The sequence below is a fragment of the Aquimarina sp. 2-A2 genome, from assembly GCF_045505135.1.
Classification (GTDB): domain Bacteria; phylum Bacteroidota; class Bacteroidia; order Flavobacteriales; family Flavobacteriaceae; genus Aquimarina; species Aquimarina intermedia.
In genome coordinates this window covers 288,356-641,630 of sequence record NZ_JBJKFI010000002.1, presented here as the reverse complement: position 1 = coordinate 641,630, position 353,275 = coordinate 288,356, and the positions used below count along the sequence as shown (strand labels likewise).

At 35.4% G+C, this 353,275-nt stretch carries 301 protein-coding genes, 1 tRNA gene, 2 other RNA genes and 1 pseudogene (1 of these 305 only partly in view); 172 read left to right on the top strand and 133 right to left on the bottom strand.

Features of this window, described 5'->3' with window-relative positions:
• Window positions 1-106 precede the first annotated feature (106 nt).
• Window positions 107-2,059 (top strand): OmpA family protein, encoded by a 1,953-nt coding sequence (locus ACJRPK_RS08255; protein ID WP_407139463.1) that lies wholly within the window; start codon window positions 107-109, stop codon window positions 2,057-2,059.
• A 111-nt stretch (window positions 2,060-2,170) separates the two neighbouring features.
• Window positions 2,171-2,827: a TrmH family RNA methyltransferase gene (locus tag ACJRPK_RS08250; protein WP_407139462.1), complete on the top strand. Its 657-nt coding sequence runs from the start codon at window positions 2,171-2,173 to the stop codon at window positions 2,825-2,827.
• A gap of 19 nt (window positions 2,828-2,846) precedes the next feature.
• Here the strand turns inward: ACJRPK_RS08250 and ACJRPK_RS08245 are convergent, their stop codons facing one another.
• The 3 genes from ACJRPK_RS08245 to ACJRPK_RS08235 form a co-directional block, all read right to left on the bottom strand.
• Complete coding sequence (locus ACJRPK_RS08245) at window positions 2,847-3,611, bottom strand: carboxypeptidase-like regulatory domain-containing protein (protein ID WP_407139461.1); 765 nt, start codon at window positions 3,609-3,611, stop codon at window positions 2,847-2,849.
• Between the two features lie 101 nt (window positions 3,612-3,712).
• Window positions 3,713-5,482: a DEAD/DEAH box helicase gene (locus tag ACJRPK_RS08240; RefSeq protein WP_407139460.1), complete on the bottom strand. Its 1,770-nt coding sequence runs from the start codon at window positions 5,480-5,482 to the stop codon at window positions 3,713-3,715.
• 114 nt (window positions 5,483-5,596) lie between these two features.
• Window positions 5,597-6,643, bottom strand: a complete 1,047-nt coding sequence (locus ACJRPK_RS08235) for a glutaminyl-peptide cyclotransferase (RefSeq protein ID WP_407139459.1) — start codon at window positions 6,641-6,643, stop codon at window positions 5,597-5,599.
• 87 nt (window positions 6,644-6,730) lie between these two features.
• On the opposite strand from ACJRPK_RS08235, the gene ffs reads away from it, so the two are divergent.
• The 3 genes from ffs to fsa all read left to right on the top strand — a co-directional run bounded on the left by ffs (window position 6,731) and on the right by fsa (window position 8,479).
• Window positions 6,731-6,829: signal recognition particle sRNA small type (gene ffs / locus ACJRPK_RS08230), an RNA gene on the top strand.
• Between the two features lie 98 nt (window positions 6,830-6,927).
• The gene (locus ACJRPK_RS08225; protein ID WP_407139458.1) at window positions 6,928-7,749 is read left to right on the top strand and encodes an SDR family oxidoreductase; all 822 of its coding nucleotides are present in this window, start codon (window positions 6,928-6,930) and stop codon (window positions 7,747-7,749) included.
• Between the two features lie 76 nt (window positions 7,750-7,825).
• Window positions 7,826-8,479 carry a fructose-6-phosphate aldolase gene (gene fsa, locus ACJRPK_RS08220; RefSeq protein WP_148783762.1) on the top strand — a complete coding sequence of 218 codons (654 nt, stop codon included), beginning with the start codon at window positions 7,826-7,828 and terminating at the stop codon, window positions 8,477-8,479.
• Window positions 8,480-8,539: 60 nt separating this feature from the next.
• Here fsa and ACJRPK_RS08215 read toward each other — a convergent pair whose 3' ends face one another.
• Window positions 8,540-9,949: a hypothetical protein gene (locus ACJRPK_RS08215; RefSeq protein WP_407139456.1), complete on the bottom strand. Its 1,410-nt coding sequence runs from the start codon at window positions 9,947-9,949 to the stop codon at window positions 8,540-8,542.
• A gap of 197 nt (window positions 9,950-10,146) precedes the next feature.
• On the opposite strand from ACJRPK_RS08215, the gene ACJRPK_RS08210 reads away from it, so the two are divergent.
• Window positions 10,147-11,778 (top strand): ABC-F family ATP-binding cassette domain-containing protein, encoded by a 1,632-nt coding sequence (locus ACJRPK_RS08210; protein ID WP_407139455.1) that lies wholly within the window; start codon window positions 10,147-10,149, stop codon window positions 11,776-11,778.
• Window positions 11,779-11,846: 68 nt separating this feature from the next.
• Here the strand turns inward: ACJRPK_RS08210 and ACJRPK_RS08205 are convergent, their stop codons facing one another.
• The 4 genes from ACJRPK_RS08205 to pheT all read right to left on the bottom strand — a co-directional run bounded on the left by ACJRPK_RS08205 (window position 11,847) and on the right by pheT (window position 15,661).
• Window positions 11,847-12,059 carry a hypothetical protein gene (locus ACJRPK_RS08205; protein ID WP_148783759.1) on the bottom strand — a complete coding sequence of 71 codons (213 nt, stop codon included), beginning with the start codon at window positions 12,057-12,059 and terminating at the stop codon, window positions 11,847-11,849.
• Between the two features lie 3 nt (window positions 12,060-12,062).
• Window positions 12,063-12,287 carry a putative signal transducing protein gene (locus ACJRPK_RS08200; protein WP_407139454.1) on the bottom strand — a complete coding sequence of 75 codons (225 nt, stop codon included), beginning with the start codon at window positions 12,285-12,287 and terminating at the stop codon, window positions 12,063-12,065.
• 11 nt (window positions 12,288-12,298) lie between these two features.
• Window positions 12,299-13,018, bottom strand: coding sequence for a hypothetical protein (locus ACJRPK_RS08195; RefSeq protein ID WP_407139453.1), 720 nt, complete (start codon window positions 13,016-13,018; stop codon window positions 12,299-12,301).
• Between the two features lie 216 nt (window positions 13,019-13,234).
• Window positions 13,235-15,661 carry a phenylalanine--tRNA ligase subunit beta gene (pheT, locus tag ACJRPK_RS08190; RefSeq protein WP_407139452.1) on the bottom strand — a complete coding sequence of 809 codons (2,427 nt, stop codon included), beginning with the start codon at window positions 15,659-15,661 and terminating at the stop codon, window positions 13,235-13,237.
• Between the two features lie 204 nt (window positions 15,662-15,865).
• On the opposite strand from pheT, the gene ACJRPK_RS08185 reads away from it, so the two are divergent.
• From ACJRPK_RS08185 to ACJRPK_RS08170, 4 genes are all read left to right on the top strand, one after another.
• On the top strand, window positions 15,866-16,270 hold the full coding sequence (locus ACJRPK_RS08185) for a hypothetical protein (protein ID WP_407139451.1): 405 nt from the start codon (window positions 15,866-15,868) through the stop codon (window positions 16,268-16,270).
• Between the two features lie 86 nt (window positions 16,271-16,356).
• Window positions 16,357-17,580, top strand: coding sequence for a peroxiredoxin family protein (locus ACJRPK_RS08180; protein ID WP_407139450.1), 1,224 nt, complete (start codon window positions 16,357-16,359; stop codon window positions 17,578-17,580).
• 78 nt (window positions 17,581-17,658) lie between these two features.
• The gene (pta, locus tag ACJRPK_RS08175) at window positions 17,659-19,752 is read left to right on the top strand and encodes a phosphate acetyltransferase (protein ID WP_407139449.1); all 2,094 of its coding nucleotides are present in this window, start codon (window positions 17,659-17,661) and stop codon (window positions 19,750-19,752) included.
• 37 nt (window positions 19,753-19,789) lie between these two features.
• The gene (locus tag ACJRPK_RS08170; protein WP_407139448.1) at window positions 19,790-20,974 is read left to right on the top strand and encodes an acetate/propionate family kinase; all 1,185 of its coding nucleotides are present in this window, start codon (window positions 19,790-19,792) and stop codon (window positions 20,972-20,974) included.
• A 71-nt stretch (window positions 20,975-21,045) separates the two neighbouring features.
• Here ACJRPK_RS08170 and ACJRPK_RS08165 read toward each other — a convergent pair whose 3' ends face one another.
• Complete coding sequence (locus ACJRPK_RS08165; protein WP_407139447.1) at window positions 21,046-21,234, bottom strand: hypothetical protein; 189 nt, start codon at window positions 21,232-21,234, stop codon at window positions 21,046-21,048.
• Between the two features lie 157 nt (window positions 21,235-21,391).
• On the opposite strand from ACJRPK_RS08165, the gene ACJRPK_RS08160 reads away from it, so the two are divergent.
• The 4 genes from ACJRPK_RS08160 (at window position 21,392) to ACJRPK_RS08145 (ending at window position 25,909) form a co-directional block, all read left to right on the top strand.
• Window positions 21,392-22,126 (top strand): nitroreductase family protein, encoded by a 735-nt coding sequence (locus ACJRPK_RS08160; RefSeq protein ID WP_407139446.1) that lies wholly within the window; start codon window positions 21,392-21,394, stop codon window positions 22,124-22,126.
• Window positions 22,127-22,272: 146 nt separating this feature from the next.
• Window positions 22,273-24,453 (top strand): endonuclease, encoded by a 2,181-nt coding sequence (locus ACJRPK_RS08155; protein WP_407139445.1) that lies wholly within the window; start codon window positions 22,273-22,275, stop codon window positions 24,451-24,453.
• A 141-nt stretch (window positions 24,454-24,594) separates the two neighbouring features.
• A complete protein-coding gene (locus ACJRPK_RS08150) occupies window positions 24,595-25,200 on the top strand; it encodes a hypothetical protein (protein ID WP_407139444.1) in 606 nt (201 codons plus the stop codon).
• 94 nt (window positions 25,201-25,294) lie between these two features.
• Window positions 25,295-25,909, top strand: coding sequence for a hypothetical protein (locus ACJRPK_RS08145; RefSeq protein WP_407139443.1), 615 nt, complete (start codon window positions 25,295-25,297; stop codon window positions 25,907-25,909).
• Window positions 25,910-25,953: 44 nt separating this feature from the next.
• Here the strand turns inward: ACJRPK_RS08145 and ACJRPK_RS08140 are convergent, their stop codons facing one another.
• Entirely contained in the window at window positions 25,954-26,925 is a 972-nt protein-coding gene (locus ACJRPK_RS08140; RefSeq protein WP_407139442.1) for a phosphotransferase, read from the bottom strand.
• 328 nt (window positions 26,926-27,253) lie between these two features.
• Here ACJRPK_RS08140 and ACJRPK_RS08135 point away from each other — a divergent pair, with 328 nt between their 5' ends.
• Both ACJRPK_RS08135 and ACJRPK_RS08130 read left to right on the top strand, forming a co-directional pair.
• Entirely contained in the window at window positions 27,254-27,853 is a 600-nt protein-coding gene (locus ACJRPK_RS08135) for a SatD family protein (protein ID WP_407139441.1), read from the top strand.
• Window positions 27,850-28,581: a DUF3307 domain-containing protein gene (locus ACJRPK_RS08130; RefSeq protein WP_407139439.1), complete on the top strand. Its 732-nt coding sequence runs from the start codon at window positions 27,850-27,852 to the stop codon at window positions 28,579-28,581. The genes ACJRPK_RS08135 and ACJRPK_RS08130 overlap by 4 nt, the downstream gene beginning before the upstream one ends.
• Window positions 28,582-28,583: 2 nt before the next feature.
• Here the strand turns inward: ACJRPK_RS08130 and ACJRPK_RS08125 are convergent, their stop codons facing one another.
• On the bottom strand, window positions 28,584-29,729 hold the full coding sequence (locus tag ACJRPK_RS08125; protein WP_407139438.1) for a saccharopine dehydrogenase family protein: 1,146 nt from the start codon (window positions 29,727-29,729) through the stop codon (window positions 28,584-28,586).
• Window positions 29,730-29,858: 129 nt separating this feature from the next.
• Window positions 29,859-31,961, bottom strand: a complete 2,103-nt coding sequence (recG, locus tag ACJRPK_RS08120; RefSeq protein WP_407139437.1) for an ATP-dependent DNA helicase RecG — start codon at window positions 31,959-31,961, stop codon at window positions 29,859-29,861.
• A 102-nt stretch (window positions 31,962-32,063) separates the two neighbouring features.
• On the opposite strand from recG, the gene ACJRPK_RS08115 reads away from it, so the two are divergent.
• Both ACJRPK_RS08115 and ACJRPK_RS08110 read left to right on the top strand, forming a co-directional pair.
• Window positions 32,064-34,139, top strand: coding sequence for a M1 family metallopeptidase (locus tag ACJRPK_RS08115; protein WP_407139436.1), 2,076 nt, complete (start codon window positions 32,064-32,066; stop codon window positions 34,137-34,139).
• A gap of 8 nt (window positions 34,140-34,147) precedes the next feature.
• A complete protein-coding gene (locus tag ACJRPK_RS08110; protein ID WP_407139435.1) occupies window positions 34,148-35,071 on the top strand; it encodes a patatin family protein in 924 nt (307 codons plus the stop codon).
• Between the two features lie 65 nt (window positions 35,072-35,136).
• Here ACJRPK_RS08110 and ACJRPK_RS08105 read toward each other — a convergent pair whose 3' ends face one another.
• The 5 genes from ACJRPK_RS08105 to ACJRPK_RS08085 all read right to left on the bottom strand — a co-directional run bounded on the left by ACJRPK_RS08105 (window position 35,137) and on the right by ACJRPK_RS08085 (window position 39,626).
• Window positions 35,137-35,655, bottom strand: a complete 519-nt coding sequence (locus ACJRPK_RS08105; RefSeq protein WP_407139434.1) for a hypothetical protein — start codon at window positions 35,653-35,655, stop codon at window positions 35,137-35,139.
• 21 nt (window positions 35,656-35,676) lie between these two features.
• On the bottom strand, window positions 35,677-37,281 hold the full coding sequence (locus tag ACJRPK_RS08100; protein WP_407139433.1) for an FMN-binding glutamate synthase family protein: 1,605 nt from the start codon (window positions 37,279-37,281) through the stop codon (window positions 35,677-35,679).
• 9 nt (window positions 37,282-37,290) lie between these two features.
• Window positions 37,291-38,583, bottom strand: coding sequence for an amidohydrolase (locus ACJRPK_RS08095; protein WP_407139432.1), 1,293 nt, complete (start codon window positions 38,581-38,583; stop codon window positions 37,291-37,293).
• Window positions 38,584-38,587: 4 nt separating this feature from the next.
• Window positions 38,588-39,124, bottom strand: a complete 537-nt coding sequence (locus ACJRPK_RS08090; RefSeq protein ID WP_407139430.1) for a DsrE family protein — start codon at window positions 39,122-39,124, stop codon at window positions 38,588-38,590.
• 214 nt (window positions 39,125-39,338) lie between these two features.
• Window positions 39,339-39,626, bottom strand: a complete 288-nt coding sequence (locus ACJRPK_RS08085; RefSeq protein ID WP_148783738.1) for a hypothetical protein — start codon at window positions 39,624-39,626, stop codon at window positions 39,339-39,341.
• A 279-nt stretch (window positions 39,627-39,905) separates the two neighbouring features.
• Between ACJRPK_RS08085 and ACJRPK_RS08080 the strand changes: the two genes are divergently transcribed.
• The 4 genes from ACJRPK_RS08080 to ACJRPK_RS08065 all read left to right on the top strand — a co-directional run bounded on the left by ACJRPK_RS08080 (window position 39,906) and on the right by ACJRPK_RS08065 (window position 44,068).
• Window positions 39,906-42,230: an ATP-dependent helicase gene (locus ACJRPK_RS08080; RefSeq protein WP_407139429.1), complete on the top strand. Its 2,325-nt coding sequence runs from the start codon at window positions 39,906-39,908 to the stop codon at window positions 42,228-42,230.
• A gap of 27 nt (window positions 42,231-42,257) precedes the next feature.
• Window positions 42,258-42,779 (top strand): GNAT family N-acetyltransferase, encoded by a 522-nt coding sequence (locus tag ACJRPK_RS08075; RefSeq protein WP_407139427.1) that lies wholly within the window; start codon window positions 42,258-42,260, stop codon window positions 42,777-42,779.
• 39 nt (window positions 42,780-42,818) lie between these two features.
• Window positions 42,819-43,367, top strand: a complete 549-nt coding sequence (locus tag ACJRPK_RS08070) for a hypothetical protein (protein WP_407139426.1) — start codon at window positions 42,819-42,821, stop codon at window positions 43,365-43,367.
• A gap of 80 nt (window positions 43,368-43,447) precedes the next feature.
• On the top strand, window positions 43,448-44,068 hold the full coding sequence (locus ACJRPK_RS08065) for an L-threonylcarbamoyladenylate synthase (protein ID WP_407139424.1): 621 nt from the start codon (window positions 43,448-43,450) through the stop codon (window positions 44,066-44,068).
• A gap of 58 nt (window positions 44,069-44,126) precedes the next feature.
• On the opposite strand, the gene ACJRPK_RS08060 is transcribed toward ACJRPK_RS08065, so the two are convergent.
• From ACJRPK_RS08060 to ACJRPK_RS08045, 4 genes are all read right to left on the bottom strand, one after another.
• Complete coding sequence (locus ACJRPK_RS08060) at window positions 44,127-46,208, bottom strand: DUF5723 family protein (RefSeq protein ID WP_407139423.1); 2,082 nt, start codon at window positions 46,206-46,208, stop codon at window positions 44,127-44,129.
• Window positions 46,209-46,423: 215 nt separating this feature from the next.
• Complete coding sequence (locus ACJRPK_RS08055; RefSeq protein ID WP_407139422.1) at window positions 46,424-47,290, bottom strand: flagellar motor protein MotB; 867 nt, start codon at window positions 47,288-47,290, stop codon at window positions 46,424-46,426.
• A gap of 109 nt (window positions 47,291-47,399) precedes the next feature.
• On the bottom strand, window positions 47,400-48,425 hold the full coding sequence (locus ACJRPK_RS08050) for a glycosyltransferase family 2 protein (protein WP_407139421.1): 1,026 nt from the start codon (window positions 48,423-48,425) through the stop codon (window positions 47,400-47,402).
• Window positions 48,426-48,544: 119 nt separating this feature from the next.
• Window positions 48,545-48,994, bottom strand: coding sequence for a type I restriction enzyme HsdR N-terminal domain-containing protein (locus ACJRPK_RS08045; RefSeq protein ID WP_407139420.1), 450 nt, complete (start codon window positions 48,992-48,994; stop codon window positions 48,545-48,547).
• A 26-nt stretch (window positions 48,995-49,020) separates the two neighbouring features.
• On the opposite strand from ACJRPK_RS08045, the gene holA reads away from it, so the two are divergent.
• Window positions 49,021-50,025, top strand: coding sequence for a DNA polymerase III subunit delta (gene holA, locus ACJRPK_RS08040; protein ID WP_407139418.1), 1,005 nt, complete (start codon window positions 49,021-49,023; stop codon window positions 50,023-50,025).
• A gap of 6 nt (window positions 50,026-50,031) precedes the next feature.
• Here the strand turns inward: holA and ACJRPK_RS08035 are convergent, their stop codons facing one another.
• Both ACJRPK_RS08035 and ACJRPK_RS08030 read right to left on the bottom strand, forming a co-directional pair.
• Entirely contained in the window at window positions 50,032-50,637 is a 606-nt protein-coding gene (locus ACJRPK_RS08035; protein WP_407139417.1) for a hypothetical protein, read from the bottom strand.
• A 381-nt stretch (window positions 50,638-51,018) separates the two neighbouring features.
• Window positions 51,019-51,471: an Lrp/AsnC family transcriptional regulator gene (locus tag ACJRPK_RS08030; protein WP_407139416.1), complete on the bottom strand. Its 453-nt coding sequence runs from the start codon at window positions 51,469-51,471 to the stop codon at window positions 51,019-51,021.
• A 203-nt stretch (window positions 51,472-51,674) separates the two neighbouring features.
• On the opposite strand from ACJRPK_RS08030, the gene ACJRPK_RS08025 reads away from it, so the two are divergent.
• Window positions 51,675-52,925, top strand: coding sequence for a cystathionine gamma-synthase family protein (locus ACJRPK_RS08025; RefSeq protein ID WP_407139415.1), 1,251 nt, complete (start codon window positions 51,675-51,677; stop codon window positions 52,923-52,925).
• Between the two features lie 74 nt (window positions 52,926-52,999).
• On the opposite strand, the gene fumC is transcribed toward ACJRPK_RS08025, so the two are convergent.
• Complete coding sequence (gene fumC / locus ACJRPK_RS08020) at window positions 53,000-54,397, bottom strand: class II fumarate hydratase (protein ID WP_407139414.1); 1,398 nt, start codon at window positions 54,395-54,397, stop codon at window positions 53,000-53,002.
• Window positions 54,398-54,578: 181 nt separating this feature from the next.
• On the opposite strand from fumC, the gene ACJRPK_RS08015 reads away from it, so the two are divergent.
• Window positions 54,579-54,755: a hypothetical protein gene (locus ACJRPK_RS08015; protein ID WP_170251900.1), complete on the top strand. Its 177-nt coding sequence runs from the start codon at window positions 54,579-54,581 to the stop codon at window positions 54,753-54,755.
• A 62-nt stretch (window positions 54,756-54,817) separates the two neighbouring features.
• Here ACJRPK_RS08015 and ACJRPK_RS08010 read toward each other — a convergent pair whose 3' ends face one another.
• The 4 genes from ACJRPK_RS08010 to prfB all read right to left on the bottom strand — a co-directional run bounded on the left by ACJRPK_RS08010 (window position 54,818) and on the right by prfB (window position 61,569).
• The gene (locus ACJRPK_RS08010) at window positions 54,818-57,280 is read right to left on the bottom strand and encodes a TonB-dependent receptor domain-containing protein (protein WP_407139413.1); all 2,463 of its coding nucleotides are present in this window, start codon (window positions 57,278-57,280) and stop codon (window positions 54,818-54,820) included.
• 106 nt (window positions 57,281-57,386) lie between these two features.
• Window positions 57,387-59,807 carry a TonB-dependent receptor domain-containing protein gene (locus tag ACJRPK_RS08005; protein WP_407139412.1) on the bottom strand — a complete coding sequence of 807 codons (2,421 nt, stop codon included), beginning with the start codon at window positions 59,805-59,807 and terminating at the stop codon, window positions 57,387-57,389.
• Window positions 59,808-60,113: 306 nt separating this feature from the next.
• On the bottom strand, window positions 60,114-60,458 hold the full coding sequence (arsC, locus tag ACJRPK_RS08000; RefSeq protein ID WP_148783723.1) for an arsenate reductase (glutaredoxin): 345 nt from the start codon (window positions 60,456-60,458) through the stop codon (window positions 60,114-60,116).
• A 12-nt stretch (window positions 60,459-60,470) separates the two neighbouring features.
• Window positions 60,471-61,569 (bottom strand): peptide chain release factor 2 gene (prfB, locus tag ACJRPK_RS07995; RefSeq protein WP_148783722.1). Its coding sequence is split into 2 segments (ribosomal slippage): window positions 60,471-61,505 and window positions 61,507-61,569, totalling 1,098 coding nucleotides; the frame shifts between segments, so codons are not numbered across the junction.
• A 100-nt stretch (window positions 61,570-61,669) separates the two neighbouring features.
• Between prfB and ACJRPK_RS07990 the strand changes: the two genes are divergently transcribed.
• Both ACJRPK_RS07990 and ACJRPK_RS07985 read left to right on the top strand, forming a co-directional pair.
• Window positions 61,670-64,075 (top strand): zinc-dependent metalloprotease, encoded by a 2,406-nt coding sequence (locus ACJRPK_RS07990; RefSeq protein ID WP_407139411.1) that lies wholly within the window; start codon window positions 61,670-61,672, stop codon window positions 64,073-64,075.
• Window positions 64,076-64,104: 29 nt separating this feature from the next.
• Window positions 64,105-65,121, top strand: coding sequence for a threonine aldolase family protein (locus ACJRPK_RS07985; protein WP_407139409.1), 1,017 nt, complete (start codon window positions 64,105-64,107; stop codon window positions 65,119-65,121).
• Between the two features lie 62 nt (window positions 65,122-65,183).
• Here the strand turns inward: ACJRPK_RS07985 and ACJRPK_RS07980 are convergent, their stop codons facing one another.
• On the bottom strand, window positions 65,184-65,504 hold the full coding sequence (locus tag ACJRPK_RS07980; RefSeq protein ID WP_407139408.1) for a YegP family protein: 321 nt from the start codon (window positions 65,502-65,504) through the stop codon (window positions 65,184-65,186).
• Between the two features lie 80 nt (window positions 65,505-65,584).
• The gene (locus ACJRPK_RS07975; RefSeq protein WP_407139407.1) at window positions 65,585-65,908 is read right to left on the bottom strand and encodes a YbaB/EbfC family nucleoid-associated protein; all 324 of its coding nucleotides are present in this window, start codon (window positions 65,906-65,908) and stop codon (window positions 65,585-65,587) included.
• 163 nt (window positions 65,909-66,071) lie between these two features.
• Between ACJRPK_RS07975 and ACJRPK_RS07970 the strand changes: the two genes are divergently transcribed.
• From ACJRPK_RS07970 to ACJRPK_RS07960, 3 genes are all read left to right on the top strand, one after another.
• Complete coding sequence (locus tag ACJRPK_RS07970) at window positions 66,072-68,204, top strand: S9 family peptidase (RefSeq protein ID WP_407139406.1); 2,133 nt, start codon at window positions 66,072-66,074, stop codon at window positions 68,202-68,204.
• An 88-nt stretch (window positions 68,205-68,292) separates the two neighbouring features.
• On the top strand, window positions 68,293-69,333 hold the full coding sequence (locus ACJRPK_RS07965) for a PLP-dependent cysteine synthase family protein (protein WP_407139405.1): 1,041 nt from the start codon (window positions 68,293-68,295) through the stop codon (window positions 69,331-69,333).
• A gap of 149 nt (window positions 69,334-69,482) precedes the next feature.
• The gene (locus ACJRPK_RS07960; RefSeq protein WP_407139403.1) at window positions 69,483-70,742 is read left to right on the top strand and encodes an aminotransferase class I/II-fold pyridoxal phosphate-dependent enzyme; all 1,260 of its coding nucleotides are present in this window, start codon (window positions 69,483-69,485) and stop codon (window positions 70,740-70,742) included.
• A 94-nt stretch (window positions 70,743-70,836) separates the two neighbouring features.
• Here the strand turns inward: ACJRPK_RS07960 and ACJRPK_RS07955 are convergent, their stop codons facing one another.
• Together ACJRPK_RS07955 and ACJRPK_RS07950 are read right to left on the bottom strand one after the other, a co-directional pair.
• Window positions 70,837-71,961 (bottom strand): GTP cyclohydrolase, encoded by a 1,125-nt coding sequence (locus ACJRPK_RS07955; protein WP_407139402.1) that lies wholly within the window; start codon window positions 71,959-71,961, stop codon window positions 70,837-70,839.
• A 238-nt stretch (window positions 71,962-72,199) separates the two neighbouring features.
• Window positions 72,200-73,825 (bottom strand): transporter, encoded by a 1,626-nt coding sequence (locus ACJRPK_RS07950; RefSeq protein WP_407139401.1) that lies wholly within the window; start codon window positions 73,823-73,825, stop codon window positions 72,200-72,202.
• 100 nt (window positions 73,826-73,925) lie between these two features.
• On the opposite strand from ACJRPK_RS07950, the gene ACJRPK_RS07945 reads away from it, so the two are divergent.
• Genes ACJRPK_RS07945 through ACJRPK_RS07930 form a run of 4 tightly spaced genes read left to right on the top strand, consistent with a single transcriptional unit; the run spans window position 73,926 to window position 79,462 of the window.
• Window positions 73,926-74,204 (top strand): DUF4834 family protein, encoded by a 279-nt coding sequence (locus ACJRPK_RS07945; protein WP_148781949.1) that lies wholly within the window; start codon window positions 73,926-73,928, stop codon window positions 74,202-74,204.
• A 29-nt stretch (window positions 74,205-74,233) separates the two neighbouring features.
• The gene (locus tag ACJRPK_RS07940; RefSeq protein WP_407139400.1) at window positions 74,234-76,681 is read left to right on the top strand and encodes a YfhO family protein; all 2,448 of its coding nucleotides are present in this window, start codon (window positions 74,234-74,236) and stop codon (window positions 76,679-76,681) included.
• Window positions 76,682-76,685: 4 nt separating this feature from the next.
• Window positions 76,686-77,972 (top strand): glycosyl transferase family 1, encoded by a 1,287-nt coding sequence (locus tag ACJRPK_RS07935; protein ID WP_407139399.1) that lies wholly within the window; start codon window positions 76,686-76,688, stop codon window positions 77,970-77,972.
• 32 nt (window positions 77,973-78,004) lie between these two features.
• Window positions 78,005-79,462: a lipopolysaccharide biosynthesis protein gene (locus tag ACJRPK_RS07930; RefSeq protein ID WP_407139398.1), complete on the top strand. Its 1,458-nt coding sequence runs from the start codon at window positions 78,005-78,007 to the stop codon at window positions 79,460-79,462.
• Window positions 79,463-79,523: 61 nt separating this feature from the next.
• On the opposite strand, the gene ACJRPK_RS07925 is transcribed toward ACJRPK_RS07930, so the two are convergent.
• A complete protein-coding gene (locus ACJRPK_RS07925; RefSeq protein WP_407139397.1) occupies window positions 79,524-80,753 on the bottom strand; it encodes a hypothetical protein in 1,230 nt (409 codons plus the stop codon).
• 189 nt (window positions 80,754-80,942) lie between these two features.
• On the opposite strand from ACJRPK_RS07925, the gene ACJRPK_RS07920 reads away from it, so the two are divergent.
• Window positions 80,943-81,917, top strand: a complete 975-nt coding sequence (locus ACJRPK_RS07920; protein WP_407139396.1) for a hypothetical protein — start codon at window positions 80,943-80,945, stop codon at window positions 81,915-81,917.
• Between the two features lie 87 nt (window positions 81,918-82,004).
• Here ACJRPK_RS07920 and ACJRPK_RS07915 read toward each other — a convergent pair whose 3' ends face one another.
• Together ACJRPK_RS07915 and uvrA (ACJRPK_RS07910) are read right to left on the bottom strand one after the other, a co-directional pair.
• A complete protein-coding gene (locus ACJRPK_RS07915; RefSeq protein ID WP_407139395.1) occupies window positions 82,005-82,613 on the bottom strand; it encodes a hypothetical protein in 609 nt (202 codons plus the stop codon).
• 149 nt (window positions 82,614-82,762) lie between these two features.
• Window positions 82,763-85,543, bottom strand: a complete 2,781-nt coding sequence (gene uvrA / locus ACJRPK_RS07910; RefSeq protein WP_407139394.1) for an excinuclease ABC subunit UvrA — start codon at window positions 85,541-85,543, stop codon at window positions 82,763-82,765.
• Window positions 85,544-85,781: 238 nt separating this feature from the next.
• Here uvrA (ACJRPK_RS07910) and ACJRPK_RS07905 point away from each other — a divergent pair, with 238 nt between their 5' ends.
• A complete protein-coding gene (locus ACJRPK_RS07905) occupies window positions 85,782-86,366 on the top strand; it encodes an RNA polymerase sigma factor (protein WP_407139393.1) in 585 nt (194 codons plus the stop codon).
• A gap of 72 nt (window positions 86,367-86,438) precedes the next feature.
• Window positions 86,439-86,588: a hypothetical protein gene (locus ACJRPK_RS07900; RefSeq protein WP_407139392.1), complete on the top strand. Its 150-nt coding sequence runs from the start codon at window positions 86,439-86,441 to the stop codon at window positions 86,586-86,588.
• Between the two features lie 22 nt (window positions 86,589-86,610).
• Here the strand turns inward: ACJRPK_RS07900 and nth are convergent, their stop codons facing one another.
• On the bottom strand, window positions 86,611-87,270 hold the full coding sequence (gene nth / locus ACJRPK_RS07895; protein ID WP_407139391.1) for an endonuclease III domain-containing protein: 660 nt from the start codon (window positions 87,268-87,270) through the stop codon (window positions 86,611-86,613).
• A gap of 74 nt (window positions 87,271-87,344) precedes the next feature.
• On the opposite strand from nth, the gene bcp reads away from it, so the two are divergent.
• Both bcp and ACJRPK_RS07885 read left to right on the top strand, forming a co-directional pair.
• A complete protein-coding gene (gene bcp, locus ACJRPK_RS07890; protein WP_407139390.1) occupies window positions 87,345-87,797 on the top strand; it encodes a thioredoxin-dependent thiol peroxidase in 453 nt (150 codons plus the stop codon).
• Between the two features lie 113 nt (window positions 87,798-87,910).
• The gene (locus ACJRPK_RS07885) at window positions 87,911-88,291 is read left to right on the top strand and encodes a DoxX family protein (RefSeq protein ID WP_407139389.1); all 381 of its coding nucleotides are present in this window, start codon (window positions 87,911-87,913) and stop codon (window positions 88,289-88,291) included.
• 52 nt (window positions 88,292-88,343) lie between these two features.
• On the opposite strand, the gene ACJRPK_RS07880 is transcribed toward ACJRPK_RS07885, so the two are convergent.
• Window positions 88,344-89,795 carry a TonB-dependent receptor gene (locus ACJRPK_RS07880; RefSeq protein ID WP_407139388.1) on the bottom strand — a complete coding sequence of 484 codons (1,452 nt, stop codon included), beginning with the start codon at window positions 89,793-89,795 and terminating at the stop codon, window positions 88,344-88,346.
• A 167-nt stretch (window positions 89,796-89,962) separates the two neighbouring features.
• On the opposite strand from ACJRPK_RS07880, the gene ACJRPK_RS07875 reads away from it, so the two are divergent.
• The 4 genes from ACJRPK_RS07875 to ACJRPK_RS07860 all read left to right on the top strand — a co-directional run bounded on the left by ACJRPK_RS07875 (window position 89,963) and on the right by ACJRPK_RS07860 (window position 94,456).
• Window positions 89,963-90,724, top strand: coding sequence for an MBL fold metallo-hydrolase (locus tag ACJRPK_RS07875; protein ID WP_407139387.1), 762 nt, complete (start codon window positions 89,963-89,965; stop codon window positions 90,722-90,724).
• Between the two features lies 1 nt (window position 90,725).
• A complete protein-coding gene (locus ACJRPK_RS07870) occupies window positions 90,726-91,223 on the top strand; it encodes a hypothetical protein (protein ID WP_407139386.1) in 498 nt (165 codons plus the stop codon).
• Window positions 91,224-91,451: 228 nt separating this feature from the next.
• Window positions 91,452-93,851 carry a TIM-barrel domain-containing protein gene (locus tag ACJRPK_RS07865; RefSeq protein ID WP_407139385.1) on the top strand — a complete coding sequence of 800 codons (2,400 nt, stop codon included), beginning with the start codon at window positions 91,452-91,454 and terminating at the stop codon, window positions 93,849-93,851.
• 8 nt (window positions 93,852-93,859) lie between these two features.
• A complete protein-coding gene (locus ACJRPK_RS07860) occupies window positions 93,860-94,456 on the top strand; it encodes a YdeI/OmpD-associated family protein (RefSeq protein WP_407139384.1) in 597 nt (198 codons plus the stop codon).
• A gap of 35 nt (window positions 94,457-94,491) precedes the next feature.
• Here the strand turns inward: ACJRPK_RS07860 and ACJRPK_RS07855 are convergent, their stop codons facing one another.
• The 4 genes from ACJRPK_RS07855 to ACJRPK_RS07840 all read right to left on the bottom strand — a co-directional run bounded on the left by ACJRPK_RS07855 (window position 94,492) and on the right by ACJRPK_RS07840 (window position 98,774).
• Complete coding sequence (locus ACJRPK_RS07855; RefSeq protein ID WP_407139383.1) at window positions 94,492-95,151, bottom strand: alpha/beta hydrolase; 660 nt, start codon at window positions 95,149-95,151, stop codon at window positions 94,492-94,494.
• Window positions 95,152-95,190: 39 nt separating this feature from the next.
• Entirely contained in the window at window positions 95,191-95,526 is a 336-nt protein-coding gene (locus ACJRPK_RS07850; RefSeq protein WP_407139382.1) for a hypothetical protein, read from the bottom strand.
• A 69-nt stretch (window positions 95,527-95,595) separates the two neighbouring features.
• Window positions 95,596-96,852, bottom strand: coding sequence for a dihydroorotase (locus ACJRPK_RS07845; protein ID WP_407139381.1), 1,257 nt, complete (start codon window positions 96,850-96,852; stop codon window positions 95,596-95,598).
• Window positions 96,849-98,774: a BatA domain-containing protein gene (locus ACJRPK_RS07840; protein ID WP_407139380.1), complete on the bottom strand. Its 1,926-nt coding sequence runs from the start codon at window positions 98,772-98,774 to the stop codon at window positions 96,849-96,851. Before ACJRPK_RS07840 ends, ACJRPK_RS07845 begins: the two co-directional genes overlap by 4 nt.
• Window positions 98,775-99,036: 262 nt before the next feature.
• Here ACJRPK_RS07840 and ACJRPK_RS07835 point away from each other — a divergent pair, with 262 nt between their 5' ends.
• On the top strand, window positions 99,037-100,287 hold the full coding sequence (locus tag ACJRPK_RS07835; protein WP_407139379.1) for a DEAD/DEAH box helicase: 1,251 nt from the start codon (window positions 99,037-99,039) through the stop codon (window positions 100,285-100,287).
• Window positions 100,288-100,365: 78 nt separating this feature from the next.
• On the opposite strand, the gene ACJRPK_RS07830 is transcribed toward ACJRPK_RS07835, so the two are convergent.
• Window positions 100,366-100,887, bottom strand: a complete 522-nt coding sequence (locus ACJRPK_RS07830) for a porin family protein (protein WP_407139378.1) — start codon at window positions 100,885-100,887, stop codon at window positions 100,366-100,368.
• A gap of 142 nt (window positions 100,888-101,029) precedes the next feature.
• Here ACJRPK_RS07830 and ACJRPK_RS07825 point away from each other — a divergent pair, with 142 nt between their 5' ends.
• Window positions 101,030-102,592: an NAD(P)/FAD-dependent oxidoreductase gene (locus ACJRPK_RS07825; protein ID WP_407139377.1), complete on the top strand. Its 1,563-nt coding sequence runs from the start codon at window positions 101,030-101,032 to the stop codon at window positions 102,590-102,592.
• Window positions 102,593-102,620: 28 nt separating this feature from the next.
• On the opposite strand, the gene ACJRPK_RS07820 is transcribed toward ACJRPK_RS07825, so the two are convergent.
• Window positions 102,621-103,823 (bottom strand): sensor histidine kinase, encoded by a 1,203-nt coding sequence (locus tag ACJRPK_RS07820; RefSeq protein ID WP_407139376.1) that lies wholly within the window; start codon window positions 103,821-103,823, stop codon window positions 102,621-102,623.
• A gap of 93 nt (window positions 103,824-103,916) precedes the next feature.
• Window positions 103,917-105,131 (bottom strand): ATP-binding protein, encoded by a 1,215-nt coding sequence (locus ACJRPK_RS07815; protein ID WP_407139375.1) that lies wholly within the window; start codon window positions 105,129-105,131, stop codon window positions 103,917-103,919.
• 286 nt (window positions 105,132-105,417) lie between these two features.
• Here ACJRPK_RS07815 and ACJRPK_RS07810 point away from each other — a divergent pair, with 286 nt between their 5' ends.
• Both ACJRPK_RS07810 and ACJRPK_RS07805 read left to right on the top strand, forming a co-directional pair.
• Window positions 105,418-106,932, top strand: a complete 1,515-nt coding sequence (locus ACJRPK_RS07810; protein WP_407139374.1) for a hypothetical protein — start codon at window positions 105,418-105,420, stop codon at window positions 106,930-106,932.
• 90 nt (window positions 106,933-107,022) lie between these two features.
• Window positions 107,023-108,837: a cytochrome-c peroxidase gene (locus ACJRPK_RS07805; protein ID WP_407139373.1), complete on the top strand. Its 1,815-nt coding sequence runs from the start codon at window positions 107,023-107,025 to the stop codon at window positions 108,835-108,837.
• A 40-nt stretch (window positions 108,838-108,877) separates the two neighbouring features.
• Here ACJRPK_RS07805 and ACJRPK_RS07800 read toward each other — a convergent pair whose 3' ends face one another.
• The gene (locus ACJRPK_RS07800; protein WP_407139372.1) at window positions 108,878-109,645 is read right to left on the bottom strand and encodes a TIGR02757 family protein; all 768 of its coding nucleotides are present in this window, start codon (window positions 109,643-109,645) and stop codon (window positions 108,878-108,880) included.
• Between the two features lie 439 nt (window positions 109,646-110,084).
• On the opposite strand from ACJRPK_RS07800, the gene ACJRPK_RS07795 reads away from it, so the two are divergent.
• Both ACJRPK_RS07795 and ACJRPK_RS07790 read left to right on the top strand, forming a co-directional pair.
• Entirely contained in the window at window positions 110,085-110,924 is an 840-nt protein-coding gene (locus tag ACJRPK_RS07795; RefSeq protein WP_407139371.1) for a helix-turn-helix domain-containing protein, read from the top strand.
• A gap of 132 nt (window positions 110,925-111,056) precedes the next feature.
• Window positions 111,057-111,896 carry a M57 family metalloprotease gene (locus ACJRPK_RS07790; RefSeq protein ID WP_407139370.1) on the top strand — a complete coding sequence of 280 codons (840 nt, stop codon included), beginning with the start codon at window positions 111,057-111,059 and terminating at the stop codon, window positions 111,894-111,896.
• Window positions 111,897-111,945: 49 nt separating this feature from the next.
• Here the strand turns inward: ACJRPK_RS07790 and ACJRPK_RS07785 are convergent, their stop codons facing one another.
• Together ACJRPK_RS07785 and ACJRPK_RS07780 are read right to left on the bottom strand one after the other, a co-directional pair.
• Window positions 111,946-112,608, bottom strand: coding sequence for an ABC transporter ATP-binding protein (locus ACJRPK_RS07785; RefSeq protein WP_407139369.1), 663 nt, complete (start codon window positions 112,606-112,608; stop codon window positions 111,946-111,948).
• Window positions 112,609-112,665: 57 nt separating this feature from the next.
• Window positions 112,666-115,095: a DUF5916 domain-containing protein gene (locus ACJRPK_RS07780; RefSeq protein ID WP_407139367.1), complete on the bottom strand. Its 2,430-nt coding sequence runs from the start codon at window positions 115,093-115,095 to the stop codon at window positions 112,666-112,668.
• Between the two features lie 139 nt (window positions 115,096-115,234).
• On the opposite strand from ACJRPK_RS07780, the gene msrA reads away from it, so the two are divergent.
• The 3 genes from msrA to ACJRPK_RS07765 are packed head-to-tail and all read left to right on the top strand — an operon-like array spanning window position 115,235 to window position 116,762.
• Window positions 115,235-115,801, top strand: a complete 567-nt coding sequence (msrA, locus tag ACJRPK_RS07775) for a peptide-methionine (S)-S-oxide reductase MsrA (protein ID WP_407139366.1) — start codon at window positions 115,235-115,237, stop codon at window positions 115,799-115,801.
• A 5-nt stretch (window positions 115,802-115,806) separates the two neighbouring features.
• On the top strand, window positions 115,807-116,403 hold the full coding sequence (folE, locus tag ACJRPK_RS07770) for a GTP cyclohydrolase I FolE (RefSeq protein ID WP_407139365.1): 597 nt from the start codon (window positions 115,807-115,809) through the stop codon (window positions 116,401-116,403).
• Window positions 116,404-116,450: 47 nt separating this feature from the next.
• Complete coding sequence (locus ACJRPK_RS07765) at window positions 116,451-116,762, top strand: hypothetical protein (protein WP_407139364.1); 312 nt, start codon at window positions 116,451-116,453, stop codon at window positions 116,760-116,762.
• 23 nt (window positions 116,763-116,785) lie between these two features.
• Here the strand turns inward: ACJRPK_RS07765 and ACJRPK_RS07760 are convergent, their stop codons facing one another.
• The 6 genes from ACJRPK_RS07760 to ACJRPK_RS07735 form a co-directional block, all read right to left on the bottom strand.
• Complete coding sequence (locus ACJRPK_RS07760; protein WP_407139363.1) at window positions 116,786-117,310, bottom strand: DUF6787 family protein; 525 nt, start codon at window positions 117,308-117,310, stop codon at window positions 116,786-116,788.
• A gap of 55 nt (window positions 117,311-117,365) precedes the next feature.
• Entirely contained in the window at window positions 117,366-117,785 is a 420-nt protein-coding gene (locus ACJRPK_RS07755) for a DUF6146 family protein (protein ID WP_407139362.1), read from the bottom strand.
• 116 nt (window positions 117,786-117,901) lie between these two features.
• Entirely contained in the window at window positions 117,902-118,534 is a 633-nt protein-coding gene (locus ACJRPK_RS07750) for a DUF937 domain-containing protein (protein ID WP_407139361.1), read from the bottom strand.
• A 213-nt stretch (window positions 118,535-118,747) separates the two neighbouring features.
• Entirely contained in the window at window positions 118,748-119,698 is a 951-nt protein-coding gene (locus ACJRPK_RS07745) for a D-2-hydroxyacid dehydrogenase (protein ID WP_407139360.1), read from the bottom strand.
• Window positions 119,699-119,752: 54 nt separating this feature from the next.
• Window positions 119,753-120,817 carry a 3-phosphoserine/phosphohydroxythreonine transaminase gene (gene serC / locus ACJRPK_RS07740; protein WP_407139359.1) on the bottom strand — a complete coding sequence of 355 codons (1,065 nt, stop codon included), beginning with the start codon at window positions 120,815-120,817 and terminating at the stop codon, window positions 119,753-119,755.
• A 124-nt stretch (window positions 120,818-120,941) separates the two neighbouring features.
• A complete protein-coding gene (locus tag ACJRPK_RS07735; protein WP_407139358.1) occupies window positions 120,942-122,000 on the bottom strand; it encodes an acyl-CoA reductase in 1,059 nt (352 codons plus the stop codon).
• A gap of 65 nt (window positions 122,001-122,065) precedes the next feature.
• Between ACJRPK_RS07735 and ACJRPK_RS07730 the strand changes: the two genes are divergently transcribed.
• Both ACJRPK_RS07730 and ACJRPK_RS07725 read left to right on the top strand, forming a co-directional pair.
• A complete protein-coding gene (locus ACJRPK_RS07730; RefSeq protein WP_407139357.1) occupies window positions 122,066-122,416 on the top strand; it encodes a 4Fe-4S dicluster domain-containing protein in 351 nt (116 codons plus the stop codon).
• 106 nt (window positions 122,417-122,522) lie between these two features.
• Window positions 122,523-123,170, top strand: coding sequence for an outer membrane beta-barrel protein (locus ACJRPK_RS07725; RefSeq protein ID WP_407139356.1), 648 nt, complete (start codon window positions 122,523-122,525; stop codon window positions 123,168-123,170).
• 77 nt (window positions 123,171-123,247) lie between these two features.
• Here the strand turns inward: ACJRPK_RS07725 and ACJRPK_RS07720 are convergent, their stop codons facing one another.
• A complete protein-coding gene (locus ACJRPK_RS07720; protein ID WP_407139355.1) occupies window positions 123,248-126,055 on the bottom strand; it encodes a TonB-dependent receptor in 2,808 nt (935 codons plus the stop codon).
• A 296-nt stretch (window positions 126,056-126,351) separates the two neighbouring features.
• On the opposite strand from ACJRPK_RS07720, the gene ychF reads away from it, so the two are divergent.
• Together ychF and ACJRPK_RS07710 are read left to right on the top strand one after the other, a co-directional pair.
• Window positions 126,352-127,446, top strand: coding sequence for a redox-regulated ATPase YchF (gene ychF, locus ACJRPK_RS07715; protein WP_407139354.1), 1,095 nt, complete (start codon window positions 126,352-126,354; stop codon window positions 127,444-127,446).
• A gap of 230 nt (window positions 127,447-127,676) precedes the next feature.
• Entirely contained in the window at window positions 127,677-129,866 is a 2,190-nt protein-coding gene (locus tag ACJRPK_RS07710; protein ID WP_407139353.1) for an ATP-binding protein, read from the top strand.
• Between the two features lie 11 nt (window positions 129,867-129,877).
• Here ACJRPK_RS07710 and ACJRPK_RS07705 read toward each other — a convergent pair whose 3' ends face one another.
• The gene (locus ACJRPK_RS07705; RefSeq protein WP_407139352.1) at window positions 129,878-130,648 is read right to left on the bottom strand and encodes an alpha/beta fold hydrolase; all 771 of its coding nucleotides are present in this window, start codon (window positions 130,646-130,648) and stop codon (window positions 129,878-129,880) included.
• A 169-nt stretch (window positions 130,649-130,817) separates the two neighbouring features.
• On the opposite strand from ACJRPK_RS07705, the gene ACJRPK_RS07700 reads away from it, so the two are divergent.
• Window positions 130,818-132,692, top strand: coding sequence for a peptidase M61 (locus ACJRPK_RS07700; RefSeq protein ID WP_407139351.1), 1,875 nt, complete (start codon window positions 130,818-130,820; stop codon window positions 132,690-132,692).
• A gap of 110 nt (window positions 132,693-132,802) precedes the next feature.
• Here the strand turns inward: ACJRPK_RS07700 and ACJRPK_RS07695 are convergent, their stop codons facing one another.
• A complete protein-coding gene (locus ACJRPK_RS07695; RefSeq protein ID WP_407139350.1) occupies window positions 132,803-133,339 on the bottom strand; it encodes a hypothetical protein in 537 nt (178 codons plus the stop codon).
• Between the two features lie 267 nt (window positions 133,340-133,606).
• Between ACJRPK_RS07695 and ACJRPK_RS07690 the strand changes: the two genes are divergently transcribed.
• From ACJRPK_RS07690 to ACJRPK_RS07645, 10 genes are all read left to right on the top strand, one after another.
• On the top strand, window positions 133,607-135,463 hold the full coding sequence (locus tag ACJRPK_RS07690) for a DNA topoisomerase IV subunit B (RefSeq protein WP_148781997.1): 1,857 nt from the start codon (window positions 133,607-133,609) through the stop codon (window positions 135,461-135,463).
• A 24-nt stretch (window positions 135,464-135,487) separates the two neighbouring features.
• A complete protein-coding gene (locus ACJRPK_RS07685) occupies window positions 135,488-138,163 on the top strand; it encodes a DNA gyrase/topoisomerase IV subunit A (protein WP_407139349.1) in 2,676 nt (891 codons plus the stop codon).
• Between the two features lie 6 nt (window positions 138,164-138,169).
• A complete protein-coding gene (locus ACJRPK_RS07680; RefSeq protein ID WP_407139348.1) occupies window positions 138,170-139,027 on the top strand; it encodes a mechanosensitive ion channel family protein in 858 nt (285 codons plus the stop codon).
• A 1,270-nt stretch (window positions 139,028-140,297) separates the two neighbouring features.
• A complete protein-coding gene (locus ACJRPK_RS07675; RefSeq protein WP_407139347.1) occupies window positions 140,298-141,026 on the top strand; it encodes a hypothetical protein in 729 nt (242 codons plus the stop codon).
• A 198-nt stretch (window positions 141,027-141,224) separates the two neighbouring features.
• Complete coding sequence (locus tag ACJRPK_RS07670; RefSeq protein ID WP_407139345.1) at window positions 141,225-141,677, top strand: hypothetical protein; 453 nt, start codon at window positions 141,225-141,227, stop codon at window positions 141,675-141,677.
• A 213-nt stretch (window positions 141,678-141,890) separates the two neighbouring features.
• Window positions 141,891-142,385, top strand: coding sequence for a hypothetical protein (locus ACJRPK_RS07665; protein WP_407139344.1), 495 nt, complete (start codon window positions 141,891-141,893; stop codon window positions 142,383-142,385).
• Between the two features lie 251 nt (window positions 142,386-142,636).
• Window positions 142,637-143,194: a hypothetical protein gene (locus tag ACJRPK_RS07660; protein WP_407139342.1), complete on the top strand. Its 558-nt coding sequence runs from the start codon at window positions 142,637-142,639 to the stop codon at window positions 143,192-143,194.
• Between the two features lie 557 nt (window positions 143,195-143,751).
• A complete protein-coding gene (locus ACJRPK_RS07655) occupies window positions 143,752-144,012 on the top strand; it encodes a hypothetical protein (protein WP_407139341.1) in 261 nt (86 codons plus the stop codon).
• 403 nt (window positions 144,013-144,415) lie between these two features.
• A complete protein-coding gene (locus ACJRPK_RS07650) occupies window positions 144,416-145,282 on the top strand; it encodes an S-4TM family putative pore-forming effector (RefSeq protein ID WP_407139339.1) in 867 nt (288 codons plus the stop codon).
• Entirely contained in the window at window positions 145,282-146,055 is a 774-nt protein-coding gene (locus ACJRPK_RS07645; protein ID WP_407139337.1) for an SMODS domain-containing nucleotidyltransferase, read from the top strand. Before ACJRPK_RS07650 ends, ACJRPK_RS07645 begins: the two co-directional genes overlap by 1 nt.
• Before the next feature lie 350 nt (window positions 146,056-146,405).
• On the opposite strand, the gene ACJRPK_RS07640 is transcribed toward ACJRPK_RS07645, so the two are convergent.
• Window positions 146,406-146,561, bottom strand: coding sequence for a hypothetical protein (locus tag ACJRPK_RS07640; RefSeq protein WP_407139336.1), 156 nt, complete (start codon window positions 146,559-146,561; stop codon window positions 146,406-146,408).
• 305 nt (window positions 146,562-146,866) lie between these two features.
• On the opposite strand from ACJRPK_RS07640, the gene ACJRPK_RS07635 reads away from it, so the two are divergent.
• Entirely contained in the window at window positions 146,867-147,715 is an 849-nt protein-coding gene (locus ACJRPK_RS07635) for an SDR family oxidoreductase (protein ID WP_407139335.1), read from the top strand.
• A gap of 57 nt (window positions 147,716-147,772) precedes the next feature.
• Window positions 147,773-148,204, top strand: a complete 432-nt coding sequence (locus ACJRPK_RS07630) for an MgtC/SapB family protein (RefSeq protein WP_407139334.1) — start codon at window positions 147,773-147,775, stop codon at window positions 148,202-148,204.
• A 9-nt stretch (window positions 148,205-148,213) separates the two neighbouring features.
• Here ACJRPK_RS07630 and ACJRPK_RS07625 read toward each other — a convergent pair whose 3' ends face one another.
• From ACJRPK_RS07625 to ACJRPK_RS07600, 6 genes are all read right to left on the bottom strand, one after another.
• Window positions 148,214-149,365: a PAS domain-containing protein gene (locus ACJRPK_RS07625; RefSeq protein ID WP_407139333.1), complete on the bottom strand. Its 1,152-nt coding sequence runs from the start codon at window positions 149,363-149,365 to the stop codon at window positions 148,214-148,216.
• Between the two features lie 213 nt (window positions 149,366-149,578).
• The gene (locus tag ACJRPK_RS07620) at window positions 149,579-149,776 is read right to left on the bottom strand and encodes a hypothetical protein (protein WP_407139332.1); all 198 of its coding nucleotides are present in this window, start codon (window positions 149,774-149,776) and stop codon (window positions 149,579-149,581) included.
• Window positions 149,777-149,898: 122 nt separating this feature from the next.
• On the bottom strand, window positions 149,899-150,480 hold the full coding sequence (locus tag ACJRPK_RS07615; RefSeq protein ID WP_407139331.1) for a PhnA domain-containing protein: 582 nt from the start codon (window positions 150,478-150,480) through the stop codon (window positions 149,899-149,901).
• Window positions 150,481-150,562: 82 nt separating this feature from the next.
• Window positions 150,563-151,369, bottom strand: coding sequence for a TerC family protein (locus ACJRPK_RS07610; protein ID WP_407139330.1), 807 nt, complete (start codon window positions 151,367-151,369; stop codon window positions 150,563-150,565).
• The gene (locus ACJRPK_RS07605) at window positions 151,369-151,743 is read right to left on the bottom strand and encodes a DNA topoisomerase IV (RefSeq protein ID WP_407139329.1); all 375 of its coding nucleotides are present in this window, start codon (window positions 151,741-151,743) and stop codon (window positions 151,369-151,371) included. The genes ACJRPK_RS07610 and ACJRPK_RS07605 overlap by 1 nt, the downstream gene beginning before the upstream one ends.
• Window positions 151,744-151,822: 79 nt before the next feature.
• Window positions 151,823-152,317: a helix-turn-helix domain-containing protein gene (locus tag ACJRPK_RS07600; protein WP_407139328.1), complete on the bottom strand. Its 495-nt coding sequence runs from the start codon at window positions 152,315-152,317 to the stop codon at window positions 151,823-151,825.
• Window positions 152,318-152,675: 358 nt separating this feature from the next.
• Between ACJRPK_RS07600 and ACJRPK_RS07595 the strand changes: the two genes are divergently transcribed.
• The 5 genes from ACJRPK_RS07595 to ACJRPK_RS07575 all read left to right on the top strand — a co-directional run bounded on the left by ACJRPK_RS07595 (window position 152,676) and on the right by ACJRPK_RS07575 (window position 156,626).
• Window positions 152,676-153,812, top strand: coding sequence for a M14 family zinc carboxypeptidase (locus ACJRPK_RS07595; protein ID WP_407139327.1), 1,137 nt, complete (start codon window positions 152,676-152,678; stop codon window positions 153,810-153,812).
• Window positions 153,813-153,900: 88 nt separating this feature from the next.
• Window positions 153,901-154,380, top strand: a complete 480-nt coding sequence (locus ACJRPK_RS07590; protein ID WP_148782016.1) for an Lrp/AsnC family transcriptional regulator — start codon at window positions 153,901-153,903, stop codon at window positions 154,378-154,380.
• A 144-nt stretch (window positions 154,381-154,524) separates the two neighbouring features.
• Window positions 154,525-155,037: a DinB family protein gene (locus tag ACJRPK_RS07585; protein ID WP_407139326.1), complete on the top strand. Its 513-nt coding sequence runs from the start codon at window positions 154,525-154,527 to the stop codon at window positions 155,035-155,037.
• On the top strand, window positions 155,034-155,924 hold the full coding sequence (locus tag ACJRPK_RS07580) for a YihY/virulence factor BrkB family protein (protein WP_407139325.1): 891 nt from the start codon (window positions 155,034-155,036) through the stop codon (window positions 155,922-155,924). The genes ACJRPK_RS07585 and ACJRPK_RS07580 overlap by 4 nt, the downstream gene beginning before the upstream one ends.
• Window positions 155,925-156,077: 153 nt before the next feature.
• Window positions 156,078-156,626: a type 1 glutamine amidotransferase domain-containing protein gene (locus ACJRPK_RS07575; RefSeq protein WP_407139324.1), complete on the top strand. Its 549-nt coding sequence runs from the start codon at window positions 156,078-156,080 to the stop codon at window positions 156,624-156,626.
• Between the two features lie 62 nt (window positions 156,627-156,688).
• On the opposite strand, the gene ACJRPK_RS07570 is transcribed toward ACJRPK_RS07575, so the two are convergent.
• Complete coding sequence (locus ACJRPK_RS07570) at window positions 156,689-157,336, bottom strand: alpha/beta hydrolase (RefSeq protein WP_407139323.1); 648 nt, start codon at window positions 157,334-157,336, stop codon at window positions 156,689-156,691.
• Between the two features lie 219 nt (window positions 157,337-157,555).
• Between ACJRPK_RS07570 and ACJRPK_RS07565 the strand changes: the two genes are divergently transcribed.
• From ACJRPK_RS07565 to ACJRPK_RS07545, 5 genes are all read left to right on the top strand, one after another.
• On the top strand, window positions 157,556-157,978 hold the full coding sequence (locus ACJRPK_RS07565; RefSeq protein WP_148782021.1) for a PaaI family thioesterase: 423 nt from the start codon (window positions 157,556-157,558) through the stop codon (window positions 157,976-157,978).
• 1 nt (window position 157,979) lies between these two features.
• The gene (locus tag ACJRPK_RS07560) at window positions 157,980-159,050 is read left to right on the top strand and encodes an isochorismate synthase (RefSeq protein WP_407139321.1); all 1,071 of its coding nucleotides are present in this window, start codon (window positions 157,980-157,982) and stop codon (window positions 159,048-159,050) included.
• Between the two features lie 131 nt (window positions 159,051-159,181).
• On the top strand, window positions 159,182-160,906 hold the full coding sequence (gene menD, locus ACJRPK_RS07555) for a 2-succinyl-5-enolpyruvyl-6-hydroxy-3-cyclohexene-1-carboxylic-acid synthase (RefSeq protein ID WP_407139320.1): 1,725 nt from the start codon (window positions 159,182-159,184) through the stop codon (window positions 160,904-160,906).
• 99 nt (window positions 160,907-161,005) lie between these two features.
• Window positions 161,006-161,347 (top strand): DUF2853 family protein, encoded by a 342-nt coding sequence (locus ACJRPK_RS07550; protein WP_148782024.1) that lies wholly within the window; start codon window positions 161,006-161,008, stop codon window positions 161,345-161,347.
• Window positions 161,348-161,458: 111 nt separating this feature from the next.
• Entirely contained in the window at window positions 161,459-162,298 is an 840-nt protein-coding gene (locus ACJRPK_RS07545) for a S1 RNA-binding domain-containing protein (protein WP_407139319.1), read from the top strand.
• A gap of 40 nt (window positions 162,299-162,338) precedes the next feature.
• Here the strand turns inward: ACJRPK_RS07545 and ACJRPK_RS07540 are convergent, their stop codons facing one another.
• Window positions 162,339-162,755, bottom strand: coding sequence for a hypothetical protein (locus ACJRPK_RS07540; RefSeq protein ID WP_407139318.1), 417 nt, complete (start codon window positions 162,753-162,755; stop codon window positions 162,339-162,341).
• 136 nt (window positions 162,756-162,891) lie between these two features.
• On the opposite strand from ACJRPK_RS07540, the gene ACJRPK_RS07535 reads away from it, so the two are divergent.
• From ACJRPK_RS07535 to ACJRPK_RS07525, 3 genes are all read left to right on the top strand, one after another.
• Window positions 162,892-163,734 (top strand): 1,4-dihydroxy-2-naphthoyl-CoA synthase, encoded by an 843-nt coding sequence (locus ACJRPK_RS07535; protein WP_407139317.1) that lies wholly within the window; start codon window positions 162,892-162,894, stop codon window positions 163,732-163,734.
• 113 nt (window positions 163,735-163,847) lie between these two features.
• Entirely contained in the window at window positions 163,848-164,645 is a 798-nt protein-coding gene (locus ACJRPK_RS07530; RefSeq protein WP_407139316.1) for a hypothetical protein, read from the top strand.
• A 34-nt stretch (window positions 164,646-164,679) separates the two neighbouring features.
• Window positions 164,680-165,297 (top strand): hypothetical protein, encoded by a 618-nt coding sequence (locus ACJRPK_RS07525; RefSeq protein WP_407139315.1) that lies wholly within the window; start codon window positions 164,680-164,682, stop codon window positions 165,295-165,297.
• Between the two features lie 15 nt (window positions 165,298-165,312).
• Here the strand turns inward: ACJRPK_RS07525 and ACJRPK_RS07520 are convergent, their stop codons facing one another.
• From ACJRPK_RS07520 to aroB, 5 genes are all read right to left on the bottom strand, one after another.
• Window positions 165,313-167,727, bottom strand: a complete 2,415-nt coding sequence (locus ACJRPK_RS07520; protein WP_407139314.1) for a thiamine pyrophosphate-dependent enzyme — start codon at window positions 167,725-167,727, stop codon at window positions 165,313-165,315.
• A gap of 193 nt (window positions 167,728-167,920) precedes the next feature.
• Entirely contained in the window at window positions 167,921-170,749 is a 2,829-nt protein-coding gene (locus ACJRPK_RS07515) for a metalloprotease (RefSeq protein ID WP_407139313.1), read from the bottom strand.
• Between the two features lie 146 nt (window positions 170,750-170,895).
• On the bottom strand, window positions 170,896-171,585 hold the full coding sequence (locus ACJRPK_RS07510) for a TIGR00730 family Rossman fold protein (RefSeq protein ID WP_407139312.1): 690 nt from the start codon (window positions 171,583-171,585) through the stop codon (window positions 170,896-170,898).
• A 23-nt stretch (window positions 171,586-171,608) separates the two neighbouring features.
• Window positions 171,609-174,464, bottom strand: coding sequence for an excinuclease ABC subunit UvrA (uvrA, locus tag ACJRPK_RS07505; protein ID WP_407139311.1), 2,856 nt, complete (start codon window positions 174,462-174,464; stop codon window positions 171,609-171,611).
• Between the two features lie 103 nt (window positions 174,465-174,567).
• Entirely contained in the window at window positions 174,568-175,647 is a 1,080-nt protein-coding gene (gene aroB, locus ACJRPK_RS07500) for a 3-dehydroquinate synthase (protein ID WP_407139310.1), read from the bottom strand.
• 156 nt (window positions 175,648-175,803) lie between these two features.
• Here aroB and ACJRPK_RS07495 point away from each other — a divergent pair, with 156 nt between their 5' ends.
• Together ACJRPK_RS07495 and ACJRPK_RS07490 are read left to right on the top strand one after the other, a co-directional pair.
• Window positions 175,804-176,979, top strand: coding sequence for a proline dehydrogenase family protein (locus ACJRPK_RS07495; RefSeq protein WP_407139309.1), 1,176 nt, complete (start codon window positions 175,804-175,806; stop codon window positions 176,977-176,979).
• A gap of 12 nt (window positions 176,980-176,991) precedes the next feature.
• Window positions 176,992-177,555, top strand: a complete 564-nt coding sequence (locus ACJRPK_RS07490) for a pentapeptide repeat-containing protein (protein WP_407139308.1) — start codon at window positions 176,992-176,994, stop codon at window positions 177,553-177,555.
• A gap of 17 nt (window positions 177,556-177,572) precedes the next feature.
• Here the strand turns inward: ACJRPK_RS07490 and ACJRPK_RS07485 are convergent, their stop codons facing one another.
• From ACJRPK_RS07485 to ACJRPK_RS07465, 5 genes are all read right to left on the bottom strand, one after another.
• Window positions 177,573-177,941, bottom strand: a complete 369-nt coding sequence (locus ACJRPK_RS07485; protein WP_407139307.1) for a hypothetical protein — start codon at window positions 177,939-177,941, stop codon at window positions 177,573-177,575.
• Window positions 177,942-178,040: 99 nt separating this feature from the next.
• Entirely contained in the window at window positions 178,041-179,240 is a 1,200-nt protein-coding gene (locus tag ACJRPK_RS07480; protein ID WP_407139305.1) for an alanine dehydrogenase, read from the bottom strand.
• Between the two features lie 107 nt (window positions 179,241-179,347).
• Window positions 179,348-179,866, bottom strand: coding sequence for a hypothetical protein (locus ACJRPK_RS07475; protein WP_148782037.1), 519 nt, complete (start codon window positions 179,864-179,866; stop codon window positions 179,348-179,350).
• A 360-nt stretch (window positions 179,867-180,226) separates the two neighbouring features.
• Window positions 180,227-180,631, bottom strand: coding sequence for a tRNA (adenosine(37)-N6)-threonylcarbamoyltransferase complex ATPase subunit type 1 TsaE (gene tsaE, locus ACJRPK_RS07470; RefSeq protein WP_407139304.1), 405 nt, complete (start codon window positions 180,629-180,631; stop codon window positions 180,227-180,229).
• Window positions 180,632-180,654: 23 nt separating this feature from the next.
• Window positions 180,655-182,205 carry a PglZ domain-containing protein gene (locus ACJRPK_RS07465; protein ID WP_407139303.1) on the bottom strand — a complete coding sequence of 517 codons (1,551 nt, stop codon included), beginning with the start codon at window positions 182,203-182,205 and terminating at the stop codon, window positions 180,655-180,657.
• Window positions 182,206-182,330: 125 nt separating this feature from the next.
• Here ACJRPK_RS07465 and ACJRPK_RS07460 point away from each other — a divergent pair, with 125 nt between their 5' ends.
• The 11 genes from ACJRPK_RS07460 to ACJRPK_RS07410 all read left to right on the top strand — a co-directional run bounded on the left by ACJRPK_RS07460 (window position 182,331) and on the right by ACJRPK_RS07410 (window position 193,503).
• Entirely contained in the window at window positions 182,331-183,560 is a 1,230-nt protein-coding gene (locus ACJRPK_RS07460; protein ID WP_407139302.1) for an HD domain-containing protein, read from the top strand.
• Between the two features lie 24 nt (window positions 183,561-183,584).
• The gene (lpxD, locus tag ACJRPK_RS07455) at window positions 183,585-184,613 is read left to right on the top strand and encodes a UDP-3-O-(3-hydroxymyristoyl)glucosamine N-acyltransferase (protein ID WP_407139301.1); all 1,029 of its coding nucleotides are present in this window, start codon (window positions 183,585-183,587) and stop codon (window positions 184,611-184,613) included.
• Window positions 184,606-186,009 (top strand): bifunctional UDP-3-O-[3-hydroxymyristoyl] N-acetylglucosamine deacetylase/3-hydroxyacyl-ACP dehydratase, encoded by a 1,404-nt coding sequence (locus tag ACJRPK_RS07450; protein ID WP_407139300.1) that lies wholly within the window; start codon window positions 184,606-184,608, stop codon window positions 186,007-186,009. The genes lpxD and ACJRPK_RS07450 overlap by 8 nt, the downstream gene beginning before the upstream one ends.
• 7 nt (window positions 186,010-186,016) lie before the next feature.
• Window positions 186,017-186,799: an acyl-ACP--UDP-N-acetylglucosamine O-acyltransferase gene (gene lpxA / locus ACJRPK_RS07445; protein WP_148782043.1), complete on the top strand. Its 783-nt coding sequence runs from the start codon at window positions 186,017-186,019 to the stop codon at window positions 186,797-186,799.
• 36 nt (window positions 186,800-186,835) lie between these two features.
• Window positions 186,836-187,402 (top strand): elongation factor P, encoded by a 567-nt coding sequence (gene efp / locus ACJRPK_RS07440; protein ID WP_148782044.1) that lies wholly within the window; start codon window positions 186,836-186,838, stop codon window positions 187,400-187,402.
• Between the two features lie 9 nt (window positions 187,403-187,411).
• A complete protein-coding gene (locus tag ACJRPK_RS07435) occupies window positions 187,412-188,350 on the top strand; it encodes a UDP-3-O-(3-hydroxymyristoyl)glucosamine N-acyltransferase (protein WP_407139299.1) in 939 nt (312 codons plus the stop codon).
• Window positions 188,343-188,750 (top strand): nuclear transport factor 2 family protein, encoded by a 408-nt coding sequence (locus ACJRPK_RS07430; protein ID WP_148782046.1) that lies wholly within the window; start codon window positions 188,343-188,345, stop codon window positions 188,748-188,750. The genes ACJRPK_RS07435 and ACJRPK_RS07430 overlap by 8 nt, the downstream gene beginning before the upstream one ends.
• Before the next feature lie 76 nt (window positions 188,751-188,826).
• Window positions 188,827-189,699 carry a succinate--CoA ligase subunit alpha gene (gene sucD, locus ACJRPK_RS07425; protein WP_148782047.1) on the top strand — a complete coding sequence of 291 codons (873 nt, stop codon included), beginning with the start codon at window positions 188,827-188,829 and terminating at the stop codon, window positions 189,697-189,699.
• Window positions 189,700-189,819: 120 nt separating this feature from the next.
• Window positions 189,820-190,566 (top strand): 3-oxoacyl-[acyl-carrier-protein] reductase, encoded by a 747-nt coding sequence (fabG, locus tag ACJRPK_RS07420; protein ID WP_407139297.1) that lies wholly within the window; start codon window positions 189,820-189,822, stop codon window positions 190,564-190,566.
• Window positions 190,567-190,635: 69 nt separating this feature from the next.
• On the top strand, window positions 190,636-192,666 hold the full coding sequence (locus ACJRPK_RS07415) for a VWA domain-containing protein (RefSeq protein WP_407139296.1): 2,031 nt from the start codon (window positions 190,636-190,638) through the stop codon (window positions 192,664-192,666).
• Window positions 192,667-192,687: 21 nt separating this feature from the next.
• Window positions 192,688-193,503: an SPFH domain-containing protein gene (locus tag ACJRPK_RS07410; RefSeq protein ID WP_407139295.1), complete on the top strand. Its 816-nt coding sequence runs from the start codon at window positions 192,688-192,690 to the stop codon at window positions 193,501-193,503.
• Between the two features lie 69 nt (window positions 193,504-193,572).
• Here the strand turns inward: ACJRPK_RS07410 and ACJRPK_RS07405 are convergent, their stop codons facing one another.
• Together ACJRPK_RS07405 and ACJRPK_RS07400 are read right to left on the bottom strand one after the other, a co-directional pair.
• Complete coding sequence (locus ACJRPK_RS07405; RefSeq protein ID WP_407139294.1) at window positions 193,573-194,082, bottom strand: hypothetical protein; 510 nt, start codon at window positions 194,080-194,082, stop codon at window positions 193,573-193,575.
• Between the two features lie 103 nt (window positions 194,083-194,185).
• Complete coding sequence (locus ACJRPK_RS07400) at window positions 194,186-194,965, bottom strand: OmpA family protein (RefSeq protein ID WP_407139293.1); 780 nt, start codon at window positions 194,963-194,965, stop codon at window positions 194,186-194,188.
• 338 nt (window positions 194,966-195,303) lie between these two features.
• Between ACJRPK_RS07400 and hisG the strand changes: the two genes are divergently transcribed.
• The 14 genes and pseudogenes from hisG to ACJRPK_RS07330 all read left to right on the top strand — a co-directional run bounded on the left by hisG (window position 195,304) and on the right by ACJRPK_RS07330 (window position 214,403).
• Window positions 195,304-196,161 carry an ATP phosphoribosyltransferase gene (gene hisG, locus ACJRPK_RS07395; protein WP_407139292.1) on the top strand — a complete coding sequence of 286 codons (858 nt, stop codon included), beginning with the start codon at window positions 195,304-195,306 and terminating at the stop codon, window positions 196,159-196,161.
• 10 nt (window positions 196,162-196,171) lie between these two features.
• Window positions 196,172-197,461, top strand: a complete 1,290-nt coding sequence (gene hisD / locus ACJRPK_RS07390; RefSeq protein WP_407139291.1) for a histidinol dehydrogenase — start codon at window positions 196,172-196,174, stop codon at window positions 197,459-197,461.
• 1 nt (window position 197,462) lies between these two features.
• Window positions 197,463-198,524: a histidinol-phosphate transaminase gene (gene hisC / locus ACJRPK_RS07385; RefSeq protein WP_407139290.1), complete on the top strand. Its 1,062-nt coding sequence runs from the start codon at window positions 197,463-197,465 to the stop codon at window positions 198,522-198,524.
• 28 nt (window positions 198,525-198,552) lie between these two features.
• Window positions 198,553-199,689, top strand: coding sequence for a bifunctional histidinol-phosphatase/imidazoleglycerol-phosphate dehydratase HisB (gene hisB, locus ACJRPK_RS07380; protein ID WP_407139288.1), 1,137 nt, complete (start codon window positions 198,553-198,555; stop codon window positions 199,687-199,689).
• A gap of 63 nt (window positions 199,690-199,752) precedes the next feature.
• A complete protein-coding gene (hisH, locus tag ACJRPK_RS07375) occupies window positions 199,753-200,334 on the top strand; it encodes an imidazole glycerol phosphate synthase subunit HisH (protein ID WP_407139287.1) in 582 nt (193 codons plus the stop codon).
• Between the two features lie 44 nt (window positions 200,335-200,378).
• Window positions 200,379-201,104: a 1-(5-phosphoribosyl)-5-[(5-phosphoribosylamino)methylideneamino]imidazole-4-carboxamide isomerase gene (gene hisA, locus ACJRPK_RS07370; RefSeq protein ID WP_407139285.1), complete on the top strand. Its 726-nt coding sequence runs from the start codon at window positions 200,379-200,381 to the stop codon at window positions 201,102-201,104.
• Between the two features lie 6 nt (window positions 201,105-201,110).
• Window positions 201,111-201,866 carry an imidazole glycerol phosphate synthase subunit HisF gene (gene hisF, locus ACJRPK_RS07365; RefSeq protein ID WP_407139284.1) on the top strand — a complete coding sequence of 252 codons (756 nt, stop codon included), beginning with the start codon at window positions 201,111-201,113 and terminating at the stop codon, window positions 201,864-201,866.
• Window positions 201,867-201,907: 41 nt separating this feature from the next.
• A pseudogene (gene hisIE, locus ACJRPK_RS07360) lies at window positions 201,908-202,519 on the top strand (bifunctional phosphoribosyl-AMP cyclohydrolase/phosphoribosyl-ATP diphosphatase HisIE); the annotation flags it as partial.
• A gap of 82 nt (window positions 202,520-202,601) precedes the next feature.
• Entirely contained in the window at window positions 202,602-205,370 is a 2,769-nt protein-coding gene (locus tag ACJRPK_RS07355; RefSeq protein ID WP_407139283.1) for a gliding motility-associated C-terminal domain-containing protein, read from the top strand.
• Window positions 205,371-205,377: 7 nt separating this feature from the next.
• The gene (locus tag ACJRPK_RS07350) at window positions 205,378-206,295 is read left to right on the top strand and encodes a type IX secretion system membrane protein PorP/SprF (protein ID WP_407139282.1); all 918 of its coding nucleotides are present in this window, start codon (window positions 205,378-205,380) and stop codon (window positions 206,293-206,295) included.
• Window positions 206,296-206,380: 85 nt separating this feature from the next.
• Complete coding sequence (locus tag ACJRPK_RS07345) at window positions 206,381-208,432, top strand: OmpA family protein (protein ID WP_407139281.1); 2,052 nt, start codon at window positions 206,381-206,383, stop codon at window positions 208,430-208,432.
• 169 nt (window positions 208,433-208,601) lie between these two features.
• Window positions 208,602-210,428, top strand: coding sequence for a 30S ribosomal protein S1 (rpsA, locus tag ACJRPK_RS07340; protein WP_407139280.1), 1,827 nt, complete (start codon window positions 208,602-208,604; stop codon window positions 210,426-210,428).
• A 211-nt stretch (window positions 210,429-210,639) separates the two neighbouring features.
• Window positions 210,640-211,557, top strand: coding sequence for a serine hydrolase (locus ACJRPK_RS07335; RefSeq protein ID WP_407139279.1), 918 nt, complete (start codon window positions 210,640-210,642; stop codon window positions 211,555-211,557).
• A gap of 20 nt (window positions 211,558-211,577) precedes the next feature.
• Complete coding sequence (locus ACJRPK_RS07330) at window positions 211,578-214,403, top strand: Npt1/Npt2 family nucleotide transporter (protein ID WP_407139278.1); 2,826 nt, start codon at window positions 211,578-211,580, stop codon at window positions 214,401-214,403.
• Between the two features lie 6 nt (window positions 214,404-214,409).
• Here the strand turns inward: ACJRPK_RS07330 and ACJRPK_RS07325 are convergent, their stop codons facing one another.
• Window positions 214,410-215,663: a serine hydrolase gene (locus tag ACJRPK_RS07325; protein WP_407139277.1), complete on the bottom strand. Its 1,254-nt coding sequence runs from the start codon at window positions 215,661-215,663 to the stop codon at window positions 214,410-214,412.
• Between the two features lie 4 nt (window positions 215,664-215,667).
• Window positions 215,668-218,583, bottom strand: coding sequence for a PEP/pyruvate-binding domain-containing protein (locus ACJRPK_RS07320; protein ID WP_407139276.1), 2,916 nt, complete (start codon window positions 218,581-218,583; stop codon window positions 215,668-215,670).
• Between the two features lie 27 nt (window positions 218,584-218,610).
• Here ACJRPK_RS07320 and ACJRPK_RS07315 point away from each other — a divergent pair, with 27 nt between their 5' ends.
• From ACJRPK_RS07315 to ACJRPK_RS07295, 5 genes are all read left to right on the top strand, one after another.
• Window positions 218,611-218,811, top strand: coding sequence for a hypothetical protein (locus ACJRPK_RS07315; protein WP_148782070.1), 201 nt, complete (start codon window positions 218,611-218,613; stop codon window positions 218,809-218,811).
• A 233-nt stretch (window positions 218,812-219,044) separates the two neighbouring features.
• A complete protein-coding gene (locus tag ACJRPK_RS07310) occupies window positions 219,045-219,590 on the top strand; it encodes a hypothetical protein (protein WP_407139275.1) in 546 nt (181 codons plus the stop codon).
• A gap of 128 nt (window positions 219,591-219,718) precedes the next feature.
• Window positions 219,719-220,258 (top strand): bifunctional pyr operon transcriptional regulator/uracil phosphoribosyltransferase PyrR, encoded by a 540-nt coding sequence (pyrR, locus tag ACJRPK_RS07305; RefSeq protein ID WP_407139274.1) that lies wholly within the window; start codon window positions 219,719-219,721, stop codon window positions 220,256-220,258.
• A gap of 62 nt (window positions 220,259-220,320) precedes the next feature.
• Window positions 220,321-221,250: an aspartate carbamoyltransferase catalytic subunit gene (locus ACJRPK_RS07300; protein ID WP_148782073.1), complete on the top strand. Its 930-nt coding sequence runs from the start codon at window positions 220,321-220,323 to the stop codon at window positions 221,248-221,250.
• A 3-nt stretch (window positions 221,251-221,253) separates the two neighbouring features.
• The gene (locus ACJRPK_RS07295; protein ID WP_407139273.1) at window positions 221,254-221,592 is read left to right on the top strand and encodes a ribonuclease Z; all 339 of its coding nucleotides are present in this window, start codon (window positions 221,254-221,256) and stop codon (window positions 221,590-221,592) included.
• 40 nt (window positions 221,593-221,632) lie between these two features.
• On the opposite strand, the gene ACJRPK_RS07290 is transcribed toward ACJRPK_RS07295, so the two are convergent.
• Window positions 221,633-221,965, bottom strand: coding sequence for a DUF1622 domain-containing protein (locus ACJRPK_RS07290; protein WP_407139272.1), 333 nt, complete (start codon window positions 221,963-221,965; stop codon window positions 221,633-221,635).
• A gap of 178 nt (window positions 221,966-222,143) precedes the next feature.
• On the opposite strand from ACJRPK_RS07290, the gene ACJRPK_RS07285 reads away from it, so the two are divergent.
• Both ACJRPK_RS07285 and pdxH read left to right on the top strand, forming a co-directional pair.
• Window positions 222,144-223,049 (top strand): ribonuclease Z, encoded by a 906-nt coding sequence (locus tag ACJRPK_RS07285; RefSeq protein ID WP_407139271.1) that lies wholly within the window; start codon window positions 222,144-222,146, stop codon window positions 223,047-223,049.
• 63 nt (window positions 223,050-223,112) lie between these two features.
• A complete protein-coding gene (gene pdxH, locus ACJRPK_RS07280) occupies window positions 223,113-223,760 on the top strand; it encodes a pyridoxamine 5'-phosphate oxidase (protein WP_407139270.1) in 648 nt (215 codons plus the stop codon).
• On the opposite strand, the gene ACJRPK_RS07275 is transcribed toward pdxH, so the two are convergent.
• The gene (locus ACJRPK_RS07275) at window positions 223,749-225,974 is read right to left on the bottom strand and encodes an OmpA family protein (protein WP_407139269.1); all 2,226 of its coding nucleotides are present in this window, start codon (window positions 225,972-225,974) and stop codon (window positions 223,749-223,751) included. The genes pdxH and ACJRPK_RS07275 overlap by 12 nt on opposite strands.
• A 371-nt stretch (window positions 225,975-226,345) precedes the next feature.
• Here ACJRPK_RS07275 and ACJRPK_RS07270 point away from each other — a divergent pair, with 371 nt between their 5' ends.
• From ACJRPK_RS07270 to ACJRPK_RS07255, 4 genes are all read left to right on the top strand, one after another.
• Window positions 226,346-226,831 (top strand): SixA phosphatase family protein, encoded by a 486-nt coding sequence (locus tag ACJRPK_RS07270; protein ID WP_407139268.1) that lies wholly within the window; start codon window positions 226,346-226,348, stop codon window positions 226,829-226,831.
• Window positions 226,831-228,936 (top strand): polyphosphate kinase 1, encoded by a 2,106-nt coding sequence (gene ppk1 / locus ACJRPK_RS07265; protein WP_407139267.1) that lies wholly within the window; start codon window positions 226,831-226,833, stop codon window positions 228,934-228,936. Before ACJRPK_RS07270 ends, ppk1 (ACJRPK_RS07265) begins: the two co-directional genes overlap by 1 nt.
• Window positions 228,937-228,941: 5 nt before the next feature.
• Window positions 228,942-229,841 carry a Ppx/GppA phosphatase family protein gene (locus ACJRPK_RS07260; protein ID WP_407139266.1) on the top strand — a complete coding sequence of 300 codons (900 nt, stop codon included), beginning with the start codon at window positions 228,942-228,944 and terminating at the stop codon, window positions 229,839-229,841.
• A 110-nt stretch (window positions 229,842-229,951) separates the two neighbouring features.
• Window positions 229,952-230,500 (top strand): porin family protein, encoded by a 549-nt coding sequence (locus ACJRPK_RS07255; RefSeq protein ID WP_407139265.1) that lies wholly within the window; start codon window positions 229,952-229,954, stop codon window positions 230,498-230,500.
• 36 nt (window positions 230,501-230,536) lie between these two features.
• On the opposite strand, the gene ACJRPK_RS07250 is transcribed toward ACJRPK_RS07255, so the two are convergent.
• Complete coding sequence (locus ACJRPK_RS07250) at window positions 230,537-231,118, bottom strand: tRNA-(ms[2]io[6]A)-hydroxylase (RefSeq protein WP_148782083.1); 582 nt, start codon at window positions 231,116-231,118, stop codon at window positions 230,537-230,539.
• A 77-nt stretch (window positions 231,119-231,195) separates the two neighbouring features.
• Window positions 231,196-232,965: a DNA polymerase III subunit gamma/tau gene (locus ACJRPK_RS07245; RefSeq protein WP_407139264.1), complete on the bottom strand. Its 1,770-nt coding sequence runs from the start codon at window positions 232,963-232,965 to the stop codon at window positions 231,196-231,198.
• A gap of 196 nt (window positions 232,966-233,161) precedes the next feature.
• On the opposite strand from ACJRPK_RS07245, the gene rnpB reads away from it, so the two are divergent.
• Together rnpB and bshA are read left to right on the top strand one after the other, a co-directional pair.
• Window positions 233,162-233,471: RNase P RNA component class A (gene rnpB, locus ACJRPK_RS07240), an RNA gene on the top strand.
• A gap of 179 nt (window positions 233,472-233,650) precedes the next feature.
• Entirely contained in the window at window positions 233,651-234,793 is a 1,143-nt protein-coding gene (bshA, locus tag ACJRPK_RS07235) for an N-acetyl-alpha-D-glucosaminyl L-malate synthase BshA (RefSeq protein WP_407139263.1), read from the top strand.
• Window positions 234,794-234,878: 85 nt separating this feature from the next.
• Here the strand turns inward: bshA and ACJRPK_RS07230 are convergent, their stop codons facing one another.
• Both ACJRPK_RS07230 and ACJRPK_RS07225 read right to left on the bottom strand, forming a co-directional pair.
• Window positions 234,879-235,367 carry a hypothetical protein gene (locus tag ACJRPK_RS07230; RefSeq protein WP_407139262.1) on the bottom strand — a complete coding sequence of 163 codons (489 nt, stop codon included), beginning with the start codon at window positions 235,365-235,367 and terminating at the stop codon, window positions 234,879-234,881.
• 88 nt (window positions 235,368-235,455) lie between these two features.
• Window positions 235,456-236,265 carry a DUF1338 domain-containing protein gene (locus tag ACJRPK_RS07225; RefSeq protein ID WP_407139261.1) on the bottom strand — a complete coding sequence of 270 codons (810 nt, stop codon included), beginning with the start codon at window positions 236,263-236,265 and terminating at the stop codon, window positions 235,456-235,458.
• Between the two features lie 162 nt (window positions 236,266-236,427).
• Between ACJRPK_RS07225 and ACJRPK_RS07220 the strand changes: the two genes are divergently transcribed.
• Both ACJRPK_RS07220 and ACJRPK_RS07215 read left to right on the top strand, forming a co-directional pair.
• Window positions 236,428-236,910: an Lrp/AsnC family transcriptional regulator gene (locus tag ACJRPK_RS07220; RefSeq protein WP_148782087.1), complete on the top strand. Its 483-nt coding sequence runs from the start codon at window positions 236,428-236,430 to the stop codon at window positions 236,908-236,910.
• On the top strand, window positions 236,903-239,824 hold the full coding sequence (locus ACJRPK_RS07215) for an FAD-binding and (Fe-S)-binding domain-containing protein (RefSeq protein WP_407139260.1): 2,922 nt from the start codon (window positions 236,903-236,905) through the stop codon (window positions 239,822-239,824). The genes ACJRPK_RS07220 and ACJRPK_RS07215 overlap by 8 nt, the downstream gene beginning before the upstream one ends.
• Window positions 239,825-239,826: 2 nt before the next feature.
• Here ACJRPK_RS07215 and ACJRPK_RS07210 read toward each other — a convergent pair whose 3' ends face one another.
• Window positions 239,827-240,630, bottom strand: coding sequence for a UDP-2,3-diacylglucosamine diphosphatase (locus ACJRPK_RS07210; RefSeq protein WP_407139259.1), 804 nt, complete (start codon window positions 240,628-240,630; stop codon window positions 239,827-239,829).
• A 231-nt stretch (window positions 240,631-240,861) separates the two neighbouring features.
• Between ACJRPK_RS07210 and aroC the strand changes: the two genes are divergently transcribed.
• The gene (gene aroC, locus ACJRPK_RS07205) at window positions 240,862-241,929 is read left to right on the top strand and encodes a chorismate synthase (RefSeq protein ID WP_407139257.1); all 1,068 of its coding nucleotides are present in this window, start codon (window positions 240,862-240,864) and stop codon (window positions 241,927-241,929) included.
• Between the two features lie 9 nt (window positions 241,930-241,938).
• Here the strand turns inward: aroC and ACJRPK_RS07200 are convergent, their stop codons facing one another.
• Window positions 241,939-243,174 carry an ABC transporter permease gene (locus ACJRPK_RS07200; protein WP_148782090.1) on the bottom strand — a complete coding sequence of 412 codons (1,236 nt, stop codon included), beginning with the start codon at window positions 243,172-243,174 and terminating at the stop codon, window positions 241,939-241,941.
• A gap of 152 nt (window positions 243,175-243,326) precedes the next feature.
• On the opposite strand from ACJRPK_RS07200, the gene hisS reads away from it, so the two are divergent.
• From hisS to ACJRPK_RS07180, 4 genes are all read left to right on the top strand, one after another.
• Window positions 243,327-244,700, top strand: coding sequence for a histidine--tRNA ligase (gene hisS / locus ACJRPK_RS07195; RefSeq protein WP_407139256.1), 1,374 nt, complete (start codon window positions 243,327-243,329; stop codon window positions 244,698-244,700).
• Window positions 244,701-244,759: 59 nt separating this feature from the next.
• Window positions 244,760-245,260 carry a hypothetical protein gene (locus ACJRPK_RS07190; RefSeq protein WP_407139255.1) on the top strand — a complete coding sequence of 167 codons (501 nt, stop codon included), beginning with the start codon at window positions 244,760-244,762 and terminating at the stop codon, window positions 245,258-245,260.
• 91 nt (window positions 245,261-245,351) lie between these two features.
• Entirely contained in the window at window positions 245,352-245,789 is a 438-nt protein-coding gene (gene mscL, locus ACJRPK_RS07185) for a large conductance mechanosensitive channel protein MscL (protein ID WP_407139254.1), read from the top strand.
• Window positions 245,790-246,362: 573 nt separating this feature from the next.
• On the top strand, window positions 246,363-248,306 hold the full coding sequence (locus ACJRPK_RS07180) for a hypothetical protein (protein ID WP_407139253.1): 1,944 nt from the start codon (window positions 246,363-246,365) through the stop codon (window positions 248,304-248,306).
• A 127-nt stretch (window positions 248,307-248,433) separates the two neighbouring features.
• Here ACJRPK_RS07180 and ACJRPK_RS07175 read toward each other — a convergent pair whose 3' ends face one another.
• Together ACJRPK_RS07175 and ACJRPK_RS07170 are read right to left on the bottom strand one after the other, a co-directional pair.
• Window positions 248,434-249,228: a head GIN domain-containing protein gene (locus tag ACJRPK_RS07175; protein ID WP_407139252.1), complete on the bottom strand. Its 795-nt coding sequence runs from the start codon at window positions 249,226-249,228 to the stop codon at window positions 248,434-248,436.
• A 164-nt stretch (window positions 249,229-249,392) separates the two neighbouring features.
• A complete protein-coding gene (locus ACJRPK_RS07170; protein ID WP_407139251.1) occupies window positions 249,393-249,893 on the bottom strand; it encodes a DinB family protein in 501 nt (166 codons plus the stop codon).
• 1,504 nt (window positions 249,894-251,397) lie between these two features.
• Between ACJRPK_RS07170 and ACJRPK_RS07165 the strand changes: the two genes are divergently transcribed.
• Complete coding sequence (locus ACJRPK_RS07165) at window positions 251,398-252,219, top strand: SDR family oxidoreductase (RefSeq protein ID WP_407139250.1); 822 nt, start codon at window positions 251,398-251,400, stop codon at window positions 252,217-252,219.
• 81 nt (window positions 252,220-252,300) lie between these two features.
• Here the strand turns inward: ACJRPK_RS07165 and ACJRPK_RS07160 are convergent.
• Window positions 252,301-252,374, bottom strand: a tRNA-Met gene (locus ACJRPK_RS07160).
• 152 nt (window positions 252,375-252,526) lie between these two features.
• Between ACJRPK_RS07160 and ACJRPK_RS07155 the strand changes: the two genes are divergently transcribed.
• Both ACJRPK_RS07155 and ACJRPK_RS07150 read left to right on the top strand, forming a co-directional pair.
• A complete protein-coding gene (locus ACJRPK_RS07155; protein ID WP_407139249.1) occupies window positions 252,527-252,919 on the top strand; it encodes an START-like domain-containing protein in 393 nt (130 codons plus the stop codon).
• A gap of 60 nt (window positions 252,920-252,979) precedes the next feature.
• Window positions 252,980-253,831 carry an aminotransferase class IV gene (locus ACJRPK_RS07150; protein WP_407139248.1) on the top strand — a complete coding sequence of 284 codons (852 nt, stop codon included), beginning with the start codon at window positions 252,980-252,982 and terminating at the stop codon, window positions 253,829-253,831.
• On the opposite strand, the gene ACJRPK_RS07145 is transcribed toward ACJRPK_RS07150, so the two are convergent.
• The 5 genes from ACJRPK_RS07145 to ACJRPK_RS07125 form a co-directional block, all read right to left on the bottom strand.
• Complete coding sequence (locus tag ACJRPK_RS07145; RefSeq protein WP_407139247.1) at window positions 253,828-254,388, bottom strand: YqgE/AlgH family protein; 561 nt, start codon at window positions 254,386-254,388, stop codon at window positions 253,828-253,830. The two genes, ACJRPK_RS07150 and ACJRPK_RS07145, sit on opposite strands and share 4 nt — an antisense overlap.
• Before the next feature lie 206 nt (window positions 254,389-254,594).
• Entirely contained in the window at window positions 254,595-254,867 is a 273-nt protein-coding gene (locus ACJRPK_RS07140; protein WP_148782106.1) for an HU family DNA-binding protein, read from the bottom strand.
• Window positions 254,868-255,055: 188 nt separating this feature from the next.
• Window positions 255,056-256,003 (bottom strand): methionyl-tRNA formyltransferase, encoded by a 948-nt coding sequence (gene fmt / locus ACJRPK_RS07135; RefSeq protein ID WP_407139246.1) that lies wholly within the window; start codon window positions 256,001-256,003, stop codon window positions 255,056-255,058.
• Window positions 256,000-257,904: an ATP-dependent DNA helicase RecQ gene (locus ACJRPK_RS07130; RefSeq protein WP_407139245.1), complete on the bottom strand. Its 1,905-nt coding sequence runs from the start codon at window positions 257,902-257,904 to the stop codon at window positions 256,000-256,002. The genes fmt and ACJRPK_RS07130 overlap by 4 nt, the downstream gene beginning before the upstream one ends.
• A gap of 8 nt (window positions 257,905-257,912) precedes the next feature.
• Window positions 257,913-258,449, bottom strand: coding sequence for an AAA family ATPase (locus ACJRPK_RS07125; RefSeq protein WP_407139244.1), 537 nt, complete (start codon window positions 258,447-258,449; stop codon window positions 257,913-257,915).
• Between the two features lie 132 nt (window positions 258,450-258,581).
• Between ACJRPK_RS07125 and ACJRPK_RS07120 the strand changes: the two genes are divergently transcribed.
• The 5 genes from ACJRPK_RS07120 (at window position 258,582) to ACJRPK_RS07100 (ending at window position 262,712) form a co-directional block, all read left to right on the top strand.
• Window positions 258,582-258,875 carry a DUF493 family protein gene (locus ACJRPK_RS07120; RefSeq protein WP_148782110.1) on the top strand — a complete coding sequence of 98 codons (294 nt, stop codon included), beginning with the start codon at window positions 258,582-258,584 and terminating at the stop codon, window positions 258,873-258,875.
• Between the two features lie 218 nt (window positions 258,876-259,093).
• Entirely contained in the window at window positions 259,094-259,726 is a 633-nt protein-coding gene (locus ACJRPK_RS07115) for a DUF4290 domain-containing protein (RefSeq protein ID WP_407139243.1), read from the top strand.
• A gap of 21 nt (window positions 259,727-259,747) precedes the next feature.
• Complete coding sequence (gene murA, locus ACJRPK_RS07110) at window positions 259,748-261,061, top strand: UDP-N-acetylglucosamine 1-carboxyvinyltransferase (protein WP_407139242.1); 1,314 nt, start codon at window positions 259,748-259,750, stop codon at window positions 261,059-261,061.
• Window positions 261,062-261,298: 237 nt separating this feature from the next.
• Window positions 261,299-261,931, top strand: coding sequence for an SDR family oxidoreductase (locus ACJRPK_RS07105; protein ID WP_407139241.1), 633 nt, complete (start codon window positions 261,299-261,301; stop codon window positions 261,929-261,931).
• Window positions 261,932-262,079: 148 nt separating this feature from the next.
• Entirely contained in the window at window positions 262,080-262,712 is a 633-nt protein-coding gene (locus ACJRPK_RS07100) for a MarC family NAAT transporter (protein ID WP_407139240.1), read from the top strand.
• Window positions 262,713-262,727: 15 nt separating this feature from the next.
• Here ACJRPK_RS07100 and hutG read toward each other — a convergent pair whose 3' ends face one another.
• The 4 genes from hutG to hutH are packed head-to-tail and all read right to left on the bottom strand — an operon-like array spanning window position 262,728 to window position 268,612.
• Window positions 262,728-263,711, bottom strand: a complete 984-nt coding sequence (gene hutG, locus ACJRPK_RS07095; RefSeq protein ID WP_407139239.1) for a formimidoylglutamase — start codon at window positions 263,709-263,711, stop codon at window positions 262,728-262,730.
• Entirely contained in the window at window positions 263,711-265,711 is a 2,001-nt protein-coding gene (locus ACJRPK_RS07090; protein WP_407139238.1) for a urocanate hydratase, read from the bottom strand. Before ACJRPK_RS07090 ends, hutG begins: the two co-directional genes overlap by 1 nt.
• Window positions 265,712-265,734: 23 nt before the next feature.
• The gene (hutI, locus tag ACJRPK_RS07085; RefSeq protein WP_407139237.1) at window positions 265,735-267,021 is read right to left on the bottom strand and encodes an imidazolonepropionase; all 1,287 of its coding nucleotides are present in this window, start codon (window positions 267,019-267,021) and stop codon (window positions 265,735-265,737) included.
• Between the two features lie 10 nt (window positions 267,022-267,031).
• Window positions 267,032-268,612 carry a histidine ammonia-lyase gene (gene hutH, locus ACJRPK_RS07080; RefSeq protein WP_407139236.1) on the bottom strand — a complete coding sequence of 527 codons (1,581 nt, stop codon included), beginning with the start codon at window positions 268,610-268,612 and terminating at the stop codon, window positions 267,032-267,034.
• Window positions 268,613-268,696: 84 nt separating this feature from the next.
• Here hutH and ACJRPK_RS07075 point away from each other — a divergent pair, with 84 nt between their 5' ends.
• Complete coding sequence (locus tag ACJRPK_RS07075; protein ID WP_407139235.1) at window positions 268,697-269,575, top strand: LysR family transcriptional regulator; 879 nt, start codon at window positions 268,697-268,699, stop codon at window positions 269,573-269,575.
• Between the two features lie 3 nt (window positions 269,576-269,578).
• On the opposite strand, the gene ACJRPK_RS07070 is transcribed toward ACJRPK_RS07075, so the two are convergent.
• From ACJRPK_RS07070 to ACJRPK_RS07055, 4 genes are all read right to left on the bottom strand, one after another.
• The gene (locus tag ACJRPK_RS07070; protein ID WP_148782120.1) at window positions 269,579-269,950 is read right to left on the bottom strand and encodes a nuclear transport factor 2 family protein; all 372 of its coding nucleotides are present in this window, start codon (window positions 269,948-269,950) and stop codon (window positions 269,579-269,581) included.
• A gap of 103 nt (window positions 269,951-270,053) precedes the next feature.
• Window positions 270,054-271,361 carry a cryptochrome/photolyase family protein gene (locus ACJRPK_RS07065; protein WP_407139234.1) on the bottom strand — a complete coding sequence of 436 codons (1,308 nt, stop codon included), beginning with the start codon at window positions 271,359-271,361 and terminating at the stop codon, window positions 270,054-270,056.
• A 1-nt stretch (window position 271,362) separates the two neighbouring features.
• Window positions 271,363-272,058, bottom strand: coding sequence for an SDR family NAD(P)-dependent oxidoreductase (locus ACJRPK_RS07060; protein WP_407139233.1), 696 nt, complete (start codon window positions 272,056-272,058; stop codon window positions 271,363-271,365).
• Between the two features lie 5 nt (window positions 272,059-272,063).
• A complete protein-coding gene (locus ACJRPK_RS07055; RefSeq protein ID WP_407139232.1) occupies window positions 272,064-272,579 on the bottom strand; it encodes an SRPBCC family protein in 516 nt (171 codons plus the stop codon).
• Window positions 272,580-272,963: 384 nt separating this feature from the next.
• Here ACJRPK_RS07055 and ACJRPK_RS07050 point away from each other — a divergent pair, with 384 nt between their 5' ends.
• Window positions 272,964-273,803: a DUF2911 domain-containing protein gene (locus ACJRPK_RS07050; RefSeq protein WP_407139231.1), complete on the top strand. Its 840-nt coding sequence runs from the start codon at window positions 272,964-272,966 to the stop codon at window positions 273,801-273,803.
• Between the two features lie 52 nt (window positions 273,804-273,855).
• Here the strand turns inward: ACJRPK_RS07050 and ACJRPK_RS07045 are convergent, their stop codons facing one another.
• From ACJRPK_RS07045 to ACJRPK_RS07030, 4 genes are all read right to left on the bottom strand, one after another.
• Window positions 273,856-274,830, bottom strand: a complete 975-nt coding sequence (locus ACJRPK_RS07045) for a Gfo/Idh/MocA family protein (RefSeq protein ID WP_407139230.1) — start codon at window positions 274,828-274,830, stop codon at window positions 273,856-273,858.
• Window positions 274,827-276,515, bottom strand: coding sequence for a sodium:solute symporter (locus tag ACJRPK_RS07040; RefSeq protein WP_407139229.1), 1,689 nt, complete (start codon window positions 276,513-276,515; stop codon window positions 274,827-274,829). Before ACJRPK_RS07040 ends, ACJRPK_RS07045 begins: the two co-directional genes overlap by 4 nt.
• A 170-nt stretch (window positions 276,516-276,685) precedes the next feature.
• A complete protein-coding gene (locus tag ACJRPK_RS07035; RefSeq protein WP_407139228.1) occupies window positions 276,686-279,184 on the bottom strand; it encodes a PIG-L family deacetylase in 2,499 nt (832 codons plus the stop codon).
• A 104-nt stretch (window positions 279,185-279,288) separates the two neighbouring features.
• Window positions 279,289-281,460 carry an endonuclease MutS2 gene (locus ACJRPK_RS07030; protein ID WP_407139227.1) on the bottom strand — a complete coding sequence of 724 codons (2,172 nt, stop codon included), beginning with the start codon at window positions 281,458-281,460 and terminating at the stop codon, window positions 279,289-279,291.
• Between the two features lie 92 nt (window positions 281,461-281,552).
• Here ACJRPK_RS07030 and ACJRPK_RS07025 point away from each other — a divergent pair, with 92 nt between their 5' ends.
• Window positions 281,553-282,218 (top strand): uracil-DNA glycosylase, encoded by a 666-nt coding sequence (locus tag ACJRPK_RS07025; RefSeq protein WP_407139226.1) that lies wholly within the window; start codon window positions 281,553-281,555, stop codon window positions 282,216-282,218.
• On the opposite strand, the gene ACJRPK_RS07020 is transcribed toward ACJRPK_RS07025, so the two are convergent.
• The 7 genes from ACJRPK_RS07020 to ACJRPK_RS06990 all read right to left on the bottom strand — a co-directional run bounded on the left by ACJRPK_RS07020 (window position 282,219) and on the right by ACJRPK_RS06990 (window position 289,216).
• The gene (locus ACJRPK_RS07020) at window positions 282,219-282,389 is read right to left on the bottom strand and encodes a hypothetical protein (protein WP_170251770.1); all 171 of its coding nucleotides are present in this window, start codon (window positions 282,387-282,389) and stop codon (window positions 282,219-282,221) included.
• A 331-nt stretch (window positions 282,390-282,720) separates the two neighbouring features.
• Window positions 282,721-283,575: a substrate-binding domain-containing protein gene (locus ACJRPK_RS07015; RefSeq protein WP_407139225.1), complete on the bottom strand. Its 855-nt coding sequence runs from the start codon at window positions 283,573-283,575 to the stop codon at window positions 282,721-282,723.
• Window positions 283,576-283,873: 298 nt separating this feature from the next.
• Window positions 283,874-285,922, bottom strand: coding sequence for a polyphosphate kinase 1 (ppk1, locus tag ACJRPK_RS07010; protein ID WP_407139224.1), 2,049 nt, complete (start codon window positions 285,920-285,922; stop codon window positions 283,874-283,876).
• A gap of 138 nt (window positions 285,923-286,060) precedes the next feature.
• Window positions 286,061-286,933 (bottom strand): nucleoside phosphorylase, encoded by an 873-nt coding sequence (locus ACJRPK_RS07005; RefSeq protein ID WP_407139223.1) that lies wholly within the window; start codon window positions 286,931-286,933, stop codon window positions 286,061-286,063.
• A 1-nt stretch (window position 286,934) separates the two neighbouring features.
• Window positions 286,935-287,873, bottom strand: coding sequence for a DUF1835 domain-containing protein (locus ACJRPK_RS07000; RefSeq protein ID WP_407139222.1), 939 nt, complete (start codon window positions 287,871-287,873; stop codon window positions 286,935-286,937).
• Window positions 287,874-287,921: 48 nt separating this feature from the next.
• The gene (locus ACJRPK_RS06995) at window positions 287,922-288,254 is read right to left on the bottom strand and encodes a translation initiation factor (protein WP_407139221.1); all 333 of its coding nucleotides are present in this window, start codon (window positions 288,252-288,254) and stop codon (window positions 287,922-287,924) included.
• A gap of 11 nt (window positions 288,255-288,265) precedes the next feature.
• Window positions 288,266-289,216 carry an isopenicillin N synthase family dioxygenase gene (locus ACJRPK_RS06990; protein WP_407139220.1) on the bottom strand — a complete coding sequence of 317 codons (951 nt, stop codon included), beginning with the start codon at window positions 289,214-289,216 and terminating at the stop codon, window positions 288,266-288,268.
• Between the two features lie 294 nt (window positions 289,217-289,510).
• On the opposite strand from ACJRPK_RS06990, the gene ACJRPK_RS06985 reads away from it, so the two are divergent.
• From ACJRPK_RS06985 to ACJRPK_RS06930, 12 genes are all read left to right on the top strand, one after another.
• Window positions 289,511-291,535 carry a thiamine pyrophosphate-dependent enzyme gene (locus ACJRPK_RS06985; protein ID WP_407139219.1) on the top strand — a complete coding sequence of 675 codons (2,025 nt, stop codon included), beginning with the start codon at window positions 289,511-289,513 and terminating at the stop codon, window positions 291,533-291,535.
• A 303-nt stretch (window positions 291,536-291,838) separates the two neighbouring features.
• Entirely contained in the window at window positions 291,839-292,837 is a 999-nt protein-coding gene (locus tag ACJRPK_RS06980) for an SDR family oxidoreductase (RefSeq protein WP_407139218.1), read from the top strand.
• Window positions 292,838-292,880: 43 nt separating this feature from the next.
• A complete protein-coding gene (locus tag ACJRPK_RS06975) occupies window positions 292,881-294,161 on the top strand; it encodes a nucleotide sugar dehydrogenase (RefSeq protein WP_407139217.1) in 1,281 nt (426 codons plus the stop codon).
• A gap of 44 nt (window positions 294,162-294,205) precedes the next feature.
• Window positions 294,206-295,711, top strand: a complete 1,506-nt coding sequence (locus ACJRPK_RS06970) for a lipopolysaccharide biosynthesis protein (RefSeq protein ID WP_407139216.1) — start codon at window positions 294,206-294,208, stop codon at window positions 295,709-295,711.
• A 1-nt stretch (window position 295,712) separates the two neighbouring features.
• On the top strand, window positions 295,713-296,351 hold the full coding sequence (locus ACJRPK_RS06965) for a CatB-related O-acetyltransferase (RefSeq protein ID WP_407139215.1): 639 nt from the start codon (window positions 295,713-295,715) through the stop codon (window positions 296,349-296,351).
• On the top strand, window positions 296,341-297,546 hold the full coding sequence (locus ACJRPK_RS06960) for a glycosyltransferase (RefSeq protein WP_407139214.1): 1,206 nt from the start codon (window positions 296,341-296,343) through the stop codon (window positions 297,544-297,546). The genes ACJRPK_RS06965 and ACJRPK_RS06960 overlap by 11 nt, the downstream gene beginning before the upstream one ends.
• A 10-nt stretch (window positions 297,547-297,556) precedes the next feature.
• A complete protein-coding gene (locus tag ACJRPK_RS06955; protein ID WP_407139213.1) occupies window positions 297,557-298,672 on the top strand; it encodes a polysaccharide pyruvyl transferase family protein in 1,116 nt (371 codons plus the stop codon).
• A 3-nt stretch (window positions 298,673-298,675) separates the two neighbouring features.
• A complete protein-coding gene (locus ACJRPK_RS06950) occupies window positions 298,676-299,776 on the top strand; it encodes a glycosyltransferase family 4 protein (protein WP_407139212.1) in 1,101 nt (366 codons plus the stop codon).
• 1 nt (window position 299,777) lies between these two features.
• The gene (locus ACJRPK_RS06945) at window positions 299,778-300,998 is read left to right on the top strand and encodes a glycosyltransferase (protein WP_407139211.1); all 1,221 of its coding nucleotides are present in this window, start codon (window positions 299,778-299,780) and stop codon (window positions 300,996-300,998) included.
• 36 nt (window positions 300,999-301,034) lie between these two features.
• Entirely contained in the window at window positions 301,035-302,129 is a 1,095-nt protein-coding gene (locus tag ACJRPK_RS06940) for an EpsG family protein (RefSeq protein ID WP_407139210.1), read from the top strand.
• Window positions 302,130-302,135: 6 nt separating this feature from the next.
• Window positions 302,136-303,125, top strand: coding sequence for a glycosyltransferase family 2 protein (locus ACJRPK_RS06935; protein ID WP_407139209.1), 990 nt, complete (start codon window positions 302,136-302,138; stop codon window positions 303,123-303,125).
• Between the two features lie 52 nt (window positions 303,126-303,177).
• Window positions 303,178-304,251 (top strand): acyltransferase family protein, encoded by a 1,074-nt coding sequence (locus ACJRPK_RS06930; RefSeq protein WP_407139208.1) that lies wholly within the window; start codon window positions 303,178-303,180, stop codon window positions 304,249-304,251.
• A 501-nt stretch (window positions 304,252-304,752) separates the two neighbouring features.
• Here ACJRPK_RS06930 and ACJRPK_RS06925 read toward each other — a convergent pair.
• The 3 genes from ACJRPK_RS06925 to ACJRPK_RS06915 form a co-directional block, all read right to left on the bottom strand.
• Entirely contained in the window at window positions 304,753-306,783 is a 2,031-nt protein-coding gene (locus ACJRPK_RS06925) for a right-handed parallel beta-helix repeat-containing protein (RefSeq protein ID WP_407139207.1), read from the bottom strand.
• A gap of 375 nt (window positions 306,784-307,158) precedes the next feature.
• Window positions 307,159-309,126, bottom strand: coding sequence for a hypothetical protein (locus tag ACJRPK_RS06920; RefSeq protein WP_407139206.1), 1,968 nt, complete (start codon window positions 309,124-309,126; stop codon window positions 307,159-307,161).
• A gap of 352 nt (window positions 309,127-309,478) precedes the next feature.
• Window positions 309,479-311,467, bottom strand: a complete 1,989-nt coding sequence (locus tag ACJRPK_RS06915) for a right-handed parallel beta-helix repeat-containing protein (protein WP_407139205.1) — start codon at window positions 311,465-311,467, stop codon at window positions 309,479-309,481.
• A gap of 373 nt (window positions 311,468-311,840) precedes the next feature.
• Here ACJRPK_RS06915 and ACJRPK_RS06910 point away from each other — a divergent pair, with 373 nt between their 5' ends.
• Genes ACJRPK_RS06910 through ACJRPK_RS06865 form a run of 10 tightly spaced genes read left to right on the top strand, consistent with a single transcriptional unit; the run spans window position 311,841 to window position 321,876 of the window.
• Complete coding sequence (locus ACJRPK_RS06910; protein ID WP_407139204.1) at window positions 311,841-312,992, top strand: glycosyltransferase family 4 protein; 1,152 nt, start codon at window positions 311,841-311,843, stop codon at window positions 312,990-312,992.
• A gap of 26 nt (window positions 312,993-313,018) precedes the next feature.
• Window positions 313,019-314,077, top strand: a complete 1,059-nt coding sequence (locus tag ACJRPK_RS06905) for a sugar-transfer associated ATP-grasp domain-containing protein (RefSeq protein ID WP_407139203.1) — start codon at window positions 313,019-313,021, stop codon at window positions 314,075-314,077.
• 1 nt (window position 314,078) lies between these two features.
• Window positions 314,079-315,419: a CoF synthetase gene (locus tag ACJRPK_RS06900; RefSeq protein ID WP_407139201.1), complete on the top strand. Its 1,341-nt coding sequence runs from the start codon at window positions 314,079-314,081 to the stop codon at window positions 315,417-315,419.
• Window positions 315,406-316,038, top strand: a complete 633-nt coding sequence (locus ACJRPK_RS06895; RefSeq protein ID WP_407139200.1) for a sugar transferase — start codon at window positions 315,406-315,408, stop codon at window positions 316,036-316,038. Before ACJRPK_RS06900 ends, ACJRPK_RS06895 begins: the two co-directional genes overlap by 14 nt.
• Entirely contained in the window at window positions 316,016-316,630 is a 615-nt protein-coding gene (locus ACJRPK_RS06890; protein ID WP_407139199.1) for a formyltransferase family protein, read from the top strand. Before ACJRPK_RS06895 ends, ACJRPK_RS06890 begins: the two co-directional genes overlap by 23 nt.
• Window positions 316,631-316,651: 21 nt before the next feature.
• Window positions 316,652-317,749 (top strand): hypothetical protein, encoded by a 1,098-nt coding sequence (locus ACJRPK_RS06885; protein ID WP_407139198.1) that lies wholly within the window; start codon window positions 316,652-316,654, stop codon window positions 317,747-317,749.
• A gap of 12 nt (window positions 317,750-317,761) precedes the next feature.
• Entirely contained in the window at window positions 317,762-319,249 is a 1,488-nt protein-coding gene (locus ACJRPK_RS06880; protein ID WP_407139197.1) for an AMP-binding protein, read from the top strand.
• Between the two features lie 6 nt (window positions 319,250-319,255).
• A complete protein-coding gene (locus ACJRPK_RS06875) occupies window positions 319,256-319,504 on the top strand; it encodes an acyl carrier protein (protein WP_148782158.1) in 249 nt (82 codons plus the stop codon).
• 6 nt (window positions 319,505-319,510) lie between these two features.
• Window positions 319,511-320,134 carry a sugar transferase gene (locus ACJRPK_RS06870; protein ID WP_407139196.1) on the top strand — a complete coding sequence of 208 codons (624 nt, stop codon included), beginning with the start codon at window positions 319,511-319,513 and terminating at the stop codon, window positions 320,132-320,134.
• Entirely contained in the window at window positions 320,134-321,876 is a 1,743-nt protein-coding gene (locus tag ACJRPK_RS06865; protein ID WP_407139195.1) for a NeuD/PglB/VioB family sugar acetyltransferase, read from the top strand. The genes ACJRPK_RS06870 and ACJRPK_RS06865 overlap by 1 nt, the downstream gene beginning before the upstream one ends.
• Window positions 321,877-321,911: 35 nt before the next feature.
• On the opposite strand, the gene ACJRPK_RS06860 is transcribed toward ACJRPK_RS06865, so the two are convergent.
• A complete protein-coding gene (locus tag ACJRPK_RS06860) occupies window positions 321,912-322,862 on the bottom strand; it encodes a hypothetical protein (RefSeq protein ID WP_407139194.1) in 951 nt (316 codons plus the stop codon).
• Between the two features lie 2 nt (window positions 322,863-322,864).
• Window positions 322,865-324,316, bottom strand: coding sequence for an MBOAT family O-acyltransferase (locus tag ACJRPK_RS06855; RefSeq protein WP_407139193.1), 1,452 nt, complete (start codon window positions 324,314-324,316; stop codon window positions 322,865-322,867).
• A 553-nt stretch (window positions 324,317-324,869) separates the two neighbouring features.
• On the opposite strand from ACJRPK_RS06855, the gene ACJRPK_RS06850 reads away from it, so the two are divergent.
• The 4 genes from ACJRPK_RS06850 (at window position 324,870) to ACJRPK_RS06835 (ending at window position 331,182) form a co-directional block, all read left to right on the top strand.
• Window positions 324,870-326,003 (top strand): DegT/DnrJ/EryC1/StrS family aminotransferase, encoded by a 1,134-nt coding sequence (locus ACJRPK_RS06850; protein ID WP_407139192.1) that lies wholly within the window; start codon window positions 324,870-324,872, stop codon window positions 326,001-326,003.
• On the top strand, window positions 326,000-327,931 hold the full coding sequence (locus ACJRPK_RS06845; protein WP_407139191.1) for a polysaccharide biosynthesis protein: 1,932 nt from the start codon (window positions 326,000-326,002) through the stop codon (window positions 327,929-327,931). Before ACJRPK_RS06850 ends, ACJRPK_RS06845 begins: the two co-directional genes overlap by 4 nt.
• Before the next feature lie 82 nt (window positions 327,932-328,013).
• Window positions 328,014-328,811 carry a polysaccharide biosynthesis/export family protein gene (locus tag ACJRPK_RS06840; protein WP_407139190.1) on the top strand — a complete coding sequence of 266 codons (798 nt, stop codon included), beginning with the start codon at window positions 328,014-328,016 and terminating at the stop codon, window positions 328,809-328,811.
• A 10-nt stretch (window positions 328,812-328,821) separates the two neighbouring features.
• Window positions 328,822-331,182: a GumC family protein gene (locus ACJRPK_RS06835; RefSeq protein ID WP_407139189.1), complete on the top strand. Its 2,361-nt coding sequence runs from the start codon at window positions 328,822-328,824 to the stop codon at window positions 331,180-331,182.
• Between the two features lie 11 nt (window positions 331,183-331,193).
• Here the strand turns inward: ACJRPK_RS06835 and ACJRPK_RS06830 are convergent, their stop codons facing one another.
• The 5 genes from ACJRPK_RS06830 to ACJRPK_RS06810 form a co-directional block, all read right to left on the bottom strand.
• A complete protein-coding gene (locus tag ACJRPK_RS06830; protein ID WP_407139188.1) occupies window positions 331,194-331,955 on the bottom strand; it encodes a tyrosine-protein phosphatase in 762 nt (253 codons plus the stop codon).
• Window positions 331,956-332,077: 122 nt separating this feature from the next.
• Window positions 332,078-332,812 (bottom strand): head GIN domain-containing protein, encoded by a 735-nt coding sequence (locus tag ACJRPK_RS06825; RefSeq protein ID WP_407139187.1) that lies wholly within the window; start codon window positions 332,810-332,812, stop codon window positions 332,078-332,080.
• Between the two features lie 23 nt (window positions 332,813-332,835).
• Window positions 332,836-333,942 (bottom strand): hypothetical protein, encoded by a 1,107-nt coding sequence (locus ACJRPK_RS06820; protein WP_407139186.1) that lies wholly within the window; start codon window positions 333,940-333,942, stop codon window positions 332,836-332,838.
• Window positions 333,923-334,489 (bottom strand): hypothetical protein, encoded by a 567-nt coding sequence (locus ACJRPK_RS06815; protein WP_407139185.1) that lies wholly within the window; start codon window positions 334,487-334,489, stop codon window positions 333,923-333,925. The genes ACJRPK_RS06820 and ACJRPK_RS06815 overlap by 20 nt, the downstream gene beginning before the upstream one ends.
• Window positions 334,490-334,501: 12 nt before the next feature.
• Window positions 334,502-335,056 carry an RNA polymerase sigma factor gene (locus tag ACJRPK_RS06810; protein WP_407139184.1) on the bottom strand — a complete coding sequence of 185 codons (555 nt, stop codon included), beginning with the start codon at window positions 335,054-335,056 and terminating at the stop codon, window positions 334,502-334,504.
• Between the two features lie 218 nt (window positions 335,057-335,274).
• Between ACJRPK_RS06810 and lon the strand changes: the two genes are divergently transcribed.
• The gene (gene lon, locus ACJRPK_RS06805; protein WP_407139183.1) at window positions 335,275-337,725 is read left to right on the top strand and encodes an endopeptidase La; all 2,451 of its coding nucleotides are present in this window, start codon (window positions 335,275-335,277) and stop codon (window positions 337,723-337,725) included.
• Window positions 337,726-337,811: 86 nt separating this feature from the next.
• Here lon and ACJRPK_RS06800 read toward each other — a convergent pair whose 3' ends face one another.
• Window positions 337,812-338,849, bottom strand: coding sequence for a rod shape-determining protein (locus ACJRPK_RS06800; RefSeq protein WP_407139182.1), 1,038 nt, complete (start codon window positions 338,847-338,849; stop codon window positions 337,812-337,814).
• A gap of 272 nt (window positions 338,850-339,121) precedes the next feature.
• On the opposite strand from ACJRPK_RS06800, the gene cmk reads away from it, so the two are divergent.
• Window positions 339,122-339,823: a (d)CMP kinase gene (gene cmk / locus ACJRPK_RS06795; RefSeq protein WP_407139181.1), complete on the top strand. Its 702-nt coding sequence runs from the start codon at window positions 339,122-339,124 to the stop codon at window positions 339,821-339,823.
• Window positions 339,824-339,825: 2 nt separating this feature from the next.
• Here the strand turns inward: cmk and ACJRPK_RS06790 are convergent, their stop codons facing one another.
• From ACJRPK_RS06790 to ACJRPK_RS06780, 3 genes are all read right to left on the bottom strand, one after another.
• Window positions 339,826-340,170 carry a hypothetical protein gene (locus tag ACJRPK_RS06790; RefSeq protein ID WP_407139180.1) on the bottom strand — a complete coding sequence of 115 codons (345 nt, stop codon included), beginning with the start codon at window positions 340,168-340,170 and terminating at the stop codon, window positions 339,826-339,828.
• Window positions 340,171-340,341: 171 nt separating this feature from the next.
• Window positions 340,342-343,647, bottom strand: coding sequence for a reprolysin-like metallopeptidase (locus ACJRPK_RS06785; protein ID WP_407139179.1), 3,306 nt, complete (start codon window positions 343,645-343,647; stop codon window positions 340,342-340,344).
• A gap of 201 nt (window positions 343,648-343,848) precedes the next feature.
• The gene (locus ACJRPK_RS06780) at window positions 343,849-344,226 is read right to left on the bottom strand and encodes a LysM peptidoglycan-binding domain-containing protein (protein ID WP_148782177.1); all 378 of its coding nucleotides are present in this window, start codon (window positions 344,224-344,226) and stop codon (window positions 343,849-343,851) included.
• A gap of 145 nt (window positions 344,227-344,371) precedes the next feature.
• Between ACJRPK_RS06780 and ACJRPK_RS06775 the strand changes: the two genes are divergently transcribed.
• A complete protein-coding gene (locus tag ACJRPK_RS06775) occupies window positions 344,372-345,163 on the top strand; it encodes a tRNA pseudouridine synthase A (RefSeq protein WP_407139178.1) in 792 nt (263 codons plus the stop codon).
• Here ACJRPK_RS06775 and recQ read toward each other — a convergent pair whose 3' ends face one another.
• On the bottom strand, window positions 345,164-347,275 hold the full coding sequence (gene recQ / locus ACJRPK_RS06770) for a DNA helicase RecQ (protein WP_407139177.1): 2,112 nt from the start codon (window positions 347,273-347,275) through the stop codon (window positions 345,164-345,166).
• 152 nt (window positions 347,276-347,427) lie between these two features.
• Between recQ and corA the strand changes: the two genes are divergently transcribed.
• Complete coding sequence (corA, locus tag ACJRPK_RS06765) at window positions 347,428-348,507, top strand: magnesium/cobalt transporter CorA (protein WP_407139176.1); 1,080 nt, start codon at window positions 347,428-347,430, stop codon at window positions 348,505-348,507.
• Between the two features lie 2 nt (window positions 348,508-348,509).
• Here the strand turns inward: corA and cysM are convergent, their stop codons facing one another.
• On the bottom strand, window positions 348,510-349,403 hold the full coding sequence (gene cysM, locus ACJRPK_RS06760) for a cysteine synthase CysM (RefSeq protein ID WP_407139175.1): 894 nt from the start codon (window positions 349,401-349,403) through the stop codon (window positions 348,510-348,512).
• On the bottom strand, window positions 349,403-350,194 hold the full coding sequence (epsC, locus tag ACJRPK_RS06755; RefSeq protein ID WP_407139174.1) for a serine O-acetyltransferase EpsC: 792 nt from the start codon (window positions 350,192-350,194) through the stop codon (window positions 349,403-349,405). The genes cysM and epsC overlap by 1 nt, the downstream gene beginning before the upstream one ends.
• A gap of 157 nt (window positions 350,195-350,351) precedes the next feature.
• Here epsC and ACJRPK_RS06750 point away from each other — a divergent pair, with 157 nt between their 5' ends.
• Complete coding sequence (locus ACJRPK_RS06750) at window positions 350,352-351,026, top strand: DUF2461 domain-containing protein (RefSeq protein WP_407139173.1); 675 nt, start codon at window positions 350,352-350,354, stop codon at window positions 351,024-351,026.
• A 31-nt stretch (window positions 351,027-351,057) separates the two neighbouring features.
• Window positions 351,058-352,047 carry a type I glyceraldehyde-3-phosphate dehydrogenase gene (locus tag ACJRPK_RS06745; protein ID WP_407139172.1) on the top strand — a complete coding sequence of 330 codons (990 nt, stop codon included), beginning with the start codon at window positions 351,058-351,060 and terminating at the stop codon, window positions 352,045-352,047.
• 70 nt (window positions 352,048-352,117) lie between these two features.
• Here ACJRPK_RS06745 and ACJRPK_RS06740 read toward each other — a convergent pair whose 3' ends face one another.
• Both ACJRPK_RS06740 and ACJRPK_RS06735 read right to left on the bottom strand, forming a co-directional pair.
• Window positions 352,118-352,867 (bottom strand): NlpC/P60 family protein, encoded by a 750-nt coding sequence (locus ACJRPK_RS06740; protein ID WP_407139171.1) that lies wholly within the window; start codon window positions 352,865-352,867, stop codon window positions 352,118-352,120.
• 35 nt (window positions 352,868-352,902) lie between these two features.
• Window positions 352,903-353,275: the end of an acetyl-CoA C-acyltransferase gene (locus ACJRPK_RS06735; protein ID WP_407139170.1), read on the bottom strand. 806 nt of this gene lie beyond the right edge of the window; the window shows 373 of its 1,179 coding nt (coding positions 807-1,179); the start codon falls outside the window, past its right edge — the gene reads right to left on this strand; it ends in the stop codon at window positions 352,903-352,905.

Below are 353,275 nucleotides of genomic sequence, written 5' to 3'. Positions count from 1 at the left end.
ATGGGAGTTATGAGGTGTTTTTACGCTTTGAACTCTTTAGAAAATATAACAGAATGTTAACCCCTCGTTTCTTTTAAGAAACAAAATACGATTAATACAAATCAGTATGTTTAGAATACTACAAATCACCATTTTATTAGCGGCTATTTTAATTAGTTCAACAGCACAATCACAGGAACGTGACCTAAGACGAGCCAAAAAGCAATATGAAAAGTATGAGTATATTGATGCTCAAAAAACGTATTTACAGGTTGTAGAAAAAGGTTATAAAAGCGCTGATCTTTATAAGAATTTAGGAAATAGCTACTATTTCAATAGCCAGTTTGAAGAAGCATTACAATGGTATGAAGCATTGATTACTACCTATCCTGATGATGTTGAAGCAGAATATTATTTTAGATATGCACAAACACTAAAAACTGCCGCGCGTTATGACGAATCAAACCAAAATATGGAGAAGTTCTCAGCGCTAAATGTAGATGATCAAAGGGCACAATTATTTTCTGAAACGCCTGATTATTTAAAAAGAATAGAATTTCAATCGGGACGCTATGATATCAAAAATGTAGCTATCAATTCTCCTTTTTCGGATTTTGGAGCTGCTTTTAAAGATGATACTTTTGTTTTTAGCTCTTCCAGAGATACTTCGATGATTAAAAAATCAATTCATCAGTGGAACAATGAAAGTTTTTTGGATTTGCATAAAGCTTCGTATGATAAGGAAACGGGAACGTTATCTAAAGTTAGTAAGTTTAGTGGAAGTTTAAATACTAAATTTCACGAGTCTACCGCAGTATTTACAAAAGATGGGAATACCATCTATTTCACTCGAAATAATTATAATAATAACACCTATGGTGAAGATAAGGAAGGTACAAATCGCTTAAAAATTTATAGAGCTTACAAAACTGCGCAGGGCTGGAGTACACCAGAAAGTTTGCCGTTTAATGACGAAACTTATTCTGTTGCTCACCCTTCTTTGAACGAAGATGAAAACCTTCTATATTTTTCTTCTGATATGCCAGGGGGACAGGGATTATCTGATTTGTATGTAGTTGCAATCAATGAGGATGGAAGTTTTGGAACTCCTGAAAATTTAGGAACACCCATTAATACAGAAGGGAAAGAGACATTTCCTTTTATTAGTTCTGAAAATGATTTATATTTTTCTTCAAATGGACACTTAGGGTTAGGAGGTCTTGATGTATTTGTTGTAAGTCTGAATCAAGAAGAAGGAAAAAAACAAGAAGTTGTCAATATAGGAAAACCTGTTAATAGTGTGAGAGATGACTTTTGTTTTAATGTGAATGAAACAAACAAGGCCGGTTTCTTCTCGTCCAACCGCTTAGGGGGTAAAGGGAATGATGATATCTACTCATTTATACAATTAGAAGATTTAAAAGATTTCTGTGAAACCACCTTGACCGGAGTAATTACTGATAAGGATACAGGAGAAATGTTATCAGGTGCGCAGGTGTCTATTTTAAATACGAACAATGAGGTAGTTTATAGTGTCTCTGTTGGAGAGGATGCTACGTATTCGTATGTAGCCGATTGTGAGCAAGAATTTTTTGTTCGTGCGGAGATGGATGCTTATGTAACTGCCGAAGAGCTTATACGCACGCCTAATGAAACTCAAAATCAACAAGTTTCAATTGCGTTAGAGCAAAAAGTGAAATCCGCAGATATTGGGGATGATTTAGCAAAAGTTTTATCGCTTAATCCGATCTACTTTGATTTTGATAAAGCAGTGATTCGATCTGATGCCGAAGTAGAATTAGCAAGGGTGATTGAAGTAATGAATGAATACCCTCAAATGCAAATAGAAGTTAGATCACATACAGATAGCAGAGGATACGATCGATATAATATGAAGTTGTCAGAACGTAGAGCTAAAGCAACAATTCAGTATATGATTGATAAAGGCATTGGAGCTGACAGATTATCAAGTAAAGGCTTTGGAGAGGAAAATCCTGTAAATGACTGTAAAGACAATACGAAATGTACAGGAAAAGAACATGCACTTAATCGACGAAGTGAATTCATAATTATGAATTAGATCTATTCCGCATAGAAACTAAACTTAAAAAAGCATCATTAGTGATGCTTTTTTAAGTTTTATACATCATAGAATTGATTTATAATCTTGAATTTTTACTTTTGCGTTGTGATGGATAAAGAACTTTTAGAGTATTTAGAAACCTTTCTAACTCCGCGGAGAAGAACCCTTAATCAACAGGTTTTAGGAGAGCGTACAAATCATTTTGCTGTGGCCGTGGAGGATGTGTATCAGTTGCACAATACAAGTGCGGTTATGAGGAGTTGTGACATTTTCGGAATTCAAAATATTCATGTTATCGAAGAGATCAACGCAAAACGTATCGACCGAGAGATTGCAATGGGTGCGCAAAAATGGGTGGATATCAATCGCTATAACACAACCAGTGATTGTATTAAGTCTTTAAAATCCAAAGGTTATCAAATTGTTGCTACTTCACCGCATAATGATGCAATTACCCTGAACGATTTTGATGTTACAGTGCCAAGTGTGTTCTTTTTTGGACAAGAACAAAAAGGGTTGAGTGATTTGGTCATGAAGGAAGCTGATCAAACACTGCATATACCAATGTATGGATTTACCGAAAGCCTAAATATTTCAGTATCGGCTGCGATCGTATTACAACAATTGACACAAAAGCTTCGTCAAAGTAATGTGAAATGGCAATTGACTGAAGAAGAAATGCTTCAAAAAAGAATGGATTGGGTAAAGAAAATATTAAAGAAACATGAATTGCTTACTGAGCGCTTTTTAGAAAGCAAAAAATAAAAATAATTAGACAAAACTATTATTTTCTGTTAAGAGCTTTGTACTCTTCGTAGCATTCGCTAATAGCATCCAAAATTTGGAGATCATTTGCAAATTTTATAAAATCTGACGAATAATTACAATTTCTTAAAATCTCATCAATGTCCAGACGCTCTATCTGAAGTAAGGCCATTAGTGTCGCACGATCAAATTTAGTTTCGAGTAAATTACGTATTTCGTCATCTTTCTTCATCTTACGCAACTTTTTGAGTTCATAAGATCGTTTGCTAAACATATTATATAGAAAATCGGCAGGGTTAAAAATAGCGCCCAACACTTGATTAACAGCACCTGGTTGTCTGCTACCGCCTTCGTATCCGGAATTAAGTCCGGAAATGCTATATCTGTAATTATTATAAATGGGAATATTTTTGGCGTCTATTTCCAGATAACCGGTTAGTTGAACTTCAGAAACAGTAACTTCTTCTAACGCAATGCCAAGCTCTGTCATTTTTATTTTGACTTGCCCGAATTTGATCCAGTCATTGGTAACTCTAACTTTGAGAGGTTTGTAACCAATATAAGAAAAGTATAAAGTGTCATTTACCTTTGCAGAAATAGTAAATTCACCATCAGGGTTTGTAATAGTACCAACTACTTCGCTAAGATTAACAATATGAACATTTTCGAGTTCTGTATCATTAGCAGCATTAAGAACTTTTCCACTAACGACATTTTCTTTCAAATCTTGGCTATATACCGAGAGTGTGAAAATAAATAGACTAAAAAATAAAATTTTTCTCAAAAGAGTTCTATTAAAATTAATGTATAAGTCTGGCGTAAACTTAATCAGTACTTCAAAAGTAATACCAAAATCTTGCCAAACTTATACTATAAATTTATTTATTAATTACGGTCGCTTCGTTTTCTGCGATCTCTTCTTCCTCCCCCGCTTTCACGACTACTGCCAGAACCTGAAGAATTTCTTTTACCTCTTGGTTTAAAATCATCACTTCTTCGTTTTCCTTTAAAGCCTCCGCGGTTGCGATCAGAACGACCTCTGCTTCCGCCACGGCCTCTACCAGAATCTTTGGATATCTCAACATTGACACTTCTTCCTTCCAGTTTAAAATTCTCAAAAGCTGCTACAACTGCATCTTGCTGTTCTGAACTGGTGTTGAAGAATGAAAAACTTTCTTTTACATCCACACGGCTTACGGCATCTCTACCTAAATCAAGCGTATCTTTTAAGAAATCCTTTAAGGTCATCCAGTCAAAACCATCTTTTTCTCCAATATTGATAAAGTAACGGGTACTTCCTTCGCTATCAGAACCTCTATCACGACCATCGCTTACGGCATTAAGATCTTTAGCTTTTTTGTAATAATTGTGGAAACGGGAAAACTCTACAGAAAAGAATTTTTTGATAAGTTCTTCTTTTGAAAAACTTTCTAATACTTCGTGAATTGAAGGCAGATACGTATCAATTTCATGATTGATCTCAGCTTTAGCAATATCATTAGCTAAGTGAAACAACTGCACTTGGCAAATTTCTTCACCACTAGGTATTTCTTTTTTCTCGAATGTTTTATTGATAATACGTTCGATGGATTTTATTTTTCTTGTCTCACTCTTAGAAACAATTACCATCGAAACTCCACTTTTTCCTGCTCTTCCTGTTCTACCACTTCGATGCGTGTAGGTTTCAATCTCATCAGGGAGTTGGTAATTAATAACGTGAGTGATATCATCTACATCGATACCTCTTGCAGCGACATCTGTTGCAACAAGCATTTGAATTTGACGATTTCTAAAGCTTTTCATCACCAAATCACGCTGATTCTGACTCAAGTCACCATGCAAAGCTGCAGCATTGTAGCCATCTTCGATAAGATTTTCAGCCACCTTTTGCGTATCTCGTTTTGTTCTACAGAAAATTACAGAAAAGATATCCGGATTCGCATCTGCTAATCGTTTAAGTGCTGCATAGCGATCTCTGGAATTTACTGTGTAGTATTCATGCGATACATTTTTTGAGCCGGTATTTTTATGACCTACTGTGATCTCTACAGGGTTGTTCATAAAACGTTTGGCGATGGTAGATACCTCTTTTGGCATAGTAGCCGAGAATAACCAAGTGCTTTTTTGATCCGGAGTATGGGATAGAATTGCTGTGATATCTTCAAAGAAGCCCATATTAAGCATTTCATCAGCTTCATCCAAAATACAATAATCGATATTAGAGATGTCTACCATCTTACGATTAATCATGTCTTGCATACGGCCCGGTGTAGCAACTATAATCTGCGCACCTCTTTTTATTTGCTTGGCCTGATCGGTGATACTCGCACCACCATAAATTGCTACAGTATTTAAACCTGGGACAAACTTGGAATAATTCTTAAGTTCGTTAGTTATTTGTAAACATAGTTCACGAGTAGGAGATAGGATTAATCCTTGTGTTACTCTGCTTTCGTGATTTATTTTTTCGATAAGAGGAAATCCAAATGCTGCTGTTTTACCGGTACCTGTTTGCGCTAATGCAACGATATCCGTTTCCTCATTAAGTAAAATTGGTATTGCTTTTTCTTGTACTTCGCTAGGGGTTTCAAATCCCATTTCATTGATTGCTTTGATAATAGCTTCACCAAGTCCTAACGCTTCAAATTTGTTCATATATTAAAAATAAGCGGCAAAGGTACGTTTTATTATCTGTCTATTATAATAAGAAATCATATATTATAAAGGAGTTATGAAAAAAAGATCTCATAAAATAAATATTCAACTATATTATTTAAGTACTTTAATTTCAAATAGTTTGTCCCAGTTTTTGCCTGTAACAAATATTTGTTTTGTGCTTTTTTGATAAGCGATACCGTTCAATACATCCAGATCAGGATGATCAGTTAAACGATTTCTTAATTTACTAAAATCAATTACACCTTCTAACGCTCCGTTTTTTGGATTAATAATAGCTATGCCATCTTTTTGCCACGTATTCGCATAGATCTTTCCATCAATCCATTCCAGCTCATTAAATTTTGTTTTAACTCCTTTATTGGTAGTAACCTGTATAAAACCTTCTTCAGCCAGCGTATCCGGATTTAGAATCCATATTTTTTCCGTGCCATCGCTCTTGTAAATTTTTCTACCATCATTACATAGACCCCATCCTTCTTTACTTTGATTGTAGGCAAATGTTCCTTCTTCTTCTAAAGTTTCAAGGTTATAGATGAATCCCTGTTTTGCCAGCCATGTTAATTGATAAATTTTATCTTTAAATATGGTAAGACCTTCAGCAAAATACTTGTCCTTTAGGATATGTTTATCCACGACTTTTCCTGTCTTATAATCAACTTTACGCAAAGTGGAAAAACCTTTTCTGCCTGTACTTTCATACAAGGTTTCTCCGTCAAACTCTAGTCCTTGAGTAAATGCCTTGATATCATGAGGGTATTCTGCCACGACATTGTAGCTATAAAGTGAGGGAGATTGATTATTTAAAAATAATAACTTCTTAGATACGATCTGAGAAGTACCTTCATAAAAAACTTTTGCATGCAAGGTATGGTTTCCTAATAATTCATCATCCAGAAGTTCCCGGTAGGTATTTCCTTTTTTATAATGCTGCTCATCATTTAAAAAATAATAAACTGAATCTATTTTTTTATTTTCCGGGTTACTAATTGAAGCTTTTATAGTCTCTGATAGTCGAAATTTCCTCTGATTTTCTTCTGTTTTAATAGAAAAATACTTTTTTTTCTTATCCAAATTACTTCCGCAGGAAAGTAAAAACATTCCTAAAATTATGGTGATTAATGGATTACGATAATTCATCGGGTTAAATTATTTTAAAGCAAGATATTTATTTTAATTGGGTTTAAAAAATGGTTGGAATATTTATGAAAGATTGTATCTTTGCAGCGGCAAGTCCTACACAACCAGCTCCTGTTGAATCCTCCAGGGCGGGAACGCAGCAAAGGTAAATGGTCGTAGCGGTGTGATGTAGGTAGCTTGCCTTTTTTTGTGCCTTAAATTTACTGAAAAAAGGCACGTCTTCAATAGTATAATCCTTTCTTTTTCTTTCTTTACTTTTATATTTCATACTGTATCTTTGCTTTATGAAAAATAACGAACTTGATAAAGTTGTGCTGATTACCGGGGGTTCTTCGGGCATTGGTAAATCTATAGGCATCTATCTTACAAATAAGGGGTATCGGGTATATGGAACGAGTCGCAATCCTGATAAGTATGCTAATTTTACAGATTTTCAGTTAATCACGCTAGATGTTGCAGATAGTAACAGTATTCAGGCTGCTGTACAAACGATAGTTGATAAAGAAGGTCGACTTGATGTATTGATTAACAATGCCGGTGCTGGAATTACAGGACCTTTAGAAGAAATTCCTGAAGAAGAGATTCTTAAGAATTTTACAACAAACTATTTTGGTCCTGTAAATGTAATCAAAGCTGTATTACCAACTATGAGGAAGCAGCAAAAAGGTTTCATAATTAATATAACTTCTATTGCCGGCTACATGGGACTTCCATTTCGTGGCGTTTATAGTGCGTCCAAGGCAGCGTTAGAAATTACTGCTGAAGCTTGGCGTATGGAGTTGAAGCCCTTCAATATTAAAATGAGTAATGTCGCTCCGGGAGATTTTGCAACTAATATCGCAGCTGGAAGATATCATGCTCCGGTAAAAGAAAATTCACCGTATAGAACCACATATAATAACACATTGAATCTCATGGACGCTCATGTGGATGAAGGACAAGATCCGGAAATAATGGCAAGAGCAGTTGCAAGGATTCTTGAGGATGATACCCCTAAAGTGCGGTATAAAATAGGTGCATTTATGCAACGATTTTCTGTACTGCTTCATGGAATTCTACCTAGTAAAATGTATGAGAAACTCTTGATGAATCATTATAAATTATAGAACGATAAACAGGGGATCAGCGAAATAAATTTTATCTTCGCACGATCTTAATAATTACAAACCAAAACACAACAACATGAAATTTTTCATTGATACAGCTAATCTTGATCAAATTAAAGAAGCGCAAGATTTAGGAGTTCTTGACGGAGTAACGACTAATCCATCCTTAATGGCCAAAGAAGGTATTACAGGAGAAGAGAATATTATTGCACATTATAAGAAAATATGTGATATCGTAACAGGTGATGTAAGTGCAGAAGTTATTGCTACCGATTTTGAGGGAATGATTAAAGAAGGAGAAGCATTGGCTAAGTTACACGAGCGAATCGTTGTAAAAGTGCCAATGATCAAAGAAGGAGTAAAGGCAATTAAATATTTTAGCGATAAGGGGATACGTACCAACTGTACCTTAGTGTTTTCCGCAGGACAGGCGCTTCTAGCTGCAAAGGCGGGCGCTACGTATGTGTCACCATTTATTGGACGATTAGACGACATCTCAACAGATGGTTTGAATCTTATCGCCGAAATTCGCCTTATCTATGATAATTATGGTTTCCAAACAGAGATATTGGCTGCATCAGTAAGACATACGATGCATGTTATCGATTGTGCTAAAATTGGAGCTGATGTAATGACAGGTCCATTATCATCCATCGAAGGATTGTTAAAACATCCATTAACGGATATTGGTTTAGCAAAATTTCTTGAAGATTATAAAAAAGGGAATTAAAAACGAATTTTCAAAATACCAAAAAAAATACCGCTTGAAACTTTTCAAGCGGTATTTTTTTTAATTAGTGTTACTTATCATTTCATGATAAAGGTATAATCGTTTTTCGAAAGAAGGAGAAAATAAATCGTTGGTAGTATTAATGATTTTACCATCTTGATTAACTAAAATAACCTTGTTTTTATCATAAATTACAAGCTCTTCAGAAGAGCATTTGGGGTGCTTGAACTCGTATTCCCTTTTAGGGTTGTAGTCATGACGTTTGATTGCTCGTAACCAACTTTTGGTTTGTTGCTCATCCGTATTAATTCCTATAAAATCAATTTTAGGATATCGATCTGTTAACTGTGTAGCTCTTTGATGAGCACTAACATAATGTTTTTGATCTTCTAAGGACCAAAAGAACAAGGCGGTAATAGGTTTTTCAAAGACTGAGGATAGCTTAATCAGATCCCCATTAGAGCTAATAAGATCTTGATTGGGAATGATATTGTTTGGTTTTAATTTTGATGTGGCTTTTCTTAAACGATTCAGTTCTTCTGTAAACAAATTGTTCGAACTTTTTCCTGTATACGACTCTAAGACTTTTTTTGAAGCGATAGTATCTTCATTACCTAATAAAAATTCGCTCGTTATACCACGCAGTAAATTGTTTTTGATGTACTCATTGGTTATCAAACTATCCACTAAGTTAAGTTCATAAAGCGTGACACCAACAGGATCTGTACGGTATGACTTTCCTTTTGTGTAATTCGTATAAGAAGAGTTTGTGATGTAATGATTTAAAAATCTATTATAAGAGTACAAACGCTTTAAATCTTTGTCATTAAAATTAACTTTTCCACGATATGTAAAAAATGATTGAGGGAGTTTGTTGATGTTTGAAATGTCGGTTACTCCGTAATGGCTATAAGAATACATCTCATGGCGTGAATAGAAATCATATTGATAACTAGCTTTCAATATTTTTTTTGCCAGAGGACTCAACTTGATTTTTGTATTGAGCTGATTGAACCTCTTTTTTCTTCTGTTTAGCAGCACATTTTGTTTTTCTTGAAAAGCTTCTGGTTCAAGTTTAAATCCTCTTCTGATTAAATCATCTCGCTCTCTTTCATTAAGCAGAAACATTTCAATTAAAAAAGTATTTTTTTCAGCTCCAACTCCTGTAAAAGCAAGGGATTCATCCAATTCCATCGTATTGAGTCTGAAATAGAGACTATCACCTTTTTCTAAAAGCACAATTTGATTTTCTGGAGCATGCCGGAAGGAGTAAACTCCTGCTTCAAAATCTTTAATTTTATGCAAAAACCTATTATTTTGGTCAAGGTAAATCGTGTCAGATAGTTTGTTTTCTTTGGATAAGATAACAAAATTAGAATTTGGGTTTACGATTTCGCCACCGAGATAAGTGTCAGCTCTATTCGAATAACCGTAGTCATCACAAGAATAGAAAAAACAGGGTATACTCAATATAAAAGCGAATCGCTTTATAAATTTAATATGCATTTGGGAAAAATTACCTTACTTTCTGACTAGCCAAAAATAAAAGGAATGGCGCTCTAGTTTTGTTAATTTATAGTTAATTAAATTTTTAAAGTTATAAAGTTTCTAGGTTTGCGGCTATTTTTCTACTTTTGCGGCAAATTAAAATCTATCTAAATTTTCATATGCTTTCAGTTTCAAATCTTTCGGTTCAATTTGGCAAACGTATTCTTTTTGATGAAGTTAACACAGCTTTTACACAAGGAAATTGCTACGGAATTATCGGTGCAAATGGCGCAGGGAAATCCACATTTCTCAAAATTTTATCGGGGACCATGGAGCCTACCTCAGGTCATGTTCATTTAGAGCCGGGCAAACGTATGTCTGTTTTAGAGCAAAATCACTATGCTTATGACGAGCATAATGTTTTGGAAACTGTGATCATGGGGAATAAGCCACTCTTTAAAATTAAAAAGGAGATGGATGAAATCTATGCTAAACCTGATTTCAACGATGCAGATGGAGAACGTGTAGGAGTTTTGCAGGTTGAGTTTGAAGAGATGAATGGATGGAATGCAGATAGTAATGCTGCCGCAATGTTGTCAAATCTAGGGATCAAAGAGGATTTGCATTATACGCTGATGGCAGATCTTGATACCAAACAGCGTGTGCGTGTTTTGTTAGCACAAGCGCTTTTTGGATCTCCTGATGTATTGATTATGGATGAGCCTACCAATGACCTGGATTACGAAACGATTACTTGGTTAGAGAATTTTCTGGCAAACTATGATAATACGGTGATAGTCGTTTCTCACGATAGACACTTTTTGGATGCTGTATGTACTCATATATCTGATATCGACTTTGGTAAGATTAACCATTTTAGCGGTAACTACACCTTCTGGTACGAATCCTCTCAGTTAGCGATGAGACAAAGAACGCAGCAAAATAAGAAGGCGGAAGAAAAGAAAAAGGAATTACAGGAGTTTATTGCTCGTTTTAGCGCCAATGTTGCCAAGTCAAAGCAGGCGACCTCTCGTAAGAAAATGATTGATAAACTTAATATTGAGGATATAAAACCCTCGAGTCGACGGTATCCTGCGATCATTTTTGAGCGAGACCGTGAGGCGGGAGATCAAATATTGAATGTTACCGGATTGAAAGCGAGTTCTGAAGGAGATGTGCTTTTTAGTAATATTGATATCAATTTGGCGAAAGGAGATAAGGTTGTGGTTTTTTCTAAGGATTCACGAGCTACAACAGCTTTTTATCAAATTCTCAATGGTAAACAAAAAGCAGATGCGGGAGAATACGCTTGGGGAATTACGACCTCACAATCGTATTTACCAGCTGATAATAGTGAGTATTTTCAGAGTGATTTGTCCCTCGTTGATTGGCTACGACAATATGCTACAACCGAAGAGGAGCGTGAAGAAGTTTTTATACGAGGATTTCTTGGAAAAATGATTTTTAGCGGAGAAGAAGCGCTTAAAAAATGTAATGTATTGTCCGGTGGTGAAAAGGTACGTTGTATGTTATCAAAAATGATGATGGTGAGAGCTAACGTTTTAATGCTTGATGAGCCTACAAACCACTTGGATCTTGAATCCATCACTGCATTTAATAATTCGTTGACAAACTTTAAAGGAACCATCCTTTTTACAACGCATGATCATGAGTTCGCGCAAACAGTAGGTAATCGAATTATTGAACTTACTCCAAATGGGGTAATTGACAGATATGCTACATTTGATGAATATATGAGCGATCCAAAGGTTAAAGAACTACGTGATAAGATGTACGCAGTAAGTGTATAACAATTTTATATAGTATACAAAAATCCCGCTTTATGCGGGATTTTTTTTACATCTTATGTTGAGATAAACTAAATTCTAGAAGAATTTTTGAAGTATCTGAAAATTAAATAAGCTCCGTATAGTATAAAGGCCAGCGTGAATATGGACCTGAAACTCCAGTCCTCTTCTGTTTGTAAACGCGTATAGAGTCTAAATGATCCAAACAACACTAAAGCTATACCGATTAATAAATCCCAGGTTTTACGTTTAGGTGTCGGACTATGGTGTTCGTTATTATTCATGAACTATTTATTTTGGTTGATTAGAGTCATTGCTTTGGTTACATCTTCTTTTTCTACAAATAACTGAATGTGATCAGGAATACCTCCTCCAAAACCAGCCATCATACCCGATTTCATGTCATCTCTGGTAATTGAATTAATTCCGTTATCCTGAAGAATTGTTTGTAAAAATTGTATTGTGATCAAACTGCCGGTGTAGACCCGCTCATAATTGCTATCTGGAAACATATAGTATAAAACTAAGCATTAAAATATTTACTGTTCCAGATGGCTGTATTAAAATTTTTACCCAATGCAAAGCCATAAAACAGTACTACTGCTGCAATTGACTTGAATACAAATAAAAACACCATAATAGTAGTAGAAGTGCTTTGTTGTTTACTAAACAGTCCATCCGGAACCATAAAGGTACATAAAACACTAACTAAAAAGGTTAGGAATAGTAAATTTTCAAAGCTTTTAAAAAACCACATAAAAAATTTACGTAGTGGATGTAAGTCTTTTCCCCACTTGTGAATTAAATAAAAATAATCGTTTCCTATCGGCGCAAATAATAAGGGATCATCTGCATTTTCAAGTTTAAAAAGTTTGGAGGGTGCTACAATTTTAAAGCCATTAAGGCTCGTTTTATGTGTTTTTTCTAAATCTTTAATGATGGTTACGGCTTCATAAGGTATTTTACCTTTAAAGAACTTAGTATCCAAGAAGCGCAAACGGTAATCAATACAAATTTTCTTTATCTGATCGAGATGATAGATCTTAGAGGTTTCGAGCACCTCAAAATCAAAGTTATTCTCACTGGATGATGAAACTGTTGTTAGCTTCTCGACTATCTTTTCAGTTTTTCTTGTTTCCTGATCAAACAATAGTGCAACCTGAGATTTCCAGTCATGAGAAGTGTATTGCTTATCTCTGATTTTAGTAAGTTGCTTTTCAAGATTCGTTCGTGGTACCATCATTTCTTTTTCTTTAGCACCACTAAATTAGCGATTTAGAGTATTTTCTCCAATAATTAGGATCAAAACTCAGCGATGGTATCTCAACTTTAACGTTTGTTGATTGTTATTTGTCTGCCGTCGATATCAACAGGTTTATATTAGTAAATAGACTTAAAAATAAGTAGCCTTTCTCAACAAAGGGAAAAAGGCTATTGTTTACTTATTCAATTTATATAATTATCTAAGCTCTGCTTCGAGTTTAGTCTCAAAGTTATGTTGTAGCTTATTCATTATTTTGTCAATTTGCTTATCAGTCAATGTTTTATTCTCATCCTGAAGGGTAAAACTTACTGCATAGGATTTTTTTCCTTTAGGCAGGTTTTTACCTTCGTATACATCAAATAAATTGACCTGTTTTAGCAACTTCTTTTCAGTTTGGTTAGCGATGGTATAGATTTCATCAAATGTTACCTTTTGATCAAGTAGCAAAGCAAAATCTCGACGAACAGCGGGATATTTTGCAATAGGATGATATTTGACAGCAGTATGTCTGACAAATTCTGTTAGCAAGTCCCAATTAAAGTCTGCGTGCAATACTTCCTGATTAATAGAAAAATTCTTTAAGACTGATTTTTTTATCACCCCTAGCTCTACTAATCGTTTTTTACCTATGCTAAAAGCGATCCCTTCTGAAAAAACATCACTGTTTATAGGTGTTATTCGCGAAGCGTTGATTCCTAGACGTTCAAGTATGGAGCTAACCACACCTTTTAGAATAAAGAAATTTGTTTGTTGCGAAGCTTCCGTCCATCGTTCTTCATTTTTATTACCTGTCACTAATAAATTGAGGTGTTTTTGTTCTACACGTTCATCTCCATATTGATGATAAGTCTTACCAAATTCAAAAAGTTTGAGGTCTGCTCGTTTACGATTAATGTTGTAACTAACAGCTTCCAATCCCGAAAAGAGAATGGACTGTCGCATAACAGATAAATCATTACTCAATGGATTTAACATACGTACCGATTGCTCATCATTTAACTGCTCACTTAACTTTATTGAATTAGGTGTAGTTAAAGAATTTGTCATAATTTCGAAGAAACCCTGTCCGACCAATTGACCGGCAATTGTATTTTGAATAGTATGATCAGCAAACTTATCAATATTCGAAATGGATGCATTTAATTTTTGAGTAAACTTGATATTGTTATAGCCATATACACGCAAAATCTCTTCAATGACATCGGCTTCACGTTGTACATCGTTGCGATAAGCAGGAATGGTTAGTCCTAAACCGCTTTCTGTAACATTATTTACTTTTATTTCAAGCGAGGTTAGAATACGTTTAATAGTTTCGGCAGGAAGCTCTTCACCTATAAGTTTTGCGGTATTTTCAAAAGATAGGAAAACTTGAAAATCTTCGATTTTTTTAGGGTATAAATCCGCTATATCACTAGTAACCACTCCTCCGGCTAATTCTTGAATTAATAAGGTGGCACGCTTAAGTGCATACTCGGTAATATTGGGATCTATTCCACGTTCAAAACGGAATGAAGCATCCGTGTTAAGTCCGTGTCTTTTAGCAGATTTTCTTATGCTTACAGGATTAAAATACGCACTTTCAAGAAATATGGACGTTGTCTTTTCTGTTACACCTGATTCTAGTCCGCCAAAAACACCGGCAATACACAAAGGTTTTTCTGCATCACAGATCATTAAATCTTCTTCATGTAATTCTCGTTCCACTTCGTCTAAGGTGGTGAATTTGGTCCCGGTGTCTAAAGTTTTGACAATGATCTTATTACCTTGAATCTGTTGCGCATCAAAAGCATGTAGCGGTTGCCCTAACTCATGTAACACATAATTAGTAACGTCAACCACGTTGTTTTTTGGGAGAATCCCAATAGCTTTCAAGCGATGTTGCAGCCATTTTGGCGATTCGGTAACTTTAATATCAGAGATAGTGACTCCGCAATATCTGGGAGCTAATGCTGGATTTTTAACATCAATATCAATTTTATGCAGACGATTTTCTACTCTAAAATTAGAGACCGACGGAGTTATTAATTCCAGATTAATTTCTTGTTGTATAAGTCCTGCTTTAAGATCGCGTGCGGTCCCCCAATGACTCATGGCGTCTGCACGGTTCGGAGTCAAGCCAATTTCAAAAATTTGATCATTTTCAATATCAAAAATTTTGGAAGCGAGAGTTCCTGCGGGAATATCAGCATCCAGAACCATAATACCATCGTGGCTACTACCTAGTCCCAACTCGTCCTCGGCACAGATCATTCCATGACTGACTTCTCCACGTATTTTACCCTTTTTAATTGTCCAAGCCTCTCCTTTATCGTCATAAAGAGTTGTCCCAACGGTGGCAACAGGTACTTTTTGTCCGGCAGCTACATTGGCTGCACCACAAACAATCTGCACCGGCTCTCCGGTACCAAGATCAACCGTAGTAACCTTTAGTTTGTCTGCATTCTCATGTTTTTCACAGGTAAGAATATGCCCAACAATGATGCCTTCTAAGCCACCCTTCACACTTTGATAGGAATCAATACCTTCAACCTCCAGACCTAAATCGGTTAAGAGTTCTCCTGTTTTTTGAGCATCCCAGTCAAGTTTAATAAATTGCTTAAGCCAGTTATATGAAATTTTCATTTATGATGATTCTGAAATTAGGCGGTAAAGATACTATAATGATCAATGTTGACAAACAAGAAGCTACCCATATCACGAAGAAGAACGCAATTTTTATTAAAACCCTATTAATGCTCTGGTATTTCTTTAATTTATGTTTTATTTGACAACCTGTAAGGATTAAAAACTGAGCAAAAATGTTATCTTTGATTAAATTTTAAACTATTGAAAATGAAAAGCCTCAAATTATTTATTTTATTTTCTACGTTCATGCTAGTAGGTGTTTGTGATGCATTTGCTCAAAATGAAAAGACAAAAAATGATACACCTGCTACCGAAGTTAGTACGAAGATAAAAGACAAGGATTCTGATAAGTCCGAAAAGCTGAAAAATAAATCTTCTAAAGAAAAAACAAAAAGAGCTAAAAGGAAGAAAGGTTCTCAAAGTATCACTTCTAAAGTAGATGAGGATGGAAATGAAATTTTTACTATTGAAGAAAAAGATCCGGTAACGGGTGAGATTAAATTTACTGAGCTAATTGTGGAAAGAAAGGGTAAGGAAGGAAAGCCGGTTATAGGTGAAAAAGTGAAATCGAAAGCTAAGTCAAAAGCAACGGTTGAAAAACAATAGTTATAGCTAAATATTAATTATCAGTAGCCGATTTGATACTTATATCCAATCGGCTTTTGTATTGTATATTACTTAAAAATTAATTTGTGAAAAACACTATTCTAATCCTTATCATTGCCTTATTGGCGTTTGGATGTAAACAAGACAAAAAGGCGAACATAAAAACGCTAAAAGCGGGAGCTTGGAGAGCTACACTCACGATGAAGGATAATAAAAAGGCTCCCTTTTTATTTGAAGTTTTTGACGATCAAACGTTAGAAATTTTTAACGCAGAAGAATCCATTGAGGTTCACGAAATTTCAATAACAGATAGCTTAATAAAAATTAAACTTCCTGTTTTTGAAGGCTATATAAAAGCTAAATTTATTGATTCGACACACATTAAAGGAGATTTTATTATTGAATCATTGAATCGAAAAGTTCCGTTTGAAGCTCAATATGGAGTACAGGATCGTTTTGCTATAAAAACTGAACCAAAGCATCAGATTACTGGAAGTTGGGAGACTGTTTTTAGTCCGAATACAGAGGATAGTTATATAGCTAAAGGTATTTTTAAACAAAACGGAAATGTGGTTACAGGAACTTTTAGAACAACCACCGGTGATTATCGCTATTTAGAAGGTGTGCTTAATGGAGATCAGCTTGAATTATCTACATTTGATGGGGCGCATGCTTTTCTTTTTACAGCTCAGGTTACTGATAGTACCATGCAAGGAATATTCTATTCGGGACAACACTGGAAAGAACCTTTTAGTGCAAAATTGAATCCCGATTTTGAGTTGCCGTCGGAAGATTCACTTACTACCATTACAGAAGAAGGAAAATCTTTTACATTTGAATTCCCGGATACTGAAGGTACTATGGTCTCTAATGCAGATCCGCAGTTTCAAGATAAAGTTCTTGTCATACAGGTCTTAGGCACCTGGTGTCCAAATTGCGTAGATGAGACAAAGTATTATAAACAATTTTATGAATCAAATAAGGACAAAGACTTAGCATTTGTAGGATTGGCATTTGAGTATGCTAAAACAGAAGAAAAAGCAATTAAATCAATACAGCGTTTTAAGAAAAGTCTTGATGTACCGTATCCAATTTTATTAGCACAATTTGGAACATCGAGCAAACAAAAGGCACAGGAAAAACTTCCGATGCTCAATCATGTTCTGTCGTATCCAACCACTATAGTATTGGATAAGGAAGGGAATGTACAAAAAATTCATACCGGATTTAACGGTCCGGCCACAGGACAAAAATATATCGATTTCAAGAATGAGTTTGAGCGTTTTATGAAAACGCTTTTAGAAAAATAGCAAGCGACTAACAGTTAAGTAAGAAATTGATGATACGCTGTCCGTTCAAACCTTTTTGTTATTAAAAAAAAATACTACATGAGTAAAGCAGTATATATAGCGACAATCGAACCCAATAGTGGGAAATCTATTATGGTATTGGGTCTGATGCGTATGTTGTTGGGCAAAGTAGCTAAAGTAGGTTACTTTAGGCCTATAATTGATGACCCAAAAGAAGGAGAAATAGATAATCATATTCAAACTGTTATCTCGCATTTTGAATTGGATATAAATGTAAAAAAAGCATACGCCTTTACCCGAAGTGAAGTACTTAAAAAATACAATCAAGGTAAATCCGGTGAAGTTATTGATGTTATTATTCAAAAATATAAATATCTGGAAGACACATTTGATTTTGTGCTTGTAGAGGGAACTGACTTCTCTGACGAAGGAAGTATTATTGAATTTGATATCAATGTTATTGTTGCAAAAAATCTCGGGATTCCAGCAATTATTATTGCCAGTGGTTTTGATAAATCAATTGAGGATACGACAGGGAATTTAAAATTGGCATACAATCGTTTCGAAGGTAAAGAAGTAGAGGTACTAGCTGTTGTTGCCAATAAAATTTCTGAAAACCACTTGGAAGGTTTACAACAAGCTTTTGATTCAAATTTTGACAAGGACGTCAAGAAAATTTTAATTCCGAAGGTTGACTCTCTAATAAACCCTACCATTAAAGAAATTGTAGATAAATTAGAAGGTAAGGTTCTTTTTGGTAAAGAATTTTTAAACAATCAGGCAGGTAGCTACGGAGTAGGAGCAATGCAGCTACGTAATTATCTTACCCATCTTAAGGACAACAGTCTGGTTATTACTCCTGGCGATAGAGCAGATATTATTTTGGGAGTGTTACAGGCTAATATTTCTGCAAATTATCCAAAGATATCAGGAATTATTTTAACCGGTGGCATTATCCCTGAGCCCTCTATCTTAAAATTAATTGAGGGAGTTTCTTTATCTTTTCCTATAATTTCTGTTTCCAGTGGAACTTTTTCCATCACAAATAAAATTGGTGCCATTAAATCCAGAATATATGCTGATAATCAACAAAAGATAGTTACCTCCATTAGTACTTTTGAAAAATATGTGAATGTCGAGGAACTTGCTGATCGACTTATTACCTTTCAACCTGTTGGGATTACTCCAAGAATGTTTCAATATAACTTATTAAAAAGAGCACTCCAACATAAAAAACATATAGTCTTACCAGAAGGATCCGATGAAAGAATTTTACGGGCGACTTCGAGATTATTAGCTTCAGATGTGGTCGAGATTACGCTGATTGGTGATGAAAAGAAACTTAAGAGCAAAGCAACAAAATTGGACATTCCCATAGATTTTGAGAAAGTGCATATTGTTTTTCCAACCAAATCTCCACATTATGAGGACTATGTAAAAACATTTTACGAGCTACGTAAACACAAAAATGTAAACATGGATATGGCCAGAGATATGATGGCTGACGTTTCATATTTTGCCACAATGATGATATATAAAGGGCATGCTGATGGTATGGTTTCTGGTGCCGTGCATACGACGCAACATACCATCCGACCTGCATTACAGTTTATAAAGACCAAACCCGGAGTTAAAGTGGTTTCTTCAGTGTTTTTCATGTGTTTAGAAGATCGTGTATCCGTATTTGGAGACTGTGCGATTAATCCAAACCCTAATGCCGAAGAATTAGCCGAAATAGCCATATCCTCGGCACACTCTGCCGCTGCATTTGGTATAGAGCCAAAAATAGCTATGCTTTCCTATTCATCAGGTACTTCTGGAAAAGGAGAGGATGTCGAAGTGGTTAGAGAAGCGACAGAAATCGTTAAAAAGAGTCATCCCGAATTGAAAATAGAAGGACCGATTCAATATGATGCAGCTGTTGATATGCGCGTCGGCAAAAGTAAATTACCAAATTCTGAAGTTGCAGGACAAGCCAGTGTGCTTATCTTTCCTGATCTTAATACAGGTAACAATACGTATAAAGCAGTGCAACGGGAGACCGGAGCACTGGCAATTGGTCCGATGTTACAAGGGCTCAATAAACCGGTAAATGATTTAAGCCGGGGATGCACTGTAGATGATGTATACAATACCGTTATAATAACCGCAATTCAGGCACAAGGCCTTTAAATTAGTTTAATAATACTATCCATTCAAATAATCATTCATGAAAATCGTAGTACTGAATTCAGGAAGTTCATCCCTCAAATTTCAACTTTTTGAAATGCCGGAAAAGGCAGTAATTTGTTCGGGTATTATAGAACGTATAGGATTTGGGGATGCTCATATCACTTATAAGACGACGGATAATTCTTTAGATAAAAAGGTTGAAGTAAGTTCGCACAAGAAAGGATTGCAACTATTATTGACTTACTTGTTAGATAAAAATATAGGAGTTCTAAAGTCTCCAAAAGAAGTGGCAGTTGTAGGACATCGTGTGGTACATGGAGGAAGTGATTTTACCGATACAACCTTAATTACTGAAGCGGTAAAGGATAAAATAAAGAGTTTAATTCCTTTGGCGCCGCTGCATAATCCTGCCAACTTGCAAGGCATTTTGGTCGCTGAAGAAATTTTTACAGAGGCAAAGCAGGTTGCTGTATTTGATACCGCATATCATCATACAATTCCGGTAAAGGCTCATAAATATGCTATTCCGAGTAAATTTCTGGAAGAGCATAATATTCGAGTATATGGTTTCCATGGAACGAGTCACAAATATATCTCCAAGAAGGCTACTGAATACTTAGATAAAGAGAATGCTAAAGTAATTTCCATACATCTGGGCAACGGGTGTAGTATGACCGCTATTCAAAATGGTAAGAGTGTAGATCACTCTCTTGGTTTTGCTCCTATGAACGGACTAATTATGGGTACACGATCCGGAGATGTAGATCCGGCGATCATATTTTATATGGTAAATACCTTGGGATATACCCTTGAAGAAGTAAGTGATTTGTTGCAAAAAGAAAGCGGTATGTTGGGACTCACAGGGTATAGTGACCTTAGAGATATAGAAGCACAAGCTGCCGAAGGAAATAAAGATTGCGAGTTGGCTCTGCAGATGAATGCTTATAGAATTAAAAAATTCATTGGTTCCTATATTGCTGTAATGAATGGGGTTGATGCCATTGTGTTTACTGCAGGAATAGGAGAAAATTCTGATGTGATTAGAAATATGGTCTGCACGGACATGGAAACCTTTGGAATTGAGCTAGACGAGGTCAAAAATGCTACACGATCTAAGAGCATTAGAGAAATAAATAGTAAAGATGCGCCCGTTAAGATATTAATAATTCCTACGAATGAAGAATTAGAAATTGCGGAACAGTCTTATGAACTCCTAAACTAAAAAAGTTCTAAGCAGAGTAAATTTCAATAAATATACTTTACTTAGAACTCCTATTGTTATTTGATATAAGCTTAAGCCCAAACGCAATTACCGTTTGATTGGCAGTATCCATAATCACAGAACTCCTGTCCGTTAGCAGTTCTAAAACAGCATTGACGTGGGCCTCCACAATATACTCTATTGCCCCAAGCACCCAAAATTGAACTTTGCTCAGTTTTACTTAGTGTTTTAATCCCTTTTAATTCTTTAATTTTTTTCATAAGTGTATTATTTTTAAATGATTACTATTGTTATCAAATAAATATAGTAGAAATTACTTACATAGTTTGGAGTGATTTACACAAAATAATAACGGTTTTATTGTACTTATAGTTTTAGAGCAATAGATACATATTATATTGTGACAAAAATATTCTTATGATAGAAAAAAGGGTAGAAGAAGCCATTCAGTACCGTCGATCGGTTCGCGTATTTGATGCTGATAAGGATATCTCGTCAACCAAGGTGAAAAAATGTATTCAAAATGCTGTATTAGCGCCTACCAGCAGTAATATGCAATTATGGGAGTTTTATCACATTACTAATAAGGGGACCTTACAAAAAATGACTAAAGCTTGTCTTGAACAGAACGCTGCTAAAACATCAAAACAATTGGTTGTGGTGGTAGCACGCAAAGATTTGTGGCGTAATCGTAAAAAGGCAAATATTGATTTTCTGAAAGAGATGTACGGAAACAAAAAGGCTTCAGACTATACGTCTCGTGAAAAGTTTGCTTTGAACTATTATCAAAAATTAATTCCCCTAGTCTACACAGATTTTCTAGGAATTTTTGGTTGGATAAAGTATGTATTCTTTTGGGTAATTGGATTGTTTAGACCTGTCTATCGTCAAGTTCGTACCAGCGATATGCGAATAGTTGCGCATAAAAGTGCTGCACTCGCTGCTCAGAATTTTATGATCAGTATGGCTGCAATAGGATACGACACTTGTCCGATGGAGGGTAGTGATACTATAAGAATAAAAAACATTTTGAAATTACCTTACGGAGCAGAAATTACTATGGTTATTGGTTGTGGCATTCGAGATGTGCAAGGGGTGTATGGTCCTCAATTCAGAATTCCATTTGATGAGGTTTACAAATATATCGGATAGAATGAGTGATAAAAATCACACAGGTAGGGATAAAAATAGGCTATTACATAAATGTTAACTTTGTGTTAATGTCAGGGTCATTATGGTATTCATAAAATAGTAGTATTTTCGGGCAAATTATTACTAACAAACACACACACAGAATTATGAAGAAATTTTTACCCTTTCTTATGCTTATAGTAGCAGCATTTACCTATAGCCAAGTGCCTGCTTATTATAATGACGTAAATATTAATTTGACCGGTACAGCGCTCAAAAATGAATTAACGAATAAAGTTACTAATACGCATACTACATTTTTATCCTATACTCCCGGAGTATGGGATGCACTCAAACAATCTGATCTGGATCCTGCAGGATCCGGTAAGGTGATACTAATCTACGGATTCAATGACACCGATGGCAATTCTACCACAGATCGTACCCGCGGGGTAAATAATAATGGAGGAGGAAGTACTGATTGGAATCGAGAACATGTTTATCCAAAATCGTTAGGAAATCCAAATTTAGGAACTACCGGGCCCGGAGCAGATGCACATCATTTACGTCCCTCAGATGTACAACGTAACTCCAGTCGCGGAAGTCGTAAGTTTGCAGCCGGCTCTGGTAACTCCGGTACAACAGCACAAGGACATTGGTATCCCGGTGATGAGTTCAAAGGTGATGTTGCGCGTATGATGTTATTTATGTATATACGTTATGGTAACCGCTGCTTACCCACCAATGTAGCGGTAGGGAGCACTGCTGCCAGCGATAGTAATATGGTAGAATTGCTATTACAATGGAATGCAGAAGATCCTGTTTCTCAATTAGAGTTACAACGTAATCCAATTCTCGAAAATATTCAGGGGAATCGTAATCCATTTATCGATAATCCTGCTTTTGCAACCTCGATTTGGGGCGGGCCACAAGCTGAAGATCGCTTTGGTGGAGGTACGCAGACTGATACACAAGCTCCCACAATACCGGCAAATCTTATCAGCGCTTCAACCACGCAAACCAGTACACAACTTTCATGGAATGCTTCAAGTGACAATGTAGGAGTAACCGGATATGAAATTTTTAGAAACGGAAGCTTATCTACAACAGTATCCGGAACCACAACTACAGTTTCTGGCTTGATGGCAGGAACCACCTATACTTTTACTGTAAAAGCTAAAGATGCGGCTGGAAATCGATCTGCTGTTAGTAATACAAGAACAGTAACTACGCAAAGCGGAACGCCAGGCGGAAGTAGTGACGCGGTATTTATTTCAGAATATGTTGAAGGTTCTTCTTATAACAAAGCGATTGAAGTTGTAAACCTAACGGGTGGTACTATAAACCTATCCGGTTATAGCCTTAAAAAACAATCCAACGGTGCAGGAGCCTGGTCCGGAGGCTTGGCCTTATCCGGAACCTTAACTAATGGCGCTGTGTATGTGATCGTAAATAATCAGGCGTCTGCAACAGTTAAGAACGTTGCTGACAAACTTTCTTCTTCAACCGAGATGAGTTTTAATGGGAATGATGCGGTTGGATTATTTAAAAATAATATACTTATCGATATCGTAGGGATCTTTAATGGTGGAACGGCTAACTTTGGCAAGGATAAAACTTTACGACGCAAAACTTCAATAACGACAGCCAACACTTCGTATGTAAGTGCAGAATGGAATAGTTATGCTCAAAATACTTTTGGTGATTTGGGTAGCTATGCTGGAGGTGCACCTGTTGCATCGACAGTAGATGTGAATCTACGTATAACTTTTGATCAATATCCTGAAGAGACGAGTTGGGAGATAAGAAATAGTTCAAATCAAATTGTTTTTAGCGGTGGAACATACGGGTCACAAGCGGATAATTCTACACTAACACTTACAAGAACCTTAGAAGAGGATTGTTATACATTGATTTTTAAAGATTCCTACGGAGACGGAATATGCTGTAGTTATGGTAACGGATCTTATCAATTAACAAATGCCACTACGGGAGCAGTGTTAGCTTCTGGAGGAAGTTATACTACGCAGGACACAAAGAATTTTTGTACTAATAGTACTGCGAGATCTTCTTACGGAATGATTGAAGAAGGCAAAAAGGTAAAGGCACAGGCATCAGAGACAATTGATTTTACTGTATATCCTAATCCGGCTAATGATTTTATCTTTTTACGAAATACAACCCTAAAAGCTTCTGAGTATAAAGTGATGAATCAAAACGGACAGATAGTACGTAGCGGTAAGGTTTCAGGTAAAGAAATTTCTCTGGAACAGTTACCAACAGGTATATATTTTGTCTCGGTAACTACTGATCAAAATATAACGTATAAGCGCTTTATAAAGCGATAACTTTTACAAATAATTTTATTACTAATCCGCATTGCATTATGTAATGCGGATTTTTGTTATTCTTGTCTAATTGTAAATTACAATCTATAATAGACATCAACAATTTTTTATAACACAGCAATTAAAACAACTATAGAATTAATGAAGTATCATTTTGTCATAACTATTCTAGGAGTCTTTTTTTCAATTTGCACTTTGAGTGCACAGCGTACCAACGCTACAGTCGTATTTAAAGATGGCACTCACAGAGCTGGGCTTATAAAAGTAGTAAATACGGATGAGCTATGGTTTAAAAATAGTGGTTACGCAGAAACAGAAGTTTTTTATTTTCGATCCATTGATAAGATTTTATTTAATAGTAATGGGGAAGAAATAGAGATTGTGCGCCGTTACTTAAAAGACTCAAATCGGGGTATTCTTGTAGAACGGGTGTACCATGGCGATGTGGTGTTGTATAAGATTTCTAATGAACTTAGAATCGATATCCCCAATTTTAAGAAAAATAATTTTTTTCAGTTACTTGGTTCCACTTTGGACGCATCTTCTAACGCGTATTTTATAGGTGAAGATGATCAAAACACAGTTCAATATTTGGGACAAGACAGTTGGGCGATGACAGGACTTAGAAAAGCGCTTAAAAAATATCTTGAAAATTGCCCTGCATTAGTAGAAAAAATTAAACGGAATGAATTTACGGAGAAAGAAGTAGTTGAGATTGTTGCTTTTTATGATGAAGAGTGTAATTAGATATAAAACTCTCTCCAAATAACAAATCCGTATATCGTAAGAAAATAAAAATGAGAACGTTTATCTTTGTTTTTAAATCAACAACCCCAAATTGATGAAGTATCTATTTTTTTTGACCTGCACAGTAGTGCTATTAGCAACAACTTGTACACAAGCACAACGAACCACTGCCATACTTACTTATAAGGATGGTAAGCAACTTATAGGATTGGGTAAAATAAGAGCTTCCGGAAAGATTAAGTTTAAAAAGACTAAAAAAGATAAAGCGCAGAATTATAGTTTTGATAGTATAGCCAGAGCAACCATACATGAACCCTACGGTATGGTACATTATGTGCGACGCAAAGTCAGCGGAACCGGAAACTATGCTATAGTAGAATTAGTAAAACAAGGTAAAGTTACATTATACCGTACGTATGATCGCAGTTATCGTACTATGAGAAGCGAACCGGATCAGTTTGGTAACGGATTCGTAATGTCAGGCAGTGCACCTATCAAAAATTACTACGTACAAAAAGAAGGTGAGCCAGCGATCACGCATTTAAGCTCCAATCAACTCTTTAGTAAAAATTTTGAGAAAACAGCAGCTGCTTATTTTGAGGATTGTCCCGTGTTGGTTCAAAAAATACAAGATAAGGTTTATAGAAAAAGAGATTTGAAAGCGATCCTTACTTTTTATATCGATGAGTGTAATGTGGATGGGGAGTGAAGGTTAGCACGAAGTCAAGTAACGATACGAGAAGAGTTTGATGATCATTTTTTGATGTCATTATATTTCATCCAGGATTTCAATTTTCCTACATACATTTTGAGATAATTTTCTGATAAAAATATATTTGACCAGTCAAATCGTTGCGCCTGTACGCCAAGATAATAAACGAAAACTGCTAATCCAGCTTTAGGAATTAAGTTTAGTTCTTTATCTGATAATTGCTTAATACTTTGATAACCATCTAAAAAGGCGAGTCTTTTCATTTCGTATTTACTTTTATCACTTTCAATGTGATAAAGTTGTTTACAGAAATATCCGATATCTAAAACTTGTTCTCCATTTCCACAAAAATCAAAGTCAAAAAGTGTGATTTCATTTTCACTTGTCACGGCCATATTATCATACCATATGTCCAAATGAACAATGCCCTTTTGAGTGTTTTCAAAATCGGTATCCTGAAAAGATTCAGCAAGTTCTCTTATAAAATTCATTTCTGGCAGTTGCTCAGAAAAAAATTGTTTTAAATTTTGATACGGTAGCGTTAGTAGTGAATCTTTTTTATAAGAAATTCTATTAAGAGTTTTATTAGAAGTGATAGTATGGATTTTGGCCATTAGTGAACCGATAGAGAAGCAAGTTTCTTTATTCATATATCGTATTTTCTCACCTTTGGCATAGGAGAACAATACAGCATACCGCTTTCCTTCTGGAGCATTAATTTCTTGAACAAAGACGCCCGTTTTATCTTCAATAGGAAAAGAAATAGCCAACTTTTCTTTCTTCAACAAATTTAAAAGAGCTATTTCTTCGAGAATTTCAGATTTTGACCTCCATTCATAACAGTAAACTCTCAGAACGTATTTTGTTTCTTTGTTCGAAAGAAAATACGTGTGGTTTATCCCTGTTCTAAATAGTTTGCAATCAAAGTCTCCCTTAAGTTGATATACAGTGGTGATGTAAGCACCAAGCTCTTTTGCAGAGAGTGTTGATGTTGTAACTGGGAAAACTTTCATTTATAATAGATTTTTAGATTCCGAAAAAACTTTTGAGTATGTGAGGGTTGTTTTTAAGAGGTCGCTAAACTACAGAAAACTTTTTAGTTGGTTGTTTTAACTTTAATACTTGAGTTAAATGATCTTTTATGATGTTTGATATAAAGAGCGTAAATAGACATCCTTTGTAAAATTCATTGTTATGATGTGTAAGAGGTGCTGTATTCAATAGTTCTCTAATAACATTAAAGTATCGGCTCTATATCCGATTTATTCATTTATCGGCTTTAAAGCCGATTTATTTGGATATCGTCTTTTAAAGCGATATATTTGAATAAAATACACGAGAATGGTTGCTGTTTTAACAGGTGATATTATTAATTCAAGAGAAAGTGATACGCCCAAGTGGTTACAAAAACTGAAAGCGGTGCTAACAACCTATGGTAATACACCAACCCAGTGGGAGCTATTTAGAGGAGATAGTTTTCAATTAGTAACCATGCCACAGGATGCTTTAAAAGCTGCCCTTCACATAAAAGCAGTAATGAAACAAAATAAAAAGCTAGATGTACGCATTGCTATCGGACTGGGTGCAGAGACCCATAGGGCACAACGCATCACCGAATCTAATGGGCCTGCGTATGTAAACTCAGGTGAGGCCTTTGAAGCTTTAGGTAAACAAACCCTCGCTATAAATTCTAATGATGACCATAATGATCAGAAGCTCAATCTTATGCTGAGTCTGGCCTTGCTCACTGCAAATACATGGAGTAGTACCGTAGCCGAGGTTATCACAGCCACAATCGAGCATCCAAAGAAAACACAAAAGGAGCTTGCAACACTCTTAGGTAAATCCCAGAGTAGTATCAGTGAAGCACTAAAACGTGGTGGCTATGATGAAATAATGAATCTGAACAATTACTATCAAAACCTAATTGCTACTCTATGATGTTACTTGTATTAAAATTAATAATTGCTCATGTGCTCGGAGATTTTGTTCTGCAGCCGGATACATGGGTAGCGGATAAAAAGGAAAAAAAGCAGGCGTCGTTGTATTTGTATCTACATACACTAGTACATGCAGTAACTTTACTTTGTATGCTATCGTTTGACAGGCGCTATCTACTGGCAATTCTTATCATCGTGATTAGCCATTTTCTGATCGATCTGATCAAATTAAATCTTGATAAAAAAGTAAATTTTAAGTTACTTTTTTTACTGGATCAGCTTGCACATTTACTTGTTATTGCAGGTGTCGTCTATTGGTATCAACCTTTTTTCATAGATCTGAGTAGGGTGTATTCAATTGAAATCTTACTTCTAGTCTTAGCAATCATCGCGGTGACTTCTATTTCATCTGTTATAATGAAGCTACTAATGAGTACTTGGAACCTCAACGAAGATCATGCTAAAGACTCACTTGAAAAAGCAGGCAAATATATCGGTATTCTGGAAAGATTGTTTGTTTTTGCTTTTATCGCATTAGGTCAATGGGCAGCTATCGGATTTTTGATAACGGCCAAATCAGTTTTTAGATTCGGAGACCTGTCAAAAGCCAAAGACCGCAAACTTACCGAGTACGTTTTGATTGGGACCTTATTAAGCTTTGGTTTGGCTATGATTGTCGGACTTTTATATACGTATGCAATGGGTATATTGAGTGTTACTGAAATCTAGAATTATGTCAATACTTCTCCATAAACAGCTGCTACAAAATTTCCATTTAAAAAAGGAATAGGATCAATTTCGCTTTGTAATAATACGCCTTTATTTGAGGACTCAAGTAATAATTGAGCAGCTTGTAGTAAAGGTACGGCAGTAGTAGTTTGGATAGCTCTCAGGGTATGTTTTCCAATTTTTAGGGGTAGGATTTTCTTTGCAACTTCTCTTCGATGCAGTTTTCCTTTTTTGTCTTTTCCCTCGACAGCAGCATACAAAATGATGTGATCATTTTCAATATGAGGGATGACCCGTTCCATCTCATACTGTAAAGTTTCGATAGTATCTTCGGTGTTTTCTGTGCCAATTAATAGTTTTTCCACCCACGCATAATGACCAGGATGTCGTAAGGTTTTATAGTCTAACCAACGCACTTTACCACTCAATGCATCTGGCAAATCAGCTGCACCACCCGAGGTTAAATCTTCTTCATACGTAATGCCATCAATAATGATACGCGCTCTTTCTGATAAAGAAGGCAGTTCTGTCTTTTTATAATCTCTTAAGACCAGAGCGCATTTCAGATACTCGGTAGCTACACCAACCGGACTCCAGGTAAAACCATAATAGTGCGGAGCCACCGCATGGTCTGTAAGGGCCCCAACTTTGAATTCTAACTTTTCTACCTTATCTACTTCAAAATCCTTACAAAATTTTTGAAATAACATATTCGCTAAGATATCGATGTAACCCGGAGCCAGACCCGTTTGAAGAATAAAACCGGTTTTGGCATCTTTTGCTAAATCGATGATTTCATTAGTTTCATTAACATACTCAGTAAGATTCGCATAATGTAGCTCAAAGTCCTTGGCAAAACGAGCTATTATAGGAGCCATACTTCCCGGGAGGCAGTCAAGAATAATATCACCGGTAGTAAAAACCTCTTTCATCTCATCAGTAAGGGTTGAAGAAAGATGAAAAGCATTCACAGTACATGATTTTGTAGTGCCTTCCTGTATCCATTGTGCTACTTTTTCAGCTTTTGCAAGCGTTCTGTTTCCTATAAAAATGGTAGGGGGCACCGTACTCCATTCAGCTAAGAGTAGCCCCGCCGCTTCAGCAATACCGCCGGCTCCAGCAATAATGAAATTATAATGACTGTTCATATAAGAAAGATACCATTTTTTTAGATTGTTAGCTCTTTTTTTTCAGTTAAAGAAAGCTCTCAAATCAAAGAAAGAATGTAGAAGGGTAACAGATTTTATAGAAAATTAAGTGTCTATTTCGATCCCGTGCTACGAAATATAATTCCAGATATTTTTGTGCTTCGCCATTTGTTGATAGGTGTATAAAAGCACTTTGTGTTTCTCCATTCCAAGGCTTGGATCTTCTTTCAAAATTTTGAGTGCATAGGATCGCGCTAACTTCAAAATATCATTGTCTTTGACAATATCAGCAATTTTAAGATTCAAGACTCCGCTTTGCTGTGTTCCCATAATATCTCCCGGTCCGCGAAGTTTTAAATCTACTTCGGCGATTTCAAAACCATCATTGGTACGTACCATCGTTTCTAATCGGGTTTTACTGTCTTCTGATAATTTATGACTGGTCATAAGAATACAAAAACTCTGTTCTGCTCCACGTCCCACACGACCTCTCAATTGGTGGAGTTGTGATAAACCAAAACGCTCTGCACTCTCTATAATCATAACACTGGCATTAGGCACGTTGACACCCACTTCTATCACTGTGGTAGCCACCATAATCTGGGTTTCGCCTTTTACAAAGCGATCCATCTCATAATCCTTATCAGCAGGCTTCATTTGGCCATGAACGATTGAGATTTGATACTTGGGCTGGGGAAAAGATCTGGCAATACTCTCATATCCATCCATCAAATCTTTATAATCCATAGCTTCTGATTCCTGAATTAGGGGATAGACAATATAAATTTGTCTGCCCTTTTCAATTTCGTCCTCAATAAATTTAAATACTTTTAAGCGGTTGCTATCAAATCGGTGTACGGTTTTAATTGCTTTGCGTCCTGGCGGTAGTTCATCAATCACCGAGATATCCAAATCTCCGTAAAGACTCATGGCTAGCGTTCGCGGTATTGGGGTGGCTGTCATTACCAAAACATGCGGGGGATACTTGTTTTTATGCCACAATTTTGATCGTTGTGCCACTCCAAAACGATGTTGCTCATCAATGATCGCCAATCCGAGATTTTTAAATTTTACTTTATCTTCAAGAATGGCGTGGGTGCCGATGAGTATATTTAATGTGCCGGCTTCAAGTTCTTCATGTAATATCCGTCGTTCTTTGGTTTTAGTACTACCCATTAATAGTTTGACTGTAATCGGCAGCTCTTGCACCAGCTCTTCAATCCCTTGATAGTGTTGATTGGCCAGAATCGCAGTGGGAGCCATCAAACAGGCCTGAAAACCATTGTCAATAGCTAAGAGCATTGCCATAAGTCCAACGATGGTCTTACCAGAACCTACATCACCCTGTAACAAACGATTCATTTGCGCACTGCTACCCATGTCATTTCTAATCTCTTTAATCACACGTTTTTGGGCATTGGTGAGGTCAAAGGGGAGATGATTGCTATAAAAAGAATTAAAATGTTCTCCTACCTCGGTGAACGGATACCCTTTTACCTTTTGTTTCCTGATGAGGTTTTTGGTTATGAGTTGTAATTGTATGTAAAAAAGCTCCTCAAATTTTAAACGAAATTGTGCTTTGGCCAGCAGTTCTTGATTTTTTGGAAAATGAATATTCAAAACCGCTTCGCTTTTGCTGATCAGTTTTAATGATTCCAAGATATCAGTAGACAACGTATCATAAAATCGAATTTTGGTTTCGATAAATACCTGTTGCATCATTTTACTAATCACCCGATTCGTTATTCCTTTGTTTGAGAGTTTCTCTGTAGAAGGATAAATCGGCTGCATTGCGATTTTTAGGTTTTTTTCATGCTCGCTTAGTAATTCCATCTCAGGGTGCGGCATGCTAAACCCATTGTAATAATTTACCTTTCCAAATATTACATATGGCACGTTGAGTTTTAAATTCTCTCTGATCCATTTATGTCCGCGAAACCACACCAATTCCATTTCGCCGGTATCATCAATGAACTTAGCGACCAAACGCTTACCTCGTTTCTGCTCCACTGTTTTAAGATGCACCAGTTTACCTATAATTTGCATCTCAGCACCATTTCGCTGCAACTCGTTTATTTTATAATAGCGCGTTTTATCAATGTATCGGTTAGGAAAGAGATTTACCAAATCCTGATATGCATGAATCCCGAGCTCTGACCTTAATAAGGCAGCGCGATTGGGTCCTACGCCCTTGAGATAGTCAATAGGAGTTTGTAAGATGTTCGGATTCATAAGGACGAAGATACTATTTATTGCGAAACAGATCAAAGTCAATCTTGTCACATAACCGCGATAAAATCGTTATTTTGGCAACCTATTTGAATACACCCGATTATGAAATTTATTGTATCCTATATCTGCATGGCTTTTAGTCTCACAGTAGCTGCACAATCCGTTGATTTTTTAACTGCTGATGCTAATATTTTAATTGATGCTGAAGAAAAAAGTGTTGCAGGAACAGTTGAATATACCTTTAAAGCACTTGAGGCTGCACAAACTATTCGTATTGATGCGCGGGCAATGCAATTGGAAGCCCTTTCGCTTGACGGAAAAAAAATATCATATACCTATGACAATGCTGTTATAAGTTTGTCAACAAATTTGAAACCAAATACTACACATACGATTGTTATCAACTACACTGCAATCCCAAAGAAAGCAGTGTATTTTGTAAAAGACTATCAAGGAAGAAATCAAATCTGGACACAAGGACAAGGCAAATATACATCGCATTGGTTACCAAGTTTTGACGATATGCAAGAGAAAGTAATTTTTGACCTAACCTTAAATTATAAAAAAGAAGCTGAGGTGCTTGCCAACGGAAAGTTGATTGAAAAAAAATTGGTTAATGATTCTATTCAGTCGTGGAAATATGACATGAAGCAGCCGATGAGTAGTTATTTGGTCGCATTCGCCATCGGATCGTATAATAAAATAGAGAAAATGACACAAAGCGGGATTCCGTTAACACTGTATTATTATCCGGAGGATTCAGCAAAAGTAGAACCCACTTATCGCCATAGTAAACGCATGTTCGACTTTTTGGAAAAAGAAATTGGAATTCCTTATCCGTGGCAGAATTATAAACAAATACCGGTAAAAGATTTTCTCTATGCCGGAATGGAAAATACAGGCACTACTATTTTTTCTGATGCTTTTGTAGTGGATTCAATAGCGTATCAGGATCGTAATTATATTAGTGTCAATGCACATGAGCTCGCTCATCAATGGTTTGGTAATTTGGTAACAGCGACTGAGGGGACGCATCATTGGTTGCAAGAAGGATTTGCCACCTATTATGCGCTATTGGCCGAACGTAAAATCTTTGGTGATGATTATTTTGAGTTTAAATTATATGAGAGTGCAGAACAATTAATTACGCTCTCAAAAACAGATCAGGCTACAGCCTTGCTCGACCCAAAAGCAAGCTCCCTTACTTTTTATCAGCGCGGCGCGTGGACTTTACACGCTTTGCGAAATCTAATCGGTGAAGATCATTTTAAAACGACGATACGGGAGTATCTTAAAGAATATCAGTTTAAAAATGTTACAACAGCTGACTTTCTAAAAGTAGCAGAACGGGTTAGTAATATGAAGCTTGATGTATTCAAAAACAAATGGTTGGAGAATGTACGTTTTCCAGCGCGCGAAGCATTAGAGATCTTGACGCAGTCAAACTTTATCAAAGCGTATTTGAGTTTGGCTCAAGAGCGTACCCAACCTCTGGCTGGGAAATGGGGACGTCTAGCTGAAGCATTAGAATTTCCAATTAATGAATATTTAGCACAAGAGGCGATTTATCAATTGGAAGGGCAGACTTCTCAAGAAGCATTGGCTTTGTATAATAAAGCATTTGAGACGAATAATGTGTTGGTAAGACAGGCGATTGCAACGACGCTCAGTAAAATTACACCGGATCTGCAAAAACAGTATGAATCCTTGGTGACAGATGATTCTTATGCTACTATAGAGGCTGCACTTTACTATTTATGGTCTAATTTTCCCGAAAAACGATCGGAGTATTTGCAGCAAACTAAAGATATCATTGGTTTCAATGATAAAAATGTTAGAATTCTTTGGTTGGTCCTGGCATTAAACACTCCCAATTATAATTCGTCAAATCACGCAAATTATTATCAGGAATTATCAGGGTATACTTCTTCAAAGCACCATTTTAGTACGCGAGAGAATGCTTTCACGTATCTTGAAAGCTTACAATTTTTTTCGGATGAGGCTTTATTAAACTTGGTAGATGGAGCTGTACATTATAACTGGCGTTTTAGAAACCAATGTCGAGAAATATTGGATAAACTGCTTCAAAATCCCAAATATCAAAAGAAATATGTAGTTTTAAGGAATAATTTGTCAGAGGATCAGAAAGATTATTTGGCAAAAAAGTTAACCCCATAAATAAAACTATGCGAGCATTAGTTATTTCCGGAGGAGGAAGTAAAGGCGCCTACGCCGGCGGAGTAGCACAGTACTTAATGCAACAAAAAGGTAAAAAGTACGACCTGTTTCTTGGCACATCGACCGGCAGTTTATTGATTCCTCAATTAGCTTTAGGTAATATTGATAAGACCTACGATATTTATACCAATGTAAATCAAAGTACAATTTTTAATATAAATCCTTTTGTGGTAAGACATAAAGGAGATCGAGAGTTTGTTTCCATAAATTTTTTCGCTTCATTTTTACAGTTTGTAAAAAAGAAACGAACCTTTGGCGAGAGTAAAAACTTGAGACGTGCGATTCGACGCAATTTTACTGAAGCAGATTACCGTTTGGCAAGGCGTAGGGCAGAGGACGTGGTTGTGACTGTTTCTAATCTTACCTTAAACAAAACGGAATATAAATCAATTAAAGATTATTCGTACGAGGACTTTTGTGATTGGATTTGGATTTCGTGCAACTATGTACCCTTTATGAGTCTTGTTACAAAAAATGGGTGTGAATATGCAGATGGAGGCTTTGGTTGTATGGTACCAATTCGCGAAGCAATACGAAGAGGTGCAACAGAGGTCGATGCGATCATTCTGGAATCAGAAAATATGGAATACCGCAAAGTACTCGGTAAGAATCCGTTCTCATTGATGGTAAATCTATTTAGTTTTATGCTTGATCAGGTAGAAGGTCACGATACTGTGGTGGGGAAACTGGCAGCAATCAACAAAAAGGTTCCACTTAATTTATATTATACACCCTCAAAGCTCACAGAGAACTCGTTGATTTTCAACAAGAAATTAATGAAAAGTTGGTGGAAGCAAGGATTTGAATATGCCAGAAAGAAAAATGAGCGAGCAGATGATAATGAGTTGAAGGATATTGATATGGCAGGGTAAAAAATGTATAAAAAAATGCCATATCTTCAATCTGAAGACATGGCATGAGTATAAAGTTTAGAATTTTAGATCAACTCGCTAACTTCTTTCTTAACAAAGGCTATTGCTGCATCACTAGGAGCATCTTTTTGAAGTAAACTGGTAAGTAATTTTTCTCTTAATTGATCAGAAGTCTCAATCTCCTCATTCATGGTATTTTTTCTAATGGTAGCGATCGTTCCGTTTTTTGCTGCTTTAATAATGTCCCAGCAATCTGCGGTTATGTAAATTTGCTGACTCAGGTTATGCTCAAATTCCTGTTCGATGGTACCAATCAGCATCATCTCATATCCCTTTTTATTTTGATCTACCGGTGCAATTCTGGTCAAAAGCTGGTTAGGAGAAATCCGTTCCAAGAATAAAACCATGCGTTCATACGCCTGTAATTTTACGGGTAAGGATTGATTTTGATTTTCCTTGTAGATTTGATATTTACGACGACGGTCTTCATTTCTAAAATGTTGATTAAAAAAATAGATGGCTACCAATCCAACGATAAGTGAGGGGAGAATGGTAAGCAGAATGTCTAATACAGTGGTATTCATAAAATTAAAATGAGGGGTTTGTTAATAACGAATTTCTTTTTGATTTAGAAGGGCCGTGGCATTGAGTTCATTATACTCTCCACCCAAGTGCGGACAATCTTTCATGTTTTGTATAGTATCAAAGGGAACCTTGACTTTATTATAGCCGTATGTATTGGCCAATGGTTGTGTTAAGCTTTTGTCACCCAAATTTATGTCGACATCATCCATGGTCATTTCACATGGATGCCTATATCCACAAGCATGTGTAATCTCTAGAACTTCTTTCTTAAAGTTTTTGAAATAAAAACTTACACGTTCAGCTTTATCTTCAATATTGATTCCGGCTTGCATCCATTTATTTTGAGTCGCAATACCTGTGGGGCATGAATTATTATGACAAACTTTTGCTTGAATGCAGCCTATACTTAACAAAGCTTCTCTAGCTACATTGATGCAATCTGCGCCCATTGCAAACGCCATCATGGCTTTGGCCGGAAAACCTAATTTTCCGCTGGCAATAAAAACAATACGATCAGTAAGTTCAAAATCTTTAAATAATCGATAAAAATCACTAAATGCATAGACAAAAGGCAGTGCTACATGATCAGCAAAACTTGGCGGAGCTGCACCGGTACCTCCTTCACCACCATCTATGGTAATAAAGTCCGGACCTTTGTCAGTTTTTTTCATCAGGGTAGCAAGTTCTTTCCATTGATCAAGTTTACCTATTGCGGCTTTAATACCTACGGGTAGGCCTGTTGCTTCGGCAATTTGCTCGATAAAGTCAACTAACTCAGGAATACTGCTAAATGCGGAATGGTTTGGCGGAGAGAGCACATCTTTATTAAGAGGTACATTACGAATTTCAGAAATTTCTTTTGTGATTTTTGAGGCAGGTAACACACCGCCTTTTCCTGGTTTGGCTCCCTGCGAAAGTTTGATCTCAATAGCACGAATCTGCGGGTTATCAAGAACGAGCTGTTTCATTTTCTCCATAGAGAAATTACCGTCATCATCCCGCACTCCAAAATATCCGGTTCCAAAATGAAAAACTACATCTGATCCATTTTTGTGATATGGCGATAAACCACCTTCACCCGTATTATGATATGCAAAAGATTTTTTACATCCTTTGTTTAGAGACTCAACAGCCTTGGCAGAGAGAGAACCAAAACTCATGGCAGACACATTGATAATGGATGCCGGTCTGTAGGGTCTTCTACGATTATTGAAACTTCCCATAACTTTTGCACAGGGCAAAAAGTAAGGATCTTTTTCATTAGGATGGTCTTTTGGAACTTTGTAAGGAATCATCGCATTATTAATAAAAATATATTGCGATTCATAAATATCACGATCCGTACCGAAACCCTCATAATTGTTCTGGTTTTTGGCAGAGGCGTATATCCAGCCACGTTCTATTCGATTGAAAGGTAGCTCCTCTCTGTTATTTGCTACGATGTATTGTCTAAGCTCCGGACCTATGCTCTCAAGCATATACCTAAAATGACCAACCACAGGAAAATTATGCGTGATTGTATGTTTTTTATTAAAAAACACATCTCGTATTGCGAGTAAAATAACACATAATAGCACCCATCCCCACCAAGGTATTATTGTAAGCAACTTTAAAAAATCATTCATATTTTTAATTTATTCAGCGTTGAGATAATCTAAAGCCAATTGCGACATTGTTTTTACTCCAAGGAGCAATCCTTTTTCATCAATATAAAATTCTGGAGTATGATGAGAAGGAGCAATTTTAGTATCAGCGGATTTGCCGCCGAGGAAAAAATAAAATCCGGGCACTATTTCCTGAAAATAAGAAAAATCTTCACCACCCGTAGTTGCTTTGGATGTAACAACATTTGCTTTTCCCGCTACGGCTTCTAAAGTAGGAAGCATTTGCTTCACCAGTTCCGGGTCATTGTACGTAATCGAGGTGTTATTTTGAAAAGTAATGGTCGCTTCGCCACCGTAAGTTTTGGCAATTGCCGGCACCATCTCATTCATTCGCTTTATAATCAGATCTCTCATGTCATAATCTAAGGTGCGTACAGTACCAATTAATTCTGCGGTCTCGGGAATGATATTAAATCGTACACCGCTCGTTATCTTACCTACGGTTATCACAGCAGCTTCATCTACCAATGGTGCTTCACGACTTATAATGGTTTGAAGGCCGTCTATAATTTTAGCAGAAATTAAAATAGGATCTACACCCGTCCATGGAGCAGAACCATGCGTTTGTTTACCTTTCACATTAATAACAAAGCGTTCCACAGCTGCCATAGTACCTCCAACCTTATATCGTAACATACCTACGGGAGTACCGGAGTTAATATGAAGACCAAAAATTGCATCTACATCAGGATTTTTAAGAACTCCTTCCTTGATCATCAGCTTTGCACCTCCTTCTTCTCCAGGTGGCGGTCCCTCTTCTGCCGGTTGAAAAATGAATTTGACCGTTCCTTTAATCTTATCTTTGTGAGCGCTTAATATCTCAGCAACTCCCATTAAAATAGCTATATGCGTATCATGTCCGCAAGCATGACTTACACCAACTTCTGTATCTAGAAATGTCGTTTTTACATTAGATTTAAACGGAACATCTGTACGTTCTTCTACAGGTAATGCATCAATATCCGCTCTTAGGGCCACTGTTTTACCCGGCTGCGCGCCTTTGAGAAGACCCACAACTCCGGTTTTAGCTACATTTTCGGTAACTTCAATTCCTAAGGCTTTGAGATGGGCCGCAATTTTTTCTGCGGTTTTAAATTCTCTATTAGATAATTCCGGATTTTGATGAAAATCTCTTCGCCAATCAATGACTTTGTTTTCTATAGCTTCTGCCATAGATTTTATTTCTGGATCTATTTGTTGAGCGTTACTTGCGACTATGCAAAGAGCAAATAGCGTAAGGGTAGTGAGAACACGTAGGTTCATAGTATTAAAAATTTATGAGTCTGTAATCATTATTTTGTAATTGCACAAGCGCTGTCATTGCTGATAATGCCAATTGGATATCAGGAGACAGTTGGGATGGTTTGAGGTTTTTATGCGCCGCAGTTTGACCACAAAGTATCAATTGTACATTGTTTTGCTTTAAGACAGAAAGCAACTCGGTGTTTGGATTTGCACGCCCAAATTTTAACTGATACTCTTTGTCATTGAGCACATCAAAAGCAGCAGATCCATGAATGACAAGTGCCACTTGAATTTGATTTAGTGGAACCCCGGCTTCGGCGTGCATATTAATAAATCTTGCAGCCGTATTAAAAAGCGGATTCATTTTATCACTCGAATAGGATTTGCCGATATCAAATACAACTTTATAAGGTGCATTTATAGGCGTCTTAAAAGTTGGGGTATCGACCGTAAACGTTTCGCCGTAATTTTTTATCACAGAACCTTTGTGTGCTTTTTGTTGGGCATATCCCAAAGCAGAGAGGCCTATTGTTAGTAATAGGAATGTTAGTTTTTTCAATTTTTTTCAATTTTGAATTCTAAAGGTATCTAAAATAAGTATCCTGAAAAAATTTAAAATTGTTTTTGATATGAGTCAGCTCGTTTTCAGGGCTCTAGTGCGTAACATTATGAAAGTTGTTATGGTTGTTTTTGTTGAAGTTGAATGTTAAACCAAAACTCCCACCATCTAAATAAATAGATAGGGGAGTCAAATTCAAATTGGCAAGCTGAATTTAAGCGATTTTTAAAATCCGTTCCATCGGGATCACTGTAGATTCTTTGAGAATAACAGCTTTATCTGTAATTCCCCAAATGGTAGTTTCAACTTTTTTTGATCCTTGATCATCCATAAAAAGAATTTTAACTTTTTGATGCTCTAGATTTCCTAAGGAGAGTGCACGTTGTAAATCTAGAATTCGATCGATTTGATCTTTACGCTTTTTTAAAACTTCTTCTTTAGGAAACTTTAAAAATTTGATTTGCTCTTTCTCTACTATTGAAACGGGTTGATTTGGGGTCATAAAATATTAAATTAGGTTAGTATTTTTTCAGGGCTTTTAGTGTTTAAAACTACATAAGCTTTGTACAATATAGCGTATTTTATCTTTAAAATATGTTTTTTATCGTGTTTTTGTAAGTAAGCACTTGTTAATAAGTAAGAAAAAACATACTTTAATTTGTGGGATTATCCTTATTTTCCAATACCCGAACAGGATTTTGATTTTATAAATTAGTTGTGAAAATCATTTAATAAGTTCTCTGGTTTCCTTAAATTTCGAACGATAAAAATTGATGACGGTTTGGAAGAATATATTGCTGAGTTAAATGATGCGCAACGTGCCCCGGTATTGCAAAAAGACGGTCCTATGATCGTTATTGCTGGAGCTGGCTCTGGTAAAACACGAGTTTTAACCTATAGAATTGCTTACTTAATGCATTTGGGTGTTGATGCGTTTAATATATTATCGCTAACCTTTACCAACAAAGCTGCACGCGAAATGAAAAAGCGTATAGCAGATATCGTGGGACCCAGTGAAGCTAAGAATCTATGGATGGGAACTTTTCACTCCATTTTTGCCAAAATTTTACGTTTTGAAGCCGATAAGTTAGGCTACCCTTCTAACTTCACCATATACGATACACAAGATTCACAACGACTTATAGCTTCTATCATAAAGGAGATGGGATTGGATAAGGACATTTATAAGTACAAGCAAGTGTACTCCAGGATCTCTTCGTATAAGAATAGCTTAATTACAGTAAAAGCATATTTTCAGAATGCAGAATTGGTGGAAGCCGATGCAATGGCAAAACGCCCCAGACTAGGAGAGATTTATGAAAAATACGTAGAACGCTGTTTCAAAGCAGGGGCTATGGATTTTGATGACTTGTTATTAAAAACGAATGAGTTGCTGAATCGTTTTCCGGAGGTGCTGGCAAAATATCAAAATAGATTTAGATATATTCTCGTTGATGAGTACCAAGATACAAACCATTCACAATATCTTATTGTAAGAGCACTATCGGATAAATTTCAAAATATTTGCGTTGTAGGAGATGATGCGCAGAGTATTTATGCATTTCGCGGAGCGAATATTAATAATATTCTCAATTTCCAGAAGGATTATGATAATGTGCAGCAATATCGTTTGGAGCAGAACTACCGCTCGACAAATAATATAGTACAAGCAGCCAATTCGATAATAGATAAAAATAAAACGAAGCTTGATAAAATAGTTTGGACAGCGAATAATCCGGGACCTAAAATTTTGGTGAATCGTTTACTTACTGATGGAGATGAAGGACGATTTGTAGCAAGTTCTATATTTGAAAATAGAATGGAACATCAGCTTGGTAATGGGCAATTTGCTATTTTGTATCGTACCAATGCACAATCCCGTGCTATGGAGGATGCCTTGCGTAAACGTGATATACCGTATAGAATATATGGAGGTTTATCATTTTATCAAAGAAAGGAAATTAAGGATGTACTAGCTTATTTGCGATTAATAATTAATCCTAAGGATGAAGAAGCTTTAAAGCGAATCATTAATTATCCGGCGAGGGGAATCGGACAAACAACGGTTGATAAATTAATTGTAGCTGCCAACCACTACGAACGTAGTATTTTTGAAGTAATAGAACATCTGGATCGTATTAATTTAAAAATTAACAGCGGGACTAAGACACGTTTGGAAAACTTCATGAATATGATTAGAAGTTTTCAGGTGACAAATCAAACCGCTGATGCATTTGTCTTGGCAGAGACAGTTGCAAAACAAACCGGATTACTTCAAGAATTAAAGAAAGATGGTACTCCCGAGGGAATTGCTCGCATTGAAAATATTGAAGAATTACTCAATGGAATCAGAGATTTTGTTGAAGGTCAAAAAGAGTTAGTTGATAGCTCAGGCTCCTTAGCTGAGTTTCTGGAAGACGTAGCATTGGCTACTGATTTGGATCAGGATACGGGAGATGATGATCGGGTGGCATTAATGACAATACATCTGGCAAAAGGTCTTGAATTCCCGTATGTGTATATTGTTGGGATGGAAGAAGACCTTTTTCCATCAGGAATGAGTATGAATACGCGTAGTGAACTGGAGGAAGAACGGCGTTTGTTTTATGTAGCACTTACAAGAGCAGAAAAACAGGCCTATTTGACCTATACACAATCACGTTATCGTTGGGGTAAACTGGTGGATGCAGAACCGAGTCGTTTTATTGAAGAAATTGACGATAAATTCATAGAATATATCACGCCAATAGACACGTATCGTTATAAACCCTTAGTAGACAATGATATTTTTGGAGAAGTAGATAAGAGTAAGTTACGGTTAAAAAAACCAATTTCAGGATCACCACCACCAGCGCATAAACCTAGCGAAGAACAATTGCGTAAATTAAGAAAGCTACGACCTGCAGGAAATTCGGCATCTACTAATGATACGTCTATGTTTGATGAGAATTTTGGTCCGGGTACCGAAGTGGAACATATGCGCTTTGGAAAAGGAAAAATTTTGAAAATAGAAGGGGTAGGTCAGGATCGTAAAGCCGAAATAAACTTTGAAAACGGAGGAATAAAGAATCTCCTGCTTCGCTTTGCGAAATTGAAAGTACTTTAATTTTTGTTTTCTTAAAATCATACATTTATGAAAATAGATAGAATTTTTTTACGAGAGATAGTATCCGATGATCTTCAAAATGTATTCCTTGGTTTATCCCATCCTGACATTATTGAACATTACGGTGTGCATTTTGACTCCATAGAAGCTACTAAAGAGCAGATGGTATGGTTTAAAAACCTTAAAGATCAAAATAAAGGAATCTGGTGGGCGATTTGTGACACTACCACTCAAAATTTTTTGGGAGCTGGGGGACTAAATGACCTTTCTCAGGAACATAAAAAAGCCGAAGTAGGTTTGTGGCTCTTAAAAGAATATTGGGGACAAGGTATTATGGGAGAGGCGATGCCATTGATTTTGAATTATGCTTTTGATGTATTGCAACTTCATAGAATAGAAGGATTTGTAGATTCTGAAAATTCAAAATGTAAGCGAGCATTGCAAAAACTGAACTTCAATTATGAAGGAACAATGGTTGATAGTGAAATTAAGAAGGATCAATTTATCAGTGTAGATCTCTATGCATTCCTCAGACCGAATAGAAACTAAAGTTATGACTTGGATAGGGTATAATGGCTAAGGTATAAGATGAGCAGATTGAAACCAAAACTGATTATACTCTCAGATATTTGGGGTATTGATACGGACTCGTGGATTGAAGGATATCGTGATTTTCTTGAACCATATTTCCAAATACAGCTACTCGATGCTCGTCTTCTGGGAGGTATCGATCTTTCTGTTAGTCAAATAGACCTGTTACACGATCAATTTATAACCAAAGGTATTGCTAACGCAGTTAACGCGTTGAGAACAATGGATACAGAGTATGTTCTTGCGTTTAGTATCGGCGGAACCATTGCATGGAAAGCTATATTACAGGGCTTGCAACTTCGAAACCTGTATGCAGTTTCATCTTCACGTTTACGTAAAGAACAATACCCTCTGGATTGTGATGTCTCATTGTTTTATGGTAGTCTGGATACGAACATGCCGAATAGTCACTGGCAAAAAAAGTTTGTCAATCAACGTATTGAGTATCCTGGTGAGCGGCATGAATTTTATAGAAAACATCACTACGTCGAATTGATTACCCAGTATATCATTAGTAAGCTTTTGATGTCCAAAAACACTTCTTAGGTTGATCAAGTATTAATAAAACTTTAAAATTTACCAGGTTTTAATGAATACAAGTATCTTTAATGTAGAAATTAAAACTCATGGCAAAATTAATACGTATTTACGAAGATAATCCGAACCCTAAAGAGATTCACAAAGTCGTGGAAGTTCTTAAGGCGGGAGGTTTAGTTATTTATCCAACTGATACAGTGTACGGTTTGGGTTGTGATATAACCAATACAAGAGCGTTGGAGCGTATAGCAAGAATTAAAAATGTAAAGCTCGAAAAGGCGAACTTCTCTTTTATATGCAAAGATCTAAGTAACTTATCTGATTATGTTAAGCAAATTGATAACAGCACCTTTAAGTTATTAAAGCGAACACTACCTGGACCGTATACGTTTATACTTCCTGGTAATAATAATTTACCGACGGTCTTCAAAAAAAAGAAAACAGTTGGTATTCGTGTTCCTAACAACGCGATTAGTCTTGCACTTGTTGAGGCGTTAGGCAATCCTATTGTTTCCACTTCAATACGAGATGAAGATGAAGTAATAGAATATACCACCGATCCTGAACTTATCCTTGAGAAATGGGATAAATTAGTAGACATTGTAATTGATGGTGGATATGGCGATAATATACCTTCAACTATTATTGATTTAACCGAAGGAGAACCTGTTTTAGTTAGAGAAGGAAAAGGCAGTACCGATATCTTTTAAAAAAGAAAAAGCGCCAATAAAGGCGCTTTTTTTTCTTTACTATTTTCGGTATGTGAGCTTATTCTTTGACCAAATTAATCTCTACACGTCTGTTTTGTGCTCTACCTGCTCTGGTTTTATTTGTGGCAATAGGGCGATCCTCACCATAACCAATCGCTGATAATCTAAATTGATCAATTCCGTTTTCAACCAGGTAGTTTTTAACAGCATTAGCTCTGGCATCAGATAAACGTTGATTTAGTTTAGCACTACCTGCGCTGTCTGTATGACCTTCTACCGTAAATTTAGCTGTCGCATATTCTTTTAAAATACCGATGATATCACTAAGAACCTGATTAGATTCTGATTTGATAGATGATTTACCTGAGTCAAACAATATAGTTTTAGCGTACTCATTTAGTGTCTTTTGAACCTCATCTGTAACTTCAGGACATCCGTTATTTGCAACAGTACCTGCGATAGTTGGACAATTGTCGTCTTTGTCTAAAACTGAATCTCCATCAGTATCAGGCCAAGGACATCCACCATTTTCTACCGGTCCGGCCACTTCTGGACACGTGTCATCTTTGTCAAGTAAAGAATCTCCGTCAGTATCAGGCCAAGGACATCCCTTATTTTCTACGGGACCAGCTACTTCAACACAGGAGTCATCCTTGTCAAGTACGGTGTCACCATCGGTATCAGGCCATGGACATCCAAAGTTCTCTTCTGGACCAGAAACCTCTGGACAGTCATCAACTTTATCTAATACACCGTCACCGTCTTTATCTTTTAATCGACCCTGATATACAGGAATTTTTAATCCTACATATAAGTCAGCAGCTTGCGATTCGTCAGAAATTAATAAGGATAGAATTGATCCTGATCCTACATATAGCGGCCCGGCTCTTAGACCAGCACCCCATTGAAATCCACTGTGCTGCATCATACTGATAGGTGAGTAGAAACTAAACCATTTGCTCTCGAATCTTGGTGTTAAAGACAAACTATTTGCTACACGGCTTGTATTTTCATTGTTTTTTGACGTCAAAGAAAGGTCAGAGTTTAAATTCACGTAAAAGTGATTATTAATATTCCAATCTGCTGTTAGATGTAACGCAGTTGGTAATACTGCTTTGGTAGCGTCTTTGACACTCGTTCGTGTATAAAACTGTTCCAGTTTATCTTGAAAGTCATCTTCGCTCTCAAATCTATCTTCATTAATTGTATTCGTAATATTGTAGATCTCTTCTGTAGCATCATCATACTTAAGTGCACCCAAATCAGTTACAGATAAACCAAATTTTACTTTATACTTGTTGATGTCTTTTGGAGCATACGTATTTCCTTTACTGTCGGTGACCATATAACTAGCATGATCAGGTCTCCATTCGTATACAAAACCTAAATCAAAAGCAACTCCGTTGGCGCCACTTAGTACTTCGAATTCGTCAAAGTCATCTTCGACATTACTAGAGTATCCATAGGTTACTTCTCCTGTAGTTGCAATGCTTCCTGTAAAACCGCTACCGTCTGCGTCGTAATCGATGGTTACATCTCTACCACTTGCATAAGCATTTCCTAATCCTTGCATATACTTAACCGAAAGACCTCCTTTTAAAAAGTGTTGTTCTTTATTCATAAGGATACGTGCGTACGATACACCCACTTCTGCCCAGGCATTTCCGGTAAGAAACACGTCTTTTTCGTCTATGTTAAAATCGGAATTATTATCAAAACCATCTTCTATACTTTCGTAGGTTTTACCGTTTACCTCATTTACATTATAAAAAACACGAGCTCTGGAAAATACAGCGATCGAACTTTTGGGATTTAGGTTAAACATAAAAGATGGACCTAACACGTCAACGTTACCCAAAATATTGTTATTGTCACTTGGTGTCTTTTTACCATCATCGTCAAAATCAAATTCGCTATCAAAAACGTTGTCCAATTTTACCGAGTAATAGTCATTTCCTAGAAAGGCACTTACGCCAACTAAATTAATATCAGTTTTGAAACGAGAGTCTGCAATATTAGCCGGATTCACAATAACACTATTTACACCGCTATAGTTATCGGATAAAAATCCGATATAAGATTGTGCATTTGCTGCGATCGAGCCAAAAATCAGAACTCCGAAGAGTAGTAAATTTTTCATTGGTAATCTTTTTAGATTTGGTTAAAATTTTTGAAGCAGCAAATATATGTTAATAAATTTAACAAGGATTTTTTAAATGTTAAATCTATGATTTTCTGATTTTAACCGATAATTGTCAACTTGTAACCTAGTTAATTCCTTTTTATAGAATTTGTTGTATAAAAAAACTGCTAAGAGAAATCTTAGCAGTTTTATAAAAAGTGATGTGTTTAGAATTAGTTACCTCCCTGAGAAGCTTTTTTCATACCATCTTCAATCATATTGTAGAATTGATCTAACTTAGGAAGTACAACAATTCTTGTTCTTCTGTTAGCCGCTCTGTTTTCTGCACTTGAGTTATCTGCAACCGGTACATAATAACTTCTACCAGCAGCAGTCATACGCTTAGGATCAACTTTGAATTCGTTTTGTAAAACACGAACTACAGAGGTAGCTCTCTTAACACTTAAATCCCAGTTATCTAAAAGTACTTTATTCTTGATCGGCACATTATCTGTGTGTCCTTCTACTAAGAACTCGATATCCGGCTTATCATTAACAACTTTAGCAACCTTACCTAATACTGTTTTAGCTTTTTCAGATACGTTGTAACTTCCACTTCTGAAAAGAAGTTTGTCAGAAATTGAAACATATACAACGCCTTTTTCAACGTTGATTTCGATATCCTCGTCATTCAAGTTACCAAGAGCTCCTTTTAAGCTAGTAACCAATGCAAGCGTTACAGAATCTTTCTTGTTGATAGCATCGTTCATGGTTTTGATCTGTAGATCTTTTTCCTTGATGCTTTCTAAAGAACGCTCTAAGTTCTCAGCTTCTTTTGTAGATAGGGTAGCTAAATTACCAACATTATTTAACAATGCAGCATTCGTATTTTTAAGATTACCTACTTGATCCTGAAGAATTTTAAGTTCAGAAGAGGCACTTGCTTTTTCTTCTAAACAGCTATTTAGTTTAACGGTAGCTGTATTTAGTAAATCTTGAGTGTCTTTTTGTTTAGCTTCCATTTCAGCATATTTCTTTTGCGAGACACAAGAAGAAAGAAGTACTGCCATTGAAGCCCCAATAATCATTGCTTTTTTCATTAGAAAATTTGTTTTAGTCTTAAACCTGTTATAAAGCTCAAAATTATTAAAATTGTCCTCCAAACGTCAGGCATTAACAATAATTTATGTAAAGAGCAGATATAAATGGTTATAATTGGTTATAATATTTACGTTTTAAAATAAAGTACTGCCATACAACGGAGGAAACGGTAAAATATTTCTTTTGAATGGGGAAATTTTTTCTTTTTTTTCTAAAGGTGTTGAAATTTAAGTAAAAGTTGAAGTGCGCTTTGAGTATTGCAACAGCATGCTGTATTTTTCCTGATACCACAAATTGAATAGCTGCCAAGCCGTCCAGAAGCATTCTGATAAATAGTACTGAGATAACCTTAGAGCCGCTACAATTTTTGACGAGGTTAAACAGACTGTTTCTGAAATTGAGATAGGTTTTTTTAGGGTTCATACTACTTAGTGTAGCACCTCCAAGATGGTATACGTGAGAGTTACCATCGAAAAAAATGCTATAACCATGATTTTTAATACGCCAGCATAGATCAATCTCTTCTTGATGTGCAAAGAAAGCTTCGTCCAATTTACCAACATCTTCAAAAATATGCTTGCGGATAAATAAACAAGCTCCGCTAGCCCAAAAAATTTCAACTGCATCATCATATTGCCCGGTGTCCTCTTCAATTGTATCAAAAATGCGTCCTCTACAATAAGGGTACCCCAATTGATCAATATACCCGCCGGCAGCTCCTGCGTACTCAAAATAGTTTTTTCGTTTATAATCCAGAATTTTTGGTTGTATGGCAGCTACCTTCGAATTCTGTTGAAACCTTTCTATTATAGGCACTAACCAATTCTCGGTAACTTCGACATCACTATTTAATAAACAATAAATATCGGCATCAATATGCTGTAGCGCATCATTGTATCCTTTAGCGTAGCCGCCATTTTCAGTGTTTCGAATGATTTTAATGTCTGGATAATGTTGCTCCAAAAATGGTATTGAATTGTCAGTCGAGGCGTTATCAGCAACATAGATGGATGCCTGCGGAGAATGTTTGCATACTGAAGGCAAAAATTTCTCCAAAAGGTGTACGCCATTCCAGTTGAGAATTACTACTGCAGTTGTAAGGGTACGTATCGATTCGGGTGATGTAGTAGTCAAGATTGTGTGGTTATAAATTTAGGACAAATATAAAGGAAAGGTCACAACTAACTAAGATATCAAATGACCTTAAACCAGTGATTAGAAATAATCGAAAGTAATTTATGCCAAATAATTCGTCAAACGTTACTGTATTCTGGTATATCTTTTAAAAAATGGTACGCTTGCTCCTTATATCTCATTTGACAATAAAAATGATGCAATCCATTGGTAATCATTAAATAATTTGCATTCAGTTCCAGATTGTATTGTGCGATTTGATCAAAAACGCTTTGAGTAATCGGAATAGAATTTGCTTTACACTCCACAATCAAGTGAATGCTCCCATCAGAATTAAAGACCACGATATCATAACGTTTTCTTCTTCCATTAAGCAAAATCAATTTTTCTACATTAATCAGACTTTGAGGATATTTTTTTTCATGGATTAAGTATGCTACTGTATGTTGTCTTACCCATTCTTCGGGGGTAAGGATTACAAACTTTTTACGGATTCTGTCAAAAATGGAAATTTTATTTTCGCTATTTTTGAATCGAAATTGATATGTCGGAAAGTTTAAAGAAACCATATCACAAATTTGAGGAATTTTTCTGAATGGAAGAAGTAAAGAAAATTGTTAGTGATATTAAAAAAGGTGCAATCAAGCCTATTTATTTTTTAATGGGGGAGGAGCCTTATTATATTGATAGAATTTCAGAATATATTGATACCAATGTTCTGGCCGAAGAGGAGAAAGGTTTTAATCAGATGGTATTATACGGTCGCGATGTAACGGTTGAGGATATAGTATCAAATGCAAAGCGCTATCCCATGATGGCCGAACGACAAGTCGTTATCGTAAAAGAAGCTCAGGATTTGTCGAGAACGATCGAAAAATTGGCTACCTATGCCGAAAATCCACAACCTACTACGGTGTTGGTTATTTGTTATAAGTACAAGAAAATTGATAAAAGAAAGAAGCTTTACAAAACAATTGCCAAATCGGGAATTATTTTTGAAAGTAAGAAGTTATATGAAAATCAAGTAGCTGACTGGATAAAAAAAGTATTGGCGGGAGCAAAATATGCTATTGATCCTAAGGCTTCTCAAATGTTGGTGGAGTTTCTTGGTACTGATCTAGGAAAAATAAGTAATGAACTGGATAAGCTTAAACTGATACTTCCCAAAGGTTCTCAGATCACTCCAGATCATATCGAACAGAATATAGGGATAAGCAAAGATTTTAATAATTTTGAATTACGTAAAGCAATAGGTTCGAGAAATGTTTTAAAGGCGTATAGAATTATTAATTATTTCTCACAAAATCCTAAGGACAATCCGTTGGTAGTAACAATTTCTTTGTTATATAGTTTCTTTTCTCAGGTTTTGCAATATCATGGATTATCAGATAAGTCTCCAAGAGGCGTTGCTTCAGCTTTAAAAATAAATCCATATTTCGTAAAAGATTACACTGAGGCGGCTCATAATTTTCCTATGAAAAAAGTCAGTAGTATAATTAACCTACTAAGAGATGCAGATGTTAAAAGTAAAGGAGTAGGTGCTGTAAGTTTATCGCAAGGTGATATTTTAAAAGAGTTATTGGTTAAGGTTTTTGCGTAATTGCTTCTAGCAATGACATACCTTACCATCTGTTAGTCGAAAAATTAGACCAATATTATATTGAAGATAGTTACTGGCTAATAAATTCTGGGATCCGGGATAAAATTTGGCTAACCCCTGAAGATTTAAACGTATACGCTCAGAAAGATAAATGTTAACCCCAACACCAGCGTTAACGATAGTTGCTCTTTCGCCATCAAAGACGCTAATTCCAGCCCCTGTAGTTAAGTAACCTTCGTACATGGCTCGGTAAGTGTATAACCAATTATTAGTGATATAATATTTGAAATTCGCGTCTACAGCATAAAATGTTCTTTCTTCGTCAAGTATTTGTGCATTAATACGCTTTCCTGCTAAAAAACTATTATGACTCAACATTAGAGAGATACCATAATCATCGTGATATCGCTTTTCGATAGAAACCGAAAGGGGTGCACTGTAATTATAATTTTCACTAAAATTAAATTTACCACTTAGTCCCGTTCCAGAATCATCGATTATATTTATACCAGCTCCTAAAACCCAAGGATTATCTCGCTTATGATATTGTGCGTATAGCGAACTATGAAGGCAGATGGTAATGAGTAAAAGATAAACTTTGTTAACTTTCATTGGTGGTTGATTAGATAATTTGTGTGTTTTCCTAAAAACAAATGTAAATCATAATCGTTCGATACCAGAGCGTGAAGAGATTCGTACGAAAAAAGTAAATGTTACTAAAAACTTAAAATAACAGTTGGCCTGGAAGGCAAGTTATAGCGATCAGGCGCGCAAATCAAACATTTATAAAAAAGAAATTAGTGTAGGTTTGTAATAATATCGGGATACTCCAACATCGATTGAAACAAAACACAAATTTCATTCTAAAGTTAAATCAATTCATAACTCTATTCTCTATGTTAACATTTGCTTAGATGTTACGGCTTTATATTTATAGATACTTTAACTAAGGATGTTTAACAAATTTTTAAGAAAAATCGTCATAAATAGTAATCACAATGGTAAATGGGACAATGTTTTTACTTCAGTCATAACAAACGAGCTCTGTACTTTGCTTATATTTTCCAGAGAAGCCAATTTGTTGGAGAGAAACTGCTGATATTCTTCCATGTTCTTAGCATATATTTTTATTAAATAGTCAAACATACCCGCAACATGATAGCATTCTACAACCTCAGGAAACTGTTGAATATCTTTTTCGAATTTTTTCAGAAAATCTGTTTGATGTAAATTTAAGGTCACATTACAAAATATAATAAGCTGAAGATTTACTTTTTTGCGATCAACCATCGCTTTATAAGAGGTAATAAAACCCTCTCGCTCTAATTTTTTAACCCGTTCGAATATGGGGGTAGTTGTTAAGTTGAGGCGCTCGGCAATTTCTTTAATTGTTATTTTACCGTTTTTTTGAAGTAAAAGAAGTATTGCTTTGTCCGTTGCATCCATAATTTTATTCTAAAATTGTGACAATATAAAGAATTAATCAGCAAAATTTACTATTAAATTAATTTTTAAAGAATTATATTCTTTATTTATCTGTATTTCGGTTTATTATTCTGCAAAACCGTACTTTGAACGGGTATTTGAGGCCGGATTTCCGAGCTACTATAATTTAAATAAAGAGAACAGATAATAAACTACTATAAAAGATGAAAGACCATAAATTCAACCCCGAAAGTTTAATGATGACTTATGGCTATAAGCCCGAATTATCAGAAGGATCGATAAAATGTCCAATTTTTCAAACCTCTACTTTTGTATTTAAAACTGCCGAAGAAGGAAAGGCTTTTTTTGAATTGGCATACGGCTTACGTGAAAAAGACCCTACCGAAGAATTGGGATTAATCTACAGTCGTATTAATAACCCTAATTTGGAAATTTTAGAAAATCGTCTTTCCTTATGGGATCAGGCGGATGGTTGTGCGGTTTTTGAAAGCGGAATGTCTGCTATTAGTACAGTACTCATGGAATTTTTAAATCCGGGAGATTTACTGGTTTATGGTAATCCGGTATACGGTGGGACGGATCATTTTATTCAACATTTTCTGGATAAAATTGGGGTGCATACACTGGCTGTTTTTCCAGATCAGAATATGGATGAAATTCGTAGTATGATTGAGGCTACCGGTAAAGCTGATAAATTAGCTATGATTTATTTGGAAACTCCGGCAAATCCAACAAATGATATCGTAGATATTCAGGATTTTAGTGAGTTGGCTGCTTCGTACAGCACAGATGATAAAAAGGTTTTGTTAGCTGTAGATAACACGTATATGGGGCCTTTATGGCAACATCCTTTACAATGCGGAGCAGATTTAGTAGTTTATTCTGCTACAAAATATATTGGAGGACACAGTGATTTGATAGCAGGTGCAGTTTTAGGAGGAGCAGAGGTGATGCAACGTGTTAGGGTGCTAAGAACATTTTTAGGGAATATGGTGAGTCCGCATACAGCTTGGTTGTTACTACGAAGCTTGGAGACCTTAAAGATAAGAATGGACCAACAGACCAAAAATGCACAAGAGGTAGCTTCTTTTCTAAACAGTCATGATAAAATTGAAAAAGTTCATTACTTAGGATTATTAGCAAAAGGGACACGTCAATATGATATTTTTAAGAAGCAGTGCTCTGCACCGGGAGCTATGGTTTCTTTTGATATCAAGGGAGGTGAGAAGGAAGCTTTTAAATTTCTTAATAGTTTACGATTAATGAAACTGGCTGTAAGTTTAGGTGGAACCGAGAGTTTGGCTGAGCATCCAAAAACAATGACCCACGCAGGAGTAGAAGAGGAGCACCGTAAAAAACTTAAAATATCAGATAAATTGGTTCGTTTATCTATCGGAGTAGAAAATCATGAAGATATTATCTGGGATCTAAAACAAGCTCTGGATAACGTATAGTAACTAGTATTATAAGTAAAAAGCAGTCTAAATATCATGTTTAGACTGCTTTTTATATTTTAATTACTAAGTGTTTATTTCAACTCACCTACCATGTTTTCAGGTCTAACCCATTGGTCAAACTCTTCTTCAGTAACATATCCTAAGGCAACAGCCTCATGTTTCAAAGTTGTACCATTTTCATGTGCTGTGTTTGCAATTTCAGCAGCTTTATAATATCCGATTTTGGTATTTAACGCAGTAACGAGCATGAGTGAGTTGTTTAATAACTCTGTAATTCTCGCTTGATTTGGTTCAATACCTTGCGCACAATGCTCATCAAAAGATACACATGCATCACCAATTAATTGAGCACTTTGTAATAAACTAGCAGCCATTACCGGTTTGAAAACATTCAATTCAAAATGTCCTTGCATACCGCCAACACCGATAGCAACATCATTTCCTAACACCTGAGCACATACCATTGTTAAGGCTTCACACTGTGTAGGGTTTACTTTGCCTGGCATAATGGAACTTCCTGGTTCGTTGGCCGGGATGATTAATTCTCCGATACCGCTTCGTGGTCCAGAGGCTAACATTCGGATATCATTTCCAATTTTGTTCAATGCAACTGCCAGTTGTTTTAAAGCTCCATGCGTTTCAACAAAAGCATCATGGGCTGCCAAGGCTTCAAATTTATTTTCTGCAGTGACAAAAGGAAGACGCGTAAATTGCGCAATAAATTCAGACACTCTTTTAGCGTATCCCTTAGGCGTATTAAGTCCGGTTCCTACAGCAGTACCACCTAGTGCAATCTCTGCCATATGTGGCAACGTATTTTCTAACGCTTTAAGTCCGTGATCCAATTGAGAAACATATCCGGATAATTCTTGTCCGATAGTTAAAGGTGTAGCATCCATAAAATGTGTACGTCCGATCTTAACAACTTTTTTAAAGTCTTCAGATTTTTTCTTTAGCGTATCTCTTAATTGAGTAACTCCCGGAATGGTGACTTCTACCAATTTTTTATAGGCAGCAATATGCATTCCGGTAGGGAACGTATCATTAGAAGATTGTGACTTATTTACATCATCATTAGGCTGTAATGTTTTCTCACCTTCTCCAATAGTTTTACCAGCTAATTGATGTGCTCGGTTAGCTATCACTTCATTTACATTCATATTACTTTGCGTACCAGAACCGGTTTGCCAAACTACTAAAGGGAATTGATCATCGTGCTTTCCCTCTAAGATTTCGTCACAAACCTGAGCGATTAGATCTCTTTTTTCGATAGGTAAGACACCAAGTTCACAGTTAGTAAAGGCAGCTGATTTTTTAAGGTAAGCAAAACCGTAAATAATTTCTAAAGGCATGGATGCAGGAGCTCCAATCTTAAAATTATTCCTTGAACGTTCTGTTTGTGCGCCCCATAACTTATCTGAAGGAACTTTTACTTCCCCCATGGTATCTTTTTCTATTCTAAAATCCATAATTTGCTAATTAATTTTTAGAGTGCAAATTTAAGAATTTGTTACACTAGATGTTTAGAAAACTGGTGTTTATTCGTTTTCAATAATTTTATTTTGGATAGACCGAAATATTTTGAAGTAATTTTATGAGATAAACTGAAGAGTTACTATCTTTGACAAAATTGTAAATTACTATAGCATTATGTTTGAATTTGATCAATACTTAGGTTTTTTAGCTTTTTTAACCATCCTAACCATAGGTTTTTGGTTAATGATCTTCTTATTAACCTTTGTAGTACCTTACTGGATCTTTGGAGCAACAATTGAGAATTTTAAATTAAAGCGAGAAGAAAAGCGAAAAGCTAAAGAAATGGCATAATTGTTATTTAAACTATATTAAAAAAAGGGAAGTCCAATGGGCTTCCCTTTTTTACATTATAATTACCCTTCAAATTCTTCTTCTCCATTACCATCTCTAGCAGGTCGCTCGCGTTTTTTCTTTTGATTAAAACGATAGGTGAACGAGATGTTAAAGCTTCGTTCTCTCCACTGAAACTCGCTATAGGATTCAAAAGTATCAGTAGTGGAAGTTCCTGAGCGTTTTCTGGAATTGAAAAGATCACTAACATTAAATGTTACAGATGCTTTTTCTTTGAAAAGATCTTTGCTAAAAGCCATATTCGTACTCAATATTCCTTCATTTTTACTTTGAGCAGTTTCGCTGGGACCCCTATAAAACAAACTTGTTTGCCAATCAATTTTTGCAGGCAGTGTAATTTTATTACTAAAACGGGCAAACCAACTGAAATTGTCGTTATCAAAATTGACCCCTTCATACGTTCCACGGGTATTGTCTTGAAAAGCATTAAAATTTGCGTTCATTCTCCATTTTTTGCTTGGATTATAAGTAACTGTGAACTCAAAACCATAGCGATCTGCACTGGCTAAATTTATTGGTGTTCTACGAATTACGGGAACCACGGTTTGTGAAGTGTCAGTATTAGATATGACAGCGGTTGTTCCGGTATCTTCTGATATAAAAGTAAAAACCTGAGTCGAATGGTTATAATATAGCGAAGTGTTTAAAGTCACTTTACCCATACGATTGAGATATCCTAAATCAAACGCATCTGCATAACTGGGATCCAAATCAGCATTTCCTTGAAATACATTCGTAATACTAGAGCGTGAAGGAAACGGATTGATGAACCTTGATCGGGGTCTCCTTAGTCGACGATTGTATCCTAGGGTCAAACTTTGTTTTTCTGTCAGTTCGTAACTTAGATTAATAGTTGGAAAGAAATCTAAGTAATTTTTTTTGCTATAGTCTCCACTAGTGGTTTGATCAATAGTTATTCTGGTCTCTTCTAGACGAAGCCCCAACAAAAATGAAAAAGCATTGATCTTACTTCCGAATTGAGAATAAAAAGCATTCACATGTTCTGTGTATATCAAATTATTGGAGACATCGGTATCAACAGTAACTTCTCCATTGACTTGATTGCTTACGAGATAATCAGTAGCCAATGTGTTAAAATTACCACGATATCCTAATTCAAACTGACTTTGCTCTCCTATAGGTAAAACATAATCACTTTGTAAAAGTATGCGATCCTGATCTTCAATAGTATTGACAAGTTCAATTGCAGAAGTATTGTCCTGTGTGATTGCAGAATTTTCCTCTTCTATATTATTTTCAATCTGAAAGTCAAAAGTTAGTTTATGCCCGGATTTTTTGAAGTTTTTGACATAATTTAAAGAGTATTGTGTGGTGATATCGTCTTCTAATTCTGGATCAAAACGTGTATTCCGGTTTAAAATATTACCATCACTGTCAGGTTCTACGATAATATTAGTGGTATTGCTTTCATTATTACTATCGCGATATAAAAACGAAGTGGTTATTGACGAAGTTTCATTAACATACCATTCAACGCCGATGTTTGTATTAAAACCTTTACGAATTCTATCAAAATCCCGGGTTTCGTTTAAAAACGAATCAGGTAAATCTTCTCCGGTAGTTGGATCGATATTAAAGTATCTTGTTTCTGTAAGAGAATTTCCGGGAACCTCGCGATAGTTGTATCCAGAAGTTGTAAAAAAGTTGAAGTCGCCTGTTCGATAATTTATATTTCCCGAAGCACCTGCTTGAAAGGGATAGCCTGAATTGATCGTTATCGCGCCATTGAGTCCCTGTAGTTTGCTTCTTCTCAAAATTATATTCAGAATACCTGCAGTACCCTCCGCATCATATCGGGCAGAAGGTGACGTTATAACTTCTACGCGCTCAATAGATTCTGCTGGTAGCTGACGTAGAGCCTCTGTGCTATTCAATCCAACCAAACCCGAAGGTTTACCATTTATTAAGATTCTAACGTTGTCATTACCACGTAGTGCAACATTGCCTTCTACGTCCACAGAAACCGAAGGAACATTGTCAAGTACATCACTTACGGTTCCTCCACTTACAGTTAAATCTTTACCAACATTATATATTTTTTTGTCTAAACGAATATCCACTGTAGTTTTTTCGGCGATAATGACAACATCCTCCAAGGACTCCGTATCCAAACTTAACGCTACTGTGGGGAGAGAGGTGTCTGCAAATAATTTCCTTTTGGGTAGCGTAATGGTTTTAAATGAAATAAATTCAATAGTAACATCGTACAACCCTTTAGGAACCTCTATATTAAAAGCTCCGTTTTGATCAGTGATTCCTCCCGTGATAATTTTTTGTTTTCGTGGACTATAAAAACTAACTGTAGCATATTCTAAAGGTTCACCCGATATTTCATCAACCACTTTCCCGGACACTTGAATAGTGTTCGTTGAAGGTTGTGCATGTAGGAAGGTTAAACTTAGAAGGCAAAAGGCAGTTGTTACCAGTAATTTGATTTTGGACATTTTTTTTGACCATTTGACCAGCAAAATGCCACCAAGGTTTAACTTGAAAAAGTTAAGGTCATGTTAAAAACACAACTGTTTATTTAAATAGATCACTATGAGATTCTTATGATCCTTTTTTTTGTTTAAAACGGTAAGTAAAAGAAAGATTGAATGTTCGTATGCGCCATTGGTATTCACTATACGATGAAAAAGTCGTGGCTGAAACGGTACTTTTACCTACGTTTGAATTAAAAAGGTCATTAATACCAAATGTTAGCGTAGCCTTGTTTTTGAATAAGTTCTTGCTGAAGGCAAGATTGGCTGTGAAAACCCCTTCATTTTCAATTTGACCATTACGTATAGGACCTCGGTAATCTAAGATAGTTTGCCAATCAACTTCGCCAGGTAATGTAAATTTGTTATTCAAACGTGCTGACCAGCTAACATCTGAAGCGTCAAAATTTTCATTTTCGAAATCTCCTTTGATATCATAATATGATCCGTTGAAATTCCCATTAATTCTCCATTTCTTAGTAGGATTATAAATGGCGGTAAATTCCACTCCGTAACGATCTGATTGGTCTAAATTTACCGGTGTTCTTGAGATCACAGGCACAAACGTTGGATTATTATTAGCATCTGTCCCAATTGCTACACGTTCTCCTGTGTTTATGTCTATAAACGTAAAAACATCAGACGTATGATTATAATATACCGAAGCATTTAGTGTGAGCTTAGGCATTTTATTTAAGTAGGATAACTCCACTACATTGCTGTAGCTGGGATCAAGATTGGGATTTCCCTGAAAAATATTTGAAATACTTGATCGTGCAGGAAAAGGATTTAAGAATGCAGTTCCGGGCCTTCTGATTCTTCTATTAAACCCTAAAGTAAGTGTATGTTTTTCACCAATTTCATAACCAATGTTGGTGGTAGGAAATAGATCGGTGTATTTTTTCTTGTTAAAATCGTTGCTTGTTTTTTGCTCAATTGTGATTCGCGTATTTTCAGCTCGAACTCCCAGAAGAATAGAGAATTTACCGAATTTACTTTCGAATTGAGCATACCCGGCATTCACATACTGTTGAAAATCTAACGTATTGGATAGGTCCGTATTTGTGATGATAGTATTGTTTCTATCTTCTTCCACCAAATATGCTGTTTCTCTATTATTAAAAATACCTCTATACCCAAGTTCAATTTTATAGTTGTCAGATAATGGTAAATTATAATCTGATTGCAATAAGATATTCTGTTGATCGATAGCTGTCTCGACTAACTCTTCGATGCTTGAATTTGTTTGTATGATACGAGTATTGTCGTTTTCTTCACTATTCTCAAATTGAAAATCAAATGAAAGTCTATGATCTGTATTTTCAAACTTTTTATCATAGTTTAGAGAATACTGACGAGTGATATTTTTTTCCTTATTGGGATCAATCCTTACATTATCAGAAACTGCATTTCTATTCTCGTCAAACTCCGTAATAAAGTTGGTAGTTTTATTATCTATATTGGAAGCACGGTATAAAAACTTATTGGTAATAGAAGAAGATTGATTCACAAACCATTCGATTCCCGAGTTGATGGTAAGACCTCTATAAATTCTATCATATTCTCTATCTTCCTGAATGTAAGAGTCCGGATCATTTCTGACCCCATTAGGCGCTGTAGGGTCTTCAATTAAATTAAAAAAGTGATTTTCGACAAAGGAGTTACCAGGCGTTTCGCGATAGGTATAACTAGTAAAATTGGTAATATTCACCTTATCTGTTCGATAATTAAAATTTCCTGAACCTCCACCTGTTTCTGGATAACCGGTTTTAGCAAGAAAGGTTGCATTAATTCCTGCTAGTTTGTTTCTCTTCATTATTAAATTAATTATCCCTGCAGTACCTTCAGCGTCATATCTGGCGGAAGGGGAGGTGATAACTTCAATGCGATCAATAGATTCTGCCGGGAGTTGTCTTAGTGCCTCTGCGCTTCGTAAACCTACAAGTGCAGAAGGTTTACCATCCACCAAAATGCGAACATTCCCGTTACCTCTTAGCGCAACGCTTCCTGATGGATCTACAGTTACAGAGGGAACATTATTCAAGACATCACTCAATGAGCCGCCTGCAGCAGTCAGATCTTTTCCAACATTGTATATTTTCTTGTCCAATCGAATTTCTACAGTGGTTTTATCCCCTTGTATAACTACATCCTCCAGCATCTCAGAGGATGGTTTTAATTCGAGATTTCCCAGATCAGTATTCTTAAGATAATTAGTGTGTTCAATTATTCGGGTTTCACAAGAAATATACTCAAGATGGATGGAATATATACCCGGGTTAATTTTTATCTGAAATTTACCCTTTTTGTCTGTGATGCCGCCAAACGCTATGTTTTCGGTATTCTGTTCTATAAAAGCAATAGTGGCATATTCTAGAGGTATTGAACTACCAGCTTCCGAAATCTGTCCGGATACCGTTATTTCTTTTTTGTTTTGCGCATATATTGACAAACTCAAAAGCATTATAGTAAGCACAATAACTTTCTTCATTATTCTATGGGTTCAAGAGTTTTTTTACTGTTTGGGGTTGGTAATTTATTTCAAATAATATACTAATGACTAAAGTGTTGGCTTCTTTAGTGACTACAATTTTATGACTATACCCCGTAATAATCAAGAAATAATTAACTATTCTTTAATAAAAATTAGGTTTAAAGTTTAAATCTTTTTGAAATACGTAATTAAACTATTTATCGTACGGCAAACCCGTATGATTTTAGGATTCTAACAAAAAAAGCGATATGCATTTAACATGCGTATCGCTTTTTAATTTTTTTTATTTATTGCATTGAGGCTTTAGAACAGCTTTTTTACATTTTCTGGAGGTCGACCAATCACCCCTTGACTATCTTTTGTGACAATGGGTCGCTCTATCAATTTTGGGTGCTCAATCAAAATTGAGATGAGTTCATCATCAGTCAATTGCTTGTCTTTATAATTTTCCTTCCATACGGCTTCGTTTTTGCGCACTAGTTCATGGGGAGCCATCTGTAGCTTTGTCAATAACGCTTGCATTTCCTTTTTCGTTAATTTTTGATCTAAATATTTGATGATTTCCACGGGCGCTGTTTGCTCTTCCTGCAAGATAGTTAATGTAGCTCTTGATTTACTGCAGCGGGGATTATGATAGATTGTGTACATAAAATATATAATTTATTCTTCTTCTTTTTGTCCCATCATCATAAGATAGGCTTTTAAAAACTCATCAAGATTCCCGTTCATAACAGCATCAACATTTCCGGTTTCATGAGCCGTACGTACATCTTTTACTAACTTATAGGGGTGCATCACGTAATTACGTATTTGTGATCCCCATTCTATTTTCATTTTCGAAGATTCAATTTCATCACGCTGAGCTTGTTGTTTCTTTAGTTCTATTTCGTAAAGCTGAGATTTAAGCATTTGCATTGCTTTTTCTCTGTTTTCTAGCTGCGAACGTGTTTCAGAGTTATGAATAACGATGCCAGTTGGGTGATGGGTAAGAATGGCTTTAGTCTCTACCTTATTCACATTTTGTCCTCCCGCACCACTCGATCTTGCAAAATCCCAATTAATATCAGCAGGGTTTATTTCGATCTCGATAGAATCATCGACAAGTGGATATACATAAATAGAAGCAAAGGATGTATGGCGTTTAGCATTGCTGTCAAAAGGTGATATACGAACTAACCGATGAACACCATTTTCACCTTTTAACCAGCCAAAGGCGTAGTCTCCTTCAATTTCAAGCGTAACGGTTTTAATGCCGGCTACATCGCCTTCCTGGTAATTGAGTTCTTTTATTTTATAACCGTGTTTCTCAGCCCACATGAGGTACATTCTCATGAGCATACTGGCCCAATCACAGCTTTCAGTACCTCCGGCACCGGCAGTAATTTGTATAACAGCACTTAAAGAGTCCCCTTCATCACTAAGCATGTTTTTGAATTCCAAACCTTCAATAAGCTCCAAGGCAGATGAATAACGTTCCTGAAGTTCTTTCTCTGTAGCTTCTCCTTCTTTGTAAAATTCAAATACTACTTCCAGATCATCCACAAGTGATTCACTCTTAGTATAATCTGCGACCCATTTTTTTTCGGTATTCAATTCTCGCATCAATTGTTCGGCTTTGCGAGCATCGTTCCAAAAATCAGGAGCAAATGTTTTTTCTTCCTGATTGGTGATTTCTATAGTTTTGGCATCAATGTCAAAGATACCTCCTTAACGCTACCTGGCGCTCTCTAAGATCAAGAATTGTCTCAGCTGTAATCATATATTCGATTTTTAGGCAAAAATAGGATTTAAGCGACTAGAATAAAATGATTTTGGTATTATTTTTATAGATTTAAGGTCTTAAATATAAACCTATACTCATGAGAATACTTAGCTTTTGCTTTTTAGTGATGCTATGTACTGAAGTAAGCGCTCAGTTTTTAGAGAAGCAAGAAGAACTAAAATCATACAAAGGATTTTTTACTTTTCATTATAATGAAGCTAAGGATGAGTTGTATTTGGAAGTTAATCGTTTAAATGAAGAGTTTTTGTATGTTCATGCTTTAGTAAGCGGTGTAGGTTCTAATGATATAGGACTAGATCGCGGACAATTGGGAGGAGGAGATATCGTAAAGTTTCAAAAACGAGGCAATAAATTACTTTTAGTTCAAGAAAATCTAAAATACAGGGCCAATACTGATAATATGCTTGAGAAGAAAAGTGTAGCTCAGGCATTTGCACAATCAGTTTTGTTTGGTTTCCCTATCAAGGAAGAAAAAAACGGGAAGTACGTTATTGATCTTACACCTTTTTTGTTGCAAGATAGTCACGGTGTAACTCAGCGGCTAAAAAAAATGAAAGAAGGAACGTATGCTTTGGATAAAAAACGAAGTGCTTTACTACTTGATAAATTAAAAGCATTTCCGAAGAATCTGGAGTTTGAGAGCCTGCTTACTTTCACAGGGACGCCCACCGGCAAATATCTAGCAAGTGTGGTACCAGATACAAAGGCAATTACCGTTGTACAGCATCATTCCTTTGTAGCGTTGCCGGATGCTGGTTATAAAATGAGGAGTTTTGACCCGCGTAGTGGGGCTATATCAATGTCATTCTATGACTATGCAGCGCCGATTGAATCTCCATTAAAAAAACAATTTATTCTACGTCACCGGTTAGAAAAAAAGAATCCGGATGCACCATTGAGTGAAGCAAAAGATCCTATTATTTATTATTTAGATCCGGGTACACCAGAACCGGTAAGAAGTGCTTTGTTAGAGGGGGCCTCATGGTGGAATACAGCCTTTGAAGCGATTGGATATAAAAATGCTTTTCAGGTTAAAATGTTACCACCTGATGCTGACCCGTTGGATCTACGATATAATGTTATACAGTGGGTGCATCGCTCGACAAGAGGGTGGAGTTACGGAGCCAGTATTATTGATCCTCGAACAGGAGAAATACTAAAAGGTCATGTAAGTTTAGGAAGCTTGAGAATTAGACAAGATTTTTTAATCGCCCAAGCGCTGCTTAATAAACCTTTTGCGGCTAGTGATGTTAATCATCAACCCATGTTGGACATGGCTTTATCCAGAATCCGACAACTGTCGGCTCATGAGGTTGGGCACACCCTTGGATTTGCTCATAATTTTGCTGCAAGTACATTCGAGCGCGCATCCGTCATGGATTATCCGCATCCTTTGGTGCAATTAAACGGAGGTAAAATTGATTTGTCAGAAGCGTACACACAAGAAATTGGAGCATGGGATAAAGTAACTGTCGCGTACAGTTATGCTGATGCCAGTGAGACTAATGAGAGTAAAGTTTTGGATTCAATACTGAATACCGCCTATGCCAAAGGTCTCCGTTTTATTACTGATAGCGATGCACGGGCCAAAGGAGGTGCACATGCTAAGGCACACTTATGGGACAATGGGGCAGATGTGAGCGATGGACTAGAAGAGGTGTTGGCTATACGAAAAATAGCAATGCACAATTTTTCTAAGGATAATATTCGTGTTGGTGAATCCTATTCTGTGTTAGAAGATGTTTTTGTTCCTCTGTATTTCTTTCATCGGTATCAAACAGAGGCAGTCATAAAGTCAATTGGCGGATTAACCTATAATTATGCAACTAAAGGTGATAAGCAACATATCACGTCGGTAGTTTCATCAAAAAAGCAGCGCAAGGCATTACAGGTTTTAAGTAAAACCTTATCAGCAGACGTTCTAGCGATTCCGGAAGATAAATTGAATTTATTTCCACCAAGAGCGTATGGCTTTGCGAGAACGAGAGAATCTTTTAAAAGTAAAACCGGAGTCGCATTTGATGCAATTAGTGCGCCTGTTACTTCAAGTGAAATGACCTTATCATTATTGCTACATCCGGAACGTGCTTCTCGACTTGTTCAACAAAAAAGTTTAGATGCAGATCAACTAAGTTTATCAGAGGTGCTTGATCAGGTAATAGCGACAACTTTTTTAAACAAGGCCTCGAACACTTATTATATGGAGATTCAAAAGAGTATACAGTTCAGTGTCATAAAGCATTTACTTCGTTTGAGCAGAGAATCTACAGCCTATCCACAGGTTAACGCCATTGCTCTGGCTCAATTGAAGGCATTGCAAGTAAGGCTTGTAAATAAGACATTAAAAATGGATGATGCATACAACACATTTTTAATCCATACCATAAAAAAGTATACAGAAAAACCAGATTTAATTCTAAAATCGAATACTATAGAAATTCCTGATGGATCTCCAATTGGGAGCTTTCAATGTACCTTTTAAAAACAAATTTTATAATAGCATTATAACGAATGAGAATAGATTTACGAAGTGATACCATAACCAAGCCCACTAAGGGGATGCTTCAAAGTATGATGAATGCGGTAGTAGGAGATGATGTGTATAAAGAAGACCCATCAGTTAATGAACTGGAAGCTTACCTGGCGAACCTTTTCGGCAAAGACACTGCTCTGTTTTTTCCAACAGGAAGTATGGCGAATCAGGCAGCTATAAAATTACATACACAACCGGGAGAACAATTGATAGCAGATCACTATGCCCACGTATTTAATTATGAAGGGGGAGGGGTCTCCTTTAATAGCGGAGTGTCTTGTAAATTAATAGAAGGGAATCGCGGAATGATTACTGCTGATCAGGTAGAAGCGGCTATAAATCCACCGGATTTTTATCACAGTCCGTTAACTACCTTAGTTTGCGTAGAAAACACAACGAATAAAGGTGGGGGAGCATGCTATGATATAGAGACCTTAAAAAGTATAAAAGATGTTTGTGAAAGACATGGGTTAGGCTTTCATCTGGATGGAGCACGTTTATGGAATGCCATGATTGCAAAAGATCAATCGCCAAAAGATTTTGGTAAGCTTTTCGATACTATATCGGTATGTTTAAGCAAAGGTTTAGGAGCCCCAATGGGATCAGTTCTTATCGGGGATACTGACCTAATGAAAAATGCGATACGTGTGCGCAAAGTTTTGGGAGGAGGTATGCGTCAGGTAGGTTTTATGGCTGCTGCAGGACTCTATGGGGTAAAACATCAGTGGGATCGATTAGCAGAGGATCATAAGCGTGCTCAAGAAATAGGAGAGGTATTAAGTACATTGCCTTTTGTATTGCATGTTGAACCGACCGATACTAATATTGTAATTTTCAAAATAGCTACAAATGAAGATGAATTTATTGCTAAAATGGCAGAAAAAGATATTCATTTTTACAGTATGGGGCAAGGTAAGCTAAGGCTTGTAACACATCATGATTATTCAGAACGAATGCATCAGTATTTTTTGGAAGTCTTACAAAGTATGGATTAAACTTTAGTGTATACAGGCTGAAACTGATATAATTTCAGCCTGTATATATCAAAATTAATTATTTAAATAGAGGTCTTTGTTGCGTTAGACGCATTTTTCTTAACCGATGCAATGCCATTTTCCATACCTGACTCAGAGGTATACATTTGGCTGCTTCCTATGACTTGACCATTTGAGGATTTCAAATTAAAATAAAAGCGACCATCCTTAGCAGTTTTTCTCTCGTAACGAATATCTTCTACCGAATTCTTCTTTACGGATTCGATACCGTTTTCAGCAGCACCTTTACTGGAATATAGTTCACTACTTAAAATAATCTGACCATTTTTGGCTTTCAATATAAAGTGATACGTATCATCATCCTTTTTTGTTAATTCAAACATATAAACGCTTCAAGTTAAAGTTAATCCTATAAAAATATGGAATTAAATGATGAATTAAAAGGAAATGGTCGTAACAGTGTTTACATGAATTTATCCAGTCCAGGGATATTTGGCATACCATCTTTTGCAACGGCTGCCAATTCATCTTCATTTACTTTTGTTGCCTTTGCAATAGCTTTGTTCAGTGTTAGAATCAAATAATCTTCTAATTGATCTTTATCCTCCATAAGTTCATCAGCAATAGTGATTTTTTTTATTTCTCGGTTAGCAGTTACGGTCACTTGTAATAAATTATCTGTACTGTTTTCATCGATAAGTACAGAGCTCATTCTCTTTTTAGTTTCTTCTACTCGAGCCTGGGTTTCTTTTAGTTTCCCCATCATTCCCATCATGTCTCCAAACATTTCTTTTTCTTTTTAATTAGTATTAAATACAAAATTACTATTTTGCTATGATAAACTAGACAGGATTTTTATTAAAAACTATGCATTACTTTTAATTGAGTGGTAAATCTTAAATTTTACTACAATGCTGTTGTTTGCTAAATTTCTGAAAAACCAACATTAGATGAAAACCTTTCAAATTATCTGCGTAGTATCGCTTATTTTTGCAACTTCGTGTACCAAAAAAGAAAATAAATTGAATACAAAACCAACGCCTCCAGTCGCAGAAAAAAAGGAAAATCAATTAGAGAAATTTGATGACATTCGACAGGATAATTATTTTTGGTTAAATGACCGAGAAGACCCTGAAGTTATTGATTATCTTGAAAGAGAGAATGAATATAACGATCAAATGACCGCTCATACCAAGGGGTTGCAAAAGCAACTCTTTGAAGAGATGAAAGCGCGAATAAAGGAGGATGATGCTTCGGTTCCATATAAATATAATGGCTACTGGTATATTACGCGTTATGAAAAAGGAAAGGATTATCCAATATATTCAAGAAAGAAGGAAACGCTGGACGCGGAAGAAGAAATTTTATTTGATTGTAATGAAGAGGCAAAAGGTCATAGTTATTACCGTTTAGTTGGTTTAAATGTAAGTCCGGACAATACCCGTGTAGCTTTTGGAGTGGATACGGTGAGTCGTCGTAAGTATACCATTCAAATTAAGAATTTGGTCGACGGAACCGTGTATGATGACACCATAGAAAATGCTACTGGTAGTAGTACGTGGGCTGCAGATGGTAAAACTTTGTTTTACACAAAAAAAGACGCTGAAACGCTTCGATCTTATAAAATTATGAAGCATACATTAGGTACTCAGGTTTCTGATGATGTTGAAGTTTTTAGAGAAGATGACGACACCTTTAATACCTTTGTTTATAAAACTAAATCAGACAAATATATTGTTATAGGATCGACAAGTACGCTTACCTCTGAGTATAGAATATTAAAAGCAGATGAACCTGATGGGGAGTTTAAAATTTTTCAACCCAGAGTGCGTGGTTTAGAATATGGGATTTCACACTATAAAGATCATTTCTATGTTCTGACCAATGCCGATAATGCTACCAACTTCAAACTTATGAAAACTGGAGAGGGTAAGACAAGTAAAGAAAACTGGGTAGACGTTATACCACATCGAGAAGAAACTTTACTTGAAGATATTGAGATTTTTAAGGAGTATTTGGTAGTAAGTGAACGTAATAACGGACTTAATAAAATTCAAATTAAACGATGGGATGGTTCACAAACCTACTACCTTCCTTTCGATAATGAAACGTATACTGCTTATGTAAGCACAAATCCGGATTTTGACACCAAAGTTTTGAGATATGCATACAACTCTTTGTCAACACCTAATTCGGTAATTGATTTCAATATGGAATCAAAAGAGAAAGAAGTTAAAAAAGAGCAAGAAGTATTGGGAGGAACATTTGATAAAAATAATTATACCTCAGAACGTATCTGGGCAATAGCATCAGATGGAACTAAAATACCGATGTCTCTTGTCTATCGCAAAGGCTTAAAAAAGGACGGAACTAATCCTATTTTGCAATATGGATATGGTTCTTACGGAGCGACGATTGATCCCTATTTTTCTACAGTACGATTAAGTTTACTTGACAGAGGATTTGTATATGCTATTGCGCATGTAAGAGGTGGGGAATATCTTGGACGTCCCTGGTATGAAGACGGAAAATTACTAAAGAAGAAAAACACCTTCACTGATTTTATAGATTGTTCAAAATTTTTGATTTCTGAAGGGTATACTTCAAAGGAGCATTTATACGCTATGGGAGGCTCAGCCGGAGGGTTACTTATGGGAGCCGTTATTAATATGGCACCCGAATTATATAATGGGGTAGTAGCAGCTGTTCCATTTGTAGATGTGATTACAACAATGCTAGACGATAGTATACCATTAACAACTGGAGAATATGACGAATGGGGTAATCCAAATGATGAGGAGTATTACAATTATATGAAATCGTACTCTCCTTATGATAACGTGACTGCGCAAGAGTATCCAAATTTATTAGTGACCACAGGTTTGCATGATTCTCAAGTACAATATTGGGAGCCTGCAAAATGGGTGGCAAAAATGAGAGCGACAAAGAAAGGAGATAATTTATTGTTATTACATACTAATATGGAGGCTGGTCACGGAGGAGCTTCAGGGCGCTTTGAAGCCCTAAAAGAAGTAGCCGAAGAGTATGCGTTTTTGCTAGATTTAGAGGGGATAACCGAATAATTGAAAAAAATAATGTAACTTCGTGGCGTTTTTTAGCCGTTTATCGACACCCCAAAATACTGTTCGATAAACTGTAAAAACTTACTTTATGAAAGAAAAGATACAGGCGTACAATAGTATTCTGGAGCTTATCGGCGACACTCCACTCATTAAATTGAACAGAATAATAAAGGATTTCCCCGGCAATTATTATGCAAAGGTTGAATCTTTTAATCCAGGACATTCTTCTAAAGATAGAATTGCTCTTTATATTATAGAACAGGCAGAAAAGAAAGGAATCTTAAAACCGGGAGATACTATAGTTGAGACTACCAGCGGAAATACCGGATTCAGTCTGGCTATGGTAAGTGCAATTAAGGGATATAAGTGTATTTTGGCAGTTAGCTCAAAATCATCGAAGGATAAAATAGCTATGCTTCAGACTATGGGGGCTCAGGTGCATGTTTGCCCTGCACATGTAGCTGCAGATGATCCAAGATCCTATTATGAAGTTGCCAAAAGGATACACAAAGAAACAAAAGGTTCGGTTTATATTAATCAATATTTTAATGAGCTGAATATTGATGCACACTTTAAGTCTACGGGACCGGAAATATGGAAACAAACCAACGGACATATTACTCACTTGGTAGCTTGTTGCGGAACAGGAGGAACAATATCCGGTACAGCACGATATTTGAAATCTAAAAATCCGGAAGTTCGCGTATTGGGAATAGATGCCTATGGCTCAGTTTTGAAAAAGTATCACGAAACTAAGGAGTTGGATGCAAATGAAATTTATCCATACCGTATAGAAGGTTTAGGAAAGAATTTAATTCCAACAGCTACTGATTTTGATAGTATTGATAAATTTGAAAAAGTTGGGGATGAAGAAAGCGCACTTACTGCAAGAGAATTGGCTAGATTAGAAGGTTTGTTTCTGGGATATACCAGTGGTGCTGCCATTCAAGGAATTAAACAATTAGCTGAACAAGGAGAATTTGATAGCACAAGTAATGTTGTTGTGTTGCTGCCGGATCACGGATCCAGGTATATGAGTAAAGTTTATAGTGACGAATGGATGCAGGAGCAAGGCTTTATGGATAGCAAAGAAACAACGACAACTTCAGATATCGAAGTGGTTAAATAATAGTACAAGTTAAAAACAATAGGCATCTGATCATTTTTCAGGTGCTTTTTTGTGAAATACTATTTTTTGTAAAGTGATGATAAATATTATTATGTCATCACATCAATTTTCAGTATTTTCGCAGACTTATAAAATCAAATTTAAGGTAGATGAGAGATTTATTTGATAAAATTTACAAGGATAAAGGTCCTTTAGGAAAGTGGGCAGACAAAGCAGAAGGTTATTTTGTATTTCCAAAGCTTGAGGGCCCTATATCAAATAGAATGAAGTTTCAGGGTAGAGATGTAATCACCTGGAGTATCAATGATTATTTAGGATTGGCTAATAAAGCTGAAATAAGAGAAGTGGATGCTCAAGCAGCAGCTGATTATGGTTCTGCATATCCTATGGGGGCCAGAATGATGAGTGGTCATACAGATCTACATGAAAAGCTTCAGGATGAATTAGCAGCTTTTGTTGATAAAGAAGCGGCCTATCTTCTTAACTTTGGTTATCAGGGTATGGTGTCTACAGTAGATGCATTGGTAACAAAAGATGATATTATAGTCTATGATGTCGATGCACATGCATGTATTATTGATGGGGTAAGACTTCATCAAGGGCAGCGATATACGTATCGTCATAATGATGTAGAGAGTATAGAGAAAAACCTGATGCGTGCCACTAAGATGGCAGAAAAAACCGGTGGAGGAATTTTATTGATTTCTGAAGGGGTTTTTGGTATGCGCGGTGAACAAGGAAAACTAAGAGAAATTGTAGCGCTAAAGGAGAAATATAACTTCAGGCTTTTTGTAGACGATGCTCACGGATTTGGTACCTTAGGTAAAACAGGTGCAGGAACTGGTGAGGAGCAAGGTGTACAAGATCAGATAGATGTTTATTTTGCTACATTTGCAAAATCAATGGCAAGTACAGGAGCATTCATTGCTGCTGATAAAGAAATTATAGATTTCTTAAAGTATAATTTAAGATCTCAAATGTTTGCAAAGTCTTTGCAAATGCAATTAGTTATCGGAGCGTTAAAGCGTTTGGATATGCTTAGAACAATGCCAGAACTTAAAGATAAGTTATGGGAAAATACAAATGCGTTACAAAACGGATTGCGTGAAAGAGGCTTTGATCTAGGTACAACACAAAGTTGTGTGACGCCTGTGTATCTCAAAGGAAGTATTCCTGAGGCAATGGCATTGGTGAAAGACTTACGGGAAAATCATGGGGTTTTCTGTTCGATTGTGGTATATCCCGTGATTCCAAAAGGATTAATTTTATTGAGATTGATCCCAACTGCGTCACATACGCAACAGGATATAGATGAAACATTGGTTGCTTTCTCAGCCATTCGTGAGACACTGGAAAACGGTACTTATAAAAGAATTTCTGCTGCAGTTGCAGCAGCTATGGGGGAGTAACCTTATTCCCTCCGTCATATATTATAAGAAAAAGCCACCGATCGGTGGCTTTTTTTATGACAAACTGTTCCTGCGCTATCGCACAGTTAAAATGCTAGTTTTCGATACTTTTACGATACGTTCTACGCATTTTGTGTTGTTCATGGTCATAATCGTTCCAAAGTGCTTGTATTGCCTTGTTTTCTTCTAGTTCTGGGTTTGTCTCAACTACTTCAATTCCATTACGTAAGAAAACCTCATTCATTTCTTTAAAAATAAGAGCTGTAACCCCTTTGTTTTGATATTCTGGATCGATACCAATCAAATAAAATGCGGCGGTGTTGTTTTTTCGCTGTGCTTTGAGAATGTGGAGGAAGCCTAGAGGATACATCTTTCCATTCATTTTCTTTAAAGCTTTAGAAAAAGAAGGCATCACAATTGAAAAAGCAATTAATTTACCTGTTTTGTCAGCAATACAAGTTATGTATTGCGGATTGATGTAAGGTAAATATTTCTTTTTGTACATATCAATCTGATATTGCTGGATAGGTACAAACGTTTGAAGCCCGCTGTATGTTTTATTGAGTAGGTCAAACATCTCATCTGCGTAACCTAAGATCTCTTTACTATTATTGAATTTTATCAAACTGAGCTCATAGCGTTCTTTGATAATGTTAGAAAACTTAATTACCTTTTCTTTTATTTTTTTAGGGACCTGTATTCTATATTCCACCCATGTTGCAGCTTTTTCAAAACCAAGCTGTTCCATATGCTTTTGATAGTAGGGATAATTATACCAAGTAATCATTGTATTAAGCTCTTCGAACCCTTTGATTAAAATCCCTGCTTTATCCATGATCGAAAATCCAGCCGGACCCTCCATGTACTCGAGTCCATTTTCTGCTCCATACATAGCTACTTTGTCTAAAAGTGCTTTAGTTACATCAACATCATCAATAACGTCATACCACCCAAAACGGACTTTAGATTTTTTTTGTTCTTTGACCTCAATCCAATTGATTATTGCTGCCACACGGCCCACAACTTTATTATCTTTATATGCTAAAAAGAATTTAGCTTCAGAGTTTTGAAAAACAGGATTTTTCTTAGGATTCAATACATCTAGTTCCTCTTTAATAATTGGGGGAACGTAATAGGGTGAGTTTTTATATACTTCAAAAGGAAATTTAACAAAGGTTGTCAAATCTCCTTTTGAAGTAATTTCTTTAATCGTAATCATACATCTTCTCTAGTTCGTAGCAAATATATATTCTTTTGTTAAATATACGGACTAGTTCCTATATCAATTTTCTAAAAATAAACGGGATACCGATTTCTTACTTCAATTATACAGCTTCTATTTCTTAGAATTATCTAATCCATTGCTATAAGTGGTGAATACAATTGGTTTTTGCAAAGGCCACTTTATTTGCATTGGGAATTAAAAAACCGAGGTTGTGTTATAGAAATTATTATTTCTAGTTTCCGTTATCGTCTTTTTTTTGATCCTTTTTCTTTTCTTCCTTTTCTTTTTCTTTTTGCTTCTTTTGCTCCTCTTTCAGGCGCATTTTTTCTTCTTTTTCTCTTCGTTTTTCTTCCTCTTTTCGAGCTTTTTCTTCCTTCTTCCGGCGCTTTTCTTCTTGTTTTTTCATTTCCTCATACGCCTTATCAATATCTATATCTTCCTCAGGAATAGGTTTTGCTTCTGTCTCTACGGGTTTTGATGGTTGCTCAGATTCAATTTCTTTTTCCAGATCTTCAAGCTCTTTTTCTATCTGCTCCAGTTCTTGATCTACATCTTGGGGTGCTTCCATTTTATCAAGTTCAGAGTCGATATCCTCAATCATTTTTTGACGTTCTTTTTCAGCTTTTATTAGCGCTTTTTCAGCCTCTTTTGCCTCTTTTGCTTCACGCTTTGCACGTTTTCTTTCTTCTTTTCTGGATTTCTTTTCGTCTTTTTTAGCTTGTTTCTCGCTTTCAATTCGTTCGCGTTCCAGGCGTTCGGCAGTACGTCGTTCATCCAAGTCTTGTTCTAAAGCCTGACGGAAATCTTCGTCTTCAAAATCATTGATCATCGGTATTTTACCTTGTTTAAGGCTATCTGTTTCATCCTCTTCATACTCATAACTATCGATATCCTTCTTTTCTTCATCAAGGATTTCTTCTTCTTCTTCCTTCTCCTTTACACCACCTTCAAGTCCGGGTTGTTCGATTATTTCATCTTTGGTATGCCAATCAAAACGATAAGATCCTCCGAAACTAAAATTGAATATAGAAGGAGTGTCCTTAAAATTGGTAGCAATATGGGCATCTAGTTGAAGATTTTTATCCCAGAGATAGGCACCACCAACTCTTAAGATATCATCACTATAAAAATCACTTTTTTGACCTTGATACTCTCCAAATACAGCCCATTTATCATTAATTGTATGGGTAGAAGTGATAATCCAACCATATAGTGGCATCTCGGTAGTGACCTTGTCAATTATAAAATTTGTTACTAATACCCAATTGCCGATACGACTTGTTGTCCAGTTGTTTTGAGTCATAATGACTACTTTCGGACTTATGGCTTCATCTTCAGGAAAAGTAAAGGGATTGTCTTTTGTGACATAATTAACCCCAATATATGCAGATACTGCCGGAATTAATGTCTTCCATTTAAAGCGATGTTGTGCTTTCCAGCTATTTAAGTTTACTGAATCTTTTTTAGGATTTTTATAGGGATCAAATATAAGATACTTTGCACCCAAAGTATTGTACTCAAAATTTGTGCGTGTCGTTTTTTCTTCAGAGCTTCCAATAGTTTGTCGAACCCCATCACTACGTAGTCGACCGTCTAATCTAATTTCTAACTGCTCTATCAAAAGTCCATAACGAGCAGAGTAATCAAAATTGAAAAAATTGGTTTTTGTGTTAAGTAGATTATGCTTTTCTTTTCCAAAACCAAATCCGCCTTCGGCTTGCAGTACATTAGTTCCTACAGAGTAAGCTCCCTGCGAAGTTCCTGGTCGATTGCTATTTATCTTTTCGGTATACTGGGCTTGCGAGACAAACGCGCTAAGTATTAGCACAAGAAAAGGTAGAATAGATTTTGGGCTCATATTCAATTGATTTGGCTCAAATATAGTAGATTTTATCATTTTTTTAATGTAGGATAGCGGTAATTCTAACACGAGTTCTTTATTTTTGCAAAAAGACAAAATGCAAGAAGCTTCTTTATCAGGGGTATTAAAGGTTATTCTCATTATTTTGCTCATCTATTATGGGATTAAGATACTAACGCGTTTATTTGGTCCTCTATTGCTTAAATATATTACAAAGAAAGCAGGTCAAAAATTTCAGCAGCAGTTTCAGAACTTTCAGAATCAAGATACTTCTCAAAAATCGCCAGAAGGCGAGGTTACTATCGAAAAGAAATCTAAAAGTAAATCTTCAAATAAAGATGTAGGAGAATATATCGATTATGAGGAAATTGATTAATTTGGCTTTTTATTCGTAAAAATGACCCAATGAAGCCATATATTCGTAAAGTTTTACCGCATCTAATTGTTGTTCTTGGATGCGTGATAGCATCTTTAGCTTATTTTAGCCCAGCAATCAGTGGAAAAAAAATTCGACAAGGTGATATTGTACAGTATAGTGGAATGGCTCGGCAGCAAACCGATTTTAGAAATAAAACCGGTGAAGAACCGTATTGGATAGATAATGCTTTTGGTGGAATGCCTTCCTATCAGGTGGGCGCACAATATGATCACGATTATGTTAAAAAACTGGATCGTTTAATACGTTTTTTACCACGCCCTGCAGACTACCTTTTTTTATATTTTATAGGATTCTACGTGCTACTATTGGTTCTTAAAGTGGACTATAAGCTCGCGTTTTTAGGAAGCCTTGCCTTTGGGTTCTCTACATATTTCATTATAATTCTCGGGGTTGGACACAATGCCAAAGCCCATGCGATTGGTTATATGCCTTTTGTTCTTAGTGGTATCATTCTTACGTTCAGAAAGAAATATTTTTGGGGTGGAGTACTCTTAGCGATAGCTATGGCCTTAGAAATAGCTGCAAATCACATACAAATGACCTATTATTTGTTACTTCTAGTTGTGGTTTTAGGGATAGCATATTTTGTTGATGCGTTTAAAAAGAAAATGATTCCGCATTTTTTTAAAGCAATCGGCGTTATGATTGTCGCAGTTTTCTTTTCTATATTACTCAACGCGACTCCGCTGTTAGCAACTAAACAATATGCGCAATACAGTACCCGTGGTGATACGGGTATCACTATAACTCCAGAAGGTAGGGAAGAAAAAGCGACCGGGTTGGATTATAGCTACATTACGCAATATAGTTACGGTATTATTGAAACGTTTAATTTATTTATTCCTCGTTTTATGGGAGGTGCCTCCTATGAAAATGTGGGTACCAGTTCTAATATATATAACGAGTTGCTCAAGATGGGTGCAAGTCCTTCTCAGGCTAAGGATTTTACACAAAATGTTCCTACCTATTGGGGAGATCAACCGATTGTAGGGGCTCCTGCATATATCGGTGCTGTAGTTATATTTTTGTTTGTGTTGGCGCTATTTTTGGTAAAAGGACGATTAAAATGGTGGCTTGTAGGCGGTTCTATTTTGGCCCTGCTTCTATCCTGGGGTAAAAATTTGGATATTGTAACCAGATTCTTTATCGACTATGTACCTATGTACGATAAGTTTAGAGCAGTTTCTTCTATACAAGTGATTATTGAACTTTGTTTGCCAATATTAGCAATTTTTGGCTTACATCGTTGGTTTAGTGGTTTTGTTTCTAAAGAAGAAAAACTGAAAGCTCTCAAGATGAGTACAATAATCGTAGGAGGAGTCGCATTACTATTTGTATTATTCAAATCTTTGTTCTTTAGTTTTAAAGGGGCTCAGGATGCGATGTGGATCGAACAATATGGACCTGATTTTGTGCGTGCTTTGCGCGAAGACAGAAAAGCTATTTTTACTACCGATGCTATACGGTCGCTAGTATTTGTATTAGCAACAGCCGCCGTTTGTTGGTTATTTGTAAAAAATAAACTGAATCAAAACTTGACGATTTTAATCTTAGGAGTATTGATTCTAACCGATCTTATAACTGTAGATAAAAAATATGTAAACAATGATAGTTTTGTGTCTGCCAGAATGTTGGACAAACCTTTTAGAGCTACCGCAGCTGACCAGGAAATTTTAAAAGATACCACCCACTATCGTGTTTATGATGTAACCGGAGATCCTTTTAATGGAGCAAGAACTTCTTATTTTCATAATGCTTTGGGAGGATATCATGCGGCTAAGCCAGGTAGGATACAGGATTTATTTGATTTTTATTTAGCTAAAGGGGATATGAATATCCTAAACATGTTTAATGTCAAATATTTTATTGTTCCTGATGAAAAACGTGGAGCATTGGTACAACAGAATCAGAATGCCAATGGTAATGCATGGTTTATTGATGAACTAATTACTGTAGGATCTGCAAATGATGAGTTACTGGCCTTAAATGATATTAATACAAAGACTACCGCAGTAATTAATAAAAGTTATTCTGAAAAATACACACAGCGCAAATTTGTCGTCGATAGTGTTGCTACGATCCAATTACTTTCCCATCAGCCTAATAAACTTGAATACGCTTCCCAGAATACAAAGGAAGGTTTTGTGGTATTTTCTGAAAATTATTATCCGGGATGGCAAGCATATATTGATGAGAAACCTGTAGATCACGTTCAAGTAAACTTTGTTTTGCGTGGATTGCAACTACCTAAAGGAAGTCATACCATAACTTTTAAATTTGAACCAAAGGTTATTCAGACGGGAAATTCTATTACGAGTATAGCTACCTTAGTCTTTTTAATATTAATAGGTCTTGGTATCTATTTTGAATTTAGAAAGCGAAAAAAGACGGAGAACTCCAAACTGCAAGCTTAGAAGTATGTTGAAGGTATTGATCATAACATATTATTGGCCACCTGCCGGAGGGCCAGGCGTTCAACGTTGGTTGAAATTTGTCAAATATTTACGTGATTTTGATATTGAACCTATAGTTTATTGTCCGCAGAATCCTAGTTATCCTTTACTTGATGATACTTTGGAGAAGGACATTCCCAAAGATATCACCATACTTAAACAACCTATTTTTGAACCCTATCGTTTTGCGGAAGTCTTTTCAAAATCCGCATCCACGACTATAAGTAAAGGAATCATTGTCAACGAAGAAAAACAATCCTTGATTCAAAAATTGCTGCTCTATATACGTGGTAATTTTTTTATACCCGATGCACGTAAATTTTGGGTTAGACCTTCGGTTAAATATTTAGATCAATATTTGCAAACTAACCCTATTGATATTCTCATTTCCACAGGCCCTCCTCATAGCGTTCATTTGATAGCAAAAGAGCTTAAAAAGAAAATCGGATTGCCTTGGTTAGCAGATTTTAGAGATCCATGGACAACCATTGGGTATCACAAAAAATTAAAATTATCAAAGAGGGCTGCTGCTAAGCACAAAAAATTAGAGTCAGATGTTTTAAGTGCTGTAGATCGACTTCTGGTGACCAGTTATACCACTGCAAAAGAGTTTGAAACACTTACTAACAACCCTATTTCAGTTATTACTAACGGATATGATGAATACAATTATTCTGACGTTGAATTAGATAAGAATTTCACGATTTCGCATATTGGTTCGTTGCTATCCGGAAGAAACCCTATTCAATTATGGCAAGCGCTATATGACCTTACTATCGAAGATGAGGACTTTGCTAAGTTTTTTAAGCTTCAACTAATCGGTGCAACAAGTCCGGAAGTTTTAGAGAGTCTACAAGCAATTGGTTTATCAAAGTTTATAGAGGATAAAGGCTATGTTTCACATCAAGAAGCATTAAAACTGCAAAAGTCTTCACAAGTACTATTGTTGATAGAAATCGATAGTAAAGAAACCGAATGTATCATCCCGGGCAAGTTATTTGAATATATGGTGTCCAAGCGGCCTATACTGGCAATTGGACCAAAAAATGCTGATATAAGAAGTATAATTATGGAAACAGAAACAGGTTCCTTTTTTGAATATGATTCTTATAACGTTATAAAAGAAAAATTAAAGAAGTATTTTGACATGTATCAAAAACAGGAATTATCTACCAAACCTGTAGGTCTTGAAAAATATAGCAGAAAATCATTGACACAAAATTTAGCACAAGTCTTAAAGCAGATGATTTAAATTATCTTTGGATCAGCGATGTAATCACAAATATGGGAATAGTACTTAATCAATCGATACGTAATGGACTTACTACAGTCGTAGGCTTTGGTATCGGAGCGATCAATACTTTATTTTTGTTTACCCATCTATTAGAAAAAGAGTATTATTCGCTGGTTACCTATCTTATTGCTGTATCCAATTTACTTTGGCCCTTTATCGCGTTTGGTATTCACAACACGCTTATTAAATTTTTTACTGCTTACAGAGATAGAGAAGAACAAGATCGATTTTTGAGTATAATGCTGGTAGTTCCAGGTGTCCTTGCAGCAATTTTGAGTATACTATGTATACTATTTCAAGAGCCGATTCTCTCCTATTTTGAAAATGACAACGCCATTGTAAAACCTTATGTCTGGACAATACTCATCCTAGGACTATCAACTGCATATTTTGAAATATTTTTTGCCTGGTCTAAGGTTAAATTGCGAAGTGTATTTGGGAATATTCTAAAGGAAATCTTCGTACGATTATGTACGGCACTTTTACTACTGCTAGTGTATTTTAAGATGATAACAATTCATCAATTCATCTACGCACTTGTAGGGGTGTATGTACTTCGTTTATTTATTATGATGGGCTATGCATTGACACTGCATCCGATCAAATTTACTGTTGCATTACCACAAAATTATTTGAATGTTGGTAAATACTCAACGCTTATCTTAATCGCTGGGTCAGTTGCCAGTTTACTTATTGATTTAGACAAAGTAATGATCGAAAGATTGTGGTTTTTTGAAAGTGTTGCAGAGTATAGCTTGGCTGCCTATATAGCAAGTGTTATCGTCATACCATCGAGAGCTATGCATCAAATCACCTATCCTTTGACTGCTCAACTTTTAAATGATAAAAACTTTGTGGGGCTCAAACAGCTTTATAAACAAAGTTCTATTAATCTCTTCACCATCAGCGGACTCTTATTTATCTTAATTATTTGTAATGTACAGGAATTATACCAAATAATTCCTGATGAGTATCAGCTGTATCTATGGGTAACCCTATGGATTTCATTTTCTAAATTGTTTGATAATCTTTTAGGAAATAATAATGCCATTTTATATAATTCTCCATATTATAGATTGGTCTTGAAGACAGGAGTATTGATGGCAGTTCTGGCCGGGGTATTGAATTATATTTGCATTCCCTTGTATGGAATTGATGGAGCAGGGTTTGCAACATTTACAGCGATTAGTGTTTATAATGGGATTAAATTGTGGATAGTTTATAGGAAATATAAAATGCATCCTTTTGATAAAAATACATGGTTAGTTTTAGTGATAGTTACAAGTTTAAGTTTTGGTTTTTTTTATTGGAATTTTGATTTTAATCCAATCATCAACATTGGACTTAAAAGTATAGTGATTGGTATTTTTTATTTGATCATTATTTTCAAATTGAAGATTTCAAATGATATCAACTTGTTAATAAAGAAAATCCCCCGAGGTGCCTAAGCATACAACTCTGGGGGATTCTCCAACTAACCAACCAAAAAAATTAAAAATCAACTATATTTTAACTTCTACTTCGGGCCGACCTAGAGTTAGTATCCCTAGTCGATGATCTTGTAGAAGATGCTCTTTTTGTTCTACTTTGTCCTTTTGAACCTCTGTCTACAGTACTAGACCGTTTACTTCGTGTAACACGCTCATTCGATTTAGAAGGTGCACGATTGCCTTTATAAGAAGGACGATGCGTAGAGCGATTTGTTACAGAAACTCCTCTTTTTTTTGAGGCATTTTCAGTATTTCTCTTATAAACTCTACTTGAACTTGCATTTGCTGTTCTTGATGCAGCACTTCGTTGTCTATTCACAGTAGATTTATAATTACGACCTTCGTTTGCTTTTGAATTGCTTGAGCGGCTCGCAGAAGCTTGTTTGTTAGTAATACTGCGACTACGCGTATACCTTTTAGAAGCATCAGAACGTTGTTGTTTTACAGTGTTACTAGTTCTACTTCGTGAATTTGCTGCATAATATCGATCATTTCTCTTCTGAGATTGCACCCTTCTGCTTCTATCTTGATAAGCAACTTTTCTAGCTGACTTAAGATGTGCTCCCCGATTGTAATGACTTACTCGTTGAGAAGGGCGATAATAAGATCTTGATCGATAAGGGTTCTGATAATACCCCTTGTTATACGACGCTCTGTAGACATTGTAAGAATATCTATACGGATTATAATATCTACGATATGGACGCTCATACACTATACATCTGGATACTACCGGTACAGTAAAATATGCATGATGAGGGCGATATACATAATGTCTGTTGTATCTGTTGATATATCCGGTAACATTTACATAATGGCCATATCTATTATAATTAACATACAGCCCACCCAAACGAGCTACACGACCGTAACGATTATATGTTATATACACATCTCCTGCTTGGGTAATTCTTCCGTAGTAATCATAAAAAATTGGAACGTTTTCGACCTGTACAACAGCACCATAATCATCATACTGTACATAAGGATCATAATTGTAACCAGAGTTAAAACTTATGTTAACACCAGGGCGATTTACCGATATGCTAACATTACTGCGTCGGTGTGCACTTGGTAGATAAAAGTCAAACTGACCATCAGGATATATCGAAAATTCTACCCCACCTTCAGAAAAAATAAAAGAATTATTATTTCTTGTCACATAGCTTGATGTCGCACTCTCAGTATTTGCGTTAATGCTTGGGGTCATTAGAAGGACACCTGTTAAAAGTAAAATAAAATTTCTCATATCTATTGATTTAGAAAGAACTAATCAGCTCTAAGTTCATCAATTAGTAATCAAGCAGCGTGCCAAAAATTTAAACAACTGAAAAACAAATGTTTATGATTAAATGAGTCTAGATATTAATTTATTAAACATGGTTTTTACTTGTAATTTATAGTTTTTTTAACTTTTTTTGTTAAAAATTGAAGTTATATGTCATATAAGTTAAACGTTAAGTCGAATTGGTTGCTTTTTATAATACCACTATTGCCACTATTAATTTTTGGAGTTCCTGAAATCTATAGTAGTATAGAGAATCATTACAGACGAATTGATGTTTTAGAGGAACGTTCCGCGGAATTAGAAGCTTTAAAAGAACTCAAAAATCCTGATCGTATTACAGAATCAAAAATAAAATCGCTTACTACACAATTGAAGTGGGGGCAGCGGAGCTTACACGGCAGTACCAAGGTGTTTTTGCAAACAGCCGGGCTTTTAATTGTGTTAGCAGGAATGTTCTTGATAATGGCATGGGAATCATCTAAAATGAAAAATTTAAAACTCAAAAACACTGGTTGGTCCGGCTCTCAAAATTTTTCTGATCCTACTCAGGACACTATTGCTCAACAAATTGATTGGTCTCCTGCAAACTCCGGCGGGAGTAACTTTGTTTCCCATAAAATTAAACAAGTTTCATCTTCCATACTTAAAGTGAAAAAAACATCTACGCTTAACCTTTTTGGCGGAGTTTTCTTCTTGGCGGGTCTTAATTACGTAGTACTGGCCTATTACTTCGCTTACATAGGTGGTATTTTGGAAGAACAAAGTATTTTAAAAAATATACAATTGTTTTTTAGAGAAGGAGGTATTTTTCTTCTTCTTGGTTTAGTCTTTTTAGTAATGTTTGCGGGTACAGCAACTTTTAATAAGCATTTGAATCGCTTTAATAAAGGAAAATTTGAGATTTCTTTCTCTGAAATTTATGCAATTCAATTGATAACCGAATTTGTCCAGAGTAGTGGAGGAAGTTCGGGATCCTATCTTAGTCATGAGCTCAATTTAGTTTTGACAAATGGTAATCGTATCAACATCATGGACCATGGGGTAAAAGCACACATAGAAGAAGACGCTATACTACTGGGTAAATTTCTAAATATACCAGTTTGGAATAAAATTTCTACCCTATAATTGAAGCGAGTGTAGCAACTTAATTTAAAAATAAAGCCCGTTATCCAGATCTGATAACGGGCTTTTTTGTGAACAGTTACAAAAGTTTTAATCATCATCGTAGTCCTGTGATTTAGATTTCTTATGACAATTTTTATAGTGTTTTGACTCTTTCTTTTTCTTATGCTTTTTTGCTTTTATGTGGCCTCTGTTGTAACCATCAGTTCTCGTATGCTTACAAACACGATGATGTATAGCACCCTCAGTAAAATTAATAGTATTATATCGTGAATAATACACCTGCATGCCTCCAATTTGTCTCACCAGACCCCTACGGTTATAAGTGACATTAATATTGCCAATCTTTTTTACCCGATCAAAGCGGTCATATGTTATTCGGGTTGACCCTACACGTTTTAATCTCCCATACTGATCATAACGCATATAATTAGTGTCAGTTCCGTACATTGTGTTGTAACTATAAGAAGCTCTTCTATTTGGTGAATGTGCATATCGCCTATCAAAGGCTGATTTTTTTAGTCGAATACTTCCATCAGAAAAAAGTTTAAAAACAGCGCCTTGTTCAAGTATCTTGAATCCCTGTGATCGATTGTTTTTAAACGTTGTGCGATCTTCATTGTGATTATTATGACCTTTTGCGAAGATCAAACTACCACTTGTCAATAAAATAATGGTAAAAAGTATTAATTTCTTCATAATCCTATAGTTTAAGGTTGTGCCTACTCATTAGCATTTCGGCTTCCGCTACAGGAGGTTTATTTTCAAATGATGTGCCAGAATTTTGATTACATCATGATAAAATATTTAAAATTATTACATTAATCTATAAATCAATTAATTATACCCTACAGTTTTTCTTTCAAAAAGTGTCCGGTATATGATTTCTTAACTTTTATAATCTCCTCAGGAGTGCCTGTTGCAATAATATGTCCTCCATTTTTACCTCCATCAGGACCCAGATCAATGATATAATCTGCACATTTAATTAAATCTAAATTGTGCTCAATTACTAATACGGAGTGTCCTTTGTCTATAAGCTCATTAAAAGATTTAAGTAGTTTTTTGATGTCGTGAAAATGCAAGCCTGTGGTAGGTTCATCAAATATGAATAAGGCTTTATCTTTGGTCGTACCTTTTACTAGGAAGGAGGCTAATTTAATACGTTGCGCTTCGCCCCCCGATAAAGTTGATGAGCTTTGACCTAATTGAACATACCCTAACCCTACGTCTTGTAGCGGTTGCAGCTTTTTGGTAATCTTGGACTGGTCATGAGCAGTAAAAAAAGCAATAGCGTCATCTATAGTCATGCATAAAACATCATCTATATTCTTATCATGAAATGCAACTTCTAGCACTTCCTTCTTAAAACGCTTACCATTACAGGTCTCGCATGTTAAGTGAACATCAGCCATAAATTGCATTTCGATGGTTACTTCGCCTTCGCCCTTGCAAGTTTCGCAGCGTCCACCATCTACGTTAAACGAGAAGTGCTTTGGCTTATAATTGCGTATGGTCGATAATTTTTGATTAGAGTACAATGCCCTAATATCATCATAAGCCTTTATGTAGGTAACAGGATTAGATCGAGAAGAGCGACCTATCGGATTCTGATCGACAAATTCTACATGCTTGATATTACTGAATTTACCTTTTAATTCAGAAAACTGTCCAGCTTTCTCTCCGTAGCCTCCTAATTTCTTGAGTAAGGCAGGATAAATTATTTTTTTAACTAACGTACTTTTACCACTACCTGAAACTCCGGTGACAGCCGTAAAGACGCCCAAAGGAATGGTTACACTAACATTCTTTAGGTTATTTTCCCTAGCCCCAATTACTTCAAGAAAATAGGGCGAAGTTCTACGTGTTTTGGGAACTTCAATTTGAAATGCGCCATTTAAGTACTTTGCTGTTAACGAAGAAGCCTTTAAAATTTCATCATACGTTCCATAAGCGACCAATTTACCTCCGTGAGTACCTGCTTCAGGACCAATGTCGATGATTTCATCTGCAGCTTTCATAATATCCTCATCATGCTCAACTACAATTACTGTATTACCCAGATCACGCAGAGATATCAGAACTTGTATTAGTTTTTCGGTATCTTTAGGGTGTAAGCCAATACTGGGCTCATCCAAAATATACATAGAGCCTACAAGGCTACTTCCTAAAGAAGTAGCAAGATTAATTCGTTGCGATTCTCCACCGGATAAGGTGTTTGATTTTCTATTTAACGTAAGATAATCTAAACCTACATTACTCAAAAAGCTAAGTCTGCTATTAATTTCTTTTAGAAGTCGTTTTGCTACCTGTGCGTCGTATTCATTAAGTTCCAGGTTTTGAAAAAACGGTATTAGCTCGTCCAAAGGCTTTTCTACCAGATCCGTGATGGTGGTACCGGCAATTTTAACGTAGTTCGTTTCTGGTCGTAAACGTTTCCCGTTACAGCTTGAACAGCGTGTTTTTCCTCGATAGCGTGATAACATCACACGATTTTGAATTTTATACGCCTTTGCCTCTAATTCTTTAAAAAAACTGTCTATTCCTTCAAAATAACTGTTTCCTTTCCAAAGCAAATCCTTTTGACTTTCGGATAATTCGAAATAAGGTTTATGTATAGGAAAATCAAACTTATAAGCAGATTTAATCAGTTGATCTTTGTACCAGCTCATGCTTTCTCCCCGCCATGGGAAGACAGCTTCTTCATAAATGCTCAAACCGGTATTGGGGATCACCAGATCCTCATCAATGCCTATGACATCACCATAGCCTTCACACTGCGGACAAGCACCGTACGGATTATTAAAGCTAAAGAGATGTACATTGGGTTCAAGAAAGGTAATTCCATCAAGTTCGAATTTATTACTGAATTGGCGGAGCTTATTATCTTTTAAAGTTTCTATAAAACACGTGCCTTTTCCCTGAAAAAAAGCAGCATCAACTGCATCAGCCAATCGATTATAAAAATCCTCATCCTCTCTTTTTATAATACGATCAACTACCAGGAATAGTTCATCATTTTCTGTAACTTGAGAATCCTCAATACGAACAACCTGATCGTTCACCTTTATTCGAGCATACCCTTGTTGTTGTAAAACTTTTAGCTTTTCTTCTGTGGTTCTTCCTTCTTCTACAACTATGGTAGCTAACAACAACATTTTTTCACCATCGTCAAATTGCTTCACATAATTAATAAGATCAGTTACCGTATCCTTTTTTACTTCATCACCAGAAACTGGCGAGTAGGTTTTACCGATACGCGCGTATAAAAGCTTGAGATAGTCATAAATTTCGGTGGTAGTACCAACAGTTGATCTGGGATTTGTAGAATTAACTTTTTGCTCGATAGCTATTGCGGGCGCAATACCTTTAATATAATCAACTTTAGGTTTGTTTAAACGACCCAAAAACTGACGGGCGTACGATGAAAGACTTTCTACATATCGCCGTTGTCCTTCTGCATACAAGGTATCAAAAGCAAGGCTGGATTTACCGGAACCTGATAAACCAGTAATTACAACCAATTTATTACGAGGGATCGCAACATCTAAATTTTTGAGATTATGAAGCCTGGCTCCTTTAATTAATATATTCTTTTTTGGGTCTAAAGTTGTGATATCTTGAGTCATAGTAAATACGCAGTCTACGGGCAAAGATAAGCAATCCGTAATAAGATTAATAACGTACTTCGGGGATATGTGCAGTTAAATAAATTAACAAAAATGATTTGTTTTTCGCGCAGAGTTGCTATATTAGCCACCAGTATAACAACCCAAAACTAAATTAATAGCCTATAGAATACCATTACTTTTTAAGTTTAACATAGCCCGAGCCCCAAGCTTGTTGGTACTAAAATTAAGTAAAGGTATGAAAGAATACACGCTATCTGATGCGGTTTTGGTAAGCCGTTATATTCAAGGAGACGAAGCTGCTTTAGCAACTCTAATAGAGCGCCATAAACAACGTATTTACAGTTTTATTTTTTCCAAAGTTTTTGATCGAGATATCTCTGAAGATATTTTTCAGGACACCTTTATTAAGGTTATCAAAACTTTAAAGAGAGGAAAATATAATGAGGAAGGTAAATTTTTACCTTGGGTAATGCGAATTGCACATAATCTTGTGATAGATCATTTTAGAAAAGGCAATCGCATGCCTAAATTTGAAGATAATGGAGAGTTTAGTATCTTTTCTGTAATTAGTGATAGTGATCTAAATGCCGAGAAACAACTCATCAAGGATCAGGTAGAGGAGGAGTTACGTAATCTGATTCAGGAGCTACCAACCGATCAGCGAGAAGTGCTAGTCATGCGAATGTATAAAGACATGAGTTTTAAAGAAATTAGTGATAAAACAGGCGTAAGCATTAATACGGCTTTAGGCAGAATGCGTTATGCATTAATTAATCTTAGAAAAGTAATTGATAAAAATAATATTGTCTTGACAAATTAACATTTTGAAGAGACAATAAATAAGGTTTTACTGTCGTTATATTCTTAAATAACCCTAATTTAAGTTTATAATATGGCAAAATTTTACTTTAAAGACGCTCGTAAAAAAGATGAAGCGTATCTGCAACCTCAAGAGCAGACTATTGATTTCTTACTCAATTACTCTAAGTCGCTTAATGTAATCGAAGTAGGAACGCTTCAGTTTGAGACTTCGTTAAATTAATTAATAAAGAAAAAGACCTGTTTTATGCAGGTCTTTTTTTATGGTATTCGTTGAGTACAGTTTTTCTTCCAATAGTACTGGTTATAATATCTTTTGATAAATCCCATCCTCTGGCGGGAGAATATTCTCTACCATACCAAATCATTTGAAGATGCAAGTCGTTCCAAGATTCTTCAGGAAATAGACGTTTGGCATCTTTTTCTGTCTGTATTACATTTTTTCCGTTAGTAAACCCCCAACGGTACATCAATCTATGAATATGTGTATCCACAGGGAAAGCCGGTACTCCGAAGGCTTGAGACATGACCACACTCGCAGTTTTGTGACCCACGGCAGGTAACGATTCTAATGCCTCAAAACTCTGTGGTACTTCTCCATCATATTTGTCAATTAGAATATGGGATAATCCATGAATACCTTTGGCTTTCATCGGGCTGAGTCCAACCGGGCGAATGATATCTCTTATTTCATCAACCGTAAGGCGAATCATTGCATGTGGATTATCTGCACGCTCAAATAGCAACGGCGTTATTTGATTTACACGTACGTCGGTACTTTGAGCGCTCATGAGTACTGCTATCAATAAAGTATAAGGATCTTTGTGGTCCAAAGGGATTGGTATAGTGGGGTATAGGTCTTTTAGAGTTTTTATAACATACGCAACCTTTTCCTGTTTTGTCATTTTATGTACTTTTAGGCTAAAATTAAACAAAAATAGAAATTTAGAGTAGTAAATTTCATAATCTATTGTATATCATGACTACACTTAAAGAAGGAGATAAAGCTCCGGATTTTTCAGCTTTGGACCAAGATGGTAATACCGTTACCCTACAAGATTTTAAAAATAAAAAACTGGTTGTATTCTTTTATCCCAAAGCAAGTACACCGGGATGCACTGCAGAAGCATGCAACCTAAAGGATAATTATGAGACTTTTAAAGCGCAAGGCTACGAAATTCTGGGCGTTAGTGCCGATAGTGCTAAGCGTCAGCAAAATTTTAAAAACAAGTACGAATTACCGTATCCATTATTAGCGGACGAAGAAAAGGAAGTCATTAATGCCTTTGGTGTTTGGGGACCTAAAAAATTTATGGGTAAAGAATACGACGGTATACATCGTACAACTTTTGTAATTGATGAGAAGGGTATTATAGAAGAGGTTATCTCAAAAGTAAAAACAAAGGATCACACAGCTCAAATTCTGAAATAATCAGTTTGTTAGGTAGTATTTTGATGTCGTATAATTGACGTGAGGCTTGAGAGAAGGGCAATTAAATTGCTGATTATGCGTTAATTGTTACATCAACCATCAAAATCTACCCAATGAATGCAAAATTAATTATGGCTATTAGAATAGCTTTTGGTTTAACTATTTTATTTTTTGGATGTAATAAACTTTTCTACTTTATGGATCCTCCCGCTCCCGAAACCAAAGGAGCAATTTATTTTTTGAAAGCCCTCACCTCATCCAAGACAATGATGTTGGTGGCTATTGTAGAAGTTACAGCTGGAATATCGTTATTAGCAAATAAGTTTGCTGCGCTTATGATGGTGATTCTAATGAGCATTTCTGTCAATGCTTTTTTATATCATATTAAACTAGATCCCAAAAATTGGTTTATAGGGGTGTCTTTGCTAGCAATGAATGTAGTAATGTTATACTTCTATAGAGATTCCTATAAAGAACTGTTGCAGTCAAAATAAGTTAAAAAGCAAAGGATGTATGAAAGATTTCATACATCCTTTATACTTATGTTTAAACTGTTTTGGTTGCTTCGGCGGTATAACCAAAAAGGTTGTTTTCTTTGATTATATCAGCGATTCCCTCTGGCAACATATTTTCCCATCCGGGTTCTCCTTCATGTATCATTTGTAGTACTTCTCTAGAAAACACATCCATAATATCCGGATCGTAATCTGTAATATCCTGCAGCTTACCATTGTATTTGAAGAATTTATACAATTCCTTCATTCTAGGATGAACTTTAAGGTTATCACTATTTGTGACTTCTCCGGTTGTATGATCTTTTAAAGGGTACAAGTACACTTTTAAATCCTTAAAGAATAATTTACCGAAAGCTTCTAAAATACCACCACTAAGATGACGATAATACTTTTCATCAAAAATATCTACCAGGTTATTGACGCCCATTGCCAGTGCCATGCGCTCTTTGGTATAATTTGAAAAATATTCAACAACCTTATAATATTCCTGAAAGTTGGAGATCATTACAGTTTGACCCAATGAACATAGCAATCGTGCTCTATCCATAAAATCTTTTTCGTCAATCTCACCTTCTGCTCTTAAATTCGAGAGTGTAATTTCAAAAATTACTTCAGTTTTCTTTTTGTCAACCTTATTTTCGTCCAGAAATCTATTTAACGATTTCTTATAGATATCCATATTAACTTTGGTCACAGGTCTAAAACTACCTCTCAGAGCCAAAATATTCTTTTTATATAGTATTCTTGCAGGCAAAATATTATTACCATCAGGCCCAAAAATTACGGCTTCAGTCATACCATTTTTAACCAACTGCAAACTCATTAAACGATTGTCTACTTTATTAAATCGTGGACCCGAAAAGTTAATGGTATCAATCTCAATCTGATCTTTGTCTAAATGATCATATAAATATCGCAAAAGTTTTTTTGGATTATCATATTTATAATACGCTCCATAAATTAAATTAACGCCCAAAATACCTAAGGTCATTTGTTGTAAGCGGGCATCATTTTCATGAAAACGGATATGTAGAGAAATCTCATTGTATTCTTCGTTAGGTACAGTTTGATACCGAATTCCAACCCAACCATGTCCTTTATACTTCTTTGCAAAATCAATGGTTGCAACTGTATTGGCGTAACTAAAAAATAGTTTATTAGGATGTTTTTCTCTGGAAATTCGCTCTTCCATAAGGTTTACCTCATGAGACAACATTTTTTTTAGGCGTGCTTCGGTAACGTAACGTTTGTCGCTTTCGATACCATAAATTGCATCACTAAAGTCCTTATCATAAGCACTCATCGCTTTGGCTATAGTACCGGAGGCACCACCTGCTCTAAAAAAATTACGTACGGTTTCTTGACCGGCTCCAATTTCGGAGAAAGTCCCATAAATATTTTGATTGAGATTAATTCGTAATGCTTTACTCTTAATTGAAGGAACTGATTCGAATTCCTTATCTCCCATTATGGTTATAGGCATAGCGCTAGGGGCTTTTTTTGTTCAATGTAAAATTAATAATACCCATGTATTATAAAAAATATGAACGACAAATTTCTGAATTTTATATCGGGTTTAAATAACATTTAACATAAATGAATTCGTTTTTGGCAAAAAAAATATAGCTACATTTGTCCATCAGCTATATTATGGAAGTAACTTTTTTAGGAACAGGTACATCACAAGGGATACCAATTATTGGTAGTAATCATCCTGTCTGTTTAAGTAATGATCCTAAAGATAAGCGATTACGTGTTTCTATAATGGTGCGTTGGGATGCTTATACTTATATTGTCGACTGTGGACCAGACTTTAGACAGCAGATGTTAAATCAGCAAGTTTCTGAAATCAACGGTGTACTTTTTACACATGAACATGCCGATCACACCATGGGACTTGATGATATTAGACCCTTCTTTTTTAGGCAGGGAGATATACCCATTTATGCACATAAGAGAGTTCTTAAAGCATTAAAAAAGAGATTTGATTATATTTTTGCTTCCGAAAATAAATATCCGGGGGCTCCTAGCGTTATTGAGAACGAGATAACTAGCCAACCGTTTACACTGGGAACCCTGGATATAATTCCTATTAACGCCATGCATAACCGATTGCAGGTGTTTGGCTTTCGGTTTGATCAATTTGCGTATTTAACAGACGTTAAAACTATCACATCCGCAGAAATTGAAAAGCTCAGAGGGGTCAAGGTTCTTGTAGTAAATGCGCTGCGAATAGAACCACATCACTCGCATTTTAATTTGGAAGAAGCTTTAGAATTTATAGCGCTTATTAAGCCGGAAAAGGCGTATTTAACCCATATTAGCCATATGCTGGGGTTTCATAAAGAAGTTCAGGCCCAGTTGCCTGAGGGAGTATATTTAGCTTATGATAATTTAAAAATTACCTTGTAACATGAGAAGTAAAATATTTTTATACTTATTTATTTTTTCACTTTTATTCATTCTGTATCAATTTATGAATGGTAAAAAGGCTCAAGAGTCGTATGACGCCAAAATTGAAAATATGAATAAGAAAATTGCTCATAAAGATGTTCAAATTGATTCTTTAATTAGTACAAATATGGATATGACTTATTTCTCGTTGGATACCAATGAGGATGCGATGAGTTATTTTGAAGAGCAAGGTTATAATGCTATCAAATTAGCCAATACAATTAGTGATCAGATTATTGGACAAAATAAAGCTGGTGCTGACAATCCAATTATTCCTTATGCTGGGATGGAAGGCAATATGAGTATTAATAAAGTCAGATTACTTAATCATAAGTGGATTATAGCAGATTTTACTGATGGCACGTATTGGGGAGAGCTTTTTATATCTTATGAGGTAAATGAAGATGATACCGTTGATTTTGAAGTTGAAAAATCATTTTTATACCCTAAAAATTAAAGAACTATAGTCCAAAAGATTAGCGCTGTGATACTTCTGCATCTATTACTGCTCATATGTCTGCTACATACAATTTCAAAATTAACGATTAGTACTTGTGGATTATTAATTTTTTAGTGAAAATTGATTCTCTATGATGATATCGTAAAAGTTTTCTTATATAAGTGTTTATAGACAACAGCTTCCCAGATTCTTATATCTTTGGGAGGACTATTATAATCACTACACATGACTTTACAATTATTTCAAAGATTAACTACGGTACTTTTTTTAATATCTAACCTTGGTTTATTTGCACAACAGAATGAGTATTTCAAAAGTGTTCAAACTCAAGAGCATCATTTAAAAGTACAGGTAGAAAATGGGATGTATCATTTTTCTATACTTTCTGATAAAATTATTGAGACCAGCTTTATTCCTTACGGAGAACAGTTAGACACCATTTCGCATGCCGTGGTGCTTAACGCGATGGATGACAATACACAGTTTGTAGAATCAGAGAATACACTTTCCTATGGTTTAAAAGATGGAATTAAAGTTTCAATTAAGAAACAACCTTTTCAGATTTCGTACGAATATATGGGAAGATCGCTTATTGCTGAAGGTAAAGGGTATATAAAAACAGATTCAACCGAAATACTTGATTTTGAAATAGGGAAGGAGGAAGTTCTGTTTGGGGGAGGAGCAAGAGCTTTAGGGATGAATCGTAGAGGACATCGATTAGAATTATACAATCGCGCCCATTATGGCTATGAAACGGAATCGGCGTTGATGAATTTTACAATACCGTTAGTTATTTCTTCAAAAGGCTATGCGATTCACTTTGATAATCCTGCAATTGGTTTTTTAGATTTAGATAGCAAAAAGGACAACTCCTTACAATACGAAGTCATTGGTGGTCGCAAGACTTATCAAGTTATCGCAGGAAACAACTTAAGAGATGTAACGGTTGCGTACACAAAACTTACAGGTAGACAACCCATGCCTCCAAGATGGAGTTTTGGTAATTTTGCCAGTCGGTTTGGGTATCATTCAGAGGAAGAAGTTCGTAATGTAGTGGCAAAATTTAAAGAAGATAGTATACCACTTGATGCATTGGTTTTGGATATTTATTGGTTTGGTAAAGATATTAAAGGGCATATGGGAAATTTGGAGTTCCTGAGTGATTCTTTTCCAACACCCAAAAAAATGATTAAAGATCTCAAAGAAGATGGTGTTAAAACAATTCTAATAACAGAGCCATTTGTACTTTCAACATCAAAGCGATGGAAAGAAGCTGATACTAACGGGTATTTGGGAAAAAATAAAGCCGGAGAAACCTATGCTTATGATTTCTACTTTGGAAATACCGGGATCATTGATATATATAATCCTAAGGCAAAAGAATGGTTTTGGTCATTTTATAAAAGGTTTACTGATGAATATAACGTAGCCGGTTGGTGGGGTGACCTGGGAGAGCCCGAAGTGCATCCTTCAGATTTACTTCACGCAACTGGATCTGCAGACGAGGTTCATAATGTATATGGCCATGATTGGGCACGTTTGGTTTATGAGGGCTATCAAAAGGATTTTCCCAAAAAACGCCCTTTTATCCTAATGAGAGCAGGTTATTCAGGATCCCAAAAATATGGCATGATTCCCTGGTCGGGCGATGTAAGTCGTAGTTGGGGAGGATTGCAATCACAAACCGAAATAGCGTTGCAAATGGGGATGCAGGGTATGGGTTATATGCATTCTGATCTGGGAGGTTTTGCCGGAGGAGAAAAATTTGATGCAGAATTATACACACGATGGTTACAGTATGGGGTATTTCAACCAATTTTTAGACCTCATGCACAAGAACATATCGCACCAGAGCCTGTTTTTCATGATAAAAAAACACTACAGCTAGCCAAGCAGAGCATTGAACTACGATATAAGTTATTGCCCTACAATTACACTTTAGCATTTATAAACAATCAAAAAGGGCTTCCTTTGATGCGTCCCGTGTCTTTTGATACAGCAGCTGATTCTTCGGATCTACTAATTCATACAAACTATTTATGGGGAGAGAACCTACTCGTGGCACCTGTGACAAGCTCCGGACTGAAAACAATGGACATTAAATTTCCTGAATCTGGTGTTTGGTTCGATTTTTATACAAATAAACGTTATGAAAGCGGTATGAAAACTGTGGAACTTTTTGAAGATCATATTCCCACATTTGCCAAGGCGGGCGCCTTTATACCGATGATAGATGTCGTTATGACTACGGATGCGTATACCACCCGAAAGCTAAATCTTCATTATTATCATGATGATAGTGTAGAAAAGGCTTCAGGAATTTTGTACGAGGATGATGGTATAACGCCACAGGCTTTTGAGAAAAACCATTATGAGCTTATGAAATTTAACGGTATAAATAATAAAAAAGAGCTATCTTTTAACTACTCAAGTACTATCGGTAACCAGTATACCGGAAAGCAAAGAGATATTACATTAGTAATTCATAACGTGCAAAATAAACCGAAAGAGGCTCTGGTGGACAATTCAACGCATGCATTTGAATATAACCAAGAGCAGCGACAATTGATAATAACTTCTCAGTGGGATTCTCAACAGAAGCAAGAGATTACATTGAAGTTTTAGCTATAATCATGAAAAAGTATACATCAGTCGAAGCATATATTGAATCCCATGAAGAAAGGAGGGAGGCGTTAGAGCTTTTAAGAAAGATAATGCTATCAACATCCATGGATGAAACGATGAAATGGGGTGCTCCAGTGTATACAATCGATAAAAAGAATGTTATTGGATTAGGAGCGTTTAAATCGTATGTGGGAATATGGTTTTATCAAGGAGTTTTTTTAACAGACCCAAAACAGGTTTTAGTGAATGCTCAGGAAGATAAAACGCGAGGTCTAAGACAATGGCGATTTGAAGGATTGGATGATATTGACAGCAATCTTGTCAAATTATATGTGGAAGAGGCGATCTTTAATCAAAAGCAGGGAAAAGAGATTAAGATCGTAAAATCAGTATCGAAAACTCTTATTATCCCTGAAATTCTTAAAAAAGCCTTGTCAGAAGACGCGATTCTCTCAGAAAAATTTGAAGCATTCACTTTCTTTAAACAAAAAGAGTTTACAGAATACATAGATTCAGCTAAGCGTGAGACTACACAAGAAAAAAGAGTAGCTAAAATTATTCCTATGATTTTAGTTGGAATAGGCTTAAACGATAAATATAGGTAGTTTTAAATATAGTACGCTTTTGTAAAGCTCACCGGTTACAGTTTTTCCTTCAACCATTCTTTTAGTTGATAAAAATTTTGAGGAGCCACACCATGACCAACGGGAAATTCTTGTAGAGACGTTTTAATTCCCACAGAGCTTAAAAAATCAGGAGCCTTTCTCGCCCAATCGATAGGGATCACCTGATCCACACTACCATGAGAACAATATACATTCAAATTGGTATGATCTTTATTCTCGTAACCGTTAGCAATAATAGCTTCATTTATGTAGCCACTCAGAGCAATAACATTATTAACTTTTTCTGGATAAGACAACGCAACAGCGTAACTTAAAATAGTTCCCTGACTAAACCCTAACAAAGTGACATTAGATGAATTGAGGTTATAGGCCGTTATAGCTTCATCAATAAAATTTGCAATAGCGTCTCTGGATAAGACAGCTTGCTTGTCATCGCTAAACTTTCCATCTGCTGCGTCAAAATAAATAGCGTACCAAGCATTCCCGTAGGGTTGCATAGGGTAGGGAGCTCTTACCGAGATAATGCATAGTTCATCAGGCAATTCTGAAGCAAACGAAAATAAATCATTTTCATCACTACCATACCCATGAAACATAAAAAGGACAGGTGGCTGGTCAGAAGTTACTTTTGGAGCTCGAATTATATGATGAAGAGAAAGGGATTGTGTTTGCATTGAGATTGAAAAATTTGTTAGAATTGTAAGTGAGGTATATTATTTAATAAAAGTGAACCATTGTTGAAAATAAGGTCCTAGTATCGGTGTTGATTTTTCTTCACTTTGTATTGCTGTGATTAAACCAAAAACCCATAGCACAAGTATGAAAATGTAAAATGCCGATGTGATAGGCCAAGAGTCAAAAAGGCTTACTAAAGCACCCAAAAGATAAAAAGAAATATGAATGCCTAAGGCTTGTCTGATATGAAAACTGGCTAACGATGTTTTCTTTTCATCTTGATTCAAATAAAATGCGATGATGGTGCCAAGAATTGTTAGATATGCAATTATGGCGGGTGTTTTTCCTGTGCCGGATGTGTTATTTGTTTCCATTAAGAATTTATTTTTATGTGTGAACCCAAGAAATAGTAATGTGATTATTTAAGTAAGAACATTAAAAAATCAAGTATTTACAATAATGTGACTGTGTGCAATGATACCATAGACCTCTCCTTGTGTTTCTTTCCCAAAAAACGCACTATTTTTTGAAGTAGACAATACTTTTTCTTTGGTAAATTTTCCTTTTCCTTTTGTATTGAATAGCGCTATATCCACAGGGTTTCCTATCTCAATTGGTACAGGTTTGATACCAAATATAGTTTTGCCTTGCGTTAACATCTTGAGAGCTGTCGTAGTTCCTATAAGATTATTAAGTATACCAAAAGCACTCTCTAGTCCTAAAGTTCCGTATTTTGCATGATCAAATTCTACCTTTTTGTTTTCAATATCGATAGGTTGGTGGTCTGTAGTAATCATATCGATGGTACCATCCTCAATGCCATTAATCAGTGCAGTCGTATCGGAGCTTGTACGTAAAGGAGGTAAGACCTTATAACGCGTGTCAAAAGTAGTCAACTCCTGATCGGTCAATATCAAATGGTGAACCGTTACCGAACAGCTTACTTGCAGACCTTTAGCTTTAGCATCTCGTATTAACTCAACTGACTTTTGGGTGGATATGGTTGGAATATGTAATTTCCCACCCGTATATTCAAGTATAGATAAATCTCTAGCTATTTGAAGTTCTTCTGCCAATGCAGGGATGCCTTTTAATCCTAATAATGTACTTTGCTCTTCTTCATGTACCATCCCATGACCGGCAATAGCATTGTCCTGTGGATAAGAAATTACCAAACCGTCAAAATTTTGTACATATAGTAAAGCTAGTTTTAGGAGTGTAGGATTTTCAATTGCCTTTTTGTGATCGCCAAAAGCGATGGCGCCGGCTTGACACATATCATATAATTCTGCAAGATCCACACCATCAGATTTAACAGTAAGTGCTCCTATGGGATAAACCTTTACAGGATTATGCACGGTTTTACCTGTGATGAATCCTACCGCGGCGTTGGTGTCTATGATTGGGTTGGTATCGGGTTGAAGCGCTATTGATGTAAATCCGCTTCGAGCAGCAACGTTTAAACCGTGTAAAAGCGTCTCCCGTTCTTCATACCCTGGTTCTCCAAAACTTACACTACTATCAAACCACCCTTGAGAGCAAGATAAATTAGGAAATGTGATTACCTTCATATCCTCAGATGCCTTTATTTCTTTTGCTATTTGCTTAAAGAAACCGTTTTCAATTAAAATATCAACAGACTCTTCGTGATATGGAGATAGTGGATCGAGTACAGTAGTATCTTTTAATAAAACCTTCATTTTAGATATTTTAGTAATAATATTTCTAGCAATAAGAAAACTAACGCAAAAATAACAAACCATTTCCAAAACTCTTGTACGCGGTTGTTTTCTTTTAATTCATAAAATAAAAGCGATATAGTATCCGCCAAAGTGTAGTCATTTCCTGGTTTCAGTGTATGATATTTTAGTCTACTTTCTGATGAACCGTAGTTGTAGGCCAGATGATCGAAAAACTCATCACCTTTGGTAAGCGTATACATTCCGGCACGGGTCGGAGTTTCATCGGTTGTTATTCTAACTTTATTGGAAAAATTTTGTTGCAACGGGATGATAGTTTCTCGTTCAGAATACAGGGATATAATTTCATCCTGATCCAATGAGATCTGTACATCATAGCTATTTAATTTACCTACCTGATAATACAAAACAGGTTGTTGTAAGCTTTCTTTTCCAATATTGTATAAGACAGGTACGATTAAAGAGGTATTTTTAAAATTACTTTTATCAGAAGCTATGCTTGCAGTAAAAACATAAAGATTTTTATGGTTGTATAAAAAAGTACGTTCATCGGTATACGATAAAATGGATCGTGTCGAATTTACTGGAAAATAAGAGTTTACCTTTGGATATTGAAAATTATCAATTTTTTTGTCAAAAACACCTTTAAATAGCGGGTGATCAAAATGAATGGTAGTAATTAGATTTTCTGATGGTATGAGAGCGTTAAACGGAGTAGCATCTAGTTGATTGAGTAGTTCGTTATAATCTTTTAGGTTTCCCTTTACAGACGGTATAAAGCAAAGTACACCTTTACTCGCTACAAATGTTTTAAGCGCGTTAAGGAGCGTGACAGGAACTGTTTCAATTTCGTTGAGGATAATTAAATCTGATTGACTTAGGGTGTTATAGTTTAACGCATTTAAATTACTTTGTGTGAGTATAAATTCATCGGGAGTATAAATATATTTCAAAAAGGCATCATCGGAACCGGATATTGTGAGGACCTTTATTTTCTTAGGTGAATTAATAGCCAGATATCTTGTGTTATCAAAAGAAAGCATGGGATCCTGCAGAACCAATTTACCTCGTAAGTCCTGTCCTTCTTTTAAGCTAAAACTTATTTTTTGTACTGCTTGTTCATTAAAGGAAACAGAAGATTTGGCGATCAATTCATCATTATCAAACAATGAAATAGGGACGCTTGCCGATGACAAGTTTGTGGAGGAAACCGAAGCAGCTAGTGTAAGGTCATTATTTTTATTGCGCTCAAGATACAGAGTGTCGATAGCAATGTTATTTTTAGACTCCGGCGTGAGCTTAATAAGTTTTGGCACAATAGCACCATCAAAACTTACCTCCAACGGATTTTGCTGGATTTGAAAATCCGAAATCAATACTAAATTTTTATTTGATTCCTGATTTTTTGAGAAAAATTGTTTTCCTTTTAGGTAAGCAGTGCGATATGCTAATTGATTGGGACTGTATTCAATTTGTAAAAGGTCATTGAGAACGTCCTTTTTAGTTACTTCCTTAAAAACCTCATCATTTGTGAATAGTGTAAATAGTTGCTGCTCCGGAATAGCTTCTGCTATTTCCTGCACTGCACGCTTTAGCAAAGGGCCTTTTTTTCCTTTGGCTTCCATACTAAATGAATTGTCAAGATAAATAACCAATTCTTGCGGGGCATCAAAATCTTTGTCATTAGTAAAAAAAGGCTGCGCAAATGCAAGGATAATACAAGCAAGCAAAAGCATTCTGGTGAGTAAAATTATAAGTTTTTTTACAGTCGAGCTTTTACGCGTTTGTAAACTTACAGCTTTTAAAAATTGAACATTACTAAATTCAATCTTTTGAAATTTTCTAAGTTGAAACAAATGAATCAGAAGAGGAATTAGTAATGCGAAAAGTGCGTAAAGAAATTCAGGGTGTTTAAAATGCATTCTGTTTCTTGATTCTTATGTAAGGTAAAGATACTATAAGATTTGAAATTAAGGTTTAAGAAGGCTTTCATTTTTTAGAAAAATATAGCAATATATTGAAGTGCTATCTTCATATTTTTTGACCTGAATTATAGTTTATAATAGGTGTATAGAATGCACTTAATTCTTAGAATGAGTGTTTGTTTAAAAATAGATGTACCTTTACCCTCAAATAAAGAGCTGTCAGTAAACTATTTTATTGTAAAGCTCTCAAAAATTATTTATGTCATTTACTGCCTTAGGATTATCCGACGCATTGTTAAAAGCAATTAGCGAAAAAGGATACACAAAACCATCTACTATTCAAGAAAAAGCAATCCCTGAAATTTTAGAAGGTAAGGATGTGTTAGCATCCGCACAAACAGGAACCGGAAAAACAGCCGGATTTATTCTTCCTATTTTACAAATTATTACAGAAACAAAAAAACAAGGTAAACGTCCTATTCGAGCATTGGTATTAACACCAACAAGAGAATTGGCTGCGCAAATCTTGGATAATGCAGAAGCGTATAGTAAGCATCTGGATATTAGATCAACAGTAGTTTTTGGTGGAGTCAATGCCAAACCACAAATCAGAGCCTTGCGCAACGGAGTTGATATTTTGGTAGCTACTCCTGGTAGATTACTTGATTTACATAGTCAAAAAGCGTTTTCACTTGGTCGGGTTACTACGCTCGTATTGGATGAAGCTGATCGTATGTTGGATATGGGATTTCAGCGAGATATCAATAAAATTCTAGATTTACTTCCATCAAAACGCCAAAATTTATTATTCTCAGCTACCTTTTCAAAAGAGATCAAAAAATTAGCAGGAGGAATTTTACATCACCCTGTGACGGTAGAAGCAGCCCCAGAAAATTCGACAGCAGAAAAAGTAAAACAGCGAATGTATTTAATGGATAAAACCAATAAAGCAGCTGCAGTGATCAAATTAATTTCTGATGGTAACTGGAAACAAGTATTGATCTTTACACGAACAAAACATGGAGCCAATCGACTCAGTGAAAAGCTATCAAAAAGGGGCATTTCTGCTGCTGCAATTCACGGTAATAAAAGTCAGGGAGCAAGAACCAAAGCATTAGACGGTTTTAAAAAAGGTAAAGTACGGGTGTTGGTTGCGACTGATATCGCAGCAAGAGGTTTAGATATCCCTTTACTTCCGCATGTTATTAATTACGAATTACCGAATATAGCTGCAGATTATGTACATCGTATTGGTCGTACGGGTAGAGCAGGTGCTAGTGGAGAAGCTATCTCGATGGTTTCTCATGACGAGATGGAATATGTATGGGATATTGAAAAATTATTGGGCGATCCAATTGATAAGGATGCTATTGAAGGTTTTGAACCGTTAACACCTTTTCCGACTACCCCAACTAAAAATAAAAATTCTGCAAAGAAGAAATCCGGATCTAATTCCGGTCGAAAACCTCAGCAACGCAGATCACGTAATGCTAATCGCAGGCGTTCGTAATACGTAGTAATTACGCGAAATAATAAAAAAAAGGCGGAAGTGAAAACTTCCGCCTTTTTGCATAATATGATTGTTACCTTAAAAGATATAGTATCCTACAGATACTTGGAAGGTAGCATTTTTAGCTTCAGCACCATCTACCACATCAGTAAAACCAATATTGTAACGCACTTGAGCAAAAAAGGAACTGATTTCTACTCCGGCGCCCACGGCTCCACTAAAATCAAAGCTCTCTGGCTCTCCACCATCCTTAAAATCATCATTTACAACAAAACCAAATTGAGGCCCAGCTTCAATACTAAAAAGCTTAGCAAATTTGTACTTTAATAGAATAGGTACATTAAGATAATCAATATCTGTATCTTTTGCTCCCTGTGCAGAATACAAAACTTCCGGTTGAAGTGCTAACATGTCCATCAGGCTTACTTGAGCAACCGCTCCAATATGGTACCCTGTTCTCCCGTCTAAATTGCTGCTTACATCATCACCATTAATGGAAGCAAAGTTTACTCCACCTTTAAAACCGAATTTTAAATCTTGTGCCTGTGTTGATACAGAAAATCCGATGATTGCGATAGCAACTAAAAATAATTTTTTCATAATCGTAAATTTAAGGTTGTTTAAGTTCAAAGATAACTCAAAAAACAACATATTATTGTTGTTCTATTAGAGAAGTATCATGGCAGTGCTAATAATCTTTAAGAGTTTATTGTATCTTCGTCCCCAAAATAGAAACAAGATTGTGCAGCACGAATTTAGTATACAAGTATCACCAAAAACTGCAGCAGATACCACGTTATTAAAGCAGAAAATAGCAAAATTAAATGCATTGCAGGTAAATGAGATTACTCATGTGCAAGTCTTAAAGCGATCTATTGATGCCAGACAAATTGCTATTAAAATAAACTTAAAAGTAAGAGTTTATATTAATGAAACGTTTATTGATGATCCTATACAATTACCTCAATATCCAGAGGTTTCCCATGCTAATGAGGTAGTGATTATAGGAGCAGGGCCAGCAGGATTATTTGCCGCTTTACGAGCTATAGAATTAGGATGCAAGCCTATCGTTTTAGAACGAGGTAAGGATGTTAGAGCCAGACGTCGAGATTTAAAGGCAATAACCAGAGATCATTTGGTAAACGAGGACTCCAATTATTGTTTTGGAGAAGGAGGCGCAGGTACCTATAGTGATGGTAAGTTATATACGCGATCAAAGAAAAGGGGAGATGTTAATCGCATTTTGAAGCTGTTAGTGGGGTTTGGTGCTACAGATCAAATAATGGTTGAAGCACACCCTCATATCGGGACAAATAAATTGCCCGATATTATTGCTGCAATGCGTAACAAAATTATTGCTCAAGGAGGACAAATTCATTTTGAGACACGCGTTACCGACATACAAATCAAAGATGATGCTATTGTAGGCGTTGTAACAAAATCAGGAGATGTAATTGAGACTAATGCAGTAATTTTAGCCACGGGTCATTCGGCCAGGGATATCTATGAATTGTTGCATAGGAAACAGATTCATATCGAAGCTAAGCCTTTTGCACTGGGGGTTCGTGTCGAACATTCTCAAGAGCTTATAGATCAAATTCAGTATAAATGCGCTACAAGAGGACCTTATTTACCACCGTCACCGTATAGTATAGTAAAGCAGGTTAAGGGTCGTGGGATGTATTCTTTTTGCATGTGTCCTGGCGGAGTTATAGCGCCTTGTGCCACAAGTCCGGGAGAAGTGGTTACTAATGGATGGTCTCCGTCAAAAAGAGATCAACCTACCTCAAATAGCGGAATAGTGATAGAACTTCGTCCGGAAGATTTTAAAAACTTTCAACAACATGGGCCTCTGGCCGGAATGTATTTTCAAAAAAGTATAGAGCAAAAAGCGTGGCAACTTGCCGGTGAAACGCAGCGTGTACCGGCGCAACGTTTGATTGATATGGTGAGTGGTAAGGTTTCTCAGGATTTACCTGAAACCTCCTATAAACCCGGGCTCACTAGTATTGATATGGGGACTGTATTTCCATCTTTTCTTCATCAAATTTTGAAGGAAGGATTTAAAGCGTTTGACCAAAGCATGAAAGGATATCTAACTAATGAGGCCGTTGTACATGCACCAGAATCAAGAACTTCATCACCAGTTCGTATTCCGCGAGATCGTAGAACCTATGAACATGTTCAAATCAAAGGTTTATACCCAAGTGGAGAAGGAGCAGGGTATGCGGGCGGAATTATCTCTGCAGCAATTGATGGCGAAAAATGTGTTGAAGCGTGTATTCGCAATATGAAATTAATCTAAAAATAGAATGTAAACTAATTAGGGGTTATTATTTTTTTACTGTAAAACTGAAAACAGTTCCCTCATTTTCTATTGAAGCAACTTTGATTTCGCCACCAAGACTATCGATGAGTTTTTTCACTGTACTCAGACCAATGCCATTCCCCTTATTCCCTTTACGATCAGATTCTGCTACTGTAGTAAATAGATCAAAAATTAAATGTTGCTTGTCCTCGGGTATGCCAATACCATTGTCAGAAACTTCAAAATAGTATGCTTCCTTTGTTTCTTTACATCCAATGGTTACTACGACTTCGTCTTTGTCATTATATTTAAGACTGTTGCCGATTAGATTGAGAAGAATCTGCTCAAGCGCTGCACGGTTGCAATGTAGGTCTATATTTTCTTCTGGAAAATTTATAGTTACTTTATGATCGATACCTAAGAGCTCTACAATTTCTTCCAATAAATTATTTAGTTCAAATTCTTCTGGTTTGCTTTTAGAGAGACCGTCTGATTCATAATAAGCTAGTAGATTACCCACATAATCACTTAATTTAAAAGAGGAATGTTTTAAGTTATCCAAATAGGATATACCCTTTTTATCCAAATGATTTCCATATTTTGCCCGTAGCACATCGGTAGTTAATATCATATTAGCCAACGGCATTTTCATATCGTGCGATACGATTCCTGCAAAACCTCTAAGTAATTCGTTTTTCTGAGTGAGCTCAGACTGTAACTTTTGGAGCTGTTCGTTTTTTTTCCGTAAAGTAAGCAATTTCATTATTTGCCTTGCTAGCACTTGCAAAGAATTGATTTGTTTTTTGGTAATTGTATTCGGTTTATGGTCAATTACGCAAAGTGTACCGAGCGCGTGACCGCTTTCATCTTTTAAACTCACCCCTGCATAAAAAATTATAGGGGTTTCACCTTCAGTATATGGATTCCCGGAAAACCTTGAGTCTTTATTGGAGTCTTCGACGATCAATAATTCATTTTCTTCAAGTATCGTATGACTACAAAAAGAATATTTACGTTCAGAACTACAAATATCCATTCCTGAGGTAGCTTTGAGCCATACTTCTTCCTGATCCACAAGTGAGATGATTGCTACTGGCTTACCGGTAATTTCTGCAGCAAGATCTGTAATTTCATTATACTCGGCTTCTTTTTCGGTATGTAAAATATTATAACTGTGAAGCGCGTGGAGTCGTGCTTCTTCGTTTACTGCTTTTGCGGGGTTCAGCATAATATAATGAGAGTCTTAATATATAGTAGACAAATATATAAAAATAAATAGGAGTACATCTTATATTTTGATGTTTCAAACTTAAAAAACTATTTACTTCTGAGATTGTTTTTTAAGAGAAAAATGAAAAGAAGTTCCTGTTCCAATTTTTGAAGAAAGAGTGATGGTTCCGCCCAAACTTTCGACCAGATTTTTCACAGTATTAAGTCCAATTCCGTTTCCGGTGTTACCAGTACGATCTTTATCCACGGCTGTTTTAAATAAATCGAAGATTTTGTCTTGTTTTTCTTCAGAAATACCGATTCCATTATCAGTAACGCTGAAGTAATAATAAGTATCTCCTTCACCTGCCTTTATTTCTATTTCGATATGATCCTTATCATTATATTTCAGGCTGTTGCCGATTAGATTTAAAAAAATCTGCTCTAAGGCTGCACGATTTACGTAGAGATCCATTGATGTCTCAGGAAAGTGAATTGTTACATCATCGTTAATTTTTAAAAGTTCTACAATTTCATCTAGTAATTGATTTAATTCAAATTTTTCAAGATTGTCATTGCTGTTATGGTCAGATTCATAATGCGTTAATAAGTCATTGATATAGTCACTAAGGCGGAAAGCTGACTCTTTCAAGTATGATAAATATTCTAAAGCTTTGAAATCAAGTTTATCAAAATATTTACTTCTCAAAACCTCGGTAGTAAGTATGATGTTAGATAATGGCATTTTTATATCATGAGAGACAATACCGGCAAAATCTCTAAGTAAGGCATTACGCTTCTCAACTTGTGCTTGATTCCAACTTAATTGTGTATTTAATTTATTCAGCGTTAAGATTTTTATTATTTGCCTGGAGGTAACTTTAAGAAATTCGAGATGTTCATCAGATATATGGTTAGGTTTAAAGTCATATACACACAACGTGCCCAAAGGAAAACCCTGCTCATCAATCAAGCATACACCCGCATAGAATCGAACTTCTATATCACCAATTACCGACGGAAAACTGGAAAACCTAGAGTCTAAAAGGGCATTCTCAACAATTAAGAACTTCTTCTTTTCGGCAATAGCATGACTACAAAACGAATGAGCTCTCTCATCTTTCTCGTTATCATATCCAGTACTGGCTTTGTACCAAGTATAATCTTTGTCTACAAAGGAGATTAAAGCAACCGGTTTTCCCGTTATTTTTGAAGTTACTTTTGTGATTTCGTCATAAATGGTTTCTTTAGGCGTATTTAATATGTGGTAACTATGTAGCGCCTGTAATCTTCTACTCTCGTAAGCTGTAGTTTGGTTTGAAATCATAAGTATAAAATAAGCCCGTGTGTTTTACATAAATTTAGTGATTGTTAACATAATTTTTAACAATTAAATGTTAATTGTTTACTATTAAACAATGAATTCCTAACCTCATTCTTTAACGATTCCGTAATCTAAGTAATCTCTAGATAAAAGAAACGTAACCCTTTAACGATATTTAGTTAACGATTAAAAAACTTGTCAAGGATACTTTTGTTGGAGTATTTATAAACATTTAATCAGACAAATTATGACAACATTAGTAAAGGGGCTTTTCAAATTTATGATATTCATGTCACTCATTTTAAGTATTAGCTGTGATGTAGAGGATGGAATTGATGGAACAAACGGTAAAGATGGAATAGATGGCGAGGACGGAATTGATGGTGAAGATGGCAAAGATGGTAATGATTTTGTGCCAGAACCCACCATGTTTGCCAACAAGTCAAGCATGGAACCATTAGTAGCTATGGCACCACAATTTAACTATGTAAAAGCGTATTCCTTAATTAGTACACCAGACATCATAAATGAATCGTTTCAGTTAGCAGGTTCTGCAGATGGCGCCGGGTTCTTAAAAGAAGGAGATGGCTATATTTATGTCGTTAATTGCGAGGACAGTTATTCCGTTGCTCGTATTAGATTGGACGAGAATTTAATTCCGATAGCTGGAGATTATCTTCTTAACTCAGGAGTCTCTGATTTTGCAAGACAATGTTCAGGAACTATGTGGGAAGCAAGTATTCATGGAGGTACCAGCGATCTGTTCTTATCAGCATCAGAGAGTATCAATTACGATGTTAAAGGAATTGATCCCAGAATAGCAACACCAACACCTAATGCTGATTTTGGATTAGATGCTCTAGGTGAATTCTCATGGGAAAATGCAGTACCACTGCCAAAAGACGCTTATTCGGGAAAAACTGTTATTGTGGGCGGAGATGATGACTCTAGTGGATCCGAAGGTCAGGTCACTCTATATTATTCTGAAAATGGTGATGCAGATTTAGAGAATGGTAAAATATATGTATTACGATTTAAACAAATCTCTGACGGAGCGAGCGGTGTTCAGAATGTTGTTGCTAATACAACATATAACGAAGCTAGTTTGGATTTTGGAGTATCCTATGATGTGGAGTTTGTTGAAATAACTGACGGAAAGAATCTGACCAAAAATGAAATGGAAATTGCTTGCCAGGATGTATTCGCTTCGCAATTTATGCGAGTAGAGGATGTGGACTACCAGAAAGGTACAGATGCCAATGGTAGAAATGTATTCTTTGCTGTAACGGGGAGAGGTCCGGGAAGAGGAACGTATAATGATTGGGGTACTGTATATAAATTAGAATTGGATGAGAACGCACCGCTAACCGGTAAATTAACTCAAATAATCAGTGGAAATACAGATACTAATAACATGGATGGTAATCTGTCAGAGTTGCAAAGTCCTGATAATATATGTGTAACCGAGAATTTTGTGTATGTACAAGAGGATCCTAACTCTTTTGATCGGGGTCATGCAGCGCAAATATATCAAACTGATATAAATGGGAACAATCCTACTAAAGTTTTAGAATTAGTAGTTCGTCAGGATTTAGCACAAGGAAATAGTACAGGCTTCAGTGGTGAATTTGGTTCTTTGATCGACGTATCAGACAAAGTTGGGGTATCCAACACATTTATTCTTGCAGTTCAGCCGCATTATTGGAGAAATGAAAACTTTAAAGGTTTAGATGGTGATATTAATGCGACGTACGAAGATAATCAAGCCTCTCAAATAGTCATTTTAAAAGGTTTACCAAGGTAACCTGGTATTTGTAATTAGCAATAGAAAAGATCTTTATCGTAACAGATAAAGATTCTTTTCTTTTTAGTCATTTCTATGAAACAAAAACACATGAAAGCATATATTGGTCTATTTTTAATATTTTGTTTTTTCTCTTGTAAAAAAAAAGAAGCGCATTATGAACCTAATTGGACAGCTATACAAAATTATTATTCGAATAATTTAACGAAGGCTATCAGTTTGCTTAATGAATTGCGGAATGAAGACTTAACAATAGAAGAAGCAAAACGACTCTTTGAGTTGACCAGACATGCTTTTAAGAAAGCGGAACCTTATGCTTCATACCTCAATCCCGACGTTGGACATCGTGTAAATGGTCCGGCATTACCAATATTTAAAGAAGATAATCAAAAAGTGTTAAATCCTGTCGGATTACAAGCACTTGAAGAGTCAATTTATCAGGAGCAGTTAAACAGTCAGCAGTTTATAAGGGAGTTGGATATAACCATTGGCTTACTGGAAACATTAAAAAAAACCGTAATAAAAAAGTCATTGAATCCGCAGCGATTTTTTATTGCAACGCATCAGCAACTTTTACGTATTATAAGTTTAGGGATCACCGGTTTTGATACCCCTGCAAGTAATTTGGGAATAAAAGAAGCTGGAATATCCTTACAAAGTTTAGCGTATGTATATAAAAAAAGTATACAGCACGATTTGAGGATGAAGGACAAAAAATTAGATGAAAAATTGCTTAAGGAGATAGAAGCGGCTATTCATTTTATAAACGAACAACCATCATTTGAGGATTTTGATCGCTATACATTCATTAAAGATTATATGAACCCAATTACCAGATCTTGGGTTGCTATCCGTCAGAAAAGTGGTTTGTGGAATGGAAATTCCAGTTACCCTTTCAATTTTGATGCACCTACTTTTTTTGAAAGTAACTCGTTTAATGCAGCCTATTTTACATCGTCTATAAATCGCAATGCATCTGTAGACCAAATAGCGCTGGGAGAAAAGTTGTTTTTTGATAAGAATCTTTCCAAAACTAAGAATATGGCTTGTGCAACATGTCATCATCCCGATAAAGGCTATAGCGACAATAAAATCAGTAGTTTAGATAATAAAGGAAATCCGTTGCAACGTAATACGCCTACACTCATAAATAGCGTGTATCAACGTAGTTTTTTCTGGGATGGAAGATCTCAAACCCTATTAGATCAGATCTCTTCGGTTTTTACAAATACCAAAGAATTTGATAATACGGTGCATCAATTTTCTGAAGACATTTTACAAGATAGCACGTATGTGAGATTATTTAAAAAAGCTTATGGTGGAATTTCAAATAAAAATACTGAGGTGATAAAAGCAATTTCGTCATATATCAGTACACTTAATGGATTTGATTCCAAGTTTGATAAAAACATAAGAGGAGAAGAAGATACATTTACCGATCAGGAAAAACTGGGTTTTAATCTGTTTACAGGAAAAGCGCTTTGTGCTACCTGTCATTTTATCCCATTGACAAATGGAACAGTACCACCTTTTTATACAGAGACCGAGAAAGAAGTAATCGGCGTTCCAAAAAATATGGATAATAAAGAATTGGACAATGATTATGGTTTCTATTGGAAATTTGAGGAGCCTTTACATAAAGGGATGTTCAAAACGCCTACTGTTCGAAACGTGACATTAACAGCACCTTATATGCATAATGGTGTATATGAGTCATTAGACCAAGTAATGGAGTTTTATAATTTGGGTGGTGGAGCAGGATTAGGTTTTAATGTAGCACATCAAACCCTGCCGTTTGATAAGTTAGAACTTGACGATGAAGAATTAGATGCGCTGGTAGCTTATCTCAAAACCTTAACAGACAATCCGGAAAATACCAGTAAATTAGTGACAAACAATTACTAAGTATTAAAAGATGTATGGGTAGAGCTTTGTTATGACCTATTTAAAATTTTTCAAAAACTCCTAATCCAAATAATGCATAATCATATTTGACAGGATCTTCCGGACAGAACAATCGTAAGCTTTGGTCTAGTTCTGATAAGGCTTTACCATCATTTTGTTTGCGATTGAGCAGACCAAGTTTGCGAGCAACATTTCCAGAATGTACATCCAACGGACATGATAAAATACTGGGTGAAATTGACGGCCAAATACCCAAATCTACACCACGATTTGAATCGCGAACCATCCATCGTAAAAACATATGAATACGTTTGGCAGCAGAATTTTTTAAAGGATCGCTTACATGTTTTTCTGTACGGGTGGGATGGGGTAACGAGAAAAATTCCTTTTTAAATTCATGAATTGCTCGATTGAGGTCGGATTGGTGCGCAAATTTCGAATAAAACGCTTCCATATCGGAATAGTTAGTATATAGTGCTTGTAATGCCTTAATAAAGTATGTGAGATCAATCGCATTAAAGGTTCTGTGTACAAATCCCTCCAAATGATCTAAGGAATCTTCAGAATGGTGCATAACAAAATTATAGGGGTCATTACCCATGAGCTCCATCATGCGGTGTGCATTTTTAAGAATACTTTTTCTATTTCCCCAAGAAATCGTAGCAGTTAAGAATCCTGAGATTTCTATATCTCGCTTATTACTATAAAGATGTGGTATTTGTATAGGATCTGTTTCAATAAACCTAGGTTGTTCATAATAAGCAGCTTTTTGATCCAGAAATGTTTTTAATTCGGTTTGAGTTTTCAATATGTAATTGATTTTGAAGATAAAAGTAAGATAATTTTTAATTCTAGAATCACACAAAACAGTTTAGCCACATCAGCACAAAGTTAAAACCATAAATACGAGGTGTTATCAGTTGATTTTCAGTAAATAAGGTGTTGAGAGATCAAACTTTTCCTATTTTTAATCATTAAAATTATATGTTCCTTCTTTATCAATATTTCTGACGTTAATTTTTTACAAGGCTATGGAAACTAAAGAATTTATATTTCTGTTATTTGGGGTACAAACCTTTATGATCTCGGGAATTTTATTTTTTTATAGATCAGAAAAACGTAGGCTAAATAGATATTTAGGATTTTTCTTTCTGACTTTGCTGGTGGAGATTGTTTTTTGCTTCGTTTACAGTGATAAGGTGCATCCATCTTTATATTATCTGCCTTTTCGTTTCAATTTACTTAGCATGAACTTTCTATTTCTATACGCTGCTGAAACTTCCGGTAAAGAAATTAAAAATAAATGGAAAACCTATATCCCTGCATGCATAGAAGTTGTGGTGTTTTCTTTACTTTTTATTTTGGTCACAATAAATCCTGCAATTCATGAGCGCATACAAACTACGTTTTTTTGGAACCTTGTATCACTGGCTTCTGCATCGTATATCATTGTAATGTGTATTTTAATTATCAAGGTGGTGTGGTATCACCGTAAAATACTTGGTAGGTTTTATGCCAAAACACGATTCAAATCTATGCTATGGTTGGGGATCTTTTGTGCCTTATGTATAGTATTTAATATTTTGGCCTATATCAAATTGAATTATTTAAATAATGAATATTTAACGTTGATTTTTGATATAATGTACCTTACACTAATGTATTATATCACCATTGCCAGTCTTGTCCAGATTAACATTATAAATACGACCAAAATAAACACAACTCAGGAAAATACTTGTAATTTGAGAAAAATATATGCAATTGTCAAACGACATATGGAGGTGGACAAGGCGTATCTGGATCCCAATCTTAACTTGAGTAAGATTTCAAGGAGTGTTGCACTACCACAACGTAATATTTCTAAAGCAATTAATGCAATTGAAAATAAAAATTTAAACTCTTTTATCAATTCATATCGAATAGAAGAATTTAAAAAGTTACTGCGATCCAATACGCATCAAAAGTACAGTATTTCAGCAATAGCTGATGAAGTAGGTTTCAATTCACGAGCTTCCTTCTATAAAAATTTCAAAGATATTGTTGGGGAGTCACCTACCGCATATGTCAAAAATATAAGTAACTGATTTTAATGGTTTTAAATGTTTAAAATCTTGTTATGAGACGTCTTAATACAGGATTTGAGACACTTGATTGTTGTTATTTTGAATTTAATAACAGAGCTTTGAATTCATAACACAAACTCAATTTTAATAATTATGAAAAATGTAAAACAAATTGCACTATGTGCACTTGTGACTGGTGGTCTGTTATTTACGGCCTGTCAAAAAGAGGACATTTCGAATGAAGTCCAAGAGATTAACAGCGAACCAACCAAAGAACAGTTGAGCCAATTGTTTGATATGGGGGTGAACATCCATGATGTTACTATTCAAAAACTTTCATTGCTCGATGGGAGCAGTGCAGACTATTTTGTTTCTGGAGATATTACAGTTCCTGTGGAGGGTTTTGAGAACCTACCGAAATTAAAAACTAATAGCAACGGAACTAAACAGTATCACACCAACAATTTAATTTCAAGTTCGAATAGGACCATCGATGTATTAGGATACACAGGCGGTGGAGGTCAAGGATTAAACAGTACGAATCGAGAAGCTTTGAGACGAGCGGTAGCAAACTTCAATAATGTGAACTCAACATTAAACATGAGATTATCTTTTGGAACAAATTATCAAGCGGCAGACTTAGTAGTGTATGTTCGAAGGGACTTAGGAGGTGGCGGTCTTGCCGGTTTCCCTTCTGGCGGTAAAGCATACAAATGGGCCAGAATCGGACCTAGGGTTTCTAATAATGGTGTTACGTATGCTACACATGTAATTACGCATGAAATGGGACACTGTATTGGTCTGAGACATACTGATTGGTTTGCAAGATCATGTGATGGTAGTAATGAGGGAGCTGGTTCTGTGGGAGCAATTCATATTCCGGGAACTCCTACGGGCATTGACAGAACCTCTATTATGATATCGTGTGCAACAGGTAATGAGAACGGTGTACTTAACAGTAATGATGTTACTGCTATTGAGTATCTGTATTAAACTAAGAAGATTATCAAAGTATATAAAGCTGTTCTTAGGGACAGCTTTTTTATAACCCAATGTTACCATCTACCATGACTAACTTGCGATCAGCCATGTCTGCAAGTTCTTCATTATGAGTTACAATAACAAAAGTTTGACCAAACTTATCTCTTAGTTCAAAGAAAAGATTATGTAACTTTTTTGCAGCTTCGCTGTCCAGATTTCCCGATGGCTCATCCGCAAAAACTACCTTAGGGTTATTTATCAAGGCGCGAGCCACAGCAACTCGTTGTTGTTCACCTCCTGATAGGGCTGATGGCTTATGGTCATAACGATCAGATAATCCCAAAAAATCTAATAATTCTTTGGCACGTCTAATGGCTTCAGCCTTAGGTGTATTTTTGATAAAAGCGGGAATACAAACATTTTCTAATGCTGTAAACTCCGGTAGTAATTGATGAAATTGAAAAATAAAACCAAGCTTTTCATTTCTGAATTTTGCCAATTGTTTTTGAGAAAGTGATTTGATAGAAGTATCATTTATAATAAGTTCACTTTCTTTTGTAGTATCAGCTTTGTCCAACGTACCCAAAATTTGCAGTAAGGTGGTTTTACCTGCTCCAGAAGCACCCACAATAGATACCACTTCACCTTCTTGTATGTGCAAATCCACACCCTTAAGCACAGACAGTGTACCATAGGTTTTAAAAATCTGGGTCGCCTTGATCATAAACGTAATTTAAACGGTGAAAGTAAACATTATTCGATGATATTACAATCTAAATTATTAGGTAGAACGTTTAAAATTATTGATATCCAAAAAGTAAACAATACGCAATGAAAGTGTGTGTTGGATAGGTTGATCGAATAAGTTGTCCATACTCTCTGTATAATTTATTGTTGACAGTTCATCCTGATTAAATATCTGATTACGATAGAGAAGTGTCGCTTCACTACCTGGAGCAAAGCGCCAGTTGAAACTCAAGTCCAGATTCCAAATGTTGAAATTTCTATTAGGGTCATCATCTTCTTCATAAATATAAGCGGCTTGGGTACGTGTTCCATCTTTGTTTAGGGTAGAGAAAATATTTTCAGAGTAATCGGCAGTACTCCAGAAGTTTCTAAATTTTAAGTTGACCGCTTTAAACGGATCAAAATTATAGCTTAAACTAATCGAATTTTCAAGCGAAGTAATATCACGTTGTCCGAAATAAATAATATCATCTTCATTATCAACATAACCAATATTTTTATTTCTAAGACGATACTCAGATCGTACGATCATCAATAATTTGTCCGAAAAGCGATACCGTGGAGCAAGTTCTAACTCAAAATTTTGGCGATCGTTGCCTAACCATTCTCTTAAACCAATACTAGCATCGTACGCAAATTTTTTGCGATAATCAGAAGAAACCCAAAGTCGACCTCCTACATTTTCTTTGAACGTTATAAATCTGCCGTCCACACGTGGCTCAAAGTAATCATCGTTATCAGAGTTGTAATTCATAAATCCTCCAAATGCAAGACGTTCCTTAGTAACAAAAAACCACTCCCCTCCAATAGTATTTTGAGTAGTCACACTTGGATCATATAACCGTCTATGCCGAATAAACATCCCGATACGATACTCATTAAACAAGTCTGTTGGTTTAAATATTTGATAGGATGCGCTTACTCTAAAATTATTATAATTATTTCTGAAGTTAACACCGAAATCATTAATATCATACGTTTTATTCGCTAAATCATGACCAAAACCATAGCGGAATTGTCCTTTAATGCGATCAAAATCAATTTCTGATGAGAAACCGGAAACGTTAGAGTCTACCAAATTTAATCGACTTACAATAGCACGCCCTGTCAATCGATAACTATTGGCACGGTTAGTTAAATTCCATGCTAAGGCTGAAGTGTTGGCATCTCTAAATTCACTTCCACTTCGCGTCACATTTGTATTGATCAGTGATATGGATGAGTTTTGATTAAATAATTGATCCACAACAAAAACATTGTAATTTGTCAAAGGCTCTACTACTTTTTTACGTGTGTTTTCAGATACAGTATCTGTAATAGTCACAGCTGTTTTCTCTGTAATAGCGTTGAAGAAGCCAATTCCTAAATTATCTTTTGTGCGACCTGAGATTTTTAAGGCATTTAAAAGATTCACTTTATCGGGTGTATCTTCGGCAACTTCGTGTTGTGCTAAATCGTCATCTGTTACCCTTTGCGAAGGTTTACTGCCTACTCTTCGCGAAAAGAAAATGTTTCCTTTATTAAAGAGTTCCGTTCCCTCAGTAAAGAATTGACGATTTTCATCAAATGTTTGTTCAAAAGGTCCCAAGTTAAGTCTCACATTATCAAAAGAGGCCTGACCAAAATCGGGAATTAACGTAGCATCAAGTGTAAAACTATCATTCAGACCATATTTAACGTCCATACCGGCGCTAAAATTTGTTTCTGTTTTGCTGTCAAAGCTGGAGACACCACCTTGAACAAAAGGAAAAAATGTCAACCGTACCGGAGGGTTTATATCGCTGACTCCTTGAACCAAACCATTGTATTGAGTTTGTTGTCCTACCGAGTTATCAATGCGGGACCACGTATGTGTTTCATTCTGTCGAGTAAGCTTTCTATAAAAATTCACGCTCCAATCCTGTACTTCGGATTCAGGAAAACGAAGAGCATTATACGGAATTTTAAATTCTGCATACCATCCTTTGTCATCAAAGGTTGTTTTAGCCTCAAAAACAACGTTGTAACTAAAATCTTCATTGAATTGATCAGCTCTGGCATCTCCAATTGTACCAGCACTGGTTATAAAAAAACGAGTTTCATTAATACCATCATTATACGTATTGAGTGCGATGGCAAAGAAATCAGCCTGTACAAAAACATCATCTCGTTGGCTAAACTGTCTTAGTATTTTTTCCGGATCAAGATCGTACATATAAGCAGCTACATAGACCGCTTTGTTATCGTAGGCAATTTTAACTTCAGTACGGGTATGTTCGGGAATGACTCCTTCATTACTTGGTTCGTACATGGCGAAATTACCAGAAGGAGCTATAGCATTCCACACGGCATCATTTGGGTTACCATCTATTTTTGGAGGGTTTGAAATACGGTGTGCTTGTATAGTCTTTTGATTTTGGGCGGAGGTAAGCCAAATGCAGCATATTGAGAATAAGCTTAGCATTAAGCGCATAAGTATAGTCATAAAGTCTGTTAAAAAAATCTTACTTTCTAGGGTGAACTGCAAACTTATAACTATTATAAAGATTTTAGCTACTAATAAAAAGTTAAAAATGAGGCTAATTGTTTATTATTAAGGTAATTTCGTTAAACAAAAAAGAATTATGGAAAAAGTTGAAAATCTTCAGACTGCAGTGCTTGCAGGGGGATGTTTTTGGTGTACCGAAGCGGTATTTCAAAGGTTGGAAGGAGTAAAAAACGTTCTGTCGGGGTATACCGGAGGAACTATAAAAAATCCTGCTTATAGAGAAATAACTACAGGAAGAACCGGACATGCTGAGGCAATACAGATACAATTTGATTCAGATGTTATTACTTTTAAGGAGTTGCTGGAGGTGTTCTTTTATACGCATAATCCTACTACTTTAAATCAACAAGGAGCCGATAAGGGAACGCAGTATCGTAGCGCTATTTTTTATGTTGATAACAGTCAAAAAGAAATAGCAGAGGAATTAATAAAGAAGCTTAATGATGATGAAATTTTTAATGGTCAGATCGTGACAGAGGTTACTGAGCTAGGTCCATTTTACATTGCAGAAAAAGAACATCATGATTATTATAATAGACATGAAACACAGAGATATTGTCAGTTAGTTATAGATCCTAAATTAGCGACGCTCAATAACACATTTAAGAGTAAATTGAAAAAGGAAGTTAAGAACGTAAACTAAGACGAATGCCGTATACTAAATTAGAAGAGTATAATATTGAGGTAACTGATGAAGTTAAAAACAAGTTTGAATCAATAATTACTGACCTGGGCGAAGATATAAGTAGAGAAGGGATTGTGAAAACACCGGAAAGAGCTGCAAAGGCAATGCAATTTCTAATGCAGGGCTATCATCAGAATGCTGCTGAGATTCTAAAAGGTGCTATGTTTAAAGAGGATTATAATGAGATGGTTATAGTGAAGGATATTGAACTCTATTCCTTATGTGAGCATCATATGTTACCATTTTTTGGGAAGGCACATATTGCATACATTCCCGACGGCCATATTGTGGGTTTAAGTAAGCTACCCCGAATTGTGGATGTATTTGCGAGACGTATGCAGGTGCAGGAAAGGCTTACCCATGATATTCTAGAATGTATTAACAATACTCTACGGCCCAAAGGTGTGGCAGTGGTAATAGAAGCTCAGCACTTGTGCATGATGATGCGAGGCGTGCAAAAACAAAACTCATCGACCACAACTTCTGGTTTTAGAGGGCAGTTCGAGAAAATTGAAACCCGTAATGAATTTTTGAAATTAATCAGTTCTGACCTCAAATAATACTATTTTGGCATTTTATTTGTTATACTAGTAATAAACTTAAAACTATGGATAACAAATATAAATTACTTCGTCAAGGGATTTTGTTCGATATTCTTGGTATGGCTTCTATGGCAATACCCTTCATAGGTCCATTTCTAGACATTCTTTGGGCTCCCTATGCGGCAAAAAAGATGAGAGCAATGTACCCCGGACGTAAAGGTAAGATAGCATCTATACTTACATTTATTGAGGAAATCATTCCGGGAACAGATATTATACCTTCATTTACCTTGATGTGGATGTATACTTTTGTTTATAAATCAAAATCTGTTGAAGAGCCGGAAACGATAGATGTTGAAGCAGAAATTATTCAATAATTATAGTGTGATTGGGATATTTGCTATGATTCAAAGAATCTGGCAAAGCCCAATCGCGATAACATTTTCTTTTCAAACTCCCAGAAAAAAGAAAATTGTCCAAATAACCAGCCCACGATTACCAATAATACTTGGTAAATAGGGAAGATCAAGATTATTCTCAAAGGCCAATAGATGTAACCAAGGGTCGTTTCTCTGGTGAGTCCCAAGATACTCAAAACAGGATCAGAAATTTTGGCTGAGGTAGAACCCGTTATTGCAAATGCAATAAATATCGCAATCAGTTCCCAACGATACGTAACCTTCCATTTTTGCTCCAATTTTTCAAAAATCTTCAACGTTACCCAAAGAAAAAAGACTGCAATTACTAGGGTTAATAATATTTTAGCCAATATTAATAAGGTGTATGAGTCAGTAAAACTTTCTGAATTGTTTAAAATTTTATTAGCTAACAAGTATCCGGAAAGGAGTAATCCAATAATTCCCAAAGCAGGAAATATAAGTTGCCAATCCTTCTTAATTTCCCATCGATCTTTAAAATTCTGCATGATGCAAAACTACTACAAAAAGATGAACCTCAAAAGTATCAGTGCTGTAAAAATTTTACCCTCTTGAAAAGAAAAATCGCTGGTTATAGCGTTGTTCTAAAAACAGGAAGTAGTTATATAAAAGGTAGTTGACCTCGTATCCATAATGAATTGTAGGTTCGTAGTTTATTTCTTGCATGTATATGTTGGGATCATACCGGAATGGTTGTCGTACACGCTGATTATAATCTATCACATTGCGACGATTGCGGGTTTCTAAAAACTGTTCAGTGTAAAAACCTCTTGGAGGTTGAGTCACTAGCCATGCGTTAAATCCAGGTTCTATAATGATAATTTCGTACTCCAGACTATCATTTGCTATACGTACCGTGTCTTGAACCGCATCCTTATCTTTTTTTATTTCGCTAGTATTCTGAGTGGAACTACAGCCGATTACTGTTATGAGTAAGACGATGACTAAGATGAATGTTTTCATATTCAAAAAGTACGAAAAAACCGAAGTACTACCTTCGGTTTTAACAAATAAATCACATTCAAATTCTCCTTTTCAAATATTTTTATGAGGTCTGTTTTTTTGACAGGATTATTTAGTTATTTACCAAAAAATCCACCGATCAAGCTTCCTAAACCACCTTTTTTCTTACCAGAACCTAGAACAATATCTGCGACATCATCTAATACACTACCATCACCATCAGAATCAATCAGAGACATAATTAAGCTTTGATTTTCTTGTGGCTGTCCGCCTAACATACTACCGAGTAAAGAACTTATGCCATTCGAATCAGATACATTATTAGCTCTTTTTTGCTGACCTAATACACCCATTAGAATTGGAGCAGCAACCTTTAAAATTTCACTTACAGATCCACTATCGACTCCTGATTTGGCCCCAATGGTTTGCTCAACTTGGGATTGCTTACCTCCCAGAACATGATTCAGGATACCTGCACCGTCGGATAAAACTGTATCATCAACCCCGTTTTGAAATAAACCTCCAAGATTATTTAAAATACTACCGTCGTGTTTATTTGAAAGTGCACTCATCAGTCCTTGAGCTCCATCATTAGAAGACGCATTTTTTTTCATAGCCCCCATAAGAACCGGTAATCCCATGCTTAGTACATTTGCAGTTTTACTTTCTGATTGTCCCGTTTGGTTGCTTAAGCCGCTAATCATTTGTTTTCCGATATCGCTATTTAATAAATCTAATAATCCAGACATGTATCTTAGTGTTTTTAAAATTATGAGTTAAAAGTACTATTTACTAAAGTTGAAGTATTCTAAATTTAAAGAAATATTTGCTTAAAACACGTTAAAAAGCATTTAAAATCGACAAAGCGTAATTTTAAACTGATAAAACATGACAAGAATATAAATAAAAAAAAGCTCTGCAATTCTTAATTACAGAGCTTTTGGAGTAGATTAAAAACCTTCTTATTTTAGAATACTTATAATTTGATCAGCAAGTTCTTGCCCAATGCGATCCTGAGCTTCCCCTGTTGCCGCACCGATATGCGGAGTAAGAGAAATTTTATGATTCATAAGTACCTTTATTGCAGGCGTAGGTTCGTTTTCAAAAACGTCTAAACCGGCAAAGCTTAATTTGCCTTTTTCTAAAGCGGCTACTAATGCAACTTCGTCCACCACGCCGCCACGTGCGGCATTTACGATTCCTGCGCCATCTTTCATTTTTTCAATTTCTGAAGCTCCGATTACGTATTCCTTTTGCGCTGGCACGTGTAAGGTAATAAAATCAGCATTTTTCAATACGTCATTTTTTGAAATTGTTTTAATTTTAAACGTAGTTTTCTGACCGTCAAAAAATTCTAACGGAATTTCAACATCTTCAATATAGGGATCATAGGCAATAACTTTCATTCCAACGCCAATAGCTATTTTTGCCGTTGCTTGGCCAATTCGACCAATTCCAAGAATTCCCAGTGTTTTTCCTCTTAACTCAATACCTCCTGCGTAGGCTTTCTTTAAATTCTTGAACTTACTGTCACCGTCTAATGGCATATTGCGGTTAGCGTCGTGCAAAAACCTTACTCCGCTATATAAATGAGCGAATACCAATTCGGCAACAGAACTTGAGGAGGCTGCGGGAGTATTGATTACTTCAATACCTTTTTCTTTGGCGTAAGCCACATCAATATTATCCATACCAACCCCACCACGTCCAATTACTTTTAGACTTTTACAATTGTCGATGATGTCTTTTCTTACTTTGGTGGCACTTCTAACCAATAGTACTGTAATATCTTTATCGTTGATATAGTTTACTAATTGATCTTGCGCTACTGTAGTGGTGATAACTTCAAAACCGCTGGCTTCGAGAGCTTTTATACCGCTTTGAGATACACCGTCGTTTGCTAACACTTTCATAGTAAAATTTTATTTTTTAAACCTACATTCAATATAGGGGAAATGAATTATTAATTATGCTTTTCGTTCCAGATCACTCATGACATCCACAAGTGCAGCCACACTATTTAAAGAAAGTGCGTTGTACATACTTGCACGGTAACCACCAACACTTCTGTGGCCGTTTAATCCGTTGATTCCAGCATCTTTCCACATGGCGTCAAAAGTTTCTTTGAGATCCTCTTCGATAAGTGAAAAGGTTGCATTCATATTCGAACGATCCTCAGTAGCCGAGAATCCTTTAAAAAGAGGATTGAGATCAATTTCTGAATACAAAAGTTTAGCTTTTTTCTCATTTTGCTCTTCCATAGCAGCCACACCACCATTTTCTTTGATCCAACGCAATGTAAGCATAGAGGTATAGACCGCAAAAACGGGAGGCGTATTAAACATACTTGCTTTACCAATGTGTGTTTGATAATCGAGCATTGAAGGGATATGCCTAGATACTTTACCTAAAATATCCTCTTTTACAACGACCATAGTCGTTCCTGCAGGGCCCATATTTTTTTGCGCTCCCGCATAAATCAAATCAAACTTCGTAAAATCTAAGGTTCGAGAAAAGATTTCACTGCTCATATCACAAATTAGAGGTGCACTCGTTACAGGGAACGTTTTCATTTGTGTACCAAAAATGGTGTTGTTACTCGTGCAATGCAAGTAATCCAATTGTTCAGGGATTGTGTATCCTTTAGGAATGTAATTGAAGTTTTTTTCTTTTGATGAAGCAACTTCGATAACCTCACCAAAATGTTTTGCTTCTTTTATGGCCTTATCACTCCAGGTACCCGTATTGAGATATCCAGCCTTTTTCTCTAACAAATTATAGGCCACCATCAAGAATTGAAGACTGGCACCTCCTTGTAAAAAGAGTACTTTGTAGCCTTTTCCTTCAAGATTTAAAAGTTCCAGAACCAAATTTCTTGATTCTTCCATTACATCAACAAAATCCTTACTACGGTGAGATATTTCTAGTATCGACAGTCCCGAATCATTAAAATCTAAAATAGCTTGTGATGCTTCTTTAAATACATCTTGTGGTAAGATACAGGGTCCCGCGCTAAAATTATGCTTTTTCATCAGTAGTTTTTCTTGGTGTTTATAAATTATTCTAAATAAATTAAGGGTATATATGTACCCTTAACTCCTCCTCACAAAGGTGCTAATAATCTAATAGATATACATTGTGAATGTGATAAAATATTTAGTTAATTTTTATTAAAAATTCAACAATATCCTCTCCGTCAGCATAATCTGCAAGTGCAGGATATTGTGTTTTTCCGAAAGGTACGGTGGTTATTTTATGGCTACCCACAATACATTGCAATAGATTGCGATCACGATGAAGTCGGGATGTCAAATCTTCTTCACCATCATAGAATTCATAAAATAACGTAGCAATGGGAGAAGCATACCGATCATCTTCTTTTAACATCAAAAAACCGTTGTCGAGTAGTTTGTATTCACTCATTAAGTATACAGCTTTGTTATAATCGTAGTTATTAGCATACTTTGCATTATTTATGATGTCGTTGTAACCATAGATTGCCTTAAAAAATTGATCAAAATCGTAACCCTTGGGTACCAGAAGTTTAGAAACGCTACGGCATCCTAAACCAAAGTATCTAAAAATATCCTCTCCTAAATCAGTCAGTTGGGTGTTAGATTCATTACCTGTAAGGATCGCTACAGAATTTCTATTCTTTCGAATGATATTTGGGACTTTTCCGAAGTAGTGTTCAAAATATCGAGCGGTATTGTCACTGCCCGTTGCAATGATGGCATCAAAATCAGTAAGTTTATTTTCATGAAAAACGATACGGTCTTTAAAACCTGGTGAAACAGCGATTAGATAGTTGCTCAACAAAGGCAACAATTGGTTATCATGAGAGGATAATTTTATAAGTGCCGTGTTTCCTGTAATAAGTACGGATAAAAAATCATGAAAACCTACCAGCGGTATATTACCAGCCATGATAATACCGATTTTCTTAGGTGATGTTTCTGAAAGCGTATAGGGAGCTAACCAATTGTTCAGTTCTTCCTCGCTTAGTAAAGTGCTCCATTGTTGAATTGAAAATGCTACGTTTTCTGGTGTAAACCAGCCATTATGATGTACCATTCGCTCGACTACCGTGTGCATTTGGTCAAAAAAAGATTCATTGTGTGGCACTGAAGAATCTCTAATAGGAGTAGGAGAGGAGAATTGATTTAAAAACTGACCCAATTGAGAAAAAGCTGCTATTCGATCATCTTTAGTCATATCTGATTTGTTTATCACTTGTATAGGAGTTATTTTTGTACTGCAAATTTAGATAAAAAAGAGCTATGGCAATTATAATAACAGACGAATGTATAAACTGTGGTGCGTGTGAGCCAGAATGCCCTAACACTGCAATTTACGAAGGTGCAGATGATTGGAGATATGCAGATGGTACAAATTTAAGTGGAAATGTTGTTTTACCCGGAGGTAAAGAAGTGGATGCAGAAGAAGCTCAGGAGCCTATAAGCGATGAGATTTACTATATAGTGCCGGACAAGTGTACAGAGTGTAAAGGTTTTCATGAAGAACCACAATGTGCTGCTGTATGTCCTGTAGATTGTTGTGTACCGGATGAAGATATCGTAGAGACGGAAGAGTTTTTGTTAAAAAAACAGGCATTTATGCATCCGGAGTAATAAATTTAATTTCTAAAGTACAGCCTATCGGAAACGATAGGTTTTTTTTTACTTTTTAAAATTTAGTACTTTCGCCGGCGTTATAGCTATAAAAAAATCTACGATCATGAAAAAAAATCTATTATTTATTTGTTTAGCATTTGTTCTCTCGGGGAGTTACGCTCAGTATCGATGGGAGGTATCTGGTGGAGCTACGTTTTCTAAATTAAACTTAGATAATGTGGATACAAATCGAGGAACCGGATTCTATTTCAATGCCGGTTATGGTTATATGCTGGACGATAGAGCTAAAACGAGTATAGTTTTTTCTTTGGAGGCCTTACAGCGTAGAAGTACTTTTGCTGATACGGCTTCAGAAAGTATAGAAATTAATGGAGAACCATTTACAGTTAGGTATAATGAGGGTGATGAGATCAAGGCATTTCAAATTGGTTTTTCTCCAAAATTTAGAGTCATTACCGGACAAAATACAGATAATTTTAGAGCGTTTTTTCAAGTGGGACCTTCCTTTCGTGTAAACGCGAAGGTAGAAAATGGAGATAAAAAGCTTAGTACTCAGGATTATGAACAGATCGTTTTGGGAGGAGTGTATGGAGCTGGCTTCTCTATTGCTACCGGAGAAATGTTTGATTTTATGATCGATGTAGGTGTTATGAACGATTTTATAGACAATCTAACTGATCAGAACAGTAAGTTTTTTGACATATATGCTAGAGTTGGAATCAGATACAGAGTATATGATGCCAGACGATAGTTTTTAAAACAGTAAAAAAATAAAAGAGCTTCAAAATTTGAATTTTGAAGCTCTTTTTTATTATTTATTTAAATAGTTTACAATTTGTAGTTCAGCGATAAGGTGAACATAGCACCCAACTGACTAAAATGATAACCATCATAGGTCATTTGTGAATACCTTTGATTGAAGGTAATTAAATTAGACTCTGACTTTACTTGGGCTGGATCATTTAAAATAGCATCTCCAGCAGAATTTAAAGAAACAAATTCCCATTCTGGCAATACATCTAAGATGTTATTAACGTTGAGAGAAATAGTGAATTTTTCTGTAGCATCAAATCCAATACCAAGATCTGTAACAACTTTAGGGATAAACTCGGTTGAAAGATTCTTATTTAAACCTTGCTGTCTAAAAGTTGTTTTCCCAAAATAGGTATTGTTCAAAGAAAAATCAAATTTACCAATTTCATAAGTTGCCCCTAAAATCCATTTGGTTCTGGGTCTTGAAGTAAAGAATAATGCTTCCTGAGTTTCGTTAACTACTGACTGCCCTGTGCCATTTAAGAATGAAGGCTCTTTAACACCTCCGTCACGTTCATTTTCGATTGTATAGTTTCCTGATAAACTAAAGCCAAGTTCACCACTTCCTAATTCTATGTTTTTGTAGTTTGCTACGAAATCAATTCCTGAAGTTCTGGTATCGATTGCATTTACAAAGAAACTTAAATCATTTAATCCTTCAAAATCTTCATTTGCAGGTGGAGCAACCTCTGTACTTAAAACGATTCTGTCTTCAACTTGAATGTTATAGTAATCTATGGTAAAATTGATTTTACTATTTAATTTGACGCCTAATCCTACCGTAACATTAAAAGATTCTTCAGCATCCAATTTAGGTAGCCTAAGTAGTCTGGCTTGTGGTGATACATTACTGACTAGACCTCCTACTTGAATCCCTTGTCCCGGGACAAAGCTATACTGTGCTTTCTGTGTATAAATTTGGTGTAATGTGGGAGCTCTAAATCCGGTCGAAGCCGATGCTCTTAGCGTGATTTTGTCTTCCAAAAATTTATAACGAGAGCTAACTTTCCAAACAAATGCTTCTCCAAAATCACTATAATCTTCTAAACGTACCGTACCGTTAATTAAGAAATCTTCAGTAATATCATAGGCGATATCAAAATAACCACCAAAATTGTAGCGGTTGAACTTCCCCGAATTTTCCGGACTGTTTCCTGCAAAAGAATCGGCTCCGCCACCTTCCCAAGATGCCCGATCGCCTTCTATAATTTCAAAGGTTTCCGCTCTAAATTCAGCTCCAAAACCAACACTAATTTTGTCAGAAAGTAGTTTAGCTATATCGATGTTTCCCACATGATGAGAGAATTTGGTGCCTCCGGGATCAAAGGCGATAGGACTGTTTCCTCTATATTTGAAATCTCCTTGAATCAACTCCACACCTTCATTTTCTTCAATAGTACCGTCTCCATTAAGATCATAAGGAGTTATATCGACATTCCCGTTTCCATTAATATCACCTAAGTACGTGTCAGGATTTCTTTCGTTACTACTATTGTGAGAGTTATTCACAGTATACGCTTGCGAATTTCCACCAGTAGTGTAACTAACATCATAATTCCAACCGTTCTTTTTAGTCTTAAAACCAAGAGAAGCATTGTAATCATTTAGGTCTCCTTCAAACGTAGGAACATAACCGATATACTCGCCATTTTCTCCATTTGGAAAGAAATTCGATAAATACTCGGTATCTCCAACTGCAGGTTTCCAATATGGTGTTCTGTAATTGGCAAAACTGTTTACCTTTTTGTAGACATACGCTGCATTCATATAAATTGAAGAGGCTTCATTAAGATCGTAACCTCCGTTAACTAAAAATTTAGCCACTGCATTTTCTGGAGAACCATTAATATTATTAGCATCCGGATACTTGTTTAAAAAATCTCTAACATCAGCAATATCCGCTTCAAAATCGATGGCTTCACCCTCTGCATCTACAGTCCCCGGACGATTTGCCAGGTTTGTTTTAGAAAAATCAATGGTGTAATTAAAAAAGCCATTATTCTCATTTCCAATGGAGGTACCGTTGTTTAGGCTAACACCAATAGTTTCACCGTCACCTTCTGAAGTAATTCCTGTTCTAAGTGTTACAGAACCTTCATCATCATTGTCTTTTAATATAATGTTCATTACTCCTGCGATGGCATCAGATCCATACTGTGCAGAGGCTCCATCTCTTAATATCTCAACTCGCTTGATAGCATCAGTGGGTATTGCAGAGATATCAGATCCTGTTTCTCCACGTCCGGGAGAAGTCTGGGTGTACAGTAAAGAACTTAAGTTCTTACGCTTTCCATTAATTAGAATTAAAGTTCGACTAGGTCCCATGTTACGAATTTCATAAGGATCCAACAATGATGTTGCATCATTTACCGGAGTTTGAACCGTGTTAAAGGATGGAATTTTGTATTGTAATGCTTTGTCAAAAGTTAGTTGTCCTGTTGACGCTAACTCTTTTGCGGGTAAAACGTCGATTGGCAAAGAAGAGGTTGTGTTACTTCTAGGCAATGCCCGAGAACCTACTAACAGCACCTCTTCTAACTGGGCACCACTATCCATCGTTACATCAATTGTTGATTTGCCGCCAACTGGAATTTCTTTTGATGTAAAGCCTACGTAACTGAAAACTAAAATAGCATCTGCCGGAACTTCAATGCTGTATTTTCCATCAAAGTCCGTCGTAGAACCATTATTAGTGCCTTTTTCAATAATGTTTACACCGGGTAATAATTCACCGTCTGCGTCCTTAACGGTACCTGTAACGGTTTGCTGAGCAAAACTTACAGTAGTGAGTAAAGTAAATAAGATTAGTGTGAGTTGTTTCATGTAAATTAATTTTAATTATTAGTCCTTTTGAGCAAATATACTTTAAAACCGTACTTTTTTAACATTTGAGTTAACAATTTTTTACGGTTTTACCACATTTAACAATTTTTATTTAATTTTTATTCTGTAGGATTGTATCGACATCTTTTACATTTGAGTATGAAAATTTGTTGATCCTTTGAGTGAAGGATCCTCGATTTTGCTAAAGTGTGCCAGCCTATTGTTTTGTTACCTCTAATAACATTATATTTGCGCTCGCAAAATAGGATCTTTGTGATCCTAATTAACCTATTATTATGAAAGCTGGAATTGTTGGATTGCCCAATGTAGGTAAGTCTACTTTATTTAATTGTTTATCTAATGCAAAAGCACAGAGTGCTAATTTTCCTTTTTGTACGATCGAACCTAACATTGGAGTTGTAAATGTTCCGGATGTGAGGTTAGAAAAATTGGAATCGTTAGTTAATCCAGAGCGCGTATTGCCTGCTACTGTAGAAATTGTTGATATTGCGGGATTGGTAAAAGGAGCCAGTAAAGGAGAAGGACTTGGGAATCAGTTTTTAGGTAATATCAGAGAGACTGATGCGATTATACATGTATTGAGATGTTTTGAGAACGATAATATTGTTCATGTTGATGGATCTGTAGATCCAATTCGTGATAAGGAAACCATTGATATCGAACTTCAGTTAAAAGATCTTGAAACTTTAGAAAAGAAACTCGATAAAATTAAGAGAGCTGCAAAGACTGGCAATAAAGAAGCTCAAAAAGAGGAGGCTGTTTTATTAAAATTAAAAGAAGGTCTAGAGGCAGGAATATCTATTCGTGCAATAGAAGTATCAGAGGATGATCACGAAGCTTTTGTAAAACCCTTACAGTTTATTACAGACAAACCGGTTTTATATGTATGTAATGTGGATGAAAATTCAGTAGTTGAGGGTAACGAATTTGTTACTAAAGTAAAAGAAGTAGTTGCTCAGGAAAATGCCGAGGTAATTGTTCTGGCAGTGGCTACAGAAGCAGATATAACAGAGTTGGAGGACTTTGAAGAACGCCAAATGTTTTTACAGGATATGGGGTTAGAGGAAGCAGGAGCTTCGGTTCTGATTAGAGCAGCTTACAAATTGTTGAATCAGCAAACATACTTTACTGCAGGTGTCAAAGAGGTTCGTGCTTGGACAATCCCAATAGGAGCTACTGCACCTCAAGCAGCAGGCGTTATTCATACCGATTTTGAGAAAGGATTTATTAGGGCTGAAGTCATAAAGTATGATGATTTTGTTAGCTATGGTAGCGAAGCAAAAGCAAGAGAAGCCGGTAAACTTGGAGTTGAGGGTAAAACATACGTTGTAAATGATGGTGATGTGATGCATTTCTTGTTCAACGTATAGATAAAAATATTTTTATAAAAGTTAAGCTGATGTATACACTACATTGGCTTTATTTTTTTCGGATAAGAGCTTTAACGATTTAATAAATCACTAGTAAAAATGAATTATTTTTTTCATTTTACTGGTATTTTAAGGTTTTTACTGATATCTTTAAACAGGTTATGCATAAATTCATGCGATGTATGCATTCTTCCCGCAAATCATAAATTACATTTCAAAAGGCTAAAATCTTGAAAACCATATCATTTTTATTATTTTTTGTAGTCTTTACCCTTAGACTGGCGTTCGCTCAGCAATCTGTTGATCATATAGTCAATGATAGTTTACAGCAATTGATAGAGAAATCAAGTGATCTTTCTTATCAATATAAAATCAAAGAATCTCTTGAACATGCTATACAAGCAGCAAAATATTCAAATCGTATTAATAGTCATTATTATAAAGGACATGCTCATTATTTGATGGGGTATAACTATCAGATATTGACGGATTATGAAAATGCAGAAAAAAACTATACGAAAGCTCTGGAGTTGGGTAAATTGGCAAACGATTCTATCCTTATTTTGTGGGCTGTCAATGGATTAGGAAATGTTTACTCTGAAGGTTTCAAGAATGTACCTAAAGCAGTAGAATTTTATTCTGAGGCGGTTGCCTTGGGAAAAAGCATAAATGACCCGTATGAATATATGTCTCCTATAATTAATCTTGCCTGGACTTATATTGACGCCGAAAACTATAAAGAGGCTTATCCATATTTGCAGGAAGCTGATAGCCTGTCAAAAGTGACGAAGGATATCGAAGCCTTTTGTGAAATTAATTACTTAAAAGGAAGGTATTTTCTACATATGAATGCCTTAGAAAAGTCAAAAGATCACTTCAACCAAGCTTTAACGATGGCTAGGGATAACAATATGTTACTTGAGATGTCGTATATCTATGAAGCGCGTGCCGAGCTTTTCAAAGCATTAAATAATATGGATAGCGCGTATTCTGATCTTAAAGCCTATCAAAAATATAAAGATCAATTATATACCAAGGAACAGCTTAAACAGATTGAAACGGCAAAGGTTGGTTTTGAAGTCGAGGAGTACGAACGAGAATTGGAGCAGACCAAAAAAGAGAAAGATTATCAAACACGTATTGCTAATAACAATCGGATAATCAACATAGTATCGGGGATTTCACTGGTGTTTTTATTGGGAGCAGTTTTCTTTTTTTACCGAGGCTATCACTCCAAGAAAAAGTTGAGTGACGTACTTAGTACTAAGAATAAAGAATTAATTGCCGCCAAAACGGAAGCAGAAGAACTTACTCGTGTTAAATCTCAATTTATATCAACTGTTAGCCATGAGTTGCGCACACCTTTATACGGAGTAGTCGGTATTACGTCACTGCTTTTGGAAGAAGAGGATATACATGAAAAACACAAAAAGTTATTGAGTTCATTAAAATTTTCAGGAGATTATCTTCTTAACTTAATCAATAATGTGCTTCAAATCAGTAAAATAGAGGCAAAAAACATCAAGCTTACTAATACCCCGACAAATCTGTTTAAGCTTTCACAGAACCTTCTCAACTCTTTTGAATATCAGGCTAAGAGTAAGAATACCGAACTTATTTTGGACACCCCAAATGATCTTCCGGAAACCGTAGATGTTGATTCTTTGCGTTTATCAGAGATTTTAATTAATTTAATAGGTAATGCGGCCAAATTTACTGAGAACGGAAAAATTTGGTTGAGAATTAGAATTATAGGTCAGAAAGATGATATGATTCATCTTCGCTTTGAGGTAGAAGATAACGGACCGGGAATACCAGAAGATAAGCAGGAATATGTTTTTGAAAAATTTTCTCAGGTCAATCGGGAATCAAATAAATTAGAAGGTACAGGTTTGGGGCTTTCAATAGTAAAAAACCTAGTTCAAATGATGGGGAGTACAATTCATTTGAATAGCAAAGAGAACAGAGGGACTCGCTTTTATTTTGATCTAAAACTACAGGTCATTCATGAAGATGCTCAAAAAAATCATTTCAATAATGATAATGGGGCGACAGAGGTGTATCGCCGAATTCTAATAGCAGAGGACAATAAGATTAATCAAATTGTGACAAAAAATTTATTAAATCTAATAGGATATGATTGTACCATAGTTGAAAATGGATTTAACGCATTACAAATGGTCAAAAAAGAAGATTTTGATCTCGTATTAATGGATTTAAATATGCCGTATTTAAATGGGATTGAAGCGTCCAAGCGAATACGAGAATTTGATCAAACTACTCCCATCGTGGCACTCACAGCCTCAGAACTCGAAGAGGTACGACAAGAATGCATGGATGCCGGGATGAACGATATCATCAATAAACCCCTTAATAAAAACGATTTAAAAAATATTATCACCAAGAACTTACTTCCTTAAGAAGTTTTAACTCATTGTAAGTTAGCTATAAATTCACTCACTTTTTCTAGTACAAGGTTCGGACATTCTTTATGAGGGGAGTGACCGATATTTGGTATAATATAGGCTTCTGTATGCTTGCTAGAACTGTAGTTTACTATAGCTTCTACTTGTTTATTGGTTCCGTATTCATCCTGAGCACCCTGTATGATTAATGATGGACATTGGATACGTTTTAATTCCTTAGTTATGTCCCAGTCCTGAAACTCTTTGGATAACCAGGTTTCTGTCCACAGGGTAAAGACAGCTTCAGTTTTTGTACCATGATACCTTTCCAATTTTTGCTTCAAATTTGTTGTTTTATAGGCTTCCTTTGCTGTGAGGATACCTTGAAGCGTTTCATTTTCTACAAAAACGTGGGCCCCTTCAGTAATAATTGCTTTAAAAGTAGTTGGATAGAAAGAGGCTGCCAGTAAAGCAATACTTCCGCCATCACTATGACCAAATAATATGCAGGATGTAAGTTTTAACGCTGTAAGTATTGTATTCAAAGTATGCGCTTCTTTAGCTAAATAGTCACGATCCCGATGCGCAATTGTAAACGGGTCTGATTTGCCATATCCCTGTCGGTCATATATCACTACGTTACAGTTCGTTCTTTGTGCTAGTTGTATAGGAAAATCTCTCCAGAGTTCAACGCAGCCTAGAGAGTCATGCAAGAATACTAACGTTTGCTTTTGACTGTCCAGAGGTAATGGTATGGCCACATTGTAGGTGACCGAATCGAGTAGTAGTTTTTGCATAGATTCTGATATCGAATCCCAAAATTATATTAAAAATTAAACTAATCGATATTTTTCTCACCAAACCTGTAACACTCTTGGTAAAGCTTCGTCCAATATAATACAAGCGTAACGCTAACCAACAATACAATTTTTTTAAAAATAAAAATTTCTTATTAAGACAGAATTCATGAAAAAAACATTGGCTACCGCGTCTCTGGCAATCTTATTGTTTGGATGTGGAACAACTAAGCAAAATAACGATTTAGCTATAAACACACCTATTCAAACTTCAATTGATTTGGTGGATATACAAGAGGACAAAGCACCGGTTCAAATAAACCCCGGGCGTTTTACACAGGATACGGTAATGTACCGATTACCAAAAGTCGTCCAGGGGACGTATGCGGTAAGTGATTTTGGATCATTTGTAGAGAACTTCAAAGCTTTTGACTATGCTGGTAAAGAAATTACTGCTGTAAAAGTTGATACAAACTCATGGCAAATTCCTAATGCGCGTCAGTTAGATGTGATCCGGTACGAGGTGAATGATACGTATGATATTGAGCAAACTTCCAAAAAGACTCCTTTTTCACCTTCAGGAACTAATATAGAGCCTGATAATTATGTCTTAAACTTACATGGTTTTATTGGGTATTTTGACAATTTGAAGTCGAATCAATACGCTTTAAGCGTGCATACGCCGTCTAATATGAAGAGAACCTCGGCATTATCGTTAGTCAGTTCGATTACTAAGGACGATGCCACAGTGGTTGATAACTACATGGCTACCCGATATTTTGAAATCACGGATAATCCCATGATGTATGGAATGCTCGATGTAGAGGAATTCGAAGTGGGGGATATCAAGATTGTTTTGAGTGTTTATTCTCCGAATAAAACGCATACGGCTAAGGGTATAAAAGAAACTGTTTTCAAAATGATGAAGGCTCAAAAAGCGTATATGGGAGCTATCAACAGTACGCCACGGTATGATATTTACCTCTATTTGTCACCGGGAACAGAAACCGCTCCTACGGGTTTTGGTGCTTTAGAACATCACACTTCTACCGTAGTAGTTTTGCCTGAACAGATGCCCGAGGATGCGTTAGCAAGTGCTATGATAGATGTGGTTTCTCATGAATTTTTTCATATCGTTACCCCATTAAGTGTTCATTCAGAAGATGTACATTATTTCGATTATAACGCACCGACTTTTTCTAAGCATCTTTGGATGTATGAGGGAGTAACTGAATATTTTGCCACCTTATTTCAAGCAAATCAGGGATTGGTTGAAGAAAATAAGTTTTATGACAAAATTTTAGATAAAATAGTTGCCTCAAAAGGCTTTGATGATGAGATGAGTTTTACTGTAATGAGTGAAAACATTCTTGACGCTCCATATGCTGCAAATTATATTAACGTATATCAAAAAGGTGCGCTAATTGGTATGTGTATCGATATTTTGATGCGCGAAGAGAGTAACGGAGAAAGAGGGATTTTGTCATTAATGAAAGAACTTTCCAATAAGTATGGAAAGGAAAAACCATTTAAGGATGATAATCTGATAGCCGAAATTACAAAAATGACATATCCTTCAATTGGCAAATTTTTGAAAAATCATGTAGAGGGGACAACACCAATAGATTACGAAGACTTTTTTAATAAAGTTGGTTTAAAAATCACGTCAAGCAAAGTAGAAACAAATTACATTCAAAATGCAGGAGCTCTTATCGTAGCTGGAGACAAAGATAAAGGCGGTATTTATTTCAATGAATTGGTACTGGATAATAGTTTCTGGGCTGATAACGGCGTGTTACCTAATGATTTTATAGTTTCTGTAAATGGGGAAGCACTTACTTTACAAAACGCTAATACGGTCTTGCGAGGTTCATTACAGTGGAAAGAAGGAGATCCTCTTAAAGTTGTATTAGATAGAGCAGGGGAAGAGGTTATTCTTGAGACGACCCTTAAGAAATCATACACGCAAGGCAAAACTATTTTGCCAGTAGAAAATGCAACTGAAAAACAGTTAGCATTGCGAAAGGCGTGGGTAAAAGGGTAGTAGTATTCTTTTGCAAATATGCCATAAAAGAGGATTGGCATTCAATTTAAAACAATAAGCTCGGGCAAATTTGCCCGAGCTTATTGTTTTATACTATGTTTACTACCGTTTTACAGCGGATCAGCAGTAACCTGATATTTCATTGCCGCGTTTACTTTAACCGTATTTGTAAGTGCTTCTTTTGTAACTACCTCTGTTCTCAAATTGTAAGAGGCACCTTTTACATAGACATCCAGAGCAGCATTCGTAGTTTCTAAATCCAATGTTTTTACGCCTTCCGGAATGGTATCAAGCGAAGCCAGTTCTATTTCATTCTCATCATTAGTATCGGATATAAAAATTCGAATGGATTTTAGAAAATTAAAAGTTTGTCCTTCGGGAGAGGTGATGTTAAGTTTAAGAGATGTAAGCTTTATCTCTTTTACAAGGTCTACACGACTGTCATTTTGCTCAAACTCACTTTGTGAATTACTCTTTACCGGTGGTGTAGCGATATCAAAAGGAGTAGCAAGCGGAACACCCGAGCCTATTTCGATATCTGTATCATCAGAAATAGTAAACGTTAATAAATCATCAACTACATCACAAGCAACCACACTAAGTGCTACAGTGAAGAGCGTCAGAAAAGATTTGGGAAATTTCTTCATCTTCATATATTTTTAAAATTAGTTTGTAAAGATATAAAAACAAATCTTATACCATTTATTCGGGATAAGAAGATACCTTACCGATGTATAACGAAATAATTTTTGTATGAATTGAAATAAGATGATCATAAGATGAGTTATAAGGGTAATAAACTGTTAATCAGTTAATCAACAATATCAAATTTATATTTGTTAATTACTTTGTAATTGGCTAGTTTTAAATTTGTAGGTGAAGTCTTATCTTAGCGAGCATTCTACCCAAAATTTATGAGCAACGAAACGAAGTATACAGAAGATAACATACGATCTCTTGATTGGAAAGAACACATCCGTATGCGTCCGGGGATGTATATTGGTAAATTAGGTGATGGTTCTTCTGCCGATGATGGTATTTATATCTTATTAAAAGAAGTTTTAGACAACTCTATTGATGAATATGTGATGGGAGTTGGTAAAACCATTGACATCTCTATTCAGGGCGAAAAAGTTATTGTACGTGATTATGGTCGTGGAATCCCTTTAGGTAAAGTTGTGGATGTAGTTTCCAAAATGAATACCGGAGGTAAATATGACAGTAAAGCCTTTAAAAAATCCGTTGGATTAAATGGAGTAGGAACCAAGGCGGTTAACGCACTATCGTCATTTTTTAGAGTAGAGTCGACCCGAGATGGTAAATCAGCGTCTGCAGAGTTCGAAAAAGGAAATCTTACCAATCAGGATGGGCTGGAGGAGACCTCAAGACGACGCGGAACCAAAGTTTCCTTCATTCCTGATGATTCTATCTTCAAAAATTATAAGTACCGTACCGAGTATGTAGCAAAAATGCTTAAGAACTATGTGTACCTAAACCCTGGTTTGACCATAGTATTCAACGGTGAAAAATATTTTTCTGAAAACGGACTTAAAGATTTGTTATCAGAAAGTATAGGAGAAGAAGATCGATTGTATGATATCATACACCTCAAAGGAGATGATATAGAAGTTGCGATCACACATAGCAAAACTCAATACAGTGAAGAATATCATTCTTTTGTGAATGGTCAAAATACCACACAGGGAGGAACGCACCAGGCAGCGTTTAGAGAGGCCGTAGTAAAAACCATACGCGAGTTTTATGGCAAAAACTATGAGGCAAGTGATATTCGAAAATCAATCGTTTCTGCAATTAGTATCAAGGTAACCGAGCCGGTTTTTGAGAGTCAGACAAAAACGAAGCTGGGGTCTACTGATATGGGAGACGGGATGCCTACTGTAAGAACATATATTAACGATTTTCTTAAAACAAAATTAGATAACTACCTACACAAAAACTCTAACACAGCAGAACAGCTGCAACGTAAGATCTTACAAGCTGAACGAGAACGCAAAGATCTTTCAGGTATTCGTAAGTTGGCTAAGGAACGTGCTAAAAAGGCCAGTTTGCACAACAAGAAGTTAAGAGATTGCAGAGTGCATTTGACCGATAGTAAAAAGGATCGCAATTTAGAAAGTACCTTATTTATAACCGAGGGTGATTCGGCGAGTGGATCTATTACCAAGTCTAGAGATGTAAATACACAGGCAGTATTTAGTTTGAGAGGAAAGCCTCTTAACTGCTATAATATGAGCAAGAAAATTGTGTATGAAAATGAAGAATTTAATTTACTTCAGGCAGCGCTCAATATTGAGGAATCTATGGAGGATTTACGATATAATAATATTGTAATCGCTACCGATGCCGATGTTGATGGGATGCATATTAGACTACTATTGATCACATTCTTTTTGCAGTTCTTTCCTGAATTAATAAAAGAAGGACATCTGTATATACTACAAACTCCGTTATTTAGAGTTCGTAACAAAAAAGAGACAATATACTGTTACTCAGAACAAGAGAAACGTGATGCAATTCAAAAGTTATCCGGCAAACACGAGATTACTCGATTTAAGGGATTAGGTGAAATATCACCTGATGAGTTTGTTCATTTTATCGGAGAAGACATTCGACTGGACCCGGTAATGTTAGACAAAGAACAAACAATTGAAGAATTACTGTCCTTTTATATGGGTAAAAACACTCCTGATCGCCAGGAATTTATCATTGATAATCTCAAGGTAGAATTAGATACAGTTGAAGAGCAATAATTTTAAGAGAACCCCTAAATTTATATGAATACAGACAAGGAAAACGAATCTGATCCGTTAGAAAATATTCCGGCAGAAAACCAAGAGCCGCAGCATGAGCCCCAAGAAGTTATCACCAAGGTCTCTGGGATGTACAAAGATTGGTTTCTGGATTATGCCTCCTATGTGATTTTAGAACGTGCCGTACCGGCAATTGAGGATGGTCTTAAACCTGTACAGCGACGTATCTTGCATTCTATGAAGGATTTGGATGATGGACGCTATAATAAGGTGGCTAACATTGTCGGACATACGATGCAGTATCACCCGCATGGAGACGCAAGTATCTCGGATGCGATGGTACAAATAGGTCAAAAAGATCTGTTGATCGATATGCAGGGTAACTGGGGAAATATTCTGACAGGAGATCGTGCTGCTGCTGCAAGATATATTGAAGCGCGTTTATCCAAGTTCGCGTTGGATGTAGTGTATAACGCCAAAATAACGGATTGGCAATTATCCTATGACGGACGTAAGAAGGAGCCTATAAACTTACCTATTAAGTTTCCTTTACTATTAGCTCAGGGAGCCGAGGGTATTGCGGTGGGGCTAAGTACCAAAGTACTCCCTCATAATTTTATTGAACTTATAGACGCTTCAATCAAGCATCTACAAGGAAAAAAGTTTACAATTTTACCGGATTTTCCTACAGCGGGAATAGCAGATTTCACGAATTACAACGATGGACAGCGGGGCGGTAAAGTGCGCGTGCGTGCTAAAATATCGCAACTGGATAAGAACACGCTGGTAATAAACGAAATTCCATTTTCGACAACTACGAGTTCCTTAATCGATTCTATTTTAAAGGCGAATGAAAAAGGAAAGATTAAGGTTAAAAAAATAGAGGATAATACAGCAGCAACTGTTGAGATCCTCGTACACTTGCCCGGTGGGATATCTCCGGATAAAACCATTGATGCACTCTATGCATTTACTAATTGCGAAGTTTCTATTTCGCCCCTTGGCTGTATTATCGAAGATAATCGCCCTAATTTTATAGGAGTCTCAGAAATGCTACGTAGGTCTACAGATCATACTGTAGAATTATTAAAAAGTGAGTTAGAAATACAACTCAATGAGTTGCAAGAACAATGGCATTTTGCGTCTTTAGAGCGTATTTTTATTGAAAACAGAATCTATCGAGAAATCGAGGAGGAAGAAACCTGGGAAGGGGTCATTAGTGCCATAGACAAAGGATTACAACCACATATTAAGCACTTAAAGCGCGCTGTTACCGAAGAGGATATTGTACGATTAACCGAAATTCGTATTAAAAGAATATCAAAGTTTGATATCGATAAAGCACAACAGAAAATTGAAGCCCTTGAGGCAGATATCGCTCAAATTAAGCACCATCTTGATAATTTGGTAGCCTACGCGATAGATCACTTTAAACGCTTAAAAACAACGTATGGTAAGGACCGTAGTCGATTAACTGAAATCAAGATTTTTGATGACATTGAGGCTACCAAAGTTGTAATACGAAACACTAAACTTTATGTGAATCGGGCAGAAGGGTTTGTTGGGACCTCCTTACGTAAAGATGATTATGTAACCGACTGTTCTGATATAGATGATGTCATTTGTTTTACCGCCGAGGGTAAAATGATAGTAACACGAGTAGATGCCAAAACCTTTATTGGGAAGGATATTATTCATGTAGCGATCTTCAAGAAAAAGGATAAACGTACGATTTACAATGTAATTTACCAAGATGGGAAAGGAGGAGCGTCCTATGTTAAACGCTTTGCCGTAACCAGTGTTACAAGAGATAAAGAGTATGATCTGACCCAAGGAAAAAAGAACTCAAAGATCTCTTATTTTTCAGCAAACCCGAATGGAGAAGCCGAAATCGTGACGATACATCTAAGACAGGCCGGGAGTATCAAGAAACTTAAATTTGATCTTGACTTTGCAGATCTTTTAATCAAAGGACGCGGAGTCAAAGGAAATATTGTGACTAAATACAATATTAAGAGAATCGAATTAAAGGAGCAGGGTGTTTCTACCTTAAAACCTCGCAAAATATGGTTTGATGAGACTGTACAACGTCTTAATGTGGACGGAAGAGGTGAACTTTTAGGAGAATTTAGAGGCGATGATCGTTTATTGATCATTAACCAACGCGGTGTTGCAAAAACAATTGTTCCTGAAATTACAGCGCATTTTGATTCTGATATGGTCGTATTGGAGAAGTGGAAGCCCAAAAAACCAATATCTGCAATCTACTGGGACGGAGAAAAAGAACGCTATTTTGTCAAGCGTTTTTTAATCGAAAATCCTGAGAAAGAAGAGATTTTTGTCACCGAACACCCCAAAACGCAACTGGAAATTCTTTCAACAGATTATAAGCCTCAGGTTGAAATAGTGTATAATAAAATAAGAGGTAAGGAGCAAAAACCAAGTGATCAAATTGAATTAGAAGAATTTATTTCGATAAAAGGAATCAAAGCGTTAGGGAATCAATTAACCACAGAAAAGGTGAAGCAACTCAATATGTTAGATCCAATTCCGTTTGAAGAGCCTGAGCCAATAAAACCTGAAGATATGGAGGTTAAAGATGAAGAGTCCGTAACGTCCGAAGCAAATAAAAAAGCTGTAGATTCCTCAAATAATGATGATGAAGATGCTGATGATAAAACGCAAACAACATTGTTTTAAATTTTAATGGAAAAGTTTTTACAAAAATATATCGATGTATCTACTGTAGAGGGAACGATTCTTTACAGTTTGGCAGTGCTCTTAATTTGTTGGGGGGTGTCATGGATATTAGGATTTATTTTAGGTAAATTTCTTTATTACAGACAAAACAGAGCATTACGAGGCGTCACGCAAATAAAATTCTTTAAGAATGCGCTTCGTTTGATGTTATTTCTTTTAGGCCTCTTCATTATAATTTTAACCGTGCCCGGATTACGAGAAAAAGCTGCGTATATTTTTTCGGGTGCAGGAATTTTAGCTGCTGTGATAGCCTTTGCCGCTCAAGCAGCGGTAGCCAATATTATCGCAGGTATATTTATCGTTATTTTTAAACCTTTTAGAGTTGGAGATTACATAAAATTGGACGAGGAGCGCTTGGGAATCGTTGAGGATATCAATCTTAGACAAACCGTGATTCGTACGTTTGAGAATAAGCTATTAATCATCCCTAACTCTGTAATCAGTAATGAATCCGTACTCAATCACAACATTCGAAACTCTAAAATTCTAAGTTTTAATAACTTTAAAATTGGATTATTCGCTGATATTGATAAAATAAGAGGCATTATACAGGAGGAAGCCAGGAAACTACCGCTTTATTTTGATAATAGAACCAATTACGAAAAAGAAAACGAGCTGCTTAGCGACGTCGAGGTTCGCGTAATTGATGTCTTTGACACCTACATTCATATTCGTGCTTATGTATGGATATCTGATCCCTTTATGGAGTTTAAAATGAAATGCGACCTCAAAGAGGCTGTTCAAAAGCGTTTTATTGCCGAAGGGGTTGAGATGCCCATACCATTACGTAAGATTATTCAGTAGCTACAATTTGTTGATTAGTGGCTCGAACGCATAAGAAGCAAATTAAGACTAACGTCAAATAATAGAATCTACAAAGGGTGCAGTTCACTATTTTTATTAGACGATTACAGTATCCAAAAGGTTAGTTAAGTAAGTAGTGTCTACCAACAGTTGATATCCTTAAATGATAAATATTAGGTTTGAAATCCTATGCTTTGCTTCATGAGTATGAGATACATAACAGAAATAAAGTAAAATATCTAATGGCACTGCTATCTTATCTATTTAAACTAGTAAAAAACGGCAATAACACTGTGTCGCATCAGCATGGTACAAATCACATATTTTGCTAAACCCTTGCTACCACTGCTTGGAAAGTTGCCGCCCGTGTCCTGAAGCTTTCCCGGAGGTGGGAAATGTTGCCGCCCGAGTCCTGAAGGTTTCCCGGAGGTGGGAAACGTTGCCGCCCGTGTCCTGAAGCTTTCCCGATGGTGGGAAATGTTACCGCCCATGTCCTGAAGCTTTCCTAGTGGTGGGAAAGTGTGCCGCCCGTGTCCTGAAGGTTTCCCGATGCTAGGAAAAAAGAATGTATTTTGAATACTGACTATAAAATATTGAATATTGAATACTGAAGGACTGAACAATAAATATAAAATCATAAAGGCTAAATGTAAAAGTGTCTCCTTTAATGCTAAATTTCACGTGAGATAAAAACGTCCTATAAAAACTTTAGCGTAAAAAATGAAGTGAAAGTAGTGGCTACAGGAAATTCGTTTAAAACGAAAAGTACATATTGTACTCAGAATAATGATAGCATGTATAAAGTTTAAGTTCGTAAACCTGTTTTAATTTCATGTAACGTATTGAACGTTATTTTTAGCAAAAGTTTTTAAGACTAGACTTTTCCCGCCTGCCTGAACGATTTATCGTGTAGGAACCTAAAATATGCGTTCGGGCGGGTTGGTTCTTTTTTGGGAGATGCAAAAAAGAATACATAGTATTTGAATACCGAATATCGAATGCAAAACATCGAATGCTAAAGGACTAAATAATAAATGTAACATCGTAAAGGCTAAATGTAAAAGTAGCGACTATAGAAGATTTGTTTTAAATGAAAAATAGGTTGGGCGATGCAAAAACGAATACATAGTAGTTGAATACCGAGTATTTAAATAAAATTTGTAGCTTAGTCACAATTAAAACCCACTACCAACCCCACTTCGTATCTTAAGGGTAGTGATTGTAAAAGGTGACTGCATAACATTGTTAGCTGTCATATAAAAACAAACCTGTGAATTTTATTAAACGTCTTTTCAAAAACTTTAATTCGGACTCAGAATCCAAAGGTGAATTGAATAATGAAGTTAAAGAAAAACGAAAACCTATTGAAAAAGTAAATGAGCTTGACTTTGCTTGGGAATTATTTAAAAAAGAAGAGTTTGAAAAAGCAATTGAAGAAGCTGAAAAATATATAGGCGATCCCAATATTAAAATAGTTCTTGAAGCCAAAAAAGTCATTGGTTTGTCACTTTTTAGACAAACTAAATATTCTGAATCTGAACTTATATTCCAAGAAATATCAGAAAAATCCAAAAATCCAGATGATTGGTTTAACCTAACTACTTCTGCAACTCTTAACAAGAATATTGAATTGAGTGATAAGGCTTTTGATAAAGCAATTGAATTATATAAACAAAACGGAACACGAGAAAACCTATCTATTCCAAATATGCATTGCTATTATATGCAGGGATTAACTGATATCGGAAAGTTTGAAAAAGCATTTATTCATTTTAAGAAAATGAAAGAATTCTATGGTCAATATGTAATTACTGATAGTCATTTTTTATATATGCGAGGTATGCCATTCTTTGAACATTTCTTGGAATCAAGTGAACCGATTTTAAAAAACATCAATTTGGAAAATGCTAAAAAGGAATTAATCGAACTTAAATCCAAAGTGGATGAGTACGGAAAGGAATTAGTAACTGGATTGGAAAATAAAATAAACGCCAGCTAACAACACCTATGCGATAATGCGGGGTTTAGATTTAATCGAAAGGTTGTTGCTTATTTGGTAAGTCGCCAAAGATTTAAATTTAGTATTTTAGAAAATATAAAAACAAAACATAAACTTTGGCTAAGTGTTGGCACAAAAACCTGTGATTTTTTGCTCCCGCACTACGCATAGCTAAACGTTAGCATTCATTAAAACACAATGAAAGGAAAAAAAATTATTGATTCTTGTATAGGAAAATCATTAAATACTGGGAAAATCCAATCATTTGTTTTAAACGGTGAACTAATTGACAAAATCAATGTTACGTTTCTAAAATTTGACAATTGGATTAAAATAGTATCAACAGACGAAATAACAACTGTGGAAAATGAGGATAATTCCTTTGATAAAATTAACTCATATGGAGATGATGAATTTTATTATCCTATAGAAAAAATTGAAATTGAGTTTTCTGATTTCAAAAAATATAAAGGAAAGCGATTATTGAAATGGAAAGAACTTGTGTGGAAAAATGACTCTAATATGAGTTATGGAATTAATCTATACTTTGAAAATGACTTGAATTTAATAATTCACAACGAGACAATACCTGACGATAAAAACAAATATATTTTCGAGAATAATTTACCAAAAGATTTGGAAGAAAAATAAAAACGAAATGCTAACACGGTATAAAAAACATAGGGCGGTTTTGGCTTTCCGAAAGGTCTGTGTTTCTTTATAAAGTCGCCTAATCTTATGGATTTATCTTAGGGCAAGAAAAAATAAAACAAAATATAAAAATTCGGCTCTGTGTTAATCCGAAAAGTTAGTGTCTTTTTGCACGCTACGTTTCATACGCAAGTCCGTTGTGCTTAATTCGAAATGAAGAAAATAACCAAGAATCATAGAAAGGAGATAAATGAAAAACTTCCTTATCTCCGAAAGCTAATCGAGAGGGAAGATACTGATTATCAAATTATTTTTGTTAGTGTTTTTGACCGTTGGTTGACTCAGGACGAATTCGAACCTGAAATTCATACTAAAGACTCAAGGGAAATTAGTATAAGACGAGACAACCTGCAAAATTTCATAAAAGGACTATTCAATATGACTCCGACTTTTACATGGAGGATTAAAAGAAAGAACAGATTTATCATTTATCCGTTTGATACAGAAAAACAAATTTTAAACAAGGTTGATATTCAGAATCAACATAGTGAATCTGGTCAGCGATATGACTTAATACTACCTGAATTTGAAGCAGTCTATAGCGAAGAATGGGATTGGACAAATATTATCTGGTTTAGAAACCAAGAAAAATTAGAACCACTGATAGAGCTGGCTGAAAAATCGGGACTTTATATATTGAAAAAATGAAAAACTAAGCACAACAACTAAGCGTTCATGTGGTCCTTACGACCGAGCGTGAATGCGGTGTTGATTAAACCGGTTTGCTAGTCTTTTATATGGGATTTGGAAAGTCTTTTTTAGAAATGTATTTTTAGGTTTCTTTGATGAGAGACATCTTAGAAATAAACAACAATCGACAAGGTTAGAAACTATTTTAGTGTAACGCTTAATCTTTAACTTGTGTAAAGGATGTCCCTTAACGAACAGCTGAAAAAAAAATGAAATCCGAAAAATATATACGTTTAGGAAAAGGAACTGCAATAATATCATTCTTTATCGGAGCTTTGATTTTCGGAATTTACTTTCTAACCTCAGACAGCGATTTGTTGTTTATCGGATATGGATTTATTGTTCTCGCAGGAATTACAAATTTAATAATTTTAATAGCAATTTTAGCTAAATCAAAAACGGACTTGATCAATCGGAAAAGACTTTTAAAAACAAGCAGATTAATATTGATTAATCTACCTATAATGTTCCTTTTTATTTGGTTTTCATTGATTTTAATTGGGAATATGAGAATCACGTTCACTAACTCAACTCAAAACAAACTGACTGATATTAAAATTGTAGGTTGCGAAACTGAACATATTTCGGAATTAAAACCTAATGAAAGTAAAACTGTTTGGGTGGGCATTACTGGAGATTGTTCAATAACCTTGGAATATTTGGAAAATGGAGAACAAAAAAAAGAAATGGTTGCTGGATATGTGACAAACGGAATGGGACAAAAAATGAAACATAAAATTGACGGAGAAGACAAAGACATATTATAAAAAACTATTTACAACACTAGTAACCCTTGCACAAGCCCTTAAAAAAGATAAAATAGGTTAAAAACCTTGAATCTAAACGCTAGTTTTCTAGAACGATATACTAATAACTACTTCCATATAAATTGCTTTAAAGGCTTTGTTTCAGGTCTTAGAAGGCATTCTAATCGAAAAAGATGGATCAAAACACTCCCGCTTTGTCCGTTTCCCGATATATTTTGTGAGCAACCTAAAAGTTGCTCCTTTCCCTAGATAGGGAAAGGTGGCCAAGCAACGCGCGGTCGGAAAGGGTAAAAAGTGAATAGAGAATTTTAATATATGAAACTCTAAATATAATAGCATCCTGTTTCCTATCATCTTGTTTCTTCCTACCGTTCTATCAACTTTTGCCTTCTGCCCAGTGCCTAACATTAGCTTATTCAAAATAAAATTATTAGTTTAGTCATCATTAAAACCAAAATCCCACCCCACTTGGTAACTTTTTTAGTTGCCATGATTAGCATAGATAAATAAGAAATATAGTTACCAAAGGTGACTGTATAACAGTGTTGTAAAACATTATGAAAAATAGCCTGCTAACAATAATAATTACTGTTTTAATTTCAGGTTGTTCTGATTTTGAAACTAAAACCGATATAAATAATAAACTCAAAATCGACGTTCCGAAAGGTTGGGCTTTCCAAAATGCTGGAGAAGAAATTATTTCTATAATGAGATTTACTGACACAACTGTAAATTACAAGGACCGATTATTATTTGATATTTCGTGGGAATCGAACAAGACCGAGTTTACGCCTGAATTTAAAACTTTAATGGATTAAATTGCAATTGCGAAAGTTGGTATACCAAAAAATCAATCTTTTCAGAATAAAAACGGATTTGACGCCTATTATTTTGATGTTGTTGGAAATGATAGTTTAGGTAATTTTGATTTCATAGTTGATAATAGATATTTAAATCAAAAAGATAAAGACGGAACTATTTTCTTGTCAATTACAAGGTGGAAAGAGAAATTAAACGAATCTGACTCGCTACTTGTGGAAAAAATATTCGGAACATTAGCGCGAAAATAACGTTTTACAACAATATATAACCGCAATTACGGCGGATTCGACTACGTCCGAATCCACTCGGAATTGCTAAAACCTGTGCTAAACCGAAAATTAACGCATATTAACCCGTAACTGACGGTTATACAAAACCGTTGGCAACCATTTAAGAAAAATGAACGATATAATTGAAAAGCAAAATAAGAAAGAATTTATTGAGTACTTAAAAGCTCAAAGGGTTGCCTATAGCCAATGTAAAATATTCCAAATATTTGATTTAGTTAGTATTCTTATCGCTATTATTCTACCAATTATCGGAATTATCAAAAAAGATTTTGTCAACTATTTAGGTGCCTTTGGTGTCCTGTGGACGATTATATATTTAATATCTGAAAATTACAGACGTAAAAAAACCGAACAAGGAGCAAAACTTCAAGAGCAATTTGATACAGAACTCTACGATATTCCTTGGAACAACATTTTATGTAAGAACAAAATATCTTCTGATATCCGAATTGATTTGGCTGAAAAATATAAGGATGGCGGTTTAAAAAATTGGTACTCTAAAGAAGTTGATAAAACATTGCCAAAACCAATAGCAATCTTGCTTTGTCAAAGAATAAACTTTTCTTGGGAACTTAAATTAAGAAAACTCTTTGTAACCTTTTTAGTTTTCACTTCAGTACTGTATTACGGTGCTTTTTTAGGATTCTTTATTTATAAAAATATCGGATTTTATGATATTCTATTACTTCTTGTACCTTCATTATCTTTTCTAATTTACGGAATTCAGAATAGTCTTTCACTAAAAAGTCATATTGTTGCTAAACGAGAAACATTAAATCAAATTGATGGATTTTTAAACGCATATTCTTCAAATAGGGATTTACCTAATGAAAGTATTTTAAGGCAAATTCAAGATGTAATTTATTCAGAAAGGACTTTTCCAGAAAAAATTCCTGATTGGTTCTATAAATTAAATTTGGCTTCTAATGAAAATAGAACAGATGCAATTATAAAATCAATAAAAACTAAATTTTAATGTCAGTTTTAACTTATCTAACGGAAACAGCAAGTACAATAACCATTGCTGATTGGGAAAGAAATTCAATCAATACTTCAATAAACAGTTTATCAAACAAACTTGACAATTATTTCAATAATATTGAAAGTAAATTTGTTTTTGGCTCGTATGAGAGAAAAACCATTTTGCGTAGATCTAAAGATCCTAATTCGGACGTAGATTATATGGTAAGTTTTACAGATGGTTCAGATTGGACACCTCAAACTTTAATGAACAGGTTAAAAAGATTTGCAGAAGCAAGTTATTTAAAAAACCAAATCTACCAATCTTCCCCTACTATTGTTTTGGAACTTGGTCATATTAAATTTGAATTGGTTCCAGCTTACTATACATATGGTCAATATCATATTCCTGCACCTGCTTCGAGCTATTCTACTTGGATAGCATCATACCCGAATGCTATGCGAAGTGAATTAAATGATAAAAATAAAAACAATCATTATCAAATTAGAAAACTTGTTAGATTATTAAAATATTGGAATGTAAAGAACGGAAAGGTTTATTCTTCTTACGAGTTAGAAAAGTATGTAATTGACAAAAACTTCTTTTTCTGTACTAACATAAAAGAATATTTCTATCAAGCTGTAGAAGGTTTAAGCTCATACGGTCTTCCATATTATAAAGAATCAAAAGTAAATGCACTCAAGACGATAGTTATTAATACAAAAAATTATGAGTCAGAAAATATGCCATATAATGCTGAAGCGGAAATCAAAAAAGCATTCGAATGAAAAACGGTTGCCAACAACGTATCCTATGTAAAGCCTTTTTCTAAGTCATAGTCTAAAAATACGATATTTTATTATTTTAATTATCTCATAATAATGATTTTATATGGTTGAATTCTTGGCAACGCCATTAAAGCGTTGTCAATATTTCAACGATAGCCTTTTAGTAACTCCGCATCCTATATGTGGTATGATATTTCATCATCCACCAGCATCATTATGATTATGATTGGTAAACAAGGCAACTTGCTATAAAATGTGATAACCTATATTTAAATTTCACTTACGATGTTTAGTTGTCCTCTTTCTGTGCCAAAAGTATTTTCGAGTTTTTAGGCTTATATGTTATATTCTTAACTAATTAATCCTTTCTGATAAGGAATCTCTGTACGTACTACTTCATGGATACGACTCAGGAGTTTCCTGACTATCTTGATTAGAATTCTTTTGACATCCTTTCCTTGCATCACTGTATCAAAGCGTAAAGCTTGCCAAGTAGCTTTTCTCATAATCCGATTAATCCTAGGAGTGAGTCTCGAGGTGGCAAGTTATCTCCACTTTGATGTACGGGTGAAATTAATTCGACTTAACTTGGCTAATTGCTTAATGTTCTTAAATCTACTTAAACCTCCAAGTTCACAATTAATACCATAAGCTACGATAGGACATACTCCTAGTACAGGTCGCAGTAGGTAATAAACTTATTATAGTATTGTTTCCGGGAAGACTCAATTTTTGCAAAGTCTTATCATCGCTTAACATTTAGTTATATCATATTCTTGATAATTTTAGTTTTCTAAAAAATAATCACGAAATGGCAAAACCAGAAAAATTTCCGACACAATCTCAGACACTACCGGGACAGGAATCTAAGATGAAACCGCAACCTGAGATTATACGATCCAATTATAAAGGGAGTAACAAACTTGAGGATAAGGTAGCACTCATAACAGGAGGAGATAGCGGTATTGGACGAAGTATCGCAGTGCATTATGCAAGAGAAGGTGCCGATGTAGCTATTGTATACCTAGCTGAAAATAAAGATGCATCACAGACTAAGCAATTGGTTGAAAAAGAGGGTAGAAGATGCCTTATTATTTCCGGTGACCTTAAACAAGCATCTTTTTGCAAGGAAGTTATTGACCAATGTATCGCTACATTTGGTAAACTTAATATTATTGTAAATAATGCAGCTGTTCAGTTTCCTAAAGGTAAAGTTGAAGCTATAGAGTTTACGGATTTTAAGAAAACTTTTGAAATTAACATCTATCCTTACTTTAATATAGTTCAGGCGGGTTTACCGCATTTAAGCAAAGGAGATGTGATAATTAATACCAGTTCGGTTACTGCGTATAGAGGTAGTGAACATTTGTTAGATTATTCTTCTACAAAAGGAGCAATCGTAACTTTTACCAGATCATTGAGTAAAATGCTCGCAGAAAAACATATTCGGGTAAATGGTGTAGCTCCGGGACCTATTTGGACACCTTTGATCCCCGCAACCTTTGATGATGTTGAGGATTTTGGTCAGGATACTCCGCTAGGAAGAGCTGGACAACCAAGTGAGGTAGGACCGGCATATGTTTTCTTGGCAAGTGAGGACAGTAGCTATATTACAGGACAATTTATACACGTTAATGGAGGAGAAGTAGTAGGAGCTTAAAATACTCGTGTCAAAGTTAATTGATACAAGTATTATTTTAAAAAACTAAAATAAGGAATGGAATTTTTAGATACTGATACACTTTTGTTTGGAACCAAAGTTATTGTAGCTCTTTTTGCAGGTCTTTTAATTGGACTGGAGCGAGAATATAAGGGGAAGAGTGCTGGATTAAAAACAAATATGTTAGTTGCTATAGGAGCAGCGGTCTTTGTAAGCACCTCGCTCCAATTCAGATATGAGGATGGTGTTGATATTACTCGTGTTTTGGGTCAGGTAGTGATAGGTATCGGTTTTTTGGGGGCAGGTGTAATTGTTCAAAAAGGGAATAAAATAAAAGGTTTAACGACCGCAGCTACTATATGGTGTAGTGCAGCTGCAGGCTGTTTGGCAGGAACGGAAATGTATGGGGAGCTTCTTTTATTAACGCTGTTGGTTGTTTTTATAAATATTATTTTTGGTTATGTGGACTCTAAAATTGGTAAGGAGTAGTGCTAAAAGTTAAGACTGATTAGTAGGGACATTATTTATTTTAAGCTGATTGGTGTGTATAAAGGTGATTAATTCTCGTACATACTCATCCATTTCAAGTGTTGAAACTTTGAAAAATGCAGCAAATCGTTTCACGTCTTCTTCAACAAGATGCTCTTTCTCAAGAATATTAAGAAGTCCTATACAAGAGGTTAATGGCCCCCTTATTTTATGAGATAGACTAAATAACATATCCTTGAGTGTTTTTAAATACAAAGTGCGTTCGAATTCGGCACGCTTCTTAGTTGTGATATCCTGACCGGTTCCATAAACTCTGATTACTTTGCCCGTATCATCTATATCAGATGCTCCTTGTCCCAACATCCAAAGATCTGTACCATCTCGCTTTATAATTCTATATTCTACCGTATGATGTGATTTTTTTTGAAGCAGGTTTGTCAAAAACTCATGAACCTTACTCAAATCTTCGGGATGTACGAAAGATTGCCATTTATCCACTGTTATTTTATTTGACGTAGGGCTTTTCATTTCAAATAACCTGAATAATTGCGGAGACCAATACAATTGATCGTCCTGCAGATTCCAATCCCAACTTCCAATTTTTGCCGTTTCCTGAGCTTCAAGCAGTCTTGAGAGCGTAGTTTCAAAGCGTTCATTTGCAAATTTGAGGGCTTTATGTTGCTTTACATTCTCCTTTCTTAACTCTAATAATTTCATGACCTTGCTCGCCAAAATTTTTAGCATTCGTTTTTTTTCATCACTAAACGTTCTGGGAACCGTGTCGATAACACATAGCGTTCCCAAAGCACATTTATTAGAAGTTATTAAAGGAGCACCGGCATAAAAACGCATATTGGGGTCGTCTGTAACTAGCGGATTAGAAACAAATCGAGGATCTAACAAGGTATCGTTCACAACCATCACATCATCAGGGTTCTGAATCGCATAATGACAGAAGGCGTGTTCCCGGTTTGTTTGATCCTTTGCAAGCCCTTGTTTGGATTTAAACCATTGTCGTTTAGAATCGAGAAGTGTAATTAGTGAAATTTGGGTGCCAAATAATGCGGAAGCAAGTTCTACAATATCATCATATTCTTGTTCTGGTAGCGAATCCAGTATTTGATATTCCTCTAATGCTAATAGTCTATCGTGCTCAATCATATCTAATTAAATTTAAGAGTAGAATGTGTCGAGATCTTATCATCTGTTCCATCTCACAAGGGGTAACAAAAGGTAAGTCAATATTTCTTAAAATTATAAAATATTCTGCGAAACTTTAAAAAATTAAGATTCAAATCGTCTATAAAATAAGTTTTAACATAAAAAGGAGCTAATTTTTTAGCTCCTCAAAAGTTATAAGAATTTTCAAATTTGTCAGTTCTTGGATTGTACTGTATCCGTGTCTTTTCTATATTTAAGCAATCCAATTCCGGAAAAAAAGAAAATAATTCCGAGAATTAGCAATGCCCAAGGACTTAAACCCAAACTTATGCTTCCAAACGCACCCAGAACGCCAAGTACTAATGAAATTGCACCTCCTATAGTAAGAATAAAGCCTAGGATCTTAATCATAATATTGATTTTTTAGTTATTGTGTTAAAATTACATTTTAAGCGAAACTAAACGATCCCTATTAACAGTATATTGATATAAATTTTAGAAAGAATTATTGATATTTTGCTACTGAGGATAATTTAATTATTTTTTTTAACATATTTTGTTAATATAACTATGTGCTGACCACTAACACGACCTTCTATCTGATCAGCATTATCATGAACCAGGGATATGTTGCGTACGGCCGTTCCTCTTTTAGCAGTAAAATTAGCTCCTTTAACATTTAAATCTTTGATCAAAACGACCGTATCTCCGGCCGTTAACACAGCACCATTTGCATCCAGATGTACGAGAGAATTATCATCATCATTGCCAATACCGGTTGCTTTGGCCCAAGTCAAAGTTTCCTCGTCCAGGTAGAGCATATCTAGTAAATCCTGTGGCCATCCCTCGGCACGTAGTAAGGTTAGCATTCTCCAAGCCATTACTTGTACAGCAGGTACCTCGCTCCACATACTATCATTAAGACAACGCCAGTGGTTTGGATTAATCAGGGCTGGATCTTCAATTTGTGAATTACAAGTTGCGCAAATTAGAATGGTTTTATCTAAATTATCTCCGTTGGTAGGTGGTACCGGATATGCAGCTAAATTTTCCTTTTCTGCACAAAGTTCGCATTGAGAATTACTTCGCTTGTCTAATTCTTTCAGAATATTCATACTATTTGGTGTGTCAACTATAGTTTGTTATTGAAAAATCACGACACAGGACTCGTAAAATTTCTAAATGGATAAAATTAATTTATTTGGATACCTGTTCTGCCTTATTTTTTTTACGAAGTTTAAAATTTAAAAACTCAATAAATAAAGAGAATGCGATTGTAAAATATAAATATCCCTTAGGTATGGTGCCTACAGTAGATTCAAAAATTTCCAAATGCGCAAGGTGGGCTGCTTCGGCAATCAACATAAAACCTATCAAGATCAAAAAGGACAATCCAAGGATTTGAACGGATGGATGCTTGTTAACAAAACGTCCTACCGGGGTAGCAAATATCATCATAATTAAAACAGAAATCACGACGGCTATAACCATTATTATTAAAGCATCATTGGGATTATCACTCAAACCATTTGTCATTCCCACTGCTGTTAGAATAGAATCAAATGAAAAGACTACATTGATCAAAGTAATTTGAACAATAGCATTTGATAAGGTGGAAGAGCTTTTGGCCTGAATATCCTTTTCTTCTTCACCCTTCTCATCAACTTTTTGGTGGATCTCATGAACACTTTTATAGAGTAAGAAAATTCCACCGCCAAATAAAATTATAGATTGTCCACTAATGCCTGCTTCAACCCATGGGAGATTGATATGCCAGAACGGCGCCTCCATTGCAACTAATAATGAAATTCCAAACAGCAAAACTATTCTCATTAACATTGCCAGAAACAAACCAATATTGGTTGCTTTTTTTTGTTGTGCTTCCGGAAGCTTACTTGAAGCTAAAGAAATAAAAATTATATTGTCAATTCCTAAAACGATTTCTAAAAAAGTTAAAGTTAGTAACGCAACCCATGCGTCTGCAGAATAGAAAATTTCAAACATTAGTTAATTTTTTTGGCGGTTCCTTTTTGTTTTTCACTTGAGCCTACAAGTCCATATTCAAAAGTATAGGTATTGGAGGTAGTGGTTAATATTTTCATATGAATAGCTTTTTCTTCGGCTCTGTTTTTTGGGTGGATTTTTTTAACAATGTATTCGCACGCATTAATCCAACGAATCGAAGAAGTGTCTTGTTTTCCCAGAAAAGAATCTATTTCGATTGAATCATTACGAACAAATGTAGTTTTTGCCAATTCGCCATTCAGATAGGTTTCAAATTCGAATGTTCCAACATGAAAATTTTCGCAATCACGTTTTTGTTCAAAACACCCTGTTGCGATCAGTAATGTCAACCAAATAAAATAAACAGGTTTCATAAATAAAGACAGCTAATATATGCCAACGAAAATAATTGTATTTGGAGAAATAATATAACTTAAGCGCTAAAAGTTTTTTTTAATTTTCATAAGCGCTAAACGAACCATCGCTATAAAAAATCACAATTCGTTCAATTTTCTTTTTATCTGATGTTTTAAAATTAGGTGATGCTGTTGGAGCTATTGGAGCTACCTTTTCATTTTGTTCAATGGTTTCTTTTTGATTGAGAGTTGTTTCATTTTGAGTAAATAAATCATTCTCATTTTCTACCTGCTGCTTCTCTTCAGGAATTGGTTTTTCTATCTTTTTATTAGAAGAGGGAACAGGAGCTAATTCTTCTTTTTCAGAATTTGGAAAACTACCTTCTCCATATAATAACCACCGAAGTTGAGCATCAGGATATGCCTCAGTGATTTTCATTACAAAATCTAAACTCGGTTTATTTCTTCCCGAGAGAATATGAGATATGGATGATCGACCTACACCCATAGCATCTGCAAATGCAGAAGCAGAAACCTGATAATGATCCATAATTCGTTGTATTCTTTTTCCAAACTTTTCACTGTTTACCATTGTAAAATCTATAGAGGATTATTTGATTATACAAATGTAAACATTCTATGTAACATATGCAATTTACAATTGTAACAAGAACTAAGCACTATTTAACAACAGCTTTAGGTAAACTCGATTAAAATACTGATAATTAATTAATTATTCTTAATTAATTGAATGTTTTTGTTAATTTATTAAACTGTAATAACATATGTTTACACAGGTAAACATTAACCTGATAGTATCCTGTATACATTTGTAAAACATCATCTGTTCCAAATGTAAACACAGGTCATTTTTACAGTTGTAAACCTTATAATAAATTGCTTTATTAGGAATCTATTTGTAACAATAGTAGTTTTGCATTTTACTTTTTATGGATATAACTAAGCTTAAAAATCTTTGGATACAGTATCAAAACCAATCATTATTTGGTAGATATTTACCTTCTCAAACCGTAGGGGAACAATTACAGTTCTTAAAAATCCCTCACGATGTTATAGGGTATTCTGAGTCCGAAACGCCTATTCACTTACTTAAATTTGGAGTTGGAAAACGTAAAATTTTGATGTGGTCTCAAATGCATGGAAATGAAAGTACGACCACTAAGGCCGTATTTGATTTAGTTACTATGTTGATGGATGAATCATGCGAAGTCACGCAATCTATTTTAAGTAATTGTACACTTTATATCATTCCAATGCTTAATCCAGACGGCGCTGATGCTTATACCAGAGTTAATGCAAATCAAGTAGATCTTAACAGAGATGCGCAGGAACGTACACAAAAAGAAAGCTTAGTTTTACGTTCGATTATTGACACAGTTAAGCCTGATTTTGCATTTAATCTTCATGATCAGCGTACAATCTTTAGTGCAGGACCTAATAATCATTCCGCAGTAGTCTCTTTCCTATCTCCTGCCGGCGATGCAGAACGATCCGTAACTAAGAGTAGAATTCAGTCAATGCAAGTGATTACGGCTATGAATGAGTTATTACAACAACTAATTCCGAACCAAATAGGTCGTTATGATGATAGTTTTAATATAAATTGCATCGGAGATACCCTGGAGCATGAAGGTATCCCTACTATTCTTTTTGAAGCGGGACATTATAAGGGCGATTACGATAGAGAAAAGACGCGTAGTTTTATCTTTTATGCCTTAGTCAAAGGGTTAAACGCTATTTCTTCAAACACCTTTACTGCTAATGATTACAAGGAGTACCTGGCTATTCCTGAAAACGAGAAGCGCTTTTACGATATTATAATTCGCGAAGTCTCTTTAAAAGGACATATTAAAGATATCGCGTTGCAGTTTACCGAAAAACTATCGGATACGACTATAATATTTATTCCAAAGATTGCCGCAGTGGGAGATCTAAGTAATTTTTATGGACATCGAGAGATTAAAGGAGCAAAACGAGCAATACGTCACTACAACGATGTAGTAGAGGTAGTTCCAGAGGTTGAGATGTTAAAATTTTATCTAAACACTGAATTATTCTCAGTATAATCGGTAAAAATGTAAATTTATATACTTTTATACGGTATTTTTCTGTTATTTTTGCAATATAAATAACCGGGAAACTATTAAATATACTATGGCAAAGTTTAAATTAGATGAAGTAGATCATCAAATACTGGATATGTTAATTGAAAATACACGTACTCCTTTTACAGATATCGCAAAAAAATTGTTGATTTCTGCAGGGACGGTGCATGTACGAGTAAAAAAAATGGAAGAGGCTGGAATCATCGAGGGTTCTTCTTTGACATTGGATTATACTAAATTGGGGTATGCTTTTATCGCATATGTTGGAATATATTTACAAAATACTTCACAAACCAAGTTTGTGTTAGAACGTATTGCTGAGATTCCTTATGTGACCGTTGCGCATATCACTACAGGTAAATTTAACATCTTCTGTAAGGTGAGAGCAAAAGACACAAACCATGCTAAGGAAATCATTTTTAAACTTGATGATATTGATGGAGTGTATCGTACAGAGACAATGATTTCATTAGAGGAAAGTATTAATGATAAGAAAAGGCTTATGCATTCAATCTTTCAGGATATGTAACTTATTCGAGAATACTATAAAACCCTCTGTACTTTTATTAGTGTAGAGGGTTTTTTGCTTTTTTGTATACATGATAAAGCTATGTTAAACGTTATTTATAATATATTAGATGTATTAAATTTCTCATCTTATTAAAATAAACCTATGATTACCGAACTAGCCCAGAATGAATATAATCCGTATTACCTAAACTATATAAAGAAAGCCAAGCACGATGATATTGTTTTAGGTTTGCAACATAGTAAGGAAGAGTTTGCTTCTTTTGTAACTAATTTGCCAGAGGACAAATGGTTGTTTTCCTATGCTGATGGTAAATGGACCATAGCAGAGGTTATGCAGCATCTTATCGATACTGAACGCATATTTAGCTACCGTGCCCTTTGTTTTGCTCGCAATGATAGAAGCGCATTGCCGGGATTTGATCAGGACGATTATGTACCGTATTCTAATGCAAATAAAACAACAAAGAAAGAGATGTTAGCGGACTTTTTAGCGGTTAGAGAAAGTACGATCTCACTCTTCAAGCGATTAACGCCGGATATGAGCGCTCGTATCGGAGAGGCGAGTCAGAGTCCAATGAGTGCTAGAGCAGTTGGATATATTATACCGGGACATCAACAGCATCATTTTGAAGTAATAAATGAAAGATATTTATGATTAAACTCCTTAGACATATAGGACGTTTATTAAAATACACTTATCTCAGTTGGGATAAAAATCAACCCTTTGCCAGAAGTGCTATTATTGCGTATTATACACTTTTTTCTCTGCCGTCTTTATTAATGATAGTTGTAAGTATCGCGGGATATTTCTTTGGTAAAGAGGCGGTACAAGGCAGAATAACAAATCAAATAGCCGGTTTTATTGGTGAAGGAAGTGCTAAAGCAGTGGAGGGGATGGTTAAAAGTGCCGCGCTCAATGAGAGTGGTACCTTTACTGTTATATTTGGTTTTGGTGCCTTATTATTTGGTGCTACGGGAGCTTTTTTTCAGCTAAAACATGCTATGAATACCATTTGGGGTGTGAAAGCAAAACAGCAAACTTTTCTAAGAACTATAAAAGATCGTGCAATATCATTCGGAATGGTATTGGTCATAGGAATGATGCTGCTGACCTCACTGACCATATCTGCCATGCTGAGTGCGTTTAGTGAATATGTTGAACGCTATTATCCCGATATGACCGCTATAGCTGTAGATCTTTTGGACTTTGTCTTCTCATTTGTATTTATAACTTTATTGTTTGCGTCTATCTTCAGACTATTACCCGATATTGTAATACGATGGAAGATAACTTTCCTGGGAGCCGGAATAACAACGTTCTTGTTTTTAATAGGAGAGTATCTTATAGGTCTTTATTTTGGGAATGCAAATCCTGCTTCAGTATACGGAGGAGCCTCCTCGGTAGTTTTGATTTTACTTTGGGTATATTATACCTGTCTGATTTTGTTCTTTGGCGCAGAATTAACGGTTCAGTATGCAAAGTCCTACGGAGAAAATATACAGCCCAATAAACATGCCGATTTTATTGATAATAAAAAGTAAGAATTGGCATCCAGCCTAATTAACACAAGAGTTCTTTTTTTAAAGAATTTATAACAATTTTCAGTTCAAGTTTATTATTCTTTTATTACAGTTACGGGATTGATCTCTTTAATTTTATATCAAATAAAATGTATAATTAAAAAAGAAAATATTATGGCAAAGAGAATTGCAATTTTAGCAACAAACGGATTTGAAGAAGTTGAATTAACAAGTCCTAAAAGTGCATTAGAAAAAGAAGGATGGCAAGCGGATATTGTAAGCTTGGAAAGTGGAAAAATCAAAAGTTGGAAAGATGGTAACTGGGGAGGTGAATTTGATGTGAACTATACATTAGATGAGGTTTCTGCATCAGATTACAATGCTTTGGTGGTGCCTGGAGGTGTTATTAATCCGGATAAATTAAGAAGAGAAGAAAAAGCGATTAATTTTGTAAAAGACTTTTTTAAACAAGAAAAGCCTGTTGCATCTATCTGCCACGGACCACAAGTGTTAATTGAAGCCGAAGTTGTTAAAGGAAGAAAAATGACCTCCTTTCCTTCAGTGAAGAAAGATTTAATTAATGCGGGAGCTAATTGGGTAGATGAAGAAGTGGTAGTAGATCACGGATTTGTAACAAGTCGCTCTCCAGAGGATCTTGAAGCTTTCAATCGCAAGCTGGTAGAAGAAGTACATGAAGGAAAGCATGATGAACAACATGCATAAGATACCATGCCGATAACATAGAATAAAAAAAATCATCTCCAACGAGATGATTTTTTTTATAATTAATCCGCTAGGGAGTTACAAGCATTTCTAACAGAATCGAGATCTAATTCATGTCCTCCGGAATGTGTGTAAAAATTGATTTGTGGTAATATGTCAACAACTCTTTCCTTTTCGGCAATAACATTATCTTTTTCAAAATATGGATCGTTCTCACCAACAATATGGCTGATTTTGGTAGATTCAGGCAAAAAATCAAAATCTTTATTGGTGAGCTCTTTTGGAAAAGCACCTGAGATTAGAATCAAATGATCACATTTGAATTTACGACGAGCGATATATCTACTTGCAATACTGACTCCTTGAGAATATCCAAGCATAATGAGCTGGACATCGTTGGGTAAATTTTCAGACAGTATCACTGCGTCAATATAACGTAATACATTTTCAATTTCTGTCTCAGTATTTTCTTTAGTCAACCAACTCGAGCCTACGCGACGGTACCCGTCATCTTTATAATATTTTGATGGAGCTTGCGGAGCAATTATATAGTTCTCATTTTTATCCAGATCCTCAAATAAGCGAATAAAATACTTGCTCAAATATCCAATCCCATGAAAAACGATCCAGATATTTTTTGTAGTAGCGGATATTGTATTTAAGGTGTCGTAGGTATTAATAGAAGTATAGTCGACTTGTTTTTTACTCATAAGGTTATATTTATTCACCAATAAGGGTCACAATATATTTGGATTTTATTGGATTTAAAACTGATTTAAGATTTTCTTTTTACTTTCTGTAAATTATCAGATATGCGCAAATAGATTTACATAGTATAGTATAAAAATATTATTATAGAATTTAGGATTATTTAGAGCCCTCGCTACTAAATCACTTCATAATCCATATTTTTGTTAAAAATAGAGAGAATGCTGGATAAAGATAACATACTTACACAATGCAATACGATGTGTAAAGATACGCTGATGGAAACTTTGGATATCACATTTTGCGATGTGAGTGAAAGTTTTTTAATAGCAAAAATGCCGGTTACCCCAAAAGTTCATCAGCCTGATGGTGTTTTACATGGAGGAGCAATGGTAGCTTTAGCTGAGAGTGTGGGTAGTGCGGCTACTTATATTTTCTTAAATTCAAAAGACTTTTACATTCGCGGTATTGAAATTTCAGCAAATCACGTTAAAAGTATACGAGAAGGTTTTGTGTATGCAAAAGCTGTAATCGTGCACAAGGGTAGGACAACGCAGCTGTGGGACATCAAAATTACTGACGAAGAGAATCAATTAATATCTGTAGTTAAGTTAACTACCATAGCTTTACCAAAAAAGAAATAAATTGAAGTCTCTTTCCTTATATAGTCGAGCTCATAAACAAATTAACGAGGTCAAACCTTTCGTTTTATTTCGAAGACCTGATAGTGAAGTTCTGGAGAGTTATTTTCAAACTGATAATAGCTTAAATTATACAGAGGATCTAACTGATCAGGGTTTTGTAATGGCTCCTTTTGATATCCAACAAAAATCTATACTTTTCCCATTATCAAAATCCATCAAGGAAGTCGAACGTATTGTCTCAAGGGATACTGAAGGATATGATCAGATTAAAAGTAAACCAATAGACCCTGCTTCAGATAAACATGTCGCACTTGTTGCTCAAGGTATTCAAAAAATAAAAGAAGGTCTTTTTGATAAGGTAGTACTTTCAAGAGAAGAATGCCTGACTGTTGACAAAAAAGATTGGATCAAGGTTTTTGATAAACTATTACATTTTTATCCTACTGCCTTTGTTTATATATGGTTTCATCCCAAAGCAGGTCTGTGGATGGGAGCTACTCCGGAAACTTTACTGTCAGTTAATAAAAATAAGCTTTCGACAATGGCCTTGGCTGCGACTCAGCCACATACGAAAACAAGGCAAGTAGTCTGGAATCCAAAGGAAAAAAAAGAACAACAACTAGTTACTGACTATATTCGCGAAGCTTTGGAGCCTTTGGGAGATCATTTAAAAATCTCTGAACCCTATACACATCGCGCTGGAAATCTAGTCCATTTAAGATCTGATATAAACGCCGACATAGATTTTAACATCATTACCCTGCAAGAGATTGTGCAAAAACTACATCCCACGCCTGCAGTTTGTGGTTTACCCAAGGCAACTGCTTTGCAGTTTATAAAAAAACATGAAGGTTATAACCGCGCTTTTTATACTGGTTATTTGGGTGAGATTGTAAAAGATGGTACATCAAAGATTGATGCAGATCTGTATGTGAATTTAAGATGTATGCAAATTTTTGATGAAGAAGTGAAAATCTATGTAGGAGGAGGAATCACAAAAGATTCAGTTCCCGAAAAAGAATGGGAAGAGACGGTAAGAAAAACACAAACAATGAAAAAAGTTTTGTGGTAAATATTCCTTTATTTTCTAGGATAGCATGAACTGAATATTGTAATTTTACAGGAAGTAAGAGTAGAAAAAAAAATGGGTCTCATTTCAATACTTAGTTGGGTGTGGGTCGATAATACTAAAATTTTAAACGTGTGAAGGAACGTTTATATTCCAAAATTCCCTTAGCGCAAACGATCGTACATCTTTGTGATATAAAAGGGATTCATCATATAGTCATATCACCAGGATCACGTAACGCTCCGTTAACAATCGGTTTTAGTGAACATCCCGGATTACAATGTTATAGTATAGTTGATGAGCGTTGTGCAGCTTTCTTTGCATTAGGATTGGCGCAACAACTTCAGCAGCCTGTAGCGCTTGTTTGCACTTCGGGCAGTGCATTACTCAACTATTACCCGGCGATTGCAGAAGCATTTTATAGCGATATTCCGTTAGTTGTTTTAAGTGCAGATCGCCCTATAGAGCGTATAGACATAGGTGATGGTCAAACCATTCGTCAAAGAAATGTCTTTGAAAATCATATTTTATATTCGGCCAATTTATATTCAGAGCTTATTGCAGCCGAACAAATTACTGACAAACGAATTCTACAGAAACAAAAAGAGGCTCAAAAGCATAATGAGCGTGAGATTAATCTAGCCCTTAATACGTCAATTGAACAACAGGGTCCGGTGCATATCAATGTTCCATTTTATGAACCGCTGTACGATAAAATTAAGGCCTCTACGGTGAATCCTCAGGTTTTACCTATAGAGAACCATACGTATTCCTTACAAGATTTTGCTCAGGATGATATTATTGAGCAATGGAACAATGCTGAAAAAAAGCTTATTTTGATCGGAACAAATACGCCGGATTCCATTGATAGTAAATATTTTGATTTGTTGGCAAAGGACCCTTCTGTACTTGTGTTGACAGAAACTACTTCTAATATTTACCATCATACGCATATAGATAGCATCGATCAATTAATAACCTCACTTAATCCAGAGGAATTTTTGGCTTTACAACCTGATATTCTCGTGACTATCGGAGGTATGGTGGTGTCTAAAAGGATTAAAGCGTTCTTACGTAATTTTTCGCCGGGTACTCACTGGCACATCGATGAGAAGAAGGCTTTTGATACGTATTTTTGTTTGGATTATCACGTTAAAATGAATCCAGAGGCATTTTTATCAGAAGTATTGTCTTTAACAAAGACGGTAACTTCGAAGTATAAAGAGCAATGGCTCGCGGTTCGTGAACTTCGTAGAAAACAGCATAAAAAATACCTGCTAGATATCCCATTTAGTGATTTAAGAGTGTTTGAAGTTTTGATAAGTAACATGCCAAAAATTCAACAGTTACAACTAAGTAATAGTTCTACCATTCGCTATGCACAACTTTTTGAACTCTCCCCCGGTTTACAAGTATTTTGTAACCGAGGAACCAGTGGTATTGATGGGAGTACATCAACGGCTATCGGAGCAGCAATAGCATCTGAGCTTCCGACGACGCTTATTACAGGAGATTTGAGTTTCTTTTATGATAGTAATGCACTTTGGAATGATTATTTGCCAAATAGTTTCAGGATTATCGTTATTAATAACGGAGGAGGAGGTATTTTCAGAATTTTACCCGGTAAGTCAGATGATTATAATTTTAACACCTATTTTGAAACGACTCATAGTTTAAGTGCCGATCATTTGTGCAAGATGTATGGTATTGAATACCATCAGGCAAAATCATTATCCGATACGAACAAGGTTTTGAATTCTTTCTATAAACCATCGGATCAACCTAAATTATTGGAGATTTTTACGCCTAGATTAGTTAATGATGAGGTTTTAATCGATTATTTTAAGCATTTGGTCTAATTTTTTGCAGTAAATGTTTTGACTTTTTGTTCAATTCGTAGAGATTTACACTATATTTGGTAGTATAATCAATTAACTAATTATAAAGTAATTACCCTTATGAGCAAAAGAGACGAATTAATTACAAAATACGCAGCGGATATCAAAGAGAAAATTGGCGAGAATCCTGATATGGATCTTCTTACCAAAGTTACTATCGGTTGTGGACCTTCAATTTACAACAGTGATGCTGCTACAGTATCAGGAAGTGATGCAAAGGAATTAGAAACTGTTAAGAAAAATTTCTTAATGAAGAAATTAGGTTTATCTGATGGGCCAAAGTTAGATGAAGCTATTAATGCAGTTATTGAAAAATACGGTAAATCAAACAGAAATAAGTATAGAGCCGTGATCTACTATATGCTTACAAAGCATTTTGGTAAAGAAGCAATCTACAAATAAAAGTATAACATTTATAGATGTTAAAAAGGTGACTCAAACGGGTCACCTTTTTTTATTAAATATATTTAATAGCAGCTATAAAGAAGTATCTTTGCACAAACTTTTTATAGCATGTTGAATTTAGGAACATATAATACTTTAGAGATATTAAGAGAACGAAGCCCGGGAATATACTTAGGTGATGATGAGGGGAATGAAGTCTTAGTTCCAAATAAATATGTACCTGAAAATTTTGAGATTGGTGATAAGTTACGTGTTTTTGTATACTTGGATAATGAAGAGCGCGTAGTAGCAACAACTCAAGAGCCTTTTATTACCTTAAATTCCTTTGCCTATCTAAAATGTACCAGTGTATCTGATATTGGAGCTTTTATAGATTGGGGCCCGGACAAAGAATTATTTGTCCCATTTAAAGAACAGGCTACACAGATGAGAGCAGGTAGTTGGTACCTAATTTATTTGTATCTCGATAAAGAATCAAATCGATTGACCGGTTCTAGTAAAACCAATCAATTCCTCGATAATAGTCTGGTTTTGCTTTCGCCATTTGAAGAAGTAGACCTTATTGCGAGCCATCCATCTCCTATTGGCTGGAACATGATCGTTAACCAAAAGCATCTAGGCTTAGTGTATACCGACGAAATTTTTCAAAAAATAACCGTTGGAGATGTACTTAAAGGATTTGTTAAGAAGGTAAGACCGGATGGTAAAATAGATTTAGTGCTTCAAAAACATGGGTATCGGGGTATTGAGCCAAATGCTCAACAAATTCTGGAAGAACTTGAGCGAAGCGGAGGCTTTATTGATTTAAATGATAAATCAAATCCTGACGATATCCAGCAAGTTTTTCAGATGAGTAAAAAGAGTTTCAAAAAAGCCATTGGCAGCTTGTACAAAGCTAGAGAGATTTCTATTGAAAAGGACGGTATCCGACTCCTCGAAAAAGAATAGTTTATACAGGAAGTTTTTATTGCTAATTTAGCCTAAAGCACTATTGTCTATAATAAAAAACATTAGGCCGTGCGTAGTAGATACGATTGTATCTGGACATGTCCTGGTAGGCAGAATTTTTGATGTTACCAGAATTCACATCATTAAGAGTTGCTCCACTACCTGTAACCTTGAGAGCTGATGGTTTAGGTTTTGTAGCGATCGAAAAGTTATATTTTCTCACGGGTGCGGGTCGTTTTTCAACTAAAAGGATCGACCTGCCTTTTTGTAATTCTTGTCTTCTCAGGTCCTCATCAAGATTAACCTCAAGTAATTCGAATATCGAAGATTCAATAGCAGAGTTTAGTATCGAAAGAGAAGGTGTCTCTATTTCCCATTCTATACTATAATTGATAGTTTCCTGAGCATATGACAGGGAACTTATAATACATAGAATAACTAAACTTATTAATTTCATGAGGCTAAGATAAGATAATGGTATCGAGATAAAAAATATAGACCCTACTACTACATAATTTCATAGCTATAGATCTTAAAATTCATTGAGATTACTCCGATTTAAAAGCTTATTTTTGAATATAAAATGAATTATAATGAATACTATAGATTGGAAAACAGTTAAAGAATATCAAGATATAACGTATAAAAAATTTGAAGGGGTAGCTAGGATAGCTTTCAATCGCCCCGATGTGAGAAATGCCTTTAGACCAAAAACAGTTGGGGAGCTTTTTGAAGCCCTGTTAGATGCAAGAGAAGATACCTCGATTGGGGTAGTTCTACTATCAGCCGAAGGGCCTTCCTCAAAAGATGGAGTATATTCATTCTGTAGTGGCGGCGATCAAAACGCTCGTGGTCACCAAGGATATGTAGATGACGATGGTATGCCGCGTCTTAATATTTTGGAAGTTCAACGTTTAATTCGGTTTATGCCAAAAGTTGTAATCGCTGTTGTACCTGGTTGGGCAGTAGGGGGTGGTCATAGTTTACACACGGTCTGTGACCTGACGTTGGCTAGTAAAGAGCATGCAATATTTAAGCAAACAGATGCGGATGTTACAAGTTTTGATGGTGGGTATGGATCAGCATATTTGGCAAAAATGGTTGGACAGAAACGTGCAAGAGAGATTTTCTTTTTAGGAAGAAATTATTCTGCTCAAGAGGCTTTTGAAATGGGAATGGTAAATGCAGCAATTCCTCATGATGAATTGGAACATACTGCGTTTGAATGGGCTCAGGAAATTTTAGCTAAATCTCCAACATCCATCAAAATGCTAAAATTTGCTTTCAACGCTACAGATGATGGTATGGTAGGTCAGCAAGTTTTTGCCGGTGAAGCGACACGTCTTGCTTACATGACAGACGAAGCAAAAGAAGGAAGAAATGCTTTCTTAGAGAAGCGTAAACCAGACTTTAAGAATATTAAATGGATACCATAATATAACATAATTAAGACAGATCATTAGTGTCAATACATTTCGCTAATGGTCTGTTTTAACTATAAGCTAGTTAAAAACTTGAATAGTGTATCTCTTATTTAACGCAGTATTCGATGGAAAAGAAAGAAGAGGAATTATTAGGAATCAATTATAGACTTGAGAAGGCTACTGTCAAACTTCAAAATTTTGAAAGAGAATTCTCATCGATTGCTAAAAATCTTAAAAAAGCTAGACGACACCGTTTTTTTCTTACCGTGTTTTTTATTTTACTGTTGTTATCAGCGGTCACCTATCTTTTTGTAAGTGAAACTCTTTTTTTGGAAAGCGATAAAAGTGATGATGTACAGGTCTTACAATGGCAAAATGATTCGCTGAAAGAAGTGGTCGAAAAGCTAAAAGCTAAAGTTTCGGAAAAGGAGCAAAATACTAGTATTCCCAATACCAACGAGCATAACACCACTTATAGCAGTGACGACTCTATTCTAAAGGAAGAAGAAAACGTTGCGATTCCTGACTCACTCGAGGAAGATATAAGGTACGATCGAAAGTATGCTTATGTCAAAAATGTGAGACAAAGAAATAACGTGAATTTTATAGAAGTTGATTTTATTGAATTTTATGAAGGAAAGAAGGCGGTTTTGAAAGCAACTGAAATGGAAGAGGCAGAGTATGAAATTGATAAAAATAACGATACATTGTTCTTTTTGTTTAAAAATTACTATATTCATAATCCTGAATTGAACACGATCATTTTAGAATTAGCTGAAAATGTGCGAGTTAACATGATAAATCAGAGTAAAAATGGTTTTTCTATAAGAGCCTTTCAGGAGATTATAAAAGATAATCCGGTGATGATCCTAACGGTCAGTAACGGTATTGTATATGCTATTAAAAAACAAGATATGCCGTAAAAATTAAACGTAAAACCTAAACCCCAACATTCTTATGCCTATTATTAAAGAAGAAGACTTGCTCTCTCTTCACGATCAAATTGAGCAAGCAGAAAAAAAACAAAAAACCTTAGAGCAGCTTTTAGATAAAAAAACAGAAACGTTACAAAAAACTTCGGTTTCTAAACGAAAATGGAAAATAGCGAGCTCTACGTTATTAATGACCACCTTACTTTTGTTTGGTTATTATCTATATGTTGATGTCACCAATTCACGCATCGATTTCATTTCAGATGGTTCTTCAGCAAAAATGAAAGATTCGACAAATATCACTAGCATTGATAAGTCAACTTTATACCAAAAGGTAAGTTTAAAGAATTCATCGTATGAGTCTGATCTTTACGAGAGTAGAGAGCTAATTAATAAAGGTGTGGTGTACTCTGTTCAAATTGCAGCATTTATTCCCGAAGATCATACAGAGTTTTCAGCAGATCATATTAACGGATTAAGTTATAAAGATCCCGCTTACAATAAATTGAGTCTGGGAATTTTTCCTAGCTTGGAAGCGGCACAGGATTTTAGAAAGATATTAATAGCCTCCGGTTTTAGTAAGAATATTTTTGTAATTTCTTACCAAAACGGAGAACGATTAGCTATTGAGGATTATAAATAAATTTATAATCTGATTTTATCTTAATTGTGGATATTGTGATGGATTTACTTCATGCATGATATCATATACCTTTTCAAAAATGTCTTCTGCTGATGGTTTGCTAAAATAGTCACCATCTGTACCAAAGGCAGGTCTGTGTGGTTTAGCACTTAGTGTTTGTGGCTTACTGTCTAAGTTTTTATAGATGTTTTGGTCATCAATAAGCTTGTGCAATATATAACCAGAAGCACCACCTGGTACATCTTCATCTATAATTAAAAGGCGATTTGTCTTAGCAACACTTTTTGCAATATCATGTGTTAAATCAAACGGTAACAGGGATTGAACATCAATAATTTCAGCATTGATTCCTGTACTTAATAATTCTTTTGCTGCTTGTTCTACAAGTCGCAATGTTGATCCATACGAAACCAGTGTGATATCAGTACCTTGCTTTATGGTTTCAACAACTCCGATCGGTGTTCTAATATCAGATAGGTTGGCAGGCATCTTTTCTTTTAGACGATAACCATTAAGACATTCTACCACAATTGCTGGTTCGTCGCTTGCTAACAAGGTGTTGTAAAACCCTGCAGCTTTAGTCATATTACGGGGAACTAATAAGTGGATACCTCTCAGTAAATGTATCATGCCTCCCATTTGTGAACCAGAGTGCCAGATCCCTTCTAAGCGATGTCCTCGTGTTCTGACAATTAAAGGAGCTTTTTGGGTTCCAAACGTACGATAACGTAAGGTAGCAAGATCATCGCTCAACCCTTGTATACAGTATAAAATATAGTCTAAGTATTGGATCTCAGCTATGGGCCTTAATCCTCTCATCGCCATACCAATTCCTTGTCCTAAGATAGTGGCTTCTCGTATACCTGCATCAGAAACGCGCGTTTCACCAAATTTATCTTGAAGTCCCTCTAAACCTTGATTCACATCACCGATTTTCCCACTGTCTTCTCCAAAAATTAAAGCTTCTGGAATCGTGTCAAAAATATTATTAAAATTATCTCTCAGTATAACCCTTGCATCTACTTCCTTCGAATTTTCGTCATATATTGGTGCAACTTCTTCTATTTGAGTAACTCCGGTTTCAGTTTCGTTATAAAGATGCTTACTATACTTTGGTTGAATTTTTTCAATGTAATTTGTGACCCATTGTTGTAGTGTAGCTTTTTCGGCAAAATTCTCTTTCGTCAAGTAACGAAGGGTTTTACGGGTAGCTTCTAGGATATCTTTACGGATCGGCTCATCTTTGTCTGCTAATTTATTTACCAGAGGTGTGATGAAATTTTTATTTTCGCTTTTAGCTTCTACAGTTCTTAGAAGTGCAATAGCTTCTTGTTGCTCGTTAACAATTTCAGCCAAATATTCTTTCCAAGCGTTTGTTTTGCTTTGACGTACTTGTTTTTTTGCATCTTTATCGATGGCAATCAATTCCTCATCTGTAGCGATGTTGTGATCGATTATCCATTCCTTGAATTTTTTAAGACAATCATGCTCACGTTCCCATTCCAATCGCGCTTCATCTTTGTAACGCTCATGAGAACCGGATGTTGAATGTCCTTGTGGCTGTGTTAATTCTTTAACGTGAATTAAAACAGGAATGTGCTTCTCACGAGCCAAGCGGTCTGCAGTTTCATAGGCATCGATTAAAGAAGGGTAATCCCATCCTTTAACCTTTATAATTTCGTAACCGTCATGTTTTTCGTCTCTTTTGAAACCTTCTAATAAAAGAGAAATATTTTCTTTAGTAGTTTGATGTTTAGCATGCACAGAAATTCCATACTCATCATCCCACACACTAATTACCATTGGGACTTGTAATACGCCTCCCGCATTAATGGTTTCCCAAAACAGTCCTTCACTTGTACTTGCGTTTCCTATAGTTCCCCAAGCTACCTCATTTCCTTTAATCGAAAAATCAGTATGGTCGTGTAAGTTTTGCTCTGTTCTATAAACTTTTGATGCCTGTGCTAAACCAAGCAGTCTAGGCATTTGCCCAGCTGTAGGAGAAATATCTGAACTCGAATTTTTTTGTGCAGTTAATTTTTTCCAGCTGCCGTCTTCGTTAAGACTGTGTGTAGAAAAGTGTCCACCCATTTGTCTCCCTGCAGCAAATGGCTCTCTTTTAATATCTGTATGCGCATACAATCCAGAAAAAAATTGCTCTGGAGATAACGCATCAATAGCCATCATAAAAGTTTGATCACGATAATATCCTGATCTAAAATCTCCGTTCTTGAAGACCTTAGCCATGGCAAGTTGCGGTAACTCTTTACCATCACCAAAAATTCCAAATTTTGACTTACCTGTAAGTACCTCTCTACGACCCAAAAGACTACATTCTCTACTTAATAAAGCAGTTTTATAATCATTAAGTATTTGATTTCTATATTCTTCAAATGAAATATTAGATGTAGAAAGTGTTTCAGGCTGCATGTGAACGAGTTTTAATGTTTGCAAATGTAGCTAAAATTAGAGGTTTCTGCAAGTGTAAAAACCTTAAATGTTTTATCATATCTTTATTGATACAAGCTTTTTATTGAAAGATAAACTTAAAATGGATGTTTTTTGAAGATTTGTTAACAAATCTTCAAAAATTTCACAAATGATAGAACGCTGATTTCAACGGTTAGTACCATTCGCGAGTAAAGAGTTTTATAAGCGTTTGAGGACTTAAGGTAACAATAAAACGTATTTTCTCTGAATAATTTGGTTGAGAAATTTCCCATCCGTTATTAGAAACTATCGGAAAGAAAAGTTCAAAATAGTCTGCCACCAGACTTAATCGTACCCCGGCGTCATAAACAAATTTTGGCGAGACATTTTTACTTTTTACAAAACCTGCATCTCCATATACAAAAATCCAATTCCATATATTCGTATCAGCGTTTATGGTAGTCATCCATTGGTTGGCAAATTGATATGCTAGTTTTGATTTAAATCCGCCTTCTGCCAAAATGATTTGTTGGCTTACTAACCCAGTTTCTTCACTACGTCCCAAATAACTATAATCAAATAAGTAGTCTGTAGGACGATCTAAGGCAAAACTGAAGAAATTTCCATCTTTTTCTGTATCATTGAATAAAAAAGCGCCGGCAAATAATCTTACATTTATCTGTCGATTGTTTAAAAACATCTTTCGATAGTTGAACGTACCCGATATCTTACTAAAGTTTTGAGCTAATTGATAATCAAAAGAATAGTTGGTTAGATGTAATAGATTAGGATTTGAATAGGTGTAACGTGCATTGAAAACGCTGTAATTAGGAGTCTCAACCGGGTTATTTTTATCTAAGTCTCTATAGACATTAACGCTTCGTAAAGCTAGGCGTTGCCGCTCATTCGATCTTCTATTCTTAGTCCTATAGTAAAAACTGACTGATGGAGATAGTCGATAATACAATAGATCTTCGGCGTAACTGAATACATTTCCACTAAGCCCATATTGTATTACGTATAGCCCATCTTCGGCTACGTTATCACGATAGGAAAAGCCTGCGGAACCTAATAATGTTTTAGATTCTGTGCCAAACGTCGGAGTTATTTTATATTCGAAAGGTTTTCGTATAAAAGTTTTGTTGTAAAATTTTGAACCAATCGTGAGACCATCATACACATTAAAATCAAACTCTGGCATAAAAAAGATTTGATTGTATTTTGGATCTTCAAAGTCCTGCAGTAATCGAAACTGAATTGGTTTGTTAAATATCCATTTTAGATTACGATAATTATTACGTTGATTAATTTCCGGTATTTTTTGATCATAATCCAATACGAGCTTGGTAATATCATCATTTTTTATTTTGACTTTCTTTTTACCTTGAATATCTTCTATCCACGTTTTTGAAACAAAATCTTTGCCTCTCAGTGCTATGAGAGAAACCGGCATTCCGCTGTTCCTCTTATCAACAACTGTTACGGTTAACGAATCCTTGCCTCTTCTTACACCTTTTATTTTAAAATCTATTTTTGTATCAGTAGCTACAAATTTGTCAAAAAACCAGTCAATGTTTTTTTGTGAATGGCGTGTTAGTATATTTTTGAATGATTCTGGAGTAGTAGGTTGTAAAACGTTCTCTGAATAAAACTCCTTTATGCTTTTGGCTACAATATTATCGTCTTCCAGGTAATCTTCTAAATATTTTAAGCCAATACCGGCTTTATAGGCATTCGCTATATTTTGATTAAATTTTATAAGACTATCCTGAGGTGTGTTTAATGATTGATCTAAAAAAAGACGAATCATATTCTTGTAGCCTATAAAATATTGATCGTTAAAATCCAAATCAGCGGCGTGAAACCAACGCAAGCCAATTACCTTGCTCAGATTACCAATCAACTTCATTTCTGGGTAATATTGATCCGTATAACCCATCATCAAATAAATATGAAAGGCGTCCTTGATCCAGGCATCATGTCTGGGATCAATAACAAGGGTACGTTCAAGATAATCCTCTGTAATTGTTTTTAGCTGTTTTATTTCATATTGAAATCCATCTGGAAAGGGGCGTAAAATATCGGGAAGCTGATTAAGACCGTATACAGGATTGCTTTTATAATCACTCTCAGAAACCACAATTTTATTAAATGGATAGGGGCCTAGTTTATTTTTTAAGTAAGAAAATATTTTATTGATAGCGACAGACTTCATCTCGGGCATCAAATCATTATCTTCAATATTACTTACAAATTGAACACCATTGGAAGCAAATGTATAGAAGGAACTTTGGGTTTCAATAAACAAATTTACTTTGTTTCTGTTTTGTCCTTCCAATAGTACTGTTTTGGAATTCTGCGCTTCGTTAAATGATATGTTATTTTCATTTAGCGAAGTAGTTAGTTGATATGCTTGTGGTAGTGTAAAATTTATGGTGTAGTCAATCAAAGGCGCGTATAAATCATCAATATCCTTATTACTATATACTTGCCAGTCAGAAGTGTACATAGCAGGAATGATATGCCAGTAACGAAGGCTAAAGTTCTGATTATCATGATAGCCGAAACGGGTAAATTTATCACTGGGAATTTTTACTTTATAATGAAAAATTACAGTATACGATGCTCCGGGCGCTAGGGGCTCGCTCGGTGTTAATTCGATAATATCCGCTATATTTTTATACCGCCGCCATACAAGAGGTTTATTTGTTTGCTCCACAACGCTTTCAATAGTTGTATGTCCTCTTTCTTCGTTTTTAGCGTAATAAAATCGTTTCAAATACTCCTCTGAAAAACGCTTACCTAAAGGAGTAGTTTTACTTGAAAAACTATTTGCCCAGTCATGAAATAATAATTGATACAATGTATCATTAGAAGTATTTTGATAGGTTATTTCTTGTTTTATCGAAAGTGTTTTTTGATCCGTATCCAATCCAACATCCATGGTGATTAGGTGCTGACTCTGAATTTGAAAGGACAGAGCAAACAGGAATATACAAGAAATGAGTGTTAAGCTTTTCAATGTTTTATGGATTAGGTACTTGTCTCGATACTATTGATTTTAAATCTTTTAACGAATTAAGTAGAGTAAGGTAATTAAGAGGGTAGCATTTAAAATAAAGGGAACCATAATCTGAACTATGATGATTCCCTTTATCTTTTAGACTTTTAAAAATTAGGACTTAGATTGTATTCCCCATAGAATTTATTGAGGATATCCAATACTTCATCAGGAGTATCAACCACGTGCACTAAATCAAGATCTCCCGGACTTATATTTGTAAAGCGATCCAGCAAGGTGCTTTGTACCCAATCCATCAAACCACCCCAAAATTCAGTGCTCACCAATATAATCGGAAATTTAGCAATTTTCTTTGTTTGAATTAGGGTGATAGCTTCGAATAGTTCATCCAGTGTTCCAAATCCACCCGGCATTACTACAAACCCTTGAGAGTACTTGACAAACATAACTTTTCTGACAAAAAAGTAATCAAAGTCAAGACTTTTATCGCTGTCAATGTATGGATTATCATGTTGCTCAAATGGTAGGTCTATATTTAGTCCTACAGAGGTACCTCCACCCAAATGTGCTCCTTTATTTCCTGCTTCCATGATTCCCGGACCACCGCCGGTAATTACGCCATAACCGTGATCTACAATTTTTTTAGCGACGTCAACGGCTAATTTATAATATTTGTCATCTGTTTTGGTTCTGGCTGAACCGAAGATGGAAACGCAGGGTCCGATTTTACTCATCTTTTCAAAACCATTAACAAATTCTCCCATGATTTTAAAAATAGCCCATGAATCATTTGTTTTTATCTCGTTCCATCCTTTATGACGTTGTTCTTTTCTCATATTTGATATGCTTGATTATTTGATTAGTTGGTTGATAGTGATATTTTAACCTCAAATTCCTTTTTCAAAAATTTTGCGGTATAGCTTTTTTTGTCTTTTATAATTTGTTCAGGTGTACCTTTGGCAACAACTTCGCCGCCATTTTTACCTCCTTCATATCCGATATCAATGATGTAATCTGCTGTTTTTACTACATCAAGATTATGTTCTATAATTAGTACTGTGTTCCCTTTGTCTACCAGTTTATTAAGCACGTCCATGAGGACACGAATATCCTCAAAATGCAGTCCGGTTGTAGGCTCATCAAGAATATAAAAGGTATTACCTGTATCACGTTTTGAAAGCTCTGAAGCTAATTTAATTCGCTGTGCCTCTCCGCCGGATAGTGTGGTGGATTGCTGCCCCAAGGTAATATATCCTAAGCCAACATTCTGTATAGTTTTTAGTTTTCTGAATATTTTTGGAATATGCTCAAAGAAATGACAAGCTTCGTTGATAGTCATTCCCAACACATCTGCTATTGATTTACCCTTATAACGAATCTCTAAAGTTTCTCTGTTAAAGCGTTTACCCTGACAGGTTTCACATTCTACATAAACATCTGGCAGAAAATTCATTTCAATGACCCGTAAGCCACCTCCTTTACACGTTTCGCATCTTCCGCCCGTAACATTGAAGCTAAACCTACCGGGTTTGTACCCTCGAATCATTGCTTCGGGTGTTTTTGCAAATAAGGAACGTATTTCTGAAAAGACGCCTGTATACGTTGCAGGGTTGGAGCGCGGTGTTCTTCCAATTGGGGATTGGTTGATATCAATGACCTTATCCAGATTTTTTAACCCTGTGATGCTTTTATACGGCATAGGTTCCTTAACACCGTTAAAATAGTAAGCATTAAGAATAGGATAGAGGGTTTCATTAATTAGTGTGGACTTACCACTTCCTGAAACACCTGTAACTGCAATCATTTTACCCAAAGGAATTTCGATAGAGACATTCTTTAAATTATTGCCCGTAGCTCCTTTCAGGGAGATTTTCTTACCATTTCCTTTTCTTCTTTTCTGCGGAATGGCGATTTCCTTTTTACCGCTTAGGTAATCAGCGGTGAGGGTATCATGTGTTAGCAACTCCGTTGGAGTACCTTCGCTTATGATTTCTCCTCCATGTTTACCTGCTCTTGGGCCGATATCAATCACGTGATCTGCGCGCTCGATCATATCCTTATCATGTTCGACAACGATCACAGAATTTCCAATATCTCTTAATTGTATTAATGAGTTTATCAGTTTTTCGTTATCCCTTTGATGCAATCCAATACTTGGCTCATCAAGAATGTAGAGTACACCGACAAGCTGTGATCCTATTTGCGTTGCTAATCGTATACGTTGAGCTTCACCACCGGATAATGACTTACTACTTCTATTAAGTGAAAGGTAGGTAAGTCCGACATCGATTAAAAATTGTAATCTCGCGTTTATTTCTTTTAAGATTTCTTCAGCAATGGTAGCTTGCTTATTACTTAGATGTTTTGGAAGCGAGCTAAACCAATCAGCAAGCTCAATGATATCCATCTGTGCGAGCTGCGCAATGTTTTTTTCATTAACTTTAAAATATAATGATTCTTTGCGTAAGCGTGTGCCTCCACATTCAGGACATTTTATATTGTCCATATACTCCTTTGCCCAGCGCTTTAACGATGTTGAATCATTAGCGTTATACGTGTTTTCAATAAATGTTGCAACACCTTCAAAATCTATTTTATAAGCTCTCGATACTCCCAGGGTACTGCTGTCTACTGTAAATGAATCTTTACCTCCATACAGAATCATCTGTAAAGCATCGTCGGGAATATTAGCTATTGGATCTGAAAGTTTAAAATCAAATCGCTTAGCTATTAAATCCAGTTGCTTAAATATCCAATTATTTTTTTGTGGTCCATGAGGACTTAGCCCACCACTTTTAATTGATTTTGAGTTATCGGGAATAATTTTTTTAATATTCACTTCGTATAAGCTACCGATACCGTTACATTTTGGACAAGCGCCTTTTGGTGAATTAAATGAAAAGTTGTTAGGCTCAGGATTTGGATATGATATTCCAGATGTGGGACACATTAAACTACGACTAAAATAACGAGCTTCGTCAGATCCTTCTTCTATCACCATGAGCACGTCATCTCCATGATACATGGCTGTATTGATGGTTTCCATCAAACGTTTAGAATTATCCTGTTGGTCCGTAATTTTGAGACGATCTATGACAATCTCTATATCATGAACTTTGTAGCGATCAAGTTTTAACCCTTTTGTAATATCAACAATCTCACCATCCGTTCTCACTTTTACAAAACCTTGCTTACCTATTTGTTCAAATAGTTCGCGATAATGCCCTTTACGAGATCGTATGACCGGAGCTAAAATATTAATTTTTTTTCCTTCAAAATCCTGTATGATTAAATCTCGTATCTGCTCATCGCTGTAACTTACCATTTTTTCGCCCGTGTTGTAACTGTAAGCATCGCTTGCACGAGAGAATAACAATCGTAAAAAATCGTAGATTTCGGTAATGGTTCCCACAGTACTACGCGGACTTTTACTAGTCGTTTTTTGCTCAATGGCGATAACAGGTGAGAGGCCATCGATTTTGTCTACATCAGGACGCTCTAAACCTCCAAGAAACTGACGGGCATAGGCCGAGAAAGTTTCGATATAGCGTCTTTGACCCTCGGCATAAATTGTGTCAAAAGCTAATGAAGATTTACCGGATCCCGATAACCCCGTAATCACTACTAGCTTTTCTCGAGGTATTGATACGTCGATATTTTTTAAATTATGCACACGAGCACCAAGTACTTCTATATTATCTTCTGAAACCACCATAAATTTTAAACCAAGATTGCAAATGTAGGTATTTGTTGTGTTATTGTAAAATACCCGAAGTTTGTGTTGTGTTAAAGCGGTGTTATAATTAGTTTTAGCATGGTTAAGCGTGTTTCAAATTTTTGTAATACTCAAAAGCTTCTTTAAGTAACGCTTCATCCACCGTGCAGTTAAAAGCTGCTTTTCCAATAGCTTCTAAAAGCACGAAATAAACGGTATCGTTTTCATTTTTTTTATCATGAATTAATAAAGAAAGGATAGCATCATAATCAGATGAATCTATGGATATTTTAGGGAAGGTTGTAAGTATAATTTTTGAAATCTCTTCCAGAGCGGTGGAGGATAAGGTTAAGCATTTTGTAGATAAATATGCCTCCATAATCATACCTATGGCAATAGCTTCTCCATGTAACAGCGTTTCTTTTTGAGGATGTGTAAGATAAAAAGATTCAATCGCATGGCCTAAGGTATGCCCGTAGTTTAGATATTTACGAATACCTTGTTCGGTAGGATCTTGGATTACTATGTTGTTTTTAATCACGACAGACTCGTATATTAGATTCTCTAGATCATTAGAAGAGAGTTGCGATAAATCCGACAGCTTTTGCCAATAGCTTAGATCCTGTATAAGACCATGCTTCAACATTTCTGCCAACCCGCTACGCATTTGATTTGCAGGAAGTGTTTGTAAATAGTTGCTATCTATCACTACCATTTCTGACTCACTGATAACACCTACCATATTCTTTAGATTGCCTAAATCCACACCGGTTTTGCCACCTACAGAGGCATCCACCATAGCAAGTAGCGTGGTAGGTACATTAATGTAAGGGATTCCTCTTTTGTACGTGCAGGCAACAAAACCGCCCAAATCTGTAACAACCCCACCTCCAAGATTGATTAGTAAACTCTTTCGGTCAGCACCCAATTCAGACAAAGCGTTCCAAACACCCGTGCAGGTATCAATCGTTTTATTGATTTCACCAGCTTCAATTTCGATAACCTCAATTGATAGTTCTGTTTGTAGAAAGGTTAAAAAGGTTGCCAAGCAGAATTCCTGCGTATTACTATCAACTAATATAAAAATTTTGGAAGGCTTGTTTTTGTTTAGATATTGATTGATTGCATCGTATCCTGAAGTGTTAAAATAGACGACGGAATCTTTGGAAACTATGGGTGTCATAAAAAGAATTATTTATGTAACGAAATTAAGGAGAAATAATAATAATTATTTTGATTTAGAATATATTTGCACGAATTATAATAACCATTTATAAAAAGTGTTTTAATTTGGTTATTCATAAAAAATTACTATTTATTTTTAGAATTTTCTATTGTAATGAAGAATATCACTACACTTTTTGAGAATACCAAAGTTGCTTTTGCACTAAAAAGTGATTCAGAACTTGAGCGAGCTTACTTTTTATTCAAGATGATCGCTAACGAACCTTTGGTGCGTATTGGAACAGCCATGACAAATTTTGCATTGAAGGCACACTTGCCTGTAAAAGGGTTGATTAGAGCAACTGTTTTTGATCATTTTTGCGGAGGCGTTAATGAAGAAGATTGTGTGAACGTTATCGATAGTATGTATGAAAAAGGAGTGGCATCGGTATTGGATTATTCTGTAGAAGGAAAAGAAGAAGAAAAGCATTTTGATGCTACCTTAGATAAGATTCTCAAAATTATTGATTTTGCAGATGAAAAGGATGCCGTTCCCTTTGCTGTATTTAAACCTACAGGATTTGGAAGGTTTTTGATTTGGCAAAAAAAGACAGAAGGTACGGCATTAACCGAAAAGGAAGAGCAAGAGTGGGAGAGGATCGTTGCTCGATTTGAAAAAGTTTGTCAGAAAGCATACGATTGCGATATCGCACTGCTGATTGATGGAGAGGAAAGTTGGATGCAAGATGCTGCAGATGAGCTTGTAGGGGTGATGATGCGAAAATTTAATAAAGAAAAAGCTATTGTATATAACACCTTGCAATTATATCGCCACGATCGTTTTGAATACTTATTGAAGTTACATGAAGAGTCAAAAGCTTATGGATTTAAAATAGGGATGAAGATTGTGCGCGGGGCATATATGGAAAAAGAAATTGAACGTGCCGAAGAAAAAGGATATCCATCTCCAATTTGCGAGAGTAAAGAAGCGACAGATACAAACTTCAATTTAGCGTTGCAATACATATTGGAACACAATGAGGACATAGCGGTTTTCATAGGAACACACAATGAAAGAAGTAGTTACCTGGCTTTGAGTATTATGGAAAATTTGGGAATAGATAAAAATGATCCAAAAGTGTGGTTAGGACAACTTTACGGGATGAGTGATCATATTAGCTTTAATTTGGCTAACGAAGGTTATAATGTGGCAAAGTACCTTCCATTTGGCCCTGTGCGTGATGTAATGCCATATTTAATACGTAGAGCAGAAGAGAATACATCGGTTGCAGGTCAAACCAGTAGAGAACTAAACTTGCTGTCTCAAGAAAGGAAAAGAAGAAAATTGTAAAAAGAAGGTATTTTGATTATAGATCAATTGTTTGAAAATAAAGATTATTCTGCTTCAAAATTAGAAAGCAAAGAATACGATTCCTGTGTCTTCAAGAATTGTAATTTTACTGAAGCCGATTTTGCCGGAGTTTCATTTTTAAGCTGTGAATTTGTGACATGTAATTTTACTTCAGTTCAGCTAAAACAAACCTCGTTTCAAGATGCTTCTTTTAACGAATGTAAGATGTTGGGATTTTCATTTGATAAATGCAATTCGTTTTTATTCTCAGCAACTTTTGAGTCCTGTCAGTTGGATTATTCTAATTTTTCAAATTTTAGCATTAAAACTACAGTTTTTAAGGACTGTAGCTTACTCGGGAGTGTTTTTACAAATGCCAATATCTCTCAAGTAGTTTTTGACGCTTGTGATTTAAAAAATTCAATTTTTGAGAATACCGTTGCAAAAAAAACTGATTTTACAACAGCTCGCAATTACATTATTGACCCCGAAAATAATGTGTTGACTAAAGCAAAGTTTACAACAGATGGATTACCGGGATTACTTGTAAAGTATAACTTGGATCTTAAAAAATAAAAACAAGTAAGCTGGTTTTATTTAGATACGTTCTGTATCGTAGCAATGCTATCGCAATTTTTTACTTTTATAACGATTTCTTGCGCTTTTGTTTCTCCTTGTATGTTATAAATATTACAGGAATCAAGTTTTGTAATACTTGACGAAAAATCCACATTTCCCTCGGCCAAAATGGTCGAAATATCTGAAGTATCAAGGCGCATCACCTGCATTTGTTTTATAGCTTCTTGAGAAAAAACACGCTCTTTGATTCTTATATTTTTGAGCACTCGGGCATTTGGACTATAATCACAAGAAGTACGTTTGCCTCCCAAAAAAAAGGCTAACAAAATCAAACCAATAGTAAAACCCCCTAAATAATACCCAATTCGATGGACTAACTTCATTTTTCAAAATAAATAATTGAGGTCAAAAGTAGGGAAAGTTTTTAAGGTGCTAAAGAATTAACAAGGCGATCTTTTATTAAAATTTAGTATTGGATCTTATTACAATATTAGTAAATTAATATCTCTGTAAGAGAGATCAAACCATTCGGCAACGGGTTTGCTGGTTAAAATTCCATGATAAAAATATAATCCGTTTTTGAGTCCCCTGTCAAATCTCACTGCGTTTTCGATGCCTCCTGCATCACCAATTTGTAGTAAATACGGGGTAAAAATGTTACTAATGGAGAGCGAAGATGTTTTAGCATACCGAGAAGGAATGTTCGGTACACAATAGTGGGTTACACCATGTTTTTCAAAGGTTGGATGATCATGTGAAGTGACCTCGCTGGTTTCAAAGCATCCACCCATGTCTATACTCACATCAATGACAACTGCTCCGGTTTTCATGCGTTCTACCATTTCTTCGGTAACAATAATAGGAGAGCGGTTTTTACCTCGCACGGCACCAATTACGACATCACAACGACGTAAGGCTTTCATTAAATTTTTTGGTTGTATAGTCGAGGTGTATAATGGGCGACCAATATGCGTCTGCACACAACGTAATTTTGTTATTGAGTTATCAAAAACCTTAACATTAGCTCCGAGACCAATTGCAGAACGAGCTGCAAATTCGCCAACGGTACCTGCTCCAATAATAACAACCTCTACAGGAGGAACACCACTAATATTACCCATCATGAGTCCACTTCCTTTTATGGCACTACTCATCAATTCTGAAGCGATGAGTACGGCAGCCGTTCCTGCAATTTCGCTTAGCGCTCTCACAGCCGGATATGCTCCGTCAGCATCTCTAATAAACTCAAATCCTATAGCGGTTATTCTCTTTTTTGCCAGTTCTTGAAAATATTCTTTGCACTGTGTCTTAAGTTGTAAGGCCGATATAAGTACTGTTTGAGGATTAAAATGTTTAAGTTCTTCAGAGGATGGTGGTTCTACCTTCAATACGATAGGACATCCAAAAACTTTACTTTTGTCATTGGTTATTTCGGCACCGGCTTCACTGTATTCCTTATCAGTAAAGCTGGCACTTAATCCTGCGTTTGCTTCGATAAGTACACGATGGCCATGTGCTGTCAATGCGGCGACTGCATCTGGAGTAAGACAGACTCTTTTCTCTTGATAGTGTGTTTCCTTGGGAATTCCGATAAATAATTTACCTTGTTTTCGCTCTACCTCGATCATTTCTTCCTGTGGAATCAGCTGTTCTCGAGTGAAAGGGGATGTGGGTCTGCTCATTTGTGTGATGTTGTATGCTTCAAATTAAGAATAAAAAAGGAAATAAAGCAAATATCATTGCAGAGATTATTGGTAGATAGGTAGTAAAACTTTTTTTATAAAATTTTTTATCGGAATTTATTCCACCAGCGCTTCCGGTCACGAGGCAATAAGGAATCCATTTCACTAATGTCAATATTATGAATTTTGTCGAAGACTTTAACTCGAATAGCATATAGCAATGCTAATATTATAATGATAAAGGGAGCAATATAAAATATTTCAACCTCATCAACATTTGATATATCGTCCCTTATTACAGAAATAAGTTGTAAAATGTACATGCTAAGGGGAATGAGGATTACAAGATACCACCAATGTCTGCATGTAAAAAACCAGATAAGTAAAAGGATTATGGGTATAAACTTACCCATAATCATCCAGCCAAAAACACCTACATTTTGATAGTACGGACTTTTGTAGGTAAATAAAAACGTTTCCCATACATCTCCATCCGGCAAACTTTGGTACAGATAGAAAATGTATGGAGTAAACGAGATGAGAATGACCGCGATACTACCCGTTAGTAGGTATCTTGATTTTTGATTTCTCAACTGATTGGATGGTTCTTTGCTGGTTGGAATCATTTTGTGAGGGGTTGGGATTGTCAATACGATCACCTATAGTGTAAAATGTATAGGTGCTAGCAGCAAAAAATAAACTAAAAATAATTGTTGTAATCTTCATCTCTTAGGTTTTAAAAATTATTACACAAACGTATAAGAAATGAAATTATCAAGCTTTGAGAATTTTTGAGTATCTTTGCACCCGTTTTAGAAGTATATTTTTCTACTAAAAAACGTTAATTTTAACAGGAAGTTCTGTTAAAATAATGTTTTCTTTCGTTAGAATACAAGTAAAAAGGGTTTTTAAAGATATAAGTTTTATCACGTAGGAAAAAACATATATTCGTTAAATTTTGATATCGTATTATTTTTAACTTTATCTTAACTAATTTTTAGTACTCTAAGTCCGTTTTTTTGTATTTCTACCCTCAAATTGTGGTAATGATCTGGTAAAAACTCTTGCATTTTTTCCGGCCACTCAATAAAAACAAAAGCATCCTCATATAGATAGTCATCTAAGCCGGAATCTAAAATTTCATGTGTATTCTCAAGACGATATAAATCAAAATGAAAAATTTTGCCCTGCGTTCCGTGATATTCATTTACGAGAGAATAGGTTGGGCTAGAGATAGTGTCTTTGACACCAAGCTGTTTACATAATTCCTTAATTAATGTTGTTTTACCCGCACCCATAGGTGCATGGAACAAGAAAATTTTTGAAGATGCATTGTTTAAAATTTGATGTGCTACTTCTTCAATAGTATCTAAGGTATATTCAAATGTCATATACGATTACATTAACTAGTTACTTATCTCGGTTTAAGAACTACAAAAGGAATAATCATTTCTTCTAGTGAAACTCCCCCATGTTGATAGGTGTTTCTGTAGTAACCTACATAGTGATTATAGTTGTTTGGATATGCGAAAAAATAATCTCCTTTTGCAAAAATAAATGAGCTACTCATATTAATGGCAGGTAAATGTATTTTTTTTGGGTCCGTAGCTGCTAGCACTTCTTTATCTTCATAGGTTAGGCTCTTTCCTGTTTTGTATCGTAAATTTAGACTAGTATTTTTATCTCCGATCACTTTGGATGGATTCTTTACATTTATTGTTCCGTGATCAGTGGTTATTAATAATTTAAATCCAAGTTGCTGAGCTTGTTGAATCATTTCCAAAAGCGGAGAGTTTTTGAACCAACTTTGAGTTAGGGACCTATATGATTTATCGTTAGAAGCTAGTTCTTTGATGACCTCAAGTTCGGTTTTACTGTGCGAGAGCATATCCACAAAGTTGTAAACAACTACGGTAAGATCGTTATCCTTTAATCCTTTAAAATTTTCGGCTAGCGTCCTTCCAGATTTCTCGTTTGTAATTTTATAATACTCGTGTTTGATAGTGAGGCCTAATCTTTTTAGCTGACGTTCTAAAAATTCATTCTCATTCATGTTTTTTCCTCCCTCATCCGTATCATTGAGCCATAAGTCAGGGTGTAGCTTTTCCATATCTGATGGCATAAGTCCAGAGAATATGGCGTTTCGAGCATATTGAGTGGCTGTAGGTAATATGCTATAGTAAGAGCTTTCTTGTTCTTTTTTATAATAGTTGTTCACTATAGGCTCAAAGGATTTCCATTGATCAAACCGTAAATTATCAATTACTATCAATAAAGTAGGCTGCTCCTTACTTAGCTCAGGGACTACTTTTTCTTTGAACAGCGTATGAGACATTATAGGAGCTGGGTCACTACCATCAAACCATTCTCGATAATTTTTATCGACAAATTTGCAGAACTGAGAATTGGCTTCCGTTTTTTGAGACTCTAAGATCTCAAACATGCCGGTGTCCTCAATGTTTTCTAGTTGCAATTCCCAATAGAGTAGTCGTTGATATAGTTCTGCCCATCCTTCATAGCTATTGACCATGGCCATATCCATCGCAATTTTTCTAAACTCCTGTTGGTAGTTAGAAGTGGTTTTTTCTGAAATTAGCCGGGAATGGTCCAAGTTCTTTTTGAGACTTAACAGAATTTGATTAGGATTAACAGGCTTAATAAGATAATCTGCAATTTTGCTTCCAATCGCCTCTTCCATAATGTATTCTTCCTCACTTTTGGTAATCATTACCACAGGCAAGCTATCGTTTTTTTCTTTAATCTCGGCGAGGGTTTCTATACCTGAAAGGCCAGGCATGTTCTCATCCAAAAAGACAATGTCAAACTGGTTGTCATCTAAGATTTCGAGTGCTTCGGTTCCACTTTGACATTTGGTAACTTCATAGTTCTTTTTCTCCAAAAAAAGGATATGTGGTTTTAACAAGTCAATTTCATCATCTACCCAAAGTATTTTAATTGTATTCATTGTGTGTCTTTTTTTATTTAAATAGCTCTCATTCTTCTTTTCTCAATCCTAAAATACAAACCTCATGTATAGCTCGTTACTTTGAAGCTAATCAGTATATTTGTCATCCACAAAAGATATGGAATTTGAAGAAGAGAAATAAGCTTAAAATATTAAACGATCCAATTTACGGATTTATTACGCTCCCAAATGAACTAATTTTTGATTTAATAGAGCATAAGTTTTTTCAAAGATTACGAAGGATTTCACAAATGGGACTATCCTATCTTGTGTATCCCGGGGCACATCATACAAGATTGCATCATGCCTTAGGATGTATGTTTCTAATGCAAAAAGCAGTGCGAGTACTTCGTTTTAAAGGAGTTGCTATTTCTGACGAAGAGGAACAAGCATTGTATATCGCAATTTTATTACATGATATTGGACATGGTCCATTCTCTCATGCAATGGAGCATAGCATCGTAAATGGTATCAGTCATGAGGCTATTTCTCTCAAATTCATGGAAGAAATTAATTCAGAATTTAACGGGAGTTTAACGTTGGCAATCCGAATTTTTAAGGGAGAATATCATCGTAACTTTTTGCATCAGCTAATCTCGGGTCAATTAGATATGGATCGCTTGGATTATTTAAAGCGAGATAGTTTTTATACAGGTGTTTCCGAAGGGAATATTAATAGTGAACGTATAATCACCATGCTGACGGTTGTCGAGGATGAGCTCGTGGTTGAGGAAAAAGGTATTTATTCTGTTGAAAAATTTCTGCTTTCTCGAAGATTAATGTACTGGCAGGTATATTTGCACAAAACCAGTCTGGTAGCAGAAAATTTATTGATCAGGGTACTTAAGCGGGCCAACGAGTTAGTTGAAGAAGGTTGTACCTTGCCGGCTAGTAATGCACTAACTTTTTTCCTGCAACACACAATAAAAGAAGAAAATTTTACGAGTGAGGTGTTGAGCTTATTTGCAAAGTTAGACGATTATGATATCGTAGCAGCAATGAAAGCATGGACCACTTGCGATGATTTTGTGTTGTCAAAGTTATCGTCTATGTTGCTAAATCGCGATCTGTTAAAAATAAAAATTAAGAAAAAACCGTTTAAATCAGAGAAAATTGAGAAATTAACTATCAATATTGAGCAAAAGTTTGGGATATCTGAAAAAGAAGCACAATATTTTGTCTTTACCGGAAAAATTTCAAATCAAGCATACGATCAAAATAAACAGAATATTAATATTTTGTTAAAAACAGGTAAAATAGTTGATATAGTGAAGGCTACGGATCAATTTAATCTAAAGGCACTATCAAAACCGGTGGACAAATATTTTATATGTTACCCAAAAGGTCAGAATTAACACATTTTTTATACTTTTGCTAGAATGATTTTTACAGCAACACAAATTGCAGGAATTCTAAACGGTGAAATCGAAGGCGATGAAACTGTAGAGGTATCCAAACTTGCCAAAATTGAAGAAGGTACAAAGGGGTCGTTGACTTTTTTGTCCAATCCAAAATATACCCAATACATTTATTCTACAGATGCATCCATAACAATTGTAGATAAAAATTTTGAAGCAGAGTCTGAGATTTCTACAACTCTTATACGGGTAGAGGATGCTTATAAGGCTTTCTCGCAACTTTTGGAGTATTATAATATGGTAAAGATGAATAAGGTCGGTGTAGAACAACCGGTCTTTATTTCTGGAACTGCCAAGTATGGAGAGAATATTTATTTAGGTGCTTTTGCATATTTGGGAGAGAATGTTGTAATTGGCAAAAACGCAAAGATCTATCCAAATGTGTACATTGGAGATAATGTTACTTTAGGAGATAATGTAGTTGTTTTTGCAGGAGCCAAAATATATTCTGAGACAAAAATAGGTGCTAACTGTGTGATTCATAGCGGGGTTGTTATTGGTGCTGATGGCTTTGGTTTTGTGCCTAATGAGAAAGGGGAGTATAGTAAAGTCCCTCAAACAGGAAATGTTATCATAGAAGATAATGTAGATGTTGGAGCAGGAACTTCGATTGATAGAGCAACATTAGGATCTACAATTATACGTAGAGGGGTTAAAATGGATAATCAAATTCAAATAGCGCATAATGTTGAAATAGGAGAGCATACCGCAATAGCTGCTCAAACCGGAATTGCCGGATCTACTAAAATTGGCAAATTTTGTCTTATTGGTGGACAAGTGGGAATTGCCGGTCATCTTACTATTGGAGATAATGTTAGAATACAAGCGCAATCAGGAATTGGTAGAAATATAAAAGAAGGTGAAGTAATACAAGGTTCACCGGCGTTGGCATATGGGGATTTTAATAAATCCTATGTACATTTTAAAAATTTGCCAAAGATTGTTGATAGAATTTACGAACTAGAGAAAAAGACAGATAGCAATGAGTAATGCCGTTGTAAGTAAACAAAGAACTATAGAAAAGGAAGTGGAGCTTACAGGAGTGGGTCTTCATACCGGTAAAGAAGTTAAACTAACCTTTAAACCAGCACCAGCTAATCACGGCTATGCTTTTTGTCGTGTCGACCTTGAGGGGAGCCCGATTATAGAAGCCGATGCCAATTATGTGGTGAACACGCAACGAGGGACTAACCTTGAAAAAAACGGAGTAAGTATACAAACCTCAGAGCATGTATTGGCAGCATGCGTAGGGCTTGAGATCGATAACTTGTTGATAGAGCTCAATGCATCTGAACCTCCAATAATGGATGGATCCAGTAAATATTTTATCGAAGCTCTTGAAAAAGCCGGTATTGTAGAGCTTGAAGCACCTCGTGATGAATATATAGTAAAAGACGTTATTTCTTATACGGATGAGGAGTCTGGAAGCGAAATAATCGTTATGCCATCAGATGAGTATCAGATTACTACGATGGTAGATTTTGGAACAAAGGTACTTGGAACCCAAAATGCTTCGCTGAAACATCTGTCAGAATTTAAAACTGAGATAGCTGATGCAAGAACTTTCAGTTTTCTTCACGAATTGGAAATGTTATTAGAACATGGGTTAATTAAAGGTGGGGATCTTAACAATGCTATCGTGTATGTAGATAAAGAATTGAAACCGGATACGATGGAAAAGCTAAAGGTAGCTTTCGGCAAAGATTCTATAGCTATCAAACCAAATGGTATTCTTGATAACTTGACTTTACATTATCCTAATGAAGCAGCACGTCATAAATTACTCGATGTAATAGGTGATCTGGCACTGATAGGAACCCGTATTCGCGGAAAAATAATCGCAAACAAACCTGGGCATTATGTCAATACTCAGTTTGCAAAAAAAATGGCTAAAATTATTAAAATTGAAAAGCGTAATAAAGTGCCGCATTTCGATCTTACTAAGGAGCCTTTGATGAATATTAATAAAATTATGGAAATGCTTCCGCACAGACCTCCATTTTTATTGATAGACAGAATTCTTGAAATGTCAGATAAGCATGTTGTCGGACTAAAGAATGTTACAATGAACGAACCGTTTTTTGTAGGTCATTTTCCGGGAGCACCTGTGATGCCAGGAGTTCTACAAGTTGAAGCGATGGCTCAAACAGGTGGTATATTAGCGTTGAGTACTGTACCTGATCCAGAAAATTATCTCACTTACTTTATGAAAATTGATAAGGTGAAGTTTAAACAACAAGTTTTACCAGGAGATACTTTAATATTTAAATTAGAATTGATTACGCCAATACGAAGAGGTATTTGTCATATGCAAGCATTTGCGTATGCAAATGATAAACTTGTAACCGAAGCAGAATTGATGGCGCAAATCGTAAAATCCAAATAACAAATAAATGAATCAACCTTTAGCATATGTTCATCCCGGAGCAAAAATAGCAAAGAATGTTGTTATCGAGCCATTTACAACTATTCATGGCAACGTAGTCATTGGAGAAGGAACTTGGATCGGCTCTAATGTAACCATTATGGAAGGTGCACGTATCGGGAAGAATTGTAGTATTTTTCCTGGAGCTGTAATTTCCGCTATTCCACAGGATAAAAAATTCAATGATGAAGATACAGTAACCGAAATTGGCGATAATACAACCATTAGAGAGTGTGTGACTATCAACAGAGGAACTACTGATAGAATGAAAACTAAAATCGGTAAGAATTGTTGGATTATGGCTTATTGTCATATTGCACATGATTGTATCATTGGAGATAACTGTATTTTCTCCAATAACAGTACCCTTGCCGGACATATTAATGTAGGCAACGATGTGGTGTTAGCAGGCATGGCTGCCGTTCAGCAGTTTTGTAGTATAGGAAATCATGCATTTGTAACCGGTGGTTCTTTAGTTCGTAAGGATGTGCCACCATACGTAAAAGCAGGTAGAGAGCCCTTGTCGTATGTTGGAATCAACAGTATAGGTTTACGACGCAGAGGATTTTCAACCGAAAAAATTAGAGAAATTCAGAACATATACCGAATTTTATATCAACGTAACTATAATAATACGCAAGCGGTAGCAATAATTGAAGCAGAGATGGAAGCTACACCAGAACGTGATGAGGTATTAGAATTTATTAAGAATTCTCAAAGAGGAATAATGAAAGGTTATTTTTCGAACTAAGTAATAGACAAAATTATAATTTAGAAGACAAGCAACATGGCAAGTACAAGTGATATAAGAAATGGATTATGTATCAAATATAATCATGATATTTATAAAGTAATAGAGTTTTTACATGTGAAGCCGGGAAAAGGTCCTGCCTTTGTAAGGACTAAGCTCAAAAGTGTTACGTCTGGAAAAGTAATAGATAATACATTTTCTGCTGGACATAAAATTGATGATGTACGCGTTGAAACACACAAATTTCAGTTTTTATATGCAGAGGGAGATACGTATCACTTTATGAATACAGAGGATTACAATCAAATTACTCTGCAAAAGTCTACGTTGGATGCTCCTGACCTTTTGAAAGAGGGAGAAGTAGTAACCGTGATTATTAATTCTGAAGATCAAATGCCTTTATCTGTAGATATGCCGGCAAGTGTAATTCTGGAAGTAGCAAGTACAGAGCCTGGAGTTAAAGGTAATACGGCTACCAATGCTACAAAACCTGCTGTAGTAGAGACTGGTGCAGAAGTTATGGTGCCGCTTTTTATCAATGAAGGGGATAAGATTCGCGTAGAAACCGAAAAAGGCTCTTACAAAGAAAGAATTAAAGAATAATTCGCTCATATGAAATTCTCTCAGGCGCATACACTACAGCAAATCTCGATGCTACTATCTTGTGAATATGTAGGTGATGCCGATTTTCCTGTCTTAGGAATGAATGAAATTCACGTGGTGACCGAGGGTGACATAGTATTTGTGGATCATCCTAAATATTATGATAAAGCTTTAGAGAGTGCAGCAACCATCATTTTGATCAATAAAAAGGTGACATGTCCTGTAGGCAAAGCACTACTAATTTCGGATGATCCATTTAGAGATTTTAATAAGCTAACGCAATATTTTAAACCTTTTGAAAAGGCTTCAGCTTTGGTGGCGAAAAGCGCAATTATTGGAGAAAATACGATAGTACAGCCTGGTGCTTTTATTGGTAATAATGTGCGTATTGGTACCAACTGTATGATTCATGCAAATGTGACACTTTACGATAATGTGCGTATTGGAGACCACGTAACTATTCATGCCGGTAGCGTCTTAGGATCAGATGCATTTTATTACAAAAACAGACCCTCTGGATTTGATAAACTCAAATCAGGCGGGAGTATACGTGTGGATGATCATGTAGATATTGGTTCACTTTGTACGATAGACCGAGGTGTTAGTGGTGATACTACCATTGGAGCAGGTACCAAAATTGATAATCAGGTACACATTGGTCATGATACGGTTATAGGAAAAAAATGTTTAATAGCATCACAGGTAGGTATTGCAGGCTGTGTTATTATTGAAGATGAAGTGACAATATGGGGTCAAGTTGGTGTTACTAGCGGTATAACCATTGGTCATAAAGCTATTATCTCTGCGCAGTCCGGGATCAGTAAGTCTCTAGAGGGACATAAGAGTTATTTTGGAACTCCGGCAGACGATTTTAGAAAAAAATATAAAGAGATTGCTGCTATTAGAATGATACCAGAAATTATGGAAAAATTGAAGAAAGATGAGTAAAACAGAGAAGGAAATCGTAAAATCATTTTACGAAACAGATTTGATTCGCAATTTTGACTCGTTATCAGAGTTTCTACATCCAGAAATTGAATTATACTGGAATAGTAGTTTTGGTTTTAATAAAAAGGATTTCAAAGGTATACAAACAATGTTCAAAGAAATGTCGGCATCGTTTGAGAATTTTAGATGTGAAATTAGCCATTTGCTTTCCGAAGGAAATTCTGTTACTATACGATATACGTATTTTGCGAATATAATTGAGCAACCTGATAAAGAAGAAGCGATAGCGCATTTTATAGCGATATGGGAACTTAAGGATATGAAATTGTATCGAGGATATCAAATAAGTCAACAAGGAGACAATACACCTGAAAGTATGAGGTCATTTCTTTCAAAATAATTAAATTTTCATTTTAACTATCGTTTTCAAAAGCTTACTTTTGGGAACTTCAAATAAAAACAAAAATCATAACGCAATGAGTGTTTTAGTAAATAAAGATTCAAAAATTATTGTTCAAGGATTTACGGGAAGCGAAGGTACGTTTCACGCCGGTCAAATGATTGAATACGGCACAAATGTAGTTGGAGGTGTAACCCCTGGAAAAGGTGGTCAAAAACATCTTGATCGTCCAGTATTTAATACCGTTAAGGAAGCGGTAGAGGAAGCTGGGGCAGATACCACTATTATTTTTGTACCACCTGCTTTTGCAGCCGATGCAATTATGGAAGCAGCCGACGCAGGTATAAAAGTGATCATTACTATTACTGAAGGTATTCCTGTTGCGGATATGATTAAAGCTGCAGAATATATTAAGGATAAAGGTTGTCGTTTGATAGGACCAAACTGTCCGGGTGTTATTACTCCGGGTGAAGCGAAAGTGGGTATTATGCCAGGTTTTGTCTTTAAAAAAGGAAACGTTGGTATTGTTTCAAAATCAGGAACGCTTACGTATGAAGCAGCTGATCAGGTTGTGAAGCAGGGATTAGGTATTACTACAGCTATTGGTATTGGTGGTGATCCAATTATCGGAACAACAACTAAAGAAGCTGTAGAATTGCTTATCAACGATCCGGAGACTGAATGTGTTGTTATGATTGGAGAAATTGGGGGGCAGTTAGAAGCTGAAGCTGCACAATGGATCAAAGATAGCGGTACGAAGAAACCTGTCGTAGGATTTATCGCTGGTGAAACTGCACCTGCCGGAAGGACTATGGGACATGCTGGTGCTATTGTAGGTGGTAGTGAAGATACTGCCGCTGCAAAAAAAGCTATTATGCGAGAATGTGGGATCCATGTAGTTGATTCTCCAGCAGAAATTGGTAAAAAAGTAGCAGAGGTATTAGGATAATATTTGCTAAGATTTAAAATACATAAACCCTGTGAGAAATCACAGGGTTTATTATTGGTAGAGAACTGGTAATTCTTATATTTGATAAACATAAATTAACAACGCCAAAACATAGAGCACATGAATCTCTTACAAGGTAAAACAGCTATAATCACAGGTGCAAGCCGTGGGATAGGTAAAGGAATAGCAAGAATTTTTGCACAAAACGGTGCAAACGTAGTATTTACATATAGCTCCTCTGTAGAAGCTGCAAATGAGTTAGAAAAGGAACTGACTGATTTAGGAGTAAAAGCTAAAGGCTATCAGAGCAATGCAGCTAATTTTGAAGAAGCTCAAGAATTAATTAAAAATGTTCTGGAAAACTTCGACAGTATCGATATTCTAATCAATAATGCTGGAATTACTAAGGATAATCTTTTGATGCGTATGAGCGAAGAGGATTTTGATAAAGTAATCGAAGTAAATCTAAAGAGTGTTTTTAATATGACTAAAGCTGTTCAAAAAACCATGTTGAAGCAGCGAAAGGGGAGTATAATTAACATGAGTTCTGTGGTGGGAGTAAAAGGAAATGCCGGTCAGGCAAACTACGCAGCCTCAAAAGCGGGAATTATAGGGTTTTCAAAATCGGTGGCCTTAGAACTTGGATCACGTAACATTAGAAGTAATGTGGTCGCTCCAGGATTTATTGAAACTGAAATGACAGGAAAGCTCGATGAGAAAGTTGTCGAAGGATGGAGAAATGCCATTCCATTAAAAAGAGGAGGAACTCCAGAAGATATCGCAAATGCCTGTTTATTTTTGGCCAGTGATTTAAGTGCGTATGTTACAGGACAAGTTCTTAATGTCGACGGAGGAATGCTTACCTAAGATTATTAACACTAATTATAATACGTAGCGAAGCGTGTAACAAAGATTTTTTATGTACTGCTTCTTGATATGCAAACAGAAACTATATTATTAATTGTAGTCGCATTCATAATTGCAATTTTTGTTGCGATGTTTCAGTATATCTATAAGTCAAAGCAAAGAACACGATTGACCGTGTTCTTTGCATTTTTGCGTTTTATAACTATTTTTTCTATTTTAATTCTTTTAATAAATCCCAGTATAAAAGGTCGAACTTTCTACACTGTGCGTCCTACGTTGTTAGTGGTTGCAGACAACTCTTCGTCCATAGAGAATTTGGGGTATCAGGAGCTGGCAAAAGAAACCTTACAACGATTCAAAGAAAGTTCGGCGTTACGTCAACGTTTTGAAATATCTCATTTTAACTTTTCAAACAGTCTTCATGATAGTTTACTTCTGAATTTCTCAGGTAACCAATCTAATATAGATCATGCGCTTACCGAACTTAATCAGGTATATCGTAATAGCAGGGCACCCATAATACTTTTGACCGATGGTAATCAAACCTTTGGGAATGCGTATCATTATCCCAACGCGAATTATAAACAGCAAGTATTTCCCATAATATTAGGTGATTCCTCAAAGATTGAAGACGTTCGTATTAAGCAGCTCAATGTTAATCGATATGCTTATCTCAAGAATGATTTTCCGGTAGAAGTTTTGGTAACCTATAATGGGGATACTCCCGTGAGTACAACTTTGGAAATCAGATCTAAGGATCGTGTTTTAAAAAGTAAGAAAGTCAACTTTAGCAAACAAAACAAGTCGATACGAATTCCCTTTAATCTTTCAGCAAATAAGGTGGGAGTCACTACCTATTCTGCAACCATACTTCCGTTAAATAAGGAAAAAAATACAATTAATAATCAAAAGATTTTTGCAGTAGAAGTTATAGATCAAAAGACAAATATCTTAGTGGTAAGCGATATTATTCATCCTGATCTGGGAGCTATTAAAAAAAGTGTTGAAAGCAATGAGCGAAGTAGTGTCACGATAAAGAAACCTGGTCAAGTGAGCAATTTGGATGGTTATGCAATGGTGATTCTGTTTCAACCTACTTCTCAGTTTAAAAAAGTTTTTCAGTTACTCGATGATACAAAAACTAATCGATTTACTATTGCAGGACGTCATACCGACTGGAATTTTTTGAATGCTGTTCAATCACGTTACAAGCATGACTATTCTAGACAAACGGAGTATTTTATACCTGAGTTTAATAGTGACTACAGAACTTTTTTAAGTGAAGACATAGGATTTGATAACTACCCTCCTTTATTAGGTAGATTTGGAGAATTGAAGATAAATGCGAAGTATGATGCATTATTGTACAAGGTAATTGGTTCAGTTCCTAAATCTTCGCCATTATTAGCAACCATTGAAGAACAAAATTCTCGAGAAACTATTCTTTTAGGAGAAGGACTTTGGAAATGGAGAATGTATTCGTTCAAAAATGATAAAAGCTTTGAAACGTTTGATGATTTCTTCAGCAATCTGATACAGTACCTTTCTTCTTCTCAAAAAAGAAGTCGCTTAATGATTTTTGCAGAATCATTTTACTATAGCAATGCTCAGATAGTTATTAATGCAGAATATTTTACAAAAAATTACGAATTTGATGATAGAGCTAGTTTAGCTATTAATCTCAAAAAGGAAGAAACAGGTCAAGAGCTTACGTTCCCGATGATTCTTTCTAAAAATGCGTATCAAGTAGATCTGAGTAGTCTGAGTCCGGGTACCTACCAGTACACAGTGACTGTAAAGGGTGAAAGCTTACGTAAATCAGGAATTTTTAAGATTTTAGAATATGATGTTGAAAAACAGTTTTTAAATGCTGATTTTTCAAAGTTACAAGCATTGGCCGAGAATACAGATGGAAAACTATACACTGCCACAGGATTTGAAAGCTTACAGAACGACCTTTTAACGGATCCTCGTTATCAGCCGATACAAAAGAGCAAAGAAAATATCGTATCTTTAATCGATTGGAAATATTTGTTACTTATCATGGTTTCCAGTCTCTCGATAGAATGGTTTCTAAGAAAATATTACGGAAAAATTTAAATTAAATTTATATATAGTGTTATGGAAAAATTACCCAAAATAGGCATTCCTATTCTAATATTAATAGTTGTACTCATCATTTTTATCTCCAAATCTACCGAGACTATAGGTTCTGGAGAAGCTGGGGTTTTATATAAAACCTTTGGTGGGGGAGTTGTAACTGATCAACCTCCACTGGGAGAAGGTTTTCATATTGTAGCTCCATGGAATAAAGTAATTACCTATGAAGTTAGACAGCAAGAAGTGTTTGAAAAGATGCAGGTACTATCTTCAAACGGTCTGGAGATTAAATTGGATGCTTCGGCATGGTTTCAGCCTAAATACGAGAAGCTTGGTTTGTTGCACCAGCAAAAAGGTGAAAATTATGTGGCAAGAGTTTTATTACCTACTATTAGATCCGCAGCAAGGAGTGTCGTAGGTAGATATACTCCGGAGCAATTATACTCAAGTAAGCGTGATGCAATTCAAAAAGAAATTTTTGAAGAGACTAAAAAAATTGTTGATGATCAATACATTCAGCTTAATGAAATTTTAGTACGTGATGTTACATTACCGCCAACTATCAAAGATGCGATTGAGCGTAAATTAAAGCAAGAGCAAGAATCTCTTGAATATGAATTTAGATTAACAAAAGCTGCAAAAGAAGCAGAGCGTCAAAAAATTGATGCCGAAGGTAAAGCAGAAGCCAATAGAATACTAAGTGCTTCTTTAACTGATAAAATTCTACAAGAAAAAGGAATTCAGGCTACCGTAGAACTAGCCAAATCAAGTAATAGTAAAGTAGTGGTTATTGGTTCGGGTAAAGATGGTATGCCATTAATTCTAGGGAATCAATAAAAATTCAAGAAATTTATCTTATTAATAAAAACACCCTGCTAGCGTCACGTTAGCAGGGTTTGTTTTATACTAGTTTTTTAAATCAATAGCTTGTTGTTTCCAATTGTCCCTTTCAATCCGTCCCGGAAAAAATTGAATCAATTGAGTGACTGCGTCAATATCCTCTTTGCTAAATTTACTAATCTGATCGAAGGTGTAAATTCCGATACTATTGAGTTTTCCTTCTATAAACGGACCCACTCCGCTTATGAGTTTCAGGTTGTCTTTTTGTGAAGGATCTGCCTTGCCAAAATTGTCAAAGTTTAAGGTTGGTTTTTTTGCCTCTGCCGGCACACCATTTCTATCTCGGGTTTTTACAGCTTTAATGTTAGAGGCAGGAGTCTCTGTGATTGCCGGATCGTTAGAAGTGAAGGTGGTATTTGCGATAGGTGTCTGCACGCGCAGTGCCTCCTTTTGGCGTTCGGTTCTTTTATATTTGCTGTTATTAACCCATTTTGAAAGGAACCAGCCCAAAACAAAAGCAAATAATAAGAGTGCAAAAAGACACCACCAATTGGACTCATTTAAAAAATCAAGCATAGTAGTAAAGTTTAGTTGATAATGATTTCTATTCTTCTATTTTTAGCTCTATTAGCTTCGGTATCATTCGGGACGATGGGGTTTGTTTCTCCTTTACTTTGAATTATAATTTTTCTTCGGGTACGCCTTGGGAGATCAAATAATTCCTTACATTTTTTGCACGCTGTTTACCAAACCAGACATTGTCTTCGTTGTTTCCTGTTGCATCGGTATGGCCTATAACTGTTATACTCTTAGTTGAATATTTCTTGAGATATATTAAAAGCTCTTTGGTGTACGCTATAAGTGCAGTGTCTGGTTTAAAATTATGAGCTCTAAATTTTGAATAGAGTATTTTTGTACGGATACTGTTTTCGTAAACTTTTAAACGAGCAGTGTCCATTTTTACTAACCTAATATCCAACAACTGGTTTTGATTAAGAGGATTAGTAGTGAAAAAGATACGCTTATCGTTGATTTGATTTTCTACGAAGTACTTTCTCAAGCGCATTCCGCGTTTATTTTTCAAAATTGAATCCTTGGTAGATTCCGAAGCAGCACTTTTAGATGCTATTTCAATCGCGGTGGCTGGATTTTTTTTAAGATATGCCTTTAAATCTTTCACCACAGTGTCGAACGCAAGTGGTAGCACAATACTATCCGTATGAGGAATGATTTTGATGCCTGCGGGATAGGTTAAAACAGTGTCAGATGCATGGTTGAGAACTATTAATTTGTTAGAAAATTTATCAGTTGGGGGAATGAAACTGTCAGTGGCTTTGTCAAAGTATACAGTTTCGGAGGTTTCCTGTTTAGTAGTGTTACACCAATTGCAATTGTAATATGCCCACAAAGCAACAACAGAATATAGCAGAAAAACTAGGCAAGCGAGTATAGTTTTCATAATATAGTAGATAAATGGCACTTAAATGTAGGGATTTTTTTTCAATTTATCAATTGTAAAAATTTAGATATCATAAGGTTATGAGTAGTGTTTGATGTTTTCGTAAAAAAAATAAGAAGAATATTCTGTTTATATTTCTAATTTTTTTTACTTTCGCAGAGTATTACAATAACAATGATAAAGAACAACGTACATCATCATCATCTTAACTATCTCGCTCCTGCGTGTTAGCTATGATTTTGTGTATGTAACAATCATATTTTATAACCCGTTTGAGCTAATCAAACGGGTTTTATTTTTTTAATTCGTTTTGTATTTGCTCAACTAAACAAAGAAAAATGTCAAAAATTAAGATTGCTATTCAAAAAAGTGGACGCCTCAATGAAGATTCTGTCCAAATTCTCAAGGATTGTGGTATTTCCATAGATAACGGAAAGGATCAATTAAAAGCAGATACACGTAATTTTCCCATGGAGGTAATGTTTCTGCGTAATGGAGATATACCGCAGTACTTAAGAGATGGAGTAGTTGATATCGCGATTATCGGTGAAAATGTTCTTATTGAGAAAGGACAGGATATTACCGTAGCCGAGCGTCTTAACTTCTCAAAATGTAAAGTATCTCTGGCGGTTCCCAAAGATTTTGATTACAAGACTATCAATGACCTTCAAGGTAAAAGAATTGCAACTTCTTACCCCAATACGGTTAACGCATATTTGAAGGAAAAGGGAATAACTGCCGATTTACACCAAATATCAGGATCTGTTGAGATCGCTCCAAATATTGGTTTGGCAGATGCTATTTGTGATATTGTTTCCAGTGGTAGCACGCTATTTAAAAATAACCTTAAAGAGGTAGAAGTGATGTTGACTTCTGAAGCTGTTCTTGCAGTTTCACCAACTATCTCGGATGCTAATAAAGAACTTTTAAAGAAACTTCAGTTTAGAATACAAGCAGTGCTTAAAGCAAGAGCCTCAAAATATGTTTTGCTAAATGCACCGAATGAAAAAATTGAAAAGATTGTAGCCATATTGCCTGGTATGCGCAGTCCAACAGTATTACCACTAGCCGAAGCAGGTTGGAGCTCTATTCATACGGTTGTGGATAAACACAAGTTTTGGGACATTCTCGACGAATTAAAAAATGAAGGTGCAGAAGGAATACTGGTGTGTCCAATAGAAAAAATGGTTTTATAAAAACAAAAACATGAAGACAATTTATAATCCATCCAAAGACACGTGGTCAGAAATTTTAGAGCGGCCTACGCAAACTTTTGAAGCGATTGAAGATACTGTTAAGAATGTTTTCAAAGCGATAAAAAGTGAGGGCGATGTTGCGATAAACAAGTATACCAAGCAATTTGACAGGGTTGAGCTTGACAAATTACAGCTTACAGATAATGAGATTAGTGAGGCTCAAAACCTGGTCAGTAAGGAACTAAAAGAAGCGATACAGTTAGCCAAGGCTAATATCGAAAAATTTCACGCTGCTCAAAAGACCGATCCGGTACAGGTAGAAACCACTACAGGAGTAGTGTGTTGGCAAGAGAAAAAACCAATTCAAAAAGTAGGGTTGTATATTCCGGGAGGTACAGCACCACTTTTTTCAACGATATTAATGTTGGCTATCCCTGCTAACATTGCAGGCTGCAAGGAAATAGTACTGTGCTCTCCTCCAAATACTGAAGGAAAGATACACCCGGCAATAGTGTATACAGCCAACTTATGTGGAGTAACCAAGATTTTTAAAGTCGGCGGAATTCAAGCAATAGCAGGTATGACTTTTGGCACAGAAAGTATACCGCAAGTCTATAAAATATTTGGTCCCGGTAATCAATTTGTAACGGTGGCTAAGCAAGTAGCAACGCAATACAATGTTGCTATCGATATGCCTGCAGGTCCCAGTGAACTTTTGGTCGTTGCAGATGATAGTGCTGATGCTGCTTTTGTTGCTTCAGATTTGTTAAGTCAGGCAGAGCACGGTAAGGATAGTCAGGTTATTCTGGTGACCACATCCAAAAAATTAGTAACGGATGTAGCAAAAGAAATTGAATTACAACTAGCGGTGTTGCCAAGACGGGATATAGCTAAAGAAGCCATAAAAAATTCAAAGTTGATTTATGTTGATACTGATGTAGAGGCATTAGCATTGATTAATGAATATGGACCTGAACACTTTATTGTGTGTGTCGAAGACGAAGATTTTTATGTATCAAATATAGAAAACGCGGGTTCGGTTTTTATTGGTAATTATACGCCGGAGAGTGCAGGAGATTATGCCTCGGGGACGAATCATACCTTACCAACTAATGGCTATGCAAAGCAATATAGCGGAGTACACTTGGATAGTTTTTACAAAGCAATGACCTTTCAAAAAATATCAAAATCCGGTATTCAGGCTATAGGAAATGCAATTGAATTGATGGCAGCGGCAGAGGGGTTAGAAGCTCATAAAAATGCTGTTACCTTACGACTCAAAAGTTTAAAAAATAATTGATATGGCGAATTTTAAACTAGATAAGATTCTACGGGAGAATATAAAAGGGTTAAAGGCATACGCTTCGGCCAGAGATGAATATGTAAGTGATGGTTCGACGATGGTTTTTCTTGACGCTAATGAGAATCCTTATGAAAACGGTGTAAATCGGTATCCTGATCCGCAACAACGGGGAGTAAAATCGATCTTATCGAGTCAAAAAAATGTACCGGCTGCCAGTATTCTTTTAGGAAATGGTAGTGATGAAGTATTAGATTTATTATTTCGTGCCTTCTGTGAGCCTACTCAGGATAATATCATTACGTTACCTCCTACGTATGGAATGTATAAGGTATTAGCTGATATCAATGCGATCGAAAATCGCGAAGTACTTCTCGATCAGAGTTTTGAACCGGATGTTACTGAAATATTAAAAATCGTTGATAAACACACCAAGATTATATTTTTGTGCTCTCCCAACAATCCAACCGGCAATACTTTTTCTGAGGAACGAATGCTAAAAATTCTGAAGGAATTTAATGGAATTGTCGTTATTGATGAAGCTTATATTGACTTTGCATCAGGAGCTAGTTGGATGCAAAGATTAGAGGATTTTCCGAACTTAGTAGTTACGCAAACCTTATCAAAAGCTTACGGAATGGCGGGTATTCGATTGGGGATATGTTATGCATCTCCAGAGATCACAACTGTACTTAATAAAATAAAACCTCCGTATAATGTAAATGAACTGACACAACAACGCGCGATATCCAGATTGTCTGCCAGAGACGAAGTGTCAAAGGAAATTGAAAATATTTTGCAGGAAAGAACAAAACTGGAAACCTCATTGGCGGCTATCGATTTTGTGAAAGAAGTCTATCCCAGTGAAGCTAATTTTATTTTAGCAAAAGTCGATGATGCAAATTTACGGTATGATCAATTATTAAATAGAGGAATCGTAGTACGTAACCGTTCCTCGCAACCTCTGTGTAACAATACGCTGCGGTTTTCTGTTGGGACACCAGATGAAAATAGCGTATTAATAAAAGCGTTGGAAAATCTTGCGCTAACACCTGTAAAATAAAATACCAACAAAGAACTCAACAAGTATAATGAAAAAGAAAGTATTATTTATAGATCGTGACGGAACGATAATAAAGGAAACGGTTGATGAACAAATCGATGCCTTTGAGAAAATGATATTTTATCCTAAAGCTTTCACTTATTTAGGTAAAATAGCGCAAGAATTGGATTACGAATTGGTTATGATAACCAACCAAGATGGATTAGGCACTGATTCCTTTCCCGAAGACACTTTTTGGCCGGTTCATAATTTTATTTTGAAAGCCTTTGAAAACGAAGGTGTTGTATTCGATAAAATATTTTTGGATCGTACTTTTCCGCATGAAAATGCACCTACCCGAAAACCGGGTACAGCTTTATTGACCGAATATTTTACCGAAGCATATGATTTAGAAAACTCCTATGTGATCGGAGATCGATTGACGGATATCGAATTGGCAAAAAACTTAGGGGCCAAAGGAATATTTATTAACGATAATACAAACTTGGGTACAGCTGAGATTAATGTTTCTCAAAAAGAGCTGGATTCGGTTATAGCAATAGAAACGAACGATTGGCAGAAAATTTATGAATTTTTAAAACTTAAGGAACGTTCTGCAGAGATTATTCGTAAAACCAATGAAACAGACATTGAAATTAAGTTAAATTTAGACGGAACCGGAAAAAGTGAAATTAGTACCGGATTAGCCTTTTTTGATCATATGCTGGATCAGATAGCCCGACATGGACAAATGGATTTAAAGATCAATGTAAAAGGAGACTTAGAGGTTGATGAGCACCACACTATAGAGGATACGGCAATCGCACTAGGCGAAGTTTTTGCAAAGGCATTGGGTAATAAATTGGGGATTGAACGCTATGGTTTTTGTTTACCTATGGATGATTGTCTGGCGCAAGCTGCTATTGATTTTGGAGGTCGTAATTGGCTGGTATGGGAAGCAGAGTTTACTAGAGAAATGATTGGTAAGATGCCTACCGAAATGTTTTATCACTTTTTTAAATCCTTTACCGACGGCGCCAAGGCGAACTTAAATATAAAAGCCGAAGGAAATAATGAGCACCATAAAATTGAAGCTATTTTTAAAGCTTTCGCGAAAGCAATAAAAGTAGCCGTAAAGCGTGATCCCGAAAAGATGATTTTACCTAGTACTAAAGGAATGCTTTAGAAGTACAATTTAGGTTTTGAACAGTTTACAAAAAATCAGCTAACATATTATCAAAGTAAAAAAATGAAGATTGTTATAATCGATTATGGTGCAGGAAATATTCAGTCCATAAAATTTGCTATTCAGCGATTAGGATACCAAGCGGTGCTGAGCAAGGATCCCGAGGAGATAAAAACTGCTGACAAAGTTATATTTCCCGGTGTAGGCGAAGCGCGCAGCGCCATGCGTAAACTCAAAGAGTCCGGTTTGGATAAAATTATTCCGCAATTGAAACAACCCGTACTTGGTATATGTCTGGGCATGCAACTAATGTGTGCGCATACTGAAGAAGGAGATACCACAGGTCTGGGTATTTTTGATATTAGTATTGTGAAGTTTACAACATCAGTTAAAGTACCGCAGATTGGATGGAACCAGATAACCGATTTAAAATCTTCCTTGTTCTCCTCTGTAGCTGAAAATGAGCATGTGTATTTAGTGCATAGTTATTATGCACCTGTAACGTCGCAAACAATTGCTAAAACCAATTATGGAGGTGAATATAGTACGGCAGTTCAAAAAGATAATTTTTATGGCGTACAATTTCACCCCGAAAAAAGTAGTGTGGTCGGAGAACAGATTTTGAGAAATTTCCTTAGTCTTTAACTAAAACATACTTTTTAAAGTTAACTTTAATTAAAAAATATACAATGAGAATCATTCCGGCAATTGATATCATAGATGGTAAATGTGTTCGTCTGTCTAAGGGAGACTATGCGACACAAAAAATATATAATGAACATCCTTTAGAGGTAGCTAAAATGTTCGAAGCACATGGCATAGAATATTTACATTTGGTTGACCTTGATGGTGCAAAATCCAAACATATTGTAAATCATAAAGTGCTTGAGAGTATTGCTTCTAATACACGTTTGAAAATCGATTTCGGTGGCGGACTTAAAACTGAGCAAGATTTAAATATAGCCTTTAATAGTGGAGCTGCACAGATAACAGGAGGTAGTATCGCTGTCAAGGACCCTGAGGTATTTACGAGCTGGATAGAACGGTTCGGAGCTGAAAAAATAATCCTAGGTGCTGATGCTACTAATGAAAAAATAGCTGTCGCGGGTTGGTTAGAAGAAAGTGATCAGGAAGTGATGCCGTTTATAAAAGCATATCAAGATAAGGGTATATCCTACGTAATCTGTACAGATATTAGTAAGGATGGAATGTTACAAGGTCCTTCTTTTGATCTTTATCGAAAAATTTTAGAAAATAATACAGGAATTAAATTAATAGCCTCTGGCGGTATTTCTACCTTTGATGAACTTCCTCAATTAGAAGCTTTGGGCTGCGAAGGAACGATCATAGGAAAAGCTATTTATGAAAATAGAATAAGCCTTAAACAATTGGAAAATTATATTTTAGGAAAGTAAATCGCTATGTTAACAAAAAGAATTATCCCTTGTTTAGATATCAAAAATGGTCGCACGGTTAAAGGAGTCAATTTTGTGGATTTGCGAGATGCAGGAGATCCTGTAGAATTGGCAAAATTATATTCTGAGGCAGGCGCTGATGAGTTAGTTTTTCTTGATATTTCTGCAACCGAAGAGCGACGTAAAACGCTTGCTGATTTAGTATTGAGAGTTGCAGAGCACGTCAATATTCCGTTTACGGTGGGTGGCGGAATTTCATCAATAACCGATGTAGATATTTTATTGAAGAATGGAGCCGATAAAGTTTCAATTAACTCTTCAGCGGTTAAGAATCCGGATTTAATTAATGAATTAGCAGGAAAATTTGGCAGTCAGTGTATCACCGTTGCTATTGACGCAAAGCAGATTAATGGCGAATGGATTGTTCATTTGGTGGGAGGTAAGGTGCCTACTACCCTTAATTTGTTTGATTGGGCAAAAGAAGTAGAGCAAAGAGGTGCTGGTGAAATACTATTTACTTCTATGGATAATGATGGTACCAAGGATGGATTCGCTAACGAGGCTTTGGCTAAGTTATCAGAAAGTTTGAACATACCTATTATCGCATCTGGAGGTGCCGGATGTATACAAGATTTTACCGATACGTTTAAAATAGGAAAATCGGATGCTGCATTAGCGGCCAGCGTATTTCATTTTAAACAAATCGATATACAAGAGTTGAAATCAGCCCTTGATGCCGAAGATATTCCCGTTAGGATATAAATACAAGCAGCGAAAACTGTAAATAAAACAAAAAAGACACAAAAAATATAACAATGAAAATAGATTTCACAAAAAGTAGTGATGGATTAATACCTGCAATCATACAAGATTCGATTACTAAAAATGTTCTGATGTTGGGATACATGAATGAAGAGGCTTTACAGGAAACCAACAAATCGAAGAAGGTTACTTTTTTTAGCAGAAGTAAACAACGCTTATGGACAAAAGGAGAAGAAAGTGGAAATTATTTGGAAGTAGTGTCCATTAAAAATGATTGCGATCAAGATACACTTTTGATTCAGGTACAACCGGTTGGCCCCACATGTCATACAGGCGCTGATACTTGTTGGGATGAGAAAAATGAGGAAACCTTCGGTTTTATTTCTAAATTAGAAGACATCATTAAAGATCGAAAAGAGAATTCTGAAAATAAAGATTCTTACGTAGCATCCTTATTTAATAAGGGTATCAATAAAATTGCACAAAAAGTCGGAGAAGAGGCTGTTGAGGTGGTGATTGAAGCAAAAGATAATGATGATAATTTGTTCTTAAATGAAAGTGCAGATTTGTTATTTCACTATTTGATCCTCTTACAGGCTAAAGGATTTACTATGACCGACATAACTAAAACGCTTCGTGAAAGACATAAATAGAGGGTAAAACCTTAACATTTAATACGTTCTTACCTTTTTTTTAAGATTTTTTTATACTTTAGCAGCTTAAACCTAACCACCTGTGAAACAACTTTACTATCTGCTAATCAGCGGCTTTCTCTTATTATCCTTTTCAAAACTTCAAGCTCAGTGTAATATTATTGCAGACATTGAGACTTGCGACATGGAAACCATCGATTATGACAGTGATGGAACTCCTGATGGTGTTATTAATCTGTACGATGAAACTGGTCTAATTCCTGAACCGGGAGAGGTTTGGGAATCATCCGGATCAGAAAACGCAACAATTGCATTAGATCCTACTTCAGGTGAATTACGTCTTTGGAAGTTAGTAAATGCATCGGATAAATATCAATTCAAGTTAATATCCCCTAGTTGTGGCACTGATCCACGTGCGGTTGTAAACTTTATTCTTGGACCTTATGCTGGAAAACCTGCGACCGTCGGATTTTTCAGTGTTTGTGATATTAACGACGACTGTACACCTGGTATAGAAATTGACATTGATCTTTTTGAAGCACTAGAGGCTAGAGAGCAAGAAGCGCCTCCTCATTTAAATGGTGAATGGTTTTATACAGGTAGTCTACCTTCGTCAGAATATCTTTTAGATGGACACGAATTTGGTGGAACTATTCCTTATAGCCCAGAAGATGGCTCGCCTATCGATAGCCAAGATTATACATTTGAGTATGTGGTTTCTCAAGAAGGATCTTGTATTACCGATCGAGTAGATGTGAGGATAACTTTAGTAAGACCTTCTTTTGCGGGGTATGCTTCTGAATATAATATTTGTTATGAAGATATTGATGCTTGGGATCGCATTATAGATCTCAGCAATGATGAATATCTTAAAGACGAAGACTTAAGTGGAGTGTGGAAAGATCAAGATAACAATTTGATTTCTAATCAGATTAATTTAAAAGATTATGTAGATGATTTTTATAATTCTCCGGAATATTATCCTGGTTTCGATTGTCATAAGTTTTCATTTTCCTACACAGTAGAAAGTAGAACTGCTATATGTAATGATGATACTTCGAGAGTAACCTTTACTATTTTTGAGGAACTTAAACAATTTCAGCAAGAAAATCCTATTGATATTGTATGTCCTGCTTCTAATCCATTGTCAGAATTGAGTTTGTATAGTTTAATAGACTTTCAACCAGGATTTTCATATCGCAATCCGAATGATGAGGATGAACTGGTTTTTTGGAGTTTTGAAGATGGACCAGCAAATGGAGATGATCTGGGATTAGGGCAATTTTTAATAGATACGGAGATTTCAGAGAGACACATAGGTACAATAAATTTAAGAGATGCAGTTCCTGGTCGGTATCGATATAAATTTACTGTATATCCTGATATTTTTTGTGCAGATTATAGTGATCAATTTTTGTATGAGAATGATGTGTGTAGACCTCTTAGAATAGTTGGAAATCCATGTAAGTCAATTTCTACAATAGTAACAGTTGATATTTTAGATTTTGATTATGCTGGAGAAGATACTGAACTGGAATTTTGTGAGACAGATAATAATGGCAGTGTAAGTTTAAGGAGTTTTTTACAGACAGATGGCAAAAATATAGATGTAGGAATTTGGACTGAAACAGGAACTACAAACGTCATAAATGATTCATTTATTTTTCCGGAAACTGTTGACAATACATCTCTTTACTCATTTACACATACTACAGATAACGGTAATGGATGTATAGATAGTGCAGTTTTAGAATTTTCAATTTACCCCGAAGCAAATGCGGGTATAGATGGATCCGTTCAGTTATGTACAAATGATCTTACGGTAACTTTATTTGATCAATTAGGCGGAACTCCGGACACAACAGGAATTTGGAATGGACCTTTTGGTTACGAATCAACAAATCATTTAGGAGTTTTTGATACAGCTGATGTAATGTTACCGATTCTTGGACCCGGTACTTATATCTATACAGTGCCTGGCAACGATGGTTGTCCCGATATTGATCAGGCGTCAGTCACGATAAGTATAGTTGAACCTATAGCTATTGGAAATGATCGTAGTGATACTTTTTGTAAATTAGATGGAAGTGTGAATCTTTACTCGTTATTAGATCGAGATACGCCAAGAATTGGTGTTTTTACAGATACGGATAATACCAAGGCTCTAAGTGCAGAGGGAGTTTTGGATTTTGAAACGCTTACCAATCAGATCTATAACTTTGAATACAGCATACCCAATACAGCGCCTTGTGATAATTCTACGCTAATGGTTTCTGTTCAGATTGTGGATTTACCGATACCTGTAGTGCCAAAGCAAGAATTTTGTATTCTTGATGCGAAGCGATTGGATGATGTTGAGGTAGATGTTCTCAATTATAATTGGTATGAAACGCAAGATAGTGATACCCCAATAGTAGATAATCCGTTATTGTACGATAATCAGATATATTATATTGCTAATGTTGATACAGACAATTGTGAATCCGAGCGTTTAGCGGTTTCTATAAATATACTCAATACTGGAGAACGTTTTTCTAACGGAGAATTGTGTACGCTTGAATTTCAAGATGGGGTCTCTCCTAATGGTGATATTCAAAACGATAGCTTTGCTCTTTTTATTGAAGAAGTATATAATATCCCAATAGCCTTTCCGGATTTTGATTTACAAATTTTTAATCGGTATGGAAGTCTAGTTTTCGAGGGGAATCGTAATACCGAAGAGTTCCGTGGTGAGAGTAATGTATCTATCCGCTTAGGAGACGATTTACCTTCAGGAACCTATTTCTACATTTTCAATCCTAATTTTGATAATAATTTACCAATACAGGGTAGTTTTTACTTAAGCAGATAAAACGTACATGAAAAAATATTTACTTTTAAGTATAGCATGGGCATATTGCACGATTGTTTTTGCACAGCAAGATCCCCAGTATTCTCAATACATGTATAATATGAGTACTGTGAATCCGGGGTATGTTACTAATTTGTCAGGAGTGATTTCTACAGGTTTGTTGTTTCGTAAGCAATGGACAGGCGTAGAGGGTTCTCCACAAACAGGAAATCTCTTTGCTCATGTTCCTATTCGTGAAAATATAGAGCTTAGTGTAAATTACGTTAATGATAGAATTGGAGATGCTATCCCGGTTGAAACGCATTTATTCAATATCGATTTTGCATATATAACGAGCATTTCTGATGATTTTAAGTTGTCCTACGGACTTAAGACTGGACTTAGTAGTTTCAAAATTGATCCCTCTGGTTCCAATGTGGCAGATGATCCTGCCTTTGCCGATACCAGTGCTCAATTAGAACTAACCATAGGTGCAGGATTATTCTTATTTTCCAGAAATTTTTATGCGGGAATTTCGTCACCAAATCTTTTACCTAATAATGTAGAATTGGGAGACGTAAGTGTTTCAGAAAGCAAAACTCATTTATACGGTATTGCCGGGTACGTTTTTGATTTTGTAGACGATGTCAAACTAAAACCTTCCGTAGTTATCAAACAAGTGGTAGATTCTCCACTAACTTTTGATGTCTCGTTAAACTCGTTGATTTATGATCGTTTTGAACTCGGAGTTTCGTATAGATATCAAGATGCGCTAGTCGCTTTGGCAGGTTTTCAGATTACGCCTAATTTAAAAGTAGGATATGCCTATGATTTCAGTATTAGTGAATTGAGTGGTTACAACAATGGAAGTCATGAGATAATTCTGTTATATAATTTTGATTTATTAAAATTCACAAATAATTACGCTTCCCCACGATTTTTCTAAAAATTATCAGAAGATTTCCGGTAAAATGAGCTGTTTTATAAATTATACAAGAACTGACTGCCAGGAATAAAATAAAAGTTTATCGATGAAAAAAATAGTAGTTTTTATAGTCTTGCTTTTTGGAATTTTTACAGTAAGCGGACAGAAAAAAAGCAGAGCCGATCGTTTTTTTGAAAAAGGTGATTTCCTCAATGCAGCAGTTGAGTATGAAGAAATTCTAAATGAAAATGGATACTCAAAACCTGTTCTCTTACATATATCAGAATCCTATTATAATACATTTCAGTTTAAACAGGCTTATCGGTATTTGAGAATTCTTACCGAAGGAAAATTTTATGCAAGGGATAAAACTTATGATAACAAATTTAATTTTATGATGTACCAAGTCCTTTCAGTAATTGGTGATTATGATAAAGCTGTCACGTACTTAGCAGCATATAATAAAAATAACAATGCGTCAAATTTTAGCGTTCAAGATGCCATCAGTACCATAGAAGCTTTTAAACTTAAAGAGGATGACTACCAAATTAAAGAAGGAGCTTTCAATTCGGATGCTTCAGAATTCGGAGCGGTAAAGATGGATAGCTTAATTTATTATACATCCGATAGATATCCAAATGGATTGACTGATAAACACTATCGTTGGACCCATCGCCCTTTTCTGGATATTAGAAAAATTCTGGTAACTGATAAGAATGTTCCAGTAGGGGATAGTGAAGAAATTGAAGGAAAGATTAACGGAAAGCTGCATGAAGGTAACTTCTGTTTTAGTAAAGACGGTAACACGCTATATCTCTCTAGAAGTAATTATGATAAAGGGAAAAAGAAGTTTGATAGTTTGCAGCAAAATGCGATTCAGTTATATAAATCAGAGAAAATTGAAGGGGAGTGGTCGATTCCGCAGAAGTTAGCTTTTAATGATGTTTCGTATAGCATAGAGCACCCGACATTAAATGCTGATGGCTCCAAATTATTTTTCTCATCTAATATGCCGGGAGGGTATGGTGATTTTGATCTGTATTATGTTGAAATTGATGCGGCAGGCATATTTGGTGATCCTGTTAATTTGGGAGCAATGATCAATACTGTCAATAGAGAGCAATTTCCATTTGTATCGGATGATAATCATTTGTTTTTTGCGTCTAACGGACATTTAGGATTGGGCATGTTGGATCTTTTTGTTTCAGAATATACTGATAAGGGATTCAAAGCTCCTGTTAATTTAGGAGCACCCATCAATTCTCGATATGATGATTTTTCGATAAGTTATTATAATGATACGGATGGCTTCTTTGCATCAAACCGTAAAAAAGGAGGTGATGATATTTATGAGTTCAATCAAATAGGAGAGATTTTTACCCGCGAATATGTAACCCAATTCGAAGTACGTGATTTTGCGACCGAAAGATATATTGAAAATGCAGAGGTTAGTATTAAAGATGGACAAATGAATCAATTATATAGTAACACATTTGATTCGATCGCATCTTTTAGTTTGACTACGCTTCCCGGAAACTTTGAGTTTACAGCAAAAGCAACTGGATATAATGAACGGACAAAACCTATAAAAATATTAGAAAAAGAAGATCAGCTAATTGTGCTGTATCTTGAGAAAAATTTGGTGACTGATTCCTTAACTAAAACTAAAAAGAATGAAGACGCTTTGGCGCTTGAAGATTCAGATACAAACACCAATCCACCTAAAATAACATCTGCACAACTCAAGGAACAGTTGTTAAGAGATACAGAGGGCCCTCCAGTGGTAGAGAAGAATGGAAAATTATTTTTTGAACTCCCCCCAATCTATTTTGATTATGATAAATGGAATATTCGAGCAGATTCAAAAAAAGTATTGGACGAGTTTGCAAAAAAGTTGGAAAAATATAAATCGGTATATATAAAGATCAGTTCACACACCGATAGTAGAGGGACCGATACATATAATCAAGTCTTGTCTGAGAAGCGAGCCGAATCAACGAGAAATTATTTGGCACTTGTAGGTTATGTGAATGCCAGACGTATGAAGTTTCAAGGATTTGGAGAGTCGCAACCTTTAATTAGTTGTAAGGACAAAATTTGCAATGAAGAGGAGCACCAAACGAATCGACGGAGTGAATTTGAAATAATTAAATACTAATCAAAGGTATTGTACACAATTGCTTGTGAAATAATATTTTATATTGTAATTTTGCACTCCTTTTTAACGAGTGAGAGAATGGAAAAGGGTTCATTTATTTCAACTAACGCTTCTGTAAACGTTTTCGTTTTGATTCTCAAATAGATACAGAATACAAATTTTATCTTCAATGTCTGAAGAAACAAAAAACACAGATGTTCAGGAAGTAGAAGCTCCTAAGGCAGCTAAGACTACTTCTCCACAACAAGAGAATCCTGAGCAATTTTTACAAGAATTTAACTGGCACAACTACGAAGAAGGAATTGATCCTATCGAGGATTCAAAACTGGAAGAGTTTGAAAAGCTGGTTGCAGACAACTTCGTTGATACATTAAATGATGAAGTAGTAATGGGAACTGTAATTAACCTTACAGATCGTGATGCTATCATCGATATTAATGCAAAAAGTGAAGGTGTAATCTCATTAAACGAATTTCGTTACAATCCTGACCTTAAAGAAGGTGATAAGGTTGAGGTTTTAATTGATGTTAGAGAAGATGCTACAGGTCAATTAATTCTATCTCACCGTAAAGCTAGAGTAATCAAGGCTTGGGATCGCGTTAATAATGCACACGATACAGGTGAGATCGTAAATGGTTTTGTTAAATGCAGAACTAAAGGAGGAATGATCGTTGATGTTTTTGGTATTGAAGCTTTCTTACCAGGATCTCAAATTGATGTGAAGCCAATCCGTGATTACGATGCATACGTTGGTAAAACGATGGAATTTAAAGTTGTGAAAATTAATCACGAATTTAAGAACGTTGTAGTATCGCATAAAGCACTTATCGAAGCTGATATTGAAGAGCAGAAGAAAGAAATTATCGGTCAATTAGAAAAAGGTCAAGTATTAGAAGGTACTGTTAAGAATGTTACTTCTTATGGTGTATTTGTTGATCTTGGTGGAGTTGACGGACTTATTCACATTACAGACCTTTCTTGGTCAAGAATTAATCACCCGAATGAGATGGTGGATCTTGATCAGAAATTGAATGTTGTAATTTTAGACTTTGATGAGGCTAAAACACGTATTCAATTAGGTCTTAAGCAATTAAAACCACATCCGTGGGAAGCGCTTGATAAAGAAGTTAAGGTTGGAGACAAGGTTAAAGGTAAAGTTGTTGTAATCGCTGATTACGGTGCATTTATCGAAGTTGAAGAAGGTGTTGAAGGTTTAATTCACGTTTCTGAAATGTCTTGGTCTACACACTTAAGATCTGCACAGGATTTTGTTAAAGTTGGTGACGAAGTAGAAGCGGTAATCCTTACACTTGATAGAGAAGAAAGAAAAATGTCTCTTGGTATTAAGCAATTAACGCCAGATCCATGGACTGATATTACTACCAAATACCCAGTAGGTTCTAAACACACAGGTATTGTACGTAACTTCACTAACTTCGGTGTGTTTGTTGAATTAGAAGAAGGTATCGACGGTTTAATTTATATCTCTGATCTTTCATGGACTAAGAAAATCAAGCATCCTTCTGACTTTACAAACGTTGGAGATAAGCTTGATGTTGTAGTACTTGAATTGGATGTTGAAGGTCGTAAACTTAGTTTAGGTCATAAACAAACTGAAGATAATCCTTGGGATAAGTATGAAGGTGATTTTGCTGTAGGTACAAAACATACTGCAACTATTGCTGATATTGTTGACAAGGGTGCTACTATCGAATTTAACGAAGATATCGTTGCTTTTGTTCCTTCTCGTCATTTAGAGAAAGAAGATGGTAGTAAACTACAAAAAGGTGAGGAAGCACAATTCCAAATCATTGAGTTCAATAAAGAATTCAAAAGAGTAGTTGCCTCTCATACTGCAATGTTTAGAGAAGAAGAAGCTAAGATTGTGAAGCAAGCAGCTAAGAAAGCAGCTTCTACAGGATCTGCAGAAAAGACTACCCTGGGTGATCTTGATGCCTTAGCTGATCTTAAAGCTAAAATGGAAAAAGGGAAGTAATTCTTAGTTTTCTATACATATTAAAAATCCTCCTGTTTATCAGGGGGATTTTTTGTTTTAGGTTGTTATATAACTGTAGAATATGCCTTTTGTCCTAAAAAACATACGTTTTAGCTGTTCTTGGCATGCTTTTAGCACATTATAAAGTGTTTTTATGTCTTTTAATTTTGTAAAGACAGAAATAATTTTTAAGTTAAATAAAAATAACTATATGAGAGAATGTAAATGGAGTATTGTTTTAATGTTAGTAACGGTTTTAAGCCTCAAGGTCGGATATAGTCAGACTGCACTTCCAATAATTATAGAAGAGGAGGTTAAGCCAATTGACGATTTGTATGATGATAACTTACAATATTTACTGGAGGCAGAAGTCCTTAATAATAAAAAATGGAAAAGATTAGTTGACAGCAAAAAAATGTCTATTGGTATTGTAGATTTGAGCGATGCTGATCATATTCGCTATGCTGGCCTCAATGATAATAATATGATGTACGCGGCTAGTTTACCAAAGATTGCAATTTTGCTAGCTGCTATGGATGCACTCGAAAAAGGAGAGTTAGAAGAAACTCCTGAGATTACAAAGGATTTGCGCTTAATGATAAGTAAATCTAATAATCAGGCTTCTACGCGTATGATAGATCGTCTGGGATACGAAAAAATTGAAGCGGTACTAAGAGGGCCAAAGCATAAGTTTTATGATGAAGAAGTTGGAGGAGGACTCTGGGTTGGTAAGCGCTATGCAGCCGGCGGGCGTCGCCATCCTGAACCTTTAAAGGGGCTAAGTCATGCTGCTACAACACGTCAGGTATGTAGTTTTTATTATCAACTTGCTATGGGTAATCTTATAAGTACCGAACGCTCTGAGCAAATGTTAGATATTATGAAAAATCCTGCATTGCATCATAAATTTGTGAATACACTGGATCGTATAGCTCCTAAAGCCGATCTTTTTAGAAAATCAGGTTCCTGGAGAAATTATCACTCAGATTCAATTTTAGTTTGGGGTCCTAATCGTAAATATATACTGGTTGCTTTATTAGAAGACTCATTAGGGGAGCAAATAATTAGAAGTTTAGTAGTTCCTTTAGAAAAAGTTTTAAAGAAATCCCGTTCTTTAGCTAGTAAGTAATACGAACTAGATAGCGTAAAATGATTCGGTCTACATTTAAGAAGATTTTTGATATAAGAGATGGTGAAATATACATCTCTTTTTTAATGCAGTTTTATATCTTCCTGGTAATTACAGTATTATTAATCGTGAAGCCAACGATTAATGCACTATTTTTATCAACGCTAGGAGCTGACCAACTACCATATGGATATATATTAGTGGCTGTTACAGCTATAGTAAGTTCCTATTATTACAATCGTGCGATTCAACTTTTTTCCATTAAACGAATTGTTATAAGCACCTTATTAGTTTTTAGTACATTTTTTTTAGTACTAAGTTTTTTACTACATCTGGCAATTCTCAATATCTGGATATTATATTTTTATTATTTGAGCGTGTCCTTATTTGCGGTTCTGGTAACTTCACAATTTTGGATTTTAGCCAATATGGTTTTTAATGCTCGCGAAGCGAAAAGACTGTTTGGTTTTATTGGATCGGGCGCAATCGCTGGCGGAATTTTTGGCGGATACCTTACCACAATTATCGCCTCAACGTATGGGAATAAAATCGCCATAGCTGTGGCGGGAATCCTCATATTATGTTGTATTCCCATTCTTAATTCAGTTTGGAAATGTAGAATTAAGCGACTTAATCTTTATCAGCGTAAACAGCGTAAAACAAGGGAGTATGAGAACTATACTTCTTCTTTCCGAATAATTTTGAGTTCGGATCATTTAAAATATTTGGCCTTAATCACAGGAGTTGGGGTTATTGTTGCAAAATTGGTAGATTTTCAGTTTAGTGATTTTGCGAATAGTGCAATACCTGATTCTGATGACTTGGCGTCCTTTTTTGGGTTTTGGTTTTCAACTTTTAACGTAATTGCCTTATTGATCCAATTGTTTTTAACTAATCGACTGTTGTCTTTCTTTGGTGTTACCTCTACCTTGTTAATTCTGCCGCTTGGTATAGCATTAGGATGCTTGCTATTTTTAACATTTCCTGAGTTGTGGGTACTTATAATAATCAAGGGAATGGATGGAAGTTTCAAACAATCAATAAACAAAGCTTCTTTAGAACTTTCGATTTTACCGATACCGTACCAGATAAAAAATCAAGCTAAGTCCTATATTGATGTGGTAGTGGATAGCTTAGCTACCGGTATTTCAGGATTTCTATTAATTTTTCTAATTCGTAGACTGAATCTGCCAACGAGTTACATAACCATTATTATTTTACTTTTTTTGTTTGTATGGATCCTTTTGATTTATAAATTGAGAGAAGCATATTTCAATTCTTTTAGATCTAATATTCAGAATTCCCTATCTGGTGATGACACTAAAAAAAGAGAATTAAAGAAAGAATCCACAGTAAGCACTGCTATACGGATTTTGAGAAGCGAAAACGAAAAAGATATTCTCAATCTATTGGACCGTATTAATGATATTCGTTTAAAATCATTGAAGATTCATATCATTCAATTGCTGAAGCACCCGTCAGAAGCTGTAGTATCCGCAGCTATATCACAGTTGTATTCTTATGATCGAGGTACAGCGGTGGCACAAGTGCGTAGTTTAATTACTAGTAAGAATGACGAAATTGTTTTTGCTGCAATGCAATATCTCTTACTGCATACAGATTTAACCGGAGATAAGATTTTTCATAGTTATTTGGATCATCCAAGCGATTACATTGCTAATGCAGCTTTGTTATGTTTAGCAAAGGAGGCAGTGGACAATCCGAAAATAGCAGAAAAGTACCAATTGACACATAGGGTAGAGGCAAAGGTAAATGAGTTGAGCTTACCTGAAAGTGATCATAGAAAACAAGAGATTGCAGAGATCTTGATAACCATTGGATATACAGGTCTACCCAAATATTATTCTTTTATTTCTGCACATCTCTATAATGTAGATCCCTACATAACCAGACATGCAATTAGAGCAGCTGGCTTAACTCAAGATGAACGATTTGTTACTAGTTTGATGGATTTTCTGTCAGAAGATGACTTCAATGAAGTTGCCATCGAAGCATTAAAAAATTATGGAGGTGAAATAACCAAAACTATCTTGAGATTAGATCAGAGTGAAGGGCTTAAGGATAATGTTCGTCAATACATCCCAAAGGTAGTGCAATCTTTTAAAACCAGATCTTCAATAAAGGTTTTACTGCGACTGTTAGGAAGCAAGGATATTTTGATTCGTTTAGAAGCTACTAAATCTTTGAACCGACTGCAACAGGATCCAAATCGTTTGCGACTTGATCAAAATAAAATTACGCGTTTTATTTTAAAAGAAAGTAAGTATTACAAAAATACAATACGGGCGATTGCGACGCTTCAAAATGCCATAGGTAAGGAGGACACCTCCAGAGATTACGACAGCCTAACAGAGTTAAATATTGCAAGAGAAAATTTGGTAGAGATTCTTCAAGTTCAATTAGATCAAGGGCTACAATGTATTTTCAAATTGCTAAGCTTAAAATATGATCATTCTGATATCGAAGTGGCGTATTACGGATTAATAAGTGAACACAAAGAAGCAAAGGTAAACGCAGTTGAATTTTTAGATAATTTACTCCATGCTAAACTCAAAAATGCAATGCTCTCATTGATCGAATACCACGTTATTGAGAGTGACCAATACCTTCATACGAGCAGCGGGACTCATATTATTTCAGAATCTGCCTGCATAAGTAATCTCATGAAAAATCGGGGTAAAAAAGTGAAGTTAGCTGTATTGTATTTGATAAGGCAATTACAAGAGCCACGCTATATTACCTATCTGAAACCCTATCGAAAACAAAAAAACAGAGAGGTGCAAAAAGCGCTTGACGCTACTATTGCATACCTCTCAACTTTATAATTCTTACTAATCTTTGTTGATTACTTTATCTATCTTGCTCGCCAAATACATATGAGCTCCTGCCGAATTTTTATTAAGCACATTAGTCATTAGACATACCATATATTTTTTATTATTGGGCTGCTCAACAATGATCACGGAATTCATATAATTAAAAACATTGCCTGCATAATCTCCGCAATTTGGATCTTTTTCACGATCACATTTATAGAAACTTCCTGATTTAAAATACACCGCAGCGCTATCAAGTCGGGAGGAATGTGCATATCTGATTCTTCGATCAGTTAAGTAGAGAAGACGCTTCATTTCTAAACTTGATTCTTCATCTACCACCTTACCTTGTTCAAGTTTAACAAGAAATTTCATTAGGCCAACCGGTGTACCGATACTACCTCCCTTACGACCAATGTACTTGCCGGCTGGTCGGGTAAATAAACTTCCTAGTCTCCATTCATCTTCGGTGATTCCCAGGTCTCGTAATGGATCGTTTACTAAATTTATGGCCATGGTAGTCAATGAATCTCTAGGCATTTCTTTAAAGTAATTTTCGGCTTCGTCGTCTTGCAGCGTTGCATATTTATCACCAAAAGCAGACATCAATAGAGCTTCTCTCCAAACAATACTTGCTGCACCGTTATTACTTACTGATACCATATGGTCAATCCACTCATATAGTGAGAATTCATCACTTGAACGAACAGTTCTTCTTGTAAGCTTATCATTTTCTATGTCATAAACAGGTATGGTATGGTGATCACCTGTACCCCAATATCTCGCGGTAACTCTTTTATTCTTTAGTAATGCTGTTCGAGCGTCCCAAGAATCCGGGCAGAGCTTTCCCAACTCAGTAAATAGTGCGTTTAGCACTGCCAGTTTTCCAACACTTCCTGGTTGATAGCCAATATTTTCACGATAGGCAGCATATTTTAAGCTATCGGGATTCGACATGTCTAAAACCGTGGCAGAATATCCACTACCCGGAAATAGGCGATTGATATTTTTTTCAAACTCGGCATCCGGGGATAATAAGGTTTGTGTACTATCCGTTTTACGACTCAAAAGATTGAGCTTGATATCCGCTAGGTTTTTATAAGCACCAACAGGAATTCTCCTGTTTTCTACACTATCAAGTAGTTGCTTATGTAAGCGGTAGAGTCTTGCTATTCCGGTATTTTTATATCCATCAATTGGATAGTGTCTGGAGAAGCTTAAAGAAATTAAGATTCCTGAAAGTATCAAGAGTTGAAATAAACGTGTCATTTGATTATATTTTGGTGGTTAACGCTAGTTTGCGAGAATAATCTATTTCCGGTGTGATAGATTGTAAGTATGCTGAGCTAAGTGCTCGTTTGTTTTCTACGAAAGGTCGGATTTGAAACAGCCATAATTTATCATCCTTAAATCCAAGCTCTACATCATAAGCACCCTTATAATCTGAAGCTGTTTCCTCAGGAATAGTTTTTTTAATAATGGATGCTATTTTTCTAAGTTCTTTGATATTCTTTGTGTTTAAGATAGGCGTTTCAAAGGTCGTATGATATTTCTTAGTGCCTCCTGATGATGGTAATCTGATATAGTGAGTTTCTCTGGAGGGAGCAAGTAATTTATCATCAGACTTCGTGATCAATCGTGTTTCTGCCGCTTGTCCATCAACTGCGCCTCCTGCACCTTTACTAAAAGCTACAGTTAGATCATTGTTATTACCCGAATTAATCCCTTTGGTAATCATAACACCGGAGTACTCTACATCTACACTGGGGATAATTAGGATAGAAGGATAAACATTCTCCGGATTGGATAAATACTTCTGTCGCCATTTAAAACTCCTTTCGGTGTATGGTGAAGCCCACACTTTTCTAATTCCTTCAATAATATTATTTTCGGATATAATGTTGAATAAGGTGAGATTAAGACCTGCTCCGGTAAACTCTTTTAGATCTTCCATGTTGGTATCACTTCGCAAAAAGACCGGAACGGAACCCATGGCACCTCCAAATATTGTCGTAAATTGATTTTTTAGTTGATCGGTAAACTCTTTACTAAGAGGCATTTTTATGATCGCTTCTCTTAGTGTTTTCAATTGTTGAAGTTGATATTCTTCTATCAATTTTTCATCTTTAGCATTGCTACGCATTGTGGATGCCTCTGCGAACATAGTGTTCAGAAATTCCCAATAAGATCCTTCGGTATTTGGCATCTTTTGATCCATATGAGTTCTAAAAATACCAAAAGGTATAACCAGCCCTTCGACTACGTGATCAGGAAACATCTGCTTTAATTGACCTAAGTTGGCTGCTTTAGGACCGCAGAGTTTCCCCGAATCCTTTGCGTTTACATTACTCATGCTAAGTACAGCAGTATTTTTCAGCTGAATTTGATCTACAGGAACTTCAATCAAGTCCGTATTTCTTTGCTCTTTCTCAAAAAGTGCCAATTCTTGCGGACTCATGTTTTTTTCCAATTTTAAAATGACATTTCCTTTATTTGAAACAGCATAAAATACCTTTTGACCACTGTAGGCTTCTAGTTCTTGTAAGTTAATGTCAGATAATGCTGCATTAGGTATACCTAAGTTTCTTGCCAGTAATTGTACATGTGATACCAGATTTCCTTCGGCGACCGTCATAATCCCTGCCACAGGTTTGAGATCTGAAGGAGGCTTCTGAAAGACGTAAATTTTATCTGAATTTACCTCAACCTCTTCGGTACCCTTAACCACTACTAACTCCCCATAAGCATAACCCGGATTAAGCCCTCTAAAACTACTCTGATTAGACAACGTGAGAACGGCATTTGTCAATGATGTCTTTTCTGCTAATAAGATACCAAGTCTACTTATGCTCTCTCCCATACTTAAGGCAATAGAGGATCGAATTCTATCGTCTATAAAACCATAGGCTTTAGGTTCAAAACTTCCATATGTGTTTACGTCATGCTCATATTTGGATTTAACCATAGCGGTACTCCACTCCAGAATACTCCTTGAAGTTTCCAGAAAATTAGTAAGATCCCCGATGGATAATTTGTCTTGAGAGATGTAAGTTTCTAGTAGTGAGTTTATCGAGGTGCACTCCCAAAGCTCTACAAGTCCGGTTCCGGCTGCAGCATAACTTAATGCATATATTTTTTTAAGAAGCCCTTGTAATTCATCGGGTTTCCACTCCTGAGATTTACGTAACAAAATATTTTCCAGTTCATTTGAAAAATCCAGAAGAATCAATCGATTTGCACCGCCTTTAAAATCTATGCTATGTTCTCTAATAGCATACAGAAGATCAGCGATTGCCGGAACCATATTTTCTGGTCTTTCGTCGTTTTTATATTCCTCAAGAAACGTCAGAATTTTTTGCTTTGTTGGAGTATCTGTAGTAATCTTATTGATCTGTCTTGTTAAGCGATCAAAATCAACCGGCGCATAAAAATCCAGTAAAGTTTTTTCCAGTTTTTCAAATTCTTGGTTTAGCTCCGGAGTTAATTCGGTTGCGTATTGTTGTCTAAAATTTCGTACCAGCGCTATATCTTCTCTACCCGGTTGGCCATGAATTTTTACTCTTAGATCCATAAAATCGGGAAACTCATCAGCGATAACTTTTGATTCACTACGCATCTGTTGTGCCAGATTGTTGTCTCCGTCATGCGGAATATCTCGAAGCGATTGACGTATAACATAGTAGTTGTTGATTATACGTTTGTTATCAGCTAATAACCATTTGTAAAAATCGATACCCCAGGCTTCTTCATCTTCTGATTGTACGGAACCTCTGTAGTATCTTCCTTTGCGTAAAATCCAACCATCATCTACACTTGATAAGTACCTTGCTAACTGATATTGTTTTAATCTGCTTTGGGCATTTTTCTCATCCCAAAAACTAGAGGGATCGGTAAAGGCTAAAATATCACCAAAAAACAGATGATGTTCTTTGGCGTTTTTTTCTACAATATCCTTATAACTTGCGTGTTGTATACCACCACCAATACTATCTGGACAAGGATCTCTCGGTTCTCTTATAGAACCGTCCTTACAAAACCATTTTATTCTATGGTACGGACCTCTACGGTCTTTTTTTAAATCTTCAACGAGCTGACTTATTTTATTAGTCGGTAGATCTTGAGATTGAAGTAGTGATGGGAAATAGATAAGAAGTACAGATAACGTAATTAAAATCTGTTTGTTGATCATTATAATCGTTTTAAAATATTGTATATTATGGTTATAAGTAATAAGGTAAGCGACAGGAAAATAAAAAACCTGAAAAGATATTCGAATTCACCTGCAAAACCAGTAAAAGCTAGAGCAGAAAATACTATGGCTAACAATCCAAACGCAAAACAACGCATGCGATACGATGTAAATTTGAAATTAAAAAGTGACATTCTCTTTGTCATAGAATTCAAACAATACGCTTAAGTTAAAATGATATTTTATGAAGAAAAATTTGACCTTTTTTCCCGATTTAGGTGTTTTAAAATGCTGATTAACTCTATAAGAACTTATTGAAGGTAAAACTATCAAATGTTAAAACTCAGCGGCTTTTGATTAACTAATTTTAACGATACAGCGTTAAACTTCTGTTACAGCAGAAATGGCTTGATAATAATTTACAATATTTATACAAGCAATCTTTAACAACCACATAAAAAATGAAACTAAATACCTATACCACCAGGGCACTTGTAGGCGGAGTTTTTGCAACTTTTGTTACCGGTTTCGGTTCTTTTCTCTTAGGTAATTTGAGTGGCTACGAAGCCAAATCCCTTATCGAATCATCTTTACCGGGAATAAACACGCTTTTTAACACCGTAATATTGGCATCTGCTACTATTTTAGCATTGATGTTAACTTTGTTAAGTGTCAGTGTGGGATCCAATTCTAAACTTAAAAATGCACATTATTCCTATGTCTTACAAATCGCTAAACTGGACACGGCTGTTTTTATAAGCTCAATGATTTCTTTTTTGCTTTTAAATTTGCCAATTACTGAGTCAGATAATGTTCCTTCAAATTGGTTTAACATCATCTATTATATTTCTTTGGGAGTGGCATCAATCCATTGTGGTGCAATTATTTCGGTAGTACTAATGTTATATAATACGATTAGCAATATTATCAATATAATTGGTTTAGGAAACAGCGAACATCCATTGGTCATGTCTGATGATAATGAGGATGACGAAAACGAGGGGTGATTACAAAGAGTAAGTCCTTGATTAATTAATTTTTAATTTCGAATTTAGTACATAAAAAGTATGGGATAGCCGAAGCAAAATCCATTTTTTGCTTACTTTTGTTAACCAAATCCATAGTTGGAAAGCTTATGAGTCAGAAATTACTACTTGGTGCTAAAGAAATTGAAATTATATTGCATCGTTTGACTTGTCAATTAATCGAGAATCATGATGATTTTAAAAATACAGTGCTCGTTGGGATACAGCCAAGAGGGATTTTTGTAGCCAATCGTATAGCTAAACTTTTAGAGGATGCCTATGCCATTCCCAACGTATCGGTAGGACAACTGGATATTACATTTTATAGAGATGATTTTAGAAGAGGTCAAAAACCACTAGAAGCGAATAAAACAAATATTAACTTTATAGTTGAAGATAAGCAAGTAGTTTTTATTGATGACGTATTGTATACAGGGAGAAGTATCAGAGCTGCTTTAACGGCTATTCAATCCTTTGGACGCCCATCTAACATCGAGCTTTTGACATTAATAGATCGAAGATTTAGTCGTCACTTACCCATACAACCAAATTACAGAGGTCGTCAGGTAGATGCGATAAATCAGGAGAAGGTGAAGGTGTACTGGAAGGAGAATGAAGGAGAAGACGCAATTTATTTGATCAACGAGTAACAATTCATAATAAAACGACATAGTCAAGGAGTACCATAGTTTTAAACATAAAAAGAAAACGAATGCGCGAACTGAGTGTAAATCACTTGTTGGGGATTAAATATCTAAATCAAGGAGATATCGATTTGATTTTTGAAACAGCGGATCATTTTAAAGAAGTAATCAATCGTCCTATAAAGAAGGTGCCTTCATTACGAGATATTACCATCGCAAATTTGTTTTTCGAAAATAGTACGCGCACACGACTATCTTTTGAATTAGCAGAAAAAAGGTTGTCAGCAGATGTTATCAATTTTTCTGCAGCTTCCTCCAGTGTTAAAAAGGGGGAAACTCTCATTGATACCGTGAATAATATTTTGTCAATGAAGGTTGATATGGTAGTCATGCGACATCCTAATCCCGGAGCTGGTATTTTCTTGTCAAATCATGTAAAAGCAAGTATTGTAAATGCGGGTGACGGTGCTCATGAACATCCTACACAAGCTTTATTGGATACGTACTCGATCAGAGAGCGATTAGGAGAAGTAGCCGGCAAGAATGTAGTGATAGTAGGAGATATACTGCACTCCCGTGTGGCGCTGTCAAATATATTTGCTTTAAAACTTCAAGGAGCCAATGTAAAGGTATGTGGCCCAAAAACCTTGCTACCCAAATATATTGAGCGTTTAGGAGTTTCGGTAGAAACTGATTTGCGAAAAGCGTTGCAATGGTGTGATGTAGCAAATATGCTACGCGTTCAAAATGAGCGTATGGAGATTAGTTACTTTCCTTCAACCAGAGAGTATACACAGCAGTACGGTTTAAATAAAGAAATTTTAGATAGTTTAGATAAAGAGATTGTAGTAATGCATCCCGGACCTATTAATCGAGGCGTAGAAATTACCAGTGATATTGCCGATTCAGATCAAGCCATTATCTTGGATCAGGTTCAAAACGGGGTAGCAGTGAGAATGGCTGTAATATATCTTTTAGCATCCAAAATAAAACAGTAGAATATGATATTTGACACAAATGGAACAACGACCATCATAACGCAAGAAAAGGCAACGATTACAGAATTTGTAAAAGGGGTAGAGGAAGCTTATGAAAATTTAAAGAATAACAATTTGATAGTTAATCTTTTTTCGATGAAGGGGATTACAGCTTCAGATATCAACGAATTCTTACGCGTTTCTAAAAAGCATAAAGCCGCAAAACATTCTTTTGTAATAGTTACGGATAGTATCACCTATTCAGATGTGCCTAATGAACTTACACTGGTGCCATCTTTAAGAGAAGCGCATGATCTTATAGAGATGGAAGAAATTGAACGTGATCTTGATTTGCAAGAATAGATGAGAATCAGTAATTATACCTATTGCTTTAATTTTCGTTTTATTTAGCTTTTTGCCAAGGAAATTTTCCTTCCAATTCGACTTGTAACGAAAAACTTAATAGGGTTCTTATGAGAATAATTATACCAAGCGTCAGCACTTTATCCATTGAGGGTTCTGTGATAACAGTAGCAATAATATCGGCGCCTACAAGGATCTCTAAACCAAGGAGAATTGATTTTCCAATATCCTGACGTAGCGTATCAAAATCACGAGTTTTTTGATCTTGTAATTTGAAGATATATTTGAATAAAGCATAACATATGCCGGCGGTAATAAGCAAAACACCTAAAAATTCAAGAATACGAGCTATAAGGTCTATGTAAGAATGCATTTGATCTTTATTTTATTTGGATTAAGTTACAAAAGTTTTTTTGCTTGATAACAGGCGTACTTTGCATCTATAAATTAAATTTAAATTCTGGATCATGTCTTTTTTATAAAAAGGTGAAAATTCTAAAATTCTTCGGTAAGAATTTTTATTTTACAGCGTCCTTAAAGAATAAACAATTTTGAAGCTTACAATACTTGGCTGCTATGCGGCTACTCCCAGAACGCTAACCAACCCAACTTCTCAAGTACTCGAGATCAACTCTCATGTTTTTCTGATTGATTGCGGAGAGGGCACGCAAGTTGAATTACGACGGAAAAAAATAAAGTTTTCACGCATTCGGCATATTTTTATATCCCATCTTCACGGAGATCACGTTTTTGGACTTATTGGGTTAGTTTCTACCTTTAAAATGTTGGGTCGCGAAGCACCCTTACATATATATGGGCCTAAAGGAATTAAAGAGTTTATAACACTCCAGTTGAAACTCTCTAACTCTTGGACAGATTATCCACTTCATTTCCACGAGTTAACATCTAAAAATTCTGAGATAGTCTTTGAAGATGAAAAGATATCTGTTCGTACCATTCCTTTACAACACCGGGTATACTGTAACGGTTACTTGTTTGAAGAAAAGCCGGGTGACAGAAAGCTTATACTTAGTAAAGTAATGAATTATAATATTGATGTAGCGTATTATCGCTCAATTAAAAAAGGTAAAGATGTACTGCTAGATGATGGAACACTTATTAAGAATGAAACAATAACAGCCCCCCCAAAACCTACCAAAAGCTATGCGTTTTGTAGCGATACCAGATATGACGAGGCAAAAATAAGTTTACTACAAAACGTAACGGTGTTGTATCATGAGGCTACTTTTCTGGAGAGCCACAAACATCTAGCGGCGACGACAGGACATAGTACCGCTATTGAAGCAGGTATAATTGCTAAAAAAAGTAATGTAGATACACTCATTTTAGGTCATTTTTCTACCCGATACAAAGATATTAGTTTATTTAAAGAAGAAGCTGAAACAGTATTTGATGCTGTAATGGTGGCTGATGATGGTAAAGTTTTTGACTTCTAAAAATAGTTTATTTTTATAGTAAATTAGAACTAGCAGTAGTAAATTGCATTAAAATCACTGGTTATGAATCGAGACCTCACAGATTATCGAAAATCTTATAATAAAGGTTATTTAAACGAAAACGAGATTTCAGACGCTCCTTTGTCTATATTTTCAGATTGGTTCAAGGTGGCAGAAGAAGATGAAGCTATTGATGAGGCAAATGCTATGACCTTGGGAACTATTGGATTGGATGGCTTTCCTAGAACAAGAATTGTTTTATTAAAGCATTATGATGACAAGGGATTCGTTTTTTACACAAACTATACATCCGAAAAAGGGGAAGCTATTTCAAATAACGGTAGAGTTTGTATATCGTTCTTTTGGCCAAGTTTGGAACGACAGGTTATCATACAAGGAATAGCTGAAAAGATATCCGATGAACAAAGTACAGCATATTACAAATCACGTCCAAGAGGTAGTCAGTTAGGTGCTTGGGTATCCGATCAAAGTGCGGTGATTGACTCACGAGCGGTATTAGAAGAAAAACTACAAATTTTGGAAACGAGATATCAAGGCAAATCAATTCCTAAACCGGATTTTTGGGGGGGATTTAGAGTTAAGCCTGTGTCGTTTGAATTTTGGCAAGGTCGCGAGAATCGTTTACATGATAGAATACGTTATACACCGACTTCAAATTCGTCTTGGAAAATAGACCGGTTATCTCCTTAAATTTTGGGAAGTAGCAGTTGTAGTTGTAAGTGGCGGCATGATTATAAAGTTTGATCTTCTATTGACCTTATACTCATCCTCAGAGCAATCCATACCATCACCACAGTTGTTTAATGGCTTGCTTTCGCCAAATCCTGTATAGGAAAGAATGCGATTTGCAGTAATATGGTTGCTTATCAAATAGTTGTATATTGACTCAGCCCTTTTCTTTGATAGGTTTAAGTTATATTTATAATCGCCTCTGCTATCAGAATGTGTTTCTATTTTGATAACCATGTTGGGATAACTGTTGATCATCAGATCAACAATTTTATTTAATTCTTCTTCTGCACGTGGTGTTATATTCCATTTATCAAACTCAAAATAAATCTCATCAAGAGCAATTAAATCACGAAGTGTCTTAGACAACTCTGTTGTAGATTGTACCGAGGCGATGGGAGCGGGGATTGATGGTTTTATGTCAATAGGGTTAAGACCCGTTGCCTGTGTTTGCTCAGACCCCTTATCATCACGTAGATCTTTCGGTGTAAAGGCTATATTTTTCATGGCTTGTTGCGAAGCTCTAAACACTAAGCTCTCTGCATTGGGACACTTTAGATCCGTAATATCCAAAGCCAATTTAAATGAATAAAAATCAGGTAGCTTACATTGATTTATATAATTGTAGCCTTGTGATAACTTAATGTCTTCATTCAGCGAACCGGTAAATTCGGCAATTACAGGCTGATCTTCTATGAATAAATCTTCAATTTCATTAATTGAGGTACAGGATGCGTTAACCTTAACTTTGTACCTTATGGTAAAAGGCTCACTTTCCATGGTGACAAGTTTATCCGGAACCTTGAAATTTAGGGTATTGGTTGCAGGATCAAAAGATTTTTTAATTTTTCTCGGAGCTTCAATTGAATTTTCCACCAGAGAAACATTACTTGGAAGTTGATCTTTTATAAGTGTATGTTGAGAATCGTCATTACCATCATTAAAAATGGTTAAACTATAGGCAATTTCCTGATCGGGAGATACGGTATCATTAGGATAAACAAATGAATTATCAGCATAGCGGGACCGTTTGATCATGTGGATAGCAGGTTCATATATTTCAACACTAAAAGCTACGGCTGTAACCGAATAACCATCACTCTCTGTTAAGAGCCTGAAATTTGCTTGGGTCTGATTATTTCCGATAAAACTATTGCGTGTATTTTTAATATCAAAAACATCAGCATCATATCCCAATGTATTGGAACTGGCAGGCTTACGTGTTCTTACATTCTTTCCATTTTCAGTAATATTGGCGTTAAAGAAGTTGTTCATCGGATTGCTACCATCAGTAATTCCTTTGAAACTACGGGACTCATTCGATTGCATTTGCAAACGATCTCCTTTTATTCCTTTATCTCCTTCAAAAGCTATGATACCTAATTTTCCATGAACAGCACCTTTTGGAATAGTTTGGAAATTATCAAAAGTAAATTCAACGGGAGCTGCCTTCGTGTCAATATTTACAAAACCATCGTAGACATAAAAACGTTTTCGGGTAGCTGTATCATCTTCATAAATCACAATCATCGTCCATCCACCGGCTAAACCATTACCTAAATTCTCATCGCTGTTAGATGCGGTAGTAGAAGCAGGTATATTGGCGACTGTATAGGTTCCTTGAGGGTTTGAAAGAGAAGTTACATAACTCGTAATATCTTTGTAACACGAATATTGTTTGAATTCTGATCTTTCATTTGTATAATAATCATGTATTACCGTAGCGTTATCTAAAGATGTATAGGTTTGTGCATTTGGGAATTTTATTTTTACTGCGGTGATATCATTTTCACGAGTAGCATCAGCATAGGCAGCAGTCCAGTAGAGTCCGACATGTTTGATCGTAGCGCAGGGGTTTAGCAAGGTAAGATCTGCACTGCTAGAGTTGAATGTATCGGGATCATTATCAATATCGATAAATCCCATTTGAAATTGGTTGTTTAACCCACCATCGTTATAATCCATCGTAGGATCAAAGGGTTGGGTGCCATCGTCATGATTGACCTTTCCAAGTATAGTATTGGAAACAAATTTAAAATCTCCTTTTAACGTGAACTCAGAACGTTTACTTAATGGTACTTCTACCTGACCGTAATGAAAGGTATAACAAACTATAGACACCAAAAGTGTTAAGTAAAAGTTTTTATTAGTATGTATCAGAGTTCTGGAGTTCATACCTATAGTATAGTATTCATATTCAAAGTATTGTTGTTTTAACATCTAACCAACAGTAACAACCTTTTTTATTATTGAATATTGTAAGTTAGCTGAGAGTAAAATTAGATTTTAACAATTAATTTTATAAGAAAAAAAACGCTTTTTCGACATAAAAGCGAATTTTATCGTTTAACGGTTTGTTAGTAGTCACTTCATTGTCAGATATTTAATAAGTATTAACAGGAATGTTTTATAAGTAGGTGTCAAGTCATCCGAATGTTATTTATTTGCCTAAATAATTATTTTTATTGCTTATTATTTAGAAGTGTGCTATCGAATTCTTAAACTTGTGTATCCAAAGTACAGTAGATTAAATTAGAAGCTGTTTTATGAAAAAACTCATCCTTATTCGTCATGCTAAGTCGTCATGGAAGTTTGATGTAACAGATCATCAAAGACCCTTAAAAAAGCGAGGTAAAAATGACGCCAAGCTTATTGGTAAACGTTTGCGTAAGCTTGGTATAACAGCGGATAAGATTATTTGTAGTGATGCAAAGCGAACGCAAATGACCGCAGCGATCATTCTAGATGAATTAGAGATAAAGAATACTGATTTTTCATTAGATCATGCTTTATATGATTTTGAAGGCACTCATGTATTCGAGTCTATAATAGCAACAAATGCTGAAATTGATACCTTGATGGTTTTTGGTCATAATTACGCATTAACTGCTTTGGCTAATACCTTAGGAGATCAGGTAATTGACAATATTCCTACAGCCGGGGTTGTAATTATTGAGTTTGCAAATAAACGATGGTCTAGCATTTCTGTAGGAAAAACCCTACTAACACTTTTTCCTAAAGAGTTAAGATAATGCCAAAAAACTATAAAAACAAGTATATAAATAGGGAGTTAAGTTGGTTACAGTTCAATGCAAGAGTGCTTCAGGAAGCTTCAGATGAAACTGTTCCTCTCTTAGAACGTCTGCGATTTATTGGTATTTTTTCGAATAATTTGGATGAGTTCTTTAAAGTACGTTATGCGACAATAAAGCGAATTGACTTAGCGGGTAAGGATGGGAAGAATGTCTTAAAAGGACGAACAGCAAGTGATTTATTAGAGCAAATAACCAAGATCGTAATTAAACAACAATCTGAGAGCTTAAAAATTATTGATACCATTAAAAATAGATTGACGGATCACGGGATATTTATAATTAATGAGAAAGAGGTGTCTGCTGATCAGGATGCTTTTATTCGTAACTATTTTATCACCAAAGTCAGTCCGGCACTGGTAACTTATATTTTAAATGATTTAGAAGAGTTTCCTCATTTAAAGGATAGTGTAGCCTACCTTGCGGTACGATTAATTCTCAAAAATAAGTCCATAACTTCTGGTATTAGTGATAGTGCGATGGATATTGATCGCCGTGAGCGTATTTATGCTTTGATCGAGATACCTAAAAACACAGAACGCTTTGTTGTCCTTCCCGAAAAAGACGGAAATAAGTACATCATCATGTTGGATGATCTTATCAGGTACTGTATGCACATCAACTTCAGTATTTTTGATTACGATACTGCAAAGGCGAATATGATTAAAATTACCAGAGATGCCCAATTAGATTTTGATAATGATCTTAGTAAAAGTTTTATTGAGAAAATATCCAGTAGTGTAAAATCACGTCGGGACGGAGAACCTGTACGTTTTGTATACGATAAGAATATTGATCAAAAAACCTTAGATTATCTAATGAATAAAATGGGAATTGACTATACAGATAGTATTATTCCCGGTGGGCGATATCATAATCGCAGAGATTACATGAACTTCCCTGATTTGAAAAATCCAGAATTGGTGTATCAGAATCTAGTTCCATTACCAATTCCGGGATTAAGTCTTCAAGGGAGTTTATTAGATAAAATTGCAGAGAAGGATTTTTTACAATATACACCATATCACACCTTTTCATATACGGTAAAGTTTTTGAGAGAAGCAGCAATCGATCCAAAAGTAAAAACAATTAAAATTACTATTTATCGCCTTGCTTCAATTTCGCACATTGCCAGCTCTCTAATAAATGCCGTAAAAAACGGAAAAACTGTTACTGTTCAGATAGAGCTACAAGCCCGGTTTGATGAAGAAGCAAATATTAAGTATGCCGAACAAATGCAACGAGAAGGTGTTAAACTTATCTTCGGAGTACCGGGACTCAAAGTGCATTGCAAAACTTGTGTTATAGAAAGAGAAGAAGAGGGTAAGTTGAAGCGTTATGGGTTTATTAGTACAGGTAATTTTAACGAGTCCACAGCCAGAATTTACACAGATTATACGCTATTTACGACAAACGAAGAAATTTTAAAAGAGACGAATAAGGTTTTTAAATTTTTTGAGATTAATTATAAAGTAACTCGGTATAAGCATTTATTGGTATCTCCACATTACACGCGCTCTTCGTTGATGAATATGATTAATGTAGAAATAGCTAATAGTAAAGCCGGAAAGCCTAACGGAATCAAACTGAAGCTAAATAGTTTGAGTGATTATGACATGATTGACAAACTTTACGAAGCCAGTTGTGCCGGAGTAAAAATTGACTTAATTGTACGAGGAATATGCAGTCTCATACCGGGTATTCCAAATATGAGTGAAAATATTAGAGCGATCAGTGTGATTGATAAATTTTTGGAACATCCAAGATTGTATGTTTTTGAGAATGGCGGAAATAAGAAAGTGTATATATCATCTGCTGATTGGATGACTAGAAATCTGGATCGTAGGGTTGAAATTTCCTGTCCAATCTATGATGAGGATATCAAACAAGAGCTTTTGGAAACTTTTCAAATTTGTTGGAATGATAATGTAAAAGCAAGAAAGCTGTCAGACGACCAAAACAATGAATATGTACGTAATAATAAAACAAAAATAAGATCTCAGGTAGCTACCTATGATTACTATGTTGAAAAATTAAGAAACTAATTACTTTGTTGACAATAGAAAAATATGGAGCCATTGATATTGGTTCAAACGCAATTCGGTTACTAATCAGCAGTGTTCATGAAGAGAACGGCAAGGAAACTCGATTTAAAAAAACAAGTCTTGTGCGAGTACCTATTCGTTTAGGAACAGATGTTTTTATTTCAAAAAGAGTGTCTGATGAGAATATTGCCAGAATGATCGACACCATGCATGCATATCAATTGCTTATGCGAACACATAAAGTAACAAGATATAAAGCATGTGCAACTTCGGCGATGAGAGAGGCAGAAAACGGAGTGGATATCGTTAATTTAATTGAGGAGAAAACTGGAATATCGATTAATATCATTGATGGTAACGATGAAGCAGCAATGATTGCTATGACTGATTTACATCAGCTCATTAATACCGATGAAACCTATTTATATGTGGATGTTGGTGGGGGTAGTACAGAGTTTACGGTATACCATCATGGACATACCGTGACCTCAAAATCGTTTAAATTAGGTACCGTTAGGTTGTTAAACGATATGGAATCGCCAGAAATATGGGAAGAAGTACGTGTATGGATAAAACAAAACCTTTCTCAATATCCACGAGTGTATCTTATAGGTTCTGGGGGGAATATTAATAATATTTTTAAGAATAGTGGTAAAGCATTAGGAAAACCTTTATCTTATCTTTATCTAAGTTCTTATTATCAATTACTTAATTCTCTTACATATGACGAGAGGATATGGGAACTCAATCTGAATCAGGATAGGGCAGATGTTATCATTCCTGCGACAAAAATTTATCTTTCGGCGATGAAATGGAGCGGAGCCAGGAAGATTTTTGTTCCTAAAATTGGTTTATCCGACGGAATCATAAAATCTTTATATCAGGATAAACTAAATAATCGTTAATTACAGAAGACTTTGTTTATATTCTTGTTAATATTGAATAATGTAAAAAATAAAAATGTCACCAGAAGTAAGAACTAACGGTGTATATGATATAATTAAAACTAACACAAATGAAACATAATTTACTTTTTCTTTTCATAACAATAGCATGTTTTAGCTATTCATCATATGCTCAAATGAATAGCTATGGGATGAGAATAGGAGCAAATTACAGCACGCTAAGTGCTGATAATATTCCGGAAGAATTTGAAGAGAGTCGTATTGGGGTGGCCGTTGGTTTCTTTGCTGAAATTCCGCTAAACGAAAATTTGAGCCTACAACCTGAACTGCAGTATTCAGCTCAAGGAAATAAGCAAGAAAATTTTCGTATTAACTACCTTCAGGCACCTATTATATTTAAATATGAGTTAAATCGTTTACTCAACATCCAATTAGGACCTCAAGTAGGTGTTAAAATTTGGGAATGGGAGGATAGAAGTAATTATAAAACTTTCGATTTTGCAGCGGTAGCGGGAATAGGGGTCAATATTACTAAAAACGTTTTTGTGGATCTGCGTTATGCACATGGCCTTAGCAATGTCATCGAAGAAGAGAATTTTGCTTCTATTAAAGATGGGAACAACAGAAATATTCAACTTTCTATAGGCTATAAAATATAGCATCAATGGCTAAACATTTATATAAAAAGAGACATTCTATCCATGAATTGTCTCTTTTTTACTTAATGATTGCATAATTTCGGCTTCATAAATGAGTAAGTCCTGCCATTTTTGATCAACTTCTGTACGGTCGCCATAGGTTCGAGCAAAGTTCAAAAACATTGTATAGTGATTAGCTTCACTAACCATCAAGCTACGATAAAATTCTGCCAATTCCTGATCTTCTAATTCTTCTGAGAGTAATTTGAATCGCTCACAACTTCTGGCTTCGATAAGTGCAGCATATAAAAGTCGGTGTACCAATTGTGTGGTTCGGCTACCTCCTTTAGGAAAAAATTTTAATAATTGTAAAACGTATTCATCTTTTCGATCCCTGCCTAAAACAAAACCTCTGGCAATAATCTTATCATGAACCATTTTAAAATGGCTGATTTCTTCTTTTACCAATTTTGTCATTTCTTGTACAAGTTCGGTGTATTCAGGGAAACTTACAATTAAAGAGATAGCAGTAGATGTTGCTTTTTGTTCACAATAGGCGTGATCGGTCAAAATCTCTTCAATATTTTTTTCTACGATATTGACCCATCTTGGATCTGTGGGAAGTTTTAAACCTAACATATATGAAAATTTTAAAGCTGCTTTATAATTTGAATTTGCTACAAAGCAAAGATATTGAAATAAATGTTCTGCTGAACCTACAGGTCCAAATCAAAGGAAGAACGTAGCTTATCTATTAATGGATTTTTTTCTCTTAACTTTTCATATTTATCCTGAGGCGTAAACGCATACTTTTTAGATAACTCCTCGTTGACATGAATATGGAGTGTTATGCCGTAATTCTCTAACTTTTTAAAAAGAAACTGCAGTAGTCCGGATTGTGCGTTTTCTAAATCAATCTTCATCGACTGATTGGGTAACGTAAGATGTATTTCATCTTCTTTACTAGTTGGAATATTCATTGCGAACATAGAACCTAAAATACGTTCTCCCTTTTTATCTTGTAATTTACCGTACTCCATCCATCGAGCTTGCATTTCGGCTTCAGTAAAAGGCTGATATGGCAAGTTTTTAGGATCAATAACTTTTTCAGCTTTCTTTTCCTGATGCTCCTTTTTCTTACGAATGCTGGTTAACGATAGCCCCGAAGTTCTTCGTTCTCTGGTAGATTGCATAACAGGAGGCGTTGTGTTAGTTTTGCTCTCCTCAGGTTTTGAAGGTCTTGAATCATCTGAAGTCAAAGCAGATGCTTCCGGTTGAGATATTTCGGCCTTTTTAACCTGAGCAACAGTCTCTGTAGGTGCAACAGCTTCAGTTTTTGGTGGTGGTGTTACTTTTATGGGAGCAATTCCTTTATTGCGAAAATAGGAGGGAGGAATTATGTAGGGTTTGTCATTTTTTTTTTCTCCATTCTGAGTAAGAATAGAGGCAAGTTGCATGAGACATAATTCGACGAGAAGCCGTTGATTGCGACTCGTTTTGTATTTAAGATCGCAGTCGTTAGCTAAATCAATCCCTCGAATCAAAAATTCGGAAGAAACTTTTTGAGATTGTTCGTGATACTTTTGTTTTGTTTGATCTCCGACTTCTAATAATTGTATTGTTTCAGGATTTTTACAAACAAGAAGATCTCTAAAATGAGAAGCTAGGCCTGCTATAAAATGGTGGCCGTCAAATCCTTGAGCAAGAATTTCATTAAATGAAATCAATAAAGCAGGAATATTATTCTCACTAATTAAATCAGTGGCTTTAAAGTATGTTTCGTAATCAAGTACATTTAAATTTTCTGTAACTGCTTGACGGGTTAGTTCTTTACCACTAAAACTAACTACACGGTCAAATATTGATAAAGCGTCACGCATAGCGCCATCCGCTTTTTGTGCGATTATTTGCAATGCATCTTCTTCTGCGTTGATTCCTTCACTTTTGGCAACCTCCATCAAATGAAGTTTGGCATCTGTTACAGTGATTCTTTTAAAATCAAAAATTTGACAACGCGATAATATTGTGGGAATAATCTTATGTTTCTCAGTGGTAGCAAGAATAAAAATCGCATGCTTAGGGGGCTCTTCCAGAGTTTTAAGAAAAGCATTAAAAGCGGCTTGAGATAACATATGTACCTCGTCAATAATATATACTTTGTATTTACCGACTTGCGGTGGTATACGAACCTGATCTATTAGATTACGTATATCATCAACTGAGTTATTAGAAGCAGCATCAAGCTCAAAAATATTAAAAGCAAAATCTTCATCTGCATGATCATTACCATCCTGATTGATGGTCTTAGCTAAAATTCGAGCACAAGAAGTCTTACCAACGCCTCGCGGACCTGTAAATAACAATGCTTGTGCAAGGTGGTTATGATCAATGGCGTTAAGAAGCGTATTGGTAATCGCCTGTTGCCCAACAACATCTTTAAACGTCTGCGGGCGGTATTTTCTAGCTGATACAATAAACTGTTCCATCACCACAAAGGTAAAAATTGTACAGTCAATTCAAATTTTTATCTTTTGTTTTTCGGTATAATTATCAACAGTATAAATTAAGGTGGAGTTTATTTGACTTTGCATAGTCAATTGGTTTACTTTTGCAGAAAGTAGACCACCTTATCGCTGTGTGCAGAACTTATTTCTGCAGCTGCTTCTTTTTGCTGCGAAGCTCAAGAGAAAAGGCTTTCAAATTAAGTTTGAAGCAAAGAGGAAAGTCCGGACACCGTAGCGCAGCATAGCGGGTAACGCCCGTCCGTTGTAAAACGAGGACAAGTGCAACAGAAAGTATGTACAGGTAGTGCTGTAGTGAAACCAGGTAAACTCTATGCGGTGCAACGCCATGTAAACCAGCGCTCGAGGGTTGCGCGCCTGATGTTGGAGGGTAGGCGGTTTGATCCAATGAGTAATTATTGGACTAGATAAATGATAAGGAATTGTGCATTAGCACTCTACAGAATCCGGCTTATGGTCTACTTTTTTTATCATCTCACTTTACAGGTTTTTAATTTTCCCGTACCTTGTCGCAATTATAGTTTGTCGAATATTTTGTCAGTTTTCTGCGCAATAAACGACATCTAGGGGGGTGATATTACCGAGGCACAAACTAGAAGTTTATCGGTAAGGAGAAATTCTGAAATTTATAATCTTAAAAAATAAGTACGTGAAAATAGCTATTGTATGTTATCCAACTTTTGGAGGAAGTGGAGTTGTAGCAACCGAATTAGGAATCGCCTTAGCAAAGCTAAATCATGAGGTTCATTTCATTACGTATAAACAACCTGTGCGATTAGAATTATTGGGTAAAAACGTGCATTTTCACGAGGTGAATGTTCCTGAATATCCTTTGTTTCATTATCAACCATACGAACTTGCATTATCTAGTAAACTGGTGGACACTATAAAAAAGCATGATATAGATCTTTTACATGTACACTACGCTATACCGCATGCATATGCAGGATATATGGCAAAAAAAATGTTAGAAGAAGAAGGGATATGTGTACCGATGGTGACTACCTTGCACGGTACAGATATCACATTGGTAGGAAACCACCCCTTTTATAAACCGGCGGTGACCTTTAGTATTAACAATAGTGATGTTGTAACCTCTGTTTCACAAAGTCTGAAAGACGACACCTTACGCCTATTTAATATTAAAAAGGAGATCAAAGTTGTTCCTAATTTTATAGAAGCAGATGATCGTAAAACAAGTTTTACTGATTGTCAACGAGATATAATGGCTGAACCTCACGAGCGAATTATAACACATATCAGTAATTTTAGACCTGTAAAAAGAATAAGTGATATTATTGATATTTTTAATAATATACAGCAAGCTGTTCCAGCAAAATTGTTAATGGTAGGAGATGGACCTGAACGATTACCAGCAGAGCAGAAGTGTAAAGATCTAGGAATCGAGGACCGTGTTGTTTTCTTAGGTAACAGTAATGAGATCGATAAGATACTTTGTTTCTCCGATCTGTTTTTGTTACCCTCAGAGCGGGAAAGTTTTGGATTGGCTGCGTTAGAAGCTATGGTGAATAAGGTACCTGTGATCTCAAGTAATGCCGGTGGAATTCCAGAAGTTAATTTGGAAGGTGTTTCGGGATATCTCAGTGAGGTAGGAGATGTAGAAGATATGTCAGAAAAAGCACTATTAATATTAAAGGACGATCAGAGGTTGGATCGATTTAAAGAAGGAGCTTTTCAACAAGCTATGAAATTTGATATTTCCAACATCGTCCCATTATACACAGACTTGTACGAAGAGGCTTTGGCCACCTTCGAAAAGTGTAAATCTTAAACAATAAAATACATTTAAATAAAATGGCTGCTTCGCAAGGTAGAAAGCAGCCATTTTTTATGTATTAGAAATGTTGTAAGTGTTCTTAAAACTGATATCGAGCACTTAAACCTATGTTGAAGTTTACATCATCGTTGTTGTAATCATCAAAATATACTTCAGGTCTAAAATCCAGCGATATCAATAGCGGAAAATCAAAATTATATTCAATTCCCACGGTACCGGTAACAAAGCCAAAAGAGTCGGTGTCATCTCTTCTCAGATCATCATCATAATCGATAATACCACCACCAATACCAGGTCCTACGTACCAGTTAAGTCCGCCCTCTATTGGAAACACCCACTCGTATAAACCGGTTAACTTTACAGCGTTATAAAAACTCTCTCCTTGAGCACCTAGATTCAATTCAATTCGATTATCAGGACTTGTTGCAGCTTGGTATGATGCCTCAGCCCAAAATCCATTACTATCACTTAAACGTAGTCCAAGCGCATGTTTTGAAATTTCTTGAGACTGCATGGTTGTGAAACCTCCCAAGGTTAATGCGAAGATTAATAAAACTTTTTTCATCATTATGTTTGATTTTTAATATTCAAATATAACGTCACAAATCGGGTTTTAGTAAGTCAGCGATATAAGTTTTTGTTAATTTGTTAGGGTATTATTTTTGCAGGTTCATATCTGTACTTTCAAAAATCTTATCAGCGGAGTTAGCTATAAATCCGGTAAAGAGCTCTCCGTTGTTTTTTTTGTGTCTAAACGCAAACTCGTAATAGCAAGAGGTTATATTATAAACTCCTTCAGCGAATTGAACGGGAATAATATCAGCTAAAATACTGGACTGTTCCAAGAACTGCTCTGCATTTCCTTTGATTTCGCCCCCAGAAGTGTTCATTTTAAAACCATGTTGTTTTAAAAATTCATTAACTTCAGATAAGGTTGTAAACGTTTCAAGCTTATTGACATCTACTGTAAAGTGATTGGAGCAAAAACCATTGACATACATCCACGCTGCGTATTCAGACTCCTCTTGTAGAGCTGTATAAGTTTTATATGATGGCGTGTCCCAAACTCTACCTTTTAGAATCAATTCGTCATCCGAAAAAACTGACGGACTAACACTGTCTAAAGTTTCTTTTATATGTCGTTGTAAATCTTCAGAAAACTGATCTAATAACAATTCACTTATAAAGATTTTGGGTGCATTGCTGTCCGTTGGATGCTCAAAATGTTTTGCGTACAATTTTTTAGCTTCAAAGTGATACTCACCTTTCGCTTCATAGCCCATAGCCAAGAAGGGTTTGGCAATAACTGAGATATTGGTCCGAGGATCATTAAAAGTTCTGATAGCGATATGATCATTATATACCGTATTTCCTTCCTTTTGCAAGAGTGTTTTTACTTTTTGAGCTGATGGTGTTTTTTCACTATAGGTATCCCAAAGTTTTTCAAAGAATGAGGCAGTATTCATAGGTTTCTATTTTTTGTTTCTTACAAATTTATTAGTTTTGATATTTTAAAACATTAAAAAATACTTAATTAATTGTTTAAAGTTATTTTTTGTGTCAATTTGATGATGTTTATGACTTAACATCGTAATTTTGATTTTATTAAAATATTTTTTTAGAAGTGTATGGATCATTTTGATTACATCGATCAACAAATTTTATTGCAAATAAGAAAAGATGCACGTAAGCCCTTTTCGCAAATAGCAGAAGAGCTTAAGGTTTCAAACTCTTTGGTGCATCAACGCATTAAAAAACTGAAGCAGCAAGGAGTTATAAAGAATGCTGAATTTATCGTAAATGAAAAGCAAATTGGTTACAGAACCAAATCTTATGTCGGAATACGGTTAAGAGAAGCCCGGTATGCTGAAGAAGTTGTTCAGGGATTAGAAAAAATAGAGGAAATAGTAGAATGCAACTATGTATCCGGATATTACGCTATATTTATATTGATTTATGCTTTCGATAATCAGCATTTAAGGAAAATTCTTTATGAACAAGTGCATAAAATCGATGGGGTTGCAGGAACAGATAGCTTTATTTGTTTTGACACCAATTTTAAAAAACCTATTTCACTAGATGCTATAGTTAGCAAACATGCTCATGATTGATCGACCGCTATTAGATACCCTAAAATCCAACCTCGAAGGTGATTTTAAATTTGATAAACTCTCTAAGGCTTTATACGCGACAGACGCTTCGGTATATCGTAAAATTCCGTTGGGCGTAGCATTTCCAAAACATAAAAAAGATCTACAAATTTTGCTGACGTTTGCCAGAGAGCATACCATAGGATTGATTCCGAGAACTGCGGGTACTTCCTTGGCGGGACAATGTGTTGGCGATGGTATTGTTGTAGATGTTTCCAAACACTTTACGAGCATACTGGCGTTAGATGAGAAGAGCAAAACGATTACGGTTGAGCCGGGTGTGATACGCGATGATCTTAATAGGTATTTAAAACCCTTTGGATTATTTTTCGGACCCAATACGTCCACTTCTAACCGATGTATGATTGGAGGAATGGTTGGTAATAATAGTAGCGGAACTACGTCCATTCAATACGGAGTCACACGGGATAAGGTGGTTGCTTTGAAAACGCTACTATCTGATGGATCCGAGGTCCGATTTTCGGATGTAAGTACTACAGAATTTCAAGATAAATTGAAGCTGCAAACGCTAGAAGGAGACGTGTATCGTACAATCTATAACGAATTATCACCTCCAGCAGTACAGCAAAGAATTAAAGAGCTATTTCCTAAACCTGAAATTCATCGTCGCAATACAGGATATGCGATCGATGAACTGTTAGCTACAAATATTTTTGGTGCCAATGATGTACCTTTTAATATGAGTACCTTATTGACAGGAAGTGAAGGAACCTTAGCATTCACTACAGAGATTACCTTGCAATTGGATTCGCTTCCACCAGCCGAAGGGCTTATGATAGCAGCACATTTTAATAGTATAGAAAGCTGTTTGCAAGCAGTAGCGCCTGTGATGCGACATACTTTATATACATGTGAGATGATGGATAAAACCATTCTTGACTGCACAAAAAATAATATCGAGCAGCTTAAAAATCGGTTTTTTATACAAGAGGACCCAGAAGCAATTCTGATGATCGAAATCAGAGATGACTCTTTAGTAGCTTTAGAAGAGAAAAAAGAAGCTATTTTGACAACATTGGCTCTGGAAACTCAAAATTATGCACAACCTGTGCTCACCGGGAGTCAAATTGATCAGGCCCTGGAACTTCGCAAGGCAGGTTTGGGGTTATTAGGTAATCTAGTGGGAGATAAAAAAGCCGTAGCGTGCATAGAAGATACTGCGGTTGCCGTGTCAGATTTAGCAGATTATATCAAGGAGTTTACCGCACTGATGAAACGTTATGATCAAAAGGCAGTGTATTATGCCCATGCCGGCGCCGGAGAATTGCATTTGCGCCCAATATTGGATCTCAAAAAAAGCGAAGATGTAAGGTTGTTTAAGCAAATAACAGATGATGTTGCAGAGTTGGTTAAAAAATATAAAGGATCCATGAGCGGAGAGCATGGAGACGGAATCGTTCGGGCAGGATATATTCCGTTTATGATTGGTGCTGAAAACTACGAACTGATTAAGCGTATCAAACATAGTTTTGATGCGCAAAACATTTTTAATCCCGGAAAGATTGTAGATGCCTATCCGATGGATCAAAATTTGAGATATGAGGTTGATAGAGAAGAACCGATGATTGAAACCTTTATGGATTTCTCGGATTCTCAGGGAATCCTGCGTGCTGCCGAAAAGTGTAACGGAAGTGGAGATTGTCGTAAATCGGTTGAAGCAGGAGGTACTATGTGCCCCAGTTATCGTGCTACCAAAAATGAAAAAGACACAACTCGTGGTAGAGCTAATACATTGCGCGAATTTTTGACAAATTCTGAGGAGGTTAATAAGTTTAATCATAAAGAATTAAAAGAAGTATTTGATTTGTGTATCAGTTGTAAAGGCTGTGCCAGTGAATGTCCTTCAAACGTTGATGTGGGGGCTCTAAAAGCTGAATTTGAGTATCAATACCAGAAAGTAAATGGTACTTCTTGGCGAACTAAACTTTTTGCCTACTCAAATACCTTAAACAGTTTGGGTAGAACAACTACAGGGGTTACAAATTTTATATTTAACAATTCGGTTACCTCCGGGCTAATCAAATCCATGTTCGGTATCGCTAAACAGCGCAGCTTACCCCTACTAAGTAAACAATCCTTACGTAGCTGGTGTGCCAAAAATTTGGATGCACTTCAACCCAAAAGACCGCTCAAAACTGTATGCTTGTTTGTAGATGAATTTACCAATCATTTAGAAACTTCTATAGGAATTGATGCGATTCTCTTACTAACTACTTTAGGCTATAAGGTACAAATCGTAAAGCATAAAGAGAGTGGGAGAACTTTTATTTCTAAGGGTTTATTAGAGCAAGCCAAAATGATCGCCAATACTAATGTAAAGATTTTTCATCCTTTAATTTCGTCGACTACACCCTTACTGGGAGTCGAACCTTCAGCAATTTTGACTTTCAGAGATGAGTATTTACGTCTGGCTGATGATAAAGAAAAGGCTAAATCAGTTGCAGATAATAGTTTTGTGATTGATGAGTTTTTATTTAGCGAAATAGAAAAAGGCATTATCACTTCAGCTCAGTTTACCCAAGAAGCACGAACCATAAAAATTCACGGACATTGTCATCAAAAAGCATTATCCACAATTCAGACTACCTTTACAGCACTAAATTTACCGAAGAATTATAACGTTACTATCATCCCTTCAGGATGTTGTGGTATGGCAGGTTCTTTTGGGTATGAAAAAGAGCATTATGATATCAGTATGAAGATTGGCGAACAGACCTTGTTCCCTGCAGTGCGCAAAGCACCCACAGATACAATCATTGTAGCCTTAGGGACCAGTTGTCGTCATCAAATTGAAGATGGTACACAGCGAATTGCGGTACATCCGGTAACAGTTCTTAAAAATGCTTTAGTATAGACTTATAATGCCGTATTAACAATTTTAGCTTTAGTATTTATTACGGGATACGGTAATTTGAGGTATGTATCTGTATAGTGCATTAACGACCATTTTTGATCATGATATTCTAGAGCAGTTAAATTTTCGACCCAATCTCCGGAATTCAAATAGGTACAAGCTCCATTCTTATGAATTTTATGCATTATTTGGGGTTGATGAATGTGACCGCAGATTACATAGTGATAACCATTCTCTATAGCTAGCTCTATGGCGGTATCCTCAAAGTCGTTAATATATTTAATAGCCTTTTTGACACTATTTTTGATTCGTTTGGATAAAGAGTATTTTTCTTTGCCTAAATGGGTGAGAAACCAGTTGATCATTCGATTAATCAGGATAAGAATGTCATATCCCCAACCACCTAATTTGGCTAACCACTTGGCATTTTGGATAGATACATCAAAAACATCGCCGTGAAAAAACCAAGCTTTTTTGCCATCTAGTGGTAGTATAAGTTTGTCCACAATCGAAAAATCACCAAGTTGAATATCACTAAACTTACGTAACATCTCATCATGATTACCGGTTATATAAATTACCTCGGTACCGTGGATGGCAAATTCCAGAATTTTTTCAATTACTTTGAGATGAGATTTGGGAAAATATCGTTTTCTGAATTGCCAAATATCGATAATGTCACCATTTAAAATTAACGTTTTTGGTTTAATTTGATTGAGATAATGTAATAATTCTTTGGCGTGGCACCCAAAAGTTCCAAGATGAACATCAGATAGCACTACTAAATCAACAGATCGTTTTTTCATAGAATGAATATGATTCTCACAAATAAAAGCACTATGCTTTTAAATTTATTTAATTCATTATCAGATTATTGTTAGCCTAAGGTTAAGTTTTTTATAAACCTTAATAACACTAATCAATACATTTGATAGAAGTTTCTACGTGTTATAAAACGTTTTGAATAGCGTACTTTGATTTAAAATTATAGCTGCTTCTGAAGATTACTTGCTACATTTGTTACAAACTTTTAGACTATGGCGGGTAATACGTATGGAACTGTTTTTAGAATCACAACTTTCGGAGAATCACATGGTGCAGCAATTGGTGGTGTTATTGATGGTTGTCCTGCCGGAATCACTTTAGATTTTGAAGCAATACAGCAGGAACTAAATCGTCGTAAGCCTGGACAATCTGCTATAGTTACGCAACGTAAAGAACCGGATACAGTAGCGTTTTATTCCGGTATTTTTGAAGGAAAAACTACGGGGACCCCGATAGGTTTTGCCATAAAAAATGCTAATCAAAAGTCAAAAGATTATTCGCATATCAAAGATTCCTTTAGGCCATCACACGCAGATTATACCTATACGCAAAAATACGGCGTTCGAGATTATCGCGGGGGCGGAAGATCATCGGCACGAGAAACCGCCAGTAGAGTAGTGGCCGGAGCAATCGCTAAACAAGTGCTAAAAGACATTACATTTAACGCCTATGTAAGTGCTGTCGGACCCTTAAAAATAGAAAAACCGTACGACCAACTGGATTTTGCAGAAACAGAAAAGAATGACGTGCGCTGTCCGGATCCGGTAATGGCCAAGGATATGAAAACCTTCATCAAGCAAATCCGAAAGGAGGGAGATACTGTTGGAGGTGTGGTAAGTTGCGTGATTTCGGGAGTACCCGTAGGATTAGGAGAACCTGTTTTTGATAAACTTCATGCCGAATTGGGTAAAGCGATGTTATCTATCAATGCTGTAAAAGGTTTTGAATATGGTAGTGGCTTTGACGGTGCACAGTTGCGAGGTAGTGAACACAATGATTTGTTCAATACTGACGGAACCACAAAAACCAACTTATCTGGTGGTATTCAAGGCGGAATCTCTAATGGAATGGATATTTACTTTAACGTAGCGTTTAAGCCTGTAGCTACCATTATGCAGGATCAGGACACGATTAATGATAAAGGAGAAGAGGTGGTGATGCAGGGTAAAGGTCGTCATGACCCATGTGTGGTACCAAGAGCTGTGCCCATTGTTGAAGCTATGGCAGCCTTAGTTCTTGTGGATTTTTACTTACTCAATAAAACAATTAAGTACTCATAATATCAGATTTTATTCATATCGTAAGGATTCGATAGGATCTTGTTTAGCAGCTTTTAAGGCTGGATACAATCCGGAAAGTACGGCGATTAAAAATGAGATCGTCGTTGCCGAGATGATTGCCAACCAAGGGGTGCTGAATTGAAAATCGGCAGCCATTGATATTCCGCCACCAATCAATATGCCAAAAATAATACCTATAAAACCACCAATCTGTCCGATAATTATGGTTTCCATAAAGAATTGACCGGCAATGGTGTTCTTCTTGGCTCCCAAAGCTTTGCGTACCCCAATTTCGCGTGTGCGCTCCGTTACCGATACCAACATGATATTCATAAGAGCAATCGACGATCCGAAGATGGTTATAATACTTATTATCCAAGCAGCAATGTAGAGATACGTGGTGATATCAGCGATACGATTGAGAAGATCATCACTACGCTCAATTCCAAAGTTATTATCTTCAACAGGATTAAGACGTCTTATCTGTCTAAAAGTAAGCGTTGCGGCATCCTGAGCTCCTTCCATATATTGTTTGTCATCAACTTTGACACTGATAGTATAATCAATATTGGCTAATGTAAAAATGGACCGAGCTAGTTGCAAGGGTAAGAGTACCCGTAGGTCTTGATTATTTCTAAACGTAGCCCCTTTACTTTCGAGCACCCCAATGACTTTGAACTTGACACCTCGAATACTGATTGTCTTTTGTAAAGCACTTTCGTTCTTAAAAAGATTCTTTTTAAAATCAGAACCAATTAAACATACCCGATTGTTATTTTGTATATCAAAGAGATTAAAGTTTCTTCCGGCTTCAATCGCTGTACCAGTATTATCTAAATAATTTTCATTGACACCCAACACCTGGACTTCCGGATCTGTCTTTTCGTTTTCATATTTAACTTCCGCGGTACGCGTACCTATAAAAGAAATTGAGGTTTGCGAAAATGGATATTCGAACCGATCGTTGAACTCACGTACATTTTTATAATCTATGATAGGATTTATTTTTTCGCGTTGTCCATTTCTCACTGTCTGGAACTCGTAACGTTGAATATTAAAGGTATTTGCACCCATAGAGGCAAAATCTCCTGAAATAGTATTCTCAAGTGCACCTACCAACGTAAGAATTCCTACCAGGGCTGTGATGCCGATTGCGATAATCAAAATGGTTAATATCGTACGTAAAACCTGCCCTTTGATAGAATCGATAGCAATGCGAATATTTTCTCTAAATAGTGAGAACATAGTAAAAATGATGTTTAGTTACTTCATAAGACTATAAATGTACTTTAAAGTTACTATAATTTTGATTTTTCTGTGGTAATGTTAAAGTCTTTACCTATAGCATACGGGATTTTTCTTTGGTTTTTCTGATATTTGCAGCCTTAAACACGATTATGGCACAAAAACCATCTATACCAAAAGGAACACGAGATTTTTCACCCTTAGAGGTCGAAAAGCGAACCTATATTATAGAAATAATAAAGCAACAATTCAAATTATTTGGTTTTCAACCTATTGAAACGCCGAGTTTTGAAAATAGTGATACCCTAATGGGAAAGTATGGAGAAGAAGGCGATCGTCTTATCTTCAAAATACTAAACAGCGGAGATTATTTATCCAAAGTTGATGATGCGTTATATACTGCTAAAGACAGTGTGAAAATGACATCAAAAATTAGTGAAAAAGCATTGCGTTACGACTTGACCGTTCCTTTTGCTCGGTACGTGGTACAACATCAGAACGAAATAGATTTTCCGTTTAAGCGCTATCAGATACAACCGGTGTGGCGAGCAGATCGACCTCAAAAAGGGCGTTTTAGAGAATTTTATCAGTGCGATGCAGATGTTGTAGGGAGTAATTCACTGCTGCAAGAGGTGGAGTTTATTCAATTGTACGACCGCGTTTTTAGGCAGTTGGGGTTAGATGGAGTGACCATTAAAATGAATAACCGTAAAATTCTATCTGGTATTGCTGAGGTTATTGGCGCTAGTGACAAGCTTATTGATTTTACAGTGGCGTTGGATAAATTGGATAAGATAGGAGAAGCGGGTGTGAAGAAGGAAATGATGGAAAAAGGTATTTCTGAAACCGCTATCCAAAAAGTACAGCCGCTCTTTAATTTTGAAGGAACCAATGACGAAAAAATTGCGCAGCTTAAGGAACTTTTACAGGATTCTGAAGAAGGTAGTGCCGGGGTAGAAGAGTTAGCATATATCACTTCTTTTATACAAACGATGCCTTTAACCACCGCCACACTCACTTTGGATGTAACCTTGGCACGCGGACTTAATTATTATACGGGTGCTATTTTTGAAGTGGCAGCACCCGATACCGTAAAAATGGGATCTATTGGTGGCGGAGGTCGCTATGATGATCTTACCGGTATTTTTGGACTCAAAAATATTAGTGGCGTAGGAGTTTCTTTTGGGTTGGATCGCATCTATCTGGTACTTGAAGAGCTCGGACTCTTTCCGCAGACAGTTACAGCCACCTCAAAAGCCTTGTTTATTAATTTTGGAGACAAAGAATCGCTGTATGCATTACAAACGATTGAGCGTTTAAGAGCGGAAGGTATTACCGTAGAATTGTATCCGGATAGTGCCAAAATGAAAAAACAAATGGGATACGCAGATAAACGTAGTATTCCTTTTGTAATCTTAGCCGGCACCAAAGAGATTGAGGGTGAAAACTTTACTGTTAAAAACATGCAATCAGGGGTGCAGGAGACGTTAAATTTTTCTGAATTAAAAGCAATATTAACGCAATAAAGATGTTACATTGCTAGAATTATTTAATTTTATTATCATTATATCCCAAATTTAAGACTATGAAAAACTTTTTAAAAATCACATGTTGTTTGCTTGCTACTACTGCAATCGTTTCTTGTAAACAAGATCCAAAAACCGATAAAATGGAGCTACAGGAACAGGTAGAAGATACCCTGCCGGCTGTTGTAGAACCGGTAGTTGAAGAAAAGCCTGTGGTAAAAAAGAAAGAAGTTGTTAAAAAGAAAAAAACAAAAGCACAGATTAAAGCTGAATCTGTTAAAAAACTGACACTTGAGTTGAAATCAAAAGGGTTGCCTACATTTAATGAAACGCCCGCTATGATTTATATCAAAAACTACGAAAAGTACGTAGCTGATTACAGAAAGGCAGTTGAGGCCAATGATATGGACTCATTTTTAAAACTTAGTGACGCCAGTAGTGCTTTGACAAGACAATATAGAACTTTACTGAATTCACTCGAAGGAGAAGAGGTAGCAAAGATGAGCAGATACATGCAAGAAAAATCTAAGCAAATCGATGCCTTGTCTGCAAATATGTAAGGCTTTAATAATAGTTTGATAAGGAACCATCTCGTAATTGAGGTGGTTTTTTTAGTACGTAGAATTTACAATTTTAAATAAGATAAGAAGGGTGAGAAAAATAATTCAAGAGTTTAAAGACTTTGCAGTCAAAGGAAATATGATTGATATTGCCATCGGGGTAATTATAGGTGCTGCATTTAACAAAGTAGTAGATGTATTGGTCAAGGAAATATTCTTACCGCCTTTATCCTTTTTGACCGATGGTGTTAATTGGGAAAATAAGCGATGGGTGTTGCGCAGTGCGGTAACCGAAGAGGGAGTTACCAAACCCGAAGAGATTGCCATCGGTTATGGAAAACTTATTGAAGCAACGGTTGATTTTTTAATCATTGGTTTGACTGTATTTCTTGTGGTAAAATTTATGAATGCGCTTAAGCAAAAAGCTGAGAATCCTAAAGATGTAACAGTCAAAACGCCTAAGGATATTGAACTTTTGGATACTATCGCAGATTTGCTGAAAAAGCAAAATGATTTATTGAAGAAATAGCAATTTGGTAGAGGCTTAAAAGTTTGCAAAGCCTATTCTCATTGCTCCGGGGAGGTAAGGTAGGCTTCCCGGGAGGTTGCATGGTCATCCTGCGAGTACTTTTAGGTTTCCGGGGGAGTTGTGCTAGGTTCTCAGGGCAGTTAATGAGATGTCCGGTGAGTGGTAGTACTGCTCCGGGGAGGTGTCATAGGCTTCCAGGGAGTAATTTGCTGCTTCCTGCGAGTATAGTTGAAGTTTCTGGGCGGTTGTGTTTGTCTCCGGTTACTAATAAGCCGTGTCCCTGCGGGCTGGAGCGTTGGTTAAGTAGTATGGGTCGTTGGATGTGCCTACGGGAGACTGAGATGTGCATCCTGCGAAGCAGTTTACTGTCGCGGTATAGTGTTGGGCTTAGCTGGAGAGGTATAACATCTATATCATGAAGAGTATAAAAGAACTTTATACATACTTTGCAGCGATAGAATAATTGATGTTGTGATTATCCTAACATCAATTAGGAATTGTTTAACTGGTTATATCATTCCAAACTTTGTTAATAGGTTATTTTTATAAATAATAACTCTAAAAAACCTAATTATGAAGTTAAAACCAGCTTATTTAATATTATTATTGGCAGTATTTATTTCGTGTCAAAAAACTGATCTTCCTGAGGAAATAAATCAAGAAGCTTTGATAGATGAAAGTACTATCGCATATTTACGATCAACAACTCCTTGTGCCGTAAACCTCGAAACTATTCCAGCTAACTCTTCTTATTCTGTTGATTGTCTATTAGATCTAGGAGGTCAAACTGTACAATTAGCACAAAATGTAAATTTAGATTTTAGCGGAGGAGATATTATTAATGGTACCATTATTTATAATGGAGGAACAATTGATGGTAGATTGCTTAATTTATCCTTATCCATTGAGGGCACTGCTTCCCTTAAATCGTCTAGATTGGATCTAGATGCCTCTAGGTGGGAAATTTTAGAAGGTACAGTCACTTCGAATCAAGCCTTAGCAAATAGAGACAATACAGAGTATGTATTAAATCTAGTCAGACAATTGCAAGGAGATACACTTAAGATTAATCAATTGGATGCTTTTTTTGAAATAAGTAAACATACAGAAGGTCCTAACTTTTACGCATCGCTGGAAGCAATCAATATTCCTACGGGATTAACTTTATCAATGACGGATCAAGTACATTTACGTGTTTTTCCTAATGATAGAGAACGATGTTCATTGTTAGCAATACGCGATGCTTCTCAAGTTTCTATACTTGGAGGTAATCTTTACGGTGATCGAGACACACATGATTATTCATCAGGTGGTACACATGAATGGGGTCATTTACTTGAACTTCATGCGGCGGTCAATGTTCTAGTATCAGGTTTAAAAATGTATAATGCTACCGGTGACGGAATGGATATTCATAGCTTAAATTTTACTTTTTCTCCTGATTACAAACCCTCCAGAAATATTACTGTGACAAATTGTTTATTTGATAATAGCAGACGAAATAACCTTTCAATCACAGATGGATATGATATGCTAATTGATGGAAATACATTTCTAAATGCAGGAAAAGATACTTCTTTGTCACTAGGAACTGATCCAAGGTATGCTATCGATGTTGAGGCTTATAGAGAAAGAAGTACGACTACAGGAGAATTGGTTTTTTATGAAAAAGCCTATAATATTACTATTTCTAACAATATTGAACAGGGTAGTGCAGGCAGAAGTTTTGCTGTAGTTATTGGAGACTATGTTACCATTGATAATAATACTGTAGAAAACGGTATAGATTACAGATATTCAATTGGATCTAAAATTATCAATAATACAATAACAGCTACACCAGAAACCAGTAGGGGAATAGGTATTGGTGGAGGTAAACCCGGAAATATAGCAACATCATATAATAATGAAATTTCACGTAATATAGTTTCAGGTTTCACGACAGGTGTGGTTATTTATGGAAAACAGAATAGGGTGTTCTTAAATCAAATATTAGATTTTGAAGATAATGGTATTTTTATCCCAGACGAGACTGAAGATTCAAATATTTATGCAAACACTATTCGTAGTGCAGTAGCAGGTAGCGTTGGCGTGTTTATCCATACTGCATCATTGAAAAACGTGGGAGTCTATAACAGCACTATTGAAACATCTTCTAGTGCTTTTAAAATTGTACAAGCGAATTATGCTTTAGGCCAGGAAAACAATACTTTTCATATTACAAATAACAACACAAATTCATCAAATAAATCTGAAATATCCAATAGTACGGGTGTTACTATTGATAGAAATACAATGCAGTCGCGTATTCGAATTATTGATATCAATAAGTCAAAGTTTTTGGACAATATAATAACGACGAATAGTACTCTGCCCGGTCTTGATTTTGAAGGTGCAAGTACTGCTATAACTATTTACAGAAACACCATTTACTCAAGTAACCTAAATTGTATTCAAATTGACAGTACTAATGATCCTAACGAATTTGATTTGATAGGTAATTCTTGTCTTAATTAATAACACGACTTATTTGTTCTTACAATCTGCGAACCATTATTTATATATTTGAGTATTTAATTATCTATATGAAAAGTCGAGCTATGATGCTCGACTTTTTATTTAACTCTGACTAAGAGGGTGGGGATCAAAAATCAACCTTAGTAATTGTGGTTTCGCCAATAACGATTCCTTTATTCAACTCCGGACTGCCAGCATACGTTATTGTTGCCTCTCCATACGAGGTGATTTTAAGCTTTTTTGATACGTTAAGTTGAAAAGAGCCATCTCCATAGGCGGTTAATTTGGTTTCTTCACTGGCTACGTTTGATGCATTGATCTTACTTTCACCATAAGCGGTAAATTTTTGACGCTCAATAGTACCTTTTTGTATATCCAGATAGCTTTCACCGTAAATAGACACAAATAAACTTTCTAGATCGACCTCCTTGATATACACCTGAGACTCACCATATATATTTAAAACTAACTTTTCAGCATCCAGAGTGTTTGCGAAAACAAACTTTTCTTCGCCTCTTAAATCTAACGCGTTTATTTTTTTATAGGTAACAACGGCTTTTACAATCGTTCCTTTATAGATAGATTCACTTTTTTGGTAATTGTACTTGCTCTGTTTCTTTTTATCTGCCGTTATCTTTGCTCCGTCCAGGTATATTTTCAGCGTATTATTTTTGACCTCAATATTCAGTTTTTCCCTAGGAACGGTTATAGACTCAACGCTAACAGATTCTTTGTCTCCTTCTTTGAAAGTAACTTCGATATGTGGACTAACCACAACCTTATCAAAAGATTGTACCTCAGTCGCTTTAGATTGAGCAGTCGAATACTTTGCACAAAGCAATAAGGTGATACATAAAAAAACGGATACACTCGTTTTTTGAGTTAATCCTATTGATCGAAAATTAAGTTGATTTTGAAACATTTTGTTGGATTTATAAGTTATATCTAGTATAAGGATCCCTTGATTTTTAAATTGTTACACTTTTAGTTTTTTTATGTAAATAAAATTATGTGAAATAGAACTTGCCGTAAGCCAAAGATCAAGGTGCTAAACTAAAAAGTATATATGTCGGTTATTTCTATTAGTTATTTTTCGCTTTTCATACTAACTTCTTCTGAAGATAATCCAAACAAAGGAGGCGTTTTGATTTCCAGTAATGACAGATACATATATAGTTGTGCTCTATGATGAACTTCATGTTCTACCATTGCTCTAAGCCATTTCCAGATGGTTATGTCTATGTTCGCGGGCGTGGTACATTTCTTAAATAAATCTTCGTTACTAAGTGACTCAAAAATCTGTAAGGATTCAAAACGCTTTCTATTATAATAATCGATTACATTACTTAAACCGGTAGCATAGGTAATTCCGCAAACCGCATATTTGCTCTTTTTGCGTTGTACAGTTTCTGCATACATGAATCGTTCAATATTGGCAAGATGTCTAATCTGATCTCCTATGGTAAATGCACCCTCTCTATAAGTCCATTCCAGTTTATCATCCGGAATGTAATCAAAGAGACGTTGCGTCCTCTTCTTTATCTTTATATAGTAGTCAATAAATTCATGGATATCGTCAATTTTCATGGCTCAAGATTTTAGTTGCGGTAAAGATTAAGCTACGTACAGAAGGAGTGAACAAGTAAGTATATAAGTGCGTGGTGAGATGTATGGGATACTTACTAAAAATACAAAAATATTTTAATACTACAGGACGCAAGGTCTGTTTGCAGTTTAATGTAAAGTATACTTTTCTTACACTTCTATTTTGTAACTACCAGTCTGTCACGCAGGTGTTATTATAATAAAATCATATGATTGTCCTACTATTCTTTTTAGAACAGCTATTTGACTAAAATGTCATAGTTTGTGTTTTGTATTCTTATCGATGGCTTCAAATTTGGTTGTAGCCACTGGATGTTCAATTTGTCCAGCCACTAGTTTTGATATAAGTGCTGCTTGAGGTAATGAATTGATTGTTTCAAGAGATCTTTTCTCAACAATGCTCAAAATGATCTCGTAATTGCGATGGGGTTATTTTGTCGATAGCATTTTTTGGTGTTGTGCCAAAAGTATACAACTCGGAGTATAGATTTAATGGAATTTGTTCTAATACTTCTTTTTGAAGACCGGAAATGACTAAGATGGAAAGATAACAAATACGGATAATAAGGTATCCAACTTACCGAGTTATATTAGATTCGACAACATCGACTTTTTCATTCCATTTTTCATCGGGTACAGTGTCAATCTACTTGTGAATCTACTCATAGGAATCTTTTGTTTGCTTATCAAGAATTAGAATTTCGTTCATAGGCTTATTGTTTGAAGTTTATGGGATCCTAACTAAAATCTTTTTTAAGACCTTTTAGCCGAATGATAAATAAAGTGATATAGTAAGCTAGACTTTGCTTCATTAAATATAGTTAATTATAGCTATCGAGTCTAGAGATAGGTTTACGGTTCAAAATTAATATCTACTACGTTTTGCGCTGCTTTTTATGAATAGTAATAATATAAAGCAAAGTTGGCTCATGTGATATAACCATCCCAATACATTATCTAAGGAGCGATTTTCTAGCATTAAGTATACAATATGTTTAATATTTTTCATTACAGTTTCTGTTTTTGGCTTGAGTGAGTTCTACTATGTGTGTAACAATTTCATAAAGAATATGCTTCTCTTATAATTAGGTATGGGGATTAAAAAATATGAAGGCTTTAAGTTATTAAGATACAATAAATTAAAATAAAAAGAGAAGTGAGTTATATAGACTTTGGTTAAACTCATTAAAAATGCAATAGACGTGATGTAGTTTCCATGAAAAAAATTAATTCACAACTAAGATTGAATAGAATCATGGAGTCATCATCATGGAATATTATTAGAACTCTGTTTTAATAGAATAGTTAGACCGCAAAGATCATGTTCTTTTTAAGAGATGTTTTTTTTGAATTAATTAAGCTAACTTCTCAAAGAATTTTTTTGCTATAATTATTTCATTTTTAACGTTTTATTATATTAAACTTTTTGTAAACATTGCCGTCAGTCTTAAAAGAGACGTAGCTTTACTTCTAAAAAAAAATATTTATGAAAAATAAAACAATAATGATTACCGGTGCTGGATCTGGATTAGGAAAAGGAATGGTTTTAGGATTAGCTAAAAATGGACATCATGTAATCGCAGGAGTGCATGTTTGGGAACAAAAATCTAAATTGCTCGAAGAACTGGAGCGTAAAAATCTAATGGATAATGTAAAAATAATCAAGCTTAACATTACCGACGATATGGATTGTCTTAATGCTTACAGTTATGATATTGACATACTAGTTAATAACGCAGGCATGGGATATTCTGGACCGGTTGCCGAAATGCCTGTAGGGCTTCTTAGAGAAGTAATGGAGATAAATGTGTTTTCAAGTTTAGAATTTTCGCAACCGTTTATTAAACAAATGGTAGATAAAAAACAAGGCAAAATTATTTTCCTATCGTCGATTGCAGGGTTAACAACGTCGCCTTATTTAGGAGCTTATAATGCGTCTAAACACGCGCTTGAATCTATCGCTCAAAGCTTACGTGATGAATTACACGAGTTTGGCGTGCAAGTAGCTACTATAAACCCGGGCCCATATGAGACCGGCTTTAATGATAGGATGTATGAGAATTTTATGCAGTGGTATGATGACGAAATATTTTTTACTTCTGCCGAAAAAATTAAAGATGCAAGCAAGCAACTTTTAGAAAATCAATTTGATCCGCAGGAAATGATAGATAAAATGGTGGAAATTGTTCCAAAAAAATCACATCCTTTTAGAACAATATTTCCAGAAAAATTCGAAAAGAAATGTAAGGAATATCAAAATGCTCAATATGAACTTAACTGTGATGAAATTTTAGAAAGTAAGAAATAGGAGAATGTAAAATATAGATTTCTAAGTAGATAAAATAAAAAAAGTCGAGATATAAATCTCGACTTTTTATTGCTATTAATGTAGCGAGAGGGGGGCACGATCCCCCGACCTCCGGGTTATGAATCCGACGCTCTAACCAACTGAGCTACCTCGCCAAACTAAAACATCTGAGTAATGCCTCAAATGCGGGTGCAAATATAGAAACAAATTAGATTGCTGCAAATAAAAAGAGAGATTTAATTTTTTTTTCATTGTCCTTTTAAAGTCCGTAATTAATCTATATATTGGCTTGCTAACAACTATTAGAATGTCAGAAAAAATAAAATACGAACTCGAATTTGTGGTTCAATCTTCTCCGCAATTACTATATCAATATATATCAACACCTTCCGGACTCTCAGAGTGGTTTGCAGATAATGTAAATTCAAGAGGGGAAGCTTTTACTTTTATTTGGGATGACTCTGAAGAGGAAGCTAAATTATTAAGTAAAAAGAGCGGAGAGCGAATAAAATTTAGATGGCTGGCAGATGAGGAGGAAGGAGATGATTATTTTTTCGAAATTAGAATTCAGGTTGATGAAATTACAAAGGATGTTTCCTTAATGATAACTGACTTTTCTGAAGAGGATGAAATAGAAGAGAATAAAATGTTATGGGACAATATGATTAGCAACCTAAAACAGGTTTTAGGTTCAGCATAATTCCTGATAGAATATCTTATATTTGCCCTTTTTAAATAAATTTTGAAAAGGGCTTTTTTTATGATTAATAGTAACGGAGTTCACGTGAGTGAAGATCAAGCAGTACTAACAGTTGATAATAGAGGGTATGCGTATGGGGATGCCATTTTTGAAACAGTTCGTATCAATCAGGGAACCCTTTTATTTTGGGAAGATCATTATTTCAGGATGATGGCCAGTATGCGAATGCTGCGTATGCAGATTCCGATGAATTTTACTCAGGAGTTTTTGGAACAGGAAATACAATCCCTTATTGAAGTCAATAAGCTGAAGGATCAGGTAGTGCGTGCTAAAATTATTGTTCATCGCGTGAGCGGAGGTTTGTATACACCGGATTCTAGAGAAGTAGGATATACAATTACCGTTAAATCACTTGAAAAGACACCATTTTATACCATTAGCGAAGCTCCATACGAAGTAACATTGTTCAAAGATTATTACATTGCAAATGATCTGTTGTCAACCTTAAAATCAAATAGTAAACTACCTAATATTCTGGGCGGAATTTTTGCGCAAGAAAATGGTTTTGATAACTGTATTTTGTTGAATACCAATAAAATGGTACTCGAAGCTACGAACGGAAATTTGTTTTTGGTCAAGGATAATAAAATAAAAACGCCACCTTTATCAGACGGTTGTTTACAAGGAGTATTACGAACACAGTTACTAAGGATTTTAGAAAAATTTCCTGAATATGAAGTGGAAGAAAGTTCTGTTTCACCCTTTGAGCTACAAAAGGCGGACGAGTTATTTTTTACGAACGTTATTGTAGGGATTCAGCCAATTACTAAGTTTAAGAAAAAGGAATATAAAAATCAGGTAAGCAAAAGGCTTTTGGGAATTTTGAATGCCCAGATTAGATTAGGTAATTAATTGTACGCTGGATTCTCCGGGGCGTTGGACCATAACATATAATCACCGCCAAGTTCGATCATTTTTTCTTTCCAGAAAGTATCATACGCTTTGCTAATGATATTTTTTTCGTAAGTATTCTTTACGATAACCCAAGAATTAGCCTTTAATTCCTCATCCAGTTGTTGAGAATCCCAACCTGAATACCCCAGAAAAAAACGAATTTCGCTGGGAGTAATTTTTTGCTGAAGAATAAGCTCCGGAACGCTGCTGAAATCTCCTCCCCAGTAGATACCATTGGATATTTCTACACTATTAGGGATAAGATCAGGTACTTTATGGATGAAATATAAGTTATCTTGCTCTACGGGACCACCATTGTAAATAGTGAATTCTTTTTCAATTTCCGGAACTAAATCAGATAGAAGATACTCTAATGGCTTATTCATAATAAAACCAATAGAGCCTTGCTCTGTATGATCTGCAAGCAATACTACAGACCTATTAAACGACATATCTCCTATGATAGAAGGCTCGGCAATGAGTAAATGTCCTTTTGAGGGTTGTAGTGATATCATGTATAAGTTTTGTTTATACTAAAGCTAAATAATAATTTTAAATAATCAAAGTAGTTAATCAATTTTGTTGTATTACCTCACTTCGTCTTTTTATATGTTGACTATAAGGAAGCGTATCAAATAGCATCCTAATAATCCATAATAAGTTTATATAATAAAAAAAGCTCTCATTGTTGAGAGCTTTTACTATAGAAAACTAATTAGTTTTAGTTTACTGAATTTTGCAAATCTGCACCAGCTTTAAACTTCACAACGTTTTTAGCAGCGATTTTGATAGTCTTACCAGTTTGTGGGTTTCTACCTTCTCTTGCAGCTCTTTTAGAAACTGACCAAGAACCAAATCCTACCAATGAAACACGATTCCCTTTTTTAAGAGATCCTTCTACATTACCTAAGAAAGACTCTAGGGCTTTTTTTGCTGCTGCTTTAGTGATTCCAGCATCAGCTGCCATTGCATCGATTAATTCTGTTTTGTTCATAATTCTGTTTTTAAATTAATTGTTGGTTAAACCAATTTTATGTTAAACGCTCTACAAATTTATACGGATTTATGATTCGTGCAAGGATTAGCCCAGTAAATACGGGCTTTTGTTAATAACTATAAAGGATTGTTAATAAACATCACTGTTTTTTTTGGAATTTCTTGATTTTCATGAATACTTCAAGCTTAACTCAGTCGCGCATCACTATCAAATTTATAACCATTAAGAAGCGAAACCGTGTCCATAGCTCGCTTACCGGGTAATTGTATTCTCAACAGTTTAATAAATCCATCAGATACGGCTACCTTTAAAGTAGATTCTTCAACAATCAAAATTCCGTTTTCATGGGTATGACTTTCCTCGATAAATTCTGTATCATATATTTTAATCGTTTGTAACTGTCCTTTATTATATAAATTACTCCAGGCAGTGGGATATGGATTGAGACCACGGACTAAGTTGTAAATTGTCATTCCTTTGGCATTCCAATCGATCTTGGTGTTTTCTTTATTTAACTTATAGGCAGTCTTAACTTCCGGATCATTGGGTTGGTAGGTTAGATCTACCTTTTCTTTTTCGATAAGTTGTAAGGTGTCAATCACTAAACCAGCTCCGATCACCATCAGTTTATCATGAAGCATTCCTGCATTATCATTCTTATCTATAAGCACTTCTTTTTGTAGAATTATCGCTCCTGTATCTATCTTTTCGTCAATAAAGAAGGTCGTTACTCCGGTTTTTTCTTCTCCATTTATTAATGACCAATTAATAGGTGCAGCACCACGATATGCGGGAAGTAAAGATGCATGCAAATTAAAAGTTCCGTGCTTAGGCATGTCCCATATTACTTTTGGCAACATTCTAAAAGCCACAACGATATTTAGGTTAGCACCAAGTGCTTTTACTTCAGCTACAAAGGCTTCGTCCTTTAGATTTGTAGGCTGTAGTATAGGTAGATTTTGTGTAAGCGCATACGTTTTAACGGCAGACATTTGTAGCTTACGACCTCTACCTGCCGGTTTATCAGGTGCAGTAATAACCCCAACGACTTCATACTTGTTCTGTAGAATCATCTTAAGGGTTTCGACAGCAAAGTCGGGGGTACCCATAAATAAAATTTTTAATGCGTTCATATAGTTGTAAGTTGATAGGTGTTATCAGGATTGATTTTGATCACACCGTGAATGTTCATTTCTTTAATAATTTCTAGAATCACCGTTTCAGGATACGCTAACTGCTCAACCAGCGTTCTTGATGATTGATTTTTATTCTTTAGTAACACCACAATTTGATGCTGAATCGCTTTAGTATCAAATGATTTTTTATTTTGTTGATTTGTGTAACAATAACTGCAAATTCCGCACTCATCCGGTTTTTTTTCTCCAAAATACTCCAGTAATTGCTGACTGCGACATTGTGATGTATTCTTTATAAAAGACACCATAGCGGCTACCTTTTCAACTTTTGATTGCGTATACTCTTTAATATGATGTCTGATACGATTTATAGTCAGCTCATCTTCTCTGGGAACTAAAAATATAATTTCTGCATCCGATTGTGCGTAGTTAAAGATAAGAAGGCCTTCATCTTGCAAGGTAGTAAGTATATTGACTATGAGCGTTTCTTCCATGGCTAGCTTCGAAGCTAACAGAGGAATATTAATCGGAGTTTCATCATCAAAAACACCCCCATAAGTTCGTAAGATACCTTTTATAATTAAAGCGGTAACTTTTTGGTCCGCACTGTAATTTAGTAATTGGTTTTGGGTAGAGGTGATGTGTATTGCGCTCTTTTTGGAGAAGCGTTGCACAAAACTTATAACACTGCATCGGTCTAGCAGCAATAAGGCATTATATGTTATAGTCGTATTGAGATTATAGGTTTTACAAAATGTATTAAAATTAAAATCATGTGTAGACTGTTCACCTTCACCATAGGATATCTGAAAATAATTGGATAATTTTCTATATACAAACTGTACATACCCACTGTCAGGAAGTACTTTTATGAATTGATTGTCCAGTCGAATACTATCATTTTCATTATGTAATAAAAATGCAAGTGCTTGTTTATCATCACGACCCCCTCGTCCTGCTTCCTGAAAATAGCTTTCTATACTTTCTGGAATATGGTAGTGAATGACAGTTCTTACATCTGGTTTGTCTATTCCCATTCCAAAAGCATTGGTGGCGACCATCACACGTGTCTTATCTTGCATCCAGCTGTTAAAACGTTCGGTTTTCAATTTGCTGTCAACTCCGCCGTGATAGTACTCGGCTTTTATATGAGATGCTTTTAAAAATTCGGTAAGTTCAACTGCAGTCTTTCGATTACGGACGTAAAGAATAGAGCTTCCTTCATACTTCTTTAAAATACGCAAGAGTTGATAGCGCTTATCTGCAGCTTTAATCGTCCAATATCCTAAATTATTGCGATAAAAGGAAGCTTTATAAATATTCGGCTGAAAAAGCTCCAGTTCCATTTTAATATCCTCAATAACTTTTGGCGTTGCCGAAGCAGTTAAGGCGATGATAGGAACGGTAGGATGTAATTGTCTTAGAATTTTAATCTTCTTGTAAGAGGGTCTAAAATCATTACCCCACTGTGAGATACAATGCGCTTCATCTACCGCGACATAATTGACTTTCATTCTTTTGATACGCTCTTGAACAAGGTCTTGCAACAGTCTTTCTGGGGACAGATATAAAAAACGATAATTGCCATAGACACAGTTATCGAGTAAAGTATCCAAATCTTTATATGAAATACCACTAGGTAACGCAAGTGCTTTTATACCACGATCATTTAGATTTTTAACCTGATCCTGCATAAGTGCTATTAATGGTGAAATTACAATACAAATACCTTCCTGCATAAGTGCAGGAACCTGAAAACAGATAGATTTTCCACCCCCGGTTGGAAGTAGTGCCAAGGTGTCGTTTCCATCGGCGAGAGAGGTGATGACCTGCTCCTGACTTGGTTTGAAACTCTCGTGTTTCCAGTATTTATGTAATATTTGTAGTGCGCTACTCATTATATAGTTTAGTCGAGTTGCTCAAGAATAAAAGTTGAACGTTCCTCAATAGTACCAAACGGCACCTCAATACAAGCATATCCAAGTTCTGTATAGGTTTTCTCTAAGCACTCATGAATTTTTTGTGCTTGTTCAAAATCTTCATAACGTTCATTATCCGTTACATGAATTTCTTTCCACGGGGGTAGTAAGAAAACATAATCATACCGATGTGTGGCACACGCTTCGAGAAAGTTATCCGGATTATTAGTGTTACTGTAATTCATATACGCTATCACATCAGGAATACCTCTATCCAAAAAGATTCTGGAGTGCTTTATATCAGTCGCTTCATGAAATTGCTTGATGCGGCCATCTAATAATCGTTGACTAAATAAAGTGGGATTCTCAAGAAATAATTGAGTGATTCCTTCTTCCTGAGCCTTTAAGGTAACAGCACGTGATATCTCATGAAGACATACTTCTCCAATACTGTCCAAATAATCGATAACGGTAGTTTTTCCGGTAGAAGGTCCTCCGGTAATAACAATTTTTTGTTTTGTCAATGGGAAAATTTTAATGCAAATTTCGTAATATTTGACAGAATATGAAAATATTGCGTAAATCTATAGGATTAAGTAATTTAATTTTTTTTAATAGTGCAGGATACCATGTATCTTTGACAAAAATTTGCATAGATGAGTAATCCTGACGGAAGTGAAGAATTTTATAAGAAATTAAAGAAGCAGTTAGCCGAAACAGCCCTTTGGCCAAGTGCATACCTTTATAAATTTATAGTACCTACAGAAGCGGAAAAAATTAATAAAATTGAGGGTATTTTTGACAATATGGGAGCTGTTATAAATAAGAAAGTATCTAAAAACGGCAAGTACACCAGTGTGTCAATAAATTTGAGAATGAAAAATCCGGATCATGTTATAGCAAAGTATCAAGAAGTTGCTAAAAATGTAGAAGGTGTAATATCATTATAGACTTTAGGTTCTTTTTATTATTTATTTTTTAATATGGGCCAAATACTTGCTATAAACTACGTACACTTATATTATTTTAGTATTTTGCGACAAAATAAGCACAACAATATATCCATCACATCGCTTATAAATTAAATTACACTAATTACCACGTATATTTAATTTCTTCAAAAGAGAGTACGTTTGAGAGTGCAATGTGATACATACATAAACTATTTATGGAAATCAACAATTTAGAATACAATACTGAGCGAGAAAAGCTCATCATTCCTGAGTATGGTCGTCATTTACAAAAAATGGTAAATCATGCTATGACTATAGAAAATAAAGAGGAACGAAATAAGGTTGCCAAATCTATCATCGATGTTATGGGTAATTTACAACCTCACTTGAGAGATGTGCCTGATTTTCAACATAAGCTTTGGGATCAACTTTTTATTATGAGTGATTTCAATTTGGATGTAGATTCACCATATCCACCATTGACCAAAGAAAAACTTGAAGAACGTCCTGAACCTCTTGAGTATCCGCAAAATTTCCCTAAATATCGTTTCTACGGAAATAATATTAAAAGAATGATCGATGTGGCAAATAGTTGGGAAGACGGTGATCTTAAAGATGGCTTGATCCTTACGATAGCTAATCACATGAAAAAATGTTATCTTAACTGGAATAGAGATACGGTAGAGGACAAAGCAATTTTTTCACACCTGTATGAATTAAGTGGTGGAAAAATTAATTTAAAAGGAAGTAACGAGGATTTAAGTACACCTTCTGATTTATTAAAAGGAAAGAAGAAATACACGAATAAAAAGACAAATAATTTCCGCGGACGCAAAAAACGCTACTAATACTTACCCCATTTATAGAATATGAGCACATTTCAAATAGAAGGAGGACATAAACTTAAAGGTGAAATTACACCACAAGGAGCAAAGAACGAAGCACTACAAATTCTTTGTGCAGTACTGCTAACCCCTGATAAGGTTACCATTTCTAATATACCAGATATACGAGACGTCAATAAATTGATTGAGATTCTTGGTAATCTTGGTGTAAAAATTCAAAAATTAGGTAAGGGTAAGTTCTCGTTTATAAGTGATGAACTTAACTTGGACTATCTTGAGAGCGAACAGTTCAAAAAAGAGGGGAGTGGCCTTAGGGGATCGATTATGATCGTCGGTCCTTTGTTAGGACGATTTGGTAAAGGGTATATACCAAGACCAGGTGGTGATAAAATTGGACGTCGGAGACTAGATACACATTTTGAAGGTTTTATAAAGTTAGGAGCCAAATTTAGATACAACCGCGAAGAACGTTTTTATGGAGTAGAAGCTCCAAAAGGTTTAAAAGGTAGCTATATGCTGCTTGATGAAGCTTCGGTAACCGGTACCGCTAATATTGTTATGGCTGCGTCCCTCGCCGAAGGTACAACAACTATCTACAACGCCGCTTGTGAGCCTTATCTTCAGCAATTGTGTAAGATGCTGAATGCTATGGGAGCTAAAATTTCCGGTATTGGGTCAAATATGCTTACGATTGAAGGTGTAACCGCATTAAATGGTTGTGAACACCGCGTACTTCCTGATATGATCGAAATTGGTTCATGGATAGGTTTAGCTGCTATGACACGTAGTGAGATTACTATTAAAAATGTAAGCTGGGAAAACTTAGGTCAAATTCCGGATACTTTCAGAAAACTTGGAATTACGCTTAATAAAGTTAATGATGATATTCATATTCCTGCACATACTGAGGGTTACCAAATTGAAAGCTTTATTGATGGATCGTTTATGACCATCTCTGATGCGCCTTGGCCCGGGTTTACTCCTGATCTGTTGAGTATCGTGCTAGTGGTTGCAACGCAAGCAAAAGGAGAAGTAATGGTGCATCAAAAAATGTTTGAAAGCAGACTGTTCTTTGTAGATAAACTTATCGACATGGGTGCCAAAATAATTTTGTGTGATCCACATAGAGCTACTATTATAGGACATAATTTTGAATCAATTCTTAAAGCGACTACCATGGTGTCTCCTGATATCAGAGCTGGAATTTCTTTGTTGATCGCTGCATTGGGTGCAAAAGGAACTTCAGTTATTCACAATATTGAACAGATTGACAGGGGTTATGAAAATATTGATGAACGTCTGAGAGCTATTGGAGCTAAAATTATTCGAACTGAATAAGGTATCATGACCTGCGATATATGACCGATTAGTATTAATATACTAATCGGTTTTTTTTATCCATAATCCTGTATGATATAGTTTTTTTGAAACCTTCAAATTTTGTGAGGTAAGGCAAATCCATCCATTATTTCTTAAATCCTCTTAAGCTCATATTAATAGTTGGTTAAACCACGGATTATATTTGATTTCATGCTAAAAGCGAAGTATCTTTTGAGAAAAGAAAAAATAAAAATTATGGAAAAGATATTAATTGCAGGAGCGAATGGAACTACGGGAAAACAAATTGTGGAGTTCTTAAAAAATACTTCAAACTATGAGCCGATAGCGATGGTTCGTAAAGAAGAACAAAAGAAGGAATTTGAAGCACAAGGCGTGAAAACGATTCTAGGTGATTTAGAGAAAGATGTATCTCATACAACCAAAGGTATAGATAAAGTTATTTTTGCCGCCGGATCTGGGGGTAAAAAGGTGGTAGAAGTTGATCAAGAAGGAGCTAAGCGACTTATAGATGCATCAAAAAAATCTGAAATCAAAAAATTTGTAATGCTGAGCTCAATGGGAGCAGATGCGCCAGAGAAATCTGAAGATTTACAGGAATACCTTAAGGCTAAACATAATGCTGATGTGTATTTAAGAGAAAGCGGACTAAATTATACAATTGTTCGACCAGGATCTCTTAATAATGAAGGTGGAAATGACGCTATAATATTGGATGCACATCTGGACAAGATGGGCGAAATTCCTCGTTCGGATGTTGCAAAAACATTGATTAATGCGTTGGAAAATGATCGTGCTAATAATATGACATTTGAGATTTTGGAAGGAGATACACCAATTGCTGAAGCAGTTGCCTACGCCAACTCTTAGTTTTTGAGTATTCATAATAACACAAAACCTCTTAAATGTTAATTTAAGGGGTTTATTTTTTAGGTCTAGTTTACATTCTATTAGCATATACTTAATTCTGCCTTAATGATTGAATGCAATGACTAGGCGCATCTTTGTCCAAAAAAAAATGAACTTGTTTTTGATAACATTCGGTGCGCTTTTTACAATTATGAATCCCTTAGGTACCGTACCTGTTTTTATTGGTTTAACTGATGATAATACAAAAAAAGAAAATGCCAAAATTGCACTGGCTACCTGTTTTAATGTTTTACTAATTCTGATAGTATCATTTTTTGCGGGAAGTTATATTTTAGTATTATTCGGGATAACACTTGAATCTTTAAAAATTGCAGGGGGCTTAATAATTGCCTCTTCTGGGTTTGCGCTCTTAACCGGTAAGTTTAGTGAACATAAAGGAATGAAAAAGTCCGGTGTAAAGAAAGATTTGAAAACCAGAGATGAAATATCGCTAACACCCCTCGCAATTCCCATGTTGGCCGGACCCGGAACCATCTCGTTACTGATATCGTATAGACAGGAGTATGATGCTATGACTGATATCATTTGGATTTTATGCGCTATTGTCGTCACAACAATTAGTATTTACGGAGTTCTACGAAGTTCTCAATTCATAGTGCGCATGTTAGGTGCATCCGGAATTAACGCATTGTCCAGAATTATTGGTTTTATAGTAATAGCAATCGGAATTGAATATATGACTTCTGCAATTTTAACCGTAGCAGAACGTATCAACTTCTAATTTTTGAACTATTAATTATGCTTTCTCTGACTGGGATATGATAAAATATGCCAATTGTGAAACCAGCTTTGCAGTACGATTATCAATATCAAAGAGGGGATTAAATTCTACAATATCAGCACTTACAAGCTTTTTGGATACACAAATATCTTTTAGAACCCTTAATACAATGTCGACACTAAATCCTATTGCTGATGGAGCACTTACACCGGGAGCATACGCAGCCGAGAAGCCATCCATATCAATAGTTACATATACGTAATCGACCGAATTCACAAAGCCATCAAGCATTCTTTTAATTGCCTCATAGTTATTCATTGTAAACTCGTAATCTTCAATATATTGTACTTCTAATTCAGTAGCTGTTTTAAATAGCTGCGGAATATTAGCTGTACGATTAATCCCTAAACAGAGATAATCAATAGTATTAAAGCGCTTTGCTATTTGATTGAACGGCGTTCCTGAATTCCCTACGGTTTCCAGGTTTCTCAGATCAAAATGCGCGTCAAAATTGATTATTCCAATTTTTTTATTAGGATAGTATTCTTTAATGCCCCGAAAATGCGCAAAACTCAGATCATGACCTCCACCAATAATTATCGGAAAGATGTTGTGTTTATGCAACTGAAAGATAAGGGTAGCCATTTCATCCTGAGCCTGCTCCAAGTTCTGATTAGTACATTGTATACTTCCTATATCCAGAAGGTGTGTGTTTTCCCGCAAATGATTGGCCATGGACCCAAATACCTTTCGCACAACCTGGGATCCATTAGCTGCTCCAACCCGTCCTAAATTTCGACGCACTCCCTCATCACAAAGATATCCTGCCAAAGCATACTTTTTTATCTCCTTAGGAGTTTCCAATACTATATCTTTTCTCAAATCCAGACAATGAATTTTTTCGTGTAGATACTGTTGCTCCCCAGACCGTCGACCACTGTAAATGCTTGCGTCCGATTGTAGGTAGTTAGAAAGAGAAGTTGCTATTTTTTCTGTCATTAGGAGATTGTTTTTAAAATTTCGTCTGATACAAGATTAGGTAATGTTACTTTTAAATTAGGGGTTCTTTCCATTTCGCGACGTATAGCAAACAAGGCTTCTTCATTTCTTGCCCAACTTCTTCGAGCGATACCATTGTTTACATCATAAAAAAGCATGTTCTTTAATTTTTTAGAAGCTTCAACAGAACCATCTAATAATAAACCGAATCCACCATTGATCACTTCGCCCCAGCCAACACCGCCACCATTATGAATAGATACCCATGTAGCACCTCTAAAGCTATCTCCGATAACATTATGAATCGCCATATCGGCGGTAAATTTACTACCGTCATATATATTGCTGGTTTCTCGATAAGGAGAATCTGTACCACTCACGTCATGGTGGTCTCTGCCCAAAACGACCGGCGCTGACAATTTTCCTGATGCTACGGCATCATTAAAGGCGTCAGCAATTTTGGCGCGTCCCTCTGCATCTGCATATAAAATTCTAGCTTGAGAGCCTACCACTAATTTATTAGCTTTGGCTTCTTTGATCCAGGTGATATTATCTTGTAGCTGCTGCTGTATTTCAGGAGGAGCAGTGGTTTTTATATCTTGTAACACCTTCATCGCAATTTGATCGGTACTATCGAGATCTTTTACATCTCCAGAGGTACATACCCAGCGAAAGGGACCAAATCCATAATCAAAACACATCGGACCTAAGATATCCTGCACATAGGATGAGTATTTGAAATCAATTCCATTCTCATGCATTACATCGGCCCCTGCACGTGAAGCTTCTAACAAAAAAGCATTTCCATAATCAAAGAAATAGGTTCCTTTGGCTGTGTGTTTATTAATGGCTTCAGCATGTCTTTGCAGGGAGGTCTTTACCAGCTCTTTAAATCGTTCGGGTTCCTTACTTATAAGTTCATTTGCTTCCTCATAGCTAATACCAACAGGATAATAACCACCAGACCACGGATTGTGAAGCGATGTCTGGTCTGATCCCAAGGTTACAGGAATGGCTTCTCTATCAAAAATTTCCCAAACATCCACAACATTCCCTTGAAACGCGATAGACACGGTTTCTTTTTGTTGTATTGCCAGTTGTACCCGAACGACCAGTTCATTAAGATCACTTAAAATTTCGTCAACCCATCCTTGATCATATCGTTTTTGAGCGGCTTCCGGATTCACCTCCGCGCAGACGGTGATACAACCGGCAATATTTCCAGCTTTGGGTTGTGCACCACTCATTCCGCCCAACCCAGCGGTCAAAAATAGTTTACCCGCTGCCGATTCGTTGGCGGGTAGTGTTTTTCTAAATGCATTCATCACGGTGATCGTAGTTCCATGAACAATTCCTTGCGGACCTATGTACATATAGCTACCTGCGGTCATTTGACCGTATTGTGTAACACCTAATGCATTATATTTTTCCCAATCATCAGGTTGAGAATAGTTGGGTATCATCATACCATTAGTAACAACTACTCTGGGAGCTTCCTTTGAGGATGGAAACAGTCCCATAGGATGACCCGAATAAATATGTAAGGTTTGTTCATCACTCATCGTCGCCAGATACTGCATGGTCAATATATATTGCGCCCAGTTCTGAAAAACTGCTCCGTTACCACCGTATGTAATCAATTCGAGTGGATGTTGAGCTACTGTAGGGTCCAGATTGTTTTGTATCATAAGCATAATACCGGCTGCTTGTAATGATTTTGCCGGATACTCTTCTATGGGTCTCGCATACATTTCATAGTTTGGCATGAATCGATACATATAAATGCGTCCCAAAGCATCGAGCTCTTCTTTAAATTCCTGAGCTAATTCGCTATGCCATTCTTTAGGAAAGTATCGCAAAGCATTGCGTAACGCGAGTGTTTTTTCATCTATAGATAAAATTTGTTTGCGTTTGGGAGCGCGGCTTATAGCTGAGTCAAGAGACCGTTTGGCGGGTAAGGTTTCCGGAATTCCTTGTAGTATTTGATCTTTAAAAGTCATAAATATATTCTTAGCTACTAATTTTATAAACGTGTTTTTAACGAATCGTTCCGTATCAGTTCTCCGTTTTTGAAAACAAAGGAGGGTTTTAATTTACCTTGTTGGTAAAAAATCTCATTAAAATGATTTGTCTGAAAAAGATTAAAATCAGCTAAATTGTCAGGTACCAGAGTACCTCTATCCTTAAGATTTAATGCTGCAGCCGCACGATAGGTAATTCCGGCAAGCAGTTCAGCATTGGTCAATTTTTCAAACGTTCCTAATATACATGCCTGGAGTAAAAGGTCTCCCATAGGAGCAGATCCTGGATTCCAGTCACTGGCAATAGCTAATGCTCCTCCTTTGTCAAGTAGTTTGCGCGCAGGAGTAAAGTCACAACCCAAACCTAATGAAGCCCCTGGTAAGGCTACAGCTATAACATCACTCGCTGCTAGCATTTTTATTTCTACATTAGAACTAGCTTCGAGATGATCTGCACTCAGTGCCTTAAACTCAACCGCAACTTTACTACCTCCTGTTGTAAACTGATCTGCATGAACTGTAATATCAAAACCCATTGCTTTGGCTTTTTCAAAATACGACCTGATCGTTGTTTCAGAAAAAGCACTTTCTTCAATAAAAGCATCAATACGGTAGGTCAACTCTTCTTTTACAAGTATGGGAAATAGTTCGGTACTGACTTCGTCAAGATAGGCTTCTGCAGTTCCATCGTAATCTTTGGGAAGCATATGAGCTGCCAAACAGGTACTTACCAAATCAGCTGATGTATTTTGATTAGCTTGGTTAATAGCCCTTAACATTTTCAATTCTTCTTTCACTGATAAGCCGTAACCACTTTTGACTTCGACCGTTGTTATACCGGATTGTAATAATGTATTTGCACGTGCTGTGGTAAGTTCCACTAACTCTTTTAGTGAAGCTTCTCTGGTCTGTGTAACGGTATCCCAAATACCGCCACCGGCTTTGGCAATTTCCAGGTAAGTTTTACCTGCATTTCTCAAAGCATAATCACGAGCTCTTGAGCCTGCAAAACATATATGTGTATGTGCATCGATAAAACCGGGGGTGCAAACATAATCACCTTCTAGGACTATAAATCTTGCATTGATTGTTAATGCTTCTGATTTTAACTCTTCATATTCTGCTATTTTTTTAATTTTATTGCCTTGACATAAAATTCCAGCATTTGAGATTATCGGTAGATCCTCATCCTTCAATACTCCTTTAACATCCAAAGATGTCATAGGTAAACATTGCATTAAGGGGCCAATAAATAGATACGGTGAGTGCGATTGTGTATCATTCTTCATAAAATCAGATTTAATAGGTTTCAAAGAATTCAGAAAACTCTGTTTTTAATGAATGTTTACTCTTTGTAATCATTTCATCCACTGTTTTGATAATAGCACGGGATTTAATTAACTCAATTCCGATTTCGATATCATCCGAAAAAACTCTATCCTTTGCGGCAAAGCTTACATGAGATCTTACCATTTTATGAACTTCGTCCAGAAGAACACCCGACTTGAGTGGTTTTCTAAAATCGAATGCTTGTGAGGCAGTTAGCAATTCGATCGCTAATATTTTTTCAACATTTTCTAATACCTGTAATGCTTTGCGCCCACTAATTGATCCCATACTTACATGATCCTCCTGTCCTAAAGATGTTGGGATACTATCTGCACTGGAGGGAAAACACAACCCTTTATTCTCACTGGCGAGGGCAGCGGTGGTATATTGCAGAATCATATAACCTGAATTAATACCCGTATCATGCATCAGTAATTTAGGAACTCCGGGGGAGTTACCTTCTAAAGATAAATAAATTCTACGATCCGAAATATTACCAACTTCAGAAGCCGCAAGGCATGCATAATCCAACGCCATAGCGAGGGGTTGACCATGAAAACTACCTCCGCTTATAGTTAGAGCTTCGTTAATTATTATAGGATTATCCGTAACTGAATTCAATTCTACTTCCAAAAGTTCTTTTAAATGAAGCCAGGCATTGCGAGAAGCTCCATGAACTTGAGGGATGCATCGCAGCGAGTAAGGATCTTGTACCCGATCACACTGACTATGGGCCTCCATAATCTCAGAATCTTCTAATAATGCCTTTATTCGCTTTGCCACGTGTATATTTCCCTTAAACGGACGAAGTTGATGTAGCTCTTCAAAAAATGGTTTTACCGATCCCTGTAACCCTTCGATCATCATAGCACCAATAATGTCAGCTTGGGAGAGACAACTTTGCAATTTATCAACGACTTTTACAGCGTGCGCAGCTATAAACTGAGTTCCGTTAATCAACGCCAAACCTTCTTTAGGCCCCAAGTCTAAAGTTTCTAAATGATGTAGTGTGAAAAGTTCGCGAGTCGTTATAATCTCATCTTTGTGAATAACCTTACCCAAACCAATCAAAGGCAAAAACAAATGGGAGAGCGGAGCTAAATCCCCCGATGCTCCAACAGATCCCTGTGAGGGTACGATAGGTATCACATCATTATCAATATGCCATAAGATTCGATCTAATGTGGATTCAGCAATTCCGGAGTATCCTTTTGATAGGGAGTGTAATTTTAAGATGAGCATTAACTTTGCTAGCTCCGTTTCTATTGGAGTACCTACACCTACACTATGGCTTTGTAAAATATTAGTTTGTAAAACTTTAGTTTCATTTTTTGATATTTTGGTTGTACATAACGGACCAAATCCGGTATTTATACCGTATACCGCATCTCCTTTTTCGACAATATTTTTTACTACTTGAGCACTAGCTCTAATTTTTTGGCGTGTTGTATCTGTGAGCCTTCCTTGGCATTCTCCACGAGCAAGTCTAAGTGCCAAACTTGCCGTTAAGAAATCTTCTCCGTAATTAAAGTATTCTATTGATCTCGACATAGTTGTAATTTTCTATAGCTATGGTCTAAAATACTACCTATATTTAATACTTATAAATACTATTTTTGTCATTAATTAATACCTATGAAGCATCAATTAGAGTTACGTCATTTTAAGTATTTTATTGCAGTTGCAGAAGAATTACACTTTCGCAGAGCTGCAGAACGTTTATTTATCTCTCAACCGGGTTTAAGCCGACAGATCAAACAGATGGAAGATATCATTGGAGCTAAGCTTTTTATCCGTGATAAGAGAAATGTAGTATTAACCACTGCTGGTGAATACTTGAAAAAAGAAATTAATTATATCTTGAATCATCTCGATGTTACGCTTAAACAAACTGAGTTAATAGATAGGGGAGACCTGGGAGAAATTAGAATAGGTTTTTTAGGATCGGCCATGCAAAAAGTTATTCCAGATGTACTAGTCCAAGCCAATGCCCAATTTCCGAAAATTAAATTTTCTCTCGAAGAAATGAGCAACTATGATCAGGTGGAGGCCATATTGGACGATAAACTCGATGTAGGTTTTGTGCGCCTGGATTATGTCCCGGATACCATTGATAAAAAAGAAATGTATACAGAAACATTCTCTATAGTACTACCCAAAAATCACCCTTTAAACAAGGAAAACTTCCATTCGGTCTCACAACTATCAGAGGAAAATTTTATCCTATTTTCTTCAGATTACAGTTCGTTATATTTTGCTCAGATTATGAGTATTTGCAAAGATGCAGGCTTTTCGCCAAAAGTTTCACACAAATCGGTGCATGCCCAAACCATTTTTAAACTTGTAGAAAATGGATTAGGTGTTGCTATAGTTCCAACATCACTTCAATACGGATTTGACCTTGCTATTAAATGTTTAGAAATCCCAAACATAAAACAGCGAGCGGTGCTTTCAATTATTTGGAAAAAGGAGAATCGCAATCCCGCCTTGCCTCAGATCAAATCTTTGTTGTAAGCATCATGCGGTTACCGGCATTGCATAATAAAATTGTTCCTCTACAATTTTTCCATTATTCACGGTAAAAACGCCTAACTCTTCCATTTGCATGCGACCTTGACCTTTAAAGGTACAATCAAAGCTCATCTTACAGCTAAAATGATTTTCTGCAACGAGAGGGTCAGAGATATCACCTCCATGATATTCTTCTACATTATCGTACCAATCTTCACTTTTTTTGGTAACAGCGTCCTTTCCTTTAATCACCTCATTGGGCAACCCAGGCATTTCTCTGCTTACGATATTTTGATCATACAGCTCTTTAATAGCCTGCATATTTTCTCCTTTCCGGCAGAGTTCAACGAGCCGGTGTGCTACTTGATTTGTGTTCATCGTGTTGTATTTTAAAAGGTTGTTTTCGAAATATTCTTGCTTTATTTCATGCCTTTAAAATACAAAAAAAACGATTGAAAATCAATAGATTATATCAAGTTAGTTATTGCAAAGCTTTTTTATAGGTGGTCAAACAACGTTCTCTTGCCTCTTTATGATCGACTATCTTGTCCGGATAATCCTTAGTACCAAATTCTTTAATCCAGTTTTTGATATAATGCTGTTCTTTGTCAAATTTATCAATTTGAGTAGTAGGATTAAAAATTCTAAAATAAGGAGCGGCATCTACGCCACTGCCCGCTGCCCATTGCCAATTACCGACATTACTAGACATTTCGTAATCTAAGAGTTTTTCAGCAAAATATGCTTCGCCCCAACGCCAATCTATCAATAAATGTTTACATAGAAAACTCGCTGTCAACATACGAACACGATTATGCATATAACCGGTTTGATTCAATTGTCTCATTCCTGCATCAACCAATGGATATCCTGTTTGTCCTTTTTTCCATTTGTCAAATTCGTTCTCGTTATTTCGCCATTCAATACGGTCATATTTCTTCTTAAAAGCTTCATTCTGAGTTCTCGGAAAATGCCACAGAATTTGCATAAAGAACTCTCTCCAGATTAGCTCTGACCAGAATACTTCATTTTTTTCTGCAATTGCCTTTTTCATCATTTTCCTAATACTTACCTTCCCAAAACGTAGATGAGGTCCTAATCGAGAAGTGCCTTGATTCTTGGCAGGATAATCACGAGTGTCCTCATAATTTTGGATAAGGGTGGGAGTGACCGTATACTCAGGTATTTCAATTGATGATGGTGTAAAACCCATATCAGAAAGACTTAAATTTGGTAATCTTGAATTTTTATACAGATTAGACAAATGCTGACTTGTGTAATGAATAGTTAGGGCATCAGGGTCGAAGTGTTCTTTCCACTTATTTTTATATGGGGTGTAAACGACATAAGGGTCGCCATCGGCTTTTACAATTTCATCTTTCTCAAAAATTACTTGATCTTTAAAAGTATAGAAGGGTATATTCTTTTTATCGAGCAATTCTTTTAATTCCTTATCACGTTGTAAAGCGTAGGGCTCATAATCATGATTGGTGTAGACTTCTTTAATCTCGTAAGTTTCTAGTAATTCTTTAAAAATATCATTGGGTGTACCGTAATGTATGCCAATAGAGCTTTGGTGAGCATCCTGAAGCTCTTGTCTCATTTTTTGAAGCGTGTCAAAAATAAACGTAACTCTGGGATCATCTTCAACCAACTCCTGGAGAATTTTTTTGTCGAAAATGAATAAAGGTACTACTGGATAGTCACTTTTTAGAGCATTAAGAAAACCAATATTATCATCTAAACGAAGATCTCTGCGAAACCAAAATATAGCTACTTGTTTTGACATCTTAGTTGATGTTGAGCGTTGATAAACCTCCGTCTACGCCTAAAACCTGACCGGTAATCCAGCTGCTTTTATCGTTCAATAAGAAGGAAGCTATATTGGCTATATCCTGCACGTTACCTACGCGTTTTAGAGGATGACGTTCATCCATTTTTTCACGTTTTTTTTCGTTGCCTAATAGGCGTTTGGCTAGTGGTGTATCTGTGAGAGATGGAGCAATAACATTAACTCGCATGGACGGAGCGTACTCGGCAGCAAGCGCCTTAGCGAAGCCTTCAATAGCCCCTTTGGCCGCAGCTACACTTGTGTGAAAGGGCATGCCAACTTTTACCGCCACCGTACTAAAGAATAATAAACTTGCCTGATCAGATTTTTTTAGAAGAGGCAATACGGTATGTAACGTCTTAACAAGTGATAGAAAATTGAGATTCATATCATCCTCAAAAGTGTCAGGGCTTAGCATATGAAAAGGTTTCAGGTTGATATTGCCCGGACAATATACAAATCCATCCAAGGTATCAGGAAGTTGCTCCAAACTTAGTTGATCCGTGGTACTATCAAACGGAATGTAAGTAACTTCGAGCGAGCCTAAGTTTTCAGAAGTTCTTGAAGCAACAAAAACCCGGTGTTCTTTTATGAGTTGACTTGCAAGTTCAAAACCGATTCCGTGACTTCCGCCTATTAAAAGTATATTTTTCATTGTAGTTAGTTTAAGATATCTTGTTTGAGTATGGGATCAACGGTATTTTTGGTAACTTCTTCATACGTTCCAAAAAGTTCGATTAATTTTTTTTCTCTGTAATCAAATATTTCCTTCAATTTGGGTTGCACCAAAAACGGATGTACAAGACGACCTAAAAAACCAAAGGGTACTTTGTAGTCAATAACATCTTCCATTAACACGCCTCCCGGAATTTCTTTTATAAAATGCTTGTGATGCCACAAAGCATAGGGTCCAAATCGCTGTTCGTCCACAAAGTATTCATTTTCTAGAACATGCGTAATTTCCGTCACCCACTTAGTTTTAATTCCGGCTACGGGAGTAACTAAATATTGTATAATTTGCCCCGGGAACATAGCACGATCGGCGCCACTAAGTATTTCAAATCCCATATAATCAGGGGTGATAGTTTTTAGATTGGCAGGGTCCGATAAAAAAGCCCAGGCTTGCTTAACTGATATAGGCAGCTTTTGCTTACTTTTTAAGGTATAAATTTTCATGATTGTACACTTTGATGTAAATGTAGCGACATTTTGTTTAACTATAACATCATTATTGTTAAACAAAAATTAAATTTACATTGTGACTCTTTCATATTCTTCACAGCAATGATCTGATTTGATAAGTTTGTAAGTGATCACAGCTTGAAGCGATTCAATGATCTGAGTTGGAAAATAGAGCTACTGATGTACCTAATTTTATTTGAGAAACATCGAAAAATAGATAAGTAAAAGTTCTATTAAACTCTGCGTTTTTATGTGTTTTTCAGCACTCGTAAAGCATCTGAAAAACCAGGATTTTTATTTTAAGTTTTTGTTAACCTTTTTCGGGAGATTGATGAGTATTTTCGTTAGACCATAAATAATTAACAAAATCTAAACACAATGAAAAAGATCGTCTTACTTTTAACAGCAGCACTTCTTAGTACAGGTGTTTTTGCTCAGGTAAAAACTCCGCAACCAAGTCCAACCTCAAAAATTGAGCAAGTAGTTGGTTTGACAGATGTAACCGTATCATATTCCAGACCCAGTATGCGCGAGCGAACTGTTTTTGGATCTCTGGTTCCATTTGGAAAATTATGGAGAACAGGTGCTAATGAAAACACGAAAATTACTTTTAGCGACGATGTTAAAATCAATGGATCAGACCTAAAAAAAGGAACCTATGCTATTTTTACAAAACCATCTAAAGAGAATTGGGAAGTAATTTTTTATAGCGATGCTAATAACTGGGGAACTCCGCAAAAATGGGATGATGCTAAAGTAGCTTTAAAAACTACAGCTAAAGTAGGGACTTTACCGATGAAGGTGGAAACATTTACAATTATGTTCAGCGATTTTAAAATGGACAGTGCTAAATTAAATTTTATTTGGGAATCTACTGAAGCTATGTTAGATATCGAAGTGCCTTCTAAAACAATAGCTGAGGAAAGTATTCAAAAAACACTTGCTGGTCCAACGGCTAATGATTACTACCAGGCGGCAGTATTTTATAAAGAAACCGGAAAGATGGATATGGCTAAAGAATATATCGATAAGGCTGTAACTATGCGCAAAGAACCGGCATTTTGGTATCACAGACAACAGTCGTTAATTTATGCTGAAACGGGTAATAAGGAAAAAGCAATTGAGGCAGCTAAAAAATCTTTGGAATTAGCAGAAAAAGCAGGAAATGCTGACTATGTAAAAATGAATAAAGATTCTCTGAAAGAATGGGGAAGCTAAGATTTTGGTAACTATAAGAAAAAAATGCGGCCTAACAGCCGCATTTTTTATATCAATATTCGAGATTAATTCTTTTCCGGATTGTATCCAACGTAGTTATTAACTCCAAACTTTTACTCAAAGGCATAATATCACTTTCTTTGTTTTCTTGTTGCAACATTTTGTTTACGTGCTCAATTTCAAAATTATACCCAAAAGTTTCTACAGGAAAATTAAATGTTTCGTACTTATTTCCTTCGGTTACAGTAACACTTGAAGGTTCATGAAAGCGTCCGTTTATCACTATTTCTGCACGCTCTAATTTAATGATTGCCTCGGTTGCAGTTTTCTTTTTAATAGAAGAGAATAATTTCGAAGTAACCCTATTATTATGCTTTAATTCGACTTCACAATCCTCGTCAATCACTGTTTTTCCAATAGTAGCTTTAGCACTAATTTCTTTGGGAACACCTAATAAGTCCAGTGCTAAAAATATGGGATAAATACCAATATCTAATAAAGATCCTCCTCCCAGTTCCTTGTTATAAAGTCTGTTTTCTGTATCAAAAGCCACGTTTATCCCAAAATCTGCTGTAAATTCAAGAATCTCTCCGTATTTTTTGGATACAATTAGTTCTTTTACAAATTGATAATGTGGTAAAAAAGCCGTCCATAACGCCTCCATCAGAAACACTTCATTTTGCTCAGCAAGGTGTATCATTTGTTGAACCTGTGCAATAGAAATACCCATTGGTTTTTCACATAGGACTGCCTTTTTATGTTTTAGACATAATAAGGTATGTTTAAAATGAAAAGTATGAGGCGTAGCAATATAAATCACGTCGATTTCCGGATTTGACACAAGTGCTTGATAATTATCATAACATGTTGTCGCATTATGAGTCTCGCCAAAACTATTAGACCTATTTTCATCTTTGCTCGCTACAGCTTGCAAAACCGCGCTATCTACAGTTCTCAGATCACTTGCAAATTTGTGGGCTATTCTTCCACATCCTAAAATTCCCCACCGTATCTTATTATTTTTCATGAGACTATTTTTATTTTATTTGGTCGTTTAGTTATGGATTGGATAATCAATGCGATGGACATAAGTAATAAACAACCTAAAACGTTAAGCCATAAAAAAGGCATTACATCAAATAGCCAAACGATAATTATAAGTATCTGGGTGATTATCGCAGCGATAAAAGTTGCATTGGACTTTACGTATTTTAAAAAGAATGCCAAAAGAAAGATACCAAGAACATTACCATAAAATATCGAACCGATAATATTTACTAGTTGAATTAAATTATCAAATAAATCTGCCACACAAGCTACAGATATTGCAATAACTCCCCAGAGCAATGTAAATAATTTAGAAGCTCTCACATAATGAGTTTCACTCTTTTCGCCACTGACATTTCGCTTGTATAAGTCAATTACCGTTGTAGAGGCGAGAGCATTGAGTTCTGAAGCTGTCGAGGACATTGCAGCAGAGAGAATTACTGCTAATAACAGCCCTATAATTCCGCGAGGTAGATTATTTAAGATAAAGTGAATAAAAACATAATCCTTATCATTGGTTTCGATTATTGGATCGGCTTGGTTTATTAACACTTTAGCCTTTTCTCTATTTTGTTGTTCTTGAATATTTAAAAGTTTAAGATCGTTTTTTAGCGCTTGTTGTTGACCACTACCCACATACTCAGTAATAAGGACTTTTTTTTGTAGATGAATTTCAGCCTGATCTCGTTCTAGTTCCTGGTATTCTTCCGAATAAGAGGAGTTGGTTACAGCAGCTTGTGCAGCAGGATTAAAGTTAAGCGGAGAGGTATTGAATTGGTAGAAAACAAAAACCATCACACCTACCAGAAGAATAAAGAATTGCATGGGCACCTTCAAAATTCCGTTGAAAATTAAGCCTAGCTGACTTTCTCTAATTGATTTTCCGGTTAAGTATCGTTGTACCTGACTCTGATCGGTTCCAAAGTATGAGAGCGCTAAAAAGGTTCCTCCAATTATACCACTCCAAAAAGTATAGCGATTTTCAAAATCAAAGGAAAAATCCAGAATTTCCATTTTTCCACTAGCTCCTGCAATATCAAGCGCATCTGTAAATGATATACCTTCAGGCAGGTAAGATAGAATAATATAAAAGGCTATAAACATACCTAAAAATATAATACCCATTTGTTGTTTTTGAGTAACACTTACCGCTTTGGTTCCCCCGGAGACTGTATAGATAATAACAAGAATACCTATTATAACAGTTAACAAAGTCAAATTCCATCCTAAAATAGCTGATAATATGATCGCGGGAGCAAAAATTGTAATTCCTGCCGCCAGCCCTCGTTGCACCAAAAATAAAACAGCCGTTAAGGTTCTGGTCTTTTGGTCAAACCTACCTTCTAAAAACTCATAAGCGGTATATACATTCATCTTATGATATAGTGGAATAAATATCATACAAATGATGATCATTGCAATAGGTAATCCAAAATAAAATTGAACAAACCCCATGCCGCTGTCAAAAGCCTGACCCGGAGTAGATAAAAATGTAATAGCACTTGCCTGAGTAGCCATAACTGATAATCCTATCGTCCACCATCGGGAAGTATTATCACCCTTTAAATATTGTTTTACGGTTGTACTTCCTTTAGTTTTCCATACTCCATAAAGTACGATAAAAGCCAAAGTTCCCAGAAGGATTACCCAATCTATTAGTTGCATAGCATAAATTAAAATTGATAGTCTTTTGACATGAAGAACTTACGCTCCATAATGTGAAGAAATTAAGTAAAATGCCAAAATATAGATAGTATTTAGGACGAGGACCAGTGTATATTCTTTTTTCCAAACAAATTTCTTTTCCATAGCAGGATAGTTTTTAAGTATTCTATTTATTTCCCCAATGATATTAAGTTTGCAAATAATCTGTACGCTCCGGAAACGCCTGCAGGAAATTCTCTAAAAAAGCTTAAGCCCGTATAGATGTAATTACCTTTTCCATAGGGGGTAACCAATAAACTTCCCTTTTTGGAAGATTCTCCTTTATCATTAATTGCTAAAATGGGACTATATTCTTTGGACCACTCATTTGGAAAATATAGGCCTCTTTCTTGAACCCAACCTTCAAAATCATCGGGTGTTATTTTATTGGGGTAATTAAGTACGGGATGTTTCGGATCGATAAAGGTAACTTTTGCATTCTCATCGGTTACACGATCACGGGAAACATTGATAGGGTAGGGCCCCAGATTTCCATTGACTTTCAATCCTCTATTAGTGTTATACTGGACGATTAGATTCCCTCCGTTCTTCACATAATCGAGCAAGACATCTTGTTTGAATTTTAATTCTTCGACGATATTATAAGCGCGAATTCCCATGACGATGGCGTCAAATTTTGATAAATTATTCGCGGAAATGTCATTGGGTGCGATAGTAGTTACCGTATATCCTACTTGGGCTAAGCTTTGAGGAACCACATCACCAGCACCTTCAATATATCCGATATGCTGACCTTTTCTCTGTATATCTAAACGAACAACCTTGGTTTTTGCCGGCAGTATTACAGTTTGATTAGGTATATGATCGTATGTTATGGATATAAGCTCCTTGTCATATTTTTTTTCATTTACCGTTGCTACCGGTTGAATAAAACCCTCACTTTGATTAGCGGGTGGTGACAACTTAAAAGAAAATTCTTGTACTTGTCCTTTTTGAGTATTGTTAAAAGAATAATTATTGGGTTTCACGGTCCAATCCGGCGGAGTCTCAAGCTGAAGAGTTCCCGATAGATTGTCTTGTTGTGGAAGAAGGTTTACCCGGATCTCTTGTGAATTATTGTTGTTGTAAATGACAACTTTTTCATTTAATGAAACTGCAACCTTTGGTACTACCTCTAAGGGTTGATATACTTCGCCTTGTACAGGATCATTTTTTTTAAATACAATCTCTCTAGCAATTACTAAGCTGTGCTCTCCAATTTTGACAGAAAAGTTAGCTCGTAGATTTTTTAAAGTTTCCGGTTGGCCTATTAACTGTCGGTCTTCAACATTATACATACCCAAGGTTCCCTGTTTGTTAAGCCAATAAGGATTAGTACTTAAGCTGTTTTTGGGGAGGGTTATCTCCTCTGTAAATGTATTCGGTTTATTATTTTCTAAATTTATACCAGCAGTAATTTTTTGAGTTGTAGGGGCTAGCGTTACTTCTTCCAGATAAATAGGTTGTTTGCTTCTATTAATAGCTTCAATCTCAATTTTTAAGGAAGACCCAGGAGTAATAAAATGATTTTCAGCAACTGCTTCGAGATAAAGTCCACTGGCAGCCACTATAATTTCTGTAATTTCATCCAGTTTGATAGTTCGCCAATGCTCATCTTCCAAATTTTTAATTAAGTCATATGCCTCAAGTAATTTAGGAACTGATTTTTCAGGATGATTAAAATCAAATTCCTGCTGAACAGTCGTTAAAAGTTGGTAGAGTGGTTTACCACCTTTAATGCGATTCCATGTGGTATCAATACCTTCAAAAATAGATTCTTTTTTGGTTGGCATAGTACCGTTAATTAGTTCTATATATTCTAAAGTTTCACCCCGGGTTCCTGTACTGCCAAAACCTTGAGATTTATGTTGACTTCTACTCAAAGCGGCAATTTCTGTATTAGAAAGACCAGTTTCGGGGTAGTAGGTCCCCGTATCCAAACTCATAAGTCCTTTTTTATCAGCTTTATCAAATTTTTCCCGACTGCCATAAAACCACCATGAGGTATTAAAGAACTGTCTTGCAGGTTGCCAGGTCTTTGTATATTTTAATTGATCAGAAAACGATTTAGAATCAGCTGCTAACTCATATGCTTCTACGCTAAGCATTGCAGAGGATGTATGATGACCATGTGTTGAACCAGGGCTTCTATGATCAAATCTGTTAATTATTACATCGGGCTTAAATTTTCTAATAGCCCATACAACATCGCTAAGTACGTCTTCCTTATTCCAAATTTCTAATGTTTCATCAGGATGCTTAGAATACCCAAAATCATTGGCTCTGGTGAAGAGTTGCTCACCGCCATCAATCCGTCTTGCTGCGAGTAATTCTTGTGTTCTTATTACTCCTAAAAGTTCCCGTATCTCAGGACCAATTAAATTCTGTCCACCATCTCCACGAGTTAGAGATAAATAGGCCGTTCGAGCGTTTTGTTGGTTTGCCAAATACGAAATTAGACGCGTATTTTCATCATCCGGATGCGCTGCGACATATAAAACAGAACCTAGAAAATTTAGCTTTTCAAGTGCATTATAAATTTCAACGGAATTTAACTTTTTGGGTTGCTGAGCGTTACTATCTGTAATTCCAAGTGATAAGAGGATACAAATCGTAAGATAAAATCGCATAGTAGTAGTGTTTAGGATGTCTTCAAATATATAAAGATATTGAAGGAGCCTTAATGCTTTAAGGATTCTTTAACAATTAAGAAATTGGTAACGCCATTGTGATGTCACTTTTTACGCTCCACAAATTCCAGCTGATCCAACGTAACATTGGTTGTGAAGATACCGTAATTTACTATGGCCTTGTTCTTTTCTATAGTGTCGATAGACCCCACAGATTTTCCATCGATCATACGAACTCGGTCTCCAACCTTAAGCGTAACTTTTGGTTTCTTTATCTCTTCTTTCTGCTCTTTTTTCTTTTCTTCTTTCTTCTTTACACGAATAACCTCTACCTTCTTTTCGACTTCTTTTTCAATCTTTTTTGCAGCTGCTTTTTCCGCATTCTTCTGCTTTAAAGATTGTCTTTTTCGCTTTGAATTTTCTACTTCAACAAGCTTCATGAATTCGTTGATTAAATCACGTTTCTTTTTGTTGTTAAAATATTTTTCACTCAAGTCATTGATTTTCTGCCCTAGATAGATCATTCGTTGATTACTATCATAAAGTTCCTGATAGCTTTCGAGCTTTTGTTGAATACGCTGGTTTGTTTTATCCAGTTTTTCCTTTTCTTCCAAAGCTTTTAGTTCTTTGCTTTTGAGAGAAGAGGTAGTTTTTTCTAGCTTAGATCGTTCTTTTTGCAGATCGGCAATACTTTTGTCAAAACGAATTTTACCACGTTCAACTTTTTTCTTAGCCTTATTGATGAGACTGTAAGGTATTCCGTTTTTTTGTGCTACTTCAAAAGTAAAAGAACTCCCTGCTTCACCTAAATGTAATTTGAATCTTGGTTCCAATGTTTTTGCATCAAATAGCATATTGGCATTTGACATATAAGGCAGTTCATTAGCTAACATTTTTAGATTAGCATAGTGGGTGGTTATAATCCCGAAGGATTCACGTTCATAGAAAACTTCTAGAAATGCTTCTGCCAGTGCGCCTCCAAGTTCAGGATCACTACCTGTACCAAATTCGTCAATTAGAAATAGGGTTTTATCACCACATTTTCTTAAAAAATACTTCATATTTTTAAGACGGTAGCTATAGGTGCTCAAATGGTTCTCAATGGATTGGTTATCACCGATATCAGTAAGAATCGTATCAAAAAGACATACTCGGCTGTACTCATGTACAGGGATGAGCATACCACTTTGTAACATGAGCTGTAATAGTCCTATAGTTTTAAGCGTGATACTTTTACCACCCGCATTGGGACCAGAAATTACTATGATACGGTTGTTTTCATCCAAGGTTATACTTTGCGGAAAAGTTTTTTCACCTTTGGCTTTATTATTAAGGTATAATAAAGGATGATATGCATCTTTTAATTGAAGTTCTCTGGTTTTGGAAATCTGTGGTAATATCGCATCCAGTTTTTTGGCAAATTTAGTCTTTGCTGCAACGATGTCGATGTCACTTAAATATTCCTGATAATCAATTAACAATTCACTATGTGGTCTTAGTTGATCGGTAAGCGCTTTTAAAATCTTAACGACTTCTTCGCGCTCTTCATATTCGAGGTTAGCAAGTTCTCTGCTATATTGTAGCGTGGCTTCAGGTTCGATGTATACGATACTCCCTGTTTTAGAGTTTCCCATGATAGCGCCCTTGACCTTACGTCGGTACATGGCTTTTACAGCAAGTACTCTCCGGTTGTCAACTACGCTTTCCTTGATTTCATCAAGGTACCCCAGATTATTATATCTCCCTAAATCTCTTCCAAAACTTCCATTTAATTTGCCTTGAACAGCGTTGATGTCCTTTCTTAAATTTGCTAAAACCGGGGATGCATCATCTTTTATTTCGCCAAACTTATCCAACACCGATGTTATTAATTTGTGAATGATATCGGTAAAAGCTACAAGTGAAGAGCGGTCAAAGAGTGTAGGATACAGTTCTTGACGTTTTTTAAAAAAGGCTAGTAATACGTTAGCTGTATCACTTAATCCAACTAATTTCTTAAGATTGAAAGCTTCAAGAAAAGCGTTTTCGATTTTTAAAAGTTTTAATTCCCCATCGATGGTGTCAAATCCGTGATTAGGGATACGACTCTCTTGAAGGTAGGAACTTTTATATTCATTTACTTGATATAAAGCAGCTCTACGTTCTAAAGAAGTTTTAAAAGGTTTAATATGTTGAGCCTTGAGTTTACCTTGATCTGTGGTACATAATTGGGTAATATGCTCCAAAATCGTGTCAAATTCAAGATCTTGTAATGTTTTATCAGAAATGCGAATCATATAGTTGTAGCGCCCCTTTTTTTAAATTATCTTCAGGCTTGGAAATTAACAGATACAAAAATAAACAAATCCCATTATTATACAGCTGATATATGGACGTAAAAATTGAAAAGAGTTGGAAGCAAATTTTGCAAAAAGAGTTTTCAAAACCCTACTTTGGAATTTTGAGTGATTTTGTTAAAACTGAATATTCAAATTATACCTGTTACCCAAAAGGGAGCGATGTTTTTTCTGCTTTTGAATATTGTCCATTTGATGATGTGAAAGTAGTTATTATTGGCCAGGATCCATATCATGGGGTTGATCAGGCTAATGGACTTTGCTTTTCTGTACACGATCACATCGCAAAACCGCCTTCTTTGATAAACATTTTTAAAGAAATAGAGGAGGATCTTCAAATTAAACCACCGGAGACAGGTAATTTGGAACGTTGGGCTAAGCAGGGAGTTCTTTTATTAAATGCAACCCTTACAGTTCGCGCGCATGAAGCGGGTTCTCACCAGAAAAAAGGTTGGGAACAATTTACAGATGCTGTTATTGGAGAAGTATCCAAAAAAAAAGAAAACGTAGTGTTTCTTCTTTGGGGAGGCTATGCTCACAAGAAGGGAAAAAAAATAGATGTGTCCAAGCATAAGGTTTTAAAAAGCGGACATCCCTCACCATTAAGTGCGAATCGCGGATATTGGTTTGGTAATAAGCATTTCAGTCAGGTAAACGAATATCTCGAAACTATAGGTAAAACGCCTATCGAGTGGTAGTTAAGCTGCTTTAGCGATTTCTATATCTTTTGCTACTGTAGGAGCTACTTTTGTGGTGCGCATTTTTTTCTGAGGTTTTTTATTGTCTCCTTCTACAGATTGAATACTAAACTTCAATAAGATAAAATTGATCAATAAAAGACCACCAAGAATGCATAAAAACGTTGCCATAATATTTTGTTTATTATTAATTAGATACTTAAACTACAATATGGTTGCGTGTACGTTAGTAAAATATTTTTGGGGTAATGGTGTGCAAATTTAATATTAAAATTCATTTATTAAAGAATTACAACAATTAATTTTAATAGCGTAGTATTTTAAGTTCGTCTAAGGTTCAGTTGAACTTGTTAGATATCTAAAACTATACCATTATAATAAACCAACAATTATTATCTCTAACAAATGAACCTTACGATATGACAAATAAATAAAAAGATGTCAATTTAATCTACTGAATTACAACTTCTTGTGTGTTTTGTTTTTAGAATTGAAATACTATCTATTTGACAATATGTACTATATCAGATGCAGGTAACGTATTCTTTATGATATCTAGTTGTAATAATTTTTTTTGTACGTTTTCCAATATATGTGGAGAAAGTGTGGATTGACTCCACGTAGTTAAGTCCAACCATTTTTGTATATCGGATAATTTTTGATTGTAGCGTGCTGCTAAGAGTTTATCAATGTCCTTACGGTTTTTGAAATTTTGTGTTTCGTCATTAATAACTCTTAAAATTGTTTTTACCTCTTGTGCGTTGCTTATAAGAACTTCTTCCCGTACAGCAATAACAAAACAAGGCCAAGGAGTAGGGCAGTCCCCTATATGACGAAAAGTACCATCATCAACTAAGGGTTTTGTAGTAAAATGTTCCCACATAAAATAATCCGAAGTTTTGTTTGCTAAGGAATTTACGGCACCATCTAAATTTTTGACTACTTCAAATTTTAAATTATCTGTTTTCCAATTATTATTTTCGGCATTCACATATGCCATCAAATGAGAACCGGATCCATACCGACTTATGGCTGCAGTTTTATTTTCTAAATCTGCAATATTGGTATACGGAGCATTAGCATCGACATGGATTCCCCAAATTAATGGAGATTCAATGTAGGTTTGTACAATTTTGGAAGGGTTACCCTCTATGCGATCTTTGATTATACCTTCGGTTAAGATGATCGCCATATCAATCTTTTTCTCCCGTAGTGCCTGGCACATAGCACCTGTACCGCCTGGAAAATCTTTCCAATTCAGGTCGATACCTTGCTCGGTAAAATGACCCTCTTCAATCATAAGATGCCATGGTAAATTAAAATGTTCTGGTACGCCGCCTACGGTAATTTGCTTCATGATAGTGTACTTAATTAGCTATATTTTTGTATTTAATCGATTTTAAATGCTTAAAATCGATTAAATTAATAATTTTAAATTATATTTGGAGTATTATTCTTATTCAAGAGGTTGTGTCCTCTTATCTTTTAAAACCAATAGTATGATCAAAAATTACATTAAGAATACATCCATTATTTTCAAAGAATTTAAATTAAAGAATATTTCAATTGAGATTGGTGTAATCATTATAGTAGCAATGCTTTTAATTACTAACTTACTGGTTAGTTTGCAAGTTTTGTTTGGTTAGAATACGATCTTAATCCGCATGTATTTCGGATAGATATTTTATAATTTCATATTGAGATCTAATAGCTTTTTCTCCTTCATTTCGAATCATGTACTCATTAGTCTCCTCTGCATCTTGATACCTGGCTTTCACGTTATCATTAAGCTGAATGTTTAAGATAGTTTGTAATTCATTCTTTAATTTAGAACTCAGTATAGGAGTTAAAACTTCAATACGATTATCCAAATTTCTAGTCATCCAGTCGGCACTACCCATGTATAGAATGGGGTCTCCAGCAGACTTAAATTCATAAATCCTACCATGTTCTAGAAAACGATCCAATATACTAGTGATGGTAATATTCTCGCTAATACCATCGAGACCCGGTACTAAACACGAAAACCCTCTGACTAATAAGTCTATTTGAACCCCCGACTGACTAGCATCGTAGAGCTTGTTGATTATTTTTTGATCTTCTAAACTATTTAGTTTTGCTTTTATGCCCGAGGGCTTTCCATTTTTTGCATTCTCAATTTCTAAATCAATGAGATTTTCAAACGTTGATCTTGTGTTGAAAGGAGAAATTAAAAGTTGTTTTGGTTTAGGAAAGATCATTTTACCCGAAAGTATTTTGAATACTTGGGATAGATCTTTTGTTATTTTTGAATTTGCGGTAAATAGCCCGTGATCACAGTATATTTTGGACGTTTTTGCATTAAAATTTCCAGTTCCTATATACCCATATTTTACAGTCTTATCGTTCTCTTTTCTTTTAACGAGTAAAATTTTTGAATGTACTTTTATCTTTGGATAACTATAAAATACATTTGCTCCCTTTTCTTCAAATTTCTTACCCCATTTGAGATTATTTTCTTCATCAAATCTTGCTTTAGCTTCCACAAAAACGGTAAGTTTTTTTCCATTGTCTAGAGCATTAAGAAGTGCTGTTGTTAGTGCAGACTCATCGGCAACCCGATATAATGAAATTTGAATTTGAATTACATATGGATCACTAGCCGCCTGGTTAATGAAATTTTGAACATAATCGAATGACATGTATGGGAAATGAACCATTTGATCTTCTTTACGAATGATATCGAAGTAATTTTTCCCTGATTCAAACGCGCTATGTTTTATTGTCTTTAATTCCGGATGGGATAAAGTAGGATTATTTTTTGGATTAGGAAAAGTAAAGAAATCACTAAAATTATGATACTTACCTCCTGGCATCATATCCACCTTGCCCAATCCCAAAGCATATCTTAAGTCTTTCTTAACAGCTTTAGGCATTTTTGTGTCGTAAAGTAATCTCGTAGCTTGGCCATCTTTGCGTCGGTTCAAAGATTTTTTTATTTTCTCGGCAAGAACCCCTTCAAACTCATCTTCTATATATAATTCGGCATCTCTTGATAATTTGATCTCGTAGCAATCGCTAATTTCCTCTTCATCAAAAAGTTGACTGATATTCGCTTTTATAATATCATCTATAAAAGTGATATAAATTTTTTCATTTTCTGATGGAAAACAAACAAATCGTCCTATCTCTTCGGTGGGCAAATTTACTATTCCCAGATTTTTAGATTCCTTGAAGGTCACTACAAAGTAAAGGGAGTTGTTATCCAAAAAAACTGATTCTTCCTGAGAGGGTAAAAAAGTTTTTGCTTCAATATGTGGTAATACCTTTCTTATAAAAAATTCGGTTGCATACGCTGACTGATTAAAATCGAATTTTTTTTCCGAAACTAAATAAATCTTATTCGTTGCTAGTTCAGGAATAAGCTCCCGATAAAAAATATGGCCAAAACGTTCTTGCTGTTCCTTGACTCTGTTAAGTATTTCTTTAACTTGTTTATTTGGTTTTAATGCGAGCCTTTTTCGAATTTTCTTATCAATTTTTTTAATTTGACGTAATCGTGATACCCTTACTCTAAAATATTCATCTAAATTGGAGGAAAATATTGCCAAAAACTTTAAACGTTCATATAACGGATTTTTCTCATCTTCGGCCTCCTGTAATACACGCTCATTAAAACTTAACCAATTAAGATCTCTGTGTTTGTAAGGATATTTGTCTATCATATATTTAATTCAAATTGCAACAGCCTGTAAATCATCAATAATGTATCGCACTTAATGCCTCAATAGAAACGTCAAAATACTAACTTGCAAATTACAAGTTCAGAAATGTTTTCCTTATAAGGTTACGTTAAATTCTAATTAGAGTAGTGCAATTTTGTCTAAAGCATAGCGAATTAAACGATCGATAGTTTTTGTCGAATCCTTGCTAAAATCTCCGGTTGCTCTATTAGCAACAATCGCATTAAGTGATATTGCTTTGTGACCTAACAATTTTGATAATCCATAAATACCGGCAGTCTCCATTTCTAGATTGGTAATTTTTAAATTATTATCAGTAAAACTAGTTATTTTATCATTTAGTGATGCATCCTGCAGAGGTAAGCGTAAGACTCTGCCTTGCGGACCATAAAATCCAACATTGGTTATAGTAACACCTTGTTGTATGGTGTCATCGATAAAATGAGACAATAGCTCCTGGTCGGCTTCTACTGCATAGGGTGAAGATTTATCTTGAGCCCAATCCAAATGAGTTTGTAATGCTTGAGAAAGCGATTGATTTTGCACGTGTTTACTATCATAAAAATGGAGCAAACTATCAAAACCAATTCCGTAACCGGATGCAATAAAACTATCAACTGCAATATTTGATTGAATAGCTCCGGATGTTCCTATTCTTATGATAGTTAAGGGTTTAAAAGTATCTTTTTTAGTCCTGGTTTTTAAGTCCAAATTTACCAAGGCGTCTAGTTCGTTTAAAACTATATCAATATTGTCAGTCCCTATTCCGGTAGAGATAACAGATATTTTTTTGCCTTTGTATGAACCGGTTTGCGTATGAAATTCTCTTTTTCGTACTACATAATCAATAGTGTCAAAGTATTTAGTAACCTCTTCTACACGATCCGGATCACCAACAGTAATAATCGTCGATGCTAGTTGTTCAGGTAATAAATTGAGATGATATATACTCCCATCGGAGTTGAGTATTAATTCTGATTCTGCTATTTTCATATTATAATTTCATCAAATTACGTGTATCAGTATTATATAAATAATGATATTTGTTAACGCCACCGTAGTACCAATCGGCAGCTGTGGTATTGTAAAAATTCTTTTTTTCTTGTAGGGCTAATTTTCCTCTTTCAGATAAGATTAATTGGTCTCCGGTTTGATCTAGAAATTGAAAAAGTTTAGCAATAATTCTTTTCATTTGCATATCACCATATCCATAAAACCCCTGATACTCTAAAGCATATCCCATAAGTTGTTTCATGTTTCTGATTTGATAGGTGTCAATCATTTTCAGAATATTAGTTTCTAGGGTATTTAACCCGGATTTGGCATTCGGAAAACGTTCCAAATGTGCTCTTAGACATATTGATAAATACTCAAAAGAAGACGAAGCTTTAATTTGTCCTGCAATCTTATTCGGGTTTTCCTCACAGTATAAGGTCCAGATGTGTGAGGCTAATTGTAAATCATCAACCGTAAGTTGCTTTTTATTTTTAAAGTGGGTGATTAGCTGTGAATCGTTCAATTCATTAAGCCCAAAACATTTAGATTCACCCTCTATACGACCACTGCAGACTAGAAATATTGGTACTTTTTCAAATCCTTTACGCAATAAAAGACTTATGGCTGCTACCATATTCATATGACAAAATAAATCATATTCGAACCATAAAATTACCTCCTTATAGCGTTTACGATCGTCCAATTTTGACAGTTGCGAAACAAATTTTTGCTCATAATCATTTGGCGTTATTCTATAATATTTTTCTAAAAATTCTTTTCTATTTTGAAGTGACTCTAACGATTCAGTACGAATAAGGGTAGGACCTTCACATAGCATTTCTCTCCAAACAAAACAATCTCCATCAATTAATGCAAGTTGATGGAGACGATCTGTTAAGCTATCACCATTGGTAATATGTAATATGTCCTTTGTCAAAGTATTTACTTTCTTAAACTGTTATATGCAACACCTTCGTTATTATAGTTATCCACCAACGCGTTTTACATTGAATCCTTTTTCTTTCAAAATTTCCATAATCTGACTACGATAATCACCTTGGATGATGATTTGGTCATTTTTAAAACTTCCTCCAACACCCAAAGTAGTTTTAAGTTCTTTGGCAAGCTTCTTAAAATCACTGTCTGCTCCGGTATACCCTTCTAATATAGTAATAGGTTTACCTTTACGTTTTTCATACTTACAAAGAATAGGATCGTCTTGTAACCAAAGTTTATTTTCTTTAGCCATTGTCTTTTCTTCATCTTCAGACACTTCATGATCCGGAAAAAGATTTTTTAATTGATCCTTTAAATCCATATGCGCACAAATTATTTTTTGATAAGTCCGATTTCGACAAGACGTTGGTGCAAAAATTCACCTGCAGTAATATTTTCGTATTGTTTGGGGTTATCTTCTGAAATACATTCTTCCAAACAATTTAATTTCATCTCACTGCGAGGATGCATAAAAAACGGAATAGAATATCTTGGATTGGACCATTCTTCTTTAGGAGGGTTCACAACTCTATGAATCGTAGATCGCAGTTTATTATTAGTCAGTCGTTCTAACATATCCCCTACATTAATTACTAATTCATCTTCTTCTGGGATAGCATCAATCCACTCACCATCTTTGCGTTGTACCTGCAATCCACCTGTGGAGGCTCCCATTAGTAATGTTATTAAATTTATATCCCCGTGGGCTCCTGCTCTCACAGCACCTTTAGGTTCTTCGGTAATTGGAGGATAATGGATAGGACGCAGTATACTGTTACCGTTACTAGCCCAGTGGTCAAAGTAAAACTCATCTAAACCAATATAAATAGCTAAGGCTCTCAAAACGTAAATTCCTGTTTTTTCTAGCATACGATATGCTTCCATACCGGTATGATTAAAGTCCATCAATTCTTCAACCTTAACATTTTCAGGATACTTTTCAATTAGGTTAGCATCTTCTGTGGGTTCTTGACCAAAATGCCAAAACTCTTTTAAATCCCCTTCTTTTTTTCCTTTAGCATGCTCTTTTCCAAAGGAGATATAACCACGTTGACCACCAAGGCCTTCAATCTCATATTTCTTTTTTGTTTCTACAGGAAGTGCAAAAAAGGAGGTAACTTCTTTATACAATTCGTCGACCAGAGCATCGCTTAAAAAATGATTTTTTAAAGCAACAAAACCAATTTCCTCGTATGCCTTACCTATTTCATTGACAAACTTCTCTTTACGGCTTTTATCTTCTGATAGGAAGTCCGCAAGATCTACACTTGGTATATTATTCATGCTATTATAATTATAATTTGAAACGAAAATAACTGTATTTTGATAAAACCACACCATGTTCACATAAAATTATGGACTAGTTTAGTATAGTATTATGTACGGGTGTTCACAGTATAGATTTGTTAGGATTATAAATTTACTTAATTAAGATTGTCTAACGATGGTATTTAACATGTAGTTAATACTAACGAATTTGTATATATTAGTAGGTATAAACAATTAATAGTTTTTAATTTATTTTTTTATGCATTAACTATCTTATTGTGTAAACACTGCAACCGTCAATCATACTTTATGAAGCTACAAAATAATCAAGTCAAAACATCGTACCCGTTGATACCATATGAATTGGATACTTCTATATTTACAAATGATCTATTGCTGAGTTTATATGAGAAAATGCTGCTTTCCAGAAGTATTGAAGAAAAAATGCTCATTTTGCTACGTCAGGGTAAAGTTTCTAAGTGGTTTAGTGGTATAGGACAAGAAGCCGTTTCTGTAGGTATCACATTAGCTATGGACGCTGAAGAGTACATCCTCCCTATGCATCGTAATTTGGGTGTGTTTACATCCAGAGATATTCCATTACACCGACTTTTTAGTCAGTGGCAAGGTAAAGCAAGTGGATTTACAAAGGGAAGAGATCGATCCTTTCATTTTGGCACTCAGAATTATAAAATAATAGGAATGATTTCTCACTTAGGACCTCAACTCGGAGTCGCCTGCGGTATCGCTTTAAGTGATAAAATCAATAATATTGAACGTGTAACAGCTGTTTTTACGGGGGACGGTGGGAGCAGTGAAGGAGATTTTCACGAAGCTTTAAATATAGCTTCTGTATGGCAACTTCCTGTGTTGTTCTGTATTGAAAATAACGGTTATGGCTTATCGACTCCGCTATCAGAACAATATAACTGCAAGGATCTGGCAGACCGCGGAGTTGGTTATGGGATGGAGTCTCATATTATTGACGGAAACAATATTCTGGAAGTTTATAAGAAAGTTAAGGAATTGGCAATTGACCTCCGTAAAAATCCCAGACCTGTATTGCTGGAATTTAAAACATTTAGGGTACGCGGACATGAGGAAGCGAGTGGAACTAAGTATGTTCCTGAAGAAGAGTTGTCATTTTGGAAAGCGAAGGATCCTCTGTTGAATTTTGAGCATTTCCTTCAAAAAGAAGGTGTTTTAAATGAAGAAATGAAAAGTGATTACAGCAACCAGATACAGTCCAAAATTGATGCAGATTGGAAGGTTGCAAACGATGAATCGGCTATTACATCGACGGATGAAGCAGAATTAAAGGATGTTTTTAAAGATTTTTCATCGATAATTGACCCACCCGATACAGCTATAAAAGAAAAACGATTTATTGATGCGATATCTGAAGGATTGTATCAATCGATGGAAAAATACCCTGAACTTATTATAATGGGTCAGGATATAGCAGCTTATGGGGGCGTATTTAAGATCACAGACAATTTTGTCGCTCGCTTTGGAAACGATAGAGTACGTAATACGCCGATTTGCGAATCGGCTATTATTGCGGCAGGATATGGTTATGGACTTAATAAAGGAAAGGCTGTGGTAGAAATGCAGTTTGCGGACTTCGTGACATCAGGTTTTAATCCAATCGTCAATTTACTCGCTAAATCACATTATCGTTGGGGTCAGACTGCAGATGTTGTAATACGATTGCCTTGTGGTGGTGGCGTAGGGGCCGGACCTTTTCACAGTCAGACAAATGAAGCCTGGTTTACCAAAACACCAGGACTAAAGGTAATATATCCAGCTTTCCCGTTTGATGCCAAGGGCTTATTAAATCGAGCTATATCGGATCCAAATCCCGTATTATTTTTTGAGCATAAGGGATTGTATCGTACCATAAAACAAGAGATACCGGAGGCATATTATGAATTACCGATCGGAGAAGCAGCCCTACTTAAAGAGGGGACTCAGATAACCGTAATTAGTTATGGAGCCGGAGTACATTGGGCTATCGAAGTATTAAATGGATATGAAGAAATAGCTGCTGATATTATTGATTTAAGAACGCTACAGCCTTTGGATACTCAAACCATTTACAAATCGGTAAATAAAACAGGCAAAGTAATCATTTTACAAGAAGATAGTTTGTTTGGAGGCATTGCATCAGAAATTGCTGCAATGATTATGGAAAACTGCTTTGAGTCTTTGGATGCTCCCGTTAAGCGCATTGGGAGTCTGGATACACCAATTCCTTTTGATGCCGGATTAGAAGAAAATTATCTGGCAAAATCAAGATTTGAAAATGCTTTGATTGAACTAGTACAATTTTGATAAATATCTTGATATAATTAGAATCGTTAAAGTTATCTAAAGAAGGTTGTGTTATTTTCTTGTTAATTAAAGCTAAAAGTTGTTTAAATACTACAAATTTGATCGATCAATAATTAACTGATTTTTAATTATTTATACAATACTGCTCGATGAAGGGGTATAAAATGGTGCTGAGATACTAATGCGAAAGTTTTAAGTAATTTTGGGACTTGATTGACTCAGTTGTCTAATCTATTGTGATATGTTAATTTCGCACCAAGCGTTTGTAAATCTACATGCGTTATTGGGAACTAAATTTTTAAAATGAATACTAAACAACTAGAAGTATTACGTGCATCAAAAATACTTGTGACAGGTGCAGCGGGTTTTATAGGGTCTAATTTATGCGAACATTTGTTAGGGTTAGGAAGCTCAGTTGTAGGTTTGGATAATTTTGCAACAGGTCATAAAAAAAATATAGCTCATTTAGAAAATGATGAAAACTTCAGTTTTATAGAAGGAGATATTAGAGATATCGAGGATTGTAAAAAAGCATGTATCAATGTTGATTATGTGCTCCATGAAGCGGCTTTAGGTTCTGTTCCGAGATCAATTAATGATCCAATTACCAGTAATGATGTGAATGTTAGTGGTTTTTTAAATATGTTGGTAGCAGCAAATAATGCCGGAGTAAAACGCTTCATATACGCAGCTAGTTCTTCAACATATGGTGATTCTAAAAATATGCCAAAAGTAGAAGATGTTATAGGGAAACCTTTGTCACCTTATGCGATAACAAAATATGTAAATGAGCTCTATGCAGATAACTTTAAAAAAACATATGGCTTGGATACCGTAGGGCTTAGGTATTTTAATGTTTTTGGCCGCAAGCAAGATCCGCAAGGGGCGTACGCCGCGGTGATACCGAAGTTCGTAATGCAGTTTATGAATCACGAGGCACCGACTATTAACGGAGATGGTTCTTTTTCACGAGATTTTACATACATAGATAATGTGATACAGATGAATCTACTTGCTATAACTACGGAGAATAAAGAGGCACTCAATAATGTTTATAATACTGCCTATGGAGAGCGAACATCTCTCAATGAATTAGTTAGTTTACTAAAAGAATATCTCGCTGAATTTGATCCGGAAATCGCTTCTATTGAGGTGGTGAATGGTCCTGAAAGAAAAGGAGATGTACCACATTCATTAGCGTCTGTCGATAAGGCTAAACGACTATTAGATTATGACCCTAAGTTCGATATAAAAACAGGGCTTAAAGAAGCTGTTTCCTGGTATTGGGAGAATCTCAGGTAATTGCATCACGAATAACCACAACCACCAATTTTAATAAATATTCATGGAAAACATAAAAATAGCTATCATTGGCTTAGGCTATGTAGGATTACCTTTAGCACGTCTTTTTGCAACCAAATATTCTGTAGTAGGATTTGATATCAACCAAGGAAGAATCGATGAATTAAACAGAGGAACAGATAGTACACTCGAAGTAGAAGATAATGTTTTAAAAGCTGTTCTTAAAAATTCAGCAGATAATGCTGTCGGATTGATCTGTTCTTCAGATCTTAAAGATATAGAAGATTGTAACTATTATATTGTAACGGTGCCTACTCCTGTAGATAAAAATAACCGTCCGGATCTAACTCCACTTTATAAGTCGAGTGAGACGGTAGCGAAGGTTTTGAAAAAGGGAGATATCGTCATATATGAATCTACGGTATATCCAGGCGTAACCGAAGAAGAATGTATTCCTGTATTAGAGAAACACAGCGGATTGCTCTTTAATGAGGATTTTTATGCAGGATATTCTCCAGAAAGAATAAATCCGGGAGATAAGCTACATACAGTTGAAAAAATTCTGAAAGTAACTGCAGGTTCGACACCTGAAATAGGTAAAAAAGTAGATGCCTTGTACAATTCGGTCATTACAGCTGGGACCCATTTAGCCCCTACAATTAAAGTAGCTGAAGCCGCAAAGGTGATCGAAAATTCTCAGCGTGATATAAATATTGCCTTTGTAAATGAACTGGCCAAAATATTCAATTTGATGGATATTAACACTAATGATGTGTTGGAAGCAGCGGGAACAAAGTGGAACTTTCTACCCTTTAAACCAGGGCTTGTAGGCGGACACTGTATTGGAGTAGATCCGTATTATTTAGCACAACGTGCACAAGAATTTGGGTATCATCCAGAGATAATACTGGCCGGTAGAAGATTAAATGACAGTATGGGGCAATACGTAGCCTCGGAAATAATAAAGCTAATGGTTCGAAAGGATCATAAAATCAAAGGAAGTAAGGTGCTGGTACTGGGAATAACCTTTAAGGAGAACTGTCCGGATGTTCGTAATACGAAAGCAGTAGATGTTATTAGACAATTAAAAAGTTTTGGTACAGAGGTAACTATTTTTGATCCTTGGGCGAATCCAAGCGAAGTGATGCACGAGTACGGGTTAGAAACTACTCAGAATCTGCCAAATGAAAAGTTTGATGCTGTTGCGCTTACAGTAGCTCATGATGAATATAAAAAGCTTGATTTACAGTCTTACCTAAATACTAATGGTATTATCTATGATGTGAAAGGTTGTATTAAAGAAAAAGTAGACGGTAGATTATAACCGATAATAATTACTAGAATTTTAACCTAAAACACACTGAAACTTTGAGTCAGATTAAAAAAGGAGCTGTATTAAACTATGTGACCATTATTATTACAAATGTGGTAGGCTTGCTATTAACTCCTTTTATTATTCAAAAACTTGGAGATGCAGAGTATGGAGTATATCTAGCTATTGGTGCTCTTGTAGGGTCTATTTCTGTTTTGGATTTCGGACTTAATAATACTATTGTCCGGTTTGTAGCTAAATATCAAGCCGAAAAAGATATTAAGGCCGAGGAGAACTTTCTAGGGACGGTTATGCTAATCTACGTCTTTATATCTGCCCTGATTGTAGCTTTTGGTACTGTTTTTTATTTTAATATTGATACGTATTTTACTAAGATGTCGACTGAGGAAATAGATATAGCCAAAACTATGTTTTTAATTCTTCTTTTTAACTTGGCTATAAGATTACCAGGAGGATCGTTTACAGGTATATGCTCTGGTTATGAACGATTTGTGTACCCTAAAATGCTAAATATAATCAGATATATTGTACGGTCTGTCATGGTTTTGGCAATTTTATTTTTAGGAGGCAAGGCTATTTCTATAGTAATTATAGATACAATTATGAACCTGATCATGATACTTTTAACTGGTAAGTACGTTTTCTATAACTTACGAGTGAGGATAAAGCTACATACTCTCGATTATAGTTTTATTAAACAAATTTTGAGATATTCGATTTGGGTTTTTGTGTTTTCATTAGTAAGTATTTTTCAGTGGAAAGCTGGTCATATTATTCTTGGTAACATCGCAATCCCGGAAGTTTTGGCTATTTATGGTGTTGGCATCATGTTAGGAACATACTACGGTGCCTTTTCTACAGCAATTTCGAGTGTTTTCTTACCTCGTGCAACACAAATGACCGCTTCAAATGCAACCAGTAAAGAATTGACAGATATGATGATTAAGATAGGTCGAGTGTCGTTTATTCTTCTCATTTATATTCTTGGAGCTTTCATCTTATATGGTAAGCAGTTTGTGTATTTGTGGGTAGGAGAAAATTATCACGATTCATGGTTAATTGCGCTTTTTATTATGATCGCGTATACTATTCCTTTGACTCAAGGTTTCACAGGGTCATTGATTGAGGCTCAGAACAAAGTGGCGTTTAAGTCCATTGTGTATCTTTTATTTTTATCGGTAGGTACGGGTCTGGGTTATTTTCTAGCTCGTGAACATGGGGCCATCGGAATGATCGTGGGCACTGTAATCGGTTGGCTCATTGCTCAAAATGTTATGAACTACTTTTATCATAAAACCTTGAAATTAAATATCTTTCGGTTTTTTAAGGAGTTGTTTTATAAAACTTTATTTATACAAGTCATTATAGTTGTAATTGGATTGGGGATTAATTTTATTCCTGGAAATGGCTGGGTTAATTTTTTTGTAAAATGTTTATTGTATACGCTTACTTTTTCAATTTTAATGTATTCATTTGGAATGATTTCTTATGAAAAACAAATTTTTAAAACTGCATTTGAAAAATTAAAAACAAGAAAATAGTATGATACAGAAGATAAGACATTTTTTATGGAGAATCTTAGGTATAGATTATAAGCATGCGCTACAAATCCATGACTATATTTTTTTGAAGAAGGACCGCTTTTGTAAGTTAGGCAATAGAACATACGACAATGGGGCTCTCGTATGGAGATGGACTAACGCTCCACTTATAATTGGTAATTATTGTAGTATCGCTAATAATGTTCGTTTTATAATGGATGAAGGCTTTCATAAAGCCTCAAAAATCACTTCATTTCCTATTATTAATAATCATTATAAAGATGATTCTGTGTTACCCGGGAATATCAATAAAAAACTTTTTCTTGATACTATAAAACAAAGGCAGGGCATAAGTATTGGCAATGATGTCTGGATAGGTATGAATAGTATCATTATGCCTGGAGTATCTATAGGAAATGGTGTAACGATTGCAGCAAATTCTATTGTTACTAAGAGTGTCGATGATTTTATGATTGTTGGAGGTAATCCGGCAAAACCGATTAAACAAAAACATAATGATTCAGTTATTAAGCAGCTTAATGCCATAGCTTGGTGGAATTGGAATGATAAAACTGTTAAGGAACGTGCTATGGATTTTTATCAAAATACCGAGAATTTTATAAAAAAATATGGAAAGTAAAAAACATGTTCTTTTTGTCATTGACTCCTTAAATTCCGGAGGTGCAGAAAAAAGCTTGGTTACGGCGTTGAATCTCTTAAACCAAAATAAGTACACTATAGATTTATTGACTTTTAAAAGGGGAGGTCTATACGAAAACCTGGTTCCGGAATATGTTAATAGAATTGATCCTTCCGGTTACCCTTATTATGTAAACGGGAATAGAAACTTTAATAGTAAACAAAAATTTCTGTTTAGCATACTGAGAATTTTGGCAAGTATTTCTTTACGACTTTTAAAAGTTTTAAAAATATTATTTCCAAAACTGAAAATTCATCCAGCACAAGTTAATTGGTACATCACAAGGATTGGGTTTTCAAATGCAAAAAAAAAATATGATAGTGCGATAGCGTATAGTCAAGGCTTACCTACGTATTTTGTAAGTTCAAAAGTAGAAGCCTCAACAAAAGCATGTTGGATTAATACGAACTATCATCTCGCAAGGTACGCTCCATCCTTGGATTACAAGTATTATAAAAACTTTGACAAAATAGTTTGTGTTTCTAAAATAGCAAAAGAAGTATATATTGAGATATTCTCTGAGTTTGAAGATCGAACTACTACAATTTATGATATTCTGTCAAGTCAAATGATAAACAAAATGGCGGAGGAAGATGCAAGTAATAATTACAATTTTGATGGCATCAAAATATTAACTATTGGTAGGCTGGTAGCTCTCAAAGGGTATGATATTGCAATAAAGGCAGCAAGTCTATTAAAGGATAGAGGTATCAATTTTAAATGGTATGTAATTGGTGAAGGAGGTCTGGAGGAAGAATTGAAACAATTGGCAATAAAGATGCAAGTTGCTACTCATTTTGAGTTTTTAGGAACGTATCCCAATCCTTATCCATTTATGAAAAATTGTAATATTTATTGTCAAACTTCAAGATTTGAAGGTTTTGGTTTAGCTGTTGCTGAAGCACGAATTTTGGGTAAACCTATTGTAACAACAAATTTTGATATTATCTACGATCAACTGGTTGACGGTCATAATGGATTAATTTCAGATATGAATGCTATATCAGTAGCAAATAATATTGAACGCTTGCTCAAAGATGTTGCTTTAAAAGATCGACTTGTTGCAAATTTAAAAAAAGAAGAAATAAGTAATGAATCCGAAATATTGAAAATAGAAGCAATATTAGATTCTTAAATTCTAAAGAATGAAAATTAAAACGATAACTTGTCATGAAGTATATAATCACGGGGCTAGTCTTCAAGAATACGCGCTCCTTAAATATTTACAAGAATTAGGACATGATGTTGAGACGATTAGTTATAAACCAGATTATTTAGGAGGACACTTTGATTTTCTTAAGGTTTCAAATGATAAATACGCAAAAAATATCTTACTCAAGATAGCTTATCTAGCAGTAAAATTTCCTACTAGACTAAAAAATCTTAAGCGTAAACGTAGTTTTGATGCTTTTTCTATGAAGTATATTAAATCTACAGAAAAAACCTATTATTCGAATCAAGAATTACTGAATGATGTTCCTGTGGCGGACACCTATATTTGTGGTAGTGATCAAATTTGGAACTCCTTTTTCCAAAATGGAAAGGATCCTGCTTTTTATTTAGATTTTGTGCCGGACGGCAAACGTAAAATATCATATGCAGCAAGTTTTGCAATAGAGAAATTGGCTCCTGAGTTGACGGATTTTGTCAAAGAAAAAGTTTCTCGTTTAGATAGTATTTCTGTAAGAGAAAGTTCGGGGGTAGATATTTTGAAATCATTAGGTTTTCACGATGTTACTCAGGTATTAGATCCGGTTTTCTTATTAGATAAAAATGTGTGGAATGACTTAATGGAAACTCCAGAAAACAAGTGTAGCTATGTATTTATTTACGATTTTGATTCTAATCCATTGATTAAGGACATGGCATTTAATCTTAAGGATAAGTTTGGCTATGACATAATTACAGTTAATGAGAACATTACGTATGCAGATAAAAATTATTTTCTGGATGGTCCATCTAAATTTTTAACACTGGTCAAGAACGCAGAATTTGTCATTTCAAATTCTTTTCATGCGGTTGCTTTTTCAATACTATTTGAAAAGAAATTTGTGGTGTTCAATCGAATGTATAAAATCAACACTAGGATGAGAGATCTTTTAAAATCTATCGATCTACCTGAATTGTTAATAGAGAGTGAAGAGCAAATGAAGAAGTTTGATAATTCTTTGGTAGACTATACAAAGAGTAAAGTTAAGCTTAATGGCCTTATTGAGAAGTCCAAGCATTTTTTGACACTCGCTTTAGCTGATAAGAATTAGAAGATGAAAGTAGTTTATTTAACCAATCAGATTTGTGGAGCAGGAGGACTGGAGCGTGTACTTTCGATCAAAGCGAATTATCTAACAGAGGCTTTAAACTACGAAATTCACATCATAACATTAAATCAAAAAAATGCGAGTATTTTCTATCACTTCAGCGATAGAATTAAGTTGCACGATCTAGAAGTTGAGGGAAATAGTATAACCTATATTCTTAACTATATAAAGAAATTAAATGTTTGTATTTCTAAAATACAACCTGACTTAATTTCTGTTTGCGATGATGGCTTAAAAGGATTCTTTGTGCCTAAGGTGCTAAGATATAAGTGTCCTATGATATACGAAAGACACGCATCCAAGATGATATTTAAAAACAAAAAAGATCCCTCTTTTTTTGATAAAATTAAAATATCTGCAGTTGAAAAACTAATGGATTTTGGAGCTAAAAGTTATGATGCATTTGTGGTACTTACACAGTATAATCTATCTGAGTGGTGCTTGAAAAATATTAAAGTCATACCCAACCCTTTGTCTTTTTATCTTGAGAAACAAAGCAGCCTAAAGAATCTTAAAGTGATAACTGTAGGTAATCATGGTTATCAAAAGGGTTATGACCTTTTATTGCAGATTTGGAAAAAAGTCATAAATCAGCACCCCAACTGGACCCTAGATATTTACGGTAAAGTGGATTCAAAAAAAAAGCATTACAAATTAGCAGAACAGCTAAATATATGTGAGTATGTAAATTTTTATGCACCTGTTAAAGATATTGAAGAGAAGTATCAGGAGGCTTCAATATATGCGATGACATCCAGATCAGAAGGCTTTGGGATGGTGCTTATTGAAGCTATGGCCTTAGGACTACCTTGTATCGCATTTGATTGTCCTTGTGGTCCCAGGGATATAATTGAAAATTTGCATAACGGTTTTTTGATAAAGGAAGGAGATATAGAAGGATATGCTAAGCGATTAATAGAGCTTATTGTAGATGAAGAACTTAGAAATCGTTTTGGATCAAATGCTCGTAAGACTGCCAATAATTATGAGGTTGAAAAAATTGTGGCTCAGTGGGATTTGTTGTTTAAAAATTTAACAAAATTGTAAGATGAAGAGAATATTATTGCTGATGCCTTATGGAAGTGTTGGGGGTATGGAAAGGTTGGCCTACTCTTTTTATCGATTCTATAAAGATAATGGATATCAGGTAAAGGCTGTTAAGTTTATTAAATTAGAAAGTGATATTATTCATTTTGACCATGAGGGTAATGATGAGTTCTTTTTGAGTAATAAAGATTTTTCTGAAATGTCCAAATTACAACGTATTCAATTTTATTTTGAAGCTCCAATACGATTGGCTAAACTTATTAAAAAAGAAAGGATCACGCATTCTATTGCCTTCGGTGATATGGCTAATTTATTTAGTTCATTAACCTTTACGAATGAATTTAAAGTAGGGTCCATACACGCACTTAAGAGTGTAGAGTTTGCGAATAAGTCGTTTTTTAATACGATTTTCAAAAAAAGTTATCGAACATCATATAAAAATTTAGATAAAGTAGTTTGTATAAGTAAGGATATTAAAACAGATCTTATTGATAATTGCAATTTTAAGTTTGTTGAAAAACTAGAGGTTATATATAATCCTCACAATTTTGAAGAAATTAATAGATTATCAGATTTACCAATAACTGATAAAAATGAGGTCGATATTTTCAATAATCCAGTGGTATTATTCATAGGAAGAATTTGTATTCAGAAATCTCCGTGGCATTTAATTAAAGCGTTTTATTTGGTGTTGAAAGAATATCCCGAAACAAAACTTGTCTTTATTGGTGACGGTGATAAAAAAGTTGAGAATTATGTGAGGTCGTTACTTTCAAAATATGGCATGGAAAATTCTGTTATTTTTTTGGGAAGAAAAAATAATCCTTACAACTATTTGAAACAATCAAATGTATTGGCATTATCATCGCACTATGAGGGTACACCAAATGTTATTGTTGAGTCCATAGGAGTTGGAACCCCCGTTGTATCCTCCTTTTGCACACGAGGAATCACTGAACTTATGAGCCTGACAAATATTACAACAGTTGATTCAAATATTGAGGTAGCATCGGGAATAGTTTCTCCCAATTTATTTAAGGGTGATTTAGGGATCCCTGAATCTGAGGAATTCTTAGAGGAAGAGAAGTATCTTTCTGAAGCTTTAAAATCAGTTTTGAAGACTTCAGATTTTAAACAAAATCTAAAAAAACATAGATTTGAATTAATCCAAAAATTTGATTTGGAAGTAGTGTCTAACAGGTATCTTCAACCCATTAAATAATTTTATTAATTATAATTTTGCTCTAGCACTTATTTGATGATAGATTTTGTCCCTTTAGAATATTATTTTTCATTGTACATCAATTTGATGCTACTTGTGGTTGTTCTTACCTTATTGCATAGTGTTTTGATGAGAGTGGACGATACAGTTAATCTAAGATATACTCAAATAACAGGCTATATTTTACTGTTTTTTTCGATTTTTTATATAGGACTTCGCCCAGTTAGTGGGGCATACTTTATTGACATGATTACCTATGCCAGATATTTTGAATACTATGCGATTGGTGGCGAGGTTGTTGTGGAGAAGGATGCTTTCTTTCATTTTTTTATGAAATTTACTTCTGGTTTTTTACCAATCCATGGCTTTTTTCTATTGTGTGCAGCTATGTATATTTATCCAATGTATCGAATATCCAAGGTACTTTTTAAAGAGTATTGGTACTATTCTTTTCTAATGCTTATAGTCTCGTTTTCATTTTGGCCGTACGGTGTAAATGGCATACGAAATGGTATCGCAACTTCAGTTTTTCTATTGGCTATTACATATCACGACAGAAAATTTATAATGTTCTCATTATTTGCGCTGTGTAGTCTTTTTCACCAAACTTTATTATTGCCGATTTTGGCCTATTCTCTTACAATCTTTTATAATAAACCTAAATATTATATCGTAGGATGGCTTGTAGCTATCCCTTTATCGCTTGCCTTTGGCGGAATGTGGGAAACGCTATTTACAAGTCTTGGTTTTGCGGACGATCGCTTAGAGAATTATCTAACTTCAACCGAACTGGGAGGTCGAACTAGCTTTAGATTTGACTTTTTATTCTATAGTGCATTTGCAGTTTTTACCGGATGGTATTTTATATTTAAAAAAGGGTTTAAGGATAGTCTGTATATCCAACTATTCAACACATATTTGGTAGCAAATGCATTTTGGATATTAGTTATTAGAGCTAATTTTTCTAATCGATTTGCGTACTTATCATGGTTTCTTATGGCCATTATTATAATTTACCCATTTCTTAAAAAACATTTTTTTGTAAAGCATCATGTAATTATTGGGAGGGTTGTACTGTTCTATTTTGCCTTTACTTACTTAATGTATTTTGTCTACTACGCTGGAAAATAAAATTTTATGAAAACAATTACAATTATTATACCGATGTATAATGTGTCACAATATCTACATAAATGTATAAATTCTGTAGTAAATCAGAATGTGGATAACGGAAGTGTCGAAGTCATTATGGTAAACGATGAGTCTCCTGATGACAGTCTTGAAGTAGCCAATTCCCTAGCTCAGAAATATAATTTTATCAAAATTATTTCTCAAAAAAATAAAGGTTTAGGTGGCGCCAGAAATACTGGGATCGATAATGCTACAGGTGATTATATTCTATTCTTAGATGCTGACGATTGGCTAATTGAGAATTCGTTACGGGATTTAATTTCTATACTTACTACAGAGGATCTTGACATCCTAGAGTTTGGTGCAAATTTAGTTTCTGAACAAGGCCACGTTGTAGGTGCAGTATCCAAACATTCTGAAGGAAACATAACAACTGGTATTGACTATTACAACAATATTAAATATTCTGGCTCTGCGTGCAATAAATTATACAATGTAGATTTTTTGAATCGTCATGAACTTCGTTTTTTAGAAAAAATTTACGGAGAAGACTTTGAGTTCAATACAAGAGCGTTCTATTACGCTAAGCAAGTTTTAGCCATAGAAAAAATTTGCACAGAATTTTTGCAAACTACAAACTCTATTACTAGAAATAATGATAGAAGTAAAAAGGATAAGTATTTAAGTGATTATATTAAAATACTAAAGAATATTAAAAACTTTTATGATGAAATAGAAAATCCTACGCAGGCTATTGAAGCTTTTTTTAAAGAGCGATTTACAATGATTAATATCAATGCGTTTTACATGATGTTCAAGCATCGATATGCTTTTTCAGAGGTGTTGAATTATAGAGATAGATTAATAGCCGAAAATGTTTTTTACAATGATTTTCCCGTTGCGATTAAGAAAAAAGATTTCTTTAGGAAGCTGTTTTTGAAAAATTTTGCATTATTTAGAATAGCCGGAGCAATAAGAAAAGTGATGTCTATCTGAGAATAACCTGTGAATATTTTAAAGCTTCTCTTGAAACCAATGCATGATGAATATGAAGAAAAGAATTTATCAAATAGATTTGTTAAGGTTTATAGCTGCCTTAAGCGTGTTACTTTACCATTATCTTTTTAGTGGTCCTTCTGCCAATTATATAACAGATATAAATTTTGAAGAAATTGACGAATATTTCAAATACGGTTATTTAGGAGTAGATGTTTTTTTCATCATAAGTGGTTTTGTAATAAGCCTTTCTATAAAAAAGCGTTCTATAACTTCATTTCTACAATCAAGATTTATTCGTTTATATCCGGCTTATTGGTTTTGCGTTACCTGTACTTTTTTGGTTATGGTTTTAGCAGGTTCTTCTTTACAACATCAAGTTACCATAAAAGAGTATTTAGCGAATCTTACAATGTTTCAATATTTTATCAATATTGAAAATATAGACGAAGTGTATTGGACACTGCTGGTTGAGATCAAATTTTATATTTTGATTGCATTTTATTTAGTCTTGCTGAAGTTTCGAAAATTTAACATCACAGTATTTGCTTATCTCTGGCTAACTGCGAGTTTTGCCAACATTTTTTTGGAAGAGTTTTATTTTTTCAAAATTGCAAATTTCTTTTTAATATTTAAGTGGAGTTCATATTTCATTGCTGGCATATTTTTTCATGAGCTCTATAAAAGCGATAAAAAAAACAAATTTATATTGCCTTTAATTCTTTGTTTAGTACTCTCAGTATATTATAGAATTACCAGCATTACGAGTTTAGAGACTTTATATAACACTTCTTTTTCTCCTTATATTATTAGTGTAATAATTAGTGTCTTTTTTATTATTATGTATTTGATTAGCAGGGAAAAGCTGAATTCTATAAACTCTCCTAAACTGTTAAAATTTGGAGTTTTGACGTATCCATTATATTTAATACATCAAAATATAGGTTTTATTCTTTTTAACCAATTAGATGAATACGTAAACAAGTATTTACTCTTCTTTTTGATCTCATCCTTAATGTTACTTCTAGCTTTTTACATAAATAAACTTATCGAGATACCGGTTAGTAAGTTTTTAAAATCACACACAGACAAACTTATAGTATTATTACCGTCGAAAAAAAAATAGTAATTCTAGCTAGTCTTTTTTGTTGCTTTTTTAGAACCCTTGTGTAAGGAAAAGTGTTAGTAGAAACACTACATCAGCTTGGGTTGTATGCTAATGTTTTTAAAGACCTTTTATTTGTAATGTGAAATAATGTATGGCTTTATATGATATGTAGCATATTCCAACTCACAAATTATTTTTCTTAGGACTTTAATTTAGAGTTTTTGTTAGAACATTTTAGTCCGAAATGAGCCGTAGTTTAGATAACTTTTACCTCGGTAAGTTATCATAATTACCTCATATCCGGTTTTGAGAATTCCATTGACCTTGTGACGTATCAGTTTCTATTATAAAAAGAAATATAGTAGTGTTACTTTATAAGAAAATATTTTAGACGTCAGGAATTTAAATTCTTTTACAAAAAAACCTGTGAAACTTCAAAGTTTCACAGGTTTTATTATCATCATTCAAGCAATGAATATTGTTAGAATACGTTAGTTTATATTCTCAAAAGATGTTTTATTAATTACATGAGTTGTTTGTAAAAGCAACTGAAGAATTTAAGTTAACATCCTCTTTGATACATTGTATTCTACTATATTGACTACCATTAATTGTAATATCATTATCCTTGATCTTAGAGTTAGTCGTAGCCTTACTTATAAAACGAATACCATGTGTCTTTTCTGAATAAATTTTGTTGTTGACTATATCCAATTTATTTGAGCCATTAATCTCAAAGCCTCCGTTGATATTGTTTTGCTCAAGAACTATTCCATTTGAATTCGAGATAGTATTCTTTTCAAAGCCATACGCACTACCATTTCGTTTACCTCTCAAAACATTATTTTTAACATATAATTTTTGATTTGATTGTCCTGCGTCAATGTTGATACCACTTAAGACTAAAGGACCAGATTCTGATTCTATTGTATTATTGGTAATGTATACTTTGTCCAATGATTTTCTAGCAGAAATACCGTATTTAGTAACTTTTATAGTATTATTACTAATAGTAGTATTATGTAATCCAATTCCTCTACCGCTAGACAAAACGATTCCGTTGTATCCTTCAATATAGTTTTCGTATATTTTAGTATTTTGCCCTCCTGCATTTATACCAGTATGATAGCCGGTAATTGTATTACCGTAAACTTCATTGTCAAATACTAGAGGATGTTCAGTGGCGTATGCAACACCAGCCGTGATTGCATTCCCATTAGCTGCTTCGGCATCACTAGCCTCAAACGTATTATTTGCTATTCTTACTCCATTGGCTACAGAGAAAGAAATAGTAGCCTCCATTTTATTACCCTCAATCACTATCGGGCCATCACCATGCGAAGCATAAAAATCACCTCTTCCGATCTGCGTATTGTTACGAATGTAAATGTGGTGAACTTTTTGATATTCTCTTAAAGTACCTCCAACGATTCCGTTGTTCCACTCTCTGTGAGGTTCAAGGTTAATATTCGCTCGCGGTGCAGTTCCTTTAGAGTATCTTGTATCAATTCCTCCATCAACAAAAGTATTATTTTCAATGGTAACATTATTTCCCGATACAATAGTTAAGTTTATTCTTCTACTTCTTAAGAAAGAATTGTCTACAATACGAATATTACTACTCTCAATGTGTCTTGAATCAAAAGCGTGATAAAGTTCAGAAATATGCAAAGCATCTCCAGTAGCTTGTTCAAATCGGACACCTTTGATAAGTACGTCACTCGCACCTTTTATTCTAATGATATGTCCCCATTCGTGGGTGCCTCCACCACTATAGTTGTGCTTGTCTCTATCTCCATATAGATTCCCTCCCTCTATTGTAACATCACTATTTCCATTAGTAATTGAAATCAAGGCCGTTTTTTTATAGTTATTTGGTTGCATACGGAGATGTGTGTTTTCCCCCATCTTTAGTTTAAAATTAGATGGTAAAGTTATCGCCATATTCTCAGCTGTAATTCTACCAGAAGGGTCATCTATTTTAAAATAGGCATCAATGGCATTTAAGCTCACCACAGTAACATTTTCTCTAGCGGCTTTATCTATAAATTCTTGAAGGATTTTTTTGTTTTCACGAGCTACAGCATCTGAAACTACACCTTGTACAATCCCTTCAGCATTTGGATCAAACACTCTTCCTTCATTGTTAGTAGCAGGTGTGTCCTCTACAACATCTTCCTGATGTGTAAGAGTGTAAGTACCTGTAAGGCGTGCGGTAGAGGTCATTAAGCGGCTGTCTATTTCTCCACCTGAGACATTAATCGTTCCATTAATGAAACTTCCTCCTAGATATTTAATTTTCACGTTGGGAGGTAAGTTTAAGGTTTCATCCTTTAAATCTAGAATACAACTCAAACCAATCGAAGCGTTTGGTTGGAGACCTGCTAGTGTAAACCTACAAACAGTAGTACTTCTAACTATAGAATTAGTTTCTGAAATATTTTCAAGAACGCTTTCATCAAAGCTATCTTCGATTTCTTCCTTTTGACAGGATATTAATAGAATTAAGAGTAAAAAATTTAAGGTAAATAATCTGGATAGTCTTTTCATTTTAGAAAAAATTTAAATTTTGAAAGATTTGTGTGATTATGTTAGATAAAAGAAGAATCAAAGTTTTCTTAAAAAATCCAACAACAAAGAATTAGCAAAGTTAATGCCACGTTAAAAATTATTTATCCGGGAATATGAATCACTTTTTTTCGATCAAAAAAGTTACATACGGTGTAGTAATTTCAAATAATTTGTTAATTCTTTATGAAATCGATAGCTCAGGAGGTGATTTGCCATTCTTAGAATTTAAGAATTTTTAAGAATTGACGAAAATTTCCCCAGATTGTTCCACAGGATTCCCCACATTTGAAATAAAATGACAAAAAAAATCCGATTCTAGTAAAGAATCGGATTTCAATATAAAATTTGATTTTTCTAATTACAGCTGTTGTTTGACATAACAACTGAACTATTAAGTGTTACATCTTTTTTAATACATTCAAAGTTACTACTCAAATTGAATTTATTGTCTGTAATTCTTGAGTTTATGGTAGTAGTTGTTAGAAATCTAACACCATGCATGTTTTGGGAACTGAAAGTATTAGTATTGATTAGTAGATTTCTTGATCCTACTACTTCAATACCTCCATTAACCTTATTTAATTTAAAATCAATTCCGTTAGAATTTCCAATTTTAGATTTCTTGGAAGGATATGTAGTATTACTTAATTTTCCTCTTAAGGTATTGTTAGTCACAATTAATTTAGCATTTTCCTGACCAGCATTTTTGTTTATATCAACTAGGTAAAGTGGAAGAGAGTTTGCATTCACAATGTTATCCTTAATGGTAACATCCTTTAATAATTTTCTAGCTCTGATACCATATTTGTCGGCGTTAATCGTATTGTTATTAATTACTGCCTTGATAAGTCCATCTCCACGACCATCTCCAATTACCATTCCGTTGCTCGCACTAATAACGTTGTTATAGATCTTTACATCATGACCTCCGACATTGATTCCTGTCATGTACCCTGATATTTGATTTCCATAAACTTTATTTCCGAAAACAAGTGGATGTTCGGTCGTGTTTGCAACTCCGGCAGTGATCGCATTTCCATTCGCAGTGCTAGCCTGACTACCTTTAAATGTATTATTTTTTATTTCTACACCATTTGCATATTGAAAAGATATTGCACTTTCCATGTTGTTTCCTTCATAAATAATCGGACCATCACCATGATGTGTTAAGAATCTTCCTCTACCTTTTTGCGTATTATTTCTTACATACACATGGCTCACTTTTTCGTATTCTTTTAGCGTGCTTCCAACAACTCCGTTCTCCCATCTTCTGAAGGATTCAATATTAAAATTACATCTTGGAGCAGCACCCTTTGATTTATCGGTATCGATACCCCCATCAACAAATGTATTGTTTTCAACCGTAATATGATTTCCAGAAGTAATCGACATGTTAATTCTTCTACAATTATAAAATTTGTTGTTTTTAACTAAAATTTGTTGAGAAGCAATATGTCTTTGATCGAAGTAATGATAAATTCCCGAGATGTTTAAGCCATCACCTGTAGCATTTCTGAAGGTAACACCCTTTATTGTAGAATTTGAAGTACCCTTAACTTGTAAAATATGTCCCCATTCATGAGTTCCGCCACTACTATAATCATGCTCATCTCTGTCTCCATAAAGATTTCCACCTTCTATCACTACATTGTCATTACCACCGGTAATTGATAATAAAGTGTGCTTTTTATAATTATTGGGCTGAACACGTAAATGTGTATTATTAGTCATCTTCAAGGTAAAATTTGAAGGTAACTTTATTGCTGCATTTTCTGGAACAACGCGACCTGTAGGATCACCTATTTCGAAATATGCATCAAAACTGTCTATTTCAAATCTTGTAGCACCGTACGATTTTGCATCGTCTATTAAATCCTGCAAAGTTTCTTTATTAGTTTTAGCTGACGCTTGAGAAACTCTACCTTCAACAAAATCCCATTGAGACGGATGTAATATAAATTTATTGTCTCTAAGCATAAAATCACCTTTGATAGTGAGATTCTTGTTCATCAGTCTACTATCGATAATTCCACCGTCGAGGGTAAGAGTTCCATTGGTAATACTTCCGCCACTATACCTCAATTCTACATTGGGTGGTAGTTTAAGATTATCACCATTTAAATCTATAACACAGGTTAGACCTATTCTAGCATTGGCTTGAACTCCATTTAAGTTAAATTTACAAAAAGATGAATTTCTCGCAGTGTAATTAAGTTCTGTAACATTGGCAGCAGTTGCCTCTTCATTGATATTTTCCTTTTCACAGGATATTAGAAAAATTGATAAGAATAAATTAAGATAAATTAAAAATGATAATTTCATTTGTTTTAAAAATTTGGGATTATAATTCGGTTTTATTTTTGAGTGTGCTATACACTGTATCACCAATACAGTCAGAAAAATTTCTTCTAACTATAGTGAGCGATTTGTTGAGTTTGTGTTTGTAAATATTCTTGCACAAAAGTCTTAAGCTCATTAATTGGTTTCTTTCAAAACACTGTAAAAAAGCTTATTAGGTTTAACTGTGTAGGATGATTAAATCAGCTACTTACGGGCATACTTTTTATAGATAGCTGTAGGATGAGTTTTTTTAGACATTACAACAGACTTTGATAGTATTAAATTCAATAGTATCTATATCTGTTGTAATGATAATCTGTTTAAAAAAGATGTTCTAGTTACATCTATTACTGCTGCTAATTTCTATTGTATTATTACGAGTGATCTCAAAATTAAAGCACTCGAAGTTAGAATTAAGGTTAAAAGAGTTTTCCGAAAAATTGGAATGTGTTGTAGCTGTTTCTCGAAATCTAAAACCATCAGTACTTGTAGATTCAATTTCATTATCTATTGCGCTTATGTTTTTTGATCCCTCAATGCTAAAACCACCAATTACAACATTTCGATTCAAATTAACTCCGTTAACATTATTTAGGATTGAAAGTTTAGAGCTATACGTGTTGTTTTGATTAGCTCCACGCAAAATGTTATTAGAAAGCGTGAAGGTCGCTGAAGCCTCATCAGGGTTTTGATTAATATTGCTTATATGCAAAGGGTTTGTTGCAGCAGTTACAGTATTTCCTGATATATCAACGTTTTTCAAAAGCTTTCTAGCTCTGATACCGTATTGATCTGTTTTGATAGTGTTGTTAGTTATAGAAGAATTAATCAATCCTTCACCACTTCCATAACCTATAGCAATACCACTAGTTCTCGCCTCGATGTGATTATCATATATCTTGACATCTTTTCCACCTGTATTTATTCCTGTATGGTATCCGTAAATTTCGTTTCCAAAAACTTCATTCCCAAATACTAAGGGGTGCGCTGTTGTATTAGCAACACCAGCGGTAATTGCGTTACCGTTTTCGGCACTTTCAGCATTTGCATTGAATATGTTGTTTTTTATTTGGACTCCATTGGCATATTGAAAAGAGATCGCTGATTCCATTTCGTTCCCTTCATATATAACAGGACCGTCACTATGATGTGTTAAAAATCGACCTCTTCCTTTCTGAATGTTATTTCTAACATATACATGTGTTACTTTTTCGTATTCCTTTAGAGTACCTCCAAATTCTCCTTCCCATCTTCTAAAAGACTCTATGTTAAAATTACAACGTGGAGCGGCTCCTTTAGATTTATCAGTGTCAATACCACCATCAACAAACGTGTTGTTTTCCACAGTAATATTATTACCAGAGGTTATTGAAAGATTTATTCTTCTACAATTATAAAATTTATTGTTAGTAATCAAAATCTGTTGTGATGGGATATGTCTTTCGTCAAAGTAGTGGTATATACCGGAAACATTTAAACCATCACCAGTGGCATCCCTAAAAGTTACACCTGTAACGGTGGTGTTTGAGGTTCCTTTAATTTGAAGAATATGACCCCATTCATGAGAACCTGCTATTGAGTAATCGTGCTCATCTCTGTCACCATGTAAATTACCACCATCGATTACCACATTATCATTACCCCCGGTAACAGACATAAGAGTATGCTTTTTGTAATTGTTTGGTTGTACACGTAAGTGCGTCTCGCTCGACATTTTGAGAGTGAAATTTGCCGGCAAACTGATGGCTGCATTTTCCGGAACAATTCGTCCGGTAGGATCACCAACTTTAAAATAGGCGTCCATCTTATTTATGATAAAGGTATTGGCCTGTAATTTACTAGCTTTATCTATAGAAGTTTGAATTATTTCCTTATTCTCTGCTGCTATTTCATCAGATACCTCCCCTTGAATTATACCCCAACGTGAAGGAATAAAATAAAACATATCATCTTTTAATTTGTAATCGCCGATAACTGCTAACTCATTGCTAAGTAATCTACTATCGATGGTTCCATTTAAAAATTCAATACTTCCATTTTTAATATCACCACCATCAAAATCTAAGGTTACATTGGACGGTAACGTAATGGTTTCTCCATTTAAGTCTAAAATACAGTTAATTGTTACCACCGTGTTCTCGGAAACATCATTTAGGGAAAAGTCGCACGGAGCAGTAGCATCGTATGCCTCTTCACTTTCATCCTCTTTAGGAACTTCTAAATCTTTTTCATTTTGTGCTATTACAACTTCATCGATACTTTCGTTACTGCATGATATAAAAATAAAAGAAAACACAAGTAGGTAATAAGGTAAATTTTTCATTGGGCAAACATTTAAACTTGGGGTTAATAATTTGATTAAGACAATATTAAGTTAAAACTTTTATAATACGTGTTAAGAAAAAAGAAAATATTGTTAAAGTTATCGATCAAATACACGTTTTATACGTTAAAAGGTCAAACAAAGGTAATGCCATAACCTAAAAACTGGCATACTCATGTTAATATTTTCTAAAATTTTCTGAATTTTTCCTTAACGAAGCACTAGTTTTAAAGGAATTATGAATTTTATCGTCGGCTATGGTACGAAATATTTATTTTTTTAGGATTTTTTTTGGAAGCTATTCGTTGCTAATAGATTTATCTTTGTGTGGAATATTTCCACAGAGACATCTACATTTTCTACAAAATACTTTATGAAAAAAATTATAAGAGTTACTACCGTCCCTATTTCTTTAGGAGGCTTACTGAAAGGACAACTTAATTTTATGACCAACCATATGAAAGTAATTGGAATTTCGAGTAATGGTGATGGTAAATTAGCAGAAGTTTCACAAGAAGAAGGAATAGAAGTTATTCCTGTAGAAATGACCAGAAAGATAACACCTATTAAAGATTTAAAAGCGGTGTATCATTTGTATAAAATCTTTAAAGAGGAAAAACCTGATATAGTTCATAGTCATACGCCAAAGGCAGGGACATTATCGATGCTTGCAGCAAAATTAGCGGGCGTCCCTAATCGATTACATACAATAGCAGGAATGCCTTTATTGGAAGCCACAGGTGTAAAAAGAAGTGTTTTGGATTTTGTAGAACGCATAACCTATTCATGTGCGACAAAGATATATCCTAATTCATTCGGGTTGTATGATATCATTGTAGATAACAATTATACGACACGAGATAAATTGAAAGTAATTGGTAATGGAAGCTCAAATGGTATAGATACCTCACATTTTGACCCGGCATTATTTTCGTTACAAGATAAAGAGGAGTTAAAAAAATCTTTAGGAATTGATGAAACGGATTTCATTTACATTTTTGTAGGTCGATGGGTTAGAGATAAAGGTATAAATGAATTAATCACTGCTTTTAAAAGAATCAATAATGAAAATTCTAACACAAAACTTCTACTCTTAGGGAGATATGAAAAAGAACTTGATCCTGTATTGCCCGAAACTGAAAAAGAAATTGAAACTAATCCAAATATTATTAATGTCGGATGGCAAAATGATGTACGACCTTATTTCTCTATAGCAGACGTTTTAACTTTCCCAAGTTATCGAGAAGGCTTCCCTAATGTAGTAATGCAGGCAAGTGCGATGGGAATGTCAAGTATTGTAACAAATATCAATGGTTGTAACGAAATTATATCTGATAGAGAAAATGGACTGATAATTCCTGTTAAAGACGCCGATAGTCTTTATAATGCAATGCGGGAATTGGCTCAGAATCAAAATTTAGCACAGCAACTTGCAATTGGAGCAAGACCCAGGATAATGGAACTGTACGAACGCAAAGCTGTCTGGAAATCTTTATTGAATGAATATAAAACCTTATTAACCTAGCATTTTAATACGTGATGATTTGAAAAATGATTCTCAAAAAATTTAATCAATATTATAAACGATTCGATGTAGTTCTGCGGGACACAGACAAGAAGCCCTTTATTCAATTAATTTTTGAAGCAATTCATTTTGGAATCAACAAAAGAGAATTTCCCTTTTTCTATTTTGGAAAATATCTGTATCGCAAGGGGGTTAACAATTACAACCAATTCCTTTCCAGTAAAGAAGTTGATTTAATCACTTTATCAAAAGTGCTTCATAATCCTGTATTTAAACCGTTATTAAGAAATAAACTTATATTTTATAACTATTTAAAACATTTTAATACCTCAATCATAAAGATTATCGGTTACAATTTCAAAAGAAAATTCTATGTTTTCAGTGATGATTCAACTCAAGTAGATCAAGTACGAATGGATGTCAATTTTTTTTTGAACACATTGCTATCAAGATCTAAAAAGCATTCTATTTTCATGAAGCCAATCGATGATATGGGAGGAAGTCACTGTCATATCCTTGATAAGAATTTTATTGAGAGCAATATCAGCTTCTTAACTAATATTTTATTTGAAAGATGTTTTATTTTTCAAGATTGTATTGCGCAACATAAGAGAATTAATGATATATATTCTAAAAGTATAAATTCTATTCGTTTTGATAGTTATTTAGATGACAATGATAAGGTCCACATCCTATCTGCATTTATGCGATTTGGTACCGGAGGTGCTTTTGTTGATAATAGTTCTGCGGGAGGGATTTATGTGCCGATTGATATCGAAAAAGGAATTTTGATGAAACATAGCTTTCAATTAATGCAACATGGGGGTTCATCTATGACATCTCACCCTGATTCTGGTAAGCTATTTCAGGGCTTTAAAATCCCTTTTTTTGAACAAAGTTGTATCCTTATTGAGGAACTGGTAAGACTAATTCCAGATAAATTGATAGGATGGGATATCGCTATTACTCCTGATGGTCCGGTAGCAATTGAAGGTAATGATAATAACTCTATGATCGGGCCGGATATAGCTTACGGAGGTTATTTAAAACATCCCTTGTTTTCTGAAATTTTAACGAAGACATAAGATGAGAATATTAAATTTATTTAGTGGATTAAGGAATAGTTCCTTTTGGACTCTGGATACATTAAATGGAGGAGTTAAAAGAAAATTCTTATCAGAAATTGAGTTTGTATTATCTAATCCAAATTCTGTGGATGCAGATAACTATAAATCTGAAAAGTTGAGTAATATCCTTCAACACGCGATTAAAACTACTAACTACTACAAGGATTTTAGAAATTATAAAAATATTCTTGATTTTAAAATCATAGATAAGAATACCCTTAGAGATAATTATGCTGCGTTTATTTCTAAAAGTGATTTTAAACAGAAGAGAACCGTAACTACAAGCGGATCCACAGGAACACCATTAAAAATTGTTCAGGATGCTCAAAAAGTGCAACGTAATCAAATGGACACACTCTATTTCTCTTCTCTGGCAGGATATCGTATGGGTACTCCTTTGTATTATTTCAGATTTTGGGAAGCCTTTAAACAACCTAAGTGGAGTCAAAAATTAATGCAGAATTTAATTCCGGTAGACGTTTTTTCATTGAGTAAGAAAGAAGAGATTGTTGGATTGTTACAAACAATTAAAACTAAGCATAAAACAGTCAGCTTTTTAGGATATGCTTCTGCTTTTGATACATTGGTAGCATCCTTTCCTGAGGATTTTTCTACCGAAGGCTTATCTATAGAATCTGCAATAGCTATATCAGAAAGTTTAAATCCGTTAACCAAAAAGAAATTCTCACAGAACTTTTCAGTAGAACTTCTATCAAGATATTCTAATATAGAAAATGGAATTATCGCTCAGCAACCATTAGGTAATCACGACCATTATATAATTAACGAAGCAAGTTATTTTGTAGAAATTCTGGAATTGAATTCTAATAATTCTGTTAATGTTGGTGAAGTCGGAAGAATAGTGATTACTGATTTATTTAATTATGCAATGCCCTTAATTAGATATGATACTGGTGATTTGGGTTCGTTTTCAATCCAAGAAGGGCGAAAGGTGTTTTCTACGGTTTATGGACGCCAAATCGATGTTTTGACTGACACTTCAGGAAGATTAATTACTCATAACTTAGTTCTCATAGTAAATAAGTATTTAGAAATTAAACAATGCCAACTAATACAGAAGAAAGAAGGTACATATCAGTTCAAAATAAACATAAAAGGAACATTTTATCGTGAAAAAGAGTTCGTTGAAGAATTTAAGAAATATTTAGGAGCAGATGCGGACATCACAGTAGTGTATGTTGATGAAATTCCCTTACTTGCATCAGGTAAAATGCGTATGATGGTGAATGAAAGGCTGTCATCACAGCATAGAATAGGTAATATATATGAGAAAAAATAAGGAGGTGTACAGACGATATTTTAAACGTTTTTTGGATTTGTTCTTCGCGTTACTTTTGCTTATAATCCTTTTTCCATTATTATTTGTAGTTGCATTATTGTTATGGATAGTAACCTCATCGAACCCTTTCTTTACTCAGTCAAGACCTGGCAAAAATGAACGTATTTTCAGGATAATCAAATTTAAAACCATGAACGATCGTAAGGACGAAAGAGGTCGGTTGCTTCCGGATAAAGATCGACTTACAGGTATCGGTCGTGTTATCAGAAAAACTTCTATAGATGAATTACCGCAGTTGATCAATGTAGTGAGAGGAGAAATGAGCTTCATTGGTCCCAGACCATTACTGATACGCTATTTGCCATTTTATACGGAAAATGAAAAGAAACGCCACAGCGTCTTACCCGGTATTACTGGGTTGGCACAAGTTACAGGACGCAATTTATTGAGTTGGGATGCAAGATTATCAGCAGATATAAAATACGTTGAATCGATCTCTCCCTCATTAGATTTTAAAATTCTGATAAAAACGATTGAGAATGTGATCACATCCAAGGACATAGCTGTAGACCCTAATACTGTAATAAAAGATTTAGATGAAGAACGTAAAAGCGCATAATTGGGCAATTTTGACGACCGGTTGGGGCAAAAATGCTTATGATTTAATCAAAGAATACAAGAATAATAAACTTGGCAATCATTCCATTGCTCTACTAATTTATGAAGCTGAACCTTGCGGAGCAGCAGAATTCGCTAAGGAAGCAGGAATTAGAACGCTTCGCATTGAAAAAAAACGTTTTAAAAACTCAGAAGCTTATCAAATAGAAATTTGTGAAAAACTAAAGGAGTTCGACATAGATTTTATCTTTTTACTAAATTATAGATACATAGTAAAAGAACCTATGTTGAGCACTTTTGAAAATAAAATTTTAAATATTCATCCTTCCTTATTACCAAGCTTTAAAGGGACTAAAACGGCGATTCAGGATGCATTAGCTTACGGAGTAAAGATTACCGGAATTACTACGCATTATGTAAATAAAGAATTGGATGGAGGAACAATTATAGACCAAACCGCAATTAGCATTTCTTCAGGAGATACGTTTGAGAGTTTATATCCAAAATTTAGTATTGAGGGATTAGCCTTAATAAAAAGATCAATTTATCTAGTTGAAAATGAGTATAACCAATCGGAACGCACTTCTGCTTAAAATGAACTTCTACATAATTTTATGAGTGAAAATATTTCCATAAAAAAATTAACTAAAAAAGATATTAGTCTAGCCGTAGTAGATGGTTCCTTTTTGCAAAACAATATTGACATACCGTTTACTCCAGCTAAAGCAGCATGGTTAGTACAAAATAGTAGAGCAGAGGAGGAGGATGTTCTTGCCGTATTAGCGTACAGTGACCATAGGCTGATATCATACGTAGCATTGGTGCCGGATTACGTACAAGATGCGAATGGTAATACCGCTAAAGTATCCTGGTGCTATCGCTGGTGGATAGCTCATGATTATAAGGATTCTATTTTAGCTACTTATACCATGAACGAGGCTCTTAAATCAGTTGGTAATCAGGTGGTCATAAAATTCTTGGGCAAAGAGGTAGAAGGGTATTATCAAAAACAGCCATTTGCAACGTTTGCAGAGCGATATCGATATTATTTTATCTTTAGTCTGGATCCCGATTTAGTTATAATGAAGTTTCCTATACTAAAAAAGTTTCGAACGATTCTTTCTTGGGTAGATACTTTCTCTAAGTCGGTCACAGCATTTTTCAATTTGAGAAAAATAAAGGAAACCATAGAGCCTCTCAAATATGATTATATATCCAGCCTTGATAACGAATTATGGTCTACACTAGCACCTTATTTGACCAAGGATTTGGTTCCTAAAACAAAAGAATTAATTAATTGGCAAATAAGTAATAGTCAATATCAGAGAGCACCTGTAGCTAACAAATACCCTTATCACTGTTTGATTGCCAGCGCAGCCAATAAAATTTTTAATTTGAGCTACACAGTTAAGAATAAAAACAAACTTTTGGGATTTATATCCGTTTTGGTAAGAAATAAAGAATATAACGTCAAGTATTTTATTCCGTTTGATGGATGCTTTGAAGAGTGTTTTGGAGCTTTAATAGAAAATTTTTATAGTGTAGGAACTTCAATGTTATATACTGAAAATGAAATGTTAGCTGCGGCTATTAAAGAACGTTTAACAACAACATTTATTGATGAGAGAAAGTTATATGCGCTAAAGCATAATCAAGTGGCTCTTGACTTAAGTCCTTTTGTTGTTCAGGATCATGATGGACATTACTTATAGTTTAAATTTCTTATGAATATACTATCCAGATTTTTAGAAAGTTTGCAAAATAATGCTGCAAAGAAATCTTTTTGTATTCGCGATCAGTACTATACATATAATCAATTTGCTCAGGTAATTTCGGGTGTTCGAGATAGAATCAAAAGCGGATTTAGCGAGACACGAAATAACGTTGCAATTGTGGCAAATGATGATATAGAGACCTACGCCTCGATTTTTGCATTGTGGTTAGAGGGCAAGGCATATATTCCTATAAGCGAACATACTCCGGCAGACCGTATTCGATATATTCTTAACGAGACTAATTGTACAACTATTTTAAATTCTGAAGTAGGATTTAATCTAGATATTTTTGAGACTATATGCACATCTGGGGCTAGGAAAGAAATTTTAGATTTGGATCCCACATCTTTTGATGAGGAACGTTTGGCTTATATTTTATTTACTTCTGGTTCGACCGGGGTGCCAAAAGGGGTTCCCATTACATTTCAAAATTTGACTGCATTATTTACAGCAATGGATACCCAAAAAGAGCACCAAATTCAAACCACCGACAAGTGCCTGCAAATGTTTGAGCTTACTTTTGATTTTTCTGTGGTAACTACACTATATCCCTTGCTATATGGAGCTTGTTTATATACAATACCAAAAGATCAAATCAAGTACTTTTATATTTATAAGCTAATTATTGAAAAAAAGTTGACTTACTTGGTTATGGTGCCCTCAGTTATTCACTATCTCAAGCCTTATTTTTCAGAAATTAATGCTGTTGATGTACGATACTGCTGTTTTGGAGCAGCACCTCTGGATGAGACGATTGCTACCGACTGGGAGAAGTGTGTTCCCAATGCGACCCTCTATAATTCGTACGGACCCACAGAGTTTACGGTAACTACTTCCTATTATGCGTTCAATGATAATCCCGAACACAGAACAGTCAATGGCGTTATCTCTTTAGGTAAACCACTTGACGGAGTTGTAGCTATTATATGTAATCATCTAGAAGAAATAGTTCCTTTAGGTACTACTGGTGAGCTTTGTTTAGCAGGAGCACAATTAACTTCTGGCTATTGGAATAATCCAAACAAAAATGAACAATCTTTTTTTACAAAAGAACTGAATGGAAAAATGTTAACCTTTTACAAAACTGGAGACCTTTGTATACAGGATCAAGAAGGATATATTATGTTTGTTGGAAGAAAAGACTTTCAAGTAAAGATTAGAGGATATCGAGTTGAATTGTCAGAAATAGAATTTCATGCAAAAGAAATAACCAGTGGTTCAAATCTGATGGCAATAGATTTTTTGAATAATCTGAAAAACACAGAAATTGGATTGGTAATCGAAGGGAATCAATTTGACTCAAAAATGATTATCAATGAATTAAAGAAGAGGTTGCCCGATTATATGATTCCGACCAAAATAATTTTTACCGCAGCATTTCCACTAAATGCAAACGGTAAAGTTGATAGAAAAATAGTAAGAGAATTTTTTGAATAGTTGAAAATGGAGAAAGATAAAATTTACGAAAACGTAACTCAGGCATTCCGTAAGGTATTGGAGCATGAGAATTTCAATTTGAAGGATACAACTTCTGCAGATGATGTAGAAGGTTGGGAGTCAATCACGCATATGATGATAATTACCGAAATTGAGAATCAATTAAATATTAAATTTAAACTAATGGATTTAATGAACATGCATAATGTCGGAGATTTAGTAAAATCTATTGATAAAGAACTACATTCTAATTAGACTTGTATGTATAAAAACTTTTTTAAACGATTATTTGACTTTGTTGCTGCGTTTCTGGGGTTATTACTAATTTCTCCTATTCTTTTAATTAGTATTATTATATTATTCATTACTAACAACGGAAAACCATTCTTTTATCAAACGAGACCTGGTAAGAACGAAAAACTCTTTAAGATTATAAAACTGAAGAGTATGAATGATAAGAAGGATGAAAATGGTGAGCTACTTCCTTATAAAGAGCGAATAACAGCAATCGGAGCTTTTGTACGAAAGTATTCATTGGATGAGATTCCGCAGCTATTTAATGTTCTAAAAGGAGACATGAGCTTAATTGGGCCGCGTCCTTTGTTAGTCAAGTATCTGCCGCTTTACAACAGTAAACAAAAGCGGCGTCATGAAGTAAAACCGGGAATAACAGGATGGGCTCAGGTTAACGGAAGAAATGCGATTAGCTGGACTCAGAAATTTGATTATGATGTTTGGTATGTAGATAATATATCTTTTAAAACAGACTTAATCATTTTAATTAAAACAATTAAAAAAGTAGTGCTTAAAGAAGGCGTTAATAGTCAAGCAAATCTTAATATGCCGGTTTTTAGAGGTAATGAAGAAAACATCAGTAAGATTTAATGGATAAAATTATAGTCATTGGGGCATCTGGGCATGCCAAAGTAATAGTTGAGGCAATAGAGTTGCAAAATGAATATGAAATTTTTGGATTCATAGATTCTTATAAAACGAAGGGTAAAAATGTTCTCAACTATGAAATCTTAGGAGCTGAAGAAAGCATTCCGGAGTTAGTTGCTAAAGGTGTGACCAAAGGGGTTATCGCAATAGGAGATAATTATACCCGTTATGTGATGGAACAAAAAATTAGGAAGCTAAGTTCCGAATTTGAATTTATAACAGTAATTCATCCATCTGCCCGGGTAAGTAAATATGCCAAAATAGGACGTGGCACTGTAATTTTAACCTCTGCAAATATAAATGCCGATGCTACGATTGGGGATTTTTGTATTTTGAATACAAACTCAAATCTAGGACATGATGGTATAATGAAAGATTTTTCCAGTATCGCTCCGGCAGTAACCATAGGAGGTACTGTGGTGATAGGTGAATTTTCAGCGATTTCAATAGGAGCTACTGTTTTACAAAATTTGACAATAGGAGATCATGTTGTGATTGGAGCAGGAGCGCTTGTGACGCGTAATGTGGATGATTTTGTAACATCCTATGGAATACCGGCCAAGACTATAAAGAAACGAGAAATAGGAGAAGCGTATCTCAAAAGTGCTCCGAAGATTTCTTTTTCAGTACGCCATGTACGTGGAGAAAAAGATTTGGTAGGTTACAAAAAATTACTTCAAGATTTAAATAACTCGAATCCTTTTTATAAGGTCGAGTTATTAGATACTTCTAATATGAATAAGCATCCGTTATGCTACTTTGTATTAGAAGAAAATAGTACTCCAATAATAGCCATGCCATTTTATGCAAGGTCTATCAACACGGCATTAGGAGATTCTTATAAGGATGTAATATCCCCTTATGGTTATAGCGGGCCGTTATTCAATACAGAGCTTATTAACCCTCAGCTGATCAAACGTTTTTGGAAGCATGTTGATACATGGTACAAGGAGAATAATATAGTCAGCGAGTTTATTCGCTTTAGTCTCAACGAAAATCACCTGCATTATTCTGGTAAGCTAATACCAAGTCTCAAAAATGTTAGAGGAAAGATTATAGAAAAAAGTCTACAATGGAAAGAACATAAATCTAAAGTACGTAATAATTATAGAAAAGCACTACAAGAAGAGCTGACTCTAGAAGTATATGATAATGAAATTTCAGATGAAATTATTGAAGATTTTTATAGTATTTATATACAAACAATGCATCGTAACAATGCGCACGATCAATATTTTCATTACATAGATTATTTCAAGAATTTTATTAATAACAATCCGGAGAGTGTTGTGATAGCTATGGTTTACAAAGAAGGTAATCCGATCTCAACAGAATTAATATTAAAAGATGAAGATACATTGTACTCTTATTTGGGAGGTACGTTGTCTGATTATTTCTATACCCGACCCAATGATTTTTTAAAAATTGAAGTTATTAAGTGGGCTAGAATTAATAATTATAAATTTTACGTGCTTGGTGGAGGTAGAGAAGATAATGATGGCTTATATAAATATAAAAAGTACTTCTTTCCCAATGACGAAGATGTAGTCTATTATACAGGAAGGAAAATAGTCAATCAAGAAGTATATGATAAGATTTTATCAGAAAAACTTGAAGCCAATGAAATTCATCCCGAAAACTATGATAAGAAAGTATATTTTCCACAATATCGTAAGAAAGAGTAACTGACAAATACATTTTTTTTTAGATAGAGATAATCTCAATGAGTTCTAAGATGAGAAACAATTTCTCTAGCAATCAATGTTCGTCCGTAATTATTCCAATGTCTGTCGTAAATAAGATTTTTTGGTCTTGGGCTTGCTTGAAAACGCTTATAAAAATCAATGTACTTAAATCCATTTTGATCTAGATACTTCAGGAAGATATTACTAGTTTCCTTTGAATTCAATAATAAAATAAAACGCTGATTATCATAACCATAGGTCGCAACTAATTGTTTAAAATTGTTTAAATACTCTTGCTCGGTATTCGTTATATTCGAAGGGCTCTTTTTTGAACCTTTTCGATTTTGTGAATTAAAAAAGGTGTTTTTCAATTTAGCAATAAATAATTTTGGGGGATCTAAGAGACCAATGCTTTTTGCATATACCAGTAACTTACTTTTTTTTAAAGCTTTGTTTAAAGGAGATTCTAATGCTAAGCGTTCGCTTAATACGCTGTATTCACCACGGGTCAGATCATTCGAAAACTTAATACCAAAAATAACATGATCAATTTTATCAAATTGATCTTTATAAGCATGTACCAGATGCAATTGATCAGCCATATCATAACCAGCATAGCCATACTCGTACACCTCTACATCTTCTAGCAAGTTTTCAATTTTTTTTCCGATGGAGTTATAATAATTTTGATGAAAACCTTCTATAAATGAATCTCCTACAAGTGCTATTTCTTTTTTATCATACGTGGGATTAAATTCTCGATACGAATTATAACCTGATTGATTAATATTGTATTCTGAAAAATTTTGCCTTCTATTTCCGGTAACGGCAAAACCATTTTGATTTGGCATCCATTTTTCAACATTATATTGGTCAACATAACGCGTAGGGGTATCTTTCCCCAGATGAAACACTCGAACAAGAAGCTCTAGCATGATAAGAATCAAAAACCCGTAAATTATTAAGTTTAAAAATAGCTTTTTCATATCTAAAATTGAAAATATATAAACGATCTATCCACTTGATCATCATAAAATAATAGCATTGCGAGAATGATTATAGAATATAATAAAAATCTAACAATTTTTGACTTGAACTTAAATGGTGACCGTTCATCCCTTCTGATGCTAAACTCATATACTGTAAAGATCGATAAGAGAATTAAATAATCGATCATACGATATCCTTGTGGATGTGAATAGGCCTCCCACGAAAAATGGGTACAGATCTGTTTTAAATACAAATAGGCATCAGTTATGGATTCAGATCTAAAGAATACTCTCGAAAAAGTAATAAGGGTAAAAGTGAACACTATTTGTACTATTTCCTTTAAACTAGGTAACCAACTGTTTTCTGCGACTACGGTATCCATATACATTCGATTGCGACCCATTAAAAATACCGGAATATAGAAAAGAGCGTGTATACCACCCCAGACTATAAAAGTCCAATTCGCTCCATGCCAGAAACCACTCACCAAAAATATTATGCATATGTTTCGTACAGATTTCAGTTTGCTAACACGACTGCCTCCCAATGGGATATATAGATAATGCCTAAACCAAGTAGATAAGGATATATGCCAACGTTGCCAATATTCAGCAACATTACGCGAGAAGTTTGGAAACTTAAAATTAGACATCAACTCTATACCGAAGAGTTTTGCTGTTCCAATGGCGATATCCGAATATCCGCTAAAATCACCATATACTTGAAAACTGAATAATGTCACTCCCATAAGTAGCGTTGACGCAGAATAATCACCATAATTAGCAAAAATATCATCTACGATAGGAGCAATCGAATCAGCGATTACAACCTTTTTAAACAGCCCCCATAAAATCAGCTTTAAACCTTGCTTGCATTGCTCATAATTAAAAATTCGAGAGTTGGTAATTTGTGAGAGTAAGTTGGACGCTCGCTCAATGGGACCGGCAACTAATTGCGGAAAAAAGCCTACAAAAGTTGCAAAATCAATCAAATTAGTCGTTGGTTTCAATCTACCATAATAAATATCCAACGAGTAGGACATAGTTTGAAAGGTGTAAAAAGAAATACCCACAGGTAAAATAAGTTGTAATGTATAGGTATTGTTAACGGTATAACCTGAAAGCTCCATCAAATCAACCCAGGAATCAATGAAAAAATTGTAATATTTAAAGAAACCTAATAAACCAAGATTGAAAAGAATACTTACACCAAACCATATTTTTTTAATGTTGACTTTCTCAGTTGTATAAATTTTATTACCGGCTATAAAATCTACAAGTGTACTACCAAGTATTAGAAACAAAAACCGCCAATCCCATAATCCATAAAAAAAGTAACTGGCAAGTAATAAGAATAGGTTCTGCGATGTAAGCTTATTTTTAAAGAGTACCCAATAGGTGAGAAATACTAGGGGCAAAAAAATAAAATAATCCAAAGAATTAAATAACATAGTGCAACTTAAATAAATTTTATCATACTAGTATAATAAGATGAGTGAGTAAAAAAGGGGCAAAACACTCGATTAATGCCGCTAATATCCCTGTTAAAATTTAAGAATTATGTTATAGTATTGCTAAAACTTAACATAATGGGTTTGTTTCATATTTAACAGGAAAGTTGTCTTACAAATACTAAAGAATATTCTTACTAAAATATGTTAAATAAACTAAGATATTCTCATTTTCTGTTAAGGAATTTAAGAACTACTACTGTTTTTAAGGAATTCTTAAGTTAAAATTGGATTTTATTTAAGCAAAAAGTATCGGTATAATGGGATGATTTGAAAGAGTTTAGTAGTTGAACCTCGATTTTAAGTATTGTATCTAAAAGTTGAATTTTTAGGATGTTATTTCGTGAATCTACTATACTTTAGCTACACCAAAACAAGGTAAACAAACAAAAAATCAGTGGTGCTACCCCTCTTTTCTTAGCTGATTTTACAGGACAACTGAGAGAAACTTTTTTAGGGAACACTTTTTATACGCTATGTAATTAGGAATTATATGAATGCAATAGATTCAAAAAAAATTTGGCTATCCTCACCACATATGGGAGGGAAGGAGCAATATTATATCGAGAAAGCTTTTGAAAGCAACTGGATAGCACCTTTAGGACCAAATGTTAATGGATTTGAGACGGATCTTGAGGAGTACTTAAAGAACGATAGTTATGTAGCAGCTCTAAGTTCCGGAACCGCAGCTTTGCATCTTGGTCTAAAACTATTGGGAGTAACCAGGGGAGATGAGGTACTGTGTCAGAGTATGACGTTTTCAGCCTCTGCGAACCCTATTGTTTATCTCGGTGCAGAACCAGTTTTTGTAGACAGTGAAAAGACTTCTTGGAATATGTGTCCCGAGCAATTAGAGATTGCTATAAAAGATAGAATGTCAAAGGGAAAAAAACCTAAAGCTATTGTTGCGGTACATCTTTATGGGATGCCATATAATGTAGAAGCTATCCAAAAAGTGTCATCGCAGTATGATATTCCTGTATTAGAAGATAGTGCAGAGGCTTTAGGAAGTTCGTATTTCGGTGTAAATTGTGGAACTTTCGGTGATATAGCAATTCTTTCGTTCAACGGAAATAAAATTATTACCACTTCTGGAGGAGGTGCTTTAGTAGCCAAAACTAAAGCGTATAAAGAGAGAGCAATATTTCTTGCTACTCAAGCTAGAGATGAGGCCCCTCATTATCAGCATTCTGAGATAGGTTATAATTATCGCATGAGTAATATAACTGCTGGAATTGGTCGTGGTCAAATGGAAGTGCTAGATGCACATGTAGCTTTGCGAAGAAAAAACTTTGAAACCTATGTAAGTGAGTTGAATGATCTGGATGGTTTGACATTTTTGAACGAACCAACCGGATATTATTCTAACCGTTGGTTATCATGTGTAGAGACTAATTCTTTTGAAATGAGAGAAGAGATTCGTTTGGGTCTCGCACAAGAAAATATAGAATCAAGACCCTTATGGAAGCCAATGCATCAACAACCTGTTTTTGCTCATAATAAATCTTACCTAAACGGAATATCAGATACCTTATTCGAAAAAGGTCTTTGTTTGCCAAGCGGTTCAAATTTAGAAGAAGAGGAGCTGTATAAAGTCATTTCAATAATTAAAAAAATATTAAGATGATAAAAAAGTACATTCTAGAAAATTCACATAAGCATGCATCCAAGTGGTTGGTACTGTCTATTGATATACTTTTGACATTATTCAACTTTTTTCTGGCGTATGTTATTAGATTCGGGATCACACTTGACATAGATAGCGCAATTTTGGCGGTTCAGATACCGGTTATGGTTGTGTTTTCATTAATAAGTTTTCTTGTTATCGGATCGTATAAAGGAGTAGTCAGACATACCGGTATACGCGATGCATATAATCTCTTTTTGGCAGTAACTATCTTGTTATCGTTGAGTGGAGCACTTATGTTTTCTAGCAGATGGTCTTTGATGCCAGATCTTCTGAATATTCCTGTTTCTATCATATTTATACATTATCTATTAAATATAATTGTATTAACTACTAGTAGATTAGTGTTTAAGTATCTCTATAATTATATCAAATCAAATCTGGATGATACCACGCGTACTATGATTTATGGCGCAGGAGATTCTGGTTTAGTTACGCTCGCGGCAATTAGTAACGAGAGTTATAAATCCGTTCACGTTATTGGTTTTATAGATGATAATCCTCATAAAATAGATAAAACGATTGACGGGACAAAAGTTTTTGCTCCCTCAGCAATCACCGCAGAGTTCATAAAAAAATACAAGGTAAGTGAGATCATCGTATCCATTCCTCATATTGGTAAAAAGAGACTTTCGGAAATAACAGATCAGCTGTTGCCTTTTAATGTAAAGGTGAAGATAGTTCCTGCCGTAAACGACTGGATTGATGGCAAGCTTAATGCTTCTCAAATTAAGCAAATACAAATTGAAGATCTACTGGATCGAGCTCCTATTTCTTTAGAAAATCAAAATATTAAAAGAGAGCTTAAAGACAAAGTTATTATGATTACCGGAGCAGCTGGTTCCATTGGTAGTGAGATTGTAAGACAAGCGTCTTTTTATAATTATAAGCAGTTAATTCTAGTGGATCAGGCAGAATCAGCATTATATGATTTGCAACAAGAACTCTTAAGTAAGGAGGTGACAAATTTTGTTCCGCTCGTGGCTGACATTAGAGATCATCAACGGGTTGAAACAATATTTCAAAAATATAAGCCTAACATGGTTTTTCACGCTGCAGCATATAAACATGTTCCGTTGATGGAAGCAAATCCATGCGAGGCAATCAAGATTAATGTTCTGGGAACTCGAAAATTGGCTGATCTATCCTCAAAGTACGGAGTGGACAAATTTGTGTTTGTTTCTACCGATAAAGCGGTGAATCCTACCAATGTAATGGGGGCGACAAAGCGCGTTGCTGAGATGTACATTAAATGTCTTCACAAAACCAGTAAGACTAAATTTATAACTACTCGTTTTGGTAATGTCTTAGGATCGAATGGTTCAGTGATTCCATTATTTAAAAAGCAAATAGAAAACGGCGGACCTCTTACGGTTACTCATAAGGATGTCACGCGCTTTTTTATGACCATTCCAGAGGCTTCACAACTCGTTATTGAAGCGGGTACGATGGGGAACGGTGGAGAAATTTTTATTTTTGACATGGGTGAATCTGTAAAAATATTTGATCTGGCCAAAAAGATGATTCGTCTATCGGGATTAAATTATCCTAATGACATTGATATTGAAATTTCTGGACTACGACCTGGTGAAAAATTATACGAAGAGTTGTTGGCTGATACAGAGAATACCTTGCCAACCTATCATAAAAAGATTATGATAAGTAAATTCGACGATCAAGACCCGACGATAATCAAAGATAAAATTGATGATTTATGTATTATGAATCTGCTTAGTCAGGATTATTTAATAGTTGGTAAGCTAAAAGAAATAGTTCCAGAGTACATTTCTAAAAACTCTATGTTTGAAACTATCGATCAAACGAATCACCATAAAGACACCGCAAAAAGAGAAAAAGTTTTAATTTAATTATAACATTTCAAAACTCAGTTCAGATCAATTAAGTGTTAAATTTGTTGATCATAACTCTTATATTCTAAGATTATATTTTATGAAATTCCAATCAATTCTGTTACTTTTAGTAGTTGTTACGGCGTTATTTTCGTGTAAAGCTCCTACTGATGTTGTTTATTTTCAAGATACAAAAGACCTAGAACAAATTACGTCGGATAATTCTTTTACTAGAGTTTTTAAAGTAGATGACATAATAAGTATACTAGTTTCGGCTACCAATATGGAGGCAGCCAGACCATTTAATTTAATGCAAGGTTCTTCACTTAATATAATGAGTGAAGCATCGGATACAACTCCGTCAAATGGCAGTGGCAGTACTGCAGAGCCCACATATTTAATTGATGAACAAGGGAATATTGATTTTCCTGTTCTCGGTAAGTTAAAGGTTGCCGGAATGACACGAGTCGAAGTTAAAGAAATGTTGCAAGAAAAATTAAAGATCTATATTAAAGATCCTATAGTCAATGTGCGTCTCAAAAACTTTAAGATTACAATAATTGGTGAGATTAATCGCCCCGGTTCCTACACCATACCCAACGAACGAGTTACGATAATTGAGGCACTTGGATTAGCGGGGGATATGACTATTACCGGTAAAAGAACTAATGTGATGGTCATTCGTGAAAATGATGGTGTAAACACGTATCACAGAGTGGATTTAACTTCAAAAAATATTTTTGATTCACCGGTATATTTTTTAGCACAGAACGACGTGTTGTATGTTGAACCGAATAATGCACAACAAAAAAGATCACGAACGAACAGTAATACCTTAGGGATAGTATTGAGTGTAGTTGGTGTAATTCTTACTTCCCTAAATTTAATTATTCGTTAGGCAAATTTTTATGAAATCAAATTCAAAACTGAAGAAGGTAAAGCCTTTATCTGCTAATAAGAGTGTGGACTTTAATTTTAGAGAGCAAATCATGCATTATCTGAAAAGATGGTACTGGTTTGCACTAGGGTTGTTGATATGTTTGACTCTAGCTTACACTTATATTCGCTATACCATACCAAAATATAATGTATCAGCCAGTATCATGATCTCACAAGATGATAGCATGGGAGAATCTGAATTGGCTGCATTTCAAGATTTAGGCCTGCTGGAAAATAAATCAAATAAGATCGAAAACGAAATTCAGATAATTAAGTCAAGAACTTTAATTACGAATGTAGTTAAACGTTTAAAATTGAATGTCCAGTATTTCTCTCAGGGACGCGTCCTTGAAACTGAAAATTATCCTGAATCTATTATCGAAATTAGTTTACTCGCCCCTGATTCAATCATTCAGTCGGCATCTAAGGTTTTCAAAGTAAAAATAGTTTCTAATACTAAATTTTCTTTGTTAGGAGATGGAGATGAAAAATTAAGCGATCATTCCTTTGGCAATACTATAAAGACTAGTATTGGTGACGTTGTGATTACTCCAAATTTCAAAGAAATTGGCAATAAAAAAGGGGAGACCATTAAGATTAAAATTAGTCCGATAAGATGGATAGCAGAGAGCTATAGAAATGGCCTTGGCATTTTTCCAGTCGGAAAGAATTCTTCTGTGGTTCAAATTTCATTGAATGATCCTGTCAAAGAAAAAGCGATGGATATCATCAATACCTTAATTGATGAGTACAACGAAGCCACAATTAATAATAAGAAACAAACTTCTGCCAGAACAGCTACCTTTATAAATGACAGATTGGACTTAATCTCAGGAGATCTTACAGAGGTAGATGATGAGGCCGCTGGCTACAAGGCTAAATTTGGCTTAACGAATGACATCTCGGCCCAAACACAACGTGTGGCTGATAGTGATACACGTAATTTACAAGAAATCACACAGTTGAGTACCCAATTAAGTTTAATTGAGTCGACTAGAAGTTTTATTTTGAGTCAGGAAGGAAGGTATGATCTGGTACCTGCAAACTTAGGTTTTGATGATCCTAATATAACTAATACAGCTACTCGATATAATACACTAATATCGCAGCGTAATCGATTATTAACTTCATCTAGTGAACAAAATCCGGCGGTTATTAATATTAATCAGCAGATAGATGGTTTACGTCAGGTGTTGATCGAAAGTTTAAATAGTTTAAAAGGAGCGATTAATATTAAGCTTAATAGTTTAAAAACGCAGGACAGGTATTTTAGTGGTAAATTGTATAATGCGCCGATACGTCAGAAAGATCTTAGGGTTATTGAGCGTGAACAAACAATTAAAGAACAGCTATATTTATATCTGTTACAAAAACGTGAGGAAGCTGAAATAACCAGTCATGTAACTTTATCAAATGCTCAAATTATAGATAGAGCAACTACTATCGGATCGTATCCTGTTTCTCCTAATAAGAAAATGATCTATGTAGGTGCATTATTTATGGGTCTCATGATTCCTTTTTTAATCATCTATGTATCAGAATTATTAAATGTAAAAGTTCGCTCTCGTCAGGATCTCGAAAAGGTTTTAACAATGCCGATATTAGGCTCTATACCTAAGACAAAAACCAAAGATAAGATTGTAGTTTCTCGTACGAATCGATCTGGAATTGCAGAAGCTTTTAGAATTTTGAGAACTAACCTTGACTTTTTGATGGCAGGTTCTAATAAAGAGAAAGGGAAAGTTATTTTTGTAACTTCTACGATTTCAGGCGAAGGAAAAACACTGGTTTCTTCCAATTTAGCAAAGACCTTAACCATTTCAGGTAAAAAAGTTGCATTTATAGGTACGGATTTTAGGGATCCTAAATTTCATAACTTTTTAGATCTGCCGAAAGGAAAAGATACAGAAGGTTTTACAAACTTCATTATGAATAAAGACCTTAGCCCGCAAGATGTCATTTACGCTGAAAAGTCGGAAGATCCTATGGATATTTTGCCTCCTGGCGTTATTCCTCCTAATCCGGCAGAGTTACTAATGCAAGATCGCGTCGCAGAAATGTTTGCATATTTGCAAAAACACTATGATTATATTATTGTAGATACAGCACCGGTAAGCTTAGTAACCGATACCTTATTGATCGGTCATTATTCTGATCTAAGTATTTTTATTGTAAGAGAAAACTATTCCGATAAAAGAGCATTACAGGTTCCTGAAAACTTTCACAGAGAGAAACGCTTACCAAATATGGCAGTATTGTTAAATGCATCTTTTAATCAGGGAGGATATGGATATGGTTACGGTTACGGGTATGGTAACCAAGACGCTTAATCCCTAATTGTTTAAGTAAATACACAATTTTTTAATAAAATGGGTTCAATTAAAGCACTTAGCTTTGGTGAGAACCCATTTTGTATGGTGTGCAGATGTTGATAATTGTGAATATCTGAACCTACAAAATCGATGTATCCTTTCTTAAGTAGATGTACCGCTACCTTTTGAACTTTTTTGCCATAATGACCACTCAGGGAAAGTAAGTTTAGCTGAAAGTCAAACCCAGACGTTTTAAGGTCTTCATATCGGGAGAGATCATCATGATAAAAAGTATAACGTTCCGGATGTGCAAGAATCGGTGAATAACCTGCTACTTTTATTTGAAATATCATTTCTGATAAATTAATGGGAGCGCTAAAGGTAGACATCTCGACCAATACGTAAGAGTCGTATAGAGGAAGAATATCTTTAACTTGAATTCTTTTTAAAAATGCATCATCCATCATGTATTCTGCACTAGCCAGTAACGGAATTTTATCTAACTTGAGACTAGCAAGTGCTTCTTGCATAATCGTTAGTTTTTCCCGAATTATTGAACTTGTATTCGGCCATACATCCTGCATTACATGCGGAGTAGTAATTATTTTTTCAACTCCCATCTGCTCTAAAGACTCAATTATATATGCCGATTGAGATATGGTTTTTACGCCGTCATCAATACCGGGCAATAAATGAGAATGAATATCTACAAATCCTTCGGGGATTAAGTCTTTAAATGGAATATTCTTTTTTTTTAGAAAAAACAATAGGTATGGGTATAAATTAAACATTAAACCTTTTCTGAGAAAATCTCAAAAATGATTATCGCGGTAAATGTAAGTAATATTGTTTTTAAACGAAATTGTCTGAAAGAGAAATCCCATTCAGACAATTCTAAAAAAAATGTTAAGTATTATTGTCGGGTTATATCTCCGGATCCAACCACTTTATTGTCTTCTTTAGAGGGATTCCCTTTGAAAAATATATCTCCCGATCCTGTCACCCGTGCACGAATCGAATTGGTTGCATGGGTTTCAATATCCCCAGATCCGGTCACATTTGCATGGACCTGTGTGGCAATCAATTGGTAAGCGGATATGTCTCCAGATCCTGAGACATTTATGTCTAATTCATTTGTTTTACCTTTTAATTCCAAGTCACCACTACCAGAAACTTGCGCTGTAGTGTTGGTAGCATCAATAACTAATTGAATATCTCCAGATCCTGATACAGCGGTTTTAAAACTAGTCGCTTTTATTGGGTCTTCACTAATTATATCTCCAGAGCCTGAGAGCGTAACTTGATTGAGTGTTGCAAAGGGAACGGTTATGATAATCTCCTTATTTCTTCCGTAGTTTAATGAGTATCCTTTTTTCACATAAATTTTCAGTGTATTTTGACTAACTTCTGTTTCAATGTAAGGAAGTAGATTGCTTTCACCTTTAAGTTTAAGAGCACCTTCTTTTCCTTTAATAAGTAGAACTTTTAAATGTCCACTAACCTTTACAACATCGTAATCGGAAGTTGTTCTGCTGATGGTAGTCATGTCTCCATTACCACTTATTCTTTTTGAACTGCCCCACCATTGAGCATTTAGCGTAACTGTGGTGCAAAGACTAATCGTTAAAATTAAAATGATTTTTGTCATGATCGTGTCTGTTATTAGTTATATTATTTTTTAATTAGTTTTATACCTCCGTAGCTAGAATTAATAGTTATAGAATTTCCGCTATTTTTTTGTCTGTAATAGCCTTCGTAGATTTTGTCAGAGTTATCACTATTTCTCTTCATCACATTTAAATCCTGGTCATTTACCCCTATATTACCATACGATGTTTTAAGACGGAAGTCAAAGGATGAGTTTTGGTTATACCCTATGGTTATACCTACATAATCAGCTTTAATATAGACTGATTTCATCGTGTCTTCTAAAGTATCTATTGTTATAGAACCATAATCAGCATTGATATCTACGAGTTTAGTTATTACTCCTATTTTAGTATTCAAATAATCCCCGTTACCATTAATACTATGTGCCTTATCCACCTTGAGTCCTCCGTAATCGCAAGAATATTCTAAGGTGCCAACATTTCCAAATTTTGATTGCGTGTAATCTGCGTTCAAATTTACACTGTTGACAGTACCGATTTCAAAATCCGAATAATCAGCATTTATAGATCCCTTCGTCATATATTTTATAGAACTATTCTTGGTGTAATCCATATGAATACTATTTTCTTTACCATGTAATTCCCCAATTATAATTTGCCCATAATCACAGTTGATTGAAGTATTTCCCTTTGTTTTATCTAGTGTAATACTACCATAATCATTAGTGAGATCTAAGGAGTTGGTAACGGGAACTTTGACGGTGTAGTTAATTTTCATGTTCAGAGAAGAGGAGGAGCTCCAGGTATTTGTGAATTTTGACCACCAGGAATTTTGTTCTTGATCAAAAATGGTTTTAGCCGTTACATGCTTTGCGGTAGCGTTAAAAAGCACAGAAATATTTCTTAATTTTTCATCTACTCTTTCCCTGTCGTTACCTGTTACAGTAATTTTTATTTCCATTACAATTCTATTTTCGTCCCATGTAGTTACATCCACATTACCGTAGGCGTTATCTACTTCTAAAAGAGCGTCTTTATCAACAGAAAATTCTTTGCGTAATGATTTTTCTTTGGAGTGCTTAGATTTTATATCCTCGGTCAGATTATTAAATGAGAGCAAAGGCAAAACAATCAGGAGCCATATTATTTTAGAGTATATTGTTTTCATTGGAGTAATTTTTATTTAATTTATTTTGTTGTAATGTTTCCAGAACATCTTCCAACAAAGTTGCTCTTTGTTGAAAATTTTCAATCATAGCACTAATAACACGGGTGTCATTGTTACTTATGACTAAATCTTGTTTTAATTTTTGATAATCAATATCTAATTTATCAAGTTGGTTCATCGCATCGTTCACCAACTCCTTATCAGCGATAGTAGCTGTCTTTTTTATTTCTTTTAATTTGAATGCTATGCTACTGGCAAAAAAACTTTGTGTAGTAGACATTTCATCAGAGACACTGGCTAACTCTCTTTTTGATTCATCACTGTTTTGAAATACAAATAAGGATGAGATTAAAAGTAATGCGATAGCTGCTGCAATAGATAAAGGTTTAAACCAATTAATAGTGCTGTTTTTATGCTGCTTTAAAGTAGCGTTGCGGGCATCTGACAAGCGTCTTGAAAAATTTTCAAAATGAGTGTCGGATGGTTCATAGATATCAACATTATCTCTTATCTTATCAAAAAAATCGTCCAATTTATCTTCCTTCATAGTCCTAAGATGTTAATGAGTAATTAATAATTTTTTTTTCAAACTTTGTTTTGCTCTCGATACTAGTGTTCGACAATTGGAATATGAAATATCCATAATATTAGCAATTTCATCATAGTCATACCCCTCAATCAGATATAAGGATAAAATAGTAGAGTAGCTTGTTTTGAGTTGCTTTAACGATTCTAATACACTATTAACTTTAAGTTTTGACATCTCATCTGCAGACATCTCATAAGTATCATCTGATAGTTTATAGTCCACTGCTTCTAAGGCAACTTCCTCATATTTGTTATTTTTCTTTAGCGCTGTTAAACTAGCATTTACCACAATTCTTTTGAGCCAAGCGACAAACATACTATCGCTTTCTAAAGAAGATAATTTGGTGAAGGCTGTTAAAAACGCATCCTGCATGATATCTTCTGCCTCGGCCTGATTTTTTACAATTCGATACGAGGTATTAAACATCGCTTTATAGAATCGATTGTATATTTCTAGCTGCGCATTACGATCGTGATTGCGACATTTAGCAATCAACACCTCTGTATTTTCTTTGGTTAGTATCAATTAAATTGGTTTGTCTTTTATAAAGATACCTCAAAGCTAGATTTGTTACACTTTATCAAAGTTTTTTTTAAAAAAATGGCATAACAATTGACCTAGTATTTATAAAAAATATTGTGAAGCCTTATTATATAGGGTGTTTGACAAGTTTTGAGAAGATAATTAGAAACTATAAATAATGCCATTTTTACTTAGTGACAAAATGGCTTTGATATATACATATGACGAAAACCAAATTTACTACGCTTGACAGTTTGTCATTACAAGGAATAGATGAAGATGCAGAGTTGATCCCTTTAATGACTCCTGAAGACGAAGAAGAAATTAATAATGAAGAACTTCCTGAAGTTCTACCCATTTTACCTTTACGTAATACGGTACTTTTTCCTGGAGTTGTGATTCCTATCACAGCAGGAAGAGATAAATCAATTAAATTACTGGACGATGCTAATTTAGGTAATAAGACTATTGGAGTAGTATCCCAAAAAGAAGAAGAAATAGAAAATCCGACTTCAAACGATATCAATCAAATAGGAGTTGTTGCCCGAATTTTAAGAGTTTTAAAAATGCCTGACGGCAATACCACAGTAATTCTGCAAGGTAAAAAACGATTTGAAATTTCTGATATACTGCAGGAAGAGCCGTACATTAAAGCAAAGATTACAGCGGTCCCTGAAGCCCGACCAGCCAAAGAAAGTAAAGAGTTTGGAGCAATCATTGAGTCGATTAAAGAATTGGCTTTAGAAATTATTAAAGAAAGTCCTAACATCCCGTCAGAAGCTTCTTTTGCTATTAAAAATATAGAGAGTAACTCGTTCTTAATCAATTTTGTATCGAGCAATCTTAATCTCCCGATCGGGGAAAAGCAGAAAATTTTAGAAATTAATGATCTGAAGGATCGTGCATTGTCTGCTCTAAAATATATGAATGTTGAATTCCAGAAGCTTGAATTACGTAATGATATTCAAAGCAAGGTTCAACATGACATGAGCAAGCAGCAAAGAGAATATTTCTTGCACCAGCAAATGAAAACTATTCAAGAAGAGCTTGGTGGGGTATCTCACGAAGATGAGATTGAAGAAATGAAGACGCGTAGTAAGGATAAAAAGTGGAGTAAAAAAGTTAAGGAGCACTTTGAGAAAGAACTTTCCAAAATGCGCAGGATGAACCCTCAGGTGGCCGAATATTCTATACAGCGTAATTACCTCGATCTCTTTTTGGATCTGCCATGGAACAAATTCTCCAAAGATAAGTTCGATCTCAAGCGTGCAATGAAAATTCTTGACAGAGATCATTATGGGCTTGACGAGGTTAAAAAGCGAATTATAGAGTACTTAGCGGTACTTAAACTTCGTAATGATATGAAATCTCCCATTTTGTGTTTATATGGACCTCCGGGAGTTGGTAAAACCTCTTTGGGTAAATCTGTAGCAGAAGCTCTGGGTAGAGAATATGTTCGTATTTCACTAGGTGGTTTACGTGATGAAGCTGAGATTAGAGGGCATAGGAAGACCTATATCGGAGCAATGCCGGGACGAATTATTCAAAGTTTAAAAAAGGCTGGTACAAGTAATCCTGTTTTTGTCTTGGATGAGATTGATAAACTATCTGCAGGGAATCAAGGGGATCCATCATCGGCATTACTTGAGGTATTAGATCCTGAACAAAATTCAGAATTTCATGATAACTTTTTGGAAATGGGATTTGATCTATCCAAAGTTATGTTCATAGCTACCTCTAATAGTCTAAACACTATTCAGCCTGCCTTGAGAGATCGTATGGAAATTATTAATGTAACCGGATATACAATTGAAGAAAAGGTTGAGATTGCCAAGCAGCACTTGTTACCAAAACAATTAGTAGAACATGGTCTTGATAAAAGTCACCTCAAAATTGCTAAGGCACAATTAGAAAAAATTGTAGAGGGTTACACGCGTGAGTCGGGGGTAAGAGGTCTCGAGAAACAAATTGCTAAAATGGTACGCTACGCTGCCAAGAGTATTGCAATGGAAGAGGCATATACTATCAAAGTAACAAATGAAGATATTATCGAGATTCTAGGAGCTCCCAAACTAGAACGTGATAAATATGAAAATAATGATGTAGCTGGAGTCGTAACCGGGTTGGCATGGACAAGTGTTGGAGGGGATATTTTATTTATAGAATCTATTCTTTCTAAAGGTAAAGGAAACCTTACAATTACTGGTAATTTGGGGAAAGTAATGAAGGAATCCGCCACAATTGCGATGGAATATATAAAAGCCAATGCAGATGAGCTAGGGATAGATCCTACTATTTTTGAAAAATATAATGTGCATATCCATGTACCTGAAGGTGCCACTCCAAAAGATGGCCCAAGTGCAGGTGTTACTATGCTTACATCTTTGGTGTCTTTATTTACACAACGTAAAGTGAAGAAAAGTCTTGCTATGACTGGAGAGATTACCTTAAGAGGAAAGGTGTTGCCAGTAGGAGGAATTAAGGAAAAGATCCTGGCAGCAAAGCGCGCTAGAATCAAAGAGATTATGCTTTGCGAGGATAATCGACGTGACATCGATGAAATTAAACCTGAATATCTGAAAGGCTTGAAGTTTCATTATGTTAAAGAAATGAGCGAAGTTTTACAAACAGCACTTACAAAAGAGAAAGTAAAAAATGCTAAGACATTATAATAATTAGCTTACTAGCATCAAAAAAAACCGGTTTTAAGAAACCGGTTTTTTTGATGCTACCTTTTTTTATTAGATATAATCTATGATTAGGACAAAGATTCGACCAATACGGTGTTGTATTGGGTTATATTTTTTACAACCATATCACTACCTTTAACAACTGCTTCTAAGGGATGAATACCTGTACAAACCGGTAAATTTGTAGTTCTTGCCAAACGAGAATCCAGACCTCTAAGCATTGATCCACCACCTGTCAAATAAATTCCACTATCATAAATATCAGCAGATATTTCTGGCGGAATTGTGCTCAAGGTATCTATGATAGCATTCTCAATTTGCTGTATAGATTGATCGATACTTCTTGCAATATCACGATGAGATATTTCGATCTCTTTTGGTTTTCCGCTCAAGACATCCCTACCTCGAACTAATTCTTTTTCCGGAATGGTATCCAAAATTTCGGAAGCTGCACCCACGCTAATTTTGATTTCCTCTGCAGTGCTTTCTCCAATATGTAAATTGTGAAAATCCCGAATGTAGTTGGCTATATTTTCATTAAAGGTGTTCCCAGCTATTTTTACAGATTGACCACTAATAATTTTGCCCATACATATCACCGCAATTTCTGTGGTACCACCGCCAATATCGATCACCATAGAACCTTTGGGTTGCAAGACATCAATACCACTACCTATCGCAGCAGCAACAGGTTCATGAATTAACAAAATTTTGTTTGCATTAAGTCTTTTAGCAGATTCCTTTACCGCTCTAATTTCTACATCGGTGCTTCCACATGGAATAGATATTATCATAGTGTAGGAAGAAGTGAAATAGGAAGAATGATGCATTTTTACCAACTTAAAAAAAGAGGAGAGCATCATTTCAGCAGCTTCAAAATTAGCAATCATTCCATCCTTAAAGGGGTAAAGCGTTTTTATGTTTTCATTTATTTTACCTCTCATTAAACCTGCTTCTTTACCTGCTGCTCGAATTTTTCCGGTTAATTTATCAATTGCTAGTATCGAGGGGTGAGCAACAACTAATTTGCCATTGCAAGTTATAAGTGTATTTGAGGTGCCAAGATCTATTGCAACTTTTTCATTTAAAAAATCAAAAAATCCCATACGTTCTAGTAGTTTTGAGGTTAAGTTTCCCTGAATTATTAAAGTTCAAAACTCTAATAATCAATATATATAACGTAAAGCAGTAAGGGATATTGTTGTGTATTGTATAACCCTCTGTCTATAAGGTGTTTGTATGAGGGTTACAGTACTGTTAATAAACAAGCTTAATCTTGGTAAGAATGCATGCATATTCTTTATATTTTTGTGAAAGATATAAGATTGGTTAGCTGGCTATGCTTAACTGACGAAGTTATACAAACAACAACTTAAGTTTGGAAAAAAAGATAATTATAGCAATTGACGGACACTCATCCACTGGTAAAAGTACAGTAGCAAAGCAGCTGGCTAAGGCTTTAGGGTATATTTATGTAGACACAGGTGCTATGTATCGAGCAGTTACGCTGTATGCAATGAGAAAATGTTTCATAAAAGATTCACATTTTAATCAAGAAGCGATAGAACGCTATTTACCATTTATTAATATAAAATTTAAGCTTAATAAAAAAACGGGAATTGCGGAAGTTCTTTTAAATAACGAAAATGTCGAAAATGAAATTCGAAAATTATCTGTTTCTAATAATGTAAGTCAAATTGCAGCTATTTCTCTTGTACGACAAAAATTAGTTCAACAACAAAAATTAATGGGGGCAGAGCGTGGCATTGTAATGGACGGCCGTGATATTGGAACCGTGGTTTTTCCGGACGCTGAATTGAAAATCTTCATGACGGCAACTGCTAAAGATCGTGCAGAACGTCGTTATAAAGAAATTACTGAGCGTGGTGAACAAGTGTCCTATGAGGACGTGCTTAAAAATGTGGTAAATCGTGATCACATAGACAGCACCCGCAAAGATTCTCCCTTACGTAAAGCAGAGGATGCGATAACCATCGATAACTCTAATATGACTTTGGATGAGCAATTCCAGAAAATACTGGAACTTGCGAAACAAGCTGCTTCTACAAAAGAAAGGTAAAGCTATAATTTATTCGCTACAACAGTGTCTGCTTTAAAATCAGTACAGAGGTAATAGGTCTGAGAAGGTCTTACCCATTCTATTAATCGTTTTGTTTTATCAAGTTCTTCACTCCATAATATCAGCACTCGATTCAATCTTAAAACCAGATCCCCAACCTCTTGATGTTGTGCAATAGATGGATCTGATATTTGATAAAAATGTTTTTCTTCTAAAACTTTATAAGCTAGACCATCATTCAAAATTATTTGATCCCGATATTCATAAATCACTTTAGTGTCTGATAAACACTGCGCAAATTGAATAGTAGGTAGTAAAAGTAAAAGTATAAGTAGTTTTTTCATCATAGAATCAGTATTAGGGCAAAATGCTAAATTACGGTTTTACCACATGTATACAAAATTTTATGTTAATTTTTTATATAAGTTGTTGAAAATAGGTTTTCTACGAATTATTTAAAATAAAAAAGTGGTTCGACAGCATGCTGTCGAACCACTTTTAAAATTATCATCTTTTATTTAATTTTTGACTATCTGATGGTTTGAAACCTTCCCGTTTATTGATAAGGTCAAAATGTACGAACCTGATTCCAATTCTGATACATCAATTACCTTTGATTCTAAGGCACCTTGACTAATAGTACGACCCAGTAAATCTCTTAAAATGAAATTACCATTACGTCCATTAGTTGAGACATTCACTGTGTTCTCAAAACGTATAGGATTAGGGTATAGTCTAATTTTGAAAGCTTCAGTTGTTTCAAAATTATTTATAGATACTCCTCTTGAAGTCCCACCTATGGTAAATGTAGTGCTCTCTGATGCTCCAAAAGCTCCACCCGAAGCGAGTGTAGTTGTTCCTGAAGTTAATGAATAAGAACCACTTCCATAAGAACAGCATATCCCATCACCGTAAGAATCACTTACGGTAAATGTATAAGTTCCTGCATCTAAGCATTCAGTTAATGCAATAGTAGATCCATCTGGTTGACTGGCATACGTACCACCGGATGCAACGACCTGACTAGAGGCATTGGTAATTTGCCAGCTAGTTTCTTCTGGATAGTTATCAAATGTAATACTAAGATTTACATCAGTGCACGATGGAGGATTCACCACGTTAGAACTCAGACTAACTGCATCAACTGCTATATCACTTTGCCATGTTGTACCTGAAATACCTACAAAACGTATTTGTATAGAGGAACCTATATAGCTGGTTAAATTTACAGTAGCATCTAGCCAGCTGTTACCTTGGTTTCCTGATTTAAACCATTCTTGTGACCATGTTGAACCATTATCGTTACTTACTTCGATTGCTAAACTTCCTAAGGAAGCCGCTCCATACATATGATATTTAAAATTGAAATTAGCAGCAGTTAACCCATTTAGGTCGAAACAACCTGAAGTCAGAATTGCTTTTTTATTTGGATAGCCTGTACCGTTTCCGGAAGCTTCCAAATAAATATAGTACGTACCACTACTAGCAGAAGAAGGTCCCGTATTGGATGAAGGCGTACCATTTGCATCAATTGTCCAGTTGATATTATCTGCTGTTGATTGCGTCCAGGTACCTAAAGTATTTTCAAAACTTTCATTATAAGGATAACTTGTAAAGCCCCCTGTACATCCACTTCCACCTGTACCGGGTAGCGTGTTGAAAGTAGCTGTGTTGCTATCTCCTGAAATATTACCTGCAGCATCTTTTGCTTGTACTTTGAAGGAATACGCAGTGTTAGCAGTCAAACCAGTAACTACAAAAGAGTTTGTAGTACTTGATGCGAATAACGAGGTTCCATTATAAATATCATAGCCTGTCACACCAACATTATCTGTGGAAGCATTCCAATTCAACGTTGCACTTGTCTGAGTAATATTGCTCGCTACTAAACTCGTAGGAGCGGTAGGTGCTTGTGTATCACTAGAGCCACCAGTAATGGTAAAGTTGGTATTGGAAATATCAAAAAAGATGTTTCCTGATCCGCGTACCATTATTCTATTTTGAGTACCTTGAACATTTGGAACTGTAATCGCGTGTGAACCATCATTGGCAACAGCGGTTGCAAGTGTTTGCGTGTAGGTATCTCCTCCGTCAGTTGACAATAGGATATCCACATTAGCCGCATTAATTCCGTTAGCAGTAGTTCCTGCCACATCCCAAGTAATTGTTTGCGTAGATCCAGCTGACCAACTAACTGCGGTATTTGGTGATGTAAGGAGGAATGGTCCTGCATTTGCAGTAACATTTACTCTCATATCATCACTATTATTTCCTGCGCCACCTACTTTATTATCACGAACTGTCAATCTAAAGTTGAGTGCTCGGGTAACATTTGGAACGGCTTCCCATTGCCAAGAGGTAGCCCCTGTCTTGATTGTTGATAATCTAGGGAAATAACGCTGATTAGAGGCAGTAGGATTATTAGATCTAAAGGCAACACCTGTAGTTCCGTTAACACTTGGATACGTAGTAGCAGCATTGTTTTCGTCAGCCTGCTCCCAGCAGTAGGTTAGGCTATCACCATTAGCATCAGATGCCTGACCGGTTAATACAAATGGAGTGCCTCTTGGAATCGTATAATCGGCACCAGCATTAACCACTGGAATTGCATTTCCGGTTGCAGTGTTTATTTGACAAGAAGTACTTTTTACGTAATTGGTTACCTGTTGTATAGAAAAGAAATGGAAATAGGGGTCACTATTTTGCTGCACATCGGTAGCTCCTGTGATTCCTGCATATCCCATTATTGTTGAACCACTACCAGGCTCAAAGTGGGCATTCGTACTTTCGTTACGAAAAGAAAAGGTGTGGTTTGCTCCAAACTGATGACCAATCTCGTGAGCAACATAATCGATATCAAAAGCATCTCCCTGTGGCGTACTTCTAGAAGTAAATCCACTTCCTTTGCTTCCATTGACGCATACGCAACCGATACAGCCAGCGTTACCATTGTCACCTGCCTTTGCAAACAAATGTCCGATATCATAATTTGCTTCTCCGATCACACTTGTCAATGTGGATTGTAATTCACTGTTAAAGTTACCTCCATACGGATCTGTACTTGCATTTGTGTAAACAACAGCATCGTTATTTGCGATAAGCACCATGGTTACAGCAAAATCATTTTCAAAAACTCCATTAACACGAGTCATAGTTGCATTAATTGCTGCCATAGCTCCGGCCTTTGTACCTCCGTGAAACTGTGTGTATTCACCATTGGTAGAAACAGCCAATCGATACGTACGTAAGGTACTATCATCAGCATTCCTCGTCATATTAGAAGCACGTTGTGTAGATTCTTTTTCCTCTACCATACATCTAAGATTATTTAAAGTCGCTGGTTTGTCTTTTCTCTGATATACAGAATAGACACCATTGGCAGTAAATGGTTCTATGAATACGGCATCAGAATTTCCACCTAATCGCATACTTTGCAAACCATTAGGAGATATACTAAACCGTATCGTTTTACTTTGATCATCCAAGCCCTGACCTGCATATGATTTAATATTAGGATATTTTGCAGCCAAATCGGGATGCATTACCGGCGCTTCTAAGACGCTATACGACTCTAACTCCCCTGTAGCATTTGGGAATTGAACGATTGCCGAAGGTCGATTCGAAGATTTGCCACGTATTGGCAGATCTTGTAACATGGTATTCATTTGTTCAATATCCAAGCTGAACAATAAATTTCCTGGTACTTCCTGATTAACTCCCTGAGTAGCATTTCTAGAGCTTTGAACTCTGTTCCATGGATTGACTTGGGAAAAGCCAATACTTACAAGGAACAAAATTGTTAAAAAAGATAATTTTGTTTTCATTATTTGTGAAAGTTTGTGTTTGTAGACTGCAAATATATAAATAAAGCAAGTTAATACTTAATTTATTGGATTATTGTAAGTTAAAATTATATAATTATACGATATTCTCAATCAAACTACGGTTTTCCCATACTTATTTGAATATAGGACAAAAAAAGACCGCGAATTTCGCGGTCTTTTCATTAAACAATTTTTTCAATTTTAAATATTAGGAATAATTAACTCCTGGTCAGGATGAATTACGTCGGGATTTTTGAGAATCGAACGATTTGCCTCAAAAATAGCCGTATATTTCATGGGATCCTTATAATAGTGTTTTGCAATTTTACTTAAAGACTCTCCTTTTTTCACTGTATGTTTATGATATATAGAGGAGTCAGCTACTTTTATGTCAGCCTGTATATCTGATGGATTTTCGCCTCCAATTTGTTTTATTTTATCCCAAAGTATGTTTTTTTCATACTGTGTTTGTGTGGTTCCATTAATTTTTAAAACTCCATTTTCTTCCTGCACATCGCCATTTTGAACATTTAATTGTTCTCCCAAGTCTAAAACTTCTTGATATTTTGATTTAACCATTTTTATAAATTTAGAGTTAATAATAGTATACTATCAAATATAATGTTATAAATATATGGTGTATGTGAAAATTTATACAAAAAAGATTAAATTATCGATGAAGTACAAAATTTATCTATATTCGGTTTAAAAACTAGAGTTAAATATGTTCCGTAAGCGATACTATTATATTATAGAATTACAATATTTGGGTTTTAGATACCATGGGTGGCAGAAACAGCCTAAGGTAAATACATTACAACGCATGACCGAGAGAACTGTGGCTTATGTTTTAGGACATACAAATTTTAAAATTTTAGCTTCAGGAAGAACAGATGCCAAAGTCTCTGCTAACTGCACATTTGTAGAACTCTTTGTGGATAATGAAGACCTTCAGTCTGATTTTTTTGAGGAATTTAATGCTAATCTTCCTCAGGACATTCGTGCGCTATCCGTAAAAGAGACAGATGCGAATTTTAATATCATTCAGCACCCAAAATTAAAAGAGTATATTTATTTTTTCTCCTTTGGTGAAAAGTTTCACCCTTTTTGCGCCCCTTTTATGCTTTATTATAAAAGCCAGTTGGATATCCAGAAAATGCAAGAAGCGGCTAAGTTATTTGAAGGAAACCACGATTTTAGAAGCTATTGCCATCGTCCTACCAAGGATACGGTTACAAGTGGATCTATTGAGGTATGCGAAATAGTAAGAAACGATATCTATACCGCCAATTTTTTCCCTGAAGATAGTTATATGCTTCGAGTCAAAGGATTGGGATTTAAAAGGAATCAAATTCGGTTGATGATGGGCGCTCTGTTAGATGTAGGCTCAGGAAAAATCGATATAGCGTTTATAAAAAGCACCCTCAATCCTGAGCTGGATCGCATTCCGTTAGAACACATAGCACCCGGATCGGGTTTAATGCTTAATTCTGTTGAATTTTTAGATGCTATATAATTATTGCATATCATCCTGTTTAAGGGCAGCAAGCGCAACTTTTATCACATTATAGGGGATAGCCTCTTCAAAATACTCATAAAAAGCCTTCAACGTATCCGGATTATTTAGTTCAGTTTGTGCTTTTTTGACTGCTTCAAAATCTGCCGAATCAACTAAGCTTCGATAACGAATCGTTTCTCCTGCTTCAGAAAGCTTAAGGAGATGTGAAAGAATGGTACTCTCGGTTAATTTTCGTTCTTGAGCCATCTCAGGAATAGTTAGACCTTCTCGATACGCGGTTAAGGTTTCTCCTAAAGTGTTACTTTTTTTCTTTTTCTTTGGTTTCTTTTTTACAGTAAATGCTCTTATTTCTTTTATAAAATCATAACCGTAATCCTGCATTTTCTGTCTTCCAACCCCATTAATTTGCATGAACTCTGCATCTGTTGTTGGACGTATTTGTTCCATCTCTTTTAAGGTAGCATCATTAAAAATTTGATATGCAGGAATAGCTGCCTTTTTTGCCAAAGATAAACGCAGTGACCGCAGTCGCTCAAACAGGCTCGTGGCATCTCTTAATTTAGTTGCCGATGTGTTATGCTGCTCTTTTTCTTTTATGCTAGCCAGATTTGCTAATTGTACCTGTTCTTTCTCAAAAAGGACTTTCTTGGATAATGCAGTAAGTTTGAGTCGGTTTTTTTGATGAAAAGCGATTTCAATATACCCAAGGTTCATTAATTGTATAAAGTAGTATTGCCAATCCAACCATGAAATTTCCTTGGCGATACCATACACGGTAAGTTGCTGGTAGTTTCGATCCAAGACAACTGCATTCTTGGCACCTCGAATCACATCAATAACTGTACCTATGGGTTCACTTTCTCTAAGCCGAGCAACCGCCGATAAGGCTTTCTGTGCCAGTAGCGTACCATCTATAAAATCAGGAGGGTTCTTGCAAACATCACAGTTTCCACAATCCTCTTCGATTAATTCTCCGAAATAACTAAGTAATATTTTACGTCGGCAGGTAAGTGCCTCGGCGTATTGTTTCATTCGTTCCAACTTGGCTTCTTGTACTTCCTTATTACCCGATGTCGTATTAAATTTCTGGAGCTGGATAATATCGGCGTAACTATGAAACAGTAGTGTAGAGGAGGGGAGTCCGTCACGTCCTGCTCTCCCTATTTCTTGATAATAACTCTCCAGATTTTTAGGTAAATTGTAATGAATTACCCAACGTACATTCGATTTATCGATCCCCATACCGAAGGCAATGGTTGCACAGACAATAGGTAATGTATCATTAACAAAATCTTCCTGAACTTTTGATCGTTGTTCATGTGACATTCCCGCGTGATAAGCCGAAGCCTTGAATCCATTCGCTTCAAGTTTCCCAGCCAATTCCTCGGTAGTTTTACGGCTCAAGCAATATACAATTCCGCTGCTATCAGAATGTAAATCGATAAAATCTACAATTTGATCAATTCGTTTATTTGCAGGCCGTACTTCTAAAGCCAAATTTTGTCTGTCAAATGAAGCCAAGTGTTGCGTTGCATGCGGTATATTAAGTTGATTACAGATATCTGCACGTGTGGCTTTGTCTGCTGTAGCTGTCAATGCGATTATCGGAACTCCGGAGTATTTATTTTTCAAGTATCCCAATTGTTTATAGGCAGGACGAAAATCATGTCCCCAGGATGAAATACAATGCGCTTCATCAATGGCGATTAAACTGATAGGAATAGAAGATAATTCTTCCTGTAAAAAGGATAGACTTTCTGGTGCAACGTATAATAGCTTTAATGTTTTTTCCTTTAATTGTTTAAAAATTAAAGTTTGCTCTGATTCTTTTTGACTACTGTTCAAATAGGCTGCTGGTATCCCATTTGCAACGAGTCCATCGACCTGATCTTTCATCAAGGCTATCAAAGGAGAAATTACGATGGTAATGTTTGGAAGGAGTAAGGCAGGTAACTGAAAACAAATAGATTTACCTCCACCCGTAGGCATAATTACAAGGTTATCTTCTCCTTTAAAAACGGAAGAAATAATCTTTTCTTGTAGCGGTCTAAAACTTTCGTAACCGAAGTATTCTTTTAAAGTTTCTTTGATTTTTTTTAATTCTGGCATAGGTGCGCAAAGGAACAAAATTTGAACACATTCTAAAGAAAGGAATTCGAAATTTATTTAAAATCCCGAACTTGCAATCAGTAGTGTAAAATCATATAAATTCTTTTACTAAGTTTACGCTATCCTTAGTTTAAACATAATATTTTGGATAAATGATGAGAAAGCCTAAGCATAAAAAAAGAAAGAAGAAAGTAACGCATCTTAATCAAATTCCCGGTGCTTTGGTGTATACGGGAGAGAAAGAATCACAAGATGTGGTTGTTGAAGTCATAAATTATAATGCAAATTTTTATGGAAGAAAAGATTCCAAAACCGTGGAAGATGCTTTTGATTTTAAAGGAACAGAACATATCTCATGGATAAATGTAAATGGACTGAGCGCGATAAATGAAATTGAAAAGCTTGGACAACATTATGATTTACATCCTTTGATTTTGGAGGATATCGTTTCAACACAACAACGACCTAAAATTGACGAATACAGTAATTATCTTTTTATTGTTTTCAAAATGCTCTATTTCAACGAGGATAACGAATTTGTAGCTGAACATATGAGTTTAGTCTTGGGAGAAGATTTTGTCCTTACCTTTCAAGAGGCCGATGGTGATGTCTTTGATTCTTTAAGAGATCGTATTGCGAATGCAAAAGGAAGAATTCGTTCTGCAGGTGCAGACTATTTAATGTTTGCAATACTTGATGCTGTGGTAGATAATTATTTTGTTATTATCGATACTATGGGGGATAAGATAGAAGTGTTGGAGGATACCTTATTTTCACAAACCACAAACGACGGACTTACTTATGAGATACAAGATCTAAAGAAAGAAATTTTGAAGATTAGAAGATCTGTTTTTCCGTTACGCGAAGTAATTCATCGTATAGAGAGTTTGGATACGCCGCTAATTGAAGATAAAACTCAAAATTATTTGAGGGATCTGTATGACCATATCATACAAGTTTCAGAAAACATTGACATCTATCGAGAGATGATTTGGGGTCTTATGGATATGTATATGACCACTATTAGTAACCGTATGAATGAAGTCATGAAAGTATTGACCATTATGGCCTCAATATTTATACCGTTGACTTTTATGGCAGGGATTTATGGGATGAATTTTGACTATATACCGGAGTTAAAACTTAAGTATGGTTATTTTTATCTCTGGGGAGCTATGATACTTGTGTTTATAGGATTGTTATATTATTTTAAAAGAAAAAAATGGTTGTAAGGTTAGCTATCGCTAGCAAATAAATCTGAACTTAAATAGCGGTCACCCCGATCGCAAATTATAGCAACAATAACTCCGCGATCTAACGTATCAGCTAATTTTAGAGCTGCTGTAACTGCGCCACCGCTACTCATACCTGAGAACACGCCTTCTTCTTTGGCTAGTCGTCTTGCCATTTCGCCTGCTTCTTTTTCGCTAACCTCGATTACCTGGTCAACTTTTTTCGGGTTAAAAATTTTTGGTAAATATTCTTTAGGCCATTTACGGATTCCCGGTATGCTTGAATTATCTGTGGGTTGTACACCTACAATTTGAACATCTTTGGATTGTTCTTTGAGAAAAGTAGACGTTCCCATAATAGTTCCTGTAGTTCCCATTGAAGAAACGAAATGTGTGACAGCACCATCAGTATCTCGCCAAATTTCGGGTCCGGTAGTCTTGTAGTGTGCTTTCCAGTTATCATCATTTCCAAATTGATTGAGCATAATATACCCTTCATTCTTGACCTTTGACTCAGCATAATCACGTGCACCTTCAATCCCAATATCCTTTGATGTCAGGGTAACCTTGGCACCATAGGCTCGCATTGTTTGCACTCTTTCTTTCGTAGCATTTTCCGGCATAACTAATTCGATCGAAAGCTTAAAAATTCCGGCAATCATAGCAAGGGCAATGCCCGTATTTCCGCTGGTAGCTTCAATTAGATTAGAAGTCGAATCAATTTCGCCACGATCCAAAGCAGATTTAATCATATTATATGCAGCTCGATCTTTTACACTACCTCCCGGATTATGACCTTCCAGCTTTAGAAATAGAGAAATGTTTGGATTAGAAATTAAGGAAGTAGCTTTAATCAGGGGAGTATTTCCGATCAAGTTTAAAATAGTATCAGCCATTATAATGCTTTTTTAATCTTTATTTCTGAAGTATTTGAAATAATTGAATTTTCGGGAACCGAACTTGTTATCCATGTATTTCCGCCAATGATACTATTGGTGCCTATTACCGTGTCACCACCTAGGATCGTAGCATTAGCATAAATAGTCACATTATTTTCAATCGTTGGGTGTCGCTTAGTATTTCGAAGTTTCCTGTTCACATAGAGCCCACCCAGAGTCACGCCTTGATACATATTAACGTGATCTTTGATTATTACCGTCTCACCGATTACTATTCCGGTAGCATGATCAATAAAAAATGAATCTCCAATCGTGGCTCCTGGATGAATATCCGTTCCACTCAATCGATGTGCATATTCTGTCATTAGCCTAGGGACTAAGGGGAGACCAAATTTAAGTAACTGATGACTCAATCTGTAGATGGCAATGGCATAAAAACCCGGATACGCCATATAAACTTCTTCAATAGAGTTTGCAGCAGGATCATTTTTCATAAATGCCTGAGCATCCCAATTCAACTTTGTCAAAATTGTAGGTAAACACTCAAGATAGGATTGCCAAATTTTACTACAAGGTTTTTCAATTTCCCAACAAGCCAGGTCTACAAGTTCTTCAAACGTGTTTTCCAAAAGATTTACGTTTTTTGCAACTTCTGTATCCGTATCAAAGAGTGTATAAAACAAAAGATTGGTGAAATACTCCGTCTTCTCTTTTAATTTTAATTTTAAATTCGGATTTTTCTTTTGTTCCTGTATTTTGGCTATTATTGCGGCTCTTTCTTCAGTCATATTAGACAATATCTTAAACAGTAAAGATATAGATAATCTTCACAATTCTGTTTGATTAATCCATAAAACCTTATGGGAAGCTATCATTACTTTAAAGTTTCGTTAATAGTGAATTTAAAAGCTAGTTTTTAGTATTTTTAGGTCAAAGATACCCTCTATGCAACAAGTACCCGAGTCAATTTTCTCGTTCCTAAAAGATCTAAAAAAAAATAATGACAGGGACTGGATGTCCGAAAATAAGACGCGTTATAAAGACGGGGAAACACACTTAAAAAGATTTTACGAAACAATTAAGGAAAAACTCAATGAGAAGGATGAGATTGAAAAAGTCAAAATTTTTAGGATAAACAGAGATATACGCTTTAGTAAAGATAAAACACCTTATAATATTCATCGCAGTGCAAGTTTTAGCAGAGCTGGTTTGCAAAGACGTGGTGGGTATTATCTACGTATTGAAGCTGGTAACAGCCGAGTTGCAGGTGGATTTTTTAACCCTAATCCTCAAGATCTTTTAAGAATTCGAAAGGAATTTGCTTTAGATGATAGTGAAATCCGTGAAATATTGGAGCAAAAAGATTTTAAGAAAGCCTTTGGTGGGTTTAGCACATTGAATCAGGTTAAAACTGCACCAAAAGGATTTAGTAAGGACCATCCTGCTATTGATTTAATTCGTAATAAATCGTTTGTGTTTTCTCATGCTTTTACAGATGAGGAAGTTTTGGCTCCAGACTTCGCTGACAATATTATATATCATTATGAATTATTACGACCTTTTTTTGATTATATGAGTGATGTTTTGACCACGGATTTAAATGGGGAACCCTTGATTTAGGATATACATATTAAAAATTAAAATGATTACTATGAAAAGAATTGCAATAAATGGATTTGGAAGAATTGGAAGAGCTGCTCTCAAAATATTAATGGAAGATACTGACTGCGAGATTGTTGCTGTTAATGATCTTATGCCAATTGAATCTGCTAGCTACTTACTCAAATATGATAGCGTGTATGGTATTTATGATAAAGAGGTAAGTGTAGCCAACGATAAGCTGAAAGTCGGTGAGCATTTAATTCATTTTTTCAATGAAAAAGATCCCGCCCAACTTCCTTGGAAAGAAAATGCCGTCGACATTGTAATTGAAAGTACCGGTTTTTTCACAAAAAGAGAGGACGCCGAAAAACACATACATGCCGGAGCTACAAATGTTATTATTTCTGGACCCACTAAGAGTAAAGATACTCCGATGGTTGTTCACGGTGTGAATACCACAGAAGGAAAAACTGCGATTTTTTCCTGTGCCAGTTGCACCACCAATAACATAAGTCCCGTAGTTGAGATTTTAGGAAGAAGAATTGGAATTCAAAAAGCCATTTTGAATACAATCCACGCCTACACAGCTTCACAATCATTGGTAGATGGTTCATCAAAGAAAAACCCACGAATGGGTAGAGCAGGAGCGATCAATCTAGTACCGACTTCAACAGGAGCAGCAATTGCCACGACAAAAGTGTTGCCAGAGTTTGAAGGTAAGTTTGATGGGGTAGCTATACGAACACCTGTTCCTGTTGGATCGGTAAGTGATGTTACTTTTATTGCATCCCGTAGTACCAGTCCGGAAGAAATAAATAAAATTTTACAGGAAGAAGCTACAACTGACCGATATGCAGAAGTATTGGATGTCACGCACGAACCTATAGTTTCTTCAGACATTAAACAAAACACGTACGCATCTGTTGTGGATGCATCCATGACAAGAGTTGTCGATGGAGATTTGGTAAAACTTATGATTTGGTATGATAATGAGTGGGGTTTTACCAGTCAAATGATCAGGCAGCTAAAAGAAATTTAGATAAAATATTATTAATTAAAAAGCCGTATGAATTAGTTTCATACGGCTTTTTATATACTAGTTTATAGAATCAAACAATACGTTTTATTACTCTCAGTTTGTGGGTGTGTGTGCGTTTTTCAGTATTGAAGATTCCGGTATGATCAAGACGATCTACCCGCACATGACCGTGTGCATGGATTATATAATTATCCTGCATAATAATGCCCACATGTGTTATGGCACCCTCATCATTATCAAAAAAAGCTAAATCTCCGGGTTCACTTTCCTCAATAAAGCTTAAAGCTTCACCTTGAGTGGCTTGTTGAGAGGCATCTCTAAGTAGTTTATAGCCGTTTAATTTATAAACCATTTGCGTGAAACCACTACAATCAATTCCGAATATAGTTTTACCACCCCACAAATATGGTGCGTTAAGAAATAAATAGGCAGTTTCTACTAGCTTGCTTTTTGCACCTTTTTTTTCAATACGAATACCATCATAGCTGTGTCTGAAAACGTCTAAAGCTACTAAAGATGAACCAAATGGAATTGGTAAGAGTTGTTTGTTTTCAGTACTTACAAATTCAACCATATCGCCAACCAAACTTACTGGTTTGTCCGCTATATCTTTATAGGTAGCTTCATCAATTTCCAGATATTGCTTATTATCAATCCAACCTTCATACTTATCGAAAGCTAGTCTAATGCGACTCCATTTTTTTCGTTGTTCCAAAACTTTGAAATGCTCGCCATAAAAAACTTGAGAAACCATTTCACTTGGATCTCTAGGCTCAAAACGCAGAGGAACAATACTAAGATTGCAAATACCGTATTGCATGTAAATGTTATAAGTTAATTAATCTTATGCTTTTGCTACATGCGCTCAATAACCATTGCAGAAGCACCACCACCACCGTTGCAAATTGCAGCGGCACCAATTTTACCATTGTTTTGATCTAAGACATTCATTAAGGTGATTAAAATTCTAACGCCCGAACATCCCAGAGGGTGTCCTAAAGAAACAGCTCCACCATTTACATTAGTATTTTCACTGTTTAATCCAAGAATTTTCATATTGGCAAGACCTACGACAGAAAATGCTTCATTAAACTCGAAGTAATCCACATCATCTAATGAAATCCCTGCTTTAGATATAGCTTTAGGTAAAGCTTTTGAAGGTGCAGTAGTAAACCAAACCGGCTCATGCGCTGCATCAGCATATGATTTAATTTTCACTAGTGGTGTT

What these genes read in the sequence shown, in the direction of transcription:
- recG (WP_407139437.1), bottom strand. Translation starts at nt 31,961, where the DNA reads ATGAATCCGAACATCTTACAAACTCCTATTGACTATCTCAAGGGCGTA.
- hutH (WP_407139236.1), bottom strand. Translation starts at nt 268,612, where the DNA reads ATGTCGAGATCAATAGAATACTTTAATTACGGAGAAGATTTCTTAACG.
- ACJRPK_RS07875 (WP_407139387.1), top strand. Translation starts at nt 89,963, where the DNA reads ATGGAAGTAACTTTTTTAGGAACAGGTACATCACAAGGGATACCAATT.
- ACJRPK_RS07880 (WP_407139388.1), bottom strand. Translation starts at nt 89,795, where the DNA reads ATGCCTATAACCATAATGGGAGATAAGGAATTCGAATCAGTTCCTTCA.
- ACJRPK_RS07245 (WP_407139264.1), bottom strand. Translation starts at nt 232,965, where the DNA reads ATGGAACAGTTTATTGTATCAGCTAGAAAATACCGCCCGCAGACGTTT.
- ACJRPK_RS07925 (WP_407139397.1), bottom strand. Translation starts at nt 80,753, where the DNA reads ATGAGAAATTTTATTTTACTTTTAACAGGTGTCCTTCTAATGACCCCA.
- ACJRPK_RS07865 (WP_407139385.1), top strand. Translation starts at nt 91,452, where the DNA reads ATGACTTTACAATTATTTCAAAGATTAACTACGGTACTTTTTTTAATA.
- ACJRPK_RS07595 (WP_407139327.1), top strand. Translation starts at nt 152,676, where the DNA reads ATGGATATAACTAAGCTTAAAAATCTTTGGATACAGTATCAAAACCAA.
- ACJRPK_RS07975 (WP_407139407.1), bottom strand. Translation starts at nt 65,908, where the DNA reads ATGTTTGGAGACATGATGGGAATGATGGGGAAACTAAAAGAAACCCAG.
- ACJRPK_RS06925 (WP_407139207.1), bottom strand. Translation starts at nt 306,783, where the DNA reads ATGAAAAGACTATCCAGATTATTTACCTTAAATTTTTTACTCTTAATT.
- ACJRPK_RS07625 (WP_407139333.1), bottom strand. Translation starts at nt 149,365, where the DNA reads ATGATTGAGCACGATAGACTATTAGCATTAGAGGAATATCAAATACTG.
- ACJRPK_RS07300 (WP_148782073.1), top strand. Translation starts at nt 220,321, where the DNA reads ATGCGCGAACTGAGTGTAAATCACTTGTTGGGGATTAAATATCTAAAT.
- ACJRPK_RS07410 (WP_407139295.1), top strand. Translation starts at nt 192,688, where the DNA reads ATGGAAAAATTACCCAAAATAGGCATTCCTATTCTAATATTAATAGTT.
- ACJRPK_RS07945 (WP_148781949.1), top strand. Translation starts at nt 73,926, where the DNA reads ATGCAAGAAGCTTCTTTATCAGGGGTATTAAAGGTTATTCTCATTATT.
- arsC (WP_148783723.1), bottom strand. Translation starts at nt 60,458, where the DNA reads ATGTACACAATCTATCATAATCCCCGCTGCAGTAAATCAAGAGCTACA.
- ACJRPK_RS06900 (WP_407139201.1), top strand. Translation starts at nt 314,079, where the DNA reads ATGAGAATATTAAATTTATTTAGTGGATTAAGGAATAGTTCCTTTTGG.
- ACJRPK_RS07900 (WP_407139392.1), top strand. Translation starts at nt 86,439, where the DNA reads ATGGCAAAATTTTACTTTAAAGACGCTCGTAAAAAAGATGAAGCGTAT.
- ACJRPK_RS07070 (WP_148782120.1), bottom strand. Translation starts at nt 269,950, where the DNA reads ATGAACACAAATCAAGTAGCACACCGGCTCGTTGAACTCTGCCGGAAA.
- ACJRPK_RS06880 (WP_407139197.1), top strand. Translation starts at nt 317,762, where the DNA reads ATGAATATACTATCCAGATTTTTAGAAAGTTTGCAAAATAATGCTGCA.
- ACJRPK_RS07665 (WP_407139344.1), top strand. Translation starts at nt 141,891, where the DNA reads ATGAAGAAAATAACCAAGAATCATAGAAAGGAGATAAATGAAAAACTT.
- ACJRPK_RS06960 (WP_407139214.1), top strand. Translation starts at nt 296,341, where the DNA reads ATGGAAAGTAAAAAACATGTTCTTTTTGTCATTGACTCCTTAAATTCC.
- ACJRPK_RS06785 (WP_407139179.1), bottom strand. Translation starts at nt 343,647, where the DNA reads ATGAAAACAAAATTATCTTTTTTAACAATTTTGTTCCTTGTAAGTATT.
- ACJRPK_RS07020 (WP_170251770.1), bottom strand. Translation starts at nt 282,389, where the DNA reads ATGGCAACGTTTTTATGCATTCTTGGTGGTCTTTTATTGATCAATTTT.
- ACJRPK_RS06835 (WP_407139189.1), top strand. Translation starts at nt 328,822, where the DNA reads ATGAAATCAAATTCAAAACTGAAGAAGGTAAAGCCTTTATCTGCTAAT.
- ACJRPK_RS07805 (WP_407139373.1), top strand. Translation starts at nt 107,023, where the DNA reads ATGAAAGCATATATTGGTCTATTTTTAATATTTTGTTTTTTCTCTTGT.
- ACJRPK_RS07580 (WP_407139325.1), top strand. Translation starts at nt 155,034, where the DNA reads ATGATTAAACTCCTTAGACATATAGGACGTTTATTAAAATACACTTAT.
- ACJRPK_RS08065 (WP_407139424.1), top strand. Translation starts at nt 43,448, where the DNA reads ATGGCAAAATTAATACGTATTTACGAAGATAATCCGAACCCTAAAGAG.
- ACJRPK_RS07610 (WP_407139330.1), bottom strand. Translation starts at nt 151,369, where the DNA reads ATGTTTGAAATTTTCTATTCTGCAGACGCATGGGTTGCGTTACTAACT.
- ACJRPK_RS08125 (WP_407139438.1), bottom strand. Translation starts at nt 29,729, where the DNA reads ATGAACAGTCATTATAATTTCATTATTGCTGGAGCCGGCGGTATTGCT.
- ACJRPK_RS07960 (WP_407139403.1), top strand. Translation starts at nt 69,483, where the DNA reads ATGAGAGATTTATTTGATAAAATTTACAAGGATAAAGGTCCTTTAGGA.
- ACJRPK_RS07985 (WP_407139409.1), top strand. Translation starts at nt 64,105, where the DNA reads ATGAGAATAGATTTACGAAGTGATACCATAACCAAGCCCACTAAGGGG.
- ACJRPK_RS08150 (WP_407139444.1), top strand. Translation starts at nt 24,595, where the DNA reads ATGAAGTATCATTTTGTCATAACTATTCTAGGAGTCTTTTTTTCAATT.
- ACJRPK_RS07290 (WP_407139272.1), bottom strand. Translation starts at nt 221,965, where the DNA reads ATGCATTCTTACATAGACCTTATAGCTCGTATTCTTGAATTTTTAGGT.
- ACJRPK_RS07250 (WP_148782083.1), bottom strand. Translation starts at nt 231,118, where the DNA reads ATGTTAGGTTTAAAACTTCCCACAGATCCAAGATGGGTCAATATCGTA.
- ACJRPK_RS07750 (WP_407139361.1), bottom strand. Translation starts at nt 118,534, where the DNA reads ATGTCTGGATTATTAGATTTATTAAATAGCGATATCGGAAAACAAATG.
- ACJRPK_RS07415 (WP_407139296.1), top strand. Translation starts at nt 190,636, where the DNA reads ATGCAAACAGAAACTATATTATTAATTGTAGTCGCATTCATAATTGCA.
- ACJRPK_RS06950 (WP_407139212.1), top strand. Translation starts at nt 298,676, where the DNA reads ATGAAAGTAGTTTATTTAACCAATCAGATTTGTGGAGCAGGAGGACTG.
- ACJRPK_RS06800 (WP_407139182.1), bottom strand. Translation starts at nt 338,849, where the DNA reads ATGGGATTTTTTGATTTTTTAAATGAAAAAGTTGCAATAGATCTTGGC.
- ACJRPK_RS07765 (WP_407139364.1), top strand. Translation starts at nt 116,451, where the DNA reads ATGGATAACAAATATAAATTACTTCGTCAAGGGATTTTGTTCGATATT.
- ACJRPK_RS07060 (WP_407139233.1), bottom strand. Translation starts at nt 272,058, where the DNA reads ATGAAAAATATACTTTTAATAGGCGGAAGTCACGGAATCGGTTTTGAA.
- ACJRPK_RS07025 (WP_407139226.1), top strand. Translation starts at nt 281,553, where the DNA reads ATGGACGTAAAAATTGAAAAGAGTTGGAAGCAAATTTTGCAAAAAGAG.
- ACJRPK_RS07225 (WP_407139261.1), bottom strand. Translation starts at nt 236,265, where the DNA reads ATGAATACTGCCTCATTCTTTGAAAAACTTTGGGATACCTATAGTGAA.
- ACJRPK_RS07885 (WP_407139389.1), top strand. Translation starts at nt 87,911, where the DNA reads ATGAATGCAAAATTAATTATGGCTATTAGAATAGCTTTTGGTTTAACT.
- ACJRPK_RS08105 (WP_407139434.1), bottom strand. Translation starts at nt 35,655, where the DNA reads ATGAATACCACTGTATTAGACATTCTGCTTACCATTCTCCCCTCACTT.
- ACJRPK_RS07485 (WP_407139307.1), bottom strand. Translation starts at nt 177,941, where the DNA reads ATGAAGTTAGTCCATCGAATTGGGTATTATTTAGGGGGTTTTACTATT.
- fmt (WP_407139246.1), bottom strand. Translation starts at nt 256,003, where the DNA reads ATGAACGCATTAAAAATTTTATTTATGGGTACCCCCGACTTTGCTGTC.
- ACJRPK_RS06740 (WP_407139171.1), bottom strand. Translation starts at nt 352,867, where the DNA reads ATGCAATACGGTATTTGCAATCTTAGTATTGTTCCTCTGCGTTTTGAG.
- ACJRPK_RS07145 (WP_407139247.1), bottom strand. Translation starts at nt 254,388, where the DNA reads ATGATATCACTACAACCCTCAAAAGGACATTTACTCATTGCCGAGCCT.
- ACJRPK_RS06820 (WP_407139186.1), bottom strand. Translation starts at nt 333,942, where the DNA reads ATGAAAACAATATACTCTAAAATAATATGGCTCCTGATTGTTTTGCCT.
- ACJRPK_RS07190 (WP_407139255.1), top strand. Translation starts at nt 244,760, where the DNA reads ATGAAAAACTTTTTAAAAATCACATGTTGTTTGCTTGCTACTACTGCA.
- ACJRPK_RS07850 (WP_407139382.1), bottom strand. Translation starts at nt 95,526, where the DNA reads ATGGAAACAAATAACACATCCGGCACAGGAAAAACACCCGCCATAATT.
- ACJRPK_RS07510 (WP_407139312.1), bottom strand. Translation starts at nt 171,585, where the DNA reads ATGAGAAAAGAACAACGTCATAAAGGATGGAACGAGATAAAAACAAAT.
- ACJRPK_RS07480 (WP_407139305.1), bottom strand. Translation starts at nt 179,240, where the DNA reads ATGAGCAGACCCACATCCCCTTTCACTCGAGAACAGCTGATTCCACAG.
- pyrR (WP_407139274.1), top strand. Translation starts at nt 219,719, where the DNA reads ATGAGTCAGAAATTACTACTTGGTGCTAAAGAAATTGAAATTATATTG.
- ACJRPK_RS06885 (WP_407139198.1), top strand. Translation starts at nt 316,652, where the DNA reads ATGAGTGAAAATATTTCCATAAAAAAATTAACTAAAAAAGATATTAGT.
- ACJRPK_RS07570 (WP_407139323.1), bottom strand. Translation starts at nt 157,336, where the DNA reads ATGAGTAAAAAACAAGTCGACTATACTTCTATTAATACCTACGACACC.
- ACJRPK_RS06830 (WP_407139188.1), bottom strand. Translation starts at nt 331,955, where the DNA reads ATGTTTAATTTATACCCATACCTATTGTTTTTTCTAAAAAAAAAGAAT.
- ACJRPK_RS08085 (WP_148783738.1), bottom strand. Translation starts at nt 39,626, where the DNA reads ATGACCCCAAATCAACCCGTTTCAATAGTAGAGAAAGAGCAAATCAAA.
- ACJRPK_RS07525 (WP_407139315.1), top strand. Translation starts at nt 164,680, where the DNA reads ATGCCTATTATTAAAGAAGAAGACTTGCTCTCTCTTCACGATCAAATT.
- ACJRPK_RS06745 (WP_407139172.1), top strand. Translation starts at nt 351,058, where the DNA reads ATGAAAAGAATTGCAATAAATGGATTTGGAAGAATTGGAAGAGCTGCT.
- ACJRPK_RS08155 (WP_407139445.1), top strand. Translation starts at nt 22,273, where the DNA reads ATGAAGAAATTTTTACCCTTTCTTATGCTTATAGTAGCAGCATTTACC.
- uvrA (WP_407139394.1), bottom strand. Translation starts at nt 85,543, where the DNA reads ATGACTCAAGATATCACAACTTTAGACCCAAAAAAGAATATATTAATT.
- ACJRPK_RS07170 (WP_407139251.1), bottom strand. Translation starts at nt 249,893, where the DNA reads ATGAAAATTGACGATATCCATGAATTTATTGACTACTATATAAAGATA.
- ACJRPK_RS07535 (WP_407139317.1), top strand. Translation starts at nt 162,892, where the DNA reads ATGAATACTATAGATTGGAAAACAGTTAAAGAATATCAAGATATAACG.
- ACJRPK_RS07905 (WP_407139393.1), top strand. Translation starts at nt 85,782, where the DNA reads ATGAAAGAATACACGCTATCTGATGCGGTTTTGGTAAGCCGTTATATT.
- ACJRPK_RS08055 (WP_407139422.1), bottom strand. Translation starts at nt 47,290, where the DNA reads ATGAAAAAAGCAATGATTATTGGGGCTTCAATGGCAGTACTTCTTTCT.
- fumC (WP_407139414.1), bottom strand. Translation starts at nt 54,397, where the DNA reads ATGGATTTTAGAATAGAAAAAGATACCATGGGGGAAGTAAAAGTTCCT.
- ACJRPK_RS07430 (WP_148782046.1), top strand. Translation starts at nt 188,343, where the DNA reads ATGAGTAAAACAGAGAAGGAAATCGTAAAATCATTTTACGAAACAGAT.
- ACJRPK_RS08160 (WP_407139446.1), top strand. Translation starts at nt 21,392, where the DNA reads ATGATAGAAAAAAGGGTAGAAGAAGCCATTCAGTACCGTCGATCGGTT.
- ACJRPK_RS07670 (WP_407139345.1), top strand. Translation starts at nt 141,225, where the DNA reads ATGAAAGGAAAAAAAATTATTGATTCTTGTATAGGAAAATCATTAAAT.
- ACJRPK_RS06965 (WP_407139215.1), top strand. Translation starts at nt 295,713, where the DNA reads ATGATACAGAAGATAAGACATTTTTTATGGAGAATCTTAGGTATAGAT.
- ACJRPK_RS07520 (WP_407139314.1), bottom strand. Translation starts at nt 167,727, where the DNA reads ATGCAGCCTGAAACACTTTCTACATCTAATATTTCATTTGAAGAATAT.
- ACJRPK_RS07030 (WP_407139227.1), bottom strand. Translation starts at nt 281,460, where the DNA reads ATGATTCGCATTTCTGATAAAACATTACAAGATCTTGAATTTGACACG.
- pta (WP_407139449.1), top strand. Translation starts at nt 17,659, where the DNA reads ATGAGTAAAGCAGTATATATAGCGACAATCGAACCCAATAGTGGGAAA.
- pheT (WP_407139452.1), bottom strand. Translation starts at nt 15,661, where the DNA reads ATGAAAATTTCATATAACTGGCTTAAGCAATTTATTAAACTTGACTGG.
- ACJRPK_RS07955 (WP_407139402.1), bottom strand. Translation starts at nt 71,961, where the DNA reads ATGATTACGATTAAAGAAATTACTTCAAAAGGAGATTTGACAACCTTT.
- ACJRPK_RS07155 (WP_407139249.1), top strand. Translation starts at nt 252,527, where the DNA reads ATGTCAGAAAAAATAAAATACGAACTCGAATTTGTGGTTCAATCTTCT.
- hisB (WP_407139288.1), top strand. Translation starts at nt 198,553, where the DNA reads ATGAAAAAGAAAGTATTATTTATAGATCGTGACGGAACGATAATAAAG.
- ACJRPK_RS07795 (WP_407139371.1), top strand. Translation starts at nt 110,085, where the DNA reads ATGAACTTTCTATTTCTATACGCTGCTGAAACTTCCGGTAAAGAAATT.
- ACJRPK_RS08165 (WP_407139447.1), bottom strand. Translation starts at nt 21,234, where the DNA reads ATGAAAAAAATTAAAGAATTAAAAGGGATTAAAACACTAAGTAAAACT.
- ACJRPK_RS07005 (WP_407139223.1), bottom strand. Translation starts at nt 286,933, where the DNA reads ATGAAAATAGCAGAATCAGAATTAATACTCAACTCCGATGGGAGTATA.
- ACJRPK_RS07465 (WP_407139303.1), bottom strand. Translation starts at nt 182,205, where the DNA reads ATGAATACAATTAAAATACTTTGGGTAGATGATGAAATTGACTTGTTA.
- ACJRPK_RS07755 (WP_407139362.1), bottom strand. Translation starts at nt 117,785, where the DNA reads ATGAAAACATTCATCTTAGTCATCGTCTTACTCATAACAGTAATCGGC.
- ACJRPK_RS07620 (WP_407139332.1), bottom strand. Translation starts at nt 149,776, where the DNA reads ATGATTAAGATCCTAGGCTTTATTCTTACTATAGGAGGTGCAATTTCA.
- ACJRPK_RS07065 (WP_407139234.1), bottom strand. Translation starts at nt 271,361, where the DNA reads ATGTCAAAACAAGTAGCTATATTTTGGTTTCGCAGAGATCTTCGTTTA.
- ACJRPK_RS07920 (WP_407139396.1), top strand. Translation starts at nt 80,943, where the DNA reads ATGTCATATAAGTTAAACGTTAAGTCGAATTGGTTGCTTTTTATAATA.
- ACJRPK_RS07255 (WP_407139265.1), top strand. Translation starts at nt 229,952, where the DNA reads ATGAAACATAATTTACTTTTTCTTTTCATAACAATAGCATGTTTTAGC.
- ACJRPK_RS07045 (WP_407139230.1), bottom strand. Translation starts at nt 274,830, where the DNA reads ATGAAAAATAATAAGATACGGTGGGGAATTTTAGGATGTGGAAGAATA.
- ACJRPK_RS07695 (WP_407139350.1), bottom strand. Translation starts at nt 133,339, where the DNA reads ATGAAGAAATTTCCCAAATCTTTTCTGACGCTCTTCACTGTAGCACTT.
- ACJRPK_RS08240 (WP_407139460.1), bottom strand. Translation starts at nt 5,482, where the DNA reads ATGAACAAATTTGAAGCGTTAGGACTTGGTGAAGCTATTATCAAAGCA.
- ACJRPK_RS06775 (WP_407139178.1), top strand. Translation starts at nt 344,372, where the DNA reads ATGTTCCGTAAGCGATACTATTATATTATAGAATTACAATATTTGGGT.
- ACJRPK_RS06875 (WP_148782158.1), top strand. Translation starts at nt 319,256, where the DNA reads ATGGAGAAAGATAAAATTTACGAAAACGTAACTCAGGCATTCCGTAAG.
- ACJRPK_RS07450 (WP_407139300.1), top strand. Translation starts at nt 184,606, where the DNA reads ATGAGTAATGCCGTTGTAAGTAAACAAAGAACTATAGAAAAGGAAGTG.
- hisF (WP_407139284.1), top strand. Translation starts at nt 201,111, where the DNA reads ATGTTAACAAAAAGAATTATCCCTTGTTTAGATATCAAAAATGGTCGC.
- lon (WP_407139183.1), top strand. Translation starts at nt 335,275, where the DNA reads ATGACGAAAACCAAATTTACTACGCTTGACAGTTTGTCATTACAAGGA.
- sucD (WP_148782047.1), top strand. Translation starts at nt 188,827, where the DNA reads ATGAGTGTTTTAGTAAATAAAGATTCAAAAATTATTGTTCAAGGATTT.
- serC (WP_407139359.1), bottom strand. Translation starts at nt 120,817, where the DNA reads ATGAAAAAGCATAATTTTAGCGCGGGACCCTGTATCTTACCACAAGAT.
- hutI (WP_407139237.1), bottom strand. Translation starts at nt 267,021, where the DNA reads ATGAAGAATGATACACAATCGCACTCACCGTATCTATTTATTGGCCCC.
- ACJRPK_RS07735 (WP_407139358.1), bottom strand. Translation starts at nt 122,000, where the DNA reads ATGACTAAAGATGATCGAATAGCAGCTTTTTCTCAATTGGGTCAGTTT.
- ACJRPK_RS07550 (WP_148782024.1), top strand. Translation starts at nt 161,006, where the DNA reads ATGAGCAAAAGAGACGAATTAATTACAAAATACGCAGCGGATATCAAA.
- rpsA (WP_407139280.1), top strand. Translation starts at nt 208,602, where the DNA reads ATGTCTGAAGAAACAAAAAACACAGATGTTCAGGAAGTAGAAGCTCCT.
- ACJRPK_RS07870 (WP_407139386.1), top strand. Translation starts at nt 90,726, where the DNA reads ATGAGAAGTAAAATATTTTTATACTTATTTATTTTTTCACTTTTATTC.
- ACJRPK_RS07165 (WP_407139250.1), top strand. Translation starts at nt 251,398, where the DNA reads ATGAAAAATAAAACAATAATGATTACCGGTGCTGGATCTGGATTAGGA.
- aroB (WP_407139310.1), bottom strand. Translation starts at nt 175,647, where the DNA reads ATGACACCCATAGTTTCCAAAGATTCCGTCGTCTATTTTAACACTTCA.
- ACJRPK_RS07275 (WP_407139269.1), bottom strand. Translation starts at nt 225,974, where the DNA reads ATGAACTCCAGAACTCTGATACATACTAATAAAAACTTTTACTTAACA.
- ACJRPK_RS08025 (WP_407139415.1), top strand. Translation starts at nt 51,675, where the DNA reads ATGAAAGACCATAAATTCAACCCCGAAAGTTTAATGATGACTTATGGC.
- ACJRPK_RS07840 (WP_407139380.1), bottom strand. Translation starts at nt 98,774, where the DNA reads ATGCATTTTAAACACCCTGAATTTCTTTACGCACTTTTCGCATTACTA.
- ACJRPK_RS06860 (WP_407139194.1), bottom strand. Translation starts at nt 322,862, where the DNA reads ATGAAAAAGCTATTTTTAAACTTAATAATTTACGGGTTTTTGATTCTT.
- murA (WP_407139242.1), top strand. Translation starts at nt 259,748, where the DNA reads ATGAGCACATTTCAAATAGAAGGAGGACATAAACTTAAAGGTGAAATT.
- ACJRPK_RS07220 (WP_148782087.1), top strand. Translation starts at nt 236,428, where the DNA reads ATGGATCATTTTGATTACATCGATCAACAAATTTTATTGCAAATAAGA.
- ACJRPK_RS07530 (WP_407139316.1), top strand. Translation starts at nt 163,848, where the DNA reads ATGGAAAAGAAAGAAGAGGAATTATTAGGAATCAATTATAGACTTGAG.
- ACJRPK_RS07660 (WP_407139342.1), top strand. Translation starts at nt 142,637, where the DNA reads ATGAAATCCGAAAAATATATACGTTTAGGAAAAGGAACTGCAATAATA.
- ACJRPK_RS06865 (WP_407139195.1), top strand. Translation starts at nt 320,134, where the DNA reads ATGGATAAAATTATAGTCATTGGGGCATCTGGGCATGCCAAAGTAATA.
- ACJRPK_RS06780 (WP_148782177.1), bottom strand. Translation starts at nt 344,226, where the DNA reads ATGGTTAAATCAAAATATCAAGAAGTTTTAGACTTGGGAGAACAATTA.
- ACJRPK_RS07400 (WP_407139293.1), bottom strand. Translation starts at nt 194,965, where the DNA reads ATGAAAACTATACTCGCTTGCCTAGTTTTTCTGCTATATTCTGTTGTT.
- aroC (WP_407139257.1), top strand. Translation starts at nt 240,862, where the DNA reads ATGGCGGGTAATACGTATGGAACTGTTTTTAGAATCACAACTTTCGGA.
- ACJRPK_RS07035 (WP_407139228.1), bottom strand. Translation starts at nt 279,184, where the DNA reads ATGCGATTTTATCTTACGATTTGTATCCTCTTATCACTTGGAATTACA.
- ACJRPK_RS07215 (WP_407139260.1), top strand. Translation starts at nt 236,903, where the DNA reads ATGATTGATCGACCGCTATTAGATACCCTAAAATCCAACCTCGAAGGT.
- epsC (WP_407139174.1), bottom strand. Translation starts at nt 350,194, where the DNA reads ATGACTGAAGAAAGAGCCGCAATAATAGCCAAAATACAGGAACAAAAG.
- ACJRPK_RS07050 (WP_407139231.1), top strand. Translation starts at nt 272,964, where the DNA reads ATGAAAAAGATCGTCTTACTTTTAACAGCAGCACTTCTTAGTACAGGT.
- ACJRPK_RS07310 (WP_407139275.1), top strand. Translation starts at nt 219,045, where the DNA reads ATGAAACTAAATACCTATACCACCAGGGCACTTGTAGGCGGAGTTTTT.
- ACJRPK_RS07785 (WP_407139369.1), bottom strand. Translation starts at nt 112,608, where the DNA reads ATGATCAAGGCGACCCAGATTTTTAAAACCTATGGTACACTGTCTGTG.
- hisS (WP_407139256.1), top strand. Translation starts at nt 243,327, where the DNA reads ATGGCACAAAAACCATCTATACCAAAAGGAACACGAGATTTTTCACCC.
- ACJRPK_RS07315 (WP_148782070.1), top strand. Translation starts at nt 218,611, where the DNA reads ATGGTTATAAGTAATAAGGTAAGCGACAGGAAAATAAAAAACCTGAAA.
- ACJRPK_RS07320 (WP_407139276.1), bottom strand. Translation starts at nt 218,583, where the DNA reads ATGATCAACAAACAGATTTTAATTACGTTATCTGTACTTCTTATCTAT.
- ACJRPK_RS06790 (WP_407139180.1), bottom strand. Translation starts at nt 340,170, where the DNA reads ATGATGAAAAAACTACTTATACTTTTACTTTTACTACCTACTATTCAA.
- ACJRPK_RS07140 (WP_148782106.1), bottom strand. Translation starts at nt 254,867, where the DNA reads ATGAACAAAACAGAATTAATCGATGCAATGGCAGCTGATGCTGGAATC.
- hutG (WP_407139239.1), bottom strand. Translation starts at nt 263,711, where the DNA reads ATGACAGAAAAAATAGCAACTTCTCTTTCTAACTACCTACAATCGGAC.
- ACJRPK_RS06750 (WP_407139173.1), top strand. Translation starts at nt 350,352, where the DNA reads ATGCAACAAGTACCCGAGTCAATTTTCTCGTTCCTAAAAGATCTAAAA.
- ACJRPK_RS07075 (WP_407139235.1), top strand. Translation starts at nt 268,697, where the DNA reads ATGAAGCATCAATTAGAGTTACGTCATTTTAAGTATTTTATTGCAGTT.
- hisD (WP_407139291.1), top strand. Translation starts at nt 196,172, where the DNA reads ATGAAGACAATTTATAATCCATCCAAAGACACGTGGTCAGAAATTTTA.
- ACJRPK_RS07640 (WP_407139336.1), bottom strand. Translation starts at nt 146,561, where the DNA reads ATGAGAAAAGCTACTTGGCAAGCTTTACGCTTTGATACAGTGATGCAA.
- ACJRPK_RS07990 (WP_407139411.1), top strand. Translation starts at nt 61,670, where the DNA reads ATGAGAATACTTAGCTTTTGCTTTTTAGTGATGCTATGTACTGAAGTA.
- ACJRPK_RS07585 (WP_407139326.1), top strand. Translation starts at nt 154,525, where the DNA reads ATGATTACCGAACTAGCCCAGAATGAATATAATCCGTATTACCTAAAC.
- ACJRPK_RS07860 (WP_407139384.1), top strand. Translation starts at nt 93,860, where the DNA reads ATGAAAAAGTATACATCAGTCGAAGCATATATTGAATCCCATGAAGAA.
- ACJRPK_RS07435 (WP_407139299.1), top strand. Translation starts at nt 187,412, where the DNA reads ATGAAATTCTCTCAGGCGCATACACTACAGCAAATCTCGATGCTACTA.
- msrA (WP_407139366.1), top strand. Translation starts at nt 115,235, where the DNA reads ATGGAAAAAGTTGAAAATCTTCAGACTGCAGTGCTTGCAGGGGGATGT.
- fabG (WP_407139297.1), top strand. Translation starts at nt 189,820, where the DNA reads ATGAATCTCTTACAAGGTAAAACAGCTATAATCACAGGTGCAAGCCGT.
- ACJRPK_RS06930 (WP_407139208.1), top strand. Translation starts at nt 303,178, where the DNA reads ATGAAGAAAAGAATTTATCAAATAGATTTGTTAAGGTTTATAGCTGCC.
- ACJRPK_RS07720 (WP_407139355.1), bottom strand. Translation starts at nt 126,055, where the DNA reads ATGAAACAACTCACACTAATCTTATTTACTTTACTCACTACTGTAAGT.
- ACJRPK_RS07630 (WP_407139334.1), top strand. Translation starts at nt 147,773, where the DNA reads ATGGAATTTTTAGATACTGATACACTTTTGTTTGGAACCAAAGTTATT.
- ACJRPK_RS07725 (WP_407139356.1), top strand. Translation starts at nt 122,523, where the DNA reads ATGAAAAAAAATCTATTATTTATTTGTTTAGCATTTGTTCTCTCGGGG.
- ACJRPK_RS08255 (WP_407139463.1), top strand. Translation starts at nt 107, where the DNA reads ATGTTTAGAATACTACAAATCACCATTTTATTAGCGGCTATTTTAATT.
- ACJRPK_RS07815 (WP_407139375.1), bottom strand. Translation starts at nt 105,131, where the DNA reads ATGATTTCAAACCAAACTACAGCTTACGAGAGTAGAAGATTACAGGCG.
- ACJRPK_RS08130 (WP_407139439.1), top strand. Translation starts at nt 27,850, where the DNA reads ATGATGTTACTTGTATTAAAATTAATAATTGCTCATGTGCTCGGAGAT.
- ACJRPK_RS07935 (WP_407139399.1), top strand. Translation starts at nt 76,686, where the DNA reads ATGTTGAAGGTATTGATCATAACATATTATTGGCCACCTGCCGGAGGG.
- ACJRPK_RS08205 (WP_148783759.1), bottom strand. Translation starts at nt 12,059, where the DNA reads ATGAATAATAACGAACACCATAGTCCGACACCTAAACGTAAAACCTGG.
- ACJRPK_RS07700 (WP_407139351.1), top strand. Translation starts at nt 130,818, where the DNA reads ATGAAAAAAACATTGGCTACCGCGTCTCTGGCAATCTTATTGTTTGGA.
- ACJRPK_RS07330 (WP_407139278.1), top strand. Translation starts at nt 211,578, where the DNA reads ATGATTCGGTCTACATTTAAGAAGATTTTTGATATAAGAGATGGTGAA.
- ACJRPK_RS07680 (WP_407139348.1), top strand. Translation starts at nt 138,170, where the DNA reads ATGGAAAAGTTTTTACAAAAATATATCGATGTATCTACTGTAGAGGGA.
- ACJRPK_RS07685 (WP_407139349.1), top strand. Translation starts at nt 135,488, where the DNA reads ATGAATACAGACAAGGAAAACGAATCTGATCCGTTAGAAAATATTCCG.
- ACJRPK_RS06870 (WP_407139196.1), top strand. Translation starts at nt 319,511, where the DNA reads ATGTATAAAAACTTTTTTAAACGATTATTTGACTTTGTTGCTGCGTTT.
- ACJRPK_RS08070 (WP_407139426.1), top strand. Translation starts at nt 42,819, where the DNA reads ATGAGCAGATTGAAACCAAAACTGATTATACTCTCAGATATTTGGGGT.
- corA (WP_407139176.1), top strand. Translation starts at nt 347,428, where the DNA reads ATGATGAGAAAGCCTAAGCATAAAAAAAGAAAGAAGAAAGTAACGCAT.
- ACJRPK_RS06915 (WP_407139205.1), bottom strand. Translation starts at nt 311,467, where the DNA reads ATGAAAAATTTACCTTATTACCTACTTGTGTTTTCTTTTATTTTTATA.
- lpxD (WP_407139301.1), top strand. Translation starts at nt 183,585, where the DNA reads ATGATTTTTACAGCAACACAAATTGCAGGAATTCTAAACGGTGAAATC.
- ACJRPK_RS07015 (WP_407139225.1), bottom strand. Translation starts at nt 283,575, where the DNA reads ATGAAGCAAATTACCGTAGGCGGCGTACCAGAACATTTTAATTTACCA.
- ACJRPK_RS06850 (WP_407139192.1), top strand. Translation starts at nt 324,870, where the DNA reads ATGAATGCAATAGATTCAAAAAAAATTTGGCTATCCTCACCACATATG.
- ACJRPK_RS07210 (WP_407139259.1), bottom strand. Translation starts at nt 240,630, where the DNA reads ATGAAAAAACGATCTGTTGATTTAGTAGTGCTATCTGATGTTCATCTT.
- ACJRPK_RS07130 (WP_407139245.1), bottom strand. Translation starts at nt 257,904, where the DNA reads ATGAGTAGCGCACTACAAATATTACATAAATACTGGAAACACGAGAGT.
- ACJRPK_RS06895 (WP_407139200.1), top strand. Translation starts at nt 315,406, where the DNA reads ATGAGAAAAAATAAGGAGGTGTACAGACGATATTTTAAACGTTTTTTG.
- ACJRPK_RS07120 (WP_148782110.1), top strand. Translation starts at nt 258,582, where the DNA reads ATGAGTAATCCTGACGGAAGTGAAGAATTTTATAAGAAATTAAAGAAG.
- ACJRPK_RS06985 (WP_407139219.1), top strand. Translation starts at nt 289,511, where the DNA reads ATGAAGCTACAAAATAATCAAGTCAAAACATCGTACCCGTTGATACCA.
- ACJRPK_RS08145 (WP_407139443.1), top strand. Translation starts at nt 25,295, where the DNA reads ATGAAGTATCTATTTTTTTTGACCTGCACAGTAGTGCTATTAGCAACA.
- ACJRPK_RS08095 (WP_407139432.1), bottom strand. Translation starts at nt 38,583, where the DNA reads ATGAACCTACGTGTTCTCACTACCCTTACGCTATTTGCTCTTTGCATA.
- ACJRPK_RS07650 (WP_407139339.1), top strand. Translation starts at nt 144,416, where the DNA reads ATGAACGATATAATTGAAAAGCAAAATAAGAAAGAATTTATTGAGTAC.
- ACJRPK_RS07200 (WP_148782090.1), bottom strand. Translation starts at nt 243,174, where the DNA reads ATGTTCTCACTATTTAGAGAAAATATTCGCATTGCTATCGATTCTATC.
- ACJRPK_RS06975 (WP_407139217.1), top strand. Translation starts at nt 292,881, where the DNA reads ATGGAAAACATAAAAATAGCTATCATTGGCTTAGGCTATGTAGGATTA.
- ACJRPK_RS07760 (WP_407139363.1), bottom strand. Translation starts at nt 117,310, where the DNA reads ATGCAGAATTTTAAAGATCGATGGGAAATTAAGAAGGATTGGCAACTT.
- ACJRPK_RS08010 (WP_407139413.1), bottom strand. Translation starts at nt 57,280, where the DNA reads ATGTCCAAAATCAAATTACTGGTAACAACTGCCTTTTGCCTTCTAAGT.
- ACJRPK_RS07645 (WP_407139337.1), top strand. Translation starts at nt 145,282, where the DNA reads ATGTCAGTTTTAACTTATCTAACGGAAACAGCAAGTACAATAACCATT.
- ACJRPK_RS07350 (WP_407139282.1), top strand. Translation starts at nt 205,378, where the DNA reads ATGAAAAAATATTTACTTTTAAGTATAGCATGGGCATATTGCACGATT.
- ACJRPK_RS07100 (WP_407139240.1), top strand. Translation starts at nt 262,080, where the DNA reads ATGAACTTGTTTTTGATAACATTCGGTGCGCTTTTTACAATTATGAAT.
- ACJRPK_RS07540 (WP_407139318.1), bottom strand. Translation starts at nt 162,755, where the DNA reads ATGAAATTAATAAGTTTAGTTATTCTATGTATTATAAGTTCCCTGTCA.
- ACJRPK_RS08035 (WP_407139417.1), bottom strand. Translation starts at nt 50,637, where the DNA reads ATGAAAGTTAACAAAGTTTATCTTTTACTCATTACCATCTGCCTTCAT.
- ACJRPK_RS08210 (WP_407139455.1), top strand. Translation starts at nt 10,147, where the DNA reads ATGCTTTCAGTTTCAAATCTTTCGGTTCAATTTGGCAAACGTATTCTT.
- bcp (WP_407139390.1), top strand. Translation starts at nt 87,345, where the DNA reads ATGACTACACTTAAAGAAGGAGATAAAGCTCCGGATTTTTCAGCTTTG.
- ACJRPK_RS07615 (WP_407139331.1), bottom strand. Translation starts at nt 150,480, where the DNA reads ATGAATATTCTGAAAGAATTAGACAAGCGAAGTAATTCTCAATGCGAA.
- ACJRPK_RS07055 (WP_407139232.1), bottom strand. Translation starts at nt 272,579, where the DNA reads ATGAAAATTTATACCTTAAAAAGTAAGCAAAAGCTGCCTATATCAGTT.
- efp (WP_148782044.1), top strand. Translation starts at nt 186,836, where the DNA reads ATGGCAAGTACAAGTGATATAAGAAATGGATTATGTATCAAATATAAT.
- ACJRPK_RS07970 (WP_407139406.1), top strand. Translation starts at nt 66,072, where the DNA reads ATGAAAACCTTTCAAATTATCTGCGTAGTATCGCTTATTTTTGCAACT.
- ACJRPK_RS07980 (WP_407139408.1), bottom strand. Translation starts at nt 65,504, where the DNA reads ATGTTTGAATTAACAAAAAAGGATGATGATACGTATCACTTTATATTG.
- ACJRPK_RS07940 (WP_407139400.1), top strand. Translation starts at nt 74,234, where the DNA reads ATGAAGCCATATATTCGTAAAGTTTTACCGCATCTAATTGTTGTTCTT.
- ACJRPK_RS07115 (WP_407139243.1), top strand. Translation starts at nt 259,094, where the DNA reads ATGGAAATCAACAATTTAGAATACAATACTGAGCGAGAAAAGCTCATC.
- ACJRPK_RS07590 (WP_148782016.1), top strand. Translation starts at nt 153,901, where the DNA reads ATGGCAAAGTTTAAATTAGATGAAGTAGATCATCAAATACTGGATATG.
- ACJRPK_RS07655 (WP_407139341.1), top strand. Translation starts at nt 143,752, where the DNA reads ATGAAAAATAGCCTGCTAACAATAATAATTACTGTTTTAATTTCAGGT.
- ACJRPK_RS07810 (WP_407139374.1), top strand. Translation starts at nt 105,418, where the DNA reads ATGTCACTCATTTTAAGTATTAGCTGTGATGTAGAGGATGGAATTGAT.
- ACJRPK_RS06955 (WP_407139213.1), top strand. Translation starts at nt 297,557, where the DNA reads ATGAAAATTAAAACGATAACTTGTCATGAAGTATATAATCACGGGGCT.
- lpxA (WP_148782043.1), top strand. Translation starts at nt 186,017, where the DNA reads ATGAATCAACCTTTAGCATATGTTCATCCCGGAGCAAAAATAGCAAAG.
- ACJRPK_RS07705 (WP_407139352.1), bottom strand. Translation starts at nt 130,648, where the DNA reads ATGCAAAAACTACTACTCGATTCGGTCACCTACAATGTGGCCATACCA.
- recQ (WP_407139177.1), bottom strand. Translation starts at nt 347,275, where the DNA reads ATGCCAGAATTAAAAAAAATCAAAGAAACTTTAAAAGAATACTTCGGT.
- ACJRPK_RS08115 (WP_407139436.1), top strand. Translation starts at nt 32,064, where the DNA reads ATGAAATTTATTGTATCCTATATCTGCATGGCTTTTAGTCTCACAGTA.
- ACJRPK_RS06890 (WP_407139199.1), top strand. Translation starts at nt 316,016, where the DNA reads ATGAAGAACGTAAAAGCGCATAATTGGGCAATTTTGACGACCGGTTGG.
- ACJRPK_RS08195 (WP_407139453.1), bottom strand. Translation starts at nt 13,018, where the DNA reads ATGATGGTACCACGAACGAATCTTGAAAAGCAACTTACTAAAATCAGA.
- ACJRPK_RS07405 (WP_407139294.1), bottom strand. Translation starts at nt 194,082, where the DNA reads ATGCTTGATTTTTTAAATGAGTCCAATTGGTGGTGTCTTTTTGCACTC.
- tsaE (WP_407139304.1), bottom strand. Translation starts at nt 180,631, where the DNA reads ATGACATTTGAATATACCTTAGATACTATTGAAGAAGTAGCACATCAA.
- ACJRPK_RS06945 (WP_407139211.1), top strand. Translation starts at nt 299,778, where the DNA reads ATGAAGAGAATATTATTGCTGATGCCTTATGGAAGTGTTGGGGGTATG.
- ACJRPK_RS07090 (WP_407139238.1), bottom strand. Translation starts at nt 265,711, where the DNA reads ATGACTTTTAAAGATCAAATACTACAAGGAATTCCGGAAACCTTACCC.
- ACJRPK_RS07180 (WP_407139253.1), top strand. Translation starts at nt 246,363, where the DNA reads ATGAAGTTAAAACCAGCTTATTTAATATTATTATTGGCAGTATTTATT.
- ACJRPK_RS07575 (WP_407139324.1), top strand. Translation starts at nt 156,078, where the DNA reads ATGGCAAAGAGAATTGCAATTTTAGCAACAAACGGATTTGAAGAAGTT.
- ACJRPK_RS07965 (WP_407139405.1), top strand. Translation starts at nt 68,293, where the DNA reads ATGAAAGAAAAGATACAGGCGTACAATAGTATTCTGGAGCTTATCGGC.
- ACJRPK_RS06855 (WP_407139193.1), bottom strand. Translation starts at nt 324,316, where the DNA reads ATGTTATTTAATTCTTTGGATTATTTTATTTTTTTGCCCCTAGTATTT.
- ACJRPK_RS07105 (WP_407139241.1), top strand. Translation starts at nt 261,299, where the DNA reads ATGGAAAAGATATTAATTGCAGGAGCGAATGGAACTACGGGAAAACAA.
- ACJRPK_RS08200 (WP_407139454.1), bottom strand. Translation starts at nt 12,287, where the DNA reads ATGTTTCCAGATAGCAATTATGAGCGGGTCTACACCGGCAGTTTGATC.
- ACJRPK_RS07495 (WP_407139309.1), top strand. Translation starts at nt 175,804, where the DNA reads ATGAAGAATATCACTACACTTTTTGAGAATACCAAAGTTGCTTTTGCA.
- ACJRPK_RS07230 (WP_407139262.1), bottom strand. Translation starts at nt 235,367, where the DNA reads ATGATGAAAAAAGTTTTATTAATCTTCGCATTAACCTTGGGAGGTTTC.
- ACJRPK_RS07040 (WP_407139229.1), bottom strand. Translation starts at nt 276,515, where the DNA reads ATGCAACTAATAGATTGGGTAATCCTTCTGGGAACTTTGGCTTTTATC.
- ACJRPK_RS06815 (WP_407139185.1), bottom strand. Translation starts at nt 334,489, where the DNA reads ATGAAGGAAGATAAATTGGACGATTTTTTTGATAAGATAAGAGATAAT.
- ACJRPK_RS08110 (WP_407139435.1), top strand. Translation starts at nt 34,148, where the DNA reads ATGCGAGCATTAGTTATTTCCGGAGGAGGAAGTAAAGGCGCCTACGCC.
- ACJRPK_RS08225 (WP_407139458.1), top strand. Translation starts at nt 6,928, where the DNA reads ATGAAAAATAACGAACTTGATAAAGTTGTGCTGATTACCGGGGGTTCT.
- ACJRPK_RS06825 (WP_407139187.1), bottom strand. Translation starts at nt 332,812, where the DNA reads ATGACAAAAATCATTTTAATTTTAACGATTAGTCTTTGCACCACAGTT.
- ACJRPK_RS07325 (WP_407139277.1), bottom strand. Translation starts at nt 215,663, where the DNA reads ATGACACGTTTATTTCAACTCTTGATACTTTCAGGAATCTTAATTTCT.
- nth (WP_407139391.1), bottom strand. Translation starts at nt 87,270, where the DNA reads ATGACAAAACAGGAAAAGGTTGCGTATGTTATAAAAACTCTAAAAGAC.
- ACJRPK_RS06995 (WP_407139221.1), bottom strand. Translation starts at nt 288,254, where the DNA reads ATGGATTTAAAGGATCAATTAAAAAATCTTTTTCCGGATCATGAAGTG.
- ACJRPK_RS08100 (WP_407139433.1), bottom strand. Translation starts at nt 37,281, where the DNA reads ATGAATGATTTTTTAAAGTTGCTTACAATAATACCTTGGTGGGGATGG.
- ACJRPK_RS07565 (WP_148782021.1), top strand. Translation starts at nt 157,556, where the DNA reads ATGCTGGATAAAGATAACATACTTACACAATGCAATACGATGTGTAAA.
- ACJRPK_RS07475 (WP_148782037.1), bottom strand. Translation starts at nt 179,866, where the DNA reads ATGATTCCAACCAGCAAAGAACCATCCAATCAGTTGAGAAATCAAAAA.
- ACJRPK_RS07295 (WP_407139273.1), top strand. Translation starts at nt 221,254, where the DNA reads ATGATATTTGACACAAATGGAACAACGACCATCATAACGCAAGAAAAG.
- holA (WP_407139418.1), top strand. Translation starts at nt 49,021, where the DNA reads ATGGAAGAAGTAAAGAAAATTGTTAGTGATATTAAAAAAGGTGCAATC.
- hisA (WP_407139285.1), top strand. Translation starts at nt 200,379, where the DNA reads ATGAGAATCATTCCGGCAATTGATATCATAGATGGTAAATGTGTTCGT.
- ACJRPK_RS08015 (WP_170251900.1), top strand. Translation starts at nt 54,579, where the DNA reads ATGTTTGAATTTGATCAATACTTAGGTTTTTTAGCTTTTTTAACCATC.
- ACJRPK_RS07830 (WP_407139378.1), bottom strand. Translation starts at nt 100,887, where the DNA reads ATGAAAAAATTATTTTTAGTTGCTATCGCAATCATCGGATTTTCTGTA.
- ACJRPK_RS07635 (WP_407139335.1), top strand. Translation starts at nt 146,867, where the DNA reads ATGGCAAAACCAGAAAAATTTCCGACACAATCTCAGACACTACCGGGA.
- ACJRPK_RS06920 (WP_407139206.1), bottom strand. Translation starts at nt 309,126, where the DNA reads ATGAAATTATCATTTTTAATTTATCTTAATTTATTCTTATCAATTTTT.
- ACJRPK_RS07335 (WP_407139279.1), top strand. Translation starts at nt 210,640, where the DNA reads ATGAGAGAATGTAAATGGAGTATTGTTTTAATGTTAGTAACGGTTTTA.
- ACJRPK_RS08235 (WP_407139459.1), bottom strand. Translation starts at nt 6,643, where the DNA reads ATGAATTATCGTAATCCATTAATCACCATAATTTTAGGAATGTTTTTA.
- folE (WP_407139365.1), top strand. Translation starts at nt 115,807, where the DNA reads ATGCCGTATACTAAATTAGAAGAGTATAATATTGAGGTAACTGATGAA.
- ACJRPK_RS07835 (WP_407139379.1), top strand. Translation starts at nt 99,037, where the DNA reads ATGTCATTTACTGCCTTAGGATTATCCGACGCATTGTTAAAAGCAATT.
- ACJRPK_RS06910 (WP_407139204.1), top strand. Translation starts at nt 311,841, where the DNA reads ATGAAAAAAATTATAAGAGTTACTACCGTCCCTATTTCTTTAGGAGGC.
- hisC (WP_407139290.1), top strand. Translation starts at nt 197,463, where the DNA reads ATGGCGAATTTTAAACTAGATAAGATTCTACGGGAGAATATAAAAGGG.
- ACJRPK_RS08250 (WP_407139462.1), top strand. Translation starts at nt 2,171, where the DNA reads ATGGATAAAGAACTTTTAGAGTATTTAGAAACCTTTCTAACTCCGCGG.
- ACJRPK_RS08005 (WP_407139412.1), bottom strand. Translation starts at nt 59,807, where the DNA reads ATGAAGAAAGTTATTGTGCTTACTATAATGCTTTTGAGTTTGTCAATA.
- ACJRPK_RS06990 (WP_407139220.1), bottom strand. Translation starts at nt 289,216, where the DNA reads ATGAATAATATACCAAGTGTAGATCTTGCGGACTTCCTATCAGAAGAT.
- ACJRPK_RS07745 (WP_407139360.1), bottom strand. Translation starts at nt 119,698, where the DNA reads ATGAAAGTGTTAGCAAACGACGGTGTATCTCAAAGCGGTATAAAAGCT.
- ACJRPK_RS07820 (WP_407139376.1), bottom strand. Translation starts at nt 103,823, where the DNA reads ATGCTGAACCCCGCAAAAGCAGTAAACGAAGAAGCACGACTCCACGCG.
- hisH (WP_407139287.1), top strand. Translation starts at nt 199,753, where the DNA reads ATGAAGATTGTTATAATCGATTATGGTGCAGGAAATATTCAGTCCATA.
- ACJRPK_RS07345 (WP_407139281.1), top strand. Translation starts at nt 206,381, where the DNA reads ATGAAAAAAATAGTAGTTTTTATAGTCTTGCTTTTTGGAATTTTTACA.
- ppk1 (WP_407139267.1), top strand. Translation starts at nt 226,831, where the DNA reads ATGCCAAAAAACTATAAAAACAAGTATATAAATAGGGAGTTAAGTTGG.
- ACJRPK_RS07545 (WP_407139319.1), top strand. Translation starts at nt 161,459, where the DNA reads ATGTTGAATTTAGGAACATATAATACTTTAGAGATATTAAGAGAACGA.
- ACJRPK_RS07930 (WP_407139398.1), top strand. Translation starts at nt 78,005, where the DNA reads ATGGGAATAGTACTTAATCAATCGATACGTAATGGACTTACTACAGTC.
- ACJRPK_RS07605 (WP_407139329.1), bottom strand. Translation starts at nt 151,743, where the DNA reads ATGAAACCTGTTTATTTTATTTGGTTGACATTACTGATCGCAACAGGG.
- ACJRPK_RS08170 (WP_407139448.1), top strand. Translation starts at nt 19,790, where the DNA reads ATGAAAATCGTAGTACTGAATTCAGGAAGTTCATCCCTCAAATTTCAA.
- ACJRPK_RS08030 (WP_407139416.1), bottom strand. Translation starts at nt 51,471, where the DNA reads ATGGATGCAACGGACAAAGCAATACTTCTTTTACTTCAAAAAAACGGT.
- ACJRPK_RS07730 (WP_407139357.1), top strand. Translation starts at nt 122,066, where the DNA reads ATGGCAATTATAATAACAGACGAATGTATAAACTGTGGTGCGTGTGAG.
- ACJRPK_RS08060 (WP_407139423.1), bottom strand. Translation starts at nt 46,208, where the DNA reads ATGAAAAATTTACTACTCTTCGGAGTTCTGATTTTTGGCTCGATCGCA.
- hisG (WP_407139292.1), top strand. Translation starts at nt 195,304, where the DNA reads ATGTCAAAAATTAAGATTGCTATTCAAAAAAGTGGACGCCTCAATGAA.
- ACJRPK_RS08140 (WP_407139442.1), bottom strand. Translation starts at nt 26,925, where the DNA reads ATGAAAGTTTTCCCAGTTACAACATCAACACTCTCTGCAAAAGAGCTT.
- ACJRPK_RS06845 (WP_407139191.1), top strand. Translation starts at nt 326,000, where the DNA reads ATGATAAAAAAGTACATTCTAGAAAATTCACATAAGCATGCATCCAAG.
- cysM (WP_407139175.1), bottom strand. Translation starts at nt 349,403, where the DNA reads ATGGCTGATACTATTTTAAACTTGATCGGAAATACTCCCCTGATTAAA.
- ACJRPK_RS07150 (WP_407139248.1), top strand. Translation starts at nt 252,980, where the DNA reads ATGATTAATAGTAACGGAGTTCACGTGAGTGAAGATCAAGCAGTACTA.
- ACJRPK_RS06840 (WP_407139190.1), top strand. Translation starts at nt 328,014, where the DNA reads ATGAAATTCCAATCAATTCTGTTACTTTTAGTAGTTGTTACGGCGTTA.
- ACJRPK_RS06980 (WP_407139218.1), top strand. Translation starts at nt 291,839, where the DNA reads ATGAATACTAAACAACTAGAAGTATTACGTGCATCAAAAATACTTGTG.
- ACJRPK_RS06905 (WP_407139203.1), top strand. Translation starts at nt 313,019, where the DNA reads ATGATTCTCAAAAAATTTAATCAATATTATAAACGATTCGATGTAGTT.
- ychF (WP_407139354.1), top strand. Translation starts at nt 126,352, where the DNA reads ATGAAAGCTGGAATTGTTGGATTGCCCAATGTAGGTAAGTCTACTTTA.
- ACJRPK_RS07175 (WP_407139252.1), bottom strand. Translation starts at nt 249,228, where the DNA reads ATGTTTCAAAATCAACTTAATTTTCGATCAATAGGATTAACTCAAAAA.
- ACJRPK_RS07845 (WP_407139381.1), bottom strand. Translation starts at nt 96,852, where the DNA reads ATGAAGGTTTTATTAAAAGATACTACTGTACTCGATCCACTATCTCCA.
- ACJRPK_RS07600 (WP_407139328.1), bottom strand. Translation starts at nt 152,317, where the DNA reads ATGGTAAACAGTGAAAAGTTTGGAAAAAGAATACAACGAATTATGGAT.
- uvrA (WP_407139311.1), bottom strand. Translation starts at nt 174,464, where the DNA reads ATGGTGGTTTCAGAAGATAATATAGAAGTACTTGGTGCTCGTGTGCAT.
- ACJRPK_RS07855 (WP_407139383.1), bottom strand. Translation starts at nt 95,151, where the DNA reads ATGCAAACACAATCCCTTTCTCTTCATCATATAATTCGAGCTCCAAAA.
- pdxH (WP_407139270.1), top strand. Translation starts at nt 223,113, where the DNA reads ATGAATCGAGACCTCACAGATTATCGAAAATCTTATAATAAAGGTTAT.
- ACJRPK_RS06940 (WP_407139210.1), top strand. Translation starts at nt 301,035, where the DNA reads ATGATAGATTTTGTCCCTTTAGAATATTATTTTTCATTGTACATCAAT.
- fsa (WP_148783762.1), top strand. Translation starts at nt 7,826, where the DNA reads ATGAAATTTTTCATTGATACAGCTAATCTTGATCAAATTAAAGAAGCG.
- ACJRPK_RS07915 (WP_407139395.1), bottom strand. Translation starts at nt 82,613, where the DNA reads ATGAAGAAATTAATACTTTTTACCATTATTTTATTGACAAGTGGTAGT.
- ACJRPK_RS07790 (WP_407139370.1), top strand. Translation starts at nt 111,057, where the DNA reads ATGAAAAATGTAAAACAAATTGCACTATGTGCACTTGTGACTGGTGGT.
- ACJRPK_RS08135 (WP_407139441.1), top strand. Translation starts at nt 27,254, where the DNA reads ATGGTTGCTGTTTTAACAGGTGATATTATTAATTCAAGAGAAAGTGAT.
- ACJRPK_RS07950 (WP_407139401.1), bottom strand. Translation starts at nt 73,825, where the DNA reads ATGAGCCCAAAATCTATTCTACCTTTTCTTGTGCTAATACTTAGCGCG.
- ppk1 (WP_407139224.1), bottom strand. Translation starts at nt 285,922, where the DNA reads ATGATAGACAAATATCCTTACAAACACAGAGATCTTAATTGGTTAAGT.
- ACJRPK_RS08075 (WP_407139427.1), top strand. Translation starts at nt 42,258, where the DNA reads ATGAAAATAGATAGAATTTTTTTACGAGAGATAGTATCCGATGATCTT.
- ACJRPK_RS07780 (WP_407139367.1), bottom strand. Translation starts at nt 115,095, where the DNA reads ATGACTATACTTATGCGCTTAATGCTAAGCTTATTCTCAATATGCTGC.
- ACJRPK_RS06935 (WP_407139209.1), top strand. Translation starts at nt 302,136, where the DNA reads ATGAAAACAATTACAATTATTATACCGATGTATAATGTGTCACAATAT.
- ACJRPK_RS08045 (WP_407139420.1), bottom strand. Translation starts at nt 48,994, where the DNA reads ATGGTTTCTTTAAACTTTCCGACATATCAATTTCGATTCAAAAATAGC.
- ACJRPK_RS07690 (WP_148781997.1), top strand. Translation starts at nt 133,607, where the DNA reads ATGAGCAACGAAACGAAGTATACAGAAGATAACATACGATCTCTTGAT.
- ACJRPK_RS07270 (WP_407139268.1), top strand. Translation starts at nt 226,346, where the DNA reads ATGAAAAAACTCATCCTTATTCGTCATGCTAAGTCGTCATGGAAGTTT.